This window comes from Rheinheimera pacifica, from assembly GCF_024809855.1.
Classification (GTDB): Bacteria; Pseudomonadota; Gammaproteobacteria; order Enterobacterales; family Alteromonadaceae; genus Alishewanella; species Alishewanella pacifica_A.
In genome coordinates this window covers 1-440,565 of sequence record NZ_JANUEM010000003.1, presented here as the reverse complement: position 1 = coordinate 440,565, position 440,565 = coordinate 1, and the positions used below count along the sequence as shown (strand labels likewise).

Sequence of the window (440,565 nt, the reverse complement as noted above, 5' to 3'; positions counted from 1 at the left end):
GTACAGCCCAAACTGACTACTTCAATAGCAATTAGCAGTGTAGAATGGCACCATAACGGTTAAGGCCAGTACAAATTAGCATTGTGATTCACAATCAGCTAACCATCAACCGGGCTGTTTTTGTACAGGAAAATGCGCTTTATAGCGCATTTTTTATTGCTACATTACCAATTACTGCTGCACACTTTTATATCCGTAAGCACCCGCTATAACTTACTCAGCTTTTACCAACAACAACTTACAGTACTTTCGTTGCTGCGATAGCAGGTTTATACTGGCTGGCACTGCATGCTGTTGTTTCGGTGAAAAACCGCTATGCTTCTTTACAACGTTAAGGGGAAAACCATGGAACACAGACGATTTAGCCGGGTGAGTTTTAAAGGTAACGCCCATCTGGATATTGGCAGCCATAGCCTGGCCACTGAAGTGCTGGATTTGTCATTGCAGGGTGCCCTGATTAAAAAACCTGCCGATTGGCCGCCATCGCTACCTAAACAGATGTTATTGCGTATACAGTTGAACGAGCTGCCAATAGAGTTAAGTATGAAAGTTAGTGTGGCGCATGCCTCTGATACGGTAGTGGGGTTGTACTGCGAGAAAATTGATATTGAAAGCGTATCGCACCTGCGCCGCTTGCTGGAGCTTAATCTGGGTGATGCGGAACTGCTAAGCCGCGAACTGTCGGAGCTAAGCGCTGGCTAATCAGGGCGCCAGCGCTTGTTGGGCATCGCTATAACCCAGCTCTGACGCCTGCTGCATATAATGCTGCCAACGCGGCCAGTTTTGTTGCTGCCGGGCCAGATAGGCAAAGTAATACTGCACCGGCATCAGCTGTTGCGGTTGTTTCAGGATTTGCTGTGCCAACTGAAAATACAGCGGCGGCATTGGCAGCTCAAAAGAGCGCATCAGGTTAGTTTCTGCTACCACCCGATAAGCCTGTAAAGGCGTGTGTTTGCAGCTATCTACTGCGGTTAAATTAATATCTTCTGCCCCAAGTTGCCATTGCTGCAAATAGGCTGCAGCATCTGCACCGGCAACCGGTGCCACAATAATATTCGGATAAAGTTTTCCGCTTTTACACAGCTGCTGTGCTGTGGCTTGCGGTAACTGATATTCGTCGATAAAACCGAGTATATGCATAAACTCATGGCGCAACAGCGCCAGGCTGGCGTTGTCGGGCAGTTGCAAAATACCGTTGTTATAACTGGCTTTACCCCGCCCGGCCACCACCACTAACTGGCTGAAAGCGCCATTGGCGACCAGCTCTTCCAATGCCTGATAATGGCACTGCAGCAGGCTGCTGCTGTCTTCCGAGCACTGCAGTAAGGTACTGTTGATGGTATGCAGGGGTAAAAAACACACGGCTAACTGCGATAACTGGGGATTACTCTGCCATTGCTGTAACAATTGTTGCCAGTTATCTACCCCGGCTTGCTGGCTGGCCACAGGCTGCAGAGTAAGCTGGCAGCCTTGCGGGTGCCGATAATCGGCTGAACTGATATCATTACCCTGCCATAGCCCCAGGTCTGCACGCTGGGCAGCGGAAACAGCGTTAGCTGCTATGGTGTTGCTATCAAACTGCTGTTGTAGCCACCGCGCTGTAGCAAGCCGCCCCTGCTGGCGTTGTTGTAACTGCAGTGCATGCTGTAAGGCCTGGTTATCGCCCAAAGTAGCGGCCTGACGCATCCAATGCAGTGCGGCGTCATACTCGGCATTAGCCAACCGCTGGCGGGCTATTGTCATGGCAGCACTGGGATCTGTCTGTGCCTGCTGCATCAGCGCAGCTTCGCCATCAGCTGCTGGCTGGCAGGCACTGAGTAATATAAATGCAAAAAAGCCAGCAAGCTGGCTTTTAATTCGCGTACTGATAAACCGCTCAGGGCTCATCAAAACCTTCACGGCTGGTGTTTTCACCACGTAACCGGGCCATTTCTAACCGGGCATAACGGTGTTCAACAAACTCAAATACATTGGTTGCCAGTACTTTTTTGTAATACTCCAGCGCCTGCTCTGGTTGCTGCTTGCTTTCATGCCACTTGGCCAGATAGAAATATACTTCACATAAGCGCTCTGCCAGTAACTGCGGGCCGGATAAATCCTGCATTACCGAGTCAAGCAAAGCATGTTCCGTCATCTCACCGGCTAAAAAATGCACAATATTGGTAGACCATTCGGCCTGATCCAGTATTTGGCCACGCTGCTGCAATTGCTGCTGCGCCTGCTCTGCTGATTGCTCACTTTGCGCCAGATATAACCAGATCACACGGTAAGCATCTGTTGGCTTTAACGCCAGAAAACGCTCAAAATCGCCTATGGCTAAATCTGTTTTACCAGCATAATACAGTGCTATACCACGGTTTAAATAAGCAAACTCGTGCTCAGGGGCCAGCTCCAGCGCAGAATCAAAAGCTTCATATGCTGAGTCAAAGTCACCGCTAACGGTATGATGAATACCAACAAAGTTGTACGCATCTGCCATATCGGGTTTTAATCGCAACGCTCTTAAAAAATCCAGCCGGGCCAGTGAACGCAGGCCAACACTGTCATACATTACACCGCGATCGTAATACAGCTGAGCAGACTGCTCTTCTGATAACTCGGCGCGATACAGAATTTCAGTTAACCGGGCGATAGCCAGTTCAGTACGGTAAGATACCGCCAGAGGCTCTGGCGTTAGCCAGCCTCCGGAGGTAGCCGGCTGAGTGGTTGCACAACCACCCAGCAATGTTACCAGCAGCGCCAGCGGCGCTGCCCGGCGTAACAGCCTATCAGGCATTTTCTTCAGCATTAGCAGACTCGGTAGCAGGCTTAGCGTTTGCTTCCTTGATACTCAGGCGCACACGACCTTGCTTGTCAACTTCAAGTACCTTAACAGCCACTTTCTGGCCAACTGTTAAGTGCTCAGATACATTATTTACGCGCTCATCAGAGATTTGTGAAATATGTACCAAACCATCTTTACCCGGCAGTACGTTAACAAAAGCACCGAAATCAACGATACGTACGACTTCGCCCTGATAAATAGCACCGACTTCAATTTCTGCCGTGATGGCATTGATCTTATCGATAGCAATTTGGGCTGCTTTTGCCGTAGTCGCCGCAATTTTGATGCTGCCGTCGTCTTCCAGCTCGATAGTAGTACCTGATTCTTCCGTGATCTGACGGATAACCGCACCACCTTTACCGATAACTTCGCGGATTTTCTCCGGATTAATCTTCATGGTGTAAATACGCGGTGCATACTCAGACATTTCTTCACGGTGACCGCTGATGGCCTGATCCATTACGTTCAGGATATGCAAACGGGCAGCTTTAGCCTGCTTAAGCGCAATTTGCATAATATCTTTGGTAATACCGTCGATCTTGATGTCCATTTGCAGTGCCGTAATACCTTCGGTAGTACCGGCTACTTTAAAGTCCATATCACCTAAGTGATCTTCATCACCTAAAATGTCTGACAGTACTACGAAATCGTCGCCTTCTTTTACCAGGCCCATCGCAATACCGGCAACAGAAGCTTTAATAGGTACACCTGCGTCCATCAGTGCCAGTGAAGAACCACACACTGATGCCATAGAGCTTGAGCCGTTAGATTCAGTGATTTCTGACACTACGCGCACAGTGTACGGGAAGTCATTGAAATCTGGCATTACTGCCTGTACACCGCGCTTGGCTAAACGGCCATGGCCGATTTCGCGACGCTTTGGTGAACCGATCATACCGGTTTCGCCTACTGAGTACGGAGGGAAGTTATAGTGCAACATAAAGGTATCAGTTTTTGCACTTAATAAATCATCTACTGTCTGAGCATCGCGCGCTGTACCCAGGGTTGCCGTTACCAGTGCCTGAGTTTCACCACGGGTAAATAACGCTGAACCGTGAGTACGTGGCAGTACGCCGGTCATTACGCTTAAGCCGCGGATCATTTCCGGGTCACGGCCATCGATACGCGGTTCACCTTTAGTGATACGGCCACGTACTACTTTAGATTCCAGATTGTGGAAAATTTCGCCAACTTCCAGTGTATCTAACTTTTCATCTTCAGCCAGCTCAGCCGTCAGTTTAGCCAGCAGCGCAGCTTTAATTTCACCGATACGCTCATAGCGTTTGGCTTTCTCGGTAATGCGGTACGCATCACCTAAATCGGCAGCGGCTAAGGCGTCAATTTTTTCAATCAGGGCAACATTTTTCTCTGGTGCCTGCCAGTTCCATACCGGTTTAGCCGCTTCAGCAGCAAAGCCGTTAATTGCGGCAATGGCGGTTTGCATTTGCTCATGGCCATACACTACTGCGCCTAACATTACATCTTCAGATAAAATGCCAGCTTCAGATTCAACCATTAATACTGCACCGGCAGTACCGGCTACCACTAAATCCAGTTTAGAGGTTTTCAGCTCGTCTTCAGACGGGTTCAGTACGTACTGGTTATTGATATAACCAACACGGGCAGCACCAATAGGGCCACTAAACGGAATACCTGAAATAGCCAGTGCCGCAGAGGTACCAATTAACGCTACGATATCCGGCTGAATTTCTGGCTGTACCGACACTACAGTTGCAACAACCTGAACTTCGTTAGTGAAGCCTTCCGGAAATAATGGCCGGATAGGACGGTCGATCAAACGGGCGATCAGCGTTTCGCCTTCTGAAGGACGGCCTTCACGTTTAAAAAAGCCGCCAGGAATACGGCCGGCAGCATACATTTTTTCCTGATAATTCACGGTTAACGGGAAGAAATCCTGGCCTGGCTTGGCTTCTTTCTTACCCACTACCGTTACTAAAACTGACGTATCACCCAGGCTGGCCAGTACTGCGGCATCTGCCTGACGGGCGATAACGCCGGTTTCCAGGGTGAAAGTATGTTGGCCGAACGGGAATGATTTTACGATGGGAGTCACGTGTTTGTTTCCTTTACTTAATCGCCTAATTGCGATGTCATTTTTGTCGTTTAATTCTTACTTAGTATACTCTGTAACCAAAGCATAAAGATAGTTCAGTCAATCGTTAACTTTGGTGAAAAATAGTCTGCACTCTGGCAAGCTGAATTAAAAAAAGGGGCTTAAAGCCCCTTTTTTACTAAAACCGATTAACGGCGTAAGCCTAAACGCTCAATCAGCGTTGCGTAACGGCTCTGGTCTTTACCTTTTAAGTAATCCAGTAACTTACGACGCTGGCTAACCATACGTAACAAACCACGGCGTGAGTGGAAGTCATGTTTGTGCTGGGCGAAGTGGCCTTGCAGGTGGTTAATAGACGCAGTTAACAGAGCTACCTGTACTTCCGGTGAACCTGTGTCGCCTTGCTTAACAGCATAGTCAGCAACGATTTTTGCTTTATCAGCAGCGCTTAAAGACATATTTAACTCCAAATGTGAGTGAACTATAGTCAGGGAATCGCCGATCACTCATCCAGCAGACCCCAAAAAAATCCGGCGTATAATAGCATTTTACGGCCTTTTTACAAGGCGTTTCTGTACTGCACCTACAGTAATGCCGCCGTATTAAGTAAACGCCGTGAGCTCAATACACCTTGCTGCACCTGGCCAATACCAAAGAACTTATCATCAGGCCCGTGCAATTTTACCGCCGCAATATCCCCGGTTGTCAGGTTACAGTTCTGGCCATGCTGCAACCGGTGCTGCTCCTGCTCTGTCAGTACCAACTTAGGCATATCTGTAATACCGGCATCCAGCGGCAGCAGCAGCGTATCCATACCGCTAAAATCGCCACTGCTGTGGCATTGCTCTGCCAGTGCATCAAGCTGTGACGGTGTAACCATTTGCGCAGCAGTAAAAGGCCCTACCTGCGTCCGGTGTAACCGGCCAACATGGGCACCGCAGCCCAGTGCTTCGCCCAAGTCATCAATCAGGGTACGGATATAAGTGCCTTTAGAACAGTGCACTATAAAATCAGCTGTGCTGCCGCTGAACTTCAGCAGCTCAAATCGGAAAATACTGATTGGCCGGGCTTCACGCGGTACGGTAATGCCCTGCCGGGCATAGCGGTATAACGGCTGGCCCTGATATTTAAGGGCCGAAAACATGGTAGGCACCTGCAAAATATCACCCCGAAATACCTCCAGCGCCTGCTCCAGTTCTGCCTGGCTAAACTGCACCGGTTTTTCGCTGATCACTTCGCCTTCAACATCACTGGTACTGGTACGGATCCCAAAGTTAGCTGTGACTAAATAGGTTTTGTCGGTATCGAGCAAAAACTGGCTAAACTTGGTTGCCTCACCAAAGCAGATTGGCAGTAAACCAGACGCCATAGGATCCAGCGCACCGGTGTGGCCAGCTTTTTGCGCCTGAAACAGCCAGCGCACGCGTTGCAAAATACCGTTGCTACTCACTTCCAGTGGCTTGTCTAACAGCAAAATGCCGTTTACGGCCCGGGCATTTTTCCGCGCCATTAGTTTGCCGGCTCGTCGCTGCTATCGCCAGAGCTGTCAGCAGCGTCAGCCACGTCGTCCAGTGCTTGGCCAGACTGCAGCCTGCGCCGGTCATCTTCTGCCCGTGCAGTGCTAACCAGCGTAGCCATGCGGATACCTTCGTTTAATGATTCATCAAAGGCAAAACGGATATGCGGCACAATGCGCGCCTGAATACGTTTACCAATTAAACTGCGGACAAAACCAGAGGCATCGTTGAGGATCTTAAGGTTATCTTCAACCTTATCATCGGCCAAGCCTAAAAAGGTAACAAACACTTTAGCGTGCGATAAATCGCGTGACACTTCTACGTCTGATACGGTGATCATGCTGTGCAGGCGCGGATCTTTAATTTCGCGTTGCAGGATCACAGCCATTTCTTTTTTCATTTGCTGCGACAATCTGTCGACGCGCGAGAATTCTTTACTCATAACATTATTTCCATTGTCTGTTGCAGACAAAACAGGGGCCAAAGGCCCCTGTTTTAGTGTTGCGTGCCTGTTACAGGGTGCGTTCAACCTGTATTACTTCAAATACTTCGATCTGATCGCCTTCGCGCACATCGTTGTAGTTCTTCACGCCGATACCACATTCAAAGCCGTTACGTACTTCGCTGACGTCATCTTTAAAGCGACGCAGCGATTCCAGTTCGCCTTCAAAGATAACCACGTTATCACGCAGTACCCGGATAGGTGCATTACGTTTAATAACACCCTCAGTAACCATACAACCGGCAACAGCGCCAAACTTAGGTGAACGGAATACATCCCGCACCTGCGCCAGGCCGATGATTTGCTGTTTGAACTCCGGAGCAAGCATGCCGGTCATTGCCGCGCGGACTTCGTCTAACAGCTCATAAATGATACCGTAGTAACGTAAATCCAGGCCTTCATCTTCTACCAGTTTACGCGCAGAACCGTCAGCACGCACGTTGAAGCCGATGATAATAGCTGAAGATGCTGCAGCCAGTGTCACGTCAGTTTCAGTGATACCACCTACACCTGAGCCAACAATTTTCACTTTTACTTCATCAGTTGATAATTTCATCAGTGATTCGGTAATCGCTTCTACTGAGCCCTGTACATCGGCTTTTAATACGATATTCAGCTCTGATACATCGCCTTCGGTCATGTTAGCGAACATATTTTCCAGCTTAGACTTCTGCTGACGCGCTAACTTAACATCACGGAATTTACCCTGACGATACAGTGCCACTTCACGTGCTTTACGCTCGTCTTTAACCACTGTCACTTCATCACCCGCTTGCGGCACACCGGATAAACCTAAGATTTCTACAGGAATTGACGGGCCGGCGGTTTTAATTTCCTTACCGTTTTCGTCGCGCATCGCACGGACACGGCCGTATTCAAAACCACACAGCACGATTTCACCCTGTTTCAGCGTACCTTCCTGTACCAGAATCGACGCTACCGGGCCACGGCCTTTGTCCAAGCGTGATTCAATAACCACACCGCGGGCTAAGCCCTGCTTCACTGCTTTTAATTCCAGCAGTTCAGATTGGTTCAGAATGGCTTCAAGTAAGTCATCAATACCCATGCCTGATTTTGCTGACACTGGTACAAACTGCGTATCACCGCCCCACTCTTCAGAAATAACATCGTACTGTGACAGCTCGTTACGTACCCGGTCCGGATCAGCTTCCGGCTTATCCATTTTGTTTACAGCAACCACAATTGGCACACCGGCAGCTTTAGCATGCTGGATAGCTTCTTTGGTTTGAGGCATTACGCCATCATCGGCTGCTACTACCAGAATAACAATATCGGTTGCCTTGGCACCACGGGCACGCATTGATGTAAACGCCGCGTGGCCTGGTGTATCAAGGAAAGTCACCATACCGCGGTCAGTTTCAACATGATAAGCACCGATATGCTGGGTAATACCACCGGCTTCACCGGCTGCTACCTTAGCTTTACGGATATAATCCAGTAACGAGGTTTTACCGTGGTCAACGTGGCCCATAACCGTTACTACCGGTGCACGAGGCTCCAGAGCACCTTCACCCTGGCGGTCAGACATTACGGCTTCTTCCAGCTCGTTTTCTTTGGTCAGGGTAAATTTGTGGCCCATTTCTTCACAGACAATGGCCGCAGTTTCCTGATCAATGACCTGGTTAATGGTTGCCATAGCCCCCATTTTCATCATCACTTTAATTACTTCAGACGCTTTAACCGCCATCTTGGCAGCTAATTCAGCCACAGTGATGGTTTCGCCAATTTTCACTTCACGCTCAACCGGTTGAGCAGGTTTGTTAAAACCGTGCTGCATACTGGTTGGGGTTTTCTTTTTCTTTGAATGACGGTTAGCACGGTTAAAAGCTTCTTTGTCATTGGCATCGTCTTTTTTCTTGCCTTTAACAACAGGGGCTTTTTTACCGGCGCCACGACGGCCAGCGCGTTCTTCTTTAGCGTCTACTTCGTCTTCTGCCTGTTTGGCAAATTCGTTGCTGGTCAGGTGGTAATCGTCGGTATCCGCTGGTTTGGATTTTTCTTCCTGTGCCCAGCGCTCGCCGTTTTCTTCTGCCAGCTTACGCGCAGCTTCTGCTTGCTTAGCGGCTTCTTCTTCCAGCTTACGCAATGCTTCAGCTTCCTGCTGCTGACGAATACGTTCAGCTTCTTTACGGGCTTCTTCTTTTGCTGCACGACGGGCCGCTTCTTCCGGATCGTCTTTTAACAGCTGAGCCTGCTTAGCATCTTCGCGGCGTTTAGCCTCTGTGGCTTTGCGCTCGGCTTCTTCTTTTGCTTTAGCTGCAGCAATTTCTTTAGCTTTACGGTCTGCTTCTGCATGTGCCTGTTCAGCTTCTGCGCGGGCTTTCTCTTCAGCTACACGAGCTTCTTCCTGCGCTTTTAATGTTGCTTCGTCAATCATTGGCTTTTTCACGTAAGTTTTTTGCTTACGCACTTCAACCTGAATTTCGCGGTTGCGGCCTGCGCCACCGGCTACGCTAAGCGTGGTTTTTTCTTTGCGTTTTAATGTTAAACGCGCAGGCTCTGCCGACTTACCGCCATGCTGAGCACTTAAATGTTCCAGCAGGGATTTTTTCTCATCTTCGCTGACTACCTGACCGGCTGCTTTACTGATACCGGCATCAGCGAATTGCTGCACTAACCGCTCAACAGTAGTACCGACATCACTGGCTAGCTTTTCTATAGTGACTTCTGCCATTTGTGTTGTTACCTCCGTTGACTACTTATTTTCTTCGCTAAACCAGACGATATTACGGGCTGCCATGATAAGGTCGGCGGCTTGTTGTTCCGACATTGGCGCTATTTCCAGTAAATCGTCTACACCCAGCTCTGCCAGGTCGTCTAACGTTGTTACCCCTTTACTGGCCAAAACATAGGCCGTATGGGTATCTAATTCTTTCAGCGCTAACAGCGCTTCTGTTGGTTGCGCATCTTCCAATGATTCTTCACTGGCCAGAGCACGGGTGGTTAATACTGCTTTGGCGCGGCTACGCAGTTCTTCCACTGTCGCTTCGTCCAGACCATCGATGCTTAACAACTCGCTGATGGGTACATAAGCAATTTCTTCCAGGGTAGAAAAACCTTCATCTACCAGCACATCGGCAAAGTCTTCATCAATTTCCAGGGCGTCAACAAATACCTGGCGAACCTTAGCGGTTTCTTCCTGGTGTTTTTGCTTCATGGCGCTCACTGACATTACGTTCAGCTCCCAGCCGGTAAGCTGGCTGGCTAAACGTACGTTTTGTCCGTTACGGCCAATGGCCATAGCCAGATTAGCGTCTTCTACCGCGATATCCATTGAATGCGTGTCTTCATCAACGATGATAGACGCCACTTCAGCCGGAGCCATGGCATTGATCACAAACTGCGCATCGTTATCGTCATACAGTACGATATCAACCCGCTCGCCAGCCAACTCGTTCGATACGGCCTGCACACGTGAACCACGCATACCGACACAAGCACCAACCGGGTCAATACGGCGGTCATTGCTTTTCACGGCGATCTTGGCACGCGCTCCCGGATCCCGGGCCGCGCCACGCAGTTCAATCATCTCTTCGCCGATTTCAGGCACTTCAATACGGAATAATTCCAGTAGCATTTCCGGGCGTGACCGGCTTAAAAACAGCTGAGCACCACGCGCTTCCGGTTTTACTTCAAATAACAATGCGCGGATACGATCGCCTGGGCGGTAGGTTTCGCGCGGTAGCATTTCGTCACGGCCTAACATCGCCTCGGCGTTGTTGCCTAAATCAACAATAATGCTGTCACGGTTTACTTTCTTCACCACGCCGGTAACTAATTCACCCACCTGGTCAATATAGGCTTCTACTACCTGCGAACGCTCAGCTTCACGTACTTTTTGTACAATTACCTGTTTGGCCATCTGGGTAGTGATACGGTCAAACTCGATAGAGTCAATTTGCTCTTCGTAGTAATCGCCAATCTGTACCGAAGGGTCGTCATACTGCGCTGCAGATAATGTCATTTCACGGTACGGATGCTCCTGTACCTGGTCATCCGGAATAACCTGCCAGCGACGGAATGTTTCGTAAGCACCGGTTTTACGGTCAATACTCACGCGAACTTCAATATCGCCTTCATTCTTTTTCTTGGTGGCCGCTGCCAGTGCAAACTCCAGTGCCTGGAAGATTTTCTCCCGTGGCACCGATTTTTCGTTTGAAACTGCATCAACAACTAATAATATTTCTTTTGCCATTGTTTGTTGCCTCGCTTTGCCCCGATACCTTAAAACACCGGTACCACGTTTGCTTTATCTACGTTATCCATCAGCAAACGATAGGGTTTGCCATCTACTTCCACTATCAACATATCGTCTTCAATAGCTGTTAGCATGCCTTTAAACTTACGCCGGCCATCCTGAGGAATAGCCAGTTTTACTTCAATTTTTTGCCCTACCACTGCCAGAAAATGTGCAGGTGTAAACAATGGCCGATCCAAACCTGGTGACGATACCTCAAGCAGATACTCATTGGTTATTGGATCTTCCACATCTAAAATGGCACTGACTTCACGGCTAACCAGCGCGCAATCGTCAACATTTACACCATCAGCGTGATCAATATACAGCCGTAAAGTTGAATGACGACCAGCCTGCACCAATTCCAGCCCCAACAACTCAAAGCCTGCGGCTTCAACGGTTGGCAGCAATAACTCTGTCAGTGTCTGTTCTTGCTTAGTCAACGAGACCTCCGGAAATTCTGCTGTGGCAGGTTACTTAGCCAGTAACAACGGCAACAACAGTAAATAAAAAAAGGGCGTTTAGCCCATTACTGCGTAAAACTGAGTCTGCAGATACGAAAACGCCCCGAACTAGCGGGGCGAATGGGCATCCAATCAATTAACATATCGCCAATGTTAACTGAAAATCTAATCACTTCATCACTGCAGCGTTTTAATAATTTCTACAATGAATAAGAAGTTGGTTGCGGGAGCCGGATTTGAACCGACGACCTTCGGGTTATGAGCCCGACGAGCTACCAGGCTGCTCCATCCCGCGTCCGTAATTGGCGCTTATTATATAGCGCTGACTGGTTTATCGCAAGCATTGCCTTGGCAAACTACCGATAAATTTGGTGCCGAGAGCGGGACTTGAACCCGCACGTCCGAAGACACTACCCCCTCAAGATAGCGTGTCTACCAATTTCACCACCTCGGCTAAATTAAGAGGATTAGTTACCTACAGGAATATCGCTGGTGTCATCTTTTTTCGGCGCGGCCTGCTCAGTAACCGGCACTGATAAATCATCCCAGGCGTCTACTTTTTTGCTGCCAGCACTGTAGTTACCCAGCACAATACTTAACACAAAAAAGATAGTGGCCAGCACCGTAGTGGTTTTGGTAAGAAAATTACCGGTACCTGACGAGCCAAACACAGTTGCAGAAGCGCCGGCGCCGAAAGCAGCACCCATATCAGCACCTTTACCATGCTGAATTAACACCAAACCGATTAAAGCTATGGCAACTAACAAATAAACTACTATTAAAACTTCGTACATGCTTATTCCTTTGCACCTTTTGTAACTGCAAGGCAAATTTGCGCAAATTCTGCTGGCTTGAGGCTTGCACCACCTACCAGCGCACCATCTATGTCGGCTTGGCGAAATAATGCAGCAAAATTGTCTGCATTAACACTGCCGCCATACAATAATTTTACCCTTACTGCTGATTGCGTATTGTACCTGGCCAGATGTTGCCTTATAAAAGCATGGGTCGTTTGCGCCTGTTCCGGCGTGGCCGACTCACCTGTGCCTATGGCCCATATTGGTTCATATGCAATCACTGATTTCGCCAGTAATTCGGGCTGCGAAGCATACACCGCATCAAGTTGCTGCGCAAGAACCTGCTGTGTTTTTTCTTGCTGGCGCTCGGTTGCAGATTCACCGACACATAATATAGGCGTTAAACCTGCTGCAACAGCCCTTGCCAACTTAGCCGCGATAAGCTCATCGCTTTCACCGTTTAGTGCACGCCGCTCTGAATGGCCGACAATAACATAACGGGCTCCGGCTTCCTGCAGTAAGTCAGCACTGAGCTCACCGGTAAAAGCACCGCTTATTTCATGGCTTAAGGTTTGTCCGCCAAGCGCAAAATTACACGATGCCGGAAAGTGTGTTAACAGCGTAGCGGGCGGGCACACTACAACAGCTTGTTCGGTTAACGGCAGTGCCGTTAATGCCTCAACCATCTCCTCAACCAGTGCGGCTGAACCGTTCATCTTCCAGTTCGCGGCTATCAGTGGTGTGCGTTGCATGGTGCTGTATCCCTGTAGTTAGACGGGCGCGATATTAACCAACCACGCCGGCGCAAACAAGCTTTAATGGCGTATTTGAACAATCAACTGGCGATTTTTACCGCAGCGGCTATTTGCTCGGCATACTGTCTTACTTCAGTTGCATCTTCGCCTTCTACCATTACCCGGATCAATGGCTCAGTACCACTTTTACGGATCAGCACCCGGCCTGAACTACTCAGTTTAGCCTCAACATCTGCAATCACCTGCTTCACATGCTGTTTTTCCAGCGGAGCCGTGCCTTTTTCAAACTTCACGTTTACCAGCACCTGTGGCAGTTTATGCATGCCCTGACTAAACTCAGCCAGCGTCATACCCGCTTCAATCATTGCCGCAAGTACCTGTAAAGAAGCAATAATACCGTCACCGGTACAGGTATGATCTAAATTCAGTACGTGGCCTGAGTTTTCACCACCAATGCGCCAGTTGTTCTCGCGTAGCAGTTCCATTACATAACGGTCGCCTACTGCGCTGCGGGCAAACGGGATATCTAACTGCTTAAGCGCCAGCTCTAACCCCAGGTTGCTCATTAAGGTGCCAACCACGCCGCCATGCAGTTTATTCTGCTCTTTGGCTGCACGGGCAATGATATAAACAATTTCGTCACCATCAATAACCCGGCCGGTATGATCAACCATCATTACCCTGTCACCATCGCCGTCATAAGCAATACCTAAGTCGGCGCTACGCTCAACCACGGTTTTCTGCAACAGCTCAGTATGGGTAGCGCCACAATTATCGTTAATATTTAGCCCATCCGGGCTGGCACCAATAACTATTACTTCAGCACCCAATTCTTTAAATACTGCCGGTGCTATGTGGTAAGTAGCGCCGTGAGCACAATCGATCACAATTGTCATGCCGCTTAACGATAAATGGTTGGGTAAGTGGCTTTTACAAAACTCGATATAACGTCCGGCAGCGTCATCGATACGCTGGGCTTTACCCAGTTTCTCAGATGGTTCACATACCATCGGCTGCTCCAGTTCATGCTCTATCGCCAGTTCAACGTCATCGGGCAGCTTAGTGCCATCAGCAGAGAAAAACTTAATGCCGTTGTCATAGTAAGGGTTGTGTGAAGCGCTGATTACAATACCCGCTTCAGCCCGGAATGTGCGGGTTAAATAAGCGACTGCCGGCGTTGGCATTGGCCCTAACAGGCGCACATTGATACCGGCCGCAATTAAACCGGCTTCCAATGCTGTTTCTAATAAATAACCGGATATACGCGTATCTTTACCTATTAATACTTTGCGGGTGCCACGCTGCGACAACACCCGGCCAGCAGCCCAGCCTAACTTCATGGCAAATTCGGGTGTAATCGGAAACTCACCGACCCGGCCACGCACGCCATCAGTACCAAAATATTTTCTGCTCATCCTTTATGCTCCATACTGCATTGCTGTCACTACCCTGACCGCCTGCACTGTTTCTTTAACATCATGCACCCGGATTATCCGGGCCCCTTGTAATGCTGCAATAGTAGCGCAGGCAACACTAGCTGCCAAACGCTCATTCACCGGTATGTTCAGTAATTGACCAATCATTGACTTGCGCGACATACCTGCCAGCACCGGATAGCCGGAACCGGTAAATTGTGCCAGTTGCTGCAACAATAAATAGTTATGACTAACGCTTTTACCAAAACCAAAACCGGGGTCAAGAATAATATGCTGCCGCTGCATGCCTGCTTGTTCACAGGCAGAGGCCCGGTCTAATAAAAACTGTTTTACCTCTGCCACCACCTGCTGATATTGCGGTGAATGTTGCATACTACGCGGCGCTCCCTGCATATGCATCAGGCATACCGGTACATCAGCGGCAACAGCAACATCTAAAGCGCCAGGCTCCAGCAAGGCCCTGACATCATTAATAATATCAGCACCAGCCTGAACCGCAGCTGACATCACCCCGGCCTTACTGGTATCGACAGAAATAGCACAGTCAAAACGTTGGCGGATTGCCTCAATTACCGGTATTACCCGGTCTAATTCGTCCTGTTCTGCCACATCAGCAGCACCGGGGCGGGTAGATTCGCCACCAATATCTAAAATTACGGCACCGTCTGACAACATCTGCTCAGCCTGACGCAGTGCAGCGTCCTGTTGCTGATGTTTACCACCATCAGAGAATGAATCAGGCGTGATATTTAAAATACCCATAACCTGTGGGCGGCTTAAATCCAGCTTGCGCTGGCGGGGCAAGAACAACAGCATATTGGCTCCTGGAACAAGATATTTTGGCTCTGGCTGTAAAAACAAACCCCGGCATAACCGGGGCTTTAATTTGGCTAAATACAACAGATTTAGTGTAGGTTACCTTCTGATGGCTTACCCGGAACGGCTGCATCATCATCCTGGCTGACTTTGCTATCCGGCTTGTCGTCTGAGCCCGGCTTATCACGGGGTTCCCAGTTTTCCGGCTGCCGTACTTCGCGCCGCGCCATCAAATCATCAATCTGCCTGGCATCTATGGTTTCATACTTCATCAATGCATCTTTCATTGCATGCAGGATGTCCATGTTTTCTTCAATCAGCTTTTTCGCTCTGTCGTAGTTACGGTCAATAAAGTCACGAATTTCAGCATCAATGGCTTTAACAGTATCTTCCGACATATGCTTATTTTTGCTGACCGAGCGGCCAAGGAATACTTCACCTTCTTCATCGGCGTACAGTAATGGGCCAAGCTTCTCTGAGAAACCCCATTGTGTAACCATTTTGCGCGCCAGATCTGTAGCCCGCTCAATATCGTTCGACGCACCGGTAGTAACAGATTCAAAACCGTAAATCACTTCTTCGGCTATCCGGCCACCAAATAACGAACTGATCATACTCTCCAGCAAGCGCTTGCTGTGCGATACACGGTCTCGCTCAGGCAAGTACATAGTAACGCCCAAAGCACGGCCACGCGGAATAATACTAACCTTGTAAACAGGGTCGTGGTCCGGCACCAGGCGGCCAACAATAGCATGACCAGCTTCATGATAAGCTGTCATCTCTTTTTCTTTTTCTGTCATCACCATAGAGCGCCGTTCTGCGCCCATCATGATCTTGTCTTTGGCTTTTTCAAACTCGTCCATCGACACTACACGGCGACCACCACGGGCAGCAAACAGAGCCGCTTCATTAACCAGGTTGGCTAAATCGGCACCGGAAAACCCCGGCGTACCACGCGCGATAACTGACGGTTCTACCCCTTCAGCCAGCGGTACTTTACGCATATGCACTTTTAAAATTTGTTCGCGGCCTTTTACATCCGGCAAACCTACCACAACCTGACGGTCAAAACGACCTGGGCGTAGCAGCGCCGGGTCCAGTACGTCAGGGCGGTTAGTTGCGGCAATAACAATAATACCTTCGTTACCGTCAAAACCATCCATTTCAACCAACATCTGGTTTAAGGTTTGCTCGCGCTCATCATGGCCACCGCCTAAACCGGCACCACGCTGACGGCCTACTGCATCAATCTCATCAATAAAGATAATACAAGGTGCCGCTTTTTTGGCTTGATCAAACATGTCGCGCACACGGGATGCACCTACACCGACAAACATTTCAACGAAGTCTGAACCTGAAATCGTAAAGAAAGGTACTTTGGCTTCACCGGCAATAGCTTTGGCTAATAAGGTTTTACCAGTACCTGGTGGGCCAACCATTAAAATACCGGTTGGAATTTTACCACCCAGCTTTTGGAAACGTGATGGATCGCGCAGGTAATCAACCAGTTCAGAAACCTCTTCTTTCGCCTCGTCACAACCGGCAACATCAGCAAAAGTAGTTTTGATTTGATCTTCACCCATCAGACGCGCTTTGCTTTTACCGAACGACATGGCACCTTTGCCACCGCCGCCCTGCATCTGGCGCATAAAGAAAATCCACACGCCGATAAGCAACAGCATTGGGCCCCAGGACAACAGAATAGTACCCAGCAAGCTGCTTTCTTCAGGTTTACTGCCTAAACTTCTGACATCGTTTTTAATCAGGTCATCCAGCAGCTTCTCATCATAGCCACCAGGGATCACTGTTTCAAAACGATCGCCGTTACGTTTTACACCGGTAATCACACCAGAGCGCTCAACTTTCACCTCGCGGATCTGGCCCTGATTTACCTCGTTGATAAACTGAGTGTAACTGGTTTGCCGGTCGGCACTGTCGCCGGGGCCAAAGCTGTTAAACACCGACATTAATACGACGGCGATCACTAACCAGACAATCAGATTCTTTGCCATGTCACTCAAGGTTATAACCTCTTCTTACCGATAAATAGATAATTACCCGGCTACTTTACTAGACTTTGAAGCCGGTAGCCACGATATATGTCTCTCGTGAACGCGCACGGGACGAATCGGGCTTACGAATTTTCACAGTGGTAAAGGCAGCACGCACATCTTTTAAAAATTGCTCGAAGCCATCACCCTGAAATACTTTGACCACAAAACTGCCATTTTGCTTTAGCACTTTGTGACACATATCAAGCGCCAGTTCCACCAGATACACCGACCTTGCCTGATCCGTAGTGTCATTGCCACTCATATTTGGCGCCATATCAGACAATACTACGTCTACGTTCTGACCGCCGATCCGGCTCAGTAATGCGTTTAATACTGCTTCATCACGAAAATCGCCCTGCAGAAAACTGACTCCGTTAATCGGATCCATAGGCAGAATGTCACAGGCTATCACGGTACCTTTACCACCGACAATACCAACACAAAACTGAGACCAGCTACCCGGTGCAGAGCCTAAATCCACCACCGTCATAGCGGGTTTGATCAATTTGTCCTGCTGGTTTATCTCTTCCAGTTTAAAAGCGGCCCGTGAACGCAGGCCTAACTTTTGTGCTTTTTGTACAAATTGATCATCGAAATGCTCTTTCAACCAACGGGTTGAACTGGCAGAGCGTTTTTTCTTGGTCATGCTTTCACTCTTGATTAGTGTTATGCGTTAGATGGCGCTACAATAACGCAAATTCAAGCGTTATCTGCGGAAATAGTCATTTTATGAGTTTAACCAACAAACAGAAACAATTTTTAAAAGCAAAAGCCCATGATCTTAAGCCTGTGATCCTGCTGGGTGGCAACGGCCTGACAGAAGGCGTGGTTGCCGAGATTGAAGTTGCACTTGGCTTTCACGAACTGATTAAAGTAAAAGTACCAACAGAAGACAGAGAGCAAAAAGTACTGATCATGGATGCAATTATCCGTGAAACCAAAGCAGATAAAGTACAGGTAATCGGCAAAACGCTGGTATTGTTCCGCCAAAGTGAAGCGAAAAAAATTCAGCTGCCACGCGGCTAAATATATATTAAACATAAAAAAAGCGCCGTCAGGCGCTTTTTTTATTGGGTTCAGGTTTCAAATATATTGCACTGCGGTAATTTCAAACTCAACTACACCTTTTGGTGTAGTGATATTTACCACATCATCAGCCGTTTTGCCGATTAAACCACGCGCAATCGGCGAATTAACTGAAATCAGGTTATTTTTGATATCAGCTTCATCATCGCCAACAATACGGTAAGTGACCTCTTCGTCGCTATCCAGGTTCAGAATAGTAACGGTACAGCCGAAAATAACCTTGCCGGTATTGGGTAACTTACTGATATCAATAATCTGTGCATTGGACAGCTTAGCTTCAATATCCTGAATACGGCCTTCGCAAAAGCCCTGTTGCTCACGTGCAGCATGATATTCAGCGTTTTCTTTTAAATCGCCGTGCTCACGTGCTGTGGCAATGGCCTGAATAATCGCAGGCCGTTTTACTGATTTAAGTTCATGCAGCTCAGCGCGCAGTCGTTCTGCGCCCTGCACTGTCATTGGGATTGCACTCATCCGTTAACTCTCTTATGTAGTTCCTGCACTGAGGCTACGTTTTCAAACGCACTGGCGGCGTTTGATTTTACCGTAGCAAAGGCAGCATTTAATGTCGTGGTGTAGTTAGCTTTGTACTGCAGCGCACCGCGGCGAATAACTTTAGAGTCTTCAATCGCCTGACGACCATCGGTCGTATTAACGATATAGCTGTATTCACCGTTTTTAATGCGATCCAGAATATGCGGGCGGCCTTCAGACACCTTATTTACCGTGCGGCATGTAATACCTGCAGCCTGCAATGCTTTGGCAGTACCGCCGGTAGCATCCAGTTCAAAGCCTTTTTCAACCATACGCTTTGCCAGTTCAACAACGCGCACTTTATCGCTGTCGCGTACTGAAAGCAAGGCACGGCCACCGGTTGGAATTAAGGTACTGGCCCCAAGCTGGCCTTTAGCAAAGGCTTCTTCAAAGGTATCGCCCACACCCATCACTTCACCGGTTGAACGCATTTCAGGGCCTAGGATCGGATCCACGCCCGGGAACTTGTTAAACGGAATAACCACTTCTTTTACTGAGAAAAACGGTGGAATAATTTCTGTTGTAATACCCTGTTCAGCCAGTGATTTACCCGCCATACAACGCGCGCCAACTTTAGCAACAGCAACGCCGGTAGCTTTAGACACAAAGGGCACAGTACGGGCTGCACGCGGGTTAACTTCAATTAAGTACACTTCGTTATCTTTTACCGCAAACTGGGTATTCATCAGGCCAACCACACCCAACTCCATTGCCAGCTTACGTACCTGCTCACGCATGACATCCTGAATGTCTTTGCTCAGGCTATACGGAGGCAAAGAACAGGCCGAATCGCCGGAGTGCACACCCGCTTGTTCGATGTGTTCCATAATGCCGCCGATAACCACTTCTTTACCGTCACAGATAGCATCGATGTCAACTTCAATGGCATCATCAAGGAAGTTATCCAGCAGCACCGGAGAATCGTTTGATACGCTAACTGCGTCAGTCATATAACGGCGCAGGTCCTGCTCGTCATAGACAATCTCCATGGCGCGGCCACCCAGTACGTAAGATGGGCGTACTACCATCGGGAAACCAATTTCCGGTGCCTTGGCAATCGCTTCTTCCATGCTGGTTACAGTAGCGTTTTTCGGCTGTTTTAAGCCTAAACGTTCTACTGCCTGCTGAAAACGCTCACGGTCTTCTGCGCGGTCAATTGCATCCGGTGAGGTACCAATAATTGGCACGCCATTAGCTTCTAATGCGCGGGCTAATTTCAGTGGCGTTTGGCCACCGTATTGTACGATAACGCCTTTGGGCTGTTCTTTACGCACAATTTCCAGCACATCTTCCAGCGTGATAGGCTCGAAGTACAACCGGTCTGATGTATCGTAATCAGTAGACACAGTTTCCGGGTTACAGTTAACCATAATGGTTTCAAAGCCGTCTTCGCGCAGTGCCAGCGAGGCGTGCACACAGCAGTAATCGAACTCGATACCCTGGCCGATACGGTTCGGCCCACCACCGATAATCATAATTTTATCGCGTTGGGTAGGCAGTGCTTCACACTCTTCATCATAGCTGCTGTACATATAAGCGGTGTTAGAGGCAAATTCTGCCGCACAGGTATCTACCCGCTTATACACCGGGTGTAACTTGTAGCCGTAACGTTTTTTACGTACTTCGTTTTCACTAACGCCCAGCACATCGGCAATACGTTTGTCGGCAAAGCCTTTGCGCTTTAACCGTTTTAACCGCTCTTCGTCCAGCGCGGCAAAGCCGTCTTTGCTAAGCAGTTGCTCTTCTTTTACCAAATCTTCAATTTGTACCAAAAACCAGCGGTCGATATTGGTTAAGGTAAAAATCTCATCCATGCTCATGCCCAAACGCAGCGCATCGGCGATATACCAAATACGGTGCGAGCCCGGCTCTTTTAACTCACGGATAATTTTATCTTTAGCTTCCGGCAGCGTGATATCGATCACCGGGTCTAAACCACATACGCCAATCTCAAGGCTGCGCAGCGCTTTTTGCAGCGATTCCTGCTGGTTGCGGCCAATTGACATTACCTCACCAACTGATTTCATCTGGGTAGTGAGGCGGTCATTAGCACCGGCGAATTTTTCAAAGTTAAAACGCGGCACCTTGGTAACCACGTAGTCGATGCTTGGCTCAAACGAAGCCGGGGTTTTACCGCCGGTAATATCGTTGGCCAGTTCGTCCAGCGTATAACCAATAGCCAGCTTGGCGGCCACTTTGGCAATAGGGAAACCGGTAGCTTTTGACGCCAGCGCAGATGAGCGCGACACGCGCGGGTTCATCTCAATGATCACCATACGGCCATCAACCGGGTTAATACCAAACTGAACGTTTGAACCACCTGTTTCAACACCAATTTCACGCAGCACCGCCAGCGAGGCATTACGCATGATCTGATATTCTTTGTCGGTCAGCGTTTGCGCCGGGGCTACCGTGATAGAGTCGCCGGTGTGTACACCCATAGGGTCGAAGTTTTCAATGGCACATACGATAATGCAGTTATCGTTTTTATCGCGCACCACTTCCATTTCGTATTCTTTCCAGCCGATTAACGACTCGTCAATCAACAGCTCTTTAGTAGGCGATAAGTCGAGGCCACGGGTACAAATTTCTTCAAATTCTTCGCGGTTATAAGCGATACCACCACCGGAGCCACCCATCGTAAACGATGGCCGGATAATGCACGGAAAGCCAATGTCTTCCAATACCTGATAGGCTTCATCCATTGAATGCGCCAAACCGGCACGCGGGCACGCCAGGCCGATAGAGCGCATGGCCTTATCAAAGCGGCTTCTGTCTTCTGCTTTGTCGATAGCATCAGCGGTAGCGCCAATCATTTCGACATTGTATTTCGCCAGTACACCATGGCGCTCTAAGTCCAGCGCACAGTTCAGTGCAGTCTGGCCGCCCATGGTGGGCAACACGGCACAGGGCCGCTCTTTTTCGATAATTTTTTCCACTACCTGCCAGTGAATCGGCTCAATGTAAGTGGCATCGGCCATTTCCGGGTCGGTCATAATGGTGGCCGGGTTCGAGTTCACCAGAATAACGCGGTAGCCTTCTTCTTTTAACGCTTTACAGGCCTGGGCACCTGAATAGTCAAATTCACAGGCCTGACCAATCACGATCGGGCCAGCGCCTAAAATCAGAATGCTGTTTAAATCTGTACGTTTTGGCATTGCTGTAATATCTCCGTAATTCGTGTTTGCCTAGGCGTTATGCTGTTGCATCAGCGCAATAAAATGGTCGAACAGCTCAGAGGCTTCGTGCGGACCAGGGCTGGCTTCAGGGTGCCCCTGGAAGCTGAATGCCGGTTTGTCGGTACGATGTATGCCTTGTAAGGTGCCGTCAAACAACGATTTATGGGTGGCGCGTAAATTCGCCGGTAAACTGGCTTCATCGACAGCAAAACCATGGTTTTGTGCCGTAATCAGTACGCGTTTGGTATCCAGATTCTGCACCGGGTGGTTACCACCATGGTGGCCGACCGTCATTTTTACAGTTTGTGCGCCACTGGCCAGCGCCAGTAACTGATGGCCTAAACAGATACCAAACAGCGGAATATCGGTTTCAAGAAAGGTTTTAATCGCCTCGATAGCATAAGTACAAGGTGCCGGGTCGCCAGGGCCGTTAGATAAAAAGATACCATCCGGGTTCAGCGCCAGTACATCAGCAGCGGACGTTTGTGCCGGTACTACCGTCAGCTTACAGCCACGGTCGGCAAGCATGCGCAGAATATTGCGTTTTACACCAAAATCATACGCCACTACATGGAACTGCTGCGGCGCGCCAGCGCGATGGCCTTCACCCAACTGCCAACTGCCTTCAGTCCACTGGTAAGCTTGTTTCACGCTAACTTCTTTAGCTAAATCCATGCCTGACAAGCCGGGAAAGCCTTTCGCCAGTTCCAGTGCTTTAGTTTCATCCGGGTTATCGCCAGCGATAATGCAACCGTTCTGGGCACCTTTCTCACGTAAAATACGGGTTAACTTGCGGGTATCGATATCGGCGATGCCGAGAATATTATGTTGTGTTAAATACTGACTAAGAGAGAGTTGGTTACGGAAATTACTGGCAAGAAGCGGAAGGTCACGGATTATCAGGCCTCGGGCCCAAACTTGTCCGGATTCTTCATCCTCAGGGTTAGTACCGGTATTGCCAATGTGTGGATAAGTAAGAGTAACGATTTGTTCTGCGTATGAGGGATCAGTTAATATTTCCTGATACCCGGTCATGGAAGTGTTAAACACCACTTCACCTACAGAAACTCCTTCAGCGCCAATGGCTGTACCGCGAAATACGGTGCCGTCTTCCAGTACGAGCAGGGCGGACTTAGTCAAGATAACCTCCAAACAGCAAAAAACGGGCGAAAACCTGACACTGTTTTACAACCCGTTTTGACCCAAAATGTGATACCCGATTTGCCTTAGGCAAACCTGACTATTTTAGGCGATCAGCGCTGGATAAGCTACGCTTTTTTTGAATTTTATTACAAATGGCAACTTTAGCTTGTTTTTAACCTTAATAGCGCAAAAAGCTAGCTTAAATCAGCTAAACCTAACACTTGTTGCATAGAATAAAGTCCACTCTGTTTATTTTGCAACCACAGAGCAGCGCGCAGTGCGCCTTGGGCAAAGGTACTACGGCTGGACGCTTTGTGGCTTATTTCCAGCCTTTCGCCTAAATCAGCGAATAAGGCGGTATGGTCGCCAATAATGTCGCCGCCACGCACGGTGGCAAAGCCGATAGTTTGCTGCTCACGCTCGCCGGTAATGCCCTCACGGCCATACACGGCAACCTTAGTCAAATCACGATCCAGCGCTTTGGCGATGCTGGCACCGATAGCCATAGCAGTGCCGGACGGCGCGTCTTTTTTAAAACGGTGATGGGCTTCAATAATCTCAATATCAGCTGTTTGTCCCATTACTTTGGCGGCAGTTTGTACCAGGTGCAGCAGCAGATTTACCCCTACACTCATATTCGGCGCCCAGACAATTGGAATATGCTTAGCTGCTTGCTGCACCTGCTGATACTGCGTATCGGTTAAACCGGTAACACCTATTATCATGGCTTTTTTTGCCGCTACCGCCAGTTCAAGATGCGCCAGCATGGCTTCGGGCATAGTGAAATCGACCCAGATATCAGCGTTATTAATGCTGCCCGCACCGGTTGCACTTAGTGGCAACCCCAGTTTACCCACACCAGCAAGCTCGCCGGCGTCAACACCAATAAGCTCTGATCCGGCGCGCACTGTGGCAGCCGTAAGGTTTAGCTGTTGTTCTTTAGCAACGGTAATTAACGCCCGGCCCATACGGCCATTGGCACCAAAGATCCCGATAGATGGCATAATCCGGCTCTGTGTAAAAGTAATAATGGCGGCTATTAGAGCAAAAGCCGCCGACAGGGGGAAGTAAAATAGCCATGTTTACAGCAAGAATTCAGCTTCTTGCCATTATTGCACCAGCCTGCGGTATCAGCACCATATTCATCAACCTCAGTATATGATGAGCTTACTGCCCGGTTAGCAACTGCTTGGCGGCCTTAGCTTTGGTAAAGTTTGCGGGCCTGACAAAATAAGCCATAGCCAGAACGAACAAGGCTATACCGGCAGGCTCGGGTACCTGTTGATATACCGTCACGCCACTTTGTAGCAAAGCATAAGCTTCCCGGCCAAGAATACTATGGGCACGGGTGGTAGGATGAATTTCATCCCAGAAAACATACTGTGATGCATTGGCACAAGAGCGCTCGGTAGCCAGAATACCGCCCGTTACAGACCGGCACTCATCAGTAGTATTGGTAAACCCTTCTGATAAAGGGTTAGCCAGAATGTTGTCAAAAATACTATATACGTCAAGCATATAAATTTGAGCCAGTGATTGCTTTGACAAATCAATCAGCATTTCTTCCAGTAAGTCATTCCACAACAGGCTGACTTCTGTGCCCGACTGGCTGTCAGCCGTTGAGGCAAATTCCGGAATGCTGCCAAGATCAGGTAAATTGGGCACTAACAATGTCATAGCGCCCCTGGCAATCATATCGGTAAGCATCAGCTGAAAATTGCCGATAATCGACGTTACCATCATCAACGGGTTAGCTGCACCAACCAGATCACGCATATCATTGCCGCCGGCCCAGGCAACATATAAGGCATCGCTATCAAAAGATGTTCCATTTAACCGGTTCAGGTACTGGTTGTACTGGTTTAGCACGCCGGTAGAAACACCGGTTGCATTGTCTATACGGGCACCACCATAAGCAAAGTTGTTACCGCCGCCGGTAGATCTGCTGCTTGTCAGCCCCAGATCATCTGCCAGGTACTCATGCCAGAGATTACCATTAGAAAAACGGCCGTTAGGGCCATATCCGGCCAGTGCAGCCACTGGCCCTAACGAGCCTAGCGGCACTGTAGCCCGGGTATTGCCGGTATCAGACAGGCTATCGCCAAAAATGTAGATATCAGAAAAAATAAGTGATGCCGATGCAGGTAAAGCAAGCAGAGTAAAGCTGATACTCAGCACAACTAACTTTAACCAGCGAAGTGGTGTTATTGTTTTCATTAGTTATCCTTGTCTTTTTGTTTTTATCAGCAGCCTGGGTTGGCTACATTTTATACAGCGCAAGTATCGTGCCTGAAAGTAAACAAAATTAAGCAAAACAACGACAACAGTTGTCAGACCTCTGTTCAGCTAACAGTGGACAAGCAGTTAATCAATGATCACGGCGAAGCAGCAAAGCAGATGTGTATAATATTCAGACAACGGTAAACAGCAGAAAATAGCCCGAAGCAAGCCAAAACCACACCTCAGCCGCCTAAAGCCATGCAACTGAGGTGTAAATTAAACCAACATAAACAACTACAAGCTGTCACCACGTAACAGCCGTACCTGCCGCTCCAACTCAAGCGCACTAGCGTGTTCTGCTGGTAACGGGGTACTGGCGGCCAGCGTTACTTTCGACCAGAAGCGGCCTTTAAATTTAAAAGCACCACTGCCATGATGGCTAAAGAAAGAACCCCACAATCCCTGCAAGGCCATTGGCACCGCCGGTACCGGCGTTTCAGCTAAAATACGCTCAATACCGGGGCGAAAGCTGTCTATCTCACCGTTTTTGGTTAAACGCCCCTCCGGGAAAATACATACCAGATTCCCCTCTTCCAACTCACGCTTAATGGCTGCAAACGCGGCTTCATACACCGTTTCATTTTTTTGCTTTGAGCAAATTGGAATAGTACGTGCGGCCTTAAACAGCCAGTTGGCAACCGGCAAATCATAAATACCTTTTTCCATTACAAAACGCACCGGCCGTCGCACTGCACCACCAATCAGCAAAGCATCAACATAGCTAACATGGTTGGCAACCAGCACGGCCGCACCTTCATCCGGAATATGCTCCAACCCTTTGCTGCGTACCCGGTACATGGTGTGGCTAAGCAGATAAATAACAAACCGCAGTACAAACTCAGGCACGGTGCTGTAAACATACAGTGCTACCACGGCATTCATAACAGCCAGCACCAAAAAATACTCTGGAATAGATATACCCAGTACGGTTAAAAATACGATACCGGCAATGGCGCTAACCACCATAAACAGTGCATTAAAAATATTATTGGCAGCTATCACCCTCGCCCGTTGTTGCGGTTCGGCACGCTGTTGCAGCAATGCATACAGCGGCACAATAAATAAGCCGCCGAAAACACCAATTAAGGTTAAATCAATCAGTACCCACCAGCCAAACGCTGTAGCCAAAAACTGCGGTAAACTTAACAGTTGTTCTGGCGATAGCAGTTGCGGTAAAACGGCCGGGCTACTAAAAAACAAACTGATACCAAACACCGTTAAGCCAATAGAGCCAATAGGTACCAGACCAAGCTCAACCCTGTCGCCGGATAAACGTTCGCATAACATAGAACCAATGCCCACACCAACAGAGAATGCCACCAACAGCGCAGTAACTACGGTATTATCACCACCAAGCGTGTCTTTAGTGAAATTAGGAAACTGGGTTAAATAGCTGGCACCTAAAAACCAAAACCAGCTAATCGCCATAATAGACAGATATAAAGTACGATTCTGATAACTGATACTGATAGTTGCTTTGGTTTGCTGCCAGGGTGCAAAACGAAATTTATCGGCGTTATGCACCTCGCCTACTGCCGGGACCCGCCGACTCATCAGATACCCCAATACCGAAAACAGCAGCACCACCGCACCAACCCATAATGGTGCATCTGCCAGGCCCACCAATAAGCCTCCGGTAATAGTACCGAGTAAAATAGCGACAAAGGTGCCCATTTCCACCCAGGCATTACCGGCTAACAGCTCTTTGTCACTGAGTAACTGCGGCAAAATGGCGTACTTTACCGGGCCAAAGAACGCCGATTGGCTCCCCATTAAAAACAGCAACCCCAGCAACATCAGGTATTGCTGAAAATAAAATGCTACAGCAGCCAGCAGCATCAGACCTATTTCCAGCAGCTTTAATGCACGGATCAATTTGGTTTTGCATACTGCATCAGCCAGTGCACCGGCGGTAGCAGAAAACAACAAAAACGGCAGAATAAACAGCCCCGTTGCCAGATTCATGGTTAAATTGGTATCCCACGGCAGCGCACTGGCGGCGGTAAAGGTCAACATTAACATCAAGGCATTTTTAAACACATTATCATTAAAAGCGCCGCTGGCCTGGGTAAGAAAAAACGGCAGAAAGCGTTTGCTGCTGATTAAGCGGTTTGTCGACATATCCACTCCATCGGAAAAAGAGATAGTAATAAATAAGTTGCCAGCATAATCAACTCATATTACATATACCAGTATGATCTAACGATCCGGTTTGACAGGCCATCTAGCCATCTATATATTGCGCAACCATTAAGGCAGTAGCACTGCCTGCGTATTTATAAGGTATAACCTATGCACAACACTACGCTGGCACCAGTGGGCGCTAAACGCTCACTACTGCCATTACTGTTTTTTGTCGCGCTGTTTCTCGGCACCGGCCTTTACCTGCAAAGTGCCGGTGTAGCTTATGCGTTTTACCAGTTGCCGGGGCATGTTGCTATTATCCCGGCCCTTATTCTGGCCATTTTGCTGCATAAAGCGCCGCTGCAACAATCTATAGATGTGATGATAAAAGGCGCAGGTAACAGCAATATTATTACCATGTGTATTATTTATTTGCTGGCAGGTGCCTTTGCCAGTGTTGCCACAGCAACCGGTGGTGTAGATGCCGCCGTAAACGCAGGCCTTAGCTTAGTACCCACGCCCTGGCTACTGCCTGGCTTATTTGTTATTGCTGCTCTGGTATCCACTGCTATGGGTACTTCCATGGGCACTATCGGTGCGCTGGCCCCTATTGCCGTTGGTTTATCCAATCAAGCCGGGTTAGATCAGGCCTTAGTAGCGGGTGTACTACTTAGCGGCGCCATGTTTGGCGATAATCTGTCGATTATTTCTGACACTACCATTGCAGCTACCCGTACCCAGGGCGCAAAAATGGCCGATAAATTCCGCGAAAATATTAAAATTGCACTGCCTGCTGCCGTGTTAACGTTGCTGCTGTATGTTGTGCTGGCTACAGACGGAGCACCGGTACAAATTGACACCGTAAACTGGAGCGGTGTAATGCCATATGCCGCTATTTTGCTGCTGGCAATAATGGGGCTGAATGTATTTGTCGTGCTGCTGCTGGGCATTGTGCTGGCAGCACTGCAAGGCGCCTTTTTTGCTGATTACGCTATGGCCAACCTCGGTAAAGATATCGCCAGCGGTTTTGCCAGTGTGCAGGAGATTTTCCTGCTGGCCATGCTGGTAAGCGCACTGAGTGAGTTTATTAAACAGCAAGGTGGCTTACAGTGGATCGCCGGTAAAATCCAGCAAGTCGCTGGCAGCCTTAAACTGGCAGGTAATAAAGCGCAACAACTGGCGATTGCAGCATTAGCGTTTAGCAGTAACCTGTGTATTGCCAATAATACCGTGGCAATCGTTTTAACCGGTGAAATTAGCAAAACGCTGGCCCAACAACATCAGATAACCCCTAAGCGCAGCGCCAGCCTGCTGGATATTTTTGCTTGTATAAGCCAGGGGTTGGTGCCTTATGGGGCACAGGCATTATTGCTGGGGGCCAGTTTTGGCATATCGCCCTGGCAGGTTGTAACGCAAAGCTATTACTGTCTGATATTGCTGCTGGTAGCGGTATTGACTATTTTACTTAAACCGGCAAAGCCAAGCGTAGCGGCGGCTACTGCGGTTTAAGATTTATGCCCTGGCAATAAACGCCGGAACCAGCGCTGCAGGCTATTGGCTGGTTTAGCCAGACTATGATAAACCAGCACCTGCCAGCGCATTTTCAGGCTGTGGCCGCGCACAAACCAGAGCTGACGGGCAAACCAGGCGCTGGCCACTGAGCCCTGCAACATGGTCAGTAGCAAATTACACACCAACGGCTGGGGCCGGGGCAGCGCAGGGCTTTGCAAAGCAACCTGCGCAGCACCATTAGCAAATAGTGTGCTCAGCACCCGGCACGCATTGCTCACGGCAGATTGCACCGACATCAGCGCAGCTTGCTCAAGCATGAAATCCAGTTGCTGCTGGTGTTGCACTTCCAGCAGTAAATCATTTAAATCAATCACATCTTTGGTTAATTTATGTGTCTCTTCCTGATAAAACAGGTGCACCGCTGCATGAATAAATAAATGCGCGGTAGCAGGCACTTTAAAGGCTGAGCCAGGAATACTGACAGCATGGCTGAACAACGGCGTGATATCTATGCTTCTGGCTGATGCTGTCGGGTAAATATGGTGGTGTAAATCGATCACTGTGCCGCGCTGATAATGCTGTAACGGCGGGTTTTGATGCGACCAGTTAAGGTAGTAATCACGGTCGTAATCGGTCATTTCAGCTTCGCGAAAACCATAAAAAAACAACCTGTCCCGCACATGCCGTAGTTGGTTTGCCGGCACCAGAATATCAATATCGGAAAATAGCCGGCCAAAGCTCACCGCTAAAGCCTGCGCTCTGTAAGCTGCGCCTTTTAACAACAAGCACGGGTAACCGGCGCCAGCAAACAACGGCTCCAGTTGCTGTAATTCAGAATACAGGCTGTGCTGCTGCTTCTGAGCGTAACGCGCACCCGATTCACCATGCAACTTAACCTGCTGTGGCACCTGGTCAAGTAATTGCTTGGTTTGTAGCACATAGTAAAACCGGGCAGTAAGGCCTTGCTGGCGGGCTTGCTGCAAAAATAGGGTCCATTGCTGCGGTGTAGCCCGCTGTATAAATTCAGCCGGAGAGGCAAAAAAAGCCAGTAACTGCGAACTTAACATAACTTATTTAACCCGCTCAACGCTTGTTCAATGCAGGCATATTCCAGCCGGTAAGCATCAATTTGTTGTGTTAACCTGCTAAGGCTGTTAAAGCCCTGCTCAGCTAACACGGCATAGTTAAAAGAGTTATTGGCAAGATGCATAAAGGCATCAGCCTGGCTTAGCTTCGATAGCGTTAGCTGCTGCTGTGCAGCGTTATACTGCGGGAAAATAACCCAGGCAGCTGTTGCTGTTTGTTGCATACCGGCCCAACTCTGGGTTGATGGCAACATATAACCTACTGTGCCTTTAGTTGTACCGCTGGTAATTTGCCGGATCTGTGCCTGCGGATACCAGCTTTGCAATAACATCAATGACTGGTTCTTCAGGCTAACCGGCCTGACATAAGGCACAATTGCACCGCTGGTTAAATCAACCAGGCACATTTCATCAGACAATAAACGCCAGCCTTCCTGCATCAATACTGCGCACAGCGTGCTTTTACCTGAACCTGGCGGTGCCGGCATAATGAGTGCTTTTCCGTCACGTTCAAGCACTGCCGCATGAATAGCCAGAAACTGATGTTGGTAAGACGCCACGCACCAATTAACACCCCACTCAAAAACCGGTACCAGTTGGGCTGAGTCGGTCATTCTGAAGTGCTGATCGCCGGATGAAACATGAAACGGCCGGCCCCAGCCCGCCCATTTACGCTGCACTTGCAGGCAAAAATCGTAAATAAGTTGCGGGTTAGGCCGTGTTATCAGTGTCGCAGGATATAACTCAGCAAGCGCAGTAGTAAGCTTGTTGCTGTGGTTAGTAACAAGTACGGAAAAAGGTGCAGTATGAATAGCGAAATCAGTCAACGTCAGGCTCTGTTATCTCAGCCTCTGCGCCGCTCAGATGAGTTTCATGATCGAAGGTTGAAAACAGCACACTGCTGGCATCATTAAATGTTGCCTGCAGTGTGCTGTTATCTGTGGTTTGCTGAGATAGCCAGGCAGCATAACTCAGAGCTACGTCCATCAGGTTAGCCCATGTAACCGTCGATGTAATACACCAATAAAGCTGATAGCTGATTTTTTTGTGCCTGAGTAACCGCGCCCTGATAAGCATTTACTATTTCATCAGGCGTAGGAATACTGGTGCTGATACCTTCTAACTGATAGTACAGCGCATGCAGGAAAATTGCCGCAATATTACGGATCAGCGCATTGTTACCACCAAGGTTAACGGCATCGCGTAGCGTACCATTGTAGCCATACTGAAAAATAGTATTAAACTTGGTGTTCTGGTTTATCTCTATACCACGCCACTTCTTAGACGATTTGCTGCCAGACTTATAGAAATAACCACCTTTACCACCACCAATACCCGGCTTTTTAGTTTCAAAATACAACTTGGCACTGCCATGAGAATCATAGCTTTGTTTACACTGTTCAAACTTATCAGGTTGTACTGACTGCATCTGCGATGCATTTTCGCTTAACGAACAGTTAAGTGTGCTGGTACCCCAGGCGGATTTACTCTTAAGTGTCAGCAACACCGGCAAGCTACCCAGACCTGCGCGCATTAAAAATTTTCTGCGGCCAGACTGCGTTGCCTTCATTTCCTTGTCATTAACAGGTTCCATAGCTACATTCCATAAAGCAAACTGCATAAAGTGTAATGCCAGTTACATGCAAGATCAAATCCAACAATATAACTTCATATCAGGCATCATAAAATTCTGAAACCCAACATCGCGGCAGCATAAATTGTAAAGCAAGCTGACGCTAATATCAGGCTTTACAGTTGGGCAAAGCACCGCTGGCTTTGCGTTCATTATAGGTTTGCATTGCCGTTGGCATTTTTTCGCGTAAATCTTTAATCCGTGTCTCAGGCAACGGGTGGGTAGACAGAATTTGTGGGGTACCGCTACCGCCCTGCGCTGCCATATTCTGCCATAAGTTAACCGACTGACGCGGCTCAAAACCCGCCTTTGCCATTAAATCCAGCCCTATAATATCGGCCTCACTTTCATGTGCCCGGCTAAATGGCAGCGCTACACCCACCTGCGCCCCTAAGCCAAAAGCCGTCATCAGTTGCTGCTGATACTGCACATTATAAGCTTTCATAGCGGCATCACCCAGTGTCATAGCCGTTTGAATAAACTGATTAGTAGACAAGCGTTCGTTGCTGTGGCCAGCCATTACGTGTGCGATTTCATGGCCGATAACCGCTGCCAGCTGGTTCTGGTTTTCAGCTACTTTTAGCAGGCCGGTATACACACCTATCTTGCCGCCGGGCAACGCAAAAGCATTTACCTGCTCAGAATCGAAAACCACTATTTCCCAGGTGTTGCCCATAAACTCCTGAGGTGTCACCTTAAGCAAAGCGCCTGCAACGCATTGTACATACTCATTGGTACGCCGGTCTTTGGAAATAGGTGTTTCAGCTTTCATCGTTTCAAAGGTTTGTGCGCCCATCTTATCCAGTTCAGCTGAATTAAACAGCATGACCTGACGGCGGCCGGTTGGCGACTGTGCACAGGCAACAATCAGTAAAGAACAGGTGGTTAGCAGTAATAACTTTTTCAACATGAGCATATCCTTATTTGACACTTTGATCGCAGCCGACACTGCGTAACATGCTGTTATTGTATCTGCTGGGCAATAAAAAACCACCCGAAGGTGGTTTTTCATTACAGCTTAACTGGTTAAATCGTCAAAGAACTTCTTCACGCCATCAAAGAAGCCCTTCGATTTCGGCCGGTGTTTGGCTTCACCATCCCCCGCCATACTGTCATCCAGCTGGCGCAGTAAATCTTTTTGCTTTTCGCTTAAGTTCACCGGTGTTTCAATTACAACTTTACACACCAGATCACCCACACCGCCACCGCGCACCGACTGCACACCTTTACCACGCAGGCGGAACATTTTTTCGGTTTGCGTTTCAGCCGGTATTTTCAGCTTTACGCGGCCATCCAGGGTCGGCACATCAATTTCGCCACCCAGTGCAGCAATAGTGAAACTCAGAGGCACATCGCAGTACAGGTTATTGCCATCGCGCACGAAAATCGGGTGCTCTTTTACATGCACCTGCACATAAAGATCGCCTGCCGGGGCGCCATGCATGCCCGCTTCACCTTCGCCGGTTAAACGGATACGATCGCCGGTGTCGACACCCGCCGGAATTTTCACCGACAGCGTTTTGGTTTTCTCTATACGGCCTTCACCATGGCACTTAGTGCATGGGTCAGGAATAATTTTGCCACGGCCATTACAGGTTGGGCAGGTTTGCTGTACGGCAAAAAAGCCCTGGCGCATAGTTACCTGGCCGGCACCATGACAGGTTGGACAGCTTTTCGCTGAAGTGCCTTTTTTAGCACCCGAGCCATCGCAGCTGTCACAGCCCACCATCGTTGGTACTTTAATATCAACAGATTTGCCGCGTACCGCTTCTTCTAAGCTCAGCTCCAGATTGTAACGTAAATCTGAGCCGCGCTGCGCCCGTGACTGCCCACGACGGCCACCGCCACCGAAGATATCACCGAATACATCACCAAAAATATCGCCAAAATCAGCATTGCCTGCACCAGCGCCACCGCGGTTTGGATCTACCCCGGCATGGCCATAACGGTCATAGGCTGCGCGTTTTTGCTCATCCGACAACACCTCATAGGCTTCCTGGACTTCTTTAAACTTCTCTTCCATGGCTTTATCACCCTGAGTTCTGTCAGGGTGAAATTTCATAGCGAGGCGTTTGTAAGCCTTTTTGATGTCTTTATCGTCGGCGCCTTTAGCGACACCTAGTACTTCATAATAGTCACGCTTCGACATAGCTTAGTGCTAACTTCTCATGTTAAAGGGGCTGCAGTTTACTACAGCCCGGTTAAACCTTAATTATTTTTTGTCGTCTTTCACTTCTTCAAACTCAGCATCAACCACGTCGTCATTGCCGCCTGCCTGCTGGCCTGCGTCGCTGCCGCCTTGCTGGGCTTTGGCCTGAGCCGCTTCCATCAGCTTTTGCGATGCCTGAATAAGTGCCTGAGACTTCTCATCAATAGCGGCTTTGTCGCTGCCTTTTAATACAGCTTCCAGCTCTTTGATTGCCGTTTCAATGGCTTCTTTATCATTTGCAGCCAGTGCAGTGCCTACTTCTTCCAGTTGCTTACGGGTGGCATGAACCATCGCGTCGGCCTGGTTACGGGTTTGCACCAGCTCTTCAAACTTTTTATCTTCTTCAGCGTGTGCTTCAGCATCACGTACCATGGCTTGAATTTCTTCATCAGACAAACCAGAATTCGCCTTAATGGTGATCTTCTGCTCTTTACCGGTGTCTTTATCTTTAGCCGATACATGCAAAATACCGTCGGCGTCCAGATCGAAGGTCACTTCAATTTGTGGCTCGCCACGACGACCACCGCGAATGCCTTCTAAGTTAAACTGGCCCAGTGACTTGTTATCAGAAGCCCGCTTACGCTCGCCCTGCAGCACGTGAATAGTTACTGCAGATTGATTATCTTCTGCAGTTGAGAACACCTGCGACTTTTTGGTTGGGATCGTGGTGTTTTTCTCAATCAGCGCTGTCATTACGCTGCCCATGGTTTCAATACCCAGTGACAGTGGTGTAACGTCAAGCAGCAGTACGTCTTTAACATCACCTGACAATACTGCGCCCTGAATAGCCGCACCTACTGCTACGGCTTCGTCCGGGTTTACGTCTTTACGTGGTTCTTTGCCAAAGAAAGCCGTTACCGCTTCCTGTACTTTTGGCATCCGCGTTTGACCGCCCACCAGGATGATGTCGTTAATTTCGCCCACGCTTAAATCAGCATCTTTCAGTGCTTGCTTCAGCGGTTCAATAGTACGCTGAATTAAGTCTTCTACTAAAGATTCCAGCTTGGCACGGGTTACTTTGATGTTCAGGTGTTTCGGGCCTGAGGCATCAGCAGTAATGTACGGCAGATTCACTTCAGTTTGTGACGCTGACGACAGCTCAATCTTGGCTTTTTCAGCAGACTCTTTTAAGCGCTGCATGGCCAGAGGGTCGTTACGCAGGTCAATGCCCTGCTCTTTCTTAAACTCTTCAACTAAGTAGTTGATTAAACGGTTATCGAAGTCTTCACCACCTAAGTGAGTATCACCGTTAGTAGCCAGTACTTCAAAAGTTTGCTCGCCATCTACGTCGTCAATTTCAATGATAGAGATATCGAAAGTACCGCCACCTAAGTCATATACTGCAACTTTGGTGTCGCCTTTCTTTTTATCCATACCATAAGCCAGTGCCGCAGCGGTTGGCTCGTTGATAATACGCTTAACGTCTAAGCCTGCAATACGGCCGGCGTCTTTAGTGGCCTGGCGCTGTGCATCGTTAAAGTAAGCCGGTACGGTAATTACCGCAGCAGTTACCGCTTCACCTAAGAAATCCTCTGCGGTTTTCTTCATTTTTTTCAGCACTTCAGCTGAAATTTGCGGTGCAGCTAATTTTTTACCTTTAACTTCAACCCAGGCATCGCCATTATCTGCTTTTACGATAGCGTAAGGCATAATTTTGATGTCGCGTTGTACTTCGTCGTCTTCAAAGCGACGGCCAATTAAACGCTTAATCGCGAATAAGGTGTTTTTCGGGTTAGTCACCGCCTGGCGTTTTGCTGGCTGGCCAACTAACACTTCGCCATCTTCAGCATAAGCAATAATAGAGGGCGTGGTACGGGTACCTTCTGCGTTTTCTAATACGCGGGGTTTGTCGCCATCTAAAACCGCAACACAAGAGTTGGTTGTACCTAAGTCAATACCGATAATTCTGCCCATAACTACACTCCACTTAATATTCTGAACAATCACAAATTGCGTTGAGCGGTTAATGGGGATTAGCCCTGATCCATTCAAGGTTATTAGATTAAAAATTTTGCCAGTTGCTTACTTAAACCGCTTTTAGCGCCGGTTTAATGCTGTTATCTGCCGATAACGGTTAACTTATCGGTGTTTACCTGCCTATAATAGCCAGCATCATCAGCGTTTATTTAAAGGGTTTTGTTATGCCATTACTCGACAGTTTTACCGTAGACCATACCATTATGAAAGCCCCCGCCGTGCGCGTGGCAAAGAAAATGAATACGCCAAAAGGCGATGCCATCACCGTATTTGATTTGCGTTTTTGCGTACCTAATGAAGAAATTCTGTCAGAAAAAGGCATTCATACGCTGGAGCATTTATTTGCCGGTTTTATGCGCGACCATTTAAATGGCAAAGATGTAGAGATTATCGACATTTCGCCAATGGGCTGTCGTACCGGCTTTTATATGAGCTTAATTGGTACGCCGGACGAGCAGCGTGTAGCCAAAGCCTGGCAAGCGGCGATGGATGATGTGTTGCATGTTGCCAGCCAGAGCGATATCCCGGAGCTGAATATTTACCAGTGTGGCACGGCGCAAATGCATTCGCTGGATGAAGCTAAGCAAATTGCCAAAAACATTCTTGAGCGTGGTGTTGGTGTTAACCGCAATGACGAGCTGGCATTACCGGCAGAGATTTTAAACAAGCTGTAATACGTAACGGCGTCAGTTCGGGACATGAGGTGTTGGCTTCAATTGCCAACAACACGAAAAGACGCGGTAAATACCTCCCTGTAGGCTCCTCTGTGGCATCCCTGCCACAGACGCTTTTCTTAGTTGTTGCCAATCTCGCAAGGAAATTCCGAGGCAGTATTGCCGAAAACCTAAGAGCATTTATCCAGCAGATACACCAGATGCTGATACTCAATACCGCTGTGGCGCGATAAGCCAATTTCGCAGGTACGGCTGGTTGACACCCCATGGGCACAGCCACTGACCTGCTGTTTTAAGCCAGACAACGCCGAGGCATTTAACTCTGGCAATACAAAGCCTTTATCACCGGCAAAACCACAACAACTGATTCCTTCCGGGATCACCACATTACTGCTGCAAGAGCGCAACAATTGTTTGAGTTTATCTGCCTGCCCCAACTGGCTGGCACTACAGGTAATATGCAGCGCTACCGGCTCATTAAGCGGTGTAATATTCAGCTTAGGCAGCACTTTGTCATGCAAAAAATCAACACTGTCGAATATACGCAGCCTGCTATCCAGCTTACCTTGCAGGGTTAAACTGCACGGGCTGGTGTCTGACAAAATAGGAATGTCGCCATTATTACTTACGTTAAGCAGCCATTGCTCCAGCTCTTGCTGCTTTTGTGTTGCTGCAGCAAACTGGCCCTTAGATTGAAACGGCATACCACAGCACTGGCCAGCCAGCCCTTCTGGCATTATCAGCTGATAACCTGCTTTAGCCAGTAAGTGGGCACTTACCTGCTGCAGGCTGCGTTTATCTTTACTATCTGCCTGTGGCGCCATTACCCGGCCAGAACAACTGGCCAGATAGATTACCGGTTTTAATGCAGTATCCGGGATAGCGTTATCTACCTTACTGCGATAATTCGCTGTTGGCATAGCGCTATGCCATAAAGCCCGTAGCGGCAGCAATTTAGCAAATGTGCTGCCCATCGCCAGGCCAACACGGGCCATAGCCGATCCTGCCGTAAAATGCCGGGCAATAAAAGCCGCCAGCCCCTGCCATGAGCGATTACGCTCTGCCCGTAACTGCCGGGTAAGATCGCCGGTATTAATACTCACCGGGCAGGCAGTACTGCACATACCACAAGCGGCACAGGTGTCGTTACCGGCGTACTGATAAGCTTTATTAAGTTCAGCTAACCGCTCCGGCTCATCACCACTGCGCTGTAAACGCGAAATTTCACGCTGCGTAACAATACGCTGGCGTGGCGTTAAAGTAAGCTTGCGTGACGGGCACACCGGCTCACAAAAGCCGCATTCTATACATTTATCTACCAGTGGGTTAGTTGCAGGTAAGGGTTTGAGGTTTTGTAAATGCAGCTGGTTGTTGTAAGTGAGTACTACATCCGGGTTCAGAATATGTTGCGGATCAAGTAACTTTTTAATCCGCCACATCAGATTATAAGCTTCAGTACCCCATTCCAGCTCAACAAAAGGTGCCATATTGCGGCCAGTACCGTGTTCAGCTTTAAGCGAACCGGCAAACTCTACTGCTACCAGTTGCGCGACTTCCTGCATAAAAGCGTCGTAACGTGCTACCTGTGTCGCATCATCAAAGCCCTGGGTAAAAACAAAATGCAGGTTACCCTCTAAGGCATGGCCAAAAATAATGGCTTCATGGTAGTAGTATTTGTCAAACAACTGCTGCAGCCGTGATACACCTTCAGCCAGCTGTTCAACCGGAAAAGTAACATCTTCAATAATCACCGTAGTGCCGGTTTTACGCACCGCCCCTACTGCCGGGAAAGTGCCTTTGCGTATTGCCCATAGCTGGTTGTATACGGTGGGGTCAGTACTAAAATCAACCTGCTGCTCCAGCGTAAAAGCTGCCAGAGCACTGCGCACCTGTGCCAGCTGTTGCTGCAACACGGTGCCATTTACTGCTGTGCTTTCTATCAGCAACGCGCAGGCATTGTCAGACAACCCCTTTACCCATGCAGGCATGCCGGGTTTATGCTCTACCGAGCGCAGGCTGCGCCTGTCCAGCAGCTCTACCGCCGACACCGGCTGCTGCTTTAATAGCGTTACCGCCCGGCAGCAGCTTTCCACCGACGGGAACACCAGCAACGCGCTGGCGCGGTGCGGATAATCCGGTACGGTGTTATACGTTACGGCACTGATAAAACCGAGGCAGCCTTCGGAGCCAACCATTAAATGGGTCAGAATATCGATAGGATCAGCAAATTCAGTTAACGCATTCAGTGAAAAACCGGTGGTATTTTTTAAGCGGTATTTATGGCGAATCCGGGCGCTAAGCTCGGGGTTATCCCGGGTTTGCTCACCCAGTAAAGCCAGCTCGGCTAAAAGTTTGGCATGGCTGTGGCGAAACGCCGCTACGCTTTGCGCATCTTCGGTATCCAATACTGTGCCGTCAAACAATACCAGCCGCATTGCCGAAAGAGTATTAAAGCTGTTGTGTGCAGTGCCGCAGCACATGCCACTGGCGTTATTCGCTACTATACCGCCAATTTTGCAGCTGTTAATCGACGCCGGATCAGGGCCGATTTTGCGCTGAAACTTTGTTAGTACACTGTTAGCCGCCGCGCCAATCACACCCGGTTGCAACCGTATTTGCTCACCTAAACCACGTACTTCACGCTGCTGCCAGTTTTCGCCCAGCACCAGCAGCACAGAGTCAGTTACCGCCTGGCCGGATAAACTGGTGCCCGCAGCACGAAAGGTAAGCGCAACCTTAAAGTCGTTTGCCAGTTTTAGCAGCGCTACCACTTCAGCTTCGCTTTCAATGCGCAGCACTAACTTGGGCAGCATACGGTAAAAGCTGGCGTCAGTACCAAAAGCAAGCGTAGCGATAGGGTCGTCAAAATAACGTTCAGCCGGAATAAGCTGTTTAACGGCCTGAATAAACTGCGGTTGCATGCAAACCTCTGGCGATAACTCACTCAAATCAGATTAACCGATAATACGGTATTCGTGCGCAGCTTGCATAATTTTTTTATTATAAAAATAAAATCATGAATAAATTATTCACAGGCCATTTTGTCTTGTGCATACTCGGCCAGAAACTCTGCCGCCACGCTTTGATACCAGCCATAACCACGCTGGCGCTCCAGCGATACCCGGCTAACATCGTTGTACGTTTTGCCATCGCGGTCAAAAAATACCGGCTGGCCTGTTTTTAAATCATAAAACCGTGCCCACACTACACTGCCGGGGCTGTCTATTAATGCCAACCGGCCATCAGCGTCGCGGTAACGCGCTTTATCGTTGATTTGTTTTTCTCTAAACCAGTTGGCAGCACCCGCCAGGCTTTGTGCTACGCCGGGGTAGTCCGGCGCGTAACGTAGCAGCAACTGCAGAATTTTGGCACTTTCACTGCTAACCAGTGACGCCAGCTCATAGCTGCGGGCCATTACCGGCTCACCGGTTAACGGATGGTGCTGCGCGCCCCACACCGTGCGTTTGCCATTCATCATTACCTGACTAGCCAGCAGCCAGTCCACTGCGCGATAAAAAGCGGCTGCGGCGTCTGTTTTTGTGCTGTTGGCCAACATAGCAAAGCGCGGCTCATTGGCTACCTGCCACAACAGTTGCATCAGTTGATACAGGGCGTGGTCATTCAGCGTTATGGCATCATGATAACTGCCACGCAGCGGGTAAGATTGCGGGAAACCGCCATTGGGGTATTGCGCACTCAGCACCAGCGTAATACCCCGTTCTATGGCCTGAGCAATATCCTGTTGCAGTTGTGGTGTTGCTTGCGGGTAAAAATCGGCCAGCCACTGTAATTGTGTACTGGTGGCGTCATTATCAAAGGTTGGTACGTAATTGGGTTCCGAGCCAAACTGCTGGCCGGTTTGCCTGGCAATACGCATATCGGTGCGCTTACTCCAGCCACCGGACGGTGTTTGAAAGCTTAGCACGGCTTGCGCTTCTGCCGCGCTACTAATGCCGGTTAAACCAAACTCATTGTGCTTTAATGCCGCGGCTGCCGGCCTGCCCTGCTGTTCAGCCGCCAGCACCGCGGCATCCTGCTGTAGCAGTTGTGCAGAATCTGTCAGATACTGCTGCCACTGTGCAGTGAGCTGCTGCCCCTGCCAGTAATTGGCATTGGCAGCTAAAGGCAGTAATAACCCCGCTGCCAGCAGTAACCAGCGTAGCTTGTATAACATCAGAACAAAAAGTCCGTTGATAAAAAGTGCGAGCTGCGCGCTTTTACCATCTGTTTAACAAAGTGGATATCTGCTTGCTGATATTTGGCGGCTACCAGGGTAGGCGTTGAGAACTGCCGTAATGCATCTACCACCGACAGCGTACCTTCGGCAGAGTCTTTGCGGCCGTTAAACGGAAAGCTATCCGGCCCGCGCTGACACTGGCTGTTGATATTAATGCGGCCAACCTGGTTAGCAAAAATATCGACCAGTTCACCCACTTGCTGTGGGTTCTGGCCAAAAATACTCAGCTGCTGGCCAAAGTTAGAGTTAACAACATAATCAATCACTTCGTTAATATCGTTATAGGGCACCACCGGAACCAACGGGCCGAACTGCTCTTCATTGTACAGCCGCATATTGCTGTTTACCGGATATAACAGCGCCGGGGTAAACAAAGAGGCTACCGTTTCGCCACCGCCGGGGTTTTGCAGCTTAGCGCCTTTACTTAGCGCATCTTCTAACAGCTCTGCCAGAAACTGCGTTTTACCCGGCTCAGGCAACGGCGTTATCGCCACGCCACTTTGCCAAGGCATACCGGCTTTTAGCGCGCTAATAGCTGTTGCTAACTTGTCTACCAGTTCAGCAGCGCGGCTTTGATGCACAAACAGAATTTTCAGCGCGGTACAGCGCTGGCCGTTAAACGACAAACTACCGGCTACGCATTCCTTCACCGTGCGGTCCATCTCGGCATCGGGCAGAATAATGGCCGGGTTTTTCGCATCCAGCCCCAACACAGCCCGCAGCCGGTGCGGCTTGGGGTGCATACGTTTTAAGTCACTGGCGCCTTTATTTGTACCGATAAAAGCAAACAGGTCTATTTTGCCGCTTTCCATCAACACGCCAACGGTTTCACGGCCACGGCCGTAAATAATGTTAATGACACCTGGCGGAAAGCTTTGCAAAAACGCCTGCAGCAGTGGCTGAATAAGCAATACGCCGTATTTTGCCGGTTTAAAGATCACGGTGTTACCCATGATCAGCGCAGGAATAAGCGTGGTAAAGGTTTCATTTAGCGGATAATTAAACGGCCCCATACACAGCGCGACGCCCACCGGTACCCGGCGGATTTTACCCAGGCTACCCTGCTCAATAATAAAGTGGCTGGCGTCTCTGTCTTGCTGTTTTAACGCTTCGATAGTATCGCGGATATAGTCACAGGTGCGGTCGAATTCTTTCGCCGCATCCGGGTAGGTTTTGCCGATTTCCCACATTAGCAGACGGATAACTTCGTCGCGCTGCAATTGCATTAAGCCAAGGAATTTCTCTACATGCTGAATACGTTCCAGCACTGCCATAGTAGGCCAGGCGCCACGGCCTAAGTCGTAGGCTTTTACGGCACTGTCTAGGGCTTTAAGCGCAGTTTCACCATCTAATAATGGCGTATGGCCCAGCACTACTTGCTGTAAGCTATCGCTATTTCGTACATAAATTGGACTTACCACCGGGCTAAGCTCGCCCTGCCACTGCACCAACTCGCCGTTTAACAAATACTCGCGTTGGGTTATTTCTGCTTTATGGGCAAACTCTGCCGGTATATCAGCCGCTTGCGGAAAAACTGTTGCTAAACTCATGCCTTGCTCCTTCTAACAAAAATTGACTTGGTTGTTAGTCAGGGTCAGATGCGACGCTTGCCCGGCTTGGGCCGGATCTTGTTTTTTTCTGAATTCTTGTGCTGTTAACTGTTTCCGGTTACAACACCCGATGTACTGCGGTAGTGATGCCGGAAAAAACTAAGCAGACCGTCTCCCGCATGGATGCGGGAGAGGAGACCCCACGGATGGGTTTACAGCGTGTCTGCGTGTTTTATTGCGGCGTCACCAACCACCGATACCGGCTAAATACTCACTTCACAAACACAGAAGGCCGGTTTTGCGCCCAAAAGCCGTTAAAGTGATCCTTGCCGACAATAGCGCCGGTATGCTCCACCACAAACCCCGCTAAGCGGGCAGCAAACTTCACTGCATGCTGCGGTGCAATGCCGCCTAAACGCGCAGCCAGGTAACCGCCGTTAAACGAATCGCCTGCTGCTGTGGTATCTACCACTTTTTTCACCGGGTGCGCCAACGCAGTAAAACCCTGCTGTTGATAACGGCCGTTAATACCATTTTTGCCATCTTTAACAATAATTTCCGCTACACCCAGCTCCGTCAGCTGCGCAACCACATCATTAGTAGTTTGTGCATCAAACAGCACCCGATGGTCGTCCAGGCCTGGCAGCGCCATATCAGCCAGGCTGTAAGCCTGAATAAAGGCCGCTTTGGCCGCTTCAGCATTAGGCCACAGCGCAGGGCGGTAATTCGGGTCAAAGATTATCTGGCTGCCATCGGCTTTTAACCGGCTGACCAGCTCGAATAACTGTGCTCTGTCGGCATCGGATAAAATCGCCAGCGTAATGCCGGAGAAATAAAACATATCGCAGCTTTTAATGGCATCGTAGTTTAATTGGGCATTAAAGCACTGCAACACCTGCTTTGCTGCCGAGCTGTCGCGCCAGTACACAAAGCTGCGCTCGCCAAAAGCATCGGTATTAATCATATACAGGCCTGGCCGGGCGGTTTTAGTACGCAGCATCAGACTGGTGTCTATTTTCTCCCGCTCTACGGCCCGCACCAGCTTGTCACTGATAAGATCGGTACCTACTGCAGTAAAAAACTGTACATCTACCGGGTTTTCGCAGGTGCGCTTTAAATACACCGCGGTATTAAACACATCACCGGCAAAATTCTGGTGATACACATTGTCGACCAGCTGATACAGCTCGACCATGCACTCACCCATAATGACAATACGTTTGCTCATGCCTTGCTCCTTAAGCTGCGGCTTTAATCTGTTTGGCTATTGCAGTTGCCTCAGCAGCCAAAGCGGTGATCTGGCTCCACTGCTGCGCTTTTACCAGATTAGCCGGGGTTAACCAGGAGCCACCTACTACAAACACATTTTTCTGCGCCAAAAACTCGGCCAGATTATGCTGACCAATGCCGCCGGTGGGGCAAAATTTTACTTGCTGGAATACACCGCTAAGCGCCTTTAGCATTTCAATACCGCCGGATAAATGCGCCGGGAAAAACTTAACCTCGCGTAAACCATATTCGTACGCCATAGCAATTTCCGATGGTGTAGCTACGCCGGGCGCCAATGGCAGGCCGGTATCGATCATTGCTTCCAAAAGCTTCGGCGTGCTGGCCGGGCTAACCAGAAACTGCGCGCCGGCATCTTTACAGGCGTTGGCATCAGCTGCCGACAATATAGTACCGGCGCCAACCAATAAATCTGGTAACGCAGTGCGGATAGCAGTAATAGCGGCTAAGGCCTGCCGGGTGCGCAGTACCACTTCAACCGAGCCTACGCCGCCATCCTGCAATGCTTTCGCAATCAATACCGCTTCATGCGGTGTCTCGGCCTGAATAATGGGTAATAATGCCGGCCCCTTGACCAATGATGATAATAACGGCGGTAAAGACGACATTAAACAACTCCTGTAAAAGCTTCCAGCGCAGTGGCTGGGCGGGATACTAATTGCTGATAGGCAGTATGCACTGCACTAAAGAATGTTTTGTTTAAACTTAGCTGCGCCGGAAACACCGCATCAACAGCTAAAAACAGTGCTATGTCGGTATCGGCATTACCGCTGCACTGCGCCGCAACGGCCAGTAGCTGCTCTGCCAGTGGGTCAACCAGTTTTTCGTTATCGTTGTAACGTTTAACAATAAAACGACACCAGGCAGCAATAGCAAAGGCCAGTTTTGCAATAGGTTTACCGGCAGCTAAGTTATCACTGATGGCTGGCAGTATGCGCATGGGTAGCTTTTGTGAGCCATCCCAGGCAATTTGCGCCAGCAAGTGGCGGATGGCCGGGTTACGAAACCGCGCTAATATATCCTCACTGTACTGGTTAATATCCAACTCGGCCGGGGCTTTGAACGACGGCATAATTTCAGCAGTGATCATTTGCTGAATAAACTGCGTTAGCACCTTATCCTGCATGGCATCAAATACGGTTTCATAGCCCAGCAAGCAGCCTACATAGGCCAGTGTAGAATGCGGCGCGTTGAGTAAACGCAGTTTGGCTTTTTCAAAGGCAGTAACATCCTGGGCGTAGATCACCCCGGCTTGCTGCCAGGCTGGCCGGTCGGCCGGTAAAATATCTTCAATAACCCACTGCACAAAAGCTTCGCGCTTAATAGGCCAGTTATCCTGTACGCCCAATACTCCTGCAACCTGAGCTTTAATAGCGTCGTCGGTGGCCGGGGTAATGCTGTCTACCATAGTGCAGGGGCTGATCAGTTGCTGGCTGAGCCAGTTGGCGATAGTCGGGTCTTTTTGCCCGGCAAAAGCGATTAAGGCATTACGCAGCTTATGGCCGTTGTCGGTAAGGTTGTCGCAGCTAATAACACAAAACGGAGCAATATTAGCCTGATAACGCACCGCCAGTGCGGTAAACAGCAAGCCAATGGCAGTTATCGGTTGGCTATTGCCGGTTAAGTCCTGCTGAATCTGGCTGTGGCTTAAATCCAGCTTGCCGCTACCATTTAGGCAGTAGCCTTTTTCGGTAATCGTCATGGTAACGTATTTGGTGCTGGCAGCCGTTAAGCGCGCTAATACCTGGTTATACTGCTCGCTGGCGATCAGTACTTCCTGCACCGAACCGATAACCTGATAGCTTTGTACGGCATCCAGCACGGCCAGGGTATACAAACCATCTTGCGGTGATAATGCCTGGCTGACATCAGGTGATCGCATTGATACGGCGCTGATGGCCCAATCGCCGCCAAATTGCAGCGCCTGTTCGGTGTACCAGGCCTGATGGCCGCGGAAAAACGCACCTGGGCCTAAATGCACGATGCCGATTTGCGGCTTTTGCTCTGCCAGCCGGTAGGCCGGTATTGGCAGCTTGCCGTTTAAGCTCGCCAGAGTCTGATTGTTTAATTGTGTCATCAGTTTTTTGCCATTTGGTTTAGGCTCCGCGGTCAGGCAACACACCAAGACTCGTTCATATGCGGCTTCACTCAGTAACAGCACACAAAGACGCCGTGAACCCGTCCCTGGGGGCTCCTCTGCCGCATCCATGCGGCAGACGCTTTGTTTAGCTATTACTGAGCTTCGCGGTGAAGTCCGTGTGTTGCTCACAAAGCAATTTACTTTAGTTGATACGCTTTCTTTACCAGGCCATAAGTCAGCTCATAGGCTAACTCACCGGCTTCTTCTTCCGTTAAGCGGTGCTCGGCCACTAAACCTGCCAAAAAGCGGCAGTCTATGCGCCTTGCTACGTCATGCCGTGCCGGTATTGATAAAAACGCCCGCGTATCGTCATTAAAACCTACAGTGTTATAAAAACCGGCGGTTTCGGTTACCTGATGGCGAAAACGCAGCATGCCTTCCGGGCTGTCGTGGAACCACCAGGCCGGGCCGAGTTTTAACGCCGGATAATGGCCTGCCAGTGGCGCCAGTTCACGGGCGTAGGTGGTTTCATCCAGCGTAAACAAAATAATGTTTAAACTGGCTTCGTTGCCGTATTTTTGCAGCAGTGGTTTTAATGCCTGCACGTATTCGGTCGGGCTTGGAATATCTGCGCCTTTATCGGCACCAAAACGCTCAAAAATCACTTTGTTATGGTTACGGTGCGCACCGGGGTGAATTTGCATCGTCATGCCATCTTCCAGGCTCATACCGGCCATTTCTGTCAGCATTTGGCCGCGGAACAGCTCGGTTTCTGCCGGTGTGGCTTTGCCACTTAAACAGCGCTGGAATAATGCTGCAGCATCTTTCATGGCTAAATCGGCGGTAATAGCGGTTGGATGGCCGTGATCGGTGGCGGTAGCGCCATGCTCACGAAACACCTTACGGCGCTTGCGTAGTGCTGCCAGATAGCCTTGCCAGCTTTTCGTGTCTTCGCCGGTAATTTCGCCTAATTTGGCCACGTTAGCAGCGAAATCGGCGCGGTCGGCATCTACCACATCGTCGGGTCGAAAGGTGGTAATAACACGGGTTTCAAAACCGCTGCCTTTTAGTTTGGCATGATGTTTTAAGTCGTTTAATGCGCCTTCGGTGGTAGCGATTAGCTCGATATTAAAACGCTCTAACAACGCACGTGGCTTAAACTCAGGTTTTGCCAGTTGGGCGTTAATGCTGTCGTAGTAGTGATCTGCGGTTTCTTCACACAGGGTTTCGGTTAAGCCGAATACGTCGTGAAATACCGTGTCGAGCCAGATGCGCGACGGTGTGCCGCGAAACAGGTAATAATGTTTGGCAAAAATATGGAAAATTTTGCGGTAATCGCTTTCCACCACGGCGCCATCTTTACGGCGGATGCCCAGCTCTTCCAGCTTAATACCCTGGCTGTACAGCATGCGAAACACATAGTGATCCGGCAGCAACAATAAAGCTGTAGCATTATCCCAGTTGGCGTCTTCCGCAAACCAGCGCGGATCGGTATGGCCGTGCGGGCTAACGATAGGCAAGTCTTTAATTTGCTGATATAAACGCCGGGCGATATCGCGCACCACCGGATCTGACGGAAATAAGCGGTCCGGGTGCAGTTCTAAGCGACGACTCTGTGCCATGTTCAAGTCCTGTTATTAAAAGTGTTTAAATTCAATATTTTATTAATTTCACGCATCAGAGCGTCACGCCGTTTTTCCAGATGGCAATTTCACGGTTGTCTGATTGCTCATTGCGCGTAGCTTTGCCTGAGGCAACATCAATCAGATAACGGAAAAAGTCATGGCTGAATTGCCCGGCGTCCTGGCCTTTTTTCAGCAGGCCACCGGCATCAAAATCAATCCACTGCGGCTTGCGTGCAGCCAAAGAGGAGTTCGACGAAATTTTTACTGTCGGTGCCGGAAAGCCCAGCGGTGTGCCCCGGCCGGTGGTAAACAGCAGTAAGGTAGCACCGGCAGCAGTTAACGCGGTAGATGACACCGCATCATTACCCGGCCCTTCAAGTAACGTTAAGCCACTTTGGCTGGCCATATCGCCGTAGCGGATCACCTGGTTTACTACCGCAGAGCCACCTTTTTGAATGGCGCCGAGCGATTTTTCTTCCAGCGTGGTTAAGCCGCCGTCTTTATTACCGGGGCTCGGGTTTTCATACACCGGCTGTTTGTTGTCGATAAAGTACTGCTTAAAATCGTTCACCAGGGTAACAATATCGCCAAACACCTGTTCGTTTTGCGCCCGCGCCATAAACACTTGTTCAGCGCCAAACATTTCCGGTGTCTCAGTCAGTACTACCTTGCCATTAGCTGCTGCCACTAAATCGGCAATGCGCCCCACCAGCGGGTTAGCGGTTAAACCACTTAAACCATCAGAACCACCGCATTTCATACCCATGACTAAATCTGACACGGGGCATGGCGTGCGTTTGTCATCACGCATTTTTGCTACCAGTTCTTCCACTGCAGCCAGCCCCTGCTCTATTTCATCTTCCACCTGCTGGGCATTGAATGAGCGAATGCGGCTGAGATCAACGCCAGGGCTTGCGGCCAGTAACTTGCTTAGCTGATTATTTTCACAGCCTAAACCCATGACCAAAACTCCGCCAGCATTCGGGTGCTGAATAAGCCCGGCCAGTAAGCGACGGGTATGATCTAAATCATCTCCGAGCTGAGAGCAACCAAACGGATGGGTAAAAGCATAAATACCGTCGATATCATCGCCGTACTGTTTACGCGCCTGTTCGGCTACCCGCATGGCCGCGCGGTTAACGCAGCCTACTGTGTTGATGATCCAAAGCTCATTGCGGGTACCCACTTTGCCATTGCTGCGGCGGTAGCCCATAAATTCTGTCGGTAAACCAGCCGGAAACGCTAACGGCTGAGCCTGACAGCCATCATAGCGGTAATTAATCTGGCCGCTTAGTTTTGTTGCCAGGTTATGCGAATGAATATGTTCACCGGCTTTAATATCAGTTGTCGCAGCGCCAATGGCAAAACCGTATTTAATAACACTCTCGCCTTTGGCAATATCAACCAGTGCCACTTTATGTCCGGCCGGTACAGCCTGCTGTGCGGTTAACTGCGCAAAAGGCTCTGGCAACGCCACGCCCTGCGCCAGCGGTTGCAGTGCTACTACTACGTTGTCGCGCGGGTGTACCTGCAACACCTGCAATTGCTCGCCGATATCTGCCGGTGTATCCAGTTTGGTACTGCAACCGGGTTTTTGCTCTGTGCTCATGTTCAGCCTTCCTGCACCTTGTCTAGCGGTGGCAAACTGGGTTTAAAAAAATATCTGACTATAGTGTTTTGCTCGAACCGACTTGCCCACACCAACACGCCGTAAATACGTCCCTGTAGGCTCGATTCCGGCATCCATGCCGTCAACGGTTGGCTTAGGGCAAGTCGATTCTCCCTCTAAGCACCGTAGTACTTCCCGTAAAACTATAGCTGCAGTGCTTCACCATTTAACGTTAGATCGAACTGATCAATCTGCGCCACATTCTCCAGCACGCCTATACTGGCGGTTTGGTTAAACTGCACATGGTGCAAACTAACACCACTAATCGGCGCCCGCTCAAAACCGCGCAGCTCAAAGGCACGCTGCGCTTTTTGTACGCGTAAATTACTGATATGCAAATTCTTCACCTGCGGCAGGTGCGAACCAGCATCACCTTCTTCGTAGAAGAAGTTAATCACGATAGCGTCTTTTACTTCGCCGATATCAATATCGCGGATATAGATATTTTCAATTAAACCGCCGCGTACCGAGTTGGTTTTAATACGAATGCCGCGATCTAAATCCGGGCTGCTCATACGGCAGCGGCGGGCGAAAATATTACGCGCACCACCGGAAATCTCACTGCCCAGTACCACGCCACCGTGGCCGGCACGCATCATACAATCCTGGATCACCACATTTTGTACCGGCGTTGCCAAACGGCGACCATCGTTATTACGGCCAGATTTCAGCGCAATACAATCATCACCGGTATCAAACAAACAGTTTTCAATTAATACCCGGTTGCTGGATTCCGGGTTACAACCGTCTGAATTCGGCCCGTGGCTAACACAATTTACGCCGCGCACTATCACATCTTCTGACAGCACCGGATTAATCAGCCAAAATGGCGAGTTACGAATGGTAACCCCTTCAATCAACACGCGCTTGCAGCGATATGGCTGAATAAACGGTGGTCTTAAGTAGTTTTCGGTAAATATACGCTCTGCTACCGGCACCCCGGCTTCGGCCATATCAAATAATGGTGTACGGGTGTTGGCCTGGTCGGTTTTCGCGTCAAGCTCCCAGGGGGTGTGTTTCCACTTCCCTTTCCACGGCCACCACTGTGTATTACTGCCATTACCTTCGAGAATACCTTCACCGGTTACAGCAATGTTTTCCTGCTCAAAGGCATAAATCAGTGGCGAATAGCCCATTAACTCTACACCTTCCCAACGGGTAAACACCGCAGGCAGGTAACGCTCTGGTTCAGGGTAAAACGATAATACGGCATCTTTTTGCAGGTGCAGGTTAACGTTAGATTTTAAATGCACCGGCCCGGTGTTAAAACGCCCGGCGGGTACCACTACACGGCCACCACCGGCAGCAGCGCAGGCGGCAATGGCGGCTTTGATGGCATCACTGCTATCAATGCCAGCTTTGGCACCAAATTCAGTAATAACAAAATCACGTTTGGCAAAGGTAGTAGGTGCAATAGCAGCAATAATGGCATCGGCTTGCTGCCATAGCACAGCGTCGGCAGCATCACTGGAAGAGGTTGCAACAGCAGACACAGACGAGCAGCCGTTTAATGACCATAAAGATAAGCCGGCACCAGCCAGCCCTAAGGTTTTTAAATGTTGTCGTTTTTGTCTGTCTGTCATTAGTAACCTCTTTTTTGGTGGGCACCGTTATTACAGTTAGCGGCGCCGTTACCTTATTTTCAACTGAAGTAAGTTGGTTGCTGATACTATAATAACCAATTTGCCACCGGTGGCAAGCAAATCGGCAACTTTTTTGCCAGCGGTAGCAAATAAAGTTTGTCTGATTTAAAACCTGAATAAAAACCGCTTAGTCGCTACTACCGGCTACTCTGGCTGTTGACTCACGCACTACCAGAGTGGGTGCCACTTTAGCTGCAACGTTAGAGGCTGCTTTGTCGTTGTTTTCTATTGACATAATCAGCTTGCTGGTAGCCAGTAGCGCCATTTGCCGCACCGGCCTTTTTATCGTGGTTAACGCCGGTATCACCCGCGAGGCCAGCATATTGTCATCAAAGCCAGCTACTGATAACTGCTCTGGCACTTTAATGCCCAGGCTGTGTGCTACCTTTAATACACCGGCAGCCATCTGATCATTATTGGCAAAAATAGCGCTGGGCTTTTCTTCTGCCTGTAGCAACTGCCGCGCACATTCTATGCCGGTTTCGTAAGTATTATTACCTTCAATAATCCAGTCTGGCCGCAGTTTAATACCATAGGCCGATAGCCCGAGCTGAAAGCCCTCCATCCGCTCGGTTGACGATTTATAACGCTGCGGCCCGCTGATAAAAGCAATATGCTCATGCCCCAATTGGGCAAAATAGCGTGCCATTTCAGCAGCAGCGGCTCTGTCGTCTGACACGACTATGTGTTTGGCTTCATCCAGCGCAACCGAGCTTAAACGCACATAAGCACTGCCGGATTCTTTTAGCGCCTGCGCCAGCGTTTCAGATTCTGACACCGGCGGCAATACGATAACGCCATCCAGCTTAGAGCGCTGCATAAAACGCAGGCAGTCCTGCACCAGGGTTTCACTGCGGTAACGGCACGGATGCACTACCAGCTCGTAACCGAGGTTAGAACATACTTCCAGCACACCACGTTGTACATCATCCAGATAAAGCGCATCGGGGTTATCGTAAATAAGGCCGAGCAGGTACGAACGGCTGGACGCCAGCCCCCGCGCCTGAGTATTAGGCGAATATTTTAACTCGCTGATGACCTTTTCTACCCGGGTACGGGTAGTGTCACCGACACTAAGCGAACCGTTAATAACCCGTGATACCGTGCGTTTGGATACACCGGCAATACGGGCAACATCATTTATCGTGGCTTGTTTTTGCATAAGTCTCATCTTATTGACCACGCGCACTGTTAGCGACCAGTTGCGGCCTGTAAGTACAAAGTGCGATATCGATCGCCGTTTGCTTTACGCTGGCGATTAGATCGGTTTGAGCTTTTTTGGCAAACAACACCAGTGGCCCGGTAACACCGACAGCAGCCACTACAGCGCCCTGGCTGTCGCGGATTGGTACCGCCAGACAGCGCACGTCATCATGGTATTCCATATCGTCGCTAGCATAACCGCGTGCCAGTATCCGCTGCAACTCTGTTGTTAGCTCATTTGGCTGCACCAGGCTGTGCGAGGTACGGCGCTTAAACAACCCGGCGTCGGCTAATGCTGTTAACCTGTCAAAATGATGAAACGCCAAAAACACTTTACCGCTGGCAGAGCAGTTAAAATCGGCAATGGTGCCCGGCCTTGCGGCTAAACGTTGTGGATTAGGGCTATCGCATACTTCTACCAGCAAAGCGCCTTTGGCATGTGGTAAGGCCAAATGGCAGCTTAAACCGGTAGTCAGCGCCAGTTGCTGCAACATAGGCAAAGCTTGTTGCTGCAGGCGCTGTGAACTTAATAAACTCAGACCCATTTTGAACAGCTGAGCCCCCACCAGATAGCGCTTGCCGTGTTTTTCCAGCACCTGCTCCTGGCACAGGGTTTGTAATATGCGAAACGCTGTCGTTCGCGGCACCGCTAAACGCTGTTCAAGTTCAGTTAAACTCAGGCCCTGATCCGACTCTGTCACCAGCGACAGAATACGGCAGGCATTGGCCAGATTGGGAATCACGTAGCTTACCATCGGTTAACTCCTGAGTTTAGGATCTGTTGAAAACCAAGTTGGTTAAGAAACAAGCCGGTTAAAAACCAAACTGCTTTGGTAACCACTCACTGATTGCCGGGATATAAGTAACCAGCATCAGCACCACAAACATTGCCAGATACATCGGTAATAACGGCCGCAAAATAGCCTCCAGCTTGGTTTTGGCAATAGCACAGCTAACAAACAGCACGCTGCCTACCGGCGGTGATACCAGGCCAATCGACAGGTTCAACACCATCATAATGCCAAAATGCAGCGGACTCATGCCCAGCTCTACCGCTACCGGCAGGAAAATCGGCGTAAAAATAAGTACTGCCGGGGTCATGTCCATAAAGGCGCCCACCAGCAGTAAAATCAGATTTATCATCAACAGAATTAACAGCGGGTTTTCACTGATCGTCAGCATGCCAGCACTGATGGCTTGTGGAATTTGCTCGTAAGATAAAATCCATGACATAGCTGATGAGGTAGCAATAAGCGCCAGCACAATCGCTGTGGTTTCTGCGGCTTTCATCAAAATGCCTGGTAGTTCAGTGGTTTTAACTTCGCGGTAAAAACCTACGGCTAAAATAAGTGAATACACTACCGCTATAGCGCCAGCCTCAGTAGCCGTAAATACGCCGCTGACAATACCGCCAATCACCAGAAATATCATAAATAAGCTGGGAACAGCCGCAGCTACTTTTTGTACCACCAGCTTTAACGGCAACCGTGCGCCAACCGGGTATCCCTTAATTTTGGCGTAACCGGCACAAACGATCATCAGCGCCAAGCCAAGCAAAATACCCGGTAAATAACCGGCAATAAACAACGCAGCAATAGATACGCCACCGCTGGCAATCGCGTAAACAATTAGAATATTGCTGGGCGGAATAAGCATACCGGTAGTGGCTGCCGCCGCAGTTACAGCCGCACTGTAGTTTACGTCATAGCCCTGCTTTTTCATCTCCGGCAGCATAAAACTACCTATAGCCGAGGTTGCCGCTACGGCAGAACCTGAGATCGCGCCGAAAAACATACAAGACATGACATTAACCAGTGCCAGCCCCCCTGGCAACATACCTACCAGCGCCATAGCACATTCAATAAGCCGTTTAGCAATACCACCACGGCCCATAATCAGCCCCGATAGCACAAAAAACGGAATCGCCAGCAGCGCAAAGCTGTTAATCCCACCCGCCATACGCTGTGCCATGGTAGTAACTGCCGGCATAAAGTCGACACTAAGCAGCATAGTGGCCAGCGTTGCCAGGCCAATACAAAATGATATAGGTACGTTAAGCAGCAACAGGCCGAAAAATACCAGCAGCAAAACCAGAATAGCCATTTCCATTAGTGCATCCCCTCTACTACCGGTACCGGTTTGTTACAAACCATAAAATACAACTGGCAAATACCATAAAAAGCAATCAGCACACCTGACAACGGCACCGCAATATAGATATAAGCCATCTTAATACCCAGCGAGGCAGACATCTGATTCAGCTCCCAGGTTAGCGCTACCAGGTTACCGCCACCCACCACCATAACGACGATGGCAAAAATAACGACCGATGCTGTTAACGCCATGGCCAGCTTATTTTGCAACGCAGCATTAAAGCGGCGGGTAACAATATCCAACCCAAGATGCACACCGGTGCGGTAAGCAAACGCAGCGCCTACCATTCCAATCCAGATCAAAAGGGTACGCGATAATTCTTCTGTCACTGAGCTGGGCGCGTTTAATGCATAGCGCGATACAACCTGCCAACACACCACCAGCACTATGGCGCCCATCAGCCCGGCCAAAAACCATTTAAGTAAGGTGTCAACGAAGTGGATTAACTTAGTCATTTTTTTGCCTCCATTTGCGCGCCGATCTCGGCTATTTGCTGCAGTAAGGGGCCGATATCGGTTTGTTGCAGGCTTTGATGAAACGGCGCTACCGCATCACGAAACGGCTGCTTATCCGGATATATAACCTTTACACCGGCTGCTTCTACAGCGGCCAGAGCTTCATCAGAGGATAGCTGCCAGGCCTCACGCTGATAGACGATTGAGTCATTCGCAGCGCGCTGCAGCCATTCCTGCTGCTGTGGCGTTAAATCCTGCCATACCGGCAGGCTGACAATCAGTACATCCGGTACAGCGGTATGCTCGTCGAGGGTGTAGTATTTGCTTAATTCATAATGGCGCGATAAGTAAAAACTCGGTGGGTTATTTTCTGCGCCATCAACTACGCCCTGCTGCAAAGCGGTATACAGCTCACCCCAATCTACCGGCGTGGCAGCACCACCTAACTCCTCAACCATCCGCACTGCGGTTTGGCTGGCCAGCACGCGGAATTTTTTGCCGCGTAAATCAGCCGGGGTATTAATTTCAGTATTGGTAGAGTAAAAACTGCGGCTTCCGGCGTCATAGTAGCCCAGGCCGCGTAAGCGTGCCGGTTGCAACGCCATCAGCAATTCAGTGCCGGTTTTACCATTTAGCACCTGCCATAAATGGGCATTGTCATTAAAAATATAGGGCACACTAAATACGCGCATTTGCGGTACAAAGCTTTCTACTGAACTGGCCGATACCTTGGTCATTGCCAGGCTGCCAATTTGCAGCAGCTCAACTAATTCGCGTTCATTGCCAAGCTGGCCGCCGCTGTAGATCTCAATCCGCATAGTGCCGTTGGAATAATGCTCAAGCCGCTCGCCCATTAGCACCATGGCTTTGTGTACTACATGTTCCTGATCCAGTGCATGCGCCAACCGTAAAGTGGTGACTTCCTGCTGTGGCTTACAGCCGACCAGCAGAGCAGCCGCAACCAGCAGCAGGCCGCTGGCCCGCCGGGTGAAATTTTTCATAACTCGTCCTACCCTGTTGAGTGGCATATCTGAACGCATGCCTTACTCAGAAACAGCTGCCAGTGGCAGCGTAACACCAACGCTATTTCATAGCGCTGGCAGGAAATTTATCCATATCGTGGTAATCCAGGTTTTCACCGGCCATACCCCAGATAAAGGCATAATTACTGGTGCCGCAACCACTGTGAATAGACCACGCCGGTGACACTACCGCCTGTTCATTCGCTACCCAGATATGCCGGGTTTGCTGTGGCTGGCCCATAAAGTGGCACACACGCTGCTCATCACCGAGGTTAAAATAGAAATACGCTTCCATACGCCGGTCGTGCTGGTGCGCCGGCATGGTGTTCCATACACTGCCGGGTTTCAGCACGGTTAAGCCCATTTGCAACTGACAGGTTTGCACCACATCGTTAATCATCAACTGATGAATAGCGCGCTCGTTTGAGGTTTCCAGCGCGCCCATTTGCAGCACAGTGCAATTATCCATCGTCAGGTGTTTAGTTGGGTACGCATGATGCGCCGGGGCAGAATTCAAATAGAATTTGGCAGGCTTTGTGCTATCTGCACTATGGAAACTCACATCGCGTGCGCCCATACCAACATACAGCGCTTCGGTGTTTTTCAGCTCGTAATCGGTGCCATCTACCGATACTTTGCCGGTACCTCCAACGTTGATAATACCCAACTCGCGGCGTTGCAGAAAAAACTGCGCTTTAAGCGGCTCTGGCGCATCAAGGTTTACCGGTGCGTTTACCGGTACAGCGCTGCCAACAATAACGCGCTCGTAATGGGTGTAACACAGCACCAGCTTGTCGGCCTGCATCAGGTTATCTACCAGAAAATGCTGGCGTAACTCGTCAGTGTCATAGTGTTTTACGTCATCCGGATGTGTCGGGTAACGGCTTTCAAATAAAACAGTCATAAAAACCTCAGTTAAAAATAAATTGTTTAGCGCGCCAGCCAGCCACCATCTACCGCCAGTACATGGCCATTAACATAATTGCTGGCATTTGATGCCAGAAACACCGCAGCACCGGCTAAATCTTCCGGCTCACCCCAGCGTGCTGCCGGAATACGCGCAGTAATAGCAGCATTACGCTCGGTATCGGCCTGCAGCGCTGCAGTGTTGTCGGTACGGAAATAGCCGGGGGCAATGGCATTAACCTGAATATTGTGTTGTGCCCATTCGTTGGCCAGTGCTTTAGTTACACCGGCAATAGCATGTTTACTGGCAGTGTATGCCGGTACGGTAATACCGCCGCTGTACGACAGCATTGAAGCGATATTAATAATTTTACCCTGCTGGCGTTTAATCATCTCAGCGCCTAAACGCTGGCTTAACAAAAAGGCTGCGTCTAAGTTTACGGCAATGACTTTGTGCCACTCGTTCATCGGAAACTGATGCGCCGGGGCGCGGAAGATAGTACCGCCGCAGTTCACCAGAATCTCAACTGTGCCTTGTGCCAGCGCCTGCTGCGCTAATTGTTCTACCTCAGCTTCGTTACTTAAATCCGCAGCTAAACCAATGGCAGTTCCGCCTTGTTCGGTGATCATTGCTACTGTGTCGCGGCTGCCTGCAACAGTTGAACTGGCACATAGCACTCTGGCTCCTGCCTGTGCCAGCGCTACAGCAATAGCCTGGCCCAAACCACGGCTGGCACCGGTAACTAAAGCGGTCTGCCCGGCGAGAGAAAATAATGCTGCCATAATGGCCTCCTGCGTTTAAATAAACTTTGTCATCACGACATTTCGTTCATATATGGAACAAAATTAAAATTCGAAACAACTCTAAAATATCAACTAATCAATCAGTTAAGCCATGTTGGCGAGTTTTACTTACAAATTAGGCTGATTTTATTATCGCCAATAATTGACAGATTTTAGTTGATGGTGTTAGCTTTTTGCCATCGGTGGCACAAAATTGCAAGTTTTTTTTGCCACCGGTAGACAAAGCATATAGGCTGAATACGAAACAAGCAAATCAACAGGGAGCAAAGTTACTTTGCTCCTGAAAAAACACAAAAAGCCGGGGCATGACCCAGGCTAAAACTACAAGTCAATTCAGGACGAGGTATATAAAATGGCTTATCGCAACACGCAATTCCGCCCCACTAAACTGGTGCGCGCGCTTACGCTGGCCGGCTTAGCTACCGTGCTTGGCGCTGCTCCGGCACTGCAGGCACAGCAAGCCGAAGAGCAACCAACAGCACAAGTACAAGAGCAAGACATTGAAGTTATTACCGTAACCGGTGGCTTTCGTGGCAGCCTGGCCAGTGCTTTAAACCAAAAGCGCTTTGAAACCGGCTCTACCGACACTATCAAAGCTGAAGATATTGCTGACTTCCCCGATCTTAACTTAGCAGAGTCTTTACAGCGTATTCCCGGCGTAGCCATTAGCCGTGTTGCAGGCGAAGGCCGGCAGATTTCAGTACGCGGCTTAGGGCCGGATTTTACCCGCGTACGCATTAACGGTATGGAAGCCCAATCTACCAGCGGCGGTACTGATGCAATCGGCGGTGCGAACCGTGGCCGCGGCTTTGACTTTAATACCTTCTCATCTGATTTATTCAGCGAACTGACAGTACGTAAAACGGCTTCTGCTAACGTAGAAGAAGGCTCTTTGGGTGCCACGGTAGACCTGCGCACCGCCCGGCCATTTGATTATGACGGCTTTACCTTTGCCGCTAACGTACAGGGTGGCTATAACGATTTATCGGAAGAAGTAGACCCTAAAGGCTCATTTTTAGTTAGCAATATTTTTGCCGACGGTAAATTTGGCGTACTGTTTTCGGCTGCATATTCAGAGCGTAACATTAAAGACGAAGGTGCCAGTACAGTACGCTGGAACAATGTGAATGACTTTGGCACATACCGTGGCGACAGCCAGGCACCTGAATTGCAGGAAATTAACGACGCTTTCCGGCCACGCTTACCACGTTACGACTCTTACGAGCACAACGTAAAACGTACCGGTATGGCAGCAGCATTTGAATTCCGCCCCAGCAATGAAACCCGCTTTAATCTGGATATTTTGTACTCTAAAGATGATTCAACCCGTCAGGAAGCCTTTATGCAGGCTATCCTTAATGCCGGAGCGAATCGCGCAACTCTTGCTGCAGCACCTGGCAGCACTACCGGCGGTATGAATGTACTGGACTATGAAATTGATGACAGCAATACCGTAACCTATGCCTCATTTGAAAATGCACTGGTACGCAACGAACTGCGTTACGATGAACTGTCTACAGACTTCCTGCAATTTAGCTTAAGTGGCCAGCATCAGTTAACCGATAACCTGAAAATTGATGCCATGGTGGGCAGGGCGAAATCTGAATTTGATAACCCGATTCAAACTACTGTAGTCATGCAAAAAGGCGGGCTGGATTTTAGCTATGACTACCGCGACGGCAAACGTGATAACCCCGAGCTGTTATTTGGCGCCGGTGCCTTCGATGCGAATGATTGGACAATTAACAGCCTGCGGATGCGCCCGCTGGGAGCAGAAAATACTTTTGATAATGCCGCACTAAATCTGGAATACGTGTTAACTGACAGCCTGACACTACGCGGTGGTTTGCATTATAAAAAGTTTGAATTTGAAACCCGCGAAGCACGTCTTGGCAGTGAAAACGGCCTGGTAGGTGCTCAGAATTTAGTCATGCCGACAGATCTTATCACCAGCTATAATGCGGGTGTAGGTTCACAAGGTGCCTGGCTGGTACCTAACCTCAACGCTTTTGCCAATGCTTATGATATCTACAGTAATACCGGTGATTTTACAGTCAGTATTGACAACCGCCGTGCAGATAACTACTCAGCCGAAGAAAAAACCTTAGGTGCTTATTTACAACTTGCATTTGAAACTGAGGTGGGCGATACCACTATTCGTGGTGATGTCGGCGGCCGTTATGTTAAAACTGATCAGTCTTCTACTGCCTGGGCAACGCTGGGCGGAACAAGCGAGCTGATTACTGCTGAGCACGACTATAATGAGTTTTTACCGTCACTGAACCTGGTATTCGAGCCATTAGAAGATGTGATTATCCGTTTTGGCTATGCTGAAGTTATGGCGCGAGCCGGTTTAGGCAGTATCCGCCCCAACGTGTCTGTTTCAGTATCCGGTGGTGCACGTAGTATCAGCGGTGGTAACCCTACGCTGGAGCCAACCAAAGCCAAAACCTATGACTTAGGCTTAGAGCTGTACTTTGACAATGAATCGTTGTTAGGTGTGGCAGTATTCCGTAAAGATATCGACAGCTATGTACAGGGCCTGCGTGAAACCAAGCCATTTACCGAAACCGGCTTACCGATCCAGGCTGCCATTGATGCCTGTACTGCCGGCCCTGGTTATGGCCCCGATTGTAATGAAAACGTAGAGTGGCAAACCAATACGCCGCTAAATGGCCCCGGTGGCAACCTGTACGGCTTTGAAGTGCAATACCAGATGCCATTTAGCTTTTTGCCTGAGTTCTGGGACCGCTTTGGCTTTGTTGGTAACTACACTTACGTAAAAGCGCAGATGGATTACATCAATGCTGACGGCCAATTGCTGGCAACCCGCGATTTACAGGGTTTGTCAGAGTCTACCCGCAGCGCCACGCTGTACTATGAGGATGAAACGTTCAGTGCCCGTGTGTCAATAACAGATCGTTCTAAGTACCTGACTAACGCTATCGGCCGCGATAACAATGATATGGAAGGCACCAACGCTACCCGTAATATTGACGCCGCTATGTCTTACCAGTTAACCGACAACTGGCGGATCAGCTTTGAAGCACTTAACCTGACCGACGAAGTGGATGATCAATGGGTAGACTCAAGCGGCAACCGCTTAACCTACTACCACAGCACTGGTCGTCAGTACTACTTAGGCGCACAGTACAAGTTCTGATAACGCCTCTGTACATGACCCGCTATGCTCCGGCATAGCGGTTTTAGTTTCTTCGTAAAACGCTGAGCCACGGAAGGCCCGTTTTATCAGACATGGACATACAAATTGTAATAACAGGTACCTTATGGCCCGCATTCTTTTTGGCAAAACCTTGTTAAGTATCAGCATTGCCGCCGTTGTCAGCGCTTGTTCGCCACAACCTTCTGCTAAGGCTCCACAGCCGGTTAGCAGTAACGACAGCAGCATTGCCAACCTCAGTGTCAGTAACCCGTCTACATTTGAACGCAAAGAGCAAAACCTGCTGCTGCCATTTACCGATCTTGGCGTAACAGCAAGCCAGGCCCAGGCATTAGTTGCTCTGGAAGGTGGTACTACTGTGCCGTCGCAACTTATTGACCACAACGGCGATGGCAATAAAGACAGCCTGTTATTACAGTTTGATTTTGCAGCTGTTGAAACAAAGCAACTGCAGATCCTTAATGATACTGCGCTGTTTAACGCTCAGCAGTTAGCCAAGCGAACTCAGGCAGAAATTTCGCGTAAAACCGGCGGCCAGTGGCAAGATGCCAAATACGTTGGTGGCAGCTTTGAAAATGTTACCGAGCTTACTCCGCCCCCGCAATATACTGATCATTCCGAGTGGATCCGCTACGAAGGCCCGGGCATAGAATCCGATAAAGTCGGCTATCGTATTTATCTCGACTGGCGTAACGGTTTTGATGTGTTTGGCAATAAAACCAGCAAGCCAGTGTTGCATCAGATAGGGCAGGACGGCTATAAGTCGTACCATGAAATGGCCGACTGGGGTATGGATCTCCTTAAAGTAGGTAAATCGCTTGGTGCCGGCGGTTTCGGCTACTGGGACGGTGAAAAAGTGCAACTGGTTTCTACGGTCAGCGGCCACACCGCCAAAGTAATTGAAAACGGCGCTTTATATTCTGCACTGCAAATTCAGTATAAAGACTGGCAAATTGCCGGTAAAACCACCAACTTAACCGCTAACCTGTCCATGACAGCCGGTAGCCGACTGGTGCATACCCGCTTGTCTTTAACCGAGCCGCTGGACAATATCGCCATTGGTTTGGTGCGCTTACCCAACACCAAAGTGCTGCATGGTAAGTCAGAAATTACCGGCCACAGCTGGACCTATCTGGCGACCTGGGGTGAACAAACCCTGACCGGTGGTAACGATAAACTCGGCATGGCCGTTTTATATAAGCGCGGTGCCAATAAACAACTGACCGGCGATGAAAACAGCCATGTCGCAGTAATGACACCATCAGGCACCGAGCTGGAATATTACTTTCTTTCGGCCTGGGATGGTGAGCCTGGCGGTATTAAAACCGAAGCCGAGTTTGTTGCCTACCTTGAGCAGGAGGTAGAAAAACTTACCCTGACGCCCAGACTATCGCTTAAAACCACGCTGTCTGAGCAGCAAAAGGCCGCACCGTTAACCGCCGATGTTGCATTAAACTGGAGCGAGCGTTTAGCTGCCAGCGAAATGGTACGGCAAACCCCTTACTATGCTTATGGTGGTTGGGATTACGAGCGCCAGCGCCCAAGCAAATGGGAATACACTACCGGCTTACAACTGCAAGCCTATGACGACCTGCTTAAAGTGAAACCTAATGCCCAGTGGCAACAGGTGCTGACAGACGTTATCGACTCTTTCATTACCAGCGATGGCGATATCCGCACCTACAAACTCAGCAACCATAATATCGACAGTTTAAATACCGGCAATATGCTGCTGCGCGAATACCAGCGCAACCCCAAGCCGCAGTATAAAAAGGCACTGGATTTACTGCGCAAACAATTAGCCGAACACCCACGCACCAGCGAGGGCGCTTTCTGGCATAAACAAATTTACCCGCATCAGCTATGGCTGGACGGCGTGTATATGGGCATGCCCTTTCTGGCTAATTACAGCAAAACCTTTGAGCAAGGCCATGCTTTTGACGAAGTAGTAAAAGAATTTACTATCAGCCGTGACAAACTACGCGATCCTAACACTGGCTTGTATTACCACGCCTGGGATGAAGCCCGTAAGCAAAATTGGGCTGATAAAGACACCGGTCTGGCAAGCCAGTTCTGGGGCCGTGGTTTAGGCTGGCTGGCAATGGCACTGGTAGATGTGCTGGAGATTATTCCTGAAGAGCAAACCGAATTGCGCCAACCATTACTGGATATGGCAGCCGAGCTGGCCGAAGCGCTGGTAAAAGTACAGGATGCAAATACCGGCACCTGGTATCAAATTTTGGATAAACCCAACGCACCGGGTAACTATTTAGAATCCTCTGCCAGCGGCATGTTTACTTACTTCTTTGCTAAAGGCGTAAATAACGGTTATCTGGATGTCAGTTACAAAGCCACCGCTGCAAAAGCTTACGAAGGCCTGGTAAATGAATTTATTCTGGTACACCCGGATAACAGCATAAGCTTAGTCAATACCTGCCAGGTTGCCGGTTTAGGCTTTGGCCGTGATGGTAGCTACGAATACTATATGAGTGAACCGGTATTCCGTAACGACGCTAAAGCCAACGGTCCCTTTATTATGGCTGGCGTGCAAATAGCCAAACTGCTTGGTACTCACTAAGCTTCTTCCTGTGTTTAGCCGGTTGTGATGCTTCGGCACGAACCGGCTTGCCCACGCTAACACGCCGTAAACCCATCCCTGGGGGCTCGATTACAAACTTCATCCATGAAGTTTGCCCGGTGGGCCAGCGCAGCTGTTCAAATTCGCTCCAGGCGAATTTGTCAGCATCCGGAGTTTTAACGGTTAGCTTAGGGCAAGTCGATTCTCGCTAAGTTGCCCCGGGAATCTTGTAGTACCGGCTTTTTTTGGAATCAAAAATATGCAAAAAGCCTTTCTATTCATCCTGCTACTGCTGTTTAGTACAACCAGCTTCGCCGATATCATCCGCCTGCAGGTGGCACAAAGCGGTGATGCGCCCTTTCGCAGTATTCAGCAGGCGATAAACAGCCTGCCGGATAACGATACTCAGGCCATTATTCAGATTGGCCCCGGCGTATATACCGAGAAAATTTACCTCACCCGCAATAAAGTGGCGCTGATTGGTGCAGGTGCAGATAACACCGAAATTCGTGTGGCAGAGCTGCGCACAAACTGGTTAAAACAGCACCCCAGCGATTGGGGCGCGGCAGTGGTAAATATCCGTGCCAGTGACATTGCATTGTTAAATATCAGTATTGTAAACAGTTATGGCGAACTAACCGGCGATAACGAGCATCAGTTTGCTGTACGTGGCTTTGAGCAGGCAACCCGTATTATTACCGCTAACTGCCGTATTATTGCCGGCGGTGCCGACACCTTAAGCCTGTGGAATAAAACCGATGGCATGTATTACCACGACAACTGCTACTTTGAAGGCCATACCGACATGGTGTGCCCGCGTGGCTGGGCATTTTTCAGTAACAGCACTTTTGTTAATAAAAAAGCCTACGCAACGTTGTGGCATGACGGCGAATTAAACGAGCAGCAAAAAATGGTGGTACGTGACTCGCGCTTTGACGGCGTGCCGGGATTTATGCTGGGCCGGCGCCATTATGATGCGCAGTTTTACCTGATTAATAACCAGTACAGCCAGAATATGGCCGATAAGCCGATATTCCGCCACACCTACCCGACCGAGCCAGAGCGCGACCGCGCCAACCTGTGGGGCGACCGCTACTATTTTGGCCACAGCGATAACGAGCAGGTTATTTATCCGTGGCTTGCTGCCAATTTGGCCGGGCATCTATCACAACTATCGCCAGAGCAAATCACGGCTAAGTGGACTTTTGCCGGCCGCTGGGATCCAGAGCAACAAGTAAAAATGCTGCTGCAACTGAATAAGGAATAACAGATGAAGTCTCTGCTGATCCTGGCTTTATGCTTTGGCTTGAGCCAGGCACAAGCTACTGAAATAAAACCGGTAAAATTGCATCTGGTCGGCGACTCGACTATGTCGGATAAACCCAACCTGGCTTACCCCGAGCGCGGCTGGGGCCAGTTGCTGCCGCAATTTTTATTGCCACAGCTAACGGTAGTGAATCATGCCGCTAATGGCCGCAGCACGCGGCGCTTTTTAACTGAAGGTCGCTGGCAATTACTGTTAAGCGAACTTGGCAACGGCGATTATGTGCTGATCCAGTTTGGCCATAATGACTCCAAAGAGTCAGACCCGGCACGTTATGCCGCTTTTGACAGTGATTATCAGACGTTTTTAACACAATTTATTGCAGATGTACGTGAGCGTGGCGCCACACCTATGCTGGCCAGCTCAATTTGCCGGCGTAACTTTGCCGAAGATGGCAGCTTAAAACGTGATTTAGCCGATTACGCCACTGCGGCAGCCAAAGTAGCCAAAGAAGCAGAAGTCAGCTTTTTTGATTTACAGCAGCAAAGCTGTGATTTCTGGCAACAGCAGGGCAAAGATAACAGCCAGCCGTATTTTATTCAGGTACCGGCAGGTTTGTATCAAAAGTTTCCGGCAGGCACTACAGATAACACCCACCTGACACTGCAGGGCGCCAGCAAAATAGCACAGTTTTTTGTGCAGGATTTAAAACACCAGCAGCACCCGCTGGCGGCTTACATATATCGGGAATTATTGTAAAAAAACCGGTATTAAAGCCGGTTTTTTTACATCAGATAACAATTAGTCCGGCGCTTTAGATACACCTACCATTGCCGGGCGTAATAAACGGCCGTTTAGCTCGTAGCCCTTTTGCATGACAAAGGTAACGGTATTAGGTGCCACATCAGCAGATGGCTGAATGCTCATCGCCTGGTGGTGCTCTGGGTTAAATGGCTGGCCTTGCGGGTCAATTTGGTTTACGCCATATTTTGCTACCGTATCCAGGAAGCTTTTCAGAGTCAGTTCAACGCCTTCAACCACCCCTTTTAACGCTTCATCTTCACGGTTGATAAAGCCCAGGGCCCGCTCCAGGTTATCTACCACCGGTAACAAGTCACCGGCAAATTTTTCCAGGGCAAACTTGTGTGCTTTTTCTACATCCATCGCGGCACGGCGGCGTACATTTTCAGATTCAGCCTTAATACGCAGCATTAAATCCTGCTGCTCTGCCACACGGGCGTTAGCATCAGCCAATTCGGCTTCAAGTTTGGCAATAATTGCCTGCTCACCCGACAGTTCTACTGTATCGGCATGTTCATTAGCTTGTTCTGGCGCATTGTCGTTTGGCTGGTGTTGCTCTGTCATGTGTTACTACTCCCAAATTAAGTAGGTGTATTATGGGGATACCTGGCGCCGATTCAAGTTTAAATTTAATTGGCGCGCACAGGCTTCAACTAACGGGATTAGCCGGGCGTAATTCATTCTGCGCGGCCCCAATAAAGCAATAAAACGTTTTGGTTGTTGCTGGTAACGCTGCACTATGACACTAACGTTCGCCAGCTCAATAAAGCCCGATTCTTTACCCAGCAATAGTTTGGGCTGGTCATCCTGAGTTATGCTCTGTAACAAACGGATCAGGCCGTCAGGTTGCTCCAGCATTTGCATTACCTGCTGCAGTGCGGGGTTTTGCTGATATTCCGGTGCCAGCAATAACTGGTGCTGGCCATATATTAACGGTTGATGCTGCTGTAGCTCATCCAGGCTCAGTTGCCCCAATACTTTTTGTAATAGTTGCTGACTCACACCGGTTTCGTTACGCACTATGCTGCCAAGCCGCTCGATTCCATCCTGCCACTGCCCACCGCCGCCCAAAGCCGCGTTTAACAAGCACAGCGCTTTACTTAATGTGTTGCTATCAATGGCACTTTCGCAGTGCAGCACGCGGTGCAAAATATCGCCGTCTTCATCTATTACCACCAATAGCAACCTGTCACTGGCTAAACGCACTAAATCAATTTGCCGCACAATACGGCCATCGGCTTTAGGCGCACTGACAATAGCGACAAAGCCGGTAAGGTTAGTCAGTAACTGCCCGGCTTGCTGGCATAACAAAGACACCGGCAACTGCGGTGTCAGCCTGCGCTGTAACTCATTATTCCACATGCTGGTCAGCGGTTGCAGTTGCAGCATTTTATCGATAAATAAGCGAATACCCGCCGTGGTGGGAATACGCCCGGCCGAGGTATGCGGCGAGCGAATTAAACCCTGCTGCTCCAGCGCCATCATGGTGTTACGCACTGTGGCCGAGCTGACAGCCAACTGAGCATGATCCGCCAGCAACTTTGACGATACCGGCTGGCCATCCAGCAGATACTGTTCAACAATCAGCTTTAAAATCAACTCAGATCGGTTCAGGGCTAACGTCATGCAACATACTCATTCATCATTGAGCTTGGATATGGGGGCATTAAGCACCAATTCAAGTAAAACAGGGTGCTAGTGTCCGGTGCATGCTGCCGTTATACTGCACTAACGCATTGAAAGGAAACTGCTATGCAACATGCCTTTACCACCGTTGGCCTGATTGGCAAACCACACCATCAGGGCGCTAATAATACATTGATAAGCCTGTACAGTTTTTTACAACAGCAGGGGCTGAAAGTGTACGTTGAAGAACGCGTAGCCCAGTCGCTTACGCTACCGGGAGTAGAAATACTGGATCTGGTTGAGCTGGGTAAAAAGTGCGATCTGGCCATAGTGGTTGGTGGCGATGGCAATATGCTGGGGGCCGCCCGAGTATTGGCGCGCTTTGATGTGGCGGTATTGGGTGTTAACCGTGGTAATTTAGGTTTTTTAACCGATTTGGCACCGGAAAACTTTCAGCAGCCACTAAGTGAAGTGCTGGCCGGTAATTTTGTTACCGAAAAGCGTAACCTGCTGGAAATATCCGTACACCGCCACGGCACAGTAAAAAGCAGCAACAGCGCCGTAAACGAAGCGGTGCTACACGCCGATAAAGTAGCGCATATGATAGAGTTTGAAGCCTATATCAATAACGAGTTTGTTTACAGCCAACGCTCCGACGGCCTTATTATCAGCACTCCTACCGGTTCTACCGCTTATTCATTGTCCGGCGGCGGCCCAATCCTGACACCCGATTTAGACGCCGTCAGCCTGGTACCCATGTTTCCGCATACGTTAAGTAGCAGGCCGCTGGTGGTATCTGGCAATAGCGAAATCAGGCTTAAAGTAGCCAGTACTAACGATGCCCACCTGCAAATAAGCTGCGACAGCCACGTTATTCTGGCGGTAATGCCTGGCGATGATATCTATATCCGCAAACACCCTACACCACTTCGGCTGGTGCATCCTCCGGGTTACAGCTACTTTCATGTGCTACGCAATAAATTGGGCTGGGGCAGCAAACTTTATTAAACCGCTGCTTGCCTATTGTACAATTCCTGTATAAAGTTACTGTATAAATAAACACTGTTATTTTTCACAGTTATTCTGTAGCGTAACTTTATTCAGGTTGGAGCATCGTATGCTGTGTCATCTGCATATCAGTAATTTTGCTATTGTCCGCGCGCTGGAAATAGACTGGGCCAGTGGTATGTCTACCATTACCGGTGAAACCGGTGCCGGTAAATCTATCGCGATTGACGCTTTATCACTGTGTTTGGGCGAGCGGGCTGATGCCAGTGTAGTGCGCCCCGGTGCAGACAAAGCCGATATCGTCGCCAGCTTCGATATCAGTAAACTTAAAGCCGCCCAACAGTGGCTGACAGAGCAAGATCTCGCCATGGGCCACGAGTGCATTGTACGGCGCGTAGTAAACAGTGAGGGCCGCTCGCGTGGTTACATTAATGGCGTACAGGTACCGGCGCAGCAGCTTAAAGCCTTAGGCCAGCATTTACTGAGTATTCATGGCCAGCACGCACACCAGCAACTGCTAAAAAGCGACTACCAGCGCCAGTTACTGGATGCGTTTGCCGCCAACAGTGCAACACTGGATGCCACCCGCCACGCCTGGCGCAACTGGCAACAACTACAACGCGAATACAGCGAATTACAGCAATCGCAGCAGCAACGTGATGCGCAGCGCCAGTTGCTGGAATACCAGGTAGCCGAGCTGGACAACTTTGCCCCGCAGGAAAATGAATACCCCGAACTGGAAGCCGAACACAGCCGCCTAAGCCACGGCAATACCTTATTAAGCCAAAGCCAGCAATGCCTGCAGCTGCTGTATGATGACGAACAGCAAAATATTTATCAGGCCCTGTCTGTAGCCACTGCTCAGTTAGAACAGCTGGCAACCCTGGACCCGGCACTAAACAACATAGCCCAAATGCTAAACGATGCGCTGGTACAAACCGAAGAAGCCAGCCGCGAACTGCGCCGCTATGCCGACAAAGTTGAGCTGGACCCGGAGCGTTTAGCACAGGTAGATGAACGCCTTGGCCTGTGGCTGAACTTATCGCGTAAACACCAGGTAGCGCACGAGACCCTACCTGCACTGCACCAACAACTGGCTGCACAGTTAGCCACCCTTACCGGCAATGACAAACGCCTGGTGCAACTGACTGCCGACATTGAGCAAGCCGAATTAAACTATATGGCCCAGGCAGAGCAGTTAAGTGAACAGCGCCGTCAGGCCGCCAGTGCCCTTAGCAGCCAGGTCAGTAAAAGCATGCATGAACTTAGCATGGCAAATGCCCGCTTTGAAATACAGCTAACCACTATGGCAGCCGGGCAGGCCAGTGCCAACGGTATTGATGCGGTTGAATTTCAGGTATCCACTAACCCGGGCCAGCCGTTACAGGCCATGCACAAAGTGGCATCGGGTGGCGAGTTATCACGCATCAGCCTGGCAATACAGGTAATACTGGCCGACAAAGTCACTACCCCTACCCTGATTTTTGATGAAGTAGATGTAGGCATCAGCGGCCCGGTGGCAGCCGGTGTGGGCCGTTTATTACGCCAGTTGGGTGAAAGCACACAAATTATCTGTGTTACGCATTTGCCACAGGTTGCCAGCCAGGGGCATCAGCAACTGTTTGTAGAAAAGTATACTGACGGCATCGCCACAGAAACCCGTATGCGCAGCCTGACCGATGAAGAACGTATCAGTGAAATTGCACGCTTGCTGGCCGGTGAAAATATCAGCGCCAGCGCGCTGGCAAATGCCCGAGAACTTTTATGTGCACCGGCAGTCTGAAAGAAGGTTTTTCACAAGGCTTGTCATAGGGTATGATGAAGCCAATCAGATTAAGCAGAAGTGACAAATGAAAGCAGTAATTAAAACCCTATGCCTGGTAGTTGGCATACTTAGCCTTGGCGCCTGCAGTAGCTGGATTTACCGTATCGATATCCCACAAGGCAACTTTTTAGAACAAAAAGATGTAGATAAGCTGCGTGTGGCTATGACCAAAGAACAGGTTATTTATGTATTAGGCAGCCCGGTAGCCAGCAATGCATTTGACAATGACACCTGGCACTACTTTTATGCCCTTAAAGGCGGCCGTGGTAATAACTTTGAAAAGCAGCTGATTGTTGAGTTTAAAGACGACAAATTGCAGGATATAAAAGGCGATTTTGACAAATCGGCCGAATTTAGCACGCCGTTAGATATTTAAACTTTACCCTGTACAAAGCCTGCGTTTTAACAGCAGGCTGAAAAAAACCAGCGGCCAAGCTGGTTTTTTTATTCCGTAGCGCTTTTCACTTCATGTGGCCGGCCACCGGTTACTTTATCTGCCCGGCCTTCTTCTTTAGCTTTCTCGGCCCGACGGCGGCGTAAATCTTTTGGATCGGCAATCAGTGGCCGGTAAATTTCAATTCTGTCACCCGCTTTTACCGTATCATCAAGTTTTACCGGCCGGCTCCAAATGCCTACTTTTTGCACAGCAAGGTCAATTTCAGCAAACTGCTGCAAAATGCCAGAGCGCTCAATAACCTGCTGCACAGTACTGTTACGGTTAACTGATAATGTCATCAGGCTTTGCCTATCTGGCATTGCATAGGCAACCTCTATCATGATCTGCTCAGACATGGCTTTCTCCGTATACTTGTTTTGCCCGTTGCGTAAACGCATTCACCATAGCTGCGGTAAGCTCGCCAAAAATTTTACCAAAAGCAAACTGAATAAGCCGGCTGGAAAATTCAAACTCCAGCCTTAAAACTACCTTACAGGCCGTTTCACTTAATGGCTGAAACTCCCAGCCACCATGTAATTGCTTAAACGGGCCGTCTACTAGTTGCATAGCAATACGATGATGCGGGTACAAGGTATTACGGGTGGTAAAAGAATGGCCAATACCAGCCTTGGAAACCGTAAGCGATGCCACCATCTCTGTTTCAGACTGGCTGACAATACGGGCAGAGGTACAGCCAGGCAGGAATTGCGGATAGTCAGGTACAGCGTTGACTAAGTCAAACATCTGCTGTGCACTGTAAAAAACCAGCGCACTGCGCTCAATTTGTGGCATACTCTCTCCCCTTTAAACCCGCCGCCGATTGTAACAGAATAACGCGCTGCAACAAGGCTTGAGCCATCGCTGACCCATAAAACAGAGCTGCGACAAATAACGAATTATGAGTAAAAAACAAGTTAGTAAAAACAAAAACGGCACCATAGCGCAAAACAGAAAGGCACGGCACGAGTACTTTCTGGAAGACCGCTATGAGGCGGGCATGGCCCTACAGGGCTGGGAGCTGAAAAGCATCCGCGAAGGTAAAGTTAACCTGTCAGATTCTTATGTCATTTTACACAATGGCGAAGCTTTCCTGCTTGGTGCGCAAATTCAGCCGCTAAAAAGCGCTTCCAGCCATGTAATATGCGACCCGGAGCGCAGCCGCAAATTGTTGCTGCACAAACGCGAACTGGATAAATTAGTGGGCTTAAAAGAGCGTGACGGCTTTACGCTGGTAGCCACAGCCATGTACTGGAAAGCCTGCTGGGTTAAGCTGGAGTTTCATTTAGCCAAAGGTAAAAAAACCTTTGATAAGCGTGACGATATTAAAGACAGAGACTGGTCACGCGAAAAAGAACGCATGATGAAACACAATAAACGCTAAGTCGGGCTTGAAACTTCTGCCGCCTTACCCCATCTAAGTAAGGCGACAGGAAAAAACGGCAAAGGTGCAATGCTCGCTTGTGTAACAACAGTCAGCTGCGTACAATAGCCAAACACTATGGTGTGTAAGTGTTCCATACAGAATTCGGGGCTGATTCTGGATTCGACGGGATTCACGAACTCCTAGGTGCATGCCGAGGTGCGGTAGGCCTCGTAAAAAAACCGCAAAAAACTAGTCGCAAACGACGAAACATACGCAATCGCTGCTTAATAGGCAGTAGATAGCTCTTCCCCTCACGCATGTCTGTAAGCTGAGACTCTGGAAGATCACCCCTAACAGAATCGCGTCGCGTCTTCGCCTGGAGACAAAACGTTAAAACCAATCAGGCTCGCCCGACGATAGCCTGCCATTCGGCGCTCATAGGGTTAACTAAATGAATGTGCTAAGCATGTAGGACCGAAGATGTAGGTTTTTCGGACGCGGGTTCAACTCCCGCCAGCTCCACCAAATAGCAACAGGCCAGCAGAAATGCTGGCCTTTTGTTTTTCTGCAGACACTACCCATCAATTACTAATACCTTGCTATTTCTTCACGCTGCTTCAATCCGGGGATATGCTTTTGGTATACGCTTGCGGGAACATCCTCATCCGGCTTTAAGTTGACATGGTGCTGCTCTTCTAGCAGGATAAGCCTTATGAATCTAAATCTTACGCACAAAGTATCTCGAATTATCATCATGCCATAAGAATGGTGGGAGTTTTGATACGTCTATAATTTATCAAACTCACCCACATAGAGGTGAGTTTGTCCCGTCACATTCTGAATATTTGAAAGAATGCATTGAAGTTGACTTTGTTGCCTGCACCATTCATTTTGCGATCATAAAAACAGCGTTGCTATTAGTAACTGTCCGCAAAGAACTAAAATTTGAGGGATCACTGATGGAGCTAAGCAACAGAGAGCTTTCAGCTCTTATTTGGACAGCAGCAATTTTAGTCTATATCTTTTTTAAAGATAAAGGCGACAATATAGCCAAATCATTTAAGCTGTTGGTTCGAGCTTTTTTTTCACCCCAGATAATGGTGGTTGTGCTTTGTGCCGCACTCTGGATCATTCTGTGTTTGCTGGGTTTACATTACGTCGATATATGGACAACAGCCAACCTCAAAACAACTATTTTATGGAGCTTCGCATTCGCATTTTTAACATTAATGGATGTCAATCGAATTAGCGAAGACAACACATATTTTAAAAAAACGATTCGCGACACAGTTAATGTAACGGCCATTATTACTTTTATAGCAGAAGCATATAGTTTCCCTCTGTTTGCAGAGCTTGTCTTGTTTCCATTTCTCTTTTGCGTTACCGCCATGCATGTCATGAGCGGAAAGAAAAAGGAGCACGCTTCGGTACACAGCCTAATGTCGGGCATGCTTGTGACTGTGGGCTGTGCCTACATCGGATATGGCATATACATGGCGGCAACGGACTTTGAAGATTTCGCAACATGGAGCAATCTGTGTGAATTTTTTATACCAATTATTCTTTCCCTGTTGTTTCTGCCTTATCTTTACTTAATTAGCATTTTAGTTTCTTACGAGCTGATATGGGTTAGTCTGCGCTTCGCACTGAAGGATGCCTCCTTACGCCGTTACGCAATGCTTCAGGCTACCATCCGATTCCGTTTTGATTTGGAAGGATTACGGCGTTGGAAGCGTAATGTCGGTGCATATCCACCAGAAAGTCGTGAGGGCATTCTGAATGCAATATCAGAGGTTAAGAAATATCAAAAAAGAGAGCGTAGCCCGTCAAATGTTTCGCCGGATGCTGGTTGGTGCCCTATTGCCGCGACGGGATTTCTGTTAAGTGAAAACCTGAAAACAAGCGATTACCATCGAACCTACGATGATGAATGGTGGGCAAGCTCCACCTACCTTACCATTAATGAAGAGTCTCTGTTTTCCAGTAATATCGCCTACTACATAAGCGGAGACAAACAGGCAGTGAAGCGCTTAAAGCTGGTCTTGAATGTTAACAACAATGAAGACAGTGAAGTGGCAGAGGCGCGATTCCATCAGGTGTGTGAGGTTTTATTTCTATCTTCTATCGGCGATGCCTCTTCGGAAGTTTTGGAAAGAATTTCTCATGGCGATGATATTGACACGGAGGTTCATGGTAGGAGGGTTCGGCTCCGCAAGGAGGCCTTCGTGAATACTTCACGAGGGGGATATTCACGAACGATGACAATTGACTATAGCCCTGATTGTCGCGCGCCCTATGAGTGACGTGCTCAGAGATTTTTGGCCTTTTTGACCAGAGAGCTCTTCCTATGTGTTTTTTTATTACGGCTGCAAACCGGGACTCGTGACGCTCTTACGAATATCCACCCGCACATCAACCCGCGCCCCCAAGCTGTTTAACATGCCCATAAGCCGATCAATGCTGAACTGATCAAGGTTAGCTTTTCTAACCCGGGAGAAGTCCGCCGCTGCATAACCCGTTTGGGCATGGGCTTGCCGCATGGTTAAACCTTGTACAACTGGTCGCGCTGTTCCCGTTGCCGCTGGACGGTTTCTTTCCGGCTTTGCCGGAGATTACGGAATTACCGTTTCTGCCGTCCCTCAAGGGTCTGGATATGTTGCCGCAGCATGGTGGTGATCCGGGCGGCGTTGGTCTGTTTGACCTGATCGACGGACGGCTGCGCTTTTTCACCCCCCAAGATGTTCTTTGACCTCTTTGGCTTTCATACCGGAATATTTGCCCACGGCATAGACTTCACCCCGGAAATCTACCGCCACAAAACTGCGACGGTCACCACGGGCGTGGATGTAGCCCCGTTCTTTCAGGGCTTGGGCAAAGCTGTCCCGTTGGCCTTTTGTTTTTCTGCTCTATTACCACAACTGCATTGCAGCAAAATTTACAAAATTACAGGTAAATAATCCGCGAAATACTGTCTCGCCTTGGTGAGCCAGCTTAGTGAATGTTAGTAAAGTTATTTAAATTCAGTACCTTGAACCCTTCAAGCTGCGTGGCCTGATCTTTGCTGGTGTCTTAGCATTTCCTTCTTCACCTTAAACAACGCTTACCGATGAGATTATCTAACAGTGTAAAAATTATGCTGGCTGTGGTTTTAGTATTGCTGGCAATAAGAGTAGCCTTACCGCCTGTAATGGTATGGTATGTCAATTCGCTGCTGGAAAAACAGGAAGGTATTAGCGGCCAGGTGCGGGATATTGATTTGGCGCTTTGGCGTGGTGGTTATGTTATTAAGCAGATAGAAATTAATCAGCTTAACGACGAAGGCGAGCTGCCGCTGTTTTCCGCCGAGCGCATTGACATCCGGCTGTCGTGGGCTGCGCTGGCCGATGGTGAAATAGTTAGCACTATGGCATTTTATCAGCCAGTGATTATGGCGCTGGACAGAGCCGATCAGGAAGATATTACCGAGGATGCGGTACTGGACGAGCGCACCTGGATTGGCCTGGCAAATAACCTGACGCTGTTTTCTATTGATAAATTAGCTATTCACGATGGCAGAATTGAATTTAATGCCATTGCCCAGGATTTGCTGGGTGAGCTTATTTTGAGCAACGTAGAGGGCGAGGTTGTTAACCTGCACAACAACGCACAGTCAGAGCTGTTAACTGAGCTCGATTTTAGCGGCACAGTTGCCAAACAGACTCCTTTTATCATTACAGGTAAGTTTAACCCTAACGTAAAGTTACCGATGTTTGATATCAATATGAAAATGGACAGAATACCTGCTGCCGAAACAGCAGATATTATCAAAATATATGCCCCCTTTGACGTAGAAGCAGGCGAGTTTGAACTGGCTACAGAACTGGCCAGCGATAAAGGCCGGTTAAATGGCTATGTAAAATTTGGTATTTACGACCTGAAAATTTTTTCCTGGAAAGAAGACGTGGTAAAAGATGTTATAAAGGGTGACGGGAACCCATTGCAGATATTTGTTGAAGGTATTTCGGCCATGCTCGCTACATTGCTTGAAAACAGTAAGCAAAACCTGATTGCTACCCGGATCCCTGTCAGCGGTGATTTTAACGAACCGGATATATCCAGGTTAAAAGCCCTGGTCGGGCTGCTGCGTAATGCTTTTATCGAGGCTTATCAGTTAAATCTTGAAGATATTATTGATTTTTCATCCGTGGCTGATGAAAAACCCGACGCGGCAAAAAACTAAAATAAACTGCTGGCTACATTAGGTACCAGAGTATTGACCGGAGAATTGCATGAAAACAGCCACCGTTATTACCGCCTTTTTTCTGTTTGCTCTTGGCGGTTGTGCCAGTAAGCCGGTGCCGCCTGATACTGCAACGGCCGACTCAGCCCAACAAAGCACAGCGTCGGCGGCAGAACCAGAAGCCACCGCAGAACCCATAGCCGCAACAGAACAGCTTAGCAGCGGTAAAACCACCACCATTAAAACCTCACAGGGCAATATTGAAATTCAGCCTACAGTGGTGGATATGGCCAGCCGTGATGACCCCGCAACGCCGGAAGATGAAGCGGCAGAGCAATACAATGATCCGCTGGAAGGCTGGAACCGCGCTATGTTTGGTTTTAACCATGTCGCTTACTCTTATGCGCTGATCCCGCTGGTTAAAGGCTACGAATATGTATTACCGGATGTAGTACGCAGCAAAATAGGCAATGCTTTTAGTAATATCCGCGAGCCACTGAGCCTGCTGAATAACCTTGCCGCCGGTGAAGTAAAAGATGCAGGCACTAATCTTGGCCGTTTTTTAATTAACAGTACCGTGGGAATTCTTGGCTTGTTCGACCCCGCCACCGCCTGGTTTGATTTGCCACCGGCAAAGCAATCACTGGCTGATACGCTGGCCGGTTATAATGTTAGCCCCGGCCCCTATCTGGTACTGCCCATACTGGGGCAGAACAATGTGCGGGGTTCAACCTCGGTGGTAAGTGGTGTGCTGCTTGATCCGCTACGGCAAATAACCTCACCGCCTGACACTTATTACCTGCAGGGTGTTGACGCCGTTGATACTTTTTCTGATCGCGCCAGAGTATATGAAAAGCTCTATCAACAGGCTGAAGACCCTTACCTGTATTTTCGTAACCAGTTTTTACAGGGAGTAAAGCGCGATGACGCCTTCAGCAACCAGCCAGAATAATACCGGCTTCAGCTTGTGGCTGGCACAGCGTATTGTGCAGGCACGCTTTGTTATATTGCTGCTATTTATCTTTTTAATTGCTGCCGCAGCATTTTTTGTACAGCAGTTTCGTATCGACGCCTCGGCTGACACCCTGCTGGTAAAAAATAACGCTCTGTATATTAAAACCCAGCAGGCGAATCAGCGTTTTTCACCGGATGAGTTTATTCTGGTGGCTTACAAACCACGCAACGGCGAATTGTTTAGCAACACAACCTTTGCCGACTTAACTGCGCTGAGCACGCAATACAGCAAGCTGGAGCGGGTGCAAAATGTTACCTCTATGCTTAACGTACCGCTGATTGCCGATGCAGCAGCATTAACTACAGACGTTGATGTATCAGCACTTACCTGGCAGAAACAGCAATATTCACCGGCACAAATGCAGCAACTGCTCAGCGACCACCCTATTTTTACCGACTTGCTGCTCAATACTGCCCAAACCGCGGCGGCCATTCAGATAGTATTTAAACCCGATGCGCAGTTAACCGCGCTGGAAAGCGAGATGCTGGCGATTGAGCGCCACACGCTGCAACGCGAACTTAGTGCAGAAGAACAAACCGCACTGACCGAATTGCAGGAGCAGGCAGATCCGCTACGTCAGGCCCTGGTTAAACAGCGCCAGCAGGAAATTGCGCAGATAGAACAAATTAACCAACAGGTACAGCAACGCGCCCAAACCTTTACCGGTGGAGGTTATGTCGTGGCGCAACATCTGGTGGACATTATCACCAGTGATCTCACGGTATTTGGCAGCGCCATTGCCGGCATTATCGCCCTGTTGTTGCTGGTGCTTTACCGCAGCGTGCGCTGGGTGGTGTTTCCGCTATTAGCCTGTGCTGTAAGTGTTTGGCTTACCCTTGGCCTGTTTGCCTTGCTGGACATACGTGCCACCGTTATTTCAGCCAATTTTATTGCGCTACAGCTTATTTTAACGCTGGCAGTGATGATCCACCTTATCGGCGCTTACCGCGAGATCGCCCGTAACGACACCTCGGCCAGCCAACAGCAGCGTGTAATAACCACATTACAGCAAAAACTGGCGCCGTGCTTTTATGCCACAATCACTACCTCTGTCGGTTTTGGCTCGTTAATCTTCAGCGGTATTCAGCCGGTGGTTGATTTTGGTTTTATGATGTTAATTGCAATGCTGATCACCATGAGTGTTAGCTTGCTGCTGTTTCCTGCCCTGCTTAGCCTGCTGAAAAGCAAACCGGAAAACGCCGACTACGCCATACTCAGCATCAGCTTGCAGGCTATCCGCCGTGTGGTGGCGCGGGTACCTTTACGCACGGTTTTTGCCTGCCTGCTACTGTTTGCGCTGCTGTTACCCGGTATTATGCGGCTGAATGTAGAAAACAGCTTTATTAACTATTTTGCCACCGACACCCAGGTGTATCAGGAGCTTAAGTTTATTGATCAGGAATTTGGTGGCTCTACGCCGCTGGATATTGTTATTACCCTTGACCCGGCAAAAACCAAACCGGATTTGCTGCTAAGTGCTGAGCAGTTTAATCAGTTGCATCTGGCCCATGCCGTGGTGGCAGAATTTGCCGCCACCGGCAATGTAACCTCGCTGGTTAACTTTACCACCCTGGCTACCCAGCTTAATGATGGCAAGCCACTGACAGAATATGAATTAAATTCGATTTACCTGTTGCTGGATCAAAAAGTCGTTAACCAGCTGGTGGGGGCTTATTTAACTGAAGATCCGCTGCAGGTGCGCATTGCCACCCGCATTCAGGACACCACAGAAGGGCTTAACCGCGAGCTGCTGATGCAACAGCTGAATCAGGATTTACAATCGGTGGGCCTTAAAGCTGAAGATTACAGCCTTACCAACCTGTTTGTGTTGTATCAGGATATTTTATCGCGGTTGTTTGATTCGCAAATTATGACCTTAGGCCTGGTGTACCTTGGCATGGCAATTATTTTGCTGCTGATCTTCCGCTCATTAAAAATTGCGCTGATAGCCCTGGTGCCTAATGTATGCACCACGCTGGGTATTTTAGGGTTGATTGGCTGGCTGGGTATTCCACTGGACATTATGACCATTACCATCGCCGCTATTGCGATGGGTATCGCAATTGACGACACCATTCACTTCGTGCACAGCTATTTACAGACCCCGGCCGATACTGCGCTTAAAAGCGCTTTTGCCCATACCGGTATGGCAATGTTATTTACCTCTGTCGTTATTGCCGCAGGTTTTGCTGTGTTTGGTTTTTCCAGCTTTTTACCCAGTGTGTATTTTGGCTTGCTGACCGCAGCAGCCATGGTAATGGCACTGGCAGCCGATTTAACCATATTGCCAGCCCTGCTTAACCGCTTTGTTAAGCCTGCAACTAACGTTGCATAATGCAAAAAGCCGGCAAAAACCGGCTTTAGTGGCACCAATGCGGTTATACGCTAACGTGTAAACGCACGTCGACATTACCACGGGTGGCATTTGAATAAGGGCAAACATGGTGCGCTTTTTCTACCAGTTGCTGCGCTGCTGCTTTGTCCATACCCGGCAGGCTGATGAACAAATCAACATCCAGGCCAAAACCACCTTCAATTTTACCAATACCAACTTCAGCACGCAGGCTAAGATCAGCTGGCAGCGCTTGTTTACTTTGGCCTGCAACAAACTTCATTGCACCAATAAAGCAGGCTGAATAACCGGCAGCAAACAACTGCTCTGGGTTGGTTGCCCCGCCACCACCGCCTAATTCTTTTGGTGCGGCCAGTTTAACTTCTAATAAACCATCGCTTGATTTAGCTGCGCCATCACGGCCGCCGGTTGACGTTACTACTGCTTTATAAAGAATATCCATCGTTATTTCCTCAGTTAAGGTTAGTTGCCGTTAGCGAACATCTGCATAATAGAATTAATTAATCTTGCATGCAATATATTTGCATATAACTTTTTTGCCTGAAATATAACTACCAGAGCTATAAGGCTGGCAGCTAAGTTTGCTACACTTGGCTAAAATTGCCGGATTAACGCAAATGAATAAAACTTTACCACTGGAACAGCAACTGTGCTTTGCGCTTTATAGTGCCTCTAATGCTGTGGTGCGGTTGTACCGGCCATTATTACAGCCCTTTGATCTAACCTACCCACAGTATGTGGTAATGCTGGCATTATGGCAGCAGGACAATATCAGCCTGGGTGAACTGGGTAGCAAAACGCTGTTTGATTCAGGCACCTTAACACCGCTGGTAAAAAAGCTTGAACAAAAAGGCTGGCTGAAACGAATACCCTCTGCAGTGGATGAACGGGTAAAGCATGTGGTGCTAACCAGCAGCGGCAAAACGCTGGAAACGGCTGTAGCGGGCGTGATGCCTGCGCTGCGCTGCCAGATATCACTACCAGATGACAGATTAGTGCAGCTAAGGGCATTGGCACGGCAGGTTCAGTCGGATATTCAACAACTTGAACGCTGCTCTGCTGGCTAATAGTCATATACTTCAGACTGTTAGAGTATATTTAAGATGAACTCAGGCTGAATTACACTTAATAACATTAGTTAAATAACAATATTTTTTTACTTTCGTTAAATCATAATCTTAGTTTCAATTGGCTGATTTACTTTATAAAAGTACCAATCTGGCATTTGACGCAAACCCGAATCAACTGCATAGTAATTCCGGCCTTAGCGCCCTGCAATGGAATTGTCAGCATTTACACCGCACGGAAAGCTAATTTCACGCGCAATTAAGACAACTATAAAATCAGATAATGCGCAGACAATGACTTTTGGGGCATCATTATGAGTTCTCTGGCAGCAGTTGCAGATACTGCTTTTTCACCATCAGCAAACACATTAGCAGCACCTTTTAACTGCACCTCTTTGTACAACCCTTTGTTGCATTTTCCCGACTTTTATCAGGCGCGGCTGGCCAGTGTGCAAGAACACCGCAATGAAACATTTCGCTTACGTCATAAAGTGTATTGTGAAGAACTACGCTACGAACCGCCAAGGCCAAATAAACTGGAGTATGATCAGTTTGATCACCGGGCGATCCACTGTGCAATTAAGCACACTGATTCAGATACGCTGGCTGGCACTGTGCGCCTGATCACATCAGCAGCACCAGAGCAATTACTACCGGTGGAGTGCTATTTTGCTAATAGTTTTACCAATACGGCACTGGCACCGGCAAACTTCCCCCGCCGTAATATCTGCGAAATATCGCGCCTTGCGGTGCCCAGAGATATTCGTCACAGCCAGATTATTGAAGCAACAGACGACTATTCCGCGTTAACCAGCTTACAGGGCCAATGCCGCAAACTGGTATCCGTCGCTCTGTATTTGCTGGCAACCCTGATGTGTGTCCGGGACGATCGTTACCACGCCTACGTGATGATTGAACCCTCGCTGGCCAGAATACTTAAAAGAGTAGGTATTCATTTTGTGCAGATTGCCGAAGCGATAGACTTTAACGGCAAGCGTGCGCCTTACTATCTGGATATGCGCACCACCAGAGCAACGCTGAAATCAGACTACCTTAAGTTACGTAATGCCCTTGATGAGCAGCTGTTTGAGCAAAGCAGTGAGTATTTTCACGCTACCCGGCCGCAGTTGGCATATCGTTGACATCTGCTAAAATACCGGCTTAATTCTGCGCACGGGTACCAGACAGTAGTATGGATTCTTTAACACAACTTGCATTAGGCGCTGCTGTTGCTGCCACGGTAATGGGTAAAACGCCGGGCTCACGGCTAAAAACCGTGCTTACCGGTGCGGTGCTGGGTACTTTGCCTGATTTAGATGTGGTAATTGATTATGGCGATGCCGTTAGCAATATGGTGTTGCACCGCACGGAAAGCCATGCGGTTTTATACCAGACATTAGTATCACCACTGCTGGCATGGATGGCGGCAATGGTATGCCAGCAACGACAACATTACTGGCGCTGGCTACTGGCAACCTGGCTTATTCTGCTAACCCACACTGCCATAGATGCCATGACGGTATACGGCACCCAATTTGGTTTACCTTTTACCAATACCCCTTTTGCTGTCGGCAGCATCTTTATTATTGATCCCCTGTATACCCTGCCATTGTTGCTGGGGCTGGGCTATTACCTGCTAAGTAAACCGCGTGGCTTGATAGTAAATGCCGGGGGGCTGGTAGTTTCCAGTGCTTATATGCTGTGGTCAGTGCTGGCACAGCAGCATGTCAGTAATGTTGCGCAAAACAGCCTGCATCAACAGCAACTGGATTACCAGCAAATGCTGGTGACACCAGCGCCGCTGACAACAGTGCTGTGGCGTATTGTGGTTATAACAGAGCAGGGATACGCAGAGGGATTTTATTCATTGTTCGATAGCACTACCGAGATTAGCTTTACGCATATTATGCGGGACCACTCGCTTAAGCAGCAATATGCCAGGCTTAAACCGGTGCAGCAATTACACTGGTTCAGCCGTGGCTTTTATACTGTGCAGCAACAAGGTGATACGCTGCTGCTAACCGATTTACGTATGGGGCAGGAAGGCAGCTATGCTTTTGAATTTGTGGTAGACCCGGAAAATAACCTGCCCGTACAACAGTTGCCGATGCGCCGTGATATGGCAACGGCGTTGCCGTGGTTATGGCAACGCATGTGGGGGCAGCAACTGCCCTCGCCTTACTTAGCTGTTAGCCAATAACCTGATAACCAGACCAATCGGGCCGCATAGGCTGGCTTTGCCCGCTACTGTGCAGGTGAATATATAACCCCTGTAGTTGTTCCAGAGCAAAGCAGTCGTCCAGTTGCAGCAAATCATCTTTGTGCTGGCTGTCGGCATCGGTTAACAGTTGTTGTTTTGCTTTCGCCTTAGCTTCTGCAGCTGAAGCTGCAACGCAAAGCATAAAGTCATGCTGTTCAGCGATTTTATCCGGGTAATAACCACCAAAGTTAACAAAGTACAGTTTATTGCTGCTGTGTTGCGGCTCGTTGTGCAGGCTGACACTGTAACCGTCGATATGGTTAATCTGCATGTAGCTATCAATATGCAGGCCCTTTACGGTGCCAAACCACTGCTGGCATAACAGGTTGTAGGTGTCTTCGATCCGCTTTGCGGCTACAAAGCGTACATCATGTAGTTCAATATTGGCACCCGGCGCTGTGCCGCCTATATACACCAAAAACAGCTGCATTGTGTTCTCCGGTTGTAATAAAAAAACGCAGTATAATGGCGCGCCGAAATACTTGCCAGTACAGAGGAAGTGTCAGATTAATAAGGCTTAAATATGCCACGTCAGCCAGACAGAATGGTGCAGTTACGGCCCGAACTTTTGGCGCGGTATAACGCCTGATCGGCTTTGTCGATCACTAAATCGGCATGCCCCAGTGTGGCAGCACTGATGCCTGCGCTGAAACTACAGAAAAACCGCTGATCAGCTGCGGTAAAAGGTAAAGCGGCAAACAACTCCCGCACCTGCTCTACTACGGTAAAAGCCCGCTCAACACTGCAATCAGGCAGCACCAGTAAAAATTCTTCACCGCCATAACGCCCAACCAGATCGGTTTTACGTAATTGCTGTTTTAACAGGTTAGCTAAATTGGCTATAACCTGATCACCAATTAAATGGCCGTAGTTATCGTTAACCTTTTTAAAGTGATCGATATCCAGCATTACCACGCTGACAGGCTGGCTGCTGCGCACTGCCCGTAACATTTCCAGAGCCAACCGCTCTTTAATATGGGCATGCTGCAACAGGCCGGTAAGGCTGTCGCGCGTCATAATATCAGCCAGTTGTCTGGCCCGTTGTGCACGGGCAAATACCGCCACCAGCAAGGCTGTATCGGTAATAGGTTTGGTAATAAAATCATCGCCCGCTTTAATCAGTGCAGCCAATTGCTGCTCGCCGTCGGTTTCAGACGATAAATAAATAATCGGCACGCCCAGCCAGGCTTGCTGCAACCGCACCAACTGTGCCAATTCGGGGCCAGAGCATAACGGCATATTGACGTCCAACAAAATAACATCCGGATGAAACTGCTTCAGAGATTCAAAAATCAGCGCTGGCTCTGACAACACCTCTACCAGTAAGCCACCCTGGCGTAATACCAACGCATAGTGTTCTGCCAGCAGTTGGTCGTCATCTACCAGCATAACCCTGAATGGTTCACGCTCATTGCGCGATAGCTGTTGCCGCAAACGGGCTTCCAGTTCAGTGATATTCAATGGTTTTACAAAATAGCCGATAGCACCCGCCCGTATAGCGTTTAAATAGCTGCCAAAGTCATTCTGGTGGCTTAGCAGCAGTGCAGGAATGGCTGAGCTTTGCTTTGCCTGTAACCCGGCTATGCGTTGCATACATTGCCCGGGGTTCTGGTGCATATCCAGATCAATAATTAATACTTCAGGAGGGGTATTGGCAATCGCCTGCGCTAAGGTGTCTAAACTGCTGAAGTGGCGGTAACTATAGCCAAAAATATCCAGCATAGTGCTGATTTGCTCTGTTAAAGCAGGCTCATCAGATAACAGATAAACACCGCCCCGCTGTACGGCTGCCACCTCTGCCGTTGCCGGTACTGCAGGGTAGCCGGCTATTGCCGTTGGTAACTTAAGCTGTTGTATATCATCAATCAGGCGCTTTTGTTCTGCCGCGGTAACGGCTGCGCCGGGCACCAGCCAGGGCTTTAGCTGTTGCTCAAACTGCCGCGCCTGCTCGCCAAGCTCAGGTAAACCAAAAGTGCCGGCAGAGCCTGCAAGACTATGCAGTTTGACAGACAAATCCTGAACCTGAGCACGCCAGGCCACATCAGACAGCTGATACAGCAACATTGCCTCTTGCTGTAACAATGGCAACTCTTGCACCAGCCGCATCACATAGGTATGGCGCAACTGTGCCAACTGCTGCTCTAAATCTGTTTTTGACTCTGTCATGCTACGCTGCTTATAAGTTTAATGCCGATGTATCCACTATCCGGCTTCCGGCACTACACAGGCCGTTATATCATCAAGTTAATGAAAAATCTGCTGTAAATTTAGCGCATAACGGTTAAAGATGCTATACATTGGTGCTAAGGCCTAACAGGTTGACACACCGTCCGCAGCCAATACGGAGAGCTCTGTGTAGTAATGCAAATTGAACTGCAGTATATTCTGGCCCAAATCAGCCGTAATCCAAATATCGACAAGGGCGATTTACCCGCAACTAACAGCTTGATTTTAGAGGCTATTACACAAGGCCTGGCTGTTGACCGCGCCAGCATCTGGTTATTATCAGATGATAATCAATTAATGCACTGTGCCTACCAGCTAGATGGTAAGCAGCACAGCACCCCTGATCTGACACTAAGCCGGCAAGACTTCCCCAACTATTTTAGTGCTTTAGACGATGAGCGTAATATTGTTGCAGCCGATGCACATCAGCACCCGCAAACGGCTGAGTTTTCCGATATCTATCTGTCAGTTTCGGGCATTTGCTCTATGCTGGATACTCCTATCCGTCATCATGGTGTTATGGTGGGGATTATTTGTATTGAGCATCGCCAGATTAAACAATGGCAAACAGACGAAATCATCTTTGCCGGCTTTTTGGCCGATATCTATGGCCGGGCGTTAAGTGCATCAGAGCGCGTGCGTTATCAGTGTGAATTAGAACAGCTAAACAGCGGTTTAGAGCAAATTATCAACCAGCGTACACAAGAATTAACCCAGTCGCTTGAACAACTACAGCAAACCCAGCACCGGTTAATTGAAGTGGAAAAAATGGCCAGCCTTGGCCGTTTAGTAGCGGGCATTGCTCACGAAATAAACACCCCGCTGGGTGTTGCCGTTACCGCGATAAGCCATGCTGAAGCAACGTTGTTGGAGTTGGAGCAACTGTTTCAGGCAGGCCAGCTTAGCCGGCAAAAGTTTAGCCACAGCGGTGCCGCAATTAAGCACAGTATTGCTATGGTAAATACCAACCTGCAGCGCACTGTTGATCTGGTAAACAGCTTTAAACAAACTGCTGCAGCCAGCCCGGATCAGCAAGCAGAATGGTTGGTATTAAGCCAGTTTATTCCCAAAGTATTGTGCAGTGTCGATTCACTGCTAAAACAGCATCAGGTTAGTGTCCAACTCGAGGTTCCTGCAACACTACAAGTTCACAGTTTTGCCAGCCCGCTGGCAACCATCCTGACCAGGCTGATAGAGAATGCCTGCCAGCATGCCTTTGATAATCAGCCCTCGCCGCAGATTATGATCCGTGCCAGCCAGCATACCTATAGCTGGCAGTTGGATGTAGCTGATAATGGCCGTGGTATGAACGCAAATGAACTGGCCCGTGCCTTTGAACCCTTTTTTACCACACGCCGCCATACTGGCGCCAAAGGCCTGGGTATGACATTGGTGTTTAATCTGGTTACCCATCTGTTACAAGGCGATGTTAGCCTGCACAATACCGATACAGGCTGTGTGGTAACCCTGCGCTGCCCGCTTACGCTAAGTACCACAACCTGAGCCCATCAACTGAGTATTAAAACACGGGCGCTAACACCTGAATGCTATAACCTGATAGTCAGACCGTCGGCCAATGCTTTGCGGTAAGCCAAAACGCCCGGTATCGTTGCCAATACGGCAGACAATAACAAAATAGCCCCAGCCCAGTATAAGGTAGTTAGTTTGACAATATGCAGGCTGATAAATAAACCAAAATCGGCGGCCAGTTTATCCTGCAACAGGTACAAACTGATAAACAATAAGGCTGCGGCAGATAACATTGATAGTAGTGTTACCAGTAATACCTCAAGCTGAATAAGCACAAACAAATACCACGGATGCGCCCCGGCTGCGCGCAAAATAGCCATTTCGCGTTGCCGCTCTTTCATTGATGCCAGCAAAGTAGTGATCATCCCTACCAGCGCTGCCAGCAGCACCAGCAAACTTATCAGTAATAACAGGTTCTCTACCATACCCAACATTTGCCACAGTTCAGCTAATGCTACCCCCGGCAATATGGCAGTTAATGGCTCATTCTTAAACTCATTAATTTGCCGCTGCAGGGTAAAGGTGGCCATACGCGACTTTAGCCCCACCATAAAAGCAGTAATAGATTTAGGCGTTAAGTCATGCTGCAGTGTCTGTTCACTGCTTAGCTGTCTGCCGGGCATGGGTGCACCCTGCTGCCAGTCCAGGTGAATGGCTTCTATCGCTTCAAGGCTAACATGTACAGTTTGATCTACCGGCGTACCGGTGCGTGCCAGAATACCCACCACGGTAAAGGGTTTGTCTTTGTGCTGGCTGAAACTTACCGCCCCAACCCCATGCGACAGTTCAATTTGCTCGCCCAGCTTATAACCCAGCTTTTGCGCGACTTCAGCACCCAGTACAGTATCAAACACCTGAGCAAAAGGCTCCCCCTGCGCCAATACCAGTGGCTGGCTGTTGGCGTAGCGGTAATGGCTGAAATAATCGGTATTAGTACCCATTACCCGGTACCCACGGTGCGAATCACCCAGTGATATCGGAATTGCCCAGTCTATTTGCGGGTGTTTAATAATACGCTGATAACTGGGCCAGCTAATATTTGCTGTAGCATTACCAATACGAAATACCGAATATAACAATAAGTTAAGCTGACCTGAGCGGGCACCAACAATCAGATCGGTACCCGAAACTGTGCTGGTGAAACTACTTTTTGCCTCAGTACGCAAGTGATCAATACCCAGCAGCAAAGCAATACTTATGGTTAATGATAACCAGGTCATCAGCACGGTACCGCGCCGGTTCCATAAACTTAACCCGGCTAATTTCATCAGCATGGCTGTACTCCTGTGGCTAACTGCTGCATATCCAGCTGATAATGAAAATACTGCGTCAGGCTCTGATCATGGCTAACAAAAATCACTGTGCAGCCATTGGCGTCGGCTTCAGCCAGCATGACCCGCATAAAGGCATCACGGTTATCGCTATCCAGCGCTGACGTGGGCTCATCGGCAATCAGTAAGGTAGGTTTTGGCAGCAGTGCACGGGCAATAGCAACACGTTGTTGCTGGCCTACACTAAGATTGGTGGCCGGTTTATGCCATAAGTCCTGCTGTAAGCCTAAACGTTGCAGCAAGGTTTTTGCCCGGTCTACCGAGTTGGCTTTATTCTGGCCGGCAAAATGGCTGCTAAGCAAAGCGTTATCCAGCACCGACAAATAAGGGATCAGATTAAGCTGCTGAAAGACCACACCAATATGCTTTGCCCGCAGGCTGTCTCGCGTACTGCTGGACAATTTATGCAGCGGCTGCCCATTAACATACAGCTCACCGCTTACCGGGCGGGTAATACCACAAAGTAAATTTAATAAGGTTGTTTTGCCGCTGCCCGAAGCGCCACGCACAAATAAATGCTGGCCGCAGTGTAAGGTCAGCTCTGGTAAGCTTAATTGCCAGCCACCACTTTGGTAATAAAACTGCAGCTGTTTGAGATCAATAGCGGGAATTTTCGGCTTGTCGGTCACAGGTGTCCTCTGTGTCATGTTATGATGTTGGCGTTTTTGCCATTATGCCAACTTAAGGGGGCGAGCTCCAATGCTACGGACGTTATCTGTTGCGTTATACCTGACACTGGTCGCATGTTTTACTGCCGGGCTCAGTGCAAGTGAAGTCAAAACCATTGAATGGACTGACTTAATGCCGGAAGAAGATTTAAAGCTGTTACTGGAAATGCCTGAAGTGCAGCATGATTACAGCCAGCCGTCACCGTTTGACGATGATTATCAGGGTGATGACCCAACCGCACAGCAATGGCAGCAAATTCTTAAATCAGCCAAGGTACGCCCGGAGTTTAATAATACCAAAGTGCGGATACCCGGTTTTATTGTGCCACTGGAGTTTGACAGTGCACAAAACGTGACCAGCTTTTTTCTGGTACCTTATTTTGGCGCCTGTATTCATGTGCCACCACCGCCACCAAACCAGATTATCTATGTCACAGGGGCAAAAAACTTAAAAGCCGATATGATTTATTCACCCTTTTGGATCAGCGGCACATTAACTACTGAAACCATGACCCACGATCTGGGACAGGCAGCTTACAGCCTGAAGGTAGATAAAGTAGAAGAGTATACCTATTAAAGAAACGGCAGCTCAGGCTGCCGTTATCATTTTATGCTTACTGAAAACGTACTGTACTACTGCTGAGCGCCGCTTGTGACGCTCCCTGCTGGCCATTAATAATCCATTGAATATCCATATGCTGTAGTGCCGGTAGCAGTTCGAAAATACGCAGATTCAACTCATTTAACCGTGCCGGGCGCTGGCATAACAGCTGGTAACTGGCATAAAAATCAGCATGGCCTTCATTTGCCTGCAGCTCGGTTAAATCGGTACTGGCCTCAGCCATGGCCAGCTCGCAGTTGGCATCATTGTTAAAACTAAACCATTCGCCCTGATTAAACACCTCAATAGCGGCAGCGACCTCCTGCTTTTGCTCAGCTGTGCTGGGTTTATGCTCAAAGCCCACTACGCTTTGCGCTGCTGATTGAAATGCCAGTTGCATTTCGTTGCCTTCAAGCACCAGTGTTAATACCGCATGGCCATGCACATGAGCCCCAAGTGATACCAGTTCGTCATCATGCTCATCTACCGCATGCTGATGGTCGTGTTTATGTTCAGTTGTACTTTGTTCATGCGCAGCCACTGTTGTTGTATTTAATGCCATTAAGCTGCAAACAAGCAGGCTGGCAACTAAAGAGAGCTTCATAGCATCATTCCTGTTTTAATTTAAGTTATGTGACAATATAACATAAAGCACTTTCTGTACACCAGCCGCTGATCTTGCCCACTCTATACAACGTAAAGCGCTATTGTTGTTGAAATATAACCCGGTTATGGCCAGACTTATTGTAACTTCAGGTGATCAGCTAAGCTTCTACTGGTAGTACGTTTGATTGCCGGTTAGTGCCTATCCTGCTGCAGTGTCTGAGGAGGCTGTTGCTCCAGCCATTGTACTGTCTGCCAGATAGCCTGCATGGCCTTATCAAGAAATGCCGGATCGATACGCTGCCAGGTATCTTGTACCGTATGGTAGTACGCATGCTCCTGACCACCGAAAAACAAATAGGGAATACCAGCGCGGTGAAAAGGCCCGTGATCACTTGCTTCCGGCCAGTTATAACGGGGGTTGTCACGTGCCATCCGGCCTGGGCCACGATGATGTAAAAACTGCAGATGGCTAAAATTGGCCTCTAATTGCGATACCAACGCCGGATAACGTCTGGCGCCTGTCAGATAGAGCTTACCACGCCGGTCTGGCTGGCTAATCATATCCAGATTCAGATTCATTACTATGCCATTAAGTGGTACAGGCGCAGCAGCGATAAAAGCTTTGCTACCATACAAGCCTGTTTCTTCAGCATCAGTGGCGAGAAAAATATAAGAGTACGCCGGGCAAGAATGGTTTAGCCTGGCAGCCAGTTCCAGCATAGCGGCAACCCCGGAAGCATTATCATCAGCACCATGGAAAATTTTTCTGCCCTGTATGCCAAGGTGATCATAATGCGCTGTAACAACAATATAGTGATTGGGATAAGTACACCCCCGGCGTAAGCCCAGCATATTAATACCGGTTTTTTCAGGCCAGGACGAATAGACGAAAGGCTGCTGATAGCTATTGTTAAAACTGTCTAACCGCAACAGGGCATAGCGATTAAAAATCAGTTCACGGGCAAGGGCTATACCTGCAGTGCCGGTTTTACGCCCCTGCATATCTGCAGCGCTTAGTTGCTGAATATCGGTCAGCAGATCTGCTCTGGCACAAAATGCGATTAGCAGTAACGCAGTAACAAACCGCTTGGGCATAATCAGTGCGCAGACTGCCGTAGTTTTAGCGCTTCAAGTTTTGCGTGATAACGTTGTTGTGTATTGTTATCTGCAACCAGCTCTGCCGCTTTGCTAAGCACCTGTTGTGCTCTGCCAGGCTCATTATTACGGTAATACGCTAATGCCAGCTCCAGTTGTAACTGATGCATGTAAGGCGCTTGCTCTGCTGCTTTATAGAGATAAGTTACCGCTTCCTGATACTGACTTTTTTGTTGTGCGGTTTTCCCCAGCATATACCACAGATATGGGTCATACTCGTCAAGTGATAACAAAGAAAGCAGCATTTCCTGTGCAATGTCCGCTTCTCCCTGGCTTCGTTTTAGCACAGCATAATTACTAAGCAGGGTTGCTTTACTTGGCGAGACATCAAGGCCATATTGATAAAACTGCTCAGCCAGTTGCATTTCATCCATACGCCGGTGAACCACCGCAGCCAGATTAATAATAGCGCTATAATCAGGAGCATATTGCAGTGCGTTTTTTAGCAACGCCAATGCCTGATCGTACTGCTCAGCTAGCAAAGCATCAGCTGCCAGATTACGATAAAACATAGCAATAAAGGTTTGCTGCGTAATTCTGGGGCCGGCGATATCTGCTGATGACGGCATATAATCCACTACTATTGAAGGCTTAATAAAATGCCATTTATCTTTTTCTGCTGTAAAATCAGGGTCATATAGAAAAGTTCTGACATGATCTGAAGACACCATCAAATCTCTTTCAAAACTCAGCACAGGTGCAGAGATAATGCTCTGAAACTCTATTTCCACACCCGCCAAATCGGCCAGAGCCTTGGTCAGCACAGCCAGAGATATACAGTTTCCACTTTTAAGTGCATAAGCCTCTGTTGCAGTGTAGTTTTTACCCTGATAGTCAAAACCAGATAAATGTTGCGCCAAAAACTGATATACCCGCCGGTGAGCTGCGACATCCTGATGAGCAGGCGCATTAAAATACGCCAGAAATTCTGCCTGCTGCGATGCTGACAGCTGAAAAATATCATCGACCGTGGGCGTCGTAGCATTCGCGCTTTCTAACAACGCTGAATAAGGTAAAACTGCAATATTAGTATTAACTTGCGCCGGGGTAGTGCTGCAAGCACCAAGGTAAAGGCAGCTAAAACCCAGCCCCAAAAGATACAATGACTTATAAACAGGCATAATACATCCAGGTTAAATACTTATTAACCTTGTTATATCGCATCCTCGTCTTCTTCGCCAGTGCGGATACGTACTACACGTTCAACATCAAACACAAAAATTTTACCATCTCCGATACGGCCGGTTTGTGCAGTTTTCATAATAGCTTCAACGCAGCGCTCTACCTGATCGTCGGTAACCACTATATCCAGTTTTACTTTAGGCAAAAAATCGACCATGTACTCTGCGCCGCGATACAACTCGGTATGGCCTTTTTGCCGGCCAAAACCTTTAACTTCAGTAACTGTCATACCGGTAATACTGATATCTGCCAGCGCTTCACGCACGTCATCCAGCTTAAAAGGTTTAATAATGGCTTCAATTTTTTTCATCGTAATTTCCGTCAGTTAAGCGCCAGTGATAGTGGCAGTATAATACAAGGGCGAATGCTGTTCAGCAGTTAATCAATAAGAATCACTTGATCTGCTAAGGGTAAAACACGATAAGATAGACAGGTATTTTCAGCAGAGGCCTAAACAGTATGAATGCAGCACAAATTATTGCCGAAATGCGGGTGTTACCGCAGATAGACGCGGAGTTTGAAATCCGCCGCCGGGTCGATTTTATTAAGCAACGTCTTAGCACTTCTGGCATGAAAACTTTAGTGCTGGGTATAAGCGGTGGTATCGACTCTACCACCTGTGGCCGTTTAGCCCAATTGGCTGTAGATGAACTGAACAAAACCGGTAAGGGTTATCAATTTATTGCTGTGCGCCTGCCATATGCTACGCAAAAAGATGAAGCCGAAGCACAGATGGCAGTTGATTTTATTCAGCCAGGCAAAGCGTTATCCGTAAACGTGCAACCCGGCGCTGATGCCATTCATCAGGCTACTTTCAGTGCCCTGGCGGCTGATGGTCTGGCTACTGCCAGTGAGGCTCAGGCCGATTTTGCCAGAGGTAATGTAAAAGCTCGTACCCGTATGGTTATCCAATATCATATCGCCGCCCTGTTGGGAGGCTTAGTGCTGGGCACTGATCATTCAGCTGAGAATATTACCGGCTTTTATACCAAATGGGGCGACGGTGCCTGCGACTTGGCGCCGTTGTTTGGTTTAAGCAAACGCCAGGTACGTTTATTGGGTAAGACATTGGGAGCACCAGATGTGCTGGTGCGCAAAACACCCACTGCCGATTTGGAATGTCTGGCCCCGCAAAAAGCAGATGAAGCAGCGCTTGGCTTAACTTACGAGCAAATAGATGATTTCCTGGAAGGTAAAACTGTAGCTACTGATGTAAGTGAAAAGCTGATTGGTATTTATCTGAAAACACAGCATAAGCGTCAGCCGATACCCACCATCTACGACTAGAAGCAATTATTTTACATTAAAGCAATAAATGCTACGCTTTTTGCAGGACAACAGTTGCAAGGAGCGTTCTATGCCACACACAATATACAGAGGCTTTAGCTTACCAGAGCTGATGATTACGCTGGCCATTCTGATCATTTTCGCCACCGTCGCGGTACCGGCCATGGCTGAATTTATTGATCGCCAGCGTGCTACTGCTTATGTGCGCCAGTTTAGCCAACATCTGGCTTTTGCCCGGATTGCAGCTACCAGCAGTAACCTGCCGGTACAACTATGTCCTGCTGTCGGGGGAAAATGCGAAGCAAACTGGCAAACTGCACCGGTACAGTTATCTCTGCTTTACCCTGATACCAACGAGCGCACCTTATTGCGCGAAATACCGGCAATTTATCCGCGACATAAACTGATCTATAACCGCGAAGCCATAACATTCCGCCGGGATGGGAGTTTAAATGGTTTTGAAAACGGTACTTTTTACTATTGCCCGCAACAAAGTTATCAGTGGCATTACCGGCTTACTGTAAATCAGGCTGGTCGTAACCGCTTAACTGAAGTTGCAGCTCCTTGCCCGGCCTGACCAGGGCGTGTTGACGTTTGCTGGTTGTTTTTGCAGCTGGGTGGCTGGTATTTATACAAGGCAGAGCTTGTGATGTGTAGTTATTCTACATGAACAAGCGATAACGCAGTAGAAATGCCAGCCACACGCTGCCCGAAGGGTTCGCTTGGCGGCGCTTTGCTCTTTGTCACTCGTCGTTTATTTAGAATAACTAAACTGCACTCCTCGTTTCGCGATCAAAACACCGCCAAGCGAACAAAATATAACCAGCAAACGTCAACACGCCCTAGTTCCAGCAAGACTGTGTTTGTGGCTCCTGGCCGTTACGCTGCCCAAGGTTATTCAACGTAAACAGCGGGCATTCGCTGTCAGCCTGCTGCGGCCCCTGCACCTGTGCTGTCAGCTCAAATTCCTGCTGCGCTGCAAAGAGGTTAATTTTAAACTGATAACGCTCTGATACTTTAGCTCCCAGCATTACTAAATCTGCCGAATACACTCCATAGTCGGCAAAATGCTGCTCTTGGGCATTTGCCAGTTGCAGCAGCTGCGATATTGCGTCTGCGCGATAACTGCGTAACACGTACTGCTGGTAAGACGGGTAACATATCGCCGCCAGAATACCCACTATAACCACTGCTATTAGTAACTCGATTAAACTAAAACCTGATTTACCAGTTTGCATTTAGTGCCCACCCTGCTCTGCCTGAAAAGTTGCCAGCGTACTGAGCCGGGGAAACTGATCAGCAGTCAATGCTGTAACACAGTTGGCACAATCAGGCGTAATCGCCAGTAAGTCAGCATGTACTCTGTGCTGTTGTTGGCCATGTTGCAAACTTAACTCAAGCTCGCCGTGCAGGTTTTTCTGTAATACCAGTTGGCCGTGGTCTAACGCTGTTATCTGCCAGTGCCTTCTGGCATACACAGCCCCGGCATGATGCAAATGTAATGCATGGATTTGTAGTTCGGTATGCTCTGCCAGGCTGCAATCCGGCTGTACAGCCGCTACCTCAGCCGAACTCAGGTACACTACCCCGGCATAAACCTGCGGCACTGCGGTAATACGTTTATTCATCTGAACATACCAGCCTGCACCCAGCTGTATCTGCTGCCACAGTTGCTCGGCAATACCTGCGGCTGTCTCAGCATGGCTCAGATAAGTTCTGTCTGTCAGATCACCCAGTTGTACCATAGCTCGCTGCTGCAAATGCCTGACTACCAGTAAGGTGTCGCCTCCCTCTGCCATGCTGGCAATAATCAGCAACATCGTCTGGCGCTGTAACTGGCCGCTACCAACAGGTGCTAAAGTATGCACAAGTTGTAACGGCTGGCGAAACTCTGCCGCCATAGTGCTAAAATCAGCCACCAGTTCAGGCCTGGCAAAACCACGGCTGCTAAGTGGGATAAACCATAAATGGCCGCTGGTATCAATGGCATAAACTGCGTCGGCTATACCATCATAATTTTGGTCCAGTACTACCGGCTGCGCTTTAATACTGCTGATGTGGCCGGTTTCAGTTGGCCAGTTTGTCAGTTGATCCAGCAGCACTGAACTGTCAGCGCTGTGTATCTTAAGTACACCTTCAGCATCAGGTATATCCAGCTGAACATTATTGCTCAGGCTAACTTTTCTTGCTGGGCCATCATCTGACAATGACGGTAACGTTGCGGTAACAGCAATCGGGTTGTTCAAATCACAGCTGTAGCCGCTGCTACTTGCCGCAGACAACATAATAAAGGTAAGCCAGTGCTTTAGCATTTTAGTCTGGCTCCTGTATCAGCATTGTTTTCAGTACCAGGCTGCTGTAACCGGCATAAAAAAGCTTACTGTCTGAATAAGCAGCAGTATCAACCTGTACGACTTCACATTGTATTGCCCCGCCAGACCAGGCCGCATAGCTAGCCGGACAAGTTGTCATGGTGCGCCTGCTGGCTATAGCTACTTCGCTCAGTGTATTTAACGCTGCACTATGCTGTGCCAAAGCCTCTTGTGTAGTTTGTAACTGCTGCTGTCCGGCATAAGCTGCTTTGTGGCTCAGCTGGGTAACCAGCAGCATGGCTGAGATTAGCAAGCTCATCACCAGTAAAAACACCATCGCCATAATAAGCACCATACCTCGGTGTGCTGTCATGATCCCTCCTGCAATGCCGCATTCTGGAAAAAGATACTGCTGCTAACCAATAATCTGCGGTAATGATCGCCTGGCGCAATAAACTCCGAAGCGCCCATGTCATAGTGCTGATTATTGATATAACCGGGATCAGGCTGGCGGGCACGCAGCAGTACATAATAGCGGATACTGATAATACGGCTGTTTTTCTGCCACCAGAAATCTGACGCCATCTGCTGGGTTGGTAAAAAATAATTCAGCTGACCATTAAGGCTGGTGTCGACACCGAATTCAAAATGCATGCGCTCTACACCATCAAGTACTGAATCAGTACTGATCGTGGCGGTGCCCGCCTGATTTCTGGCCAGGCGCTTGCGCATCAGCACAGGTATGTTATTGCCGTCTACACGTTGCGACTGCAGATAAAACACCAGATGTTGATAAGGAAAATAATCATAAGCGGCGCTAAGCGCCGGGCTACTGCTGTCAACAAAACGGCTGTGTTGCCAGTCTGTCTCCAGATAGAACCGGTTTTGTCGCATTTCTGCTGGTATGGTCAGTTGGCCAACCAGCCGCTTTACCTGCAACAGCTCACTATCCGCTATGGTTTGGGTAATACAATTCAGCTGAGTCCCGGCGCCAGCGAGACTGGCATATACCGTGACAAAGTTGCGCCCGGCCTGAGGAAAGCTGCCGCTATCCAGCGTATCGTCAACACAGTCCGGCGCCGGAGAAGCTGGCATAGGTAACGTAGCCGCCAGCATAGGATCAGCCCTCCCACCCCAAAAACCGGTATTGGTAAGCTCATTCTGAAACAGGCTCATTACCAGTTGTGCATTTTGCTGTAATTCTGCTAATTGCTGTGCCTGCCTGGCTGAGCGGCTTAAACTGCTAAATGCGATTAACACCATGCTGAGTAAAAACAGTGCCAGCGACATCGCAATAAGCAATTCTGTTAAAGTAAAACCTGCAGTCCGGCGCACGGTTACCTCCAGCGGCTTTGCACAGTAAAGCCACTTCTGCCATTGCCGACGGTGCAAGGCTGACCAGTTGTCTCAGCAGAATATGCCCGTTGCTGCCAGCTAATATCCAGCCTTACAGCGGCCCCCAGTGACTGCAGACAAAATTCAGGTTCATAAAAGCGGCTAACATGTTGTGACTGGAACGGAGAAAACAAGTGATATAGCTGGGCATCTGCCAGTTGTTCTGCAGAGCATGTTGCTGCAGGGCTGCATACAGCAACTGCAGGTAACTCTGTATATTGGGTAACTCGCTGGCCAACAGTAGTACGCAAACTCTGGTTAGCTCTTAACTCATTGAGTAAAGCATAACTCAGCGCCACAGCCTGGGTACGCTGAGTGGCATCCTGCACCTGACGCAATGCTACTGTTTGCGCGGCAAGTATGCCTAACAGGCCAACCTTTAAAACCAGCAGTGTAATTAATACTTCAACCAGACTGAATCCATGTTGTAACCGCATATCCATATGCCTAAGGCCAATAAACTTAACCTTAAAGTTACAACATTATTTCAAAAGATCAAATTTAATTCTAAATCACCAGCATTGCCTTACATCTGCTATATCAAAACCACTCTTGGCACCTTTACGGCCAGCTTGATTGAGTATCAGTACACCACATTCATCTGTAGCCTGGCTGCCTATTGGTGTTGCATTCAACGTATATGTTCTGACAGCCTGATCTGACACAGAAAAAGTATACCGCGTGTCAATATCGTTTATGCACTGCAAAACCGGTATATCAATGCCCTCATAGCTGAAAGACGCCGTGTAGCTGCGTTCCATAAACTGAGAGAGTTCTGTCAGGCAAGCTGCAGCCGCAGCTCTGCCTGAACGCTGCACATAGCCCATATAGGAAGGGTAAGCAATGGCAGCAAGAATACCAACAATAGCAACAACAACCATTAACTCAATCAGGGTGACACCTTTTTGCTTGCGTCTTATCTTCATATATTTGCTCACTGGTTTGTCAGCTCACGCCAGGAAACCCTGCCCTGTAAAAAGCCGGGAGCAACATTAACATCCGCAATCCGGGTATCAGCCAAACCTGTTATCAGGCTGGCGGTGCCATCGTTGTTATCAAACACAACAGGCTCGCTGGGCATGCCATCAAACCGTATACCTGACACAGGTGTATTAACACCGCCCACACTCAACCCATCATCGCCGTCAATATTGCCATCTCCGTTACGATCAAAATACATATAATTAAGCCTGCTGCCGGTGTAAGGGTTTACCGCCATAACCCAGCCACTGCCCTGTGGGTTACAATCATTATCACCAGGTGCTATTGTATTTATAATCAAGCTGTTACCTACAACTTGCGGCCTGTTTACAATACGTTCCCGTGCGTCACTCAGGTCAATGTACCAGCCCCGTTTTCCGGCCATATCATATGGCTCGCCGGGCTCTACGGCACGTGCGTTATCCTGCTGGGCAATAATGTCGCGCGGCTTCAAGTCAGAGCGGTTATTGATCTTTACACCATCACGGATACCGTACCAGGTGTTTGCATCACTACGTAATGGATCTTCTGCAGAGAGCATTTTACCGGTACCAAAAAATATCCATAAATAGCCTGTTGTAGGCTCTGAAGATAACGATACCCCACCGGTAACCGGCTGTGGGTTGCCGTTATGATCTACGGCTTTAAACAAGGGGGCGCCGTTATATGCCACATTCCACATAGCCGGGTTATCTGAAGATAAATCGAATTTCCATATATTGCCGAGAATATCGCCGGCAAAAAACCAGTCCGTATTCCCATCACCGTTTTGGTCCCAACCTTCAACCTGCCCCAGACCATTGGGCACACCGCTGTTTGCTTCAAGCTGTTTAAGCACATTACCGTTTTCAAGATCAATAACCAGCAAACCTGCTTTATTACTGCTGTTGTTATAACCGTAACCAGCTATTGCTGCCCATTTGCCGTTATTAAGCCGGGCAATGACGGGCTTGTTAGTGGTAATACCTAACTCAGCATAACGTTTATCCCATAACACTTTTGTTGCGCCATTACTTTGCAACGCCTGCGGGCTCGACACATCAATGGCAAATAAGCTGTCTCCGCCGCGACCAAGCGAGCCCAGCAAAATTGAGCGCCAGCTACCATTAATGTAAGCATCAAATACTACTGATGAGCCATCAACATAGTACTTATGCTGATAATCTATACTGGCAAAAGCAGCTAAGTCTGCACTTTCAGTCAGCATTTGCCTTGGCACATAAGCCATAATCTCAGTGCCGTTATTGCCATTAAAAGCATGCAGCATACCGTCGTTAGCACCAACATAAACAACAGGTGTCCTGTTGCTATTGGCAGTAAGAAAAGCTCTGTAGCTACTTGCACCATCCCAGTTATAACGCTGATAGTTACGATTTACCGGCACACCAACATACGCCGGTGAAGAATTAGCAATATCGCCCAGCAAAGACACCCTGCGGCGAAACTGCGCATTTGTACCCACCTCTAATTCCTGATTGCCCCGCAGGTAATTCACTAAATTTGTTTTCCCACTTAGCGCATTGCCATCAGCTGTGACATTTTCCGCAGTAAAAGCAGCTGCGGTACCATTTTTTCTACCAAATAAAATATTGCGGGCATTCCATGCCGGGAAATTGGACTCCCACACTGGCGTATTGACATCATCGATATTAAAAGACTTAAGCGAGCCGCTCCATTCACCTGAGTTAAAGCTGCCCTGATAAACAAAATTATCAGCCTGTAATGATGTTGTAGTACCGGCAAGGTTAGATGCAGAAGCCACCCGTTCAATAATGGCATTTAATGTGCGTTCCAGCTGGGTAGCAAAATCATCCGGTTTATCTGCAGTAAAAAATCCGCCCCGGCTATTTACAGAAGCATGTAACAGATCATCAATCTTGGCACTGTTTTTCGCAGCTTCAGTGCCGGTAAAAGGGCTTGCCCAACTGATCCTGGCATTACTATTGATCGCCGCAAAAGCAGTTACCGGATCAACATTACCAATTACGCCCAAACCAATACCAAAGGTCACCATATGCTGCCAAAAGGCCGGATTGATGGTACTGGTGGGCACGCGGTTATCTAAATCTGTACGTAAGTCATTCTTCCAGTACTTCATGGCTACGTCGGCCAAAGTGGTGCTATGCCCGTCCGTAAAAGGTGCCACAGCAGTGTAGCGGTAACTGGCACCGGTATCGCCTGCCGGCCTCAGTATGGTATTGCCTGCTGAACCATCCTGGTTACCCACGTTTGCAGCAGTATCACCATCAGACCAATATCCATCCGTCATTAAAATAGTAAAACTCTGCCGGCACGATATATGGTCTATTGATTGTTCTGTGCCGCTGCCGGGGTTTATACCCCAGGGGCCGCGGCTATCGGTGCGGGAAAAATAACGCCCTGCGGCATCAAGTGCGGTAAGTAGTGGCGTACCTGCCGCCGGTATATCCCTGCTATAAAGATCCGAATAAAAATTGCTTTTGGCCGAGTCTTTAAAATCACGCACGCCCCTGACAATCACTTCGGTGTTAACACCATCTACAGACGAGCTGCTTTTGTTTAATGCACCAAACCCCACCCGCATTTTTTCAGATTGGCCGACAAAAGCGCGGCCAATGCCTGCCCGGCTGGTTAAAATACGCGAGCGATGATAGGTGTACCAGTTGGCAAAATTTTGCATCTCCTGGGTATAACTACAGACACCGGCAGAGCAATCTGTGCGTTTATTACGGCCATGGCCGCTGTAAGATGCAGTAGTACTTCTGATTTCAACTTTTGTATAGTTGCTCCATTGCCAGGCACTGCCGCTGTTAAGATAAAAATAAGTCGCAGGCCAGAAGCTACGGTTATTGGTGTCATAGCTACAACTACCGCTGGAGTTACATTTATACCAGCGGTTGCTGTTGTAACGGCCATTATTGCGGGTTAAATCGCGGGCAAGAGAATTGACGGTATCCGCCGAAGGGCAGGTACCGGTTAGCATAGGGTTGTGCCAGGCACAGGCAGGTGCGGCATTAGGGAAACTGGTACCATCCGCTCTGACCCAGGGCTTATAAGTTACAGCCGGATCGTAATAGCTTTTATTATTCTGCACCGATCGGGTAAAGGCGTTATAAGCGTCGCCGTTTTCTACAGTAGGCACATAGTTGCTGTAATCACTTGAACCATAGACGCCGTTAGCCCGGGGGAAAATATAGCGTTTATCCGAAAACATGATTTCATCCGGCAACAGTTCAAATTGCATTGAGCCTGAGTCATCAATAATAAACATAATATTGGGAGGCACAGCACTGCCCGTTTGCAGCGGTGTGTTAGATATTTCAATAGCAGCATGCGCAGTCGTTGCCCCAAGCAACAAACCTGCAACAAAGGCAAACCTGAACGACGGGTTAAATCTGAACATATTCATGAATGCCTCCTCAGCGACGCCAAATGGTCTGTAAGGTTACTTCGGCCCGCCCCGGTGTTGCGGGCACTCTGGCTGTAATGCGAAAAGTAGGCTCCAGACAGCCGGCAGGAGGGGTTGTTGCCCGGTCACATTCGGGAGGGAAAATCCAGTCGCCCATATATTCAATAATATAATTAGCAGGATTCGCCATACCGTCATTCATCGCAGGAGCCTGCACCCAGGTAACAACCTGGCCAGGCGCCCAGCGATCCGGTAATAATGGATCAGGAATATCATAAACGCCGGCGTTGTTAATCAGCGCAACAGGGCCTCCGGGTAAAGGCGCCGCGGCCAGTAAACGCTCTGCCACCAGCAAAGCGGCTTCTGCCTGCTGCAGTGCTAACTGCCTGTCATACAGGTTACCCGTCATTTGCTCCTGCACTGTAGTGCGCTTCATATTACTGACAGCTAACAGTGTAATAGCCAGCAAAAGTAATAAGCTAACAACCAGAGCAACGCCTTGCTGCTTATATAAGCTACTTTGCATAATCACCCCAGCCTGTTACGTAATGACACCAAAAAGGTGATCGTTCTGACATTGTCAGGCACGTTTTGCCCCTGCAATACCGCATCGTCAAGCGTAACACTAACGTTTACTGCAGTTATGCGCCCCCACTGCCCTGCAGCGGTTACAGCAGCCGCCTGTTGGAACAACCCGGTATCACCATTAAGGTACGCAAACTGCAAATCAGCTACGCCGTATAACACTTCTTCATTAACCTGAGCGTCGCCCACTAACGACGCCCGGTACAAAGACATCACGCCAGCATCATCCCGGCTGGGGGCAATAAACCAGGCAACAGACTCAAAACGCATTAACATAGCGTTATTACTAAATCCCCGCGCCGGGCTGAGCCCACATGCCCAATCATCCTGTCCCATAAAGCCCAGATTTGCATCACAGTTTAAACCTGCTGCGCCATGGGTAACTGACGTTGCGTCGGCTTCATTAACCTGAAAAATACTTGCCAGGCTTTCATCACAAGCAATAGCAACTTCTCCGGCTGCCAACACCGGATTAGTGTTTAAACTGATAACTGAGCCATTGTAATTACTGATAGAGTTGTTAGCGCCAGAGCCAAACATCAGCCTTAAAGCCTGAGTGCCGTTAGCAGGTTGCAGGCCGTTAATTACACCAACAGGTGCCGCAAGCCCCTGAATACCTGAGCCGGTAGTCCAATCTGCCCATGCTGGCCGCACACCGGCTATAGCTATAACATTTGATATCCGCATACTGTTATTACAGCCGGAAAAACCCGCATTGCGGATATCATGCGACATCAACTGAAAACTGAGCCGGGCAATGCTTTGCATATCACTTAATGCCGCATTAGCTCTGCTGGTGGTCTGGTTAGCTATAAATATTCCTATAGCACCGCCCAATACCAACAGGCCAAGTACCATAGCAATCATCAGTTCAACGAGTGAAAACCCCCGGATACGCATATTCATGGCATCACCTGAGTGACAATCGTATTTTCAGTATTTAAGCGCTCGTCGCCCCAGGTAATAGTAACGGTATATCTGTCACCCTCCCAACTGACAACAGGGCAGGCATCTGCACGGGTTGCCTGCTTCACATCCTGAACCCAGGCGGCAGTTCCCAGTACATCACTACCGGTGCAGTCGCTAAAGGCATAGTTGCCCAACCGGGCCGCTTGCGGATTTGCTCTGAATAACTCAGCTAAAGTGTCTGTCAGTATTACCGCCATGGTTTTTTCCAACGAGCTGTTAGTGTGGCGCATACTTGACGTTTGTAGTGCCGCAACACCTAATAAGCCAATACCTAATACCAGTACCGATACCAACACTTCCAACAGTGAAACGCCATGTTGCTTAGTAAAAGTGTGAACGCCATTATGCATATTATTGCCCCTACGCCGGATTTGCCGGTACAGGACAATTCTGCCCTGCATTGATGCTGACAACCCTGGTACGCCCACCGGAGCGCATTTCCAGATCCCGGCTATTCTGAGATATCGGCATATCGGGTAAGCAAATGCGTAACGCCCCATTTAACGGATTATTGCCATTACCGCTTCTAAGCAGCCCCTGCGGGCTGAAACGCACAGAATGCCCGACTCCGTCTATTGCCGCATTGGCTACATTGCTGCTGGATAACACAACAAAGCGAGCTGAATGAATAATTCCGGTTGCTATGACAGTAACATCTGTAGTTCCGCGCACCAGCCAGCCTTGCCAGCCTGTGGCAGGTGGCACAGAGCAACTCTCTCCGTCTGAGCTATGGCAAAACACTATGCTTTCATTTCGCTTTATTGCCTCGGTACGTGCCAGAATAAGCGCTGCCAGCATTTCATTAGCCTGCGCGGTTAAACGGTTGCTGTTGATCAGGTTGGTAAAAGAGGGCACCGCTACGGCAATCACAATAGCCAGCACGGCTACAGTCACCATTAGCTCAACCAGCGTAAAGCCATGCTGCAGCTTTAGCGGCCAAATAGTATTGGGATGTTTTTTTCTTTCAGCAGTTATCATTGCCGTAAAGTCTCTGCGAAATACCAGACACATTTTCATCTGCAAACTTTACGTCAATAATTAAACAACAGGCATGATTTTCACGACAGGCGGTGACATTGCCAGACCAACGGCAAGCTAACAATCAACACAGATTACTGCGGATATTCGCCACTTCGCGCCGGCTGACTTCCAGCTTTTCGTTGCGCCCGGCCAGCACCACCCAATGCTTGCCGTTAGCGTTGATTAAACGCTGAAAATAAGCTTTATTGATCATGGTACTACGGTGGATCCGCAACAGCTGATCAGGATAGAGTTGCTGTAATTGCACCAGACTTTGTTCAATTATGGCTTCTCCTTTGCTAAATACCATCCGCACATATTTATCTTCAGCATTAAAATAAAGCACGTCTTTAAGCTCTACCTGGCGCCTGATCCCTGCCTGTATGTAACTTAACTTTGGCCCTGAGGTTTTGCGCTCCAGATGAGCCCTCGTTTGAGTGCCCAAACGTTGCAGTGCCTGCGCCAGCCGCTCAGGCGATACCGGCTTTAACAGATAGTCTGCCGGACTGGCCTGATATGCATCAAGCGCGTGTTGCGGGTGAGCTGTAACAAAAATAACCGCCGGGGGTGTTGCCAGTGTCAGAACGTCCGTTGCCAAAGACATACCATCTGCCCCCGGCATAGCAATATCCAGCAGCAATAAGTCAGGCTGTAAGGTATGAATAAGCTGCATTGCCTGTGCGGCAGTTCCGGCTTCGCCAACACACTGATACCCGGTCTGCAGTGCCAGTAAACGCTGCAATCTGGCGCGGGCCAGCGGCTCGTCATCAACAATAAGCACTTTCATTGGTTGCTATCCTTCGGCAATACCAGTTTTACCCTGAACCGCCCCTCGCTGGTTGCACTGTGTAATTGCGCAGCGCTGCCATAATGCAATTGCAAGCGCTGGCGAATATTGTCCAGTGCCATGCCATTACCAGCTTTTTTGCCAGCCGGTGGCCCCAGCGGATTAGTAATGACAATACTGACTGATTGGCGGCTTTCTAACAGTGTCAGGTGCAACCTGGCTGGTTCAGCACAATTTTCCACGCCGTGGCGCACTGCGTTTTCCAGCAGCGGCTGAATAGTGAGCGCTGGCAGGCTAAGTTCCGGAATATGCTCAGGTACATCCCACTGCACTGTCATGCGCTGGCCTAAACGCCATTGCTCCAGCGACAAATATTGCTCAGACAAGCTTAATTCTTCAGCAAGAGACACGGTTTGGCCGGCATTTAATGCAGCCCGGAACAACGCTGATAAATTGAGCAACGCCTGCTCTGCAGCGTTAGGGTCAATCTGGGTAAGCTCCGCTACAGTGTTCAGGCTGTTAAATAAAAAGTGTGGTTCTATACGGGCCTGTAAAGCGCTTAACTCAGCCCGGCTTTGCGCCCGGACCTGTTGGCTACGCTCGGTGTGAATAATAAAAAACTGTATGGCGATAACGGCAATAATCAGGCTAATCATCATATTTGCCAGTACAAATGCCGGTAAACTCTGCAACATAGGCAGGTTTTGGCTGGTAAGCCAGGAATGGGCAATAACACTGACAAAGATAGTTATTACCTCAAACAGCATAATGCAGCTAATCAACATACCAGCAGGTTTAAGGCGGTTGAGCTGACGGCGTAACTGACAAAAACAGATGGTGGTAAGTAACGCCACCCAATGCACAAATACACTGATGAGGCCCAGCCTGAGCCAGGGATCTGCTGTTACGCCGGGGGCAAATGCCAACACCACCGACACAGCCTGCGCCATAACCAGCAACCGCAAGACAAAACGGCCATGGCACAGATAGGGAAATTCCAGCGCGGGTAAAGCCCGGTTTATTTGCATACGTTTGCCTGACTGTTTAACTATCAAGCAGCATACTATAACAACACGGGCAAACAAATATGGCTGAGCGCGCTACACGTCAGCCCGCTATTAACGCAGCTCTGCCGGGATAGCAAATACCACATTTTCTTCACGGCCGGGGTTTTCACTTACCGTCTTACCACCCCACTGCTGCAACTGTTTAACTACCTGTTGCACCAGCACTTCAGGCGCCGACGCACCGGCAGTTACGCCCACCGCTTTTACACCGTCAAGCCAGTTTTGCTGAATATCATTGGCGGTATCAATTAAATAAGCCGTGCAGCCCATTTTATCGGCCAGTTCGCGTAAACGGTTGGAGTTACTGCTGTTTTTCGCCCCGACCACCAGCAATAAATCGGCTTTGCCGGCTAAATCGCGCACCGCATCCTGCCGGTTTTGCGTGGCGTAGCAGATATCGTCTTTGCGTGGGCCTTCAATCTCGGGGAAACGCTCACGCAGTGCGTCTATTACATCTGCGGTATCATCCACCGATAACGTGGTCTGGCTGCTAAAACACAGTTGTGCCGGTTTTTTCACCTTAAGCGCCGCTACATCATCAACCGATTCCACCAGATAAATGCCACCTTCAGCGTTATCATACTGGCCCATGGTGCCTTCTACTTCCGGGTGGCCGGCGTGGCCAATCAGAATACACTCTATGCCTTTACGACTGGCACGGGTCACTTCCATATGTACTTTGGTTACCAGCGGACAGGTGGCATCAAATACTTTTAAACCGCGCTGTCTGGCGTTTTCCCGCACAGCTTGTGACACTCCATGCGCACTGAAAATAACGATATTGCCATCCGGCACCTCGTTCAGTTCGTCAACAAACACCGCACCGCGACGGCGCAGGCCGTCTACCACAAATTTATTGTGTACCACTTCGTGGCGCACATAAATCGGCGGCTCGTACAGCTCCAGCGCGCGCTCAACAATACTGATGGCACGGTCTACTCCGGCGCAAAAACCGCGCGGATTGGCTAATAGAATATCCATAACTCAGCTTACCTGTACTATTTCAACGCTGAAGGTCAGCGTCTGCCCGGCCAGCGGGTGGTTAAAATCTATCGTAACGGACTCACCTACCACTTCACGTACCAGGCCGGGCATTTCAGAGCCATCCGGCATGGTAAAGCCAATGATCATACCGGCCTTAGCCGGTGCATCGGCAGAAAACTTACTGCGGTCAACATAGTAAATATTATCCGGGTTCGGCATGCCGTAGGCATCCTCCGGCGCCAGCGTAAAGGTTTTTTTATCACCGGCTTTCAGGCCGTTTAGCTCTGCTTCAAACGCTGGCGAAATACTGCCATCGCCCATTTCTAGTTTGGCCGGTTTGTTGTGCACCCGGGTACTTTCTGCCGCGCTGCCATCTGATAACTTAATATCAAAGTGAAAAATAACGCTGCTGTTGGCACCTATTACTGCGTTTGTCACTCTTTCACCTCGTTATTACTAAAGCTGTCCCAAATAAGTAAGGCTGCACCAATACAGATAGCCGAGTCGGCAATATTAAACGCCGGGTAGTGCCAGTTTTGATAGTACAGATGAAAAAAGTCTATTACGTAGCCATAGATACTGCGATCAATTAAGTTACCTATAGCACCGGCCAGCACTAAACTCAGCGCCAGGTTTAGCTTTAACTGTGCCCTGCTGTTGCGCGCCAGCCACACCGCCAGCACACAGCTTATTACCACAGCAATAATGGTAAAAAACCAGCGCTGCCAACCGCCTGCATCGCTTAAAAACGAAAACGCAGCGCCGTAATTACGCACATAGGTGAAGTTAAAAAACGGCAGCAGTTCAATAGAATCGAACAACTGCATATTGGCTATCACTACCTGTTTGCTAACCTGATCAGCTAACAGCACCAACAGCATTAACCACCACAGGCGCCAGCCGGTATCTTTAAATAATGCCATTATGCAAACGCCCGTTGTTCACCTTCACCTTCTACGTTACTCACGCAACGCAGGCATAAATCGGCATGTGCCGCATTAGCCCCCACATCATGGCGGTGATGCCAGCAACGGCCACATTTAGCTGCCGTTGAAGCCGCTACCTGCACAGTTAAACCAGCTAGTTCAGTTTGCACCGCATCTGCCGGGGCATTAGCGGTACTGACCTGAGCTGTAGAGGTGATCAGTACAAAGCGCAGCTCGTCACCCAGTTTGGCTAAATCGGCGGCCAGCGCTGCTGAAGCATATAAGGTAACTTCAGCTTGCAGTGATGCACCGATTTTATCTTCGCGCCGCGCCGCTTCCAGCACTTTGTTAACTTCATCACGCACCTGCAGCAATTGCTGCCAGAAGGCATCGTCAAACTTACCACCGGTAACGCCGCTAAAACCGGTATACCAGACATCAGTAAACACAAACTCTGCCTGCTGGCCTGGCAACTCCTGCCAGATCTCCTGCGCGGTAAAGCTCATTACCGGTGCCATCCAGCGCACCATAGCCTGTGCAATATGATACAACGCAGTCTGACACGAGCGCCGTGCTACGCCATTGGTATGAGCGGTGTACTGGCGGTCTTTAATAACATCCAGATAAAAACTACCCAGTTCAACGGTGCAGAAATTCATCAGCTTCTGGCTTACCTGATGGAACTGGTAGTTATCGTACGCGTCGATAATTTCCTGCTGCAATTTAGCGGCACGGTTTACTACCCACAGATCCAGTTCAACCATCTTATTGAACGGCACTAAATCGGTGGCCGGGTTAAAGCCGTTTAAGTTAGCCAGTAAAAAACGCGCGGTATTGCGGATGCGGCGATATTTATCCGCTGCGCGGTTTAATATTTCATCCGACACTGTCATTTCTGAAGTGTAATCGGTAGTGGCAACCCATAAGCGCAGAATATCCGCGCCTAACTTGTTCATTACATCCTGTGGTGATACCACATTGCCTAAAGATTTAGACATCTTGCGGCCATCACCGTCTACGGTAAAGCCATGCGTCAACACTTGTTTGTACGGCGCTTTGTGTTTGATGCTAACACCGGTCATCAGCGACGACATAAACCAGCCACGGTGCTGATCGGAACCTTCGAGATATAAATCAGCCTGATCAGCGCCGCCAAATTCCGGACGTGCCTCAACCACGCAGGCGTGGGTTACACCGGAGTCAAACCAAACATCCAGAGTATCAGTTACCTTAACGTATTGTTTTGCATCGTCACCCAGCAGGGTTTCAGCGGTTAAATCAAACCAGGCCTGAATGCCGTCTTGCTCAACCAGCTTGGCTACCTGCTCCATTAATGCCTGAGTATTGGGGTGCAATGCGCCGGTGTCTTTATCAACAAACAGTGCAATAGGCACACCCCAGGTGCGCTGACGTGAAATACACCAGTCTGGCCGGCCTTCCACCATTTTTTCAATCCGCTGCTGGCCCCAATCTGGGATCCAGCGGGTTTGTTCAATTTGCTCAAGCGACGTAGCACGCAGCCCCTGCTGTTCCATGCTGATAAACCACTGCGGTGTGGCGCGGAAAATTATCGGTGTTTTATGCCGCCAGCAGTGCGGATAGCTGTGCTTGTAAGCCTTATGCACCAGCAGTGCACCGGCATCTTTTAACGCTTCTACTACACTGTCGTTGGCTTTAAATACATGCTGACCGGCAAACAGCGGTGTATCAGGCAGGTAAACGCCGTTGGCGCCTACCGGGTTAGCCACTTCAAGGTTATATTGCTTGCCCACCACAAAGTCTTCCTGACCATGGCCAGGCGCCGTATGCACACAACCGGTACCAGATTCAGTGGTAACGTGCTCACCCATAATCAGCGGTACGCTAAAGTCATATAACGGGTGTTGCAATTGCACTAATTCCAGTGCTGCGCCCTTGGCAAAACCCAATGCGTGGTAGTGTTCAATACCAGCGCGCGCCATCACGTCTTTTACCAGATCGGTAGCCATAATTAAGCGCTCAGCGCCCAGTGGCCCCTGCTCTACCTGCACCAGGCTGTAATCCAGTTTGGCATTTAATGCTACCGCCCGGTTGGCCGGGATTGTCCAGGGTGTGGTGGTCCAGATCACGACCGACACTTTACCGCTGCCGCGTTTACCTTCGGGATGATCAAACAAATCTACCGTAGCATCGTCCAGCACCGCAAAACGTACGTCAATTGCCGGTGATACTTTATCCTGATATTCCACTTCTGCTTCAGCCAGCGCTGAGCCACAGTCGGTACACCAGTGCACCGGCTTAAAGCCCTGCTGCAAATGGCCGTTAGCAATAATTCTGCCCAGCGAGCGGATGATATTGGCTTCAAAGCCATAATCCATAGTACGGTACGGGTTTTGCCAGTCGCCCAGCACACCTAAACGAATAAAGTCAGTGCGCTGTGCATCAATTTGCGTGGCAGCGTATTCACGGCACTTCTGCCTGAATTCTGCCGGTGTCAGCTTGGTACCCGGCTTGCCGTATTTTTTCTCGACTACCAGCTCAATCGGTAAGCCGTGACAGTCCCAGCCCGGAACATAGGGTGCGTCAAAATCGTCCAGCGTTTTCGCTTTAACAATAATATCTTTCAGAATTTTATTAACCGCATGCCCGATATGAATATTGCCGTTAGCGTAGGGTGGGCCGTCGTGCAGAATAAAGGTTTTTTTACCTTTTTTGGCTGCACGGATTTTGCCGTACAAATCGGCCTCGGTCCATTTTGCCAGCATTTGCGGCTCGCGCTGCGCCAGATTGGCGCGCATCGCAAAAGCCGTTTCCGGCAAATTCAGGGTATGCTTGTAGTCGCTCATCCGTTGGGTTCCGTCTTATCAGTAGTGGCATGCGCTGATGTTAAAGCGTCATGCTGAAAAAATGCTTTTGCTGCTATCACATCAGCAGCAATTTGTTGTTGTAATGCGGCTAAACCGTCGAAGCGTTGTTCGTTACGCAACTTATGCTGCAGTAACACCTCTATTTGGCTGCCATATAAATCGCCTTTAAAATCAAACAAATGTGCTTCAAGCTGTTGCCGCTGGCCTTGTACAGTTGGCCGGTTGCCAATATTAGCCACGCCATAATAGCGGCCAAATACCGTGTTCGCCGTAATAGCGTACACGCCAGCTACCGGCAGCTTACGCCGGTATAAAAATACATTGGCAGTAGGAAAGCCCAAATCACGGCCTAATTTGCGGCCATGGCGCACACGCCCGGTTAAAGCAAAAGGCCGGCCCAGCATTTCTGCCGCCAGCGTTAAATTGTCATCTGCCAATGCCTGGCGGATCAAGGTGCTGCTGATCCGCTGCTGGCCTAACACTAAGCTTGAGGTACTGTACAAGCTAAATTGATACTGCTCAGCCGCCGAAGCCAATAATTCAAAATTACCGCTACGCTTACTGCCAAAACGGAAATCATCACCAACAATTAAATGTGCTACACCAAGCTGTTTTAATAACAACTGCTGAATAAACTGCTCAGGAGCCTGAGCAGCAAATGCAGGCGTAAAATTAACACATAACAACCGGTCTATACCCAACTGTGCCAATGCTGTGTATTTTTCCCGAAACCGCGTTAAACGTGCGGGTGCCGCAGCACCGGCGAACACCTCCAGCGGCTGCGGTTCAAACAGCATTACGCAAGATGGCAATTGCATTTGTCTGGCAATAGCCACTACTTTATGCAGCACGGCCTGATGCCCCAAATGCACACCATCAAAATTACCTATGGTAAGCACACAACCACGATGCCGGGGCTGAATATTGTGTAAGCCGCGAATTAACTCCATGCCTGCCGTTTCTGAGTACTGATTATAAACCGCGCATTATAGCCACTTAATCATTTGCTTTCAGCAACAGAATTGGCTTTAAAATGCCGCAAACGCACACCAAGCAGCCCCAATAACAGAAAATACCCGGCAACGGCCAGCAGACACAATGCACTTAAACGCCACACCTGTGCAGTAAAACTAAGCTGCACCCACTGTGCCAGTGTTGGTGTTTGCCAATACAGCAACGCCGCCATCAGACAGCTGGCAATAACCAGCTTCAGCAAAAATACCAGGCTGGCTTTACTTAATTGGTATACCCCGGCCAGTTTTAAACCACGGTACAGTAAAAACGCATTTAAACTGGCTGACATCGCCGTAGCCAGCGCCAGACCGACATAGCTTAAAAAAGGTGCCAGCATCAGGTTAAACACCATATTGGCTACCATGGCAATAATGCCAATACGTACCGGTGTTTTAATGTCCTGGCGCGCATAAAAGCCCGGTGCCAATACTTTTATCAGCATATAGCTTAATAAGCCGGTGCTGTAAGCAATTAAGCTGTACGACACCATCAGCACATCGTTCTGGGTAAATTCACCACGCATAAACAGCAAAGCGATAATAGGCTGCGACAGCACCATTAAACCTGCCATGGCCGGTATACCAAACAGGGCAACAAAACGCAGAGACCAGTCCAGCGTATGGCTAAAACGCTCAGTATTGGCAGTGGCATGATGGCGGGATAAATTTGGCAGAATTACCGTTGCGATGGCAATACCAAATAATCCCAGCGGAAACTCTATTAAGCGGTCAGAGTAATACAGCCAGCTAACCGCACCGGTAAGTAAGAAAGAGGCAATGACGGTATCAAGCAGTAAATTTATCTGGCTTACCGACACACCAAACAGTGCTGGCAGCATAAGTTTGCGGATTTTAGTGACGTTTTCATCGCGCCAGCCCCACTTTGGCCATACCAGCACACCGGCTTTGGCTAAAAACGGCAGTTGAAACAGCAACTGTACTACACCGCCGATAAATACGCCCCATGCCAACGCCAGCGCAGGCTCTTCCATAGTGGGTGCCATATAAACCGCGCAGGCAATCATAGCGATATTTAAAAACACCGGCGTAAAGGCCGCCACAGCAAAACGGTTATAGGTGTTAAGCACAGCACCCGATAACGCCACCAGACTGATAAACCACAAATAAGGAAAAGTAATTTTTAGCATCAGGCTGGCCAGCTCAAATTTATGCGCGTCCGGGCCATCGTTTAGCCATTCAACAAACCAGCCCATACCAAACAGCATCGCTACCAGAGGCGAGGCAATCACACCAAATAAGGTTACCAGAGTAACAACAACACCCAGGCTGCCAGCTACTTTGGCCAGTAATTCGCGCACTGCATCATCGCCATGTTTGGCTTTTACTTCGGCCAGCACCGGTACAAAGGCTTGTGAAAAAGCGCCTTCAGCAAATAAGCGGCGCAGGAAATTAGGAATACGGTTAGCAAAAAAGAATACGTCGGCAGCGGCACCGGCACCAATAAAGTTGGCTACTACTACATCGCGTACCAGCCCCAGTACACGCGAAATTAACGTCATAAAGCTAACGATGAGGCCTGATTTTAATAACTTTGCAGACACTTAAACTTCCTTCTTCTGGCAAGCTGCTATTTTGCCCCTTTATTAACGCAGATTACCAGTAGGCCACCGGATTAAAATCTGCGTCTTTACCGTTAAAGCATTTGACAACGGGCCATTAAATAGGCATATTATGCGGCCTTTGATGGGTCCGGTTTAGTTTTTTAGGAGTGTTACCTTGGCTAACATTAAGTCTGCTAAGAAGCGCGCAATTCAATCAGAAAAACGTCGTCAGCAAAATGCTTCACAACGTTCTATGATGCGTACTTTCATAAAGAAAACCTACGCGGCGGTATTAACTGCTGACGTAACTGCTTCAACTGAAGCATTCAAGAAAATGGTGCCTGTTCTGGATCGTATGGCCGCTAAAGGTCTGATCCACAAGAACAAAGCAGCACGTCATAAAGCTCGTTTAAATGCCCATGTTAAAGCATTAAGCGTTGCTTAAGACACAGTTCCAACAAAAAAGCCGGCATCAGCCGGCTTTTTTGTTTTTGCTATCCGGCTATTAAGAGCAATATAGCTTATGCAGTAACGCAATCAGCGCTTCAGCTTCTTTGCTGTTCAGGCTATAAAACACCGTTTGGGCTTCTTTGCGGGTTTTTACCAGCTTATGCCGGCGTAACAACGCCAGATGCTGCGACAATGCGGACTGGCTCAGCTCCAGTTTTTGATTCATTTCCCCTACCGACAACTCCCCTTCCAGTAAATGGCAGAGGATCAACAAACGCCGCTCATTGGATACTGCTTTTAACAGCTTTACTGCTTTAGCAGAATTTTTCAGCATATCCTGTAAATTCATTTCGTGTACCTGTATGTCCGGACGGCCCGATATTACCGCCTTCCTTATAGAGCGACAATATAATCATTCTTATTTAACAAAGAATAACACTTTCTGCTTTATCTCAGTGGCAACCCCTCTGCTGATCTGGCAAAGGCTTGTTTTTACCGAGCATGGCTTCGGTGCGAAAAGAAAAAGTGCTACAGTCAGCGCACTACAATAACAAAAGGAACAAGCAACGATGAAATTATGGTTAACCACGCTGGCAACCGCACTTAGCCTGCAACTTTCAGCTCAGGAACTTACACTGGACAATACTCTGGCTTATCAGCTGACAGAATCGATTACGGTAGAAGTAGGCCAGCGTCTGGCCGGTAGCGAAGCCGATGCCAGAGCTGTAGCCTGGGCCGAGCAGAAATTTAAACAGCTGGGTTATGATAAAGTCTGGACCGAGCCATTTAGCATGCAGTACTGGGAGCGGGGCAATGCCAGCCTGAGTGTCAGTGCGCCTTTTCATCAAAATCTGGTGGTTACCGCTTTGGGTGGTTCTGTCGCTACACCGTTTGATGGCATTAATGCTCAGGTTGTAATGTTTGACAGCCTGGAGCAGCTAAAACAAGCCGATGCCACACTGGTAAAAGATAAAATCGTTTTTATTAATAGAAGTATGGGTAAAGACAAATTGGGTACCTTTTATGGCTCAGTGGTTGGCGCGCGCGCCCAGGGTGCGGTAGAAGCAGCAAAATTAGGTGCCAAAGCTATTATTATCCGCTCGGTAGGCACCAGTATTAACCGTTTTGCCCATACCGGCATTATGCGTTACAGCGATGAGGTAACCCGGATCCCCGCCGCAGCGGTTTCGGTGCCTGACGCCATGCAACTGGCTAAAATGCTAAGCCGCCAGCCAGAGCTGACACTGCACTTACAAATGCAGAACAAATTACCCGGCGAAGTAATAAGCCACAATGTTATTGCCGAGATCACCGGCAGCAAATACCCGGATGAAATTGTACTAATAAGCGCCCACATTGATTCCTGGGATGAAGGAACCGGTGCACTGGACGATGGCGCCGGAGTAGGCATTGTTATGGCAACCGGTGCTTTACTGAAAAAACAAGGCAGGCCAGAGCGTACGGTACGGGTGGTACTGTTTGGCAATGAAGAAGGTGGTTTAGTAGGTGCCCGTGCTTATGCTGCCAAACACGCTGCCAGCCTGAATAAACACGTATTTGCTTCAGAATCTGACTTCGGTGCAGGCCGGATCTGGCGGCTGGATACCGGCTTCGGTGAAAAGGCACTGGCCTTTGGTAAAACATTGCAGCAAAAACTGGCACCGCTAGGTATAGAAATGGGTGATAACACAGCCTCTGGTGGCCCGGATGTATCTATTTTAAAAGCGCAGGGCGTACCGGTTGCCAGTTTGCAGCAAGACGGCACTGATTATTTCGACTACCACCACACGCCAAACGATACGCTGGATAAAGTTGATCCGGCCGCAATGCAACAAAACCTGGAAGCCTGGTTAATTACCACTAAAGCAATAGCAAACAGCCGCATTGATCTAAGGCAGTAAGCTAACCACGCACTCGCAGCGGCCGGGCTTTAACCGGCACCGGCCGCTGATGTTTACGATAACTGCTACGCAACAGCCATAACTGTATACCTACTACCAGCATGATCATTGCCGAAGGGTAAAAATACACATTGTCACTACCGGTAAACAGCAGCATCGCCACTATGCCGTAGTTAAAAGGTAGCATCTCGTAAAACCAGAACGGTAATACCCCGCCATACTTATTTCTGGCATCTTTAATATCTGAACGACGATTATCTGAACGCAACACCCAAATAACCGCACCGGCAAACACAATAAGCACGCCGGAAACAACGGCCAGCCAGGAGTTTATCCCCAGTAAAATTGCACTGCCAACAACAATATAAGCATAAGGTATCGTTTCATATAATTTTGCAGGCAACATCAGTGAACCTCCTCCTTGTTCAGCTAAAATTAAGTGTAGAACAAGTTTTGCTTTATGTATGACAATGCCATTACAACCATTAATTAAACTAATCTGAATACAGCAAAATTCCTCAGTTGAGTAACACTGTACCGAACAGCATAATGCGCACAAATTATAGTCAGCCAGATACGCAGGAAAACGTTATGGAAAACATTATGTTCGATATTATCAGCTGGGTTGGCTTAACAATTTGTATTGGCGCATTTTTTATTAAAGATGTGTTCTGGCTACGCCTAGCCACACTTATTGGTTGTAGCCTGTTATTTGTTTACTACAGCCACATTGCCATTCCACAGGGTGTTATCTCTAATTTATTAGTATTATTAATTAATGCTTACTACCTGCTGCGCTTTGCCAAAGCCCGTAAAACCGAAAAAGCTGCACAGCAAAATTCAGCCTCTACTCCGCTGGCAACTCAGGCCGAATAACCACACACTACTTTTGTCTGGCGGCAGTGCGGGCTATAATTACCGACCGGTCAGACAGGAGTACCCGCTATGCAAAACGATGAATCAGACTTGTTTCTGCAGGAGATGTCTGGTGTAACGCCATTATCTCAGGACGCTGTATTGCTGGAGAACGGTGAGTTCAGTCCTACGCTGGCACAACAAGCCCGGCGTAAAGCAGCAGAGCAGGACATGGAGTACGATGCTAACTATCTCAGCATGGAATATGTTGATCTGGTAAAGCCGGACGAGCCTTTCACCTATAAAAAAGATGGCGTACAAGACGGCGTATACCGCAATTTACGCCTGGGTAAATATCAGTTAGATGCCACATTAAACCTGCTTGGTAAAAGCCTGAGTAATGCCCGCCGTGAGCTGTTTTTCTTTATTGAAGATTGCCATAAGCGTGGCGTACGCACTTTGCTTATTCATCATGGTATGGGGCGTAACAGTAAACCGCACCCAGCGATATTACGCAGTTACGTATTTAAATGGTTACCGCAAATACCAACAGTGCTTGCCTGTAATACCGCCCAAAAGCAGCATGGCGGTTATTCAGCTACCTATGTTTTGCTGCAAAAAAATGCCGAACAAAAGCGTGAAAACAGAGAGTTACACAGCAAACGCGGTGCACAAAAATAACTAACCCCCGGCAAGCCGGGGGTTAGGTTTAGTCAATCCGTTTGACTGTATTCGATTCCTGCTATCCGCCACACAATAAACAGACAGCTTCGGCTTTGGTTAAAAATGCCGATAACGCCATTAAACACACCACAACGGCGATTGCGGTAAAGCCAAAACCCCGACTGGACGCTTTACTCATAACTAACCTCAGTTACGCATTTTGTTATTTTAATTAGCAACTTGGCCTAAGTTTCCTTAAACCGTCACTGAGTGTAGTTAAGTTGTAACAAAGTTACAATAACTGTGTATTTAACCAGCATTTTCAATATGATGCGCCAGAGCTGAATAAACAAAATCAGCTGCCAGTAAACGGCTGTCATTTAGTTGCGGTAAAGCTTCTGTGCTGTGCTCAATATGGGTGATAACAAAACCGGCCTGCTGGTAATTTTTCAGCGCCGATGGATGATCTGCGCTGCAGGTATGCAGCCATATTTTACTGGCCTGCCACTGTGCCGCCTGCATCACTGCAGCTTGTACCAGCTTTAACCCCAGGCCCTGACCGATAAACTGTGGCAATAAACCAAAGAATTTGATCTCTACACTTTGATCAGAATGTTTCAGTAATTCAATATAACCTGCCGGCGTCCCTTTTACCCATAGCAACCAGGTGCGTACCTGCTGCCGGGTCAGATAATCCAGCCACTGCTGATAGTTCCAGCTTAAGCGGCTAAACCAGCGCCAGGGGCCGCCAACCGTGCGAAACATAAACTGGCTTAACTCAGGGCTGATAACCTCAGCTTCTGCTAACTGCACACCATCCGGCCATTGCGGTGACGATGGTGTGGCCGCATCAAACTGCAAAAACCAGGTGGTGATGTCTGTGGTATGCATTTTAATATCCCCTGCCAATATCTACCGGATTAAGCAAAGCTTCACCGCGCTGGCTACGCCGGTAGTTATCAGCAATTTGTGTAACCACAGCGCTAACATCTGTTACCGCTGAAACATGCGGTGTAATAAGCACAGCCGGATGGCTCCACAGTGCATGCTCTGCCGGTAACGGTTCCTGACAAAATACATCCAGGCACGCAGCCTGCAACCGGCCGTTATCAAGCGCGGCCAGTAAAGCGGTTTCATCAACAATATCGCCACGGGCCACATTAATAAAAATGGCGCCGGTTTTTAAGCTGCTGAAAAAACTCTCGGAGAGCATCTGCTGCGTTGCCGGTGTTAGCGGCAGTAAGCAAATCACAATATCAGCATCAGCTACAGCTTTAGCAAGGCCTTCTGCAGCATGAAAACAACTGATATGCTCAAGCTGCTTTGCTGTTCTGGCCCAGCCAGTCACGCTATACCCCAGGCTGACAAAATGCGTGGCAGCAGCGCTGCCCAACTCCCCCAAGCCAAGCACAGCAATATGCGCAATCTTTCTTGGGCTTTTCGGCTTCCACTGCTTTTGTCGCTGCTGCGCGCTGAATATATCTAAGCGCAGACGGTAGTAACTGACCACACCATCAAGATAGCGCACCATGGTATCTGTTAGCGTTGCGTCAACAATACGGGCGATAGGCAAAGCAGGCAAAGTGGGATCAGCCAGTATGGCATCAACCCCGGCACCAAAACACTGTACTGCTTTTAAAGCTGGCAGGCTGGCCAGGCTGCCATGCGGTTGCTTCCATACCACAGCAAATTCAATAGCTGCCGGGTTACTGATCTGCGGCCAGATTTCAATTTCAGTATCAGGCAAAGCCTGCATTAAGCGTTGTTGTAAATCGTCAAGTTTACGATCGGGGATAACGAGGGCTATTGTCATACTATACCTTAGGTTTTAATTCCGGTTTTCTGCTTGTAGCTGGGCCGCAATGAAGTTAACATTTGCCTCACCTTATAAAAACATCATCATACAAAATGCCAAAAAATATCTTTTTGTCTGTACCGTTGTTGACAATACTGCTTTACCTTACCAGCACAGCGGGCATGTCACAGGCCGCAGAGCCTGATACGCCGCAGCAAACTGTTAAGGCATTACCGCAGGAGCAGCCTGATAATATGTCAGCCCAGTTTAATTTGCTCTTTATGGGCAACAGCCATTCTTCAAGCCATAACCTGCCACAATTGGTGGCAAAATTACTTCAGTCCGGCATCCCCGGTGCCAAAGTCGACACCCGGCTGGCGTCAGGATACCATTTTCTGGATGAACGGCTGCAACATCAGGCCAGTACCAAACTGTTAAATGACGGTAACTGGACTCATGTGATCCTGCAGGCGCAAAAATACAGCACAACAGGCCGCTATTTCTACCCTACTGATGCGGCTGAAGAATGGATCAGGCGCATAAATGCCAAAAACGCAGTTGCCATCATGTTTCCGGAATGGCCCAGACGGGGCAACAAGGAAGAAGGCCAGCGTATACACCAGCTGCATCAGAGCATAGCCAAAGCGGAACCGGCCTGTGTTGCCCCCATAGGGCTGGCCTGGGAGAAGGCATTACAACATAACCCCAGGCTGAAGCTGCATGCCAGCGATGGTAATCATGCTGCCTTTGACGGCGCATTTCTTACGGCACTGGTACTGTATGGCACCATCAGCCAGCAGGACCCTGCTGCACTGCCGGAACTCAGCGCAGTCAAACTCAGCCGGGAAACCCAGGCAGAATTAAAGCAGGCAGCCTCAACCATATTACGCCAGCATCCCCCCTGCGCTGGCAAATGATCTCAGAGCAACAACGCTGTCAGGATGCTATAGGTACGCTGATACCCGTCCGGTTTAATACCCGGCCGGAACTGCTGATAGCCAGCTGCCAGTTTGACGTCAGTCGTTATAACGATACGTTATTTAAGCACTATGGCATCACAATGCCAGACAGTCTGTTACGGGCTGTGCCGAAACGGCGTTGCGAGTATCTGGCTGGCAGAGTTTTGTTTCAACAGCTGCTGCAGGAACACAACCAGCCGGCCTGGCCACTGCTTAACACTCCTGCGGGTGCACCGCTATGGCCGCCAGGTTATACCGGTTCAGTCAGCCATTCCGATGGCACGGCCATTTGCTGTTTGTGCCCAACCGGGGTGTATCAGGCTACCGGTATAGATATCGAAACGATACTAAGCACAAAAACCGGCACAGACATTGAGCAACTGATTTTACAACCGGCAGAGCAACACTTACTGCGCCAGTTAACGGCTGTGACTTATACTGAACTGCTGACCATTGCATTTTCAGCAAAAGAAAGCCTGTATAAGGCTCTGTATCCTCAGGTACAACGTTTTTTTGGCTTTGAGGATGCTGCTATTACCAATATAAAAGCCGAAACACAGCAGTTTACCCTGTGTTTAACCTCACCACTTGGCCCGCAATTAAGTACGGACACAGAATTTCATGGTCATTACAGCTATGTCGGGCAACAGGTTATCAGCCTGATAGCGCTACCGGCTTAGTCAGCGTTGTTACCGGCGCAGTCTGCCAGCAGGTCTGCAGTGTCGTTTCAATAATACGGGCCATTTCAGCTAATTGCGTATTAATAAAGAAGTGATCGCCATCAAGTAAATGATGGCTGCAGCTTGCAGCAAACAGTTGCTGCCACGCCTGCACATTTTCAACTGGAATGTCTTTATCAGCACGCCCAGCCAGGCTGGTCATATCTATCGGCAGTGGCTTAACCGGCGGACATTCATAGTCATAGCCCAGTTTAAAATCCGCCCGCAGCGTAGGTAACATCAGTTCCATCAGTTCATCATAAGCCAGCAGTTCCTGCGGGGTACCGCCAAGCAAAGCCAGCTCGCGCCTGAACTCCTGATCTGCCAGCAAATGTATCGGCTCACGTTTTACCCCCAGTTGTGGAGCAGAACGGGCAGCCATAAACACATGCTGCACCTTTGTTACCTGCTGCAACCGCCAGGCTGCTTCGTATGCCTGCAGACAACCGTTACTGTATCCCAGCAGAGCAACAGGCTTATCGGCCTGAGCCAGAATTTCCGGCACTACCACCTGCGCAATTTCTGCCGCAGACGTCAGCGCAGGTTCAAACATACGGTTCCCCCTGCCCGGCAGTTGCACGGCAACCAGTTCGATCTGATCAGACAACAGCCTGGCCAGCGGAAAATAAATCGCAGCCTGGCCACCGGCATAAGGAAAACAGAATAATCTCAGCTTTGCTGCCGGCTTAGGTTTAGGCACGATAAACCAGTTATTGTTATACATATTTTACTCCATCAGCAAAGCGGCTATAACCAGCCGCTTTCCACCACTACTGCAGTTTGCTCATCAATATAAGCAGCCAGTTGCTGCACATTGCTATGCTCAAACAAGGCTCTGACACCAAGTTCCAGCCCCAGACTGCTGTTTAGCTCAGAGATCAACCGCATGGCCAGCAACGAATGGCCGCCCAGCGCAAAGAAGCTGCTGTTCGCACTCACCTGCTCCAGTTGCAGCACCTCCGCCCATAACCGGGCCAGCTGCTGCTCCGTCTCTGTCACCGGCGCAACATACTCGCCTGACTCCACCGCCTCTGTCGCCAGACCCACCAGCGCCTTCTTGTCCAGCTTGCCATTCGGCGTCAGCGGCAACGCTGATAACACCGCATAACGCCCCGGCACCATATACGCCGGCAACTGCGCCGCTGCCGCTGCAAAAACCTCCGTCATCACTGCGCCTTCAGCCGCCACCAGATACGCCACCAGTTGCTGCTCGGCCTGCGTCTCACCCACCACCAGCACCACTGCATCTTCCACACCCGGTGCCGACATCAGCACCCGGCCGATTTCCGCCAGCTCTATCCTAAAGCCACGCAGTTTGACCTGCTCATCCAGCCGGCCGTAAAAATAGTACTGCCCGTCATCGCCCAGCCGCACCACATCACCGCTGCGGTAATAGCGCTCGCCGCTGTCTGCATCCTGCACAAAGGCCTTATCCGCCTCGGCATTATTATGGTAACCCTCGGCCAGCCCGCAACCGCCTATGCACAGCTCTCCGATAAAGCCTGCCGGCAGCACCGTTCCCGCTCGGTTACGCACCGTCAGCACCGTGCCCCACACCGCCTGCCCTATCGGCTGACGCCGGCTGACATCAAACCCCCGCGGGATCGCATAGCACGTCGTCACCACGCTGTTCTCTGTCGGGCCATAGGCGTTTACCAGTTGTACCTGACTGTTATGCCGGTACAGTGTCGCAGCAGCATGGTTCGGGAATACATCACCGCCTACCAGTAAATGACGCAGCGGACTATTAGTTATACTTTCTTGTACTGTGACTTGCTCTGAGCTTTCTTCCTGTTTCACCCATTGCTCAAATAATACCGGTGTCATCAGTGCAGTACTGATCTGTTCCTGCCGGATCAACCCCGCCAACTGCCCCGCATCAATAAAGCTGTCCGGATACAGCACCAGCGTACCGCCGTTCACCAGCGGCCCCCAGATCTCAAACACCGCACCATCAAACGCCATCGACAACAACTGCAGACTGCGACTGCCCGCCCTAAAACCAAACATGTCCTGGTTATGCCGCAACAACCGCATCACCGCCCGATGACTCACCGCCACCCCTTTGGGCCGTCCCGTCGTACCCGAGGTATAAATCAGGTACGCCAGCTCATCCGCCGTCACCGCACTGTCTGCTAAGTCACGACCATAGCCTTCATCCAGACTCAGTCCCGTCAGCGCCGTACTGGCCGCCGGGCAACTCACCCCCTCCAACTGCGCATGATGCTGACACAACACATGGCTCACCCCCGCATCCTGCAGGATATAGCTTATCCGCGCCGCCGGGTAACTGGCCGCCACCGGCACATACACCGCACCCAGCTTCAGCACCGCCAGCAGCGCACTAATCAGCTCCACCGAGCGCTCAGCCACCACCGCCACTTTATCCCGCCGCTTCACCCCCTGACCGGCCAGATACCCCGCCAGCCGCGAGGCCCGCGCATCCAGCTCACGGAAGCTTAACCGCTCAGCCCCACACACCAGCGCTTCCTGCTGCGGCGTCTGTGCCGCCCAGTAAGCAACGCCCTGCTCCAGCCGCTCGGCCGGCGCGTCTGCTAACACCACCGCCTGCTCTGCAGCACGGATGGCATAACCGCTCAGCGCCCGCTCCGGCTGCGCCGCTATCTGCTCCAGCAACCGCATAAAGGCCTCCGCCACCGTACGGATACTGTGCTCGCTGAACAGGTCTGTGCAATACCCCCAGCTGAAGTACAGCCCGTCGCTATCACTTATCGCCGTCAGCGACAGGTCGAACTTCACGCTGCTCTGGCTGTCCCGCTGATATGGCGTAATATCCAGCTCCGGCAGCTCCAGCGCCACCTGCTCGTTGTTCTGCAACACAAACAGCACCTGGAACAACGGGTTATACGCCAGGCTGCGCTCAGGCTTCAACGCCTCGACCACCAGCTCGAACGGCACGTCCTGATTACTCTGCGCCGCCAGGTGCATCACCCGGTTACGCTTTAGCAATTCACTGAAGGTCGGGTCATTGCTTAAGTCGGTACGCAGCACCAGCGTGTTCACGAAGAAGCCTATCAGGGCCTCCGTCTGCTGCTGCGTCCGGTTCGCTACCACCGTCCCCATCACGATGTCCTGCTCGTTACTCCAGCTGCCCAGCAGGGCCGCGAAGGCACTCTGCAACGTCATAAACAAGGTCGCACTGTGCTGCTGGCTTAACTGCTGCAACCGCTGCAATACCTCAAGCGATACCTCGCTGCCAATAAAGTGGCCACGCAGGCTCTGCACCGCCGGACGTACTTTATCCGTCGGCAGGTTATGCAGCTGCGGCGCACCGGCCAATTGCTGCTGCCAGTAACCCAGCTGACGTTCAAACACCTGCTCCGCCAGTTGCTGCCGCTGCCAGCGTGCATAGTCGCTGTACTGAATGGCCAGCGGTGCCTCAGCCAGCACCTTGCCCTGGTATAACCGCCGGTAGCCGTTAATCAGCTCCCGCAGCCACAGTCCTGTTGACCAGCCGTCACTGGCAATATGGTGCATCAGCACCAGCAACAACTGCTTATCGTCTGCCAGCTGCGCTACATATAACCGGCACAGCACATCCTGCTGCAGGTTAAAGCGGTACTGGCTGGCCTGTTTCAGCCAGCCGTTGGCCGCCTCATGCTGCGCCTCGCCACGGAACTGACGCAGGTCCGTGACCTCAAGACTAAAGCCGTCACTGCTCATCAGTTGCTGCATATGGCCCTGCTCGGTATCAACAAAGCAGGTCCGCAGGCTGTGGTGCCGCTCTATCACCTGCCGCGCCGCTTCGCGCAGCAGCGTCAGGTTAAGCTGACCGGTCAGTTCATAGCAGTACGGCATGTTGTACAACGCCGGCGCATTCTCCAGATGGCTGACAAACAGAATACGCTGCTGCGCATAAGACACCGGTTGCAACTGCCGGTAGTCATCCGCCGGAACAATGCTGCCCAGCGTACTGCCCTGCGCCTGCATCAGCCGCTCAGCCATGTCTTTGAGCACCGGCGCTTCAAACACCAGCCGCACCGGCAATTCCAGCGCCAGTTGCTGCCGGATAGCCGCAATCAGCCGCATGGCCAGCAACGAGTGACCGCCCAGTGCAAAGAACTGCGCCTGCCGCGACGCCCGCTCCAGCTTCAGCACCTGACACCAGATCTGCTCCAGCGCCTGCTCCATCGGCGTCTGCGGTGCGTCATATGCCTGCACGCTGTCAAACTGCGGCAACGGCAGCGCTTTGCGGTCTACCTTGCCGCTGACCGACAACGTGAAGCACTCGACTTCCATAATATGTTGCGGTAACAGGTATTGCGGCAGCAACACCGCCAGTTGTTGTTGCAACTGTGCGGTACGCCCGCCACAGCCCGCCGCCGGGACGATATAGGCCAACAGCACCTGACTGCCTGCCCGGTCTTCCTTCACCGCGGCCACGGCCTGCTCCACGCCATCCAGTTGCAGCAGTGCCGCTTCCAGCTCGCCCAGCTCTATCCGGTAACCGCGCAGTTTAACCTGATGGTCTCCCCGGCCCAGGAACAGCAGGGTGCCGTCTGACAGCCAGCGCACCAAATCACCGGTACGGTACATCCGGCTGTCGCCATCCTTATTGCCCCACTCCCGGCTGAAGCGCTCTGCCGTTTGCTCCGGCCGGTTCAGATACCCGGCTGCCACCCCGGCACCGGCAACATACAGCTCGCCGATGGCCCCCACCGGGCTAAGCTGCTGTGTGCTGTCCAGCACGTAGAAACGGGTGTTGCTTACCGGCCGGCCAATGGCAATACTGCTGCCCTGCGGCGCATGTGTCAGCGGGTTAACGCTGCAACCGATGGTGGTCTCCGTCGGGCCATAGTGGTTAAAGATACTCGCCGCCGGCATCAGCTCGCGCATCTGCTGGTGCAGGCTGGTCTTAAACTCTTCCCCGCCCAGCATCAGGCTGTGAGCTGTACTGACAGGGCCTTCCAGCTCAGCCAGCAAGGCCTGCATCTGCGTCGGCGTCACTTTGATATACAACCGCTCTGCCCCCGACAGACGCTGCGCCGCACTGCGGTACAGGTTGTCTTCATCGGCAATATACAGGCAGCCGCCACTGAGCAGCGGCAGGTACAGGTTGGGGATGGTGCCGTCGAAGCTGAATGAGCTCAGCAGGATGGCACCGGCCAGCGTGGCATCATAATAATGTCCCCGCGCATGTTGCAGGTAGTTGGTCAGGTTGGCATGGGTTATCGCCACGCCTTTGGGCTGACCGGTTGAGCCGGAGGTGTAAATCACATACGCCAGTTGCGCCGGGCTCACCTGCGGCCAGACCAGCGCCGCCTGTACCCTAAGCTCGGCCTGCACCGCTGCCGTATCCAGCGCCACCAGCGCCAATCCCTCCGGCAACCGCGACGCCAGCGCCTGATGGCCCAGCACCAGCACCGCGCTTGAATCTGCCAGCACATAGTGCAGCCGTTCATCCGGATACGCCGTATCCACCGGCAGGTATGCCGCACCGGCCCGTAACACGGCCAGCATCGACACCACCAGATCCAGCGATTTATCCAGGCAAATCGCCACCACAGCGTTGGCGGTCACACCGCGTTGCAGCAACAGTGCCGCCAGTTGGTCCACCCGCTGGTTCAGCTGCCGGTAGCTCAGCTGGCCTTCGCGGCTATGCACGGCAAGATGCGCCGGCACGGCCGCCATCGCCTCGCTCAGCAACTGGTTCACCAGCACCGACCCGAACTCGCGCCGGGTTGCATTCCAGCGGCTGAGCAGGCTGCGGTCCTGCGCCGTCAGCAGGTCATACCCCGCCAGCGGCAACTGTGGCTGCGCCACCAGCTGGGCCAGCAACTGCCGGTAACTGCCGGCCAGCCGTTCAATGCTCTGACGCTGGAACAGGTCGGTGTTATATTCAAAACTCAGGTGCAGCTGGTCGTCAAACTCCACCGCCGACAGCTTCAGATCAAACTTGGCGCTGTCACGGCTTTGGGCGACACCGCTGACACTCAGGCCGCTGAAGTCGACATCGGCCTGCTCATTGTTCTGCAAGGTGAACAGCACCTGGAACACCGGGCTGTAGCTTAAACTGCGCTCAGGCTGTAACTGCTCTACCAGCAGTTCAAACGGTAACTCCTGGTGGTCAAAGGCGTTCAGCACCATCTCGCGGCTGTGGACTAACTGCTCGCTGAAGCTGCGCTGCCAGTCCAGCTGATGACGCAGCACCAGTGTATTGACGAAGAAACCGATCAGCGGCTCGACGTCTTTAACCGTGCGTCCCGCCACCGGCGTACCGATGACGATGTCCGTTTCGTTGCTGTAACGGCTCAGCACCAGCGCAAAGGCGGTATGCAGCAGCATAAACTGCGAGGACTGCTGCTGCCGTGCCAGTTGGTTCACCCCGTCCAGCTCCGCCTTGTCCAGCACCAGATTGACACGGCTGCCACGGAAGCGCTGTACTGCAGGGCGCGGTTTATCCAGCGGCAGGTTATGCACCTGCGGCAGGCCGTGCAACTGCTTATGCCAGTAACCGGTCAGGCGTGCCAGGGCTTCGCCCTGCAGTTGCCGGCTCTGCCAGCGGGCAAAGTCGGTGTACTGTACGCTCAGCGGCGTCAGTTGTACGGCCTGTCCTGCACGCAGGGCGTTATAGCTCTGGGCCAGCTCGCGCTCCATAATGGCAAATGACCAGCCATCACAGGCAATATGGTGCAGGCACAGCGACAGAATATGCCGCTGCGGTTGCAGCCGGATCACACAGCCGCGCAACATCAGCCCGGCGGACAGCGTAAACGGCATCGCCGTATCCTCGGCCAACCACTGATCCAGTGTATATTGTTGCTCCTGTTCTTCCAGCGCCGACAGATCCAGTTGTGCCAGGCTGAACACTACATTACTGAGCACCTGCTGGTAAGGGCCGTCACCGTCATCCCGGAACACGGTCCGCAGCGTATGGTGACGCTCCACCAGTAACTGCAGGGCCTGCTCCAGGGCAGTAATGTCCAGTTCGCCGTCAAACTGGTAGCGGGCCGGTACGTTGTAGTTGGCACTGCCCTGCTCCAGTTGGTCGATAAACCACAACCGCTGCTGCGAGAAGGACAGCGCCACCTTATCGCCTACCGCGGTGGTCGGGGCCAGTGCGCTGCTGCTGACATGCTCACCCTGCTCAATCAGCCGGGCCATCGCACTGAGGACCGGGGCCTCGAACACCTGGCGGATACTGAAATCCACCGCAAAGCGGGTACGTACCGCCGTCACCAGCCGCATCGCCAGCAAGGAATGCCCTCCCAGTGCAAAGAAATCGCTGTGCCGCAGTACGGTAGTTCCGGGCAGCAACGGCTGCCATAACTGCGCCAGCTGAATTTCGGTTTCGGTTTGTACCTGCTCACCTTCGGTTTCAGCCTGCCATACGATTGGCGGCAAAGCAGCTTTGTTTACTTTGCCGTTGCCGGTTAACGGTATTGCCGGCAACTGCATCCAGCCTTTTGGCCACATATAGTCCGGTAATTTACCGGCCAGATGCTGTTGCAACAAACTGGTGTCTACCGCCTCTGTAGCGGTACTGACAAAATATGCCACCAGCTGTTCGCCCTGCGCCGAGCTTTGCAGCAGTACCGTAGCATCACTGATCCCGGGATAACTGAGAATACTATGCTCTATTTCACCCGGTTCAACGCGGAAACCCCGGATCTTCAGCTGCTGATCAGCCCGGCCCAGATAATCATACTGGCCCTGATGATTCAGCCGCACCAGATCACCGGTACGATACCAGCGATCCGTGCGGCCATTCAGCTGCAGCTGTACAAAGCGTTCTGCTGTCAATTCACTGGCACCGGCATAGCCGATGGCCAGGCAATCGCCTCCCAGATACAGTTCGCCGACAACACCTTCCGGCACCGGTTGCCGGTGCTGATCCAGCACACAGATCCGGGTACCGGCTATCGCTGCACCAATCGGTGGCAGCAACGGCCAGTCTGCCGCCGGGGCGCTGAGAACATGTTCAGTTGTGACATGGGTTTCGGAAGGGCCATAATGGTTAACCAGCAATGCCTGCGGATGTAACCGGAATAACTGACGGATCTCTGGCGTGATACGTAATTGCTCACCAGCCGTAACCAGTACCTGCAAATCAGCAAGCTGGGTATTGCTGCCAAGCAGCGCATGCGCCAATACCTGCAACACGGCATACGGCATAAAGATCCGGCCAATCCGTTGTTGCTGTAACAGGTTGATCAAGCGGGGCATATCCAGCCGCGAATCTTCATCTGCCATTACCAGCATGCTGCCGGTAGTCAGCGCCGTCGCCATTTCCTGTACCGACACATCAAACTGCAATGACGAGAACATCAGTGTTGGCATGGCCGCAGATAAGCGTGCAGCACCTTGTTGCTGGTGCGCCAGCAACGCCAGTATAGTGCGGTGCGGCACCAGCACACCTTTAGGTATACCGGTAGAACCGGAGGTATGAATTAAATATGCCGGGTGATCTGCACTATGGCTGACATCCGTCAGCGCGCTGTTATCCAGTGTCTGCAACTGCGCAGTGCTGCATATAAGTTGCTGTACCCCGTCTGACAGAGGTTGCTGCAACTCAGCAGTGGTCAGTATCCGCCTGATACCGGCATTGCCGCTAATCTGCTGTAAGCGATCCAGCGGTGATTTGGCATCCAGCGGCGTATACACGGCACAGAGTTTTAACAATGCGACAAATGCCAGCACAACTTCGGCCTGCCGCGGTAGCATCACGCCAACATGCTCACCTGCTGTAACGCCTTGCTGACGTAACCAGCGTGCCAGTTGATTGGTCCGCTGCTCCAGCTCAAGGTAGCTGTAGCATTGCGTACCGGCAACCAATGCTGTTGCGGTCGGCGTAAGCGCTGCCTGCTGTGCAATACACTGGCTGATACTGCTGATCCCGACGGGCACCGCCGGAGGTACTTCTGCCAATAACACCTCACCTGACAATGGCAGTCTGGATACCGTTACAGCCGGATCCTGAATAATGCTATGTAGCAGATGAATAAAACAGCGGTTAAAACGGCTGATACTCTGCGCTGCAAACAGATCGGTATTGTATTCCCAGTTAAGCTGCAGCCCGGTGTCGGTCTCCATCGCTATCAGTGTCAGATCAAACTTGGCCAGTGCCGCCCGGCTACGTTGCGCTGTGATATCCAGTTGGCTGGAATCGGCTTCAACCTGCTGGTTATTGTGCAGCACAAACATCAGCTGGAATAACGGGCTGTAGCTCAGGCTACGCTGCGGGTTAAGTTGCTCTACCAACAGTTCAAACGGCACATCCTGGTTACTCTGTGCATCCAGATGTGCCTGACGCGCCTGTGCCAGCGCAGTACTGAAAGCAGGATCAGCAGAAAAATCGTTACGCAGTACCAGAGTATTAACAAAGAAGCCGACCAGATGGTTCAGTTCGTCGCGCCGCCGGTTGGCAACCGGGCTACTCATCACAATGTCGGTTTCATTACTGAAACGGTTGACCAGCACGGCAAACGCAGTTTGTAACAGCATAAACAATGTAACGTCATGCTGCTGTGCCAGCTGTTTTAACCCGGCCAGAGTAGCCTGATCCAGGCTGGTATCCAGCCAGGCACCGTTATAGGTTTGGGTAGCCGGGCGGGCATTATCCAGCGGCAGGTTGTGTACCGCTGGTGCTCCAGCCAGTGTCTGACGCCAGAAATCCACTTGTTGCTGCAGCAGATCACCGGCCAGCCATTCACGCTGCCAGACAGCAAAATCAGTATACTGCACCGGTAGTGGCGGTAACGGGTCACTCTGGCCCTGGCTGAAAGCGTCATACAGGCGGACAAACTCTTCTGCCAGCAGTCCCATAGACCAGCCATCGGCTACAATATGGTGCACGGTTAGCAATAACAGATGTTCCGCCTCAGCAATTTTAAGCAGTTTCACACGCAGCATCAGATCCTGCTGCAAATCAAACGCTGCATTCGCTTCGGCCAGAGCCAGTTGCTGCTGTTGTTGTTGCCGCTGAGCCTCAGGCAAACCGGTTAAATCGGTTATGTTTAATACAAAATCGGCCTGTGGTCTTACCCACTGCAGCGGCACACCGTCCTGCTCGATAAAGCGGGTTCTTAACGTGGCATGACGGGCAAAAATACGGCTGAATACCTGTTGCAGACAGGTGTAATCCAGTTCACCGCGCAGTTGGTACACCATCGGGATATTGTAGTTACCGCTGTCGCCGTCCAGTTGATGCATAAACCACATCCGCTGCTGGGCATAAGACAATACTGCTTTATTATCCGGATGCTGCAGCGCACGCAGTACCGGCTGCTGCCGCGCCGGTTGTGTCCGTTCAATTACACCGGCAAGCAAAGCAACGGTATTGGCTTCAAAGATGGTTTTAACACTCAGCTCTGTACCAAATTCAGCAAATACCGCATTAACCAGCCTGGTTGCCAGCAACGAGTGACCACCGATACGGAAGAAGTTATCGTCACGCCCTACCTGCTCAGCCCGCAGTAAACGGCACCATATCGCTGCCAGACGCTGCTCTGTATCACCCTGCGGTGCCACATAGTTGCCACTTTGCTGCCAGTTCACTTCAGGCAGTTGATGGCGGTCAACTTTACCGTTTGGCCGCAGCGCAAACTCTGCCATGCAGTGGTAGTACACCGGCTGCATATAATCCGGCAGGTGCCGGGATAACTTGTCACGTAAACGTGCGGTCAGTTGTTCCGGCTCAGTGCTGTCCGTCAGCAGGTAAGCTATCAGCTGTTTGTCCTCAGCTGTGCCAACTACTTTTACCACCGTATTGCGCACCTGCTCATCCTGCAGCAGTTGCACTTCAATTTCGCCCAGCTCTATACGATAGCCACGGATCTTGATCTGATCATCAATCCGTCCCAGACAATGTAGCTGGCCCATCCAGTCGAACCGGCCCAGATCGCCGGTACGGTAGGCCCGGCCCAGTGGTGTATGGATAAACTTGTCGGCAGTTTGCTCCGGCAGAGCCAGATAGCCCAGCGCCAGGTTGGTGCCCATAACGACAATTTCACCGATAGCACCAGCAGCCACCGGCTGCAGCTGTTGATCCAGCAACAGTAACTGCGTATTAGCGATGGCCTGACCAATCGGTACATACATATTGTCACCGGTGCCACGGCGGCTGACATTGTAATAACTGATATCCGACATAACTTCGGTAGAACCGTACAGGTTCACCAACTCTGCCGGGGCCAGCTCTGCTATTGCCTTACCCGCCAGCGATGCCGGCAGAGGTTCACCACTGACAAACCAGTAGCGTAATGCGTCCAGCGTCAGTCCTTTCTGCTGCTGATACTCCAGCATGCTACGCAGCAGGGATGGCGCAGTAACCAGACGGGAGATCCGCTGCTGTTGCAGCCTGCTGTAAAGCAACGCCGGCTCTTTCACTTCAGAACGATCAATCAGGTGTAATGTCTGGCCACTGAGCAATGGCAACCACAGTTCCCACACCGCACGGGTAAAGGCCATAGACGTAATATGACAACACTGTTCATCCCGGCCGAACGGGTATTGCCCGCTCATCCACAGCACCCGGTTCAGGGTAGCAGCATGCGTACCCGCCACCCCTTTCGGCTGCCCGGTAGAGCCAGACGTAAAGATAATATGCGCTGCACCGTCAGCTCTGATGTTGCGGTAATCCGGCATAGTGGCATCGCATTGCGCCACGGCGTGGCTAAATTCAGCATTGTCGGTAATTAACAACGGCACCTGTGCCGGCCACTGATAGCTGTCGGCCAGAGCAGAACTGCTCAGGATCAGACTGACATCAGCCGCCTGTGCCATATAGTTAACCCGTGCCGCCGGCAATTCGGTAGACAACGGCACATAAGCTGCGCCGCATTTTACTACTGCCAGAATAGCCACTATGCGTTGTATATCCCGCGGCATGGCTATTGCTACCCTGGCCGTACTGCCCAGCGCATAATGTTGCTGCAGGTAAGCTGCCCACTGGTTACTCAGTTGTTCCAGTTCAGCGTAGCTCAGCTGCTGCCCGGCATGTTGCAATGCTGTACGATGCGGGTTCTGTTGTGCCACAGCGCTAAACAGCGCCGGTACCGACGATACCGGTAAGGGTTGCAATACTTCCGGTTCCGGCCAGGTTACACCCCAGCTGTGTGACAACACCGGCTGCTCCGGTGCCTGCTGTATCTGGCCCAGCAAATGAGCAAACTGCGCCGCTGCCAGTTGTATGGTTGAAGCTTCAAACAGGTTGGCGTCATATACCCAGTTCAGGTTCAGCTCACCGCTGCTGTCATCGGCATACAGCGTAAGATCATATTTGTTCTGCACTTCGCCCAGGCTAAGCATTTCCACTTCAGTCTGATACAGGCTGAACGGCTGCTGCTCATTATTGTTGTAGTTCAGCATGATCTGGAACAGCGGCGTATGCGTCAGGCTACGTTGCGGGTTGAGCATTTCCACCAGTTTTTCAAACGGCATCACCGCATGCTGGTGTGCGTCAAGCTGCACTGCCTTCACCTGCTGCAGTAACTGCGGCAGTGTCGGGTTAGCAGCCAGGTCAACCCGCAGCACCAGAGTATTGAGGAAAATGCCCATCAACCGGCTTAACTCCGGCTGGTTACGTTGTGCCAGCGGCGTACCGGTCACCACATCGGTTTCATTGCTAAGCCGCGCCAGTAATACACTGAATACAGCATGCAGCAACATAAAGTCTGACACCTGATAGCGTCTGGCCAGTTGTTTCAGCAAGTTGAGATCCGCAGCAGGGATCTGCTGCGACCAGACACCACCACGATAGCTGTTCAGTGCTGAACGCGGCCGGTCCAGCGGCAGGCTGTGTACGGCCGGGATCCCCTGTAGCTGCTTGCGCCAGTAGTCCTGTGCCTGTTGCAGTTGCTGCCCGGTATTGCGCCGTTGCCAGCGGGCAAAATCACGATATTGCACCTTGTAGGGCGTAAGCTGTGCCGGTTTCTGCTGGCAGGCGGCCTGATACAGCTGCTGCAGATCCTGCAGGAAAATAGCCAGCGAAGCACCGTCAGTCGCAATATGATGCATACACAGCAATAACACATGCTCGGTAGCACCAAGCAGCAGTAATTCTGCCCGCAGTAATACATCAGTAGTCAATGCAAAAGGTTTAGCGGCTATTTGATCAATAGCCTGCTCAACGGCACGCTGCTGCTCAGTATCCGGCTGGCTGTAATCACGCAGCACCAGTTGCAGCGGTGCGGCTGGCATAACCTGCTGCCACACCTGCCCGTCCTGTTCTATATAGCGGGTACGCAGTGACTGATGCTGCTGTAACAGCTGGTCCAGCGCCTGCTGCAGGGCTTCCTGCCGTAACGGGCCACGCAAACGCATGGCCAGTGCCATATTGTACTGGCTGGCCTGCGGTGACATTTGCTGCATAAACCAGAGCCGTTCCTGGGCAAAGGACAACTCGACCAGTTGGTTATCTTCGGTACAGACAACCAGTGCAGGTAACCTTGCTTCAGACTGAGCTTCCGGTTGGGTTACAGACTGGCTTTGCACAATAATACGTGCCAGCCGTCTGATACTGTCATGCTCGAATACCGTGCGCAGTGCCAGCTCAACACCAAAGGTACGCTGGATCAGCATCAGTAAACGGGTGGCCAGCAATGAATGCCCGCCCAGCGCAAAGAAGCTGCTGTCAGCACTGATTTGCTCTGACGGCAGTTTTAACAGCTCTGCCCACAATTGCTGCAGTTGCAGTTCAGTTTCGCCTTCTGCTTTGGCTCCGGTTTCGTTTTGCAGGTTAAATTCCGGCGCCGGCAATGCGCGTTTATCCACTTTACCGTTCGCGGTTAATGGTAACGCTGCCAGCGGCATAAAGGCCGCCGGGATCATATAGGCTGGCAACAGGGCTTTAAGCTGGGCCCTGATATTAGCGGCAGAATCTGCTGTCCACTTGCTATCTGCGGTCAGAACCAGATAAGCAACCAACTGCTGATGCTGTGCCGCATCCGGCAGGCAAATAACACAAGCCTGTTCAACCTCTGTCAGTTGGTTCAGCGCAACGGTTACATCGGCAAGTTCGACCCGGAAACCGCGGATCTTAACCTGATCATCACTGCGCCCCAGATATTGCAATTTATCGTCGGCACGCCAACGCACCAGATCGCCGGTTTTATAAAATGTTCCCGCTTGTATTGCCAGTTTAACAAAGCGCTCTGCGGTTAACTGCGGCAGGTTAAGGTAACCGCGTGCAACCCCGGGCCCACCGACATACAGCTCTCCCACGGCACCGCGCGGCACCAGTTGTTGCTGCTGATCCAGGATCAGACAACAGCTGTCACCAACCGGCAGACCAATAGCGGCATACTGGCCGGCTTGCAGTTGTGTTACCTGCTCGGCAGTGACCACATGGGTTTCTGTCGGGCCGTAGTGGTTCCATAACCTGCAGTTGCCGTGTTGCTGCATAAATTGACTGATAGCATCGGTGATAAACAGCGCTTCACCGGCAACAATCACCTGCTTAAGTGCTGTTAACGGCAAATGCTGGCTCAGCGCCTGTTCTGCCAGCAAGCTGAATACCGCAGGCGGGCAGAATAACCGTTCTATATGCAGTTGCTGCACCAGTTGGGCCAATTGCACCAGATTGGTCTTTTGCCCGCTACTGATCAGTTGCAGGCAACTGCCGGTTGCCCAGGCGGTTGCCAGTTCCTGCACCGACACATCAAAGGTCAGCGGGGTAAACTGCAGTGTAACCAGGGCTTGTGGCAGCTGTTGTGCCTGCACCAGATGCAGTATGGTGCCCTGTGTCTGACAAACCCCTTTGGGCTGACCGGTGGTGCCGGAGGTATACAGAATATAGGCGAGATCATCCGCAGTAATAGCACGGCTAAGCTGTACCGGCGTTGGCAACCCGGCTGCAATCTGCGCCTGTACCGCAGTGTCATCCAGCAACTGCTGCTTAATCTGCGAACTGAAATGACCGGCAAACTGCTGCTCTGTCAGCAGTAATACCGGCTGCGCATCCTGTAACATATATGCCAGACGTTCTGCCGGCAGTTCCGCATCCAGCGGCAAATAAGCCGCCCCCAGTTTTAACACGGCCAGCACGCTCAGGATCTGGCTGATACTGCGGTCAAGACATAAGGCAACTATGTCACCCTGTGCCACCCCCTGCTGTTGTAACCAGTGGGCATAGCGGTTTGCCGCCTGCTCCAGCTCACGGTAAGTCAGCTGTTCAGCACCCAGCCGCAGTGCAACCTGCTCAGGCTGCTGTTGCGCCTGCTGCTGTACCAGCGCAGCAAGATCGCCCCCGGCCGGTGTTGCCTGGCCCTGCGCCAGTTGTATTAACTGCTGCTGTTGCTCACTGCCCAGCAGTGGTACTGCCTGCAGTGACAACATACTGTCCCGGCTTACCTGTTGCAGCACGCACAGCAGACTGTCGGCCCAGGCCTCAATAGTGGTTGCAGCAAAAATATCGGTACTGTATTCCCATACCAGTTCCAGCCCGTCGGTTTGCTCTGCAACGGATAGCATCAGATCAAATTTACTGTGCGCTAGCGTTTGCTGCTGTTCGCTTAACTGCAATCCGGCTAACTGCCAGTCGCCCTGCTGCTGATTATGTAATACCAGCATAATCTGAAACAGTGGCGCATAAGCCGTACTGCGCTCTTTTTGCAGCTGTGCTACCAACTGCTCAAACGGCAGTTGCTGATACTGATAGGCATCCAGTGCCACCTGACGGCTATGTTGCAGCAGCTGGCTGAAGCTCATTTTGCTGTCGCACTGCAGCCGCATAACCAGCGTATTGGCAAAGAATCCCAGCATCTGTTCCAGCTCAGGCTGGTTACGGTTAGCTACCGGCGTGCCGATAATGATATCGCTTTGCTGGCTCAATCTGGCCAGCAGTAGCGCCAGTGCCGCCTGCAAGCCCATGTATAAACTGGCACCATGCTGCTGGCACAAAGTGTTAAATCGCTGCAGATCCGCAACTGCCAGATGGCGCTGACAGCTTTGGCCGGCAAAAGCCGGTTGTTCCGGCCGGTTATAGTCCAGTGGTAAACTATGCAGCTGCGGCATAGCATCCAGTTGTTTCAGCCAGTATTGCTGCTGTACCTGCAACCGTGCCGGTGTCAGCCATTGCTGTTCCCAATGGGCAAAGTCGGCGTATTGCAGCGCCGCTTCATCCGGCACAATGCCATCCGCTACAGGATCAGCCTGACAATACTGCCGGTATAACGTGCTCAGTTGCTGTTGCAACAAACCAACCGACCAGCCATCAGCGGCAATATGGTGCAGCGTAAATGCCAGTATATGCAGATCACTGGCCAGTTGAATAATACCGCTACGCAGCAGGTAATCTGTGCCCAGATCAAAAGGCATACTGGCATAACGCTGCAGGATCTGCGTCAGAGCAGTACCGGCAGCGGCATCCTGACTCAGATCGATCACTTCAGTGCGATAATTCTCAGCACTGATCCTCTGTTGCAGCGGGCCATCTGCAGTTTTAATAATACAGGTGCGTAAAATAGCATGTTGCTCAACCAACTGTGCCAGAGCAGCCTGTAGCGCAGCCACATTCAATTGCCCCTGCAGGCGGTAAGCAAACGGCATATTATAATGCGCGCTGCTGCCTTCCAGTTGGTCCACCAGCCACAGCCGCTGCTGGGCATAAGATAACGGTAGTAATGCATCTGCAGGCTGCCGTTGTATCGCAGCCATAACTTCGGTTTTCGGCAATTGGCTGATTACGCTGGCCAGTTCAGCCAGTACCGGTGTTTTAAAGGCCTGAGCGACATTCAGCTGGCAATAAAAATGCCGGCTGACAGCCGCAACCATTCTGGCTGCCAGCAACGAATGCCCACCCAGCCTGAAGAAGTTCGACGTCCGCCCTATCCCTGCCTCATCACGCTGCAGCAACTGCGACCACAACTGCGCCAGATAACGCTCCACCTCTCCCTTCGGCGCAACATAACCCTCTCCTGCCACCTGCTCCGGTAACGGCAGCGCCTTGCGGTCCACCTTACCGTTCACATTCACCGGCACACTCTCCAGCACCAGCACATGCGCCGGCACCATATACTCCGGCAACACCTGCAACAACACACGCCGTACCGCATCCACATCCAGCGCATCCGTACTGACCACATACCCCACCAGCACCTGCTGATGCACCAGTACCAACGCCTGCTGTACTCCCGCCGCCTTACACAGCTGAGCCTCTATCTCCGCCGGCTCTATCCGGTAACCCCGTACCTTCAGCTGTTCATCACGCCGCTGTAAATACTCCAGCTCTCCCAGGCTGTTATAGCGCACCAGGTCGCCACTCTTATACAGCCTGCCTGCGCCAAACGGGTTCGCAATAAAACTCGCCGCTGTCAGTTGCGGTTGGCCAAGATAACCCTGACCTACACCGGCACCACCAATATACAACTCACCCCGTGCCCCCTCCGGCACAGCCTGCAGCGCATCGTCCAGCACATACAGGCTCACACCACTCAGTGCTTCACCCAGCTGCGGACGCTCACCCGCTATCAGGCAGGCACTGCTGTTTACCGTACATTCCGTCGGGCCATACAGGTTATATGCTACACGCTGATATTTGCTGTTATGCTCCACCAGCTTGCGCCACAATTCTGCGCGGATGGCTTCACCACCTATCAGCTGGTTTGGCAGCGCCTGCCCGGCTTCACATTGCTCCAGCAGCACGTCACTCAGTGACGGCGTCGTGTCCACCCAGTCTATCTGCTGTGCGGCAAAGTACGACAACATCTGCTGCGGGTCTTTACGCTGTTCATCTGACAGCACATGCAGGCAAATACCCTCGCCCAGTAATGCCAGCGCCTGCACCGAGGCATCAAACACCACCGGTGCACGCCAGGCAAACCGGCTGCCTGCCAGTGCATACCCTGACAGCAACTGCGCCATGCTATCGCACAGGTGGCTCAGGTTACCCTGGCTTATCACGACCCCTTTCGGTTCCCCGGTTGAACCTGATGTAAACAGCACATAAGCCGCTTGCTCTGCATTAACCTGCGGCAGAACAACCTCTGTACCGGCTGCACCGTCCAGCTGCAGTAACTGCACGCCTTCCGGCACGTCCTCTCTGTCACTGAGTGGCCGGTCACTAAACAAATAGCGCACGCCGGCCTGCCGTATTATCTGTGCTACCCGGCCCGGTGGCGTACTGTCGTCAAACGGCAGATAGGCCCCGCCTGCCTGCTGTATTGCCAGCAGGTTGATAACCAGTGCCGTATCCCGTTGCTGCCATACACCAACGATATCTCCCGCCTGCACACCCTGCGACACCAGATAACGGGCCCGCTGCGCTATCTGCGCAACCAGTTCTGCATAGCTCCACTGCACATCGCCGCTCACCAGTGCAATGGCATTGCCTTCCAGACGGGCATAGCCTGTTAACCTCGATAGCAGACTATGGAACGGAGCAACGGCCTGTTCTGCGGTATTAACGTCCAGCGTTACTGCAGCCCACAGCTGCCGCACGCTTTGCGCTGGCTGTTGCAATAAGGCTGCGCTATAACGACAGAAACACTGTAATAACCCAGCAACGGTTTGCTGGCAAAACAGTGCAGAGTCATATTCCAGCTCCAGTAGCAAGCCGCCGCTGTGTTGCTCAACTACAGTCAGCGATAAATCAAATTTCGCTACCAGTTCGTCGCTATGACAGATACTGACCTGAGTTTGCGGCAATGTTAATGCCGGTTCAGCCCAGTTCTTATCCAGATAGTTAAACAGGATCTGGAACAGTGGGTGATAGCTCAGGCTACGTTCCGGATTAAGCACTTCAACCAGTTGCTCGAACGGTAAATCCTGTCTGGCAAACGACTGTTCAGCCTGTTGTTGTTGCTGCTGTAATAATGTTGTCAGCGCTACCGAGGTGTCGATACGTGTTCTGAACAGCAATGAGTTAACAAACAAACCCAGCATCTGCTCGGTTTCCGGACGCTGCCGGTTGGCCACCGGACTACCGATCACGATGTCGTTTTCACCGCTGAAACGGGCCAGCGTTAACGCGAACAGTGTTTGCAGCACAACAAAAGGCGTACTGTGCTGCTGGCGGGCAAATTGCTGTAATGTGCCGGTCTGTTCTGCTGTCAGTTGACCTCGCACTACGCTGCCGTTAAATTTCTGCTCCGCCGGACGCGGATAATCCAGTGGCAGGTTATGCACCAGTGGTAAATCCTGCAACAGTTTGCACCAGTAATCCTGCTGTGCAGCAAGCTGCTGTTGCTGTTCGCTTTGTTGCAGATAGCAGGCGTAATCCAGGTATTGCAGCGCCTGGTTATGCTGTGCGGGCTGTTGCCCTTGCAGCAACTGTTGATACAACTCAGACAGTTCTGCAAACAGCAGATCCATTGACCAGCCATCAGCAGCAATATGATGCAGGCATAGCAGCAACACATACTGTTGCGGTTGCAGCTGTACCAGATTGGCCCTCAGCATCAGCTCGCTGCCAAGATCAAAGGCTTCGCCGGCATTAGCCTGCCTGAGCTGTTCCAGTTCAGCCTGCTGTTGTGCTGCGCTGACAGCAGTCAGATCAGTAAAACGGCAAACACCGGTAGCGGCTGCGCTGATATGCAGATACAGTTCGCCATCATCGTCCTGCCGGTACTGACTGCGCAAAATCTCGTGCCGGGCGATTAACACATCAATAGCCTGACATAGCAGCTGAGGCTGCAACTGGCCCTGAATATCAAACTGCGCCGGGATCAGATAACTACGGCCGGCCTGCGCAAACTGGCAGACAAACCACATCCGTTTTTGTGCGGCCGATACCGGATTACGTTCAGCACGCTGCACGCGGTTTAATATCGTTTGCTGCCGAACAGCTTTGCTATCTATAAAAGCAGCCAACTGACGGATAGTGCTGTGTTCAAACAAATCCCGCAATGTCAGTGCCCGCTGCCAGTGTTGGCTAATCCGGCCCAGCAATTTGCCAGCCAGTAACGAATGGCCGCCCAGGGCAAAGAAATTGGCTTCGACACTTAATTCTGCCGGGTTTAGCTGTAAAGCTTCGGCCCACAACAAATGCAACTGTTGCTCGGTAGCACTGACAGGCATCAGCACATCCGTTGCACTTTCTGTTACCGCAGGCAAAGCGCGGCGATCAATTTTACCGTTAGCGGTTACCGGTAGTTCATCCAGCAGCATAAAATGGGCCGGCACCATATAAGACGGCACCTTAGCTGCAAGGCTGGTACGGATTTGGGCCAGATCCGGCTGTTCGCTGTCAGACACCAGATAGGCTACCAGCTCCTTTTCCTGCAGCCGGTTGAGCCGGCTCAGTACCACAGCCTGCTCTACACCGGCACACTGTAGTAATTGTTGTTCGATTTCACCCGGTTCAATACGGAAACCGCGGATCTTCAGTTGCTGATCGGCACGGCCGACAAAGTGCAGTAAACCTTCGGCACAGCGGTACACCAGATCCCCGGTACGGTACCAGCGTCCGGCAATACTGCCATGCTCCAGTTGTACAAATTTCTCTGTTGTCAGTTCCGGCTGTTGCCAGTAGCCCTGCGCCAGACCAAGGCCACGGCAGTATAATTCACCGATAGCACCTGCCGGCTGCACACTGCCATACTGATCCAGCACAATCACCTCACCACCCGCGATCGCTGTTCCCAACGGCACTGTGCTGGCATCAAACTGACGCGGGATCGGATAACACAAGGTGAAAGTGGTGTTTTCGGTCGGGCCGTAACCGTTGATGATAGTCAGTTCAGGCTGGCGCCGGTATATTGCCGTTACCGCCTGCGCAGAGACGACATCACCACCGGTCAGCAAATACCGTAATGCTGGCAAAGATTGCACTGACTGCAAAGCGAAGCGTTCAAACACGGCCGCCGTCAGCCACAGGCTGTTTACCCGGTATGTTGCAACTGCCTGCTCAATGCCGCTTACCGACACTACGGCGTCCGGATACAGCACCAGAGTACCGCCGTTCAGCAAGGGGCCCCAGATCTCCAGCGTTGCGGCATCGAAGGCTACCGAACCGGCCTGCAGGAACACCGTATCCTGGTCCAATACCATATAGTCAGCCAGCTTCACCAGCCGCAATATTGCCTGTTGCGGTACAGCAACGCCTTTGGGCTGGCCGGTAGAACCGGAGGTGTACATGATATAAGCCAGATCATCCGGCTGCACAGCCACAGTTGCAAAGGCCTCAGTAGCTGGCTGCAGTTGTTCCAGCATCAGCACAGGTACGGCAGCGTCCGGCAATTGCTGCGCCAGAGCATTACAGCTTAATAGCACACTGGCCTGGCTGTCCTGCAGAATAAAGCGGTTACGTGATGCCGGAGCATCAGGGTCCAGCGGCACATAAGCGGCACCGGCCTGGTTAATCGCCAGTAAGGCAATAATCAGTTCCACTGAACGTGGCAGCAACAGGGCCACCCTGTCGCCGGCAACCACACCGGCCTGCTGTAATTGTGCCGCCAGCAACTCTGCATTATCGGCCAGCGCAGCATAGCTTAATTGCCGCTGCTGATAACACAACGCAATATGCTCTGGCGTATGCTCAGCCCAATGGGCAAAAGCCTGTGCCAGGCTGTACCGGCATAACGCCAGCTGAGTGTCAGCAACGCTGTTGTCAAGCCCGGCAGCACCATCCAGACATAGCTGACTTTGCGCCGCCTGCGGCTGTTGCAGCAGGGTAGTCAGTGCCTGCTGATAACTGTTAAGCATGCGCTCTGCAGTTATCGCACTGAACAGATCGGTGGCATATTCCAGCTCCAGCAAAACGCTGCCATCAGGCTGTTCTGCTACTGTCAGTGACAGATCAAACTTGGCTTTGTTAAGCTCGGCCTCCTGCAACTGTACGTCCAGTTGATGCCAGTGTTCGGCTGCCTGCAAATCGGCACCGATATAGTTAAACATCAGCTGGAACAACGGGTGATGGCTGAGACTGCGGGCCGGATTGATCAGCTCAACTAACTGCTCAAAACTGATGCTATGGCTTAGCAGCTGTGATAACTGCTGCTGGCCCTGTTGTGCCTGTGAAATAAAACTCTGAGATAAATCAATGTCATGCACCATAACCAGTGTATTGACAAAGAAGCCGGGCATAGTCTCCAGTCCGGCCTGTTCACGGTTGGCCAGAGCCACGGCAGTTACTACCCGCCGCTCGTTACTTAAACGCGCCACCAAAGCAGCAAATACGGCATGGTACAGATTGAAACTGCTGCACTGATACTCGCTGGCCAGTTGCTGCAATGGCTTGGCCTGTTGCGGGCTAAACCGCAGACGGCATACGGCACCGTTATAGCTGGACGTTGCCGGCCGGGGGGAATCAGTTGGCAGGCTATGTAATGCCGGGGCATCCTGCAACTGTTGCTGCCAGAACGTATCATGACCTGCAGTATCCGTTTGCTGTTGCCAGACGGCATAATCGCTGTACTGCAAAGTATCGTCTGTTGCTAACGGCAGCGGCCTGCCCTGACATACGGCGTTATAACTGTCTGCCAGTTGTTGCAATAACAGTTTTACCGACCAGCCGTCTCCGGCGATATGATGCAGGTTCAGCAATAAACAGTGCTGCCGGGCAGATAAACGTACCAGTTGCAGCTGCAGCATCAAATCGTTAGCTAAATCGAACGGATAAGCGGCATGTTGCAGCTGCAGTTCTGCCAGGGCCTGCTGTTGTGCCCCGGCGGCCAGCGCAGACAGATCTGTGCTGCGCCACAATACGGCAGGTAATGCCGTCACCTGCTGATACACACCGGCATCATACTGGCGGTATACGGTGCGTAAAATATGCTGGTGCTGAAACAGCGCCGTTACAGCCGCATCAAAGGCGGTGTGATCCAGATCACCTTCTAGCGTCAGTTGCAGCGGCATGTTGTAAATGCTGCTGTCCTGCAGTATCTGGCATTGATGCCAGATACTGGCCTGCGCCGCTGATAACGGATAATACTCAGCTGTTGCTGCTTTTTGCAGTGGCTGCTGCGCGGTTTGCGAGGTCTGTTGCTGTTGTGCAATCAGCTGTGCCAGTTGTTCCAGCCGGGCAAACTCAAACACATGCCTGAGTTTCAGTTGTATCTGACGGGCCTGATTTACCGCCGCGACCATTCTGGCTGCCAGCAACGAATGCCCACCCAGCCTGAAGAAGTTCGACGTCCGCCCTATCCCTGCCTCATCACGCTGCAGCAACTGCGACCACAACTGCGCCAGATAACGCTCCACCTCTCCCTTCGGCGCAACATAACCCTCTCCTGCCACCTGCTCCGGTAACGGCAGCGCCTTGCGGTCCACCTTACCGTTCACATTCACCGGCACACTCTCCAGCACCAGCACATGCGCCGGCACCATATACTCCGGCAACACCTGCAACAACACACGCCGTACCGCATCCACATCCAGCGCATCCGTACTGACCACATACCCCACCAGCACCTGCTGATGCACCAGTACCAACGCCTGCTGTACTCCCGCCGCCTTACACAGCTGAGCCTCTATCTCCGCCGGCTCTATCCGGTAACCCCGTACCTTCAGCTGTTCATCACGCCGCTGTAAATACTCCAGCTCTCCCAGGCTGTTATAGCGCACCAGGTCGCCACTCTTATACAGCCTGCCTGCGCCAAACGGGTTCGCAATAAAACTCGCCGCTGTCAGTTGCGGTTGGCCAAGATAACCCTGACCTACACCGGCACCACCAATATACAACTCACCCCGTGCCCCCTCCGGCACAGCCTGCAGCGCATCGTCCAGCACATACAGGCTCACACCACTCAGTGCTTCACCCAGCTGCGGACGCTCACCCGCTATCAGGCAGGCACTGCTGTTTACCGTACATTCCGTCGGGCCATACAGGTTATATGCTACACGCTGATATTTGCTGTTATGCTCCACCAGCTTGCGCCACAATTCTGCGCGGATGGCTTCACCACCTATCAGCTGGTTTGGCAGCGCCTGCCCGGCTTCACATTGCTCCAGCAGCACGTCACTCAGTGACGGCGTCGTGTCCACCCAGTCTATCTGCTGTGCGGCAAAGTACGACAACATCTGCTGCGGGTCTTTACGCTGTTCATCTGACAGCACATGCAGGCAAATACCCTCGCCCAGTAATGCCAGCGCCTGCACCGAGGCATCAAACACCACCGGTGCACGCCAGGCAAACCGGCTGCCTGCCAGTGCATACCCTGACAGCAACTGCGCCATGCTATCGCACAGGTGGCTCAGGTTACCCTGGCTTATCACGACCCCTTTCGGTTCCCCGGTTGAACCTGATGTAAACAGCACATAAGCCGCTTGCTCTGCATTAACCTGCGGCAGAACAACCTCTGTACCGGCTGCACCGTCCAGCTGCAGTAACTGCACGCCTTCCGGCACGTCCTCTCTGTCACTGAGTGGCCGGTCACTAAACAAATAGCGCACGCCGGCCTGCCGTATTATCTGTGCTACCCGGCCCGGTGGCGTACTGTCGTCAAACGGCAGATAGGCCCCGCCTGCCTGCTGTATTGCCAGCAGGTTGATAACCAGTGCCGTATCCCGTTGCTGCCATACACCAACGATATCTCCCGCCTGCACACCCTGCGACACCAGATAACGGGCCCGCTGCGCTATCTGCGCAACCAGTTCTGCATAGCTCCACTGCACATCGCCGCTTACCAGCGCAACGGCATCGCCATGATCTGCTGCATACGCCACCAGCCTTGACACCAGACTGCGATAAGATGATACGGCTTGCAGCGCTGAACATGGCTGGGTTGTAATATCTGCCAGCGCCAGCGAGGCTAAAGCGGCTTCCGGTCTGGACAGCAACTGTTGCAGCAATGTAATAAATGTCTGGCTCAGCTGCTCAATGCTGGCGACAGTGAACAGCGCACTGTCAAACTCCCAGTTCAATTGCACCCTGTTATCATGCTGTACAACGTCTAAGGTCAGATCAAACTTGGCAATACCGGCCGGACTGTCATCCATAGTACAGTCCAGTTGGTTAAAACGCGGGCCATTGCCAGACTGCTGCCGGAAACTGAACATGATCTGAAACAGCGGATGATAGCTCAGGCTACGCTCCGGATTGAGCATTTCAACCAGTTGTTCAAACGGATACTGCTGGTTAGCCAGCATAGCGGCATGGCGCTGCTTGTCCTGCGCCAGTTGGGCAGTAAAGCTGTGTGATAAATCAATATGGCTGCGGACAACCAGAGTGTTGACCAGATACCCGACCAGCCCCTGTTGCCAGTCTTCATTGCGGTTAGCCACCGGCGTACCCATGACGATATCGCTGTGCTGGCTATAACGTGCCAGCAGAACGGCAAAACTGCTCTGCAGTACCTGATACAGCGTGGTTTGCTGCTGCACTGCCAGCCTGCTCAGGGCCGATAACATCGGCTTGTCCAGTTCAGCGCGCACAATATCACCGCGGTATTGCTGCTGTGCTGGCCGGCTGAAATCGGTAACCAGCTGATGCAACAGCGGTAATTCTGCCAGTTGCTGCTGCCAGTATTGTCCCTGCTGTTTTAACGCTGCCGCGACATCATCCTGCTGCAACCAGGCAGTATACTGGCCATAGCTTATTGTCACTGCAGCCAGACTGTCGCCATTGTATAATGCAGCCAGTTCATCCAGCAGCAGGCCTAAAGCGTGACCATCGGCAGCAATATGATGCAGGCACAGCAATAACTGATAACGCTGTGGCCCCAGATACAATAGCTTGGCCCTGATCGGGTAATCTGCCGCCAGATCAAACGGCGCCAGTGCCATAGTATCGTTTTCGGCCGCCAGCCAGTCAGACTCCGGCTGTTGCGCGCTTAGCTCTGCATACTGCAGCATTGTTGCAGGTACAGGCAACTCTGCTACCGCTAAATGCTCCTGTTGCTGCCGGTATACTGTGCGTAAAATGTCGTGCCGGCTAATCAGCTGTAACAAAGCCTGCTCCAGCCGGGCCCGATCTACAGCACCTGTCAGGCGGATACTCAGCGGAATATGATAGGCCGCGGCCTGTTGTTCCAACTGGCATAGCAACCACATTTGCTGCTGTGCCGGCGAAGCTACCCCCGCCTTAGCTGAAAGCACCGGTGACACCGCCGCTGTAACTGCACTATGCTGATCCAACCAGGCCGCCAGTTGCGCTATAGTTGGTTGCTCAAACAGGTGACGGATACTGCACTGCGGATATCCCTGCTGCACAATAGCACTGACAACACGAGCTGCCAGCAATGAATGTCCGCCCAGGGCAAAGAAGTTGGCACCGACAGAAAGCTGCTGACTGCCCAGTTGTAAAAATTCAGCCCAGATCTGTTGCAGGCAACGCTCAGTTGCCGTTGCTGCCGCTATAAAATCGGTATCTGCCACACGCCAGTCCGGCAACGGCAGGGCTTTGCGGTCCAGTTTGCCATTTACGCTGCGTGGCAATGCGGTCAGGGCAATAAAATATGCCGGTACCATAAATGCCGGTAACTGTTCAGCCAGAGCGGCACGCAATTGCTGCTCTGTGGTTTTGCTGTCTGTAATGTCACTGCTTGCATGCAGTACATAGTAAGCAACCAGTGCCGGCTGTGCCGAACTGTCCTGCTGCAACAACACTGCCGCTTCACGCACCTGCGGCTGCCGGCTCAGACAGGCTTCAATTTCGCCCAGCTCAACCCGGTAACCGCGCAGTTTTACCTGATGATCCTTACGGCCGATAAACTGGCATTCCTGCGCAGCTGTCAGCCGCACCAAATCGCCTGTTTTATACAAGCGCTCACCAGCGTTAAAAGGGTTGCTGATAAAGCTCTGTGCCGTCAGTTCCGGCCGGTTCAGATAGCCACGTCCCACAGCCGGGCCACCGATATATAATTCCCCTACCGCCCCTGCTGGCAAAGGCTGTAACGCATCGTCCAGTACATACAGTCTGGCGGTTGGTAAAGTTTGTCCTAATGTAATACGTTGCTGTGGCAAAATCCGGCCCAGTGTTACCGCAATAGTACATTCCGACGGACCATAGGCATTCAATAGCGTATAGCGCTCAGCCCAGCGCCAGGCCTGTTGTTCATTACAGGCTTCGCCCCCGACTACCAGCACCTGTAATGCATAGTCATCACGGCAGGCCAGGTGTGCCAGCAAGGCCGGCGGCAGTACGGCATGCGTAATGTGTTCGGCCAGTAATTTTTGCTCCAAAGCAAGCATATCCAGGCGCTGGGTTTCATCGCACAGGTGCAGTGATGCACCACTGCAAAATGCCATAATCCATTCAAAGGTGGCAGCATCAAAGCTGACCGTCGCATATTGTAATACCCGTGACTGCGGGCTCAATTGCAGCGGCTGTTGCAGCGACAGTGCCAGTTGCAGCAGCGCCCCACGTTGCAGCAGCGTACCTTTGGGTTTGCCGGTTGAACCTGAGGTATAGATCACATAGGCCAGTTGTTCCGGCTGCATAGTGACATCGGGCAGGCTTTGCGGGTAGTCCTGCAGTACCAGCTGATCCAGCAGCAGGCTACGGATATTATCAGTCAGCTTATGTTGCAGTTGCTGCTGTGTCAGCACCAGTTGGCAGCCACTGTCACTGAGCATATGCCGGATACGCTCAGGCGGATATGCCGGATCAATCGGTAAGTAAGCAGCGCCTGCCTTCAGCACGGCCATAATGGCAATGATCCCCTGCAATGAGCGCTCGGTACACACCGCTACGATTTGCTCAGGCTGCACGCCCTGGGCCAGCAGATAATGGGCCAGTTGGGAAGACTGCTGATCCAGTTGCCGGTAACTCAGCTGTTCGCCGTTAAGCTGTAGTGCCAGTTTATCCGGGTATTGCGCGGCTACCGCAGCCAATTGTTGTCCCAGTTCGCTGCTGTCAGCGCAGTCTTGCCGCATGCTGTCAGCAGTTATACCGTCAGCAGGCATCAGCGCCAGTTCTGCCAGTGGCCGGTTTAACTGCTCAGTTACTGTCTGCAGCAGGTAACGATAGCTGCCTGCCAGCGCCTGTATTGTGGCTTCGGCATATAAATCCGTGGCATAGGTCCAGTTGCATTGGAAACCGGCCGGACCGGCAACCACCTCCAGCGTCAGATCAAACTTCGCTGCCACGCTGGCACTTTCGGCCAGCGTGGCCGTCACGCCATCAAAAATAGTTAATTCGCCGCTATAACCGGCATCACGGTAGCTGAACATCAGTTGGAACAGCGGGTGGTAACTTAAACTGCGTTCAGGTTTTATCAGTTCTACTATGTCATCAAACGGCAGATCCTGATGATCCAGTACCGTCAGCAAATATTGCCGGGCCTGCTGCAAGGTGTCAGCCAGACTGTGCTGCATCGACAATGGCAACCGCAATGGCAGGCTGTTAACAAAGAAACCGGCAATGTCTTCAAACTCCGGCTGGCGGCGGTTGGCTACCGGCGTACCAACCACAACATCATCAGTTGCACTGAAACGGGCAATCAGCACGCTAAACAGTGTCTGCAGAACACTGAACGGACTGGCATCCAGCTCCTGGCACAGCTGGCGCACAGTAGCGGAAGCAGACTCAGATAACGGTACTGTCAGTTGCCTGCCGGCATAGCTCTGTTGCTGTGGCCGGACATAATCGGTATTTAAACTGTGCAATGACGGCACACCCTGCAACTGCTGTAACCAGAACCGGCGCTGGCTGGCTGCGGCGTCAGTTTGCAGCCACTGCTGCTGCCATTGCACATAATTGGCATAGTGCCAGGGCGCAGCTGGCACCGGCCCTGGCTGCTGAGCGGCACTGTACTGGTTATAAAAACCAGCCAGTTGTTCCAGCAACAGATCCATACTCCAGCCATCGGTAATGATGTGGTGACAGGTCAGGATCAATACCTGTTGCGAACTTAAACTCAGCAGTTCCGCATCAAACAATGTACCGGCAGACAGATCAAAACCCTTGCGGCTTTTGGCCTGAATATAATCGCCCAGCTGTGTTGTGGCGTGCTCATCGGCAGACCAGTCCCGCATTGTCAGAATGTCAGCAGGAACCGGCAGGGTTTCCTGCCATAAATCATTGTCTGCCGTATCCAGTACAAAGCGGGTACGCAGTTGCGGTTGCAACTGTACCAGCGCTGTCAGTGCCTGCTGTAAGGCTGTCACATCCAGAGCCTTGCTGAAATACACTACAGACTGCACATTATCGGTTTGCTGGCCGGCAGATAAACTGTGGCTCAGCCACATACGCTGCTGCGCGGCAGACAGAGCATAGCGCTCTGGCAATGGCATTGCCTGCAGTACCGCCTGCCGCTGCACCTGTTGCGATTCCAGCCAGCCTGCCAGCTTGCGGATACTGCTATATGCCGCAAACCGGGCAAAGTTCAGCTCGACACCGTATTGCTGCTGCAACCGGGCCAGCATACGGGTTAATTGAATAGAATGACCGCCCAGCTCGGCAAAGCTATGCACAACACTGACCGCATCGCAACCAAGGATCTCCTGCCACAACTGCGCCAGTTCGGCTTCCAGCGCTGTTGCTGCCAGTTGCTGAGTTGGCAGTTCCGGCCGCTCCGGTTTAAAACCGGCCAGTTGCTGCCGGTCAACCTTACCGCTGCTTAACAACGGCAACGCAGCCAGCCAAACTCCGGCTGACGGTAACATAAAACGGGGTAACTTATCTGCCAGCCAATCGCTCAGCTCTGACCATACCGGTTGCTGTGTACCGGCAGGACGCATAAAGGCGGCCAGGCTGTCCTGCTCCGCCAGCTTGATCACCACGGCTTCGGCTACAGCCGGGTGGGCATTGAGCTGATTCTCGATTTCGGCGACTTCAACCCGGAAACCACGTACTTTTACCTGCTTATCACGCCGGCAAATAAACCGCAGCAAACCTGCAGTATCCCGGGTAACAATATCGCCGGTACGGTACCAGCGGCCCTGCGCATCATGGTAAAAAGCCGCTTCGGTCTGCTCATGCTTGTTAATATAACCAAGCGCCAGACAACTGCCGCCCAGATGCAGCTCACCTTCGTGCGCGGCAAAGCCGTCAACCGGTACCACTTTGTAAAGGCGCGGCTCAACAACCTTACCAATAGCCACACTTGAGGCCTGCAGATCAGCAGCACTCAGTTCGTGATAACTGGCAGAGATAACCGTTTCAGTCGGGCCATAGGCGTTATATAAACGGCAACGCTCAAATAACGCCAATTGCTGCCAGCGTTCTATCACCTGGCGCGGCAAAACATCTCCGCCAACCACTACGGTATGCAGGCTGCTGCCTGCCCAATAGGTTTCTGCTGCCGCCCCTTCAAGCAATAGCATCAGATAAGCCGGCGGTACGTCCGTTACCGTGATCCGGTGTGCAATGCTATAGCGGTAGAACTCAGGGATGCCAAGCTGGCCAACTTGTTTCAAATGTAAACAACAGCCATGCAACAAGCCAAGCCACAGCAATTCCAGCGCAGCATCGAAAGTAAAAGCGTTAACGTGTAGCAATGCATCTTCGGCAGATAAAGCAAAACGGGCTGAAATTTGCTGAATATGGGCAGACAAAGCCTGGTTGGCAACCAGTACCCCTTTCGGTTGCCCGGTACTACCCGAGGTATAAATAATATAACCGCCAATGGCGTAATTTTTATAATTATCTTTTAAATCAACAACATTATCATTGCCAGCAAGATCGCTGCTGCTGACAGAAAACAGGCCGGAATGTATTTCAGGTTCATTGCTTACCAGTAATGCCAGGCCGGCATCCTGCACCATATACCGGGTGCGCTCAGCAGGTGCCTGTGTATCCAACGGCACGAATACCGCGTCCAGTTTGCATACCGCCAGATAAACTGCAATGTAACGGGCAGACTTCTCCAGCATTACCCCAACAGCGTCCCCCTGCTTTACTCCCAGTACCGCAAGCTGCGCTGCGCAAAAGTCAGCCTCTTTAGTTAATTGTTCGTAACTTACTGTACCGGTTTCAGAGATAACTGCAATGGCCGCAGGGAAACAAGCCGACACATTACAGAAATTACCATAAATTGCTGATTTTGCTTCATTAATCACGAGATAGTCCCTTAAAAATACTTTATTTATAATTTTTTTATCAGGACATAATCAGCTAATAGCACTTTTTTTTCAATCAGGTAGTTAACCAAATATAAATACCAAATCCGTAAAGCACTCATTACAGCAACATAAGCATAAACCATATATTTTAGTTAACGTTTATTGACTGAATAATTATTTTGGTTAAAGTCGTAACCATAAAAAATAAATATAAATACAAATTAGAGTAATAAATCAGTTTTTTATTTTAATTTTGACACAAAATTATCGGCAGCAAGGGAGCCTCAGTGCAGCGCGCACTGTAGTAAGTGATTACTATGAATATTGAGCATCTGATCGGCAAAGCAGAACAGCATGATATTGAATTGTTTCTGGAAAATGGCAAATTAGGCTATCGCGCCTACCAGCCGCAACCAAACAAAGGCGTACTGCAGCAGTTATCGGAACACAAGGATGCCATTCTGCACTATTTGCAGCAGCAAGCTGCGCGGATGACGGACTACAGTCAGCCGATACCGGTATCAACCAGCCAGCAGCGTATCTGGACTATCGATCAGCTGGAAAACGGCAGTACTGAATTTCATATCCCTGTCGCACTTATCCTGTCACGCCCTGTCGACTTAACACTGCTGATGCAACGCCTGAAAGCGATGGTTACCCGCCATTACGTATTGCGTTGTGTCTTTACCGAGCAAGACGGCAAGCTGTATCAAAGAATCGAGTCTGCAGATAAACTGCAAGTTGCGGTTGAAGACTATGCCCACCTGTCACATAGCGAGGCAATTGCGTTAGCCCAGCACCGCATAAGTGCAGATAACCAGCTTAAATTCGACTTGAGCCAGCATTTGCCGTTACGGGCCGTTTTCTTCCGCCTGGCCCAGCAACATGCCGTTGTGTACCTTAACCTGCATCATATTGCGGTAGATGAAAGCACCGTCAGCCAGTTGCTGAACGAACTGCTGGGTGACGGCACCCAACCACAACAAACAGCAGCGAAAGTACAATATGCCGACTATGTCTACTGGCAGCAAACGCATTTACGCTCTTATGCTTTTAAGCAACATCTCGCCGCCTACGCCGAACAACTGGCTGATGCCCCGGCTCTGCATAGCCTGCCGCTGGACCAGCCATACCGGCCAGACACCAGCAATGCAGCAGCACAATATAAAGTCAGCCTTGAACCTGCACTGACAGAAGCGGCATTCAAACTGTGCCAGCAACAGCAACTGACGCCTTTTATGCTGTTTCAGGGCGCACTTTCTGCATTTCTCAGCGTCTGGAGCAACAGTGACGATATCGTGCTGGGTACGCCCAGTATTTTGCGGCCACAGGACAAGTTTAATCAGGTTATCGGCTGTTTCCTGAACCTGTCAGTGTTACGCAGTCAGTTTTCTGCCGGTATGACCTGTCTGGATGTTATGCAGCAGGCTCGTAAACTGAGCCTGAATTTACTCGACTGGCAGACGGTTCCTTTTGAAGCGTTGCTGGATAAATTAAAACCTGAACGCAGTCCGCTATACAGTCCGCTGTTTCAGATCCTGTTTTCAATGCATATGCTGGAACAGGAAAGTAGCAGCAACAGTGCAGGTACGGCAGCGCCGTTATCGGTTGCCCGACATAACACCAAATATGACATGACTGTACATGCCAACGTCAGCAAACAGCATATTTCCTTCAGTTTTGAATACAAAACCGATTTATTTTATCACTCCAGTATGGAACAGCTGGCTCAGGCCTTCTGTCAGTTCCTGCATACTTTTATCCTGTCGCCGGCTACTTTGCTTACCCATATCAGCCTGGTTACCGCACAGGATCTGCAGCGGCAACAACAATTTAATGCCACGGCCAGCAGCTACCCACAGCAGCTGCGCCTGGATCAGTTAATTACCCAGCAGGCTGCCGCCACACCAGACAATATAGCAATAGAAGCCGAGCAAAGCCTGACTTACCGCCAGTTGGAACAGTACAGCCAGCGTATGGCGGCAGCACTGGCGCAAAAGGGCGTTAAAGCCGGTGACCATGTCGGCTTAATGCTGGATCGCTCAGCGCTGATGGTTTGTACCATGCTGGCATTAATGAAACTTGAAGCAGCCTATGTCCCGTTAGATCCATCCTACCCGGCACAGCGGTTACACTATATTTTCCAGCGCTCGCAATGCCAACTGCTGATTAGCGACTCTGCAGATGCCGCCGCTTTAGTTGGCGCAGCAGTCAGCCTGTCACCAGATACCTTACTGCACACAGAGCAAACAGCCGGATTGCCGGTTACGTCTTTGGGCAGTGCGGCTCCGGCTTACCTGATCTTTACCTCAGGCTCTACCGGTCAGCCCAAAGGTATAGAGATCAGCCATCGCAATGTGGTGAATTTCCTGCACTCTATGCAACAACAGCCAGGAATAACCAGCCGTGATAAATTGCTGGCCGTTACCGCCATCTCTTTCGATATCTCTGTGCTGGAACTGTTTCTACCGCTGCTCAGCGGTGCCTGTCTGGTTATTGCTGCCCAGGAACAACGCGATGGCTTCAGCCTGCGCCAGCGCCTGGAGCAAGGCGACATTACGCTGATGCAGGCCACGCCGGCCGGCTGGCAAAGTGTACTTGACGCCGGTTGGGCAGGTCACTCCGGTTTAACCGCACTGACCGGGGGCGAAGCTTTGCCTGCTGGACTAGCCGCCAGCCTGCAGCAGAAAACCGCTGCGTTATGGAACATGTATGGTCCGACCGAAACCACGGTATGGTCCTGCGTCGCGGCGCTGAACAATACCGATCCGGACAAAATTACCATCGGTAAGCCAATTGCCAATACCGGCGTGTTTATCGTCAGCCCTTCCCACCAAATTTGTGCGGTTGGTCAGACAGGCGAAATTGCCATTACCGGAGACGGTGTCAGCGCTGGCTATTACGGCCAGCTTGAATTAACGCAAAGCCGTTTTATTACATTAATGACGGCTGAAGGTGAAAAACGTGCCTACCTGACCGGTGATTTGGGCCGCCTGACACTGGATGGTCAGTTGCAGTGCCTGGGCCGTAATGATGATCAGGTCAAGTTACGCGGTTTCAGAATTGAACTGGCAGAAATTGATGCCGCTTTGTTACGCCTGAGCGGTGTGAAACAAGCTGCCACTGTCGTGCATAAGCACAGTACCGGCAGCAGCCTGATTAGCTATTACTGCCTGCAACAATCCGGGCTGATGTACAGCGAACAACAGTTGCAATTACAGCTTAAGCAACAGTTGCCTGCCTATATGGTGCCAGATCGCATCATTGCTATGACAAACATGCCACTGACCCCCAGCGGCAAAATCGACCGCAAAGCATTGGCGGCATTAACGGTAGAAAGCCGGCAAACAGCTCATGTACCGGCACAAACCGACTTGCAGCATCAATTGGTCGGGTTATGGCAACAGCTTACCGGCCAGCCTGAAATCGGTATTACCGACAACTTCTTTGCGCTGGGCGGTGACTCTATTTCCTCGGTTAAAGTCGTGCGCTTCCTGCGGGATCAGGGCTATGACATGAATAATAAGCTGTTATTCAGTTATCAGACCATAGAGGAACTGACAAGCCACTTACCACAATTAATCGCGCCCAAAACGGATAACGTTACCGAAATGCAGATTGATGGCATCGACATGCTACTGCCAGACGGTGCTGAAAACGATGATCTGGCTGCTATTTTGCGTGAATTTTCTACACATTGATTAAATAACAAGAATAAGAATCAGGACCCATGCCATGAAGTCAACTGCGAATGTTGCTGCTATTTATCCGTTGTCCCCTACACAAGCCGGACTGTTGTTCTATTTGCTGAATGCCGACAGCAACGATCTGAGTTACCGTGAGCAACTCAGATTTACCATTGATAAAACCATCTGCCTGTCTCAGCTGAAAAAAGCCTGGCAGCATGTTATCAGCCGCCATCCGGCACTCAGATCCATTTACAGCTGGCAGGACAAATCCCAGCCGTTTCAGATTGTCCTCAAAGATGCATCCCTGCATTGGGCAGAGCATGACTTAAGCCATCTGGATAAAGAAGACAGCCGGCAAAGCATCAAAGAACTGGCGCTACGTGCACGCCAGCTCAAACTCCAGCTGGAACAACGGCCACCGCTACAGATGGATTATTTTAAACTGGCAGATGGCAGCGCCGAGCTTATTTTCAGCTTTACCCATCTGCAACTTGATGGCTGGTCAATGGCGCTGATCAGCAATGAAGTTGAAGCTATTCTGCACCAGCTGTTAACTAACGAACCGGTAGTGTTACCACCGGCCGGTGAATACAAAGACTATGTTAAATGGTTACTCAGCCGCGATAAGGCAGTATCGTTGCAATACTGGCAACAGCTGTTAAGCGACAGTGAGCCAACCACTCCGTTGCATCTGCAACATCAGAGCAATCAGCGGGTTGCCAGCCACGAGCAGAATATTTACCGCCATCAAATCAGCACTGAACTCAGCCAGCAAATTCAACAGTTCTGCCGCCAGCATGGTATTACGCTGAACGTGTTTATGCTGAGTGTGTTCGGTTACCTGAATAATCTGGCCGCCAACCAGACACAAAGCATTATCGGGGCGGTAGTATCCGGCCGACCGGCAGAAGTTGAAGGTATCGAGCGCACGGCCGGTTTCTTCAGCAGTGCTTTACCTGCCTATATTAAAACACAGCCGGAACTGACCTTTATCAACTGGCTGAAACAACAGCAACAACAGTTGGTAGAAGGCTGGGAGCATGGTTTTGTCTCATTGGAACAAATTAAAACCAGTATCAAGCTGCCGGTAACAGACCCGTTATTCTCTACCTTATTTATATTCCAGAATTTCCCGAAAAAACTGATTACCGGACAAACCGAACAACAGCCGTTAATGCAGCAACAGCAAGGTGCCGAGCAAAGCCATTATCCGCTGACATTATATATCGGCGCCAAAGACAGCATCGCTATCTGGGCCAGTTTTGACAGCAAGCATTACTGCCAGCATGAAGTTCAGCTATTGCTGAATAACTACCAGGAACTGATGTCACTGTGCCTGACCCAGGCAACAGAACCCCTGTCCAGGCTGAATTTATTAAGCCCCGAACGACGCCAGCAGTTGGATCTGATTGCCCGCGGCCCGCACAAGCCACAGCTAATGCAGGCCAATTTGGCAGTGCATTTACAAAAGCTGCATACCGCGGCAGATCGGATTGCTATCGTAGATGGCAACCGTCAGTTCAGTTATCAGCAACTGGCCGGGCATGTTGAAACACTGCGCCAGCAACTGACCGCTCAGGGTATTGGTCCGGGCCAACGTGTGGCGTTGCGGTTATCCCGTTCAGCGGAATTTATTCTGGCCAGCCTGGCTTGTTTACAGGCCGGTGCCAGCTATGTACCGATTGATCCGGCCATGCCACAGGAGCGGCAGCAATTTATCCTGCAGGATGCCGCTGTCGCATTGCTGATCAGTGACAGCCAGACAGAGGCAGATCAACTGCCAGTCTGGTTAAGTGCAACTCTGCTGAGTAGCCCACCCGCAGCGCAACCCGGTGCAGACAACGTATTTGATAACCAGCTTGAAGCTTATGTGATCTATACCTCCGGCTCTACCGGTAACCCCAAAGGGGTTGCAGTGTCACGCGGTGCACTGTGCCATTATGCGTTGTCCGCTGCCCGGTACTATCAGCTCAGTGCAGCCGATCATGCACTGCAATTTGCATCCGTCAGCTTTGATACGGCTATTGAAGAAATTTATCCCACTTTATTCAGCCATGCCTGCCTGATCCTGCGAGACGATAACGTGCTGGGCTCTGCGGCCAGTTTCAACCAGTTTTTACAGCAGCAGCAAATCTCCATACTTAACCTGCCTACCGCATACTGGATGCATCTGGTAACCATGCTGGAAGAGGAACAAATAGCACTGAGCCCGCTGATTAAAAGCGTTATTATCGGCGGCGAAGAAGCCCTGCCCGGCGTACTTAAAAAATGGCAGCATTATTGCCGGCAGTATCAGCTGCGGCCTGCTTTGTATAACACCTACGGCCCGACCGAAACCACCGTTATTACCAGCCGTACCGAGCTGAGCCAGTATCCGGCCGGCACTATGGCTTTGCCTATCGGCCAGGCCATTGATAACAGTGCACTGTATATCGTTAATGAGCATTTACAGTTACTCAGCCCGGGTTGTATCGGTGAAATAGCCATTAGCGGCCCCGGGCTGGCACTGGGCTACCTGAATCAGCCCGGCCTGACTGCAGAAAAATTCGTCCGCCTGCCAACAGCAGAGCTGGCGTACCTCAGTGGTGATCTGGGCTATTACCAGGACGGCCAGCTGTTTTATCTGGGCCGTAAAGATTTCCAGGTAAAAATCCGCGGTTACCGGGTAGAACTGGGGGAAATTGAACAGGCGTTGTCTACGCACCCTGATATCAGTGAATGTGTGGTGACAAGTTTTTCACGGCCGGATAACAGCAGACAACTGGCAGCGTACTATGTAGCAGCAGTACCGGTGTCACATCTGCAGATCCGGCAATTTCTGGCCGAATTGTTGCCCGACTATATGCTGCCGGCAGCATCGGTACAACTGAGCAGCCTGCCTAAAACCCTGACCGGTAAATATGACCGCAAGCAATTGCCTGCACCACAGGCCGAACCTGTGCAGATCAGCTGCTTTACCGATCCCTATCAGGATTTACTGGCCCAGATCTGGCTGAAGTTACTTGGAGATCAACCGCTGACAACCGACAGCCACTTTTTCCGCCTTGGCGGCCATTCTATTCTGGTTACCAAGCTGATTGCCGAAGTACGCAACAATCTGCAACTGAACCTGAGTTTTACCGAAGTTTTCCAGCAGCCGGAACTGGGTAAGCTGGCTGCATTACTGCAACAAAAACAAGCGCAGGAACAGCAGGTATTTACACTGCCGGCTATCAAACCCTACCTGCACCAGCGTGATATTCCATTGTCCTTTCAGCAGGAGCGAGTCTGGTTCTTACAGCAACTGCAACCCGAAAATACCGCGTATAATTTCCAGCTCAGTTTCTGGCTGAAAGGTCCGCTACAAGTTGATTTGCTGGCACAAAGCCTGACAGAAATCGTTGCCAGGCAGCAGCTGTGGTATACCAGTTTCCATCAGCAGGATGGCATTCCCTATCAGCGTATTGAGCAACCGTTCGAAGTGGAGCTGCAACTTGAATCTCTGCTGCACTTAAATGAGCAGGATAAGAAAGTCCATGCCCAGCACTTGCTTGAAGAACTGAGCCAGACTGCTTTTAACGTCAATGAACTGCCGCTGATCAGATGGAAACTGCTGCAACTGGATACAGACCTCTATCAGTTGATCCAGGTTGAACACCATCTGGTGCATGATGGCTGGTCAGTCGGCTTGTTCCTGAAAGAACTGCAACACATTTATCAGGCCAAACTGGCAGGCACAGCTCATGTATTACCCTCGCTCAGCATCAGTTATGCCGATTTCTGCCTGTGGCAACGTGAAGTATTAAGCGGCCCCTATTTCAGCCAGATGGAACAGTACTGGCTGAAACAGCTGGCTAATTGCCCTACCCAACTTGCTCTGCCATACGATTATAACCGGCCTGCCGTGCCCAGCTTCCGTGGCGATTCGGAAATGTTCCATCTGCCGGACGGGTTATACAGCCAGTTACGCCAGTTCGGTAAACAACAAGGCTACACGCTGTATATGACGATGCTGGCGGCCTATTACGTGATGCTGTCGCGTTACTCGCAGCAAACCGATATCTGCGTCGGTGCCGGTGCTGCATCCCGTAGCCTGCCTGAACTGCAGCCGATTATCGGTATGATGGTTAACAGCATAGTGCTGCGCACCGATCTCAGCGGCAACCCCAGCTTCCTGCAGTTACTGGACAGAGTCAAAACCACTTGTCTGGGCGGTTATTCACATCAGGATATGCCATTTGAACATCTGGTGAAGAAACTCTGCCCCAGCCGAACCGGCCATGCCAACCCGCTGTTTCAGACCATGTTCAGCTTCCATGATGCCGAAGTGCCTGAACTTAACTTTGGCGGGCTGGAAGTTTTCGCTCAGGTGAAAACCAATAAATCGGCCAAGCTGGATCTGAATATAATCGTCGCCCCCCAGGCAGAACAACGGGTGGGTAAAGTAAGCGAACGTCCGGCCTATGCCGTTATTACCTGGGAATACAGCACAGAACTGTTCAGCCGCAAAACCATTCTGGATATGATCGATACGTATCTGCAACTGCTGGACAGCCTGACCAGACAGCCGGAATTACCGATCAACCAGCTGTGTGCTGTCAGTGCTGAATCCATACAGGAGCAGCTGTTCACACTGAATGATAGCGCCCGGGCATTACCTGCCGGTTCCGTACCAGGGTTATTTGACCAGCAGGCAGCACAGCAGCCGCAACAGCTGGCGGTAATTTGCCCACAGGCAGGTGAAATCAGCTACCTGCAGCTACAGCAACGCTCGCTGCAACTGGCCAGTTACTTACAACAGCATCAGGTTATGCCGGGGCAGATTGTCGGCCTGGCGCTGCCGGCTGGCATGCAATTGTATGCGGCAATGCTGGCCTGTCTGCGGCTGGGTGCCAGCTATATGCCACTGGATTTAAATGCCGGTGAACACCGTCTCAATGCAATGTATACCGATTTGCAGCTGCAAAGCAGCCCGCTGATCCTGTCGCAGCAGCAACAGCTGCCGGGCTGTCCGGCCGCCATTACTGTGCTGCCGTTACCGGCACAGACATCAGAAACCATACCCTGCTTTGACCATTCCACCGCACAGCAACAGGCGTATGTACTTTATACTTCCGGCACCACAGGGCGGCCGAAAGGCGTTTGCGTACCACAGCAGGCCATTATCCGTCTGGTTAAAAACAGCAACTTCCTGACAATTACGGCACAAGACCGTCTGCTGCAACATTCTTCGGTTTATTTTGACGCCTCCGTGCTGGAAATATGGGGAGCCTTACTAAACGGCGCCTGCCTGGTCGTACCGGCAGAAGCCAAACTGACGCTGGAAACACTGGAACACAGCCTGCAACAGCACAGCATCAGTATCCTGTGGCTGACCGCCGGTTTATTCCATACTTTCGCCGACTATATCGCGGGCCGTCCATTACATAAACTGCACACCATACTGGCCGGCGGCGATGTGATCTCGGCGGAAAAAGTGCACACCATGCTGCAGCAATATCCGCAACTGACGTTGATCAACGGTTATGGCCCAACCGAAAACACGACCTTTTCATACTGCTACCGGATGCAGGCCGACACCCTGGCGCAATGGCAGCAACTGCCTGCTGTGCCGCTGGGATATGCCATCAGCAACAGCCGTGGTTATATTCTGGATCAGCAGCAACAGCTACTGCCTTATGGCGCCACGGGCGAACTCTATCTGGCAGGCGATGGTCTGGCGACAGGGTATTTAGGGCTTAGCGGACCTACGGCCGACAGCTTTATCGAACTGACACTGGGCGAAGGTGAGTTTAAGCGGACAGAGCGTTTATACCGTACCGGCGATTTAGTGCGCTACAGTAAAGATGGTCTGCTGTGCTTTGCCGGCCGGCGTGACAACCAGATTAAGATCCGTGGTTTTAGGGTTGAAGTACTGGAAATAGAAGAAATTCTGCGCCAGCACCCGCAGGTTCGTCAGGCCGCAGTGGTGGTTGATGATGATCCGTTACTGGGGAAAACCTTATTCGCTTTCGTCAGTACCGCCGGTGATATCGACAGTGCGCAGCTGATGGCCTATTGCCGGCAAAAATTACAGCCGTTCCAGCAACCGGCCAGCATCAGCCTGTTAGCACAATTACCGTTAACCGCTGTTGGTAAAATTGACAAAACAGCCTTACTGGATCTGCGCAGCACCGAGCTGCCAGCCAGTGAAGCCGAATTGCCAGCGACAGAAACCGAACAACGTCTGGAACAGATCTGGTGCCAGGTACTGGGTAAAACCAATATCACCGTGCAGCAGAACTTTTTCAGTCTGGGCGGTCACTCGTTGGTAGCAGTAAAAGTAATCGCCGATATTCATCAGCAATTTGGCGTGCGCCTGAGCTTACTGGATTTCTTCCAGCAGCCTACTATTGCCGCTCTGGCAATATTAATAGAGCAGCAACCACAAAGTGCACCGCCTGCTACAACGCAGATAAACCCGGCAACAGCGGCAGTGTCAGTTGCCGATGAACTGGATAACTTATCTGACGACGAGCTTGACGCTATGTTATCTGCACTGTCGGAGCAGAACTGAATATGACGGCTTCTCTAACACGGGCAGAAAAACTGCAAAAATTGGCGCAGGCCAAACAGCAGTTGGGCAACCTGCTGCCATTATCGGCTGCCCAGCAGCGGTTCTGGTTTATCGAACAACTGGATACCGCCAGTGGCCTGAACAATATTTTTAAAGCCCAGTTCATTACAGAGCCGCTTGACATCAGCTTACTGCAACAGGCACTGCACGCAATAACCCAGCGCCATCCGGCGCTGGGCAGCCGTTTTATCAACACCCGCAACGGCCCCAGGCAATACACAGTGCCTGCCCCTGCCACGCTGATAAAACTGATGGAAGTGGCAACACTAAACGAAGCCAAAACACTGGCCAGTACCGATGCCAGACAAGGTTTTGCCTTATCATCACAGTTGCCGTTCCGTTGCACGCTATACCAGTTACCACAACAGCAATACCTGCTAACGCTGTGTATTCACCATATCGTGGCAGATGGCTATGCATTAAACCTGATCCTGTCAGAACTGCACAGCCTGTACCGCCAGTTGCAGGGACAACCGCTGCCACAGCTGCCTTTGCCCGCAATAGATATGCAGCAATATCTGCAACAGCAGCAACTGACAACAACGCTGCAGTCAGAACAATTCTGGCAGAGCACTCTGCAGCACTGCGAATACCAGCTACAGTTAAGCCGCCATACCGACAGCGCTGATAACACCGGCGACTATTATTACTTCAGCTTACCGGCCGATTTATCCGAGCAAGTAAGCCAGTATTGTCAGCAACAGCACATCACGCCTTTTAATTTGCTGCTGGCCTGCTTTAATATCCTGCTGCATAAGCTCAGCGGCCAGCGCAATTTTATTGTCGCCACACCGGTGCTGAACCGCGATCAGCCCCAGCTGAAGCACTTCGTGGCTGCTGTTGCCAATACCTTATTGCTGCCGGCAGCCATTGACAGCAACATGGCTGCCGGACAATACGTACAACAGTTACGCCAGCAGTTTTATCAATGCCTGGCCCATCAGCAACTGGGTTACTCACAGATCCTTGAACTGTTACAACCGGAACGCGACATAAACCGCAATCCGCTGTTTCAGGTGATGTTTTCTTATAACGCGTTGCAAGATGCCATAGCCGCCTCTGCAGACAACTGGCAAAGCTGTGCCATCCAGCGCCACTATGCCAAACTCGATCTGACCCTGGAACTGACCTGCCAGCAAGGCGGCTATCACGGCTATTTTGAATATAACAAAGCCTTATTCAGCGAGCAGGACATCAGCCGTTATACCGATTTCTTCGCTGAGGTGGTACAGCAGCTGATCCAGCAACCGCAACGTCCGCTGGCGCAACTGGCCCTGTCGTCCTTAACGCAGCAGCAACAGTTACTCAGCTACCCACCGTTGCCTGCAGCAACAGACAAGGATCTGATGGCGGCACTGGCAAAAACAGCTGGCAGTGTACCGCAACAGCATGCCCTGACACTGACAGACAGCGGGCAACAGCTGAGTTACCAGCAGCTATGGCAGCTGGTTCTGCATTACAACGCGCTATTACAACAAAACCAGCAGCAAAGCGGGCTGGCAACCACAAGCGTCATCGCAATCAGTTGTCAGCACAGGTTGCAGGCTATTGTTGCTATGCTGTCAGTACTGGCTGCCGGTGGCTGCTTTGTCATTATTGAACCAGGCATCAGTGCCCAGCGGAAGCAGTTTTTATATCACGACAGCCAGGCCAGCCTGACGCTGACTGACCAACCGGCAACGGATGGCATTCTGATAGAGCTAAACCCAGCCACACTGTTACACAGTGTGCTGGCAGAAACCAAACCAGACCAGCCGGCTTATCTGGTGTATACCTCCGGTACTAGCGGTACCCCGAAAGGGGTTGTTATCAGCCGCCAGGCATTAAGCAACCATGCCAGCAGCATGATGCAGCACTATCAGCTTAGCCAGTGCCGGACCAGTTTACAGAGCTCAGCGTTATCCTTTGACCTGGCGCTGGAAGAAATTTTCCCGCCATTAATTGCCGGTTGTCACCTGCTGCTGCCGGTACAGCAGCAGGCACTGACATTTGCCCGGCTGCAGCAACTTGTTGAACAGTACCAGATTGAACATCTGAGTTTATCTACCGCCTACTGGCACAGCTGGATCAGTACTTTACTGCAGACGCAGCAGCCACTGCCTGCCAGCATCCGTCAGATCATTATCGGTACTGAGCAGTTAACCGGAGCAGCAGTGCAAAGCTGGTTCAGCCTGAGCCGTTCGCAGCAGGTAGCGCTGTTCAATGCCTATGGTCCCAGTGAAGCAACCATCAGTTGCAGCGTGCATCAGGTTGTGCCGCAGGATCAGGCACTGGCTGCAGTGCCTGTCGGCAAAGCCATCTTGCCGAACCGGCTGTATGTACTGGACACTGATTTGATGCCGGTACCGGCACAGGTTACAGCAGAGCTGTATATTGCCGGTGATAACCTGGCGCTGGGCTATCATAACCAGCCTGAACTGACCGCCGGTAAATTTATCCACCACCCGCTTAGCGGTGAACGGCTGTATGCCACCGGAGATCGCGCCTACTACCTCGACGATGGCAATATTTGCTTTGCCGGCCGCAATGATCAGCAGGTAAAGCTGCGCGGCTACCGCATTGAGCTGGAGGGCATCCGCCAGCAAATTCTGCGCTACAGTGCTGTCGCGCAGTGCCATGTTACGGTACTGGAACCGGAACAGCTGGTGGCTTATCTGGTTGCTGCCGGCAACAATCTGGATCCGGCTGCATTACAGCAGTATCTGCAACCGCTGTTACCGGACTATATGCAACCACAGCACTTTATACTGCTCAATGCCCTGCCGCTTACCAACAGGGGCAAGGTTGATACAGCCAGGCTGCCGCGCCCGGAAACAACCGGCAATACCGATGAACAAGCAGCCGGCAATGATTTAATTGAGCATACATTGCTGGAGATCTGGCAACAGTTACTGCCCGGCCGGCAGCTGCAAATGACGCAGAACTTTTTCAGTGCCGGTGGTCATTCACTGCTGGCCCTGTCTATGCTGGCCCGGATTAAAGACAGCTTGCACAGTGATATCAGCCTGCGGCAGTTTTTTGCCCAACCCACTATCCGCGCTCTGGCCCAGCTGGTACGCCAGCATACCGGTAGTCAGCGTACCGTACCGTTACTGCGCCAGCCGGAACAAAGCACCTTTCCGCTGACATCTGCCCAGCAGCAAATGTGGGTATTGCATCAGTTGGACGGCAGCGGCGCTGCCTACAACATGCCTATGCTGCTGCAACTGAACGGCGAGCTGGATAAAGCCAGCCTGCTGCAGGTGTTACGGCAGATCTGCCAGCAGCAGGCGGCATTTTATACCATCTACGCTGAAAACAACGGTACTGTGTTCCAGCGTCTGCATCACACGGCAGAGCTGCAATTCAGCGAACAGGATCTCAGTGCAATGCCACAGACGCTGGCACAGCGCTTTGCCGCAGATGCCAATACCGCTTTTGATCTGACTGCCGCACCGGCTTACCGCTTCATACTGTATAAGCTGGCAGCGCAAAGCCATGCGCTGGGTGTTGTTATGCACCATATAAATGCCGATGGCAGCAGCTTCCAGCTACTGCTGCGTCAGCTGTGTCAGGGCTACCGGAAACTGGTGCAGCAACAGCACTGGCAGGCAGCAAAACCTCAGCTGCAAATGGTAGATCTGGCGCTGTGGCAACAGCATCCCGACTACCGGCAATGGCAGCAACAGCAACTGGATTACTGGCAGCAGCAGTTAAAAGATGTGCCGCAGTTACTGGAGCTGGCAACGGATTTCCCGCGTCCGCCAGTACCGAGTTTCCGTGGTGGCCGCTGCCGTTTTACTATTCCGGCGGACACGCTCGGCGCATTAAAACAGCAGGCAGAGCAGCTTGGCGTCTCGCTTTACATGCTCAGCTTCGCCGTATGTGGCCAGTTACTGCATGAATTTTCCCGCCAGGACGATTTTGTTATCGGCATACCGGTTTCAGGCCGCGACAGCACACAATGCGATGAGCTGATCGGGCTATTGCTGAACACCCTGCCTGTCCGGCTGCAATGGCAGCCGCAGATGACTTGCAAGCAGTTGGTTGCACAAGTCAAACAGCACATTCTGACCGGTTTTGAGCACCAGCAGATCCAGCTGCCACAATTACTGCAGCTACTGAATATTGGGCGCAGTACCAGCCATAATCCGCTGTTCCAGGTGCTGTTCAACTTTAACCACAGCACTGCTGCCGCCGAAAATGAAATTGCGGTTACCGAGCAGCTGTCGCTGGCAATGCCCGACAGTGATAACCACAGCGCACGCTTTGATTTAAATTTCAGTTTAACGTTACAGGGCACCAATTTAAGCGGCTTTATCGAATACAGCACAGACTTATTCCTGCCGGCTTCCGTTGAACTGATGGTAACGCGTCTGCAACAACTGTTCGGCCAGTTTGGCCACGATACGGCCCGACCGTTAGCCGCGCTGGAGCAGGAACAACAGGCTGCCTTTATGACGTTATTGCCACAAAGCAAGCCTGGCAGCACACCGGCCTTTGATAATCTGAGTAGCTGGTTTGCCGCTACTGCCGGCCACTATGCCGATAAACAGGCACTGATTGCTGCAGATCGCCGGCTCAGCTATCAGCAGCTGCAAACCGAAACCGAGGCTCTGGCAGCCAGCCTCTATCAGGCCGGTATCCGCCCCGGTGATTTGGTTGCCGTCTGTGTACCAAGGGACAGTCAGCTGATCATAACCCTGTTGGCTATTTTTCGCTGTCAGGCGGCATATCTGCCACTGGACCCGGATTACCCGCAGGAACGCCTGCAATATATTGTCAGCGATGCAGCGGTACGGGCCATTATCAGTACCGCTGAACTGCAAGCCAGGATGGCATTACAGGGCGCGCCAGTGCTGCTGTTGTCCCAACTGCAACAGACAACAGCAGCAGCGCTGCCACCGTTACAGCATCAGCCACAACAGCTGGCTTACTGCATTTATACTTCAGGCAGCACCGGCCTGCCCAAAGGGGTGGAAATCAGCCAGCACAGTATGCTGAACTTTCTGCATGCGATGGCAACCGAGCCCGGTATCAGTGCAACAGACAAGCTGCTGGCGGTCACCCCGGTGTCTTTCGATATTTCTGTGCTGGAGCTGTTTTTACCGCTGTTACACGGTGCCAGTCTGGTCTTATTGCCAAATCAGCAAAACCGTGATGGCGAAAGCATAGCCCGGCACCTGCATGAACATCAGATCAGCATTATGCAGGCCACACCGGCCGGCTGGCGCCTGCTGCTGGAATCCGGCTGGAGCGGCCAGCCCGGTTTAACCATGCTGATAGGCGGCGAAGCACTGCCCAGAGTACTGGCGCAACGCCTGCTGGATAAGGGCCGGCAACTGTGGAATATGTACGGGCCAACCGAAGCAACCGTATGGGTATCATGCCAGCAAATCACTGCCGCTAACCTTAACCAGATCAGCACCGGCCTGGCGATCAGCAACAACCGGCTGTATGTGATGAATGCCGCAGCAGAACTGGCTGCCATCGGCAGCAAAGGCGAACTGTATATTGCTGGCGACAATCTGGCGCTGGGCTATCGCGGCAAAGTCGAACTGACAGCCGAACGCTTTATCACCAAACAATGGCACAACGGCCGCCAGGAACGGTTGTACCGCACCGGTGATCTGGTAAAACAGCTGGCCGATGGCCGCCTGCTTTATCTGCAGCGGCTGGATGAGCAGGTTAAGTTACATGGCTACCGCATCGAACTGACCGAAATAGAAGCTGTTGCTGAACGCTATGCCGGTATTACCGCCTGCGCCGTTGTACTGTGTCAGGCCGGTAACGGTGAGCCATTACTGGTAGCCTTTTTCACCGCACAGCAAGTACTGGATACAACTGCCCTGACCGCACATGCCACAGCCTGGCTGCCATCCTATATGGTGCCCACGCTATGGCAGCAACTGGATGCCCTGCCCACCACACCCAGCGGTAAGGTAGACAAAAAACAACTGCGCCAGCGCGAACTTACCGAACAGCAACCACAGCAGGATCTGGCAACCGCCACCGAGCAACAACTGGCAAACCTGTGGCAGCAACTGCTGGGTATTAACGTCGGCAACCGTCACAGTAACTTTTTCCGCCTTGGCGGCAATTCGGTACTGGCAATGAAACTGCTGGCGCTGATCCGCCGCCAGTTTGGCGAGCATCTGCCACTGGCACTGGGCGACTTATTTGCCTATCAGCAGTTGGATCAGCTGGCAAACCGGCTGGATGAACTGCAATTGCAGACCGTAGATGAAGATGAACTATTGGCCCTGATGGCTGAGATAACCGGATAAGTACAAAAATAATGGATATCCATATGGACATAGAAGAAAAGCTAAACGCACTGTCCCCCGAACAGAGAGCGCTGTTGATGCAACGGCTGGCACAGCGGCAAAGTGCTACGCCCGCAGCAGCATTACTGCTACCAAAAGCAGACAGTGCTGAACATTACCCGCTGTCGCACGAACAGCAGCGGATCTGGTTTATGTCACAGTTCGATCCGGCCAGCCCGGAATACAATATTCCGATGGTCTACGCCGTACATGGCGTACTGGATACAGCCCGGCTGACCGAAGCCGTGATCCAGACCCTCAGTTTTCATCCGATCCTGCGCAGCCAGTACCGTGAAATTGATGGCACCGCCCGGCAGAATATTCTCAGCCTGGCCGACTTTATCAGCAATAAACGCCACACCATCCTGCCTGTAGTTGACTTCACCGAACGCGGAGAAGAGCAAGCCAGAAGTGACGCACTGCGCGAAATCAAAGAAGATTGCCACACGCCGTTCGATTTACAGCATGATGGCGTATTCCGCAGCCGGCTGTTTCTGCTGAGCAAACAGCAGTACCTGTGGTATATCAATGTGCATCATATTGCCTTTGATGCCTGGTCACATTCCCTGCTGATCCAGCAAATTTTTCAGTGCTACTATCAGCTCGGCGATAAGCAGCCAGTCAGTGCTATTACTGAATACAGCTATATTGATTATGCCTGCTGGCAGCGCTCTCCCGCTCAGGAGAAACAACTGCTGAATAAGCTGGCTTACTGGAAAGACAAGCTGGCTGACGTACCACCGCTGGAACTGTACACCGACAGGCCAAGGCCATCTGAACGCACCTATAACGGCAATTCGGTAGCGGTTAACATCGCTCCGGCCATCAGTAGCAAACTGCGTCAGCTGTGCCACAGCACCGGCGCCACACCTTTTACCCTGATGCTGGCGGTACTGCGGATCCTGTTGCATAAATACAGCCGGCAGGATGACTTTGCCATTGGCACCCTGATCGCCAACCGCAGCCGTACAGAGCTGGAAAATGTGATTGGTTTCTTTACCAATACGCTGGCATTTCGCACCGATGTCGATCCGCAGCTCAGCTTCCTGCAACAACTGGAACAGGAAAAAACCACCGTCTTTAATGCGTTTGCCAATCAGGATATTTCGTTTGAAAAACTGGTAGAAGAACTGAACCCGCCACGGGATATGAGCAGGGCCGCTATTTTTCAGGTAATGCTGATCCTGAACAATACGCAAACCCCGGCGGCAGCCGAACAGCATGCTACCGCCCCTGTCAACCGGGCACTGCAATTGCAGCCGCTGACCACCGAGAACCAGACCGCCAAGTATGATCTGACCTTTTACTTCAATGACACCGGTGAACTGAGCGGCTTTATTGAATACAACACAGACTTATTTAACCGCGACACCATCAGCCGGATGGCCGAACACCTGACCCTGCTGTTGCAACACTTACTTGCCCAGCCACAACAAAAACTGGCCAGTGTCAGCCTGCTCAGCGAACAGGAAAAGCAGCAGATCCTGCAGCACTGGAGCCGGGGCGATACACTGCCTGCCAGTTCCTGTACGCTGGACCAAATGGTACAACGCCAGGCGGCAGCAACCCCGGAACTGGCGGCAATCGTCAGCCGTGACACCAGCTTAACTTACCGGCAGTTGGATCTGCTCAGCACTACACTGGCACAGCAGCTGCAAGCCAGCGGCGTTGGCAGGGGCAGCTATGTTGCCATTGCCACAGAGCGCAATGCCGCGATGATTGTTGCCATGCTTGGTACCCTGAAAGCCGGTGCCGCTTATATTCCGGTTGACCTCAGTTACCCGCAGGACCGGGTGCAGTATATGTTTGACACAGCCAATATCGCTGCTGTCATTAGCCAACCGGCTCTCAGCACCAACTTACCTGCCGGTAACTGGCCGGTATTGCAACTGAGCAGCGACGGCAACACCCTGCAACAAAGCAGCCTGCCTGTGACAGCACTGACAGCTCAGGCGCAACCGGCGGATCAGGCCTATGTTATTTTCACCTCCGGCTCCACCGGCCTGCCCAAAGGGGTCATGATCAGCCACCAGACGGTAGTGAACTTCCTGCAGGCCATGAGCCGGGCACCGGGAGTAAAACAAGGTGAAACACTGCTGGCTGTAACCACTATCAGCTTTGATATAGCCGTGCTGGAGATTTTCCTGCCGCTGATTAACGGCGGCACCGTAGTGCTGGCGGATAAAGAACAGTTGCAGGATGCCAATTGCATTTTACAACTGATGCAACAGCATAATATCAGTGTTATGCAGGCTACGCCTTCGATGTGGCGCATGCTGCTGGATATGGGCTGGCAAGGTAAACGCGACATGCGTATTCTCTGCGGTGGTGAAGCCCTGCCGCCGGAACTGGCGGAAACCCTGCTGCTGCGCTCATCTTCATTCTGGAACCTGTATGGCCCGACCGAAGCTACAGTCTGGTGCAGCCGGCATCGCATTGAAAGCGGTGATGGCGAAAACGGTGCTGTCACTATCGGCAAACCGATTGAAAACACCCGGATGTATCTGCTGGATGATCAAATGCAGCCGGTTCCGGTTGGTGTACCGGGTGAGATTTATATTGGCGGTAACTGTCTGGCCGAAGGCTATATGGCCAGAGCCGATCTGACCGCAGAAGCTTTTGTCACCGATCCGCTCAGCGGCACCGGTATGTTGTACCGTACCCGGGATCTGGCACGTTATAACAGCGCCGGTAATATTATTTTTCTGGGCCGGGCGGATTCCCAGGTAAAAGTTCGCGGTTTCCGTATTGAGCTGGGTGAAATTGATACCACACTGAACAAACATCCCCAGGTACAGCAGGCGGTGTCAGTGGTACATGAGCTCAAGCCCGGTGACAAACGCATTGTTTGCTATTTTGAAGCCAGCGAAAGTGCGCTGGAACATGATAAGCTGCGGCTCTACCTGAAAAAACACATCCCGGAATATATGGTGCCGGCCATTTTTATCCAGCTGGATAAACTGCCGCTGACGCCAAACGGTAAAATCAACCGCCGCGGTTTGCCCAAACCATCAGCCGACCTAATCCAGAGTGGCGTACCCTATGTCGCACCGGCTAATGATATAGAAGCCGCACTGTGCCAGTTGTATCAGCAAATTCTGCGTACAGAACGTGTCGGCAGCGATGATGACTTTTTCAGTCTGGGTGGCGACTCCCTGCTGGTGATCCAGCTGGTGTCAAAAGCCAAGCTATGTAATATCAGCCTGACAGCACGGCAGGTTTTCCAGCATAAAACCCCGCGCCTGCTGGCACAGGCGTCGCTGACGACGCAAATACTGCGCCAGCTTACCCCGGTTGAAGGGCCGGTTAGTATGACGCCGGCACAACGCCATTTCCTCAGCTTACAGCATACCAATCCGCATTTTCATACGCTTGGTGTCTATCTGGAGCCGCGGGATAATGATTTTGATCTCAGCGCAGTTGAACGGGCCCTGCAGCATGTACTGACACGCCATGACAGCCTGCGTATGCGGCTGCCTGATGCTGACTCAGCCCGGCCATCGCTGCTGTGTGACGGTCCGCCGGCCAGCTTCACGCTGCGGCAGGTTAAGCTGAAAGCCGATGATCAGGCCGATTATGAGCGCCAGTTGGGGCGGCGCATCTATCACAGTGTGACCTCCCTGGATTTACAACAGGGCCCGTTATTTCAGGCCTGTTTATACCGTTGTGATCTGGAGCTGAAACCCACGCTGTTCCTGTTTGGTCATTTTATGCTGGCCGATATCGGTTCCTGGCACATTATTATTGACGATTTTGAAACCTGCTACCGCCAGTTCAGCCGCAACGAACCGCTGCAATTGCCGGAGAAAGGTACCTCCTTCAAGCAATGGGTGGAAAAACTGTCTGCCTGGGGCCACAGCGATGAAATGAAAAAGCAGCGACCATACTGGCTGCTGCCTGAACGTAAATATGCCGCCGAACTGACAAAAGACTTCCCTGACGGGCAAAACCTGATGTCCAGTTCGCAAAGCGTTTATGTACAGCTGGATCAACAACAAACCACGGTACTGCTTGACGAAGTACCGAAAATTACCGGTGCCAAAATTGATGCCATCCTGCTTACCAGCATCGTTTATGCCTTCAGGCAGAGCTGTAAATCGAACAGCCTGATGATTGACCTGCTCGGGCATGGTAAAGAAGCTTTATTTGATGATGTGGATTTATCCCGCACTGTCGGCTGGTTTAATACCATTTACCCGGCGTTCCTCGATTATGGCAACAATACTAACCCGGTCGCTGCGATTAAAGCGATCAACGAGCAACTGCGGGCCATTCCCAATGGCGGTATCGGTTATGGCGTGCTGCGCTACCTGAATCAGGATCAGGAGCTGATCGAGCACTTTAGCCACACGCCGGAACCTCAGGTGTTCTTTAACTATTTTGGTCATGATAACCAGGCAGATTTACGCGTACTGCGTAAAGTTGACGGTTTTGGTGGCTATGGTCTGGATCACCAGACCAAACGTTTACGCCCGCTGGCCGTGGGGGTTTACATCAAGGAAGGTGCTATGGCCATCCGCTGGGAGTTTAGCAATGCCATTTATCAGGTCGACCGGATTGAACGGCTTGCTGCAGACTGCCAGCAATGTATATTAGAAATACTGAACAATTACAACAAATTATAAAAGGACACTTCCAATGCTACTGCAATTTAAGGGCGCCAGCGATGGCATGAAAAAATACCAGCTGATGTGGACAGGTCAGTTATTCTCTATTCTGGGGTCAGGCTTAACCAGCTTTGCCCTGGGGCTGTGGATCCTGAAACAAACCGACTCAGTCACTTCCTTCACCATGATCGCCGTTCTTGCCGGCTTACCGGCAGTAATACTGGCCCCCTGGATAGGTGCCATCGTTGACCGCTATGACCGCAAGAAGATCCTGATTATCAGCGACACTATTTCAGCTCTTGTTACGCTCTATATCACTATCCAGTACATGAACGACAATTTAGTGTTCTGGCATATTTACGTCTGTGTGCTGATCAGCTCCGTTGCGACAGCCTTCCAGGCTCCCGCCAATATCGCGGCCATTACCTCACTGGTAGAACGTAAAGACTATGGCCGGGTATCCGGTCTGATGCAATTTGCCGATTCCAGCAGCATGATTATCGCGCCTTTAGCAGCCGGTGCCTTACTGGCCTTTACTGACCTGACCACCATCCTGTTGATCGACCTTGGCACCTACGTTATTGCCATGACCACACTGATACTGGTCAAAATACCGAAAGCCAAAGCCTTTAAAGGTGATAAAAAAGGCTCATCCATGTGGCAGGAATTCAAACTGGGCTGGGCATACCTGTTTAAACACAAGGATCTGGTCTATCTGCTGGTGTTTTTTTGCATGGTCAATTTCGCCGTCAGTATGGGGACCATCTCTGTTCTGCCTATGCTGCATTTCTTTGCCAGCGAGTCACAGATCGGTATGGTGTTGTCAGTCGGTGGTATCGGTATGTTGTTGGGCTCACTGTGCCTGGCTTCCACCGGCGGCCCGCAGAAAAAGATCAACGGTATTTTAGGTAGTGGCTTTTTAATGGGTTTCTGCCTGCTATTACTGGGCATTTACCCGTCAGTCTGGCTGATTATGCTGGGGCTGTTCAGCTTTAAATTCCTGTTGCCGATGATTAACGGCTGCAGCCAGGCCATCTGGCAAAGCCGTATTCCCCAGGGTGTACAGGGCCGGGTATTTGCATTACGCCGTATGTTCGCCCAGTTCACTATTCCTCTGGGTGACTTTCTTGCCGGCCCGCTGGCAGATTTCGTGTTTGAACCGATCATGCGCGGCAACAACATCATCACCGGTACCGTGGGCCAGATAATCGGCACCGGGCCAGGCCGGGGTATCGCACTGATGTTAATCTGTTTGTCGGTTTTACCTATGCTGTTTGCCTTGTGGGGTTTCAGTAATAAACAGATCCGTAATATCAGCGAAGAACCAGATCCGGAACATGATGCAACCGAAAACAAAGAGCAGGCTGGTACAACAGCTGCGGCAAGCAGTTAACCGTGGCTGTCCAACTTAACACTTACAGGAGTCCTGTATGGACGTGGTGAAGCAAAAATCTGCACATGCCAACTATAAACGCAAAGCCATACTGCTGTTTTGCATCGTGCTGGTGGTTATTGTTGCCATATTGCTGATGGGTAAAGAATCCCACCGGCAGGTTAACCGTAACCAGCTGGTATTAAGCACAGTAAAACAAGGTGATCTGCGCGTGCAGGTGCAAGGCTATGGTGTACTGAGATCGCACCGGCAAAAACTGCTGACCTCACTCACCCCGGCAACGGTGGAAGAAATTATCCTGCGCCCCGGTGCCCAGGTTACACCTGACAGCATTATTATGAAGCTGAACAATCCGGAACTACACGAAGAAGCAGAACGCGCCAGAATGCAGCTAAGTCAGGAGGCAGCTAACCTGCGCCGGCAGGAACTGAATAATCAGCGCGAGCTGCTGGCAGAGGAGTCCAACCTGGCGGAAATGACGGCAAAGTTCAATATGGTTAAGTTACGCCGGGAGGCCGAGCAGGAGCTGGTTGATAAAGGCGTAGTATCCAGACTGACCTACAAAACCACCGTACTGGAACAGGAACAGCTGTATGAAAGCCTAAGGATCCAACAAAACCGCATAGCACAGCTAAAACTGGTTAATCAGGAGGCGCTGAATATTCAACGGGAGCAAATCAATCAGGCGGAAGCACTGTACCTAACAGTGAAAAACCGGGTTGATGCACTGTCAGTTAAAGCCGGTATCAACGGCATACTGCAGCGGCTGCCGATAGAACTTGGCCAAAGCATTGCTGCCGGGCAGGAGCTGGCACTGGTTGGCAGCGAACAGGATCTGCTGGCGCTGATCCGTGTACCTCAGGCGCAGGCCGAAAAAATTCAGTTAGGCCAGACTGCCGAAGTGACCACCCGCCGAGAGCTGATCCCCGGCAAAGTCAGCCGTATTACGCCTGAAGTGCAGGAAGGTACTGTCACGGTAGAGATTCAGTTCACGGCAGCACAATTACCGGCGTCAGCACGGCCGGAACTGAATGTTGATGCTGTTATTTACACCGCCGAGCTGAAAAACACGCTGTACATAGAACGGCCAGTGAATGTAAGGGTAAACTCCAACAACAATCTGTACAAACTCGATCCTACGCGACAAATGGCAGAATACTCTGCAGTCCGCTACGGCGAAGATGCCGGAAAATATATTCAACTGCTTGAAGGTGCCACTGTTAATGACACCTTCATCGTATCAGACATGACAAACTTTACTGATAGCAAACGCATAAGTATTACAAACTAAATGAAAGGGAAACGGTTATGCGCGAATTAAAAATTAAAATGGCTGGAATTACCAAGGTATTCAGTACTGATGAAATGGACACCCATGCCCTGAGAGGGATAGATCTTGAGATTTACAGCGGCGACTTTGTTTCTATCTGCGGCCCGTCAGGCTGCGGAAAATCTACCTTGCTGTCAATTCTGGGCTTACTGGATATGCCCAGCAGCGGCCAATACCTGATTGAAGATAAAGACGTCAGCCGTCTGTCGTTAACCGAAGCCGCAGAGATCCGCAATGCCAAAATCGGCTTTATCTTCCAGTCATTCAACCTGATAGATGAATTAAGTGTGTTTGATAACGTAGCCCTGCCGCTGCGCTACGCCCAGCAAGTGCCAAAACACGATGAACTTGAAAAACGGGTGATGCAGTGCCTGGAAAAAGTGGATATGGCACATCGGGCCAAACATAAGCCAAACCAGTTATCCGGCGGACAACAGCAGCGTGTAGCCATAGCCAGAGCCTTGATCGCCAACCCTGCCATCCTGCTGGTTGACGAACCTACCGGTAACCTTGATTCAAAAAACGGTGACGCCGTTATGGCCATGCTGATGCAGCTGAATAAAGAAGGTACAACCTTGTGCATGGTGACACATGACCCCCGTTATGCTGAAATGGCAAACCGCAAGCTGCACCTGCTTGATGGCCAGATCACTGATAAAGCCAGCGCATTGGCGGAGGTAAGCTAATATGTTCAGCTACTTTATCAGAACCGCTGCCAATAGTTTAAAGCACGTGCCCGGTTATGTGTCGACGATAGTACTGACGTTCGGCCTGACACTGGGTGCTCTGGTTTGTATGTTTAACCTGAACTATCTGTTACTGTACAAACCGTTACCCTATCCGGATCAGCAACAGCTTTATGTCACGAACTGGACCCATCATGACGATGGCCGCCTCAGATTCAATAATGCCCAAAACTACCCCGGCCTGATGGAACTATATCAGCAGACCGATCAGTTTGAGCAACGCGCTTTTATCAAATACAGTGAAGCGGTACTGACAAATGATGATGCCAAACCAAAGCTGAAAGCCAACTTTATCACGCCAGACTACTTAAATATGTTAGGCACCCAGTATGTACTGGGGCGCGGCTTTTCTGCCGAAGAAGGCCTGCATTCCAAAGTACCGGTAGCGGTAATCAGCTATCAGCTGTGGCAGGAACTGTACAAAGGCAAGCCTGATATCCTGTCCGAAAAAATGATGTTCAACGGCACCAGTTTCAGTATTGTCGGCGTTACAGCCCAAAGCTTTGTCGAACCGCAACTACATGAAACCGGCCGTAATACTCAGGTCTGGCTGCCCTGGGACTTTAACCCGCTTCCGCCCGGAGACGATACTGCCTGGGGTATGTTCTTTATTGAAATTTATCTGGTTGCCAAACTGAATGCAGGCCAGTCAGCAAGCCAGACCGAACATAACCTGTCTACGTTGCTTAACAAAAGATTCCGGGAAGAAGTTACCGGTGTACCTTATTTCGACAGCCGCCAGATCACAGTCAGTTTGCGCAGCTTTGAAGACGTTATTATGGGCGATTCCCGCTCCAGAGCGCTGCTGATGTTTGCCGGCGTACTGGTACTGGTTTTGATAGCAGCCGTCAATATCATCAACCTTATTCTGGCGCGCGCAGCCAACAACCATCGTAAAATTGTGATCCAGATTGCGTTGGGAGCAAAGCGTCAGCATATCTTTGGTGTAATTTTCGCTGAAATTCTGATGCTGATGCTGGCTGCCAGTACGCTGGCCATTGTGGTTGCCCATTTGGGCAATACTCTGCTGGCCTCTATAGCCCAAGCCCATTTACCCAGGGTTGCAGAACTAGCGCTGAACCTGCCTACCGTGCTGTTTTCCTGGTCAGTCGGTATAGTACTGGCTGCTATTTTCGCTCTGATCACCACCAGCCAGCTAAACTATCGCGAACTGAATAAAACCTTGCAAGCCAGCGGTAAGGGTGCCGGCTTACAAATATCCTCACGCATCCGTAATATTCTGATTATCAGCCAGGTCACGTTGTGTGGCGTACTGATCAGCTGCAATATTCAGGTATTCAGTTCAGCGGTTAAAGCAATACAGGCGCCGCTGGGCTTTACCACTACTTCGAAAGCATTCCTTGATTTCGACCTTGGCGATCTGGTGATGGCACCGGCAGAAGAGCGGCGCAACTATATTGAAGCATTAGCCAAACAGCTGGAACAACACAACGCCATAGAAAGCGTCAGCCTTGCCAGTAATGCTCCGATGGCCAGAACAGTAAACATCGAATGGACCACTGCTGTTACTTCAGAGCTTGGCGGCGGTATTTCAATTGGCCCCGGCATCGGCACCATCGATGAAAACTACATGCCGCTGGTAGGGTTACCTTTTATTGCCGGTCGTAATGTTACAGCTGGAGAAGTGACTGCACGTGACAAAGTGGCAGTAATCAATGAAACAATGGCTGAAATGCTGTCGCCGGGCAGCTCAGCCCTTGGTAAGCCGTTCTTCTTCAATAACCAGTCTGTGCCTTATCATGTAGTCGGTATCGTTAAAGATTTAACTATCCCGAACCAGCTTAATATGCCGCGTATCTATGTGCCGATGCTGCGTGGTGCTACCTATATGGTGGCATACAAGCCGAACCAGCAGCTATCCTCAACGCAGTTAAACCAACTGGCTGCCCAGGTAAGTTCACAAATTTATCTGTACGATATGTATTCAATGAATGAAGTCCATCAGCTGAAAATATCGATGGATAAAATATCAGCCTGGGTTACTGCCATACTGGGGTTATTGTCGCTGTTTCTGGCTGCGGTAGGTGTTTATGGCGTGCTAAGTTACAGTATGGCATTACGCAAATTTGAACTGGGTATCCGCCTGGCGATAGGTGCCACACCAAAACGGATCATGACGTTGGTTTGCAAGGACACCATGGTGCCGGTTCTGATAGGCTTAACCTGTAGCACAGCCCTGCTGCTGGCGCTGTTAAGCTATGTGAAAAACAAACCCTGGTTTACCATCTCGGTTGAACTATCGTCGTTTATCATCCCTGTCGGGTTAATCTGCAGCATCGCCATTGCAACTGCCATTCTGGCCGTTTGGGGCGTTGCCAGTAAGCCTGCAATTCACTCTTTGCGTAACAACTGATCCGGCGGCGGATGAAAGCAAACCGCTTTCATCCGCCCCGCTCTTACCACAGCAGTTGCCACAGCATCATTAAAACTTAAAAAATGCGTCATACCACTGACACAACCGGCATAGATGCTGACAGCGCCTAAAGGTTACAGGGTACAGACTGATGCTGAACTGCCGCACTATCTTTTTATCTGACGTTCATCTGGGGTGCAAAGACTGCCAGGCTGATTATCTGCTGAGTTTTCTTGAGCATACTCAGGCACAAACTATTTATCTGTTGGGCGATATTGTCGATTTATGGGCCATGCGCAAACAGGTGCACTGGACACCCAGCCAGAACAAAGTGCTGCGCTGCCTGCTGGATAAAGCCGAACAAGGTGTAGAGGTGATATATATCCCTGGCAACCACGATGAAGCCATGCGGCTGTATGCCGGTAAAAGCTTTGGTAATATTCGTATTGTCCTGCGCGCCAGCCATACCACAGCACAGGGCAAAAAACTGTTACTGCTGCACGGCGATGAGTTTGATAAAGAGGTGAACTTTGGCCGCCTACATGCCTGGCTTGGCGACAACCTGTACGACTTGTTACTGTTTTTAAACCGCTGGTATAACCGCCTGCGCCGGTTAACCGGGGGGGGTTACTTTAGCCTGGCAGCCTATATTAAAAGTAAGGTACCGGGCGCACAAAAAGCCATCGCCCGTTACCGGGAAGCGGCTATTGCCAAAGCCAAACGCGGAGGTTTTGACGGCGTAGTATGCGGGCATATCCATCATGCCGAAATCCGCCTGGAACAAGGTATTATTTACTGCAACGACGGCGACTGGATAGACAGCTGCACAGCGCTGGTTGAACAACCCGACGGCAGCCTGGCATTGTATCACTGGACAGAGCAGGCCGAAAAAATTGCCGCCTTGCCCCTTGCTGCCAGCAGTAAGAAAGCAGCCTGAAATTTCAGCAAACTGCCATAAAAGCGACACTGAATTGTCATACAACCGCTTTAGCCTGAGCGCAACCTACTGCAGTGCTATCGGAGCGAACCATGATCAGTGTCGAACAAGTGCTTGCACAAAATCTGCCTCAGTTGTCAAACAAGCCGTGGCTGTATAAACCGGTAAAAGGTGCCTTGCGCCGCTTGCTGCATGAGCAGGACTTTATTGCCTTTGCCAGCCGTTACCCACATTTACAAGGGCTGGAATTTGTTGAACAGGTACTGGACTACTTTAACTTTCGCTATTCGGTGCGCGACAACGAAATAGAGCGCATCCCCACCACCGGCCGCATTGTGATTATCGCCAACCACCCCATCGGCTCGCTGGATGGCTTAGCCTTATTAAAGCTGGTAAGCGATATTCGCCCCGATGTTAAAGTAGTCGCCAACCAATTGTTGATGGCACTGGAGCCACTGCATAACCTGCTACTGCCGGTAAACAATATGAGTGGTGGCACAGAGCGGCGGGCACTGGATAATATTCAGCAACACTTAGCCGCCGAGGGGGCACTGATCCTGTTTCCATCGGGCGAGGTATCGCGCCTGCGCCCGGAGGGTATCCGTGATGGCAAGTGGCATAGCGGCTTTTTACGTTTTGCCAGCAATGCCAAAGCACCAATATTACCTATTTATATTGATGGCCGTAATTCAGCGTTGTTTTATGGCGCCTCTATGCTGTACAAACCACTGGCGACCATGTTGCTGGTAAAAGAAATGTTTAAGCAGCAGCGTAAAAAGTTGGAAATGCGCATTGGTGAACAGATCCCTTACGAAGCCTTTGCCAGTATGGCGCTGGAAACTCAGGCTAAAGTAAAGCTGTTTAAAAAACACCTGTACCGGCTGGCTAAAGATAAAGCCCCGCTGTTTATTACCCAAAGCGCCATTGCTCACCCGGAAGACCGCATTGTGCTGAAAAAAGCGGTTGAAGCCTGCGAATTACTCGGCCAAACCGGTGATGGTAAACAAATTTATCTGTACTGCCACCAGCAAAGCTCGCCAATATTGCGCGAAATTGGCCGGCTGCGCGAATTTGCCTTTCGGGCTGTTGGCGAAGGCAGTGGTTTACGCCGCGATATAGACCGCTTTGACAGCCACTACGAGCAGCTGATCCTGTGGGATAAAGACGATCTGGAAATTGTTGGCGCCTACCGCTTTGCCAACACCCGCAAAGTGTTGGCTGAATATGGCGAGAATGGCCTGTACACAGCGTCATTATTTCAGTTTGATGCCAAGATGCAGCCATATATTGATGCCGGGTTAGAACTTGGCCGCAGCTTTGTGCAGCCACGTTACTGGGGTAAACGCAGCCTGGAATATTTATGGTACGGCATTGGCGCTTACTTAAAACGTAACCCGGATATTCGCTATCTGTTTGGCGGTGTCAGTCTGTCAAATAGTTACCCGCAGGCCGCACGCGATTTAATGGTGTATTTTTACAGCCTGTACTTTAGCGACGCTGCCTGCGCTGCGGTTTCAAAACAACCCTATCAGCTGCCGCAGGCTATTTTATCTGAATTACAGCAGCACTTTAGCGGCGATAACTACCTGGAGGATTTTACCCGGCTAAAACACTTGCTGGCTAATATGGGTGTTAGTGTACCCACACTGTATAAACAGTACAGCGAACTGTGTGAATCGGGTGGCGTAAAGTTTCTCGCTTTTGGTACCGACCCCGGTTTTGCCAACTGTGTTGACGGCCTGGTACTGGTAGATATGACCATGCTTAAAGCCAGTAAAAAAGCACGCTATATCGACACAGAATAACCAGGTTAATGTATCACTGTAACTGGCAGCTTTGGCTGCCGGTTTTGCTATGTAAAGGTTCAGTAAAGTTCAGTTTCAATTCAGCCAAATCCCCCTATAAGCTATACACTGTACAAAAAGCCGTCAGTGCAGTAGTTTGCTAACGGTGAAACTGAGGATAGCAAGATGAAAAACCTGATGCTGCAACTAAGCCGGATACTGGCGATGTGCGTGCTGCTGGTTAGCCAGTCGTTTGATGTCCGGGCTGAAGAAGAAACCTTGTCACAGGCGCAGCTGGATCAAATGCTGGCGCCGATAGCCCTGTATCCCGATACCGTATTAACCCATGTATTGATTGCCTCAACCTACCCGCTGGAAGTAGTACAAGCTGCCCGCTGGGTAAAAGATAACCCTAAACTGACCGGCGAAGCCGCTGTAGATGCAGTAGAAAAGCAAAGCTGGGACCCAAGCGTCAAAGCCCTGGTAGCGTTTCCACAATTACTGGAGCGGCTAAGCAATGATCTGGACTGGACCCAGGAGCTTGGTGAGGCATTTTTAGCCGACGAAGCCCAGGTAATGGCCAGCATTCAGACCCTGCGGCAAAAGGCTTATGCCAATGGCTCATTAAATGACACTAAACACGTGGTGGTAGAGCGCGAACGTGAAATTATTATTATTGAACCAGCCCGTAAAGAAGTGGTTTACGTGCCGGTATACGACACCCGTGTAGTATATGGCGACTGGTGGTGGCCATCCCACCCGCCGGTATACTGGCATACCGCAGGCGTGTATTACCGCAATAGCCCGTTCCACTGGGGGGTAAGTGTTAATGTGCGGCCGTGGTTCTATTTCGGCATCTTCGACTGGCACCACCGCCATGTGGTAGTACATCATCATTATTACCATAAACCACCGCGCTATTATCCGGTACGCCACAGGCACTATGTAGATGCCCGCCGCTGGCACCACAACACCGAACATCGCCGTGGTGTGCATTACCGCCATGAACGGTTAAACCGTGATTACAACTCAGGCTATGGTTACCGCCAGCCAACACGCGAAATTAAAGGCCAGCCGGTGCGTCATACCCGTGTTGACAGCAATGCTACGGTGCGTGAAAACAAGCAGCATTATCAGCGTAAAACAGCTGAGCAGGTAAAAATGCCGAACCGTGAATGGCAGGCTAACGACAATAACAACCAGCGCCAGCAACGCCATGTCTCAACAGAGCAACGGCAGCGGCCAACCGAGGTTAACCGTGATGAACGCCGCCAACAGCAGCTTAATCAGCAATTAAAAGAACAGCGCCAACCGGCTCTACAGCGTGAGCGTTCAGAGCGGGTTATCAGCACCGAGCAGCTGCGCCAGCGTGAAGTGCAAACTACGCAGCCACAGCGTACTGAACAGCGTCAGCTCAGAACAGAACAACGCCAGCCGACAGTACAGCAGCAACCGGCGCTACAGCAGCGTCAACCGCAAGTACAACAGCCAAGACAACAACCGGCTGTGCAACAACGACAACCTCAGGTACAGCAACAAGCCCCGGCAGTGCGCCAGCAGCAGGTACGTGAACCACGCCAGACTGCTACTATGCAACGCCAGGAGCGACCAGCGCGACAAATTCAGTAATACTGACTTTATTTGATATAAAACAAACTACGGGGCTGAATTAAAATCAGCTCCATTTCCCTCCTAAAAAATTTAATTAGTTTACATAAAACATATCATAATGTATTTTAATTAACTTAAATAATAATAAGGGAAACACATGAAAGCAGCAATTTTTACTTCAGCACTACTGTTAACTACATCTTTAGCACAAGCAGCGAAATATGACGATTGGGATGCAGTTACAGTAAATATTACCCAAGCTGTCCAGCACTTTGGCGGGAATTACACATGTAAGTACAACCAATATAGATTTGGTTACAATATATATAACCCAGGATATTATGGTTATTACACTCAGGAAAAATTCCATTCTACACATATTGCAGATAGCATTACCGCCAGACCCGCATTACCAGTTCAGGATTTAGCAGAATACTTAGGCCATGGAGGTATACCTATTAATGATCCCTATTATATCTACCGTTGTGATGGCACTGCTGACTTAGCAAAAACCTATATCGAGCAAAAAGTCGTTGGCACAAGAATAGAGTATCGACCAAGAGCTCCGTTTCCTACTTATGCACAGTATGAATTTTTCAGTTGTACAAACTACACCAGAAATGGCAGTTTAATAATAAGTGGGGTTGCGGGTGCATCTCAAATGGTTGTTAAAGATATAACCGGTAGCAGCCCTATAACCATCTACTCAGGCCCAGCAGGCTCATATATCAATTATGCAACATCTGCACATGGAGGCAGAGAGCTTAGTATTAAGCTTGACTCAGGATCTTCTTACTACCTACATATAAATGTACCGCGGTGCTCTCCTGGCGGCGGTGGCGTACAGCCATTATAATTTTGATTTAAAACAACAAACGATACTTGACTCACTTCAAGTATCGTTTTTATTGATCCAGCCCAATATTCCGCGCTGAGCAAAGCGGACAATTGGCCACAGAACTTATCTGTGGAGATCACTATGAAAACAACCCTGTCTATTATCACTCTTGCATCCATGCTTGCCGCAGCACCTGCCTCTGCCGACTTTGCAATTAATATCGGTGCCATTACCGTTGCCCCGGATGACAGCAGTTCCAGCTTAAATGTTATTGAACAGGTGGCCGGTTTGCCATCAGGTTCTACTGCTGTTGGCGTTAACCCTAATACCCAACTGGGCCTGACATTTGACTATCGTATTAACCCTAACTGGGCTGTTCAGCTGATTGCGGCAACACCTTTTAGCCATGACATGGCCGTAAAAGGTTCAGCGATAGACGGCTTAAAAGTAGGTAAAACCAAGCATTTACCGCCTACTTTACTGGCGCAATATCACTTTATGCCACAACACCAAAGGTTTGACCCCTTTATTGGCGTAGGCGTGAATTACACCCTGTTCTTTGACGAGCAGATAGACAACCAGTTGATATCAGCCCTGCAGGCCCTGGAGGTGACGACAGCCAACGATAAGGTAAGCTTAAAAGCCAAAAACTCTTTTGGCCTGGCATTGCAGGCCGGCGTAAACATTAAACTTACCGATACCCTGGGCTTGCATATGATGGTGAGTAAAATGGATATCGACACTACAGGTCGGGTACAGGTAAATGGTAATACCATACAAAGTGTCGATTTAAGCATAGACCCTTACGTTGCCATGGTTGGCCTGCGCTGGATGTTATAAAGCAATAACCTAGACTAAAGGCGACTGCGCCCCAGTTGCCTTTTGCCCTAAACTGTTATTCTATAGTGGTATCTCATTATACGGAGCATAACAGTGGCTAAAGCCCCCGCTACGCTGAACTGGCAACAGCTGTTAAAATCCGGCGATCGTATTTTTATTGGTTCACATGCGGCTACACCAACGGCACTGATAGATCACCTGATTAGCAATGCCAAACAACTGCATGACATCGAAATTGTGCAAGTGTACTCACTGTCTGACAACAAATGGGCAGAACCTGAATACCAACAATTGTTTAAAGTGAACGCCCTGTTTATTGGTGGTGATCAGGTAAGACGGGCAGTAGCTGAAGGCCGGGCAGATTACACCCCTTGCTTTATGTCAGATATTCCTTCGTTGTTCAGTGACGGTATATTGCCGCTGGATGCGGCACTAATTATGGTGAGCCCGGCAGATGAGCATGGTTATCACTCGTTAGGTGTATCGGTCGATATTGTCTCGGCAGCAGCAAAAGCAGCAAAAAAGGTTATTGCGCAGGTAAATCCGTCTATGCCGATTACTTATGGCCAGGCTTTTATCCATAAAGACCAGATAACCAGCTATTTTTATGCTGAACAAGCCATAGCGCAAATGCCGCCGATTAAGCTGGACGCCGTTACAGAGCGTATTGGCCAGTATGTTTCGTTACTGGTTGAAGACGGCGCAACCATTCAGATTGGTGTCGGCAAGATGTGTGATGCCGTACTGCGGTATCTGGGCAACCATACTGAGCTTGGCATACACAGTGAAATGATTACCGACTCCATGATGGAGCTGATAAAAAAAGGCGTCGTCACTAACCGCAAAAAAACCTTTCATCCGGGCAAAACCGTGGCAAGTTTCTGTGTAGGCAGTAAAGCTTTGTACGATTTTGTGCACTGTAACCCCCATATGGGGTTCTACCCGAGCGAATACGTGAACTCACCGGCTAATATTGCCCGTAACGACAATATGGTATCAATAAACAGTGCAATTGAAGTAGACCTGACCGGCCAGATAGTATCTGATTCCATTGGACATTTATTTTACAGCGGCATCGGCGGTCAGGTTGATTTTAGCCGGGGCGCCTCCATGAGCAGCGGCGGTAAGCCCATTATTGCCCTGCCCTCTACCGCACAAAACGGCACTATATCACGCATAGTGCCCTTTATTTCTGAAGGTGCTGGTGTGGTAACATCGCGCGGGCATGTGCATTATGTGGTTACCGAGTTTGGCGTGGCATCGCTACGTGGTAAAAGTATCCGCGAACGCTCACTGGAGCTTATCCGGGTGGCGCATCCAAAGTTCCGCCAGCAGTTGCTCGAAGAAGTACGTAAACATTACTGGGTGCCGCATTATCAGCTGCACACACCAATGGAAGTACCCGAGCTGGGCGATGTGGGCTTTAAAGAACTATTAATTGATGGCGAAGAGTTTGATCTTCGGCCATTAAACCCGTCTGACGAGCGCCGCCTGCAGGAGTTTTTTTACTCACACACCAAAGAAACCCTGCAACTGCGTTACAGCGCCGTACCAACACAAATGAGTAGGGAGAAATCCTGTACTTTGGTTGGCGTTGATCAATCCCGCGATTTAGCACTGTGCATTGTGAAGCAAAAAGGCTCTGCGGTACAAATTCAGGCAGTGGGCCGCTATTACCTGTTAAACGACAACCAAAGCTGCGAAGTCGCCTTTGTAACGCGGGAAAAATATCACGGCAAAGGTATGGCCAAACGGCTGCTACAAGAGATGATTACCATTGCAGAACTACGCGGTTTAACCAGCATGACAGCCTATGTACGCTCAGAAAATAAAGCCATGCTGGCAGTATTCCAGAAAGCCGGTTTTAGCCGCCTGCCGGGGGATGATCCCAGTGAAGTTTACCTGCAGCTGCGCCTGCCCCGCTTAGCTAGCAGCAAACCGGCGGAGCAAAACTGATGGCCATTACTCTGTTTAGCCACCCCAGCTGTTATTTGCACCAGGCTGGCGATGATCACCCCGAGCAACCTGCACGGCTAAGTGCAATAAATGATCAGCTGATCCGCTCCGGTCTGGAGTTCATTGTACAGCAGCGTGATGCCACACCAGCCAGTGCGAAAGATTTATATCATGTACACAGCAAGCTGTATGTTGATGAAATTTACGCCAAAAGCCCTGAAGAGGGCCACATCTGGCTAGACCCTGACACCCAGATGATGAAACACAGCCTCAATGCAGCTGTGCATGCCGCAGGTGCAACTATTAATGCGGTAGATCAGGTAATGAGTGACACTAACCAGCAAGCGTTTTGTAATGTACGCCCGCCGGGGCACCATGCCACACGCAGCCAGGCTATGGGTTTTTGTATTTTTAACAATATCGCTGTAGCAGCAGCTTATGCGCTTGAGCACCACCAACTTAGTCGGGTAGCAATTGTCGACTTTGACGTGCACCACGGCAACGGTACTGAAGATATTTTCGCTGCGGATGATCGGGTATTGTTTTGCTCATCCTTTCAGTATCCGCTTTATCCTAATACCGGTGAACACCCCAGCGCCGGTAATATTGAAAACTTGCCACTGCCTGCCTTGTGCAAACCCGCCATCTGGCGCGAGCAAATTCAGCAGCACTGGCTGCCGCGTATTAACGAATTTAAACCGCAGCTAATTCTGGTATCCGCCGGTTTTGACGGCCACCGCGAAGATGATATGGCGCAATTTCTGCTGACCGAAGCCGATTACCAGTGGATAGCACAACAACTAAAACACCTGGCCGATCAACACTGCCAGGGCCGTATTGTCGCCGCACTGGAAGGCGGCTATGCCCTAAGCGCACTGGGGCGCAGCGTAGTAGCATTTTTAAAAGGCTTGATGTAGGTAAACAGCGCTGCAATACCAACCGATGATGCTTTTATCTTTTAGATAGCCATAAAAAAACCTGCCGCAGCAGGTTTTTTCGTTATTACAGTGGGTTAGCTTAACCTAACCAAACCCTTGAGTTGCGGAACATGCGCATCCACGGGCTGTCTTCCTGCCAGCCGTCTGGCTGCCATGAATTGGCTACAGCACGGAATACCCGCTCCGGGTGTGGCATCATAATCGTTACACGGCCATCAGTAGTGGTAAGCGACGTAATACCGGCTGGTGAACCATTCGGATTTTGCGGGTATTGCTCAGTGGCTTTACCGTAGTGATCAACAAAGCGCATGGCAACCGTGCCGCTGTGATTAGCTTTGGCGAATGCTTCAGATGATGCAAATTCAGCATGGCCTTCACCGTGTGACACTGCAATCGGCATACGTGAACCAGCCATACCAGTGAAAAACAACGACGGGCTTTGCTGTATTTCTACCAGGCTGAAACGGCCCTCAAAGCGCTCAGATTTATTGCGCACAAAGTGTGGCCACAGCTCAGCACCCGGGATCAGGCTCTTAAGGTTAGACATCATCTGACAGCCATTACACACACCCAGCGAGAAGGTGCTTTGACGCTCAAAAAACTCAGCAAACTGCTTACGGGCAATGTCGTTAAACAATACTGATTTAGCCCAGCCTTCACCGGCGCCCAGTACGTCACCGTAAGAGAAGCCGCCACAGGCCACTAAACCGTTAAAATCGGCTAACTTAGCCCGGCCTGCCAGTATATCGCTCATATGCACATCTACCGCGGTAAAACCGGCACGGTTAAAGGCGGCTGCCATTTCTACATGCGAGTTAACACCTTGTTCGCGCAAAATAGCCACTTTAGGTGCAACACCTTTTAAAATAAAGGGGGCGGCAACGTCGGCATTTAAATCAAAACTCAGTTTTACATTAAGGCCCGGATCGGCAACATCGGCTTTGGCATCAAACTCTTGTTTGGCGCCAGCCGGGTTGTCACGCAGTGCCTGCATCTGATAGGTGGTTTCAGCCCAGATACAACGTAAACGGGTGCGGCTGTCGCTTAATACCACTTTATCGCCACGGCTAAATACCAGCTCATCCTTAGCGTTTACGCTGCCAATAACATGGCTGCAGTTACCCAATTGATGCTGCGCCAGTAGCTGTTTAACGTAGTCCAGATCTGCTGCTGCAACCTGAATAACCGCGCCCGGCTCTTCAGAAAACAGCACCGCCATATCATCGTTACCCAAAGCGCTGATATCGGCGCACACACCCGCTTTTCCGGCAAAGGCCATTTCAGCCAGCGTCACAAATAAACCACCGTCTGAACGGTCATGGTAGGCCAGCAGTTTCTGCTCACGGGTTAATTGCTGCACGGCGTTAAAGAAGTTAATCAGCAGTTGTGGGCTGTCTAAATCAACCGGCGTCTGACCGAGCTGCTTATAAACCTGCGCTAAACAGGACGCGCCTAAGCGGTTTTGCCCCTGGCCTAAGTCAATTACCAGCAGGCTGGTATCGCCTTTGTCAGTGCGCAGCTGTGGTGTCACTGTTTTACGGATATCTTCTACCCGTGCAAACGCAGTGATCACTAAAGACAATGGCGCGGTAACGGCTTTATCTTCACCATTTTGCTGCCATTTGGTTTTCATTGACATGGAGTCTTTACCCACCGGAATAGTGACTTCCAGTGCCGGACACAGCTCTTCACCAATGGCTTTAACGGCGGCGTATAAACCTGCGTCTTCACCCGGATGGCCAGCGGCAGACATCCAGTTGGCAGATAGTTTTATCCGCTTTAAATCGCCAATATCAGTGGCAGCAATATTGGTAATGGCTTCAGCCACCGCTAAACGGGCTGAGGCAGAAAAATCAAGCAGTGCCACTGGCGTGCGCTCCCCCATTGCCATCGCTTCGCCGTGGTAAGTATCGTAACTGGCTGCAGTAACACCACAGTTCGCTACCGGCACCTGCCAGGGGCCAACCATCTGGTCGCGTGCTACCAAACCGGTAACAGAGCGATCACCAATGGTTACCAGGAAAGTTTTTTCAGCAATGGCCGGTAAACGCAATAAACGCTCTGCCGCGTCTTTTACTGTTACACCGGTTAAATCCAGTGCTTTACCTGCAGTTTGTGCGCTTTGCACATCACGGTGCATTTTCGGTGCTTTACCCAGCAGCACGTTTAACGGTAAATCAATAGGTGTGCTGCCAAAGTGGGTGTCGGTCAGCGTTAAATGTTGCTCTGCAGTGGCTTCACCCACCACGGCAAAAGGTGCACGCTCACGCTGACAAATCTGTTCAAACACCGGCATTTTGTCGGCAGGTATTGCCATCACATAACGCTCTTGTGATTCGTTACACCAGATTTGCAGCGGTGACATACCAGGCTCGTCGTTTGGTACATTACGCAGTTCAAACTTACCGCCTACGCCACCGTCGTTCACCAGCTCAGGGAAAGCATTCGATAAGCCACCGGCGCCAACATCGTGAATAAATACGATAGGGTTGTCTTTACCCAGCTGCCAGCAACGATCGATGACTTCCTGACAACGGCGTTCAATTTCCGGGTTTTCGCGTTGCACTGAGGCAAAGTCTAAATCTTCGGCCGACTGGCCCGATGCCATCGAAGATGCTGCACCGCCGCCCAGGCCGATATTCATCGCCGGGCCGCCTAATACAACCAGCTTGGCGCCAACCGGTAAATTACCTTTTTGTACGTGATCTGCACGGATATTACCCAAACCACCGGCAATCATAATCGGCTTATGGTAACCGCGTACTTCGTCGCCGTTATGGCTGGGTACCTTTTCTTCATAGGTACGGAAATAACCGTTAATGGCCGGACGGCCAAATTCGTTATTAAAAGCCGCACCACCCAGAGGTCCTTCCAGCATAATATCCAGCGCCGATACAATACGCTCCGGCTTGCCAAAATCGGTTTCCCACGGCTGTTCAAAACCCGGAATACGTAAGTTAGACACAGAAAAACCGACTAAACCGGCTTTAGGTTTAGACCCCACACCGGTAGCGCCTTCATCACGAATTTCACCGCCGGAACCGGTAGCGGCACCAGGGTATGGCGAAATAGCCGTTGGGTGGTTATGGGTTTCAACCTTCATCAGTATATGAATAGGTTCATGGTGATACTGATAAGTTAAATTACCGGGCTGGGCAAAAAAGCGGCCAGCGGTAGAACCCTCCATTACCGCAGCGTTGTCTTTATAAGCCGACAACACATAATCCGGTGTTTGCTCAAAGGTATTTTTAATCATTTTAAACAGCGATTTAGGCTGTTTTACGCCGTCTATTGTCCAGTCGGCGTTAAAAATCTTGTGTCGACAATGTTCTGAGTTCGCCTGAGCGAACATATAGAGTTCAATGTCGTTCGGGTTACGGCCAAGTGCAGTGAAGTTATCAAACAGATAATCAATTTCATCATCGGCCAGGGCCAGGCCCATATCGATATTGGCTTTAGCCAGTGCCGCACGGCCGCCGCGGTTAATATCTACCGAGCTAAGCGCAGCTGGCTCAGCTTTGCTAAACAGCGCCTGTGCCTGCGTCAGTTCAGTAAATACCGCTTCCATCATACGGTCATGTAGCAATGCCGCAACTTGCTGTAACTGCTGTGAATTCAGTGCAGTTGGTGCTTCAATATAGTAAGCAATACCACGTTCTAACCGCGAAACCTGGGTTAAACCACAGTTACGGGCAATATCTGTCGCTTTAGACGACCAGGGCGAAATAGTGCCCGGCCGTGGCGTTACCAGCACTAGCTGGCCGCGTGGTTCATGGCTGGCAATGGCCGGGCCATAGGTTAATAATTTATCCAGTGTTTGCTGCTGGGCGTCAGTCAATGCGCTGCTAACATCAGCAAAGTGCATAAACTCAGCATAAATACCGCTGATGGTTAAGCCACTCTGGGCGCATTGGTCTAGTAACTTCTGAATTCTGAAATCGGACAGTGCTGGCGCACCACGCAGGATCAACATAGGCTTTTTTTCCCGTGGATTGAACGACGATGGAACCGCGGGCGTGTTGACCTTTCGCGATTAATTTTGCAGCAGTTTGTTTGGCATTTCTACAAGGCAGAGCACATGCAGTGTAGTTATTCTACATAAATGTGCGATAACGCCGAAGAAATGCCAAACAGACGCTGCCCACAGGGTTCATCTGAAAATGTGCTGCTCTTTGTTGCTCGTCACTCACTTAGAGTAACTAAGCTACGCTCCTCGCGTCGTGAGCAGCACATTTTCAGATTGAACAAAAGCTTAATCGCGAAAGGTCAACACGCCCTTATAGGCGCGCCATTATAAAGAAATTTCTGCTCAAGTGGTATGAGTAAACACTGACGCAGCGACAGAAGTTTGTTATAACAGCGCAGAGCGTGACATTGCAGGTTAACAAAGATGTGGAAAAATCAGGCCTGGTTGCTGTTGTTGCTGTGTTTAGCAGGGTGTAGCCCCGAGCCATCACAAAGCCAGCTTTACCAGATATATCAGCGTGATAGCTTAAAGGTCGGCATTTTGCACGGCCCTACCAGCTATTATGTTGGTATTGACGGCCCCACCGGTTTTGAGCTGGAGCTCAGCCAGGCACTGGCAGATAAACTTGGTGTAAAACTGGAGTTATTTCCCAGCTACCAGCTGGACGAGCTGCTGCAAAAGCTGCAAACCGGCCAGGTTGACTATATTGCCGGCGGCCTGACACTAACAGAATTGCGCAAAGGCAAGTACCGTTCGTCACCGGCTTATCGCTGGATCAATGAAGTATTAGTATTTAAACAAGGCAATACCTGGCCCCGCTCGCTGGATGACCTGACCGACACTGTCGTTGTGGTAAAAGACAGCAGCCATGCCGAAACCCTGCAACAGCTAAGCCTGGATAAACCCGATTTACAATGGCAACAACACCCGACACTGGACGCCGACGAGATTTTACAGCAGGTGGTTGACGGCAATATTGCTTACACTCTAACCGACTCAAACCAACTGGCACTGAACCGGCGCTTTTACCCCAACCTTAGTATTGCTTTTACCGTACGTGACAACTTACCGGTTAGCTGGTTACTGGCAGATAGCGACGACGACTCACTCTATGCCGTGTTAATTGAGTTTTTTGGTGCTATGTATCAGGGCGGTGAACTTATTGCACTGGAAGATCGCTATTTTGGCCATGTGCAGTTATTCGACTACGTAGACACGCTGGTGTATATCGATGCTATAGAACAACAACTGCCAAAGTTTAAAGCCTGGTTCACACAATATGCCGGTGAGCTTGACTGGCGCTTACTTGCCGCGCTCAGTTATCAGGAATCACACTGGGATCCGAAAGCCAAAAGCCCTACCGGTGTACGTGGTTTAATGATGCTGACCTTGCCCACAGCACAGCAAATGGGCGTTACCAGCCGGCTTGATCCTGAGCAAAGCATACTGGGTGGCAGCCGTTATTTGCACCGGATGGTTACCCGCATACCTGAGCGTATTAGCATGCCAGACCGCCTCTGGTTTGCGCTGGCATCTTATAATGTTGGCTGGGGCCATGTTGAAGATGCACGCATTATTACCCAGCGCCAGGGCGCTGATCCGGATAAATGGCTGGATGTAAAACAACGCCTGCCGTTGCTGCGGCAAAAAAATGTCTATCAAACCACCAAATATGGCTATGCCCGCGGTGATGAAGCGGTAACCTATGTTGAAAATATCCGCCGTTACTACGACACCTTGTTGTGGGTAGATGAACGCCAGCAAGCTGAACAACGGCTTGAACAGCAAAAACAACGTTTAACCGAGCAACTGAGTACAGAAATATTGCCAGAGCCCGCACAGGATAACAATTAACGCTACTATTGAAACAAAGCCGTTACGCATCCATAGTAAGCTTAATTCTCTTTATGCAGGCTTTTTATGTTAAAACGAAAGAAACCCCAGATCAGAGCAAAACGCCGTCTGGCAAATATTGCTTCAAGCAGGCGCCGTATTAAACGTAATATTGCGGTAACGAAACTGCATCAGCGTCGGCGCCATTATCTGAGCTTTTTTAATCAGGCAGCCGAAGCTGTTTAGCGGCTTTGTGTTCCTGTCTGCGGCGCTGAAAAAACGCTGATAACTGAGTCGCGCACTCTGCCGCCAGCACACCAGATACCACCTCAAGTTGATGATTAAACTGGCTATATTGCACCAGATTAAGTACCGAGCCCGCCGCACCTGTTTTTAAATCTGTGGCACCAAACACCAGCCGCTTAATACGGCTATGCACCATTACCCCGGCACACATGCTGCAAGGTTCCAGTGTTACGTACAAGGTACAGTCTGGCAGGCGGTAATTGGCCATGCTGGCCGATGCGGCACGTATAGCCTGCATCTCTGCATGAGCTGACGGATCATTCAGGCTGATCATCTGATTCCAGCCTTCTGCAATCATCCCACCGTCTTTAACCAGCACTGCACCCACCGGCACTTCACCCTGCTGCTCGGCTTTCGCTGCCAGCGCGATAGCACGGCGCATCCAGTCTTCATCAGTCATAATGCTTTACAATTAATTGCTAGATTGATGGCTGAGTTTACCACTATATTATGGTGAAATTGGCTAAACTTTTGTGTGCTTACCATTGTTATTAATTAGATCACCAGCACATCCTACTGATATATATACACATTATTAGTTGGCATCTGATTTGCACACAATGCTATTAAACTATTACAGAGAATAACAGGAGTATACAATGGGACCTTTTGAAATAGCGGCACTGGCCATTATTGGCGGTATAGGATTGTCGGCCTTTAAGGTATATCACGATAATAAGGGCAAAGCAGGTAGTGCAGAATTGGATCAGCTCAGAGTCGAGCAAGAAAAACTGAAACAACGTATCGCCACGCTGGAAAGCATTGTTACAGACAAAAGTTACCAGTTAAAAGAGCAAATTAACCGGTTATAAACCACTACATTTTCATCTTGTTACGCAGTGTGGCACACGTGGCAGTTAAGCTTTGTTATGATACACTGCCAGCAACTGCTGACAGGAGCTGAAAATGTCGACGGAAACTCTGGTTAACCGTGCGCGCACAATTTGCGAACAAAATGGTGCCCGCTTTACATCTATCCGCGAAAAGGTATTTCGCCTGCTGGCCGGCCTTAATGGCGGTATTGGCGCCTATGAACTGCTTGAGCAGTTAAAACAAACTGAGCCCGGTGCTAAACCCGCTACGGTTTACCGGGCAATAGAGTTTCTTACCGAGCAAGGCTTTATTCATAAAATTGAATCAAGCAATGCGTTTATGCTGTGCCATCATTTTGGGCAGCATCACCCGGCACAGCTGTTAATTTGCGATCAATGTGGTAATGTCACTGAGCTACATTCCAGTTTATTACAAGACGAGTTTAACCGTCAGGCAGTATCGCAGGGGTTTGTTATCAAGCATCAAACCATTGAAGCGCATGGGTTGTGCAAAATATGTAAAGCCAAATAATAAAACTTATCTATATCAAGGATCTGGCTTGTACATTTATAAAAAGGTTTCTAATCTTAAACAAGCTTTCGCTTTAGTTCTGTTTTCTGATAGGCATTGACATGAATGTTGAATTTATAAATCCGTTTTTATCGTCTTTAGTCAATGTGCTAAGCACTATGGCAAATACCACTATTACTCCCGGACAACCACGTATTAAAAAAGACGAAGTTGCCCGTGGCGATGTGTCTGGTTTAATTGGTATGGTTAGCCCGCAAACCAAAGGTTCTTTTTCTATTACCTTTGAAGAATCGTTAGCGGTGGAAATTATGTTTCGTATGCTGGGCGAACGGCCAAAAGGCATTACAGAAGATGTTACCGACATGGTAGGTGAAATTACCAACATGGTTACCGGCGGCGCAAAACGTATTTTAGGCGAAAAAGGCTACGACTTTACTATGGCAACCCCTGTGGTGGTATCCGGTAAAAATCATACTATTTCACATAAATCCGAAGGCGCGAAAATTCTGATGCCTTTTGATTCAGATTTTGGCAAGGTACATATTGAAGTAAGCTTTGATAAATAAACTGCCATCTGTACAGCACAACGCCGGCCTAGTGTTAACACACGCTTAGCGCCGGCGTTTTTATTTAACCTGATGAATTGATATAGCTAAACTGCACACGGCTGGTAATATTACACAGTAGTTCATAAGGAATAGTATCAACGCAACGCGCCAATTGCTCTACCGGTAAATCGCGACCCCACAGGACCACTTTATCACCCACGGCTACAGCCTCGTTGCCAATATCTACGGTAATCATATCCATCGACACCCGGCCCACTATCGGCAAACGCTTGCCGTTAATCAGCACATCGGCATTATTACCGGCGCCGCGTGGGTAGCCATCACCATAACCCATCGCTACTACAGCTAAACGGGTACTGTGTGCGGCTATCCAACTGCCGCCATAACCCACGGCATCACCGGCATTTACCTCACGTACTGCAATAACACTGCTGCTCAGCGTCATTACCGGTTTAAGCTCATGCTCCGTACCCACTGTATCGGCCATTGGCGATACACCGTATAGCATTAAGCCTGGCCGCACCCAGTCACCATGGCTTTGTGGCCAATTTAATACCGCAGCAGAGTTAGCCAGTGAATGCTCACCGGCAAAACCTTGCGTAATATGCTTAAACAATGCCAGTTGGTTAACCGTTGCAGGTTTATCCAGCTCGTCTGAACTGGCAAAGTGGCTCATTAACCTAAGCGCCCCCTGCACATTGCGGCTTTGGCTTAAACGCTGATATAACCCTCTAAACTCATGCGGATAAATACCGAGCCGGTGCATGCCGGTATCCAGTTTCAGCCACACCCGTACCGGTGCATCAAGCCGGGCGGCCATAAGCGCTTCGGCCTGCTCACGATGATGTATTATCAGTTGCAGGTTAGAAGCAACAATTTGTGCCAGCTCATCGGCATGAAAAAAGCCTTCCAGCAGTACTATTGGCCTGGCAATACCACCGGCACGCAATGCTAAGGCTTCATCAAGGCGCGCTACGCCCAAAGCATCGGCCTGTGTTAACGCCTGAGCTACGCTGAGCATACCATGGCCATAGGCATTGGCTTTTAATACGGCCAGCACTTTGCTGTGTGGGGCTAACTGTTTTACACGCTGATAGTTATGCTTAAGCGCAGCAAGATCAATGGTGGCTTGTGGCCGGCGGCTTAGCATTAATCTTCCTCGAACCTGGCACTACCGGCGTAGTTATCAAAGCGCGAATAACGACCATGAAAGGTTAAGCGCACCCGGCCAATAGGGCCGTTCCGCTGCTTACCGATAATGACTTCTGCAGTACCTTTATCCGGGCTGTCGTCGTTGTACACTTCGTCGCGATAGATAAACATAATTAAGTCGGCGTCCTGTTCGATAGAGCCGGATTCACGCAAGTCAGAGTTTACCGGGCGCTTATCGGCGCGTTGCTCCAATGAACGGTTTAGCTGTGACAGTGCCACTACCGGCACTTTCAGCTCTTTCGCCAACGCTTTTAACGAGCGGGAAATTTCGGCAATTTCCAGGGTGCGGTTCTCACTTAAGCCCGGCACTGTCATTAGCTGTAAGTAGTCGACCATGATCATACTTAAGCCACCATGTTCACGCGCCACCCGGCGCGCCCTTGAACGTACTTCGGTCGGTGTTAAACCCGAGCCGTCATCGATGTACATTTTGCCTTTGGTGTTCAACAGCTCAATGGCAGAAGACAGCCGCGCCCAGTCTTCATCTTCCAACTGGCCGGTACGTACCTTGGTTTGATCAATCCGGCCCAGGGAAGCCAGCATACGCATCATAATTTGTTCCGATGGCATCTCTAAGCTAAAAATCAGCACCGGCTTGTCAGAAGTAATGGCGGCATGCTCACACAGGTTCATCGCGAAAGTGGTTTTACCCATCGACGGCCGGGCGGCAACAATGATCAGGTCTGACGGCTGCATGCCGTTAGTCATTTTATCCAAATCGACATAGCCGGTAGATACCCCGGTAACACCATCGTGTGGCGAGCGAAACAGCTCGTCAATTTTCTCGATGGTTTTGGCCAGTATACTGTTTATTGGCTCGGGGCCTTCATTGGCATTGGTACGCTGCTCAGCAATTTTAAATACTTTGGTTTCGGCAAAGTCCAGCAGCTCTGCCGAGGTACGGCCCTGAGTGTCGTAACCGGCATCGGCAATATCATGTGCTACTGCAATCATATCGCGCACCACGGCGCGCTCACGCACGATTTCGGCATAGGCCAGAATATTAGCGGCGCTGGGGGTATTTTTGGCAATTTCGCCCAGGTAAGCAAAACCACCCACATCATCCAATTGCAGGTTGGCTTCTAAATCTTCCGATACGGTAATAATATCTATCGGCTGGGTAGCCTCAGCCAAACGTGACATAGCAGCGAAAATAAAGCGGTGCGCACGCAGGTAAAAATCCTGCTCAACCACTTTTTCTGCCACGCGATCCCAGGCCTCGTTATCCAGCATTAAGCCGCCTAGTACCGATTGCTCAGCTTCTATCGAATGCGGCGGCATTTTAACTGCAGCAACCTGTTTGTCTTTGATACTACTCATAACACCTGTGTCAGTTAGCGAAAGCAGCATAATGCTAACCTGCCTAAGGCAGATCACAAAGCGAAGTGTCAGATATTTTTATCGGCTTAACTAAACGAACGGGATAAACAACAACGGGGGAAACAGAGGAAAAAGCGCACTGCAGATACAGTGCGCTTTAAAGCTTATTAAGCTTCTGCGATTACTACAACTTTTACAGTTGCAGTAACTTCAGCGTGTAACTGTACATCGATTTCGTACTCGCCAGTTTCACGTAAAGTACCTGTAGGCAGTTTAACTTCTGCTTTAGATACTTTAACGCCGGCTTCAGTGATCGCATCAGCGATATCACGTGTACCTACTGAACCGAACAGTTTGCCTTCGTCACCGGCTTTAGAAGCGATTGTCACTTCACCCAGCGCAGCAATTTTAGCAGCACGGTCGTTTGCAGCAGTTAAATCATCAGCTAATTTAGCTTCTAATTCAGCACGACGGGCTTCGAACTTCTCGATGTTAGCCTTGGTAGCCGGAACTGCTTTACCCTGTGGGAACAAGAAGTTACGAGCATAACCTGACTTAACAGCTACATTGTCACCTAAACCACCCAGGTTAGCGACTTTGTCTAACAGAATAATTTGCATTGCTTATACCCCTTCTGTATTAACTGTGTGAGTCGCTGTAAGGCAGCAGAGCCAGGTAGCGTGCGCGCTTGATAGCACGAGCCAGTTGGCGCTGATACTTAGCGCTGGTACCAGTAATACGGCTAGGTACGATCTTACCGCTTTCTGTAACATAGTTTTTCAGAACAACGGTATCTTTGTAATCAATCTCTACAGTGCCTTCTGCAGAAAAACGGCAGAATTTACGGCGACGGAAAAAACGTGACATTTGCCTGTCTCCTAACTTATATATTCAATTTGTTGCGCATGCAGCACCAGCTTAGCTTGTCCGCTGCGGCTTTGGTGGCGGTTTAAAAAACCTGTCACCTTTACCATATTGCCCAACGTTAACTGTCGGGTATGTTGTGTTAGTGCGGCTCCGGTCAGTACAACCTGTATCCGAACATAAGCCTGGCGGTTTAAGCCTGCTTCCATCTGATTACTTCGGTGTTCTAACACCAGAACCGTATGCGGTATGCCCGCAGGACTCTCGCTGTGCTCCGGTTGACGGCAGATACTGCCAACCAGTACGGTGCTATTGTCCATTAACAACAACTTACTCTTCGTTTGCTACTTGCTCTTCATGTTCGCGAGGAGCACGCTCACGACGTTCATCACGTACCTTTGCCATTGGTGATGGCTCAACTACGGCACTGTCAGTGCGCATAATCAGGTTACGTAATACCGCGTCGTTGTAGCGGAAGTTAGTTTCCAGCTCATCAATCACAGTTTGTGGTGCTTCTACGTTCATCAGAACATAGTGAGCTTTATGCAACTTCTGGATTGGGTAAGCCAGTTGACGACGGCCCCAGTCTTCCAGACGGTGAATAGAACCACCCGCTTCTTTGATTGCGCCAGTGTAACGCTCAATCATGCCAGGTACTTGTTCACTCTGATCAGGGTGAACCATAAAAACGATTTCGTAATGACGCATTGTAGCTCCTTACGGTTAGTAAGCCTCGGGGGAACTCGGCCGGGGTTCTCATGGAGGCAAGGAACGTTAGTGTATGGCCGAAGGTCGCGTATTGTACGGATTCAGCGGGCAAATAACAAGCAGAAAGCCGCTAATTTGAAAGATTAAGCAGGTAAACGTGAGTGATAGCACAGCCACAAACCGATTTCGCGTAAGCGAAGGCGGCGGACAAATTCGTCGGGAACGAATTTGGTAAGCTTAGCTGAGCCGCCTCACTGAGGGCAGGATTGCCCGAAGTGCTGTTGTGGCGAGCATAGCACTCACTTTTACCGGCAACCTCACAGCAAGGCCAGGTATTTCGCTGTGCTCACCACAGCAACTCGCTCGCTGCTTACGCGCTCACTCAAACACTCTGTGGCTGCGCAATCGAAACACCTAACCTTTGCTATCGCCCAAGAGCAATTGGGGCGGAGTTTATTGGCGTTGGCGCACAGCTTCAAACAAGCAGATACCGGCGGCAACCGATACGTTAAGGCTGGAAACAGTACCAAACATCGGAATTTTTACCAGGCTGTCGCAGGTTTCGCGGGTTAAACGGCGCAGGCCTTCTCCTTCTGCACCCAACACCAGCGCCAGCGAGCCTTTTAAATCGGCGTTGTACACCAGGGTTTCAGTTTCGCCGGCGGTACCGACTATCCAAACACCGGCGTCCTGCAATTCACGCAGGGTACGGGCCAAGTTGGTTACGGTAATAAAAGGCACACTCTCTGCGGCACCACAGGCAACTTTACGTACCACTGAAGTGAGCTTAACGGAGCGATCTTTTGGTGCGACAACAGCATGTACACCCGCGGCATCAGCACTGCGTAAAATAGCACCTAAGTTATGCGGGTCGGTTACGCCATCAAGGATCAGAATAAACGGCTTGTCCTGCTGTGCAACAATAGCGGCTAAATCCGCTTCACTGCCGCTGCTTTGCAACCGGGCTTTGGCAATAATACCCTGATGCTGACCGCCAACCATATCGTCCAGAGTTTTGCGGTTACAAAACTGCACCGACACACCGTTTTGCCGTGCTTGCTGAATTAACGGCTGCATACGCTTGTCGTCGCGATCTTTCATCACGAACATTTCCAGCACATCCTGCGGCGCGCGCTGTAGTAAAGCCCCAACCGCATGAATACCAAACACCAGATCTGCGTTCATTGTTAACCCTTAATGCCGACACTTAAAAAGGCCGGCAGTTTACCTTATTACTTCGCTTTACGCCGTGGCTTTTTGCGTGCGGTAATATTGCGCGCGCCTTTTGGTTTCGCTTCCGCTTTAGCCGGAGCTTTTGCGGCTTTAGCTGAACCACGTTTTGCGCCCTTGTCTGCAGCCGCTTGCTTAGAGGCTTTAATATCGGCCTTGTTCACCACACGCTTAGGCTCGCCTACCAGCACTAAATCAATTTTACGCGCTTCAAGGTTAACGGCGGCCACTTTTACTTTTAGTAAATCGCCCATGCGGTAAGTTACTTTGCCATGCTCGCCACTTAACGTATGGCGCTCAGCGTCAAAGTGGTAATAGTCGTTTTGCAAAGACGTAACATGCACCAGCCCTTCTATATATAGCTCGGTTAAGCGCACAAACAGGCCAAAGCTGGTCACGGTAGATACAACACCGTCAAACTCTGCGCCTAAGTGGTCTTGCATATATTCGCATTTTAGCCAGTCGGCTACTTCGCGGGTGGCATCATCTGCGCGGCGCTCGGTCATCGAACACTGCTCGCCCAGAGGTGTAATTTCCGCTTCGGTGTATCCACGGGCACCGGTAACTTTTTGGCCTTGCTTTGCCAGTAAAGCTTTAATACCACGGTGCAGCACTAAATCCGGATAACGGCGGATGGGCGAGGTAAAGTGAGCATAAGCTTCCAGCGCTAAACCAAAGTGGCCCTGATTATCGCCCTGATACACCGCCTGCTTCATGGAGCGCAGCATAGTGGTTTCTATCAGCTCGCGATCCGGTCGGTCACCGATTTTCTCCAGAGTTTGCGTTAATTCCAGCGGCGTTGGCTCAGCAGATAAGTTAGCCTCTATACCCAGCTCAGCTAAAAAGCGGCGGAAATTATCGAAGCGATCGCCATCCGGACGCTCGTGTACGCGAAACAGCGTATGGGCTTCGTGCTTTTCAATAAAGCGTGCAGCGGCCACATTGGCCATAATCATGCACTCTTCAATGATCTTATGCGACTCAACCCGGTGCACCGGCACAATTTGTTCAATTTTACGGTGGCTGTTAAACACAAAGCGGGTTTCTACTGTTTCAAATTCAATAGCGCCACGTTGGCCGCGTACTTTGGCCAGCTTTTTATACAGGCTATTCAGGGTTTCAATGTTAGTCAGGTTAGCAGCATATTGCTGGCGTAACTCCGGGTCGCCCTGCAGTATTTTATGTACTTTGTTATAAGTTAAGCGGGCACTGGAATGCATTACCGCTTCATAAAACTGGTAGCTGTCAAGTTTACCGTTAGCACTAATGTGCATATCGGCCACTAAACATAAGCGATCAGTATGCGGGTTAAGCGAACACAGGCCGTTAGATAACGCCTCTGGCAGCATTGGCACTACGTGGTCAGGGAAATACACTGAATTGCCGCGTTCCAGCGCACTTTTATCCAGTGCGGTATCCGGCAGCACATAGCTACTGACATCGGCAATAGCCACCCATAAACGCCATCCGCCGTTGTCTTTCACTTCGGCGTAAACAGCATCGTCAAAATCGCGCGCATCCTCGCCATCAATGGTGATCAAGCCTAATTGGGTTAAGTCAACCCGGCCCTGTTTGGCCGCTGCCGGTACTTCTTCGCCGTATTGCGCTACTTGCTTTAATACTGCATCAGAAAACACATGCGGAATACCGTGATTACGAATGGCAATTTCAATTTCCATACCCGGCGCCATATGTTCACCCAGCACTTCGGTTACTTTGCCCACGGCATTAACCCGTTTTGATGGCCGCTGTGTTATCTCGACCAACACCACCTGACCATGCCGGGCTGCGCCCTGTTCACCGTCGGGAATGACAATATCCTGCGTTATACGCGGATCATCCGGCACTACCACACCTAAAGCGAAATCTTTGTAGTAGCGGCCAACTATTGGCTCACTGCGCGGCTCTAACACCCGCACTACACGGGCTTCTATTTTATCTTTACTGTTTATACTCTGTGCGGTAGCCAGCACAATATCGCCGTGCAGCAAGCGCTGCATTTCAAAATTGGGGATAAACCAGTCCGGCCCCCCCTGCTCCGGCTTTAAAAAGCCGAAACCTTCGCGATGGCCCAACACCGTACCTTTAACCAGGTCCATATTATCAACCAGGCCATAGCGGCGGTTTTTGGTATAAATTAACTGGCCGTCGCGCTCCATGGCACGCAGGCGTTTTTTCAGTGCGAAAACAGCGTCGTCATCGGTTAAGCCGAGCTCGGCAACTAACTCTTCAAAATAAACAGGGCTCTGGCGTTTTTCGATATGCTCGAGAATAAATTCACGGCTGGGGATAGGGTTTTCATATTTTTCCTGCTCACGCGCAAGATGCGGATCATTTACCGTCATTAAGTTATCTTTTGTTTCCTAAATTGTGTTAAGTGTAACAGCTAAACCGTGTTATGAGTATGAACTTCATTTTACCGGCCGTTTGGCATTTGCCACTACCCTTGCAGGCATTTTTTGGCTTAACTTGCCAAGCAACTGTTGTATTTTCTTATGTGTAGCGGCATCAGCCGTTACTGCATTATGCAACCAGCGATAGCTTTGTTCAAAATCTACCGAGCTGCCATGGCCGTCCACTAATATCTGCGCCAAACGTAACTGTGCTTTTAAATTACCCAGTGCTGAAGCTTCACGCAGATAAATAATAGCTTTATCTGTATCGGGCTGCACAAAGCGGCCAATATGATAATAACGGCCTACCTGTTCTAACCCTTCTGGTAACCCCTGGCCTGCAGCCTGCAGCATCAGGTCCCAGCCACGTTCTACATTGCGTGGTACACAAACCGCATAGGCCAGCATATCACCATATAAAAACTGGTAGGCGGGCAGTTGCATAATATCGGCCCGGGCTTCAATATCCCGCACCAACTGACAATCATCAGCCCGTACACGCTTAAGATGGCTGTTGGTACGGATCAATGCCAACAGTTCATCCTGAGAATATAACTGCACGGCTTCAAGTTCCTGCGCCTGTGTTAACGGTGTTTGCAATAGCAGAACAGCCAGCACCAGCCATAGTGTTTTAATCATAATATGCGCCTGAAAATTGTTATCTTAGGCTTTATCGGCCTCAACCGGCTTTTTTTAAGCAAACTTCACGCCTTTTATTGCTCATTATTTAATGCCCAAGGGGCAGCCAGCCTTGGTTTTACTGGCTCAGCACGCATTGTAGCGCTACTTACAGCAACATCGCTGCAGCTACCGCTGGCAATATAATTAACGGCCTCTGCATAAAGTGGATCGGTGACAACACCCCAATCGCCGGTAATATTGTCTGTAACCGGGCAGTTAGGCTGTAAACCGTCAAAGTAGCCGCCTTGATCCAGCGCATTTACTGTTTGGAAGTTAATAGCAAACAACACATAGTTACCAATAATATCCGGTTGCTGCCCTATTGGCTTACCACAAGTTGCACTGCCTATCTGTACCACATCAACAAAAGGTGTCAGAGAATTAATCACCAGTTCGCTGGATGAGCAGCTGCTTTGGGTTGTCAGCACAAATACCCTGGGCAAGTTCAGTACACTGCGCCCGGCGCCAAGCGCGAATAAAGTAGAATTATTCTTTGCGGTATTTTTGTCGTTAAACTGATATTTTACGAATACTTCGCCCTGAACAAAGTTTCGTGCAATCTGTGTGCTCAGCTGGTTTGCCACCCGGATCAGGCCGCCACCGTTGTAGCGCACATCCAGCACCAGCTCATTAACCCCTTGCGTCACAAAATAGGCAAAGGCTTCTTCCAGCTCTGTCTCTGATAATTCGATAAAAGTGTTAAATACCAGATAACCAATACGCTTACTGCCTTGTACTGCCACCGAGCGGTGCAATACTGTATTGGTCGTCACTTCCTTTTTAATAAAATCAGCGGCCTGCTCAGAAGTATCGGGCTTACGCCAGACAAAGTTACGTATTACACCCGTTTCATTCGGGCCGTAAATATCCTCATTGGTTGCGGTGCCAGCATCAAGCCGGCTTAGCCACTGTGCAACGCTGACGCCTTCGATTTCAATGATTTTATCGCCACGGCGCAGGCCATTTTGTGCCGCTGAACCATCATCATATACATAAGCAATTTGTAGCGCTGTATTATTATCCGCTCTGACACTGGAGAAACCGTAACCGAAGAAGGTGGCGTTAATATAGCGATCTTCATATTCCTGCCGGGTAATAATAAAACTGTAGCGGTCCTGTGGCGCAGCTACTGCCTGCAATAATTGATTAGGTGAACTGTAACTGTCGGGGTTAATTGACGCCGGCAAATCACTGTACCACAGATAGTCTTGCTGCAAGGCACAGAACACCTGAGAGTTAATATCAGTACGCTGACAAATACTGGTTTGCCCTGTGCTATCGGTATCTATGCTGCCACCACCGCCACAAGCAGTAAGTAATAATAACGCTGCTAATAATGTAAAAATGCGCATAACAGTTGCTCTATGTTTTGCTTTTTATCAGCATAAACAAAAACGCTGCCAGGTGGCAGCGTTTTTTATACGGCACAACTTAACAAACAGATACCTCAGGCAAAAGGATGGCGCAGCACAATAGTCTGAACACGATCAGGGCCTGTAGACACTATATCAACAGGCACGCCGGTAAGCTGCTCTAAACGGTTGATATAGTTACGCGCCGCCTGTGGTAAGTCTTCAAGTTGCTGCACACCAAAGGTACTTTCACTCCAGCCCGGCATGTCTTCATATACCGGTGTTACCAGTTCAAAGCCTTCTGCAGCCATCGGCGGCACATCAGTGATATTACCGGCCGCGTCTTTGTAACCGGTGCAAATGCGTATGGTATCCAGGCCGTCTAATACATCCAGCTTGGTTAAGCAAAAACCAGAGATACTGTTTAATTGCACGGCACGCTTAACAGCAACGGCATCAAACCAGCCACAACGGCGTTTACGGCCGGTCGTAGCACCAAACTCATGGCCTTTTACACCTAAATGTTCGCCTACTGCACAACCAAGTTCTGTCGGGAACGGGCCTGAGCCAACACGGGTGGTATAAGCTTTAACGATACCCAGTACATAATCCAGGTAACGCGGGCCAAAACCAGCACCGGTTGCTATACCACCGGCAGTGGTGTTAGACGAGGTAACATAAGGGTAGGTACCGTGGTCAATGTCCAGCAAAGTGCCCTGTGCACCTTCAAACATAATTTCCTGGCCGGCTTTGCGCGCTTTATCTAGTAAATCGGTAACATCTACTACCAACGGCTTTAAAATGTCGGCAATAGCCAGCGCGTTGTCCAGCGTAGTCTGATAATCCACCGCCGGTACTTTATAGTACTGCGTAAGGGTAAAATTATGCAGCTCCATCAGCGTCTTCAGCTTTTCAGCAAACAGCGTCGGGTTAAACAAATCCCCGACACGTAAGCCACGGCGGGCAACTTTGTCTTCGTATGCCGGGCCAATACCACGGCCGGTAGTGCCGATAGGCTTGTCGCCGCGGGCCAGTTCACGCGCTTTATCCAGTTCAACATGGAACGGCAGGATCAGCGGGCAGGCTTCACTTAACAGTAAACGCTCTTTTACCGGTACGCCACGCTGCTCCAGCATGGTCATTTCCTTTAAGAACGCTTCAGGGGACAGCACTACACCATTACCAATAACGCATTTCACGTTGGCACGTAAAATACCTGACGGAATTAAATGTAATACGGTTTTCTCACCGTCGATAACCAAAGTATGGCCTGCATTATGGCCGCCCTGATAGCGCACCACGAAGCTTGCTTTATCTGTTAATAAATCGACGATTTTACCTTTACCTTCGTCACCCCATTGGGTGCCGAGCACTACGACGTTTTTGGCCATGGTTCCTACATCATGGGAAAAATTAGGCGGGGATTCTACCAAATTGGCAACCAAGTTTCAGCCGTCTGGGTGAAAAAAAGCCGCTTTTTTCTCAGCGGCTTAATTATTGGTTTTTATTCAGTTAGTTAAGTATGTTCTTGGGCTAAGCAAGTTAAATCATACTGTGCACTGTTATGGTATAAGGCAAAACCAAACCGTAAACGGTCTGCGCGATAGTCGGTTTCTATACCAGCGCGCTTTAAGTGTGCAGCCAGTTCTGCCACTTCAGCGGCACTGCCCAGGCGGAAGGTTAAAAAGTGGCCGTGGTGTGCCAAATCATGCTGCAGCAATGTCTGTACATTTAACTTAGCATGCTTTAAATCTGCTAGCTTGGCTAAAAATACCTGCTGTAACTGCTGTATATACTGATGAATACGGCCGACACTGATACCCTGCTGTTTAAACAAACGTAGCACCGCATTAAGCCGGTATAACCCGGAGAAATCCATTGTTGAACCGGCAAAACGATAACCATCTTCGCTGTACAGTACCGTGGCAGACTTCTCGCCGGCCAAAGTACCAAACTCAGCAAACCAGCCGGTATATAAAGGCCGCGCAGAGCTGCCCAGCGGCACGGTCATAAAACAACAGCCCTCACCGCCCTGCGCATATTTATAACTGCCAGCCAGATAGAAGATGCGCTCAGCAATGGCCGATAAGTCTGTTGGTACTGCCATAAAACCATGATAACCATCGATCACGATCATAGCATCATTACTGGCAGCCAGCTGCTGCACAAAGCCAGTCAGGTCGGCAATAGCAAAACCAGAGTTAAAAAACACCTGGCTGCAGAAAATCAGCTGGTAGCTGTTTGCTGCTGCAGCGTCAGTAAAGCGCTGTGTAAAACTGTCAAAGGGTTCAGTGGGGATAATATCAAGTTGCACATTGTCATATTCAGCTAAACGCTTTACCTGGCGCGAGAAACTGTGAAACTCGCTGTCGGTGGCTAAAATTCTCAGCGGCTGGCGTAAATCAAAACAACTCAGTAAACGCATCACCAGTTCATGGGTATTAGGCGCAAATACAATTTGTTCAGCCTGGGGCAATTGCAATATATCGGCAATGAGTTGCTGAGTTTGCGGCACTTTCTCACCAAAAATATAGCGCCATTTATCATCTACCAGCCTGGCGGTGTCATCCCAATACGCTAGCATGGCCTCGCGGGTTACATCTGGCCAGTAGTGATGCGAGTGGCAGGCAAAATGCTGCTTGCCCTGATTCGCCTGCAAAAACCGCTGATAAAACTGTTGGTACATTACTCCCCCTATGACCCTGTCAGAGACAAAAAAGGCCCTGAACGGGCCTTTTTTTATACAACATAATCAGTTTTGTACTTTATCTGATTGCATATATTTGAAAAACTCATTGTCCGGTTGTACCACCAGCACATCGTCTTTATTGTTAAAGCTTTTGCGGTAGGCTTCCATACTGCGAACAAATGAAAAGAACTCAGCATTTTTGTTATAGGCTTCTGCATAGACATTGGCAGCCAGTGCATCACCTTCACCGCGCACGGTACGCGAGTTACGCTCTGCATCAGCAACCATAACAGTAACCCGTGCGTCAACATCGGCACGAATGATTTCAGCCTCTTCCATACCACGTGAACGATGCTCACGCGCCACAGCATGACGCTCGGCTTCCATCCGGGCAAAAATAGAGCTACTAACTTCCTGCGGCAGGTTAATTTGCTTAACCCGTACGTCAACGACTTCAATTCCAAGCTCTCTTGACGCAGCGCCAGCTTGCTGTAAAGCACCCTGCATTAACTCAGTACGCTCACCTGACACAATTTCCTGAATGGTACGGGTACCAAACTCGGTGCGTAAACCGTTGTTGATATACTGTTTTAACAACACTTCTGCTTGTGCAATATTACCCCCGGTTGCCAGAAAATAGGCACCAAAGTCATTGATGCGCCATTTTACATAGCTGTCTACCAGCAAGTCTTTTTTCTCAGCCGTTACAAAACGATCCTGTGCATCATCCAACGTTTGCACCCGAGCATCTAACTTACGCACAGTTTCAATAAACGGCAGCTTAAAATGTAAGCCCGGCTCATACACTACGACGTTTTGCTCAGCATCACGCTGAATTTTACCAAACTGAATCACAATAGCGCGTTGGCCTTCAGGCACTACAAACAGGGCGGATACAAAGATAAACCCAATAATAACAATAATGGCTATAGTAAAGTTTTTCATATCTTACCCCCGGCCGCCGCTGCGTGTTGTTGTGCTGCGCGAACTGTCAGTCCGGTTAGAACTACTACTGCTGTCAGTGCTGCTACGCGATGGGATCAACGGCATGCTACTCCCTGACGGTGCTGAACTGCCAGCGCCCTGATTAATCATCTTATCAAGAGGTAAATACATAATATTATTACCATTCTTAACATCCAGAAGCACTTTCGATGTATTGCTGTATACCTGCTCCATTGTTTCAATGTACATACGATCGCGGGTTACCTTAGGCGCTGCCAGATATTCCGGTAACAGCTTTTCAAAGCGGGCAACTTCACCTTGCGCTTTTAATACAATTTGCTGCTTGTAGGCATCGGCTTCCTGCATTACACGGTTAACCTGACCACGGGCACGTGGTTCAATTTCACGTGCATAAGCCTGGGCTTCCTGCACAAAACGCTCCTGATCTTCCTGTGCTTTAATCGCATCATCAAACGCATCCCGCACTTCTTCCGGCGGCCGGGCATCACGGAAGTTTACATCAACCAGGGCTATACCCATCTTGTAAGGCTCAATAATGCTTTCCAGTTCCTGACGGGTATTTTGTCTTACCACTTCACGGCCGCGGGTTAGCACGTCGTCCATAATCGAGTGGCCGATAACATAACGCAGTGCCGCATCAGTTGCCTGATTTAAACTGCTGTCAGCATCTACTACTGAAAACTTATATAAACGGGCATTGAATACACGATACTGAATTTCAAAAGTGACCCGTACCAGGTTTTGATCCTGAGTCAGCATAAAACCATCGCTGCGCAAAGTGCGTACACTGGTTACGTCAACCGGCAACACGTTATCAATAAAGGTAGGCTTCCAGTGAATACCGGGGCCAACTTCATCGTGATACTGGCCGAAACGCAACACAACACCGCGCTCAGATTCTTTAATGGTATAAAAACCACTGAAAGCCCATACCAATGCAGCGACAATCAGTATCAATACCAGCGCAGCAGAAGCACCACCGCCACTACTACCGCCTGTTGACTTGCCACCGCCGAAGATGCCTCCTAACTTTTTGCCAAAGTTGCGAAACACTTCATCTAAATCGGGCGGGCCCTGATCACGACCACCCTGTTTCCAGGGATCGTTATTCTTGCCGTTATTGCCCGGCTCATTCCAAGCCATGGTTTACTCCATTCTAAGTTGCAAAATAAGGGTTAATGTATCAAATAACCGGCTTACTGACGACATAGTTTTCTAATTGTCCATGCGACTGCTTAAGACAGCGGTTCCAGACCGACTCGCTTAACCGCAGTTGCAACTGACAATTGCCATCAGCATCAAACTGTTCTTGCTCAATACTATGTTGCTGGTGAAATCTGGCCCGCCAGTGCATTTGCTCAGGAGGCAACAGCAGTGCTATCTCCAGATAGCGCTCTGACAACAACTGGCTTATTGCCTGCGCCAGCAAATCTATCCCGGCGCCACTCACAGCTGACAAATATACTGCTACCGGTTGCTTGTATTCATTATATTCAATACGTGGTAATTGCTGTAACAGGTCAATTTTGTTGTACACCACCAACTGTGGTAACTGATCGGCTTCAATTTCCTGCAGCACCAGTTCTACCTGTTGCATATTGTCATCTTTGCGCGGATCAGACAGATCTACCACATGTAACTGCAAATCGGCGTCACGTGTTTCCTGCAATGTCGATTTAAAAGCAGCCACCAGATCATGTGGCAAATGCCGGATAAAACCGACAGTGTCAGCCAGAATAATCTCGCCAACACCTTTTAATTTCAGTTTACGTAGAGTGGGATCGAGGGTGGCAAACAGCTGGTCAGCTGCATACACATCAGCTTTAGTAATACGGTTAAATAATGTCGACTTACCGGCGTTAGTATAACCAACGACAGACACTACCGGCACTTCTGAACGTTGCCGTGCCCGGCGCCCCTGTTCGCGTTGCTTTGTCAGCTTTGCTAATCTGGTTTGCAACGCTTTTACGCGCTCCCGCAGTAAACGCCGGTCAGTTTCCAGTTGGGTTTCACCAGGGCCGCGCAGGCCAATACCGCCTTTTTGCCGATCAAGGCTGTCCCAGCCGCGCACCAGCCTTGAGGCCAAATGCTGCAACTGTGCCAACTCGACCTGCAACTTACCTTCAAAGGTGCGGGCGCGTTGAGCGAAAATATCCAGGATCAAAGTGGTACGATCAATAACTCTGGTCAAACACAAACGCTCTAAATTTCGTGTTTGCCCCGGGCTCAGCGCATGATTAAAAATAACCACATCAGCGCCGGTTTCTTCCACCAGTGCAGCTATTTCGCCGGCCTTACCCGAGCCAACAAAAAACTTAGCATCAGGCGCACTTCTGCTTGCAGTTATAACCTGCAAAGATTGCACACCGGCGGAAGCCACCAACAATTTCAGTTCGGTTAAGTCCTCACTGACATGCTGCTGCGAAAAGTTTACATGGACAAGGATCGCTTGTTCCGGTATCACGCTAATGTCAGACAAGCGACTAACCCCTGAAATTATTCCACGTCCTCTTCGTCATCACCCTGGCCATTACTGTGAGTTACCATGGTATTGACCGCACGGGCCGGTACCACAGTTGAAATGGCATGCTTGTATACCATCTGACTTACAGTATTTTTCAGCAGAATAACGAACTGATCGAAAGATTCGATCTGACCCTGAAGTTTAATGCCATTCACCAGATAAATTGATACCGGAATACGCTCCCGTCTCAAGGTGTTTAAAAATGGGTCTTGTAAAGATTGGCCCTTTGCCATGTGCCGCTTTCCTTTTTTAATTAGTCCGACTTATATTGGTATTATTTTTTTTATTTCAAGTTGTTAAAACGTCTTTTTCTATATCTTATTTAGCTTAGCGAAGATAAAACGGCTTGCAAGTTTTCTGACACCGGCGCATTACTTTCCAACCATGTCAGATCAGGCCAGCCTCGCAACCAGGTTAACTGTCGCTTTGCCAGTTGCCGGGTTGCAGCTATACCGCGTTCACACATTTGCTGATAGCTACTATTGCCAGACAGATAATCCCACATTTGCCGGTAACCTACGCAGCGCATAGAGGGCAAATCCGGGTGTAAATCCGGCCGGGTTTTAAGTGCCGCAACCTCCTGTTCAAAACCGGCAGCCAGCATCTGCTCAAACCTTAGTGCAATACGCTGGTGCAATACCGCACGGTCTTCCGGCGCTATCGCAAATTGGTGTACCGGATAAGCAAAAGGTTCCCCTTTTTCTGTAGTTAAATCGGTTAAACTACGGCCGGTTAGCCGGTATACCTCCAATGCCCTGTTAATACGCTGCGGATCATTTGGGTGAATACGTTGCGCAGATACAGGATCTATCTGTGCTAACTCGCCGTGTAAACCGGCCCAGCCTTTCACTGCTGCTTCCTGCTCCAACTGCTGCCGTATTGCCTCGTTGGCCTCCGGCAGCGGCGAAATCCCCTCAAGTAAGGCTTTGAAGTACAGCATAGTACCACCAACGAGAACAGGAATGTTACCACGATGTTGAATTTCAGCAATCAAACGCAACGCATCTGTACGGAAGTCTGCCGCAGAATAGCTTTGTGCCGGATCCCTAATATCGATCAGATGATGCGGCGTTACGGCCAGCTCTTCTGCTGTGGGCTTGGCAGTGCCAATATCCATGCCACGGTACACCAATGCACTGTCAACACTGATAAGCTCTGCTGGTAACTGTTGGTAAAGTTCTGTTGCCAACGCCGTTTTACCTGATGCGGTTGGCCCCATCAGAAAAATGACATCGCGCTTTATCTGGCTCATGGTTGTTGCCTTGTTAACAAACTCAGCGTGGTATCAAGTTGCAAAGGCGCACTGACCCAATACTCAGACAACGATAGTACTTGTGGCACCGATTCTAACACAGTGCCTGCGGCTACCCCTTCAGCATTAAGCAACATCAACAATAACGTTTCCGGCACATTATCGCTGTTCTGCTGCACCAGTTGCTCAAACCATAACGGCAACCAACGCCCCAGCACAGTTTGGCGTAACCAGTCCGGTACTGCCCGCACTATCACCGTATTATCAGTAAGCAGCATATCGAAACCTGTCCGGCTAAAGCTGTCAGCCAATTGGGTTAGTTTACCTAGCTGCGCCGCATTGAGACTGATACGCAGCGGTAGCAATAACGGCACAGCTGCTGAGCTGTTGGCAGTAAAATATGCCGACAACGTGGGCACAAGATCAATCAACAGCACATCGTCAGCATGTTGTTTAAGCAAATACCGGTTACGCACAATCAACGGAGCATCTGTTAATTGAGTGTGCACAGACGGGTTTAATGCAGCAGCACTTGCAGGTTGCAGTTGTGCCGGTGTTTCTGTTTGTGCATCTGCCGATTTATGGCTGTGCTGCCAGTATGACAGCTCACGTTTTACTGCTGCGGCTCCCGGCTGACGCGGTGCATAACCGCTGCTACGGCCTGCCTGGTTGCTAACCGGTTGCTCTGGCTGATAGTTATAAGCTGCAGCCTCCTGCACCCGGTTAACCCTGTCTTCGGTTAGCGGTGGCGTAGTTAACTGGCTTAGCGCATCGCCCAGTGCCGATACCACAAAATCGTGTATCAGCCTGGCCTGATGAAAGCGTACTTCGTGCTTGGCCGGGTGTACATTCACATCAACCTGGCGCGGGTCAAGCTCCAAGTATATGACAAAGGCAGGCTGTTGATCAGCGGTAAGCAGATCGCCATAAGCCTGACGGATAGCGTGGTTTAACAGCTTATCGCGCATCATCCGGCCATTAACATAGCTGTACTGGCATTGCGACTGGCTGCTACAGGCTTGCGGCTGCACGATCCAGCCCCATACCCGTACATCACCATACTGATTCTGGATAAAAGCTGCGTTTTCGGCAAACACCCGGCCGCAAAGTGCTGCTACCCGCTTTTGCCGCTGTTCTTCAGTTTTCGCTGCCTTTAACCGGCGTACTACCTGGCCGTTATGGCTCAGTTGCCAGCTAACATCATAACGGCTTAATGCCAGCCGTTTTATCAGCTCATCAATATGGCTGAATTCTGTTTTATCCGTGCGCAAAAACTTACGCCGTGCCGGAGTATTGAAAAAAAGGTCAAGCACTTCAATGCTAGTCCCCACCGGGTGCGCCGCAGGCTGCACTTCTACCTGCATATCACGCCCGGCGGCACGGGCCTGCCAGGCTGCACTTTGTTCAGCGGTTTTTGAAGTTAATGTTAGCCGGGATACTGAACTGATACTGGCCAAGGCTTCACCACGAAAGCCCAGGCTGGTAATGGCTTCCAAATCATTCAAATCAGTAATTTTACTGGTAGCATGCCGGCTTAACGCCAGTACCAGCTCTTGCTCTGCAATACCGCTGCCGTTATCACGCACCCGGATAAGCTTACTGCCACCTTTCTCAATATCTATTTCTATCTGGTCTGCACCGGCATCCAGACTGTTTTCTACCAGTTCTTTCACTACAGATGCAGGGCGTTCAACAACTTCACCCGCCGCAATCTGGTTAGCCAGTTGCGGCGGTAAAATACGAATAGGCATAGTTATGGGATCCGCAGGGTCTGGCCAACGCGGATACTGTCAGTGGTAAGCTGATTAAGATTGCGTAACTCATCAACAGACACATTGTAGCGCTGAGCCAGTAACGATAAAGACTCACCGGCACTAACGCGGTGCTCACGGGCGCGCTGTTGAGCAAATAATGAGTCAGCCGGTGGTGACTTTTCAAAGTGTCGTTTTAACGCGCTGAACAAAGATTGCGCCAGTTTGGTTTGATGCGCAGCCGAGCGTAATTGTCGCTCTTCTTGTGGGTTAGAGATAAAACCAACTTCAACCAGAATAGATGGAATATCAGGAGCCTTAAGCACACCAAGGCTGGCAGCCTGCGGCTCTTTTTTATGCAAATGCGCAACTTTACCAAGCTCTTGCAACACCTCACCGGCCACCTGATAGGCTGTTACCATCGAGTGGTTCATCGATAAATCTAGCACGGTTTGTGCCAGATAGCGCTCATTGGCTGAATCTTTAATAATTTCTGCCACACCGCCCAGTAACTCAGAGTGGCGTTCTGTCTGCTCCAGCATACGCCCGACTTCTGTTGTAGCGCGGCGTAAAGACAACACCCAAACAGAAGCCCCGCGCGGTTGTGGCGAGGTAAACGCATCAGCATGAATAGAAACCAGCAGATCGGCTTGCTGGCCACGGGCAATTTCGGTACGGCGGTTAACGTGGATATAGTAGTCGTTGGTACGCACCATCATGGCTTTCATACCTGGCTGACGGTCAATTAGCTGCGCCAGTTGCCTTGCAATAGGTAAGGTGATGTTTTTTTCATAAAAACCACTCGGACCTATTGAACCCGGGTCCTCACCGCCGTGGCCTGCATCTATTGCAATAACAATATCACGTGCAGCCCGGATAGCTGGTGGAGGTACGTTCTGTGTTGGTTGATCGTCCGGTAGATCTACCACTAAACGGTGTCCATAAGGTGGCGTGGGTGACAAAGCAAACACATTGGCTTTGGTTGATTTGGCTAAATCCAGCACGATGCGCATACTATTGGCATCACCACTACTGCGAATGGCTTTAATTAACGGTGATTCTCCCGACACTGCCGGTAAGTTGCTGCCACCTTTAATATTGCTGAGGTCAATAACCAGCCTGTCCGGTTTATCCAACGTAAAATATTTGTGATCCGGTGCACCAGATAAGTCGAACACCACCCGGGTATTGTCAGGCGAAGGCCAAATTCTTACACCCTGCACCTGATTAGCAGCTACGCCAGCAACGCTGAACAATGCCAGCAGTAATAGCAATAAAACGTGTAACGTATTGTAATTATTCGTTTTCATTATTTAGTGCATTCAGCATTTTGGCTCCGGCTGGGGTATTAGCGCTTATCCTTACCCGCCGCTGCTCTTGTTCGAATAATAAGTGTATGTCCAGATCCGCCACAGGTAAATAACCCATGCCTTGTTGTGGCCATTCAATCAGGCATAAACTGTCGTTGCGAAAGTAATCCCGAATGCCCATAAACTCAAGCTCTTCAGCATCTAGCAAACGGTACAGGTCAAAATGAAACACCGTTAACCTTTCCAGTTGGTATGGTTCAACCAGAGTATAAGTTGGGCTTTTTACCGTGCCCTTATGGCCAAGAGTATTAAGCAGGCCGCGACTGAAAGTGGTTTTACCCGCACCCAGCTCCCCCTGCAAAAATAATGTTTGCCCGCCCGACACCAGCAAAGCTACCCGTGACGCTAACGCTAATGTTGCTTGTTCATCCTTTAACACACTTTCAAATTGCTGCACCGGCATTTTCTCTGTTGTCGCACAAAAACCGCACCATGTTAACAAATTAATTGCCTGCTGAGCCAGTAAAACCGCTTGTCGCGACTATGACATGCTTTGCTGACAGCAAGTTCCCAGCCAACTAGGCGCCACAGGGCTGTTTATGCTAAATTACACTGTGTTTTTTAACCGGTTTCTTGCATGACAATAGATTATGCCGCGCTGGCATCACAGATTAAACGCTGGGCACAGGAACTGGGCTTTGCGCAGTTGGGAATAACAGGCGTTTCTTTACCTGATGCAGAACGGCAGCTACAAAAGTGGCTGGATGCCGGCTACCACGGCGAAATGGATTACATGGCCAGCCACGGCATGTTGCGGGCAAGACCGGCAGAACTGGTACCCGGTACATTGCGGGTATTAAGTGTAAGGATGAACTATTTACCCAAAGGCGCCGGCTTTGCGACCAACCTGGCCGACCCTACTCAGGCTTATATCAGCCGCTATGCTCTGGGGCGGGACTACCATAAACTGATCCGCAACCGGTTAAAGCAACTGGGCGAGCGTATTAATCAGCAGGTGGCAGAACTGGGCTACCGGCCATTTACCGATTCAGCCCCCATTTTAGAGCGGCCATTGGCGCAACAAGCTGGGCTGGGCTGGATAGGAAAACACAGCTTATTGCTAAACCAGGAAGCCGGATCCTGGTTTTTTTTAGGTGAATTGCTGGTCAATCTGCCATTACCGCTAGATACACCGCATGACGGCAGCTGCGGCAGTTGTGTAGCCTGTATTACCAGTTGCCCCACCGGCGCCATCGTTGAACCCTATGTGGTAGATGCCCGCCGCTGTATTTCATATCTGACGATTGAACTTAAAGGCGCAATTCCGGAAGAATTCCGGCCGTTACTGGGCAACCGGATTTATGGTTGTGACGACTGTCAGTTAGTTTGTCCGGAAAACCGCACAGCACCGCTTAGCATTGAAGGCGACTTTCAGCGCCGCCCTCAGTGGCAAAGCCAAAGCCTGCTCAGTTTATTTGCCTGGCAGGAATATGAGTTTTTAAGCCACACCGAAGGCAGTGCGATCCGCCGTATTGGCTATGAGCGCTGGCAACGTAATATTGCTGTGGCACTGGGTAATGCGCCTTATCAGGCAGACATTGTACAGGCGTTAAATGCCAAACTTGATAATGCCAGCGAATTGGTTGCAGAGCATATTCGCTGGGCGTTAGCACAGCAAAAACGTAAAGGCTGGCAGGCAGAGTCACTGTTGCCGCGCAGCACGGAGCGTTTAGTCAGGATTATCCAGAAGGGTCTGCCGCGGGATGCCTGATTACATATAACTGCTGGCGCTGTGTCAGACGCTGTGCAGCCAAAATCAGAATCGTATCGCGCCGTATACTGTCTGCACTGTGCCACTCTACAATTTCGTTTAATAACCGGCCGCATCCCAGACAACAATCATGCTGGTCCAGGCAACAGTTGCGCACACAGGGCGATTCACGCATAGCAGACAGACGTTAAGTTCAACAAGCACTAACTATATCGCAGAAAACAAAAAACCGCACAGTGCTTACGCAAGGTGCGGTTTTTCATCGAATTTGGAGCGAGTAACGAGGTTCGAACTCGTGACCTCGACCTTGGCAAGGTCGCGCTCTACCAGCTGAGCTATACTCGCATCAACTAACGTTGTTACGTCGTGATGGCGCGCATTTTACAAAATCAGTTAGCTTATGCAAGCACTTTATTGCGGTAATTTGAAAAAATGCTCGCGATAGGTTACTAATTCAGCAATTGACTCACGAATATCATCCAGCGCCAGATGGCTGCCTGCTTTTTGTACTTTTTTCAGCACGTCCGGGTGCCAGCGCCGGGCAAGTTCTTTTACTGTACTGACATCCAGATTACGGTAGTGGAAAAATGCTTCCAGTGTTGGCGCATACTCCGCCAGAAAGCGCCGGTCCTGCCCTATGCTGTTACCACACATCGGCGATTTACCTGGTGCTACATACCGGCGTAAAAACGCGATGGTTTGTTGTTCAGCATCTGCCAGCGTGGTTGTGCTGGCGCGGCAACGCGCCGTTAAACCGCTTTTACCGTGTTGCTCAACACACCAGGCGCTCATATTATCCAGCACATCGTCTGGTTGTTTAATAGCAAATACCGGCCCTTCGGCCAGGATATTCAACTGGCTATCGGTAACAATAGTGGCCATTTCCAGAATTACATCGGTTTTTGGCTCTAGGCCCGTCATTTCCAAATCAAGCCAAATCAGATTATTGTCATTTACACTCATCAAAAACCCTTACACTCGTTGCTGCTTTGTTCATTAACAGATTGCAGGTATCATACACGCCCTAAGCTTAGCAGTAATAGCATCCTTTACATCAGAGCGATAAAAGCAGCAGTGACAAAGAAAAAACATCTTACCCAGCGCCAGCAACAACGTATTGCCGACAATGCCAGCAAAAGGTTGCGTGCACCTAAAAATAAAGGTGTCGAATCTGTTGATGACAGCAGCTTTGCCGCAACAGAAACCGGCCTGATACTCAGCCGGTTTGGCCAGCATGCTGATGTTGAAGATACAACTGGTGCAGTGGTGCGCTGCAATATGCGCCGCTCTGTAGCTTCTTTAGTTACCGGTGATCGCGTAGTGTGGCGCCGCGCTTTACAGCCCACCGGCGGCATTGATGGTGTGATAGATGCCGTAGAAGAGCGCAGTTCTTTGCTGCTACGGCCAGATTTTTACGATGGCTTAAAACCGGTGGCTGCCAATATTGATTTAATGATTATCGTCTCTGCTATTTTGCCTACGTTGTCGCTGAATATTATTGACCGCTATCTGGTGGCGGCAGAGATAACTGGCATTAAACCACTGCTGGTGATTAACAAAGCCGATTTGCTCAGCGCTGATGAGTTTATTGCCACAGAGCAGCAACTATCACTGTACCAACAGCTCGGGTACAACTTTTTACTGGTCAGCGCCAAAAGCGGTGTCGGTATGGCGCAATTACTCCGTTACCTGCACAGCGGTACCAGTATTTTTGTTGGCCAGTCTGGTGTGGGCAAATCGTCACTCATGAACCACTTAATACCAGATCTTGAAGCATTAACACAGGAAGTATCGGCAAACTCAGGCCTCGGCCAGCACACCACTACAGTGTCACGCCTGTATCATTTGCCTGATGGCGGCGATTTAATTGACTCACCCGGTATTCGTGAATTTGCGCTGTGGCACTTAACAGCAGAAGAAGTTACCCGTGGCTTTACTGAATTTGCTCCCTGGCTTGGGCGCTGTAAATTCCGTGACTGCAAGCATATTTCCGATCCTGGCTGCGCTATTCAGCATGCAGTAGAAGCCGGAGACATCAGCCAGGAGCGCTACGACAGCTATCTAAAAATCCTCGCCAGTATGGCGCAGGACAAACCGAATTACTTTTAACTTTATACAGAGAACATAATGGATAATTTAAAAATTACCCTGCAATATTTGCTGCCCAAACATTTACTTTCACGCCTTGTTGGCAAATTAGCCGCAGCGAAGCTGGGCTGGTTCAGCCACTTTTTAATTAACCGCTTTATTAAAGCCTACGGCATTAATATGGCGGAAGCTCAGTTTGAGCACGCTAAAGACTACGCCAGTTTTAATGAATTCTTTACCCGGCCGTTAAAAGACGGTATCCGCCCGCTGGCGACAGAGGCCAATATCGTAGCGCATCCGGTAGATGGCTGTGTCAGCCAGTTAGGCCCGATTGTGCAAGGTAAGCTGGTACAAGCTAAAAACCACAGTTATTCTTTGCAGGCGTTGTTGGGTGGCGATATTGCCACAGCCGAACCTTTTAGCGGCGGTGACTTTGCCACCATTTACCTGGCACCGAAAGATTACCACCGCATTCATATGCCTGTTACCGGCACTTTACGCCAGATGATTTATGTACCGGGTGATTTATTCTCGGTAAACCCGTTAACCGCAGAAAATGTGCCAGACTTATTTGCCCGTAATGAGCGCGTAGTGACTATTTTTGACACTGAACTGGGCCAGATGGCTTTAGTGCTGGTAGGCGCCACGATAGTAGCCAGTATTGAAACTGTGTGGGCTGGCACGGTAACGCCACCGGCGGGTAAAAATGTATTTCGCTGGAGCTATCCTGCGCATGGTAAAAATGCCATTACGCTGGAAAAAGGTGCCGAGATGGGTCGCTTTAAACTGGGTTCAACAGTAGTGCTGGCTTTCCCAGCGAATAAGCTACAGTTTTTAGCCGATCAGCAACCCGGTACCGTTACCCGTATGGGTGCGCCTTTTGCTAATACAGCAATTTAAAGCTAATCTTCAACTACGGCGCTTCGAAAACGTGAATGCGCCGTATATTTTTTCTGCAACACGCCGTGAACCCATCCTTGGGGGCTCGATTCGGCCATCCTGGCCTGCAACGGTCGCCGAAAAAAATACTCTGCATTCACTTCTGCTAGTTTTACCCCTAACTCTTCTGAACAGGACCGAACATGCAAATCATTGCTCATCGTGGTGCCAGTGGTGAATACCCGGAAAACACCCTGTTGGCCATTAGCCAGGCCATAGCTCAGGGTGCTGACGCTATAGAAATAGATGTATTCGCCGTACAGGGCGAGCTGATTGTTATTCATGATCATCACTTAGCACGCACCACTAACGGCACAGGCAGTATCTATCAATATTCTGTAGAGCAACTGCTGCAACTGGATGCAGGCCGTGGCGAGCGTATTCCAACGCTATGGCAGGTATTGCAGTTACTGCAAAACAGCAGGCTGTGGCTAAATATTGAATTAAAAGGCAAAAACACCGTAGCGCCACTGCTGGCCGTGCTGGATAAAGCACAGCAAGAGCTGCAGTTTGACAGCCAGCGGTTGCTGATCTCATCTTTTAACCACCATTTACTTGCCGCTCTTAAACTGGCACGGCCAGAGCTAAAACTTGGCGCACTTACTGCCTGCCTGCCACTGGATTACTCCGCCTTTGCGCAGCAGTTGCAAGCATACTCGGTAAATTGCGATGTCAGCTTTATTAACCAGACTTTTGTTACGGATGCTAAAGCGCGCGGCTTAAAAGTGTATGTGTACACTGTGGATCAACCTGACGATATTACCCGCCTGCAACAATACGGCGTAGACGGTATTTTCAGTAATTTCCCGGCCAGAAGCCGGCAACGATTGGCAGAAAAACGCTAACACTATAACGCAAAAATCCCGCCGCAGCGGGATTTTTTATAAAGTTTTTGGCCTAGTGGTCATGGCAGCTTTTGCAGCTATTACACAACCGCATATTCATCACATGCGCCAACACCACCAGGGATGCACCAACGATCAAAACTGCGTGTTCATATTCGTGGCCCCACACATCCCGCTGCCAATATATAAACACACCTAAAAACAAAGAGTAAAACGGGTATAGCTTGCGGTGATAACGATGAAAACCAATAAACAAAGCAATAAAGCCCAGCACGATAGTAACCAGCAACATCACGCGCTCAAAAGCATGATTATGGCCAACACTAAGGCCTAGTAACGGCAAAACCGGCAGAATGATCGGCAGCATAATACAGTGAATGGCGCAAAGCGACGTCACTGCAATACCTACTTTATCAAATACGTTTCTTACTGTTGCTAACACGTGGCTTACTCTGGCAGCTGAAAATAAAGAAACGAGATAATATAACAAAACGTTTGCTAAAGAAACGGGCAATGAAAAAAATACCCGTTAAAACGGGCTTTCACGGCAAGTGTGCTGAAGCTGCGCTGGGCTTATGGCATAATAGCAGCACTTTTTTCAGCTAAGCCGTATTATGGATACTTTACTTAACCAACTCGATGACAACTTAAAAGAGCTGTACCGCAAAGCGCTGGACGCTGATGCACTGCTGGATAACCTGCAACAGCAAGGTCATGCCAAACACCAGCGTATTTTTGCCGACAGTAAGCTATTTAAAGTATCCAGCAACCGCTTTATGCCCTATCTGGCAGAAACAGCTGAGCAGGTTGCTGCCATGCGGCAAAGCCAGCAATTTAATACCGCAACATTGCAGCGCGTGGTGCAGCAACTAAAGCAACTGCACACTACGCTGGCAGAGTTTCGCACTATGGTCGCAAAATAAAATCAGCACGCCTGCAAGGTCAACACCAGCTTAAGTTACAGCAGTATTTATTATCACCAAGCTGGTTTGCTACGCACTCAGTTTGTGCTTACTTTGGGCAGCGCTAACGCATACTGCTCCACTTTGGGCTGCAGTTCTTTGCTAAACCAGTTATTCAGCATCTGCTTTTCATAGCGAAACTCTTCGTTGTCATTGGCTGAGCGTAATGACTGCATAAAGCTCATATCACGCAGGCGCTCTTCGCCGCTGACAACCTCTTCACCGTGTTTATCCCGCAGCACATGGGTAAAACGGATAGCCGGTGAATAAATATCTTTCACCACCCGTAACGCATTACCGCTTCCGCCGATAAAATAATCTACGTCACCGGCCAAATCGACATCCGTTACAGTAACTTCCCACTTATAACCCTCAGGTAACTGGGCGGCCATATCATTAAAAAAGCCATCAAATCTCTTAATGACTCTTTCACGAAAAGCTTTACGGCTGTCATTGGCCGGGCGGATATCGGTGAATTTTTCCGGCTCCTGCCAGTTCATCTGAACCTCACCTGCCTGTACAGCACCTGTGCTAAACACCATAGCTAAACTGCATAACAATATTGTTGCACGCATCGTTTGTCTCCTGTACTAATAGCCAGCTGTAACCACTCTGATTAGAGTGACCAGCCGGTAATAAGTTTACTAAACACGACTAACTATAGCCTTGATCAATACCTGAATGCTGTAGCCTTTTGTATAAAAATGTAGCCAGTTACAATAAAAGCAATACCGGAAAAAGCAAAACCCCGGCATAAAGCCGGGGTTTTCTGGTAAGTAGGCACTTACATTTTTATCACATCATGCCGCCCATACCACCCATGCCGCCCATATCAGGCATTGCCGGGGCATCTTTCTTTGGCAGCTCTGTTACCATCGCTTCAGTGGTAATCATCAGTGAGCCAACAGAGGCAGCAAACTGCAATGCTGAACGGGTTACTTTAGTTGGGTCCAAAATACCCATTTCCAGCATATCGCCGTACTCGCCGCTGGCAGCGTTGTAACCGTAGTTACCTGTGCCTGATTTAACCTGATTAACCACTACTGATGGCTCATCACCGGCGTTATCCACGATTTGACGCAGCGGCGATTCCATTGCGCGCAGCGCAATTTTAATACCGTGGTTCTGATCTTCATTAGCACCACGCAGGTCAGCCAGTTTAGCAGCAACGCGCACTAATGCTACACCACCGCCTGGCACCACGCCTTCTTCAACCGCAGCACGGGTTGCATGCAGCGCATCTTCAACGCGGTGTTTTTTCTCTTTCATTTCAATTTCAGTAGCAGCACCTACTTTGATTACTGCGACGCCGCCAGCCAGTTTAGCTAAACGTTCTTGCAGTTTCTCTTTGTCGTAGTCTGATGTTGCTTCTTCAATTTGCTGGCGAATTTGCTTCACACGGCCATCAATGCCTGCTTGCTCACCGGCACCATCAATAATAGTGGTGTTATCTTTGGTGATCACTACGCGCTTGGCAGTACCTAATTCTTCCAGGCCTGCTTTTTCCAGCTCCATACCAATTTCTTCAGAAATTACAGTACCGCCGGTTAAGGTAGCAATATCCTGCAACATGGCTTTACGACGATCGCCGAAACCTGGTGCTTTCACCGCAGAGATTTTTACGATACCGCGCATATTGTTTACTACCAGTGTCGCTAACGCTTCACCTTCAACATCTTCAGCAATGATCAGAAGTGGCTTGCCAGACTTGGCAACGCCTTCTAATACCGGCAGCAATTCGCGGATGTTAGAAATTTTCTTATCAACAGTCAGAATGTATGGGTTGTCCAGTTCTACCTGCCCAGCTTCCTGGTTGTTGATAAAGTAAGGTGACAGGTAGCCACGGTCAAACTGCATACCTTCAACTACATCCAGCTCGTTGGCTAAACCCTGGCCTTCTTCAACAGTGATTACGCCTTCTTTGCCTACTTTGTCCATCGCTTTAGCAATAATCTGGCCAATTTCGTCGTCAGAGTTAGCAGATATAGTACCTACCTGGGCAATGGCCTTGCTGTCGGCACATGGCTGTGACAACGCTTTTAATTCTTCCACCGCAGCTACAACAGCCTTGTCGATACCGCGTTTTAAATCCATCGGGTTCATACCGGCAGCAACGGCTTTAACACCTTCGTTGATGATGTTTTGTGCCAGTACTGTTGCTGTGGTTGTACCGTCACCGGCTTCGTCATTGGCTTTAGAAGCAACTTCTTTTACCATCTGCGCGCCCATGTTCTCGAACTTATCTTCCAGCTCGATTTCTTTAGCAACAGATACACCATCTTTTGTTATAACGGGTGAGCCGAATGATTTGTCCAGAATCACATTACGGCCTTTAGGGCCTAATGTAACGCGCACGGCGTTTGCTAAAATATTGACGCCTTTAAGCATCTTGTTACGGGCTTCATCGCCAAAACGTACGTCTTTTGCTGCCATTTTCTTAATCCTTAAATTCAGTTAATCGTTGTAAGGTTTACGGAAAAATTAATCCAGAATTACACCTAAGATATTGTCTTCTTTGGTGATCACATATTCCTGACCATCAATTTTCTCTGTGCGCTCTACATAAGCACCAAACAGCACCTTGTCACCAACTTTAACGTCTAACGGCTTAACATCACCGTTATCTAATACGCGGCCCAAGCCAACCGCAACCACTTCACCGCGGGTAGATTTTTCCGCTGAAGCGCCCGTTAAGACTATGCCACCAGCTGATTTGCTTTCAGCTTCTAAACGTTTGATGATGACACGATCATGTAATGGACGAATATTCATGCTCTATCTCCTAAAGCTATTTTGTGTTTTAACATGGGTGTTAAATTGTCTGCCGGGTATATGGGGCACTGCAGAAAAAAATCCAAGGGGTAAAGCGAAAATTTCTTCATTGCTGCTTAAGGCAAACCGATTAACTTTATCGCTATTGAAATAAACCCGGCCTGGCACAGGTCTTTACCTGGGTGACAATAGTCGCGTTGATAAAGCCGTAAAGCGGCTATCAGCGTATAGTATGCTCATGTTAGTGTAATACCATAACAACGCGGTGGCGTTTAAGAGGAAGTATAAGCTGATGTATAAAGTCTTTGTTCTGCCATTTTTACTCTGGTTTGCTTTGCTGGCGCCAGCCTCTGCCCAGCAAAACTCAGTGCTTAATAGCCTGCTCAATACCAATGATAGCTTTTTGCCGGTAGAGCAGGCATTCGAGTTTGATTTTGTGCAAAAGCAAGATGAGCTGATCGTTAGCTGGACTATCGCCGATGGTTATTATCTTTATAAAGATAAAATAAAACTGGGCGGTATTGCCGTCAGCTTTTCTCACCCCAGCTATCCGGCCAGCATGCAGATAGAAGACGAGTTTTTCGGCGTGTCGCAGGTGTATTTTCATCAGTTAATCCTGCGCATTCCGTTAACGGATGTCAGCGAAGATGCGGTATTTAAAATTCAGTATATGGGCTGTGCCGAAGCCGGTTTATGCTATCCGCCAGTAACCAAAGAACTGCCGCTAATACCCCTTAACACGGAGCAACACGCAGCAGCTACTCCAGGCGACGTAGCTAACCAGAGCACCGCGTTGGTATCCAGCCAGAATACACTGGCAGCAAAACTTAGTGACGGCGCTGGTTTGGCGACACTGGCTGGTTTCTTTTTACTGGGTTTGGGCCTGGCGTTTACGCCATGCGTATTTCCAATGTACCCCATTTTAACCAGCATTATCGTTGGCCAGGGCAAGCAGTTATCCAGCAAGCGTGCTTTTACGCTGTCGTTTTCTTATGTACAGGGTATGGCTATTACCTATTCGGCTTTAGGTTTAGTGGTAGCCAGTTTAGGTGTACGGTTTCAGGGTTATATGCAGCACCCAGCAGTGCTCATTGTTGCCAGCGTCATTTTTGTGCTGCTGGCACTGGCGATGTTTGGCGTGTTTAATCTGACACTACCGTCTGGTTGGCAGGAAAAAATCAGCCGTGTGAGCAACAAACAGCAAAGCGGCTCACACAAAGGTGCTTTTACCATGGGTGCACTGTCTGGCCTTATCGCCTCGCCCTGCACCACAGCACCATTGTCAGCCGCGCTGTTGTACGTAGCACAAAGCGGTGATTTATTGCTGGGTGCAGTAACGCTGTATATTTTAAGTTTAGGTATGGGCCTGCCGCTGCTTATTTTGGGTAGCTCTGGCGGTAAACTGCTGCCTAAAGCCGGTAACTGGATGAATGCGGTAAAAGCCACATTCGGCTTCCTGCTGTTGGCAGTGCCGCTTATTTTACTGGAGCGGATGCTGCCGTTCAGTTACATCCTGGCTATAGGTTCTTTGCTGTTACTCAGCTTTATTGTTTACCTGTACCGCATGATGTTCAGCCTGCAAAGCAACAACGCCAAAGCGGTTATTTTAATACTGGCGCAAATACTGCTTAGCGCAGCGTTATATCTTAACCTGAAACATTGGTGGCCGGGCTCTGCGCCAGCTACAGTGACAACACAGCAGCAACAGCAGGCAGGTTTTGAACTGGTTAGCTCACTGGAAGAGCTACAGCAAAAAATTGCCGCCAGTGAAGGGCGCTACACTCTGGTAGACTTATATGCGGACTGGTGTATTGCCTGTAAAGAGTTTGAGCATTTAACCTTTCCCAAAGCCGAAGTGCAGGCACAAATGCAACAGATGCAGCTGATAAAAGTAGACGTAACCAAGATGACCCGCAAAGATCAGGCGCTGCTGGACAATTATCAGGTGCTTGGCCTGCCCACCCTGCTGTTTTTCAGCCCGCAAGGTGAAGAAATGAGCAGTGCCCGGGTAACCGGCTTTATGAACGCCACCGACTTTGCTGCCCATTTACAACAACTACAACAGTAAACTTCGGGCGGCGCTTTTAACCGGCGTCGCCTACTGCCAACTGTGTTCTGGCTGATAAGACCAGTATTTTGCTGCCATTTGTCACGATTTCACTATAATAAGGCGCTATTGTTAAGCCAACGGCACTGCTTGCAGCCAAATTTTGGCAAACAGATGCAATTATCCGTTAGCTTTGGCAAGATAGGGCCGGATCAAAACAATTAGCGGGAATAACGCACAAATGGCGGCAACTTATCGAATTTTAGTGTTGAATGGTCCTAATCTGAATATGCTGGGTGTGCGCGAGCCAACAGTATATGGCAGTGCCACCTTGCAGGATATTATTACCGATCTGACGGAACAGGCAGCGGCGAAAGGTGTCGAACTGACACATTTACAATCTAATGCCGAGCACGAACTGGTGACTGCTATTCAACAATGCCTGGGCAAACAGGATTATATTCTGATTAATCCCGGCGCTTTTACCCATACCAGTATCGCTATTCGCGATGCGTTGCTGGCGGTGGCGGTTCCTTTTATTGAAGTGCACTTATCTAATGTGCACGCGCGCGAGAGTTTTCGCCGGCATTCATATTTATCTGATATCGCCAAAGGGGTGATCTGCGGCCTTGGTGCCAAAGGTTACCACTACGCACTTGATGCGGCGGTAGCAGCGTTACAAACAACCAAACAGTAATAACTAATCAGGCTAAAAAGACATGGATATTAGAAAGATTAAAAAATTGATCGAGCTGTTAGAAGAATCTGGCATTAACGAGCTTGAAATCACCGAAGGTGAAGAGTCGGTTCGTATTAGCCGTAACGGCTCTGCCCCGCAATATGCACCTATGCAGCACTATGCTCCGGCACAACAACAATATGCACCGGCACCGGCTGCAGCACCCGTTGCACCTGCAGCAGTTGAAGCACCAAAGGCCATTAGTGGCCATGTTATGAAATCGCCAATGGTAGGTTCTTTCTACCGTGCAGCATCACCAACAGCTAAAGCCTTTGTTGAAGTAGGCCAGAGCGTTAAAGTTGGCGATACATTATGTATTGTTGAAGCAATGAAAATGATGAACCAGATCCAGTCTGACAAGGCCGGTGTGATCAAAGAAATTCTGGTAGAAAACGGCGAGCCGGTTGAATTTGACCAGCCACTCTTTGTGATTGAATAACGCAAAAGGCAGACTGATGCTAGAAAAAGTACTGATTGCCAACCGCGGCGAAATTGCACTGCGCATTTTACGCGCGTGTAAAGAGCTGGGCATTAAAACGGTGGCCGTGCACTCTACGGTAGACCGTAATTTAAAACACGTGCTGCTGGCCGACGAAACCATTTGTATCGGCCCGGCTGCATCACCACAAAGCTATTTAAATATACCGGCACTTATAGCTGCTGCCGAAGTTACCAATGCGCAGGCTATTCACCCTGGCTATGGCTTTTTAGCCGAGCGCGCTGACTTTGCCCAGCAGGTAGAAGAAAGTGGCCTGGTATTTATTGGCCCACACCCGGATTCAATCCGCTTAATGGGCGATAAAGTATCAGCCATTGAGGCGATGAAAAAAGCCGGCGTACCTTGTGTACCGGGTTCTGACGGCGCTGTAGGCGACGATCCGGCCACTAATATGGTTATTGCTAAACGCATTGGCTACCCGATCATTGTGAAAGCCGCCGGCGGCGGTGGTGGCCGTGGTATGCGTGTAGTGCGCAGCGAAGAAGAACTGGTTAGCTCTATCGAGATGACCAAAGCCGAAGCCAAAGCTGCCTTTGGTAACGATATGGTGTACATGGAAAAATTCCTGGAAAACCCACGCCATATTGAAATCCAGGTATTAGCCGACGGCCAGGGCAATGCTATTCACTTAGGTGAACGAGACTGTTCTATGCAGCGCCGCCATCAGAAAGTAGTAGAAGAAGCACCGGCACCTGGCATTACGCCGGAACTGCGTGCTTTTATCGGTGGCCGCTGTGTTGAAGCTTGTAAAGTAATGAACTACCGCGGTGCTGGTACTTTTGAGTTCCTGTTTGAAAACGGCGAGTTCTTCTTTATTGAAATGAACACCCGTATTCAGGTAGAGCACCCTGTTACCGAGATGATCACCGGCGTTGACCTGATTAAAGAGCAACTGCGTATTGCCTCTGGCATGCCAATGACGATTAAACAGGAAGATATTATTATTCGCGGTCATGCCGTCGAGTGTCGTATCAACGCTGAAGATCCGGTTACCTTTATCCCGTCGCCGGGTAAAATTACCCGCTTCCACCCGGCAGGTGGTAATGGTATTCGCTGGGATTCACATATTTACGCCGATTACACCGTACCGCCAAACTATGACTCTATGGTAGGCAAGCTGATCACCTACGGTGAAACCCGCGATATCGCTATTGCCCGGATGCGTAACGCACTGGATGAGCTGCTGGTAGATGGCATTAAAACCAATATCCCGCTGCATAAAGACATTATGCGTGATGCCGGCTTCTGTAAAGGTGGTACTAATATCCACTATTTAGAGAAGAAACTGGGTATTAAGTAAGCCAGGGCTTACACAGATTAAAGGCCGCTTTTGCGGCCTTTTTGCTATAATGCGGCAAATTTTTATAAGCGAGACTGATTATGCCCTGGATCCAACTGCGCGTTAGTACCAACGAAGAAAAAGCCGAACAAGTCAGCGATATGCTGATGGGCTGGGGCGCTCAGGCCGTTAGTTTTGTTGATGCACAAGACACCCCGATTTACGAGCCAATGCCCGGCGAAGTGATTTACTGGACCAATACCGTGGTAGTGGGCCTGTTTGATGCTGAGCACCCAATGGATAAGGTGGTAAAGCAACTGCAGCAGGTGTCATTTTTTAAAGACGGTGTCGATTACAAGCTGGAACAGTTAGAAGATAAAGACTGGGAGCGCGAATGGATGGATAACTTCCATCCGATTAAATTCGGCAGCCGCTTATGGGTATGCCCCAGCTGGCGTGATATACCGGACCCAACAGCAGTAAACGTGATGTTAGACCCCGGTCTGGCTTTTGGCACCGGCACCCACCCCACTACAGCGTTATGTATGCAGTGGCTGGATGCCACCATTGAACCGCAACAGACCGTGGTCGATTTTGGCTGTGGCTCCGGCATTTTGGGCATAGCCGCATTAAAGCTTGGTGCCAAACGGGTAATTGGTGTCGACATTGACCCCCAGGCAATAGAAGCCAGTACGGCCAACGCCAAACGCAATAATGTCGAAGGCCAGATAGAACTGTATTTACCCAAAGACCAGCCAAGTGATTTTCAGGCCGATGTCGTCGTAGCCAATATTCTCGCCGGGCCGCTGGCCGAATTAAAAGCCGTGATCAGCAGCTATGTTAAACCCGGGGGTAAACTGGCGCTGTCAGGCATTTTAGAAAGCCAGGCACAAAGTGTAATAGACGCTTACAGCGACGAGTTCAGCTTTGACCCCATCGCCGTACAAGAAGAATGGGTACGCCTGAGTGCACAAAAACATGCTGGCTAGGGTAAATTAGCTGCCATGCTACACAGAACTGGCAGGCAGCAATATAACCAGACACTATATTAGATGCTATAAACCGGCAAACTGAAATGCCGTGGCTTTTTTAAACTGCTTAATGGTATTGCCGGCATAGGTCTGGTTTTTATCCAATGCAAGCTTACGCACCGGCTGCCCGGCACGAAAATCAGCTTGTGTTAACTCCACCCAGAACGTATTGGGTGTTAACGCCGTTTCAAAGTAATAACGCAGTGATTTATGATCTGCCACTGAGCGCCAGCGGGTAGAAGAAATATTCGGCTCAGTCGGCGAAGAAATGCCATAGGGCACAGACGTATTGCGGATCAGGCTAAACACGCTGGCAGCTGCCAGTGCAGGATCATTAGTTTGCGGTATTGCATTTAAGTAAAACGACGCCCGAACAAACCGATCTGCGGCACGATTGGTACCAGGCAACATGGTAGTGCCGCCCAGCTCTTGCCAGTATTCGTTTATCGCCAGTTGTTTCTCGAACACCGGTGAATTTGTCATCACGGTATAAGATGGGTCATGGTGGATAACCAGCTTGCCGTCAATATATTCAAATACTGCATTGTCTCCGCTGGCATCAGACAACGATAAATGCACAGTAGTAAAACGGTCAGTACCGGGAATAGTAGAGGACACCACTACAAAAGGTTCGGCCTGCATGGCGGTAACAGCCTCGGCCACGCTGGCAAAGTTATCCAGCATATACTGAACCCAGGCCGCCACAGTTAAGCCTGGCTGGCTGCCATCATATTGCGGGTAACGTGATTCTACCAGCCAGAGTAAATTGGCAACCAAACCTTTTTCATTCATACCATCGGCACTGGCAATATCAAAGGCACTGGCTATTACACTGCCATATTTCGACGTCCAGCGTACAGAGTTAGCCCCTACTTCACCCTGCCGCTGTATGCCACGGGGAAACAACCACAGGTTAGCCGGGATCTCATCCCGCCAGTCCATTGAGCGGGCAGTAAGAATAAGGTTATCCTGGCCTTTATATACTGCGCGGGTACAGGCTTCAGTAGTAGTTGGGATCGTAACGCTAAGTAAAGCGCTTAACAATAATACGGACGTTTTCATCAAGTTTTCCCTACAGGCTGGCGGATTTAATCACCATCAAGTAAAGCAACTATTTTACAAAATGAAAACCAAAGTGCCTATATTCTGCACAGCCACCTTATAACGCTGCCAGAAAACGCTCACTGCGGGGCAGGTAATAGTTATCGTAATCCAGCGAAAGCAATACACTGCTGGCACGGCCAACTATTTCGTTACGTGGTACAAAGCCAATTACACGCGAGTCGGCGCTGTTATCGCGGTTATCGCCCAACACCAGATAGTGGCCTTGTGGCACCCGCACTGCTGCAAAACTGTCGCGGCCAGTAGCAAAGGGGGCCAGCTTTACAGTATGGGTAATAGCGCCCAGTTGCTCACTTAGTAACTGACTACCGCCGTCAGTAGCTGAACCAACCTCTACCGCATCAGCCAGTTGGCTATATACCAGTTGCTCACCGTTAATACTCAGCACATTGTGTTGCATTGCCACCACATCACCCGGCACGCCCACAACACGTTTTACCAGCCGGTTATCGGCAGCTTCAGAGGCAAAAATAACGATATCGCCACGCTGTGGATCAGCGCGTTTTATCAGCGATACAGTAGTAAAAGGCAAGCGTACATCATAGGCCATTTTATTAACCAGAATACGATCACCAATTTCAATTGTCGGCTGCATTGATCCAGACGGTACATCATTCCAATCAGCCACCGCACTTCTGAACACAAACATTAAACTTAAAAACACCACAATGCCGCGATTATCACGCCACAGCTGTAACAACTTAGCCATTCCCTTTCTCTGCCCCATTTCTTTACTCCATCATGTTGCTAAATAAGTACAAACATCCTGTCAGACCAAAGGCCGGAAGCAAAGTTCAGCTCTGCTGATAAGGCTAAGCCCAACATGCAGACAGCCGGGCTGGGATACCCGGCTGTGAGCTGAGTTTAATTAGTGCGGTAAGTTTAAAAGGTGTACTGAATACCGATGCTGGCGTAGTCTACTTTAGTGTCAAAGTTATCAATATCGGCTAATATCCCGATTTCGTCACGATCAAACTTAACATCAAAGCGCGTGTAATCCAGCCGCAGGGCCAGGCTTTGCGTCAACGCAAAAGATACGCCTACGCCATAAAATATATCTGAGCCATCTACATCAGCATTGTCATCTGTGGCGTTAATGTCAGCTTTCCACCAAATATTGCCGCCCTGTGCGTAAACAGTAAAGCGCTCTGTTACCGGTAAACCGGCTTTTAACGCCAGAGTGTAACCATCTAAATCGGTATTAAACACGCTATTGCCGTAGTTACCGAAATCGATATAGCCACCTTCTAAAGACAGTACCTGATTAAACTGGGCCCCCAGAAAATAGCGGCTGGCATTATCTTCATCATCAAAATCCTGGTCATCACCGTCTACCTTCAGCAAGCCATAAGCAGCGCCAATGTAAATCCCTCTGTGATCAACGTTATCTTGTGGTGTTGCAGCATAAGCAGAGGTAGCGATAAGAGAAGATGCTGTAAATGCGGCTAAAATTGTCTTTTTCATTGTAAACTCCGTTAAGTCAGCTAATGACAACAGGCGCGTTGGCCTTAGTTCGCTTTAACGGTTACAAGCTTTATACCACTTTGAAAAAATAAAATAAGTTATTTAAATTCATTAAGTTAGAAAAAACGGTAATTCCCTATCCGGCTTTAGACCGTTATAAAATTGTAATACTAACACCGTGGAATGCAGAATTTACAATGGCTAAAGGAAAGCGCCAGCAGAAAACCAGGCTACAGCTGTTTGATTTATATACTAATACCTAATATAGATACATAAAATTGCCTTAGCGGCATGTTAACACTATGCTATGCAGTGCCTGTTTCGTGATAGGTTTTAACAGGCTCTGCTGGACAATAGCACTGCCGGACGCCGCAACATCGTGCTCATGCCCGCTCACCACAATAACAATATTATCAGGATAGCTATGCTCAATCCGTTCGATAAGCTGCTCGCCGTCGCTGTCCGGCAAGCCCAAATCAAGCAAAATTCTGTCAAACCGGTGTAGTAACGCAAGCTCCCGCATACACTCTTGCGCACTGTGTGCCAAAGTGGTTTTCACCCCCAGACTTTGCAGCAGTATCTGCATTAATTGTGCAGCTTCGGTATCATCTTCTACCACCAGAAAATGCAGTGGCGCAATATCTGCTGCGTTGCTATCTGTTAAGGCGGTATGGTCTGCTAAATAGCAGCGTAATACACGGTACAGCTGATTCTTAGTGATCGGTTTGGACAACACATCATTAAAACCCAACGCCGTAAGCTGCTGACGGATCCCTTTTGCCATTGCGGCAGTAAGCGCAACGACAGGGTGGCTATAGCCTGTTTCACGGATAGCAACTGTCGCTTCTCTGCCCCCCATGCCTGGCATGTGTAAATCCATCAGAATCAGATCGTAATGCTTGCCAGATGCTACTTTGTGTTTCACCTTTGCAATAGCCTCTATGCCATTTTCTGCAAAATCTACTAACGCGCCTGTCGCCTGAACCCAGTGTGCAGAAAGCTTACGTAAGTCAGCCAAATCATCGACAATAAGCACCTCGCCGGTTAACGCCAGCTTATTATGTGCGCCACCAATGTTGCCAAGTGAAGGCTCCAGACTTAATGGCTTGCGCTGCGCCTGTACAATATCGCCTGGGTCCACAGAAAACGTAAATACACTGCCTTTGCCTTCTTCAGAGGCTACATCAATATAGCCTCCCATACGCTGAATCAGCTCTGCTGAAATGGCCAACCCCAGCCCAGCGCCACCTTTTTTCCGGGTAAGGTAATCTTCTATTTGGGTAAAAGGCGCAAAAATCTCTTTAAGTTGCCGCTGTGGAATACCTACACCGGTGTCGGTGATACGGAAAAACAACATCTCTTTTGCTGCGTCCTGCTGTGTCCACAGTTCAACGCTGATACTGCCGGCATCAGTAAATTTAATAGCGTTGTATATCAGATTTATTAGCACCTGGCGCAAGCGGGTGCCGTCAACAGTAATAAGTACTGGTAACGGAGTTAATGAGCTAATGTTGAGTTCCAGCCCGTTATCTATAGCGGTAACTTTAAGCAGGGTATAAATATCCAGTATCAGGTGGCGTAAGCTGGTGGGCTCGGGCCGTAATTCCAGTTTGTTTGCTGTAATTTTGGACAGATCAAGAATGTCGTTTAGCAAGCTCAGTAAATGTTTGCCATTGTTGAGAATAATATTCAGCTCTGGCCGCGCGCTTTCTGTGTGGTCTGACTCAAGCAATAACTCGGTATAGCCCAAAATAGACGATAACGGCGTTCTGAGCTCATGGCTGAGATGGGCCAAAAACCGGTCTTTTGATTTGTTATCTGCCTCAAGGCGAAGCCGGTTTAAACGTTCCAGTTCAAACTCGCGGCGGCTTAAGGCATAGCGTATTGCCCTGGCAAACCTTGCTTCACTCAGTTCGCTTTTTACTAGAAAATCGGCAGCACCATATTCCAGAGCCTGTAAATCAAGTTGCTTATCGGGCTGGCCGGTAAGCATAATAATGGGTGTAGATATTCCGCTATCTACTGCCTGTTTTAACAATGATAAACCAGTTTCGGCGCCAAGCTGGTAATCCAGCAGGCAAATATCAAAATTGCCTTCGGTTAGCTTTTGCAATCCTTCAACTGAATTTGTTACCCATGTCAGTTGGCTGTCAAGCGAGGTTAAATCCTCCAGGTGGCTACGGGTAATGATGTAGTCATCTTCATCGTCTTCCACCAGAAGAATTTTTGCCTGTACAACCGGCTTAGGCTGGTTAGTCATCGTCTTGTACTGGTAACTCAACAAACTCTACCCAATACTTACCCAGGGTGCGCATTAGCTCTACCAAACCTTCAAAGTTTACCGGTTTGGTGATATACGACGCCGCGCCGAGGTTATAACCACGCACCATGTCTTCTTCTTGTTTTGACGTGGTAAGAATAACGATAGGAATACCGCGCAAGTTATCGTCATTTTTAATATTGTGCAGCGCTTCACGACCATCCATGCGTGGCATATTTAAGTCCAGCAGTATCAGACTGGGGCGCGGACAAGGCACGCCGTTGGCGTATTTGCCTTCCTTGCGTAAATATTCCAGCAGCTCAACACCATCTTCGACACAATACAGCGAATTAAGCACCCGGCTTTCGCGCAGTGCATCCTGTGTCAGTAAGCGGTCATCTTCATCATCATCTGCCATTAAAATAGTAATCGGCCGTGTTTTGGTAAGTGGCATTATTCAGTTTCTCCCCTGCTGCCAAACGGTGTGCCGTCGGCAGGTAAAATTAATGTAAAAGTGGCGCCAAATCCCTGTTCACCCGATGCGTAAATTAACCCTCTGTGCCTTTCTACAATACGCCGGCATACCGCCAGGCCAATGCCGGTGCCTTTGTATTCCGAACGGCCGTGCAGGCGTTGAAACGGTGTAAAAATTTTCTCAGCATACTCTTCTGCAAAGCCAATGCCATTGTCTGTCAGCGTTATGACATACCAGTCCTGGCAAATAGCCTGCTGCATAATATTCGGCTGGTGTACTGCTGCGGTAATAGTAATAACCGGTGCTCTGTCCGGCAGGCGAAACTTCAGCGAGTTTGATAACAAATTAAGAAACAGCTGGCTAAGCTGACTGCTGTCAGCCTGTATTACAGGTAAATTCCCAATGTTGATTTGGGCATTACTTTCCGCAATTGCAATTTCAACATCGTCCAGTGCGCCATTAATAATGTCAGTTAAATTGGTAGGAGCAAAATCACGGCCCCGGGTATTTATGCGGGAGAAATCCAGCAAATCATTAATTAACAGCGACATTCTTTGTGCGGCGTTACGCATGCGCTTCATATAATCCAGGCCCTGCTCACCCAGTTCCTGACTAAATGAGGCTTCCAGACGATCACCAAAGGCCTGAATTTTCCGCAAAGGTTCCTGCAAATCGTGGGAAGCAACAAAGGCAAAATCTTCCAGCTCGCGATTGCTGCGGCTTAACTCTTCGGAATACAAGCGCAACTCCTGTGTGCGATCTTCCACTTTTAGTGCCAGCTCTTCGTTCTGACTTTCCAGCGCAGCCAGATATTTCCGCTCTTTCTTTACACTAATAAACGACAACATCAGCATCAGTATTACCAGGATACTGCTTAGTAAGCCAGATAAAATAAAGTTAAGCCTGGCATCGTCGCGCCCTTTAGTCAGGCGCTGAAGTAAGTTCTCCCGGTAAGATTGTTCTGCCTGACGGGTGACGTCAAATAACGCCCGAAACTCCAGGTAAATGTTCTTACCGCGATCGGTTTTTAGCAATCTGAGTGCAAGCTCATCTTTATTTTGCTGCGCCAACCCGACGATTTCAGCCAGTTCTGCTATTTTGGCATCTGCTAGCCGGATAATCTCATTGATGCGTAACTGCTGCTCCGGCATCTCAGATTCAATGGCCTGAACCTCAGCAATTTGTGTTCTTACCCGGCTTAATGCCGCCTGATAGGGTTCCAGATAAATGATATTATCTGTCAGCAAATAGCCCCGCTGGCCAGACTCAGCCGACAATACCGACAAATGCAAATCATCAAGTTTGACAATATTATCGCCGGTGTTAGTCAGGCTGGTCTGCGTATAAGTTAACTCTTTAATAGAACTGATTGCCAGATAGGCATTGAAACCAATCAGGCACATCATCACCAACCCCAGTAAAAACCAGTTGGTACGGGCACCGTTTAACAGATTACCTGACATCTAGGCTTCCCTTTTTAACGACTTCACGCTGGTGGCGTCAACAAGTGTTCCAGCAACTGGCTGCAGTCCTGACAGGAATGCAGTATTTTATCCACAGCTTCAAGCGCTTTTTGCGGCGGTAAATTGTTTTCCAGCACCAGCTTAATTAACTCGGCCTGCATCGAGATCCGATTCAGTGGCTTACGAATATCATGTACTTGCTTAGCTAACTCAGCTACTTTTGCATCAGACATTTTATTCTCCCTGTTAACACCTAGCTAAATTCCCCTAAGCCGCCATAGGCACTTAAGCGGTTGTACAGCGTTTTTACACTGACTCCCAACATGTCAGCTGCCATCGCTTTATTGCCGCCAACTTTTTTTAATGTCAGATAAATTAACTCTTTTTCGACTTCATCAATGGTTTTACCTGCTGTAAGGCCGGTTGTTTCTTTCTGTACTGCAGAAAACGGAGAGGCAAACGAGGCAGGCAGTTCAATTTCACTCTTAGCAGGATCGCTCATAATGTAAGCGCGGTGCACAGTGTGGCGCAGCTCTCTGACGTTACCCGGCCAATCAAAACTGGCCAGCCGCTGCAACTGAGCGTTGCTAAACTGGTAGCTTGTGCCATTTTCATCATTTAAACTGGCTAAAAATGCTTTTGCTAACAGTGGGATATCGGCGGCACGCTCTCTGAGTGGCGGAATTTCAATCGGGAATACAGCGAGGCGAAAATAAATATCTTCACGTAGAATATTTTTTTCGGCGATATTTTCCAGGCTTCTGTTAGTAGCCGATACTACCCGGCAATCTACGGCAATTTCTTTACTGCCACCTACCCGCACAATTTTTTTTGTCTCTAATACCCGCAGTAAATGCGGCTGCATATCAAGCGGCATTTCTGTTACTTCATCTAAAAACAGTGTGCCACCCTGAGCGCGTTCAAAAACACCGGTTTTTTGCGCCACAGCACCGGTAAAAGCACCTTTCTCATGGCCAAACAGCTCGCTGCTAATCAGCTCTTTTGATAAGCCGCCACAATTTGTGGCAACTAAAGCACCGGTTGTTGTGCTGGCATAATGAATAGCGGAGGCTACCAGCTCCTTACCTACACCACTTTCCCCCAACAACATCACGTTAGCATTCGATGCGGCGACACGCTCAATCATGGTGTACAGCGCTTGCATCGGCGCCGACTCACCAATCAGGCAACCAAAGTGCAGCTCAGATTGAGAAGCAGAAGACTTTTTGGCTTTTGGCCTGGTCGGGTTTAGCACCCGTTCTAAACACTCACGCTGTATTGGCTTTAGTAAATAATCTACTTTGGGCCCACACAAATCAGCGATAATGGATTTCACCGACGGGTGTCCGGTAATAAAAGTAACTTTGGGAACAGGAAACAGGTGCTGAACTCTATCCATCAAATGAATACCACTACCATCTGGCAGCATAAAGTCGAGCAGAATATGGTCAAAACTATTGTGCTCCAACCATTCATTGGCTTCAGCTAAATTGCCAGCGACAGACACGGTATGCCCCAGAAAATCTATAATGTGGGAAGCCACCTCGGTGAATTCGTGGTCATCATCTACAAGTAATATCGATAGCAAAGCTCAAATCTCATATCAGTCGGTTAACAATTATCAGTTTTATGCACACTCAGGTGGCAATAGACTGTAATAACAGCCCAATACTAAGTGTTTAGTGCTCAGCTTAATAGTGATTTATTAATTATTTGTGCAAATCTGTCTGTTATTGCTGGCACAGGAAAGTACAGAGCTATTGTGCCTCTAAAGCACTATTTCAGCGCTAATGCAGCATTTAACTCTGCTCACATAGCACCTTGAGTTTTTGCAGCGCCTTGGGCCAAGTATCCTGCATATATTGATCATACTCGGGCGCGATATCCTGCTCTATGCTAACTTCTGTACCGCTTTCTGCCGCCCGAAACCGGTAATTCTCGAACGCCGGTGCCCAGCTGGTTATCTGTTCGCTATCAAAATCATCTTGGCCATTAACGATAAAACCGAGGTGTTTAATCGAGATAAACTCCAGTGGTTTATGTTCAGCAATCGTTGCTACCATGCCATCACCCGACGGCGATAAAAACCGTATGGTTTCCCCCTGCTGCCAGTTGCCTTTAAAATACGAGCCTTCGCAAAAGGCCGAGGTCCAGTTGCGGTAACCAACGTCAGACAACATCCGCTGCCACACCGTTTGCACCGGTGCATTAATCACAATACTGAAGTGAAGTTGTTTTACATTACGCATTGTCCGCTCTCCGCTGTTAGCGTTTTTCTTCCATCAGGCCCACCAGATTTGCATCCGGGTCACGCACAAACCCCAGCCACAGCTCATAGTCCGGCATTTTCGCCGCCAATTGCGGCTCGCGCTCTGGCTTAGCACCTTTGACGACTATCGCCTCGTAGGTTGCACTGATATCGGTAACACTGAAATACAAAACCGAGTTAGCGCCCACTGCACCAGCGCCCTGCGGCGCACTGAGCATCAGCCTGGTAGCGCCGGCCTGTAAAAACGCCAGCTGTGGTGAGGGTTGAAATAAAAACGGCAAGCCTAAGATATCGCGATAAAAGCCAAGCGCGCTTTCCACATCGCTGACCGTCAGTGCAATCTGGCCAATCCGGCCGCTTAATTCAGACATGATGCTCTCTCTGCCAAAAGCAAAATAACCTCAGCTGTTATAGCAAAAAGGCCAGTATTGCGCTGGCCTTTTGTTTCATTTCAGGAAATTATTCCCACTCAATCGTCGCTGGCGGCTTACCGCTGATATCGTATACCACACGGGATATACCATTGATCTCATTAATAATACGGTTAGATACTTTACCCAGCAAATCATACGGCAGGTGTGCCCAGTGTGCTGTCATAAAGTCGATAGTTTCTACTGCCCGCAGTGATACTACCCAGTCGTACTTACGTGCATCGCCCATTACGCCTACCGATTTTACCGGTAGGAATACAGCAAAGGCCTGGCTTACTTTATGGTACAGCTCGGCCTTGTGCAGCTCTTCGATAAAGATGGCATCGGCACGGCGCAGAATGTCGCAGTATTCTTTTTTAATTTCACCCAGTACTCGCACGCCTAAACCCGGCCCCGGGAACGGGTGACGGTACAGCATGTCGTATGGCAGGCCAAGTTCCAGGCCGACTTTGCGCACTTCGTCTTTAAACAGCTCACGCAGTGGCTCCACCAAACCCAGCTTCATATGTGCCGGTAAGCCACCAACGTTGTGGTGCGATTTAATCACATGCGCTTTACCGGTGGCTGAACCCGCCGATTCGATTACGTCCGGGTAAATAGTACCCTGGGCTAACCACTTGGCGTTTTCAAGCTTCTGCGCCTGCTCATCAAACACTTCAACAAACACACGGCCAATAATTTTACGTTTGGCTTCAGGATCGTTTTCACCGGCTAAAGCATCTAAAAAGCGCTGTTCGGCGTCTACTTTGATAATGTTCAGGCCAAAATGGTCGCCAAACATATCCATTACCTGCTTGCCTTCGTTTAAGCGCAGTAAGCCGTTATCTACAAACACACAGGTCAGGTTTTTACCAATAGCACGGTGCAGCAACATGGCCACAACTGAGCTGTCAACACCGCCGGACAAACCTAAAATAACCTGATCATTACCAATTTGCTGCTTTAAGCGGATAATGGCATCTTCAATAATCGACGCCGGTGTCCACAGTTTGTCGCAACCGCAGATATCCACCACAAAATGCTCCAGCATACGCAGGCCCTGACGGGTGTGGGTAACTTCGGGGTGGAACTGCACACCGTAAAACTGGCGCGCTTCGTCCACCATACCGGCATGCGGGCATGTGGGAGTGCTGGCACAGGTAGTAAAGCCTGCCGGAATTTGGACTACCTTATCACCGTGGCTCATCCATACATCTAACAGTGCATTGCCGTTACTGCCAACGTGGTCTTCAATTTTTGCAAACAGGTCGTTTTCAGCTACCACTTCTACCTGGGCATAACCAAACTCGCGCAAATCTGAGCCTTGTACTTTGCCACCCAGTTGCTCAGCCATAGTTTGCATACCGTAACAAATGCCCAACACCGGCACACCGGCGTCAAACACATATTGCGGCGCGCGTGGTGAGTTTTGCTCGTGCACGCTTTCCGGGCCGCCGGATAAAATAATACCGGTGGGGTTAAATTCACGGATTTGCTCTTCAGTGACATCCCAAGCCCACAGTTCACAATACACGCCAATTTCGCGCACACGGCGGGCGATAAGCTGGGTATATTGCGAACCAAAATCGAGGATTAAGATACGGTGGTGATGAATGTTTTTGTTCATAGCAACCTTTAGAAAGTACAGCGGCCGGTATCACCCAGCCGCATTAACAGTAAACAGTTTAGCCTAAGCGGTAGTTGGGTGCTTCTTTGGTAATTTGCACATCGTGCACGTGCGACTCGCCCATACCGGCAGAAGTAACACGGACAAACTCCGGCTTGGTACGCAGCTCGTCGATGGTTGGGCAACCGGTTAAGCCCATGGCGCTACGCAGGCCGCCCATTTGCTGGTGAATAATATTTTCCATCGGACCTTTGTACGCTACACGGCCTTCAATGCCTTCCGGTACCAGTTTCTCGGCATTATTACTGCCCTGGAAATAACGGTCTGATGAACCATTACGCTGTGCCATGGCGCCAAGCGAGCCCATACCGCGGTAAGATTTATAGTAGCGGCCCTGATACAGTTCAACCTCACCCGGCGCTTCTTCAGTACCGGCAAACATTGAGCCCACCATCACCAGGTTAGCACCGGCTACTAAGGCTTTGGCAATATCACCTGAGAAACGGATACCACCATCGGCAATAATAGTGACTTCAGTACCGGCTACACCCATCACCGCTTCAGAAATAGCAGTAATTTGCGGCACACCACAACCGGTAACAATACGGGTAGTGCAGATAGAGCCAGGGCCTATACCCACTTTAACTGCATTGGCACCGGCTTGTGCCAGCGCTTTGGCACCTTCGGCAGTGGCAACATTACCGGCGACAATTTGTAAATCAGGGTACTGGGCACGGGTTTGTTTTACGCGATCAATTACGCCCTGCGAGTGGCCGTGCGAAGTATCTATCAGCAGAATATCGACACCGGCTTCTACCAGCGCAGCAATACGCTCGTCGGTGCCAGGGCCTACACCAACTGCGGCACCTACCCGTAAACGGCCTAACTCGTCTTTACAGGCGTTAGGCTTGCTGGCGGCTTTGTAGTAATCGCGTACGGTAATTAAGCCTTTGAGTTTAAATTCTTCGTCAACTACCAGCACTTTTTCAATGCGGTGCTGGTGCATCTTTTTAAAGGCTTCTTCACGTGGGGCAGTTTCCAGCACTGTGACCAAACGCTCGCGTGGCGTCATCAGATTGCTGACTTTTTCGTTGTTGTTGGCTTCAAAGCTCATATCACGACTGGTTAAAATGCCAACCAGGTTATGGTTGGCATCTACCACCGGAAAACCGGAAAAGCCGCATTGCTGTGCCAGGCTTTGCACTTCACGGATACTCATATCCGGCGTTACTGTTACCGGATCAGACACTACACCACTTTCGTATTTTTTAACTTTACGAACGTTAGCGGCCTGCTCTTCAATGGTCATGTTTTTATGAATAAAACCTAAGCCACCTTCCTGCGCCAGCGCTATGGCTAAACGGGCTTCGGTTACCGTGTCCATAGACGCAGAAACCATAGGAATATTCAGCGTGATGCTTTTGGTCAGTCGGGTGCGTAAATCGGCTGTATGAGGTAGAACAGTAGAGTGCGCCGGTACCAATAACACGTCGTCAAAGGTAAGGGCTTCTTGTTTGATCCTGAGCATTGCAACAATCTCGCTGTGGCTGAAAAGATAGGGAATGTTGCGGCGCAATTTTAACGGTTTTGTGCACGTATAACAAACGCTTTTTTGTTTTATGTTACTCTTGTAGTCTGACTGGCACCGGCTGTTGTTGTGAGCTTTAGATGCAAAACCCCGATATTTATAGTGTTTCCCGTTTAAACAGTGAAGTACGCCTGACACTGGAGTTGCAGTTTCAAACGCTGTGGCTGCAAGGCGAAGTATCAAACTTTGTCGCAGCCGCCAGCGGCCACTGGTACTTTTCATTAAAAGACAGCGCCGCCCAGGTAAAATGCGCCATGTTTAAAATGGCCAACCGCAACAGCAGCTTCAGGCCGCAAAACGGCCAGCAGGTGCTTATTCGTGCCCGCATCAGCGTGTACGAGCCGCGCGGTGAATATCAATTACTGGCCGAGTTTATCGAAAGCGCAGGTGCCGGTTTGCTAAAACAACAGTTCGAACAGCTAAAAGCCAAATTGCAGGCCGAAGGCTTATTCGACCCTGCCCATAAGAAACCACTGCCAGCGCAAGTGCAGCGCGTAGGTGTTATTACCTCCCCCACCGGTGCTGCCGTGCGTGATATTGTTACCGTGCTGAATCGCCGTGCGCCGGGTATTGAAGTTGTTATTTACCCTTCCCAGGTGCAGGGTGAAACCGCTGCGGCACAGCTTCGCAATATGCTTAGCAGTGCAATACGCCGTAACGAAGTCGATGTATTAATTATTGGCCGTGGCGGTGGCTCGCTGGAAGATTTATGGTGCTTTAACGATGAAGCTTTATGTCGTGCAGTAGCCGCCTGCCCTATTCCGATTGTCAGCGCCGTGGGCCATGAAATTGACTTTGCCCTAACCGACTTTGTTGCCGACGTGCGCGCACCAACCCCTTCAGCTGCTGCAGAATTAGTCTCACCGGATCAGTCGCATTTATTAGATCGCATACTGCAGCTAAAAAACCGCCTGTTACAGGCACAGCGCAGCCGCTCGCAGCACGCCGCGCCTAAGCTACTGAATTTAAGCCAGCGCTTGTTAGCCCTGCACCCCAAACGCCGTTTGCAACAACAGCAGCAGCGGCTGGATGAACTGCAACTACGCTTAACGGCCAGCGCTAAGCGCACTGTTCAGGCTGCGCAGCAACAGCAGCTTTACTTAGATAAAAGCCTGCGCCAGTTATCACCGGCTAAAACCTTATTGGCGCATACCCAGCACATTAATCAGCTGGAGCGCAGGCTCATTAACGCCCAGCAGTTACAATTAAAACAAAGCAAACAACAACTGGCGCAGTTAAGCAGTCAGCTAAACACCGTAAGCCCACTGGCAACCTTAGCGCGCGGCTACAGTATTACCTTTGATGAAAAACAGCAGGTGGTGACCTCAAGTGCGCAGCTAAAAGCCGGGGATAAAGTAGCGATAAAACTGGCAGAAGGTGGTTTTGATGCCGAGGTGATAAAGCTGAATGGTGTTTAGGCACTTATCCTGTAGGTACAAAAATAATAAGACGTAGCTAAAAATGAACAAAAACAGCCAAGAGGTGGTGTGCTTGCTGCCGTTCACTACCGCAAACAACTTGCAACGATAAAACCCGAATATCTTAAACTCTGCTTGAAAGCAGCTAAAGAAGACTTAGAACAAGGTATTATGTCCCACAACACCATTGCCCTGAATAAACAGCACCAGCCTTTAGATCACCTCGACTCTGTATGGCTGTTTGGTTATGGCTCGCTGATTTATAAAACTGACTTTGCGTATCTGGACGCTAAACCGGCCTGTATTTATGGCTGGCAGCGGCGGTTTTGGCAGGGCTCGCATGATCATCGTGGTACGCCTGATGCGCCAGGCCGGGTGTTAACGCTGATTGAAGTACCCGGTGCGCGCTGTGTTGGTATGGCATACCAGGTTACACCAGATACCTTTGAGCATTTAGACCACCGCGAGAAAAACGGTTATTTGCGCGTATTTACCCCGCTGCATTGGCTGCATGAATCTGGCGAAACGGAAGGTGTGCTGTATTTAGCCAGTGCCGATAACGAGGCCTATTTAGGCCCGGCCAGTGATGCTGAAATCGCCGCCCATATTGCCAAAAGCCGTGGCCCAAGCGGGCCCAACAGTGAATACGTACTGAAGCTGGCGCAGGCACTGCGTGATATGAATGAGCATGACGAGCATGTATTTGCCATAGAGCGGCAGTTGTTAGTGCTGCTGCCGTAACAGCATTGGCAGTAACGTTAAAAAAATGCCCCGGCCAAATTCTGACACTTACATAACAATTCATAATTTTAATAAGGCATGGGCTGGACAAGCTACAAATTGTGGTGGTTGCGTCCGTCAAATATGGCGCAGAAGAGCATACCACTACGTTATCTATCTCATTAAGGCAATGCCGTAGCCAATACACATGGCCTACGCCGTATAACACAAGAATACGATCTCACGGTTCTGCTATTTGCAAAATACGTTCAAACCTGCCCGACAATTTCAACTTTTAAGTGCGCTTTTAAAGAGCCTCACTGCTCAAGACAGATTTTAGCTCTGCTTTACCTTAAACTACCAAGCTGCTCTGGCTTTAGGCTTCCATCTTCGCTGCGTATTTGGCCATTTCTTTGCGTAAAATCTTCCAGGAAAGATCAGAGTATGTAGCAAAGGCTTGCTGATTATGCGGCTCTTTTTCTTCAACAAAGTCGAATTGATCGCGCGTATCGGGCTTTGGCTTATCCTTTAGTAACGGCAGCTCACCTTTGTTCAGATATACATGAAAAGTGGCTGCGAAGCTGCCTTTAGGCATCGGGCAAAACACTTTATGCACCGGGAACTGTTCTTCACTTAGCCAGGCACACTGGCCGGGCGTTAACGTTAGCAAGGCCTGTTTCTTTGCATCCCATCCCAGGCCCTCATAAACCATCACCTCAATCTGCCCGGTAAGGCAATAGATAATGCCGGTAGTTTTGCCGTGTGAGTGGATTGGCGAATAATGCCCGGCTGGCCATATTTCTAACACCACGGGAGAGCCGAATTCACCTTTATGCGTGTCATCTGATGAAGCCAGTGTCTTGTCATGTTTGAGCGCCATACTGTCGTAATCGCCTTTACCGGTGCAAGCTACACGGATATAAGCCGGGTGCGAATCATCTTTTTTATACTTGTCTGCTAATATCTTTTTAAGAATACCACCATTTAAACTCGCCCTTATTGCTTCAATTTCCCAGGTGGAGAAATGAATACTGGCGGCTTTACGTGCCAGCTCCATCACAGTTGCTGGGATCATCAATTGCTGGACGAAATCATCAAATGACGTCGCAGGAGCGATAACAGGCGACGGCACAAGCTGGTCAGCCCGAATGCGCAGTTTCAGCTCTTCTTCCGGGGTAATATAAAAAGGGGGCTTAAGATTATCATTTGATGGGCTCACATATCTCTCCTTCGAATTATGCAATTTTAATGCTGTGCTGCATTTCACTGTTAAAAACTACTAACGGTACAACTAACAATTAAATGGCGGGTTATAATCGCAACACCCCCTGAGCTTACAATAATCAGAGTTTATTACTGCCCGTAAACTAAATGGCCTTTATTGTATAATTTATGTTTCATAAAAATACAACTGTAAAGATCGCAGTATTACAATATGCTACCGGGCAATATTAAGGTATCTCATACCTCAGGCTATTCTGGCAGCCAGCTTCCATTAGCAGCGACAGCAAGCAGCACCTTTAGTTAATGATAACTATTATCATTTTTATTGCTGTGGCATAATTACGACCAAGGCCATTAAGTAAGGACTGTTATGCGTAATATTATCAATGCCACTGTCACTGATGTTCATCACTGGAATGACACCCTGTTTAGCTTTAAAACAACGCGGGAGTCATCTTTCCGATTTGAAAGCGGCCAGTTTGTCATGATTGGATTAGAGGTTGGCGGCCGCCCGTTAATGCGCGCTTACAGTATTGCCAGTCCTCATTATGAGGAAGAGCTTGAGTTTTTCAGCATTAAGGTACCAGACGGCGCATTAACATCGAGGCTGCAAAATATCAGAGCCGGCGATCAAATTATGCTGACGGTAAAACCTGCAGGCACTCTGGTACCCGGCTATCTTATCCCCGGTAAACATCTGTATTTGTTAAGCACCGGCACCGGGCTTGCGCCTTTTATGAGCATTATACGCGACCCTTTTATTTATGAAGGCTACGATAAAATTATACTGGTACATGGCACACGCTGGCGCTCAGAACTGGCATACCAGCATGAAATTGAGCAGGTGTTACCAGACAACCCCTATTTTGGCGAAGAAGTTCGCGTAAAGCTGATTTATTACCCCACCGTAACACGGGAAGATTATGTCAGAAACGGCGTGCCACATCAGGGGCGTATTACCGATCTGCTGGACAGCGGTAAGTTACTGGCAGATATTGGTATGCCAGCCCTTAACCCTGAGCACGACAGATTTATGTTATGTGGCAACGATGCTATGTTGCAGCAACTGATGGGCATGCTGGATCAGCGCGGCTTTGCAAAAGCCAATTCCCGCACTATGGGCCATTACGTGATTGAACAAGCCTTTATTGAAAAGTAAAGCGCCATAAAAAAACCGGGAAGGCATAACACCAACCCGGTTTTTCAGATGCTTAACGTAGTTTCGGCATTAAAAACTCAATACTAAACACTCAACATTCAGCACTACTCTTTAACCACATCAATAAAGTATTTCAGCTCACCGTCTACCATTTCGCGCACTAAGCCGTGTACGTCGGTTTCAAAGCCCGGGAAGGCACCATTAAACGCACGGGTAAATTGCAGGTAGTTAATAATGGTTTTATTAAAACGCTCGCCTGGCACCATCAGTGGTATGCCCGGAGGGTATGGCGTAACCAGCATGGCGGTTACCCTGCCTTCAATTTCATCGATAGATACCCGCTCTATTTCGCGGTGTGCCATCCTGGCCCAGGCATCGGCTGGCGTCATGGCAGTTTCAATATTCGACAAATACATTTCAGTGGTGACTTTAGCCACATCAAACTTACGATACATATTGTGAATTTGCTGGCACAGATCGCGCAAACCAACTCTTTCATAACGCGGATGCTTTTTGGCAAACTCCGGCATTATGCGCCACATCGGTTGGTTTTGATCGTAGTCATCTTTAAACTGCTGTAGTTCAGTTACCATTGAATTCCAGCGGCCTTTGGTAATACCGATGGTAAACATAATAAAGAACGAGTACAGGCCTGTTTTTTCAATAATAATACCGTGTTCAGCCAGGTACTTACTAACGATAGCCGCAGGTATGCCCTGTTCATCAAACTGACCGTGCAGGTTTAAGCCTGGGGTAATAATAGTGGCTTTAATCGGATCGAGAATATTAAAGCCCGACTCGATAGCGCCAAAACCATGCCAGCTGTCTTTTGCGTGTAACGTCCAGTTGTCGCGCGTGCCAAGGCCCTCTTCCGGCAACTCATCCGGGCCCCAGACACGGAACCACCAGTCGTCATCGCCAAATTCGGCATCCACCTTGCGCATGGCGCGGCGAAAATCAATCGCTTCCATTAAACTTTCCTCTACCAGCGCAGTACCACCCGGCGCTTCCATCATGGCTGCGGCTACGTCACAGCTGGCAATAATGGCATATTGCGGGCTGGTAGAGCTATGCATCAGGTAAGACTCGTTAAAGCGGTGTGTATCCAGGCTACGCTTCTCAGCGTTTTGCACCAGAATTTGCGATGCCTGCGATAAACCAGCCAATAACTTGTGCGTAGATTGGGTAGCAAACACTAAGGTGTCTTCTGAACGTGGCCGGTCTTTGCCTATCGCATGCATATTTTTGTAGAAATCGTGGAAGCTAGCGTGCGGCAGCCAGGCTTCATCAAAATGCAGCGTATCAATGGTTGAACCCAGCTCCTGCTTAATTTCTTCCACGTTGTACAAGATACCGTCGTAGGTACTTTGCGTAATGGTTAAAATGCGCGGCTTTTTGTTTTTAGCATTACGGGCAAAAGGGTTGGCCTCAATCTTCTTCGCGATGGCCTCTGGCGAAAATTCACTTTTCGGGATCGGGCCGATAATGCCGTAATGGTTACGGGTTGGCATTAAAAACACCGGAATAGCGCCGGTCATAATAATCGAGTGCAGTATAGATTTATGGCAGTTACGGTCTACCACTACAATATCGCCCGGTGCAACCACCGAATGCCATACCATTTTGTTTGACGTTGAGGTGCCGTTGGTAACAAAGAATAAGTGGTCGCAGCTGAAAATACGTGCTGCATTCGCTTCGCTTTCAGCCACCGGGCCGGTGTGATCCAGCAATTGGCCTAATTCATCAACCGCATTGCACACGTCAGCACGCAGCATGTTTTCACCAAAAAACTGATGAAACATCTGCCCGACCGGGCTTTTTAAAAACGCCACACCACCGGAGTGGCCGGGGCAGTGCCAGGAATAAGAACCGTCTGAGGCGTAATCCATCAGCGCATTAAAAAACGGTGGTGCTAACGCATCCAGATACTTTTTCGCTTCACGGATAATGTGTTTGGCAACAAACTCCGGCGTATCTTCAAACATATGAATAAAGCCGTGCAGTTCGCGCAGCACGTCGTTGGGTACGTGCCGTGTGGTACGGGTTTCGCCATACAGGAAAATAGGAATATCAGCATTGCGCTTGCGAACTTCCTTAATAAAAGTACGCAGCTCTTTTAACGCCAGTGCCACTTCGTCGGCACTGCCACTGCCGAATTCTTCATCGTCTATCGACAAAATAAAACACGAAGCGCGGCTGGCCTGCTGGGCAAAAGCACTTAAATCAACATAGCTGGTGTAACCTACCACCTCAAACCCATGGCTGCTAATGGCCTGAGCTAAATCACGAATGCCAGAGCCTGAAATATTCTCTGAGCGAAAGTCTTCATCGATAACAATAACCGGGAAACGAAAATTCATGCCATTGGTCCTTATTGGTCCAGTTTTTTGCGCGCTTTCATTAACCGCTCGCGTTTGTATTTTTGCAGCGGCGTTTCAGTGTTCTTTTTCGTTGGTGCAAACGGGTTTTCGCCCTCGCGGAATTCTATACGAATGGGTGTCCCCATCATTTGCAGTGCTTTGCGATAGTAATTCATCAGATAACGTTTGTAGGAATCGGGCAGATCGTCTACCTGATTACCATGAATCACAATCAACGGTGGGTTATAACCACCGGCATGGGCATACTTCAGTTTTACCCGCCGCCCATGCACTAACGGCGGCTGGTGATCTTCCTGCGCCATTTTCATAATACGGGTTAACAAGGCAGTGCTGTGGCGTTTGGTGGCAGAGTCAAAAGCCTCTTCAACCGATTCAAACAGGTTGCCAACACCCGAGCCATGCAAAGCAGAAATAAAATGCAACCTGGCAAAATCGATAAAACCCAAACGGCGGTCCAGCTCGCGCTTTATTTCCTCTTTGATGCTGTCATTTAAGCCGTCCCATTTATTCACCGCAATAACCAGTGAACGGCCAGCATTCAGTACAAAGCCTAAAATGCTTAAATCCTGATCCGAAATGCCTAAACGGGCATCCAGCACTAAAATCACCACGTTGGCATCTTCTATAGCCTGCAGCGTTTTAACTACTGAAAACTTCTCAACCATATCGTCAATTCTGCCACGGCGGCGCACACCGGCAGTGTCAATCAGCGTATATTCGCGCTCGTTGCGTTGCATAGGAATATAGATAGAATCTCGCGTGGTGCCGGGCATATCAAATACCACCACCCGTTCCTCACCCAGAATACGGTTAGTTAAGGTAGATTTACCCACATTCGGCCGGCCAACAATGGCCAGTTTAATATGCTCGCTACGCAGGCGTGCGGCTTCAGCATCGGCTTCTTCTTCGGTTAGCGTTTCCAGTACCGGGCCTTCGGTAGGCTCAATTTCCCCGGTCAGCAGCTTTTGCTGCTCTTCGCTTAATAATGGGATCAAGGCCTGATTTAATAACACCGACACACCACGGCCGTGGGCGGCTGCAATGGCGTATACCTCGCCCAAACCTAAACTATAGAAGTCGGCTACTGCGGTATCGGCATCCAGACCATCGGTTTTATTAGCCACCACAAATACTTTCTTTTCTACTTTGCGGATATGCGCAGCAATGGCTTCATCACCTACGGTGGCGCCAACACGGGCATCAACCATAAACAACACGACGTCGGCTTCATCAATCGCTTTAAGCGACTGCTCTGCCATTTCCAGTTCAATGCCCTGCTCGTTGCCATCAATACCACCGGTATCGACCACAATAAACTCCAGCCCTTCATACTTTACCGAGCCGTATTTACGGTCACGGGTCAGGCCGGGAAAATCTGCTACCAGCGCATCACGGGTGCGGGTTAAGCGGTTAAAAAGTGTCGATTTACCGACATTGGCTCGCCCTACCAGGGCAACGACAGGCAACATTATGTGAACCTCAAAAATAACAAAACAGGCCCGGTACAGGCCTGTTTAAAACTTCAACCGCTGTTCACGGTTTAAGGCGTTTGTAATAAGACTAGCTTACCATTGCGGCTTTGCACCAACACATAGCTGCCATTACTGACGGCTTCGGTGTAAAAACCAGAACTGTCCATACTCTGGCGTGCAACAAAGTCACCTGTTTGACGATTTACCCAATGCAGATTGCCTTTATTATCGCCAATTACCAGATAGTCTTTATATACGGCAGGGCCGGTCAGATAATGTTTGTTCAGGCCAAACTGCGACCATTTCTCTGAGCCGCTGCGTACATCCAACGCATAAATACGGCCTACAGAATCCACCAGATATAAGGTGTCACCCGCCACAGCCATATTGCGGAAACTGGCATAATCACGCTTCCATAACTGCCGCCCTGTCCGAAGCTCCAGCGCAACCAGCTCACCATTAAAGGCAATGCTGTACACTGTGCCACCAACTACTAACGGCCGCGCGTCCACATCAACCAGACGGGATAAATCAGTGCTGCCCTTCGGCACGGCTATAGGCTCTTCCCAAGCCTGATAGCCGCGTTCAGCAATCAGTACACCAATGTGACCATTGCCAGAACCGTATATGACACCACCGGCTTCTATTACCGGATCGCTGACACCACGCAAAGTAAGCGCAGGTTGTTCGTTCTCAAACTGCCAGCGCTCTTCGCCGCTGTCAGGGTGCAGTGCTACCAGAGTGCCGGCCCCTGTTGCCACCACTACAAGCCCTTCACCTACTGCAGGCCTGGCCAGCACTTCGCCTTTTACTTCTGCGCGCCACACCAGTTCGCCATCGGTAGACAAAGCAACCACATCGCCGTTTTCAGTACCAAAATAAATTTTGTCGTAGCCGTAACTTAAACCACCAGCGATACGGGCATTGTCACCAGACCAAACATCGCTAATGCCCTGCCAAAATGAATTACCGGCTGGCTTACGCAAATCAAACTGCCATTTACGCTTACCATTGTCCAGATTATACGCCGCAACCAGGCCTTCCCGGCTGGCGGCATATACGGTATCGCCGACAATAATCGGAGTTAATGACGATTCATAATGTGCTACACCTGAGCCTATGCTGGTGCTCCATACTGCATCAGGATCGATGCTGTTCTGCACCGGCGGTAGTACCAGTTTTTCTTTGCTGGAGCATCCGGCAAGTATAACTGCGCTAAGCAGCAAGACCTGTTTTAACTGTAATTTCACGCTTACCTCTTTACACTGCAGTGACGTGCGCCAGCTCGTCCAGCTTGATCTGAAGCAACTGCTGATTTTGTCCTGCAGTTGCCAGCGCTTGTTGATAGGCAGCTTTTGCCTCAGGCAGCTTTTCTGCCAGTACCAGAATGTCACCTTTCAGTTCAGCCTGCAAAGAAGCAAAACTCTCTGGCACGGTTTTCTCCAGTGTTTTCAGCGCCGCATCATAGCTGCCCTGCTCTTGCTGCAATTTTGCCAGCCGCAGCTGGGTTACTGCCAATATTGCCGGCTCTTTCGCATTAGCCAGTACCCAGTTTAGTTGCTGTGTTGCTACATCATAGTTTTTCGCTGTTACCGCTTCTTTTGCTGCGATCAATGCCGCCAGCACTGCGTAATTATCGCCTTTAGAGGCCGCAACGAAGCTCTGCGCTTCTGTCAGCCAGGCTTCACTGCTGTCAGCTTCACGTTGTTGCAGCAACTGGTTAAATGCTGTTGAAGCCTGTTCAACTGAGCTGCGCTGTTCAGCCTGGTAATAACGGAAACCGTATAATGCCGCCAGGCCCAGTACCACACCGGCAAGAATTGCTTTACCGTACTCATGCCAAAAACGTTTAATGGCTTCTACCTGTTGTTCTTCACTGCTGTAAATTTCCACTGCGTTACTCCGTTTTACGTCAAAAGCCCGTTATGCTGAAAGGGCCAGCGTCTTCGCCAGTTCTGTTAATAAAATTGTTTGTTGCGGTTTGTCTTCACGTAACCACTTTACCGTGACTTCACCGCGTGCCAGTTCATCTTCGCCGATGATCAATCCAATAGCCGCACCGGATTTATCAGCCCGCTTAATTTGTTTTTTCAGGTTGCCGCCACCACAATGCACCATAATGCGTTTATCCGGCAAGCTGGCACGCAGCCTTTCGGCAACAGAAAGTACCGCAAGTTCAGCCTGTTCGCCAAGTGCCATCAGGTAAATATCGGCAACTGCCGGTAATACTGGTAATAACTGCAATGTTTGCAGTAATAACACCAACCGCTCCAGCCCCAGGGCAAAACCAACCGCTGGCGTGGCTTTGCCACCTAATTGCTCAACTAAACCATCGTAACGGCCACCGGCACATACAGTACCTTGTGCGCCAAGCTCTGTGGTTACCCACTCAAACACGGTTTTGTTATAGTAATCCAGCCCACGTACTAAACGCGGATTTACGCTAAATTCAATGCCTGCTTGTGTCAGCAATTGCTTTAAACGGGCAAAATGCTCTGCTGAATCTTGATCCAGATAGTCTGCCAGTTTAGGTGCCGCAGCTAATATCCCAGACAGCGCAGGGTTTTTACTATCTAATACCCTTAATGGGTTGCTATACATACGGCGCAGGCTGTCTTCATCCAGCACCGCTTTGTGTTGCTCTAAATAAGCTACCAGCGCATCACGATACGCCGCACGGGCTTCACTTGACCCCAGCGAGTTCAGTTCCAGCTTTACATAAGGTGTTAAACCCAGCTGTTGCCACAACCGCGCACTTAGCATAATCACTTCAGCATCAATGTCGGCACTGGCGATACCAAAAGCTTCCAGGCCAAACTGGTGAAATTGGCGGTAGCGGCCTTTTTGTGGCCTTTCATGGCGAAACATCGGCCCGGTATACCACAGCCGCTGTTCCTGATTGTACAGCAAACCATGTTCATTACCGGCGCGCACGCAGCAGGCTGTACCTTCCGGGCGCAGCGTTAAGCTGTCACCATTGCGATCAGCAAAGGTGTACATCTCTTTTTCTACTATGTCAGTCACTTCGCCAATTGAGCGTTTAAACAGCTCAGTCATCTCAACAATAGGAAAACGAATTTCGCTGTAACCATAGCTGGCCACTGTCTGGCGCAGTGTCTGTTCAACGTATTGCCAGGCTACAGTATCCTGCGGCAGGCAATCGTTCATGCCGCGAATGGCCTGAATTTGCTTCGACAAAATTAAACTTCCATCGGTTTAAGTTAAAAAACAGCCGCGATTATAGGCGTAACAGGGCTAAACACCAAGCCTGTTGCCCGGCTTAATCCAACTGACGCACCGCAATTTTTTGCTGCAGGTATTCACGTACCTGCTGCTCGAGCTGCTCAGCCACCTGTTCATTGTCCAGCCGCAGTTTTTGCCGCTGGCCATTAATGTAAAAACCGCTTTTCTTACTGGCGCCAGCTACACCTAAATCAGATACCAGCGCTTCACCAGGGCCGTTTACCACACAGCCTATCACTGACACTGTTAAAGGCTCGGTAATATCCTCCAGCCGTTCTTCAAGCTGGTTCATGGTTTTAATCACATCAAATTCCTGACGTGAGCAGCTAGGGCAGGCAATAAAATTAATACCACGGGAACGAATGCGCAGCGATTTTAAAATATCAAAGGCAACTTTTACCTCTTCTACCGGATCTGCCGCCAGTGATATCCGCAATGTATCGCCAATACCTTCGGCCAGTAACATACCTAAACCAATGGCTGATTTTACAGCACCTGCACGGGCACCACCTGCTTCGGTAATGCCCAAATGCAGCGGCTGTTTAATTTGCTGCGCCAGTAAGCGGTAGGCACCAACCGCCAGAAAAACATCTGACGCTTTAACACTAACTTTAAACTGATCAAAATTAAGCCGGTCAAGAATATCAACATGCCGCATAGCTGACTCAACCAGCGCCTGCGGCGTGGGCTCGCCGTATTTCTCCTGAATGTCGGCCTCAAGCGAACCGCCATTTACACCGATACGGATTGGGATATTGTAATCCCGCGCGCAATCAACTACAGCGCGGATACGATCTTCACGGCCGATATTGCCTGGATTAATCCGCAGGCAATCTACACCGTATTCAGCAACTTTTAACGCGATGCGGTAATCAAAATGAATATCGGCCACCAGCGGGATGGGCGATTGCTGCTTAATTAGCTTAAAGGCTTCCGCAGCTTCCATCGTTGGCACGGAAACCCGCACCAGATCAGCCCCGGCTTTGGCAATAGCCTGAATTTGTGCAACTGTAGCGGCAACATCAGTAGTGCGGGTATTAGTCATAGACTGTACGGCTATTGGCGCATCACCACCAATCAATACGTTGCCCACCCGGATCTGCGTACTTTGACGGCGTTTTATAGGATTTTCTGCAAACATGCTTATTCTGACTCAGGAATAGTAAATTTGGCCACTCTGCCGCCTGGAAAAGCAGACATATCAAAGGCTTGCTGATTAAAATTAATTTTTACCACACTGGGGTTACCCAAAGTAACAACAAAAGGCGCCGTACCGGTAAGCTGCATAACATAACCCGCCTGCTTAGTACCATAGGCAACGCGATTGCCGTCAGCGTCAACTACATCTATCCAGCAGTTTTCGCTAAAGCGCATTTCCAGTGTATCCAGCTGCGGTACTTCTGCCGCAGGAAGCAGCTCTGCAGATGGCGCGGCCAATTGCTGCAGCATCTCATTCAGTTGCTGCTCGCTGATGGCATTATCAGCAGCACCACCTATACTGGCAGCTTGTTCATCTGAAGCCTGCTCTGCGGGCTCGTCTGTTGCTGGCTGCGGCGATACTTGCTGAGCTCTTGCCTCTACGGGCTGGCTGGCCCGCGCTGCAGCGCTACTCTCTGTGGTATTTTCATACGAGCTTTGCCACCACCAGACAAATAACAGCGCCAGTAACAGCACAATAATGGCATAAGTCAGCCACATGAAACGGTTTTCTGTTGCCTGGTGAGCAGTACGGTTAGAAAAAGTGCGCATGGGCTTGGCTGTTGACACGACAGAGCCTGTCTGGCGGCTAAGTGCCGCCATCAACTCTGTTTCAGGTAGTTTAAGCAAGCGGCCATAAGCACGTACATAACCACGGGCAAAGGTTTCCAGTGTCTTGCCATCAGGTTGATCCTGTTCCAGCCGCTCGACCTGCTCAATTTTCAGATTCAGCTGTAACGCTACCTGTTGTATGGTCAGCTTACGTTGCTCACGCGCCTGGCGCAGCAACTGGCCTACGCTGATCTCAGCAACTACTTCAGTTTCGGGTTCTTTATTCATTGTTCAATACTGGCCGGGTCAACAATATACACTTGCTGGCCAACCTTAAGCCTGCTTTGCTCGGTTAAATTATTCCAGCTGAGAAACCTGTCCAGCCGGATATTGTAGCGATAAGAAATAGCAAACATGGTTTCACCGCTTTCTACCTGATGATAAGGCGAGCTGATCTCCTGCCGGATAACCGCAGGCGGGCTGCTGGTTTGCTCTGCCTGTAATTGCTCATCGCTGACCTCAGCCAGCCATATTTTTTGTCCGGCTCTAATTACTGAAGCAGGCGTTAGCTGGTTCCACTGCATCAAGCGCGACAAACGGATATTATATTGCACAGAGATGGCATACAACGATTCTGCCTCTTTAACAATATGAAATGGCGCACTGCTTTCTGATATTTCTGGCGAAGCCGGTACAGCGGTGGTAGCTGATGCAGTTTCCGCTTCAGCCTGACTTGTTTCGACAACAGCTGTGTTTGCCGTAGCAGCCGGTTCTGGCACGGTTTCAGTAACAATGGCTTGCACCGGCGCCGATGATGTTTCCTGTGGTAAGCTAACAGGCTGTGGTGCCGCAGTTGTTAGCGCAGTGTTATTTTGCGTCAAACTACCGGCAATAGCAGTGATGCTGTTGTTTAATGGCAAAGCCGGATCTACAGCTGGCGCTACGGCAGTTGGCGCCGGAATGGCCTTTTTAACTGGCTTTTGCGCAACCACAGCGGCAACCGGTGCATCTGCTTCTGTGGTTTTACGCTTAACTATTTTCATTTTCGGATTATCTACCGGCTGCGCTGGCACTTGTTGCTTTGCACTGTCATCCGGCAACACAATATTGGCCATCAGACTGTCTTTATAGCGCTCACGCAATTGCTCAAACTCACTGTCGGCTAAACGGCCCTGCAATAATAGCCAGGTTTCCGGCGAGTCTGTGTAGAGTGTCAGCAATAACTGCTCGGCGCTTTGCATGGTGTCACGATCACCGCTTTTCTCGGCAATCAGATAACTGAGCAATACTGTGCGGGCAGAAACCCGGCCCAGACGTGAAATGCGGTCCAACTGGTTTTTCGCAGCACGATTATCGCCCATGGCGTAGGATAAGCCTGCCGCCATCGTCAGCGAAGTGATGCGGGTAGTGTTGTGGCTGACAGAGCTGTCCAGATAGCTTTTAGCTTTACTGAAATTATTTTGCTGCAACTGACATAAAGCCAGATTTTCATAGCTTTCTGCTACGCGGATATATCCAGGCCGGCTAATCGCTTTTAACAATAACTGCTCAGCTTCATCATAACGATGCAACTGACATAAAAAAGCGCCGTAGTTATTATAGGCATCGGCGTAATTAGCGTCTTTCTGGATAGACTGGCGAAAATATTCTTCCGCTTGTTTTTCTTCACCAACGCTCTGATAGTAATACGCCAGTGCACTGTACACTTCAGCTGAATTAGGTGCAAAGCTGCGGGCACGTTCCAGATTATACTTCGCCTGCGAGGTATCACCACGACGCAGGTAGTTAAGGCCAAGCGAAATGCGGGTACGGGCGGCTTCTATATTGTCAAAGGAGCGATCTGACACTGGCTTATCACTACCAACATAGGTCTGCTCTGACACACATCCGGCCAGTATCAATACACTACTCAGCGTTACACCAATGAAAAACTTCTGCTTTAACACACGCCTTTCCTTGCTTTATGGCAGCATTTTTACTGCTATAGGTTGGCCTTTTTGTTGCTTTTTGATCAATCGTTTTGTTCTGTCAATGACATCGCCAACCAGTTGGCCACAAGCGGCATCAATATCATCGCCGCGGGTTTTACGTACAATAACAGTAAAGCCATATTCTTGTAAGACTTTGTTAAACCTGTCAATCCGTGAGTTGCTCGAACGTTTGTACGGTGAGCTGGGATAAGGGTTAAACGGGATCAGGTTTATTTTCGACGGTGTATCTTTCAGTGCATGCGCTAATTCATGCGCCTGTTCCATACTGTCGTTCACGCCATCAAGCATCACATACTCTACTGTGACCTTATCATTGGCCTTAGAGTTCGCAACATAACGCCTTGAAGCGGCTAGAAATTCTTCCATCGGGTATTTACGGTTTACCGGCACCAGCTCGTTACGTAATTCATTGTTTGGCGCATGCAGAGAAATAGCCAGCGCTACGTCAATTTTATCGCGTAATAAATCCAGCGCAGGCACTACGCCTGAGGTACTTAAGGTTACACGGCGCTTGGATAAACCAAAGCCAAAGTCTTCCAGCATTAACTCCATCGCCGGCACCACGTTGTTCAGGTTCAGCAAAGGTTCGCCCATGCCCATCATCACCACGTTAGTTACCGGTTTGTCGCCGGTATCACCATAACTGCCGATAATTTGTGCCACGCGCCATACCTGGCCAATGATCTCTGCCACACTCAGGTTACGGTTAAAGCCCTGCTGCGCTGTTGAGCAAAACGAGCAATCCAGCGCGCACCCAACCTGCGATGACACACATAACGTGCGGCGGTCTTTCTCCGGGATCCACACTGTTTCTACTTCCTGGCCACCGCTTAAGCCCATAACAAACTTAATGGTGCCGTCACTGCTGTCTTGCCGTGTTACGACTACCGGTGCTTCAATAACACAACGTGCTTTGAGTTTTTCCCGCAATACTTTATTGATATTGCTCATCTTATCGAAATCATCGATACAGAAGTGGTAAATCCATTTCATTACCTGATCGGCACGAAACGGTTTTTCGCCCATTTCGACGAAAAATTGCTGCATTTGTGCGCGGGTTAAATCAAGTAAATTAATTTTGTTTTGCTGCTCAGTCATTTGCAGAGCGCTCCTTACCACAATAAACAATAGCCATAAAACACTGTACCAACATGCACTAAGGGGGCTGTTGCCCCCTTAGTCCGTTACCGTCGGCGATTAACGCTTAACGGGTACGGGCACACAGCTCAGCTTCAGTGAAGAAGTAAGCAATTTCACGCGCAGCAGAAGCAGCAGCGTCTGAACCGTGAACAGCGTTCTCATCGATGCTGGCAGCATAGTCAGCACGTAAAGTACCGGCCAGTGCATCTTTCGGGTTAGTCGCACCCATGATTTCGCGGTTCTTACGCACGGCGTCTTCACCTTCCAGCACTTGCACCATAACCGGGCCTGACGTCATAAAAGACACTAAAGCACCGAAGAATGGACGTGCGCTGTGTTCTGCATAGAAACCTTCAGCTTGCTCTTTGCTTAAGTGTAGCATTTTAGCAGCAACGATACGTAAACCGGCAGACTCAAAACGGTTGTAAATAGCACCGATTACGTTCTTGGCAACAGCATCCGGCTTGATAATTGAAAAAGTACGCTCTAACGCCATAACAGGCTCCTGATTTAAGTTGGTAATTAAACTGAATGATTCAAATTTAAGGCGGCAAATTATACGCTAGTTGCAAAAAAAAACCTATTTTTGCTGACAAAAAAGCCGCGAACTCAGGTATTGCACCATCAGTATCGCGGCTTAGTATGACAATGCGGTGGCTAGAAGCTGGCAACCACTTTCACAGTGCTATCAACACTACTGCTACTGATATAGCCAATAGCACTGCTGTCGGCAGCAACTGCGGCTTTTACAGCAGCATCATCGGCCAGTTCTTTGGGTGGTGTGCCCTTACCGGTAAACACCAGCTTTGACCAGTACGCTTTTAGCTGGGCAGCAGAGCGGTTTAGCACTTTACTGTCAAACTCGTCCCGCGCCGTTTTGCCTTCTGCCATATTCAGTGGTGTGGCTTTACTGCCATCAGCAAAGCTGCTGGCCCGGCCTAAAAACAAGCGGTTTAAATCATCTGCTGATACGGCATTAGCATTAGCCGGGTTTACCACTACAGCAATATCTGCAACGGCACTACCGGATAAAATGGTTGCCAGCAACAAAACTGTTTTAATTGCACGCATGGCGCCTCCTTAAAATACTAAATCTACGCCAAACGCCAGCACGTCCTGACGCAGATCAGCGATTTTATTATCTTCAGAGCTGTACTGTAGTTTAAACGCTGCTGAAGGATGGAAGTCGTACCGTAAACCCAGATTATACGTGGTAGCTTTACGGGCCTGGCTTTGCACAATACCCGCTACCGGGATTAACAATTGTGGTGGCAATGTTGCCAGGTAAGGGGTGTAAATTTCTGTTTTGGCCTCATTATCTTCTTTTTCATAAGAAAAATATGGCGTTATGACATCAAAACGATGGCCAACTGATACATAGAAATTTTTCTGATCGGCAATAAAACTGTTATCCACTTTTACTGTGGTGTATTCCGCCACCAGCAGCCAGTCGTTTTTGTCGGCGGTAAAACCCAGGCCAAAAAACGCACCGTCTTCTTCATTAATATCTATCCCGTTTACCAGTGCACCAAAGCCTGCGCCGGACAAACCTGTGAAAAAATCACCAAAAGTAACACCGGGCTGTAACTCAGCGCTTTGAGCATCAATCGTTACTTTGCCTCTTAAATAGGCCGCACGCAGGCTATACCAGTCGCGCCCTAACTCCCAGGCAACGCCCAGCACGTTTTTAATTTCGGCATCAACACTATTACCGCTGACTGTGGCATCGCCGTCATAGGCACCGGCAATCAGCTGCAGGTTTGAATCAAAGCTGCCTAACTGCGTGGTGTGATAAAAAGATATGCCCTCGATATTATCAAAGCCCAGGCCATAAACACTTTGCGGCACCCGCAACCAGTCGTAGGCGTACCCTACATCACGAAAGTCAGAGTATTTATAAAATGGTGTGCGTAAACGCCCGGCATTAATACGTATTTCGTCAGTAAGCTGATAACTGATAAAAGCCCATTCAAATTCAACATCAAAGTCTTCTGCGCCACGGCCCATTAGCTGTGCCGTAACAGACAGCTTTTCGCCTAAATCTGACATTAGCTGTACAGCAAATAAACTCTCGTTTTTAAAGTCCAGGCTGTCATCATAGCCATAGAGGCTGTCGTCGCTGTCCAGTGTTATACCGGCTTTAATTGACGCAAAGCCATTTATTGTCAAATCGGCGTGCGCCGGTGCGGCCAGCAAAGTTGATAACGCCACCGCTATCAGAGATTTTTTTAGCATGGTTACTCCGTTTTTTTATCGTTGTCTTTCAGATCCTAGCCCAAGCTTTACTAATCACCAGCAAAGTGCTGGTTTTATTGAGTAATCGCAGATTATTGGCATAAAAAAACGGCCCTGCAGGCCGTTTCGTTACCAGAGCAGGTAAATTAGTGGCCTTCGCTGACCATATTGACGGTGTACTTTGGAATTTCTACCACCAGATCTTCATCGGCTATACGTGCCTGGCAACCTAAACGTGATTCCGGCTCCAGCCCCCAGGCTTTATCCAGCATATCGTCTTCGAGTTCTTCGCTTTCATTCAGTGAATAAAAACCTTCGCGCACAATGACATGACAGGTAGTGCAGGCACAGGATTTCTCGCAGGCGTGTTCTATCGAAATACCACTGCGCAGCGCCACATCCAGTACCGTTTCACCAGCTTTGGCTTCAATTGCGGCGCCTTCGGGACACAGCTCGGCATGGGGTAAAAATACGATTTGTGGCATTTGTTATACCTCGTCCACGTTATGGCCTGTTAACGCACTGCGGATTGATTTATCCATGCGCCGGGCGGCAAAGTCATCAGTTAATGTGTTGGTGTGCTCAATCGCCGCTTTGATAGCTGCGGTATCGTCGCCTTGTTTTACGCTGGCAAGAGTTGTCAGCGCCTGGTTAATTGTTGTCAGCTCCTGCGCGCTTAACAAAGCCGCATCAGCTTTAAGTGCCTGCGACACGGCTTCAAGCACACGCTCGGCTTCTACCTGCTGCTCACGCAATAACCGCAACTGCATATCCTGCCGCGCGTATTGCATTGAGCCTTTTAGCATAGTGGCAACCTGATCATCGCTTAAACCGTAAGATGGCTTAACCTGAATATTGGCCTGCACACCGGTGGATTTTTCCTGCGCGGTTACGCTTAATAAACCGTCGGCATCTACCTGAAAAGTTACACGGATATGCGCACCACCGGCTGGCAGCGGTGGTATACCGCGTAATTCAAAGCGCGCCAGTGAGCGGCAGTCTTCTACCAGTTCCCGCTCGCCCTGCACCACATGTAGTGCCATCGCGGTTTGGCCATCTTTAAAGGTGGTAAATTCCTGCGCCCGCGCCACCGGTATAACGGTATTACGCGGAATAATCTTTTCGGTTAGCCCGCCCATGGTTTCAAGACCAAGTGATAACGGGATCACATCCAGCAACAGGGTATCGCCTTCAGCTTTATTGCCTACCAGCACATTGGCCTGAATGGCCGCACCTATTGCAACCACTTTATCCGGATCAATTGACGTAAGCGGTTCAGTGGCAAAAAACGTAGCCACTTCGCTGCGCACTAGAGGCACACGGGTAGAACCGCCAACCATCACCACTTTAACAATGTCATCGCTGGTTAAACCCGCGTCACGCAGCACCTGACGGCAGGCACGAATGGTCTTTTTAACCAGCGGTGCGATCAACTGCTCAAATTCTGCTTTACTGAGGGTGCCGCTGAACTGGCTGCCCGTCACAGGCAGAGAAAAACTTACCGTATCACTGCCGGTTAATTGCTCTTTAATATTGCGTGCGGTGGTTAAGTACTGCCGCATGGCCTGGTGCGACAACTGTGCCTCACCGGTCTGTTGCTGCAAATAACTGACAATAGCATGGTCGAAATCATCACCACCCAGGGCAGAATCACCGCCGGTGGCCAGTACTTCAAACACACCGCGACGTAAACGCAGAATAGAGATATCAAAGGTACCGCCGCCTAAATCATATACGGCAATCACACCTTCCTGACCGGAATCAAGGCCGTAGGCCAGTGCTGCTGCGGTAGGCTCATTTAACAGGCGCATCACATTCAGCCCGGCCAGTTTAGCGGCATCTTTAGTGGCCTGGCGCTGGGCGTCATCAAAATAGGCTGGTACCGTTATAACCACGCCGTTTAATTCGCCACCTAAGGTTTCACTGGCGGTGTTGGCAAGCGTGGCCAGAATTTCAGCTGATACTTCCACCGGGTTTTTTACGCCCTGCACGGTGTTAATGGCAACTAAACCTTGCTGATCGATAAGCTGATACGGCACTTTGTCTTTTAGCGCCAGAGTTTCATTATAACCTTTACCCATCAGCCGTTTTACCGACACTATGGTGTTTTCAGCGTCATCTACTGCTGCGGCCATAGCTGCGTAACCTACCACTACGCTATCAGCGGTATAACGCACTACTGATGGCAGCATATCGCGCCCCTGGCTGTTAACCAGTGTTTTGGCTTCACCACTGCGTACTGTTGCCACCAGTGAGTTGGTGGTACCAAGGTCAATACCGGCCGCCAGCTTGTGCTGATGCGGCGCAGCGCTTTGTCCGGGCTCTGCGATTTGTAATAGCATAGTGTTGTTTAGTCTTGTAGTTGCTGTTCAATCAGCTCCAGCTCTTGCTGCAGCTTGAAGAAGAATTTTAGTTTACGAATAAGGTCTGCCGCCAGGTGATCCTGCTCAGCGGTTTCACTGTCTAACGCCGTAGCCAGTTGCTGTAACAACTGTTTTTTCTGCTGCTGCAACTGGCGCTCTATATCGTCAATAACTGCATCGGGATCTGCGCTTTGCTCTATTTCAGCCAGTTGCTCACGCAGTTCCATTTGCTGCATTAAAAACAGCGGATCAGTAAAGCTGCGCTGCTCATGGCTTATTTTTAAACCGCGCAGTGCCAGCAAATGTTCGGCCCGCAATAGTGGCTGCTTTAAACTGTGATAAGCGTCGTTAATATTGGCCGTTTGTTGCACGGCCAATAGTTTGTCCCGCTCAGAGCCACTACTGTGCTGATCCGGATGAAACTGCTTTTGCAGCTTAAGGTAGCGCGACCCCAGCTCAGTTAAGTCGAGGTCGAACTTCGCCGGCAGGTTAAACAGCTGAAAGTAATTCATCCGGCCCTTAGATGTTTAAATTAATTACCTGGAACACGCAGTTAAACAGTAAAGCTTTCGCCACAACCACATTCGCCGTTAACGTTGGGGTTGTTAAACTGAAAACCTTCATTCAGGCCTTCTTTAACAAAGTCCAGCTGGGTGCCATCTATGTACACCAGGCTTTTGCCATCGACTATCAGCTTCAGGTCGTCTTGTTCAAACACCTGATCATCATCGTTAAGCGTATCGACAAACTCCAGTACATAAGCCAGGCCCGAGCAACCGGTAGTTTTTACACCTACCCGTAAGCCCACACCTTTACCACGGTTTTGCAAAAAACTGCGTACCCGATCGGCGGCTGCCGTTGTCATCGAAATAGCCATAATGCTTAGCCTCCGTGTTTTTGCTTATAATCAGCAATCGCTGCTTTAATGGCATCTTCTGCCAGAATAGAGCAGTGAATTTTCACCGGTGGCAACGCCAGCTCCTGAGCAATGTCAGTATTTTTAATTTGCTGCGCTTCATCCAGGCTTTTACCTTTAACCCACTCTGTTACCAGAGAACTGGAAGCAATAGCACTGCCACAGCCATAGGTTTTAAATTTTGCATCTTCGATAATACCGTCAGCGTTTACTTTAATTTGCAGCTTCATTACGTCGCCACATGCTGGTGCGCCTACCATACCGGTGGCAACACTGGCATCATCTTTATCAAATGAGCCAACATTGCGTGGGTTTTCGTAGTGATCGATTACTTTATTACTGTATGCCATGATAGTTACCTCTGTATGCAGCCAGCGCGCTTAATGCGCAACCCAGGCTACAGTGTTTAAATCGACGCCGTCTTTGTACATGTCCCACAGGGGCGACATTGCACGCAGTTTTTCAATCGCCTGGTGCACAATTTTAATCGTGTGATCAATCTGCTCTTCGGTGGTGTAACGGCCGATACTGAAACGGATAGAGCTGTGTGCCAACTCGTCACTCATGCCCAGGGCACGCAGTACATATGATGGCTCCAGGCTGGCCGATGTACAGGCAGAGCCCGACGATACGGCGATATCTTTCAGTGCCATAATCAGCGACTCACCTTCAACATAGTTAAAGCTGATATTGGTAATATGTGGCACACGGTGTTCGCGGTTACCGTTTAAAAACACCTGCTCAATATCTTTTACGCCGTTTATCAACCTGTCGCGCAGCGCAGTAATACGCTTAATTTCATCGTGCATTTCCAGCTTCGCTAACCGGAAAGCTTCGCCCATAGCAACAATCTGGTGGGTTGGTAAAGTACCTGAACGCATACCACGCTCATGGCCGCCACCGTGCATCTGTGCTTCTAAACGAATACGTGGTTTACGCCGCACAAACAAGGCACCTATGCCTTTAGGACCATAAGCCTTGTGGCCTGAGAACGACATTAAATCCACTTTCAGCGTTTGTAAGTCAATATCCAGCTTGCTTGCTGCCTGAGCTGCATCTACATGAAAAATAATACCTTTGCTGCGGCATAGCTCGCCAATAGCGGCAATATCCTGCACCACACCAATTTCGTTGTTAACAAACATTACGCTGACAACACTGGTATCTGGCCGGATAGCCGCTTCCAGCATAGCAACCGTTACCAGGCCATCGGTTTGTGGTTCAAGGTAGGTAACCTCATAACCTTCGCGCTCTAACTGGCGCATAGTGTCCAGCGTAGCTTTGTGCTCAGTTTTAACCGTGATCAGGTGCTTGCCTTTTTTGTGGTAAAAATCGGCAGCGCCTTTAATGGCCAGATTATTCGATTCGGTAGCACCTGAGGTAAATACAATTTCACGTGGATCTGCATTTACCAGCTCTGCAATCTGGCTGCGGGCAATTTCTACCGCTTCTTCTGCTTGCCAGCCAAAACGATGCGAACGCGACGCCGGGTTACCAAACTCGCCGTCCATTGTTAAAAACTGCATCATTTTTTCTGCTACCCGGGCATCGACCGGGGTAGTTGCAGCGTAATCCAGATAAATAGGTAGCTTCATTATTTGCTCCGTGTTGCCTACAGCTGGCAGCTGACTTCGATATCAGTTGCCGGATTTTTTACAATACGGCTGTTCTGCCGTTTTGCCAGGTATTGTACATCTTGCTTATTTACCAGCTCGCCCAGCGTAATGCCGGTAAGAAAGTCTTCAATGCGGTGGCTTAAGTCACTCCACAGGGTATGAGTTAAACAGCGCGTACCGCTATGGCAGTCAGATTTGCCCTGGCAGCGGGTAGCGTCTACCGACTCATCCACCGCGCTTATTACGTCTGATACTGAAATACTGCCCGCTTCACGCCCCAGCTGATAACCACCGCCAGGCCCGCGTACACTGCTCACCAAACCCTGTTTACGTAAACGGGCAAACAACTGTTCAAGATATGACAACGAAATGCCCTGACGCTCTGAAATATCAGCAAGTGGCACCGGCCCGGTTGCCGTGTGTAAGGCTACATCCAGCATAGCCGTTACCGCGTAGCGGCCTTTCGATGTTAATCTCATGGTTTGCTCCCTGAAAACAATGGCGCCATTGTACATTCCCGACTGTTTTAGTCAAGTATTAATAACCTACTGTGTTAGTCAGGTATTCAGGGTTAAGGTTCCATTAAATGGTCGGATCAAAAGCTTCTACGTCACGTTTGCGCTCTTGTGCCGCGCGCTGTTCAGCTAATTTAAAGTCTTCTTCTTCAATATTTACTGTCGGTACTTCTTCACAGACATTACCACCGAGTTGATTGACACTGTGGCACAATTCACCCACTTTGGTATCCAGCAATTGAATATGATCCAGCATGCGACCAATGGCATTGGCTACCGGATCGGGGTTATCGGCGGCCACTGCATAGGCGTCAAAACCAAATTTTTGCGCCAGTTGTTTGCGCCCGGCACTAACCTCAACATCGGCTTTAGCCACAATACGGCCGGGAATACCTATTACAGTGGCGCCGTCTGGTACATCTTTTACCACTACCGCATTAGAGCCAATACGGGCATTTTCACCGACATACAGCGGGCCCAGCACCTTGGCACCGGCACCAATAACCACCCCGTTACCCAACGTGGGATGACGTTTGCCCGGATTCCAGCTTGTACCGCCCAGTGTTACACCATGATACAGGGTGACGTCATCGCCAATTTCAGCGGTTTCGCCTATCACCACACCCATACCATGATCGATAAAAAAGCGCCGGCCGATTTTGGCACCAGGATGAATTTCTACCCCGGTTAGCCAGCGGGCAATAGTGCTTAAAAAACGTGCCAGCCATTTCCAGTTGCCGCGCCATAACTTATGGCAAACACGATGCCACCAGATGGCATGCAAACCAGGGTAAGTGGTCAGTATCTCAAAGCTGCTACGGGCAGCCGGGTCGCGTTCAAACACACTTTTGATATCTTCTTTGATACCGGCAAACATGCGCTACTCCTTCTCACCCTGTACTTTGCGGCCATAACGCTGCACCGAGGTTAAAATGCCGCGCAAAATATTGTACTCAGCCTCTTCCGGCCGGGCCCGGGTAAATAAACGTTTCAGTTTGGTCATCACCACACCAGGGTGCTGCTTAATAATAAAGCCAGTGTCATTCAGTGTGTGTTCCAGATGCTGATAAAAGCTGTTCATCTGCTCGCTGCTAGGATAAGCCACATCGTCAGCTGTTGATGTAGTAGCTTGCTTCTGTAACTCTTTTTGCAGCCAGGCCATGCGCACTTCGTAAGTTACAATTTGTACTGCCATCGCCAGGTTTAGCGAGCTGTATTCCGGGTTAGCCGGGATACAAACATGGTAATTGCACAATTGCAGCTCTCCATTGGTTAAACCACTGCTTTCACGGCCAAACACCAGCGCTACCGGATGGGTTGCCGCTTCGTGCACCGCTTTTACACCGCATTCACGCGGCTCCAACATAGGCCAGCTTAAGGTACGCGAACGCGCGCTGCTGCCCACAACTAAACTGCAATCTCTTATCGCCTGTTCAAGCGTATCAAATACCTTAGCATTGGCTAAAATATCGCTGGCACCAGCAGATAACGCATAGGCCTGGCCGTCTGGCAGCTCTTTGGGCGCCACTAAATACAGCTCTGATAAGCCCATGGTTTTCATGGCGCGGGCCACCGAACCAATATTGCCGGTATGAGTGGTGCCCACAAGAATGATACGGATCTGGTTTAACATAAGGCTTCCCGCGTAAAAGGGCTGGCATTCTAGCATAGCCTTGCGCATTTGTTGACGATAAAATAGCAGTCTGGCCATCCGAATAATATAGATTAATGCAGCGGTGTAACCTGCTTTTTGGCGATTGTTTTGCTACACTAGCGCCACTTTTACAACAGGGAACCACGAAGATGAAAACAATAAAACTTGCTCTTGCGCTGTCCGCTGTTCTGTTAACCCCTCTGACCCATGCTGACGCCAGCAAAACGGATAATACTGCCGCCTTACAATTGGCAGTAGACCATCAAACTCGCAGCCCGGCCAATGTCGCCCGCGACAAATACCGTAACCCGGTAGCTACCTTAGCGTTTTTTGAAGTTAAGCCCGACAGCACTGTAGTAGAGATATCACCGGGCGGTGGCTGGTACACTGAAATTCTGGCACCATTACTGGCTGAGCACGGCACTTACTATGCGGCGCATTTCCCTGCCGACAGCACCTCTGATTATTACAAACGCAACCGCGCTGCCTTTGTCGAAAAGCTGGCCGCTAACCCTATATATAACCGCGTACAGTTAACCGATTTTGCGCCGGGCAACAGCGCTGCCATTGCCCCTGCCGGTAGTGCCGATGTGATTTTGACCTTCCGCAATTTGCATAACTGGTATAGCAATGGCGGAGATGACGGTATGGTTGCTATTTTTAAAGACTTCTATAACGCATTAAAACCCGGTGGCGTATTGGGCGTAGTAGAACACCGTTTACCGGCCGGCAAAATGACCGGCGAGTGGATGAAATCAGGCTATTTTCCACAGCAGCTAACCATTACGCTGGCAGAAAAAGCCGGTTTTGTGTTTGACAGCAGCAGCGAAATAAATGCCAATCCGAAAGATACAGCAGATTATCCGGGCGGCGTCTGGACGTTGCCGCCGGTACTGCGCTTAAAAGAGCAGGATAAAGAAAAATATCTGGCTATCGGTGAAAGTGACCGCATGACACTGAAGTTTCGCAAACCTGCCACTAAATAAGCTGATATTGAATAACCTTTATTACACACGTTTTTGAATAACTAACGGAAAGCTAAATGAAAGTATTGGTAATTGGCGGCGGTGGCCGCGAGCATGCACTGGCCTGGAAAGCAGCGCAGTCACCTTTAGCCAGCAAGGTATTTGTTGCACCAGGTAACGCAGGCACAGCCCGCGAAAGTAATCTGACCAACGTTGCGATAGCGGCAGATAACGTGCCGGCCTTACTGGCATTTGCCCAACAAGAAAACATTGAGCTAACCATAGTTGGCCCGGAAGCACCGCTGGCCAAAGGCGTAGTTGACGCCTTTCGTGCTGCCGGGTTAGCAATTTTTGGCCCAACCAAGGCCGCAGCACAGCTGGAAAGCTCTAAAGCCTTTGCTAAAGACTTCTTAGCCCGCCACAGCATTCCCACTGCGGCTTACCAAAACTTTACCGAAACAGCACCAGCCAAAGCCTTCGCGCAAAAGCTGGGCACACCGGTAGTGATTAAAGCAGACGGTTTAGCCGCCGGTAAAGGCGTGATCATTGCACAAACCCAGGACGAAGCCGCTGCGGCAATTGACGATATGTTATCCGGCAATAAATTTGGCGATGCTGGCAGCCGTGTTGTGGTAGAAGAGTTTTTAACCGGTGAAGAAGCCTCATTTATTGTGATGGTTGATGGCACTACGGCACTGCCGTTTGCGTCATCACAAGACCATAAAGCCCGTGATAATGCCGACAAAGGCCCGAATACCGGCGGCATGGGCGCTTATTCGCCAGCACCTGTGGTAACAGCAGCGGTGCACGATTGGGTAATGCAAAACGTTATTTACCCCACCGTAAATGGCATGGCGGCAGAAGGCACGGTATTTACCGGCTTTTTATATGCCGGTTTAATGATAGCGCCGGATGGCAGCGCCAAAGTGCTGGAATTTAACTGCCGCTTTGGCGACCCGGAAACCCAGCCGATTATGCTGCGGCTGGAATCTGACCTGGTAGAGCTGTGTTTAGCCGCTACCCAAACAGCCCTCGCTGGTAAGCACATTCAGTTCAGCCAGCACGCTGCAGTAGGCGTAGTGCTGGCCGCCGGAGGCTACCCTGATACCTATGCCAAAGGCAAAATCATTAGTGGTTTAGACGGCGCTGACAGTGCCACAGCTAAAGTGTTTCATGCCGGTACTGAGTTAAAAGATACTCACGTTGTAACCAACGGCGGGCGGGTGCTATGCGCCACAGCTCTGGGTGCTAATGTGACAGCAGCACAACAGGCTGCCTACAAGCTGGCAGATAAAATCAGCTGGGATGGCATGTTCTGCCGTACCGACATAGGTTACCGCGCTATTGCCCGCGAGCAAAAGTAGTGATGAAGTTAAACACGTTCTTATTATTAAGTACCGCCCTGCTAAGCACTGCGGCGGTAGCAGAATGCACTGCTGACTATACCGCTATATACGATATTCAGGGCACCGGCGACAGCAGCCCGCTGGCAGGTCAGCAGCTCACTACACGGGGAGTCGTTACCGCCGTAGTATATCCTGACAGCAAAGCTGCCGGTATAGTGCTACGGGCTACTGAACCGGGTAACAGTGCAGCGTCATCAAGCCTGTTTATTGCGCATGCTGAGGCAGCCACTACTTATCAGCCAGGTCAGTTACTACAAATAAGCGGCACTGTTGCCGAAATTAACCAGCTTACCAGCCTGACTAACGTCAGCAGGATCAGCGATTGTGGCCGTTCTTCAAACATACGGCCGTTTACACTAAAGCTGCCATTGCCGGCCGGGCAAAGCTGGGAGCAACTGGAAGGTGCCTGGTTACGTTTTGAACAACCACTTACCGTAAATGATACCTACAGCCTGGGCCGCTACGGCGAAATAACACTGGCAGATAAACGCCTGATGGCTGCAACTGAGGTAATGTTACCCGGCAAAGAAGCTGCAGCCCTAACCAGAACGCAGCAAGAACGGCATATGTTGGTACTGGACGATGGCCTGTACCAGCAGAACCCCGATCCGCTGTTATTCCCGCAAGGTGGTTTAACGGCAGACAATACTTTACGTATCGGCGATACACTAACCGGTGTTGAGGGTGTACTGCTGCAAGACGAGCGTGGCTACCGGTTGCTGCCAACAAAAATGCCGCAGTTTAATGCGCAAAACCCACGCCCGCCAAAACCGCAATCAAAGCCAGCCAAAGCTTTGCGCATTGCCAGCTTTAATGTGCTGAATTACTTTAATGGCGAAGGCCAGCCACAACCCTTCCCTACCCGCCGCGGTGCCGACACAGCCGCAGAGCTGGAGCGACAACAGGCTAAATTGATAGTAGCGCTTGCTGCGCTGGATGCAGATGTCATTGGCCTGTTGGAAGTAGAAAACAACGGCTACAGCCCAAAAGGCGCTTTAGCCAGCCTGACAGCAGCGCTAAACAAAGTGGCCGACAAACCTTACCGCTTTATTATTACTAAAGACCAACCAGGTTCTGATGCTATTAAAGTTGCTTTGCTGTACCGGCCGTCAAGCGTTAGCGTGGAAGGTAACGCCGCTATGTTGCTAAGTAAGCCTTTTGACTGGGGCAGCCGGCCACCGCTGGCGCAAAGCTTTCGCCATCTACAGTCAAATGAGCTGGTTACTGTCAGCATTAACCACTTTAAATCCAAAGGCAGTTGCCCGAAAGACATTGCATCGAAAGATGCCGATCAGCACGATGGCCAGGCGTGCTGGAACGCACTGCGTACATTGTCAGCTAAAGCACTGAGCGACTGGCTAGCCAGCCAGCCTACCGGCGTAAAAACTGATAAACAGATTATTCTCGGCGATTTAAACGCATACCGGATGGAAAACCCGGTAAAGATGCTGGAACAACAAGGCTGGACATACCTCAAAGCAGAAACCGGCCCACAGTATTCCTATGTTTATCGTGGCCGCACTGGTTCACTTGACCATGCACTGGCAAGCCCCGCGCTGGCAAAGAACCTGGCAACTATGCAGCACTGGGCTATTAACGCCGATGAGCCGGTATTGCTGGATTACAACGTCGAATTTAAAAGCGACAACCTGCAACAGCTATTATATGCCCCCTCGCCGTACCGCTCGTCCGATCATGACCCGTTAATTGCCACTTTTCAGTTTTAACGCTAACTGTGGACTGCCGCTAAGTTAATTCAATTACTTAGCGGCTATGGTGTTATTAACATAACAATAAACAGTTGCACCCGCTTAACCGTATGCTTTAAGGTGAGGTTCAGTTAGCTTAGCGGGCCGCGCCTATGTCACATAAAAACCCTATTATTGCTATTACCGGTTCCTCCGGCGCCGGTACCAGCACAACCTCGACTGCCTTTCAGCATATTTTCCGCACGCTGGATATAGATGCCGCCTTTGTTGAAGGTGATAGTTTTCACCGTTTCAGCCGCCCGGAAATGGAAGTAGAGATCCGTAAAGCCAAAGAAGCCGGGAGATACATTAGCTACTTTGGCCCTGAAGCCAATGATTTTGGTGCGTTAGAAAACTTCTTTGCCAGCTATGGCGAAACCGGCTGCGGTAAAATACGCCATTATCTGCATACTTTTGACGAGGCCGTGCCTTATAACCAGCTACCGGGTACTTTTACCCCATGGCAGGATTTACGCGCCAATACCGACTTACTATTTTACGAAGGCCTGCATGGCGGTGCCGTTACCGGACAACATAATGTTGCCCAGCATGTTGATTTGCTGATCGGCATGGTGCCGATAGTTAACTTAGAGTGGATCCAGAAAATTATCCGCGATACCTCTGAGCGCGGCCACAGCCGGGAGGCCGTGCAAGCCAGTATTGTGCGCAGTATGGATGACTATATTAACCATATTACGCCGCAGTTTTCCCGCACCCACATTAACTTCCAGCGCGTACCTACCGTAGACACCTCTAACCCGTTCAGCGCCAAAGATATACCGTCACTGGATGAAAGCTTTGTCGTGATCCGCTTTCGCGGTATCAAACACGTTGATTTCCCCTACTACCTGCAAATGATCAACGGCGCTTTTATGTCGCGGGTTAATACGCTGGTGGTGCCCGGAGGCAAAATGGGCCTGGCAATGGAGTTGATTTTAACGCCGCTGATTGAAGAGCTGATGATAAAACGGCGCCAGGCACGCGGTCAGGTAGACTGGCTGGGAACTTGAACAGACAAAAGAACCGATTAAGCGAAACGATTTGCTCTAAACCAACCGTTGAAGGCATGGATGCTGACAAATGCGCCGGGAGCGAATTTGAACAGCTACGCTGGTCCGCAGGATAAACTTCATGGATGAAGTTTATAATCGAGCCTAGAGGGACGTATTTACAGCGTGTTGGTGTGAGCAAACCGTTTCAGTGACACCACAACTTTCAGTTTCAAACCTTAATATCTCTGGTGATAAAACCAACAGCGTTACAATTTTCATTTTCGCCACCCCGCATACTACTGTTGTCTCAGCTTTACAAAACACCAATTTTCAGCCGTTTAGCGAATGTCAAGACAGCAAAGGCCAGTAAATTTACACTTTTGTTTAAATAATAGCCTTTGCTTTGGCAGCAAAAATCCGTAAACTTAGCGCCCCTTACGGGTAGAGCCTTGGATTACGTGGTGCGCATAGGTCCATATCAGTTAGCGAACAAGGTAATTTGTGCTCCGATGGCCGGAGTAACCGATCACACTTTTCGTGAGCTTTGCCGGCGTTTTGGTGCAGCATTAGCTGTATCTGAAATGCTGTCGAGCAACCCATTGGTATGGCAAAGCGAAAAATCACAAAATCGCATGGGCCACCGGCAAGAGTCTGGTATTCGTTCAGTACAAATTGCTGGTGCAGATCCACAGCAAATGGCTGAGGCTGCCCAATACAATGTTGACATCGGTGCCGATATTATCGACATCAACATGGGTTGCCCGGCAAAAAAAGTGAATAAGAAACTGGCTGGCTCTGCGTTATTGCAGTACCCGGATTTAGTGAAACAAATTGTACGCGCTGTGGTCGATGCGGTTAAGGTACCGGTTACGTTAAAAATACGCACCGGCTGGGATCCAGAGCACAAAAACGGTATTCAGATTGCCCGTATTGCACAGGATAACGGCATACAGGCACTGGCAGTACACGGCAGGACACGCGCCTGCATGTACAAAGGTGAAGCGGAATATGACACCATCCGCGCCATTAAACAAAGTGTGTCAATCCCGGTAATTGCCAATGGCGACATCACCGGGCCGGAAAAAGCGCGCTATGTGCTGGATTACACCGGTGCTGACGCCATTATGATTGGCCGCGCAGCACAGGGACGGCCATGGATTTTCCGCGAAGTGGTGCATTATCTGGCCACTGGCGACAAACTGGCGCCCCCCGGCATAGCCGAAGTACGTCAGATCATGCAGGAACATGTGCAGGGTTTACACCAGCTTTATGGTGAGCATGCCGGTTCCCGCATTGCCCGCAAGCATGTGGGCTGGTATTTAGCTGAGCACGACACGCTCGGAAATTTTCGTAGTGAATTCAATGGCATTGAATGTGCTAAGCAACAGCTTGACGCCTTAAATGACTATTTTCATCAACTAGCAGCAACCTAACGTAAAAGAGAAAAGCAATGTTTAATTCGAACGTTACTTCGCCATTTATTACTAACGCCCACGTACAAACGCAGGAAAAGCCACAAGCTTTAAGCACTGCCGCGCAAAAAGCAGTAGCTAACTACCTGCAGCAATTAAACGGTCAGGACGTTAACGATTTATATGAACTGGTATTATCTGAATTAGAGCGTCCGTTACTGGAAGAAGTGATGAAATATACCCGCGGTAACCAAACCCGCGCCGCCAACCTGATGGGCATCAACCGCGGCACGCTGCGCAAGAAGCTGAAACAGTACGGCATGAGCTAATGCCACCGCGGGGCCAGCGCCCCGCCACTAAGCACCTTCGGGTGCTTTTTTATTGGTTAGGTTAAAATCTGATTTCTGCAAGCTACAAGAGAGTCTAAGCATGACGACATTAAGACCCATCCGCCGCGCACTGCTGAGTGTGTCAGACAAAACCGGTATTGTAGAGTTCGCCCGTGCGCTGGCCGCACAACAGGTGGATATACTGTCAACCGGCGGCACTGCCAAACTGTTGGCCGAACAAGGCATTAAGGTTACAGAAGTGTCTGACTACACCGGCCACCCGGAAATTATGGACGGCCGGGTAAAAACCCTGCACCCGAAAATTCACGGCGGTATTTTAGCCCGGCGCGGCGTGGACGAAAGCGTAATGGCTGACAACAATATCGGCCCTATCGACTTAGTGGTAGTAAACCTGTATCCGTTTGCCAGCACCGTAGCCAAGCCAGGCTGTACGCTGGAAGATGCGGTGGAAAATATCGATATCGGCGGCCCGACTATGGTACGCGCGGCTGCGAAAAACCACAAAGATGTGACAATTGTTGTTAACGCCAAAGACTACGACACCGTACTGGCAGAAATGCAGGCCAACGGCGGCGCAACCACTCACGCCACCCGTTTTAGCCTGGCGATCAGCGCTTTTGAACACACCGCACAGTACGACGGCATGATAGCCAACTACTTTGGCGCCATGTTACCGGCTTACGATACACCGGCAGAGCCAGCAACTAAGTTCCCGCGCACCTTTAACAGCCAGTTCGTTAAAAAACAAGACTTACGCTACGGCGAAAACAGCCACCAAAGCGCGGCGTTTTATGTGCAGAAAGGTGCTACTGAAGCATCTGTATCCACTGCCACACAGTTACAAGGCAAGGCGTTGTCGTACAACAATATCGCCGACACCGATGCCGCGCTGGAATGCGTAAAAGAATTTGCTGAACCGGCCTGTGTTATCGTTAAGCACGCTAACCCATGCGGTGTAGCCATTGGTGATTCGATTCTGGCAGCTTATAACCGTGCCTACCAGACCGATCCAACTTCAGCCTTCGGTGGCATTATTGCTTTTAACCGCGAATTAGATGAAACCACGGCAAAAGAAATTGTCAGCCGCCAGTTTGTTGAAGTGATTATTGCACCTTCAGCCACCGACGCTGCAGTTGCCGTAGTGAGCACCAAGCCAAACGTGCGCCTTTTGGTATGCGGCAACTTCAGCCTGGCTGCACCGGCGCTGGATGTTAAACAGGTTAACGGCGGCATGCTGTTGCAGGATCGCGATCAGGCTAAAGTGGCTGCGGATGACTTAAAAGTAGTGACCAAGCGCCAGCCTACCGAACAAGAGTTAAAAGACTTACTGTTCTGCTGGAAGGTCGCTAAGTTTGTAAAATCTAACGCCATTGTGTACGTAAAAGACAGCATGACCATTGGTGTCGGCGCTGGGCAAATGAGCCGCGTTTATAGCGCGAAAATTGCCGGTATTAAAGCTGCTGACGAGAAGCTGGAAGTAAAAGGCTCAGTAATGGCCTCAGACGCTTTCTTCCCATTCCGCGACGGTATCGACGCTGCTGCTGCAGCTGGCATTACTGCAGTGATCCAGCCAGGTGGTTCAATGCGCGACGCTGAAGTTATCGCCGCTGCCGACGAGCACGGCATGGCAATGGTGTTTACCGGTGTACGCCACTTCCGTCATTAAGCATTTGCTTTAGTGATAAAAAAGGCCGCATTTGCGGCCTTTTTTGAAGGCCCCATACCACTGATACAACATAATCGCAGATGGTCAATATTCTATATCAAACTTTGTACTCAAGTTTGAAGCTAACTCTTTTTTGACAGCTATGCGTTTAATCTCTTTTTCTAGCTTTTCAATTTCTAAAACTTTCGTGTTGCTTAATTGGGCAGTTCTTGTGCCTCTGAGTTCTGATATTCTTACCCTTAAAAAATATTCAGATAAAGCATATTGCTCCAGCAAGCATGACATTTCTCACCTCAGTAATCGTATTGCGATAAAGCAATATTACATGGAGGTGCTCAATTCTCCGGGGGTAGAAATTGGATCATCTTTTGAGTGAGCAGATACCATAGGCTTTAAATGCACAACCTCTGTTGGGTTAAACTTGTGCCCGCGTAATTTTTTTCCCGTTTTGAGTTCAGATTCATATTCGTATAGTTGTAGGCCGAGCACTACTTCTGAGAGCTCTAAAGCCTTGCCGAGCCAATTCGGGTTACGAAGCATTTTATTAATATGAGGAACTTGTCCCAAATCATTTGCCAGCCCGATACTTTGACAGCTTATTACGTAACCATATGTCAGATGAATCACAGGCCGGCTTGCTCTAAAAATTTTTTTTAAATTATCTAATCGAAAGTCCGGCTCTTGAAACGTCGACCTACGCGACTCGTAAGCACTGGAAATATGGCTTAAAACATCATTAAATGAACAGCCTGCATTTTGGCTAAGTGAAGAGTCATATGCGACGAAAACATGATGTGAGTGCAATCTATCTTTTAGCTTTTTTACTCCCCCTCCCAACTTATTAGGACTACCTGTTAGGGCTCTATCAATATCTCGCCAGATCATTAAGTCAGATAACCCGAACTGTTCAATCATTTTTGCTTTAATTGCTGACATGCCTTTACCTTTGCACTCAGACCTAACCAGTGCACTTAACATGGCATTCTTGAAGTTGATCCGTTTAGAGTCTTCGCTTTCTAATGGATAGGCTAATAAAGCTAAATAATCTGCTGCTCCAGAGCAATCATCTGACACCCAACCTACTCGTGAAAAGGATCGTTTAGGAGATTCACTGAAAGCATACAGATTTATCAGCTCTTTCCCAATTTGTACCATTTCATTCATCGAAGTATCCCCTTACCCAACCAACACTGAGCAAATAGCGGCTGCCCTGCTCTACTTGGGTAACTGCATGCTCGCACAGATCGGGCCGAAAGAATTTAATGCGGGAGTTCTGATAAATCGGTGTAGCGCAGATAAAGTCGCCGCCCTTTTTTGCTTTTTTAAGCACAACGTTCAGACGGTAATGCCTGCCACTGCTTACAGCATCTTTATGTGGTGGCACTTCGCAGCCTTGCGGAAAACGCAGCAGGTAACAATCGAATTTTAGCGGCCAGTACGCGCCTGCCAGCAACATTTTATCGTAACCGCTTTGCTGGCGGCCTTTTTGCCAACGAAACAGCTGCTTTAGTATGCTCAAGACATCCGCCTAATTACAGCGTTCAGGCGGCGCTGTTTAATATCAGTTTTTCAACTACCGGCTGCTCGCCGTGTTCAGCCTGCCAAGCATCATAATTAGCCTGCAGATTAATCCATAATCCCACATTACTGTCTGTTGCCAGCGCGATACGCTGCGCCAAATCAGCTGAACACGGTATATGACCATGGCAAAAATTGCTCATAGTAGTGCGGGAAACACCCAGTGCTTTGGCAGCTTTGGTTACCGATATAGCATTCTCTTCCAGGATCTGGATACGAAAAATCAACCCTGGATGCGTGGGACAACGCGTCATTTTTTCCATCATATCCTCCAAACTCTTATCCGCATTTACCAAACTATTTTTGCGCCCGAATTTGTTTACCATGGTAATCGCGGTAATCCAGCAATATGGCACCGTCGTCTTCCAGTTCGAACGTCACCCGCCAATTGCCGTTAACCTCAATCGAATAAACACCGGCTCCGGAACCTACTTTTTCCGCAAATTTTGCCTGAAACAGTGCCCGTAAATCTCTTGGTTGATGTGATGCAGCGATGGCGTCGAGAATTATCGTAAGCTTTATAGCGTGCTTTGGTTGAACACCGCTATGGTCGCCATGCAGAAAAAGCTTCTTCAGACCTTTGTGCTTAAAGTTCTTTATCGCCATGTTACTCCCTCATCAATGACAAAAGTGTAAAGCATTTCTTTACACTTATCAAACTAAGTGTGAAATTTACTGCGCGATTTGATCAGCCAGAAAATCGCCGCTGTGAATTAACGCCAGCCCGTCGGTGTTGCGGTTATACACATAGACCCATGCGACAACACTGTAGCCGTTATCCAGCGTGATGTTTTGCTGTTCACGCCGATACTCGTGTGGCGGTGTAAACCGAGAGCTGCATTCTTCGTAATTATCCAGCTCAGGTAGCAGAAGATCCGGCTGTATCAGCTGATACAGCTCCCCTACTACCTGATCGGCTACGTTATTCGACGGTACTGCACCGGGGTAATAATCTATCCGATACAACTGGGCCTGATAACGGGCTTTGCCAATAAAACGGCTGTGCTGTGCCAGTAGCTGGTGCATAGGATGATTGGCGTTTTGCCGTAAGGTGCCATAAACAAATAAATAGTGCTGCATAACCGCATGGATAAGGAGTTTTAATTACTTTGCCGCACTGTGTGGCCAATGGCAACACCGTTGTGTTAGCAAACAGCAGCGATTACATAAAGCGCGCCGGTACTGACCACTGTAATTCAAAACGGTTGCTTTCACTGCAAAAACCAATACAGGTTAATGACGATTTACGGATATTAAGCAATAGCTTGTCGCTACCCAGCAAGCTGCTTATCAGTGCAGAGAAATCTGGCTCGTGCCCCACCAGTAAGCTGTGCACAGGCAATGCTGTGAGTTGATCTGTTAAATGGTTATAAGCAATATCAGTTGGTGTTTCCAGCGCCAGCCAGGCCTGCTCACTGGCAGGGATAAAACCGGCCTCTTTGCAGACAATAGCTGCTGTTTGTACGGCCCTTGGATACGGGCTGCTAAGCACTGTTTCAACAATAATGCTGTGACGCTGCATAAAGGCGGCCACACGGCGTGCCTGTAAACGGCCTTTTTCTATCAGACAGCGGTCTATATCCAGCTGATTAGGCCGGATAACTTCTGCAGTAGCATGACGTAAAAAATATAAGTATTTATTCATAACGGGCGCAGTTATAACACGGCTGTAAGGCAAATTTATGACAAAAAGTATTCTGCAAGCAGGTTTCAGATCAGATAAGATGTTTTGTTCACTTCCCAAAGCGTAAAACGTTAAGCGACTACATCAATAATTGAAGGTTTGGTATGGCTGTAGAGTGGTTATTAGCATTTTTATTATTAGGCAGCTTTGCCGGTTTTATGGCAGGGCTATTGGGCATAGGTGGGGGCGGTATCATGGTGCCGCTGCTTACCAGTATTTTTCTGGCACAGGGTATAGCACCGGAGCATGTAGTGCATCTGGCGCTGGGTACATCAATGGCCGCTATTGTTATGACATCTGTTTCCAGTATGCGCGCGCACCATGCCAAAGGCGGCGTGCTATGGCCGCTGGTAAAGACGATGGCACCGGGTGTCATTCTTGGTACCTTCCTAGCCACCTTTCTGGCCGCCCAGGTAAGTTCGTTATATCTGGCCATTTTTTTCGCCTTGTTTATGGGCTATGTCGCCATAAATATGCTGCGTAATAAAAAACCCTCTGGTGGTGAAAAACATGCCTCCAAAACCGAGCTGGTAGCGGTTGGCACCGGCATTGGTGCGGTATCTGCCATAGTGTCTATCGGTGGAGGCTCGCTAACGGTGCCCTACCTTACCTCACGCAGCATTGATATCAAAAAAGCCATTGGCACCTCAGCTGCTGTGGGTTTGCCTATTTCAATTGCTGGCACTGCAGGCTACATGCTTAACAGCCAGCCGGGGCTGGATTTACCCTATGCTGTTGGCCTGGTGTATTTACCCGGTGTGCTGTTAATGTCGGCAGCCAGTTTTATCAGCGCTCCGCTTGGTGCCAAACTGGCACATAAATTACCGGTAGTCACATTAAAACGGGTATTTGGTGTATTACTGATGTTGCTGAGCCTTAAAATGCTCTGGTCTGTGCTGGCACACTGACAGAGTTAATCGTTATATTTTATGCGGAGTATTTAAATGCATTTTTCTCAGGTAATGCAGCAGTTTGGCGCGGATAAACCGGATAGCGTTATCATTGAGGTACCCACACAATGGGGCCAGGGCCGGGCGGTATTTGGCGGTATGGCTGCTGCACTGGCCATGGCGCACTTACTGCCGGTGATACCAGAGGCAATGCCGCTGCGTTCAGTGTCGGTGTCTTTTGTAGCACCGTTAAATGCCGGTAAAGCCAAGGCACAGCGGCGTATATTACGTCAGGGTAAGTCGGTTATTCAGGCCCAGGTTGAAATTGAACAGGATGGCCAGGTTGCATTGATGCTGCTGGCGAGCTTTGGCACCGCGCGCCCATCAGCCCATCAGCTTGCAGCGGACACCGCGCCGCAGTGGCCCGCACAGCCTGTACAGGTGTTGCCAAAACAAGGCCCGGCACCGGAATTTACCCTGCACTTTGATTATCATATAGCTCGGGGGCAACTGCCGTTCAGTGCCAGTAAGGTGCGTGAGCTGGGTGGTGATATTCGTATGGCTGGCAACGAGAGCAAGCAGGCCGGTATTCTGGAGCTGTTGGCACTGGTTGACGCCTGGCCACCGGTAAGCCTTACGCTGCTTAATCAGCCTGCACCTGCCAGCTCACTAACCTGGACCATTGAATTTATTGCCCATGACTTGTCTTTTAACAATACCGACTGGTGGCGTTATCTGGCAGAAATTGAATATGGTGCCGATGGCTACCACCATATTGCGGCAAAACTATGGCAACCAGACTGTAAGCTGGCAGCTATCAGCCGCCAGACTGTTGCTGTGTTTGCTTAACAACTGGCATTAATACAATCACGGCCATCGGCTTTGGCACGGTACAATGCCGTATCGGCGGCGCACAGCAATGCCATGCTGGTACGGTACTGGCCGTTAATTTCAGTGGCAATACCCTGGCTTACTGACACCGTTAACGCGGCAGGTAAGCCTGCATCAGTAAATTGCAGCTGGCGTACCGCCTGCTGTACATCGCGGGCAACCTGTAGCGCCATAATTTCGTTGTGATACGGCAATATTAGTGCAAACTCTTCGCCGCCGTAACGCGCCGCCAGTTTGGCATCTACCGGCATGGCTTGCACTATGGCACCCGCCACTTTACGCAGACAGGCATCGCCCTGAATATGACCGTGGCGATCGTTAAACTGTTTAAAAAAGTCGATATCGATAATCACCACACTCAGGGGCCGTCTGGCAGCGGTGCACTGCTGCCACTGCTGTAACAACTGTTCATCAAAAGCACGGCGGTTAGCCAGGCCGGTTAACGCATCTGTTGAGGCCTGCAGGCGCAGTTTTTCATATTCGGCTTTGTAGCGTGTAAGGTCACGCATTACCAGCACCAGATGCGCTTCTGGTTCAGGTAAAAACGATACCGACAGCTCAATATCTTTTACCTCACCATCGGCACAGCGCAGTGCCATTTCAGTAGGGCCAGCCTGTAGAGACAATACCCGTTTAGCCACCATTTTTACCAGGCCCTGATACTGCTGCTGGCAGCGGCCCATTAAAAATTCCGGCCACTGCTGGCCAATCAGTGGTTTATCTACACAATTAAGTAATAACGCCGCCTTGGCATTGGCGCACTCGATAACGCCGTCCGGGCTAACTACCAATACAGCTTCAGCCAGATACTGAATAAAGCTGCCTACTTCCATTCCCGGTGACAATTCTTTGCAGCCATCATCAGACCATAAGCTGTCATCATTCAGAGCCAAAGGCCGAAGTTCATTTTTGCGCTGTGAATTTGTCATCAGGTTATCCCGCTACAGTTGGCTTATCTGCAGCAAACTTTAACCTTTATCTATATAAACAACCTTCTGACAACCTTCTGATTTAATCTATTGATTTTAAAAGACTAAAAAGCCCCTTACGGGGCTTTCGATACCTAGATTTATACATACTGACTAAGTTTAAATTTTAATTATTCGGGCGGTTTTTAATTTCAGGATCTGGGCTTAGTACCAGCAATGTATTTGTTGCATTACTCAATACAAACTGAAACTTGGTTTGTCCTTCGGTTTTATCAAGGTCAACAATTTGTACCAGTTGACCATCACTACTCACCGTAACCGCGTCTACGATACCGTCGAAAGGTGTTAAAAAACCAACACCAGTAAATTTAAGTCCTTTACCTGTATTATCTGTAAGTTGATAAGTAACTGTACTGGCTTCTGTTACAGTCACATCACCACTGCACGGCTCACCTGCTGAGTTTTTATAACTAAATACCGGTTCACCGTTTTCCAGATCTACGATTACCTGAAGGAAAGTTGCGCTGTTTTGAGTTGATGCCATTGTTATTATTCCTATTCTACGTTTGGTTAAAAATCCGTTGAAGCGATCCCTTCTGCTGCAACTAAGGCAAGCAAATCTGCATACTCACTGAGCTGCCCTAAGCATTGCAGCGAAGTTACATATGGAGCGATATAGCGCGGCTCTTTATTGATAGCCTGAATTGGCTGTAACACCTGCCGAGCTAGCTCACAGGCTTGCTGCATCATATCTAATTTATCATCCTGCTTATAATACAAAGCTTTGAGCAAATGTAATTCTGCATACCAACCTTTATATTGCAGATTATCAGGATATTCAGTTTGTAGCTGAGACAAAGTAGTGTCAACCGCCTTAATATGGCTACTCAATTGACCTTTAATATCACGCTGCAAAAAATAACGGATTATTGCCTGTTGTAACAAGGGTTCTAATACCTGTGAGCGTGGGCTACTAACAAAACTATTCTTATCCTGCCGCAGGGCTTGCATCAGCAAATCAGGATCCTGCCTATAGGCGACCTCTTCATTCACTGGTTGCAGTTTGAGCAAAATAAACTTAATCTGATACAACTGTATGCGCCATGTTTGATTGTCTGGATCTGTGCGAATAAGTTCGGTTAATAATTCATAAGCTAATTCGGCTTTTTTTCTGGCATTTGTATTTTGATTACGATGCTGTAGTAACAGAGATGACTGATGATAACTAATGGCTAGTGTCTCTGTAAGATAGGAGTCTTGCTTGATAGCTGGTACTGCTGCCAAGCTGCTCTGAATATCCTCATGGATGCCAATAACTTCCTGTAGTGCGCCATTTGCTAGTGCAGCGCTGGCCAGCCAGGATCTGGCATTAGCGACATCTGCCAGCAATTGATTGTTATCAGGTTCTTTGGCTAGTGCCAACAACTTAAGCTGTAGCGATTTTTCAAAATCCTGCTGGGCTGCAACAAAATTTTGTTGCTTCATCGACACCGAGCCCAGCGTATTATGAGCGTAAGACAACTCCATCAGTGCATCTTTATCGTCAGGTGCTATATCGTACATTTGCTGGCTATAACTAAGGTACTGCTCAAACAATGGTCTTGAACCGGCCCAGTCACTTTTATCGTACTTAAGCTGCCCAAGCCAAAAAGCATTTGCACCTAAGGTCTTTAACAATGCAAGGTTATCTGGTTGCTGTCCCAATAACGGCAATAGCTTATACTGGCTGGCCTGAAGCGCGGCATGAGCTTCGTCCAGTTTATCCCGCGAGTATGCCACTTCTCCCATAGCTGCAAGTGTTTGACCATGCTGGAAGCGGGCGTCAAAATTAAACTGATTTTCTTCTTCGTCGGACAGATCACTAAAATACTCCAACGCTTTATTGCTGATACCATCAAGTAAATCCATCCGGCCTATACTGCGCAGTTTATCGGCGAACTCACCCACCATAAAACCCAGCAGGTTTTCTGCCGCCAGCCGCTTTTGCTGGGCTTGCTGCTCGGCTTCAAAACTTTTGAAACTCATCATTACCGCAGTAAAGGTTAGGACACACAATAATGCGACAGTCATTCGTCGGCCCCAGCGCAGCATGCGGGCTTTTTTCGCTGAAGCCTGAATAAAGCAGCTTTCTTCTGCATCGAGCTGAAATAAACGGTTGTTTGCCAGCAGCAGAGCTTCTTGCAGCGGTTTACCTTCTGCCAGCAAATAAGCACTGTTTTTACCCTCAGCCTGCCAGCGGTTGGTTAAGTGATGTAAGCGGCTTTTAACGCTTAAACTGTCGTGGTGCTCAGTGATCCAGGCCGTCGCCCTTGGCCAGCGGCGCAGCAGCGCTTCATGCGCTATGCTAAAACAGGGCTCGCCATTTTGCAGGTGTGACACAAACAAGCGATGCTCTACCATAGTTTTTACCAGCATACGCTCGTCGTCGGTTTGCAGTTGCTGCACACGCCCACTGCGGCTAGTAATGGTTTGCTCGTCTTCCCGCAGGGTAACCAGCAACGACAGCACCCGCGGTAAGCTGGCTTTTTGCGCGGTTGTCAGTTGCTTAATCGCTTGCTCGGCATTTTTACCAATGGCGCCTTCAATACCGCCCAGCGCTTTATATACCGACACCAGCAAGCGGTTATCTTTGCTGCGCTGCAAATACAGCTCCTGCAGGGTGTACTGTAGCATTGGCAGTGCATCCGGGTTACTGGCCGCTTCGCTGCACAACATTTCGTCCAGTGGTGTAGCGGTGTCTGGATCAGTGTCCCAGCTTAAATTTGCCGCCAGTGCCGGTAAACGGATCATCTGCAGCAGCTCAGCACGGCCCGGAGGGGCTAAGTCGAAATGGGCGCCACGGCCCTTACCTGCCATCAGGCTGGGGTAAGCCACCAGTGAGGGGTAAAACTCATTACGGCAGGCACTTAATACCAACACTGCGTCGGAGTTCGCGAACAGTTCGAGTAAATCGACAAAGGTTTTACGCTCATCGGTGCTAAACAGCGGGGATGACAGCAATACTTCCAGCCGATCAACAAACAAAGCGAAACGCTGGCGGCTCTGGCTTTGCTGTGTTAGCTCAGTACGACATTGTTGTAATACCTGCTCCGGGCTATACAACAACCGCTGTGCCAGGCTGTCAGCGCTTTCACCGTCAAATACCGGTGTACCGGCCAGCTCCCAGTCCAGCAACGCGCTGGCCAGGCTGCTGAATAGCTGCTGCTGCGCAACGTCGGCCAAATCCAGGCTGGTACAATCCATAACCTGGATACCGTTGTAGCCGCCACTTTGCATCAGGTTGGGCATAACACCGGCATTAATTAACGACGATTTACCACTGCCACTTGGGCCAAGCAGTAAACAAAAAGCCCGGCCATATTGCACCTGCTGCGCTATACGTTGTAATAAGGTGTCAATTTGTACACCGCGGCCAAAAAATACTTTGGCGTAACGGGCATCATAAGCCTGTAACCCCGGAAATGGCGAACCACCCTGCCAGCTTTGCGGTTGGGCGCTTTGTTCCTGCCCCAGTGGAAAGCGCACCTCAGCCAGCGTGCGGTAGCCACGCTTGCGAATAGTTTCGATATAGCTGGAGCGGGTTGCCGTATCGCCCAGCGCCCGGCGCAGCTGATTAATGGTTTTATGCAGCGGATTATCGCCGGTGTCGGTATCGGGCCAGCATTGGCTGACAATATCATCACTGCTTAACACTTCACCACTGTGCTTACATAGCAATACCAGTACGTCCATGGCTTTGGGCTCAAGCTGCTGCAGCAACTTACCACGCCGTAATGTATTGGCTGCAGGCTCAACCTGCCAGTCGCCGAAGAAAAAGGTGCCGCTCATAGTTACTGCTGTGCTGTTAAACATTGGCAATAACATAGCATGTAGCACAGCATTAGTTTAGCGGTTTTGCATACACGGTCAGCACACTGATAAACAAAAAGTTATTTGAGTAAGCCTCTGTTGTTAGCTAGGCTAAAGCTGGGCGCAGTTAAAGGAAACTAAAGATGGCACAATGGCTCAGCGGCACGGTAACAGCGAATCATCACTGGCACGCCAATCTGTTCAGCATTAAGGTGCAAACAGCGCCGTTTGGCTTCATTGCCGGTCAGTTTGTCCGGCTGGCTCTTGATACACCCGATGGCCGGGTACAACGTGCTTACTCGCTGGTTAATAGCCCCGGCAACAACGAGGCAGAGTTTTTAGTTAGCACCGTGGCAGACGGCTTGCTGTCGCCATTGCTGCAGCAACTGAAAATGGGTGACAAGCTGGACATCAGTCAGCCTGCCTCGGGCTTTTTTATTCTGGATGAAGTACCGGATGGCGATAATTTATGGTTAATATCAAGCGGCACCGGCATAGGCCCGTATTTATCAATGCTGGGTACCCATACGTTGTGGCGGCGTTTTAAGCATATTGTGCTGGTTCATACTGTACGCACCATCGCTGATTTAGCCTACCGTAACTATATTCAGCACTGGCAACATCAGTACCCGAACCAATTGCATTATCAACCTGTGGTAACGCGCGAAGCTATGTCAGGCGCTTTAAACAAACGCCTGCCACAGCTGATACAAACGGGTGAACTACAGCGCTCATGCAAGCAGGTGCTGAATGAGCGCTCACAGGTTATGTTGTGTGGTAATCCGCAAATGATTACCGACACAAAAGACCTGCTACACAGCATGGGCCTGAAGAAAAACCTGCGCCGCGATCCGGGTAATATTACCGTTGAGCAATACTGGAAGTAGCCACTGCCGGGTTTGCATAGTTAGTCTGGGTATTTATCAATTAACCATTCGCGCCATATGGCTACCAACAACGCCATCAACACCGGGCCAACAAACAACCCCACCAGCCCCATCGTTTTTACCCCGCCAATCAGGCCAAAAAACGTCGGTAAAAACGGCAGCTTAATTGGCCCGCCCACTAAAGTGGGCCGGATGGTTTTATCGACAATAAACAGCTCTATGCTGCCCCATAAAAATAAACCCACACCGGCCGTAACTTCACCGGTGCCAACCAGATACAACGACAATAGCGTAAAGGCCAGCGGAGCACCGCCTGGGATCAGCGCCATAAACGCGGTCAGTACCCCAAAAGCCACCGGCGATGGTATTCCTGCTATCCAGTATGCCACGCCAAGTATCACCCCTTCGCCAATCGCTATCACTGTCATGCCAATAACGGTAGAACTGATGGTAGCTGGCACCACCCGGGAAAAACGCTGCCAGCGGCTGGGTAAAATGCGCTCGCCAACCAAATCCAGTTGCGATGATAAGCTGTCGCCGTCTTTGTATAAAAAGAATAAAGTGATCAGCATAAACAGCAAAGTAAGCAGAAAACCGACGGTATTCCAGCCAAACATCAGCACCCAACGCGAAATACCACTAAGATGCTGGCCGCTTACCACGCTGATAATATGGCCCAGCTCACCGGGTTGAGATAAATATAACTGCCACTGTTCGGCCAGCCAGTTGCCTGCCAGTGGTAGCTCGGCAATCCACAACGGCACCGGTGCACCAAACTGGTTAGCGTGCAATAACCAGCCAATCCAGGCACGGATTTCCTGCATGGCATAAGAAAATACCATAACTAGCGGGATCACCAGGCCAAGGATAATAGCGCAAATGGCAATAGTGGCCGCCAGGGCCGGCCGGTTACCACACCAATGCAGCAAGCGGCTATATAAAGGCCAGCTGGCAAAGCAAATAATTAGCGCAGCCAGTACCGGAACCAGAAAGCCAATAAAGAAAAACACACCAGCGCAGAGGATCAGAATTAACAGGGTTCGGCTAACTGCCACATTACTGAATATTTGTGCCATTCAGAGTAACTCCTTTATAAAGCCGACCAAAAAATACAAACCATGCTACCATTCAACGGGTTGACCCACCAGATAGCAGTTAATATAATCGCTGCGGCATGGCTAATAAAAACAATAACTTTATGCAATTTATTCTGACAACACCCGGTTAAATAACAACACCTTCGCCTGCTTTCTTCCGAACCTATGGCTGTTGTACCGGACACATTACTCAGCCTCATACACCACTTAACCCGGTGTATTATTTAATTCGGAGAATTATGACGTTACTTCTGCTGCTTCTGTTACCTTTTTTGGGTTGTGTTATTGCGGCATGTATGCCGGCCTATGCGCGAAATCGTGAAGCCTGGTTTGCCGCATTTATTGCATTGTGCGGTCTGCTATTAACATTAAGCCTGTACCCTGAAGTCAGTAGCGGTATCGTTATAAAACATGAACTGGCCTGGTTGCCCATGTTCAATCTTAACCTGGTATTGCGCATGGATGGCCTTGCCTGGCTATTCTCGGTGCTTATTCAGGGTATTTGTCTTTTGGTGGTGCTGTATGCCCGCTACTATATGTCGCCCAAAGATCCTGTGCCGCGCTTTTTCGCCTTTTTACTGGCCTTTATGGGCGCGATGCAAGGTGTGGTGATTTCCGGCAATTTGATCCAACTGGTGATGTTTTGGGAGCTCACCAGCCTGACATCTTTTTTACTGATTGGTTACTGGCACCACCGGGCCGACGCCCGCCGCGGCGCAAGGATGGCTTTTACCGTTACCTCAATAGGCGGCCTGTGTTTACTGGCCGGTGTATTATTGCTGGGCTATATAGCCGGCAGCTATGACTTGGATGCCGTGCTGGCATCTGCCGATGTTATTCGCGCTCATCAGGCTTATGCACCGGCGCTGCTGCTGATTGCACTGGGTGCACTTACCAAAAGTGCACAGTTCCCGTTTCATTTCTGGTTGCCGCATGCCATGGCGGCGCCAACACCGGTATCAGCTTATCTGCACTCGGCAACAATGGTAAAAGCCGGTATTTTCCTGCTGATGCGCTTATGGCCGGTACTGGCCGGTACACCGGAATGGACCTGGATCATCGGCACTGCCGGTGTCTGTACTATGCTGATTGGCGCCTATCTGGCTATTTTCCAGCACGATTTAAAAGGCCTGCTGGCTTACTCTACTATCAGCCATCTGGGCCTGATTACCTGCTTGCTGGGTATAGGCACACCACTGGCAATGGTAGCTGCTATTTTTCACACGCTTAACCATGCCATTTTTAAAGCATCGCTGTTTATGGCGGTAGGGATTATCGACCACGAATCCGGTACACGGGACATGCGTAAATTATCGGGGTTATCGCGCTTGATGCCCTACACGGCAACCCTGGCTATCGTTGCCAGTGCAGCAATGGCAGGCGTCCCCTTACTAAACGGCTTTTTATCGAAAGAAATGTTTTTTGCCGAAGCGTTGCTGGTGGGTGCCAGCACCAACTGGTGGATGTCTGCGGCTGCAGTACTAATGGGTGTTTTTGGTGTCGCGTATTCTATGCGGTTTATCAGCGTATTTTTCGGTGCCAGAGCAACTGAGTTACCAAAACAGCCACACGAGCCACCACGCTGGATGCGTTTTCCGGTTGAGCTGCTGGTGTTGTGTTGTCTGATCGTTGGCGTGGCGCCGCAGCTTAGCATTGGCGTACCGCTGCAAACAGCTGCAGCCTCAGTGTTGGGTGAACGTCTACCGGACTACAACCTGGCAATATGGCATGGCATTAATACGCCACTGATTATGAGTGTGCTGGCATTTGCTCTGGGCATACTGCTATTTAAAGTGCTGAAGTACCGCTTTAACTTGCTGCAAAGTATTCATATTCCAGTACTGTACCGGTTTAACGGTAAACAGGCTTATGAAAGCAGTATGCTGATACTGGCGTCATCAGCTGCCAGGCTGGAGCGGTTGTTTAGCACCCGGCGGTTACAACCGCAGCTGTTTTTACTGGTACTGGCCGGATTATTTGCATCGGCACTTATGTTGCAGGCAATGCCCGACTTTAAACATGCCTGGTCAGTTGATAATGTGAATTTGCCGTTTGCAATGCTGTGGCTGGTTGGCTGTACTTGCGCAGTATGCGCAGCCTGGCAGGCAAAATATCACCGGCTAGCAGCATTAATGCTGGTAGGCGGCACCGGTATTGTCACCAGCCTGACCTTTTTATGGTTATCAGCACCTGATTTAGCCCTGACACAATTAATGGTAGAAACGGTGACCACAGTGTTGTTGTTGCTGGGTCTGCGCTGGCTGCCATCGCGGATTTCAGCGCGCAAAATGAATCTGGTTGCCAGCAACCGCGACAAATTACGCCGCAGCCGCGATCTGGTTATAGCCATTATTGCCGGTAGTGTGATGTTTGTGATCAGCTACTTTGTGCTGCTGCACCCGGCCAATTTTACTATCAGCAACTTCTTTCTCGACAATGCTGTACCCGGTGGCGGTGGCACCAACGTGGTAAATGTATTGCTGGTTGATTTCCGTAACTTCGACACGCTGGGTGAAATCACCGTACTTAGCATCGTCGCACTAACGGTATATGCATTACTGCGGCGTTTCCGCCCAGCGCAGGAGAGCATCGGCATACCGGCACAGCAGGCCAACCAGGTTGACCCGGCCAGCCGGCAAACACCGGCAGAGCAAGCCAACAGCGGTTATTTGTTAATTCCCGGTATTTACCTGAGGCTGTTACTACCGGTAATTGGTATCAGTGCAGCTTACTTCTTTATGCGCGGCCATAATTTACCCGGCGGTGGCTTTATTGCCGGTTTGGTTTTCGCAGTGGGTATGATTATTCAGTATATGCTGGCCGGTACGGTGTGGATTGAATCGCGCCTTAAACTTAACCCACACCGCTGGATAGCTGTAGGGATCGGCCTGGCCTGCTTTACAGGTTTGGGCTCACTGCTGCTTGGTTATCCGTTTCTTACCACCCATACCGCGCATGTAACAGTGCCACTGCTGGGCGAAATACATTTGCCCAGTGCTTTTATTTTTGATCTGGGTGTTTTTGCCGTGGTTGTCGGCACCACCATGCTGATCCTGATAGCACTGGCGCACCAATCTGTGCGCAGCCACCGGGTACCGGGTGCCCAACAGGACAACAGCACAGCAGCCAGCAGGGAGATCCGTTAATGGAATTAACTATTGCTTTATCCATCGGTGTACTGTTTAGCTCTGGTATCTGGCTTATTCTGCGCCCGCGTAGTTTCCAGGTTATTACCGGCTTATTGCTACTGTCTTACGCGGTTAACCTGTTCATTTTTATTACCGGCCGTTTATCAGTAAATAAACCACCGCTCATTATACAAGGCGAAGCAGTAGACCCTGCACTATATGCCGATCCGTTACCACAGGCTCTGGTGCTTACTGCCATTGTTATTGGTTTTGCTACTACTGCACTTTATCTGGTGGTGTTGCTGGGCTCGCGCGGGCTTACCGGCACCGACCACGTTGACGGCAAAGAAAGAGATTCAGAAGAATGATGTATCTGAACCCGCATTTAATGATGTTACCTATACTACTGCCGCTGCTGGCCGGTGCAACGATGGTATTTATTAATGAACGCCATCACCGGCTGAAGTTTTTAATTAACCTGTCCAGCACCGCCGTTATGCTGTTCACTGCAATTCAATTGCTGATGCAAGCACAGAGCGGCTTATGGCCTGCCGATATGGCGGTGTATCTGGCTGCTAACTGGTCAGCTCCTTTTGGCATAGCATTGGTGGCTGACCGGCTTGCTGCGGTAATGCTTATACTCACCGCCACCCTTGGTGCAGCGACGCTGGTGTTTTCCTACAGCCGCTGGTCTAAAACCGGTGTGCACTTTCATACCTTGTTCCAGTTACTGTTAATGGGCATTAACGGCGCAATTTTAACGGCTGACTTATTTAACCTGTTTGTATTTTTTGAAGTGATGCTGGCCGCATCTTACGGCTTGCTGCTGCACGGTTATAACATCAGCCGTATTCGTGCAGGCATGCAATATATTGTGGTGAACCTGGTAGCTTCGTTGTTTTTCCTGATCGGTATTGCGCTGGTATATGCAGCTACCGGCACGCTTAACTTTGCCGATTTGGCATTAAAAATAGCCACACTGGACAACACAGACCGTTTTATTCTGCAAACCGGCGCAGCTATTCTGGCAGTGGCGTTTTTAACTAAAAGTGCCATGTGGCCGCTGAGCTTCTGGTTACCTGTTACCTATTCTGCTGCCTGTGCTCCGGTTGCCGCTATGCTGGTGTTGCTAACCAAAATAGGGGTGTACGTTATTTTACGGCTATGGTGGCTGCTGTTTTCAGATCACAGCGGCGCTTCTGCCGGTTTCGGCGGCAGCGTTTTACTCTGTGGCGGTTTGTTAACTCTGGCATTTGGTGCAGTCGGCTTGCTGGCCAGCCAGGAACCACGCCGTATCGCCAGCTTCAGTGCCATCATTTCGTCAGGCACTTTGTTGGCCCTTATTGGCTATGGTGACGCGGCACTGCTTAGCTCTGCGCTGTTTTATTTAATCAGTTCCACGCTGGCGGTAGCCGCTTTTATTATGCTGACTGAACTGACAGACCGTATTTACACCCCGGCGGCCAGTGTGCTGGCGCTAAGTATGGAAGCTTTTGCCGTAGAAGAAGATCCCCAGGAAACTGCCGGGGTTGTGGTGCCTGCAGCTATGGCGTTCCTTGGTTTAACGTTTGCCGCTTGTGCTCTGATTATGGCTGGTTTACCGCCGTTATCCGGCTTTGTTGCCAAATTCAGTATTTTGCATGGCTTATTAGACAGCAGCGCTGCACATGCTCCCCTGTGGGCACGCTGGCTTATACTAACGTTGCTGCTGGTGGCGGGCCTCAGTGCCATCATTGCACTGATGCGCTTTGGCGTACGCACCTTCTGGACACTATACAACAGTGTACCTCTGCGGTTGCATCCGACAGAAGCTCTGCCAATACTGGCAATACTGCTGCTGGGTGTCAGCATGGTATTTACCGCCGGCCCACTGTTTAGCCTGCTGGACCGTGTAAGTACCGACTTACAACAAACACCCGCCTACATCGAGCGGGTATTGCAACACCAGGTTATCAGCACAGAGGAGGTATTATGACACGCTGGCTGCCATCCCCGCTGTTATCGCTGGCGTTGCTGCTACTATGGTTAATGCTGAACCAGACACTGGAACCGGCCCACCTGTTACTGGGTGCCGCACTTGCCATAGCTGCACCATTGTTAACCGCACCGCTGAGGCCATTTAAAGCCCGGATACGCAGGCCGGGGGCCGTATTGCGGTTATTCTGCTGGTCTTTTCTGGAGATTATCCGCTCCTGCTTTAACGTAAGCCGGATTATTTTGTTCAGCAAAGCCGATAACCTCAATTCTCAGTTTATTAAAATCCCATTGAGCCTGCAGGATCCAACCGGCCTGGCGGTATTGTCCTGCCTGATCAACTGTACTCCCGGCACAGTTTGGGTAGAAATACTGCAGGATACCCATGAGCTGTCTTTGCATGTATTTGACCTGCATGACGAGAACTGGTGGATAGATACCATTAAGCATCGGTATGAAAGCCCGCTAATGACTATTTTTGAACAGGAGGTACCATGAAGCTGTTACTGGAAATATCGCTGTATTTTTCCCAGTTCTGTGTTGTGCTGGCCATGTTGCTTTGTATGTTACGGCTGTTAAAAGGCCCCACTGCACAGGACAGAGTACTGGCACTGGATACCATCTGGATGTGTGCAATGCTGTTTGCTCTGCTGCTGGGCATTAGTTTTGCCAGCCTGGTGTATTTTGAATGGGCAATGCTGATTGCTCTCACAGGCTTTGTGTCGTCTGTTGCACTGGCTAAATTTCTGATGCGCGGAGAAATTATCGAATGATGCAAATTCCTGCCGATATTCCGGCCTGGCTAGCCATAATTGTTGCTTTGCTGCTTATCTGTGGCAGCCTTATAACACTTGTCGGTACCTTGGGGCTGCTGCGTTTACCGCACTTTTATCAGCGCATTCATGGCCCGGCTATTACCATTACCTTTGGTGCAGGCTGTTTTTTGCTGGCCTCTATGTTGTACTTTACCGCTTTACAAGAACGGCCGGTTATTCACGAACTGCTTATTACTGCTTTTATCATGCTTACGGCTCCGGTGACTGCTATGTTGCTGATGCGAACCGCGGTATACCGTGATTTGCGCAACGGCAGACGTATTGCAGATATGGCAACTGATCCACAGCCTGTAACCGGGCTCTCAGCAACTGCCGGAGCAAAAAGTTCCGGCCTGATGGAGGAACCACGTGACAGAAACCCTGAATAACATCTCATTATGGTTTGAACAATATCCGCAATGGCAACTTGCAGCGTCACTCAGCGCTATCCTGTTATTATCCTGGTTGGGTAATTTTATTGTAAAACGGATTTTGGTTGCCGGCATTGTCCGGGTACTTAAAAGCACCAGCTTAAGCTCGCATCATCTGATCAAAGACTTCAGCTTTATTTCCAGGCTTGCCAATATAGTACCGGCACTTATCATCTCTACCGGCATAAAACTGGTACCCGGCCTCTCCGCCAGCCTGGTAACGGTGGTAGTCAATGTGTGTAACGCCTTTGTTATTCTTACTATTGCTTTGGCTATAGCCAATATACTCAATTTAGTTAATAGCGTTTACGAGCAACGGCCTGATGCCAAAACCAAGCCCATAAAAGGCTATATACAGGTTATTACCATTGCAATTTATGCCATCACATTAATCCTGATTATTGCCGCCCTGTTTGACCGTTCGCCACTGATCCTGCTATCTGGTCTGGGAGCCATGGCTGCGGTGCTGATGTTAATATTTCAGGACACTATTTTGTCATTAGTTGCCAGTGTGCAGATATCGTCTAATGACGTGCTGCGTGTAGGAGATTGGGTAGAAATGCCACAGTTAAATGCCGATGGTGATGTTATTGATATTGCCCTGCACACGGTGAAAATTCAGAACTGGGACAAAACCATTACCACTATTCCCACCCGCCGCTTTATGACAGATCCATTTAAAAACTGGCGCGGTATGCAGGAATCTGGCGGTAGGCGTATTAAACGCAGCATAATGCTGGATCAGCAAAGCGTACATTTTCTGGATCAGGAGCAAATCAGCCGGCTGGGACGGTTTCGTTTATTGCAGGATTACTTACCCGCCAAGCAGCAGGAAATTGACGACTGGAACCAGCAACTGGCAGAACAGGGCAAAGAGCCAGTTAACACCCGCCGCATTACCAACCTGGGCTCATTTAGGGCCTACGTTTTACATTATCTGAAAAACCACGCCGGCATTCATCAGCACATGACAACCATGGTGCGGCAACTGGCGCCGGGGTCCGATGGCCTGCCGCTGGAATTATATTGTTTTACCAATACCACCGCATGGCTCGACTACGAAGGTATTCAGTCAGATATCTTTGATCATCTGTTGTCAATTCTGCCGGAATTTGGTTTACGGGTATATCAACACCCCAGCGGTATGGATGTGCGCTCGCTGGTAAGAACCCTTACCCCGACAGAAAGCTCAGGCAAGGGTACGCAGTAACACCAGGCATAGCACAAAGTAACAAGTTAACCGCAGCCGCGGTTTTACCTTTACTTTTTTCTGCTAGCCGTTACAATGTGCGCCGCTCTTTTGACCGAAATTTACACAGCTCTTTTCAAAATAAGGTAATTGCTATGCATCCGATGTTAAACATCGCGGTTCGCGCTGCCCGTAGCGCGGGTAACGTGATCGCCCGTGCCTGTGGCCAGCTTGATATGGTTCAGAAAGTACAAAAAGGCACTAATGACTTTGTTACCAATGTCGACAGAGAAGCCGAACAAGCTATTGTTCAGGTGTTACAAAAATCGTTCCCGACTCACGGTATTGTCGGTGAAGAGCATGGTGATTACGGCAATAACGACAGCGAGTTTCAATGGATTATCGACCCGCTGGACGGCACCACCAACTTTGTTAAAGGCATTCCGCACTTTGCGGTGTCTATCGCATTAAAACATCAGGGTAAATTAGACCAGGCAGTGATCTTTGATCCACTGCGCGGTGAGTTATTCACTGCATCGCGTGGCCGTGGTGCTCAGTTAAACGGCACCCGTATTCGTGTGGCTAACCTGGCCGATATGCAGGGCACTATTTTAGCAACAGGCTTTCCGTTTAAAAACAAAACCCACTTACCGGCTCACAGCGCTATGCTGACGTCGTTGCTGGCAGACGCTGCCGATATCCGCCGCACCGGCTCCGCCGCGCTGGATTTAGCCTACGTTGCCGCTGGCCGTTTTGATGGTTTTTTTGAAATTGGCTTAAAGCCGTGGGATATCGCCGCAGGTGAGTTAATTGTACGCGAAGCCGGTGGTTTGGTATGTGATTTCGTCGGTGGCAATAACCAGCTACGCAGTGGCAACGTAGTAGCCGCCAGCCCGAAAGTCTTGGCAGCTATGTTAAAAGGTATTCGCCCACACCTGACAGAAACGCTGTCACGCTAGACAACGCTGCATAGTCTGCAACGCCCGCTGTGCTCGCCACAGCAACTCGCAAGCCATCCCTGGCTTGCTCAGACACTCTGTGGCTGCGCATCGGGGTTCCAGACTTAAGCCACAGAAGCTACAAGCTACAGCTGCGTAATGCTGTAGCCCTTCTCACGCAGTAACTGCAGCACATTGGCCTCACCTGCCAGATGCAAGGCTCCCACTAATACCAGCTCTACCTCCGGCGTGGCCAGCATTTGCTCCAACTGCGGCAGCCAGTTTTTATTGCGCTGCACTAACAATGCATCATAAAACAACTTACCTTCCGGCGTATCGGTAAACGCCATTGCCAGCTCTGCCATAGTGTCGGTGTCGCCACTGCGCCAGGCCGCGATAATTTTCGTTAGTTCAACCTCCAGCTCAGACAACTGCTGCAGGTTTTGCGTAACAAACGCATCTTCATTTTCGGCCGAGATATTCAGCAACATTGCCAGTTGCTGCTCCACCGTTTCCAGAAACAGCATCGGTTTATTGTCGGCTACCGCCTGCTTAAGAAAATGCATATCCACGCCCTCACCTGCCATACCGGCCTTTTGCAGGGCAACCTGCATTAATGTCAGTAACACAAAGTCGGGTTTAAATTGGTTCAGCGGCGCTAAATCAACGCCCTGGGTTTTTGCATACTGCCGTAACTGCTGATAGGTGTCAGCAGATAACACCTGCGACAAACTGCGGCCATCGCTGTACATAGCATGCTGCATCAGCAATTGCATACCTTTTGCGGTTTCAAGTTCGCGTACGTCGGTTTCAAATACCAGTGTATCAGCCTGGCTGTAAGCCTGGCTAAACTCCTGCGGCAACGGAAATTGCTCTGGCGGTAGCAAGTGTACCGTACCGGCAATATACAAACGCTGCTCACCCTTTGTTACCTGCCATACCGACGTTTCAGCTTGCACTGCCGGAAGACTTAGCAGCAGAACTGCTGATAATAACGTTAATAGTTTTTTCATCTGTTAACCCTTACTGGCTGTTGGTACTTCAAGCGGTAACTTACGCTCGCACCAGTCACGAAAACCACCGGCCAAACTAAATACATTCTGGTAACCCATTTGCTGTAGTGTTTGTGCAGACAACGCTGAGCGAAAACCACCACCGCAGTACAACACCAGTTTTTGCTTTTTGTCTGGCACCGTTTTCTCAATATCGCGCTCAATAATACCTTTACCCAAATGCATTGCTTCCGGCAAATGGCCTTGAGCCCATTCGTGGTCTTCGCGGATATCCAGCAGCACATAAGGTTGGTTATGTTCAAGCAACTCGGTAATGGTAATTTCTTTGATCTGGGCTTTGGCCTGCTCTACCAGCGCCAGAAAAGCCGGCGCATGTTGTTTACTCATTGTACGCTTATCCTTAATTTGGCGGCGCTAAAAATAAAAATGCCGGTCAGTGACCGGCATTTTTAGCATGTTTAACGCCTTAATTACAATAAAGCCGCTACAGCAAAGTGGCTACATTATGGCGTCGGTATTCTCGCCTTCTTTTTCTACCGGTGGTGGTGGCAGCATATCTTCACGGCTGATGCCGAGAATTTCTGCAATGGCACTGGCCACATAGATAGAAGAATAAGTACCGATAGCAATACCAAACAGTAAGGCCGTGGCAAAACCATGTATCAGCGCGCCGCCCATATAAAACAACACTACCAGTACCATCATGGTGGTAGCAGAGGTAATTACTGTACGGTTTAGCGTAGAGGTAATGGCATCATTAATAGTTTCGTCTACGCTGGTAGCACGTAATTTACGGAAACTTTCGCGGATACGGTCAAACACTACAATGGTATCGTTAATGGAGTAACCTATCAGCGCCAGTATTGCAGCCAGCACTGTTAAATCAAACTCCAGTTGCAGTAACGAAAACAGGCCCATGGTTAAAATTACGTCATGCGCCAGTGATGCCACTGCACCCACCGACAAACGCCATTCAAAACGCATAGTGACATAAAGCAAAATACCAATCAGCGCTATCAGCATCGCCAGGCCGCCGTCTTCTTTCAGCTCTTGCCCCACACTTGGCCCGACAAACTCAACCCGGCGCATAGTAACCGGTTCAGATTGCTGTGTGTTAAGTGCACTGATTACACTGTCACCCACTGCTGCCTGCTCAACATCTGTACGCAACGGAATACGGATCAGCACATCACGGCTGGTACCGAATAACTGTACCACCGCATCACCATAACCAGCGTCGGTCAGAGTTTGCCTTACTGCGGTTAAATCAGCCGGAGTGGCAAAGCCTACTTCAATAACAGTACCACCGGTAAAATCCAGCCCCCAGTTAATACCTTTGATGGCAATAGAAGCAAAAGAGCCTAGCACAAGCAGTGTAGATAACCCTACCGCAGCCCATTTTAACCGCATAAAGTTTAACGGCTGGCTAAAATTAAAAATTCTCATGCCGTACTCCTTATATCGGTAATGACTGCACGCGGCGGCCACCCCAGAATAAATTCACCAATAAGCGAGTACCTACTACCGCCGTAAAAATCGACGTCAGAATACCTATCGCGAGCGTTACCGCAAAGCCTTTCACCGGCCCGGTACCTATACCGAACAGGATCAGTGCCACTAGCAAAGTAGTAATGTTAGAGTCGGCAATGGTTGAAAAAGCGCGGTCATAGCCGTGGTGAATAGCCTGCTGCACTGAGCGGCCTTCCTGCAGCTCCTCACGGATACGCTCAAATATCAGCACGTTGGCATCGACCGCCATACCTACTGTAAGCACTATACCGGCCATACCAGGCAACGTTAGCGTAGCGCCCGGGATCATCGACATAATACCGACAATCAGCACCAGGTTGGCTACCAGTGCACAGTTGGCTACCAGGCCAAAAGCTTTATAGTAGATCACCATAAAGATTAGTACGCATACCATACCCCACTGAATAGCCGTTACGCCCAGTTCAATGTTTTCTTTACCTAAGCTCGGGCCTATAGTGCGCTCTTCAATGATCTGAATTGGCGCAATTAAAGCACCGGCACGCAACAAGGTAGACAGGTTTTGCGCTTCGCCCGGTGAAGAAATACCGGTAATACGGAAATCACGGCCTAAACGGGCCTGGATAGTGGCGTCGTTAATCACTTCCTGCTGTTTAATCAGTACCGGGTTACCGTCAGCACCAATTTCGGTACCAGGCTTGTACTCAATAAACACGGACGCCATGCGCCGGCCAATAGCATCGCGCGTAGCGGCAGATAACATATTGCCGCCTTTGGCATCCAGCTTAATGCTGACCTGCGGCCGGCTGTATTCGTCAAACGCAGAACTCGCTCCGGTAATATGTTCACCGGTAAGCATAATGCGTTTTTCCAGTAACAACGGGCGGCCGTCACGGGTGTAATACAGCTCTGAATTAGGCGGTACCCGGCCTTCCAGCGCGGCAGATAAATCGCCTTGCTCATCCACCAGACGAAATTCCAGTGATGCGGTAGCGCCCAGAATTTCTTTCGCCTGTGCGGTGTCTTGTACACCTGGCAACTGCACCACTATGCGATCAGCACCCTGGCGCTGTACTAACGGCTCGGCTACACCAATTTCGTTTACCCGGTTACGGATAATAGTGATGTTTTGCTCCAGAGCATATTCGCGGATTTCCCGTAAACGGATCTCACTGATGCTAACCAGTAAGCTCAGATTGTCACTGCTGCGGGTAAATACCAGCTCGCGATCACGCTTTTTCAGCGCGGCCTCTGCAGCGGCAACATCCTCTTCACTGCGAAAACTTACCTGTACCTGACCACGGGCAACATCGGCCTGCACATTACGGTAACGGATTTTGTCCTCACGTAAATCGGCGCGGAAGGTTTGCACCATATCATTGAGGTTTTTATCCAGCGCGGCTTTCATGTCTACTGCCATCAGAAAGTGCACACCACCACGCAGGTCCAGGCCCAAATTCATGGGCGTAGCGCCTATAGCACTTAGCCAATCGGGTGTAGCCGGTGCCAGATTAAGTGCTGTAACAAAGTTAGCACCCAGTTGCTGGCTTGCAATTTCGCGGGCCTGCAGCTGATCTTCAGTACTGTGAAAACGGGCCAGTACCTGGCCTTCTTCCAACACCACAGATTTAGCGGCAATATTGGCAGCACGGAAGCTTTGCTCAAGTTGCAAGCGGGTTTCTTCTGCCACGGTGCCACCGCGGGTGGCGCTGATATTCAGCGCCGGATCTTCCGGATATAAATTTGGCAAAGCATATACCAGCGCCAGCAACAGCATGCCGATAACGACGATATAGCGCCAAAGTGGGTTTTGATTTAACACCTGTTTATCCTTTCTTCGGGCTTACAGTGATTTCAGTGTGCCTTTTGGCAATACCGCACTGATCGCTGCTTTTTGTACCGTTACTTCTGTGGTGTCGTTCAGCGCAATAACCACAAAATCTTTGTCTTCAGCAATTTTGCTGATGCGGCCAATCAGGCCGCCCTGGGTTAATACCTCATCGCCTTTACCTAAGGCTGCCATCAGGTTACGGTGTTCTTTTACACGTTTAGCCTGTGGACGGTAGATCAGGAAATAAAAAATCAGACCAAACGCCACCAGCATGATGATCAGATCCCAACCGCCGCCCTGAGCTGGCTGGCTGGCTACGTCGGCGTATGCATTGCTGATAAATAAACTCATAAGTGTCCCCTAATTGTGATTAATGTTGTTCTGTATTGGTATCAATTGCTTGCAGTGCCGGAACCGGCAAACCGCGCTTAGTGTAAAACTGTTCAACAAACTGTTCCAAGTTACCAGCGGCTATAGCTGCGCGCAATCCTTGCATCAGCTTTTGGTAATGATGCAGGTTGTGCATGGTATTAAGCCGGGCGCCCTGAATTTCATTGCAGCGATCCAGATGGTGTAAATAGGCCCGGGAATAATTTTTACAAGTGTAACAGTCGCATTCTGTATCCAGCGGGCCAATATCATCTTTGTATTTAGCGTTGCGGATTTTTACCACACCAGTGCTGACAAACAAATGGCCATTACGCGCATTGCGGGTTGGCATAACGCAGTCAAACATATCGATACCACGGCGCACTGCTTCAACGATGTCTTCCGGTTTGCCCACGCCCATTAAATAGCGCGGTTTGTGTGCCGGCATTTTATCGGTAGTGTGGTTTAAAATGCGGATCATATCGGCTTTGGGCTCACCTACCGACAAACCGCCGATAGCATAACCATCAAAACCAATATCTTCCAGGCCATTAAGCGATACATCGCGCAAATTCGGATACATGCCGCCCTGGATAATACCAAATAGTGCTGCGGGGTTATCGCCGTGCGCATCTTTGCTGCGTTTGGCCCAGCGCAATGACATTTCCATCGACTTTTTCGCTTCCTGCTCGGTGGCCGGATACGGTGTACATTCGTCGAAAATCATCACGATATCTGAGCCTAGATCGCGCTGAACTTCCATTGAACGTTCCGGCGTTAACATAATGCGCTCGCCATTTAATGGTGAGCGGAATTTAACGCCTTCTTCGGTAATTTTACGCAACTCCCCCAGGCTGAAGACCTGAAAACCACCGGAGTCGGTCAGAATAGGTTTATGCCAGTGCATAAAGTCGTGCAGATCACCGTGTTTTTTGATGATCTCAGTGCCGGGGCGCAGCATTAAGTGAAAGGTATTGCCAAGGCAGATATGTGCGCCGGTAGCGTCGAGCTCTTCCGGTGTCATGCCTTTTACTGTGCCGTAAGTACCTACCGGCATAAAGGCTGGTGTTTCTACTACGCCACGGTCAAAGATCAGCCGGCCACGGCGGGCCTTGCCATCTGTGGTATCTAATTCAAATTTCATTACTATCCTCATGCGCCGGAAAAACAGTCCGGCTTTTTTGCGCCGCCGATTATAGCAGCTAAATTCAGATAAACTAAGTGAGAACCTGCCAGACCGGTAGCAAGGTGTTCCTATGCAGCAGCGGCAGGGTGTTGTTGTGTAAAGGCACGTGCCGGGAAATTCTTATTTCGCCGCCTTCAACAGCACATCCCTGTGCTGTCTCAGCCTCCGCGGCATCCCTGCCGCTGCTGCATAAGAACACCCGGCCCCTACTCTGGCGGCATGCTAAACATATCCAGTGCTCAGGACTCAACCAGCTTTTGCAGGCTTAACTAATAAACATCGCATCGCCGTAGGAGTAAAACCGGTACTGCTCTGCAATAGCTGTTTTATAAGCATTCATTACATTTTCACGGTTGCTGAACGCTGATACCAGCATAATTAACGTAGATTCTGGCAAGTGAAAATTAGTGATCAGCGCGTCAATCACCTTAAATTGATAGCCCGGATAGATAAAAATCTGTGTATCACCGTTATAGGCTACCAGCTTACCAGCGCCCTGCACTGCAGCTGACTCCAGCGAGCGCACCGACGTTGTACCCACGGCAACCACCCGGTTACCGCGCGCTTTGCAGGCTGCCACGGCGTCTACCACTTGTTGCGGCACCTCAATATATTCGGCGTGCATTTTATGCTCCAGCACATTAGCCACCCGCACCGGCTGAAACGTACCGGCACCAACATGTAGGGTTACATAAGCAAACTCAACGCCTTTAGCTTTAAGTTTATCCAGCAGCGGCTGGTCAAAATGCAGCCCGGCGGTGGGCGCGGCCACAGCGCCCGGTTTCTCGTTATACACTGTTTGATAACGTGCTTTATCTTCAGCATTATCGGGCCGGTCGATATAAGGTGGCAGCGGCATATGGCCTAAGCGTTCCAGCATTTCAAGTACCGGCTCATTGCCTGTTACTTCCAGCTCAAACAGCTCATCGTGGCGCTGATTCATTATCACTTTGGCACTGTTTTCCAGTATCAGCTCAGTGCCGGGCTTAGGTGCTTTACTGGCGCGTACATGGGCTAAAAAGCGCTTATCGTCCAGCATACGCTCAACCAACACTTCGACTTTACCACCTGAGGCTTTTTGGCCGAATAAACGCGCCGGGATCACTTTGGTATTATTAAATACCAGCAGGTCACCGGGTTGTAAAAAGCCAGCTAAGTCTTTAAAAATATGGTGTTGTAACTCACCACTGTGTTTATCCATAGCAAGTAAGCGGCTGGACGAACGTTCGGCTTTGGGAAAACGGGCGATAAGCTGCTCGGGCAACTCGAATGAAAAATCACTGACTTGCATACTGTTAACGGGCTCGTAAGTAACTGGCATAGAAGGTTCCTTGGCTTTACCGACCAGAGGGCACGGCAGAAAAAATCAGCCGGCATTTTAGCAGAACAGCCGCCTTAACGGCACTTTTGTTGCAGCACTTCGCTGATCAAATCAGCCATTAACCGGTAGCTGCCGGCTTTAGTTGATGTTGGCCGCCAGGCCACACCAATGTCACGGTAAGCATTACCGGTTGTGGGCGCTTGTGTAACTAATTCGGTACCATCGAGCAAACCGCTGTTAATCGCCATTTGTGGCATAAAAGTTACCCCCAGTTTATTATTTACCATCTGGGTTAAGGTGTGCAGGCTGGTCGCAAAAAACGGGTTTACCTTGCGGCTGTCTTCCAGCTCACAGGCTTTTACTGCATGGTTAGTCAGGCAATGCTCACGTTCCAGCAAAAAAATACTTTCATCCGGCCACTGGCTGATATCCTGGTTAAAACCACGGTTCAGCCATTCTTTGTGCAGCACCAGTTTAAAGGCATCCTGCGATAATACTTCTGTGTGAAATGCGCCGGTTTCATACGGCAGTGCCAGCAGCACCATATCCAGCCTGCCTTCAGCCAGAGCATGCAACGAATTTTCAGAGGTGTCTTCGCGCAGCAACAGCTGTAAATCCGGATAACGCTGGCGGCACAATGCCATAACTTCACTGAGAACAAACGGCGCTATGGTGGGTATACAACCTAAGCGGAACGGCCCTGTCATTGGCTTACCCTGGCATTTGGCAAATTCGGTTAACTCACCGCATTGTTCAATAATATACCGGGCCTGGCGCACCACATCTTCGCCCAGCGGGGTAAAAATAAAGGTTTTATGATCGCGCTCCAGCAACTGTGCATCCATAGTTTCTTCTAAATTGGCAATAGCCGCGCTGAGTGTTGACTGGCCGATATAACAAGCTTCTGCAGCACGGCCAAAGTGCTGGTGTTCATGTAATGCCAGCAGATACTGCAATTGTTTAATACTGGGCAAACGTTTCATTATTTATTCCGATTAAAAATATAAACATCATTCTGTAAAAATGCTTAGACTTTACGCCCTGTAACCGCGCTATGCAAGGGGGCCGCCAGTAATTTCACCGCGCACACAAAATTACAACTGATAAAAATTAGTAAACATAAATTCAACACCTTAAGTGATTTACCCCATTTTAATGTAAACATGAGTTTGAATAACCGCATTATTTGTTATAGCGTAAACAGCGAATTGTGTTAGAACAGTCAAAAGGCAGCTAACAGCCCTGCTGCAACAACTGAAGCCAATACAATAGTTCCCCCGTTTGCGAGTTGTGCTATCCGCGTTGTATCGGGTTCTGACAAGTTAAAAACTATAAAAATCACCTGGAGGGTGAACATGTCCAGATCACATCACACTGTACTACTGATCGGCGTTAGCTTACTGGCAAGCGCAGTATCAAATGCTATGGCCGCATCAACAGACTCATTGCGCCAGGCAGCAGAACAAGCCAGCAGCGAGCGCTATATCGTAAAATATAAAGACAACAGTCTGAGTAAAGATCCACTTCTCAACCGCAGTAAAGCTGCAAAAGATAATGCGCTGTCGGTATTAACCACTAATAGCGAACGTTTAAGCCGGCAAGGTGCTCGTGTTCACCATGTTCTGGCCAAACGTAACGCCATAGCTGCCGAGCTAAGCCCTGCCACGGTTAAAGCGTTAAAAGCAGATCCTAATGTGGAATATGTCGAGCGCGATTTACCGCGTTTTCCTATGTCGCAGCAAGTGCCTTACGGTTACACCATGGTGCAGGCCGATCTGGTCAGTGATCAGTTTGCCTCTAACCAGACGGTATGTGTTATCGACTCTGGCCTGGGCTTACCACATGAAGACTTTAACGATGCCAATATAACCGGCACCAATGATATAGGTACCGGTAACTGGTTCGACGCCGGTGGCCCGCACGGTACACATGTAGCCGGTACCATTGCTGCGCTGAATAATAATGTTGGTATTGTTGGCGTATTACCCAACGGCAACGTGAAACTGCATATTATTAAAGTATTTAATGCAGGTGGTTGGGGTTATTCTTCCTCTCTGGCACATGCGGTAGATACCTGTGTGCAAAACGGCTCTACCGTAATTAATATGAGTTTAGGTGGTGCCGGCTCAAACGTAACAGAGCGCAACGCCATGCAGGCCGCCTATGATGCCGGTGTGTTACTTGTTGCAGCAGCCGGTAATGATGGCAATACTGCTATGTCGTATCCGGCCTCTTATGATTCTGTAGTATCCGTTGCAGCGGTTGACGACACCAAAGCTCACGCCGACTTTTCGCAGCGGAATACCCAGGTAGAACTGGCGGGCCCGGGTGTAGCGGTAATGAGTACTTATCCCACCGGCACAGGCCTGGAAACCAGCCTGACGGTTAACGGTACAACCTACAGTACCAACCCGTTTGAAGGTTCTGCCATGGCAAGTTTAAATGCGGAACTTGCCAGCTGCGGCCTTGCGGTAAATACCTGTACCGGCGTTACCGATAAAATCTGTCTGATCCAGCGCGGCGAAGTATCCTTCGCACAAAAAGTGGAATCCTGTCAGGCTGGCGGTGGTATTGGCGCGGTTATTTATAACAACGAACCAGGCAATTTCAGCGGCACTTTAGGTGACGCCCCCACCACTAATATAGTGGCATTAAGCGTATCGCAGGAAGATGGCCAGTTGTTGGTTGCTGAGGTAGGTAACGATGCCAGCTTATTTGCCGGCCCGTCTAACTATGGCCTGATGGACGGTACCTCTATGGCGTCGCCGCATGTAGCTGGCGTGGCAGCGCTGGTATGGAGCCATTACCCGGATTGTAGCAATGCACAAATCCGCAGTGCTTTAGCAGCAACAGCAGAAGATTTAGGCGCCGCTGGGCGTGATACATCTTATGGGCATGGCTTGGTGCAAGCCAAAGCCGCAGTAGATTATCTGGCCGAGTTTGGCTGTGACGGTGATGGTGACGATAACGAGCCACCACCACCAACCGGCACAGAACTGAGTAACGGTGTAACAGTATCAGGCATCAACGCTGCTGCCGGTGAAGAACTGCTGTATACGCTGGCCGTACCTGCAGGCGCCAGTAACCTGTCGTTTGTTATGAACGGTGGTACCGGCGATGCCGATATGTATGTCAAATTTGGCAGCGAGCCAACCGCATCAAACTGGGACTGCCGGCCTTACCTGTTTGGTAACAACGAAAGCTGTGCTATTGACCCGGCACAAACCGGTACCTACTTTGTTAAATTGGTAGCATATAGCGCCTTTACCGGTGTAAACCTTACCGGTAGCTTTACCGCACCGGACTTACCGGATGCAGGCGGTGAAACCATTACCAACATCAACATAGCGCGCCGGGCCTGGCAGCACTACACGCTGGACGTACCGGAAGGTATGGCACAGCTAACTGTTGAAATCAGTGGTGGCAGCGGTGATGCCGATCTGTACGTGAAGCATGGCAGCCAGCCTACCAGTGGCAGCTATGATTGCCGGCCAAATAAAAACGGCAACAGCGAAACCTGTGTGATTAACAATCCGCAGGCCGGTGTATGGCATCTGTCAGTTTATGCCTTCCGGGCGGTAAGCGGCTTAACGCTGGTAAGTGAATACCAGCCGTAAGCGAGATAACTTCGCCATTAAAAAAGCCCTCGTAATTGAGGGCTTTTTGCTTATCAGCTGCACATTACACGCTGAAAATAGCCTTAAGAATATAGAAAAATATAATTGCCAGGCCAGCACCTACCGGCAGGGTAATAATCCACGAGATAAAGATATTACGCACCACGCCTAAATTCAGTGCAGCAATACCGCGGGCTAAACCTACACCTAACACTGCGCCAACCAGGGTTTGCGTGGTAGAAATAGGCAAACCGGTGCCAGAGGCAATAACCACGGTAGAGGCTGCTGACAACTCAGCAGCAAAACCACGGCTTGGCGTTAAATGCGTAATAGCTGTACCTACAGTTTTAATAACCCGTGCGCCTAAGGTCGCTAAACCGATAACAATACCTACCGCACCTAGTGGCAATATCCACCAGGCTAGTTGTGACTGCGTTGATATTTCGCCACCAGAACTGACAACACTTACTACGGCAGCCAAGGGCCCGATGGCATTAGCCACATCGTTAGAACCATGAGCAAAGGCCATACAACAGGCAGTGGTGATCATCAGTACACCAAAAATGCGCTCAACGTTATTAAACTGCATTTTTTTATCCGCTGCCGGGTCAAACTTAATACGGGAAATGATCACTTTACCAATCAAGCCCACCACCACTGCAATAGCCAGTGCAATGTAATAGCCGGTTAATGTGCTGATATCCAACCCGACATGCACCAGGCCTTTTTGCACGGTAACCAGTGACATCATAAAAGCAGCAAACGCCATATAAAAAGGAACATATTTTTTAGCATTTGCTAGCGGGTTATCGGTATCAAAGATCAGCCTTTGTGCACTCATAAAAAACATATAGGCCAGTACCCCTGCCAGCATCGGTGTCACAACCCAGCTGCCGACAATACCGCCTACTTTGTTCCAGTGCACAGCCTCCATGCCCACGCCTACAGCCGCAAAACCAATAATGGCGCCAACTATAGAGTGCGTGGTAGATACCGGCCAGCCAAAGTAAGAGGCCACAATCAGCCAGGTAGCTGCAGCCAACAGCGCCGCTATCATGCCGTAAGCCATTAATTCAGGTGTATCAACAAAGAAAGAGGCGTCGGTAATACCACCGCGAATGGTAGACGTAACAGAACCACCGGCTAAATAAGCACCGGCAAACTCAAAAATAGCAGCAATAACAATAGCTTGCTTTATCGTCAGCGCTTTAGAACCTACAGAAGTGCCCATTGCATTGGCAACATCATTGGCACCGACACCATAAGCCATTAAAAAACCGAACACGGCAGCGATAATGATCAGGATTAAACCGTATGATTGAATAATATCCATCAGGGAAACCTTTTAAAATTAACGGGCGAGCATAATTTCAAGACGCGAACCAACTTTCAGCGCGACGTCGGCTAAATCACCTACCCATTCCAGCGTGCGATACAGAAACATCACATCAATTGGGTTTAACTCTGTCTCGGCCAGACGCAAGGCTTTACGCAACTTGATTTGCATCTCGTCGGTGTCACCCTCAATGGTGTCCAGTTGCTCTACCATCTTAATAACCAGATCAACTTCACGGCCACGGAAACCGGTTTCCAGCAATTCGTCCAGCTCGTTAATGACTTCACTTGCCAGTGCGGTAGCGTCGATACAGCGCTGCACATAGGCTTTAAAGCCAGCCTGCAGACTTATAGGAATAAGCAACTCGCGGCCCAGTACACGGCCGGTAATATCTTTGGTTTTGTTAGCAATTTTGTCTTGTTGCGACACCAATTCTAAAATATCAGTCCGGTCTACCGGTAAAAATAGCCCACGCGGCAAATTAACGCGGATCTCGCGTTTTAATTTGTCGGCTTCCTTTTCCAACGCCACGATGTTTTTGCGTACATCCGCAGCTGTTTGCCAGTCCTGCAAATACACTGCATCAAAAAATGGCAACAACAATTCACTCGCCTGATGCACCTTGCGAATATGTTCCTCTATTGGCTTAATCGGTGATTTGGCAAACACGGATAAAAAAGTACTAGCTGGCATAGCCTGGCCTCGTATGTTGGTTTGACGATAGTCGGCGCGCATTGTAACGGCATTCAAAGCGCATGAAAAACGAAAAATGAATACACAATGAAAACGCCCTGAGCAGAAGTCTAGTCAGGGCGTTGGTGTTGTACAATAAAAACAGAGGAAAATCAGCTGCGTGCATCTTGTTCCAGCTGTTCGGCGCTGCTGTGGCGCACCACTTTACCTTTAACGAAAAAGATAATGTACTCAGCCAGGTTTTTACAGCGGTCGCCAATACGCTCCAGTGAACGGGCCGACCAGAGTACATTCATAATTTTTGGAATAGAACGCGGATCTTCAATCATGTAGGTCATTAGCTGGCGGGTAATCGCTTCATACTCGCGGTCAACTTTCTTATCTTCCTTATGTACCAGCAAAGCGGTTTCTACGTCCATACGGGCGAAAGCATCCAGCACATCATGCAGCATCTGCCCTACATGGCGGCCTAAATTATCCAGGTTAACCAGCAAGCCCTGCTGTTCTGAATTAAACGATTCCAGCGCCACCCTGGCAATACGCCGGGTTTCATCGCCTATGCGCTCTAAATCGGCAATGGTTTTCATAATGGCCATAATCAGGCGTAGATCGCTGGCAGCAGGCTGGCGGCGCACAATAATGCTTGTGCACTCTTTATCAATCTGCAGCTCCCAGTTATTTACTTTCAAATCGTTGTCTATCACCTTTTGGGCCAGCTCGGCATCTGCATTAGCAATGGCCATCAGCGCGTTATTCAGCTGTTGTTCGATTAAGCCGCCCATCGCCATTACATGGTTGCGCACTTCGTCAATTTCTTCATTAAAAGAACTGGAAATATGTTTTGTTAAATTGAGTTTATCCACTGCGAACTCCGTGCATGTGTCTGGTAAGGTGAAACCAAGGGTATGAGCCATCGCAAAAACAGCTTAAGTATAGTCAGAAAGGCAACTGCAGTGCCAGCATAGCGATAACCTGGCAGCCTTAACTTACTAAATTTACAAATAATGTTAAGGCTACATTTTAAAAATCGGTAACAGGCGCTACACTCAGGTCGTGTAAGCGGCAAACTACGGTGTTTTTGGCCGATACGCTAATTTAAGTCTGACAGGAAAATAGCGCATGAAGCAGTTAGTACTGACATTAATTGGTAAAGATAAAGCAGGTTTGGTTGAGACTCTGGCAACAGTAGTCAGCGCACACAATGGTAACTGGATGGCAAGCAACCTTAGCCATCTGGCGGGTTATTTCGCCGGGATATTACAAGTAGAAGTGGCCGAGCAGGATTTAGCTGAGCTTACCGCCGCACTGGAAAAAATCAGTGATCTGGATATTAAAATTCAGCACGGCATTCCCAGCAGCCTGAACGAGCAGCAGCATCTGAAATTTGTTATTACCGGTAACGATCGCCCGGGAATAGTGCGCGAGTTGTCATCGGTTATTAAACATAAAGGTACCAATATAGTGCACTTTGAAAGCAGCAAACAAAGCGCACCAAATTGGGGTGTGCCGCTGTTTAACGCAGTAGCTACAGTAGAACTGCCTTCCAGCGTTAGCCGTGACGAAGTGGTCACGGCGCTTGAAGCCATTGCCACTGATATTGTTGTTGATATTGAAACACAGGCCTGACATTTATATCGCAGCTGAATCTCAGCTGCGTTCATCTTATTGTCACAAAACTGCCATAGAGTAATAGCCAGTTGTAGTCAGGAGCTGGATCATGGAACATACCGACGCTGCCAACAGCGAATTTCCGCTTTACCCCCGCGAGCTTAGCTGGTTGTCTTTTAACGGCCGCGTGCTGCAGGAAGCCGCCGACGAACGTAACCCACCGATAGAGCGCTTACGTTTTCTTGGCATTTACTCCAATAATATGGACGAATTTTTCCGCGTGCGGGTAGCCGACGTTAAACGCCGCATTCTGTTGAAAAAGTACCAGCAAAGTGAACAGGAAGATGCTGAAGAGCTGATGCAGGAAATTCAGCAGCGCGTGTTGCAACTGGGTCAGCGCTTTAATGCTATTTATCTGGATATCCAGCTTGAACTTCGTAAGCACAATATTGAATTAATAGACAATTTCAAACTTACCGAGCTGCAATCCGGCTGGGTACGCAGCTATTTTCGCGACGAAGTGCTAAAGCATATTTCACCGATGATTCTGTCGGGTGACGAGGTCAGTTTACCCAAGGCACTGGAAGACAACACCACCTATCTGATGGTAGAGATGACCGGCAGTGCTAAACCGGAATATGCCATAGTGCAGGTGCCTACCACCGAATTGTCGCGGTTTATTGAACTGCCGCTGCATTTAAATACCCGCAAGAAAAACGGCCACTACCGGCGGCAAATATTGTTGCTGGACGATGTAATAGTGCATTGTATTGCCGACTTATTTGCCGGTTTTTTTGAGTTTGACAATATTCAGGCATACTCGTTAAAACTGACCCGCGATGCGGAATACAATATCAGCGATACTCTGGATCAAAGCCTGCTGGATAAAATGTCGAAGGGAATTCGCCAGCGGCTGAAATCTGAGCCGGTGCGGCTGGTGTATGATGCTGCCATGCCAGAGCAAATGCTAAAAGTACTGAGTAAGCAGCTGGGCACCAGCTCAACAGACTCGTTAATTCCCGGCAGCCGTTACCGCAATTTTAAAGACTTTATCAGCTTTCCGAATATTGGCCATCAAAGCACCGAGTTTCCACCGATGCCGCCCCTGAAAAGCCCTGATTTTGAGCAATACGCCACCAGTTTTGACGCCATCCGTGCCGGTGATATTCTGCTGCACTACCCATATCATAACTTTGGCTACTTTACCGAGTGGGTGCGCCAGGCCTCATTCGACCCTAAAGTAACCCATATTAAAATGACGATGTACCGGGTAGCCAAACACTCGCGGGTTATTCATTCTCTGCTGGACGCGGTGCGTAACGGCAAAAAAGTTACCGTGGTAGTTGAGCTAAAAGCGCGGTTTGATGAAGAAAACAATATCAACTGGGCGCGCAAAATGACTGAAGCCGGCATCCAGGTGGTATTTGGCTTAACCACGCTGAAAATTCACTCTAAGTTATGCCTGATCAGCCGAATGGAAAAAGGCAAGCTGGTGCATTATGGCCATATCGGCACCGGTAACTTTAACGAGAAAACCGCACGTATATACACCGATATGAGCTTGTTTACCTGCCATCAGGAAATTACTGCAGAAATCGGCCAGGTGTTTGAGTTTATTGAGTACAGCTACCGGCCATACCAGTTTAACCACCTGATTGTTTCGCCTACCTGGAGCAGGCCACGGCTGATACAACTGATTCAGCGCGAAATCGACTTTGCTGTTAGCGGCCGCAAAGCGGAAATTTTCCTTAAGGTAAATAACCTGGTTGACCAGCAAATTGTTGACCTGTTATACCGCGCCAGCCAGGCCGGGGTAAAAATTCGCATGATTATCCGCGGTATGTGCTCACTTGTTCCCGGTTTGCCGGGCAAAAGCCAGAATATCAAAGTAATTTCTGTACTGGACCGCTTCTTAGAGCATTCACGCATTTACGTGTTTCATAACGGCGGCGAAACCGATGTTTACCTGTCTTCAGCCGATTGGATGACGCGTAATATTGACCAGCGGGTAGAGGTAGGCGTACCAATATACGATGTGCGTTTAAAGCAACAAGTTTTAGACACTCTGGATATTCAGTGGCGGGACAACGTAAAGGCACGTATTATTGATGCCAAACAAAGTAATGCCTATGTTAAACGTGGCAATAAACGCAGCATCCGCTCGCAGCAGCAGATCTACGAATATCTGGCCCGCCAGCAAGGGCAACTGATCAATACCGAGACGGAATGAACGACAACCAACCAAGTAAAGACCGCCCGGACGACCACGCCTACATGGCAGCGGTCGATCTGGGCTCAAACTCTTTTCATATGGTAATAGCGCGGGTAATAGATGGCGATATTCAGCTGTTACACCGCGAAAAACAAAAAGTACAACTGGCCGAAGGCTTAAACGAGCAACTGGTATTAAGTGAAGAAGCCATAGAGCGCGGCCTGAGTGTGCTGGCACAATTTGCCGATACCTTAATTCCTTTTGCGCCACAGTCAGTGCGGGTTATTGCCACCTACACCCTGCGCCGGGCACGTAACTCTGCCACCTTTTTACGCCGCGCCAAAGCCGTATTCCCGTTTCCGATAGAAGTGATCTCTGGCCAGGAAGAAGCCCGTTTTATTTATCAGGGTGTAGCACATTTCGAGCATTTCTCCGGCCGGCGGCTGGTAATAGATATCGGCGGTGGCAGTACCGAGTTCGCCATTGGCGAGGGTGTGCAGCCCCTGCGGCTAAGCAGCCGCAATATGGGTTGTGTCAGCTACGCGTTGCAACATTTTGCCCAGGGCCGCATTAGTGACAAACGTTTCAACCGCGCTGTTCTACAGGCCGAGCAAGAGCTGGAGCCGATTGTCAGCAGCTTTAAAGCCGCAGGCTGGCAGCAGGCAGTCGGTACCTCCGGTACGGTAAAAACCATCCGCGATATTATTATCGGTATGGGGTTAAGCAGCAATGCACTGGAGCTTTCACACCTGCTGGCACTAAAAGAGCATCTGGTGCAGCAGGAAAACAGCTATCAGCTGGACTTACCCGGCCTGACAGATGATCGCAAACTGCTGATTTGCTCTGGCCTGGCCATTTTGATTGCCGCCTTTAATCTACTGCAAATTGAGCAACTGATTTATATCGATGCAGCCCTGCGCGAAGGCGTACTGTACGAAATGAGCGACCGGCTGCAGCATCTGGATATACGCGAACATAGCGTGGCTAGCCTGCAACGCCGGTATGACGTTGATATGGCGCAGGCAGAGCGGGTTAGCCAAACCGCACTGCTATTGTTTAGCCAGGTACGTAGCCAGTGGCAACTGACCGATGAAGATGCAGTATTACTGGGCTGGGCCGCTACTTTATACGAAGTGGGCCTGCACATTAACTCGTCCGGCGTACAAAAACACTCGGCCTATATTCTGCAAAATGCCAACCTGCCCGGTTTTAACCAGGAACAACAGCAACTTATCGCCACCCTGGTGCGGTTTCACCGCCGTAAAATCCGTGCCGATGAAATACCGGCCTTTAGTTTGTATCAACTACCGCAAGTGATATATCTGCTGGTGCTGTTACGCCTGGCAGTACTGTTGAACCAAAAGCGCCGCGACGACCTGCTGCCAGAACTGCAAGCCGAAGCCGGTAGCCAGTATCTACAACTTAAACTCAGCACAGACTGGCTAACACAACAAAGCTTGCTGGCAGCCGATTTAATGCAGGAGCAAAAATCGCTGAAAAAAATTGCTTTTGTGCTCGATTGCCCGGGCTTGGTGGATGCAGTGCCGGGGTAAACCGGCTGTAGCATTTAAAACTATGCTTGTGCAGCGCAGTTTTATGCTCAAGATCATCTGCCCTAGACACAAAACAACAACCCATACACAAATAGAACAATTTGACAACAAATAAGCAGCCAAATACTATTCAGGTACTTCACTCTACAAGGAATAGTAATGGCCTCTGTATTAGATTTAGCGAAATGTTGCAGTGCAGTATATGAAACAGCCCCTTCTGTACCTGGGTTGCGATTAATCGAAGAATATAATCGCATTCCGTATGGTTTTTACGCCGCCCTGTTCAAAAAAGGTGATATCGCCATTTTAGCTGTACGCGGTACCGATGATCTGCGTCATGATGTCCCCAGCAATGCCACATTGTTTGCTGGGGGCATGCCAACCCAGTATAGACCAGCGAGAGATTCGCTTAATTTGGCGTTTGATCGGGCGGAAGTTAACACTGATAATTTTTATGTAACAGGCCATTCCTTGGGCGGCGGTTTAGCAGCGTTATTATCGGCTAAACACAGTTCACCTTTACCTCTGGTCACTTTTAATGCACCGGGTATGTTAAGGGCTGCAACCAGCTCTAACTTTGGTTTAATTGGTAATTTAATTAACCGTGTCCGTTTAAGTGGTTACCGCAATAACTTTAAAAAGGTGCTGCATATCCGCAGCGAGCACGATACCGTCTCAGTAGGCACCGGCCCCCGAATTACCGGCAATACCCGCACGCTTAGCAATAATCAATGTGGCAATATCAGCCTGGCTGGCAGAATATCTCCCGCACTTGGCGCGGCACAAGCCGGGCAACGCACATTATGCGCCCATAGCATGGCTGGTTTAGTACAATTAATTGCGACAGAGCCTGAATTTACTAAACCAATTAGTTGGAGTTAGCCGCATGCGTTTTTTGTTATTACTGTTGGCGTCTATTGCATTGCTGAGTTGCTCAGAGCCTAATGCCTTGTCAGCACCTGAACAACCCGAAAACATACCAAAGCATGATCCTAAGCAGTATTCTTTGCTAAACGAGCAAATGGTATACACCGCACGTTTTGCTGAGATTTTCGGCTTGGATCCGACAAACGCTATTGAACTTAACTCTGGTGTATTAGCAATTCGTATCTACTGGACGGTATTTGCCAATCGAGATGCTGTTTATGCAATGTATGAGCCGCATGAATATCGAGATAAGTTGCCGGTACTACAAATTCAATTATTCCTGGAAGATAGTGTACCTGTACAACTCGATCGCAACGAAGGGACACAATACAACTATGAATCTTTTGTGCGATCTGGTTTTCGCTACTTTCAACATAAGGCTCCTCAACCTACCGAAGAGATCGAGCAAGCTGATTATCAGGAATTCTACAACCGCGTTATTTTACGTAGCGAAGTAGAAGAAGGTGTTGTAACCAGAGCAATTAATCGTTATAAAAAATCACTGGTACCAAGCATTACGGCATTAGAGTTTGTTGGCCTGTTCCGCACTCCGTTTGATATTTACCTCTATACAGGTAAAGAACCTGCGCGTTCAGAATTTAGCAGCATCCACGTAAAACGGATCAGTGAGTCGCGCGATAATTACGATACTGAGCAGTTTTTCCGGCTAACAATTCCAGACGAATTAGCACCAGTGCTAAAGCAGCCATACCGCGAATAACCCGCCTGTGGATACAGTTCGACATTATAAACTGCATGCTTTCGTTACTATTACTGCAAGCTGAAAACGCTTGCACCTGTAAGCCATTGTAAGCAATTGAAAGACGGAGTAATGTGAACTGTATTAAATACTCAAAGGCTGGTTAATCCGTATTTAGACGCTTATGGCGTTTGATTACACTATGGAGACTTTGGAGGTAACATGTGGGAGGGACTAACCGCTGTCGCGACCTGTATCTCAGCTCTAGCGGCATGCTTGGCTACTTATTTTGCTGCCAGCACCCGTAAGCAAAGTAACCTAGCTAAACGTGCCGAATTTCTCGAGTCACGGCCTCTATTTACTTTTGCTAGCTTTTCTCTCACACGCCCGACAGTCTCAAAAGCTCTCAGTACTGAGAAAGAAATTCTTGATCCTAGAGTAGGCATCATATCAGGCTACATTCGTAACTCCGGCCGTCGTCCTGCATACAACGTCTCGGGTTTTGCATTTGTACTACCGTATGAACAGCGCAAAGAGGTCAAAGCCTTTCCTATAGGAATAGCCGACGATGCAATGCCTAATACGGAATGGAATGTCAAGAGTGGCTATATTCAGGTTGTTCCAGACAACTTTCCAGGATCAGATGTGGCTAACTACAACGACCCAGGCTTTTTCGTAGCGATCGCAATTGCCTACGATGACACGGCTGCAAGCACTTCTTGTACGCAAATGTCCTTTATGAAATGGTCTGGCGTGAGTAACAACGTGGTATCCGGCGTATTAATAGCAGCAACATCAGAAGAGAAGCGGCTGATGCTTCAACAGCACGCAAACTTGCTTCTGCAATTTCAGCGCCCACCTAACAATGCTTCTTAGCTCCCGTGTTGAGGCTGAGCATTTTTCACACTACACTTTAATAGTTACGCCACAGGTAACGCTTTAAGGTTAAGATGAATTTCAGTGAGGCTGATATGACCGTTTTAACACGTAGCACCAAGTTAGCTGTGCAACATCCAGGACAGGTATTGCTGCAAAAAATATGATCTGCATAAAGCTGCAACGCTTAATGTCGTAGCTGAGCCGCTGTACCAATATAGCTAAGCAATACAAATAGCAGCGCCCAGTAACCACCCGCCTTTTTCATTTTGATATTTGACATCGCCTTACTATAGGCGCAAACTTCGTTTATCGTCGAATAACGATAATAAAATAAATGAGCACAGAAAACGATCCATCCAATGAGCAACTGGCAGCTATTGCCAAAGCTTTAGCACACCCGGCACGCATTCAAATTATCCGTTTGCTGCTTAGCAAAACCTCCTGCATTGGCGGCGAGATAACCCACGAAGTTGGCCTGGCGCAATCTACGGTATCAGAGCATTTGCGTATTCTAAAAGCCGCTGGCGTGGTGGCAGGTGAAATAGAACACCCGCGCGTGTGTTACTCGCTTAACCTTAACAGCTTGTTACCACTAATGAGCCTGCTACAGCTTGTGGCCGATACAGCAACAACCGTTGCTGGCAGCGATGGCCTGTGTTGCCCGCTTACGCCGCAATCTTGTGATCAGCCATCTCGTGATCCGGAGTAACCTATGCACAACTTACCTAATATTAATCCAGCGCTATTGCAACAGCCGGACAATGCTCAGGTGTTTGCCGACAAACCTTCAGCGCATAAACCGCGTATTTTGTTGTTATATGGCTCATTGCGCCAGCGCTCGTTTAGCCGGCTGGTAACAGAAGAAGCTGCACGCCTGTTAGATGCCATGGGCGCAGAAATCTGTATTTTTAACCCGGCAGGTTTACCGCTGCCAGACAGCGAAGATGTAAGTCACCCTAAAGTAGCCGAGCTGCGCGAATTGGTAGAATGGTGTGAAGGCATGGTGTGGTGCTCACCCGAACGCCACGGCGCCATGACCGGCATTATGAAAACCCAAATTGACTGGATCCCGTTATCGCTTGGCGCAGTGCGGCCAACTCAGGGTAAAACCCTGGCAGTAATGCAGGTATGCGGCGGCTCACAGTCTTTTAATACTGTTAATCAGATGCGGGTGCTAGGGCGCTGGATGCGTATGCTGACCATTCCAAACCAGTCTTCTGTTGCCAAAGCCTATCAGGAATTTGATGACAGCGACAGGATGAAACCCTCGCCCTACTACGATCGCATAGTTGATGTAATGGAAGAGCTGGTGAAATTTACCCTGCTGGTGCGCGATCGCAGCGACTACCTGGTAAATCGTTATTCCGAGCGCAAAGAATCGGCAGAAGCGGTAGCAAGCCGGGTAAACCAAGGCACTATTTAGAGAGGTAAAATATGAAGCAGATCCTGTTTTTATGTGTGGCCAACTCGGCCCGCAGCCAGATGGCTGAGGGCTTAGCCAAACATTACTTGCCAGCAACTATTCAGGTACAAAGTGCTGGCTCACAACCGTCAATGCTTAATCCTTATGCGGTTACTGCCATGGCTGAGCTGGGTATTGATATCAGCAAGCACTACGCTAAAGCGGTTGAAGATATTGACAGTAGCCAAGTAGACGCCGTTATTACCTTATGTGTCGAAGAAGTGTGTCCAATATTTTTAGGTAATGTGCAACGTTTACACTGGCCGATCAATGAACCTTCTGCTGGTCGCGAAACGCCAAAGCAACTGCTGCAGGGCTTTCGCACTGCCAGAGACGAGATTAAACAACACATCCTTCAACTGGCTGAATCAATATCAGCACAGAACTAAAAATATCAAGCAATATCCTTTAGAGGATGAAACGAATGGGCATTTTTGAGCGATATTTATCGGTTTGGGTGGCACTATGTATCGTTGCAGGTGTACTACTAGGCAACCTGCTACCGGCAGTATTTCAGGCCATTGCCGCGCTGGAATATGGCCAGATCAACTTAGTGGTAGCCGTACTGATTTGGCTGATGATCTACCCAATGATGGTGCAAATTGATTTTGCCGCCATTAAAGATGTCGGCAAAAAGCCCAAAGGCTTAATACTGACGCTGGTTATGAACTGGCTGGTAAAGCCCTTTACCATGGCTGCATTAGGCTGGTTGTTTTTTAAAGTGTTTTTTGCCGGTTGGGTAAATCCACAAAGCGCCAATGAATATATCGCCGGTATGATTTTACTCGGTGTTGCGCCTTGCACTGCGATGGTGTTTGTCTGGAGCCAGCTTACTAAAGGCGATGCCAACTACACCCTGGTGCAGGTGTCAGTAAACGACATTATTATGATTTTCGCCTTTGCGCCACTGGCCGCCTTACTGCTTGGCGTTAGTGATATTACTATCCCATGGCAAACGCTGTTGTTATCTGTGGTGCTTTATGTGCTGCTGCCGCTGATTGCCGGAATGCTAACGCGTAAGCAGCTTAATAATGGCAGCAGTGAGCAGCGCATTGGCCAGTTCTTAGCTAAAGCCAAACCCTGGTCGATGCTTGGTTTGCTCGCCACCGTAATGCTGCTATTTGGTTTTCAGGCGCAAACTATAGTAGCAAAACCGCTGATTATTTTGCTGATTGCTATACCGCTGTTAATTCAAACCTACGGCATTTTTGCCATTACTTATGCAGTGGCGAAAAAAATGCAGCTGCCGCATAACATCGCTGCTCCGGCTTGTATGATTAGCACCTCTAACTTTTTTGAATTGGCGGTAGCCGTGGCCATTGCCTTATTTGGCCTAAACAGCGGCGCCGCCCTGGCCACCGTTGTTGGCGTACTGGTAGAAGTACCGGTAATGCTATCGCTGGTATGGTTTGCTAACCGCACCCGGCACTGGTTTAACTAACTGAATAAAAAACTACTACAGGACAAAATATGAGCCATCCGTTTGATATATTAGCGCTAAGTACAGGCCAACTGATTTTTACACCCTGCCCCGGTACTAAAGGCGTAAGCCTTACCGATAGCGTTGCACAGCTTAAAGCTGCCGGTGCAGCAGCCATTATTACCATGATGCCACAGCAGGAGTTAGCACAGAATAACGTTGAAAATCTGGCCGCTGTTTGCAGCGACCTTGGCTTGCAGTGGTTTCAGTTACCGGTAGAAGATGATTGCGCGCCACAACAACCGTTTGAGCAGGCTTTTGCCACCCATAAAGCCGCAATACTGGCCTTGCTGCAAGACGGCAACACGGTAGCTATTCACTGCAAAGGGGGCTCTGGCCGCACCAGCTTAATGGCGACAATACTGATGACACAACTGGGTTATAGCAAAGCCGACGCCACAGCAAAGGTACAAGGGCTGCGGCCCAAAGCACTCGGCTTAGCAGTGCATCAGGCATATTTTGCCAATTTTATTGTTTGATGCAGTAAAGTCCCGTACTGTTTTAAACCGGCATCCCGCTACTCAGTGCGAGCGGTTTTGCCAGCCCAAGGTATGCAAAATGCGGTTACGCATTGAGTGCCAGTGGTTTTTTGGCAAAGTTGGTGCTTGCGCCAGAATGTCGTCGAAATTGATACTGTCGCCCGCGCGGGGCGGCAGATGAGCAAAATACAGCTGGCTCGGTTGCAACGCGCTAACGCGCTTAAGTGACTGTTTATATTGATTAGGGTGACAAACCGGGTAAGGTGGCACCAGGCGCTTTTTAACCGACACAATTAAATCGGCAATATACAACTGTTTACTGGGCTGATGCATAAGCGACACATCATGGTCGGTATGGCCGGGAGTATAAATAACCTGCCAGTCTGGAAAATCAGGCAATTGCTGCCCGTCGGCCAACGCAATATCCGTTTTCAGTATTGGGTTATACCAGATATGACGCTTGGGCTTGCCCAAACGGCTGGCTACCCACCAGGTTAAGCTAACATCAATAATATGCGCTGTACGACCCAGCCCCCCGAGTACCACAGGCACGCCTTAGGGTGACAAGCAATGCTGGCGCCGGTTTTACGCCGCAGCAGATGGGCGCCACCGGCATGATCCGGATGCATATGGGTAACCACCACCAGCTTAAGCGCCGTTAGCGGCAACGCTAATTTTTTGCTGATAAAGTCACACACTGTGGATACATCGGCACGGCTGCAACCATCAAGCAACAATAAACCTGCAGCATCCTGCACCAGATAAATGTTCTGAATGTATCCCGGAATGATATGTAACTGCATCGGCCTGAGTCTGTTTTTTGAAGCAACTGGTCCGACATTACCTAAGCTAACGGCAATTTTCCAGCAGCAATTGCCATTTTCATCCGGGGCGCTTAAGGTAGTAGCACTATATAAAAATGATGGAGTTACTATGCGCTGGTCACTATTAAGCCTGGCTTTATTACCACTGTTACATACCCCGATAGCTGCTGCCGGGCAGCGGCAAGAGCTAAGCAAACAAATAGAACAAGTAATGCCTAAGGTTATAGAATGGCGCCGTGATATCCATCAACACCCGGAATTATCTAACCGCGAAGTGCGTACTGCAGCCAAAGTAGCAGCACATCTGAAAAAGCTCGGCTTAGAAGTGCGTACCGGCATTGCCCATACCGGCGTGGTGGGTATTTTAAAGGGTGGCAAAGATGGCCCGGTGGTAGCACTGCGTGCCGATATGGATGCACTGCCGGTAACAGAGCAAACCGGGCTGCCGTTTGCATCAAAAGTTATCAGTGAGTTTAACGGCCAGCAAACCGGCGTAATGCACGCCTGCGGCCACGATGCTCATGTGGCTATGCTAATGGGTGCCGCCGAAGTGCTAAGCAAACAAAAAGCCGATATTGCCGGTACCATTATGTTTGTGTTTCAGCCTGCCGAAGAAGGCCCACCGGCCGGTGAAGAAGGTGGCGCCAAGATGATGCTGGCCGAAGGCCTATTTGCTAACCCAAGCCCCAGCGCCATTTTCGGCCTGCATGTCTGGCCAGGAGAGCCCGGCCAGCTGCAGGTAAAAACCGAAGGCATTATGGCGGCGGCCGATAGCTTTCAGATTACCGTTAAGGGCAAACAAGTACATGGCTCGTCTCCATGGCGAGGTATCGATCCAATCAACATTACCGGCCAGTTAATCAGCGCTATTAACCTGATACCGGCGCGGCAAATTGATGTCACTAAAGCACCGGCCGTGGTGTCATTTGGCCAGGTACATGGCGGTATCCGCTGGAATATTATTCCGGACGACGTAAAGCTCGAAGGTACCATTCGTACCTTTGACAGCGAAATGCGTGAAGATTTAATTGCCCGCATGGAACACACCAGCGAACATATTGCCAAAGCCAGCGGCGCTGAAGCACATTTTCACGTACATAATTTTGCTGCTGTAACCTGGAATGATCCGGCACTGACAGAATGGGCGATGCCAAGCCTGAAATGGGCCGCCGGCGATAAAGGTGTCGCATCTATTAAACCCATTACCGGCGCCGAAGACTTCTCGTTTTATCAGCAACAAATTCCGGGCGTGTTTTTCTTTTTAGGCATCTCACCCGAAGGTAAACCGCTTAGTGAAGTGCCGCCAAACCACTCACCGATGTTTGATGTTAACGAAGATGCACTGGTGAACGGCGTACGTGCATTAACCGGCCTGGCACTGGATTATCTGGCCCAGCCACCCAAGCTGGAAAAATAAGGAACCGATGATGAACACTCCGTGCCGCTGCCACTGGGTAGATTTAACCAAACCGGATTATGTTGCCTACCACGATACAGAATGGGGCGTACCGGTGTATGACGACAACAAGCTGTTTGAGTTTTTAACGCTGGAAGCAGCACAGGCCGGGCTTAGCTGGTATACAGTACTGAAAAAGCGCGACAGCTACCGCGCTGCTTTTGCTAACTTTGATCCGGTAAAAGTCGCCGCTTTTGATGACGCCAAAGCCGCCGAATTGTTGCAAAACCCCGGCATTATCCGCAACCGGTTAAAAGTAGCTGCGGCTATTAATAACGCCGCCCGGTTTATAGAAGTACAAGCCGAGTTTGGCAGCTTCAGCAACTATCAATGGCGCTTTGTAAACGGCCAGCCGCAGTTAAACAGCATCGCCAGCCCGGCCGATTACCGTGCAACCAGCCCGGAATCGGATGCAATGAGCAAAGACTTAAAAAAACGTGGTTTTAAGTTTGTTGGCTCCACCATTATTTACGCCCATATGCAGGCCTGCGGTATGGTCAATGATCATCACAATAACTGCTTTCGCAAAACACAGGCAGTAACAAACTAACATGCAACCGGCTGAGGTAAAAATACCTGCACCGAATGCCCGGAAGCTCCAAACAAGGCGCCAGCTTAATCTGGCGCTTTAAAACAGAAGTTAATGTAGATCAGCTTCGGCTGCTGTTGGTGGCTTATGAAAATTTTACGTTTTACCCCGGTAAGATATTCAGCCCCGGCTTAATTTTTACTTCCGTTACCCAGCCCACTCACCAGTCCCTGACAACCTTTCTGTCTGATTCAACTACGCTATTTGTTAGCCTGGCCGTATAGGCACAAAAACTGCTTACTTTGCTAATACCCCTAGTATCGTTCTGTGTAACTCAACCGGAGGTACCTGATGAAAGCGCAAAACCAGTGCAGTATGCAAGATCCCCGTAAGCAGTACCCGATAGATAACACCCACTATGATGAAACCCAGCCAGACCCCGCACTTGATGCAATATTATCGCCCAGAGCAGACCACGGTGAAAACAGCTACCAGGGTAGTGGCAGATTAACAGGCCGAAAAGCGCTGATCACCGGCGGTGATTCAGGTATTGGCCGCGCAGTGGCCATTGCCTTTGCCCGCGAAGGCGCTGATGTGATGATTAATTATCTGCCATCTGAAAAACAAGATGCTCATACCGTACTAAAAGAACTACATGCAGCGGATGTAAAGGCCTATGCAGCAGCCGGTGATATTTCAGATGAAAAATTTTGCCAAAGCCTGGTACAGCAAGCAGCTGAAAAACTGGGTTGTATTGATATCCTGGTCAATAACGCTGGCAAGCAACAGTTTGTTGCAGAATTGGCAGAGCTAAGCAGTGAACAGTTTCAGCAAACTTATGCAACCAATGTGTTTGCTATGTTTTGGATTACCAAAGCCGCACTGCCGCATATGCCCGCCGGTGCAAGTATAATTAATACTACGTCTATCCAGTCTTACCAACCATCGGCCGGTTTGCTGGACTATGCATCCAGTAAAAGCGCTATTACCGGTTTTACCAAAAGCCTGGCTAAGATGCTGATTAAAAAGGGCATAAGGGTTAACGCCGTAGCGCCCGGACCAATCTGGACACCACTGCAGCAAAGTGGCGGCCAACCTGCAGACAAACTGGAAGAATTTGGCCAGAATACGCCGATGGGCCGCCCTGGCCAACCAGCTGAATTGGCACCGGCTTACGTTTATCTGGCGTCGCAGGAATCCAGCTATGTTACCGCTGAAGTTCTGGGCGTAACCGGCGGCCAGCATTTGCCTTAAGATGAAAGCTGCAGCAGATAAGTTGGTAAACATTAAATTGCAAGACACCAGAGCTGAACCGTCAGACTTAACCCTGGGCGAAATTAATCAGTTATTTCATCGTCAGTATGCAAAAAGAAAGCAGCATTTTGTCGACATAATCAAACACGGACATATTTTGCTTATAGTGCGCATGGATAGCCGGCTGATTGCCTGTTGTGGCACCCGTATCGAGGAGTTTATCGTTAATGGTCCAGGCTATCATCGGCTGAAAGCCCTGAGCCACAGCACCATGGCGGTTTATTACACACTGCAGCAAACTCCACAGGCTGATGCTGCAGCGTTGCTAAACCAGCTCCTGACACAGCTTAAATGTGAGGCAGATAATGTCGTCGGTCAGCTGCTATTTGCTGCCACGCAGCAATTACTCAATGCGGCAAATTACGATGGCACCCTTGATCACGGCTTGCTATTAGAATACAGCCGCAAACTTGAACCCGTTTTTGCACAGCTAATGCTGCAAAGTGCGACAGACGAAACAACACAACTACTGCGGTTTTTAGATGAAATAGCGGAGCAATTCGGCAAAGCCGCCGCTGATACATTTTTCGTAGTATTTGGCGGCCCCCAGGCCCGTTACCGGCAACTAACGAAACAAGTGTTTGAAAATTGGTGTCAGGAGGCTGCTGATATCGTAGTGGATACCCGCCACCATGTCAGATATTACGAACATGGCACTACTCTGGCTGATGCAGTAAACCTGATAGCAACAGCGCTGGCGGATCGTGAACTGGCACAGACTTTCTTGGGTCATGCCGATGCATTGGATCAGGATGTGTTAGCTGTGGTTGCACAACAAGCGATTAAACGTGGCTGGCGTAGTAAAAAACGGACGCAATAATATTTTTGCAGGTTGTTACTGCGGTTTCATCTCACGTTTTGTTGTTTTCTGCCCCAACACCAGTTCTGCCGGTATAGAGAAAGAAAAACTGCTGCCCTTACCCGGTTCACTGAAAATCATTAACCGGCTGTTATGGCGCGACAGTACGTGTTTTACAATCGCCAGCCCCAGCCCGGTGCCACCGGTGTTGCGGGCACGGGCCTGATCTACCCGGTAAAAACGCTCGGTAAGGCGCTTTACATGGTGCGCAGCTATACCCTCGCCATTGTCGTTAACGGCAAACAACGCTTTTAAATGCTGGCGCTGCCAGCTAACGCTGATATCGCCACCGGCAGGGGTATATTTAATGGCATTAGTTACCAGATTAGAAAAAGCACTGCGTAACTCTTCGGTTACACCGGTAACCTTCAGGCTGTCGTCAATATCAAAGCGGATACGGTGCTGTTTTTCGCGGTTTAGTGTTTGTGCCTCCTGCTCCAGTTGATGCAGCATAGCAGGCACATCGACTACAGGTTCAAACTGCACTCTGGCAGAGGCTTCAATACGCGACAATGTTAGCAACTGCTGCACCAGAGAATCCATACGTTTGGTTTGATCCAGCATAACGTTATGGGCTTTTTTCCACATGGCTTTATCAGGCAGATGTTCGTCGTCCATCACTTCAAGGTAGCCCTGCAGCACCGTAAGCGGCGTGCGTAGCTCATGTGATACGTTGGCAACAAAGTCTTTGCGGATTTGCTCCAGCTGCTTTAGCTGAGTGATATCACGCACAATCAGCAGGTATTGCTCTGCGCCGTAAGACATAATATTAAATTCAAGCGTCAGCTGGTCGTTAACCGGCGAGGCAAGCTCAAGCGGTTGCTCAAACCTGGTTTGTTTTAAATAATGCAAAAAATCAGGATGACGGATCAGGTTGTCTAAGCGCTGGCCTTCATCAGCCGGCCAATGCAGGCCTACCAGAATTTGCGCCAGCTTATTGCTCCAGATAATGCTCCAGTCATCAGTTAGCACCACTACGGCTTCAGGCAGGGCTTCGGCACCATCACGAAAACGGCGTACTACATTGCGCAGCTCGCGTTTTTTACGTCTGTCGCGCCGTTGCAGGTAGTAAATACCTTCGAATAAATGGCCCCAGATGCCTTCGCTGATCGGCGGCGATAATTTGCGGTCACGCCACAACCACTTATCCATTAAAAATAAATGATGGTAGTGCCAAAGCAGCAGCGCGACGGTAAAAATAAGCAACGCCAGCAGCAGGCTGTTAGAAATAAGGCCAACCAGAGCAATAAAACAGTAAAAAAGGAAGAGTTTAGTGTATACCTTCCTTTTTGATAACAGTTGGCGCATAGCGTTAGGGTTTAGCCTTTATTTAGCAGAAAAACGGTAGCCTGAGCCCCGCACGGTTTGCACTAATCTATCATGCCCGGCAACAGAAATCGCCTTGCGTAAACGGCGGATATGCACATCTACTGTGCGGTCTTCTACATACACGTTGGTGCCCCAGACATGATCCAGCAGTTGTTCACGGCTGTAAACCCGCTCCGGGTGGGTCATAAAGAAATGCAATAAACGAAACTCGGTTGGCCCCATATCCAGCGCTTGATCAGCAGCCATTACGCGGTGCGACACCGGATCAAGCTTTAACCCCTGAACTTCAATTACTTCATCCAGGCTGGTAGGCGCCACGCGGCGGATCACTGCTTTAATACGAGCCATCAGCTCTTTGGGTGAAAATGGCTTGGTAACATAATCATCAGCGCCTACTTCCAGGCCGCGTACTTTATCTTCTTCTTCACCACGGGCGGTGATCATAATGATAGGAATATTACGGGTAAGGTCGTGCTGTTTCATTTTTTTGGCAATTTGAATACCGCTGCCACCGGGCAGCATCCAGTCCAGCAGCACTAAATCCGGGTAGGGTTCAACCAGTGCATTAATGGCAGAGTCGAAATCTTCTGCCGTTGCTGCTTGATAACCGTTTTGCTCCAGCACAAAACACAGCATATCGCGGATGGGCGCTTCATCTTCTACAACCAGGATTCTTCTTGACATAGTGTTCTACCGAAGTGTTTAGCATGCGCCTATTATGCGCATAAATTATGACAATTTTATGAAACAAAACCAAATAAACATTTTTATAACAAATAATATTTATACTGCCGAATAAAAAAGCCCGCAACGAAGGCGGGCTTAATGGCGGCTATCCGCTTAGAAGCTGTATTGGATACCTAAAGATAAACCTGCAGCATTTTCACCGGTAATAGTGCTTAACTGTGTATCACGGCCACCGGCTGACACACGGTAGTTCGCGCTGTCGTCGTTTGATGTTACGCCGTAAGCGATATACATCAGTAAATCTTTGCTGAAGTTACGGTCTGCACCGATAACAAACATGTTGGCACCGGTGTTGTCGGTATCGTTGTCACCCGCTACGTAGTACTGGCTGCGCAGCGTATAAGCACCCATTTTGTAGCTGGCACCAATACCGTATACGTTACGGTCACCACCTGGTACATCGCTGGCGTTCTGATACATACCGGCTAAGCGGAACGCATCAGTGATGTCATAGAATACACCTACACGCACTGCGCTTGGGTCCAGATCATTTTGGCCTTCAAAAGTTTCATATGCTACAGCAGCATAGAAGCCTTTAACTTCATAGCTTACCGACATACTGTAAGATTCCTGCACGTTATCTACTGTTGCGCCGGTGTTATTGTGCGGCGTGTAGTGTAAGTCAAACGTGAAGTTGTTCATGCTTGGGCTGCGGTAATGCACGCCGTTTTTATAACGCTCGTCAAACACGTTACCGATATTGGCATTAGTATCGCCTGAAGTGCTGGTACGGGTTAAGTTACGGATATCACCGATACGGTCACCGAACATATCGACTTTGCCACGTACGGCTTTTAATGGCGTATCAAACTGGCCGGCACGTACCTGGCCGAAATCGCCTTTGATACCAACGAAAGAATCACGCGATGCCCAGTTACCAGAACCTTCATCAAAACGGATATTCTGTTCAATCTGTACGAAGGCTTCTAAACCACCTTCCAGTTTAGTGCTGGCTTTAAAACCCAGACGGCTGGAGTTACTTGACACATTAGTGCCATCTTCTTCACCGTTATCCAGTGAGTCCAGTGATAAATGGGCGCGGCCATATATGGTAACGTCAGCAGCCATAGCCGGAACAGCTAAAGAAGCCAGTACAGCAGCGGCAACCAGACCAAATTTGATTGTTTTCATTTTACTCTCCGAATAGTCGTTATTATCGATGTGCCTGTGTTTAACTGGGGCACAGTATCGGCAGAGAAAATGTCGGTATGATGTCTGTTTGGTGACAGTTTTATGACGAAAGCAACGCTAACCTTATTGCGTTTGTTGCCTTTAGGCTGGTCGGCAGAAAAACAAAGCCCCATGTTAACGGGGCTTTGGTGCATTTAAGCAGTGTTACTGAGGCTATTTAAAGGTATAACGCACACCAACCGCATACCGCGGGCCGTACTGGCGGGCAAACAGGAATTGCTCTTCGTAACGGCCATAACCACGCTCGGTTTCATTATTCAGGTTAATGCCTTCAAAGAATACTGTCAGGTTGTCGTTAATGTCGTAATTTACGCTCATATCCCACTGGCCAAAAGATCTGGCAAACTGCGGTGGAGCATCAGACGAGCCTTGTGCCTGCCCCACGCCAATCAGGTATTTGTCACGCCAGGCATACGTCACTTTTACTGATAAACCATGATTTTCATAAAACAGCTGGAAGTTAGCAGAATCGCTGAGCCCGGTCAGCGGGGCCTGCTGATCCAGACTTTCCGTATTGAACTTAACATCACCATCAACAAAGGTAGCATTGGCGCCAATACCAAAACCACTATCACCCAGCAGATGCTGTACAGCAATTTCAATACCATCGACCGACTTCTTATCAGTGTTAGCTGGCTGGCTTATGTTCCAGACAATAAGCGGATCATTGGCAGAAGGCTCAATTTTGCCTTCCGCATTGCCATGCCCGTTTGCCAGCATTTGCTCAAAAATGGCCGTGCTGGTTGCCTGCTCACCACGGGCCTCAAGATCGGCAATAGCTTGCAAATAGCGGGGGCCATTCAGCACATCATGCAAACCGTCGATAGTCAGTTCAGTAATAGTGGTCTGAATAAAATTATCTACATCCTTTTTAAAGTATCCCACTGCAGCGTAACTGCCTTCGGCATAGTAATACTCCAGGCTCAGATCCAGATTAGTAGACTCAAACGGCAGCAAATTGGTATTTCCCTGGCTACCTGTACGGGAACCTGGTTTGGGGCTGCCACTTAAGCTACGCCCTCCGGCCAAAAAGCCCAGCGGAGCACGGGAAATCGTTTTACCCCAGGAAAACCGCGCCACAATATCGTCGGTCAGATCAACCCGGAAATCAAACATTGGCAACAACACATCATGTTTACCGGTTTGGCCAAGAAATGTATCCTGCCCCTGCTCATACTGCATGATCCATTCTGACGCACTATCCCAGGTCACCTGCCGCTCTACCCGCTGACGTACATCACTGGTAACATCGGTTTCTTCATAGCGCAGGCCTGCATTTAACCGCACCGGGAAACGACCAATATCAAACTGCCAGTCAGACTGCAGATAAATACTGGTGGTTTTTTCTTCTACAGAGCTTTCGCTGTCTATGCCGTCAAAATACGCATCTGGCACATAGACATCGCCCCCCATCACGGCTTCAGTTAAAAATGCTCTCTGCCGGGCCACTGCTTCATCAAAATCGTAGGTATAGTAATAAGGCGAAGCCATACCAAGGCCTCCACCACTGAATTGATCAAGAAAGTTTGCCGTAGAGTGGCGAACAAACATGCTATCCGGAAAAATCGCCGTAAAACTGGGGTTAAAACCCGGGCCGCCACGCAAACCACTCCAGGCTTCATAACCACCCATGGTTTGCTTGGTATGTGCCACACCGCTGCTAATACTAACAAGTGGTATTTTAAACACCGAGTTATACCAGGTGCCATCCAGTTGCAGTTGTTTAATTGCCGACTCACCCGGTGAATGGGTAAACTGGCTGAAGTTAGAGTCTATCTCCCCCGGAGCCAGCTCATTGGTGCCATTGCGCCATAAAATAGAAGCTTGCGGAATTTCCCCGGTACGATAATCATAGATTTTAGTCGTCAGCTTATCTGAGCCTAATATCACCTGGCCAACATTGCCACTGCCTTTGTCAGCACCATTGTCGGTTTTATTATTAGAGTCGTGATAATCAAGGCTGACATGAAAGTCTTCGTTGATTGTCCAGTCAAGATTTAACCCTATTGAACGCGCTTTAACCTCAGTAGTGCCTTTACTGGCCGTAAAAGAACCATCGTTCCCGCCGATATCGGCAAATATCGCCGTCCCGCGTTCATCAAGCTCGTAGGCATTGATATTGCCACCAAACTCATTCCAGATCCCCCAACCAATAGTTTCTACCCCGGTAATAGCCTGTGATACGGTGTAGTCAAGTGTGGCCACAAAGTTATTAACCGGTGCAAATTGCAGTGTTAGCTGGCCGTTACTGCGCTCTCGTTGCACATCATCAATACCGTAGTTCATATCTTTGGGGAAAAAGGCATAGCCCATTTTGTTGCCGTCGGCATCCGTTGGCCGCGCATCGACAACCTGTGACGGGTCCAGGTTAGGTAACTGTGCATTGGTCTGTACCTGCCAGCCCTGAATATTGGCGTACTGGCGCTGAAAATCGCGCTGCTGATGCGACAATGAAATAGCAATACCAAACTTTTCATCGGCAAAGGTATTACTGTAAATGGCAGCCAGCTCTGGCGTAATATCATCGCCTTTTTCATTAGAAGAATCGTAAATACCTTTAGCAGAAAAGCTATAGCGTTCGCCCGGGCTGCTAAGCGGCTTAGCTGTAATAATATTAACGGTGGCGCCCAGGCCACCGCTGGGGTTTTCTGCCCGCGCCGTTTTATATACTTCCAGTGCACTTACACCCTCTGAAGCCAGGTTCTCCAGGTTGTATGAACGGCTATAACCGGTGCCCGGCATTTGCCGGCCATTAAGCGTAACCAGGTTAAAATCCGGACCAAAACCACGTACAGTGATCTGGCTGCCCTCACCATTGGCGCGGCTTACCGTTACGCCGGTAATACGTTGCAGTGATTCTGCCAGGTTGGTGTCGGGAAACTTGCCTATTTCTTCTGCTGATATTGCATCCACTACGCCATAGGCTTCACGCTTGACATCCATTGAACGCATCAGGCTGCCACGAATGCCACTGATCTGAATAACTTCAATGCCCGGTTCAGCAGCATTGGTGTTTAGGTTTTCCTGCGCCTGCAATGACGCACTGCCTGTAGCAATTACCACTGAAATAGCAGCAGCCAGGCGGCTTTTTGCAAAAATACTGTTTTTCATAACGGCCCTACTGATTTTAATTTGTTATTAATGGCCGGGCCTGTTACCCGGCACTTCGTTTTTTTCAGCGTTACGGCTGCTTAATGATGACGTTGTCCAGGCGATACACTGCCCCCTCGCCCTGCCCCCAGGCAGGAAAGACCATCAACACATCAATAGCAGAAACATCAAACCCGGTGGCCGCTATATCCGCCAGGTTAAAAGTATAGGTTTGCCATTGGCCGGTTACCGGTGCGGCTTGCTCTACGCTGTCAGCCAGGTTCAGCTCTACCGCGCCGTCGCCACTGCCATTGGCTTCAAGCTTAAACAGCCAGTCAACAGCGGCATTAGCTGGGGCACTTACCACTTTCATCTCAAACTGCACCACACCGCCGTTGGTTAATAAGCTGGCATCAAACACCTCACCGCTGCCTCCATTCTCTGTGCGGTTGCTAAAGCCCATTACGGTTGGCGTGGCACCAATACTGAACTGCGCAACCGTGCCGTGCTCTGCATCGTCCATTACTTCTGTTGGTACTGAGCCGCCACAACAGTCCCATAACGCCCAGTCCGGGTTGGCTTCATCGGCAAATAACACCAGTTCAGGGTAATCCAGAGTAATTTCTACATTGTCCAGCCGGTACACCGCGCCTTCGCCCTGCCCCCAGGCTGGGAATATCATCACCACATCAATGGCTGCAACATCTAACCCGGCATCAGCCAGCGCCTGTAGCGGAAAAGTATAGGTTTGCCATTGTCCGGTTACCGGCGCAGTCGCTTCAGTACTGGCGGTAAGCTCAAGCTCTACCGCCGAGTTAGCGCCAATACTTTCTACTTTAAATATCCACGGTGCGCTGCCCGGCGCCGAGGTAACCTGCATATCAAAGCGGATATAGCCAATTTCTGTAATACCGGAAGCATCAAATGGTGATGCGACGCCAGATTCAGGAAGAAACTCTGTACGGCTGGTAAAACCATTTACGGTAGGTGTTGCACCAACACTAAACTCGTATACATCGCCACGCTGTGCATCAGCTACCAGCGCAGGCGTTGTGCCGCCGCAGCAGTCCCAGGCGGCCCAGTTCGGGTTTGGCGTACCATCAAAAATAGTCAGGCTTTGTACAAGCCCTGAAGCTGTCGTCGGGATTGGCGCCAAACCGGTAACCAGCGCATCGTCCGGGCTGTCATAACCCCCACGTACAGTGTCACAGCCTTTGCCCGTTACGGGGTTGGTTGAACATTCATAAACACGGACATAATCAACCTGAAAACGCTGGCCCTCAGTAAAAGCACTGGCATCAATACCCAGATTGTTAACGTTTTCCGGCCAGTTACCGCCTACGGCTAAATTAAGGATCAGATAGAACTTCTGGTCAAAAGGTGCGGCATCCCAGTGCGTTTCAAGCTCGCCGCTGGCGATGTTATAATATTCGGCAAACCAACCACGATGCGAAAGCCCGACGGCGTCACCGTTGGCGTTATAACGCACTTCTGACTGGCGCTGGGTAGCATACAGATAACCATCCACATACCAGCGGATTTCACCCTCCTGCCATTCAATGGCGTAAGTATGAAAATCGTCTGCCGGATTAACGCCATTCGGTAACTGATACGATTTACCTGAGTGCAAGTTGTTCGGCCACTCACGGCCATAATGCAAGGTGCCGTGTACATTAGCTTCTGCTACGCCATCTTCACCGACCACTTTAAGGTTTACCGCCTCGAGAATGTCAATTTCGCCTGATCTGGGCCAACCGCCGTAGACGCTATCGGTGGGCATCATCCAAAACGCCGGCCAACTACCCTGGCCAAATGGCAGCTGAGCACGCATTTCAATACGGCCGTATTTAAAATCGGCTTTATTACGGGTAACCAGCCGGGCAGAGGTATAAGGTTTTTCAGCACCTTCTGCTGCCGGTAACGCCACAATATTGAGTATGCCGTTAGCAACATAAGCATTATCGCTGCTGTCGGTATAACATTGCCTTTCGTTGTTGCCACCACCGTCACAGTTTATTTCGTGCGTCCATTTGGTGGCATCTATGCTGTTGCCGTCAAACTCATCACTCCACACCAGTTGCCAGTCAGTTACCGGCTGTGTTACGTCAACATTATCAAAATCTGAGCGCGTTTCGGCACCGCCGCACCCCGATAAAGTTGACATAAGCAGGCCCGCACCAACAAGCGCAGCCAAATTTGCTGATTTTTTCATGCTATCCTTCCCCGTGTTTTCAGTTTTTAATGATGGTTTTTGATTAAATATTTTTCACCATCAATGTAAGCGCTTTCATAAGTTAAGACACAATACTGAAAACGTCAATGTAACCCAGCGCATTTTTTGCACAAAAAAACAAAACATGTGGAAAGGGAAAAATAAAACTGTTTAAAAACAAAATATTAAACTTTATTAAGGTATAAAAGAAAACGCCAACACTATGGCTGGCGTTTTGGTGATAAACAGAACCGGGGTTTTATCAGAACCGGTGCTTGATACCCACCGCCAGATAATCGCGGTCGGGCTGGGGCGTCTCTAAATTAAAACTGCTGTACCAGGCAAATAGTGTCGTGTTTTTACCGGCTTTATAATCCAGCCCCACACTAAAAGAGTTGTCGTCTTCCAGGGTCTGGTATTGGGCTTTCAGCTCCGTTTTACCCAACGGGTAAGCTGCGCTTACCAGCCAGCCATCCTGCTTAAGCCCCGTTTCGGTATCTTCCTGGCGCTGTACTATAGCCCCCAGAGTAACACCGGCTATTTTAGTTTGGGTGTTTACCCGTACAGCATCATAGCCATTTACCTCAGCATCCAGTGCTAACGAGACATAAAAATTAATGTTTTTAAGATTTTCATCGCCATAGAACAGTGCGGCAGAATAGGCATCTTCAGCGTCGGCTGAGTCTTCCAGAATGTAGGTCAGCTGAGCACCAAAGCCATTGATAACCGGAGTAAAGTAACTGATAGAATTATTGGCACGCACTTCTGCTTCCCACAAAGCCCCCAGATCACCTTCAAAATCGTTAAACTGATCAATTTTAGCCTGCGACATTTTCAGGGCGGTATCGTGCCGCCCCAGCCGTACCTCACCAAAACCACCAGCCAAACCAATATACTGGTTGCGGGCAGTAACATTGCTACTGCTGCTGTCAGACACATTAACGCCCCACTCCAGCTGATACACCAGCGTAAGGCCATCGTCCAATGCATAATCGCCCTTCAAACCAAAGCGTGAGTTGTTGCTTTTCATTTCAGAAAAGCGCCCTTCACCTTCATCAACAGATTGTGCCGAGACATTAATCAGGCCATAAATGGTAATAGGCTCTGCATGTACGGCTGCCGTTGCAGAGATCATAATTACCGCTGCTATCGCTGTTTTTTTCATAGTGTGTCCTGTGCCTGTTTATTGTTTTTATTACGCGGTTAAACGCTATAAACATATTAAGACAACAAACTGAAAAGCGACACTTTTATGAAAGTTTAATGACAAAATTATGACTGCAAGAATAAGGAGCAGATTGGCAGAGCAACGGCGTGCAGATAGTACAAAAGAGGCAAAGCCCCTTTTGTACTACAGAGGGTAACAGCTACAGTTAGTCGCGCTTTTCCTCAACAATTTGTTGTAGCTCATCATCATTCAGATGCGCAACATTGCGGCCTTTGCTCAGGAAAATAGCATGCTGGCAAATATTGCGGCTATGATCGCCAACCCGCTCCAGTGCTTTGGCCACATTGGAAATTTGCAAACTCACACTGATCTGCTGTGAATCATGCATCATGGCGCTGAGGCTCTGCTGCATAATACGGCTGTAGTCGTCGTCGATTGCTTTATCTTCACGCAGAACACTTAGTGCTTTATCGGCATCAATTTGCTGAAACGCCAGTAAAGCATGCTGCAACATCAGTTGTACTTTTGCACTCATGCCATTTAGCTCTGCCAGTTGCTCTGCACTTGGCCGGCTTCCCTGTTCATCTTTCAGCAGGGTTTTGGCAATACGCTTGGCCTGATCGCCAATGCGCTCCACGTCGTTAATGCTTTTGAGTACCGACAATACCAGGCGTAAATCTGTCGCCGCAGGCTGACGGCGCGCCAGAATATCCAGACAATGCTCGTCGATATCCACCTCAAAGTTATTTACCTGACGGTCGCCTTTTTTTACCTGTTTTGCCAGTGCAATATCCGCAGTAGTAAAAGCAGCCATGCTGTCGCGCAATTGCTGCAATACCAAGCCGCCCATATCTACCAGGCGATCTACCGCCTGTTGTAGTTCTTCATCATAGGCCTGTGAGTAATGGCCACCGATCTTGTTATTTGGCATAACGCCAGTCTCCTGTCAGAAATAGCAATAAAGGGTTAACAAGCTAGATTAACCATAACGGCCGGTAATGTAGTCTTCTGTGCGCTTATTTTGCGGGTTGGTAAACAGCTCATTCGTCGGCCCCATTTCAACCAGTTCACCAAGATGGAAAAACGCGGTTTTGTCTGATACGCGTGCCGCCTGCTGCATATTGTGCGTGACCATGACGATGGTGAAATTTTGTTTTAACTCATCAATCAGCTCTTCAATAATTGAGGTTGCAATAGGGTCAAGCGCTGAACAGGGTTCATCCATCAGAATCACTTCCGGGCTAACCGCTATGGTGCGGGCAATACATAAACGCTGTTGCTGGCCACCAGACAAGCCTGTACCGGGATGATCCAGACGATCTTTTACTTCGTTCCATAAACCGGCACGGCGTAAGCTGGATTCAACAATATCATCCAGATCGGCTTTACGCTCTGCCAGACCATGTAGTTTCGGGCCGTAGGCGATATTTTCATAAATAGATTTAGGAAACGGGTTAGGCTTTTGAAACACCATACCTACCTGCGCCCGCAGCTGCACTACGTCCAGTGCCGGGTCATAAATATTCTGGCCTGCCATTTCAATTAAACCGGTAACCCGGCAATGTTCTATGGTGTCGTTCATACGGTTAAAACAGCGCAAAAAGGTGGATTTACCACAACCTGACGGGCCAATAAAGGCCACAACTTCGTTCTGGGCAATGTCCATGCTAATACCTTTTACAGCCTCAGCCTGACCATAAAACACCTTAACGTCACGCGCGATGATTTTAAGGTTAGTTGCATTGTCCTGCGCTACATTGCTCATAGTAAGTTCCGCTGCTGTTAAATCAGATTTTGTGAGTAAAGCGTTGTTATTCATCATATTCATAGCTATTACCAGCGTTTTTCGTATTTTTTACGCAGCCAGATCGCCAGTGCGTTTAATGAAATCATCAGCGCCAGCAATACAATAATGGCCGCTGAGGTTCTTGCTTCAAAGAAGTTACGTAGTTCATTGCCCTGCCACAGGAAAATCTGCACCGGCAAAGCCGTAGACTGGTCAAACGGTGAGCCGGGTACTGATGCCACAAAAGACTTCATCCCTATCAGAAGCAACGGTGCAGCCTCACCCAGTGCCTGCGCCACACCCAGAATAGCGCCGGTTAAAATCCCCGGTATCGCCAGCGGCAACACATGGTGGAAAATAGCCTGCATTTTTGACGCCCCCAGCCCCAATGCTGCCTGACGGATAGATGGCGGAATCGCTTTTAGCGTAGAGCGGGTGGCAATGATCACTGTAGGTAATGTCATCAGCGATAACACCAAACCACCTACAATAGGTGCCGACATAGGCAGGTTAAACCAGCCAATAAACACCGAAGCCCCAAGCAAACCAAACACGATAGAAGGCACCGCAGCCAGGTTGTTGATATTCACTTCAACAAAATCAGTGAAACGGTTTTTCGGCGCAAATTCTTCCAGGTAAATTGCTGCGGCAACGCCCATGGGCACCGCCAGAATAATAACCACCAGCATCATATACAACGAGCCCATAAAGGCCCCGGCTAAACCCGCTGAAGCCAGCGAACTACGTGAATCTGCGTTCATAAACAGGGCAAAACTAAAGCGATTTTGTATCAAGCCCTGCTCTGACAATAACTGCACCCATTCACGCATTTTCGGGCTTAACTGCTGCATAGCATCAGGCAAACTGCGGTCAATATTACCTTTTAACCACACATCAATATTGGCATCGGTAAGTAAATGTAAGGTGCGGGTCTGGCCAATAATACTGGTGTCCTGCACCACCATATCACGCAGTGCAAAACGCTCACCAGAGGTTACTATACGTTGCAAATCGCGCCGGTGTTGGCTGGCATCGGGCAGCACCTTTGTCAGGCTATCAGTAATTAAACGGTTGAAATTTATAAAGCCAACTTCAGTTTGCCATTCAATATCGCGCTGGCGAAAGGCGTTATCACTTTCATTTGCTGCTTGTACCGGTTTTTCGCTAATGTTAATCACTTGCGGGTCAAAATAAATATCCAGCGTAATAGCTGACTGCCAGAATGCCGGTAAACCTTTAGAAAAAATATTAACAAATAAAATCAATACTAACGCCAGGCTGGCCAGCACTGCTGCCAGGCCAATGCCTTTAAATATCCGTTCTTTACGATGCCGCCGGGCAAGTGAAGCGGTTACTTTCTGTTGTACTGCGCCAGCGGTTATTACCGGCTTGATAAGAGGTTCTGCTACTTTCATACTCAGTTACTCGTATTGTTCACGGTATTTACGGACAATAACCAGCGCCATCACATTTAGTAGCAGCGTGATGACAAACAAGGTTAAACCCAGCGCAAAAGCAACCAAAGACTGCGGGCTGGCAAAATCGTTGTCGCCGGTTAACTGGTTAACAATGGTTACCGTTACTGTCGACACCGCTTCAAACGGGTTGGCAGTCAGTGCCGGGCTATTACCGGCTGCTAACACCACTATCATGGTTTCACCTATAGCACGGCTGGCTGCCAGCAAAACGGCTCCAACTATGCCCGGTAATGCCGCAGGCAACACTACTTTAAGAATAGTTTCTGATTTAGTCGCACCCAGCCCCAGCGAACCATCCCGCATGGTTTTTGGCACCTGGGTAATAATGTCGTCTGTCAGTGATGAGATAAACGGCACAATCATAATACCCATCACCACACCGGCTGTCAGGGCTGAGGTTGCGCGGATCGTCAGCCCCAGCATTGCGCCCAGATCGGTTAGAAAGGGCCCCACCGTAACCAGCGCAAAAAAACCGTACACTATGGTTGGAATACCGGCCAGCACTTCAATAACCGGTTTGGCAGTGGCGCGAAATTTTGCCGGTGCATACTCTGATAAATAAATCGCTACCATCAAACCTAGCGGTATAGCTACCACCAGCGCAATAAGTGCTACCAGCATAGTGCCCGATAATAACGGCAACAAACCAAAGCTACCCTGACTGCCGGTAAGCGAACCTTCACCTACTCCGGTAGTAGAAAAACGCGGGTTCCAGGTGGTACCGAAAAAGAAGTCTGACGGTTTAATAAAACTGAAGAATTTCATGGTTTCGCCCACCATCGATAACACTATACCGACAGTAGTCAGCACGGCGACGGTGGAGCACAACACCAGTAATACTTTTACTACCCGCTCTACCTGATGGCGGGCGCGTAGTTGTGGTTGAATTTTGTAGAAACTGATCACCAACCCTGCCGACGCTAATGTTGCCATCAGCGCAGTAAGCAGCATGGTACTGCTATGTTGCAATTGCTTCATATATTCAGCAGCAACCAGTTCCCAGTCGGCAGCATCGGCAACGATGCCGAAATTGGCCGCCAGGTTACTGATCCGGCGCATAACAATGCGCATTTCATTACTGTCCAGAGTGGCTAATTCAGCAGGTAAGCTGGCCTGCACCATGGTGCTTATGACACCCGGAGCAAACCAGGCCCATATTAACAATACAAAAAAGGCCGGTAATACCGCCCACAGACCAACCATCATGCCGTAGTGTTGCGGCCTTGAGTGCATGCGCACACCGGGGTTTATCGTCGCGACCTTGCGACTGCGTACCATACCAACCTGATAGGCAATTGCCATCAGTGCCAGTAACAGCACGATCAACGAAATATTACTCATGGTTGCTCCAATTAAGCGTCTGATTGAGCATGACAAACCAGTGGCACAAGTGTAACTGCAAATAATTGCAGTTTTATGACAATAAGCAAAAGAGCTGGCAAGCCAGCTCTTATCAACAACACCGCAGTAATATTACAGGGTTTTCTTAGCGCGGATGTTTTTCAGGATCTCAGCACGCTCAGCATCAGCCAGCGGGATAAGGCCAGCCGCTTCTAACGGGCTGCCAAAGCCTGACGCTGCGTCAGACACAAAGTATTCAGCAAACTGTTGTAAACCTGGTACTACGCCAATGTGCTCACCTTTAACATAGAAAAACAGCGGACGTGATACCGGATATTTACCAGCAATAATAGTGTCCAGCGTAGGCACAACACCTGACACTGTTGCTACTTTGATGCGGTCACGGTTAGCTTCGTAGAAGCTTAAACCAAATACGCCAACAGCATCTTTTTGTGCTTGCAGACGCGCCAGAGTTTCAGTGTAATCGCCAGCAATTTCTACTACACGACCGTCGGTACGCATAGCCAGACAGAACTTACCGGCATCATCTTTTGATAAAGCTTTTACTTCAGCAAATGTTTGACAACCAGGTACTACAACCTTTTCTTCGTAAACTTCACGGGTACCGTGGTTAGAGCCAGGAATAGCTAATAAAATGGCCTGATCCGGTAAAGATTTATCAATTTGCGACCAGCGGGTATAAGGGTTGGCAACCATTTTACCGTTCTGTGGCACTTCAGCAGCCTGGGCTAAAAATACATGCTTAGGCTCCAGTTTAAAATCACCTGCATCAATGCGTGAAGCAAACACGATACCGTCGTAGCCAATTTTCACTTCAACGATCTGATTTACACCATTCGCTTTACAGGCTTCAACTTCTGCCGGGCGGATAGGGCGTGACGAGTTAGCGATATCAATAGTGCTGGTACCAACACCCTGACAGAACTGACGTAAGCCACCAGAAGAGCCGCCTGAACCTACTACCGGCGTTTTAAACTGAGCAAAATTGTTACCGAACTCTTCAGCAGCAACAGAAGAAAAAGGTAATACGGTTGACGAACCTGCCACCTGGATAGTGTCACGGCCGCTTGTTTGCGCAACAGTGCTGAAGCTCAGTGCTACTGCACTTGCCAGAACCAGTTTGGTTAAGTTATTCAATGTCATGATGGTGTCCTCGTTAAATATAAGTATTGGATTACTTTGACGAGGTGCAGTGTGCTTGATGATTATTGCAGCAATATGACAAGCAATATTTTTTGCATTGTTTATCTGTTGAGCCGCATTAAAGCGATTGTTGGCTGACAATGCGCTGTTGCATTTTCTGGCGCAGCTCTGGTGTCAGCACAATTAAACCGGCATCTTGCAGCGGGCTGTTTTCACCGGATACAGCATCACTTGCCAGATAGCGGCTAAACTCGAGCAGGCCCGGAGTTAAGCCAACATGTGCCAGCTTGACATAAAAGTACAGTGGCCGGGTTAGTGGGTATTCACCGGCTAAAATGGTTTCGGTAGCGGGCAGCACACCGGAAATAGCCGCGACTTTAATACGATCGCGGTTAGCCTGATAAAAACTCACCCCAAACACCCCTATTGCATCATGCTGAGCATCAAGCCGGGCTAAAGCTTCAGTATAATCTCCTGCAATTTCAATCACTCTGCCGTCTTTGCGTATTGCACTGCAAAAGTTAAGCTGAGCCTCGGGCTCAAGGTGCTGCACTGCAGGTATCGCCAGACAACCGGGTAACACTATATCTTCTTCGTAAATTTCGCGCGTACCGTGGTTTGTGCCGGGAATGGCTAACACAATTTGTTGCTCAGGCAGGCTACTGTCGATATCAGACCAACGCTGATAAGGGTTAGCTACCATGCCTTGTACCGATGGTACCTGAGCAGCCTGTGCCAGAAAAATTTGCCCGGGAGTAAGATCAAAAGCGGCCGCGTCAATACGCGAGGCAAACACAATAGCATCATAACCCAGCGTAACTTCAAGAATTTTATCTACGCCATTGGCCCTGCAAGCTGCCAGTTCAGCCGGGCGCATGGGTCTGGACGTATTGGCAATATCAATAGTGTGGCTGCCCACTCCCTGACAAAATTGCCGCAAGCCACCGGCCGAACCACCCGAGCCTACAACCGGCACCCGAAATTGAGCGAAACTGTAGCCAAACTCTTCTGCAGCAATAGAGACAAAGGGCAACATAGTTGAAGAACCGGCAATTTGAATAGTGTCACGAAAGCGGGTTTGTGCCTTAACCTGAACACTGATTATTGCTGTAATCAATATGGTTGCCAGCAACAAACGACTACACAACATAACACAAGATCCTTTACTAAGCAGATTGCCAGTATAACCGGCAATTCAGTATTTGCAGTTATTATTGCTTAACGGCACAGCGATTACGGCCCTGATGCTTGGCCTGATATAACGCCTGATCAGCCCTTAAGAGCAGTTTATCCAGATCATCGCGTTCCGGCAGATACATGGCAATACCAATACTGCAACTCAACTGCACAGCTGTGCTGTCGGTAAGAGTAAAGTGATATTGTGACACTGTCATGCGGATCCGCTCAGCAGACAAAATAGCGGTTTGCAAATCAATTTCCGGCAGTACCAGAATAAACTCTTCACCACCGTAGCGCCCCAGCAAATCGGTATCCCGAATACTTTGCTGGCACAACACCGCAAAATAACGCAGCACTTTATCACCGGCGGCATGACCGTACTGATCATTAATGTGTTTAAAGTGATCGATGTCCAGCATTAGCACAGCCAGATCTTTCCTATAGCGCTTGGCGCGGCGCAGCTCACTTAGCGCTTGTTGTATAACGGCTCGCCGGTTTAATAAACCGGTAAGCAGATCAGTACTTGCCAGTTGCAGCAGTTCTTTATTACGCTCGATCAGTTGTTGTTCGGTTTGCGCGTGGCGGGCTATTTCTGCGCGCAACGCAGCAGCCATACGGCGAAATCTGAAGGCAACAAAACTTAGCAATCCAATAGCCAGCAACAGCAATAACAACACAACAAACTCCCAGCCATTCCAGGGCGTTATAAGTCTTATTCAGTATAGGCCAGCTTATTAAGCCGTACAGCGGCAGTTACAGTTAAAAAAAAGCCCGGTTATTTAACCGGGCCCTTTCAGTTACAACACTATCAGTTTGCTGTTACTTCCAGCAGGGTTGTTGCCTGTTCAAGGCCATCTGCACCTTTAAATGACATCACACCCAGATAAGGAAATGGGCTGGCAGTCAGGTTAGACGTTTGCAGAGTAACCACGTTAGCACGCCCTTCAATCGCTCTGGTGCTGGCAGCCACTCGGGTGTTACCTGCGTCGCTACCTACTACCCATAACGGCATAGTGTAGTTAACCGTGGCCTGACCTAACAGATCGTAAGCATGCACAAACACCAGATAGAAGTTACCGGCAGCACCGTTAGCAGCAGGTGCAGGGTCGCGTAATGTTACCTGCTCATTACCGCCAACACTGGTTGAAGACCCAACCGCAGTACAGGACGATGCGATACAACGGTAAACGTACATATCTAAATCAGCACCTGGTACAGAAGCCAAGGCTTCATACAGACTGAAACGTAATACTCTGGTACCTGCCGGCACTTCGAACGTGTGTAAGCCTAAGCCCGGCTCATTAAAGCTAAACGTGCTGTCAGGGTCTTGTGGAATAGTACGGCTGGAACCTGCAGGTGCAGTCAGGCCTACAATGCTGGCACTGGTGTTTCCGCTGTAGTTCATGGTCACCGGGAAGTTGATACGGCCAGCTTTAGCCACTACTGAAGCAGTAATGTTTGCAGGTGCATCAATCAGTTTTGGTGGTACTACTCTGACCGCGATCGGGCTGCGCACAGTATGCGCACCGTCAGACCAGGTAATAGCACCAAATACCCATTGCCCGATAACAGCACTTTGGTTTGGTTTAAAGGTTAAACCATATGCAGCCTTACCATTGGCAGGTACTGACATACTATTGCCACCGACAAGCGTAACATCCACACCGGCTGGTGCTTCAATTGTTGCCGTGTAAACTGAGGCAGAACCACTCACGTCTGTAACTTCACGATACAAGGTTTCTGTACCAGACAGCTCGCCAATTGCCAGAGATGGCAGGTTCAGCTGGCTTGGATCAGTATCGTAATTTGCCGCTTCAAACGCATCACAGGAGTAACCACTCGCGCTCAGAACAAAGGCACGGTTACCTACACCGCACAGGAAGGCAAAGTAATCCAGATTATTGATGTCATAAGTTAAACCCGGATTAGTTGCTTTGTTTGGTACCGCATGGCCAGCACCAAAATCAAACGGGTCGGCAGGCGTGATACCGTTCTCTTTGGTTAAATTCTGCCGTGCAGTTGTCATCAGCGCAGATTTAATCATCGCTGGTGTCCAGCTTGGGTTCGCTTCTTTTACCAATGCTGCCATACCTGCAATATGCGGGCTCGACATAGACGTACCCTGCAGATAAGTGAAGCTGTTACCGTGTGCTGTCAACATTGGCTGAGATGACGCGCCAGCCAGAATTTTCACACCCGGAGCAGTAATATCAGGCTTGATAACATCAAAAGTTGCTAAATTAGGCCCGCGTGACGAGAAGCCTGCCATCAGGTTACCAACTTCAACCACATCGGTAACAAACACAGACGGGCTCATTACTACATTTACAGTACCGCCTGCAGTAACTTCAGCATTAAATGCATTACCGGCTGCCAGGGGGATCATTACCGCCGGGATATTTACACTGCCTGTGCCGCCCATAACAATAGGAGAACCCGCAACGTTGTTGTATACGATAACACCTGCAGCACCGGCGGCCTGAGCATTACCCAGCTTAACGGTAAAGTCACAGCTGCCACGTTGGATCAATGCAAAACTGCCAGCGATGTCTGCTGCATTAGTCAGTGCCGTACAGCCGTCCAATGGCGCTGCTACCACTACATCTGCGCTCACAGCACCGGTTTCTTTTAATGGCCTGGAAGTACCGCCTTCAACGGCAACATAAGTACCCTGTAGCGGACCCGCTGTGACTTCAATACCGTTAGCAACACTGGTACCATCATAAGTCGATGCTGCAACAGTGGTTACCCATGGTGCAGGAGTACCAATAGTGCCAGCTCCCGGGCCGTCGTTACCGGCTGACACGGCAACAAATACACCCGCCTGCGTAGCGCGTAGTTTGGCAGCCACAGCTAAAGTCGTTAAATCAGTTAAACTACCACCGATAGAATAGTTAATCACATCAACACCATCGGCTACAGCCTGGTCAATAGCTGCCATGGTATCACCATAGAAACAGCCGCGTTCAGCAACACCCGCCGGGCTGACATAAGTACTGTTCCAACAGGCTTTATACATGGCAATACGCGCACGCGGCGCAATACCTGATACGGTTGCAACCGGAGTACCATTAAATACCGCTGTTACCCCCTCGTTACCACCAGCAGTTGATGCAACGTGAGTACCATGGTTGTCAGCATCACGTGGTGACGCGAACTCACCAGGTTGCAACTGATATACGCTCTCGAAAGTGTTTTTATAGTAGCGGGCACCAATCAGTTTATTGCTGCAACTAAAATTAGCATCTTGCCCAACATCACAGGCACCGGCCCAGCCTGCCAGCGGCCCGTATGAGCCGTCATCAGCAAAGCTTGGGTGTTCTGGCCAAATACCGCTGTCAACAATACCAATAACGATATCTTCACCTTTCACACCCAGCGTGTGTAAACCATCTGGTGAGCCTGTCAGCTCAAGAAATGCCGGTGTATTTGATGTGGTTAACTGCTGAGCTTCGTCACGCCATACGCCAACAACATTCGGCAGGCTACGCATTGCCTCAGCCTGTGCCGCTGTCATTTTGGCAGAGAAACCATTAAAGGTATGGGTGTAAGAATAAATAACCTCAACAGCTCCCGTTTGTGCCGCCAGTTGCTGATGGAAGGCTTTTAAGCTGTTGGTATAGTTTTGCATACGGGCAGAACCGGCATTATAGCGGTTCAGCGCCTGAGTTACTGATTGTCTGGCTGGTAGCAGCTCGCCAAGTTCTTCTGCTCTTTCTACGCCACTTTTACCTTTAACCTGAACAATGTAAGGTGCAGCTTCGGTGTCATCGCCCGCCACTTGACTGAGCTGGCTTGGATCAATAGTCACTTCATATTGGTTTGCCAGTGCATTGGCGTGGACCGCGCCAACCGCTACTGCAACTGCTAATGCAGTTCTGGACATAATTCTGTTAAATCGCATGTAATATCTCCGTTTATTTTTATTACCCATCAGAGCCTTAAACGCAACCTGCCAGGTTCTGTTAAACCAAAACAGTGCGTTTATTGCGGCAACTGACGATATTTATTCGAGCACTTTTTAACCTGGATTTGTTCAACCGGGTTTGCTTTATATCTGCCAGCAATGTTGCTTAACGCAAAAGCAACGTTGTTGGCACAGATGTATAAAAAGCTGACACTTCAATGTAGCTTACCAACACAAACATGGTAGCTATGTTGCCTCTTACCGCAGAGACAACATGTGTGAACAAGCTACCATAGTTGTTAACCACACATAATTTCACTGATAAAAAAGCTGACACTTAACCTTGACGGCGGCGCAGTATTAAACCACCAACAGCACCCAGCATCAAAAACAACGTTGCTGGCTCAGACACTAAAGTAACATTACTTAAGTAGAAGGAACCGGCATCAATGAATTGACCATCAGTACTGAAAATATCCATGAAACCTTCACCAAAAGCGCTGTCCCAGAAGCCCTGGAAAGCAAAAGAGTTGGAGATATCATTTACGTCGAAGTTTAAGAAAGTAAAACCTGCTGCCAGGTTTAACGGGTTATATTCAGCCAGAAACAGGAAGCTTTCACCGATGGTAAAACCGAACAGCTCAAATGCTTCCCACTGAAGTACATTACCGAACTCGTCAATGTTATCCAGATCAACAGATAGCACGCCAAAGCTGGTACCATCTTCAAACAGGAATTCTTGTGTCATGATAGGTGCGGCCTGCACGGTCTGCGGCAGCGCCAGACTGCTCAGTACCAAAGCTGATAGAGCAAACAATATAGACTTCAACATGGATATACCTCTGAATTTTGTTATTGGTTGTAGTAATGCAATAGCTTGCAACAGCACAATGCATAAACCACTCCAACTCATAAAAAATATTTAAAAACAATGACTTAATTAAATCCATGTTAAATATACACTTGTAACTTATTGTTACTGGCAAAAAAACAGACATAAAAAAAGCGAACCTCAGTTCGCTTTTTGCTGTATCTCACCTAGTTCACAGTGTTAAGACCAGTTCAGTACCACTTTGCCGGATTGGCCCGAGCACATAATGTCGAAGCCCTCCTGAAAACGCTCCATGGGTAACTCATGGGTTATCATGGGTGTTAAATCCAGCCCAGATTGGATTAAGCTGGCCATCTTGTACCAGGTTTCAAACATCTCCCGGCCGTAGATACCTTTAATTATCAGTCCTTTAAATATAACTTTGTTCCAGTCTACCGCCATATCAGACGGCGGGATCCCTAACATGGCAATTTTGCCACCGTGGTTCATGGTATCCAGCATGCTGCGAAACGCTGCCGGTACGCCAGACATTTCCAGGCCAACGTCAAAGCCTTCTGTCATGCCCAGCTCTTTCATCACGTCTTTTAAATTCTGCTTGCTCACATCTACCGCACGGGTAGCGCCCATTTTCAGTGCCAGTTCAAGCCGGTATGGGTTTACATCGGTAATCACGACGTGGCGGGCACCAACATGGCGCGCCACTGCAGCAGCCATAATACCGATAGGGCCGGCACCGGTGATCAGTACATCTTCACCAACTAAATCAAATGACAAGGCAGTATGTACAGCATTGCCGAACGGGTCGAAAATAGCAGCGATATTATCCGGAATATTATCAGCCAGTTTAAAAGCGTTATAGGCAGGGATTACCAGATACTCGGCAAAAGAACCGGCACGGTTTACACCAACGCCAATAGTGTTGCGGCATAAATGCACCCTACCGGCCCGGCAGTTACGGCAGTAGCCGCAAGTGATATGGCCTTCGCCGGAGACGCGATCGCCAATATTAAAGCCGCGTACTTCCGAGCCCATACCTTCAATGACACCAACATATTCGTGGCCCACCACCATACCGTGCGGAATAGTATTTTGTGCCCACTCGTCCCACTTATATATATGCACATCGGTGCCGCAAATCGCGGTTTTTTTAATACGAATTAACACATCATTCGGGCCAACTTCCGGTTTTTCTACCTCGGTTTGCCAAATGCCCGGTTCTGCTTTTAACTTTGCTAATGCTTTCATTTTTACGCCCCGCCCTTATGCGATCACGCCCATGTCTTTACCAATACGGATAAAGGCTGCAATCGCCTTATCCAGTTGTTCTGTTGTATGCGCTGCTGAAATTTGGGTGCGGATCCGCGCCTGGCCTTTTGGCACCACCGGGAAGGAGAAACCTACCACGTAAATACCTTCGGCCAGCATACGTTTGGCCATTTCTGCGGCAACTTTGGCGTCGCCCAGCATTACCGGAATAATAGCGTGGTCTTTACCGGCCAGCGTAAAACCGGCTGCAGACATTTTTTCGCGGAAATAATTGGCGTTATCCCACAGCTTTGCGCGCAGCGCGTCGCCCTGTGCCAGCATATCCAGCACCTTGATAGAGGCGGTAACAATAGATGGCGCCAGCGAATTAGAGAACAAATAGGGCCGTGAACGCTGACGCAGCCACTCAATGACTTCTTTTTTACCTGAAGTATAACCGCCGGAGGCGCCACCAAGGGCCTTACCCAGGGTGCCGGTAATAATATCAACGCGATTCATCACATCGCAGTATTCATGGGTACCACGGCCATTTTTACCAACAAAACCTACCGCATGGCTATCATCTACCATTACCATGGCGCCGTATTTGTCGGCCAGGTCGCACACGGCTTTCAGGTCGGCAATTACGCCATCCATTGAGAATACACCGTCTGTGGCAATCAGCTTAAAGCGGGCACCGTCGGCATCAGCTTGTTTTAGCTGGGCTTCAAGTTCCTGCATATCGTTATTGGCATAACGGTAACGTTTGGCTTTGCACAACCGTACACCATCAATAATCGAGGCATGGTTTAACGCATCAGATATTACCGCATCCTCTGCGCCTAAAATGGTTTCAAACAAACCGCCGTTAGCATCAAAGCAGGAGGAATACAAAATGGTATCTTCAGTGCTTAAAAACGCACTGATATTTTGTTCCAGCGTTTTATGAATATCCTGGGTGCCGCAGATAAAGCGTACCGACGCCACACCAAAACCATGGCTGGCTAAACCCTGCTGCGCAGCAGCAATTAAATCCGGGTGGTTGGCCAGGCCTAAATAGTTGTTAGCGCAAAAATTCAGTACCTGTTGGCCACCTACGGTAACGTCGGCACGTTGTTGTGACGTAATAATACGTTCTGCTTTGTATAAACCTTCTGCTTTCACATCGTCTATTTGTTGTTGTAGATGTTGCAGAAAAGCGCCATTGCGCATAAAGCCTCCTGTTGCGGGGGTAAGAGAACAGAAAAAACGGCGCCATTGTAAAGCTTATGGCGCTGTCCTGCAGCGCTTTTAACGTATCCAAAGCGCTGCTCAGACCTGCAGCTGTAAAGTTTAAACTACATAAACATCAGTATCTGAACAGCTTTAGCGGGCTAGATCTTCGTAGTGCTGCTGCAAGCGGGCGATACGTGGCCGGGCTTGTTCGGTGGCATAAGGCTTAAATAACAGCAATACCTTAAGCACCCCCTGATAGACGCTGGCCTGATCAATAGCCTGATCCGGTGCCTGGGTTTTCAGATAGCTGATCCAGAATGTCACCAATAGTTTTATGCTATGCGCCAGATCGGTAATATCGTCATCGTCAATCTGGATCACGGCCGATTGCTTCAGTGCTTTTAGTACCGCAATAACACGCGCCAGCACGCCTTGCTGCACTTGCTGGTAGTCTTGCTGCAAGGCGGGATCGCGCGACAGAATATCCGGCAAATTGGCGTAAAAGAAATGAAAACGCCACATCAGCTCAAACACTGCATCCAGATAACAGGCCAGTGCGTCTAAGGCTTCAGCTTTATCTGACGGCGGTTTAATGCGTGTTTCCAGCAACTTGGCGTATTCTTTAAAAATCTGCCGGACGATGTCTTCTTTATTACGGAAGTGGTAATACAGATTACCCGGGCTAATGCCCAGATGGGCAGCAATGTGATTGGTCGTGACCTGACGCTCACCAACCTGGTTAAACAGCTCTATGCTGGCTTGCAGAATTTTATCTTTAGTTCTTAACTTCTTTTCCATCTGCGAAACAGGCTTATTGTTAGCTAAATTAATTTGCTATAGTAACGCCAAATTGACTAAAAACTCTAGTCGCAGGACAGCCACTGCTGTGCCCTAGCCAAGGAAAGCTTACAACTCAATGAAAATAAAAGCTATTTACCCAGGCACCTTTGACCCACTCACTAATGGGCATGCTGATTTAGTGCAGCGGGCAGCCCGTATATTCGATCAGGTCATACTGGCTGTTGCGGCTAACCCCAGTAAACAGCCACTGTTTAGTCTGGACGAACGGGTAGCCCTGGCCCAACAGGCTTTTACCGGTATCAGCAATGTCAGTGTTATTGGCTTCTCAGGCTTACTGGCTAAATTTGCTGAAGATCAATCGGCACAGGTGCTGATCCGTGGTGTGCGTGCTGTCGCCGATTTTGAATATGAGTTTCAGCTGGCCAGCATGAACCGCCAGTTAAACCCGGCGCTGGACAGTATTTTTATGACACCGTCAGAAAAAAATACCTTTATCTCTTCTACGCTGGTAAAAGAAGTATGCCGCCATGGCGGTGATGTCTCCAGTTTCGTACCCTGCCACGTTGAACAGGCACTAAAAGCTAAATTTAAATTATGACCTTTAAACCCGCTTTATTAACTGCATTGCTGTTTGCGCTGCCGGCTGCGGCTGCACCCTGGGTAGACACTACCGATAACTATTTGCGCCAGTCGCTGCAAACACTATCTCACGCCGGGGTTATTACCGGCCCGGTAAATACTTACCCGCTGATGTGGAAAAACATAGTTGCTGATTTAGCCGCGGCGCAAGAGCAGCCCACAGAAGAGCTGCGCTTTGCACTGGCCCATGTACGCTCAGCATTAAATGCGAACCAGCACAGCTATATTGCCGGTATTAAACTTAAAGCCGGTACAGATCCCTCTTTGTATCAAAGCTTTGGCGAAACTTACTTTGATAAAGCCAGTGTCAGTGTATTTAAAGAGTATCTGGGCGATAACTGGGCAGCAAAAACCCAGATTAATTACCGTGAACCGGAAGACGGCAGCACCGAGCAGGAATTAACCTATGACGGCAGCTATATGGCCGTTATTGCCGGCAACTGGGTGCTGGCATTAGATCAGCAGCCATTATGGTGGGGGCCGGGCCAGCAAACCTCGCTGCTGGTAACCAATAATGCCCGCCCGATCCCATCATTGCGTTTAAGCCGACACAGCTGGCAAGCAAGTGACTCTTTGTTATTCAGTTGGTTAGGCCCGTGGAGCTTTACTACCTTTGTTGGTCAGGGTGAGCACAGCAGCATCCCGCAGCAGATTAAACATTTTGGTGCCCGTTTCAGCGCCAGACCTTTGCCACAACTGGAACTTGGCCTGTCGCGGGTAAGCCAGTGGGGCGGCAAGACACTGGATAACGGCCTGGATGCCTTCGGTGATATGCTGTTATTCAATGATGATAATAACGCCGATAACCTGGCCGCAGTGGATCTGACGTTTCACACTAATCTGTTTAACCGCCCGTTTAGCTTTTATACCGAGCTGGCAGACGACAACGGCGGCCGCAAGTTAGGTAAACCCATGCAACTGTATGGCGTGCGTACTTTCTTTGGCAGTGAAACCGCGGTGCACACACTGAATTTAGAATGGTCCGACACCTATATCCGCTGTGAAGAGCAAATGGTGGCTGGTGATTGCGCCTACGAAGGCGACATTTATCCGCAAGGCTACCGCCGCTATGGCCGGGTGATCGGCAGCGGTTATGGTGCCGATGCCAGAGTGCTGTCAGCAGGTTACCGTTATCAGACATTTGACGGCTACAGCTGGGCAGTTAGTGTGCTGCGGGGTGAGTTTCTTGCCGCCAGCTCAGAGCTGAAAAACTGGCAGTTAAGGCTGGAATACCGCCAACCGCTGTTTAACGGCTTGCTAAGCATTGAAGGCCGGGCGTTTGATAAATCGCCACAGCCAGAACTGCGTATTAAACGCGGTAGCCTGGCAGCAACCTGGGAATACCGCTTTTAAGCTACCGCTCTATCAGGCTGGCTCTAACGCCAGCTGGTTAATTTGTGGCCTTTAAGCGCATAAAACAAAATAAACAGGTAACAGGGTAGCATTACAATATAAGCGCCCTGTTGCCCCAGCGCACTGCCACTGGCCAGCCCCCAAAACAGCGGGCCAAAGGCACCACCGGCAATACCCATAATCAGCAACGCCGAGCCTACACTGGTAAGTGCGCCTAAACCAGACAATGCCAAAGGCCATACTGCCGGCCAGACAATCGCATTTGCCAGCCCTAATACCGCAATAAGCAGCAAGGTGTCGGGTAAGGCTGCACCACCAAAAGGCACCAGCAGCGTATTGGCTATAACATAAGATGAAGCATCACCCATAACTATCGCCAGCGTAAGCACTACGCCCAGCACAGCTGATACTGCCAGCGCAGCCTGCTGTGACAATACTCTTGGGATCAGCAGTATGCCCAGAATATAACCCAGTACCATACAAGCCATGGTGTAGGACGTCATTACGGTGTAACGCTCAACCCCCAGCGATAATGCAAACAGGCCAATGGTGTCTCCGGCGATTACTTCTACCGCAACATAAACAAACAGTGCCAGCACCCCAAGTGCCAGGCTGGGCCTTGCCAGTGCAGCTTTAACCTGCCCGGCTTTGTTACCTTCGCCGGTTTCTTTTTCCAGCTCAGGCAACGGTGAAAATTTCACTGCCAAAGCCAGTAAACCTAAAAAGGCAGCTAAGCCGAGATAAGGCAACACTAAACTGGCTGCCATAGCGTCAATCTGCTCTGCGCTGAGCTCCGTGCCGCCAGGTGCAACAAAGCTGCTGGCGATAAGCGCAGTAAAAACAATAGGCGCTACTACACCGGCCGTTTTATTTAAAATACCCATAATGCTGATACGTACAGCCGCAGTTTCTTCCGGGCCAATTTTAACCACATAAGGGTTCACCGCGGTTTGCAATAACGTCTGGCCAGTACCAATAACCAGCTGTGCTAACAAAAATAAAGCGAAGGTCTGGGTTTGAGCTGCCGGGATATACAACAGGCCAGCCAGCATCATGGTGGCCATACCCAGTGCCATGCCATTTTTATAACCTACTTTGCGGATAAGCCAGGCAGAGGGCAGTGCAGTAAAAGTTACGGCGATATAAAACGAAAACAACACCAGTGATGCCTGAAACGGTGTCAGTAGCAACATCTGTTTCAGATAAGGCATTAACGAGCCATTAAGCCAGGTAGCAAACCCCAATACAAAAAACAGCATTGCCACTATGATCATCGGTAATATGCTGCTGCGCTTTTTCGCCTGCTCAGCTGTCATTTCCATATTTATTCCCCGCTTTTATTATTATGCTATTCGGCAGCAAACACCGGCTTACCGTTAATCCAGTTTGCCTGCACCTGCCAGTTATTATTCAGTAATACTAAATCTGCCTGCGCTCCGGCCACTATCCGGCCTTTGTTTGGTTGTGCTAAAAACTGCGCCGGGTACAACGACGCCATGCGTAAGGCTTCTGCCGCACTCACATCAAGCTGTTCCACAGCATATTGCACGGCTGCGGCCATATCCAGCACCGAGCCTGCCAGCGCACCGGCCTCGTTGGTTAGTTTGTTACCCTCACGGATAACTTTGCCGTCAAAAAAGGCAAATTCGCTATCTGATGTGCCAACCGGCGACATAGCATCGGTAACAATCATCAGTTTCCCCTTAGGCTTGGCGGCCAGCGCCACTTTGGCAGCAACAGGGTGCATATGGTGGCCGTCAAAAATAACGCCGCACCAGCTTTGGGCATCGGCCAGAGCAACGCCTACCATGCCCGGCTCGCGCGACGTCAGCGGCGACATGGCATTATAAAGATGGGTAAAACCGGTGGCACCGGCAGCCAGCGCGGCTTGTACGGTAGCCGCATCGGCATTGGAGTGGCCAAGGCAAACAATGACATTCAGCGCAACCAGTTGCTGTATTTGCTGCGGGCTGATATTTTCCGGCGCTACTGTTACCAGCTTAATGCCAAGATCGGTACGGCCGTATATTGCCAGCTCCGCTTCACTTAATTGCCGGATATGTTGCTGCGGGTGCACACCTTTTTTCGGCACCGACAAATGCGGCCCTTCAAAATGCACACCAATAATACCGGGCTCTGCATCGGCAATAGCGCTGGCAATAGTGTCAGCGGCTTGCTGCATAACGCTAATGCTGTCAGTAATTACCGTAGGCAGCATAGCTGTGGTACCAAAACGGGCATGTGCCAGCAACATGGTACGCAGTGTCTGGCGGCTGGGAGCGGTATTAAATAACGCCCCTCCGCCACCGTTAACCTGTACATCAATAAAGCCGGGCACCAGTATACCCGTTTGCACTGCACCGGTTGCCGGTGTTACCGCCTGAATGATGCCATCTTTAATGACGACACTAACATTATCAAACCACTTTTCGCCGTCAAACAGGCGGCTGACACTTAACTGCTGCATGTACTCACTAGCCTTAGGTTGGGTTATACCGTTTTGGTTACTTTATTCAGGCCCGGCGGTGCATCGGGGTTAATACCTCTGCTGCGCGCCACCACTTCAACATCCAGATAAAACCGCTGCAATACCAGTAACGGTAGCACCCGCGCATCAGCGTTTACACCAAGGTGGTGCAACTGCACTATGGCAGCACCACGGCTGCGTACATCTTCTATCTGGCTGCGGTGCGCGCTTAAGCTTTCATCTTCTATAGTGACATCGACAATAGCAAACTGATTTTTTACCAGCGTAACCGGGCCGTGTAAAAACTCCGCACTGGAAAATGCTTCGGCATGAATGCCGCACACTTCTTTTAGCTTTAGCGCAATTTCGCGTGAAATGGCATAGCCCAGGCCACGGCCTAATACCACCAGATGCGCCACTTTTTCTAACGCCTGTGCCGTTAACTGCTGTGGTAATTCGATAGCAGCCTGCAAACTTTGTGGTAATTGCTGCACCGCCTGTTGCAGTGCCTGATTACCCGACCAAACCGACACCAACTGCAAAATAGCACTTAAGGTAGCCAGATAGCTTTTGGTCGCCGCCACAGCCTTTTCAGCACCAACATGTAGCGGCAACGTATAATGCGCCTGCTCTGCCAGAGGAGAAGTGGTATCGTTTACCAGGGCCACTACCATAGCCCCAATACGTTTGGCCATATCAACCTGGGCCAGAATATCCGGGCTGCGGCCCGATTGTGAAATAACCAGTACCAGCGCATCGGCCAGCTGCAACGATTTGTTGTATACGCTGGCAATTGAGGGCGCAGCAGCTGCTACCGGCAGGCCAACTTCTATTTCAATTAAATATTTGGCAAATACCCCGGCATGATCAGAAGACCCACGCCCCACCATATAGACAAACTTTGGCGCACGCTGGCGAATGTGTTCTACCACCTGCTGCACGGTAGCAGCATTGGCTGCCAGTTGCTCGGCAATACGTTGTGGCGCTTCTGTGGCTTCCAGAGCCATAATACTGTTGCTCATTTTTACTTCTTACCTATAACGACATAACGGAAGATGGCAGTTGGCTATGCTGACGGGCAAACCACACTGCACCGAGTTCCGGCGGTTGTAGTGCCGGTGTAACCTGTTGCTGAATATGTTCTGGCAGATACGGCAGCAGTTTATGCGCCAAGCCACCAATAAAAGATAATCTGGGCGGTGCTATGCTAAGCAGCCTGTCGGCAATAGCGCTGATAAACTCTGCGCCCTGCCGCACCAGTTGTATTGCCGTAGCATCGCCAGCCTCTGCGGCAATAAATACCAGGGGCGCATATTTGGCATAAGTAGTTGGCGTTGCCTGCATAAAATGCGACACCACCTCAATGCTATTACTGGCGGCCAGCTCTTGCAGCAGCAAAGTTGTCATTTGTGTAGGTAGCGCCAGTTGATCCAGGCTCAGTAATACCTTATGCAGCAGTTGCATACCAAACCAGGCGCCGCTGCCATTATCACCATAAGGGAAACCATGGCCGCCTACCTCTATCAACTGACCGTTTACTTCGGCCAGGCCACAAGACCCGGTGCCTACAATAATGACTGCACCATCATGCCCCTGATGCGCACCCATACAGGCAATATGCAAATCGCTGGTAAGGTGTAGCGTTTTAAACGGATGCTGCCAGGCAGAAAAAAGCCGGTAATATTGTGGCATATTAACACCCGCTAAACCGGCACCGGCAATTAAGCGCGACATATCATTAAATGCCAGCCCCGCACTGCTAAGCGCCTGCTGGGTAGCCGTTAAAATAGAGTCTGTTGCTACTTTCATGCCTCGCAACGGGTTAGCCGGGCCAGACAAGCCTTCACCCAGAATTTGCTGATCTGCCGATACAATAACAGCGCGGCATTTACTGCCACCACCGTCTATTCCTAAATATAAAGGCGTATCGGCCTTCAGCGCTGTACTCATCCTGTAAACCTCTTTGCAAATTGTGTTGATGCCTCTGGGCTGTCATCACTGTGGCTGTCTGTTATTAGTTGTGCTTGTTAAAGTCACAAATTGACAGCGTTGTCATTTTTAAAAATCAGCATATAATAAATCTGACAAATAACAAGTGTCTTGTTTAAAAATCAGGCTGGCATTTTATGGCACTGGCCGCATTAAATTTAAAATTAACAATATAATCATAAATTTACATAATATGTCTGAGTTGTTTGTTAACATACTAAAATAACATGCTGGTGCAGTTGGTACAGCACCGGCTACAACAGGGGAACTTTTTATGCGCGTTATGATTTTTTTACTGCTGCTAGGTTCAGCTCCGGCATCGGCAGCATGGACCCAGCAACAGCTGGCAGAATTTGCCCAAAACAGCACGTTGCAATTTACCGTGCAGTCAAACCAGCTCAATACGCCTTCTCGCTTTAACGCGGCGATTACTTTACAGAATAACTCTGCGCTCGCTTTACCGGCCGGTGCAGCAGACTGGCAAATATATTTTCATTTGATCCGCCGGATAGAACGTACCCAACAGCATGGGCTGCAAATTGAGCACGTACAGGGCGATCTGCACCGCATTAGCCCCGTAGCTGGCTTTGCCGGCCTTAAACCCTCGCAACAATTAACACTGCCGTTTGAGTCTGGCCCCTGGATGGTAAGCTACAGTGATTTTATGCCACGAGCTTTTATTGCCTTTGCTAACCTGCAGGCCGAAGTGTTTACCAATACTGATACTGAAGACTTCAGCCGGTTTGTGCAGCCTATTAACACAGCAGAGCAGCAACTACGTAGCTTGGGCGAGCCGGATCAGGTGCCGGTAGTGGACGCAGCTTTACGCTTTAGCCACAACGAGCAGTTAAACAGTGCCCGTATAAGCGATGATGTCAGCACCCGTATTATCCCTACGCCATTGCAGGCGGAATTTGCCAAGCGCCGTATCACGCTTGATGCAAGCTGGCACATTCACTTCAGTGGCCGCCTTACGCAAGAAGCAAAATACCTGCAGCAGCAGTTACAGCAAATGGGTGTTGCCCTGCCCGGTAGCAGCGCAGCAGCTGATAAAAAAACCAGCGTGATCACACTACAGGTAGATAGCAGCTTAGCTGTCAGCGCAGAAGGCTACCAGCTTGATATCAGCGATAAAGCCATCCGTATTACCGGTAAAGATAATGCCGGTGCCTTTTATGCTGTGCAGTCATTACTGGCGCTACTACAACAGCAAGACAACAAACTGTTACTGCCTGCGGGCAAAATAACCGACCAGCCACGTGCTGCCTGGCGTGGTATGCATTACGATATGGCGCGTAATTTTCATGGTAAAGCAGTCACTCTGCGGCTGATAGATAATATGGCGCGCTACAAACTGAATAAACTACACCTGCACCTGACAGAAGACGAAGGCTGGCGGCTGGAAATTCCCGGCCTGCCGGAACTGACTGATATTGGCGCCAAACGCTGCTTTGATTTGACCGAGCAGCGCTGCCTGCTAACCCAACTGGGTACCGGCCCGCACCCGGATGGCTCCGGTAATGGTTATTACAGCACAGCTGATTTTATTGAAATTTTGCAATACGCTGCAGAGCGCCATATTGAAGTCATACCGGAAATTGACCTGCCAGGCCATGCCAGAGCGGCCATTGTGGCTATGAAAGCCCGTTATAACCGCTTAATGGCCGCTGACCAACCCCAGGCAGCCAGCCAGTATCTGCTATCCGATCCTAATGACAGCTCAACTTACCTTAGCGTGCAGAACTACAACGACAATTCAGCCAATGTTTGCCTGCCTTCAACCTATGCTTTTGTCGATAAAGTAGTGTATGAACTACAACAAATGTATCGCCAGGCCGGTATTAAGCTGAATATTTTTCATATGGGCGGTGATGAAGTAGCAAATGGCTCCTGGCTGGGCTCTGCCGCCTGCCAGCAACTGTTTAGCACGCCGGACAATGGCGTAGCAGGCGTAGCCGATTTAAAACCCTATTTTGTCAGCCGGCTGGCTGATATTACCCAAAAGCGCGGCCTTGCGCTGGCAGGCTGGGAAGACGGCTTAATGTATGATCAGCAAAATACCTTTAACCGTAGCCAGTTTGCTAACGAGCGGGTAATCGCCAATGCCTGGGACAATATCTGGGAATGGGGCGTGGGCGATCGCGCTTACCGGCTGGCGAATAATGGTTATCAGGTGATCCTGTCACCCGGTACCCATTTGTATTTTGACCACCCGCACGAAGCCAACCCGGCTGAACGCGGCTATTACTGGGCTACCCGCTTTAGCAGTATTGATAAAGTGTTTGGCTTTATGCCTGACAATTTATACGCCAATGCCGACACCACCCGCAGCGGCGCATTAATTACCGATTTAGAAGAACTGGTTGGCCGCGAAATGCCAGCACTTAAACAAGCCGAAAACATTCTGGGTATTCAGGGCCAGGTATGGAGCGAAACCATACGTACAGCAGAGCAACTGGAACAGATGATCTACCCCCGTTTGCTGGCTTTGGCCGAGCGCGCCTGGCATAAAGCCGGTTGGGAAACCAATAATAACAGCATCCAGCGTAGCCAGGACTGGCAGCGGTTTGCTTTACGCTTAAGCCAGGTTGAGCTGGGCCGGCTGGCCGCGAATAGCAGCAGCTTTTACCTGCCACCACCGGGCGTAAAACTAAGCGCAGAACAACTTAAGGTTAATACCGCGCTGCCGTTTTTAACCACCGAGTGCAGCACCGATCAGGGCCAGAACTGGCACGCCTGCCCGGCTGCCGCGCCAGCACAACCGGCTACGCTTTGGCTGCGCAGCCGCCTTGGCAATACCGTAAGCCGCACGGTAATCCCCGACCTTAGGCCCTGAATATAAAAAAGCCAGCTAACCTAAGCTAGCTGGCTTTCAGGCAACACCAATAACAAAGCTAACAGCGCAGGCTATTAGCTTTGTGAGTTAGCTGGCATCAGCGATTTTCTTTACCAGTTTCTGTGTATGCTGCAGCGACATCAGTTGGGCATAAATCGCGGTTAAATAACCGCTCTTACGCAGCTCAAGAAACACTTCATCACTCAGTTCATTCAGTTTTGGCTCGTCAATCAGGTAAATACCGTTAATACGGCGCTCTTCACCTTTAATTGTTAGCGTTAATACCTGCTCTTTAATCAGTTCCAGGCTTTGTAATTTTTCCACAAAGTTACGGGTAATCATGCCCATATCTACATATTCAGCCATTTGCTGTTTACGCTGGGTTAAAAATTCACTTTCACTGCCATCATCGTTAAACAGAGCATGACCTTCAGCCTGGCCTACACGCTCAGAGCTTTCATCCAGGCCTACCATCAGGCGATCGCCATCCGGCTTATCTTTTACCAGTACCAGCGGGTAATTACGTGCTGCACGCGGTACATACAGCGCCTGCCATTGGTCATTTTGCATAAACAGGTTTTGTTGTGCAGCCAGGCCCAGCATGGCTACCGGCTGAAAAGTGTCGTTGGCTTTTACAAAAACAATAGGAAACTCGGCACCGGCCACAACAAATTCGTGTACCACTACCGGTAATAAATGCTCGCTGCTGATATGAGAAAAGGCGTTGTTATTATTGATTTTAGTCGCGGCGTGCTGTTCTTTATTTAACGGCACAATCTTAGGTGTTGAAGTCATAAACTGCTCTTTATTCTGTTCATGGATTTGAGAAGTACTGATGGCAAAGATGTTGTTATAAGTCGTCTACCCCAAACGCCACCAGCAGTGCGCTGTTATCATGCGCTAAGTCAACAATGGGATCAATACCAAATCACTGCCCTGCTTACATAGTTTTTAGCTGCGTTATCAGCCAATCTTTAATGTTAGCATCCCGCTTGTTCGGCAGCTCACCGGCAATCCCTTGTTGTGTATCAGCTAAATGTGCTACCGGGTTGCCATCAGCATGAAATGCAAAATGATTAAAAAAGGCCTGCCAATGCTGCCGTTGCTCTGGTGGCAGATGCCTTATCGTCATTAAGGTGTGCAACAGACTATCAAACGGTGAAGCCTGATTCGCACCATCACCGAGTGAACCACCCCACCAATAATTGATAAGAATATTAACTGCAGACAATGATTCCACATGATGCCACCACAAGGTAGGTATATACAGCACATCGCCAGGTTCAAGCTCAGCGAGTTGAGCATGCTCAAGCGCTGTTTTAAATTTAGGATGTGCGGCTAAATCCGGCTTTAGCATATCAACCATACTGATGGGAGCTCCGGCCGGGGTAAAGTCCAGCGGGCCAATATATAAATTGCTGACCTGCTCTGGTGGAAATAAGGTAAAACGGCGTAAACCCGCTACGACACAGGCCAAGTTATCTGCATTGTCAAAGTGCGCTGGCACTATTATGCGGTTTCCTACCCAGATCCGTGGGCAAATATCTGTCGCCAGTAACGGCATAGTATTAAAACGGCGAAAACCCGGTAAACAGGCATCAGTCCGGGCGCTTTGTACTGCAATATGCAACGCATCTTTTTTACCGTTAATTTTGCGCAGCTCATTAATAACAGCCGTAACGGGCGCTTTTTGCCGTTCAAAGTTAAACCCTGTCAGCGTGTCATTATAACTCAAACGCCCGCCGCTATCGGGATGAGCCAATACTGTATTTACCTCGGCTCTGTTATCCAGCGCGGCAAAATACTGTTGTAATTGCATATCTGATTGCAAAGCAGCCTGCACTGCAGGCCAGTGTTTTACTGCCTGACGCAATATCGCTGGCTGATGCAACGGAACAATCTTCTGCCGGAACAAAGCTTCATCGACGTTATGCCACTGGGTAACATCTTTCATATAATTACCTCCACTCAGTAGCGGAAAATATAAAGGTTGGTACTGCTAAGCAGTACCAACCTTTGGCTTTACGGTCAATATTTCGCAGATCAGAAGTTCATACGAACACCGGCAACAAAACGACGACCATTTTCATAGATTGAAAATAACCGGGCTTTATCAGTATTGTATTCAACAACTTCTTCATTGGTCAGGTTAACCGCTTCCAGGGAGAAGGTAATATTGTCGGTCAGGTTATAACTTAGGCTGGCATCCAGTTGGCCATAACTGTCATTCCATAACTCATCACCGTTATAGTGCAGACCTTTGTACCATTCAGTGCGGTAGTTATACATTAAACGGGCGCCAATTTTGTCAGTCTCATAGTACACGCTGGCATTAGCCATATGTCTGGATGTACCTTCAACCAGGCCTGAGCCAGGCAAAGTCAGATCACGCGTTTCATCACGTTTAGCATTGGTATAGGTGTAGTTGGCACTTACGCCAAAATCACCAAACGCCTGCTGATAACTCACTTCAAAGCCATCTGTTTTACCACCTGGGCCATTTTCCGGGCGGGTAAAGGTAACATCGACCCACTCTTCGCCTTCTTCCCAGTAGCGCTCATCCACAAAGGTTGAGAAACTGCGGTAACTTTTTACATCTTTATGGAAGTACGTTACTGCAAACAAAGCTGATGCATCAAAATACCACTCCCAGGATATATCAAACTGGTCAGCAATTTGTGGCATTAACATTGGGTTGCTGGCACTACCTGTTGGCTGGGCTACGTCAAGTGAACCATAGGTGATAGAAGATGAAATATTATTCCAGTCTTGCCGCGCCATCACTCGCGCAGCACCAAAACGCAGGATCTGATCGTCTGATAAATCAAAAGCAATATTCAGGCTGGGCAGCACTTCACTGTAGTCGTTATCCGTTTCAACCCAAGCTAGGTACTCTGGTGTTAACCATTCACGATCTATAGTTTGTAAACCCCAGGAATCGCCAGAAAACTCATAGCCACCAGAGGTTTGTTTGGTATCAACATAACGAATACCAACGTTACCGCGGAAACCCTCGCCCTCAAAATCACCCTGAACATAAAGCGCTAAAATATTCTCTTCAACACTCCAGATTTCTGGCAAATTAAGTGACTTAGCATAATCTGCCGGTACACCATTTAACCCCTCAAAAGCAATTTGCTCCATCACTGCACGGTTATGTGCCAGTTGCTGTGTCATATTGCCATTTACTACGGCATCAATATTAACAGTGCCACTGAATAAGCCACATTGGGCTAAATCGTAACAACTGGCAAAAATATGGTCCAGATAACTGCCTGCAACATCTTCGTTACCCGTCATGGTTTGTGGGCCATGCCAGCTGTATGCAATACGGTCCTGAGTGCGTTCAGCCGTGCGATATTTAACGCCGGTTTTTACTGCTGAAAATGCTCCCTTTTGCACGGGAATAGTGAAATCGAGCTGACCATAGGTTTCTTCGTCGGTTGTTGGCTTTTCACCACCCCATATCCAGCCAGGCCGGAACTGAGTAGGATCAGACGCATCTACCGTAGTTGACGCCGATGGTTTACCTCCACGCAAATCAAAGGTGTAGCCGGTAATATCTGCCGGTGTACCATATTCCCATGACGTTTCACGATAAGTACCACCTTTGGCTTTGGTATGGCCTACCTGAGTGTGTAACTCAAACGTTTCTGCGCTATAAGTCAGATCGAAGTCTATAGAGCGGGTTTCAGTAGAAGATACACGGTTAATAAAGTTATATGCCGCTGTACCACCTGTCGCTACCTCACCAGCAACAATACTGCCATTTTCGATGACAGTGTTTGTTAGTGCAGCGGCATTGTTATTGACAAAAATAAGCCAGTTCTGGTTCTGGTTGTTGGCGTCTACTTTAGAATCCAGTACGTTCAGCACCATATCCAGATTGTCGTTTGGTCTTGCCTGTAATGACAAAAACAAAGTTTCGCGTTCGCGGTCTTGCTCAAACCGAGGTACACCAATATGGCTCGGCACTTTTGTATCTAAATCAGGGTTAGTTGGCCAGCCCAGAACTTCAACACCTTCACGAACAACTTTACGATCCTGCTTAATAGCCGACACTAAAATACCGAAACTGTCGTCGTCGTTTTTCCAGGAATACAAGCCAGAGATCTGAGGGTCCCACTTTTCTGACGCTTCTGAATACTGCCCTTCCAGAGAAATATTGACTGAATTAGCATCCATCGATAACGGTTTACGTGTACGCAGAATAACCGTACCACCAATCGAACCTTCATCAATACTGGCAAGCGGCGATTTATATACTTCTAAATCAGACACCAGTGCTGACGGCAGCATAGTGTAGTTAAAACTGCGTCCCGGATTATCCAGAATAAACCAGTCTGCTGTGGCGACTGTCTGGCCATTAAGTAAAGTACGGTTAGTAGAAGAACTGGCACCGCGTACAGTAATTTTTTCACCTTCACCAAACTCACGGCTTACACCGACACCGGTAATACGTGATAACGACTCGGCAACGTTTTTATCAGGAAATTTGCCTATATCTTCTGCCGTAACCACATCTACCACGGCATTTGAGTAACGCTTGGCATTTAAGTTAGCCTCTTGTGACGCGCGGATACCGCGGATCTCTATAACTTCAACCTGTTCTGTTGTTTCAACCTGATCAGCGGCAAATGCCGGCATTGTTAATGCGGCGCTTCCTACCAACAAGCTGAGTTTCACTGCTAAGGCACATTTATTAATTTTATTGTGCTGCATATGCTTCTCCCGTTCCTGTTTTAATTCTTACTGTTTTACTTCATCCCGGACACTTAATGACAACGCTGTCATTACAAATGAACATACACAAAAAAAATGGCCTTTGCAAACCTAATACGACGAAAATTTAACCATATTACCCACAACACGCTATTAGCTTATTTAACTACATCTTTGCTACGACAAAAATCTGCTCGTAAAAAAAGCAGCTTTGTAGGTATATTTTTTAAAATATATTCATAAAGTTAAACTAAAATACTGCCAGATAAAGCAAAGCAGAGCTCAGTGCAGTAGTAATTAACATTTGCCGTTTAGCTAAAAAAGAGGTATCCATTAGTTTAATTTGATCTAACAGATGACCAGCGCTGTCATTTCTATACTAAACATTACTACAAATGGCGATATAATAGGCAGCCTTAACGTAGTTAAACCGTGGGATAAACCATGAAAGTAACCATTAATGATGTTGCCAGCCATGCTGGGGTATCCATTAAAACCGTATCCCGGGTAATGAATAATGAACCGTCGGTGCGAAAAGACACCTATGACAAAGTGATGGCCGCTATAACCGCACTGCAATACCAGCCTAATGCTGCTGCCCGTAACCTGGCCAGCAGCCGCTCATTTAGCATTGGTTATATTTACGACAACCCCAACGCCTATTATGTTATTGATATGCAACGTGGTTTACTTGATGCCTGCCGCAAACACGGTTATGAGCTGCTTATTCACCCTACTAATGCCAAATCTCCCGATATTGTGCGGGAGGTTATAGATTTAGTGCAGCAATCACGTTTAGCTGGCCTGGTGTTAACACCACCGTTTTCTGAAATGCCACATATTGCCGAAGCGCTGGAAAAAATCGGTGTGCATTTTGTCAGAATTATCTCCGGTTCTACCCCATCGCCCAAGTTAAGCAACTGCGTGCTGGTAGACGATTTTACCGCCGCCTTTAAAATTACTAACCATCTGTTGGAACTGGGACACACGGATATCGCCTTTTTATGTGGTGATGAAGAGCACAGCTCAAGCGGCGAGCGTTTAGCAGGTTATCAGGCCGCACTGACGAAACGCGGTATTACTCCCAACCCTAAGTTTATTGTGCCGGGCAGCTATTCATTTGAGTCGGGTGTGAAAGGCGCAAAACAGCTGATGAACCTGAGCAAAAAACCCAGTGCAATTTTTGCCTGTAATGATGAAATTGCCGCCGGTGCCTTATTCAGCGCCCGGTTGATGAATATTGCTATTCCACAGCAACTGGCCATTGCCGGTTTTGAAAACAGCCCGTTTTCACGCCAAACCTGGCCGCCGTTAACCACGGCACATCAACCTAACGTTACCATAGCGCAGCAAGCGGCAGAGTTGTTGTTCCGCCATGCCAAGCCTAATGCCAGCAAGATGCTGGCAGACAAACAGCCGGTATTTATTCCTGAGCTGCTGGTGCGTGAATCTACTGCTGTTAGTAAATAAAAAAGCCAGCAGTCAGGTGCTGGCTTTTTATCGGAATAAAGGCGGTTAACCACCAAACTGGTAATAAGTGGGGGAACCCGGCCCCACCGGCAAGCCAAATACAAACACCCACAGGTAAAACAGCGTAACCCAGCCGACAAAAAACACCATAGTGTAGGGCAACATGGTGGCAATCAGTGTGCCTATGCCTAAATCCTTTTTGTAGCGTGCCGCTACCGCCAGTATTAAACCAAAGTAGCTCATCATCGGCGTAATAAGGTTGGTAACCGAATCACCTATCCGGTATGCCGCCTGTATTACCTCGGGTGAGTAGCCAACGATCATTAGCATAGGCACAAAAATAGGCGCAAAAATAGCCCACTGCGCCGATGCAGAACCCAGTGACAGGTTCACCAGCGCGCACATGCCAATAAAAAACACAAACAGCATTGGGCCCGTCAGGCCGATGTCCTGCAGCAGGGTGGCACCTTTTACCGCCAGAATAGACCCCAGATTCGACCAGCCAAAAAAGGCAACAAACTGAGCCGCGAAAAACACCAGCACAATGTAAAGTCCCATCGAACTGATGCTTTTAGCCATGGCATTAATTACATCACGGTCAGTTTTCATTGTGCCGACAATACGGCCATAGATATAACCCGGTATAGCAAAGGTAATAAAAATAAATACCACTATGCCCTGCAAAAACGGAGAGCCGGCAACTAAACCCGTTTGTGGGTGCCGTAACGGCCCCCATTGCGGTACAACACTTAACGCCAATAACGCTAACAGTGCCACAAATGCCAGCCCGGCAACTTTCAACGCTAACCGCTCTTTATGGGTTAACGCATCCAGCTTTTGCTCACCCAAATCAACTGAAGCCTCAGCTGCGTTGTACTTACCCAGTTTTGGTTCAACTATCTTTTCAGTAACAAAAGCACCTAATCCAGCCACCAGAAAAGTACTGACAAACATAAAATACCAGTTTGCCTCAGGGCCAACAATGTAAGTAGGGTCGATCAGATTAGCAGCTGACTGGGTAAAACCGGCCAACAGAGGATCCACAGTACCAATAAACAAGTTGGCACTGTAACCACCGGACACACCGGCAAAGGCAGCCGCCAGACCAGCGAGCGGATGACGCCCCAGTGAGTGGAAAATAATTGCAGCCATCGGGATAAGTACAACATAACCCAGTTCTGAAGCAGTATTAGACAGCACTCCTGCAAACACGATAGTTACGGTAACCATGCGCTTGGACGCGCCCATAACCAGGCCGCGCATCGCGGCAGAAATCAGCCCGGAGTGCTCGGCAATACTCACGCCCAGCAAAGCTACCAGCACCACCCCCAGTGGCGGAAAGTTGGTAAAGTTAGTAACCAGGTTTGATACAATACGCTGCAAACCATCGACACTAACCAGGTTAACCACGCGGATCACGCCATCTGCTGCGCGCCCGGCTGTTCCCTCTGGCCGCGGATCTATCGCACTAACATCAAAATATGCTGCTATACCGCTGCCCAACACGATCGCAGCAGCAAACATCGCAAACAAGGTAACAGGATGCGGCAACAGGTTACCAAACCATTCTACCGTATCAAGAAAACGGGTAAACCAACCACGTTTGCCGTTATCGGCGGTGTTATTGTCAGAAACTGACATAAAGGATCCTCAACGTAAGACTTTAGCCGGTGCTGTAACCATCTGGGTTAGCACACTGATTATGCCGCTTTATGCCATACAAAGCGTAATAAGCTATTAAAACGCTGAAAAATAACATTTATGACAGACAAAACCATCATCGGAGCGGGCGTAATTTTGTTACAAGCCGGCAAATTTAGCACAATTGGCGTGCATCACAAACCCTCAGTACCTTATTCTGCCAATCAGCCATCCAGATAACGTTGTACTGCACAGTTTTAACGTAACATAAAGTACGCAGGCCCCCCTTATAGCACTAAAGTAGCGTTGCCCAACTTTAGCGCGACTTCTAGCATGAGCAGAATCAGCCAACAACTATTTCACTACGGAGCAAACAGCATGCAGGTTCTTGTAACAGGGGGTACCGGCGGTATAGGTTTTGCCATTGCCAGCCATTTTGCCGCTCAGGGCCACAAGGTTATTCTTGCTGACTTGCAGCAAAGCAGTATCGACAGCAAAGTGGCCGAACTTAAGCAGCAGGGTTTTGCCGCAGAGGGTATTGTGCTTGATGTTACCGATGCAGCTTCTATCGCCAGTTGTGCAGCAAAATATCCGGCAGATGTCCTGATTAACAATGCCGGCATTCAGCATGTTGCCCGGCTGGAAGATTTTCCGCCGGAAAAATGGCAGCTTCTGCTTAATGTTATGCTCACCGGCCCCGCCATGCTAAGCCGTGCCATGCTGCCAGGCATGCGTGAGCGTAATTTTGGCCGCATCATTAATATTGGTTCTATCCATGCGCTGATAGCCTCACCATTTAAATCAGCTTATGTTGCCGCCAAGCATGGTTTGCTCGGCTTTAGTAAAGTGGTGGCGCTGGAGAACGCCGACATAAATTTTACCATTAATACTGTGTGCCCGGCTTATGTGAAAACCCCGCTGGTAGAGCAGCAAATTGCATCCCAGGCGAAAGAACATAACCTGACCGAACAGCAGGTAATAGAGCAGATCATGCTGGCGCCTATGCCACAGAAAGCTTTTATTGGTGTTGACGAAATTGCTGCCACTGCCGCCTTTTTATGCAGTGATGCCGCACGACATATGACAGCGCAAACCCTGGTGCTGGATGGCGGCTGGACAGCACGCTAGCTCAATGCTGAAAACTCGGGCACAATCCGCACATAACGTTTTCTGATGGCAGCGCCTGAACTTATGATGCTAAACGGCAGCAGCATTGGGCTTGGCACCATTGCTGCGCTTTCGTTAGTTTACCTGTTAATTTTATTCAGCGTGGGCCGCTTTGGCCGGCGTATTAACAGTAAACACCCGCTGGCACCCTGGGTGTTTAGCTTTGCGTTGTCTATTTATTGTACGTCGTGGGCGTTTTATGGTGTTACTGCTCAGGCCGCCGTAAACGGCTGGTGGATGCCACCTACCTATATCGGCTCTTTTATTCTGTTCTGGTTTGGCTTTAAGCTTATTGCCCGCATCGCTATTGCTTGCCGCCGTTACCGTATCACCTCGGTTGCCGACTTTATTGCCACCCGTTTTGGCCATTCGCGTAGCCTGGCGGTGATCACCACACTTATTCTGTTAATGTCTACGGTACCCTATATTGCACTGCAGCTGCATGCGGTATCTACCAGTATTAATACCCTGGTTGGCAGCACACCCGGCCTGGCCTGGTACAGCGATACCGGGCTATATGTCTGCTTGTGGATGGCGGTATTTGCGCTGTTGTTTGTCAGCAAAAGCGCCAAAGCCCACCAACCCAACCCCGGCCTGATGACCGCCATCGCCTTTGAATCGCTGGTTAAATTGCTGGCCCTGCTGGCTATTGGCGCTTTTGTACTCTGGGGCATGTACGATGGTATCGGCCAGATTTTCCAACTGGCCGCGCTCAGCCCGGCGGTGCAACAGGTGCAACAACAGGCCCTGCCAGCCCATACGTACTGGCTGCACGTAATACTGGGGTTTGCCGCTACCTTGTGTTTGCCACGGCAGTTTCACGTTACCTTTGTGGAAAACCAGCATCTGGGGCATTTACGCAGCGCCCGCTGGATTTTCCCGCTTTATCTGTTGTTAATGGGTATGTTTACCCTGCCGCTGGCGCTGGCCGGCGTAATGTTACTGGGCAGCAATGCCAATATCGATCTAGTGGTGCTGCAATTGCCACTGGCGGCACAGCGCACCGATATCGCCTTGCTGGCTTATCTGGGTGGCTTTTCTGCCGCAACCAGTATGGTGGTAGTCGCCACTGTGGTGCTGGGCATTATGATCACCAACGAACTGCTGGCACCGCTGCTTTACCGCACTCCGGCGCGCCAGGCGGCAGCGGCCGGCCACATAAAAATTTCAACCCTGCGCCGTATTGCCATGCTGGCGGTTATGGCACTGGGTTATGGGTATTACCGCTGGATTGGCACTGAAACCGGGCTGGCTCAATTGGGTTTAACCGCCTTTGCTCTGGTAGCACAACTCGCCCCGGCGCTAATCCTTGGTTTGCTCAGCCGCAATATTAACCGTCAGGGTGCTATTGCCGGTTTGTGCGGCGGTGCACTGGTGTGGGCTTATATTATTTTACTGCCTGAACTCAGCCGGGCCGGTTTACTGGGCAATCAGTGGTTAACACAGGGGCCTTTTGGTATCGGCCTGCTGGCACCGCAAAAAATGCTCGGTTTAAATATTGATATGATTAGCCTTGGCGTACTGATCAGCCTGACAGTAAATTGCCTGTTAGTGTTGTTAGTCAGCCGTTTTAGCACCACCCGGGTGGGCGAATGGCTGGAAAGCGGCCGCTTTTTACGTACCCAGCTTACCCAGCACAACGCCAGGCCACTTAACCTCAGCGTGCAGGATTGCTACCTGCTGGTAAAACGCTTTGCCGGAGAAAAAGAAGCCCGTCGCCTGCTACAGCGTAATTTAAAAGACCCAAACACTCTGCAACAACTGGCACCGGCCAATTTACTGCAAGCCGCCGAACGCAGTTTAGCCGCTGTTGTTGGTGGCGCGTCCATGCGGCTGATTATGGACGCCAGTGGCCGCCATGCTGCATTGCCGCTGGAATCGGTCGCCCGTTTTGTTGACGAGGCCAGCCAGGTATTTCAGTTTAATCAGGCGCTGCTGCGATCCACCATCGACAATATCAGCCAGGGTATCAGCGTAGTCGATGCCGATCTGCGTCTGATAGCCTGGAACCAACGCTATATTGATATGTTCAGCTACCCGCCAGCACTGGTAGAAGTTGGCCGCCCGGTAGCCGATGTTATTCGCTTTAATCTGCAGCGCGGCCTGATCGACAGCCAGGACATAGAAGCCGAAATTAACAAACGGCTTAGCTACCTCAGGCAAGGCAGCGCCTATAAATTTCAGCGCCGCCAGCAGGATGGCCGTGTACTGGAAATGCAGGGTAACCCGCTGCCCGGCGGAGGCTTTGTTACCACATACAGCGATGTCAGTGCTTTTATCGACACCCAGCAGCAATTAGAGCAACGCGTAACAGAGCGCACCCAGGCCCTGCAACAACTTAACCAGCAGTTGCAGCAGGCACAGCAAAAGATTGAAGCCGCTACACAGGCGAAAACCCGCTTTTTTGCCGCCGCCAGCCACGACTTAATGCAGCCATTTAACGCCTCCGCCCTGTTTGCCAGCCTGCTGCGCGACAAACAAACCGAGCCCGAGCTTAAACAACTTAGCCAGAACCTGATCAGTTCTTTAAATTCTGCCGAAGAGCTACTCGGTGCCATTTTAGAACTAACTAAACTTGATTCGGGCGTGATCAGTGCCCATCACCAGCCGGTAACTATAGAGGCACTGCTGGATGACATCGCCAAAGACGCCGGCGTTCTGGCACAGGAAAAAGGCTTGTCACTGCACTACCGGCCAGCAAAACTGGCGGTAAGTACCGACCGTAAACTATTAAAGCGGGTGGTGCAAAACCTGTTATCTAATGCCATACGCTACACCCAAAGCGGCAAAGTATTGCTGGGCATAAAGCGGCGCGGCAGCGCTGTGCAAATTTGCGTTATGGATACCGGTGTCGGCATCGCAATACAGGATCAGCAACGTATTTTTGAAGAGTTTCAGCAAGGTGAACAGCAGGATCACAAAGGTCTCGGGCTGGGCCTGGCGATAGCAAGGCGTATCAGCACTATTTTAGGCCACCCGTTAACCTTGCAATCAGTGCCGGGCAAAGGCAGCTGTTTTAGCCTGACAGTACCGGTCACCCAGGCACCAGTTGCCGTTATTGCCGCTAAAACTCAGCAAGAAATCAGCGCCAGCTTTACCGGTAAAACAGTATTACTGCTGGATAACGAACCCCAGTTACGCTCAGCGGTAGCAGAATTGCTGCGCAGCTGGAATATTGCCGTTACTGCCATAGGCCAGCCAGCCGAAGCCCTGCAGGCATTGCAACACGGCCTGAAGCCCGACTTACTATTGTTTGATTATCATTTAGACAATAACGCCACCGGCGTAGAAGTTGCTGCGCAGCTGGCGGCACATTTCGCCGTTAATGTACCGGTGATTATTCACTCGGCTGATCATAATGAACACATTCGCGAAACAGCATTAAACGCCGGTTATTACTTTTTACTCAAACCACTTAAACCGGTAGCGTTGAAAAAACTGTTCCAGCGTTTATTGCGTTAAACACTTTCTGGTAGTTTCAGTTTTTCAAACATAATACCGGCCAGGGTGCGGTTATTAACGTTAAGTTTGCGCAAAATGGCTGATACATGCTGCTTAATGGTGGTTTCCTGCACGTTCATTTCAAAAGCAATTTGCTTATTCAGCAGGCCGTCGGCAATCATTTTTAGCACCCGAAACTGCTGTGGGGTAAGCTGCTCCAGGCGATGGGCAAAATCTTCATCAATAAGCGGTTTGGCGTTGCGTACATCCTGCTCCAGTTCGGCAGGCAACCAGTTGTCGCCGTTTAGCACCGCTGCTATGGCTTCAGACAACAGCTCCAGCGGTGCTGATTTAGGAATATAAGCCGCTGCACCTAAGGTTAGTGCCTGGCGGATAATGACCGGGTTTTCTTCTGCCGATACCATAATAACCGGTACGTCAGGGTATTCTGTGCGCAGTGCGCTTAAACCGGTAAAACCGTCTGAGCCGGGCATTTTTAAGTCGAGAAAAATAAAGTTGGTGTCAGGGTGTGCCCTTAGCAAGGGCCAGAGTTGTTGCATGTTTTGCGCCTGCAACAGCAGGGCGTCACTGCCAAGAATATTGGCGCAGGCCTGCGATAGCGCTACGCGAAACAACGGGTGGTCGTCAGCAATTAAAGCAATCATAAGTCCGGTTCAGAGCCTTTTGGCCCTTCATAATGTACCGGGGCTTTCGCCCCGGCAAGCATTTTATACCCTTCGTCTTTCAAGATGCACGGTTGTTGGCTGCGCTCACTCACCCCAATCACATAGTGTTGCTATGCTCATGGGGATTCAATCACTTGCCGCCTACGTGCATCTTGAAATTCATTGGGTATATATCCGTCCTATCTGCGTTTTCAGATAGTTTGGCGATACAATTTAAAAACGGTAACCAACGCTCAGGCTAACAGTACGCGGGTCAATATAAAAACCCAGTACCGAGTTATCCAGTGCAGCACCGGCAAAGTTATAACCGGCAATACGCGCTTGTTTGTCTCCCAGATTTTTACCCTGTAACGACACATCCCAGTGGCCATCGTTTGAATACCAGTTCACACCGGCATTAAATACCGTGTAACCGCCGTAATCCAGCATTGACGGTACTTCAAAGATCTGGGTTTCGCTGCGGTGCGCCATATTGGCTGTAATAACAAACTCACCGATTTCAGTCGCAATACTGTATTTACCAGCCAGGGTTGCGGTGAGTTCCGGCGTATTGGCAAAAGCCCAAACGTTTGATACATCCACCACCTGCTGCTGGTTCGGGTCAAAAAACTCTACTTTATTAAAGCTGGCATCTACATAGCCTACTATCATGCTTAAATCGAAATTACGGCTTACTGCAAACTGCGCTTCAAGTTCTACGCCGTTAATATCGGCACTGGCAGCGTTTAATACCTGTGAGGCTACCGTAACCACACCGGGCGCAGTTTCAACCGAGCGCTGCACAGTAACCTGCATATCATCGTAAGATGACATAAATACCGCCGCATTTAAGCGTAAACGCTGATTAAACCACTCGCTTTTCATACCCAGTTCAAAGGTATCTACGGTTTCTTCCTGATACGGTTCGTCAGCATCTGGGTTGATAGACTGGTTGGCGCGCATATCAAAACCACCGGATTTAAAACCGTTGGTGTAGCTACCGTACAACATCAGATCGCGGCTGTACTGATATTCAGCGCCCACACGCGGCGAGAAATGGCTAAAGCTTTCACTGCCGGTAAATTCGGTTTGGGTAGACAGGTAAACGCCATCATTATCCCGCGGGAATTTATAACCGGCATAAACATAGCGGTACACGCTGGCGTCTTTATCATCTTTGGTATAACGGCCACCAAAGGTTAATGACCATTTATCATCCAGCTGATAAGTACCCTGGGCATAAGCGGCGATACTGTCAGTTTGCACGCAACCGCCATTTTCAGTGGTGCTTAAGCCGTACACTACCTGGCCAAAGGCACCACAGGCTTCGCCGTCGTAATAATACAGGCCGGATGCTACTTTGAGCTTATCGTCGCTATATAACAGCTGCAGCTCTTGCGATACCTGGGTGTCTTCATAAAACGCCGGAATATCCAGTGTTGGAAAGCTGGTAGAGTCAAAGTCGATATTGGTATCGGTTACACCCTCGCGCCGCGCAGTAACCGATTTCAGCGTCCAGTTATCAGACAAATCCAGCGTCATGGTAATAGACTGGCCTTCCGTTTCTACCTTATTGGTTACCGGCATGCTGATATTGGCATCATATACACTGCCAGGCACAGCATCTGTTGGTGCCAGTGCACTGGGGAATAGCCTAAAACCTCCGCGCGGGTTTGAATCATCTACCGTTTTATCTGCGTTTAGCACCATGCGGAAACGGTCAGTCACATTCCACTGCAGGCTTACGCGGCCTGTCATCAATTCTTTGTTGTAGTTGTCATCGCCGGTATTTAAAAACTTACCAAAACCATCACGGTTAAAGGTGGCAAAGGCACCGCTGATAAACACATTGTCGCTCAGGCCAGTCTGGCCGGAAATTTTCAGGTCACGCTGGTTTTTTGTGCCAACGGTGCCGCGCACGGCAAATTCGTTATCGCCGGTCAGTTGCTTGGTCACATATTTTACCGCACCACCAATAGTATTACGGCCATACAGGGTACCCTGCGGGCCGCGCAGTACTTCTATGCGTTCAACGTCGTATACATCCAGCGCTGCACCTTGTGGCCGTGCCATGTATACGTCGTCAATATAAATACCGACGCCGGGTTCAAAACCCCATAATGGATCCTGCTGGCCAATACCACGGATATAAGCAGTAAGGGTGCTGTTGGTACCGCGCGATACCTGCAATGTGGTGTTAGGTGAAAACTGCGCCACAGCAGTAATGTTGTCCATACCGCGCTGTGCCAGTTCTTCTTCACCCAAAGACGTTACCGCAACCGGTACGGTCTGCAGGTTTTCTACTGTGCGCCGGGCAGTAACCTCGATGCGCTCCAGTTTAATTTCAGCATCGGCCTCTGTGGCCGTTTCCTGTGCCAGAGCGCCGGTGGCAAAGCAGCTGCTGATCGCCAGTGCAACTAAGCTGGGTTTAAGTAGGGTGCGGCTAAACTTGTGCTGTGCATCGCTATTATAGTTATTGGCCATCTTGGCTCTCCTGCTGTTTGATTTCACATCATCTTGTAATTATTTATGCAGCTTTACTGTAGGCCTAAACGCAGAATTTTTAACCTGTACCTTAGTACTATGGTGATGCCCGCTGTCCTGTATCAGACTAACTGAAACTGATAATAAGGATAACAAGATGTTGAGTCTTATCGGATTGCTGGCCGGGCTTGGCCTGCTGATAGTACTAACAATGCGCGGCTTTAACCTGTTTATTACCGCCCCCCTGTGCGCATTGCTGGTGGCAATAACCAATGGCATTCCGTTCTGGCAACTGGCCGATAAAGCCGATTTTGTGCACGGATATATGTCTGGTTTCGCCGGTTTTGTTGCCGCCTGGTTTCTGATGTTTTTACTGGGTTCTATCTTCGGCAAGTTAATGGAGCACACCGGCGCTGCTGACGCTGTGGCGCTGGCTATTGTTAAACGGCTGGGCCATACCCGCGCAGTGCTGGCTATAGTACTGGCATGCGCCGTATTAACCTATGGCGGCGTAAGCTTATTTGTGGTGGCGTTTTCAGCCTACCCTATGGCAGTAAGCCTGTTTAAAGGCGCTAACCTGCCACGGCGCTTTATTCCTGCCGCGCTGGCGCTGGGCTCGGTAACCTTTACCATGACATCGGCCGGCTCACCGGAAATACAAAACTGGATCCCCATCCCCTACCTTGGCACCACACCTTACGCCGGCTGGCAGGTAAGTATTATTGTGGCGCTGTTTATGGCTGTAGCTGGCTATTATACCCTGATGTGGATGATTAAATCTGCTGTAGCCAAAGGCGAGCAGTTTACTGCCCGTAGCAGCGATCCGGTATTAAGTGATAAACCCCTGCCGCATTGGCTAACCGGTTTGCTGCCGTTACTGGTGGTGCTGGTAACCTCGTTTTTGCTGCACGACAGCCTGCAACAGGCGGCATTAATTATTGCTCTGGCCGGTGGCGTAATCACATTGTATTTATTGAATTTCCGCTTTTTAGCCAACCCGGCAGCAGCCACCAACGAAGGCGTACTGGGTGCCCTACTGGCTATTGGTAATACTGCCGCAGTCGTCGGTTTTGGGGCAGTAGCCAAGCTCACACCGGCCTTTAGCAGCGTAGTAGATTATATGACTCACCTGCCAGGGCCAGAGCTGCTCGGTGCTGCCGTGGCAGTAAGTGCCATAGCAGGGTTAACCGGCTCGGCTTCCGGCGGCCAGGTTATTGCGCTGCCGGAAATTGCACCGCATTATCTGGATCGCGGCGTAGATGCCGAGCAACTGCACCGCGTGGTGGCTATTTCATCCGGCGCGCTCGATTCTCTGCCGCATAACGGCTATGTGGTTACTACCATCCGTGCTATCTGTGGTGAAAGCCATCAAAATGCCTACTGGCCGGTTGCGGTTGTCAGCGTACTGATGCCGGTGCTGGGCACTATGCTGGCCATAGCGCTGTTTCAGTGGTTTTAACCGGAGGCAACACCATGTTTATCAGGCTTATTTTACTCTGCTGCGTTATGGTATCTGCCAGCGTGCACGCCATGCTGGTGCAAAAGCAGCGTTTTACACTAGACAACTTCAGCACAGAAAACGGCCACACTATTGCGCAAGTCAATATCGGCTGGGAAGCTTATGGCCAGCTTAATGCCGATAAATCTAACGTGATCTTAATTACCCATTTTTTTTCCGGCACCAGCCATGCTGCCGGTAAATACCATACAGACAACAATACCGCCGGTTACTGGGATGCCATTATCGGCCCCGGTAAAGCGATAGACACCAATAAGTTTTACGTGATAAGCAGCGATACGCTGGTAAACGCCAATGTGTTTGACCCAAACGTAATTACCACAGGCCCGGCCACCACCAACCCGGCTACCGGTAAACCCTATGCGTTAAGCTTTCCGGTTGTTACCATCGGTGATTTTGTTGAAGTACAAAAAGCCCTGCTCGACAGCCTGGGCATTGGCAAATTGCATGCGGTTATTGGCCCGTCGATGGGCTCGTTTCAGGCCATTGAATGGGCAGTGCGCTACCCCGACAAAGTCGAGCGCTTAATTCCGGTTATCGGCAGTGCTTATATCGATGCCTACGCCGCAGTAAAACTGGAGCGCTGGGCTTACCCAATCAAAACAGATCCAAACTGGCATAACGGCAACTACTACGACAAAGGCCAGCCCATACAAGGGCTAAGCACCGCGCTGGCGTATATTACCCAGGATGCGCTGCACCCAACCGGCTTTAACCAGCGTTACCCGGCACCGGCGCAGGATAACGCCCCGTTGCAACATATCACAGCTACATTTTCTGTCTGGGATCAACTACTGCAACACGCCAAAGCGCGGGCAGAATATCAGGACGCCAACCATATATTGTACTTAGTGCGCGCATCGCAATTATGGCGCGCCGGTATGGGCGATAACTGGCAGCACGCCCTTAGCCGGGTAACAGCCAAAACCCTGTTTTTGCCAGCCAGCGGCGATTTACTGCTACCACCGGCCTTAAGCCAGCATAGCGCCGCCGCCATGACAGCCGGCGGTAATACACCGCACTATGCCGAAATTCCCGGCATCTGGGGCCATCTTGATGGTGTGGTGGGCATTAGCGCGGTGGCAGAGCAAATTGCTGAATTTTTAAACTAGCTTTCCTGGCGGGTGCTGCGCTTATCGGGCCCCCTTTTTCTTTTTTCACTAACGTCTTATTTCCAAGCCGTAGCACTTAAACCGGCGCTTCGTATAATTAACTCGCACTCAAACGCATTTTGCGCTAAAACTAACCGGCAGAGCATTGCAAAAATTCAGCCGTCAGGCAAGATAGTCTCTTTTTCAACAAACTGATTTATAATAGGAAGTAACCATGGCTTATGATTATGGTAGCGAGTCGTTAGGGATCCGTAACCCGTTTAAAGCCGAAGGCTTGTTGCGGGCAGTACGGGGCTTAGTAGTCAGTTTGCTTGGTATTTACCCGCTGTTGCAAGTAGTAAGCCTGGTGCAGCAAGACAAAGCCCTGGCCTGGTTTTATGCCGCTATTGGCTTTATGTTGCTGGCAGGTGGCTTACGCGCATTGGGTGGCGGTATTTTTCAGATGCTGCGCTTTTTTGTTGGCCGCAGCGTACCAACCTCACTGGCACCGAATTACAGCAAATCTGAGCGTGAGACCGCTAAGCTGGAACAGCCGCATTATAAAAGCGCCGACCTGGAAGAAATGCTGATGGGGCGCAAAAACAAAACCTTCGTCGAGCCGGTGGGGTTTATCTCCCGCCTGGTGCACACACTGGTGCCAAAACTTATTTTTCTGCCCTACCCGCTGCGTAATCTGGCACAACGTTTTTCCGGTGCCTTAATTGCTACCCTTATTGCACTGGTGGCTTATGCGTTAACTGCCTTTGTTTGTTTAACCGGCCTGGCCGGCAACACCGGCGATATTCTGCTGCCATTTTTCTCGTTTGTGTTGGTGGTGTATTTAATTCTCAGTTGGCGCAGTGCCAGCACAGTGTACCGTAAAGCCGAAAAAACCATTGAAACCAAAGGCAACCTGCAACTGGCCAAAATTATGGCCTTTGCCATACTGGCGCCGGTGTTACTGGGCTTATTAATCAGCTACTTGCTGCAACAGCGTGATATTCAGCAGTTTGTTACAGACTTACAGCAGTCTGAGCTGGAAAGCTTTGCCGTAGCACCGCAACTATTACTGGTACTGTTATTTGCTGCCATCAGCGGCACCTTTATCTTTTTACTGTTAAAACAACGTACTGCCCAGGTAAAAGCACAAACCAAGGTGTCGGAATACCGCGCCAACTGGCAGGAAAACATTCATCCGCGTGAGCTGTTTGTTAATATCGACAATATTGTTATGGCCAACCGGCGCTACAAAGAAATACCTAACCGGATCTACCGCGAGCTAAACCCGCAGTTAAATGAGCAATCAGAAAGCAAAGGCGATTTTAGCGGCGAAGTAATTATAGAAACCCAGCCCGCTTATGCCCCAATGGAACACAGTGCGCTGTTTAAGCAGTTACGGCTACTGGCCACCATTACCGGCCAGGTACTGTTGTTAATCGGGCCTTTTATTCTGTTTTATTTATTGTTTGAGGCCGAAACTGTGCTGCAGCTGATCCGGGAATACAGTGCACTGGCCCGCCCGTCTGATGCGGTAACACAAAGCTTTGCCGTTAACCTGTTTAATGAAAGCCAGTTTGTTTTAAGCCTGATTTTCAGCTGGCTTATTTGCCATAGCTTTGGCCGCCTGCTGGAAAACTACAGCCACACCTTTTGGGCCGAACTGAATTTTGATTCTTTACTGGTGTATTTAAAATGCGAAGGCACCTACACTCAAAGCAAGCTGACCACAGGTAAAGGCATTTACGATTCTACCGCATCAGAAAACTATGTTATGCGTGCATCGCTAACGCCGTGGATTATTACCTCACGCATTATGAGCAGCACCTTTGCCGACAGCGGTGCCAAAAATGTAGAGCACCCGCGGCATATTCTGGAAATGCAGGACAACCCGCAGGAACTGCAGGCGATACTGGACGACATTCAGGGCTTCCTGTCTGATCGCGAAACCATCGCCAGCATTAAAAACCAGCAGGATTTATCCAACACTGAGCAAATTTACCAGATTAACCAGCAATCACGCGCCATGCCGGTTAACTCAGATCAGGCCACGCTGGCCAGCCCACAGCAAGACGCCGAAGCCAGCACCAGCTTACCGCCGGAGCAGCCACAAAACCCATAACATCTGCCTCCCCCCTTGCGCCAGACGGCGCAAGGCCTTACTGCAGCAATAGCTTTGCTGCGACAATTTGCCGCATCCCCAGCGCCACACCTTTTTGTTACCTTATCTCATTAAAATCATACAAATAAATGAGTATTGGATGACACCACACAACACCGCACGGGCATTTATAGGCCTGCCACTACTGGTATTACCGCTACAAACATTGGCCCAGCAAGCTGCTGTTGCAGAGCAGGATATTGAAGTTATGGTGGTTACCAGCAGCCGCCAGGCGCAGGCGCTGGTTAACCTGGCTGAAGCCGTATCGGTAATAGACGAAGACACTATTAAAAATGTCAGCCCCGGACACCCGTCTGAGTTGTTAAACCGCGTATCAGGTGTGCATGTTAATGATCTGGGCGGCGAAGGCCATATGACAGCCATTCGCCAGCCTATTTCTACCGGCGGCGTTTACCTGTTTTTAGAAGACGGCCTGCCCACCCGGCCTACCGGCTTTTTTAATCACAACGGCTTGTATGAAATAGATATTCCCAACTCCGGCCGGGTAGAAGTAACCAAAGGCCCCGGCTCAGCGTTATACGGCAGCGATGCCATTGGCGGTATTTTTAATATTTTAACCCCTGAGCCAACAGCCCAGTTCAGCGGCAAAGCCCAGGCCGAACTGGGCAGCGACGGCTGGCAACGTGGCCTGCTAAGCCTTAGCAGCCCGCTGAATGATGCCCACAGCTTTTACTGGCAACTAAACAGCACGCAAAGTGATGGCTTTCGGGAAGAATCTGACTATAAACGCTTGTCCAGCAACCTGCGGCTGGACAGCGAATTGGGTAGCCATACCCGGGTAAAATCGCTACTAAGCTTTGGCAAAGTAGACCAAAGCGGCACCTCAGGGTTATCGTTAACCGATTTTCAGCAAAACCCGGCGCGTAATTACTATCATGGCGACATAGGCGCACGCGATGTGCAGGCACTGCGTTTATCGGCCGAGATCCGCCATCAGTTATCTGATAGCAGCGAGCTGATGCTAACACCGTTCTTCCGCGACAACCGCTCAGACTTAATGCCCAGTTGGATGCTCAGTTACGATCCGGTATTACAGCAAACCCGGTTTAAGTCATACGGCCTGCTGGCACAATACAGCCAGCTTACCAATAACAGCATTAACTGGAGCGCCGGTATTGATATAGATTACACCCCGGCCAGCTTCGCCGAGCAGCAAATTACACTAACGCAAGATGGCCAGGTGTATACCGATTACGCGCTAACCGGCCGCACTAATTATCACTACGATGCTGACCAGACTGTGCTGTCGCCCTATGCCCAGTTGCAGTGGTTTGCGACAGAGCAGCTGATTATCAGCCTGGGCGCGCGATACGACTACTTTAGTGTCGATTACACCGACTTACTGGATGCCGATGTACCACAACAGGTAGGCCGCAGCAGTTGGTTACGGCCGCCATCGCAAAAATTAAGCTACAACCAGCTTAGCCCCAAAGCCGGTATTGTCTGGAAATTTGCTGCTAATCAGCAGTTGTACGCTAACCGCCGCCATGCGTTTCGGGTACCTTCTGTAGGCCAGGTATTTCGCCCCGGCAGCAGCAACGACACCACAGCACTTGAGCCGGTCACTGCCGTTAACCACGAACTGGGCTGGCGCGGCCAGTTTGGCAGCCTTAAGCTGGATACCAGCCTGTATGATTTAACCATTAAAGATGATGTTGTAACTTATATAGACGCCGACAGCCGTAAAGTTACCAACGCCGGTGAAACCAGCCACCAAGGTGTTGAGCTGATGCTGCAATGGGCCCTGACCGACCAGCTGAAGCTGCAAAGCAGCGGCACCCTTACCCGGCAAAAGTATGAAGATTTTCAGTACCTGTTTAGCTGCTTCCCGCCAGTTTGCAACCCGGCAGTAACCGAAACCCGCAACTTTGCCGGTTTTGATGTAGGTAAAGCGCCAAAACAACTGTGGCAAAGCAGCCTGAGCTATCAGCCCCGGGCAGTGTCGGGCCTGTGGCTGGAACTGGAGTGGCAAAAAGTAGGCCGTTACTTTACTGACGAAACCAACACCAATACCTACAACGGCCACGATTTATGGCACCTGCGTGCCCGCTACCCGCTAACAGACAACATTACTCTGGCAGCCCGGCTAATGAATATCACCGACAAAACCTACTCTACTTACACCAGCAACCAGGTCGGTTCCAGTGTTATTGAATACCGCCCCGGCATGCCACGCAGTGTGTTTGTCAGTGCCACGGTGAATTTTTAACGCTTAACTCTGTTTTAAGGCAAAACGCATGAGAATTTCTACACTGATCAGGTGGCACCGTATTTTGCTGTGGTTAGGCGGCATTACGTTAATGATTTTTGCCTTAACCGGCATTTCGCACCCCATTATGAGCTGGACCGGGCCACAGGCCGTTACCATTCGCCCACCGGCCCTGCAGCTGTCAGGCAATACGTTGCAACAGGCCATGCAGCAACTGACCGCCCGGCCACTACCTGCGCAAGCACTGGTAAAGCTGGTGCCTTACCGCGAACACACCGTGCTGCAACTTAGCCGCGACTTAACCTCGCCGCGCCAGTATCTGGCGCTGGATAACAACCCGCCACCAACAGATGAAGCTATGGCTATCTGGCTGGCCGGCCATTACAGCGGCCAGGCTGAGCAGGATGTGCGCAGCGTAACCCTGGTTAGCGCTTTTAATAACGCCTACCCGGCAGTAAACCGCCTGCTGCCGGTATATCAGGTGGATTACCACAACGGCCTAAGTCTTTATATTCATACCGAAAGCCTGAGCATGGCCGGTATAACCAACCCCTACAAAACCAGCGTACAGGCAGTATTTCGCCAGTTTCACAGCTGGCAATGGCTGGACGCCACACCCGGGTTGAAAGTGGTGGTTATGGCCATACTGCTTGGCAGCGCGCTGTTACTTAGCCTTAGCGGTGCCTGGTTGCTGCTTAAACTACCCTTTAGTGCCAAACGCCGTGGCCTGCGCCGCTGGCATTATACGTTATCCTGGCTGTTGTTTATGCCGGTTACGCTGTATCTGCTTAGCGGTATTTACCACTTTAGCTATAAACAAGTCGCCGCTGAAACAGCCGGTTTAACCCTGCCGCCCATGCAGCAACTGCCGGTTACGCTTGATACAGCCCAAAGCATTGATGCCAGCGCTATGTATAACAGCGCCAGTTTGGTGCTGGCTAACGACGCCAACTGGTACTGGCGTTTGTCAGAGTTTAACCCGCAGCAGCAGGCCGAGCGCACCAGCCGTTTTAACGGCCAGCAAAGTGAAAAAGGCGCGCAGTTTATCGGCCTTAGCACCGATGCCCCAACACTGGATGACAAACGCTACGCCCAACTGCTGGCACAGCAATTTACCGGTTTAAATGCGACAGAGCTAACCAAGCAAAGCCTGGTTACCCGCTTTGGCCCCGACTACGATTTTCGCAATAAGCGCCTGCCGGTATGGCAATTTGATTATGCCGGGGGCCGGGTATTTATCGACGCCGTAAGCGGCCAGTTAATTGAGCAGCAAAGCCGCGCCAGCCAGTGGGAGCGGTACAGTTTTTCTTTTGTACATAAATGGGGAATTTTACAGCCCCTACTCGGCCGCGAAGGCCGCGATATGCTGGTAGTAGGTTTTATGGTATTGCTGCTCACAATGGCAGTAATGGGCTTTGCCATGCGGCTTAGACGGCGCTAAAACAGGATATGTTGGCAGCCGTGTGGCTGATAAGGCCGCTAATGCGGCCAGAAGAGCGGTTTGACCTATTGATGGCCCTTATGAGTTTCTTAATTCAGAATGGAATAGTGTCTTTTTCTACAAGGTCTTCAATCTTGCTTACCTAATCTATGGCTGCTTTCTTCAGATCAGTTATAGTTTTTTCTGAAACGGGTAACCTATTACCATCTGTAGTTTCCCATTTCTATGCACTAAGTCGTGGCGTTGCAAAATCTTAGGAAGCGCCACCCTATAGTGAAAGCAACATCTATCCAGAAGTTAAAATTTGAAGTCAATGTCTACGTCCTATTACAGGATATAGCGTCCCACAAGAGGTTTTGTTAAATTTCTACTCTGATAAATACACATATCGCATTTTTTCGTGATATTTAAAGCACTCGCCTTTACCACCAATAGTAACTTGACGCCCAGACATCATAGCAGCAAGCAACATAGAATAAACTTCTTTCATATTTGGTAAATCAGGCTCTAAGATAAAATATTGCCCTTGAGGCAAACCACAAGCTGATTCGAAGCTATTGGTTGGCTCTACAAAGATTACATTATTAGAGCTGTCGTTCACCCATAAACTTTTTATGGTTGTTCCACGAACCTCAGTTGCTGACACACTTAACGAAAGTGTAGCCAAGCAGACAATTATATAGATATGATAGATTCTTAACACTTTCCTACTCCTATAAATTTAACAGTATATTCAAAGATAAAAACACGCGAGTTGCGAATTGAAGATCCCGCAATTTGCAAAATTTTACCCAGTCTAGGCTGCTAATTGAATGTAAATCAAGAATTTTTATGATGTAGGAATTTTGCTGCAACAAACTACCGCCTTTAAACGAATATACCGCTGCGACAATTTGCCACAGCGACGTAAACCGCTGGCGGGGTTACACTAAAAGCTCAGACATGACATTATCGCTGCAATGGTTTAGTCTTTTCTGACATTTTGCAAACGGCTGCCTGGCAGCCGTCTTTTTATCTGAAGCCGATGTAAAGCTATGGCCCAAAAACTGATTATCTCAACCGAATTATCACCGCGCCACCAGCTGCAGCAATATGCTAATTTTCGCTGGGGGCTTATTGGCTTTGAAGCAACCGCCGCTGTGGCCGGTTGGTTGTTTGACTACCCTGTCAGCTCCTGGCCGCTTATTTGGCTGTTACTACTTACACACATTTCTACCAATGTTATTCCCCGGCTGTTTGCCGGTGCACAAAGCCACCTAGCACGTATTTATGCCATTAGCTGCTGCCTTGACGTATTGCTACTGGGCTGTTTGCTGCTGTTAAGCGGCGGCGTAAGTAACGGCCTGGTGGCGTTGTTATTGCTGCCGGTGGCGGTTGCCGCGGTAATGCTGCCAGGCCGGGTTTGTTATATTATCGCCATGCTGGCTATTATGGCCTACAGCCTGCTGTTGCTGATTGGCGATTTAACCATTCCCGATTTAGACCAACTGCTGCAACAGGCAGAACACGCCCAGCACAGCCATATGCATAGCAGCGATGCTGGTAGTGCTTTTAGCCAGCATATGCTGCAAATGTGGTGGGCTTTTGCGTTGTCGGCCATTCTGATCAGCTGGTTTATTAATGCCCAGGCCAATTTAATCCGGCTTAAGTCACGTAAAATCAGTGATCTACAACAACAGCAGGTGCGCCATGAACAAATGCTGGCGCTGGCTACCTTTGCCGCCAATGCCGCCCACGATTTAGCCAGCCCGATTCAAACGATGAATTTGCTCTGCGAAGAAATTGCCGATAACAGCAGCAGCCCGGCGTTAACCGATTTACGCCTGCAATTAAACCGCTGCCAGCAAATTGTGCAGCAACTACGACAGGACGCCGGCAGTTTACGCCGCGACGACGCACCACAACCACTGCTTGTGCTAACAGAGCAACATATAGACCGCTGGCTAAACAGCCGGCCCGACATTGGTTTAGCTATTGATAAAAGCATTACCGCTGCTGACTTTAGCCTGGCCGACAGCCAGGGTTTTGGTGCAGCACTGATTAATATTCTCGATAACGCTGCCGATGCCAGTGTTGCTAATGGCTGCGCTGAGCTAAAGGTAGCCATTAGCCTGCAAGGCAGCGGCTTTAGCATTAGTATTTATGATTTTGGTGAAGGTTTATCTGCCAACCGCCTGGCCGAGCTGGGTAAATTGCCGCAACAAAGTGAGCAGGGCCTGGGTATTGGCCAGTTTCTGGCTAATGTGTCTATTGAACGCCTGGGTGGCACGGTACGTCGGCGCAACCTGGATAACGGCACGCTAACGCGGATTGATATTCCGCGGCCAAAAGCTGAGCACAACTAATGCACCTGGTTATTGTAGATGATGACAGCGTATTGCTTGGTACCCTGGCCCGGCGCTTTGGCCAGCGCGGTTTTAGTGTTACCACTTACGCCGATGCCATTACCGCAGAGCAGTTAATTGCCCAACAAGCACAGGCCTATTTGCTGGATTTACGCTTTGCCAGCCAGTCGGGTTTAAGCTTTATTGCCCCGCTGAGGGCCGCTTTACCGCAATGCCGCATTATTTTGCTAACCGGTTACGCCAGCATTGCCAATGCGGTGCAGGCAGTAAAATTAGGGGCCGACGACTACCTGACCAAGCCGGTCGATTTTTTACAACTGGAACAAGCTATTACCGGCAACATGCAAAACAGCCCAGCCGCTGACACGGCCGCACTGTTATCGCCCGAGCAATTGGAATGGGAGCATATTCACCGCGTGCTGGCCGAGCAGGATGGCAATATCAGCCGCACCGCAGAATTGCTGGGCATGCACCGGCGCACCCTGCAGCGTAAGCTAAACAAACACCGGCCTTAAATGCGTTATTGCTGCCCGGCCATTTGCTGTAAAAACTGCAGGCGTTGCAGCTCTTCGGCATCGGGTTGCCAGGGGGCGTCACTTAGCTGGCTTAACGCAAAATAATCCAGCTTATATTCTGCTTTTTCACTGTCGCCATATTGGGTTAGCTCGCCGGGTACTGCCGGGCGCTTTTCCAGCACAAAGGTGCTTAAAATATAAGGCCCGCTTTGCTGTTGCAGCACCGCTTTAAAAGCTCGCAATGTTATTTCACCCTGCCCTTCACTTAGCTTTGCGTTGCCGGTTAACAGAGCTAACGGCTGGCGTTGTTCGGTAAATAAATTGGCGCGTAAGCGGTAATAGCCAGCTTGATGTACCGTTATGTTTACCGGGATCAGCATATCACTGCCTACGCCACGGCTATCGCCCACGCCGGTAATAGTGGCTACCGGGTTGCTGTATTCAATACCGGTTTTCAGCACTTGCTGCTGGCCGTTGGCGCTAAAGCTGATACTGATTTCAAAAGCGCCGTTCCAGTCGGCCCCTGCATTAAACGTGGCTGACCAGTTAACCGGTGTACCGCGCATTTCTTCAGTGGCCACTACCGTTGCCGTAGCCTCCGAGCTTAGTGCCACACTGACATCTGATACCTGAATACCGCTTACCTGCAGTGTTACCGGTATGGCCTCGGGGTAGCTAAAACGGAATTTTGGCAGCACTATCGTTGCACTGGCCCCGCCCTCAAGTGGCACGGTTTGCGGTATATAGCGGTTTGGCGCCAGCAGGTGTTCATCATCCAGGCTTAACGGCCGTGAATACGGCGGCAACTCAAGCTCTGCAGCATAAGCGCTGGCCAGTAATTTAAAGCTTTCGCTTACCGGCTGGGGTATTTTTTCTGTTACGTTAATTTGCTGTGGCTTTGCTGCCGGTGTATTAGCTGGCTTAACAGCAGTTGCTGTTGGCAGCGTTTTAATTTGCTGTGATGTGGTTGGCGCCACCGTTGCTGGTTGCGGCCAGAAAAACCATATGCCTGTCAGCAATACTGGCAGGCACAATAATAACCATTTTTTCATTAGGCTAGTTCGCTGCCTGGTACACCAATGCCGACATGCTGGTGTTATTCGAGTTACGCACTATGCGATAACGCGAGCTAAACACCCACCAGCCGCGGTTTTCGTCAACAGTGTTAAATTGCAACCGCTCGCCATTTAAATAATTCACGCTATTGCTGGCCGCAGTTATTTCGTCAGCCGCGCGGTTGGCTATAACATCGCTGTGGCTGTAGCCTTCGCTCATTAACATCGGGTAATGGTACGGCATAAAACTGGCTGGCCCGCTAACCGATGTCAGCTTGCCATCAAAGGCCACCGTGCGTGAACAACTGTTAAAGCTGCCTGCGCTGGCCGCACCGCAACTGGAATGGCTGGCCACTACGCCGTCATCCTCGCCTGGCAAAAATGCACCGGTGGCGCCTAAAAAGTCAGATCCGGCGCCAACAAAACGTAGGCGCGGCACCCGGCTGTCGGGGAAGGCTGCTAACTGGCGTGCGGTGTTTACCCGTAAGTCGTTTAATACACCAATGTTAGATGGTGACGGTATCTGCCCCAGCCATAAGGAAATCGCCAGCCGCAGGGCGCCATCAATCAGGCCGGAGCCACCGGCCACATTTACTGCTAAATCGGCAAGCTCTACCCCGCCGCCAGCACCGGCAAAGTCAAACGTCGCGACAATATTCAGCGGCTGTAAACCCGCGTTTTGCAGCCACAGCGCCTGGTTATCAATAATGTAGCGGGTAATCAAATCGCCGGTAGAATGCGACACAAAAATACAGCCGCTGGTACAGGTACCACTACGTGACAATTGCTGCAGTTTAGGCCAGACATAATCACTGGCAATTTTACCTGCCACGCGTTCTTGCGACGGCCAGTCAATACGTGCATCGGCGCGATCACGCCAGTACCCGGCCCAGTACTCTGCACCATTAGTGCTTACCTGGTTGCCGGTAGGCCGGCTGGCTAAATTATCCGGCTGAAAACCGTGTACCAATACCACCGGATAACCGCCTACAGCAGCTTGCGCAGCGCCGCTAAACAGGCCCGCCAGTAAAAGCAGGGTAGATTTTTTCATTTGGGTTGTCCTCGTCTTTGCTCTGCTGAAACAGGGTTCTTGCTAAGATTATTGTTATTGTTGTGCAGCCCTTTCCGTCAGGCTAATTAAGAGTCCACCAACAAGATAGACCAGTTCACTTTGAATGCAATATGCTGATTTTGCTACTAGCAGGCGGCCAGACTGGCTAAACCGGTAACGGTGTTTGAATTTTCTTAAACAGAGAAAAATGTGAACGGCGGCACAGCAGTCTTAAACCAGCAGTGTGCTTTTTAAGCAGATAACAAGCAGCTAAAACACTGTTTAAAGTGATTGCTCAAACTATTTTTGTTTTTTATGCCTCGCCGGATAACGTAGTGGCTTACGAACCCACTAAAGCCACAATTGCCGGGTTAATCTGCAGTATGCAACTTTACGCTTTGCATAATGCTATGCTCTGCCGCACGGGCGTTAGCATGCCAGTAATGAAAATAAGCCGGTAAATTTGCTTTATACGCAAAACGGATTTTTAAATAAAACTGCTCTGACAACGGGTAACAGTAGTAGTGATACTGCCGGGTAAAGGCCCGGCTGGCGTGTGTGTAATACAGCCATTGCTGGCAGCCAAAATGCTTAATGTTATAACACTGCGGTAGTTGCTCTTTATGCCTTAGCGCAACGTATTGCTGTGTTTGCCCGGCAAGTAATTTATTGCTGCGCCTGTAAGTATTGTAATGCTGTAAAGCAGGTTGCAGTTGCGTGGCACTATCAAAAATATAACTGCTGTTTATATCGTGGTTTTGCCCGCTAAGGTATTCGCCCAACTGCTCAATATTATGCCGGGCAATGCTTTTACCCGCTACAACCTGCTTTAGCCAGATCGATAGCATTAACTGCCCCAGCGGCTCGCCGTGGGTTCTTAAAAAATGCCCGCTGTACCAATACTGTTGCTGGTTTATACAAACAAAACGATGCCACTGCCGCTGATCGGCATTAAGGGCAAACCAGCCGGGGGTTTGGTAAGGAAACAACACCGGAAACTCCATCGGGCTGGCACTGGGAATGCTAAACGCTAACAGATCTTTATCCAGCAGCACTTTATAGTTAAAGCACCTATAGGCATCTGGCCCGCCATGAAAACTGCGGCCGGTAATGCGTTTTAAAAAGTTCTTTACCATACCAGCGCCGGCATTGTGCAATTTACGCTTTTATATCGTGAGTTTGTGCGGCATTACTGCAGGTGAAATTACGCTGCTTACACCAGGCTACAGCCAACTCGTCCATCAATTCGGCGTTAATGGCTAAAGTGAGCCAGATCCCAGTTTTATCCTGCTCCAGAATACATTCAGCCGGGTTTCGTAAGTCAATGTAAGCACAGGGAATATTGTCACCGTGCACGGTTTTCTCACTAAATACGATATGCGCCACCGGCTTTGCGTTAACATTGCTGCTCATGACAGAAGTCCTTCCCGTTTGCTATTGGGCGCTCAGAGCGAATATGCCGTCAATAACACTCTTTGCTTTTACGTTTTCTTCACATTATTGCGCATCACGCAAATTTAGCAAGTTAATTTTGCAGCCATCGCTTTGTGCATCTATGCCAATGCACCGAGAATCGCTGAGATGAAAATTGGCAACATACTGAGACATAGAAGAAAAATGCTAGGGAAAACCCTGGAGGATGTCGCCTATGCCGCAGAAACTGATGCCGGAAATTTGTCACGTATTGAGCGCGACGAGCAGCGCCCGTCACTGGATTTACTGGAAGCTATCGCCCACGCTTTAGATACGCAGGTGTCGGCGCTGTATCAAAGCGCTGAAGAGCACAGCCGCACTGAGGTTATGGAACAAAGCAACCATTATAGCCCGTCGGCCACTGCGGTAGACGCGCAACTGGCTTTGTTGCTTAAACATTACCATAGCCTGACTGACGAAGGCCGTTCGTTGGCCGTTAACCTTATCAGCACACTGAAGAAAACACATAGCGCCGGCAAGTAAGCAACCTTGGTTCAGGCGCTATAGCCCACAGAGTACAAACGAAAAAACGCAGCCGAAGCTGCGTTTTTCTGTTTACTGTACAACTTACTGCTTTTTCATCTGCTGATGAAAGGCAGCCACGTCAGTTACCCTGGTTTGGCCAGGTAGATCGGCAAATGGCTGGTCGCGGAATTTAGTGCCGCGCATTTGCACTGAAACCCGTGCTGCGTTGTCATTTAGCATGGTTTCGCGGTAAAACGCTTTTACCTGCTCCAGTGTTACCTGTTCTACGGCATCAACTAACTGCTGTTTGCTGTCGAAGCTAAACTTCTCGCGGTACCAGTCGGTAATTAGCGGCCCAACTTCTTCCTGCAGGTTTTTCGCCGGCTCTTTTAGCGTGATCAGTGTGCTGGCTTTAAGCTGGGCGAATGCCTCTTCAGTTAACTTGTCCAGCTCGGCGGCATATTGCTGCTTAAAACTGTCAAAGCGGGCCTGCATATCAGCTACACCTTTTACCGGCGTTTGAATATACATGGCAAAACCGGTGTAATTTTCTATTTGCGTGGCAGTGCCACCCACAGCATAGGCCAGTTGCTCTTCGGTGCGCAGTTTGTCAAAAGCCACATTGCTAAAATGGCTGTTAAGCACCGTAGCCCTTGCCAGTTGGGTATAGGAGGGATCCGGGTGTATATGCACATCTACCAGGCCAACATCGGCAACGTCGATATCTTTTTGCAGTACCAGTTTTTCACCGGCGGCCGGTTGCCAGTAAGCTGTGCGGCTGTATGGCTGCTCGTTACGCTGCGCCGGCAGGGCCTGCTGCACAGTAGCAACCACCTGCGCTATGGCGGCTTTGTCATAGTTACCAAAGGCAAATACCCGCAGCTGGTTATTTGCCAGCGTATCGGCGATAAAACTTTGCAGCTGTGCACTGGTTAAACTGTTGGCCGCAGCAATTAATTGCTCTGGCTCATAGTTACCATTGCGCACCAGGGTGTTATAGCCATTAAATGCCTGATAAAACGGAAATTGCTTGCCCTGGTTTTGCAAACCACGGATATAGCGATCTTTGGCCTGGGCAAAGCTTTGCTCGTCAGTGTTAACCACTAAACCGGCCAGTGCTTGCTGTAATAACTCGGGCTGTTTGTCAGTAAAACCGGCTACCGTCAGTGCCATGCCGCTACCGGCGGTTAACCGCAGCTGCATACCGGCAATATCGGCTTCTGTTGACAGCACACTTTGCTGCAGGCTGAAAATGTCGCGCCACAGTGCCAGGGCTACTCTGGCTTTAATATCCTGCTGCGGTGCCGGTGTATTGATAAAAATTTCCAGCACGCCACGCGGCTGGCTGGCAAACTGCTGGCTGGGGTACAACCAGGCGGTAATACCGTTTTGCTGCAGCACTATTTCCGGTTTGGCTTGCTGTACCGGCGCTACCAGCTCAAAGTTTTCCGGTAACAGCCGGTTTACTGCCGGTAAGTTCAGTGCCAGCTGCGGGCTTTGTTGCCAGCTTTGCTGCTCTTCGCTGCTGATATTGGTAATTTTATATTTACCGTCGTAAAAATGCAGGCTGCTGTCGTGCGGCTCTTGCTTGCTGATATACCATACGCGCAGGCGCTCTGGCGTTAACTGCGCCAGTACATCTTTAATGGCTTTGGCATCAAAACGCTGGTAATAAAACGGCGCATTTACCGCGTTACGGGCCGGTACTTTTTGCATAGCGTCGGCCAGGTTAGACACATAACCAAATTCGTCGCCTTTTTCCAGAAAACGGAACTGGTTGTTCAGGCTGGTTTGAATTTCGCTGAAATATTTGCTGTCTACGCCCTGCTGCTTCACCAGCTCAATGTACTGCATAATAGTGGCTACTATACCTTCACGGTTTTGCATACCGGCGTCGGTCAGTTCTACATCTATGCTCAGTGAGCCGTAATTGCCGTATAAGTCGGGCGTGGCGCTGGCATTCAGCTTAGAAATCAGCCCCATGGCTTTGAGTTGCTCAGCCGGTGTGCCGGGCATTTCTGAACCCAGCAGGTAGCTGATAAACTCGTTGGGTTTAACGGCAAACTGCTCGCTGTTATTGCTGATGGTAAAATCCAGCCGTAACTGCTTTACGTCCTGATTTGGCACATAGTGAATACGCTTGCCGCCTAACTGGCTAAAATCCAGCTCTGCGGTTACGGCCGGTTTTTCAATGTTCTTATTCACAATACTGCTAAAGTGCTTGCTGGCCAGTTGCTCCATTTCGCTTAGCGGTAAATTGCTCAGCAGAGCTACTTTCATAATATTGGCCGAGTAATACCGGTTATAAAACGCTACGGTTTCAGGCTGCAGTTTACTGCCGTCTTTATCGCCCAGGGTTTCCAGGTTACCAATTAAAAACCGGTTTGCCGGGTGGTTGCCCATCATACCGCGTGACAAATTGTACTGGCCGAAGTAGTCCATTTCGCGGCGCATCGACCACTCTGCATTAACAGCGTTTTTCTCTTTATCGGCGTATTCGGGGTATAGTTTGGGGGCTTTAAAAAAATCTGAGAAACGATCCAGCGCTTCATCGTAAGCGTTATTATTTACCTTAAACATGTAATTGGTAATATCAAGCCAGGTGTAAGCGTTTTGCGCGCCGCCGTTGGCGGTCATAAATTCGCTGTAACCTTTGGTATCAGGGTAACGCTCGGTGCCTAAAAACAGCATATGCTCTAAATAATGCGCCATACCCTGCTGGCTCATGGGATCTTGCAGCAACCCCACACCTACACTTAACGCCGCCGCCGATTTTTCTGCTGTTGGGTCTGACACCAGCAGCACCTCCAGTTTATTTGGCAGTACCAGGGTTTTATAAGCACGGCTGTCATTCGGGCTTACTACTACCTGGCCCTGTACCTGCTGCTGTGCAGCACGCGTATCGGCAGATAAACTACGCTCACCGGCACAACCGGTTAATACAGCCAGCGCTACTGCACTGATAACAAATATTTTTTTCATTGAACCACCACGACTAGGCAACTTGTTACTTTTTGTGAGGGTCAATGTAATGAAAACAACTAGCCACTACCAGCACTAACCACCTTTGGATTGTAATAAATTGTGTCGGCACGCTTGTTGGATAAGGCTATCAGCTAAGTGCAGTATCCAGTAACATCATCAATACAAAGCCCAGCATTAAGCCGTTGGTTGCAGCCAGCTCGTGGCCCTGTCGGTGCGATTCAGGGATCATTTCATGGCTGATAACAAATAACATAGCACCGGCTGCCACTGCCAGGCCCCAGGGTAGCAACAGGCTGGATTCGCCCAACACCGCCGCGCCAACAATAGCCATAACCGGCTCGGTTAAGCCAGATAATATCGCAATACCCACCGCCAGTGCACGGCCGTAGCCTACGGCCAGCAATGCCATTGCTACTACCAGCCCTTCAGGAATGTCCTGTACCGAGATACCGGTAGCCAGTGCGCTTGCTGCCGCAACATCGCCACTGGCAAAAGAGGCACCAATGGCCAGCCCCTCTGGAATATTATGTAACGCTATGGCAAACACAAATAACCAGCTGCGGCGCAGGGTTTGGCCACGCAGCCGGTCTTCATCTTTAATAAAATGTTCATGGGGTACCAGCCGCTCCAGCAGTAGCATAAAGGCGCCACCAAGCAAAATAGCCAGCGCCACACTGCCAGAGCTGTACCACGCAGAGGCGCCGCTATTGGCTAATAAAGCCAGCGCCGGTACGATTAGCGAAAACATACAAGCTGCCAGCATAACACCGGCACCAAAACCCAGCATTACATCAAGCAACTTTTGCGGCAACCGGCGCATAAACAGTGCCGGTATTGCACCGGCCGCCGTTGCGGTAGCGGCCACCATACCGGCATAAAAGGCATAGCGCACATTCGCTTGCTGTTGCATTAATAGCACCAGTTGCTGCACACCATAGCCTGCACCGGCCAGTACTATAAGAAGGCCAGCCAGTTTACGCAGGCCCAGCGCTGGCCATTGCAACAACATTAGCTTCATTGCTTCTCCTGATATAACTCCGCCACATAGGGCCAGTTAATCACGTTAAAAAACGCTGCCACATAGTCCGGCCGCTTATTCTGGTACTGCAGGTAGTAAGCATGTTCCCACACGTCCAGCCCCAGTATTGGCGTTAGCCCTTCCATTAACGGGCTGTCCTGGTTCGCACTGCTGCTTACCTGCAATTTACCCTGTTTGTCTTTTACCAGCCAGGCCCAGCCACTGCCAAACCGGCTAAGTGCGGCCTGAATAAACAGCTGCTTAAACTGGGCGAAGCTGCCAAAGTGCTGCGTTATGGCTTCAGCCAGTTCGCCGGTAGGTTCACCACCACCTTGCGGTGACATAATCTGCCAGAACAAACTGTGGTTAGCATGGCCACCACCGTGGTTACGTACCGCCTGCTGCAACGGTTGTGGCAAGGCCGATATTTCTTTAAGTAAACGCTGCAGTGGCCAGTCAGTATAGGCGCTGCCGTCAAGTGCTGCATTTAAACCATTAACATAAGTTTGATGGTGCCGGCTGTGGTGTATTTCCATCGTCAGTGCATCCAGATGCGGTTCCAGTGCGTTGTAGCTGTATGGTAGTTCCGGTAACGTAAAGTTCATATCGCCTCCAATTAATGATAACCATTATCATTTGCATTTAGTCGAAAAACAAGCCATATTTTCAGTCAGGTTCCCGACAAGGTGAGTGATATGGATACGATAGAACACTGGAAACACATTATAAGCCAGGCTAACAGTGCTTTTGCGCATGACCACTATGTGCTGGCGGCCGATTTATACCAACAAGCTGCGGTGTTGCTAACACAGGCCTGGCCGGAGTACGAAGCCAGATCGGCTGACAATGTTATACCCGGTGCGCCCGATGGCACGGCATTGTTAATTATTTGCCTGTCGATCAGCGTGCAAAATCTGGCCGAAACCTATGCCAGACAACAACGCTGGCGCCGCTGTCTTGCCACGTTAAACCGTGCCTTGCAGCAGGTGCTGCAACTGCAGGCGCAGTTGCCTGATACCCACCCGGCTAATGTTGCACTGCTACGCGAAAGCTGCAGCCTGCGCCGTGAACTGTGTCGCTTTTCGCAGTTAGCACCCGTTACACAAACGGCAACGCAGCCCGCCTCTGCCACGCTGCATTAAGGAGCACATTATGCTGATACAAAGTTCACTGTGGCAGGATTTCAGCCGCCTGAGCCGGCAGCTAAAGCAAGGAAAGGTCATGCCGGACGACTATCACCGGCTGGTATCTGATTACAGCTGCCGCTGCTGCCAGCTGGCCACTATGCTGGAGCGGCAAAACAGCAGCCTGCTGCAGGAGTGGTGTTTACGCTATGCGCTGTTTACGCTGGCCGACGGCGCTGTGAACCCGCAACACACAGCAATGCAGCGCCAGGCCTGTATGGATATGTTGTATATGCCGCTGATTGCGCTAACCCGGCTATACCGGCGCCAGCCACAAGGCCAGGCTGAACTGGCAGCACTGCATGCAAAACTAAAATACTGTTTTGCATGCTCATAAGCGCTGCTATTACATCTGCGATTGAAGATAGTTGGGCAGGCCCAGCAGTTTAATCAGGTTAAGTTGCTGCTCCAGCCAGTGGGCGTGGTCTACCTCGGTATCGTCCAGCAACTGTTGCAACATCGCACGGGTAACGTAGTCCTGCTCTTGCTCGCACAGCGCCATGGTTTGCTTTAACAGCTTTTGCACGCTGTATTCTACGTTTAAATCGTTTTGTAGCATAGCGGGTACATCCTGGCCAACGTGAATGGCGTCACGTTTGCTCATATCCGGCACACCTTCTAAGAAGATAATGCGCTCAATAAGCTTGGAGGCATGGCCTTTTTCGTCATCAAACTCGTGATCAATACGCTCGAACAGCTTGTGCAGGCCCCAATCGTGGTACATACGCGAGTGGATAAAGTACTGATCCATCGCGGCCAGCTCGTTGGCCAAAAGCACATTCAGTGCATCAATAATTTTGCGGTTGCCTTTCATTTACTCGCCTCCCAGCTGCGCCTGCAGATAATTTGCCAGCCCCATAGTGCTGATTTGGTGCTGCTGGGTTTCCAGCCAGTCCAGATGTTCTTCTTCATATTCCAGAATTTCGGTCAGAATATCGCGGCTAACGTAGTCCTGCTCGGTTTCGCATAATGCAATAGTGGCACGCAGCAGCGGCAATTGTTCTACCTGAAACTCCATATCGCACTGCAGCATTTCCGGCGTGTCTTCACCAATACGCAATTTACCCAGTGCCTGTAAATTAGGCAGGCCTTCCAGCATTAAGATACGCTCAATCAGCTCATCGGCCTGCTTCATATCTCTAATCGACTTTTTGTAGCACACATCGTTAAGTGCTTTTAAGCCCCAGTTTTTATAGATGCGGGCATGCAGAAAGTACTGATTAATCGACGTTAGTTCGGCTGTCAGTACTTCATTCAGCTTAGACAGTACCTGTGGATTGCCTTTCATGTAATATACCTTTTCTGTCGCGACAAGAATTGTTGCACAGTGTAGACCAAAATTCCCGCGTGCGCAAAATTATGTTTATAATCAATAACATAATACTGATAACCATTCGTATTATTAACTCGTTTAGCTTAACGTTTAATTAGCACATTAAAGCTTAAGCCGGATTTCAGGGTGCTTGTCTCAAGCCTTTTGAATTGTCGGGCATTTTACGGTAAACAGAGAGTGGTATTACTTACCTATAATAATAATCCGGGGGTCCGATGAAACTGTTCCAACCTATTGCGCTATTACTGCTGCTATGCAGCACTGTGGTGCTGGCAACTGAGCGCCAGATTGAAATTGACAACAGTGTAACCACAGAGCATAAAACCGAAGTTAACGGCAAACGCTTTGGCTATACCGCCACTACCGGCACCCAGCCGGTGTGGGATGAAGACGGCGTACCTACCGCCACCTTGTTTTATACCTATTATCAGCGCAGCGATATTAAAGATCGCAGCAAACGGCCATTGCTGATTTCATTTAACGGTGGCCCCGGCTCTGCTTCAGTATGGATGCACATTGCCTACACCGGCCCTAAAGCGCTGGTAATTGATGAAGAAGGTTATCCGGTGCAGCCATATGGTGTAAAAACCAACCCGTATTCTGTACTTGATGTTGCCGACATTGTATTTGTTAACCCGGTAAATACCGGTTACTCGCGCGTATTGCCGGGTAAAGACGGTAAAATGCCATCAAAAGATCAGCAGCAAAAAATGTTCTTTGGCGTTAATGCCGACGTAAAGTACCTGGCCGAGTGGATTAATACTTTTGTTACCCGCACTGAGCGCTGGCAATCACCCAAGTTTTTAATTGGCGAAAGCTACGGCACTACCCGGGTATCAGGCCTGGCGCTGGCACTGCAAAACCAGCAATGGATGTATTTAAACGGCGTGGTACTGGTATCACCTACCGACTTAGGTATAGAACGTGCCGGCCCGGTTAAAGCGGCTAACCGTCTGCCATATTTTGCCGCCACTGCCTGGTACCACAAGAAGCTTAACAGCGGCCTGCAGCAAAAAGATTTATACGATATTTTGCCGGAAGTAGAAGACTTTACGCTAAACCAATACCTGCCAGCACTGGCTAAAGGTAACGCTATAAGTAACGACGAAAAACAACGCATAGCCCAGCAGGTCGCCAGCTATTCTGGTTTATCACTGCAGGCGGTGCTGCAAAATAACCTGGATATTCCTACCAACTATTTCTGGAAAGAACTACTGCGCGACCGTGGCCAAACCGTTGGCCGGCTGGATTCACGCTATTTAGGTATTGATAAACGCGACGCAGGAGACCGGCCAGACTACAACGCTGAGCTAACATCCTGGTTGCACTCGTTTACCCCGGCCATTAATCACTACCTGCGCAATGATCTGAAATACAAAACCGACATTAAATACAATATGTTTGGCCCGGTACACCCGTGGGACAGATCTGACGACAACACCGGCGAAAACCTGCGCCAGGCCATGGCACAAAACCCCTACCTTAAAGTCATGACGCAATCTGGTTACTTTGACGGCGCCACCAACTATTTTGATGGCAAGTACAATATGTGGCAGCTGGATCCAAGCGGTAAAATGAAACATCGCTTGAGTTTTAAAGGCTACCGCAGCGGCCATATGATGTACCTGCGTTATGAAGATTTGAAAAAGTCGAACGACGACCTGCGTGAGTTTATCTTAGGCGCTTTACCGGCCGAAGGTGTAGCCGCGAAGTATTGATCCTGCTGCAAAACGTTATTAGATAAAATCCCTGCTTCGGCGGGGATTTTGCTTTAAAGCTAACGTAATAGCCGTGTACGGTTTGCAGCTAACACCACCAATGCGATGCCGCCCAAAATAGCCAGCGATGCCAGCAACAAACGCAGTGTTAGTGGCTCCTGCAATAATAATACGCCGCCCAGTGCTGCCAGCACCGGCACACTTAGCTGCACCGTGGCTGCCGTTGTTGCTTTGAGTAACGGTAAAGCGGTGTACCAGATCGCATAACCGATACCAGAGGTTAAAACACCCGATAACAGCGCATACCACACCCCGGCGCTGTCTAACGACGCCTGCTTTACTAACAACACACTTAGCAGCAACGCCATCGGCACGGCGCGGATAAAGTTACCACTGGTTACCGCAAGCGGATCGCCTGCGCCTTTACCGCGCAGCGAGTACACACCCCAAGCTACACCGGCAGCTAACATCAGCAAAGCTCCCGACAGCGGCGGTGCCGACAGCCCCGGCAGCAACAAACCAATAAGCCCCGAACAAGCCAGCAGCAAACCTAACCACTGTAACAAACTAAAGCGCTCACCACGCCACAAGCCGTAAGCTATCATGCTGGTTTGCACCGCGCCGAACAGTATCAGGGCGCCAATACCGGTGTTCAATTGAATATAAGCAAATGAAAACCCGGCAGCATAAACAAACAGCGCCAGCGCCGATAGCCAGTTACCCCGGCCACTATGCTCACCCCGGCGTAAAGTTACCAAGGCCCACAATGCCACAGCACCGGATATCAGCCGGATACTAGTAAAACTGGCGGCATCTATCTGGGTATGAGCCAGTGCGGCACGGCACAACAGCGAATTACCGGCAAAGGCGACAAGCGCCAGCAGGGTTAACAGCACAACACGGGTATAGGGCATAGCAAAGCCTTATAAAGCAGCATAGTTTGCAGCAGGCTAGCACTAAAACAGGAGGCTTTACATCGTTATACGAATTTAGGGTCAATTCCAGGGTTCAGATAACCCCAGACCCGGAAATAAGATTCTTGCGCGGTGTATTTAATGCCGTGCTTATTAAGTATGGCTAATATTTCAGCCGAAACATCCGTTACTTTATCTGCGATAAGACGCCCCTGGTGTTCTTTCACCAGGGGATCAAAATCCAGCCATTCTATTGCTGAGCTCTCGGCAAACAGCTCATCCCACCAAACAGGGCTAAACCCCAGCACCTGTTCTGAGGTAATCAATTTATAACGCACGCTAATATTTAGTGAGTGACGCTCACCAAACTCCTGGCACAACTCGCGCCATTTAGTTTTATTTATTGCCGACACCAACTGGCGGCGATTTATAATATCGAGCAAGTTCTTATGCATACTGTAACCATAACTCTTGGCCGCTTCACATCTGAAAAAACGGGCTTGCTGTTGCTGTAAAAGTGATAATTTACCTTAGCCACCCGCCATGTGAAAGCTATGCATCGGCGTTATTCAACCGGCTCAGTAACAAAACCCAACTGCGTAATGCCCAACTGTTGTGCCAGCGCCATTACGTTAAGCACATGCTGGTATTCTACCGCTTTATCAGCCATTAACTGCAATGGAGGTTGCTGGGGTAACTGTGCTATTTGTGCCAGCTGGTGTTGCAGTTGCTCTGCCGTTACTCCTTCGCTATTCCACTGCACGCTGCCGTCGCGCAGTACACTAATAGCAATGCTGTCGGGCTGTGTGGTAGCGGGTGCTGCACTGGCCTGAGGTAAATCTACCAGCACGGTCTGAGTAAGCACCGGCATGGTGATCATAAAAATAATCAGCAGTACCAGCATCACATCCACCAGCGGTGTCATATTAATTTCGCTGATGATTTCATCATCCTGCGAGCCTGTAGCAAAAGCCATTTAAGCACTCTCCTCGTTACTGGCCTGTTTAGTGGTTAACACACTGACACTGGCTTTGGGCGCCGCGCCGGTAAGAAAATACGCATGCAACTGATGGGCAAAACGGTTAAGCCGGGTAATAACACCTTTATTAGCCCGTTGCAGTGCGTTATAGCCCAGCACTGCCGGTATGGCCACCGCCAGGCCAACGGCAGTCATAATTAATGCCTCACCTACCGGACCGGCTACTTTATCAATGCCGGCCTGGCCAGATACACCAATACTAACCAGTGCATGATAAATGCCCCACACTGTGCCAAACAGGCCGATAAAAGGTGCAGTTGAACCTACCGACGCCAGCACCGGCAAGCCACGCTGTAGTTGTTGTACATTGTCGTCAATGGCGTTACGCAAACAGGCGCTTAGCCAGTCGTTTAAACTTAACTGGCCGTGTAAATCGGCTTTGTGCAGGCTGTGATGATCGACCGCCGCCTGGCCTTCTTCGGCCAACAACCGGTATGGGCTGGCATTGTTGTGCGGCTGCAGTAACTGCAAGCCCTGAGCAAAGCTTTGTGCATGCCAGAAATCCCGCGAAGCAATATTGGCCGGGCGCAGGCGCCACAGCATCAGGCTGCGCCAGATAATTACGCTCCAGCTGGCAACCGACATTAACAACAGCAACAACGCCACGCCTTTTATTACCCAGTCACCCTGCGCCCAAAGCGCGGCTAAGCCATAAGGGTTGTCTGTCAGTTGTGTCATCAGTTAACTCCTTCGGTTAAGGAAAATGCAACCCGCTGGCGGTAGCGGTAATCTATGGCTGTTTCAGCGCGGCGTGCCGCCTGATAACGCCAGTGCTGCACGGCACTGAGCGCAGCCTGATCTAATCTTGGATAGCCGCTGCTTTGCAGCACGATAACATCAGCTACGGTGCCGTTAACCAGCACGGTAAGTTCCAACACCACTGTGCCCTGCTCGCGCAGTTTGCGCGATAACTGCGGGTATACCGGCGGCGCATTGTAGTGCGCTGTAGCATTTAGCACCGGTGCTGAAACCGGCACGGCTTTAGCCGCGTGGCTGTGTTTTGCTACAGGGTTAGCTGGCTCAGTAACCGGCTGTGCTATGGTTTTTGTTACGGCGATTTCTGTTTCGGCGGTTTTTGTTACGGCGATTTCTGTTTCGGCGGTTTTTGTTACGGCTGTTGTTAGCGGTGCTTGTTCTGTCGCTTTAGCGGGCTTTTTATCTGCCTGAGTTTGCTTTAGCTCACGCTTAGCTGCCGGTTTAACTGCAGGCTTAATTTCTTGTTTTACTACCGGTTGCGTTTCTGCTGTAACCACGGGCTTTTGCTTTGGTGGTGGCGCGGCAGTTTGCTGCGATGCCGGTTGTGATACCAATACCCCGGTTAATACCGGCGGCTTTACTGTTACGGTATTTTCCTGTGCTGCCAGATACCAGGCCAGTGGCAATAAATGTGCACCACTTACGGCAATCAGCGTAAGCAAAAAGCCCCCTGCTTTAACAGCAGGGGGAAGGCTTTGCGCCAGCGGTTGCATAGCAGCGGGAGAAAACATCAAAAACTATAACTAATGGCCAGTTTGGCGTAACGGCCAGGTTCGCTGTAACGCTGCAGGCCGGTACCGTCAGCCAGTACACCACCGCGCACACCACTGCCTACCCAGTTGGTAACAAAACGTACCCGTTGCCATTGGTAGTATTCTTCGTCGAACAGGTTATAAATACCGGCTCTCAGCTGCCAGTTTGGTGTCAGGTCCAGCGTAGCCATCAGATCAACAACAGTGTAGCTGTCGGTCAGGTAAGGCTTTGCTTCAAAAGAGCTTTCTGTTGAGTCATAGGCATCTTTGGCTTTTTTAGCCGCACTGTGCGTTACGTTCGCAGTAATATTCCAGTTAGCGGCGTCGTAGCGAAAGCCCAGCACTGCCGAAGCCGGGTTAATGCTGCGCAGCGGGTCACCGTTTTCTTTTTCACCCTCGTTATACGAATAAGCCAAACGCGAGCTAAAAGCTCGGCTAAAGCGCCAGGCGGCTTCAAGCTCTACGCCTTTTACGTCGGTTTCGCCAATATTATCAATGGTGTTGTACTGGTTACCTTGTGCCTCGGTGCAAACACCACGGCTACAGGTTTCATACACCACATCAGGGTTTTGTATCCGGGTAACTGTGTCAATCATATCGCTGTATTGATCTTTAAACAGCGATACGCCCAGTAACAGGTTGTCGGTTTGATAGCGGTAACCGGTTTCCAGGTTAAGGCTACGCTCGGCTTTTAAATCCGGGTTAGCGATACTGCTCCATAAGTCATCCACGATGACGCCGGTTGCTTGTTCAGTGCGGCTGATCAGCGAGGTGGGGGAATACATTTCTGCTACGGTTGGCGCCCGAAAACCGCGCCCGGCCTGAACCCATACCTGATGCGCCGGAGCTATCTGGTAGGTCAGGTTAGTTTGCCAGGTAAAGGCGCTGAAATCGACGTCGCCTACGGTTTGGCTGTCATCACTAAACTGTTCATCTAACTCCGGGCTGTACTTTAGCGAGTCAAAGCGGCCGCCGATACGTAAAGTCCAGCGAGGGTCAAACGTGATCACATCACGGGCATACAGGCTAAGTGCAGTAACATCGGTTTTGGGTACCTGATCCGGATCAATTACCGGCGGGCTGGCCAGCTCATCTGTCTGGCCAATATAACGGCGGTCAACAGCAGAATATTCCACGCTGCGCCGCTCAGCCGAACCACCATACAACCACTGCTGGTGCACAGTATTGCCAAATAGTTCTTTATCCAGCGCCACAGCCAGTTTCAGTTGTTGCTGCTTAAAATCACGGTCTTCACTGCGCAGGCAAGGCGATACTTCACCATTTACTGCACCACTGCAACCGGTGGTGAGCATGGTGGTTAAACCATGAGTGTAGTTTGACTGGTAATCCAGTGTGGCATTTACGCTGTCGGCAAAACTCTGGGCGGCCAGCCACTCATATTGCAGGCCAAAGCGTTTACGCTCAATTTCATCATCACCCAAGCGGGATAAATAAGTGCTGTCCAGCCTGGATTGGTTGTCCAGCTCGCTTTTTTGTTTAAAGTATTCGCCGGTCCAGCCCAGGCGTTGGCTATCCGTTAGCTGATATTGCAACTTAGCCAGAATATTATTGCTACTGTAATCCAGCGGATCGGCAATAGTACGCCCGGCACCGCTGATATTTTCACCAGAGCGGGCCGTTTCAGTTTCACTGCCATCACGGCGGGTATACACCAGTAAAGATTCCAGCTTGCCGCTGCGGTTAGCCACAGTGCCACTGAATGAGGTTTCGTCATTTGAGCCACTAAAACCGGCAGACAAGCCAATATGGCTGTCATCACCTTCTGCAGTTAAATAGTCGGCCGGATCTTTGGTAACAAACAATACCGCCCCACCTAAAGCGCCGCTGCCGGCGGCGATAGCATCAGCCCCTTTTACAATTTCAATTTGCTTTAGTGCATCGATATCGACTCCACCTCTGGCAGAACGGAAAAACTCATAAGCAACAAAAGTGGGCGGGTCCAGCGTTTCTCCCAGCGATAAACCATCTACAGTAATGGCTACCCTGTCGCCATCTAAACCACGGATATTAAAGCCATTACTGCCAAAGCGGCCCATATCGGTAGTGGTAACGCCAGGCACAAAGCGCACTGCATCGGCAATATTTTGCGCTTGTTGCTGTTGCAGCTGTTGTGCGCTGAGTTGCTCGGTTTGTTTGCTGTTAGCCTGAGTTTGCACCGCCTGTGCGGTTACCGATACGGTATCCAGCTCTGGCGTGGTGTTATCCGCCAGTACCTGGCCGGTAAAGGCGCCCGTTACTGCCAATGCTAATAAAGTGTACTGCATAGCCATGTTACTGTTCTCCTGAATGCGGCTTAGTCGGCTTTTTTGCCGATCTGGCTTATTTGTTTGTCCAGCCTGGTGGCAAATTCTGCAACGTATTCGTCGTAGCTCAGCTGGCCATCACCATTGGCATCGGTAGCCGCAAACTGTGCAGCACGGCCCTGGGCATATTCTTCACGGCTGATTACGCCGTCTTTATTGCTGTCGTACATCGCCAGCATGCCTTCAACAGAATGGGTGGTTGGCATTTTTAACAGGCGTTCGCGCCGGGGCTGTTCAGCGCGCTGCGCTTGCTGTTGGCGGCTTTGCTCTGCACGCGATTGCTCTGTGCGAGTATCTTCGCCACGCGGTTCCGGTTTAGGATCGGCAGCAGACAACACGCCGTCTTTATTGGTATCCATCCGCTCAAAAGCTAAATCGCCGGAGCGGTTGAATTCAGCGCGGCTGATATAGCCATCTTCGTCTTTATCCAGCGCATTAAAGCGCACATGCGTTTGGCGCAGGTGGCCGGCACGTTCGCTTGCTAGCTGCTTTTGCTGCGCCTCGCTTAAGCGCGTGTCGGAGGCCGCTGTGCTGCTACAGGCACTCAGGTAGGCACTGCTTAGCGCCAGAAATAAAGTGGTATATAAATGTTGTTTGTTCATCGGTAAAACTCCTGCACTAACGGGTGGGCGCTATTGGGTAACTTCCAGCACAACGCTATAGCTGTAACTGTATTGCGGCACTTTGGCACTGGCCGGAGCATCGGCGCGATAACGGCTTAGCAATAAATAGGTACCGGCTTTTTCGGGTTTAAAGCTGATAATACCGGCGGCATCAGTTGTCAGTTGCTGCGTAATTTTTTCGTCATTGGCACCGGCTTCCACGAAGTACGCATTTACTGCCTGTTGTGCCAGCGGTTTGCCGTTAAACAGTACACGGGCTTTTAAGGTGCTGTCTGTATAGAGGTCATTGGGGTGGCTGAGAAACTCCAGTTCCAGCGCCTCGCCACCGGGTTTTAACGCGTTATGGCTTGGTGCACCTTTGCTGACATAGGTTTCAGCCCGGGTTACTGCCTGAAAATGCGCAATAGATTTAGCCCCGGCCGGTAATTTGAAATTTTCATCGCGGCTGTTTTTCCGTTCGCCATCTTGCTCATAGGTGTGAAATACCGCGCCGTAACGCAGGCCGGTGCTAAAGCGGTACGTACCGTCATCGGTTAGCTGATGTTCTGCCGTGGTGCGGGTATGGCTATACTGTACCAAGGCTGGTTTAACTGCCGTGCCAGCCGGTGTCAGTACACTGAACTGGCTGTTATCAAAAGCGACTTCGGGAATAAAAAAGCGGTCGGCAAAGGCGGCATCAAGACTCACCCAACCACCGCGGATTGGCTCAAAACTGGCGGGCTGTAAATACGGCACATGGGCATGTACTACAAAAGGGACGGCAACGCTGGCAGACAGTAGCGCAGCAACAAAAATAGCCCGGTTAAGTGGCAACGACATAACGGCTCCTTAATGATAATAATTCTTATTAACTTGCGAGCCAGACTTTAATCTAATTGAGAATCATTTGCAAATGATAATTGATCTTATTTGTATATCGTTATGAAGCACTAAAACAGCAGTAAACATAATAGAAGTGGCATTGCAGGCAGAAAAAAGCCGGGCTATAAAACCCGGCTTAATGAGGTGTTGTAGCAGGTTATTCGGTTTGCCCCAGCAGGTTAAGAATAAAAGCATATTCCTGCGCGTGCTCGGCCAGGCGTGAAAAGCGGCCTGATTTACCACCATGGCCAGCTTCCATATTGGTTTTAAACAATAATGGCTGGTTGTCGGTTTTAAGCGTACGTAGTTTAGCTACCCATTTGGCCGGTTCAAAATACTGCACCTGTGAGTCATGCAAGCCGGTGGTTACCAGCAGTGCCGGGTAAGCCTGCTTGCTTAGCTGATCATAGGGCGAATACGACAGCATATAATCGTAATAAGCTTTTTGTTTTGGGTTGCCCCACTCGTCAAACTCGTTGGTGGTAAGCGGAATGCTTTCATCCAGCATGGTGGTCACCACGTCAACAAAGGGCACATGCGCTACCAGTGCACGGTATTTTTCCGGCGCCATATTGGCTACTGCACCCATCAGTAAGCCACCAGCACTGCCGCCCATACCAAACACTTTATCTTTGGCAGCGTATTTATTGGCTACCAGATAATCGGTTACCGCGATGTAATCGGTAAAGGTATTAATTTTTTTCAGCAGTTTGCCATCTTCATACCAGTGGCGGCCCATTTCCTGGCCACCGCGGATATGGGCAATAGCATAAACAAAGCCCCGGTCAACCAACGAGAACACGGTAGAGCGGAATGACGGATCAGACGAGCTGCCATAAGAGCCATAAGCATATTGATATAAAGGTGCAGTACCGTCGGCTTTAAAGCCTTTTTTATACAATAAAGACACCGGTATTTTTACGCCGTCAGCGGCGGTGGCCCATACGCGCTCAGTGGCATAGTTGTTTTTATCAAAACCGCCCAGTACTTCGGTTTCTTTTAACAGCTGTTTTTCACCGGTTTTCATATTCAGCTGATACACGCTTTGCGGTGTAGTCAGTGACGTATAGGTATAACGTAACCAGTCGGTGTTTTGCTCCGGGTTAGTTTCAAAGGTGGTAACATAGGCCGCTTCGTCTGATGCGACATAAAAGGCTTTATCAGGTGCGTTCCATGGCATCACTTTAATACGGCGCAAACCTTCGCTACGCTCGCTGATCGCCAGGTAATTGTCGAATGCTTCAAAGCCATCAATAAATACTTTTTCATCATGCGCTACCAGCGGTTGCCAGTTATTGCGATCACCCAGCTTGGCAGTTTCTACTGTCATTAAACGGAAATTAGGCGCATCCCAATCGGTGCTGATAATCCAGCGGCCATTAAGATGCTCGGCCGTATACTGAAAATCACGCTGGCGCGCAGCGATAACTTTAAACTCGCTTTGTGGCTTGCTGGCATCCTGTACCTGCATCTCTGCAGACACTGTACTACTGGAATAGATAACCACATAGTTGTCGTCCAGTGTGTTGCCCACACCCATGTAAAAGCTGTTGTCTTTTTCTTCATATACCTGGCGGGCACTGGCCGGATCATTGCCCAGCGTATGCTGCAGCACTTTAGTGCTAAGCAGGGTTACCGGGTCATTTTTTATTACGTATAGCGTTTTGTTATCTTTTGCCCAGGCAAGGCTGCCGGATAACCCGGTAAGCTGATCGGGTAAATCCTGCCCGGTACGTAAATCACGTACTTTAAGCGTGTATTGACGCCGGCCATTAGTGTCTTCCATATAGGCCAGCAGGTTTTGGTCCGGGCTTACCTGCCAGTTAGCTACCTGATAAAAATCTTTACCCTGCGCCAGTTTGTTAACATCCAGCATAATCTGCTCGGTGCCGTCTTTTAACGACTTACGTACATAAACCGGGTATTCCTGGCCGGCTTCAAAACGGCGGTAATAGCTGTAGTCACCTCTGTTGTATGGTACTGAGCTGTCGTCCTGTTTAATACGGCCGATAATTTCATCTGTTAGTTTTCTGGTAAGCGGCTGATATTTGCTGGCATAGGCAGCAAAGTAGTCATTTTCCTGCTGCAGGTAGTCCAGCACGGTCGGCGAGGTGCGGCTGTCGTCACGCAACCAGTAAAACGGGTCTTGCCGGTCACCATTGGGTGATTTAACAGTATAAGGTTGTTGCACTGCTACCGGAGCAGCAGGCTGGGCAGCATGTGTCAGGCCACTGCTAATCAGGGCGGTAAATAATAGTGAATAAAATGTGGTTTTCATGGTTTTGCTCTGTTGTACCGTTAACCGCTGAAATTAGCACGCAGTGGCAAACAACACTATTAGCGGTGGTTTAAAAAAGTGTAACCGGGTGTTACATCGCCTTCTGTTATGCTGCCTTTATCAGTTGGCTATTCACAAATGCCTGATTTTAGGCTATTACTTGTAAGTTTTTTAATCAACAGGATAAGGTTATGGCATTAATGACAGTTGAGCAGGTTGCAAATCTGCTTGGCGTACAAACAATAAGAGTCGAGCGGCTGGCACGGGAAAATTTGCTGATAGCGGCTGAAACAGACAGCGCAGGTAAGCCGTTGTTTAATGAAGAGGATGTAAAGCGCTACAAAACACTGGCTGAACGTTTAGGCGGTTTGTAACGGTAAAGCCTGCACCTGCTGCTGCCAATAGTTTGCCTGCGTCTGGCAATCTGGCAGTGCCAGATACCACAGCCAGCAAAAACCGCAGTACAGCAACTTAGCTGCAGGGAGCTTTTTATCTAACAATGTTGCCAGCTCACTATGTTGCTGTAAGCGGGGTTGGCGTAAGCGGGCATAGTCGGCTAGCATTTGCGCTTCGGCTGTTTTATCTAAGTTAAAATGCAAACTTATGGCGGCTAAATCCAGGCTGCTGTCGGCCTGCTGGCTGTACTCAAAATCAAGCAACCACAATGCATCGGCGGCCCAGAGTAAATTACCCTGATGTAAATCCAGATGACATAACACTAAATCAGGTTCCAGGCAGCTAAGCAGCTGTGCGGCCTGCTTCACCTTAGCCAGCATAGCTTTGTTAATGCGGCAATCTGCCGGTAGCGCTGCCAGTAGTTGTGGTAAATAGGTGGTATAATCCAGGGTGGCGGTTTGCACCTGTAACTGATGAAATTGCGCCAGCACAGATAACAAAGCACTACCGCCATGGCGGGCATAATCGAAAGGCTCGGCGCCGCGGATATATTCGCTTAACATCACCTGATAGTGGTTATTCAAACACAGAGGTGTAGCGGCCAGCCCTTTGGCTGCGGCCGCGTGCTGGCAACGCAGTTCCTGCTGGCGGCATACGGTAGATTCTGCCGGATAACAGCGCAACACATATTCGCCCTGCACTGTTTTTACATAGTAACTTTGGTTACTTGCGCCATGAGACAATGCCCGCACCTGCAACGGCGGCTGATCAACAAAAAACTCCAGCCGCTGGCATAAGCGGGTTACATGCTCAATCTCACTGCCGGTTGTTGCTGATAATGACTGCGCCAAATAAAGTACCCTGCAATAGCGATAACCGTATACAGCATAAACAAGCCGGTAAGGAAATACAGATGTTTTTGTGCATAAACGAAAATTGATACCGCGTCTATTACCACCCAGTACAACCAGTTTGACACCAGCTTGCGTGCTACCAGCCAGGTTGCCATTACACTAAACACTGTGGTTTGTGCATCAATATAGGCAAAATCGGCCTGGGTATAATTTGCCATAAAGGCCCCCAACGCCACACCCGCCAAAGCTGTAATACCAATTAATACTGCATGGCGTTGCCAGGGCCACTCATACACCGGGCCGCGCTGGTCAGGGGCGCTCTGGCGCAATTGCTGCCAGCGCCACCAACCATATAGCGCCATAGCAGCATAGTACAGCTGTAGCAAGGCATCAGATAACAACGCCGACTGCCACATAACATGGGTAAACAACACGGTACTTAACAGCGCAGCCGGCCAGCACCACAGGCTTTGTTTTAATGCCAGAATCACATAAGCCAGCGCCAGCAGTGTTGCTGCCAGCTCAAGGCTGTGCATCAACTGCCACTGCGCCATAGCCTGTGTGATCAACTCGTTCATGGCCGTAAATCACCGTGAATAAACTTAACGACAAACACCACTTTACCGTACTGCTCAAATGACCACTTAATACAGGCCTGCAGCGCTTGCATCACTGCATCATAATCACCAAATAACTGGGTGCTCATGGTGTTGGTCAGCACGGTTATGTCCGGGTATTTATTCAGCTCGGCAATAAAACCTTTTATCGGTGTAATGTAATCGTCGGCTAACGGATACTTACTGATTTCAACGGATAACTGCATAACTTGCTCCTTAAATAATCAATCACTTCAGAACTGATAGCTGGCCGTTACGCCAAAACGGCGCGGCTCAGCAAACTGCTCATAGACATGCGGCTCGTAGCCGTCACGCGGGTCGTTACCAAAGTAGAAGCCACGCACACCAATGTCCTGATCCAGCGCGTTGCGGGTCCATACTGCCAGCTCCCAGTTGGTTAGCTGATAGCTTAAACGTGCGCCTAACAGCTCGTAACGTTTTGAGCGGGCATTGTGGCCGTCGGAGTAAAAGAAGGCGTCTTTGCCCTGCAGGCTGACATTAAAGGTAAGGGCTTCGGTGATATACCAGTCAGTGGCTAAACTGTATTGAAAGCGCGGTGCCTGGGCCTGTTCACGGCCGCTGAAGTTTTCTTCGTCCAGCGTAATATAATTACCCAGCTTGGTTTTAAGCCAACTGGCAGATAAAAACAGCGCAAACTGCGGGTGCAGCTGCAGGCGGTTTTCCATTTCAATACCGTAGTTACGGCCACTACCGGCATTATCAATAAAACCGGCAAATTGCGGGCCGCTGTCGGGGTTAAGCCAGCCTTTTACCTGCATATCGTCGCGCCACATATAAAACGCCGCCACCCTTGCGGTTATGCTTTGGTCCAGCGCACTGCCCTTTACACCAAATTCGGCGTTGTACAGTGTTTCTGGCTTAAAGCTGGCTTTGCTGTTTAGCTCGCTTAAGCTGTCATCAGCAGCTTTAGCCAGTGCATCACCATTTACACCACCGGCTTTATAACCACGCGACGCCAGCAGGTATATCAATGCCTGGCTATTAACCTGATAATTCAGGCTGAGATTGGCACCCCACATGGTGTCGTGGTTTTTAATATTGTTGCCGCTGATATCACTGTAATCATCGTCATAACGCTCCAGCCGCAGGCCCGATACCAGGCTCCAACTGCTGCTTAGCGGCGTGCTTAGCTCACCATACACTGCGGCATTGCTACGGCTGAGCTCACTGACAAAGCTGTCGGCTTGCCATAAATCCCAATTCCAGAATTGCCGCGTTAAATCGAAGTTTTTACTGGCGGCATACAAGCCAAATACCCAGTCGCTGTTGCCCAGCTTGCCCGCCGGCGTGGAAATAAACCGATAATCCAGCGTAAACTGATCGCGGCTGCGTAAGTAACGGTCGGTAGTGGCATATTCATCGGGGTGAATACCCACATAGCTCCAGTCTTCGTCAAAACCATAATCACTGTCGGCGGTTAAATAACTCAGTTGCGCCAGCACTGCCGCAAACGGTAAACCACGGTAATCTGCCTGCAGCGCTACCGCTTTGCTGCGGATCTTATCCTGGCCAGGCTCGTCTGACAGCGTGGTGCGGTTGCGATCCAGCGAAAACGCATCATAGCCGTTATCCTGATCAGTAAAGTGGGTAACCAGTTGCAGTGTTAGGGTATCTGATGGCTGATAACGCAGTTTAAAACGGCCGGTAAATTCGTCGATATTATTAGTATCGTCGCGATTTAAATAGGTATTATCAATAAAACCATCTGAAGTTTGCTGTTCCAGCGAAAAACTGTAACCCAGTTGCTGATTAATGCTGTTACTAAATTGGCCTGCCAACTGGCGGCTATTGTAGTTAGCCAGGGTGGCACTGAACTTACCCTCCGGCGTCGCTGTTGGGCCTTTGGTAGTCAGGTTTAACATGCCCGCCAGTGCATTAGCGCCAAAACGGCTGGCTTCAGGGCCACGAAATACTTCCAGTTGGGCTAAATCACTGATGCCACTTATGCCTAAACCGGAGTAATCAATACCATCAATCAGTATGCCCACTGATGGGTTAATGGTATCGACAAACTCGCTACGCTCGCCGATACCGCGCATTTGAATATAGCGGCCACGCGATGCACCTGAGGTAAAGTTAACATTGGCAAACTGGTTGAGTAAGTCATCCAGGTGCTGCGCAGAAGTGCGCTTAACATCCTGTTCGCTAACCAGCGCAATACTACCGGCAACCTGTTGTACGGATTGCTGGCGAAAATCACCCTGCACACGGATCCGTTCTATAGCCGTATCAACCGGCTCTGCGGCAGTTTCAGTTGCATTGATCTGAATAGCAAAACTGCTGCATACCGCAACAGCAATTAACGATGGGAAAAAACGCATTTTTGTATGAATCTCCATAAAAACACAGAGATCACACCAGCTTGAGGAGTTAGCACCATCCCTCCGCCGGTATAATCCGGATCAGGTTCTAAGGGTTCGCCTTGCGGCATCTCAGCTATTGCACCCCTTGGTTGCGCGGCAAGTGTAAAGCGTTTTATTTGTACATGCAATGCACAAAGCAACACCAGTTACCTGTTGCTACTTTGCTATGGTGAAATGAGCACTGTAATACGGCAGCTTTGTCAGTTAGTTTGCAAACACCTGCCAGTCGATATTTAACTGGGCGGCCAGTTGGGTTAATTGCTCACTGGCGCTGGCTGAGCGGCTGGCTTCATTGCTTAACTGGCTAACCTCGTCGTTTAACTGATGTATAGTGGCGGCAATATTTCCTGAAACCACCTGCTGTTGTGCTGTGGCTGTGTGAATTTGTGCATTTGCGCTGCTGATATGCTCAACTGCGCTGGCCAACTGATTAAAGCGGCTGCCGGTATCCTGCGCTAACTGCACATTGGTATTGGCCTGCGTATACGCCTGCTGCATTACCTGTACGGCGTCAGAAGCTTGCTGCTGCAACTTTGAAATCATGCCGTTTATTGACTCCGTAGCCTGCTTGGTATTAGCAGATAAGGTGCGCACTTCGTCGGCGACCACAGAAAAGCCGCGCCCAGCCTCGCCTGCCCTGGCGGCTTCAATGGCGGCATTTAACGCCAATAAATTGGTTTGCTCAGAAATTTTACCTATCACCTCCAGTACACCGGAGATCTGGCCGGAGCCTTGTTGCAAACTGCTTACCACCTCAACACTGTGCTGTAACTGTGCAGCCAGTGCTGTGATACCTGCGGCGCTTTTATCAGCAGCAGTATGACCACTTTGGCACAGCTGCTCGGCGTTCACTGCTGCTTGTGCTGCTACCCCGGCGTTTTGCGCTACCTGCTGCACGCTGCTGCTCATCTGCTCTGCGGCGGCGGCCAGTTGCTGTGCCTGGCGAGCCTGCACGGCAGCACTCTGGTTTACCTCGGTACTGATATCGTAAACCTGCCCTGCCTGCTGGTTTAATGCCACAGCACTGTGGCCCAGCTTGGCAACCAGCTGCTCAAAATGCTGCATCATTTGGTTGAGCGCACCGGCAGCTTGTGCCAGCTCGTCGTTGCCCTTGTCATTTGCCCGCAAGCTAAGATCAGAGCGGGTAACCACCTGCACCAGCAAGTCACGCAATGCAAGTAATGGTCGGCATACTGAGCGCTGTATCGCCCAAATCAGTGCACTAACCAGCAATACCAGCGCTAAGCCACCCAATAAATAAGCCCGTACTAACTGCCCGGTAAAATGCTGCGCTCTGTCGCGCACGGTTACTGCGGCACTGAGTTGCTGCTGAATAAACGCCTCAGTCAGTTGGGTAAAGCCGGTGATCCTAAGCTCGATTTCGCTGTTAACGGTAGACTCATTCAAAATACGCACCAGCAGCGCATCGCTGCCGGCATAGCTAATCCATTCGCCATAATGCTGAACCGCTTTGGCAAAGGCCTGATCCAGTTCGGTATAAAATTCGCTGTCGTCCTGCATTGGCCTACTTTGCACAAAGCCCTGCCAGTGCTGCTGTGCCTGTGCCATATGCTGTTTAATGGCTTGTTCAGTGGCTTCTGCTGAAGCCCAACCGGTGCGATATTTGCGGATATCCTGCAATGCGGTTTGCTGTAAAATCTGCTGTACCGCCATAACATCAGACAAAATCGCCAGATGATCATCGTATAACTGATTAAACAACTTATCTTTTTGCTGTGCCGACCAAAAAGCACCGGCTAACACCAGCAACAACATTAGTAAAGGCAGTACACCCAGTATCAGTACCCTGCTGGAGATTTTCAGCTTCGACAACATCACCGCTCCCAATATCCCGCTTACAACTGGCCGCAGTGTAGCCGCACAACAAGGCAGTTTTATGACATTAAGGTAATCTCCGGCTGGCAGCAATATTACGTCTGTGGCTCTCCCATAGATCGACAGATATATTAAACAATGACATAGCAGCTAACAGAAGCTACTCTACATTGCAGTAACTACAAGCAATTTCCGGAATATTTCCATGGTCAACTTACGCCCGCGCCAGTTACTGCTGCTGTCTTTAGTGGGTGCTTTTGCCACTATGGCGCTTAAGTCCCTGGCCTGGTACCTTACCGGCTCGGTCGGTTTTTTATCTGATGCAGTAGAATCTCTGGTTAACGTTGCAGGCGCAGGTTTTGCGCTGGCTATGGTCAGCATTGCCCGCCGCCCGGCTGACAACAGCCACCCTTATGGTCACAGCAAAGCGGAATATTTATCGGCCGCCTTTGAAGGCGGCATGATTTTTCTGGCTGCATTGGTCATTCTTACCACAGCTATTGAACGGCTGTTTAACCCGCAACCTATCTCCACGCTGGGTATAGGCACCTTGCTTACGGTACTGGCCAGCCTGATCAATCTGGCTATTGCCATGCTGTTACTAAAAGGTGGCAAGCAATATAATTCACCGGCCCTGGAAGGCGATGGCAAGCACCTGATGACCGATGTCTGGACCACCGCCGGTGTGGTTATCGGCGTTGGCCTTGCGGTGCTTACCGGACAAAACTGGCTAGATGCTGCGGTGGCAATTGCTGTCGCGCTGCATATTTTGCATGAAGGTGGCGGTATTCTTTATCGTGCGGCAAACGGCCTGATGGACAAAGCCTTGCCTGACCGCCGCATCAATGAAATAGCGCAGGCGCTGGAGCATTTTGCCAGCGGCAAAGTGCAGTTTATTAACCTGCGCACCCGCTCTGCCGCCACCCTTCAGTTTGCCCAGGTAGATATGCAGGTACCTGGACACTGGACAGTAGAGCAGGCACATCAGTTAGCTGACGACGCCGAACTGGCCATGCAGCAGCTGGGCGTTGAACTTAGCGTACATATAGAGCCACAACACGCGCATGGCACGCCAACCAACCCTGTAACGGAATATAAAGGAATTTAACATGGCCGCACGCACCCAGTCTGAATGGCTTTGCCTGCAACAAAGTTACGCCAAATTGGATATGCAGGCGCTGTGGTTAAAACTACTTAGCCTGCTGGTGTGGTTTTGGTTGTTGCATAGCGGCAGTAGCGCGCGCGTTCAATTCGCAGCAATAGCCTTATTCTGGCTGCATGAAGCCTTGCTACGTACAGTACAGCAGCGTACCGCCGAACGGCTGTTACAGCTAGAGCAAGCGCTGGCACAAAACCAGGACATTGGTATGCAGTGGCACAGCGCCTGGCAGCAACAACGTGGCGGCATCACCGCCCTGGCCATGTCATATTTGCACCAGGCGCTAAAGCCAACTGTGGCTATCACCTATATCGCTCTTGCCATACTAAGCATAATTCGTATGTTTGATATTTGATGCTTAGAACAGATATGCCGCCGGAGTGAGCTCAATAACGTGCTACTCTAAAACGAATAACCGTTGCGAAACATTTTGCAGGTAGATCTTCAATATATAAATTTACCCTTTTTTGTGCCATAAATGCTGCAATAAGTACCGATACCTGGGTATTGTACTCTGCAGAGTCTTTATTCAGTATAAAGCGCGTGCCACCATCACAACTACTAAGTTCAAGGTTTTTATATAATGTATTAAATGCCAAACCGTAATCTGTAGGATACAAATTAGTTATCTCAGTATAATCGCTCCAAATAGGATCGCATTCTACGGCTGCAGAAAAAAGGGACAGAAAAAATAATATTTTTAATTTCATAACAAATCCAAAACTATAAAACTGATAAAACATACCTCACTACTCTACAGTAAGATATTTATGACCACGAATAGTATTGTAGGTTTGAGCATCAAACTCTGTGCAACCATCTGAATAACCTGACAGCATTTTACCAGACATATATGCTGCCAAGATAAGCGCATAGGCTTTATCATAATTTGGATCGCTCTGTAATAAAACAACCGCAGAGTTTCTAGAGCATGAATTGGGGTTCGCCCAGTTATTGGCATAAATAAATAGCCCACCAGTCTGAAATGCCAGTTTATTTATTTTATTAGCAGGCAAACCGCCAGCGGCATTCACTGGCCCCGACAGTAAAGTCAACATTATCAAAATTATTCTAAAAGCCATTTTATTCATACTATCTCCAGAGCCGCTATCTATGATACTCGACACTATATACTTTACAGTATAAGTTAGTGCTTGAAGGCCAACTTTGGCCTGGCAGCCCATATATTCTCACCTTAGAGTTCGCCTGGTAAGCAGCCAGCAACATCGACATATTTGCCTGAAAGCCAGTATCAGTTGTGCTTAGCCAATATCCTCTTGAGCAGGCTTCAATCGGTTCTTTAAGCCTAAACATTACATCGCCATTGCCGTTGTAAGATGTAATAAAATCAACTGTAGTGATGCCGGAACCTACGTAGTCAGCTGCCAAAACGTTAGCGCTACTCAGCGTTAATAAAAATAACCAGGAAAACCTATTACTCACTTTCACATTATCACCAATTGTTTAATTTCAACACCATGTAAACTAACGAGAAATTGAAATAAATGTTGCGCCAGTACAAGAATCACTTGAATAATTATGTATCCGAACTTTTTTTCCGGCAGTTAGCGCTGTCAGTGCAATGGCGAATGCCTGATTGTGGGCTGATGGTGAAGGTGCGTTTTCTTCTTCAAAGTATATCCATCCCATACAAGGGCCAATACCACCCTCAACTTGTACTGCAAAATTTTTACTGTCCAAGCCAGCATGATTTGCCACCTCCAATATGGAGGCGCCACGAGTTAATTCGCCAGCTAAACCCATTAAGGGAAATAGCGCTATAAAAAGTAGAAAATATCTCATTTAATTCCTTTAAACCGCAAAAAAATTATCAAATGAATTTAATCCGCAATAGAAATATGTGCTAGCTGATTAGAAGCGCCTGTTTGTTCATTCGTATTCACGCCAATATGTACCTTTCGATTAGAGGCCTTTGCCGCAAGTGCAATACTGAGAAAACCATTAAAAGCAGGGTGGTCTAAACTAGCATGCACATATCTCTTAGATGCGCACTCTGATTGGAAAAGTATCAATAGCTTATTTTGAAAAACATGCTGATCATCACGCGGCCCTTCTACAGTTACTGAACTGATAACCATATTGGCACAATCTACAGTTGCCGAGTACAGGTTGCCATGAAAAAGTAAAAATATAATACTAATGAACTTCAATTTCAGCGGCATATCTTAATCCCTAAGTTAAAAAGATCCATATCAATATGAATGGCATTTCTATAATAATACTTTTTTAAATATTATTGTGTGTATTATAGAAATCAATCAGTATAAGTACGCAACAAATAAGCACTAACACTGTAGTTAGTAGTACTGCAATCGTATTCGGCATCTTTATAAGAAACAGCAACCTTTTTTCCAGCCATTTGAGCTGCCAGTAAAGCAGATAGCCTTTCACGAGTGCCAGGTTCATTTAAATTGCCAAGACTTCGCCATGGGTAGCCATACTGTACATAAAGTACTTTATCTGATTCAATCTGGATATTTTGCACCAATGCAGCGGGACAGTTTGTCCGGGCAAGTGTAGAAGAACTAAAAACTAAGGCCGCCGAAGCGATAAGTATTATTGATTTTGTCATAAAACCCCAGAAAATGTTAAAATTTAAGATAAATTTATTATAATAACTCTAACTTAGAGAAAAATTTAAATAAAGCACCAGGAGAATCTTAAACATAAAATCATCAATAATCCTGATAAATATAACGCACCTGCACATTAAGAGGTTGTCGGGCATGCTGGTACCGACACACTTACCGGCTTACTTGTATTAGCGGCAGCCAGCAGCAAGGCGAATCAGGCTTTTTCTACTTCACTGCTAAGGCAGTGCATAAAGTAATAGTACTGGCTAGCACTCCCACAATGGTTGTTTTTTAATTTAAATGATCAGCGCTGCCACCAGATAAATGCGTACCACCTCGACCTGGACAGTAACGTTAGAAAAAGCATTCGTAGAAAGTAGCAATGCTACGATAAATAAGTATATTTTCATATTTAGCTCCCAAGAGTAGCGAAGAAGTTACCTACTTCCCAATTTATTGTTATTTATATTCTACTCTAAGTTTTTTAGCAGCCAAGCAGACGATTCACTATCACCAAGCTCTGCCGCTCGTTTGAAAAGATCTTTGGCTTTAGATAAGTAATCTTTATCTTTTTCAACTTCATACCTAAGCTCATAGTACTGAGCTAGATACCTCATTGATGGTACATCCCCATTATGGACAGCGCTCTCCAACCAATTTTCTGCAACCTTAAATGATTCTTGATCTTTTTCTCTTGATAAAACCCCAAGCGCAAACTGCCGCATACTAATAGTGTCGCCTTTTAATGCCGATTTCTTAAACCAAAATTGAGATTTTTCATACAGATCAATTTTATCTTCATTCAAATAATACTTTTCCAGGTATGCGAAGCCTAGTTGTCTTGAACTTCTTTGATGCCCATTACTTTCCGCTTTCTCCAGCCATAATATTGCATTGTCAATGTTTTTTTCGAATACATCTCCGTTTTGTTGTAAAAAACCCATGTTAAATTGAGCACTTGCATTTCCAGCAAGCGCTGACTTCATTAGATAATTGCTTGCCTCCTGAGTTTTATCTGCTAAAACTGGATATGTCTTATAAAAAATACTGAACACTTCAAGCATTGCAGTATCACTTCCCAAGTCTGCCTCTTTTTTGGCACTATTATATTCTGATACTATCGCATCATGATTCAAAACTTCACCATTAGCAGTAACGCAATATAGAAAAAAAATTAATAAAAGAACTGTCCTCATGATTTTCTTACCTTTTTCAAAACCCACCTGCTTTCTGGAGGAATTTATTTGTAGTAGCTTTTATTAGGCTCTGTTCTGTTATATTCATTAGAGTGGCTCCATTACCTGACACTGCAGTACCACGCAACGTTACTGTCCCTTGCACATTTTTCCCCATAATTTTTCCTTGGAGTGAGCCACTTAAATTCCCGTCAGTATTAAGCGCCGCTTTTACTTGGACTGACGCTAGCTTTTCATCAATAAAAGTCAATGACTTTGCTACACCCAACTCTCCACTACAACTTCCACTAAATGAGCATTCACCGCCAACCGTTATATCAACAATTTTTGCGTTAATATTAATAGACTGCCCCATTGCACCATTTTCTCCATCTGTAGATACAGAAGTGCCCGTTGGCAAATCAATGCCCACCTGAGCATTTGTAGAAACCATGTCATCAAACTTGGCATGGCTAAACATTTTGTTTGCTTTGGCAGCGAGCTCAGGCATTAACTCATTTACTGTATATTGCATTGCAGAAGTTACAGCGCCATTAGCAAACTTACCTCCGGTCAGCTTAGATACTGTACCTCCAGCAATTGCTTGTATTAATGTACGGCCTAAGGAGGCTGAAGTCTGTATTTTCCCTACACCTTTCATGATACCTGCGGAAATAAAGCCATGTCCGAACTGGCCTCCTTGTAAAGAACTCATTACTCCCCCAGCAATCCCATGAGCTAACATTTGCTCTCCTGTAGACCATGCATTTGCAGTCCCCTCCGCGCCATGTATTTGATGACCTATAGCGCCGAATACTGCTCCCGTTAATGCCCCAGCTAAAGCTCCTCTTAAGTTTCCAGTAGCTATTGCCCCCCCTATAACTCCCGTCATAGCTCCGGCAACCACTGCATTCCCCATAGTACCAGCAGCAAATCCCCAACTTGCTGCCCACCCGCTTGCAGCACCGGCTGTAACATATGTAACGACTGCCGCCGCTATCACTCGCCAATATTTCTTAACAAACTTGCCAATCGATTTAAAGAAATACCCACTAGGATCGGTATAGCTCATCGGGTTGTTTAGCACATAACTATAACGGTTATAGTTTTGCAGGTTAGAAGGGGCCTGGATAAACGGATCAGCTTGCATAAAACGGCCGAGTATCGGGTTGTAGGTACGGCCGCCCATATGAATAACCTCAAAGTCATTCACCATATTATGACCGGTATAACCTTTGCTGGTACCAGGGTTTGAGTAAGTGTTAAACACACTGTTAGTGCTTACGCTGTACTGCTTGCCCCATGGGTCATAGATAAACTGCTGTAACAAGGCACCGCTGGCATTCGTTATACTTGTGGTTGAGCCCTGGCCATCTTTGTGCAGGTAATGTTCGTCATGCGCGTTATTGCTGCGTTTGGTAATAACGGCATTACCCACATAAAACTTATGCTCTGTAACGCCAGTTGGCAGATTCGCCCGCTCATAGGCGCCATCGATATATAGCGTATCGGTGGTTTTATTGTCACGTACATCAATACGCCGGAACATCTGCCGATCTGGCCCATAAGCAAAGTCGGTACGGTTAGCGCCCTGTGTTACACGGGCTGGCTTATCAAACGCGGTATAGGTAAAACTGCGTTTACCGTCGTTGGTGACATTGCCGTTATTATCATAACTAAAGGTATATGTCCCTGTACCGGTGCAATTGCTCGCAGGGCCCACTGCGGTTAACCGGTTTGTTAGCTTTATGCCTGCAGCGTTAGTGGCGGTATAGCAATAATTACCGACATTGGTTTTAAAGGTCATATTGCCAAAATGATCGAAGCGGTAGCTTTCATTCATCTTCAGCGCCGCCGGCAGGCTGTTATAGCCGCTGCTACCGCTTACGGCACTGATAGTACGTGAGGTTACCCGATGCAAATCATCATAACCAAACACTTCAGTAAAACCGGCCTGACTGCCTACACTGCCAAAATTCAGCTGGCGCTGGCTAACATTACCCACATAGTCATAGTTGTAGTCCATATTATGTACGTGGGTACTGCCGCGCTTCACCGTAAGCGTATCCAGCCAGCCGCTGTGAGCGTAAAACGCCCGGTCTTCCGTTACACCATTGGCATAAATCACCTTTGTGGCCTGGCCACGGGCATTAATCTCTGAGACTTGCTGATAAACACGATTGCTCTGGTTATCAATAAGCTTGGTTAACGCGCCATTGTCATAATGATGCTTTATTACTACATCATCAGCGGGGTTTAACGACCAGGATGGATAAGTTAATAAGTTCAAACGGTTATAGCTATCATAGGTGCTGCTGATACGGAAACTACTACCCGCTGTACGCACCAGCTTGCCAGACGCTAACCCCCTGCTGTTATAGCTGTATATTTCTTCATACGCCGGAGTTACTGTAGTGTCACAAGCAACATTACTGTCGAAGCTACGTACCCGTACCAGTTTGTTCAGGTTATAACTTATTGCACTGCTGCCATATTCCCAACAAGTGGTGCCTGACGGATCCTGACGGCGGCTTTGTCTGCCAATAGCATCATAATTAAACGTTGTTACCTGATTATTGGCATTCGTCTGGCTCAGCAATTCGCCAAAAGCATTGTAAACGTATGACCAGGTGCCTTTATCCTGATCCGTCATCTGATATTTACGGCCATAAGCATCGTACAGATTTTTGGTACGCACGCTACTGACGCTGCCACTTATCGCCGTTACAGTGTCCAAGTTGCCAAAGGCATCATAGCTGTACTGTAGTTTGTTACCTAAATGGTCTTCGACCTGCTTGCTTTGTCCCAGGTAGTTATTGGTGGTTCGTTTCGTTTTATTATTAGGATCAGTTTCAACAACCGTTAGCCCCTGATATTCAATACTACTAGTGCCGCCGCTGGCGAGACTGGTGCTGGATATCCTGCCCAAATTATCATAGTGTGCCTGGCTAAACAGGGTTGAAGCAGTGTCTTTTCCCGGTTCATAGGTTTTATCCGGCCGCCCCTGACTATCATAGGAGGTAGTTGACACAGACCAGGTACCATCTGAAAGCTGTGTTTTGCTGGCAATCGCTCGGCCAAACTTATCCAAAAACTGCTGCTGCTCTGCCTGCCCGTCTGTTACCTGGGTAATGCGAACATAAGCACCGCTGATATCACACGAACTACCGCAGTAATATTGGTAGCTATAGCTGTTAATTATAGGGTCATTATCACCTTTGCCTTTCTGATAAGCATGATATTGGCGGCCCAGCACGTCAAAATACTGCCTGCTGGTTTGCCCGTTGCTATCCGTTGCATTGATATAACGGATAATGCCCGTTACGGTGTCAGCCGGCATACTGTTGTAAGTAAAATCTGTGCTATGGCCGGTTACATCTACACTTTGTTTAATATAGCGAAACCGGTTGTCATACACCGTTCTGCTCGTTCTGGTAGCTGTAGCTGAACCGCTGGCGTTGGTACCGGCAGTTACCGCTTTAGCAGTTGTATTGCCCGCGGCATCATAACTGTAACGTGTTGTGGTTTTTGTTTTAGCATCGCCTGGCGATAGCGTTTCGGTTTCCAGCATCAAATCGCCGGAATAATAACTAAACGCACTGGACCTGCTAATATCACTTTTTAATGCATTACTCTCATACAGCTGTTTTCTGACAGAAGACGATGTTAAACGCCCATAGCGTTGGTAAATTGCGCTGGTGCCATAATCGTTCACCGTTGTGGTTACCAAGCGCTCTGCATTATTTGCAATATCTGACTGAACAAGCGTGCTGGCAGTTAAATTGCCGTAGCTGTCATATGTAAAAGTGCTGCTTGTTTTTGCCAAGCCATATTCCCGACCATCACTGCCTTGCTGATAACTGAATTCTTCAGTGCTTTGAATATACGGAAATTTACCGCCATAGGCGCTGTTAATAACATTGACATTATTCTGCGCAAACGATAGTTGTACCGTTCCTTTTGCCTGAGATGTAGATTTAGGTATACCGGTATAAGGCCACTCCTGGTGATAAACTGTCTCTGTCACCACATCAGTTTGCTTATCAGTGGTTCTTAGCACTTCAAAGCCTAATAGCCCACGGCCTTTTTTATGCAGTAATAAACCGCCGTACTGGTAGTCAACACCCACACTGTTTGTTGCGGTTGTTTGGGTGCTAACATTAGACACTACATACAAACCAGCTCTGGGCGAGAAGTAATCACTGCTGATGTTATTTGATGAAGACTGCCGGAAATATACATTGCTATCTGTAATATTTTTATAAGCAATACTGGTTTTAACGCCCCAGCCATTGGTGATATTTTTAATTACGTGATCTTTTATATTTGGCCTGGTACCCAAAAAGGTTTTCCAGCCGCTGTCATTCGTTGATGTTAATAAATCCAGCTTTCCGTCAGCATTAATATCAGCAAACTGAATTGTGGCATTCGCATCAAAGGCTCTGGTACCTCGACGCTCAAATACTACCTGTTCGGCATTGGTGCTGGGACGGGTAAGATAAACCTGCCAGGTATTGTTACTGGTAGGTAATAAAATATCTGTGCGGCCATCACCGTTCAGATCCAAAAAGTACGTTAAATGCTTTAGGTTATCTGCCACACTAAGCCCTGTACTACGTGCGGCCTGAAAAGCTGAGCCATCCGACAGGCGATAGTGCCAGATATTATTGGCACGATAAAGAATATCTGTGTAACCATCTCCATTTAAATCAACGGCTCTGACATCACTGTAATTAGTCATGTCGTCAGCGTCATTCACTAACTGGGTGCCGGTCGAAACAAATAATTTTAAACGCGTTATGGAGGTCCATCGAAACCCTCTGCGCTCACATTCAGTTGGGCTGAAATTTCCGCCAGAACATCTACTTTCAGTTACCCTTAATAAAATATCGGTTTTACCGTCACCGTTAATATCAATCATCGAGGCAGACTTCATATCCGCAGTGAAAATTAGCGGGCTAAATGTCCCTGTAGCATCACTACCGCCAATAGGCCCCAGATCTACTTCTTCACTGAAATAGCTACCGTTCATTAACTTACCCAGGTTGCGGTACATTTTAAAGCGATTGTTACGCAGGTAAACAATATCCTCCAGGCCATCGCCATCGATGTCGGCAACAAAAGCCTGCCCCTCCAACCCAAAGGCGTTACGTTGAGTATCAATTAAGGTATAACTTGACGTCACAGTTACCGGAACACATAATTTTGTCCCGCCACCGTTTGGCTCACACTGTACCGATTGAGAAGTAGAAGGAATATACGCCAGCGTATGCCAGTTTTTTGTCGCACTATCGGCAATTAATAAGTCTCGCTGGCCATCACCATTGTAATCAATAGTTTGTGCGTATTCTTTTTTGTTTACCCCCAGTGCAGTTAATGTCGACTCGGTAGCATAATTAGCTGTGCCGCCAAACCGTACACGCCAGCTACCTGAGCGTGGGTACACCATATCAGCATAGCCATCGCCATTAATATCAATGATCTGCTGATACTGCCGCTCATTTGAGGCGCCTTTTAGGGTGCTTGACGTGCTAAACGGCGCAAAACTTTTACCTATAGAAGCCTGCCAGCAATAATTCAAAGCATCGTAAGTTGAATTACATTCAGTGTTGTAACCAGTAACAATGGCGGCTGGGCGCTCCCATTCAAATACCGTTGCTGGTAAGCAACTTTTTGCGTTGGTGTCGGTACACTCCTGAATGGACTCAAGGTAATTTTTTTCTTCTAATACATTGGTATTAAAATAGTTCAGCCGGTAATGCCTGAATAACGCAGCGTCCTGATAAATATCTACACTGGTTAACAGCTTTGTCATAGCCACACGGCTGCCAGCATGCCAGCCAACAGAAATTTTAGTGTTATTCTCATAATTCAGAATAACTCTGGCAAAAGGCGCAGCTCCGCCAGCTCGCCCGGTGTAGTGTACCTCTGCCAGATAGTGCTCACCTTTACTTACATCCTTCGCATACCGAAACGCTATATAGTTGCCTTTCACATCCTTTATTGCTTTAAGCGCCCACAATCTGGCCTTATTACTACTGGCTGCAGTTTCAAAAAAAGCATCGCTGCCGGTTTCTGCAGAACCACCATAGCTTTTTAACGACAAGGCGAGTGGCTTGCCCATAGAGTCATTGCCACTTACCGCACTGATATCGCCGTAATAATGTATCTCGCCGGATTTTGTTTCTACTGAAAATGCCAATGGCCCTTGAGCGGTGCTGCCATGCTGGCGCACTATGCCAAAACTTTCCAGCTCAGTGTGGTATTCAGTTGCCGACCAGTACACTGAGTCAGACACACCTATGTCATTAGCTCGCCCTTTTGTAACTAAACGCTGCCCATCCAGGCAGAGCCGGTCGGAAGCGCTGAACGATATGTTGCCTTGGACATTATCAACCGCTATGTTTTTCGGGCAACGGCTGACTGCTGAAGCACCAGCAAATTGCCAGCCCATCCCCATATAACCATCACCGGCGCTGCTGTTATAGTTAAATGCCAGTGCCGGTTGTACCCCAGCTATGCCAGCGGGAATAGCAAGAGGTAGCTGATAATTAGCAGCGCCCGATTCATCAACCCGGAACTCGCCAGCGGACATGCCGACTAAAGTAGCCAGTACGGGAGGTTGATGTAACACTGGGTCTACAGGATCATACGGAACGCTAACACCTGTTTGTTGCAACACCGGGGAAGTTGTCAGGTCTTTTACTATCAATGCCGGTAAGCTTGCTACATCAAATGTGATAGTAATATCAGGCCGTCCATCGCCGTCTACGTCTGCATATTTAAGACCACTAACGGCCGAGTGCCCTTCAGTTAATTGCAGAGCTTTCCACTGAGCTTCAGTAAGAACTTCCAGGCTCCAGCCGTTTGCACCCTGAACCAGTTTTAATAAACCATTAATGGGTATTAACGACAGCGGTATTGATACTTCACCGTGAATTAAGACAAACTTTTTCGGTGCCTCAAGATATATATTACCGGCATAATCAGAATAAATTTTGTAGCCCGCGCTATCGGCTTTTGCAGTAAAACCAGCCAAAATAATCACAGTTAACAATACATAACGAACAACAGCGCGCATGGGCTAATCCTTTCAGAGCCGGTTATAATTTATACAAACAGTTATTACTTAAAAGAGGGCAAGCCTCAGTGCTAATGAGTAAATAGGAAAAAGATTGCAGATTTTACTTTCGAAATTTATTTTTTCAACAATAAAATGAGGTGGTAGATTGCAAAACTTCACGACAGGAAACCAGTTTTTGTGATGAATATTTAAAATCTTCATCCATGGCAAGCTGGCTCCTGCCAAACGATGAATAAATTAATACTTTTCTATACAAAAAAGCAGTGGCCAGCAAAATGCGAAAAACTGTCTTGCATGTGAAATTAATACTATCCCCTAACATAAAGAAATTAATCAATTTCCGCCAAGCCAGAAATAACACACGTAGTGTGGTTATTATCAACTACATAAGTTACTTTCTTCCCTTTAGCTTTCGCTGATAACGCGTAAGCGTAAAGTGCTTTGTCAAATTCAGTGCCAGACATATTAATTTGTGCTCTGGAGTGAGTACAATGCGTTGCCATTTGTGCTGAGGTAATATACGCCACGCCATTATTTAATGACAATGACCAATCACTAAGCGGCACTGCCGGCCAGTAACGTTCAGCGAAACAGAACGGGCTCCAAACTAGCAAACCCATTACTAAAGCGGTAATTATTTTCATAATCATCTAATCCATAGGTTTATCTAAGTTGTAACCAGTTTACATCTTCGCCATCGCCCCAGCGGTTACAAGTATTCATGCCACGCACAGCCAGCTCGCGACCAGATGCCTGGGCGGCAAGCAGCATAGCGTATTGCTTTTTGCCTACTTCAGAGTTTTCGTCTCGTATCATCCAGTAAGTTTTGGTTGCACAAGCCGGCTTATCAGATGCAACGCCCCCTTCGATCTCGAAGTACACTAACCCATCAGTTGCTCGTACCAGCAAACCAGTAACTTTACCAACCTGACTGCCTGCATTTGCCGAAACACAGCTCAACGCCAACAACACTGCAAATGCCCATTTAGCTTTTATCATCCTATTCACTTTTACTATAAGCCTCTATCAATTGATTGCGCTTGAAGTATATCCCTTCACGTTTACTGCTTATCCAACTGGGCATTAGCTATTGCGGGTATACCCTGGTGACAACCGTCAACGTAAAACCTTACTTTTTTCCCTGCCGTTTGCGCAGCCAAAAGCATTGCATAAATCTGCTGAAAATGAGGGTGATTATCTGGCAGAATATAATAATTCCATCGGCCACATTTATCTGGATCCGACGGAAACTGATGTTTTAATAACAGACCATCATGGCCTTTATAAAATAACAGCACATTAATGTCTCCTGCATCAACCTCCCCGCCAGCTGTGGCGTTAAAGTTGATTAAACAGAGAAAAAAGCTGCAACCTTGAGTATAATTTTCATTTTATTAATCCACTAAGTGATGATAAATATTGGTATTTACCAAGCCATTTAAGGTACTCAACTAACAGGCACTTATTCGCCATAAAATACATATTAAAATTACCAGTTACCTAAATGTGTAATTGGTCCTGGCTGTTTTATATTAGCAACACCTAGAACCAAATAGCCCGATGTAGCCATTTTAGCTAAAATAACACTCCAAGCAGATTTTCCTGCCTCTGTTGTTGTATCAATATAGTAGCTATAGCAACACGCTAAAGCCTCTGGATTGAATTGATCAATATTCCGAAAGTAAACTCTACCATCAGGTGCCATTTGCCAGTGCAATTTGCTCATATCACTAACGTTAATCCAGTCTTCAGCGTCAACATGAAAAGGTAAAACCATCATTAATAAAAATAAATATTTCATGTATACTTCATAATTATCTAACTCATTATGCTACTAAAATGCTTAATTAACTTTTCCTGACTTCAGGTAAACTTTACACAACTGAAATCAGAAATATAGTCACATAAAAAACCTTAACTCATCAATTTAAAACCAGTTATTATTTCATTCAACACGAAGCCAACGCAGGTCTTCAATACCACTGTAAATATTGCAGGTATTGTAGCCAGATATATGAATGTTTTTCTGCGCCACCTGTGCACTTAGCACTACAGATAACAAGGCAGCACCACCAGGAGCTTCGGCATCAAATACGAAGTGATAGTTACCTTGCTGGCGGCATGTTGGTTGCCCTTCCATCACGCCCTCAACAATAATAAATACCTTTCCATTATACATCGGTCCCAGCTCTATCCGCTGTATTTTTCCAACACCAGAACCAGCGAATGTTAAAGTACTAAAAAATGCAATAAAATACAGAAAGATACACCACTTCATTTTATTTAACCCTTTAAATTTCCAGCGAATAACAGCAACATATTTCTATTCAAAAGATAGTAAATCAATTAATACTAACATGCCCAACATGGCAATAACCATTTACATCTCTTACAGTAAATATAGTTACGTTCATCTTGGCAGCTTTAGCGGCCAGCAATACCGATACGTAGGTTTGGTAGTTACTATCGGTATCATTTAAAAATCCCCACGTATTAGCATTGCCACATATTGGTGGTGCACCTTCCAATGTAACCCTAAAGCCATAATTACCACCGCCGGTTACATCTATGCTTTGTATTTTCTCATATACTTCACCATCCCAGGCTATAGCTGAGCAAGAAAAAATATCAAAAAATACAATATACTTTTCAAGTAACACTACCCTTTGATTACTTTTATGTGGAAACAACTACCCTTCCAAACGTATGTAATAAAAGCCATGGATAGGTGCAGAAAAATCCAGCCAGTTACCTTTATTGCAAGATGTATTGCCATCGTTGTTAAAATAAAGCCTTACTGGTTTGTTTGCCATATTTGCTGCTAACAACAAGCTAAAGCTCGCTCTACAGGCTTCAGTCTCATATTCGCCTTTTTTTTCACTTAAGGAACATAAAATATTACCAAAGCCTATACCTTCAATATCTGCCTGCAAATTTCCATTACCTGCAACATCCACGGTTTGGACTTTCCCTACACAATAATGAGCGGCATTAACCATTACAGGTGCAGTAAATAAATAGACCGCCGCGTATTTTTTTAATATTTTAAACATAATCAACCTATTTTCGCTTTTTAAATAAAACGCCAGCTGGTCAATTTGAGCTATCACAGCCAGCAACACTCAGTACTTTGCCGGTGAATATCAGCTCGGTTTATACATCCAGCATCAGGTAATATGGAATAGGTGAGGTTTCGTAGGTGCCAATGGTGCTACATGAGGTTAGTCCCGCCGTATAAGCCACCTTAACATTTAAGCTGTCTTTTTTTGCTGTAGCAGCATAAGAGGCCCACATTGAGCAAGTTACTGCACTAACCTCGCCGGCATTGAGATTGCAAATCCGCGTCCAATCGTTGCGCCAACTGCCATTTATTACCACATCACCTGAAGAGGTTATATAAACACCGGCTAATTTACCGCTGCACCAAATATTTGCGCTGGCAGGTGCTGCAATCAGCATGGCAATTGCAGCTACACAAACACGACTTTTAACTGTTTTAAACACAGAGTTTCCCTATAATAAAAAACAAAACTATCAAGGCATAGTGCCAACTTTAATACCAATAAAATCTTGGGCGTTTGCCCAGCTTAAGCAGCTTGCTGTGGCGATGATATCGACTTTAGTTTCGCCTGTGGCGTATGCAGTCATAACAATAGCGATCACATCCTTATATGCTATCGATAGCTAACCGGCCAGTACTGGCACACGCAGGTATCGTGCTTTTATCACCGCAGATATCAATCCGCAAAATACTTTATCCACCAGACGTAAACACCCCAGCACCAATAATGGCGCGGCCTCTAAAGTACTCTGTGGCTTGTATGCTTTGTGCTGCAAGCAGCAAGCTCCAACCAAACACCAACAATACCCCTGTTACAACCGCCATTTGTTTTAAACCTCACATAATTCGTTTTCAGTCGCTAAGTATTGATTTCGAATCCGTCAATTCAAGCGAGAAATAATTTGAATATTGTTAATACGGCAGATAGTGCCGCCACTGTTGTATAAACTATTACGTACTTACCGGTGAGCGACAACGCCAGCGCTATAGCATAAATACGATGCAGCTCCTCCGGCAAGCCGGCGAAATACAATAACCGTAAGTTCCACCATCACATTTAGCAGGAACAACGTTACCCGATAAACGAATAGCGGGGTCTGTACCATGAGCCTTGAGCGAGGTAATTTGACCACCTACGTAATCATCAGCTGCATAGACCTGCGCAGCCGAAATTAACAACAAAGAAAATACCAATACCGCCTGTTTCATTTTAATAATCCTGATAAATATAACGCACCTTTACATGATGCTGGCGCTGCACCATATTGCCCGCCCTGCTGGCGAGCACTGATCAGTTCAACTGGAATCCACTGACCAGGCTGCTGGTGGTTTTGCTTATTTTGAACAGAGAGCTACGCCGTTAACAAGCGTCAGCTCTTCTGTTCAAAATTAAGCCCTAAGACAGGGAAGTATCTTGCAATTGCTGCGAGAGACGATTAGTTATCTTTCTTAAATATCAACCTAAAGTTTGTAACTAATATGACAAGCTGCATAAAAACAAAAACATATACAAATACTTCAAATCCTTTAAGTAAACCATATTCAAAGGCTTTGATACCACCGATGAACGAGGACAGTAAGAAATATACTATTTCTAACTTTATAAAGTAGATGGTTTTATAGCTAAAATTCATCATTGTTTGTCTATTTCTTTTTGAGCCACATTCGTTACCACATCAACAGTCAATTTTCCTGCTTCAGTAAAACCAGAGGTCGTTGCTGCAGCCTGAGTATTACCAACCATTGAGCTTCGAGTTGTATTCGTAATTGATGAATTTAATCCACCAAACCCTTTTTCAAGGGTCGATGCCACAGAGTTTGAAAGCTTTGCACCAACTCCAGCACCAATTGCGCCAGCTGCCGCAGCAACACCGACTTCAGAGAATGAAGTCACCTCGCCATCTATGGCATTGGATACAACAGTACCCGCAGCATTCGCTGTTCCCCCTGTTGCAGCAGTTGTGCTAATAGCCCTGGCAGAAGAAATCGCACCTTTCGCTGCATTATTTGCCAAGCTCGCGCCAACGCCACCAGTTAAAGAGCCAACAGCTCCTGCAATAAGAACACTTTTAGTATCAATACTTCCAGTTGTCGCATACTGAACAGCCGCTTCAATACCAGCTCCAACTATAAATCCGACTGCAAAATTTATAAATTGGCCATCAGGATCTGTATATTTGTACGGATTATTATTCGCATATGCATACCGATTAAACCCCATCGTCGGGTTGCCACGCTGCATATGCCCCATAAAGTCGACTGGATCATTACTGTAGAAACGACCTATGACTGGGTCATAATACCGCTGCTGCATATAGGTTAACTGCAGATCGTCATCTTCCAGATGTCCGGTATAGCCTGGGGTGTCTTCACTGGTCAGCACCTGGCTTTCTTTGGCGATTAACTTAGTACCCAAATGGAAGTATTCCGTCGGGCCATTATCGCCGTCGGTCATCAGCAATTGACCTGCTGCGTTGTACAGGCTGTACTGGGTTTTACCGTTACTTACCTTTTTAACTCTGCGGTTGTAGCCGTCGTACTGATAACTGTTAGTGCCGGAGGTAATCAGCTGATTAGCCAGGTTAAAACTAAACGCGCGCTGGCCATTGTTGGTTACATTACCGCGACTATCGTAAGCAAAAGTCCTGCTGACACTACCACTAATACCGGTTAAGCGATTGTTGATATTGTAGGCATACGTCAGGCTCTGGCTGCCTAGGGTCTTTTTGGTAATATTACCTATACTGTCATAATCAAAACTGCCACTGCCCCAAAAGCCTTCTGCCGTGTCTAACCGGTCTAAGTCATCGTAAGTCAGGCTGATGTTTTTCGCTGGGGTGATAAGGTCGCTTATCGTATTGATATTATGGTTGTTGTCATACTGGTAGCGATAATCCAGCACATTGCTACTGCTGCGTTTTACCGTTTGATATTCTGGCCTTTGCTGCGTATCCAGTAACTGGCTGAAGCTTAAGCCATTACCATAAGTGAAGCCTTTTAGCTGGCCATTGGCATAGTAGCTGGCTGCCGTTGCATAGCTACCCACCCGGGTCGGCTGGCCCAATGCATTTGGCGCGTAGCTTACGTTTTTGCCTGACGGGTAAGTTATACTACTGACATGGCCCATGGCGTTGTACGTTGGGTCTGTTATCCAGCTAATATTATTAAGAGTCAAAACCTCTGTTTCCATCAGATTAGCGCTGTTGTACGTGTAGTCCCATATCGCCGTGCCAGCAGCCAGGGCAGTAATATTACCCTGATTGTCATAGGTGTAGGTTTTATCCGGCGTGTTGTCCGGGTAATTTATTATGCGCAGTGACCCGAGGTTATCATAACCGTAACTGACTTTTTGGGCTGCGGTGACTGAAGCTTCATTACAGGCCGTAGCACCACCGGAGGCACCCTGCGCTATCCACACCGGCTGACCTAATGCATTATAGCTATATGCAGTGTGACCGATATCTGGCCGCACCAGACGACATAGTTGCTGCTGAGCGTTATAGCGCCGGCTTTCTGTAATGCTGCCTTGGCTAATGGTAATAATATTATCGAACAAGTTGTAATTTATATCGGTGGTTACGCCATGCGGTTGTTCAATTTTAGTAGGTAAATCCTGGCTTGGGCTGCCAAAAGCACGATAGGTAGTAATGGTGCTGTTACCACGAGCGTCAGTGGTGCGTATCTGGTTACCCGCCAGGTAGGCGTAATCCATCCCTTTGTTATCTACCGTACTGTATTGCCGTATTAAGCGCTGCAGGCCGTCATATTCAAATGCTGTACCCTGGCTTTCTGCACTGCTGGTACTGGGGTAAGAGATAAATTCCGGCTGGTTATAAGCATTGAAACGTTGCGCGGTATAACGGCGTGTAGCCGACGCGTTACTGCTATCCCATTCTTCGCTTAGTACCGGGCGTAGTAAACCGTCATATTGTATCTTTTTGCGGAAGTTCCCACGTGTAATCGTCTGCGTAAAATAACCGTCGGATGTTGCATAGCTAATTGTCGTAGGGCTCCAGCGGGTGTCAGCCGGGATAATGTCAGTTAAGCGGCGCATGGTGTCATACTGATAGTCAGTACGGTTACCATTGAAATCAGTTGCCTGCGCGACGGTACCATCATCATTGATTGCTTGGCTGGCGCTGATATAACAGCTAGCCGAGTTAGTACAGCTGGCAGTATAACGGTTCGGCATCTTAATCAGCTGCGGCTTTCCACGTTTATAATCACGGAACTCTACCCAGCGGTTAGCAACATTAAACCTTTGTTGGTAAAGACTACCATCACTGTAATAGGTCTTTGTGTCTTGTAACTGTCCAAAACGATATTGTTGATAAGGCAGAGATTTCGCTGTGTGGTCACTGGTGTAGTAAGTTTGTGAATCTACAGTGCTCCACTTACTACCATCATCTGATACCTCTGTCTTGGTAGGCAGATTAAGAACCCAGTTTTTTGTATCATGATAATATGATAACCTAAAATATTTTACTTCATCTGAATTTTTATAAAAATTAGCCTTAGCAGGCACGCCGTAAATGTTAAAATCACTATAATAACTATTATATTTCGTAGCATCCCCACTAGCACCGAAAACCTCTATTGAAACATGATCAATATAACTCAACTTATGAATCAAGTTTGTATTTGCAGTCACCTCTACAACATGATAAGAATAATAGTCTGTTAGATCGGCATCCCCTACAACTTCTCCAATTTTATAGGAGTTGATAACCCTATCAAGCAGTCTACCTTCTTTGCTATATCTTTCTAACGCCTCAAGCTTACCTTCTTTAGGACTAGTTATAACACGGTTAAAATAATATATCTGTTTTGCACCATCCATATCATGAACAGTTGTCCATTTATGATCACGGTTTGTAATATTAGGTGGTAGTCGACTACCATTTGCGTCCATTGATTTATTCTGTGTATATTCATAACGCCACCTACTTGACTCTTGACCACCTGCATACTTAACCACTCGGTCTGTCAGGGAGTATTGAACTTGACAGAGATCTTCACCATATGAAATACCATCATGCATACTACCCTCAAGCATAAATCGCCTTGGCCTAAAATTTAATGTACTTTCAGCTCCGGTTGGCGATTTAATATTTCCTGAGATTAACTTACTATCAGATTCATCAGTAAAGTTCGTGCAGCTGTAACGCATGTGATATGGCAATGGCACCAAATATGCATTAGCGATAGCTTTTAAATCATAACTCCAATATGTTTGGTCTGGCAAAACCACCTTAGTTAAATAGGACGAGCTAACTTTCCCATGAATATCAAACTTATAATCATACTCATAACCAAACGACTGCTCGCTCGACGAAACTGTCTTCACCTTGCCATTTTCATTATATTTTATCGTTATTATTCTTCCATCATTAGATGCTATAGAACCTAGTTTATCGCCTTCATAATTATAGATAACATAATTACCAAAACGGTCTTCCACACGAGAAACTAACAAATAGGCATTAAACACCTTAGCTGTATCAGGCCAACCACCACCATCTTCAAGAGCTCGGCTAACAGTTCGATAAAATTCAAATTTTTTCTGTGAGAATGTATAGGTAATTCCCGATGGAGATGTAACAACATAACTCTCTCCGCCGGTTACATTGTCCTCACATCGAACAAGCCAGCCACCCTTAGTAATTTTCTCGGCGTAATTACGTGCTACAAGATGACCAGTATTATCTAAAATATGCTCTGCTGTTTCTCCAGGTACGTTGAGATAAACTCCATGCCAATAGTCCCAGAGCTCAATATAATCATCAGGTCTTCTATCATACCCAGGTTGCAAACGCCCACGACATTCATTACCACTACCCCATTTCCCTCTAAACCTTTTATCTTTTTCGTCATATATTACTCTGGTCGTAACATATGGTAGATCGATTCTCCACTCACCTAAATCGTGATTAGGAGAAACAGCGGATAAATAAGTAGAAATAGTCGGCATTTTTCGACGAAACTCAACTTTTAATTCGCTATTGCCAGGGATACTAATATCAATCGCACTAAAACTGACATCCCCAGTAGCGATGTCGACTTCATCTCCAAAGCCTTCAAATGATTCAATTTTTAAACCATCAACATTAATTAATCTGGCTTTGCTGTGTTCTAGTAAAGATAGACCTTGATTTGCTAAAGCAGTTGAAGAAAAATTTAAAATAATGAATAACACGATCAATGAATTAAATGTTAAAAAACACCTAAAACAACAATAAATATAATTTAGAACTATTATAAAATATAATGAGAGGAAAGCCATTAAACACTCCACATGAAGAGAAATAAATTAACAATAGAGATGAAGATTACTTATTAACATCACCAAAAGGCTTATAATCTGTCTTTTTAATTATATTACCGCTGCCATCAGACTCAGCAATAACTGAACCCAACACGTCGGTGTGTAAATAGGTAACCACAGGCGTTATAATTTTTACAATCGTAGTTAAGCCGGTCACTGTAATAGCAGGTTGGCCATTGTTGAATATAAGCCGGATATCTGCCAAACCATCACCGTCAAAATCGGCATAACCAATACTTTTCACTATGGCGCTGCCTGGTGTCAGTTGCAGCAACTGCCATTGCGCTGGCGTTAATACTGTCAGCTGCCAACTGCTATCTGATTTAGCCAACTTTAACAGGCCATTCTTGGGGGTAATTAACAGCGGCACTGCCACTTCGCCATGGATTAATACAAACTGCTTTGGCGCTTGCAGATAAATATTACCCGACGGATCACTGTAAACCAGATACTCCCCAGTATTAGCTTTTGTTGCAGTGGCAGCTACCACAAGAAAAAAAAATAGTAAGTAACGAAAAACAGCACGCATGGGCTAATCCTTTCAGAGCCGGTTATAATTTATACAAATAGTTATTACTTAAAAGAGGGCAAGCCCCAGTGCAAATAAATAGAAAAAAGATTGCAGATTTTACTTTCGAAATTTATTTTTTCAATAAAAACATTAAGGTTAAACTGGTTAAGAATTCTTACATTACAGAATATTTTTTTCATTAATGTGCAGTGTTCAATACACTTTACTGAGTAAATTTTTTGAGCTTCCATCACCTACCCACCATAAATCTGTCAACTAGAGCATGACAAGCCGGTGGTTGTTCTACTATAAACAAATTAACATCTTTTTGTGCGATAAATGCCGCAATCAGTGCAGACACTTGTGTTGGATAGTCTGGATGATTGATGTTCAATAAAAATCGGGAACCACCATCGCAGGTACTTAGTTCAGTGTTCTTGTACTCTGTAACAAATAACATCCCCGTACCTGTCGGGTAGATATAACGGATTTTTGTCCATCCGCTGTTTATGGTAGCAAACACGGATTCTGGAAAAAATGCAGTGGATAACACAAATGCGAAAAATGCCTTGCGTGTAAAATTCATATTATTCCCTAGTACAAAATATCAATCAATTTCCGCCAAGCCAGAAATAACACACGTAGTGTGGTCACTATCAACTACGTACTTTAACTTTTTTCCTTTAGCTTTCGCTGATAACGCATAGGCGTATAAAGCTTTATCGAACTCAGTACCAGACATATTAATTTGCGCTCTGGAATGAGTACAATGCGTTGCCATTTGTGCTGAGGTAATGTACGCAACGCCATTATTTAATGACAATGACCAGTCACTAAGCGGCACTGCCGGCCAGTAACGTTCAGCGAAACAGAACGGGCTACCAAGTAATAGACCCGTTAATAAAGCAGTAGTAATTTTCATAATCATCTAATCCATAGGTTTATCTAAGTTGTAACCAGTTTACATCTTCGCCATCGCCCCAACGGTTACAAGTATTCATGCCACGCACTGTTAGCTCACGGCCAGATGCCTGGGCAGCAAGCAGCATAGCGTATTGCTTTTTGCCTGCTTCAGAGTTTTCATCACATATCCTTTCTTCAATGAATAAGAAAATCTTAATTTACTCGACACGAAGCCATCTTAAATCTTCAATACCATTGTAAATATTGCAGGTATTGTAGCCAGATATATGAATGTTTTTCTGCGCCACCTGTGCACTTAGCACTACAGATAACAAGGCAGCACCACCAGGAGCTTCGGCATCAAATACGAAGTGATAGTTACCTTGCTGGCGGCATGTTGGTTGCCCTTCCATCACGCCCTCAACAATAATAAATACCTTTCCATTATACATCGGTCCCAGCTCTATCCGCTGTATTTTTCCAACACCAGAACCAGCGAATGTTAAAGTACTAAAAAATGCAATAAATACAGAAAGATACACCACTTCATTTTATTTAACCCTTTAAATTTCCAGCGAATAACAACAACATATTTCTATTCAAAAGATAGTAAATCAATTAATACTAACATGCCCAACATGGCAATAACCATTTACATCTCTTACAGTAAATATAGTTACGTTCATCTTGGCAGCTTTAGCGGCCAGCAATACCGATACGTAGGTTTGGTAGTTACTATCGGTATCATTTAAAAATCCCCACGTATTAGCATTGCCACATATTGTTGGTGCACCTTCGAATGTAACCCTAAAGCCATAATTACCACCGCCGGTTACATCTATACTTTGTATATTTCCATATACCTGACCGTCCCAGGCAGCAGTCGCACCTGAAAATAGAACCATCAGTAACATAGCAGCTATTTTTCCCATTTACGTTCCTAATTAAAAAAACTGAAATAAATTGCGATTGAACAACGAACATCAAAATAAATATCAAGCGGATTGTGTCATTTGAGTTATTAAGGTTACTCCCTGCCAACACCAATATGTTGATTGACAAGCCCATAGCCATTGCTATCTAAGCAGTAAACAATATTAATACTTCTATTTGCCAGATGCGCCGCAAGTAATGCTGAGTAGGCACGAGAGAAATTTTCTGCGTTAGCTGTCTTAGCGCAACCAGCCGAGTCGCCCGTGCCAAACCTTAAATAAAACCATTGCGGAACGGCCTCTGGGGTTGGGTCTATTTGAAAATAAACAGTATTAACGTCGTTATTTAGCGGCAATTGAATCATAGTAATTTTCCCACTCGCGGTAGCACCGAGCAAGACTCCTGGAAAAATCAATACAGCCGCAGCTACAAAACTTGAAAACAATTTCACTACCATCTCCTTTCTGTTTATACAGAATATTATTTCACACCTACTACGCCATCGGTTCTGGCGCCATGAACGTAAATTCTGATTTTTTCACTAAGGATTAATTATAATATATCTGGCTTTTATATAGTTAGGCAAATTATTGCAACTAAAAGCGTTATCTTGGCTATCTATATAAACGTCCACTATCTTATCTGCAGCGAGCGCCACCAGTAGCAATCCATCGCCTTTATTCGATGTTGGGCAAATACATTTATGATTAGAGCTTTCAGTACTAGACGTGGTGTTACCATTACACTACTGTGGGTAATCCATTAATCTGGTAACCTTACCTTTGCAATTAATATCAGCAGAAAAAACAACACTAGCCTGTAATAAAGTAGCAAATATTAATAAAAATATACGCATGATTTAATTCTCATAAATTAATATTGAATAGAATATTTTAATTAACGACAGTGAAATACGAAATTGTGTCGGAGAAAGGCTGATCTACACAATCCCGATATGTTCTAAAGCTTACCGTTTTTTGCATTGCAAAGGCCATCATAAGCACACTCAAATACTCTTTTGCCATCGGACGGGCCATACTAAATGACAAATAATCACCGTTAGAACCGTGGCAAGCGGGTTTATTCTGTACACCACCAGCCGGATAGATGTATACAAGATTGCCACCTTCAAACATCAGGATTTTATCTATTTTTGCAGTGGTATCTGGACTTCCCCTAAAACACTAGACACTCCTTAGGTTAGAATACAACTTTAGGAGGGCACCATGTCCAAGCAACGTTTTACATCAGAATTCAAAGC

Annotated in this window: 362 protein-coding genes, 3 tRNA genes, 1 other RNA gene and 1 riboswitch; of the genes, 118 read left to right on the top strand and 248 right to left on the bottom strand. The window is 49.3% G+C overall.

Annotation, left to right across the window (positions count from 1 at the left end):
• Window positions 1-345: 345 nt before the first annotated feature.
• Window positions 346-702: a PilZ domain-containing protein gene (locus M2404_RS07155; protein ID WP_259239042.1), complete on the top strand. Its 357-nt coding sequence runs from the start codon at window positions 346-348 to the stop codon at window positions 700-702.
• On the opposite strand, the gene M2404_RS07150 is transcribed toward M2404_RS07155, so the two are convergent.
• The 17 genes from M2404_RS07150 to rlmE form a co-directional block, all read right to left on the bottom strand.
• Complete coding sequence (locus M2404_RS07150) at window positions 703-1,887, bottom strand: hypothetical protein (protein WP_259239041.1); 1,185 nt, start codon at window positions 1,885-1,887, stop codon at window positions 703-705.
• Window positions 1,877-2,776, bottom strand: a complete 900-nt coding sequence (nlpI, locus tag M2404_RS07145) for a lipoprotein NlpI (protein WP_259239040.1) — start codon at window positions 2,774-2,776, stop codon at window positions 1,877-1,879. The genes M2404_RS07150 and nlpI overlap by 11 nt, the downstream gene beginning before the upstream one ends.
• On the bottom strand, window positions 2,769-4,898 hold the full coding sequence (pnp, locus tag M2404_RS07140; RefSeq protein ID WP_259239039.1) for a polyribonucleotide nucleotidyltransferase: 2,130 nt from the start codon (window positions 4,896-4,898) through the stop codon (window positions 2,769-2,771). Before pnp ends, nlpI begins: the two co-directional genes overlap by 8 nt.
• 188 nt (window positions 4,899-5,086) lie before the next feature.
• Complete coding sequence (rpsO, locus tag M2404_RS07135) at window positions 5,087-5,356, bottom strand: 30S ribosomal protein S15 (protein WP_092794585.1); 270 nt, start codon at window positions 5,354-5,356, stop codon at window positions 5,087-5,089.
• Window positions 5,357-5,481: 125 nt separating this feature from the next.
• Entirely contained in the window at window positions 5,482-6,408 is a 927-nt protein-coding gene (gene truB, locus M2404_RS07130) for a tRNA pseudouridine(55) synthase TruB (protein ID WP_259239038.1), read from the bottom strand.
• Window positions 6,408-6,857, bottom strand: coding sequence for a 30S ribosome-binding factor RbfA (gene rbfA, locus M2404_RS07125; RefSeq protein ID WP_259239037.1), 450 nt, complete (start codon window positions 6,855-6,857; stop codon window positions 6,408-6,410). Before rbfA ends, truB begins: the two co-directional genes overlap by 1 nt.
• A gap of 70 nt (window positions 6,858-6,927) precedes the next feature.
• Window positions 6,928-9,612, bottom strand: a complete 2,685-nt coding sequence (gene infB, locus M2404_RS07120) for a translation initiation factor IF-2 (protein ID WP_259239036.1) — start codon at window positions 9,610-9,612, stop codon at window positions 6,928-6,930.
• A gap of 21 nt (window positions 9,613-9,633) precedes the next feature.
• A complete protein-coding gene (gene nusA / locus M2404_RS07115) occupies window positions 9,634-11,133 on the bottom strand; it encodes a transcription termination factor NusA (protein WP_259239035.1) in 1,500 nt (499 codons plus the stop codon).
• A gap of 29 nt (window positions 11,134-11,162) precedes the next feature.
• Window positions 11,163-11,618 (bottom strand): ribosome maturation factor RimP, encoded by a 456-nt coding sequence (gene rimP, locus M2404_RS07110; RefSeq protein WP_259239034.1) that lies wholly within the window; start codon window positions 11,616-11,618, stop codon window positions 11,163-11,165.
• 239 nt (window positions 11,619-11,857) lie between these two features.
• Window positions 11,858-11,934: transfer RNA gene (locus M2404_RS07105), tRNA-Met, on the bottom strand.
• Window positions 11,935-12,008: 74 nt separating this feature from the next.
• Window positions 12,009-12,093 (bottom strand) — tRNA-Leu (locus M2404_RS07100).
• Between the two features lie 13 nt (window positions 12,094-12,106).
• On the bottom strand, window positions 12,107-12,433 hold the full coding sequence (gene secG / locus M2404_RS07095) for a preprotein translocase subunit SecG (protein ID WP_215395715.1): 327 nt from the start codon (window positions 12,431-12,433) through the stop codon (window positions 12,107-12,109).
• A gap of 2 nt (window positions 12,434-12,435) precedes the next feature.
• Window positions 12,436-13,188, bottom strand: coding sequence for a triose-phosphate isomerase (tpiA, locus tag M2404_RS07090; RefSeq protein WP_259239033.1), 753 nt, complete (start codon window positions 13,186-13,188; stop codon window positions 12,436-12,438).
• A gap of 83 nt (window positions 13,189-13,271) precedes the next feature.
• Window positions 13,272-14,606 carry a phosphoglucosamine mutase gene (glmM, locus tag M2404_RS07085; RefSeq protein WP_259239032.1) on the bottom strand — a complete coding sequence of 445 codons (1,335 nt, stop codon included), beginning with the start codon at window positions 14,604-14,606 and terminating at the stop codon, window positions 13,272-13,274.
• Between the two features lie 3 nt (window positions 14,607-14,609).
• Window positions 14,610-15,443, bottom strand: a complete 834-nt coding sequence (gene folP, locus M2404_RS07080; RefSeq protein WP_259239031.1) for a dihydropteroate synthase — start codon at window positions 15,441-15,443, stop codon at window positions 14,610-14,612.
• A gap of 89 nt (window positions 15,444-15,532) precedes the next feature.
• Window positions 15,533-17,464, bottom strand: coding sequence for an ATP-dependent zinc metalloprotease FtsH (ftsH, locus tag M2404_RS07075; protein ID WP_310503071.1), 1,932 nt, complete (start codon window positions 17,462-17,464; stop codon window positions 15,533-15,535).
• Window positions 17,465-17,513: 49 nt separating this feature from the next.
• Window positions 17,514-18,143 (bottom strand): 23S rRNA (uridine(2552)-2'-O)-methyltransferase RlmE, encoded by a 630-nt coding sequence (gene rlmE / locus M2404_RS07070; RefSeq protein WP_259239029.1) that lies wholly within the window; start codon window positions 18,141-18,143, stop codon window positions 17,514-17,516.
• Window positions 18,144-18,226: 83 nt separating this feature from the next.
• Between rlmE and yhbY the strand changes: the two genes are divergently transcribed.
• Window positions 18,227-18,523: a ribosome assembly RNA-binding protein YhbY gene (yhbY, locus tag M2404_RS07065; protein ID WP_259239028.1), complete on the top strand. Its 297-nt coding sequence runs from the start codon at window positions 18,227-18,229 to the stop codon at window positions 18,521-18,523.
• Between the two features lie 57 nt (window positions 18,524-18,580).
• Here the strand turns inward: yhbY and greA are convergent, their stop codons facing one another.
• The 6 genes from greA to M2404_RS07035 all read right to left on the bottom strand — a co-directional run bounded on the left by greA (window position 18,581) and on the right by M2404_RS07035 (window position 27,840).
• Window positions 18,581-19,057 (bottom strand): transcription elongation factor GreA, encoded by a 477-nt coding sequence (gene greA / locus M2404_RS07060; protein ID WP_259239027.1) that lies wholly within the window; start codon window positions 19,055-19,057, stop codon window positions 18,581-18,583.
• Window positions 19,054-22,275, bottom strand: a complete 3,222-nt coding sequence (carB, locus tag M2404_RS07055) for a carbamoyl-phosphate synthase large subunit (RefSeq protein WP_259239026.1) — start codon at window positions 22,273-22,275, stop codon at window positions 19,054-19,056. Before carB ends, greA begins: the two co-directional genes overlap by 4 nt.
• 30 nt (window positions 22,276-22,305) lie before the next feature.
• Window positions 22,306-23,436 (bottom strand): glutamine-hydrolyzing carbamoyl-phosphate synthase small subunit, encoded by a 1,131-nt coding sequence (gene carA, locus M2404_RS07050; protein ID WP_259239025.1) that lies wholly within the window; start codon window positions 23,434-23,436, stop codon window positions 22,306-22,308.
• A gap of 197 nt (window positions 23,437-23,633) precedes the next feature.
• Window positions 23,634-24,443, bottom strand: coding sequence for a 4-hydroxy-tetrahydrodipicolinate reductase (dapB, locus tag M2404_RS07045; protein ID WP_259239024.1), 810 nt, complete (start codon window positions 24,441-24,443; stop codon window positions 23,634-23,636).
• Between the two features lie 163 nt (window positions 24,444-24,606).
• Window positions 24,607-25,656 (bottom strand): SGNH/GDSL hydrolase family protein, encoded by a 1,050-nt coding sequence (locus tag M2404_RS07040; protein WP_259239023.1) that lies wholly within the window; start codon window positions 25,654-25,656, stop codon window positions 24,607-24,609.
• Window positions 25,657-25,953: 297 nt separating this feature from the next.
• Window positions 25,954-27,840 carry an MFS transporter gene (locus M2404_RS07035; protein ID WP_259239022.1) on the bottom strand — a complete coding sequence of 629 codons (1,887 nt, stop codon included), beginning with the start codon at window positions 27,838-27,840 and terminating at the stop codon, window positions 25,954-25,956.
• Between the two features lie 171 nt (window positions 27,841-28,011).
• On the opposite strand from M2404_RS07035, the gene M2404_RS07030 reads away from it, so the two are divergent.
• Entirely contained in the window at window positions 28,012-29,352 is a 1,341-nt protein-coding gene (locus tag M2404_RS07030; RefSeq protein ID WP_259239021.1) for a Na+/H+ antiporter NhaC family protein, read from the top strand.
• On the opposite strand, the gene M2404_RS07025 is transcribed toward M2404_RS07030, so the two are convergent.
• From M2404_RS07025 to dnaK, 7 genes are all read right to left on the bottom strand, one after another.
• Window positions 29,349-30,422, bottom strand: coding sequence for a nucleotidyltransferase domain-containing protein (locus M2404_RS07025; RefSeq protein WP_259239020.1), 1,074 nt, complete (start codon window positions 30,420-30,422; stop codon window positions 29,349-29,351). The two genes, M2404_RS07030 and M2404_RS07025, sit on opposite strands and share 4 nt — an antisense overlap.
• Window positions 30,416-31,267, bottom strand: a complete 852-nt coding sequence (locus M2404_RS07020) for an HprK-related kinase A (RefSeq protein ID WP_259239019.1) — start codon at window positions 31,265-31,267, stop codon at window positions 30,416-30,418. The genes M2404_RS07025 and M2404_RS07020 overlap by 7 nt, the downstream gene beginning before the upstream one ends.
• Complete coding sequence (locus tag M2404_RS07015) at window positions 31,260-31,427, bottom strand: hypothetical protein (protein WP_259239018.1); 168 nt, start codon at window positions 31,425-31,427, stop codon at window positions 31,260-31,262. Before M2404_RS07015 ends, M2404_RS07020 begins: the two co-directional genes overlap by 8 nt.
• Before the next feature lie 4 nt (window positions 31,428-31,431).
• Window positions 31,432-32,034: a hypothetical protein gene (locus tag M2404_RS07010; RefSeq protein ID WP_259239017.1), complete on the bottom strand. Its 603-nt coding sequence runs from the start codon at window positions 32,032-32,034 to the stop codon at window positions 31,432-31,434.
• Between the two features lie 148 nt (window positions 32,035-32,182).
• Window positions 32,183-32,983, bottom strand: coding sequence for a M48 family metallopeptidase (locus M2404_RS07005; RefSeq protein WP_259239016.1), 801 nt, complete (start codon window positions 32,981-32,983; stop codon window positions 32,183-32,185).
• A gap of 108 nt (window positions 32,984-33,091) precedes the next feature.
• A complete protein-coding gene (gene dnaJ / locus M2404_RS07000) occupies window positions 33,092-34,222 on the bottom strand; it encodes a molecular chaperone DnaJ (RefSeq protein ID WP_259239014.1) in 1,131 nt (376 codons plus the stop codon).
• 63 nt (window positions 34,223-34,285) lie between these two features.
• A complete protein-coding gene (gene dnaK, locus M2404_RS06995; protein WP_259239013.1) occupies window positions 34,286-36,196 on the bottom strand; it encodes a molecular chaperone DnaK in 1,911 nt (636 codons plus the stop codon).
• A gap of 227 nt (window positions 36,197-36,423) precedes the next feature.
• On the opposite strand from dnaK, the gene luxS reads away from it, so the two are divergent.
• Complete coding sequence (luxS, locus tag M2404_RS06990; protein WP_259239012.1) at window positions 36,424-36,933, top strand: S-ribosylhomocysteine lyase; 510 nt, start codon at window positions 36,424-36,426, stop codon at window positions 36,931-36,933.
• Between the two features lie 170 nt (window positions 36,934-37,103).
• Here luxS and M2404_RS06985 read toward each other — a convergent pair whose 3' ends face one another.
• The 16 genes from M2404_RS06985 to M2404_RS06910 all read right to left on the bottom strand — a co-directional run bounded on the left by M2404_RS06985 (window position 37,104) and on the right by M2404_RS06910 (window position 57,547).
• The gene (locus tag M2404_RS06985; protein WP_259239011.1) at window positions 37,104-39,854 is read right to left on the bottom strand and encodes an FAD-binding and (Fe-S)-binding domain-containing protein; all 2,751 of its coding nucleotides are present in this window, start codon (window positions 39,852-39,854) and stop codon (window positions 37,104-37,106) included.
• A gap of 104 nt (window positions 39,855-39,958) precedes the next feature.
• A complete protein-coding gene (pelA, locus tag M2404_RS06980; RefSeq protein WP_259239010.1) occupies window positions 39,959-41,107 on the bottom strand; it encodes a pectate lyase in 1,149 nt (382 codons plus the stop codon).
• A complete protein-coding gene (locus tag M2404_RS06975; protein ID WP_259239009.1) occupies window positions 41,107-42,720 on the bottom strand; it encodes an NADP-dependent glyceraldehyde-3-phosphate dehydrogenase in 1,614 nt (537 codons plus the stop codon). Before M2404_RS06975 ends, pelA begins: the two co-directional genes overlap by 1 nt.
• Window positions 42,721-42,991: 271 nt before the next feature.
• Window positions 42,992-43,948, bottom strand: a complete 957-nt coding sequence (locus tag M2404_RS06970; RefSeq protein WP_259239008.1) for a sugar kinase — start codon at window positions 43,946-43,948, stop codon at window positions 42,992-42,994.
• Between the two features lie 10 nt (window positions 43,949-43,958).
• Entirely contained in the window at window positions 43,959-44,615 is a 657-nt protein-coding gene (gene eda / locus M2404_RS06965; protein WP_259239007.1) for a bifunctional 4-hydroxy-2-oxoglutarate aldolase/2-dehydro-3-deoxy-phosphogluconate aldolase, read from the bottom strand.
• A complete protein-coding gene (locus M2404_RS06960; protein WP_259239006.1) occupies window positions 44,615-46,084 on the bottom strand; it encodes a mannitol dehydrogenase family protein in 1,470 nt (489 codons plus the stop codon). The genes eda and M2404_RS06960 overlap by 1 nt, the downstream gene beginning before the upstream one ends.
• A gap of 200 nt (window positions 46,085-46,284) precedes the next feature.
• On the bottom strand, window positions 46,285-47,709 hold the full coding sequence (gene uxaC / locus M2404_RS06955; protein WP_259239005.1) for a glucuronate isomerase: 1,425 nt from the start codon (window positions 47,707-47,709) through the stop codon (window positions 46,285-46,287).
• Between the two features lie 55 nt (window positions 47,710-47,764).
• Window positions 47,765-49,321 (bottom strand): UxaA family hydrolase, encoded by a 1,557-nt coding sequence (locus M2404_RS06950; RefSeq protein WP_259239004.1) that lies wholly within the window; start codon window positions 49,319-49,321, stop codon window positions 47,765-47,767.
• A gap of 203 nt (window positions 49,322-49,524) precedes the next feature.
• Window positions 49,525-50,964: a glycoside hydrolase family 28 protein gene (locus tag M2404_RS06945; protein ID WP_259239003.1), complete on the bottom strand. Its 1,440-nt coding sequence runs from the start codon at window positions 50,962-50,964 to the stop codon at window positions 49,525-49,527.
• Window positions 50,965-51,151: 187 nt separating this feature from the next.
• Window positions 51,152-52,186 carry a LacI family DNA-binding transcriptional regulator gene (locus M2404_RS06940; protein WP_259239002.1) on the bottom strand — a complete coding sequence of 345 codons (1,035 nt, stop codon included), beginning with the start codon at window positions 52,184-52,186 and terminating at the stop codon, window positions 51,152-51,154.
• A 10-nt stretch (window positions 52,187-52,196) separates the two neighbouring features.
• Entirely contained in the window at window positions 52,197-52,982 is a 786-nt protein-coding gene (locus M2404_RS06935; protein ID WP_259239001.1) for an IclR family transcriptional regulator, read from the bottom strand.
• A 58-nt stretch (window positions 52,983-53,040) separates the two neighbouring features.
• Window positions 53,041-54,336: a TRAP transporter large permease gene (locus tag M2404_RS06930; RefSeq protein WP_259239000.1), complete on the bottom strand. Its 1,296-nt coding sequence runs from the start codon at window positions 54,334-54,336 to the stop codon at window positions 53,041-53,043.
• The gene (locus M2404_RS06925) at window positions 54,336-54,836 is read right to left on the bottom strand and encodes a TRAP transporter small permease (protein WP_259238999.1); all 501 of its coding nucleotides are present in this window, start codon (window positions 54,834-54,836) and stop codon (window positions 54,336-54,338) included. Before M2404_RS06925 ends, M2404_RS06930 begins: the two co-directional genes overlap by 1 nt.
• The gene (locus M2404_RS06920) at window positions 54,833-55,837 is read right to left on the bottom strand and encodes a TRAP transporter substrate-binding protein (RefSeq protein WP_259238998.1); all 1,005 of its coding nucleotides are present in this window, start codon (window positions 55,835-55,837) and stop codon (window positions 54,833-54,835) included. Before M2404_RS06920 ends, M2404_RS06925 begins: the two co-directional genes overlap by 4 nt.
• An 82-nt stretch (window positions 55,838-55,919) precedes the next feature.
• Complete coding sequence (gene kduI, locus M2404_RS06915; RefSeq protein WP_259238997.1) at window positions 55,920-56,762, bottom strand: 5-dehydro-4-deoxy-D-glucuronate isomerase; 843 nt, start codon at window positions 56,760-56,762, stop codon at window positions 55,920-55,922.
• Window positions 56,763-56,788: 26 nt separating this feature from the next.
• Window positions 56,789-57,547: an SDR family oxidoreductase gene (locus M2404_RS06910; RefSeq protein ID WP_259238996.1), complete on the bottom strand. Its 759-nt coding sequence runs from the start codon at window positions 57,545-57,547 to the stop codon at window positions 56,789-56,791.
• 373 nt (window positions 57,548-57,920) lie between these two features.
• On the opposite strand from M2404_RS06910, the gene M2404_RS06905 reads away from it, so the two are divergent.
• The 4 genes from M2404_RS06905 (at window position 57,921) to M2404_RS06890 (ending at window position 65,350) form a co-directional block, all read left to right on the top strand.
• Window positions 57,921-60,731 (top strand): TonB-dependent receptor, encoded by a 2,811-nt coding sequence (locus M2404_RS06905; RefSeq protein ID WP_259238995.1) that lies wholly within the window; start codon window positions 57,921-57,923, stop codon window positions 60,729-60,731.
• Between the two features lie 124 nt (window positions 60,732-60,855).
• Complete coding sequence (locus M2404_RS06900) at window positions 60,856-63,327, top strand: glycoside hydrolase family 88 protein (protein WP_259238994.1); 2,472 nt, start codon at window positions 60,856-60,858, stop codon at window positions 63,325-63,327.
• Between the two features lie 259 nt (window positions 63,328-63,586).
• Window positions 63,587-64,594 (top strand): pectinesterase family protein, encoded by a 1,008-nt coding sequence (locus tag M2404_RS06895; protein ID WP_259238993.1) that lies wholly within the window; start codon window positions 63,587-63,589, stop codon window positions 64,592-64,594.
• A 3-nt stretch (window positions 64,595-64,597) separates the two neighbouring features.
• Window positions 64,598-65,350, top strand: a complete 753-nt coding sequence (locus tag M2404_RS06890; RefSeq protein WP_259238992.1) for a rhamnogalacturonan acetylesterase — start codon at window positions 64,598-64,600, stop codon at window positions 65,348-65,350.
• A gap of 42 nt (window positions 65,351-65,392) precedes the next feature.
• Here the strand turns inward: M2404_RS06890 and grpE are convergent, their stop codons facing one another.
• The gene (gene grpE, locus M2404_RS06885; RefSeq protein ID WP_259238991.1) at window positions 65,393-65,956 is read right to left on the bottom strand and encodes a nucleotide exchange factor GrpE; all 564 of its coding nucleotides are present in this window, start codon (window positions 65,954-65,956) and stop codon (window positions 65,393-65,395) included.
• Between the two features lie 30 nt (window positions 65,957-65,986).
• Complete coding sequence (gene hrcA / locus M2404_RS06880; protein WP_259238990.1) at window positions 65,987-67,018, bottom strand: heat-inducible transcriptional repressor HrcA; 1,032 nt, start codon at window positions 67,016-67,018, stop codon at window positions 65,987-65,989.
• 126 nt (window positions 67,019-67,144) lie between these two features.
• Between hrcA and nadK the strand changes: the two genes are divergently transcribed.
• From nadK to M2404_RS06865, 3 genes are all read left to right on the top strand, one after another.
• The gene (nadK, locus tag M2404_RS06875) at window positions 67,145-68,026 is read left to right on the top strand and encodes an NAD(+) kinase (protein ID WP_259238989.1); all 882 of its coding nucleotides are present in this window, start codon (window positions 67,145-67,147) and stop codon (window positions 68,024-68,026) included.
• Window positions 68,027-68,135: 109 nt separating this feature from the next.
• The gene (recN, locus tag M2404_RS06870) at window positions 68,136-69,809 is read left to right on the top strand and encodes a DNA repair protein RecN (RefSeq protein ID WP_259238988.1); all 1,674 of its coding nucleotides are present in this window, start codon (window positions 68,136-68,138) and stop codon (window positions 69,807-69,809) included.
• A gap of 67 nt (window positions 69,810-69,876) precedes the next feature.
• Window positions 69,877-70,227, top strand: a complete 351-nt coding sequence (locus tag M2404_RS06865; protein WP_259238987.1) for an outer membrane protein assembly factor BamE — start codon at window positions 69,877-69,879, stop codon at window positions 70,225-70,227.
• A gap of 68 nt (window positions 70,228-70,295) precedes the next feature.
• On the opposite strand, the gene M2404_RS06860 is transcribed toward M2404_RS06865, so the two are convergent.
• Entirely contained in the window at window positions 70,296-70,643 is a 348-nt protein-coding gene (locus M2404_RS06860; RefSeq protein ID WP_259238986.1) for an RnfH family protein, read from the bottom strand.
• A complete protein-coding gene (locus M2404_RS06855) occupies window positions 70,636-71,079 on the bottom strand; it encodes a type II toxin-antitoxin system RatA family toxin (RefSeq protein WP_259238985.1) in 444 nt (147 codons plus the stop codon). The genes M2404_RS06860 and M2404_RS06855 overlap by 8 nt, the downstream gene beginning before the upstream one ends.
• 106 nt (window positions 71,080-71,185) lie before the next feature.
• Here M2404_RS06855 and smpB point away from each other — a divergent pair, with 106 nt between their 5' ends.
• The 3 genes from smpB (at window position 71,186) to M2404_RS06840 (ending at window position 73,953) form a co-directional block, all read left to right on the top strand.
• Window positions 71,186-71,668: an SsrA-binding protein SmpB gene (smpB, locus tag M2404_RS06850; RefSeq protein ID WP_259238984.1), complete on the top strand. Its 483-nt coding sequence runs from the start codon at window positions 71,186-71,188 to the stop codon at window positions 71,666-71,668.
• Window positions 71,669-71,814: 146 nt separating this feature from the next.
• Window positions 71,815-72,175: a transfer-messenger RNA gene (ssrA, locus tag M2404_RS06845) on the top strand.
• A 320-nt stretch (window positions 72,176-72,495) separates the two neighbouring features.
• A complete protein-coding gene (locus M2404_RS06840; protein ID WP_259238983.1) occupies window positions 72,496-73,953 on the top strand; it encodes a hypothetical protein in 1,458 nt (485 codons plus the stop codon).
• Between the two features lie 57 nt (window positions 73,954-74,010).
• Here the strand turns inward: M2404_RS06840 and M2404_RS20325 are convergent, their stop codons facing one another.
• Window positions 74,011-74,190 (bottom strand): XRE family transcriptional regulator, encoded by a 180-nt coding sequence (locus tag M2404_RS20325; RefSeq protein ID WP_405047775.1) that lies wholly within the window; start codon window positions 74,188-74,190, stop codon window positions 74,011-74,013.
• Window positions 74,191-74,225: 35 nt separating this feature from the next.
• Between M2404_RS20325 and M2404_RS06835 the strand changes: the two genes are divergently transcribed.
• From M2404_RS06835 to M2404_RS06820, 4 genes are all read left to right on the top strand, one after another.
• A complete protein-coding gene (locus tag M2404_RS06835; RefSeq protein WP_259238982.1) occupies window positions 74,226-74,399 on the top strand; it encodes a hypothetical protein in 174 nt (57 codons plus the stop codon).
• Window positions 74,400-74,756: 357 nt separating this feature from the next.
• Window positions 74,757-75,869, top strand: a complete 1,113-nt coding sequence (locus M2404_RS06830; protein ID WP_259238981.1) for a DUF748 domain-containing protein — start codon at window positions 74,757-74,759, stop codon at window positions 75,867-75,869.
• A 49-nt stretch (window positions 75,870-75,918) separates the two neighbouring features.
• Window positions 75,919-76,821 carry an MlaA family lipoprotein gene (locus M2404_RS06825; RefSeq protein WP_259238980.1) on the top strand — a complete coding sequence of 301 codons (903 nt, stop codon included), beginning with the start codon at window positions 75,919-75,921 and terminating at the stop codon, window positions 76,819-76,821.
• A complete protein-coding gene (locus tag M2404_RS06820; RefSeq protein WP_259238979.1) occupies window positions 76,793-79,219 on the top strand; it encodes an efflux RND transporter permease subunit in 2,427 nt (808 codons plus the stop codon). Before M2404_RS06825 ends, M2404_RS06820 begins: the two co-directional genes overlap by 29 nt.
• A 43-nt stretch (window positions 79,220-79,262) precedes the next feature.
• Here M2404_RS06820 and M2404_RS06815 read toward each other — a convergent pair whose 3' ends face one another.
• Complete coding sequence (locus M2404_RS06815; RefSeq protein ID WP_215395770.1) at window positions 79,263-79,679, bottom strand: organic hydroperoxide resistance protein; 417 nt, start codon at window positions 79,677-79,679, stop codon at window positions 79,263-79,265.
• 175 nt (window positions 79,680-79,854) lie between these two features.
• Here M2404_RS06815 and M2404_RS06810 point away from each other — a divergent pair, with 175 nt between their 5' ends.
• From M2404_RS06810 to M2404_RS06800, 3 genes are all read left to right on the top strand, one after another.
• On the top strand, window positions 79,855-80,304 hold the full coding sequence (locus tag M2404_RS06810) for a MarR family winged helix-turn-helix transcriptional regulator (protein ID WP_259238978.1): 450 nt from the start codon (window positions 79,855-79,857) through the stop codon (window positions 80,302-80,304).
• Between the two features lie 314 nt (window positions 80,305-80,618).
• A complete protein-coding gene (locus M2404_RS06805) occupies window positions 80,619-81,446 on the top strand; it encodes a PEP-CTERM/exosortase system-associated acyltransferase (protein ID WP_259238977.1) in 828 nt (275 codons plus the stop codon).
• Between the two features lie 50 nt (window positions 81,447-81,496).
• Window positions 81,497-82,504, top strand: coding sequence for a metal-dependent hydrolase (locus M2404_RS06800; RefSeq protein ID WP_259238976.1), 1,008 nt, complete (start codon window positions 81,497-81,499; stop codon window positions 82,502-82,504).
• Here the strand turns inward: M2404_RS06800 and M2404_RS06795 are convergent.
• Both M2404_RS06795 and M2404_RS06790 read right to left on the bottom strand, forming a co-directional pair.
• Window positions 82,494-82,994 (bottom strand): DUF1543 domain-containing protein, encoded by a 501-nt coding sequence (locus M2404_RS06795; RefSeq protein ID WP_259238975.1) that lies wholly within the window; start codon window positions 82,992-82,994, stop codon window positions 82,494-82,496. The genes M2404_RS06800 and M2404_RS06795 overlap by 11 nt on opposite strands.
• 101 nt (window positions 82,995-83,095) lie before the next feature.
• Window positions 83,096-84,730, bottom strand: coding sequence for a diguanylate cyclase (locus tag M2404_RS06790; RefSeq protein ID WP_259238974.1), 1,635 nt, complete (start codon window positions 84,728-84,730; stop codon window positions 83,096-83,098).
• 195 nt (window positions 84,731-84,925) lie between these two features.
• Between M2404_RS06790 and M2404_RS06785 the strand changes: the two genes are divergently transcribed.
• A complete protein-coding gene (locus M2404_RS06785) occupies window positions 84,926-86,293 on the top strand; it encodes an ATP-binding protein (RefSeq protein ID WP_259238973.1) in 1,368 nt (455 codons plus the stop codon).
• Between the two features lie 44 nt (window positions 86,294-86,337).
• On the opposite strand, the gene M2404_RS06780 is transcribed toward M2404_RS06785, so the two are convergent.
• Together M2404_RS06780 and M2404_RS06775 are read right to left on the bottom strand one after the other, a co-directional pair.
• Complete coding sequence (locus M2404_RS06780) at window positions 86,338-87,594, bottom strand: ABC transporter permease (protein WP_259238972.1); 1,257 nt, start codon at window positions 87,592-87,594, stop codon at window positions 86,338-86,340.
• Window positions 87,588-88,298, bottom strand: a complete 711-nt coding sequence (locus M2404_RS06775; RefSeq protein ID WP_259238971.1) for an ABC transporter ATP-binding protein — start codon at window positions 88,296-88,298, stop codon at window positions 87,588-87,590. Before M2404_RS06775 ends, M2404_RS06780 begins: the two co-directional genes overlap by 7 nt.
• Before the next feature lie 52 nt (window positions 88,299-88,350).
• Here M2404_RS06775 and M2404_RS06770 point away from each other — a divergent pair, with 52 nt between their 5' ends.
• Window positions 88,351-88,896 (top strand): DUF3299 domain-containing protein, encoded by a 546-nt coding sequence (locus M2404_RS06770; protein ID WP_259238970.1) that lies wholly within the window; start codon window positions 88,351-88,353, stop codon window positions 88,894-88,896.
• Window positions 88,897-88,933: 37 nt separating this feature from the next.
• Here the strand turns inward: M2404_RS06770 and M2404_RS06765 are convergent, their stop codons facing one another.
• From M2404_RS06765 to glnB, 4 genes are all read right to left on the bottom strand, one after another.
• The gene (locus tag M2404_RS06765; protein ID WP_259238969.1) at window positions 88,934-89,524 is read right to left on the bottom strand and encodes a DUF2796 domain-containing protein; all 591 of its coding nucleotides are present in this window, start codon (window positions 89,522-89,524) and stop codon (window positions 88,934-88,936) included.
• Between the two features lie 194 nt (window positions 89,525-89,718).
• Window positions 89,719-90,621 (bottom strand): M28 family peptidase, encoded by a 903-nt coding sequence (locus M2404_RS06760; RefSeq protein WP_259238968.1) that lies wholly within the window; start codon window positions 90,619-90,621, stop codon window positions 89,719-89,721.
• A 2-nt stretch (window positions 90,622-90,623) separates the two neighbouring features.
• The gene (locus M2404_RS06755) at window positions 90,624-91,802 is read right to left on the bottom strand and encodes a tetratricopeptide repeat protein (RefSeq protein WP_259238967.1); all 1,179 of its coding nucleotides are present in this window, start codon (window positions 91,800-91,802) and stop codon (window positions 90,624-90,626) included.
• A gap of 32 nt (window positions 91,803-91,834) precedes the next feature.
• On the bottom strand, window positions 91,835-92,173 hold the full coding sequence (glnB, locus tag M2404_RS06750; protein ID WP_068228692.1) for a nitrogen regulatory protein P-II: 339 nt from the start codon (window positions 92,171-92,173) through the stop codon (window positions 91,835-91,837).
• 149 nt (window positions 92,174-92,322) lie between these two features.
• Between glnB and nadE the strand changes: the two genes are divergently transcribed.
• Both nadE and M2404_RS06740 read left to right on the top strand, forming a co-directional pair.
• Window positions 92,323-93,150, top strand: coding sequence for an ammonia-dependent NAD(+) synthetase (gene nadE, locus M2404_RS06745; RefSeq protein ID WP_259238966.1), 828 nt, complete (start codon window positions 92,323-92,325; stop codon window positions 93,148-93,150).
• 70 nt (window positions 93,151-93,220) lie between these two features.
• Window positions 93,221-93,727, top strand: a complete 507-nt coding sequence (locus M2404_RS06740) for a GspH/FimT family pseudopilin (RefSeq protein WP_259238965.1) — start codon at window positions 93,221-93,223, stop codon at window positions 93,725-93,727.
• A gap of 265 nt (window positions 93,728-93,992) precedes the next feature.
• On the opposite strand, the gene M2404_RS06735 is transcribed toward M2404_RS06740, so the two are convergent.
• From M2404_RS06735 to murJ, 19 genes are all read right to left on the bottom strand, one after another.
• Window positions 93,993-94,388, bottom strand: coding sequence for a type IV pilin protein (locus M2404_RS06735; RefSeq protein WP_259238964.1), 396 nt, complete (start codon window positions 94,386-94,388; stop codon window positions 93,993-93,995).
• Window positions 94,389-95,462, bottom strand: a complete 1,074-nt coding sequence (locus tag M2404_RS06730; protein WP_259238963.1) for a hypothetical protein — start codon at window positions 95,460-95,462, stop codon at window positions 94,389-94,391.
• A gap of 1 nt (window position 95,463) precedes the next feature.
• A complete protein-coding gene (locus M2404_RS06725; protein WP_259238962.1) occupies window positions 95,464-95,835 on the bottom strand; it encodes a hypothetical protein in 372 nt (123 codons plus the stop codon).
• Window positions 95,832-96,797 carry a PilW family protein gene (locus M2404_RS06720; RefSeq protein ID WP_259238961.1) on the bottom strand — a complete coding sequence of 322 codons (966 nt, stop codon included), beginning with the start codon at window positions 96,795-96,797 and terminating at the stop codon, window positions 95,832-95,834. The genes M2404_RS06725 and M2404_RS06720 overlap by 4 nt, the downstream gene beginning before the upstream one ends.
• A gap of 2 nt (window positions 96,798-96,799) precedes the next feature.
• Window positions 96,800-97,294: a type IV pilus modification protein PilV gene (gene pilV / locus M2404_RS06715; RefSeq protein ID WP_259238960.1), complete on the bottom strand. Its 495-nt coding sequence runs from the start codon at window positions 97,292-97,294 to the stop codon at window positions 96,800-96,802.
• A 75-nt stretch (window positions 97,295-97,369) separates the two neighbouring features.
• Window positions 97,370-97,783, bottom strand: a complete 414-nt coding sequence (locus M2404_RS06710; RefSeq protein WP_259238959.1) for a type IV pilin protein — start codon at window positions 97,781-97,783, stop codon at window positions 97,370-97,372.
• Between the two features lie 8 nt (window positions 97,784-97,791).
• Window positions 97,792-101,226, bottom strand: a complete 3,435-nt coding sequence (locus M2404_RS06705; RefSeq protein ID WP_259238958.1) for a pilus assembly protein — start codon at window positions 101,224-101,226, stop codon at window positions 97,792-97,794.
• A gap of 10 nt (window positions 101,227-101,236) precedes the next feature.
• Complete coding sequence (locus M2404_RS06700; protein WP_259238957.1) at window positions 101,237-101,752, bottom strand: pilus assembly PilX family protein; 516 nt, start codon at window positions 101,750-101,752, stop codon at window positions 101,237-101,239.
• Window positions 101,753-101,754: 2 nt separating this feature from the next.
• Window positions 101,755-102,717 carry a PilW family protein gene (locus M2404_RS06695; protein ID WP_259238956.1) on the bottom strand — a complete coding sequence of 321 codons (963 nt, stop codon included), beginning with the start codon at window positions 102,715-102,717 and terminating at the stop codon, window positions 101,755-101,757.
• Window positions 102,714-103,130, bottom strand: a complete 417-nt coding sequence (pilV, locus tag M2404_RS06690) for a type IV pilus modification protein PilV (protein ID WP_259238955.1) — start codon at window positions 103,128-103,130, stop codon at window positions 102,714-102,716. Before pilV (M2404_RS06690) ends, M2404_RS06695 begins: the two co-directional genes overlap by 4 nt.
• A 10-nt stretch (window positions 103,131-103,140) precedes the next feature.
• The gene (locus M2404_RS06685; RefSeq protein WP_259238954.1) at window positions 103,141-103,797 is read right to left on the bottom strand and encodes a GspH/FimT family pseudopilin; all 657 of its coding nucleotides are present in this window, start codon (window positions 103,795-103,797) and stop codon (window positions 103,141-103,143) included.
• Window positions 103,798-103,882: 85 nt separating this feature from the next.
• A complete protein-coding gene (locus M2404_RS06680) occupies window positions 103,883-104,587 on the bottom strand; it encodes a LytR/AlgR family response regulator transcription factor (RefSeq protein ID WP_259238953.1) in 705 nt (234 codons plus the stop codon).
• Window positions 104,584-105,615, bottom strand: a complete 1,032-nt coding sequence (locus M2404_RS06675) for a sensor histidine kinase (protein ID WP_259238952.1) — start codon at window positions 105,613-105,615, stop codon at window positions 104,584-104,586. Before M2404_RS06675 ends, M2404_RS06680 begins: the two co-directional genes overlap by 4 nt.
• A 90-nt stretch (window positions 105,616-105,705) precedes the next feature.
• Window positions 105,706-106,635, bottom strand: coding sequence for a 4-hydroxy-3-methylbut-2-enyl diphosphate reductase (gene ispH, locus M2404_RS06670; protein WP_259238951.1), 930 nt, complete (start codon window positions 106,633-106,635; stop codon window positions 105,706-105,708).
• Between the two features lie 3 nt (window positions 106,636-106,638).
• Entirely contained in the window at window positions 106,639-107,076 is a 438-nt protein-coding gene (gene fkpB / locus M2404_RS06665; RefSeq protein ID WP_259238950.1) for an FKBP-type peptidyl-prolyl cis-trans isomerase, read from the bottom strand.
• Window positions 107,073-107,561 carry a signal peptidase II gene (gene lspA, locus M2404_RS06660; protein WP_259238949.1) on the bottom strand — a complete coding sequence of 163 codons (489 nt, stop codon included), beginning with the start codon at window positions 107,559-107,561 and terminating at the stop codon, window positions 107,073-107,075. The genes fkpB and lspA overlap by 4 nt, the downstream gene beginning before the upstream one ends.
• A complete protein-coding gene (gene ileS / locus M2404_RS06655; protein ID WP_259238948.1) occupies window positions 107,561-110,389 on the bottom strand; it encodes an isoleucine--tRNA ligase in 2,829 nt (942 codons plus the stop codon). Before ileS ends, lspA begins: the two co-directional genes overlap by 1 nt.
• Entirely contained in the window at window positions 110,386-111,360 is a 975-nt protein-coding gene (ribF, locus tag M2404_RS06650) for a bifunctional riboflavin kinase/FAD synthetase (protein ID WP_259238947.1), read from the bottom strand. The genes ileS and ribF overlap by 4 nt, the downstream gene beginning before the upstream one ends.
• Before the next feature lie 50 nt (window positions 111,361-111,410).
• Window positions 111,411-112,985, bottom strand: coding sequence for a murein biosynthesis integral membrane protein MurJ (gene murJ / locus M2404_RS06645; protein ID WP_259238946.1), 1,575 nt, complete (start codon window positions 112,983-112,985; stop codon window positions 111,411-111,413).
• Between the two features lie 175 nt (window positions 112,986-113,160).
• Here murJ and rpsT point away from each other — a divergent pair, with 175 nt between their 5' ends.
• The gene (gene rpsT, locus M2404_RS06640; RefSeq protein ID WP_068228633.1) at window positions 113,161-113,430 is read left to right on the top strand and encodes a 30S ribosomal protein S20; all 270 of its coding nucleotides are present in this window, start codon (window positions 113,161-113,163) and stop codon (window positions 113,428-113,430) included.
• 60 nt (window positions 113,431-113,490) lie between these two features.
• On the opposite strand, the gene M2404_RS06635 is transcribed toward rpsT, so the two are convergent.
• Complete coding sequence (locus M2404_RS06635; RefSeq protein ID WP_068228627.1) at window positions 113,491-113,784, bottom strand: ArsR/SmtB family transcription factor; 294 nt, start codon at window positions 113,782-113,784, stop codon at window positions 113,491-113,493.
• Between the two features lie 220 nt (window positions 113,785-114,004).
• On the opposite strand from M2404_RS06635, the gene M2404_RS06630 reads away from it, so the two are divergent.
• Window positions 114,005-115,336 carry a M28 family peptidase gene (locus M2404_RS06630; protein WP_259238945.1) on the top strand — a complete coding sequence of 444 codons (1,332 nt, stop codon included), beginning with the start codon at window positions 114,005-114,007 and terminating at the stop codon, window positions 115,334-115,336.
• A 1-nt stretch (window position 115,337) separates the two neighbouring features.
• On the opposite strand, the gene M2404_RS06625 is transcribed toward M2404_RS06630, so the two are convergent.
• Window positions 115,338-115,742 carry a hypothetical protein gene (locus tag M2404_RS06625; protein WP_259238944.1) on the bottom strand — a complete coding sequence of 135 codons (405 nt, stop codon included), beginning with the start codon at window positions 115,740-115,742 and terminating at the stop codon, window positions 115,338-115,340.
• A gap of 185 nt (window positions 115,743-115,927) precedes the next feature.
• On the opposite strand from M2404_RS06625, the gene M2404_RS06620 reads away from it, so the two are divergent.
• Together M2404_RS06620 and smrA are read left to right on the top strand one after the other, a co-directional pair.
• Window positions 115,928-116,212, top strand: coding sequence for a hypothetical protein (locus tag M2404_RS06620; protein ID WP_259238943.1), 285 nt, complete (start codon window positions 115,928-115,930; stop codon window positions 116,210-116,212).
• 69 nt (window positions 116,213-116,281) lie between these two features.
• Window positions 116,282-116,872, top strand: coding sequence for a DNA endonuclease SmrA (smrA, locus tag M2404_RS06615; protein WP_259238942.1), 591 nt, complete (start codon window positions 116,282-116,284; stop codon window positions 116,870-116,872).
• A 291-nt stretch (window positions 116,873-117,163) separates the two neighbouring features.
• Here smrA and M2404_RS06610 read toward each other — a convergent pair whose 3' ends face one another.
• Together M2404_RS06610 and M2404_RS06605 are read right to left on the bottom strand one after the other, a co-directional pair.
• Complete coding sequence (locus tag M2404_RS06610; RefSeq protein WP_259238941.1) at window positions 117,164-117,745, bottom strand: GNAT family N-acetyltransferase; 582 nt, start codon at window positions 117,743-117,745, stop codon at window positions 117,164-117,166.
• A 1-nt stretch (window position 117,746) separates the two neighbouring features.
• Window positions 117,747-118,667 carry a 2-hydroxyacid dehydrogenase gene (locus tag M2404_RS06605; RefSeq protein ID WP_259238940.1) on the bottom strand — a complete coding sequence of 307 codons (921 nt, stop codon included), beginning with the start codon at window positions 118,665-118,667 and terminating at the stop codon, window positions 117,747-117,749.
• Between the two features lie 164 nt (window positions 118,668-118,831).
• Between M2404_RS06605 and M2404_RS06600 the strand changes: the two genes are divergently transcribed.
• Both M2404_RS06600 and M2404_RS06595 read left to right on the top strand, forming a co-directional pair.
• Window positions 118,832-119,566, top strand: a complete 735-nt coding sequence (locus tag M2404_RS06600; protein WP_259238939.1) for a hypothetical protein — start codon at window positions 118,832-118,834, stop codon at window positions 119,564-119,566.
• Window positions 119,563-120,288: a 4'-phosphopantetheinyl transferase family protein gene (locus M2404_RS06595; protein ID WP_259238938.1), complete on the top strand. Its 726-nt coding sequence runs from the start codon at window positions 119,563-119,565 to the stop codon at window positions 120,286-120,288. The genes M2404_RS06600 and M2404_RS06595 overlap by 4 nt, the downstream gene beginning before the upstream one ends.
• On the opposite strand, the gene M2404_RS06590 is transcribed toward M2404_RS06595, so the two are convergent.
• Both M2404_RS06590 and M2404_RS06585 read right to left on the bottom strand, forming a co-directional pair.
• A complete protein-coding gene (locus M2404_RS06590) occupies window positions 120,263-121,051 on the bottom strand; it encodes a thioesterase II family protein (RefSeq protein WP_259238937.1) in 789 nt (262 codons plus the stop codon). The genes M2404_RS06595 and M2404_RS06590 overlap by 26 nt on opposite strands.
• A 23-nt stretch (window positions 121,052-121,074) precedes the next feature.
• Window positions 121,075-151,167 carry a non-ribosomal peptide synthase/polyketide synthase gene (locus M2404_RS06585; protein ID WP_259238936.1) on the bottom strand — a complete coding sequence of 10,031 codons (30,093 nt, stop codon included), beginning with the start codon at window positions 151,165-151,167 and terminating at the stop codon, window positions 121,075-121,077.
• Between the two features lie 320 nt (window positions 151,168-151,487).
• Between M2404_RS06585 and M2404_RS06580 the strand changes: the two genes are divergently transcribed.
• The 15 genes from M2404_RS06580 to M2404_RS06510 all read left to right on the top strand — a co-directional run bounded on the left by M2404_RS06580 (window position 151,488) and on the right by M2404_RS06510 (window position 187,092).
• On the top strand, window positions 151,488-154,871 hold the full coding sequence (locus M2404_RS06580) for a non-ribosomal peptide synthetase (RefSeq protein WP_259238935.1): 3,384 nt from the start codon (window positions 151,488-151,490) through the stop codon (window positions 154,869-154,871).
• A gap of 34 nt (window positions 154,872-154,905) precedes the next feature.
• Window positions 154,906-161,394: a non-ribosomal peptide synthetase gene (locus M2404_RS06575; protein WP_259238934.1), complete on the top strand. Its 6,489-nt coding sequence runs from the start codon at window positions 154,906-154,908 to the stop codon at window positions 161,392-161,394.
• Between the two features lie 2 nt (window positions 161,395-161,396).
• The gene (locus tag M2404_RS06570) at window positions 161,397-167,720 is read left to right on the top strand and encodes a non-ribosomal peptide synthetase (protein ID WP_259238933.1); all 6,324 of its coding nucleotides are present in this window, start codon (window positions 161,397-161,399) and stop codon (window positions 167,718-167,720) included.
• A gap of 23 nt (window positions 167,721-167,743) precedes the next feature.
• Window positions 167,744-172,384 (top strand): non-ribosomal peptide synthetase, encoded by a 4,641-nt coding sequence (locus tag M2404_RS06565; protein WP_259238932.1) that lies wholly within the window; start codon window positions 167,744-167,746, stop codon window positions 172,382-172,384.
• Window positions 172,385-172,397: 13 nt separating this feature from the next.
• Window positions 172,398-173,759 carry an MFS transporter gene (locus tag M2404_RS06560; RefSeq protein ID WP_259238931.1) on the top strand — a complete coding sequence of 454 codons (1,362 nt, stop codon included), beginning with the start codon at window positions 172,398-172,400 and terminating at the stop codon, window positions 173,757-173,759.
• Window positions 173,760-173,796: 37 nt separating this feature from the next.
• Window positions 173,797-175,050 (top strand): HlyD family secretion protein, encoded by a 1,254-nt coding sequence (locus M2404_RS06555; protein ID WP_259238930.1) that lies wholly within the window; start codon window positions 173,797-173,799, stop codon window positions 175,048-175,050.
• A 17-nt stretch (window positions 175,051-175,067) separates the two neighbouring features.
• Window positions 175,068-175,775 carry an ABC transporter ATP-binding protein gene (locus M2404_RS06550; protein ID WP_259238929.1) on the top strand — a complete coding sequence of 236 codons (708 nt, stop codon included), beginning with the start codon at window positions 175,068-175,070 and terminating at the stop codon, window positions 175,773-175,775.
• 1 nt (window position 175,776) lies between these two features.
• Window positions 175,777-178,209, top strand: a complete 2,433-nt coding sequence (locus tag M2404_RS06545; protein ID WP_259238928.1) for an ABC transporter permease — start codon at window positions 175,777-175,779, stop codon at window positions 178,207-178,209.
• A gap of 151 nt (window positions 178,210-178,360) precedes the next feature.
• Window positions 178,361-179,146 (top strand): UDP-2,3-diacylglucosamine diphosphatase, encoded by a 786-nt coding sequence (locus M2404_RS06540; protein WP_259238927.1) that lies wholly within the window; start codon window positions 178,361-178,363, stop codon window positions 179,144-179,146.
• A 92-nt stretch (window positions 179,147-179,238) separates the two neighbouring features.
• Window positions 179,239-180,951, top strand: coding sequence for a bifunctional ornithine lipid synthase OlsF (gene olsF / locus M2404_RS06535; protein WP_259238926.1), 1,713 nt, complete (start codon window positions 179,239-179,241; stop codon window positions 180,949-180,951).
• 165 nt (window positions 180,952-181,116) lie between these two features.
• A complete protein-coding gene (locus tag M2404_RS06530; protein WP_259238924.1) occupies window positions 181,117-182,559 on the top strand; it encodes a DUF3300 domain-containing protein in 1,443 nt (480 codons plus the stop codon).
• A gap of 139 nt (window positions 182,560-182,698) precedes the next feature.
• Window positions 182,699-183,397, top strand: a complete 699-nt coding sequence (locus M2404_RS06525; protein WP_259238923.1) for a hypothetical protein — start codon at window positions 182,699-182,701, stop codon at window positions 183,395-183,397.
• 123 nt (window positions 183,398-183,520) lie between these two features.
• A complete protein-coding gene (locus tag M2404_RS06520; RefSeq protein WP_259238922.1) occupies window positions 183,521-184,219 on the top strand; it encodes an OmpW/AlkL family protein in 699 nt (232 codons plus the stop codon).
• A gap of 93 nt (window positions 184,220-184,312) precedes the next feature.
• Window positions 184,313-186,175, top strand: coding sequence for a bifunctional acetyl-CoA hydrolase/transferase family protein/GNAT family N-acetyltransferase (locus M2404_RS06515; protein ID WP_259238920.1), 1,863 nt, complete (start codon window positions 184,313-184,315; stop codon window positions 186,173-186,175).
• Entirely contained in the window at window positions 186,175-187,092 is a 918-nt protein-coding gene (locus M2404_RS06510) for a histone deacetylase family protein (protein ID WP_259238919.1), read from the top strand. The genes M2404_RS06515 and M2404_RS06510 overlap by 1 nt, the downstream gene beginning before the upstream one ends.
• A gap of 100 nt (window positions 187,093-187,192) precedes the next feature.
• Here M2404_RS06510 and purL read toward each other — a convergent pair whose 3' ends face one another.
• Window positions 187,193-191,086, bottom strand: coding sequence for a phosphoribosylformylglycinamidine synthase (gene purL / locus M2404_RS06505; protein ID WP_259238918.1), 3,894 nt, complete (start codon window positions 191,084-191,086; stop codon window positions 187,193-187,195).
• Window positions 191,087-191,503: 417 nt separating this feature from the next.
• Between purL and mltF the strand changes: the two genes are divergently transcribed.
• Window positions 191,504-192,934, top strand: coding sequence for a membrane-bound lytic murein transglycosylase MltF (mltF, locus tag M2404_RS06500; protein WP_259238917.1), 1,431 nt, complete (start codon window positions 191,504-191,506; stop codon window positions 192,932-192,934).
• 199 nt (window positions 192,935-193,133) lie between these two features.
• Here the strand turns inward: mltF and tadA are convergent, their stop codons facing one another.
• Complete coding sequence (gene tadA / locus M2404_RS06495; protein WP_259238916.1) at window positions 193,134-193,619, bottom strand: tRNA adenosine(34) deaminase TadA; 486 nt, start codon at window positions 193,617-193,619, stop codon at window positions 193,134-193,136.
• A gap of 199 nt (window positions 193,620-193,818) precedes the next feature.
• Here tadA and M2404_RS06490 point away from each other — a divergent pair, with 199 nt between their 5' ends.
• The 3 genes from M2404_RS06490 to M2404_RS06480 all read left to right on the top strand — a co-directional run bounded on the left by M2404_RS06490 (window position 193,819) and on the right by M2404_RS06480 (window position 195,129).
• The gene (locus M2404_RS06490; RefSeq protein ID WP_259238915.1) at window positions 193,819-194,031 is read left to right on the top strand and encodes a hypothetical protein; all 213 of its coding nucleotides are present in this window, start codon (window positions 193,819-193,821) and stop codon (window positions 194,029-194,031) included.
• Window positions 194,032-194,125: 94 nt separating this feature from the next.
• Window positions 194,126-194,563 (top strand): transcriptional repressor, encoded by a 438-nt coding sequence (locus tag M2404_RS06485; RefSeq protein ID WP_215395819.1) that lies wholly within the window; start codon window positions 194,126-194,128, stop codon window positions 194,561-194,563.
• 101 nt (window positions 194,564-194,664) lie between these two features.
• Window positions 194,665-195,129: a chemotaxis protein CheX gene (locus tag M2404_RS06480; protein WP_259238914.1), complete on the top strand. Its 465-nt coding sequence runs from the start codon at window positions 194,665-194,667 to the stop codon at window positions 195,127-195,129.
• Between the two features lie 64 nt (window positions 195,130-195,193).
• Here the strand turns inward: M2404_RS06480 and alr are convergent, their stop codons facing one another.
• From alr to tsaE, 20 genes are all read right to left on the bottom strand, one after another.
• Window positions 195,194-196,282 (bottom strand): alanine racemase, encoded by a 1,089-nt coding sequence (gene alr, locus M2404_RS06475; protein WP_259238913.1) that lies wholly within the window; start codon window positions 196,280-196,282, stop codon window positions 195,194-195,196.
• The gene (gene dnaB / locus M2404_RS06470; RefSeq protein WP_259238912.1) at window positions 196,282-197,664 is read right to left on the bottom strand and encodes a replicative DNA helicase; all 1,383 of its coding nucleotides are present in this window, start codon (window positions 197,662-197,664) and stop codon (window positions 196,282-196,284) included. The genes alr and dnaB overlap by 1 nt, the downstream gene beginning before the upstream one ends.
• A gap of 167 nt (window positions 197,665-197,831) precedes the next feature.
• Window positions 197,832-198,284 (bottom strand): 50S ribosomal protein L9, encoded by a 453-nt coding sequence (gene rplI / locus M2404_RS06465; RefSeq protein WP_259238910.1) that lies wholly within the window; start codon window positions 198,282-198,284, stop codon window positions 197,832-197,834.
• A gap of 19 nt (window positions 198,285-198,303) precedes the next feature.
• On the bottom strand, window positions 198,304-198,531 hold the full coding sequence (gene rpsR / locus M2404_RS06460) for a 30S ribosomal protein S18 (RefSeq protein ID WP_068228526.1): 228 nt from the start codon (window positions 198,529-198,531) through the stop codon (window positions 198,304-198,306).
• Window positions 198,532-198,542: 11 nt separating this feature from the next.
• Window positions 198,543-198,848 carry a primosomal replication protein N gene (gene priB, locus M2404_RS06455; protein WP_259238907.1) on the bottom strand — a complete coding sequence of 102 codons (306 nt, stop codon included), beginning with the start codon at window positions 198,846-198,848 and terminating at the stop codon, window positions 198,543-198,545.
• Between the two features lie 10 nt (window positions 198,849-198,858).
• Window positions 198,859-199,236: a 30S ribosomal protein S6 gene (gene rpsF, locus M2404_RS06450; protein WP_027672333.1), complete on the bottom strand. Its 378-nt coding sequence runs from the start codon at window positions 199,234-199,236 to the stop codon at window positions 198,859-198,861.
• A 453-nt stretch (window positions 199,237-199,689) separates the two neighbouring features.
• Window positions 199,690-200,421, bottom strand: coding sequence for a 23S rRNA (guanosine(2251)-2'-O)-methyltransferase RlmB (gene rlmB, locus M2404_RS06445; protein ID WP_259238906.1), 732 nt, complete (start codon window positions 200,419-200,421; stop codon window positions 199,690-199,692).
• Window positions 200,422-200,468: 47 nt separating this feature from the next.
• The gene (gene rnr / locus M2404_RS06440) at window positions 200,469-202,811 is read right to left on the bottom strand and encodes a ribonuclease R (RefSeq protein WP_259238905.1); all 2,343 of its coding nucleotides are present in this window, start codon (window positions 202,809-202,811) and stop codon (window positions 200,469-200,471) included.
• Between the two features lie 66 nt (window positions 202,812-202,877).
• Complete coding sequence (locus M2404_RS06435; protein WP_259238904.1) at window positions 202,878-203,498, bottom strand: tetratricopeptide repeat protein; 621 nt, start codon at window positions 203,496-203,498, stop codon at window positions 202,878-202,880.
• Window positions 203,499-203,572: 74 nt separating this feature from the next.
• Window positions 203,573-204,892 (bottom strand): S41 family peptidase, encoded by a 1,320-nt coding sequence (locus M2404_RS06430; protein WP_259238903.1) that lies wholly within the window; start codon window positions 204,890-204,892, stop codon window positions 203,573-203,575.
• A gap of 95 nt (window positions 204,893-204,987) precedes the next feature.
• Complete coding sequence (locus M2404_RS06425; RefSeq protein ID WP_259238902.1) at window positions 204,988-206,283, bottom strand: adenylosuccinate synthase; 1,296 nt, start codon at window positions 206,281-206,283, stop codon at window positions 204,988-204,990.
• 125 nt (window positions 206,284-206,408) lie between these two features.
• Complete coding sequence (locus tag M2404_RS06420) at window positions 206,409-207,578, bottom strand: aminotransferase class V-fold PLP-dependent enzyme (protein WP_259238901.1); 1,170 nt, start codon at window positions 207,576-207,578, stop codon at window positions 206,409-206,411.
• A gap of 66 nt (window positions 207,579-207,644) precedes the next feature.
• Entirely contained in the window at window positions 207,645-208,526 is an 882-nt protein-coding gene (gene hflC / locus M2404_RS06415) for a protease modulator HflC (RefSeq protein WP_259238900.1), read from the bottom strand.
• A 3-nt stretch (window positions 208,527-208,529) separates the two neighbouring features.
• Window positions 208,530-209,690, bottom strand: a complete 1,161-nt coding sequence (gene hflK / locus M2404_RS06410) for an FtsH protease activity modulator HflK (protein WP_259238899.1) — start codon at window positions 209,688-209,690, stop codon at window positions 208,530-208,532.
• Window positions 209,691-209,730: 40 nt separating this feature from the next.
• Window positions 209,731-211,026, bottom strand: coding sequence for a ribosome rescue GTPase HflX (gene hflX / locus M2404_RS06405; protein ID WP_259238898.1), 1,296 nt, complete (start codon window positions 211,024-211,026; stop codon window positions 209,731-209,733).
• A gap of 17 nt (window positions 211,027-211,043) precedes the next feature.
• Window positions 211,044-211,304 carry an RNA chaperone Hfq gene (hfq, locus tag M2404_RS06400; protein ID WP_068228488.1) on the bottom strand — a complete coding sequence of 87 codons (261 nt, stop codon included), beginning with the start codon at window positions 211,302-211,304 and terminating at the stop codon, window positions 211,044-211,046.
• A gap of 89 nt (window positions 211,305-211,393) precedes the next feature.
• The gene (gene miaA, locus M2404_RS06395; RefSeq protein WP_259238897.1) at window positions 211,394-212,323 is read right to left on the bottom strand and encodes a tRNA (adenosine(37)-N6)-dimethylallyltransferase MiaA; all 930 of its coding nucleotides are present in this window, start codon (window positions 212,321-212,323) and stop codon (window positions 211,394-211,396) included.
• Window positions 212,320-214,074, bottom strand: a complete 1,755-nt coding sequence (gene mutL / locus M2404_RS06390) for a DNA mismatch repair endonuclease MutL (protein ID WP_259238896.1) — start codon at window positions 214,072-214,074, stop codon at window positions 212,320-212,322. The genes miaA and mutL overlap by 4 nt, the downstream gene beginning before the upstream one ends.
• Before the next feature lie 2 nt (window positions 214,075-214,076).
• Window positions 214,077-215,384: an N-acetylmuramoyl-L-alanine amidase gene (locus tag M2404_RS06385; RefSeq protein ID WP_259238895.1), complete on the bottom strand. Its 1,308-nt coding sequence runs from the start codon at window positions 215,382-215,384 to the stop codon at window positions 214,077-214,079.
• Entirely contained in the window at window positions 215,371-215,886 is a 516-nt protein-coding gene (gene tsaE, locus M2404_RS06380; protein WP_259238894.1) for a tRNA (adenosine(37)-N6)-threonylcarbamoyltransferase complex ATPase subunit type 1 TsaE, read from the bottom strand. The genes M2404_RS06385 and tsaE overlap by 14 nt, the downstream gene beginning before the upstream one ends.
• Window positions 215,887-216,021: 135 nt before the next feature.
• Between tsaE and queG the strand changes: the two genes are divergently transcribed.
• On the top strand, window positions 216,022-217,155 hold the full coding sequence (gene queG, locus M2404_RS06375; protein WP_259238893.1) for a tRNA epoxyqueuosine(34) reductase QueG: 1,134 nt from the start codon (window positions 216,022-216,024) through the stop codon (window positions 217,153-217,155).
• Here queG and M2404_RS06370 read toward each other — a convergent pair.
• The 3 genes from M2404_RS06370 to orn form a co-directional block, all read right to left on the bottom strand.
• Window positions 217,124-217,330: a DUF1289 domain-containing protein gene (locus M2404_RS06370; RefSeq protein WP_259238892.1), complete on the bottom strand. Its 207-nt coding sequence runs from the start codon at window positions 217,328-217,330 to the stop codon at window positions 217,124-217,126. The two genes, queG and M2404_RS06370, sit on opposite strands and share 32 nt — an antisense overlap.
• Before the next feature lie 94 nt (window positions 217,331-217,424).
• Window positions 217,425-217,500: transfer RNA gene (locus tag M2404_RS06365), tRNA-Gly, on the bottom strand.
• 66 nt (window positions 217,501-217,566) lie between these two features.
• Complete coding sequence (gene orn, locus M2404_RS06360; RefSeq protein ID WP_259238891.1) at window positions 217,567-218,118, bottom strand: oligoribonuclease; 552 nt, start codon at window positions 218,116-218,118, stop codon at window positions 217,567-217,569.
• Between the two features lie 111 nt (window positions 218,119-218,229).
• Between orn and rsgA the strand changes: the two genes are divergently transcribed.
• The 3 genes from rsgA (at window position 218,230) to M2404_RS06345 (ending at window position 221,027) form a co-directional block, all read left to right on the top strand.
• Window positions 218,230-219,264, top strand: coding sequence for a small ribosomal subunit biogenesis GTPase RsgA (gene rsgA, locus M2404_RS06355; protein ID WP_259238890.1), 1,035 nt, complete (start codon window positions 218,230-218,232; stop codon window positions 219,262-219,264).
• A gap of 18 nt (window positions 219,265-219,282) precedes the next feature.
• On the top strand, window positions 219,283-220,143 hold the full coding sequence (asd, locus tag M2404_RS06350; RefSeq protein ID WP_259238889.1) for an archaetidylserine decarboxylase: 861 nt from the start codon (window positions 219,283-219,285) through the stop codon (window positions 220,141-220,143).
• Window positions 220,144-220,325: 182 nt separating this feature from the next.
• Complete coding sequence (locus tag M2404_RS06345; RefSeq protein ID WP_259238888.1) at window positions 220,326-221,027, top strand: glycerophosphodiester phosphodiesterase; 702 nt, start codon at window positions 220,326-220,328, stop codon at window positions 221,025-221,027.
• Between the two features lie 52 nt (window positions 221,028-221,079).
• On the opposite strand, the gene M2404_RS06340 is transcribed toward M2404_RS06345, so the two are convergent.
• Window positions 221,080-221,469 carry a MerC domain-containing protein gene (locus tag M2404_RS06340; protein ID WP_259238887.1) on the bottom strand — a complete coding sequence of 130 codons (390 nt, stop codon included), beginning with the start codon at window positions 221,467-221,469 and terminating at the stop codon, window positions 221,080-221,082.
• 172 nt (window positions 221,470-221,641) lie between these two features.
• On the opposite strand from M2404_RS06340, the gene priC reads away from it, so the two are divergent.
• Complete coding sequence (priC, locus tag M2404_RS06335) at window positions 221,642-221,950, top strand: primosomal replication protein PriC (protein ID WP_259238886.1); 309 nt, start codon at window positions 221,642-221,644, stop codon at window positions 221,948-221,950.
• Window positions 221,951-222,027: 77 nt separating this feature from the next.
• Here the strand turns inward: priC and M2404_RS06330 are convergent, their stop codons facing one another.
• The 3 genes from M2404_RS06330 to M2404_RS06320 all read right to left on the bottom strand — a co-directional run bounded on the left by M2404_RS06330 (window position 222,028) and on the right by M2404_RS06320 (window position 224,761).
• Entirely contained in the window at window positions 222,028-222,564 is a 537-nt protein-coding gene (locus M2404_RS06330) for a DUF3016 domain-containing protein (protein WP_259238885.1), read from the bottom strand.
• 220 nt (window positions 222,565-222,784) lie between these two features.
• A complete protein-coding gene (groL, locus tag M2404_RS06325; RefSeq protein ID WP_259238884.1) occupies window positions 222,785-224,422 on the bottom strand; it encodes a chaperonin GroEL in 1,638 nt (545 codons plus the stop codon).
• Between the two features lie 48 nt (window positions 224,423-224,470).
• Window positions 224,471-224,761 carry a co-chaperone GroES gene (locus tag M2404_RS06320; protein WP_068228453.1) on the bottom strand — a complete coding sequence of 97 codons (291 nt, stop codon included), beginning with the start codon at window positions 224,759-224,761 and terminating at the stop codon, window positions 224,471-224,473.
• A 292-nt stretch (window positions 224,762-225,053) separates the two neighbouring features.
• Here M2404_RS06320 and M2404_RS06315 point away from each other — a divergent pair, with 292 nt between their 5' ends.
• The 5 genes from M2404_RS06315 (at window position 225,054) to prmA (ending at window position 230,314) form a co-directional block, all read left to right on the top strand.
• Window positions 225,054-226,829 carry a protein-disulfide reductase DsbD gene (locus M2404_RS06315; RefSeq protein ID WP_259238883.1) on the top strand — a complete coding sequence of 592 codons (1,776 nt, stop codon included), beginning with the start codon at window positions 225,054-225,056 and terminating at the stop codon, window positions 226,827-226,829.
• A gap of 220 nt (window positions 226,830-227,049) precedes the next feature.
• Window positions 227,050-227,505 carry a type II 3-dehydroquinate dehydratase gene (gene aroQ / locus M2404_RS06310; RefSeq protein WP_259238882.1) on the top strand — a complete coding sequence of 152 codons (456 nt, stop codon included), beginning with the start codon at window positions 227,050-227,052 and terminating at the stop codon, window positions 227,503-227,505.
• Between the two features lie 22 nt (window positions 227,506-227,527).
• The gene (gene accB / locus M2404_RS06305; RefSeq protein ID WP_259238881.1) at window positions 227,528-227,986 is read left to right on the top strand and encodes an acetyl-CoA carboxylase biotin carboxyl carrier protein; all 459 of its coding nucleotides are present in this window, start codon (window positions 227,528-227,530) and stop codon (window positions 227,984-227,986) included.
• A gap of 16 nt (window positions 227,987-228,002) precedes the next feature.
• Window positions 228,003-229,346 (top strand): acetyl-CoA carboxylase biotin carboxylase subunit, encoded by a 1,344-nt coding sequence (gene accC, locus M2404_RS06300; protein ID WP_259238880.1) that lies wholly within the window; start codon window positions 228,003-228,005, stop codon window positions 229,344-229,346.
• An 80-nt stretch (window positions 229,347-229,426) separates the two neighbouring features.
• Window positions 229,427-230,314: a 50S ribosomal protein L11 methyltransferase gene (prmA, locus tag M2404_RS06295; protein ID WP_259238879.1), complete on the top strand. Its 888-nt coding sequence runs from the start codon at window positions 229,427-229,429 to the stop codon at window positions 230,312-230,314.
• A 66-nt stretch (window positions 230,315-230,380) separates the two neighbouring features.
• Here the strand turns inward: prmA and M2404_RS06290 are convergent, their stop codons facing one another.
• The 12 genes from M2404_RS06290 to guaB form a co-directional block, all read right to left on the bottom strand.
• Window positions 230,381-231,418 carry a linear amide C-N hydrolase gene (locus M2404_RS06290; protein ID WP_259238878.1) on the bottom strand — a complete coding sequence of 346 codons (1,038 nt, stop codon included), beginning with the start codon at window positions 231,416-231,418 and terminating at the stop codon, window positions 230,381-230,383.
• 97 nt (window positions 231,419-231,515) lie between these two features.
• Window positions 231,516-232,187 carry a signal peptidase I gene (lepB, locus tag M2404_RS06285; protein WP_259238877.1) on the bottom strand — a complete coding sequence of 224 codons (672 nt, stop codon included), beginning with the start codon at window positions 232,185-232,187 and terminating at the stop codon, window positions 231,516-231,518.
• A 173-nt stretch (window positions 232,188-232,360) separates the two neighbouring features.
• A complete protein-coding gene (locus tag M2404_RS06280; RefSeq protein WP_259238876.1) occupies window positions 232,361-232,942 on the bottom strand; it encodes an outer membrane beta-barrel protein in 582 nt (193 codons plus the stop codon).
• A 283-nt stretch (window positions 232,943-233,225) separates the two neighbouring features.
• Complete coding sequence (locus M2404_RS06275) at window positions 233,226-235,202, bottom strand: response regulator (protein WP_259238875.1); 1,977 nt, start codon at window positions 235,200-235,202, stop codon at window positions 233,226-233,228.
• Window positions 235,195-235,656 carry a response regulator gene (locus M2404_RS06270; RefSeq protein ID WP_259238874.1) on the bottom strand — a complete coding sequence of 154 codons (462 nt, stop codon included), beginning with the start codon at window positions 235,654-235,656 and terminating at the stop codon, window positions 235,195-235,197. Before M2404_RS06270 ends, M2404_RS06275 begins: the two co-directional genes overlap by 8 nt.
• A complete protein-coding gene (locus tag M2404_RS06265) occupies window positions 235,656-237,140 on the bottom strand; it encodes a sensor histidine kinase (protein WP_259238873.1) in 1,485 nt (494 codons plus the stop codon). Before M2404_RS06265 ends, M2404_RS06270 begins: the two co-directional genes overlap by 1 nt.
• A 23-nt stretch (window positions 237,141-237,163) precedes the next feature.
• A complete protein-coding gene (locus M2404_RS06260; RefSeq protein ID WP_259238872.1) occupies window positions 237,164-237,373 on the bottom strand; it encodes a histidine kinase dimerization/phospho-acceptor domain-containing protein in 210 nt (69 codons plus the stop codon).
• 20 nt (window positions 237,374-237,393) lie between these two features.
• Window positions 237,394-238,728 carry a sigma-54-dependent transcriptional regulator gene (locus tag M2404_RS06255; protein ID WP_259238871.1) on the bottom strand — a complete coding sequence of 445 codons (1,335 nt, stop codon included), beginning with the start codon at window positions 238,726-238,728 and terminating at the stop codon, window positions 237,394-237,396.
• Between the two features lie 211 nt (window positions 238,729-238,939).
• A complete protein-coding gene (locus M2404_RS06250) occupies window positions 238,940-239,389 on the bottom strand; it encodes an SRPBCC family protein (RefSeq protein ID WP_259238870.1) in 450 nt (149 codons plus the stop codon).
• Window positions 239,390-239,405: 16 nt separating this feature from the next.
• Window positions 239,406-239,780 carry a VOC family protein gene (locus tag M2404_RS06245; RefSeq protein ID WP_259238869.1) on the bottom strand — a complete coding sequence of 125 codons (375 nt, stop codon included), beginning with the start codon at window positions 239,778-239,780 and terminating at the stop codon, window positions 239,406-239,408.
• 88 nt (window positions 239,781-239,868) lie between these two features.
• Entirely contained in the window at window positions 239,869-241,446 is a 1,578-nt protein-coding gene (guaA, locus tag M2404_RS06240) for a glutamine-hydrolyzing GMP synthase (RefSeq protein ID WP_259238868.1), read from the bottom strand.
• 58 nt (window positions 241,447-241,504) lie between these two features.
• On the bottom strand, window positions 241,505-242,974 hold the full coding sequence (guaB, locus tag M2404_RS06235; RefSeq protein ID WP_259238867.1) for an IMP dehydrogenase: 1,470 nt from the start codon (window positions 242,972-242,974) through the stop codon (window positions 241,505-241,507).
• Between the two features lie 140 nt (window positions 242,975-243,114).
• Between guaB and xseA the strand changes: the two genes are divergently transcribed.
• The gene (gene xseA / locus M2404_RS06230) at window positions 243,115-244,452 is read left to right on the top strand and encodes an exodeoxyribonuclease VII large subunit (protein WP_259238866.1); all 1,338 of its coding nucleotides are present in this window, start codon (window positions 243,115-243,117) and stop codon (window positions 244,450-244,452) included.
• A gap of 69 nt (window positions 244,453-244,521) precedes the next feature.
• A complete protein-coding gene (locus M2404_RS06225) occupies window positions 244,522-245,193 on the top strand; it encodes a gamma-glutamylcyclotransferase (protein WP_259238865.1) in 672 nt (223 codons plus the stop codon).
• 355 nt (window positions 245,194-245,548) lie between these two features.
• On the opposite strand, the gene M2404_RS06220 is transcribed toward M2404_RS06225, so the two are convergent.
• Window positions 245,549-246,415: a cupin domain-containing protein gene (locus M2404_RS06220; protein WP_259238864.1), complete on the bottom strand. Its 867-nt coding sequence runs from the start codon at window positions 246,413-246,415 to the stop codon at window positions 245,549-245,551.
• 351 nt (window positions 246,416-246,766) lie between these two features.
• Here M2404_RS06220 and M2404_RS06215 point away from each other — a divergent pair, with 351 nt between their 5' ends.
• Entirely contained in the window at window positions 246,767-247,555 is a 789-nt protein-coding gene (locus M2404_RS06215) for a ferredoxin--NADP reductase (RefSeq protein WP_259238863.1), read from the top strand.
• 104 nt (window positions 247,556-247,659) lie between these two features.
• Here M2404_RS06215 and M2404_RS06210 read toward each other — a convergent pair whose 3' ends face one another.
• From M2404_RS06210 to trmJ, 21 genes are all read right to left on the bottom strand, one after another.
• Window positions 247,660-249,915 (bottom strand): arginine/lysine/ornithine decarboxylase, encoded by a 2,256-nt coding sequence (locus M2404_RS06210; protein WP_259238862.1) that lies wholly within the window; start codon window positions 249,913-249,915, stop codon window positions 247,660-247,662.
• A gap of 11 nt (window positions 249,916-249,926) precedes the next feature.
• Window positions 249,927-251,405 carry a ribosome biogenesis GTPase Der gene (gene der, locus M2404_RS06205; RefSeq protein ID WP_259238861.1) on the bottom strand — a complete coding sequence of 493 codons (1,479 nt, stop codon included), beginning with the start codon at window positions 251,403-251,405 and terminating at the stop codon, window positions 249,927-249,929.
• Between the two features lie 71 nt (window positions 251,406-251,476).
• Window positions 251,477-252,658: an outer membrane protein assembly factor BamB gene (gene bamB / locus M2404_RS06200; protein ID WP_259238860.1), complete on the bottom strand. Its 1,182-nt coding sequence runs from the start codon at window positions 252,656-252,658 to the stop codon at window positions 251,477-251,479.
• 10 nt (window positions 252,659-252,668) lie between these two features.
• Window positions 252,669-253,301 (bottom strand): YfgM family protein, encoded by a 633-nt coding sequence (locus tag M2404_RS06195; RefSeq protein WP_259238859.1) that lies wholly within the window; start codon window positions 253,299-253,301, stop codon window positions 252,669-252,671.
• A gap of 30 nt (window positions 253,302-253,331) precedes the next feature.
• On the bottom strand, window positions 253,332-254,606 hold the full coding sequence (gene hisS / locus M2404_RS06190) for a histidine--tRNA ligase (protein WP_259238858.1): 1,275 nt from the start codon (window positions 254,604-254,606) through the stop codon (window positions 253,332-253,334).
• Window positions 254,607-254,688: 82 nt separating this feature from the next.
• Window positions 254,689-255,792 carry a flavodoxin-dependent (E)-4-hydroxy-3-methylbut-2-enyl-diphosphate synthase gene (gene ispG / locus M2404_RS06185; RefSeq protein WP_215395880.1) on the bottom strand — a complete coding sequence of 368 codons (1,104 nt, stop codon included), beginning with the start codon at window positions 255,790-255,792 and terminating at the stop codon, window positions 254,689-254,691.
• A 2-nt stretch (window positions 255,793-255,794) separates the two neighbouring features.
• Window positions 255,795-256,688, bottom strand: coding sequence for a RodZ domain-containing protein (locus M2404_RS06180; protein WP_259238857.1), 894 nt, complete (start codon window positions 256,686-256,688; stop codon window positions 255,795-255,797).
• Window positions 256,685-258,346 (bottom strand): type IV pilus biogenesis/stability protein PilW, encoded by a 1,662-nt coding sequence (gene pilW / locus M2404_RS06175; protein ID WP_259238856.1) that lies wholly within the window; start codon window positions 258,344-258,346, stop codon window positions 256,685-256,687. Before pilW ends, M2404_RS06180 begins: the two co-directional genes overlap by 4 nt.
• Before the next feature lie 15 nt (window positions 258,347-258,361).
• Window positions 258,362-259,489, bottom strand: coding sequence for a dual-specificity RNA methyltransferase RlmN (rlmN, locus tag M2404_RS06170; protein WP_259238855.1), 1,128 nt, complete (start codon window positions 259,487-259,489; stop codon window positions 258,362-258,364).
• Window positions 259,490-259,595: 106 nt separating this feature from the next.
• Window positions 259,596-260,027 (bottom strand): nucleoside-diphosphate kinase, encoded by a 432-nt coding sequence (gene ndk / locus M2404_RS06165; RefSeq protein ID WP_068228346.1) that lies wholly within the window; start codon window positions 260,025-260,027, stop codon window positions 259,596-259,598.
• A 161-nt stretch (window positions 260,028-260,188) separates the two neighbouring features.
• The gene (locus M2404_RS06160; protein WP_259238854.1) at window positions 260,189-260,602 is read right to left on the bottom strand and encodes a phosphate ABC transporter substrate-binding protein; all 414 of its coding nucleotides are present in this window, start codon (window positions 260,600-260,602) and stop codon (window positions 260,189-260,191) included.
• A gap of 9 nt (window positions 260,603-260,611) precedes the next feature.
• Window positions 260,612-261,766, bottom strand: a complete 1,155-nt coding sequence (locus tag M2404_RS06155; RefSeq protein WP_259238853.1) for a porin — start codon at window positions 261,764-261,766, stop codon at window positions 260,612-260,614.
• Between the two features lie 146 nt (window positions 261,767-261,912).
• A complete protein-coding gene (gene fdx, locus M2404_RS06150; protein ID WP_259238852.1) occupies window positions 261,913-262,251 on the bottom strand; it encodes an ISC system 2Fe-2S type ferredoxin in 339 nt (112 codons plus the stop codon).
• A gap of 3 nt (window positions 262,252-262,254) precedes the next feature.
• A complete protein-coding gene (gene hscA / locus M2404_RS06145) occupies window positions 262,255-264,108 on the bottom strand; it encodes a Fe-S protein assembly chaperone HscA (protein WP_259238851.1) in 1,854 nt (617 codons plus the stop codon).
• Between the two features lie 8 nt (window positions 264,109-264,116).
• Window positions 264,117-264,641 (bottom strand): co-chaperone HscB, encoded by a 525-nt coding sequence (gene hscB / locus M2404_RS06140; protein ID WP_259238850.1) that lies wholly within the window; start codon window positions 264,639-264,641, stop codon window positions 264,117-264,119.
• A gap of 41 nt (window positions 264,642-264,682) precedes the next feature.
• Entirely contained in the window at window positions 264,683-265,006 is a 324-nt protein-coding gene (iscA, locus tag M2404_RS06135; protein WP_215395888.1) for an iron-sulfur cluster assembly protein IscA, read from the bottom strand.
• 5 nt (window positions 265,007-265,011) lie between these two features.
• Window positions 265,012-265,395 carry a Fe-S cluster assembly scaffold IscU gene (iscU, locus tag M2404_RS06130; protein WP_259238849.1) on the bottom strand — a complete coding sequence of 128 codons (384 nt, stop codon included), beginning with the start codon at window positions 265,393-265,395 and terminating at the stop codon, window positions 265,012-265,014.
• A gap of 30 nt (window positions 265,396-265,425) precedes the next feature.
• Window positions 265,426-266,640: an IscS subfamily cysteine desulfurase gene (locus M2404_RS06125; RefSeq protein ID WP_259238848.1), complete on the bottom strand. Its 1,215-nt coding sequence runs from the start codon at window positions 266,638-266,640 to the stop codon at window positions 265,426-265,428.
• A gap of 17 nt (window positions 266,641-266,657) precedes the next feature.
• Entirely contained in the window at window positions 266,658-267,140 is a 483-nt protein-coding gene (iscR, locus tag M2404_RS06120; protein ID WP_068228327.1) for a Fe-S cluster assembly transcriptional regulator IscR, read from the bottom strand.
• A 103-nt stretch (window positions 267,141-267,243) separates the two neighbouring features.
• Window positions 267,244-268,053: a serine O-acetyltransferase gene (gene cysE, locus M2404_RS06115; RefSeq protein WP_259238847.1), complete on the bottom strand. Its 810-nt coding sequence runs from the start codon at window positions 268,051-268,053 to the stop codon at window positions 267,244-267,246.
• Between the two features lie 3 nt (window positions 268,054-268,056).
• Window positions 268,057-268,809, bottom strand: coding sequence for a tRNA (cytosine(32)/uridine(32)-2'-O)-methyltransferase TrmJ (trmJ, locus tag M2404_RS06110; RefSeq protein WP_259238846.1), 753 nt, complete (start codon window positions 268,807-268,809; stop codon window positions 268,057-268,059).
• A 170-nt stretch (window positions 268,810-268,979) separates the two neighbouring features.
• Here trmJ and M2404_RS06105 point away from each other — a divergent pair, with 170 nt between their 5' ends.
• From M2404_RS06105 to purH, 7 genes are all read left to right on the top strand, one after another.
• Complete coding sequence (locus M2404_RS06105; protein ID WP_259238845.1) at window positions 268,980-269,816, top strand: class I SAM-dependent methyltransferase; 837 nt, start codon at window positions 268,980-268,982, stop codon at window positions 269,814-269,816.
• Between the two features lie 56 nt (window positions 269,817-269,872).
• Window positions 269,873-271,159, top strand: a complete 1,287-nt coding sequence (gene purD / locus M2404_RS06100; protein ID WP_259238844.1) for a phosphoribosylamine--glycine ligase — start codon at window positions 269,873-269,875, stop codon at window positions 271,157-271,159.
• Window positions 271,160-271,161: 2 nt separating this feature from the next.
• Window positions 271,162-272,928 (top strand): ExeM/NucH family extracellular endonuclease, encoded by a 1,767-nt coding sequence (locus M2404_RS06095; protein WP_259238843.1) that lies wholly within the window; start codon window positions 271,162-271,164, stop codon window positions 272,926-272,928.
• Window positions 272,929-273,062: 134 nt separating this feature from the next.
• Complete coding sequence (locus M2404_RS06090) at window positions 273,063-273,959, top strand: phosphoribulokinase (protein WP_259238842.1); 897 nt, start codon at window positions 273,063-273,065, stop codon at window positions 273,957-273,959.
• Between the two features lie 440 nt (window positions 273,960-274,399).
• Complete coding sequence (gene dusB, locus M2404_RS06085; protein ID WP_473091808.1) at window positions 274,400-275,374, top strand: tRNA dihydrouridine synthase DusB; 975 nt, start codon at window positions 274,400-274,402, stop codon at window positions 275,372-275,374.
• Window positions 275,375-275,391: 17 nt separating this feature from the next.
• Complete coding sequence (gene fis / locus M2404_RS06080) at window positions 275,392-275,682, top strand: DNA-binding transcriptional regulator Fis (RefSeq protein ID WP_092789540.1); 291 nt, start codon at window positions 275,392-275,394, stop codon at window positions 275,680-275,682.
• Between the two features lie 100 nt (window positions 275,683-275,782).
• Complete coding sequence (purH, locus tag M2404_RS06075; RefSeq protein WP_259238840.1) at window positions 275,783-277,369, top strand: bifunctional phosphoribosylaminoimidazolecarboxamide formyltransferase/IMP cyclohydrolase; 1,587 nt, start codon at window positions 275,783-275,785, stop codon at window positions 277,367-277,369.
• Between the two features lie 84 nt (window positions 277,370-277,453).
• Here purH and M2404_RS06070 read toward each other — a convergent pair whose 3' ends face one another.
• The 7 genes from M2404_RS06070 to M2404_RS06040 all read right to left on the bottom strand — a co-directional run bounded on the left by M2404_RS06070 (window position 277,454) and on the right by M2404_RS06040 (window position 280,592).
• On the bottom strand, window positions 277,454-277,654 hold the full coding sequence (locus M2404_RS06070; RefSeq protein WP_259238839.1) for a hypothetical protein: 201 nt from the start codon (window positions 277,652-277,654) through the stop codon (window positions 277,454-277,456).
• A 36-nt stretch (window positions 277,655-277,690) separates the two neighbouring features.
• Window positions 277,691-278,533, bottom strand: coding sequence for a hypothetical protein (locus M2404_RS06065; RefSeq protein ID WP_259238838.1), 843 nt, complete (start codon window positions 278,531-278,533; stop codon window positions 277,691-277,693).
• Complete coding sequence (locus M2404_RS06060) at window positions 278,526-278,888, bottom strand: 2OG-Fe(II) oxygenase family protein (protein ID WP_259238837.1); 363 nt, start codon at window positions 278,886-278,888, stop codon at window positions 278,526-278,528. Before M2404_RS06060 ends, M2404_RS06065 begins: the two co-directional genes overlap by 8 nt.
• 22 nt (window positions 278,889-278,910) lie before the next feature.
• Entirely contained in the window at window positions 278,911-279,201 is a 291-nt protein-coding gene (locus tag M2404_RS06055; RefSeq protein ID WP_259238836.1) for a HigA family addiction module antitoxin, read from the bottom strand.
• A 43-nt stretch (window positions 279,202-279,244) separates the two neighbouring features.
• The gene (locus tag M2404_RS06050) at window positions 279,245-279,553 is read right to left on the bottom strand and encodes a type II toxin-antitoxin system RelE/ParE family toxin (protein ID WP_259238835.1); all 309 of its coding nucleotides are present in this window, start codon (window positions 279,551-279,553) and stop codon (window positions 279,245-279,247) included.
• A 66-nt stretch (window positions 279,554-279,619) separates the two neighbouring features.
• On the bottom strand, window positions 279,620-280,027 hold the full coding sequence (locus M2404_RS06045; protein ID WP_259238833.1) for a gamma-glutamylcyclotransferase family protein: 408 nt from the start codon (window positions 280,025-280,027) through the stop codon (window positions 279,620-279,622).
• A gap of 82 nt (window positions 280,028-280,109) precedes the next feature.
• Window positions 280,110-280,592: a SixA phosphatase family protein gene (locus M2404_RS06040; protein ID WP_259238832.1), complete on the bottom strand. Its 483-nt coding sequence runs from the start codon at window positions 280,590-280,592 to the stop codon at window positions 280,110-280,112.
• 143 nt (window positions 280,593-280,735) lie between these two features.
• On the opposite strand from M2404_RS06040, the gene M2404_RS06035 reads away from it, so the two are divergent.
• A complete protein-coding gene (locus M2404_RS06035) occupies window positions 280,736-281,539 on the top strand; it encodes a sulfite exporter TauE/SafE family protein (RefSeq protein ID WP_259238831.1) in 804 nt (267 codons plus the stop codon).
• Window positions 281,540-281,575: 36 nt separating this feature from the next.
• Complete coding sequence (locus M2404_RS06030) at window positions 281,576-282,370, top strand: acyl-CoA thioesterase (RefSeq protein ID WP_259238829.1); 795 nt, start codon at window positions 281,576-281,578, stop codon at window positions 282,368-282,370.
• On the opposite strand, the gene M2404_RS06025 is transcribed toward M2404_RS06030, so the two are convergent.
• The 3 genes from M2404_RS06025 to M2404_RS06015 form a co-directional block, all read right to left on the bottom strand.
• Window positions 282,367-283,341, bottom strand: coding sequence for a sensor domain-containing diguanylate cyclase (locus tag M2404_RS06025; RefSeq protein ID WP_259238828.1), 975 nt, complete (start codon window positions 283,339-283,341; stop codon window positions 282,367-282,369). The genes M2404_RS06030 and M2404_RS06025 overlap by 4 nt on opposite strands.
• 166 nt (window positions 283,342-283,507) lie before the next feature.
• A complete protein-coding gene (locus M2404_RS06020) occupies window positions 283,508-283,885 on the bottom strand; it encodes a DP-EP family protein (protein WP_259238827.1) in 378 nt (125 codons plus the stop codon).
• Between the two features lie 26 nt (window positions 283,886-283,911).
• Window positions 283,912-287,169: an nSTAND1 domain-containing NTPase gene (locus tag M2404_RS06015; protein ID WP_259238826.1), complete on the bottom strand. Its 3,258-nt coding sequence runs from the start codon at window positions 287,167-287,169 to the stop codon at window positions 283,912-283,914.
• Between the two features lie 164 nt (window positions 287,170-287,333).
• On the opposite strand from M2404_RS06015, the gene M2404_RS06010 reads away from it, so the two are divergent.
• On the top strand, window positions 287,334-288,077 hold the full coding sequence (locus tag M2404_RS06010) for a ferredoxin--NADP reductase (RefSeq protein ID WP_259238825.1): 744 nt from the start codon (window positions 287,334-287,336) through the stop codon (window positions 288,075-288,077).
• A gap of 20 nt (window positions 288,078-288,097) precedes the next feature.
• Here the strand turns inward: M2404_RS06010 and M2404_RS06005 are convergent, their stop codons facing one another.
• Window positions 288,098-289,153, bottom strand: a complete 1,056-nt coding sequence (locus M2404_RS06005; RefSeq protein ID WP_259238824.1) for an AI-2E family transporter — start codon at window positions 289,151-289,153, stop codon at window positions 288,098-288,100.
• A gap of 260 nt (window positions 289,154-289,413) precedes the next feature.
• On the opposite strand from M2404_RS06005, the gene M2404_RS06000 reads away from it, so the two are divergent.
• From M2404_RS06000 to suhB, 8 genes are all read left to right on the top strand, one after another.
• Window positions 289,414-292,320, top strand: coding sequence for a monovalent cation/H+ antiporter subunit A (locus tag M2404_RS06000; protein WP_259238823.1), 2,907 nt, complete (start codon window positions 289,414-289,416; stop codon window positions 292,318-292,320).
• Window positions 292,320-292,670: a Na+/H+ antiporter subunit C gene (locus M2404_RS05995; RefSeq protein WP_259238822.1), complete on the top strand. Its 351-nt coding sequence runs from the start codon at window positions 292,320-292,322 to the stop codon at window positions 292,668-292,670. The genes M2404_RS06000 and M2404_RS05995 overlap by 1 nt, the downstream gene beginning before the upstream one ends.
• Entirely contained in the window at window positions 292,667-294,277 is a 1,611-nt protein-coding gene (locus M2404_RS05990; RefSeq protein ID WP_259238821.1) for a monovalent cation/H+ antiporter subunit D, read from the top strand. Before M2404_RS05995 ends, M2404_RS05990 begins: the two co-directional genes overlap by 4 nt.
• Window positions 294,274-294,774, top strand: a complete 501-nt coding sequence (locus M2404_RS05985; RefSeq protein WP_259238820.1) for a Na+/H+ antiporter subunit E — start codon at window positions 294,274-294,276, stop codon at window positions 294,772-294,774. The genes M2404_RS05990 and M2404_RS05985 overlap by 4 nt, the downstream gene beginning before the upstream one ends.
• Complete coding sequence (locus M2404_RS05980) at window positions 294,771-295,049, top strand: K+/H+ antiporter subunit F (protein ID WP_259238819.1); 279 nt, start codon at window positions 294,771-294,773, stop codon at window positions 295,047-295,049. Before M2404_RS05985 ends, M2404_RS05980 begins: the two co-directional genes overlap by 4 nt.
• Window positions 295,046-295,480 (top strand): monovalent cation/H(+) antiporter subunit G, encoded by a 435-nt coding sequence (gene mnhG, locus M2404_RS05975; protein WP_259238817.1) that lies wholly within the window; start codon window positions 295,046-295,048, stop codon window positions 295,478-295,480. The genes M2404_RS05980 and mnhG overlap by 4 nt, the downstream gene beginning before the upstream one ends.
• Window positions 295,461-296,732 (top strand): mechanosensitive ion channel family protein, encoded by a 1,272-nt coding sequence (locus M2404_RS05970; protein WP_259238816.1) that lies wholly within the window; start codon window positions 295,461-295,463, stop codon window positions 296,730-296,732. Before mnhG ends, M2404_RS05970 begins: the two co-directional genes overlap by 20 nt.
• A gap of 134 nt (window positions 296,733-296,866) precedes the next feature.
• The gene (gene suhB / locus M2404_RS05965; RefSeq protein WP_259238815.1) at window positions 296,867-297,670 is read left to right on the top strand and encodes an inositol-1-monophosphatase; all 804 of its coding nucleotides are present in this window, start codon (window positions 296,867-296,869) and stop codon (window positions 297,668-297,670) included.
• A 125-nt stretch (window positions 297,671-297,795) separates the two neighbouring features.
• Here the strand turns inward: suhB and M2404_RS05960 are convergent, their stop codons facing one another.
• The 8 genes from M2404_RS05960 to M2404_RS05925 all read right to left on the bottom strand — a co-directional run bounded on the left by M2404_RS05960 (window position 297,796) and on the right by M2404_RS05925 (window position 305,840).
• Window positions 297,796-298,662, bottom strand: a complete 867-nt coding sequence (locus M2404_RS05960) for a TraB/GumN family protein (protein WP_259238814.1) — start codon at window positions 298,660-298,662, stop codon at window positions 297,796-297,798.
• A 3-nt stretch (window positions 298,663-298,665) separates the two neighbouring features.
• Window positions 298,666-299,049, bottom strand: coding sequence for a rhodanese-like domain-containing protein (locus tag M2404_RS05955; RefSeq protein ID WP_259238813.1), 384 nt, complete (start codon window positions 299,047-299,049; stop codon window positions 298,666-298,668).
• Between the two features lie 111 nt (window positions 299,050-299,160).
• Entirely contained in the window at window positions 299,161-300,108 is a 948-nt protein-coding gene (gene secF, locus M2404_RS05950) for a protein translocase subunit SecF (RefSeq protein ID WP_259238811.1), read from the bottom strand.
• Window positions 300,109-300,118: 10 nt separating this feature from the next.
• The gene (gene secD, locus M2404_RS05945) at window positions 300,119-301,972 is read right to left on the bottom strand and encodes a protein translocase subunit SecD (protein WP_259238810.1); all 1,854 of its coding nucleotides are present in this window, start codon (window positions 301,970-301,972) and stop codon (window positions 300,119-300,121) included.
• A gap of 21 nt (window positions 301,973-301,993) precedes the next feature.
• Window positions 301,994-302,332 carry a preprotein translocase subunit YajC gene (gene yajC / locus M2404_RS05940; protein ID WP_068228223.1) on the bottom strand — a complete coding sequence of 113 codons (339 nt, stop codon included), beginning with the start codon at window positions 302,330-302,332 and terminating at the stop codon, window positions 301,994-301,996.
• A 19-nt stretch (window positions 302,333-302,351) separates the two neighbouring features.
• Window positions 302,352-303,494: a tRNA guanosine(34) transglycosylase Tgt gene (gene tgt / locus M2404_RS05935; RefSeq protein ID WP_259238808.1), complete on the bottom strand. Its 1,143-nt coding sequence runs from the start codon at window positions 303,492-303,494 to the stop codon at window positions 302,352-302,354.
• A 307-nt stretch (window positions 303,495-303,801) separates the two neighbouring features.
• Entirely contained in the window at window positions 303,802-304,827 is a 1,026-nt protein-coding gene (gene queA, locus M2404_RS05930) for a tRNA preQ1(34) S-adenosylmethionine ribosyltransferase-isomerase QueA (protein WP_259239047.1), read from the bottom strand.
• 104 nt (window positions 304,828-304,931) lie between these two features.
• A complete protein-coding gene (locus M2404_RS05925) occupies window positions 304,932-305,840 on the bottom strand; it encodes a hydrogen peroxide-inducible genes activator (protein WP_259238807.1) in 909 nt (302 codons plus the stop codon).
• A gap of 372 nt (window positions 305,841-306,212) precedes the next feature.
• On the opposite strand from M2404_RS05925, the gene M2404_RS05920 reads away from it, so the two are divergent.
• On the top strand, window positions 306,213-308,474 hold the full coding sequence (locus M2404_RS05920; RefSeq protein WP_259238806.1) for a S8 family serine peptidase: 2,262 nt from the start codon (window positions 306,213-306,215) through the stop codon (window positions 308,472-308,474).
• Between the two features lie 64 nt (window positions 308,475-308,538).
• On the opposite strand, the gene M2404_RS05915 is transcribed toward M2404_RS05920, so the two are convergent.
• The 3 genes from M2404_RS05915 to phoU (M2404_RS05905) form a co-directional block, all read right to left on the bottom strand.
• Window positions 308,539-309,807 (bottom strand): inorganic phosphate transporter, encoded by a 1,269-nt coding sequence (locus M2404_RS05915; protein ID WP_259238805.1) that lies wholly within the window; start codon window positions 309,805-309,807, stop codon window positions 308,539-308,541.
• A gap of 18 nt (window positions 309,808-309,825) precedes the next feature.
• On the bottom strand, window positions 309,826-310,503 hold the full coding sequence (locus M2404_RS05910) for a TIGR00153 family protein (RefSeq protein ID WP_259238804.1): 678 nt from the start codon (window positions 310,501-310,503) through the stop codon (window positions 309,826-309,828).
• Between the two features lie 152 nt (window positions 310,504-310,655).
• Window positions 310,656-311,366, bottom strand: a complete 711-nt coding sequence (gene phoU / locus M2404_RS05905) for a phosphate signaling complex protein PhoU (protein WP_259238803.1) — start codon at window positions 311,364-311,366, stop codon at window positions 310,656-310,658.
• A gap of 256 nt (window positions 311,367-311,622) precedes the next feature.
• Here phoU (M2404_RS05905) and M2404_RS05900 point away from each other — a divergent pair, with 256 nt between their 5' ends.
• The 11 genes from M2404_RS05900 to M2404_RS05850 all read left to right on the top strand — a co-directional run bounded on the left by M2404_RS05900 (window position 311,623) and on the right by M2404_RS05850 (window position 321,803).
• Complete coding sequence (locus M2404_RS05900) at window positions 311,623-312,129, top strand: glycine cleavage system transcriptional repressor (RefSeq protein ID WP_259238802.1); 507 nt, start codon at window positions 311,623-311,625, stop codon at window positions 312,127-312,129.
• A 91-nt stretch (window positions 312,130-312,220) separates the two neighbouring features.
• Window positions 312,221-314,341 carry a polyphosphate kinase 1 gene (gene ppk1 / locus M2404_RS05895; protein WP_259238801.1) on the top strand — a complete coding sequence of 707 codons (2,121 nt, stop codon included), beginning with the start codon at window positions 312,221-312,223 and terminating at the stop codon, window positions 314,339-314,341.
• A complete protein-coding gene (locus M2404_RS05890) occupies window positions 314,338-315,876 on the top strand; it encodes a Ppx/GppA phosphatase family protein (protein WP_259238800.1) in 1,539 nt (512 codons plus the stop codon). Before ppk1 ends, M2404_RS05890 begins: the two co-directional genes overlap by 4 nt.
• 159 nt (window positions 315,877-316,035) lie before the next feature.
• Window positions 316,036-316,758: a Tle-like phospholipase domain-containing protein gene (locus M2404_RS05885; protein ID WP_259238799.1), complete on the top strand. Its 723-nt coding sequence runs from the start codon at window positions 316,036-316,038 to the stop codon at window positions 316,756-316,758.
• 4 nt (window positions 316,759-316,762) lie between these two features.
• On the top strand, window positions 316,763-317,524 hold the full coding sequence (locus tag M2404_RS05880; protein WP_259238798.1) for a hypothetical protein: 762 nt from the start codon (window positions 316,763-316,765) through the stop codon (window positions 317,522-317,524).
• A gap of 255 nt (window positions 317,525-317,779) precedes the next feature.
• Entirely contained in the window at window positions 317,780-318,379 is a 600-nt protein-coding gene (locus M2404_RS05875) for a hypothetical protein (RefSeq protein WP_259238797.1), read from the top strand.
• Between the two features lie 337 nt (window positions 318,380-318,716).
• A complete protein-coding gene (locus tag M2404_RS05870; protein WP_259238796.1) occupies window positions 318,717-319,091 on the top strand; it encodes an ArsR/SmtB family transcription factor in 375 nt (124 codons plus the stop codon).
• Between the two features lie 3 nt (window positions 319,092-319,094).
• Window positions 319,095-319,805, top strand: a complete 711-nt coding sequence (gene arsH / locus M2404_RS05865; protein ID WP_259238794.1) for an arsenical resistance protein ArsH — start codon at window positions 319,095-319,097, stop codon at window positions 319,803-319,805.
• A gap of 11 nt (window positions 319,806-319,816) precedes the next feature.
• Complete coding sequence (locus tag M2404_RS05860) at window positions 319,817-320,233, top strand: arsenate reductase ArsC (RefSeq protein WP_259238793.1); 417 nt, start codon at window positions 319,817-319,819, stop codon at window positions 320,231-320,233.
• 35 nt (window positions 320,234-320,268) lie between these two features.
• Complete coding sequence (arsB, locus tag M2404_RS05855) at window positions 320,269-321,285, top strand: ACR3 family arsenite efflux transporter (RefSeq protein ID WP_310503070.1); 1,017 nt, start codon at window positions 320,269-320,271, stop codon at window positions 321,283-321,285.
• A 29-nt stretch (window positions 321,286-321,314) separates the two neighbouring features.
• On the top strand, window positions 321,315-321,803 hold the full coding sequence (locus M2404_RS05850; RefSeq protein ID WP_259238790.1) for a phosphatase domain-containing protein: 489 nt from the start codon (window positions 321,315-321,317) through the stop codon (window positions 321,801-321,803).
• A 42-nt stretch (window positions 321,804-321,845) separates the two neighbouring features.
• On the opposite strand, the gene M2404_RS05845 is transcribed toward M2404_RS05850, so the two are convergent.
• Both M2404_RS05845 and M2404_RS05840 read right to left on the bottom strand, forming a co-directional pair.
• Window positions 321,846-322,349 (bottom strand): MBL fold metallo-hydrolase, encoded by a 504-nt coding sequence (locus M2404_RS05845; protein WP_259238789.1) that lies wholly within the window; start codon window positions 322,347-322,349, stop codon window positions 321,846-321,848.
• Window positions 322,298-322,606: an MBL fold metallo-hydrolase gene (locus M2404_RS05840; RefSeq protein ID WP_259238788.1), complete on the bottom strand. Its 309-nt coding sequence runs from the start codon at window positions 322,604-322,606 to the stop codon at window positions 322,298-322,300. The genes M2404_RS05845 and M2404_RS05840 overlap by 52 nt, the downstream gene beginning before the upstream one ends.
• A gap of 130 nt (window positions 322,607-322,736) precedes the next feature.
• On the opposite strand from M2404_RS05840, the gene M2404_RS05835 reads away from it, so the two are divergent.
• From M2404_RS05835 to M2404_RS05820, 4 genes are all read left to right on the top strand, one after another.
• Window positions 322,737-324,044: an amidohydrolase gene (locus M2404_RS05835; RefSeq protein WP_259238787.1), complete on the top strand. Its 1,308-nt coding sequence runs from the start codon at window positions 322,737-322,739 to the stop codon at window positions 324,042-324,044.
• 7 nt (window positions 324,045-324,051) lie between these two features.
• On the top strand, window positions 324,052-324,633 hold the full coding sequence (locus M2404_RS05830; protein WP_473091807.1) for a DNA-3-methyladenine glycosylase I: 582 nt from the start codon (window positions 324,052-324,054) through the stop codon (window positions 324,631-324,633).
• 330 nt (window positions 324,634-324,963) lie between these two features.
• Window positions 324,964-325,866: an SDR family oxidoreductase gene (locus tag M2404_RS05825; protein WP_310503069.1), complete on the top strand. Its 903-nt coding sequence runs from the start codon at window positions 324,964-324,966 to the stop codon at window positions 325,864-325,866.
• Window position 325,867: 1 nt separating this feature from the next.
• On the top strand, window positions 325,868-326,746 hold the full coding sequence (locus M2404_RS05820; protein WP_259238786.1) for a hypothetical protein: 879 nt from the start codon (window positions 325,868-325,870) through the stop codon (window positions 326,744-326,746).
• Window positions 326,747-326,761: 15 nt separating this feature from the next.
• Here M2404_RS05820 and phoR read toward each other — a convergent pair whose 3' ends face one another.
• The 18 genes from phoR to M2404_RS05720 all read right to left on the bottom strand — a co-directional run bounded on the left by phoR (window position 326,762) and on the right by M2404_RS05720 (window position 351,467).
• On the bottom strand, window positions 326,762-328,093 hold the full coding sequence (gene phoR, locus M2404_RS05815; RefSeq protein WP_259238785.1) for a phosphate regulon sensor histidine kinase PhoR: 1,332 nt from the start codon (window positions 328,091-328,093) through the stop codon (window positions 326,762-326,764).
• 18 nt (window positions 328,094-328,111) lie between these two features.
• On the bottom strand, window positions 328,112-328,798 hold the full coding sequence (gene phoB / locus M2404_RS05810) for a phosphate regulon transcriptional regulator PhoB (protein WP_259238784.1): 687 nt from the start codon (window positions 328,796-328,798) through the stop codon (window positions 328,112-328,114).
• Between the two features lie 156 nt (window positions 328,799-328,954).
• A complete protein-coding gene (locus M2404_RS05805; RefSeq protein ID WP_259238783.1) occupies window positions 328,955-329,992 on the bottom strand; it encodes a porin in 1,038 nt (345 codons plus the stop codon).
• A 213-nt stretch (window positions 329,993-330,205) separates the two neighbouring features.
• A complete protein-coding gene (locus M2404_RS05800) occupies window positions 330,206-333,163 on the bottom strand; it encodes a TonB-dependent receptor (protein WP_259238782.1) in 2,958 nt (985 codons plus the stop codon).
• Between the two features lie 70 nt (window positions 333,164-333,233).
• Window positions 333,234-335,306 carry a glycoside hydrolase family 16 protein gene (locus M2404_RS05795; RefSeq protein WP_259238781.1) on the bottom strand — a complete coding sequence of 691 codons (2,073 nt, stop codon included), beginning with the start codon at window positions 335,304-335,306 and terminating at the stop codon, window positions 333,234-333,236.
• A 310-nt stretch (window positions 335,307-335,616) separates the two neighbouring features.
• Window positions 335,617-336,519, bottom strand: coding sequence for a porin (locus M2404_RS05790; RefSeq protein ID WP_259238780.1), 903 nt, complete (start codon window positions 336,517-336,519; stop codon window positions 335,617-335,619).
• Between the two features lie 208 nt (window positions 336,520-336,727).
• Window positions 336,728-337,453, bottom strand: coding sequence for a phosphate signaling complex protein PhoU (phoU, locus tag M2404_RS05785; RefSeq protein ID WP_259238779.1), 726 nt, complete (start codon window positions 337,451-337,453; stop codon window positions 336,728-336,730).
• Between the two features lie 48 nt (window positions 337,454-337,501).
• Window positions 337,502-338,287 carry a phosphate ABC transporter ATP-binding protein PstB gene (pstB, locus tag M2404_RS05780; protein WP_259238778.1) on the bottom strand — a complete coding sequence of 262 codons (786 nt, stop codon included), beginning with the start codon at window positions 338,285-338,287 and terminating at the stop codon, window positions 337,502-337,504.
• 68 nt (window positions 338,288-338,355) lie between these two features.
• Window positions 338,356-339,723: a phosphate ABC transporter permease PstA gene (pstA, locus tag M2404_RS05775; RefSeq protein WP_259238777.1), complete on the bottom strand. Its 1,368-nt coding sequence runs from the start codon at window positions 339,721-339,723 to the stop codon at window positions 338,356-338,358.
• A 6-nt stretch (window positions 339,724-339,729) separates the two neighbouring features.
• Window positions 339,730-341,127, bottom strand: a complete 1,398-nt coding sequence (pstC, locus tag M2404_RS05770) for a phosphate ABC transporter permease subunit PstC (RefSeq protein WP_259238776.1) — start codon at window positions 341,125-341,127, stop codon at window positions 339,730-339,732.
• Window positions 341,128-341,259: 132 nt separating this feature from the next.
• On the bottom strand, window positions 341,260-342,291 hold the full coding sequence (locus tag M2404_RS05765; RefSeq protein WP_259238775.1) for a substrate-binding domain-containing protein: 1,032 nt from the start codon (window positions 342,289-342,291) through the stop codon (window positions 341,260-341,262).
• Window positions 342,292-342,409: 118 nt separating this feature from the next.
• Window positions 342,410-343,441 carry a substrate-binding domain-containing protein gene (locus tag M2404_RS05760; protein WP_259238774.1) on the bottom strand — a complete coding sequence of 344 codons (1,032 nt, stop codon included), beginning with the start codon at window positions 343,439-343,441 and terminating at the stop codon, window positions 342,410-342,412.
• A gap of 61 nt (window positions 343,442-343,502) precedes the next feature.
• Window positions 343,503-344,147, bottom strand: a complete 645-nt coding sequence (locus tag M2404_RS05755) for a GGDEF domain-containing protein (RefSeq protein WP_259238773.1) — start codon at window positions 344,145-344,147, stop codon at window positions 343,503-343,505.
• Window positions 344,148-344,278: 131 nt separating this feature from the next.
• Window positions 344,279-347,374 (bottom strand): S8 family serine peptidase, encoded by a 3,096-nt coding sequence (locus tag M2404_RS20275; RefSeq protein ID WP_310503068.1) that lies wholly within the window; start codon window positions 347,372-347,374, stop codon window positions 344,279-344,281.
• Window positions 347,375-347,714: 340 nt separating this feature from the next.
• Entirely contained in the window at window positions 347,715-348,209 is a 495-nt protein-coding gene (locus M2404_RS05735; protein ID WP_259238772.1) for a PEP-CTERM sorting domain-containing protein, read from the bottom strand.
• A gap of 219 nt (window positions 348,210-348,428) precedes the next feature.
• On the bottom strand, window positions 348,429-349,454 hold the full coding sequence (gene tdh / locus M2404_RS05730; protein WP_259238771.1) for an L-threonine 3-dehydrogenase: 1,026 nt from the start codon (window positions 349,452-349,454) through the stop codon (window positions 348,429-348,431).
• 15 nt (window positions 349,455-349,469) lie between these two features.
• A complete protein-coding gene (locus tag M2404_RS05725) occupies window positions 349,470-350,666 on the bottom strand; it encodes a glycine C-acetyltransferase (protein WP_259238770.1) in 1,197 nt (398 codons plus the stop codon).
• Between the two features lie 153 nt (window positions 350,667-350,819).
• Window positions 350,820-351,467, bottom strand: a complete 648-nt coding sequence (locus M2404_RS05720; RefSeq protein ID WP_259238769.1) for a TetR/AcrR family transcriptional regulator — start codon at window positions 351,465-351,467, stop codon at window positions 350,820-350,822.
• Between the two features lie 118 nt (window positions 351,468-351,585).
• Between M2404_RS05720 and coaD the strand changes: the two genes are divergently transcribed.
• The gene (gene coaD / locus M2404_RS05715) at window positions 351,586-352,068 is read left to right on the top strand and encodes a pantetheine-phosphate adenylyltransferase (RefSeq protein ID WP_259238768.1); all 483 of its coding nucleotides are present in this window, start codon (window positions 351,586-351,588) and stop codon (window positions 352,066-352,068) included.
• Window positions 352,065-353,462, top strand: coding sequence for a capsule assembly Wzi family protein (locus M2404_RS05710; protein ID WP_259238767.1), 1,398 nt, complete (start codon window positions 352,065-352,067; stop codon window positions 353,460-353,462). The genes coaD and M2404_RS05710 overlap by 4 nt, the downstream gene beginning before the upstream one ends.
• 23 nt (window positions 353,463-353,485) lie before the next feature.
• Here M2404_RS05710 and nagP read toward each other — a convergent pair whose 3' ends face one another.
• Genes nagP through nagK form a run of 4 tightly spaced genes read right to left on the bottom strand, consistent with a single transcriptional unit; the run spans window position 353,486 to window position 357,879 of the window.
• Window positions 353,486-354,784, bottom strand: coding sequence for an N-acetylglucosamine MFS transporter NagP (gene nagP, locus M2404_RS05705; RefSeq protein WP_259238766.1), 1,299 nt, complete (start codon window positions 354,782-354,784; stop codon window positions 353,486-353,488).
• 26 nt (window positions 354,785-354,810) lie between these two features.
• A complete protein-coding gene (gene nagA, locus M2404_RS05700; RefSeq protein ID WP_259238765.1) occupies window positions 354,811-355,929 on the bottom strand; it encodes an N-acetylglucosamine-6-phosphate deacetylase in 1,119 nt (372 codons plus the stop codon).
• Window positions 355,930-355,952: 23 nt separating this feature from the next.
• Window positions 355,953-356,951, bottom strand: a complete 999-nt coding sequence (nagB-II, locus tag M2404_RS05695; protein WP_259238764.1) for a glucosamine-6-phosphate deaminase NagB-II — start codon at window positions 356,949-356,951, stop codon at window positions 355,953-355,955.
• Between the two features lie 13 nt (window positions 356,952-356,964).
• Window positions 356,965-357,879, bottom strand: a complete 915-nt coding sequence (nagK, locus tag M2404_RS05690; RefSeq protein ID WP_259238763.1) for an N-acetylglucosamine kinase — start codon at window positions 357,877-357,879, stop codon at window positions 356,965-356,967.
• A 313-nt stretch (window positions 357,880-358,192) separates the two neighbouring features.
• Here nagK and M2404_RS05685 point away from each other — a divergent pair, with 313 nt between their 5' ends.
• Window positions 358,193-360,754, top strand: coding sequence for a family 20 glycosylhydrolase (locus M2404_RS05685; protein WP_259238762.1), 2,562 nt, complete (start codon window positions 358,193-358,195; stop codon window positions 360,752-360,754).
• 87 nt (window positions 360,755-360,841) lie between these two features.
• Here M2404_RS05685 and M2404_RS05680 read toward each other — a convergent pair whose 3' ends face one another.
• The 3 genes from M2404_RS05680 to M2404_RS05670 form a co-directional block, all read right to left on the bottom strand.
• Window positions 360,842-361,549 carry a SapC family protein gene (locus M2404_RS05680; protein ID WP_259238760.1) on the bottom strand — a complete coding sequence of 236 codons (708 nt, stop codon included), beginning with the start codon at window positions 361,547-361,549 and terminating at the stop codon, window positions 360,842-360,844.
• 145 nt (window positions 361,550-361,694) lie between these two features.
• Window positions 361,695-362,708, bottom strand: a complete 1,014-nt coding sequence (locus M2404_RS05675) for a cupin-like domain-containing protein (RefSeq protein WP_259238759.1) — start codon at window positions 362,706-362,708, stop codon at window positions 361,695-361,697.
• An 89-nt stretch (window positions 362,709-362,797) separates the two neighbouring features.
• Window positions 362,798-365,476: a TonB-dependent receptor gene (locus M2404_RS05670; protein WP_259238758.1), complete on the bottom strand. Its 2,679-nt coding sequence runs from the start codon at window positions 365,474-365,476 to the stop codon at window positions 362,798-362,800.
• 444 nt (window positions 365,477-365,920) lie between these two features.
• Here M2404_RS05670 and M2404_RS05665 point away from each other — a divergent pair, with 444 nt between their 5' ends.
• Window positions 365,921-366,946, top strand: a complete 1,026-nt coding sequence (locus tag M2404_RS05665) for a LacI family DNA-binding transcriptional regulator (protein ID WP_259238757.1) — start codon at window positions 365,921-365,923, stop codon at window positions 366,944-366,946.
• Between the two features lie 45 nt (window positions 366,947-366,991).
• On the opposite strand, the gene M2404_RS05660 is transcribed toward M2404_RS05665, so the two are convergent.
• The gene (locus tag M2404_RS05660; RefSeq protein WP_259238756.1) at window positions 366,992-368,587 is read right to left on the bottom strand and encodes an AbgT family transporter; all 1,596 of its coding nucleotides are present in this window, start codon (window positions 368,585-368,587) and stop codon (window positions 366,992-366,994) included.
• A gap of 378 nt (window positions 368,588-368,965) precedes the next feature.
• On the opposite strand from M2404_RS05660, the gene M2404_RS05655 reads away from it, so the two are divergent.
• Both M2404_RS05655 and M2404_RS05650 read left to right on the top strand, forming a co-directional pair.
• Window positions 368,966-369,715: a 3-hydroxybutyrate dehydrogenase gene (locus M2404_RS05655; protein WP_259238755.1), complete on the top strand. Its 750-nt coding sequence runs from the start codon at window positions 368,966-368,968 to the stop codon at window positions 369,713-369,715.
• Window positions 369,716-369,760: 45 nt separating this feature from the next.
• Window positions 369,761-373,216 carry a hybrid sensor histidine kinase/response regulator gene (locus M2404_RS05650; protein ID WP_259238754.1) on the top strand — a complete coding sequence of 1,152 codons (3,456 nt, stop codon included), beginning with the start codon at window positions 369,761-369,763 and terminating at the stop codon, window positions 373,214-373,216.
• Here the strand turns inward: M2404_RS05650 and M2404_RS05645 are convergent.
• Window positions 373,213-373,860 carry a response regulator transcription factor gene (locus M2404_RS05645; RefSeq protein ID WP_259238753.1) on the bottom strand — a complete coding sequence of 216 codons (648 nt, stop codon included), beginning with the start codon at window positions 373,858-373,860 and terminating at the stop codon, window positions 373,213-373,215. The two genes, M2404_RS05650 and M2404_RS05645, sit on opposite strands and share 4 nt — an antisense overlap.
• 234 nt (window positions 373,861-374,094) lie before the next feature.
• The gene (locus M2404_RS05640; RefSeq protein WP_259238752.1) at window positions 374,095-376,344 is read right to left on the bottom strand and encodes a TonB-dependent receptor; all 2,250 of its coding nucleotides are present in this window, start codon (window positions 376,342-376,344) and stop codon (window positions 374,095-374,097) included.
• A 157-nt stretch (window positions 376,345-376,501) separates the two neighbouring features.
• On the opposite strand from M2404_RS05640, the gene M2404_RS05635 reads away from it, so the two are divergent.
• The 5 genes from M2404_RS05635 (at window position 376,502) to M2404_RS05615 (ending at window position 384,783) form a co-directional block, all read left to right on the top strand.
• Window positions 376,502-377,803, top strand: coding sequence for a GntP family permease (locus tag M2404_RS05635; RefSeq protein ID WP_259238751.1), 1,302 nt, complete (start codon window positions 376,502-376,504; stop codon window positions 377,801-377,803).
• 14 nt (window positions 377,804-377,817) lie between these two features.
• A complete protein-coding gene (locus M2404_RS05630; RefSeq protein ID WP_259238750.1) occupies window positions 377,818-378,975 on the top strand; it encodes an E22 family MetX-like putative esterase in 1,158 nt (385 codons plus the stop codon).
• A gap of 214 nt (window positions 378,976-379,189) precedes the next feature.
• Window positions 379,190-381,073 carry a hypothetical protein gene (locus M2404_RS05625; RefSeq protein ID WP_259238749.1) on the top strand — a complete coding sequence of 628 codons (1,884 nt, stop codon included), beginning with the start codon at window positions 379,190-379,192 and terminating at the stop codon, window positions 381,071-381,073.
• A gap of 139 nt (window positions 381,074-381,212) precedes the next feature.
• Window positions 381,213-383,342 carry a TonB-dependent receptor gene (locus M2404_RS05620; RefSeq protein WP_259238748.1) on the top strand — a complete coding sequence of 710 codons (2,130 nt, stop codon included), beginning with the start codon at window positions 381,213-381,215 and terminating at the stop codon, window positions 383,340-383,342.
• 28 nt (window positions 383,343-383,370) lie between these two features.
• Window positions 383,371-384,783, top strand: coding sequence for a hypothetical protein (locus tag M2404_RS05615; RefSeq protein ID WP_259238747.1), 1,413 nt, complete (start codon window positions 383,371-383,373; stop codon window positions 384,781-384,783).
• Window positions 384,784-385,150: 367 nt separating this feature from the next.
• Here M2404_RS05615 and M2404_RS05610 read toward each other — a convergent pair whose 3' ends face one another.
• Window positions 385,151-385,486 (bottom strand): hypothetical protein, encoded by a 336-nt coding sequence (locus M2404_RS05610; protein WP_259238745.1) that lies wholly within the window; start codon window positions 385,484-385,486, stop codon window positions 385,151-385,153.
• Window positions 385,487-385,817: 331 nt separating this feature from the next.
• Between M2404_RS05610 and M2404_RS05605 the strand changes: the two genes are divergently transcribed.
• Both M2404_RS05605 and M2404_RS05600 read left to right on the top strand, forming a co-directional pair.
• Complete coding sequence (locus tag M2404_RS05605) at window positions 385,818-387,128, top strand: sensor histidine kinase (protein WP_259238744.1); 1,311 nt, start codon at window positions 385,818-385,820, stop codon at window positions 387,126-387,128.
• A complete protein-coding gene (locus M2404_RS05600) occupies window positions 387,128-387,643 on the top strand; it encodes a response regulator transcription factor (protein WP_259238743.1) in 516 nt (171 codons plus the stop codon). The genes M2404_RS05605 and M2404_RS05600 overlap by 1 nt, the downstream gene beginning before the upstream one ends.
• A gap of 5 nt (window positions 387,644-387,648) precedes the next feature.
• Here the strand turns inward: M2404_RS05600 and M2404_RS05595 are convergent, their stop codons facing one another.
• The 4 genes from M2404_RS05595 to M2404_RS05580 form a co-directional block, all read right to left on the bottom strand.
• Window positions 387,649-388,695, bottom strand: coding sequence for a hypothetical protein (locus M2404_RS05595; protein ID WP_259238742.1), 1,047 nt, complete (start codon window positions 388,693-388,695; stop codon window positions 387,649-387,651).
• A 4-nt stretch (window positions 388,696-388,699) separates the two neighbouring features.
• Window positions 388,700-389,749 carry a hypothetical protein gene (locus M2404_RS05590; protein ID WP_259238741.1) on the bottom strand — a complete coding sequence of 350 codons (1,050 nt, stop codon included), beginning with the start codon at window positions 389,747-389,749 and terminating at the stop codon, window positions 388,700-388,702.
• 371 nt (window positions 389,750-390,120) lie between these two features.
• A complete protein-coding gene (locus M2404_RS05585) occupies window positions 390,121-390,885 on the bottom strand; it encodes a hypothetical protein (protein WP_259238740.1) in 765 nt (254 codons plus the stop codon).
• Between the two features lie 22 nt (window positions 390,886-390,907).
• Complete coding sequence (locus tag M2404_RS05580; RefSeq protein ID WP_259238739.1) at window positions 390,908-391,162, bottom strand: hypothetical protein; 255 nt, start codon at window positions 391,160-391,162, stop codon at window positions 390,908-390,910.
• A gap of 168 nt (window positions 391,163-391,330) precedes the next feature.
• Here M2404_RS05580 and M2404_RS05575 point away from each other — a divergent pair, with 168 nt between their 5' ends.
• Window positions 391,331-391,705, top strand: coding sequence for a helix-turn-helix domain-containing protein (locus M2404_RS05575; protein WP_259238738.1), 375 nt, complete (start codon window positions 391,331-391,333; stop codon window positions 391,703-391,705).
• A gap of 84 nt (window positions 391,706-391,789) precedes the next feature.
• Here the strand turns inward: M2404_RS05575 and M2404_RS05570 are convergent, their stop codons facing one another.
• The 3 genes from M2404_RS05570 to M2404_RS05560 form a co-directional block, all read right to left on the bottom strand.
• Entirely contained in the window at window positions 391,790-394,669 is a 2,880-nt protein-coding gene (locus M2404_RS05570; protein WP_259238737.1) for an insulinase family protein, read from the bottom strand.
• Between the two features lie 130 nt (window positions 394,670-394,799).
• Complete coding sequence (locus tag M2404_RS05565) at window positions 394,800-395,690, bottom strand: ZIP family metal transporter (RefSeq protein WP_259238736.1); 891 nt, start codon at window positions 395,688-395,690, stop codon at window positions 394,800-394,802.
• Window positions 395,687-396,295, bottom strand: a complete 609-nt coding sequence (locus M2404_RS05560; protein ID WP_259238735.1) for a superoxide dismutase — start codon at window positions 396,293-396,295, stop codon at window positions 395,687-395,689. The genes M2404_RS05565 and M2404_RS05560 overlap by 4 nt, the downstream gene beginning before the upstream one ends.
• Before the next feature lie 90 nt (window positions 396,296-396,385).
• Here M2404_RS05560 and M2404_RS05555 point away from each other — a divergent pair, with 90 nt between their 5' ends.
• A complete protein-coding gene (locus M2404_RS05555) occupies window positions 396,386-396,832 on the top strand; it encodes a hypothetical protein (RefSeq protein WP_259238734.1) in 447 nt (148 codons plus the stop codon).
• A gap of 10 nt (window positions 396,833-396,842) precedes the next feature.
• Window positions 396,843-397,211: a hypothetical protein gene (locus tag M2404_RS05550; protein WP_259238733.1), complete on the top strand. Its 369-nt coding sequence runs from the start codon at window positions 396,843-396,845 to the stop codon at window positions 397,209-397,211.
• A 9-nt stretch (window positions 397,212-397,220) separates the two neighbouring features.
• On the opposite strand, the gene bfr (M2404_RS05545) is transcribed toward M2404_RS05550, so the two are convergent.
• Window positions 397,221-397,688 (bottom strand): bacterioferritin, encoded by a 468-nt coding sequence (gene bfr / locus M2404_RS05545; RefSeq protein WP_259238732.1) that lies wholly within the window; start codon window positions 397,686-397,688, stop codon window positions 397,221-397,223.
• Window positions 397,689-398,162, bottom strand: a complete 474-nt coding sequence (gene bfr, locus M2404_RS05540; protein ID WP_259238731.1) for a bacterioferritin — start codon at window positions 398,160-398,162, stop codon at window positions 397,689-397,691.
• Between the two features lie 260 nt (window positions 398,163-398,422).
• Here bfr (M2404_RS05540) and M2404_RS05535 point away from each other — a divergent pair, with 260 nt between their 5' ends.
• Window positions 398,423-399,925, top strand: coding sequence for a S10 family peptidase (locus M2404_RS05535; protein WP_259238730.1), 1,503 nt, complete (start codon window positions 398,423-398,425; stop codon window positions 399,923-399,925).
• A gap of 59 nt (window positions 399,926-399,984) precedes the next feature.
• Here M2404_RS05535 and M2404_RS05530 read toward each other — a convergent pair whose 3' ends face one another.
• From M2404_RS05530 to M2404_RS05490, 9 genes are all read right to left on the bottom strand, one after another.
• Window positions 399,985-400,839, bottom strand: a complete 855-nt coding sequence (locus tag M2404_RS05530) for a DMT family transporter (RefSeq protein ID WP_259238729.1) — start codon at window positions 400,837-400,839, stop codon at window positions 399,985-399,987.
• Window positions 400,840-400,904: 65 nt separating this feature from the next.
• Window positions 400,905-401,294: a DUF6678 family protein gene (locus M2404_RS05525; RefSeq protein ID WP_259238728.1), complete on the bottom strand. Its 390-nt coding sequence runs from the start codon at window positions 401,292-401,294 to the stop codon at window positions 400,905-400,907.
• 110 nt (window positions 401,295-401,404) lie between these two features.
• Window positions 401,405-401,815: an ExbD/TolR family protein gene (locus M2404_RS05520; protein WP_259238727.1), complete on the bottom strand. Its 411-nt coding sequence runs from the start codon at window positions 401,813-401,815 to the stop codon at window positions 401,405-401,407.
• Window positions 401,816-402,556 (bottom strand): MotA/TolQ/ExbB proton channel family protein, encoded by a 741-nt coding sequence (locus M2404_RS05515; protein WP_259238726.1) that lies wholly within the window; start codon window positions 402,554-402,556, stop codon window positions 401,816-401,818. It lies immediately after the preceding gene.
• Complete coding sequence (locus tag M2404_RS05510; RefSeq protein ID WP_259238725.1) at window positions 402,556-403,296, bottom strand: energy transducer TonB; 741 nt, start codon at window positions 403,294-403,296, stop codon at window positions 402,556-402,558. The genes M2404_RS05515 and M2404_RS05510 overlap by 1 nt, the downstream gene beginning before the upstream one ends.
• Window positions 403,297-403,364: 68 nt before the next feature.
• Window positions 403,365-405,677 (bottom strand): TonB-dependent hemoglobin/transferrin/lactoferrin family receptor, encoded by a 2,313-nt coding sequence (locus M2404_RS05505; protein ID WP_259238724.1) that lies wholly within the window; start codon window positions 405,675-405,677, stop codon window positions 403,365-403,367.
• 23 nt (window positions 405,678-405,700) lie between these two features.
• The gene (locus M2404_RS05500; protein ID WP_259238723.1) at window positions 405,701-406,312 is read right to left on the bottom strand and encodes an EF-hand domain-containing protein; all 612 of its coding nucleotides are present in this window, start codon (window positions 406,310-406,312) and stop codon (window positions 405,701-405,703) included.
• 30 nt (window positions 406,313-406,342) lie between these two features.
• The gene (locus tag M2404_RS05495) at window positions 406,343-407,152 is read right to left on the bottom strand and encodes a DUF4198 domain-containing protein (protein WP_259238722.1); all 810 of its coding nucleotides are present in this window, start codon (window positions 407,150-407,152) and stop codon (window positions 406,343-406,345) included.
• Window positions 407,153-407,351: 199 nt separating this feature from the next.
• Window positions 407,352-409,472, bottom strand: coding sequence for a S9 family peptidase (locus M2404_RS05490; protein ID WP_259238721.1), 2,121 nt, complete (start codon window positions 409,470-409,472; stop codon window positions 407,352-407,354).
• A 191-nt stretch (window positions 409,473-409,663) separates the two neighbouring features.
• Here M2404_RS05490 and M2404_RS05485 point away from each other — a divergent pair, with 191 nt between their 5' ends.
• Window positions 409,664-409,846, top strand: a complete 183-nt coding sequence (locus tag M2404_RS05485; protein WP_259238720.1) for a MerR family transcriptional regulator — start codon at window positions 409,664-409,666, stop codon at window positions 409,844-409,846.
• Here the strand turns inward: M2404_RS05485 and M2404_RS05480 are convergent.
• From M2404_RS05480 to M2404_RS05460, 5 genes are all read right to left on the bottom strand, one after another.
• Window positions 409,832-410,719 carry a phosphotransferase gene (locus M2404_RS05480; RefSeq protein WP_259238719.1) on the bottom strand — a complete coding sequence of 296 codons (888 nt, stop codon included), beginning with the start codon at window positions 410,717-410,719 and terminating at the stop codon, window positions 409,832-409,834. The two genes, M2404_RS05485 and M2404_RS05480, sit on opposite strands and share 15 nt — an antisense overlap.
• A complete protein-coding gene (gene pnuC / locus M2404_RS05475) occupies window positions 410,671-411,300 on the bottom strand; it encodes a nicotinamide riboside transporter PnuC (protein ID WP_259238718.1) in 630 nt (209 codons plus the stop codon). The genes M2404_RS05480 and pnuC overlap by 49 nt, the downstream gene beginning before the upstream one ends.
• Entirely contained in the window at window positions 411,297-411,545 is a 249-nt protein-coding gene (locus M2404_RS05470) for a YkoF family thiamine/hydroxymethylpyrimidine-binding protein (RefSeq protein ID WP_259238717.1), read from the bottom strand. The genes pnuC and M2404_RS05470 overlap by 4 nt, the downstream gene beginning before the upstream one ends.
• A gap of 27 nt (window positions 411,546-411,572) precedes the next feature.
• Window positions 411,573-413,681: a TonB-dependent receptor gene (locus M2404_RS05465; protein ID WP_259238716.1), complete on the bottom strand. Its 2,109-nt coding sequence runs from the start codon at window positions 413,679-413,681 to the stop codon at window positions 411,573-411,575.
• A gap of 41 nt (window positions 413,682-413,722) precedes the next feature.
• Window positions 413,723-413,819: riboswitch (TPP riboswitch) on the bottom strand.
• 108 nt (window positions 413,820-413,927) lie between these two features.
• Complete coding sequence (locus M2404_RS05460; RefSeq protein ID WP_259238715.1) at window positions 413,928-415,559, bottom strand: methyl-accepting chemotaxis protein; 1,632 nt, start codon at window positions 415,557-415,559, stop codon at window positions 413,928-413,930.
• A gap of 205 nt (window positions 415,560-415,764) precedes the next feature.
• Between M2404_RS05460 and M2404_RS05455 the strand changes: the two genes are divergently transcribed.
• Window positions 415,765-416,667: a cation diffusion facilitator family transporter gene (locus M2404_RS05455; protein ID WP_259238714.1), complete on the top strand. Its 903-nt coding sequence runs from the start codon at window positions 415,765-415,767 to the stop codon at window positions 416,665-416,667.
• Between the two features lies 1 nt (window position 416,668).
• Window positions 416,669-417,073: a hypothetical protein gene (locus tag M2404_RS05450; protein WP_259238713.1), complete on the top strand. Its 405-nt coding sequence runs from the start codon at window positions 416,669-416,671 to the stop codon at window positions 417,071-417,073.
• Between the two features lie 31 nt (window positions 417,074-417,104).
• Here M2404_RS05450 and M2404_RS05445 read toward each other — a convergent pair whose 3' ends face one another.
• The 15 genes from M2404_RS05445 to M2404_RS05375 form a co-directional block, all read right to left on the bottom strand.
• Window positions 417,105-417,428 carry a hypothetical protein gene (locus tag M2404_RS05445; RefSeq protein ID WP_259238712.1) on the bottom strand — a complete coding sequence of 108 codons (324 nt, stop codon included), beginning with the start codon at window positions 417,426-417,428 and terminating at the stop codon, window positions 417,105-417,107.
• Window positions 417,429-417,467: 39 nt separating this feature from the next.
• Window positions 417,468-417,809, bottom strand: coding sequence for a hypothetical protein (locus M2404_RS05440; protein WP_259238711.1), 342 nt, complete (start codon window positions 417,807-417,809; stop codon window positions 417,468-417,470).
• A gap of 394 nt (window positions 417,810-418,203) precedes the next feature.
• The gene (locus M2404_RS05435; protein WP_259238710.1) at window positions 418,204-418,521 is read right to left on the bottom strand and encodes a DUF5992 family protein; all 318 of its coding nucleotides are present in this window, start codon (window positions 418,519-418,521) and stop codon (window positions 418,204-418,206) included.
• Window positions 418,522-418,559: 38 nt separating this feature from the next.
• Window positions 418,560-418,901 carry a hypothetical protein gene (locus tag M2404_RS05430; RefSeq protein WP_259238709.1) on the bottom strand — a complete coding sequence of 114 codons (342 nt, stop codon included), beginning with the start codon at window positions 418,899-418,901 and terminating at the stop codon, window positions 418,560-418,562.
• A 92-nt stretch (window positions 418,902-418,993) separates the two neighbouring features.
• Entirely contained in the window at window positions 418,994-419,311 is a 318-nt protein-coding gene (locus M2404_RS05425; RefSeq protein ID WP_259238708.1) for a hypothetical protein, read from the bottom strand.
• 471 nt (window positions 419,312-419,782) lie between these two features.
• On the bottom strand, window positions 419,783-420,535 hold the full coding sequence (locus M2404_RS05420; RefSeq protein WP_259238707.1) for a tetratricopeptide repeat protein: 753 nt from the start codon (window positions 420,533-420,535) through the stop codon (window positions 419,783-419,785).
• Window positions 420,525-427,568 carry a toxin TcdB middle/N-terminal domain-containing protein gene (locus M2404_RS05415; RefSeq protein ID WP_259238706.1) on the bottom strand — a complete coding sequence of 2,348 codons (7,044 nt, stop codon included), beginning with the start codon at window positions 427,566-427,568 and terminating at the stop codon, window positions 420,525-420,527. The genes M2404_RS05420 and M2404_RS05415 overlap by 11 nt, the downstream gene beginning before the upstream one ends.
• A 332-nt stretch (window positions 427,569-427,900) precedes the next feature.
• Complete coding sequence (locus M2404_RS05410; RefSeq protein WP_259238705.1) at window positions 427,901-428,215, bottom strand: hypothetical protein; 315 nt, start codon at window positions 428,213-428,215, stop codon at window positions 427,901-427,903.
• Between the two features lie 19 nt (window positions 428,216-428,234).
• Entirely contained in the window at window positions 428,235-428,570 is a 336-nt protein-coding gene (locus M2404_RS05405; RefSeq protein WP_259238704.1) for a hypothetical protein, read from the bottom strand.
• A gap of 62 nt (window positions 428,571-428,632) precedes the next feature.
• A complete protein-coding gene (locus tag M2404_RS05400; RefSeq protein ID WP_259238703.1) occupies window positions 428,633-428,869 on the bottom strand; it encodes a hypothetical protein in 237 nt (78 codons plus the stop codon).
• A 191-nt stretch (window positions 428,870-429,060) separates the two neighbouring features.
• Window positions 429,061-429,372 carry a hypothetical protein gene (locus M2404_RS05395; RefSeq protein WP_259238702.1) on the bottom strand — a complete coding sequence of 104 codons (312 nt, stop codon included), beginning with the start codon at window positions 429,370-429,372 and terminating at the stop codon, window positions 429,061-429,063.
• Between the two features lie 144 nt (window positions 429,373-429,516).
• Window positions 429,517-429,849: a hypothetical protein gene (locus M2404_RS05390; RefSeq protein WP_259238701.1), complete on the bottom strand. Its 333-nt coding sequence runs from the start codon at window positions 429,847-429,849 to the stop codon at window positions 429,517-429,519.
• A 64-nt stretch (window positions 429,850-429,913) separates the two neighbouring features.
• Window positions 429,914-430,261: a hypothetical protein gene (locus tag M2404_RS05385; protein WP_259238700.1), complete on the bottom strand. Its 348-nt coding sequence runs from the start codon at window positions 430,259-430,261 to the stop codon at window positions 429,914-429,916.
• On the bottom strand, window positions 430,262-430,693 hold the full coding sequence (locus tag M2404_RS05380; RefSeq protein ID WP_259238699.1) for a hypothetical protein: 432 nt from the start codon (window positions 430,691-430,693) through the stop codon (window positions 430,262-430,264). It lies immediately after the preceding gene.
• A 31-nt stretch (window positions 430,694-430,724) separates the two neighbouring features.
• Window positions 430,725-431,030: a hypothetical protein gene (locus tag M2404_RS05375; RefSeq protein ID WP_259238698.1), complete on the bottom strand. Its 306-nt coding sequence runs from the start codon at window positions 431,028-431,030 to the stop codon at window positions 430,725-430,727.
• Here M2404_RS05375 and M2404_RS05370 point away from each other — a divergent pair.
• On the top strand, window positions 431,029-431,259 hold the full coding sequence (locus M2404_RS05370; RefSeq protein WP_259238697.1) for a hypothetical protein: 231 nt from the start codon (window positions 431,029-431,031) through the stop codon (window positions 431,257-431,259). The two genes, M2404_RS05375 and M2404_RS05370, sit on opposite strands and share 2 nt — an antisense overlap.
• A 66-nt stretch (window positions 431,260-431,325) precedes the next feature.
• On the opposite strand, the gene M2404_RS05365 is transcribed toward M2404_RS05370, so the two are convergent.
• From M2404_RS05365 to M2404_RS05325, 9 genes are all read right to left on the bottom strand, one after another.
• A complete protein-coding gene (locus tag M2404_RS05365) occupies window positions 431,326-431,457 on the bottom strand; it encodes a hypothetical protein (protein ID WP_259238696.1) in 132 nt (43 codons plus the stop codon).
• A gap of 159 nt (window positions 431,458-431,616) precedes the next feature.
• Window positions 431,617-431,841 carry a hypothetical protein gene (locus M2404_RS05360; protein WP_259238695.1) on the bottom strand — a complete coding sequence of 75 codons (225 nt, stop codon included), beginning with the start codon at window positions 431,839-431,841 and terminating at the stop codon, window positions 431,617-431,619.
• Between the two features lie 424 nt (window positions 431,842-432,265).
• On the bottom strand, window positions 432,266-436,915 hold the full coding sequence (locus M2404_RS05355) for an RHS repeat domain-containing protein (RefSeq protein ID WP_259238694.1): 4,650 nt from the start codon (window positions 436,913-436,915) through the stop codon (window positions 432,266-432,268).
• 46 nt (window positions 436,916-436,961) lie between these two features.
• Complete coding sequence (locus tag M2404_RS05350) at window positions 436,962-437,486, bottom strand: hypothetical protein (protein WP_259238693.1); 525 nt, start codon at window positions 437,484-437,486, stop codon at window positions 436,962-436,964.
• A gap of 232 nt (window positions 437,487-437,718) precedes the next feature.
• A complete protein-coding gene (locus M2404_RS05345) occupies window positions 437,719-438,054 on the bottom strand; it encodes a hypothetical protein (protein WP_259238692.1) in 336 nt (111 codons plus the stop codon).
• Between the two features lie 21 nt (window positions 438,055-438,075).
• Window positions 438,076-438,390, bottom strand: coding sequence for a hypothetical protein (locus M2404_RS05340; RefSeq protein WP_259238691.1), 315 nt, complete (start codon window positions 438,388-438,390; stop codon window positions 438,076-438,078).
• A gap of 199 nt (window positions 438,391-438,589) precedes the next feature.
• Window positions 438,590-438,916, bottom strand: coding sequence for a hypothetical protein (locus tag M2404_RS05335; protein ID WP_259238690.1), 327 nt, complete (start codon window positions 438,914-438,916; stop codon window positions 438,590-438,592).
• Between the two features lie 69 nt (window positions 438,917-438,985).
• Window positions 438,986-439,303, bottom strand: coding sequence for a hypothetical protein (locus M2404_RS05330; protein ID WP_259238689.1), 318 nt, complete (start codon window positions 439,301-439,303; stop codon window positions 438,986-438,988).
• Window positions 439,304-439,398: 95 nt separating this feature from the next.
• On the bottom strand, window positions 439,399-439,755 hold the full coding sequence (locus M2404_RS05325) for a hypothetical protein (RefSeq protein WP_259238688.1): 357 nt from the start codon (window positions 439,753-439,755) through the stop codon (window positions 439,399-439,401).
• Window positions 439,756-440,565 lie beyond the last annotated feature (810 nt).

Coding starts and splice junctions, on each gene's coding strand:
- tgt (WP_259238808.1), bottom strand. CDS start 303,494: ATGAAATTTGAATTAGATACCACAGATGGCAAGGCCCGCCGTGGCCGG.
- yajC (WP_068228223.1), bottom strand. CDS start 302,332: ATGAGTTTATTTATCAGCAATGCATACGCCGACGTAGCCAGCCAGCCA.
- M2404_RS05370 (WP_259238697.1), top strand. CDS start 431,029: ATGGCAATTGCAGCTACACAAACACGACTTTTAACTGTTTTAAACACA.
- M2404_RS06105 (WP_259238845.1), top strand. CDS start 268,980: ATGAAAACAATAAAACTTGCTCTTGCGCTGTCCGCTGTTCTGTTAACC.
- M2404_RS05720 (WP_259238769.1), bottom strand. CDS start 351,467: ATGGAAAAGAAGTTAAGAACTAAAGATAAAATTCTGCAAGCCAGCATA.
- dapB (WP_259239024.1), bottom strand. CDS start 24,443: ATGCCATCTATCGGGATCTTTGGTGCCAATGGCCGTATGGGCCGGGCG.
- M2404_RS05910 (WP_259238804.1), bottom strand. CDS start 310,503: ATGCCAGCTAGTACTTTTTTATCCGTGTTTGCCAAATCACCGATTAAG.
- ppk1 (WP_259238801.1), top strand. CDS start 312,221: ATGGAACATACCGACGCTGCCAACAGCGAATTTCCGCTTTACCCCCGC.
- M2404_RS05600 (WP_259238743.1), top strand. CDS start 387,128: ATGCACCTGGTTATTGTAGATGATGACAGCGTATTGCTTGGTACCCTG.
- M2404_RS05350 (WP_259238693.1), bottom strand. CDS start 437,486: ATGCGTGCTGTTTTTCGTTACTTACTATTTTTTTTTCTTGTGGTAGCT.
- M2404_RS06765 (WP_259238969.1), bottom strand. CDS start 89,524: ATGAAGCTCTCTTTAGTTGCCAGCCTGCTTGTTTGCAGCTTAATGGCA.
- grpE (WP_259238991.1), bottom strand. CDS start 65,956: ATGACAGAGCAACACCAGCCAAACGACAATGCGCCAGAACAAGCTAAT.
- nadK (WP_259238989.1), top strand. CDS start 67,145: ATGCAACATGCCTTTACCACCGTTGGCCTGATTGGCAAACCACACCAT.
- guaB (WP_259238867.1), bottom strand. CDS start 242,974: ATGCTCAGGATCAAACAAGAAGCCCTTACCTTTGACGACGTGTTATTG.
- M2404_RS06805 (WP_259238977.1), top strand. CDS start 80,619: ATGAGTTCTCTGGCAGCAGTTGCAGATACTGCTTTTTCACCATCAGCA.
- iscR (WP_068228327.1), bottom strand. CDS start 267,140: ATGAGATTAACATCGAAAGGCCGCTACGCGGTAACGGCTATGCTGGAT.
- dnaK (WP_259239013.1), bottom strand. CDS start 36,196: ATGGGCAGAATTATCGGTATTGACTTAGGTACAACCAACTCTTGTGTT.
- aroQ (WP_259238882.1), top strand. CDS start 227,050: ATGGCGGCAACTTATCGAATTTTAGTGTTGAATGGTCCTAATCTGAAT.
- hflK (WP_259238899.1), bottom strand. CDS start 209,690: ATGGCTTGGAATGAGCCGGGCAATAACGGCAAGAATAACGATCCCTGG.
- carB (WP_259239026.1), bottom strand. CDS start 22,275: ATGCCAAAACGTACAGATTTAAACAGCATTCTGATTTTAGGCGCTGGC.
- M2404_RS05900 (WP_259238802.1), top strand. CDS start 311,623: ATGAAGCAGTTAGTACTGACATTAATTGGTAAAGATAAAGCAGGTTTG.
- M2404_RS06890 (WP_259238992.1), top strand. CDS start 64,598: ATGAAGTCTCTGCTGATCCTGGCTTTATGCTTTGGCTTGAGCCAGGCA.
- M2404_RS06570 (WP_259238933.1), top strand. CDS start 161,397: ATGACGGCTTCTCTAACACGGGCAGAAAAACTGCAAAAATTGGCGCAG.
- M2404_RS06290 (WP_259238878.1), bottom strand. CDS start 231,418: ATGAAAACGTCCGTATTATTGTTAAGCGCTTTACTTAGCGTTACGATC.
- hrcA (WP_259238990.1), bottom strand. CDS start 67,018: ATGACGTTAGCCCTGAACCGATCTGAGTTGATTTTAAAGCTGATTGTT.
- M2404_RS05570 (WP_259238737.1), bottom strand. CDS start 394,669: ATGAAAAAAATATTTGTTATCAGTGCAGTAGCGCTGGCTGTATTAACC.
- M2404_RS06985 (WP_259239011.1), bottom strand. CDS start 39,854: ATGCAACCGCAGTTTATTCAGGCCGTTAAACAGCTTATTCCGGCTGAA.
- M2404_RS05525 (WP_259238728.1), bottom strand. CDS start 401,294: ATGCATAAGAACTTGCTCGATATTATAAATCGCCGCCAGTTGGTGTCG.
- fis (WP_092789540.1), top strand. CDS start 275,392: ATGTTTAATTCGAACGTTACTTCGCCATTTATTACTAACGCCCACGTA.
- mnhG (WP_259238817.1), top strand. CDS start 295,046: ATGATGCAAATTCCTGCCGATATTCCGGCCTGGCTAGCCATAATTGTT.
- rpsO (WP_092794585.1), bottom strand. CDS start 5,356: ATGTCTTTAAGCGCTGCTGATAAAGCAAAAATCGTTGCTGACTATGCT.
- M2404_RS06620 (WP_259238943.1), top strand. CDS start 115,928: ATGGAAAACATTATGTTCGATATTATCAGCTGGGTTGGCTTAACAATT.
- M2404_RS05460 (WP_259238715.1), bottom strand. CDS start 415,559: ATGTTGTCGAAGCTGAAAATCTCCAGCAGGGTACTGATACTGGGTGTA.
- queA (WP_259239047.1), bottom strand. CDS start 304,827: ATGCAAGTCAGTGATTTTTCATTCGAGTTGCCCGAGCAGCTTATCGCC.
- M2404_RS06430 (WP_259238903.1), bottom strand. CDS start 204,892: ATGCGCATTTTTACATTATTAGCAGCGTTATTATTACTTACTGCTTGT.
- M2404_RS05830 (WP_473091807.1), top strand. CDS start 324,052: ATGATGAACACTCCGTGCCGCTGCCACTGGGTAGATTTAACCAAACCG.
- phoU (WP_259238779.1), bottom strand. CDS start 337,453: ATGCCAAATAACAAGATCGGTGGCCATTACTCACAGGCCTATGATGAA.
- smrA (WP_259238942.1), top strand. CDS start 116,282: ATGCAAAACGATGAATCAGACTTGTTTCTGCAGGAGATGTCTGGTGTA.
- M2404_RS06030 (WP_259238829.1), top strand. CDS start 281,576: ATGCATTTTTCTCAGGTAATGCAGCAGTTTGGCGCGGATAAACCGGAT.
- lepB (WP_259238877.1), bottom strand. CDS start 232,187: ATGGCTAAGTTGTTACAGCTGTGGCGTGATAATCGCGGCATTGTGGTG.
- M2404_RS06005 (WP_259238824.1), bottom strand. CDS start 289,153: ATGGCACAAATATTCAGTAATGTGGCAGTTAGCCGAACCCTGTTAATT.
- glmM (WP_259239032.1), bottom strand. CDS start 14,606: ATGAGCAGAAAATATTTTGGTACTGATGGCGTGCGTGGCCGGGTCGGT.
- secF (WP_259238811.1), bottom strand. CDS start 300,108: ATGAGAATTTTTAATTTTAGCCAGCCGTTAAACTTTATGCGGTTAAAA.
- M2404_RS06040 (WP_259238832.1), bottom strand. CDS start 280,592: ATGAATAAATACTTATATTTTTTACGTCATGCTACTGCAGAAGTTATC.
- iscA (WP_215395888.1), bottom strand. CDS start 265,006: ATGGCTATTTCGATGACAACGGCAGCCGCCGATCGGGTACGCAGTTTT.
- lspA (WP_259238949.1), bottom strand. CDS start 107,561: ATGGCATTATTTAAAGATACCGGCTGGCGCCTGTGGTGGTTAATGCTG.
- pelA (WP_259239010.1), bottom strand. CDS start 41,107: ATGTTATACAAGCTACGCTGGTTACTGCTGGCAGCGGGGTTATTACTG.
- M2404_RS06025 (WP_259238828.1), bottom strand. CDS start 283,341: ATGACAAATTCACAGCGCAAAAATGAACTTCGGCCTTTGGCTCTGAAT.
- M2404_RS20275 (WP_310503068.1), bottom strand. CDS start 347,374: ATGCGATTTAACAGAATTATGTCCAGAACTGCATTAGCAGTTGCAGTA.
- M2404_RS05630 (WP_259238750.1), top strand. CDS start 377,818: ATGTTTATCAGGCTTATTTTACTCTGCTGCGTTATGGTATCTGCCAGC.
- M2404_RS06510 (WP_259238919.1), top strand. CDS start 186,175: ATGGCCATTACTCTGTTTAGCCACCCCAGCTGTTATTTGCACCAGGCT.
- M2404_RS07015 (WP_259239018.1), bottom strand. CDS start 31,427: ATGGACGTAGCTCTGAGTTATGCTGCCTGGCTATCTCAGCAAACCACA.
- rlmB (WP_259238906.1), bottom strand. CDS start 200,421: ATGAACGCAGATCTGGTGTTTGGTATTCATGCGGTTGGGGCTTTACTA.
- M2404_RS05840 (WP_259238788.1), bottom strand. CDS start 322,606: ATGCAGTTACATATCATTCCGGGATACATTCAGAACATTTATCTGGTG.
- M2404_RS05760 (WP_259238774.1), bottom strand. CDS start 343,441: ATGTTGTGTAGTCGTTTGTTGCTGGCAACCATATTGATTACAGCAATA.
- miaA (WP_259238897.1), bottom strand. CDS start 212,323: ATGAGCCAGATAAAGCGCGATGTCATTTTTCTGATGGGGCCAACCGCA.
- hscB (WP_259238850.1), bottom strand. CDS start 264,641: ATGAATTACTTTCAGCTGTTTAACCTGCCGGCGAAGTTCGACCTCGAC.
- secG (WP_215395715.1), bottom strand. CDS start 12,433: ATGTACGAAGTTTTAATAGTAGTTTATTTGTTAGTTGCCATAGCTTTA.
- tdh (WP_259238771.1), bottom strand. CDS start 349,454: ATGAAAGCATTAGCAAAGTTAAAAGCAGAACCGGGCATTTGGCAAACC.
- coaD (WP_259238768.1), top strand. CDS start 351,586: ATGAAAATAAAAGCTATTTACCCAGGCACCTTTGACCCACTCACTAAT.
- trmJ (WP_259238846.1), bottom strand. CDS start 268,809: ATGTTAAACCAGATCCGTATCATTCTTGTGGGCACCACTCATACCGGC.
- M2404_RS06780 (WP_259238972.1), bottom strand. CDS start 87,594: ATGCTGATGAAATTAGCCGGGTTAAGTTTATGGAACCGGCGCGGTACC.
- M2404_RS06830 (WP_259238981.1), top strand. CDS start 74,757: ATGAGATTATCTAACAGTGTAAAAATTATGCTGGCTGTGGTTTTAGTA.
- rbfA (WP_259239037.1), bottom strand. CDS start 6,857: ATGAGTAAAGAATTCTCGCGCGTCGACAGATTGTCGCAGCAAATGAAA.
- M2404_RS05990 (WP_259238821.1), top strand. CDS start 292,667: ATGATGTATCTGAACCCGCATTTAATGATGTTACCTATACTACTGCCG.
- M2404_RS06065 (WP_259238838.1), bottom strand. CDS start 278,533: ATGAATGAAATGGTACAAATTGGGAAAGAGCTGATAAATCTGTATGCT.
- M2404_RS06155 (WP_259238853.1), bottom strand. CDS start 261,766: ATGCTAAAAAAATCTCTGATAGCGGTGGCGTTATCAACTTTGCTGGCC.
- M2404_RS05920 (WP_259238806.1), top strand. CDS start 306,213: ATGTCCAGATCACATCACACTGTACTACTGATCGGCGTTAGCTTACTG.
- hfq (WP_068228488.1), bottom strand. CDS start 211,304: ATGGCAAAGGGCCAATCTTTACAAGACCCATTTTTAAACACCTTGAGA.
- M2404_RS06275 (WP_259238875.1), bottom strand. CDS start 235,202: ATGACTAACCAGCCTAAGCCGGTTGTACAGGCAAAAATTCTTCTGGTG.
- M2404_RS07035 (WP_259239022.1), bottom strand. CDS start 27,840: ATGTCGACAAACCGCTTAATCAGCAGCAAACGCTTTCTGCCGTTTTTT.
- M2404_RS06480 (WP_259238914.1), top strand. CDS start 194,665: ATGAATGTTGAATTTATAAATCCGTTTTTATCGTCTTTAGTCAATGTG.
- pstC (WP_259238776.1), bottom strand. CDS start 341,127: ATGAGTAATATTTCGTTGATCGTGCTGTTACTGGCACTGATGGCAATT.
- nagK (WP_259238763.1), bottom strand. CDS start 357,879: ATGAGTACAGCGCTGAAGGCCGATACGCCTTTATATTTAGGAATAGAC.
- M2404_RS06015 (WP_259238826.1), bottom strand. CDS start 287,169: ATGAGCGGCACCTTTTTCTTCGGCGACTGGCAGGTTGAGCCTGCAGCC.
- M2404_RS05425 (WP_259238708.1), bottom strand. CDS start 419,311: ATGACAAAATCAATAATACTTATCGCTTCGGCGGCCTTAGTTTTTAGT.
- M2404_RS05340 (WP_259238691.1), bottom strand. CDS start 438,390: ATGAAAATTACTACTGCTTTATTAACGGGTCTATTACTTGGTAGCCCG.
- M2404_RS05565 (WP_259238736.1), bottom strand. CDS start 395,690: ATGAAGCTAATGTTGTTGCAATGGCCAGCGCTGGGCCTGCGTAAACTG.
- M2404_RS05550 (WP_259238733.1), top strand. CDS start 396,843: ATGCTGATACAAAGTTCACTGTGGCAGGATTTCAGCCGCCTGAGCCGG.
- priC (WP_259238886.1), top strand. CDS start 221,642: ATGGATACTTTACTTAACCAACTCGATGACAACTTAAAAGAGCTGTAC.
- M2404_RS06930 (WP_259239000.1), bottom strand. CDS start 54,336: ATGGAAATGGCTATTCTGGTTTTGCTGCTGGTATTTTTCGGCCTGTTG.
- M2404_RS06000 (WP_259238823.1), top strand. CDS start 289,414: ATGACGTTACTTCTGCTGCTTCTGTTACCTTTTTTGGGTTGTGTTATT.
- rlmE (WP_259239029.1), bottom strand. CDS start 18,143: ATGACCAAGAAAAAACGCTCTGCCAGTTCAACCCGTTGGTTGAAAGAG.
- M2404_RS05710 (WP_259238767.1), top strand. CDS start 352,065: ATGACCTTTAAACCCGCTTTATTAACTGCATTGCTGTTTGCGCTGCCG.
- M2404_RS06555 (WP_259238930.1), top strand. CDS start 173,797: ATGGACGTGGTGAAGCAAAAATCTGCACATGCCAACTATAAACGCAAA.
- iscU (WP_259238849.1), bottom strand. CDS start 265,395: ATGGCATACAGTAATAAAGTAATCGATCACTACGAAAACCCACGCAAT.
- M2404_RS06245 (WP_259238869.1), bottom strand. CDS start 239,780: ATGTCTGAATTAAGCGGCCGGATTGGCCAGATTGCACTGACGGTCAGC.
- M2404_RS05395 (WP_259238702.1), bottom strand. CDS start 429,372: ATGAAATATTTATTTTTATTAATGATGGTTTTACCTTTTCATGTTGAC.
- M2404_RS06280 (WP_259238876.1), bottom strand. CDS start 232,942: ATGAAAAAGACAATTTTAGCCGCATTTACAGCATCTTCTCTTATCGCT.
- M2404_RS05470 (WP_259238717.1), bottom strand. CDS start 411,545: ATGCAGTTATCCGTTGAAATCAGTAAGTATCCGTTAGCCGACGATTAC.
- M2404_RS05405 (WP_259238704.1), bottom strand. CDS start 428,570: ATGATAAAAGCTAAATGGGCATTTGCAGTGTTGTTGGCGTTGAGCTGT.
- M2404_RS05820 (WP_259238786.1), top strand. CDS start 325,868: ATGAAAGCTGCAGCAGATAAGTTGGTAAACATTAAATTGCAAGACACC.
- M2404_RS06595 (WP_259238938.1), top strand. CDS start 119,563: ATGATCTCAGAGCAACAACGCTGTCAGGATGCTATAGGTACGCTGATA.
- mltF (WP_259238917.1), top strand. CDS start 191,504: ATGTGGAAAAATCAGGCCTGGTTGCTGTTGTTGCTGTGTTTAGCAGGG.
- M2404_RS06420 (WP_259238901.1), bottom strand. CDS start 207,578: ATGTACCAACAGTTTTATCAGCGGTTTTTGCAGGCGAATCAGGGCAAG.
- M2404_RS06920 (WP_259238998.1), bottom strand. CDS start 55,837: ATGAAAAATTTCACCCGGCGGGCCAGCGGCCTGCTGCTGGTTGCGGCT.
- ispH (WP_259238951.1), bottom strand. CDS start 106,635: ATGGATATTCTATTAGCCAATCCGCGCGGTTTTTGCGCCGGAGTAGAC.
- M2404_RS06055 (WP_259238836.1), bottom strand. CDS start 279,201: ATGACGCGTTGTCCCACGCATCCAGGGTTGATTTTTCGTATCCAGATC.
- M2404_RS05995 (WP_259238822.1), top strand. CDS start 292,320: ATGGAATTAACTATTGCTTTATCCATCGGTGTACTGTTTAGCTCTGGT.
- M2404_RS05620 (WP_259238748.1), top strand. CDS start 381,213: ATGACACCACACAACACCGCACGGGCATTTATAGGCCTGCCACTACTG.
- purH (WP_259238840.1), top strand. CDS start 275,783: ATGACGACATTAAGACCCATCCGCCGCGCACTGCTGAGTGTGTCAGAC.
- M2404_RS06680 (WP_259238953.1), bottom strand. CDS start 104,587: ATGAAAGTGCTTATTGTTGATGACGAGCCGCTGGCCCGCGCCAGATTG.
- rplI (WP_259238910.1), bottom strand. CDS start 198,284: ATGCAAATTATTCTGTTAGACAAAGTCGCTAACCTGGGTGGTTTAGGT.
- bfr (WP_259238732.1), bottom strand. CDS start 397,688: ATGAAAGGCAACCGCAAAATTATTGATGCACTGAATGTGCTTTTGGCC.
- M2404_RS06865 (WP_259238987.1), top strand. CDS start 69,877: ATGAAAGCAGTAATTAAAACCCTATGCCTGGTAGTTGGCATACTTAGC.
- nusA (WP_259239035.1), bottom strand. CDS start 11,133: ATGGCAAAAGAAATATTATTAGTTGTTGATGCAGTTTCAAACGAAAAA.
- M2404_RS05375 (WP_259238698.1), bottom strand. CDS start 431,030: ATGCTGATTGCAGCACCTGCCAGCGCAAATATTTGGTGCAGCGGTAAA.
- ispG (WP_215395880.1), bottom strand. CDS start 255,792: ATGTTTGCAGAAAATCCTATAAAACGCCGTCAAAGTACGCAGATCCGG.
- M2404_RS06630 (WP_259238945.1), top strand. CDS start 114,005: ATGAAATTATGGTTAACCACGCTGGCAACCGCACTTAGCCTGCAACTT.
- greA (WP_259239027.1), bottom strand. CDS start 19,057: ATGAGTGCAATCCCAATGACAGTGCAGGGCGCAGAACGACTGCGCGCT.
- M2404_RS06800 (WP_259238976.1), top strand. CDS start 81,497: ATGGATTCTTTAACACAACTTGCATTAGGCGCTGCTGTTGCTGCCACG.
- M2404_RS06315 (WP_259238883.1), top strand. CDS start 225,054: ATGTATAAAGTCTTTGTTCTGCCATTTTTACTCTGGTTTGCTTTGCTG.
- phoR (WP_259238785.1), bottom strand. CDS start 328,093: ATGCGCCAACTGTTATCAAAAAGGAAGGTATACACTAAACTCTTCCTT.
- M2404_RS05440 (WP_259238711.1), bottom strand. CDS start 417,809: ATGAATAAAATGGCTTTTAGAATAATTTTGATAATGTTGACTTTACTG.
- M2404_RS05465 (WP_259238716.1), bottom strand. CDS start 413,681: ATGCGTTTTTTCCCATCGTTAATTGCTGTTGCGGTATGCAGCAGTTTT.
- M2404_RS06970 (WP_259239008.1), bottom strand. CDS start 43,948: ATGAGCAAACGTATTGTCATTATGGGTGAGTGCATGGTCGAGCTGTAT.
- M2404_RS05650 (WP_259238754.1), top strand. CDS start 369,761: ATGGCAGCGCCTGAACTTATGATGCTAAACGGCAGCAGCATTGGGCTT.
- M2404_RS05415 (WP_259238706.1), bottom strand. CDS start 427,568: ATGCGCGCTGTTGTTCGTTATGTATTGTTAACTGTGATTATTTTGGCT.
- M2404_RS05530 (WP_259238729.1), bottom strand. CDS start 400,839: ATGCCCTATACCCGTGTTGTGCTGTTAACCCTGCTGGCGCTTGTCGCC.
- M2404_RS06250 (WP_259238870.1), bottom strand. CDS start 239,389: ATGCGTAATGTAAAACAACTTCACTTCAGTATTGTGATTAATGCACCG.
- M2404_RS06820 (WP_259238979.1), top strand. CDS start 76,793: ATGACGCCTTCAGCAACCAGCCAGAATAATACCGGCTTCAGCTTGTGG.
- nagB-II (WP_259238764.1), bottom strand. CDS start 356,951: ATGAGCAACAGTATTATGGCTCTGGAAGCCACAGAAGCGCCACAACGT.
- M2404_RS06095 (WP_259238843.1), top strand. CDS start 271,162: ATGAAGTTAAACACGTTCTTATTATTAAGTACCGCCCTGCTAAGCACT.
- M2404_RS06735 (WP_259238964.1), bottom strand. CDS start 94,388: ATGCAAACTGGTAAATCAGGTTTTAGTTTAATCGAGTTACTAATAGCA.
- rnr (WP_259238905.1), bottom strand. CDS start 202,811: ATGACGGTAAATGATCCGCATCTTGCGCGTGAGCAGGAAAAATATGAA.
- M2404_RS06125 (WP_259238848.1), bottom strand. CDS start 266,640: ATGAAGCTACCTATTTATCTGGATTACGCTGCAACTACCCCGGTCGAT.
- M2404_RS06010 (WP_259238825.1), top strand. CDS start 287,334: ATGGCACAATGGCTCAGCGGCACGGTAACAGCGAATCATCACTGGCAC.
- M2404_RS05655 (WP_259238755.1), top strand. CDS start 368,966: ATGCAGGTTCTTGTAACAGGGGGTACCGGCGGTATAGGTTTTGCCATT.
- M2404_RS06090 (WP_259238842.1), top strand. CDS start 273,063: ATGTCACATAAAAACCCTATTATTGCTATTACCGGTTCCTCCGGCGCC.
- M2404_RS05410 (WP_259238705.1), bottom strand. CDS start 428,215: ATGAAAATAATTACCGCTTTAGTAATGGGTTTGCTAGTTTGGAGCCCG.
- M2404_RS06525 (WP_259238923.1), top strand. CDS start 182,699: ATGAAAGCAGCAATTTTTACTTCAGCACTACTGTTAACTACATCTTTA.
- orn (WP_259238891.1), bottom strand. CDS start 218,118: ATGAGTGTAAATGACAATAATCTGATTTGGCTTGATTTGGAAATGACG.
- M2404_RS06760 (WP_259238968.1), bottom strand. CDS start 90,621: ATGCCCAAGCGGTTTGTTACTGCGTTACTGCTAATCGCATTTTGTGCC.
- M2404_RS05960 (WP_259238814.1), bottom strand. CDS start 298,662: ATGAAAAAACTATTAACGTTATTATCAGCAGTTCTGCTGCTAAGTCTT.
- fdx (WP_259238852.1), bottom strand. CDS start 262,251: ATGCCACAAATCGTATTTTTACCCCATGCCGAGCTGTGTCCCGAAGGC.
- recN (WP_259238988.1), top strand. CDS start 68,136: ATGCTGTGTCATCTGCATATCAGTAATTTTGCTATTGTCCGCGCGCTG.
- M2404_RS05605 (WP_259238744.1), top strand. CDS start 385,818: ATGGCCCAAAAACTGATTATCTCAACCGAATTATCACCGCGCCACCAG.
- pilV (WP_259238960.1), bottom strand. CDS start 97,294: ATGCGGTTACAACATGGATTCAGTCTGGTTGAAGTATTAATTACACTG.
- M2404_RS05765 (WP_259238775.1), bottom strand. CDS start 342,291: ATGACATTGAATAACTTAACCAAACTGGTTCTGGCAAGTGCAGTAGCA.
- arsH (WP_259238794.1), top strand. CDS start 319,095: ATGCACAACTTACCTAATATTAATCCAGCGCTATTGCAACAGCCGGAC.
- M2404_RS06790 (WP_259238974.1), bottom strand. CDS start 84,730: ATGACAGAGTCAAAAACAGATTTAGAGCAGCAGTTGGCACAGTTGCGC.
- M2404_RS06610 (WP_259238941.1), bottom strand. CDS start 117,745: ATGCATACCACAGACATCACCACCTGGTTTTTGCAGTTTGATGCGGCC.
- M2404_RS07030 (WP_259239021.1), top strand. CDS start 28,012: ATGCACAACACTACGCTGGCACCAGTGGGCGCTAAACGCTCACTACTG.
- pstB (WP_259238778.1), bottom strand. CDS start 338,287: ATGAGCAATGTAGCGCAGGACAATGCAACTAACCTTAAAATCATCGCG.
- M2404_RS06825 (WP_259238980.1), top strand. CDS start 75,919: ATGAAAACAGCCACCGTTATTACCGCCTTTTTTCTGTTTGCTCTTGGC.
- M2404_RS07155 (WP_259239042.1), top strand. CDS start 346: ATGGAACACAGACGATTTAGCCGGGTGAGTTTTAAAGGTAACGCCCAT.
- nagA (WP_259238765.1), bottom strand. CDS start 355,929: ATGCAGCAGTTAAGTGTCAGCCGCCTGTTTGACGGCGAAAAGTGGTTT.
- luxS (WP_259239012.1), top strand. CDS start 36,424: ATGCCATTACTCGACAGTTTTACCGTAGACCATACCATTATGAAAGCC.
- dnaJ (WP_259239014.1), bottom strand. CDS start 34,222: ATGTCGAAGCGTGACTATTATGAAGTACTAGGTGTCGCTAAAGGCGCC.
- alr (WP_259238913.1), bottom strand. CDS start 196,282: ATGCTAAGCCGCCGGCCACAAGCCACCATTGATCTTGCTGCGCTTAAG.
- M2404_RS06625 (WP_259238944.1), bottom strand. CDS start 115,742: ATGTTGCCTGCAAAATTATATGAAACGATACCTTATGCTTATATTGTT.
- der (WP_259238861.1), bottom strand. CDS start 251,405: ATGTTGCCTGTCGTTGCCCTGGTAGGGCGAGCCAATGTCGGTAAATCG.
- M2404_RS06770 (WP_259238970.1), top strand. CDS start 88,351: ATGCTACGGACGTTATCTGTTGCGTTATACCTGACACTGGTCGCATGT.
- smpB (WP_259238984.1), top strand. CDS start 71,186: ATGAGTAAAAAACAAGTTAGTAAAAACAAAAACGGCACCATAGCGCAA.
- dnaB (WP_259238912.1), bottom strand. CDS start 197,664: ATGAGTAGTATCAAAGACAAACAGGTTGCTGCAGTTAAAATGCCGCCG.
- M2404_RS05885 (WP_259238799.1), top strand. CDS start 316,036: ATGGCCTCTGTATTAGATTTAGCGAAATGTTGCAGTGCAGTATATGAA.
- M2404_RS05450 (WP_259238713.1), top strand. CDS start 416,669: ATGGCCGCACGCACCCAGTCTGAATGGCTTTGCCTGCAACAAAGTTAC.
- M2404_RS05955 (WP_259238813.1), bottom strand. CDS start 299,049: ATGAGTAAACAACATGCGCCGGCTTTTCTGGCGCTGGTAGAGCAGGCC.
- M2404_RS06270 (WP_259238874.1), bottom strand. CDS start 235,656: ATGCCACTTACCAAAACACGGCCGATTACTATTTTAATGGCAGATGAT.
- nadE (WP_259238966.1), top strand. CDS start 92,323: ATGAATGCAGCACAAATTATTGCCGAAATGCGGGTGTTACCGCAGATA.
- hflC (WP_259238900.1), bottom strand. CDS start 208,526: ATGAAAAACTTTACTATAGCCATTATTGTTATTATTGGGTTTATCTTT.
- M2404_RS06950 (WP_259239004.1), bottom strand. CDS start 49,321: ATGAGCACAGAGCAAAAACCCGGTTGCAGTACCAAACTGGATACACCG.
- M2404_RS05575 (WP_259238738.1), top strand. CDS start 391,331: ATGAAAATTGGCAACATACTGAGACATAGAAGAAAAATGCTAGGGAAA.
- M2404_RS06550 (WP_259238929.1), top strand. CDS start 175,068: ATGCGCGAATTAAAAATTAAAATGGCTGGAATTACCAAGGTATTCAGT.
- M2404_RS05485 (WP_259238720.1), top strand. CDS start 409,664: ATGGCATTAATGACAGTTGAGCAGGTTGCAAATCTGCTTGGCGTACAA.
- kduI (WP_259238997.1), bottom strand. CDS start 56,762: ATGACTGTTTTATTTGAAAGCCGTTACCCGACACATCCGGATGACGTA.
- M2404_RS05670 (WP_259238758.1), bottom strand. CDS start 365,476: ATGCAGCACAATAAAATTAATAAATGTGCCTTAGCAGTGAAACTCAGC.
- prmA (WP_259238879.1), top strand. CDS start 229,427: ATGCCCTGGATCCAACTGCGCGTTAGTACCAACGAAGAAAAAGCCGAA.
- cysE (WP_259238847.1), bottom strand. CDS start 268,053: ATGTTTGCCGGTATCAAAGAAGATATCAAAAGTGTGTTTGAACGCGAC.
- M2404_RS05870 (WP_259238796.1), top strand. CDS start 318,717: ATGAGCACAGAAAACGATCCATCCAATGAGCAACTGGCAGCTATTGCC.
- tadA (WP_259238916.1), bottom strand. CDS start 193,619: ATGACTGATGAAGACTGGATGCGCCGTGCTATCGCGCTGGCAGCGAAA.
- M2404_RS06590 (WP_259238937.1), bottom strand. CDS start 121,051: ATGTATAACAATAACTGGTTTATCGTGCCTAAACCTAAGCCGGCAGCA.
- M2404_RS06635 (WP_068228627.1), bottom strand. CDS start 113,784: ATGAATTTACAGGATATGCTGAAAAATTCTGCTAAAGCAGTAAAGCTG.
- mutL (WP_259238896.1), bottom strand. CDS start 214,074: ATGCCTATTCGTATTTTACCGCCGCAACTGGCTAACCAGATTGCGGCG.
- M2404_RS05515 (WP_259238726.1), bottom strand. CDS start 402,556: ATGACACAACTGACAGACAACCCTTATGGCTTAGCCGCGCTTTGGGCG.
- M2404_RS06925 (WP_259238999.1), bottom strand. CDS start 54,836: ATGACTAAGTTAATCCACTTCGTTGACACCTTACTTAAATGGTTTTTG.
- nagP (WP_259238766.1), bottom strand. CDS start 354,784: ATGGAAATGACAGCTGAGCAGGCGAAAAAGCGCAGCAGCATATTACCG.
- pstA (WP_259238777.1), bottom strand. CDS start 339,723: ATGAAAGTAGCAGAACCTCTTATCAAGCCGGTAATAACCGCTGGCGCA.
- M2404_RS06425 (WP_259238902.1), bottom strand. CDS start 206,283: ATGGCCAAAAACGTCGTAGTGCTCGGCACCCAATGGGGTGACGAAGGT.
- M2404_RS05505 (WP_259238724.1), bottom strand. CDS start 405,677: ATGGCTATGCAGTACACTTTATTAGCATTGGCAGTAACGGGCGCCTTT.
- M2404_RS06815 (WP_215395770.1), bottom strand. CDS start 79,679: ATGGATATTCTTTATAAAGCAGTAGTAACGTCAACCGGCGGCCGTGAT.
- M2404_RS06600 (WP_259238939.1), top strand. CDS start 118,832: ATGTCACAGGCCGCAGAGCCTGATACGCCGCAGCAAACTGTTAAGGCA.
- M2404_RS05645 (WP_259238753.1), bottom strand. CDS start 373,860: ATGATTGCTTTAATTGCTGACGACCACCCGTTGTTTCGCGTAGCGCTA.
- M2404_RS06540 (WP_259238927.1), top strand. CDS start 178,361: ATGCTGAACTGCCGCACTATCTTTTTATCTGACGTTCATCTGGGGTGC.
- M2404_RS05660 (WP_259238756.1), bottom strand. CDS start 368,587: ATGTCAGTTTCTGACAATAACACCGCCGATAACGGCAAACGTGGTTGG.
- M2404_RS06320 (WP_068228453.1), bottom strand. CDS start 224,761: ATGAATATTCGTCCATTACATGATCGTGTCATCATCAAACGTTTAGAA.
- M2404_RS06960 (WP_259239006.1), bottom strand. CDS start 46,084: ATGACACAATTAAACAATCAGACTCTGGCGAGCTTAAACGGCAAGCTG.
- M2404_RS05735 (WP_259238772.1), bottom strand. CDS start 348,209: ATGTTGAAGTCTATATTGTTTGCTCTATCAGCTTTGGTACTGAGCAGT.
- olsF (WP_259238926.1), top strand. CDS start 179,239: ATGATCAGTGTCGAACAAGTGCTTGCACAAAATCTGCCTCAGTTGTCA.
- M2404_RS05665 (WP_259238757.1), top strand. CDS start 365,921: ATGAAAGTAACCATTAATGATGTTGCCAGCCATGCTGGGGTATCCATT.
- nlpI (WP_259239040.1), bottom strand. CDS start 2,776: ATGCCTGATAGGCTGTTACGCCGGGCAGCGCCGCTGGCGCTGCTGGTA.
- M2404_RS05615 (WP_259238747.1), top strand. CDS start 383,371: ATGAGAATTTCTACACTGATCAGGTGGCACCGTATTTTGCTGTGGTTA.
- groL (WP_259238884.1), bottom strand. CDS start 224,422: ATGGCAGCAAAAGACGTACGTTTTGGCGATGAAGCCCGTAACAAGATG.
- M2404_RS05980 (WP_259238819.1), top strand. CDS start 294,771: ATGAAGCTGTTACTGGAAATATCGCTGTATTTTTCCCAGTTCTGTGTT.
- guaA (WP_259238868.1), bottom strand. CDS start 241,446: ATGAACAAAAACATTCATCACCACCGTATCTTAATCCTCGATTTTGGT.
- M2404_RS05625 (WP_259238749.1), top strand. CDS start 379,190: ATGGCTTATGATTATGGTAGCGAGTCGTTAGGGATCCGTAACCCGTTT.
- M2404_RS05490 (WP_259238721.1), bottom strand. CDS start 409,472: ATGAAAACCACATTTTATTCACTATTATTTACCGCCCTGATTAGCAGT.
- M2404_RS06485 (WP_215395819.1), top strand. CDS start 194,126: ATGTCGACGGAAACTCTGGTTAACCGTGCGCGCACAATTTGCGAACAA.
- pnuC (WP_259238718.1), bottom strand. CDS start 411,300: ATGAACGAGTTGATCACACAGGCTATGGCGCAGTGGCAGTTGATGCAC.
- M2404_RS06260 (WP_259238872.1), bottom strand. CDS start 237,373: ATGTCTGATGCAAAAGTAGCTGAGTTAGCTAAGCAAGTACATGATATT.
- ndk (WP_068228346.1), bottom strand. CDS start 260,027: ATGGCGTTAGAGCGTACTTTTTCAATTATCAAGCCGGATGCTGTTGCC.
- M2404_RS05680 (WP_259238760.1), bottom strand. CDS start 361,549: ATGACTTCAACACCTAAGATTGTGCCGTTAAATAAAGAACAGCACGCC.
- M2404_RS07005 (WP_259239016.1), bottom strand. CDS start 32,983: ATGTTGAAAAAGTTATTACTGCTAACCACCTGTTCTTTACTGATTGTT.
- rlmN (WP_259238855.1), bottom strand. CDS start 259,489: ATGACTGAGCAGCAAAACAAAATTAATTTACTTGATTTAACCCGCGCA.
- rpsF (WP_027672333.1), bottom strand. CDS start 199,236: ATGCGTCATTACGAAATCGTTTTTATGGTTCACCCTGATCAGAGTGAA.
- M2404_RS06900 (WP_259238994.1), top strand. CDS start 60,856: ATGGCCCGCATTCTTTTTGGCAAAACCTTGTTAAGTATCAGCATTGCC.
- M2404_RS06740 (WP_259238965.1), top strand. CDS start 93,221: ATGCCACACACAATATACAGAGGCTTTAGCTTACCAGAGCTGATGATT.
- M2404_RS06035 (WP_259238831.1), top strand. CDS start 280,736: ATGGCTGTAGAGTGGTTATTAGCATTTTTATTATTAGGCAGCTTTGCC.
- M2404_RS05430 (WP_259238709.1), bottom strand. CDS start 418,901: ATGCCGCTGAAATTGAAGTTCATTAGTATTATATTTTTACTTTTTCAT.
- M2404_RS06435 (WP_259238904.1), bottom strand. CDS start 203,498: ATGATTAAAACACTATGGCTGGTGCTGGCTGTTCTGCTATTGCAAACA.
- eda (WP_259239007.1), bottom strand. CDS start 44,615: ATGTCGTCTTTACCGCCGTTATTATCATCATTGGTCAAGGGGCCGGCA.
- M2404_RS06210 (WP_259238862.1), bottom strand. CDS start 249,915: ATGAATTTTCGTTTCCCGGTTATTGTTATCGATGAAGACTTTCGCTCA.
- tpiA (WP_259239033.1), bottom strand. CDS start 13,188: ATGCAACGCACACCACTGATAGCCGCGAACTGGAAGATGAACGGTTCA.
- M2404_RS06940 (WP_259239002.1), bottom strand. CDS start 52,186: ATGCAAAAACAAGCCACGATAAATGATGTTGCCCGTATTGCCGGTGTA.
- bfr (WP_259238731.1), bottom strand. CDS start 398,162: ATGAAAGGCAATCCACAGGTACTGTCTAAGCTGAATGAAGTACTGACA.
- M2404_RS06545 (WP_259238928.1), top strand. CDS start 175,777: ATGTTCAGCTACTTTATCAGAACCGCTGCCAATAGTTTAAAGCACGTG.
- M2404_RS06345 (WP_259238888.1), top strand. CDS start 220,326: ATGCAAATCATTGCTCATCGTGGTGCCAGTGGTGAATACCCGGAAAAC.
- M2404_RS05790 (WP_259238780.1), bottom strand. CDS start 336,519: ATGAAAAAAACAGCGATAGCAGCGGTAATTATGATCTCTGCAACGGCA.
- M2404_RS07150 (WP_259239041.1), bottom strand. CDS start 1,887: ATGAGCCCTGAGCGGTTTATCAGTACGCGAATTAAAAGCCAGCTTGCT.
- M2404_RS06050 (WP_259238835.1), bottom strand. CDS start 279,553: ATGGCGATAAAGAACTTTAAGCACAAAGGTCTGAAGAAGCTTTTTCTG.
- M2404_RS06385 (WP_259238895.1), bottom strand. CDS start 215,384: ATGAAAACGAATAATTACAATACGTTACACGTTTTATTGCTATTACTG.
- M2404_RS05495 (WP_259238722.1), bottom strand. CDS start 407,152: ATGTCGTTGCCACTTAACCGGGCTATTTTTGTTGCTGCGCTACTGTCT.
- M2404_RS06730 (WP_259238963.1), bottom strand. CDS start 95,462: ATGCTAAAGCACTGGCTTACCTTTATTATGTTGTCTGCGGCAAGTAGC.
- M2404_RS06855 (WP_259238985.1), bottom strand. CDS start 71,079: ATGCCACAAATTGAGCGCAGTGCGCTGGTTTTTTACAGTGCACAGCAG.
- M2404_RS05880 (WP_259238798.1), top strand. CDS start 316,763: ATGCGTTTTTTGTTATTACTGTTGGCGTCTATTGCATTGCTGAGTTGC.
- M2404_RS05435 (WP_259238710.1), bottom strand. CDS start 418,521: ATGAGATATTTTCTACTTTTTATAGCGCTATTTCCCTTAATGGGTTTA.
- suhB (WP_259238815.1), top strand. CDS start 296,867: ATGCATCCGATGTTAAACATCGCGGTTCGCGCTGCCCGTAGCGCGGGT.
- M2404_RS06685 (WP_259238954.1), bottom strand. CDS start 103,797: ATGAAAATGTGTCTGGTATTTCGCAGAGACTTTACGGCAATGATAACT.
- M2404_RS06895 (WP_259238993.1), top strand. CDS start 63,587: ATGCAAAAAGCCTTTCTATTCATCCTGCTACTGCTGTTTAGTACAACC.
- M2404_RS05455 (WP_259238714.1), top strand. CDS start 415,765: ATGGTCAACTTACGCCCGCGCCAGTTACTGCTGCTGTCTTTAGTGGGT.
- M2404_RS06020 (WP_259238827.1), bottom strand. CDS start 283,885: ATGGCATCAACTCAAAACAGCGCAACTTTCCTTCAGGTAATCGTAGAT.
- arsB (WP_310503070.1), top strand. CDS start 320,269: ATGGGCATTTTTGAGCGATATTTATCGGTTTGGGTGGCACTATGTATC.
- M2404_RS05595 (WP_259238742.1), bottom strand. CDS start 388,695: ATGAAAAAATGGTTATTATTGTGCCTGCCAGTATTGCTGACAGGCATA.
- M2404_RS05860 (WP_259238793.1), top strand. CDS start 319,817: ATGAAGCAGATCCTGTTTTTATGTGTGGCCAACTCGGCCCGCAGCCAG.
- rpsR (WP_068228526.1), bottom strand. CDS start 198,531: ATGTCACGTTTTTTCCGTCGCCGTAAATTCTGCCGTTTTTCTGCAGAA.
- M2404_RS06860 (WP_259238986.1), bottom strand. CDS start 70,643: ATGTCTGAGCAGATCATGATAGAGGTTGCCTATGCAATGCCAGATAGG.
- M2404_RS05560 (WP_259238735.1), bottom strand. CDS start 396,295: ATGAACTTTACGTTACCGGAACTACCATACAGCTACAACGCACTGGAA.
- priB (WP_259238907.1), bottom strand. CDS start 198,848: ATGGACAATAGCACCGTACTGGTTGGCAGTATCTGCCGTCAACCGGAG.
- M2404_RS06975 (WP_259239009.1), bottom strand. CDS start 42,720: ATGAGTTTAGCAACAGTTTTTCCGCAAGCGGCTGATATACCGGCAGAG.
- M2404_RS05555 (WP_259238734.1), top strand. CDS start 396,386: ATGGATACGATAGAACACTGGAAACACATTATAAGCCAGGCTAACAGT.
- M2404_RS06905 (WP_259238995.1), top strand. CDS start 57,921: ATGGCTTATCGCAACACGCAATTCCGCCCCACTAAACTGGTGCGCGCG.
- M2404_RS06710 (WP_259238959.1), bottom strand. CDS start 97,783: ATGAAGATAAGACGCAAGCAAAAAGGTGTCACCCTGATTGAGTTAATG.
- M2404_RS05985 (WP_259238820.1), top strand. CDS start 294,274: ATGACACGCTGGCTGCCATCCCCGCTGTTATCGCTGGCGTTGCTGCTA.
- M2404_RS06520 (WP_259238922.1), top strand. CDS start 183,521: ATGAAAACAACCCTGTCTATTATCACTCTTGCATCCATGCTTGCCGCA.
- M2404_RS07010 (WP_259239017.1), bottom strand. CDS start 32,034: ATGGAACCTGTTAATGACAAGGAAATGAAGGCAACGCAGTCTGGCCGC.
- M2404_RS06675 (WP_259238952.1), bottom strand. CDS start 105,615: ATGCAAATAAACCGGGCTTTACCCGCGCTGGAATTTCCCTATCTGTGC.
- M2404_RS06935 (WP_259239001.1), bottom strand. CDS start 52,982: ATGGTAAGCTACGTGATTCCCAATCTGGCCAATGCCTGCCGTATTCTG.
- yhbY (WP_259239028.1), top strand. CDS start 18,227: ATGAGTTTAACCAACAAACAGAAACAATTTTTAAAAGCAAAAGCCCAT.
- M2404_RS06180 (WP_259238857.1), bottom strand. CDS start 256,688: ATGAATAAAGAACCCGAAACTGAAGTAGTTGCTGAGATCAGCGTAGGC.
- glnB (WP_068228692.1), bottom strand. CDS start 92,173: ATGAAAAAAATTGAAGCCATTATTAAACCTTTTAAGCTGGATGACGTG.
- M2404_RS06160 (WP_259238854.1), bottom strand. CDS start 260,602: ATGCGTGCAATTAAAACAGTTTTGTTGCTGGCAACCATTTTATCCGGT.
- M2404_RS05825 (WP_310503069.1), top strand. CDS start 324,964: ATGAAAGCGCAAAACCAGTGCAGTATGCAAGATCCCCGTAAGCAGTAC.
- M2404_RS05795 (WP_259238781.1), bottom strand. CDS start 335,306: ATGTCAACTTTATCGGGGTGCGGCGGTGCCGAAACGCGCTCAGATTTT.
- M2404_RS05915 (WP_259238805.1), bottom strand. CDS start 309,807: ATGGATATTATTCAATCATACGGTTTAATCCTGATCATTATCGCTGCC.
- M2404_RS05925 (WP_259238807.1), bottom strand. CDS start 305,840: ATGAAACGTTTGCCCAGTATTAAACAATTGCAGTATCTGCTGGCATTA.
- M2404_RS06605 (WP_259238940.1), bottom strand. CDS start 118,667: ATGACAATAGCCCTCGTTATCCCCGATCGTAAACTTGACGATTTACAA.
- M2404_RS06705 (WP_259238958.1), bottom strand. CDS start 101,226: ATGAATATGTTCAGATTTAACCCGTCGTTCAGGTTTGCCTTTGTTGCA.
- infB (WP_259239036.1), bottom strand. CDS start 9,612: ATGGCAGAAGTCACTATAGAAAAGCTAGCCAGTGATGTCGGTACTACT.
- M2404_RS05850 (WP_259238790.1), top strand. CDS start 321,315: ATGAGCCATCCGTTTGATATATTAGCGCTAAGTACAGGCCAACTGATT.
- M2404_RS06695 (WP_259238956.1), bottom strand. CDS start 102,717: ATGAATATGCGTATCCGGGGGTTTTCACTCGTTGAACTGATGATTGCT.
- asd (WP_259238889.1), top strand. CDS start 219,283: ATGGATAATTTAAAAATTACCCTGCAATATTTGCTGCCCAAACATTTA.
- purL (WP_259238918.1), bottom strand. CDS start 191,086: ATGTTGATCCTGCGTGGTGCGCCAGCACTGTCCGATTTCAGAATTCAG.
- M2404_RS05330 (WP_259238689.1), bottom strand. CDS start 439,303: ATGGGAAAAATAGCTGCTATGTTACTGATGGTTCTATTTTCAGGTGCG.
- M2404_RS06070 (WP_259238839.1), bottom strand. CDS start 277,654: ATGTCATGCTTGCTGGAGCAATATGCTTTATCTGAATATTTTTTAAGG.
- M2404_RS06565 (WP_259238932.1), top strand. CDS start 167,744: ATGGACATAGAAGAAAAGCTAAACGCACTGTCCCCCGAACAGAGAGCG.
- M2404_RS06810 (WP_259238978.1), top strand. CDS start 79,855: ATGAATAAAACTTTACCACTGGAACAGCAACTGTGCTTTGCGCTTTAT.
- M2404_RS05685 (WP_259238762.1), top strand. CDS start 358,193: ATGCGCGTTATGATTTTTTTACTGCTGCTAGGTTCAGCTCCGGCATCG.
- accC (WP_259238880.1), top strand. CDS start 228,003: ATGCTAGAAAAAGTACTGATTGCCAACCGCGGCGAAATTGCACTGCGC.
- M2404_RS05360 (WP_259238695.1), bottom strand. CDS start 431,841: ATGAAACAGGCGGTATTGGTATTTTCTTTGTTGTTAATTTCGGCTGCG.
- ribF (WP_259238947.1), bottom strand. CDS start 111,360: ATGGAGTTAATTCGCGGCTTACACAATATTCAGCCCCGGCATCGTGGT.
- M2404_RS05365 (WP_259238696.1), bottom strand. CDS start 431,457: ATGGCGGTTGTAACAGGGGTATTGTTGGTGTTTGGTTGGAGCTTGCTG.
- M2404_RS06265 (WP_259238873.1), bottom strand. CDS start 237,140: ATGTCAGGTAATCTGTTAAACGGTGCCCGTACCAACTGGTTTTTACTG.
- M2404_RS06580 (WP_259238935.1), top strand. CDS start 151,488: ATGAATATTGAGCATCTGATCGGCAAAGCAGAACAGCATGATATTGAA.
- M2404_RS06490 (WP_259238915.1), top strand. CDS start 193,819: ATGGGACCTTTTGAAATAGCGGCACTGGCCATTATTGGCGGTATAGGA.
- M2404_RS05580 (WP_259238739.1), bottom strand. CDS start 391,162: ATGAGCAGCAATGTTAACGCAAAGCCGGTGGCGCATATCGTATTTAGT.
- queG (WP_259238893.1), top strand. CDS start 216,022: ATGACAATAGATTATGCCGCGCTGGCATCACAGATTAAACGCTGGGCA.
- purD (WP_259238844.1), top strand. CDS start 269,873: ATGAAAGTATTGGTAATTGGCGGCGGTGGCCGCGAGCATGCACTGGCC.
- M2404_RS05535 (WP_259238730.1), top strand. CDS start 398,423: ATGAAACTGTTCCAACCTATTGCGCTATTACTGCTGCTATGCAGCACT.
- folP (WP_259239031.1), bottom strand. CDS start 15,443: ATGCTGTTGTTCTTGCCCCGCCAGCGCAAGCTGGATTTAAGCCGCCCA.
- ileS (WP_259238948.1), bottom strand. CDS start 110,389: ATGAGCGACTACAAGCATACCCTGAATTTGCCGGAAACGGCTTTTGCG.
- M2404_RS06330 (WP_259238885.1), bottom strand. CDS start 222,564: ATGCGTGCAACAATATTGTTATGCAGTTTAGCTATGGTGTTTAGCACA.
- M2404_RS06530 (WP_259238924.1), top strand. CDS start 181,117: ATGAAAAACCTGATGCTGCAACTAAGCCGGATACTGGCGATGTGCGTG.
- M2404_RS06910 (WP_259238996.1), bottom strand. CDS start 57,547: ATGGCAGCATTATTTTCTCTCGCCGGGCAGACCGCTTTAGTTACCGGT.
- truB (WP_259239038.1), bottom strand. CDS start 6,408: ATGGCGCGGAAAAATGCCCGGGCCGTAAACGGCATTTTGCTGTTAGAC.
- M2404_RS05725 (WP_259238770.1), bottom strand. CDS start 350,666: ATGCGCAATGGCGCTTTTCTGCAACATCTACAACAACAAATAGACGAT.
- M2404_RS07025 (WP_259239020.1), bottom strand. CDS start 30,422: ATGTTAAGTTCGCAGTTACTGGCTTTTTTTGCCTCTCCGGCTGAATTT.
- M2404_RS05520 (WP_259238727.1), bottom strand. CDS start 401,815: ATGGCTTTTGCTACAGGCTCGCAGGATGATGAAATCATCAGCGAAATT.
- M2404_RS06560 (WP_259238931.1), top strand. CDS start 172,398: ATGCTACTGCAATTTAAGGGCGCCAGCGATGGCATGAAAAAATACCAG.
- pilV (WP_259238955.1), bottom strand. CDS start 103,130: ATGCATAATGGCGTTCACACTTTTACTAAGCAACATGGCGTTTCACTG.
- M2404_RS05640 (WP_259238752.1), bottom strand. CDS start 376,344: ATGGCCAATAACTATAATAGCGATGCACAGCACAAGTTTAGCCGCACC.
- xseA (WP_259238866.1), top strand. CDS start 243,115: ATGCAAAACCCCGATATTTATAGTGTTTCCCGTTTAAACAGTGAAGTA.
- M2404_RS06785 (WP_259238973.1), top strand. CDS start 84,926: ATGCAAATTGAACTGCAGTATATTCTGGCCCAAATCAGCCGTAATCCA.
- M2404_RS05800 (WP_259238782.1), bottom strand. CDS start 333,163: ATGAAAAACAGTATTTTTGCAAAAAGCCGCCTGGCTGCTGCTATTTCA.
- M2404_RS05835 (WP_259238787.1), top strand. CDS start 322,737: ATGCGCTGGTCACTATTAAGCCTGGCTTTATTACCACTGTTACATACC.
- M2404_RS06775 (WP_259238971.1), bottom strand. CDS start 88,298: ATGACACAGAGGACACCTGTGACCGACAAGCCGAAAATTCCCGCTATT.
- M2404_RS05345 (WP_259238692.1), bottom strand. CDS start 438,054: ATGAATTTTACACGCAAGGCATTTTTCGCATTTGTGTTATCCACTGCA.
- M2404_RS05390 (WP_259238701.1), bottom strand. CDS start 429,849: ATGAAGTGGTGTATCTTTCTGTATTTTATTGCATTTTTTAGTACTTTA.
- M2404_RS20325 (WP_405047775.1), bottom strand. CDS start 74,190: ATGCGGCAAGCCCATGCCCAAACGGGTTATGCAGCGGCGGACTTCTCC.
- hscA (WP_259238851.1), bottom strand. CDS start 264,108: ATGCTATTACAAATCGCAGAGCCCGGACAAAGCGCTGCGCCGCATCAG.
- M2404_RS05355 (WP_259238694.1), bottom strand. CDS start 436,915: ATGGCTTTCCTCTCATTATATTTTATAATAGTTCTAAATTATATTTAT.
- M2404_RS05675 (WP_259238759.1), bottom strand. CDS start 362,708: ATGAAAGATGTTACCCAGTGGCATAACGTCGATGAAGCTTTGTTCCGG.
- M2404_RS06575 (WP_259238934.1), top strand. CDS start 154,906: ATGAAGTCAACTGCGAATGTTGCTGCTATTTATCCGTTGTCCCCTACA.
- M2404_RS07040 (WP_259239023.1), bottom strand. CDS start 25,656: ATGAAAACAATAACACCACTTCGCTGGTTAAAGTTAGTTGTGCTGAGT.
- M2404_RS05500 (WP_259238723.1), bottom strand. CDS start 406,312: ATGAACAAACAACATTTATATACCACTTTATTTCTGGCGCTAAGCAGT.
- phoB (WP_259238784.1), bottom strand. CDS start 328,798: ATGTCAAGAAGAATCCTGGTTGTAGAAGATGAAGCGCCCATCCGCGAT.
- accB (WP_259238881.1), top strand. CDS start 227,528: ATGGATATTAGAAAGATTAAAAAATTGATCGAGCTGTTAGAAGAATCT.
- uxaC (WP_259239005.1), bottom strand. CDS start 47,709: ATGGCACAGAGTCGTCGCTTAGAACTGCACCCGGACCGCTTATTTCCG.
- M2404_RS06795 (WP_259238975.1), bottom strand. CDS start 82,994: ATGCAGCTGTTTTTGGTGTATATAGGCGGCACAGCGCCGGGTGCCAAT.
- M2404_RS05890 (WP_259238800.1), top strand. CDS start 314,338: ATGAACGACAACCAACCAAGTAAAGACCGCCCGGACGACCACGCCTAC.
- M2404_RS06945 (WP_259239003.1), bottom strand. CDS start 50,964: ATGACAGACAGACAAAAACGACAACATTTAAAAACCTTAGGGCTGGCT.
- M2404_RS06700 (WP_259238957.1), bottom strand. CDS start 101,752: ATGCAAAGTAGCTTATATAAGCAGCAAGGCGTTGCTCTGGTTGTTAGC.
- M2404_RS06725 (WP_259238962.1), bottom strand. CDS start 95,835: ATGACAGCACACCGAGGTATGGTGCTTATTATGGCGATGGTGTTTTTA.
- M2404_RS05445 (WP_259238712.1), bottom strand. CDS start 417,428: ATGAAATTAAAAATATTATTTTTTCTGTCCCTTTTTTCTGCAGCCGTA.
- M2404_RS06370 (WP_259238892.1), bottom strand. CDS start 217,330: ATGCGTGAATCGCCCTGTGTGCGCAACTGTTGCCTGGACCAGCATGAT.
- M2404_RS05590 (WP_259238741.1), bottom strand. CDS start 389,749: ATGAAAAAATCTACCCTGCTTTTACTGGCGGGCCTGTTTAGCGGCGCT.
- M2404_RS05805 (WP_259238783.1), bottom strand. CDS start 329,992: ATGAAAACAATCAAATTTGGTCTGGTTGCCGCTGCTGTACTGGCTTCT.
- M2404_RS05585 (WP_259238740.1), bottom strand. CDS start 390,885: ATGGTAAAGAACTTTTTAAAACGCATTACCGGCCGCAGTTTTCATGGC.
- M2404_RS06045 (WP_259238833.1), bottom strand. CDS start 280,027: ATGCAGCACTATTTATTTGTTTATGGCACCTTACGGCAAAACGCCAAT.
- M2404_RS06755 (WP_259238967.1), bottom strand. CDS start 91,802: ATGCCTGTTTATAAGTCATTGTATCTTTTGGGGCTGGGTTTTAGCTGC.
- M2404_RS06215 (WP_259238863.1), top strand. CDS start 246,767: ATGCGTAATATTATCAATGCCACTGTCACTGATGTTCATCACTGGAAT.
- M2404_RS05635 (WP_259238751.1), top strand. CDS start 376,502: ATGTTGAGTCTTATCGGATTGCTGGCCGGGCTTGGCCTGCTGATAGTA.